Below are 461,373 nucleotides of genomic sequence, written 5' to 3' on the forward strand. Positions count from 1 at the left end.
CTGTGATATGTTTGCCTTGTGATGCTTCAATAAAGACAAACTTACTCTGGGGTAAACCTTGGGCTATACGAGGAAAAACATCATCATGTTGGGGTAAATATTTATATAAAGATTGGCAACACCAGAACATGATTTCATCATCAGCAATGCCAATATTTTGCCGACTAATTTTCTCAACTTGAATGGGTAGGGGTGTGTAATAAATGGATAAATTTGGCAGCCTTACTAACTTTTCTGTGTAGTGTGCTTGAGCATTTTCTGGTTCCATTAATTCACTGCTCAAGTAATAGTCAATTGTCGGTAAGCCACTGGTATCTGGGTGTCCCCAAGAAGTCATTTGGATGGGAGCGAGTCTCAAGCAACCAAGTTTGACTGTCATCGGATCCATGCCAAATTCTGGAAATATCAAAATATGTAATTTATCTTTTTGAATTAATTCACACCATGCTTCAAATGTCCGTGAACCTTGGATAAATTTATCAAACTCTTTGGCAGCCTGTGTGGTATTCACATCTAGTTTGACATCTGTATGGTAAGCAAATAACTCAAATTCACTCCTATCTAACTGTTCTACCCAACCCTTGATGGGAATTTTCCAATTAGAATGCTCATAAAAAAATCTGGAAACAAATCCAATGCGAATTTTTTCATCGGGTTGTAATTCCCCTACACTCAAGGGTTGACTCCACTGGGGATAGCAATGGGACATAATATGTACCAACATTTCCCCATATATTTTCTGTAATGGTCGGTCGTTGAGACATTGATAAGCAAGATAGAAAGGCTGTAATGAACCAACAGCTACCGATGCATTTTTTAATTCCTCGAGGCTAGCTTGCTGATAGTAGTTTGCTAGATTTTGCAGATGTTCTTGATAATTACTACGCCGCATTTCAACTTCGGCAGTATCCTGATAAATTATAGGCAACTGCCCCATACAAATGCCGAATTTAGCTATAACTGTGTCTGGTCGAATGTCTAGGGCTTTTTGATAGGACTCAATTGCTGCTGCTAATTCTAGTTTTTCAGATAGTGTATTGCCTAAATTGTAGTAGCTATCGACTGAATCTGGTCGAATTTCTATAGCTTTTTGGTAAGATTTTACAGCAGCTTCTAGGTTTCCCTGAGTTTGGAAGGCATTACCCAAGTTATTATGTGCCATACTAGCAACGAAGCGATTTGGTGCTAGGGCTAAAACTTGTTGATAAGCAGCAATTGCTTCATCTAATCGATCTTGTTCTTGATATATTTTTGCTAGGGAAACTTGAGCGTAGATATGATGTGGCTGGATTTGTAATGCTTGTTTGTAGAGAGATGCGGCGGCATATAATTTACCTAGTTTGGCTGTTTCAAAAGCCGCATTTACTAGAGATTGTACCTCCAATACCTCAGCATAATTTGTTAGGGATGGATGGTGTTGATTATCTCTAGATGCCGTAGAGCATATCTGCCACAGGAAGTCTTCTAGCGCTCTGATTGGTGTGAAATCATGATACAATTTATATTTATTATCAGCAATTTCTTGGGATATTTCTTGCCGATATCTCGCATCTCGTCCCAAATGTAGGGCAATTTCTACATAATCATCCTTTGTGGCAGCGATAGTTGCTTCTACACCCATTTTTTTCAACATCGCCAGAGTATGTCTACCCCGCATCAATTCACCAGGTAAGGTAATGATGGGTATATTGTGGGCGATCGCTTCTAATGTAGAATTACATCCAGACCAACCAATACTATCCAAAAACACATCTGCTATGGCAGCAACACCAGCAAATCTATGAGGATTCATCCGTGGTAAAAATATGCAATAGTCTTGGTAGTCCAGACCGTATGCGGCAAAAGCCTGACTTAAACGCTGCTGAAATTTCTCCGTTACATATTCACCCCGGTCATATTTAATAAAAACAAATTTACACGCCACTAAATCCTGAGCGATGCGGGCAAATACATCATCATGTTGAGGTAAATATTTGAATAGCACTTGGCTGCACCAGAACATGATTTCCCCATCGCCGATTCCCAGTTCTTGTTTAGTTACTGTTTCTGCTTCTATCTCCAAAGGTGTGTAGTAAATCGACAAATTAGGCAGCTTAACTAACTTTTCTGTGTAGTGGTCTTGAGCATTTTCTGGTTCCATCAATTCACTGCTCAAGTAATAATCAATTGTTGGTAGACCACTGGTATCAGGATGTCCCCAAGAGGCGATTTGAATTGGTGCTAATCTTAAGCAACCCAGCTTTACTGTCATAGAGTCCATGCCGAATTCCGGAAAAATCAGCACATCTAATTTGTCTTGTTGAATTAGTTCACACCATTGTTCTAATGACAGTGCTTCTTGGGTAAATTGATCAAATACTGCTGCTGCTCTTAAAGTCTCTTGGTCTCGTTTAGCATCGGTATGATAGCCAAATAATTCAAATTTACTCCTATCGAGGTTTTCTATCCAACCTTTAATAGGAATTTTCCAATTGGAATGGTTATAAAAGAATCGAGAAACAAACCCAATCCGAATCTTGCCATCTGAGGGTAAATCTGGCAAGTCTAGAGGACGGCTCCATTGGGGATACCGACTCGCCATAATTTTTACGATTAATTCCCCGTAAATTTTTTGTAAATCCCGGTCATTTAAGCATTGATAAGCGAGATAAAAAGGTTGTAGAGAACCCACCGCAGCTGCATTTTTTGCCAGTTCTAAAGAGTCGGCTAATTTATAACTTGCAACTAAATCTTGGAGATGTTTTTGATAATGATGGCGTTGAATATTGATTTCTGCCACACTGGAATATATGATGGGTAGCTGACCAATAACAGTGCCAAACTTAGCAGGAGCAAAATGAGGATTGATCTGTAAGGCTTGCTGGTACGATCCTAGAGATGCTTCTAGATTGCCTTGTTCATAATAGGCATTTGCCAAGTTATAATGAGCTTCGGGATAATTTGGTTGTAACTTGATAGCTTGTTGATAAGCACTGACTGCTGCTGTTAACTTACCCTGTAACTTGAATACACCGCCCAAGTTATGATAAGACGGAAAATAGTTAGGTCTAATGTTTACAGCTTGTTGATAGCATTCCACTGCTATATCTAACTTTCCTTGTTGTTGGAAAATATTCCCTAAATTATGATAGGCTTGGAAATAGTTGGGTTGTATTTTTAAAACTTGTTGATAGCATTCCACTGCTATATCTAACTGACCCTGTTGTTGGAAAATATTACCTAAATTATGATAGGCTTGAAATAAGTTAGGCTTGAGTTTTAAAGCCTGCTGGTAAGATTCTACAGCCCTATCTAATTTTCCCTGTTGCTGGAACACATTCCCCAGATTATAATACATCTCCCCATAATCAGGTTTTAGTTCCAAAGCTTGTTGATACAACTGAATGGCTACATCTAACTTGCTTTGTTTTTCATAAACGTTTGCTAAATTGCCGATGACTATAGGGTAATATTGACTTTTAAAATCAGCTTCAGTATCTGCAACTTCTATTTGTAATACTTGTTTATATATGATTTCAGCTGCCTCTAACTCACCTGCTTGGTGTTTTTCCACAGCTGTCGTTATTAGAGATTTAATGGTAGATTCAAAGTTGCTTTCGTTATTCATGGTTCATATATGTTACATAAAAAAAGCAAAAAACAATTTTTATTAATTAATTTAGATATATTAAATTTTCTCTCCTTATAGGAGAGAAGTCGAAAAAAAATATCTGACATTCTGAATTGCAAAGCATAAACTCTATGTTATGTAATGCACATTAGTCAAAAAGTCAAAATGTTATGGTATTAGAGGTAAGCACTTTATGCAAATAGAGGGGTAATATCCACTCCTGCTACAATTGCGATTAGATCATTATTAGCGAAAATTAGTGTGTCGTCACTGTCACTCACAAGACCACCCAGTGTGAATGCGCTATAACTTGCACTTGCCCCCCCCAAATCGAGTGCATCAATTCCTAACTCAAAGCCAAGAATTAAAGCATAATCTACGCTACCAGTTAAACCAAACAAACCTAAGAATTCATCCAACTCGCCCTCACCAGAGGAGGTGTAAAAAGGGCCATTCGCATCACCCAGCACATATACGTCACGCTGTCCATCAAAACCATCAGTTTCTAGAGGTCCTCCCATGAGGACATCTATTTGAGGATTTGCTCCTAGTTGCTCACCACCACCGGCACCAATCAGGATATCGTTACCAAATCCGCCAATCAGAATATCGCTACCTGGTCCACCCACAAGATTGTCGTTACCGTCCCCACCATCAAGGTAGTCGTCACCAAGACCTCCTACAAGTAAGTCGTTACCAGCCTCTCCAAAGAGTTCATCATCTCCCAGACCTCCGAATAATCTATCATCACCGTTGCCACCGAATATCAAGTCATTACCAAAGCCACCATCAATCAAGTCCCTACCATCTCCCCCTAAAAGGGTGTCATTACCAAACCCACCAAATATCCGGTCATCGCCACCTCTACCATCAATAAAACTATCTTGAAATCTTGGTGCTGTCAGAAAGTCTCTGCCATTAGTTCCCTCTTGGTTAGGACTACCAATAGATGCTATCCTGGTTCTGATTTCTTCTGTTCTTTGTAAGACTCTTTGTAAGAAGTCATTGGTGTCTGTCATCTGATTGTTCTCCTGATATAAATATAGGATTTAATAGTTGCATTTCAATTGGGTTGAAAAATATTATTTCTGTACATCACTTGACTGGAAATTGCTATAACCCAACCCATTTATTTGATAACCAATCTAGTTAGAGTATCCAGACAATATATTGTTTGCTTAAAAAGTTAATAATATCAGTGGGTGATGTTTCGTTTCTCAACCCAAAATTACACTTGGGAATTTTTAGATTTTTTAGCACATAAACCTCTGCCCTATTAAAGCTGAAAGCTTGATGACAAGCTTTCAGCTTCACTAGTTTTTACATGGTACTAAATACACTTGCAAAGCTTGTTTTATCCGCACAAGGTTACAAGTAATTTAGTTTAATTATCTTGTAAAAGAACTAGCGTTAATGAAGGATTCAGAAGAGTTTTCTTCTGTTTGAGTGCCGAAGATAATGCTGGTGAAAGTATTGTTACCTTGAGCATCAGCACTACCTAGTACTTCAGCACCGTTACCAATCAAACCACTCACGTTTAGGGTAACCTGTTTGTTGAATACTTCTCTTATGTTAACGTTAGCGATAACTGTTTTGTTCAATACAAATCTGCTGTTGATGTTGATGCCTCTGCCACCAAAGATTTCTTCGTTAGCAGCTTCTAAGTAGTTTATATCAGAGATAATCATTGTTTTACTTCCTGAAAATTAACTAATCTGTTTGGGAATTTGTTTGTGAGTAATTGCTTTATTGCTCACATTTATAATGTAGTCTTTTTTTGATCAAAAGTCAACAACTTTTTGCGTTTTTTTTGGGAAATTTATTTTTAATAAACAGTTATTTATCAAAACAGCAAAATTTCCTGGTGGTAAAATTATTGCCAGGAAATCAATCAAAACTTTAAGAATACTTGTTAAAAAAAAAGCAAATATTTTACTTATTTTTAGGCACAAAAATCTAATAAGTCCAATCAAAAATGAGTTTCTTTTACCATTAAACATTGGGCTTAATATTGGGCTTAATTAAGTTGGCGATAATCAACCTAGCTATTTTGTGAAATGTAAATGAAACCAAAATTGAAAATACCTAGTACTTCAGAACTGTTACCACTCAAACTACTCAAGTTTAGGCTGGTCTGGTTGTTGAATATTTCTGTGATGTTAACGTTAGTCGTAAATGCTTTGTTTAATACAAATCTGCTGTTGATGTTGATGCCTCTGCCACCAAAGATTTCTTCGTTAGCAGCTTCTAAGTAGTTTATATCAGAGATAATCATTGTTTTGCTTCCTGAAAATTAACTAATTTGTTTGGGAATTTGTTTGTGACCAATTGCTTGCTGTATTTCACAGGTTAAATTAAGCAGGTTAAATTAAGCATGATTTAGGAGTCGCTCATATGTTTTTTGTACATTTGAATCATCAAAATCAAAGTGTGTAGTAATGTTTAAATACTGAATTTCTTGCTCTAGCCAGTCATTAAACAATTCTGCAATAATCTTTCGCTGCAAGTTATCATCTAATTGTGGTTGAATGACTTCTTCCACAAGAATTATGTGTGTACCCTGAGATGTTGTTATTGGTTTGAGTACCACCGGCGGTGAAGCTGCGAAGACAGCAGATGCAATTTCTGGGCGTAAATCTTTGCGATGTTTTAGTCCCTGATAGCCATAGGCTCGACGTTTTTCTGGTTCTGGGATATATAAACGAGCAATTTCTGGAAAACTGATTTCGCCTTCTTCTAGAGCATAAAAAAGCTCTAAGGCTAAATCTCTATCTTCCAAAATGACTTGATAGATAGCCGCAGCAGCATAGTCAAGTTGACGTTCGTAAAAAAATTTTTCGACTTGCTGTGAGAACAAATGTTGAGCCAGTTTTTTTTCGAGGACATCTTGACGTATTAGCTTTTCAAACCCGTTGACAGAAATTTGGTGCTTTTCTAACCATTCCCATGTGTCTTTAGCTTTGACGAGTTTTTTAGCTAGGCGCAGATCATCCCCTGCTTGTTGTAACTCTTCGGGAGTAGCTGCAATTCCCATTTCCTGGGCTTTTTGAGCAACAATATGTTGCGATGCTATTTTTTTGATGACGTCAGGCATCTGACATGAAAGTTTAAGACTATGGATAATCTCTGAGGCTAGTATGGTCAGATTTTCGGTCATGATGCAGTTTCTCCATAGGACTTTTTGAACCCAGAAACTGGGTTAGATAGAGCCTCAACACTTGACTCCTACTATTAGAACCCGGACGCTAAAGAGTTGTCTAGGTCACTTTGGTGGTAACAATGGTTCTACTTGGGTTGGGGTAAATCAAAGTTCACTAGAGGGTTGTTATTTATTATTTGTTATTTGTTATTGCTGAGAGTTCCACGAAAAACTTAATACCAACTTTCCAAAATCAGGCAACAGATTCAGACCCTGAAAACCATATTTTGCTGGGCTTTCGTAATTACGAATTACGAATTACGAATTGGCATAACTTATGCAGAGACAGATATAGTTGATAATTCTTTAGATAATTCTTTATCAATTTTTTCTGCTAATTTGTAAGCCATCATTGGGGGGTTGCGATAGTTGGTGGCAGTTTTTCTAAAGCCCCAGCGCCTAGCTTCAACTTCTGAAACGCCAAACTCTGTAGCTAGTTCGAGGTAACTCCAGCCATATTTTCTCATGAGGTCAATGGGATGCATACCTGTGCTCCTAGTGTAGTAGTAGTTGATTGTGATTAATTATGGTAAATGCTAGGTATCGTGATCCCCGATTTATTCAAGCAGTGAAGGATCTGATTTAGATGCAAGAACTACGTTTCTAAACCTCCTTTTTGCAGTTTTTTGAATGGATCTAAGACAAAGTCAATGATGCGTCGCTGGCGAATGACGACTTCAGCATTTGCAGTTTGTCCTGCGGTGAGGGGAATACGTTTGTTACCACTTTGAACATATTGTTGGTCTAGGGTGATTTCTAGGTCATAGATGCCGATGCTACCTTCGGCGGAGGTGTTAATTTTGGAGTCTGGAGAGATCCAGGTAACTTTTCCTGGAACAATGCCATATTCCTGGAAGGGGTAGGCATCAAATTTGATTTTGACTGGCATTCCGAGTTTCACAAAACCGCTATCCTGGCTAGGTATTTGGGCTTTGAGGACGAAGTCGGTGTTTTTGGGGGCGATTTGGGCGATTCTTTGTCCTGATTGGACTACTACGCCTGGTTTGGTGACTGGTAGTTCAAAGATGACACCATCAATGGGCGATCGCACTATGCGTTGTTGTAGTTGCAGTTTGATAGCTGTCATCTGGCTTTGAGTCTGAGCAATTTCCGATCGCACTGCGGCTATTTGTGTTTGTAAATCTTTGAGTTGTTCTTGACTTCTCAGAACAGCGAGTTTCCCCGACTGGGCTACACTTTCGGCGCTGCTTTGGGCTTCTTGCAGTCGGAGTTTTGCTTGTTTGATATCAGACTCTAACTGACTAATAGTTGCTTGATAACGACTCTGTTCTTCGGTCAACCGATATTTGGCTTGGGTGATGTCTGATTTACTTCTTTGATAAAGTCGCTTACTTTCTTGTTCTTGTTTTTTGAGTTCGTCAACTTGGGTGGCTGAAACCGCACCATCTTTAACCAGTTGGCTAAAGCGTCGGACTTGTTTGGTATCGATACTCAACCTAGCACTGGCTGCTTTTTGCTCATTGATAGCCGTGTTAATTTGTTGCTGTACTTGAGAAAGTAATGCTTGTCTTTCTAACTTTTGGAGGTTGTATGTACTTTGTTTGGCATCAAGATTTTGCTGGGCTTGGTTAACTTGAGCGAGTTTTTCGGATGCTTGGGACTGATTTTGTTGTTCCAGTACACCTATTGACAGCAGTAATTGGTTTTTGAGTAGTTCTAATTGCGATCGCCGAGTTTGTAGCCCTTCTAATTTGCTTTTTGTTTGTTGCACTTCTGTTTCCAAGATATCGGAATTTAATTCCAATAAAACCTGTCCGGCTCTAACTGTATCTCCTTCTTTGACGTTGACTCCTTTGACACTGCCACCTGCTAGAGAGTCTAATTTTTGGGTTGCACCCTTGGGTTCTACACGTCCTCTGGCTGCACCAGTTTCATCTACTTTGGAGAGTGTCGCCCAAGGGATGCCGAGAACTGCGAAGCCAATCAGTGTATACAACACCCCATGTGTCCATCGTTTAGGTAAGGCATCTAATAATTCTTCCGTGCCATAGAATAAATCGCGCTCTGACTCTTGGTTGTTGGTTAATAATTCTGATTGCTGTTCAACTGCTGGGGATTCTTCTCGATATCTATAGTTAGAATGCTCGTCTTGTTTTGCTTCCGAAAGCGGGGATGAAGTATTGGGAGAGATATATGGCATAAGTAGGTTGGTATAAATACAGTTAACTGGAGAGGGTCTTTCTTTGTTCTTTGTTCTTTGTCATTGGTAAGGGTTTCAGTTGTATTGAAATTTCGTAGCGTAGTTCTGTTTATTGAGCGAGCGTAAAACCCCATCCCCTTGTGGGTGGGGCAGTTGACTCCTGCTAACTTACTTAGTTTTTCTCAGGAGTATAAGACGTAGCAGTGCTACGTCTTTGCCAATGTTCTATTCGCCAGATTTATCCCACTTGAGCTAGTTGTTGTTGATTGAGATAGTAATAATGTCCTTGTTTGGCGATGAGTTCATCGTGAGTGCCGCTTTCCACCAGTACTCCTTGGTCGAGAACCAGGATTAAGTCCGCATTGCGTACCGTGGAAAGACGATGGGCAATGATCATACTGGTGCGCCCTTTAAGAATTGTTTTGAGGTTGTTTTGAATAATGCGTTCTGATTCGGAATCTAAGTGACTTGTAGCTTCATCAAACAGTAATAACCGGGGATTTCCCAGTAGGGCACGGGCAATAGCGAGGCGTTGGCGTTGTCCACCAGAGAGCATGCCCCCGCCTTCACCAATTTGGGTTTCGTAGCCTAGTGGTAATTTTTGAATAAATTCGTCGGCTCCAGCTAGTTGTGCAGCCTGGATCATCTCATCTAATGTAGATTCTGGGTGGGCGATAGAGATGTTTTCGCGGATAGTCCCACCGAATAGGAATGTATCCTGATCTACAACGCCGACTTGAGAACGGAGCGATCGCAGAGATAGCCCACATATATCATGTCCGTCAATTAAGACTTTGCCATCTGTCGTTGGGTATAAACCTAAAATTAATTTACTCAGAGTGGTTTTCCCAGAACCGCTACGTCCTACTAGAGCCACCATTTGCTCTGGTTTAATTTCAAAGTTGAGGTTTTCCAGGACATTAGTCTTACTTTCTGGGTGATAGCGGAAGGTGACATTCTCGAAGCGGATATGTCCGCGCAATCTTCCTAAAGTCTTGCGGGGTTTAGTTTGTAAGTCTTCTTCTGGTTCTGCTTCCAAGACGTCGTTGAGACGTTCGACGGAGATGACGATTTCTTGGAATTCGTTCCAAAGTTGGGAGAATCTGAGGAAGGGACTCAAGACATTACCCACCAGCATATTAAAAGCTACTAGTTGCCCTACGGTGAGTTCGCCTTGAATGACTTGCCAAGCACCAAACCACATCAATGCTGTAGTAGTAAAGGTATTGATGGAGCTACTAATTACGGAAAGGCGAATACCGATTACTTGGGCGTTAAAAGATTTTCTCACTAAATCATTGAGTAGTTCCTCCCATCGCCAACGGACAGTCTGTTCAATTGATAAGGAACGGACTGTGCGAATGCCACTGAGAGATTCAATAATGTAACTGTTTTCTTTAGCTCCGGCATTAAAAACTTCTCTAGATATGCGGCGCAAAATACTTGTACTAGCCAGTGCCAAAATGAAAAATGGTGGCACAGTCAGCAGGACAAATAATGCCATTTGCCAGCTATAGGAAAACATCAAACTTAGATAGACGACTAGTGTCAGCATGTCTAAGATGATGGACAGGGCTTGACCAGTCAAGAAGCTCTGAATTTTCTGGTTTTCTTGGATGCGGGAAATGATGTCTCCGACGTAGCGGGATTCAAAATAGGCTAAAGGTAAGCGGAAGGTATGTTTGATAAAACCTACCAACAGAGAGATGCTAATCCGGTTGGCGGTATGAGTGAGTAGGTAGCTTCGCACTGCGTTCATGGCAATGCTAAACAAACCAAAAACGATCATCCCCAAACCAACGGCGTTGAGGGTAGTCAAACTACGTTGTACCAGGACTCGGTCTAGCAATAACTGGGTGAATATTGGCGTCACTAGCCCAAATAATTGCATGAGTACGGAAGCGATAAAGACTTCCAGTAGTACTTTGTAGTGGGGTTTGACTAATTCAAAAAACTTCCACAGGCCTATTTCCTGTTTTTCGGCACTTTTGAGTAAGGATGTAGGATGTAAAAGTAGGGCGTAGCCAGTCCAACCCTCTGCAAATTCCTTGCGGCTGAGGGTACGTTGACCAATAGCAGGATCGCCGACAATCACTTTGGTGTTGGTGATTTCATAGACAACGATGAAGTGATTACCTTCCCAGTGAGCGATCGCCGGTAGGGATTGTTCGGCGAATTTATCTAGGGTGGCTTTCACGGGACGAGAGGCGAAACCCAGGCTTTCGGCGGCGGCGGCGATCGCACTTAAGGAAGCACCACTACGCCCGACGTTAGTCATCTCCCGTAGGCGGTTGACGCTGAACTGCTTACCCCAATAGCGACCAATCATCACCAAAGAAGCACAACCACAGTCCGAGGCACTTTGTTGGGCGTAGTAGGGATAACGCTTGGTGAGGCGTCCCCACCAGTGTCCTACTTGGACTTTCGGGCTGGGAAAGTAAGGATGCGGTTTTTTTTGTTGTTGTTTTGTCTCTTGGGTTTTTTGGGGAAAAGCAATGATCTTACCTTGGGATTCCAGACGTTCTGTTGTCGGTCGGCTTTTGCGGCGTTGACGATTAACCGTAGTTTCTGGACGGCCTTGGGGATCAAGGAATAATGCTAATTGGGGACAGTGTTCTAGAGCTAGTTGCCAATGAGATTGTTTAAGGACGTAGGCAGTTGCTGGCTGTTGTACTTGCCATTTGCCCTGTTGGGGTTGTACAGAGATGTTACCTGGCGTTAGAGAGCTACCATCTGAATGCTGCAATGTGCCTCTTTGTAGCAACCATAACTTAGTTTCTTGGGAAATACGTGTATCTACTAAATCATCTACCAATTCATGACGCTCAAACAAAGAGAGGGCTTGTAAAAAACCTTCCACATGGGAGACGTGGGGTGGAAATTGGGAATTTTGGCGACATAACAACAGCAAATCCCAAAGTTCCGCGCGGTTAAATAGATGTTGTTGGATGTTGGGATATTTATCTATCAACCCTTGCAACACCTCTTGCGGCAAATAGGCAAGTTTCAAGTTGGCTGAAGCTCTAGCAACGTAAGGAATAAAATTTGCTTGCGGGAATAGAGTCAATTCGCCGAAGGAAGACGAGGCAGACAAGGTGGTAATGAGATTATCAGAGATATCTGAGACTCTAACTTTACCCGTAAGAATAATGTATATACCAGGGTTAGCTTGTGTTGATTCCCAAAACTGCTTGGTGATTGGCGGCTCAACAATTGCCATTGCTGTTAAACAGCTTTGCAGTTCCGGTTCTGAGAGTGTCTCTCCCAAGGTATAAATGAGCTTTTCACCCGTATTTGGTGGGTAAAAGACTGTTGTCATTGGGTAGCCTCCAAAATAAAACTAGTTATCGGTTGGAATTCAAATAAAGGCATCCAGTCCGATTTCGGAAAAAATGATCTAAATTTTGCAACTCAAGTTCACAAATATACTGCGGCAGAAGGAAAATCTGGATTTGTTCCGGCAATAGCCTGATGGGCGATCCAACGCTCCAATGCTTGGATGGAGCGCTGTAAAATTATGAGCAAACGCCGAGTCATCAGGCTAATGATTAAGAGGCTACACAAAAAATACGTTGGGACAATTTGAATAGTCCCTGAATTTTGTTATGTAATATCAATTACGGTGAGGCACATTCCAGGATTTATAGAATTTATTTCTATAGAACCCACTCAACACAGAACATCTGAGAAAACTAACACTTAAGAAAATTTAGTCATCTAGTTTAGTTCCTGATAGCTGGCGTGGCACAGCCTTATTTATTGCTGTATTCAGGGAACATAAACGGACAATATTGAAGAATAAACAAATGTATACTTATTCTTACTAGCGCAAACCAGCCCAAAGCTGAGGTTGCACCAATAAAAATCAAATAAAAGGCTTGCTTGCAGAACAGCTAATTACTTTAGCAACACTCTCAACAATTCTAGGATGGACGGTATTTGATCGTCGTAATTTCCTAGTCAACAATGTAGATTTTTATTAAAATCTGTAAATTGACATACCAATTTGAAAAAGAATGCGGTAGGTAAATGGAAAATATCCTTCCTCAACTCTTCTCTGTGATACCTCCTTGGTAAGAATAGAATATTTATTGCAAACGTTTTTTAAATCGGTATTATTACTGTTTCATCTAGCCATTAACCTTGTATCAACTTTTAACTCCATTTGTCAAGCTAATTTGATATGTTTTTTTGCTAAAAATCTTTTTATATACATAATATATGCAATAAATTTGTGATTTTAGTGTTGCTTTTAAAACCCAGTATTTCACAGAGTATAATTGATGTTTACTTAAGAAAGACAAGATATACAAGGGATTAGAGCATATTTAACCAATAATTAAGGATGCTTTAAACTGTCTTAAGTGTCAAAAATAAACGCTTCTATTTAGTAAGGTTTATTTTTTTAAAGTCTGATTAAGCAACAGAAAAATTTACCTTTTCTTTAAAATTATCTTGTATTGATCACATTATCTTTACTATTGGATTAGACTTCAATAGGACTTACGCAACTGGCATATTTTTTATGTAGGATATGTGACGCTGCAAAAGTATTTGAACGTAGTAATAAGACTTGTAGCGTCACGCACCAACCATCGATTGTGACACTTGCGTAAGTCCTGTTCAAAATTGATTAACTTACCGTTGAAGTGTTGGTAGATGCGCTCAGGATGCAGCATCCAGTTTGGTAATGTCCTTTCCTCGTCTTCTAAGTTATTGCCATTTTCATCAACAAGCCCACAACGGACAACTACCCTAGATAGTAGCGTCTCAAGTACTGCAACCAGGATGATATCGCATTGTCAGCGATGACACCAGACTGCTGCAACTAATCACCTGTAATGCTGATGCGGCTGCAACTCTGGATGAAATTCTCCAGCCAATTGCTAATTTATTTGCTACCGATTTAGAAGCAGGAGTAGAGGGATTGAAAGAAAATTTTCGCCAAGTTTGGTTGTCTCGCGCTGCTAGCGTTAATAAGGACTTGGTGTAAGGAAAATGTCTAAATAGCATAGCTAAGTACATAGACAGAATTAATTACCCAATTTTTTCTGTCACCTGTCACCTGTCACCTATCTCTACCAATGAATCGAATTTTGTCCAACTACTTATCTTGATTCACACTCGCGCTTCGTCACATAATGGCGATAGCGAAACATCGCTTCTAATTGCGCTTGTACTAACCAACCGCTAACAAATTCTACTGTATCGCCTCCAGGCATAATGTAGGAAATATCATCAGTCAGCTTGGTTTTGTCCCCTTCTGCTGCGAATTGATGGCGATGTATCCAAGACTCAAAAGGCCCCGATATTTGTACATCAGTAAATAGATGGTATTGTTCGCATTCAGTGTGACGCGCTAACCAAGTTAAGGGTAAAAGTCCGAGAAACAGCTTAAACTCTGTAATTGCGCCCACTTCTAGTCCCCCCTCGCGGCGAATTACTCGTACAGGTTGCCAAGGTGGGGTCAGTAGTTGTAGGATATCTGCTCGTTCGTGGAATTTCCAAACTACTTCCACTGGCGCGTTAATGACTGATGAATGTTGAAAGTGCAGCATGGAAAGAAAAAACTAAAATCTAGCCTTCGTACTCGGTATCAATTTCAATGTCTAGAGTATCTTCATCCACTCGAATATATAAGATATTGGGACGACAGCAAACTTGACAATCTTCAATATAAGATTGCTGTCCCCCAGCACTCAAGTCAATAAAGGTTAAGTTTGGTTCACCGCAGTAAGCACAATAAAATTCAGCTGTGTTTTGCATTCACTTATTAACTAATTAGGAGACAAAAGTTCACTATCTTTTACTCAGCACCAGCTAAACGCCGCGCTACCGCTAACAGAACTCAGCACTCAGAACTCAGAACTCAGAACTCAGCACTCAGAACTCAGCACTCACGGAAATGACTGGTAGCTTCAGCCAAATGCTTTAGTAGTGTAGACTGTGGCAGTGGCCCTTGCAAGTGACTCCAGGGCAATATCTGCTCATGTGACCAATTACTGTGGACGTAGAAATCTAAATCGGGAATTTGTCCTTTGAGTTGTTTAAAAGCGCGTTTGTAACTACCGAGGGAGTCGCCAAAGTTGCGGGTAAGTTCAAGAAGTTGGGAAATTCTGCGATCGCCTCTCGATATCAAAGCTTGTATAATTGACCAATTATAACTTTCCGGGCGAAACTCTATCCCTTGGGGTTTAAGTTGTTTTTGCAACGACTGCAACCGCTTTTCAGCTTGACGATTCACCCCAAACCATTGAAATGGTGTATGGGATTTGGGTACAAAGGTGCTGCACCCAAAGGTAAGGCGTAGTCCCGGCGCGGCTTTTTTAATACTCCGCATCATCGCTACCGTTGCGTCTAAATCCTCTGGTTCTTCCCCTGGAATACCTACCATTCCATAGAGTTTTAAGCTTTTCAAGCCACCAGCTTTAGCATTGATAGCTGCTTGAATAATTTCGTCGTTATGCAGCTTTTTGTTGATGATTTGGCGTACTTTTGCCGAACCACTCTCTACAGCTATGGTAAGCGATCGCGTGTCTCGTTTCGCCAAAGTTTTGGCTAACTGTTCCGTCACCGTATTAGTCCGCACTGAAGCAATACTCAACCTTACATCATCATATTTTGGCTGACTAATATAATCCAATAAAGTCTCAAATTCTGGATGTTGCGTTACAGAAGCACCCAATAAACCCAACCGATTTGTAACTTGTAAACCTTTCTCAATGGCGGGAATTAACGAACCTTCCAAACTCGCTGTTCTAAAAGGTAAAGTCAGATAACTAGCTAAACAAAAGCGGCACATTTCTGGACAACTCCGCACCACTTCCACCATATAAATATTTTCCCAAGCCGCCTTTTCAGTCACCACAGTTGAGGCTGAGAGGGTGTTTCCCCGATAAGTTTGCTTCTGTACCACTGCGGGAATATCTGAAGAAATTGGTTTAATAGAACTAATTCCCTTATCTACGGCGTGATACTCTACTACATACAAACTAGGAACATAAATACCTGGTATTTGTGCAAGTGCTTGCAGTTGAGATTTTCTAGAAGCATTTCTTACTTCTTTATAAGCTTCAATTAAATTACCTAGTAAATCTTCCCCATCCCCCAACAAAATGACATCAAAAAAATCAGCAAAAGGTTCAGGGTTAGCAGTGAGAACCGTCCCGCCACCAAAAACAATGGGGTGAGAATCATCACGGTTAATTGTTCTAATGGGAATTTCTAGAGATTCCAACAGATTTAAAATATTCACATAATCCAATTCCCAAGAAATCGAGAAGCCTAGAATTTCTGGCTGTCTTGGAAGTGGTTCGGAAGTATCAGTAAATAAACGACTCACCTGCACATCACTACGCATCGCCAAGGTCGCCCACACTACCTGATAGCCCAAGCTAGTAATACCCACTGTATACTTATTGGGAAAAGCGAATATCAATGGTATGGCGTTGATTTCTGGCGTAGTAGGGGTAAATAACAGGCGTTCAGCAGTAAATAAAGAAGATGTCACAGGTTTTTAATAAAGGCATATCTATCTATATTTAATTTTAAGCCATAGAATTACAAAGTTTAAAGCCAAAGTTGTACTGTTCGCCAGAATAATCGGCCAAGCTTGGAGATAAATTCCATATATTAACCACAAAAAAAGACCACTCATGAACGTAATCAGCATCACATAAGAAACATCTTTAGCTGATTTTGTGCGCCATGTTTGAAACACTTGTGGTAAGAAAGCAATTGTGGTTAATATAGCGGCAGATAATCCTAAAATTGTAATAAAATTCATATAATATTAGCGATAAATTGCCCACAAATAATAAAGAAGATACTCAAAAGTACCTTCTTGCTCAATTTTCATTCAACAACTATAATATAGTCCAGTTTAAGGGCTGAACGGATAAGGCGATCGCCTCAACTACAGCACCTTACACTTACCATGATGATGCAAGCTAATTTTATTGCAAAAACAAACAGCGCACAATCCTATTCTCAATAAATTACTGGCGAAATCTAGCAATTAATTCTTCACGGGATAATTGCAACAGTAAAGGGGTAAACTCTTCTGGTGTTAACGCTAATAAAGATTCAATAATTGCTTGAAGTTCATTATCTATTTCACCAAAGCGAACTTTGAGTAAATTTTCTACTACCAACCTTTCACCTTGCTGAATTCCTGTTTGAATTCCTGTTTGAATTCCTGTTTCTTCCCCTTCTTTGAAAGCTTGTTCTCTGTCTTGTTGGTAAAGTGGTGCTAATCGCATAACTAACTCCCTATCTTCTTCTTCTTGATTTTGAGTTAATTGTAAGTTTTGTCGCAAGTTGTATAGTAATTCTAACGCGGCTTTACGAAAAACGTTATCGGGATTAAGTGCTTCTAGTTCATCGATTGCTCGTTTTTGGACATTTCCCCTACCAATTATTCTTAACCATAAGGTTTCAGGAATAATAGGTAACTGATGAATTGCTACTATAGCTGTACGCAAATGTTGTGGTAGGAAATAAACTCCAGGTAAGTAATCAGCTTTGGGGTTAGCACCAAATCCTTCTAACAACTGTGCTGATGCTGTCGGCGTAAGAATCCATAATTTTGGTAAATCAGGTTCAATAATACGGGTGTTATTGCGATTTGCTTGTCGTTGTAAATCGCCACGAACCTCTAATAATTTTAAAAGACAATCGCAAATTTCTGTAATGGATGCAGCGTTGCGAAATGGTTCAAATAATGCAGAGGTGGTAGTAAATTGTGATAATAATCCGAAAGTTTCAGGAATAGTGTTTGGTTGTGATTTGGGGATAAAATAAACATCAATTTCTCTGACTTCGCCTGCAACTCGTCGGGATGCTTGAACTTCGCCGTATGGAGTAAGTAATTGTTCTAGGTAGTCTTTTGCAAACTGGTCGTGAATAAATCTAGTCATATCCCCAAATATATTTAAATTGATAGGCGATCGCTATCACAACTACAGCACCCTACACTGACCATGTTGACGTAACAAATGGTCACACAATACCAAAGCCACCATCGCCTCCACCATTGGAACAGCACGGGGTAAAACACAAGGATCATGTCTACCTTTGGCTGCTAATAGTGTTTCCTCACCCTCACGCGTCACCGTTTTTTGCTCTTTTCTAATAGTTGCTGTAGGCTTAAATGCAACGCGCAAAACAATATTTTCACCATTAGAAATACCACCTTGAATCCCACCAGAACGGTTAGTTACGGTGCGAACTTCCCCATTTTCATCAATATAAAATTCGTCGTTATGTTCAATCCCAGTTAACAGCGTCCCTGCAAAACCTGAACCAATTTCAAATCCTTTGCTAGCAGGGAGAGACATCACACCCTTAGCGATATCAGCCTCTAATTTATCAAATACTGGTTCACCCAAACCTTTGGGAACATTGCGCGCCACACATTCTACAACCCCACCGATAGAATCACCTTGTCTACCAGTTTGCTCAATTAATTCAATCATTTTTTGAGCGCATTCACTATCAGGACAGCGCACAATATTGCTTTCTACTTCATCCAAAGTGACAGTATTGGGGTCAACTACGCCTTCTAAATCCTTGATGCGCTTGACGTAACCGATAACTTCCACATTTGCAACTTGACGGAGAATTTTTTTAGCGATCGCACCAGCTGCTACTCTTCCTATTGTCTCACGCGCTGACGACCTACCCCCACCTTGCCAGTTGCGAATCCCATACTTTGCATCATAGGTAGCATCCGCATGAGAAGGGCGATACTTTTGCGCCATCTCGTCATAGTCTTGGGGACGAGTATCTTTGTTCCGCACCAAAATTGATATTGGCGTTCCCAAGGTTTTACCCTCAAACACTCCAGACAAAATCTCACAAGTGTCTGCTTCCTTACGTGGAGTAGTAATCTTACTTTGTCCCGGTCGTCTTCTATCTAACTCTACTTGAATTTCTTCAGCCGAAATTTCCAGTTGCGGAGGACAACCATCAATCACAACCCCCACTCCTCCACCGTGAGACTCGCCAAAAGTAGTGATCCGAAATAGATGTCCAAAAGTATTGCCCATAATATTGAGAAAAAAGGATGAGGCTTATGTATTGTACCTAGAGTTTTCGTCAAAATTAATTTTTATATTTGTATTTTCTTCTGCAATAAAGTTTCATGACTATCGTACTTATGCTGAGAACCTCCGGCTTCTAGCCGGGGGATGAAAGCTAATTGTCTAATAAATTAGACAACATGATAAAATCAAATAGCGTGAATATAGGATGAAAAACTCCGTAACAAAAACGTATTCACGCATTTCACCTAACATTCAAGTAGCCATACAACTAGATTTAATCTAGTCGAGGTGGGTAGGGCATTTTGACAGTGCCAAAGCTAATTGAGTTATTTAACAATCAATTAGTAAACGTTGCGGAGAGGGTCTTTCAGACCCCGTAGCAACATCAGTTTAGAATCCTCCTGACTTCCAGTCGGAGGAGATGTCAAGCGTAATTTTAATCCAAACTAAAAAAGCGTCTCTCCTTAGTGGAGAGACGCTTTTTATTTAGCTAAGGCTTAAAGATTAACCGTTGATAGCAGGTGCGCTGATAGCAACAGGAGCAACTTCACCAGCAGCCAAATCTAAGGGGAAGTTGTGAGCGTTACGCTCGTGCATTACTTCCATACCCAGGTTAGCGCGGTTGATTACGTCAGCCCAAGTAGCGATGACGCGACCTTGAGAATCGATGATGGATTGGTTAAAGTTGAAACCGTTCAAGTTGAACGCCATTGTGCTGACACCCAAAGCGGTGAACCAGATACCGATGACAGGCCAAGCAGCGAGGAAGAAGTGCAAGGAACGGCTGTTGTTGAAGGAAGCGTATTGGAAGATTAAGCGACCGAAGTAACCGTGTGCTGCAACAATGTTGTAGGTTTCTTCTTCTTGACCGAATTTGTAACCGTAGTTTTGTGATTCGTTTTCGGTTGTCTCACGAACTAAGGAGGAAGTTACTAGAGAACCGTGCATGGCGGAGAACAATGAACCACCGAAGACACCCGCTACACCTAACATATGGAAGGGGTGCATCAGGATGTTATGTTCTGCTTGAAACACAATCATGAAGTTGAATGTGCCGGAGATACCTAAAGGCATACCATCAGAGAATGAACCTTGTCCGATGGGGTATACCAAGAAGACTGCGGTTGCTGCTGCTACTGGTGCAGAGAATGCTAGGCAAATCCAAGGACGCATTCCTAAGCGGTAGGACAATTCCCATTCCCGACCTAAGTAACAGAATACGCCGGTCAAGAAGTGGAAGATTACCAATTGGTAAGGACCACCGTTGTATAACCACTCATCTAAGGAAGCTGCTTCCCAAATGGGGTAGAAGTGTAAGCCAATGGCGTTAGAGGAAGGAACAACTGCACCGGAGATGATGTTGTTTCCATAGAGTAATGAACCTGCTACTGGTTCGCGGATACCATCGATGTCTACTGGTGGTGCGGCGATGAAGGCGATGATAAAGCAGGTGGTTGCTGCTAGCAGGGTGGGGATCATGAGGACTCCGAACCAACCGATGTATAGACGGTTATTGGTGCTGGTAATCCACTCGCAGAAGCGATCCCATACGTTCGCGCTTTGACGCTGTTGTAAGGTTGCGGTCATGTTTTTATGATTGCGTTTGTTTATGTATGTTGTAGGCTTTTCCACCTCTTGTTACATATCTTAACTAAGATGTTGAGATTTGTAAAGAATTTTGAGAAACAATTTTTTACATTACCCTGTAGAAAGCTCGGATACTGAGTTTCTGTAAAGGTTTCAGCCTACAGAGATGAAAGAGAAAGCCTAAAAAGTGATTTTTAGAATCACCGCGCTTTTAGGGCAGTGAGAACGTCAATTCTTTCTATCTTTTGATAGAGAGTCTCTCTTTGTTGGTAAGGTCTACCCAGGGAAGCGATCGCAATTTTTCTAAATGCTAAATCTTTGCAGAATATACACATAAAAATTATACAAATTTCATACTATGTGTTTATAATTAAGCCTCTTTTCTGGTATTATCACTTAAGTATAATACTTATTGATACAGTAATTTTACAGTCAAGTATAACCAACATAAAATAGATTTTCAATTAAAAACTAACTAAAAAATTGTCAATATTTCAGGAGGAGTGGTGTATTGACAACTGCGTCACCAATTTTGCCCCACCAATTTCACAAGGCGTAATTGACTTTATGAGCATCAAAACATCCAACTCACTGTTAACAGTTCCAACGGGTACATTACAGATTAGTGAACTACCGCGTGCTGATGTCGATACCACTCATAGTAATGTCTATTTGTCTTTGGTAATTCCAACATATAAAGAGCGAGACAATATCCAAAATGTTGTCAGGATATTAAGTCAGACCTTAGATGAGTTTATCCCAGGAGACTATGAGTTAATAGTTGTAGATGATGATAGTCCCGACTTGACTTGGGAAGTAGCACAATCGCTGACTGAGGAATATCCACAGTTACGGGTGATGCGACGACAAAAAGAACGGGGACTATCGTCAGCAGTGATTCGTGGCTGGCAAGTTGCCAGAGGAAGTGTCTTAGGGGTAATTGATGGAGATTTACAACATCCACCAGAAGTATTAATCCAATTACTCACTAAAATTGCAGAGGGAAAGGATTTAGCATTAGCCAGTCGTCACGTAGATGGAGGTGGTGTTAGTAGTTGGAGTGTGGTGAGACGTTTCTTATCTCGTGGCGCACAGACGTTAGGGTTAATTATCTTACCGGGAGTTTTGGGAAGAGTTTCAGACCCCATGAGTGGTTATTTTATGGTGCAACGTAGTAGTATCGTAGGTGCAACACTCAATCCAGTAGGTTACAAAATCCTGCTAGAAGTAATTGGACGGGGTAATGTCCAAAATATTGGCGAAGTAGGTTACGTATTTTGTGAACGCCAAGAAGGAGAGAGTAAAGTTACCTGGAAGCAATATATAGAATACATTCACCATTTAATCCGGTTGCGCCTGTCTACAGGTAAATTGGCACGATTGCGTCAGCGTTCGAGTTTTCCCGTAGGTAAATTTATCCGCTTTGGCTTAGTGGGATTGAGTGGAGTATTTGTAGATATGGCGATGCTGTATTTACTCAGCGATCCTTCTACCTTGGCTTTGCCTTTAACCAGGAGTAAAATTATTGCTGGAGAAATTGCCATTTTAAATAACTTCTTGTGGAATGACGCTTGGACATTTGCAGATGTCTCCATGAGACAACAGGAATGGCATCAACGCCTGAAGCGATTTGTAAAATTTAACATTATTTGCTTGGCTGGCTTAGTATTAAATGTGCTGGTGTTGAATGTGGTATTTAACTTCGTGATTCCTAACCGTTATATCGCCAACCTCATAGCTATCGCCGTGGCGACAATTTGGAACTTTTGGGTGAACTTAAAACTCAGCTGGCGAGTTACAGACGTGCAATAGTAATTGTTGTAATTAAGTTCATAGTAAATTTCAAGAAACACATTTTATAAACCTTCTTGGGTTTATTTATTGCGGGGGTGTAATCGCGCCCCTTGGTGGCTCACATATTGCACCAGTAGTGAGCCTACAAACTTGCAATTAGCAAGATAACACTTCAATTATGCAACACTAAGGTAAATCTAAGACTTTTAAGACATTCTATAATAGCTGTTAGCCTTTATGAACTACCCACACGAGTCTAAATCGAGAATTTTAATTATTATTGTTATCTTTAGCCTATTATTTCGGTTGCCATTTTTCTTTCGCGCCACATTTGATTGGGATGAAAGTACATTTATTCTAGTTGGGCAATCTATTTTAGATGGTAATCTACCTTATGTAGAACTATGGGATCTCAAGCCACCACTGACATTCTTTAGCTTTGCTTTTGCTATTTTAGCTTTTGGTAAATCTATTATATCTATTCGCCTCTTTGGAACTCTATGCGTCATCGTTGCGGCAACCCTTACCTACTATATTTGTCGCGCTCTATGGAGTTCAAAAGTTAGTTTATTGGCTGCAATACTTTTTATAGTGCTAACTGGCCCTCGGATGGGCGGAGAATCTGTGATGACTGAGCATCTAGCGATTGTACCTTTACTTGGGGCTTTAGCCTTACTTGTGAGAAGTAATCAGGCGGCTAATATTAAATTTTTCCTGGTGGGGTGTCTGATGTCATCTGCCTGTATGATTCGCCTGAATTTAGCCTATGTAGCATTGATTTTAGGTATATACATTGTAGTAGACAGTATTATATGTTCAGATCAAAACAAATATTGGTCAATTATTGCTTATATTATTGGGTTTTCAGTTCCAGTGATTTCCTTGTATTTGCCATATCTAATAACCAACAATAGTGAAATATTTAAATTGTCTGTTCTTGATGCATCATTATCATATTCTCATTCTCAACAACCCGCATGGAAACTTTTTTTAAGACAATTTCGTAACAGTAATTTATGGGGGATGATATTTGTTATAGGCTGCTTACAAATAAGTAGGCTAATTAAGCAAGAAAAACTTTTCTCCTTAAAACAAAAGCAATTAATATATTGCTTTATTTTTTTTATTAGTACCGAATTGTCAATTTTAAAGATTGGTGCTGATTATGATCATTACCTGATTCAAATTGCTCCTTTTTTCGCAGTTATATTATCATCTTGGTTTATTGGTATTTTAAATTTAAATCTCAAAGCAGGTTATTTTATCCTGATATTGTGTTTGACTCTATGGTCAACCCCAACATTCAATGAATACATAGTAATTGGCAATCTTTGGGTTTCGCAAAAATCACTATCCTATGGAAAAGAATTTGAGTTAGCCCAATACTGATCTGAAGAAAGGGATGACAATACTACGATATATATGATGGAAAATCATCTTGTTTATTGGCTGCTTGATATGAAACCACTAACCAAGATAGTGACACATCCATCTAATATCAGCAAAGAATATTTATTGCGTACTGTGATCAGTAAAACTACTAATACTAAAGAAGAACTACTAAAAATTCTGAACCAAAAACCCGAATTTATTGTTAAGGGTGAGATATTTTATTTACAGAGTAATCCAGATGCTATGGCTTTATTGATGAAGACTTTACAAACACAGTACGTACTGGTGAAGAATATTCAGGAAACGCAGATTTACCGTAGAATAGATCCAAAAAACTAAAGCTTATAGACTAGGTTTTCATAAGGTTCTTTTACTGTTGGCTCTTTCTGCTGACGTGATTGCGATCACAATATTACTAGTTACAGCAATATCATGACGACCAAAATCATTTTTTACTAGGGATTTTGTTGTGAACTTCTATCGTTTGATAGAGAGTCTCTCTTTGTTGGTAAGGTCTACCGAGGGAAGCGATCGCTGTTTGTAAAGTTTCCACATCCATACAAGTACCACCCACAGCACCGGCCATAGTTGTAATATGCTCTTCCATTAATGTGCCGCCGATATCGTTGCAACCCCAATCTAAAGCTTCTGTTGCGCCAGCTAGTCCTAGTTTCACCCAACTCTGTTGATGGTTAGGAATCCAATTACCTAAGTAAATCCGTGCTACAGCACCTAATAGTAAAGCATCTGCTAATACTGGTTGGTCACGTCCGACACGACGACGTAAGGATTTGGGTGCTTCTTGTCCAACAAAAGGTAACAAAATAAACTCAGTAATTCGAGCGGGATATCCCTGTTGAACAGCCGTTTGTTGGAGCGATCGCAATTTTTCTAAATGCCCAATTTGTTGTGCTGGGGTTTCAATATGCCCTGACAGCATGGTGCTGGTGGTATGCACGCCTAGCTGATGCGCCGTGCTGACAATTTCTAGCCAAGTAGCTGTGTCAATTTTTTCTGGGCACAGGATACGCCGCACTTCATCATCTAAAACTTCAGCTGCTGTTCCTGGCATTGAAGCAACACCAGCATCCCGCAAAGCTTTAATGACATCAGCATATGTTAAGCCATCAATTCGGGCAATAAATTCTACTTCTTGCGGAGAAAAGGCGTGGAGATGAATCTGGGGAAACTCTTGCTTAATAGTTTCTACTAACTTGAGGTAGTAAGACAAAGATTTACCATCAATTTGTGCCTGCGGGTTTAATCCTCCCTGCATACATATTTCTGTTGCACCACGCTGCACAGCATCTTGAGATTTTTCCAGAATTTGCTGCCAATCTAACCAGTAAGCACCAGCGTCTCCATCATCTCGACGGAAAGCACAAAAGCTACAGTGTTGCTCACAAATATTAGTAAAGTTAATATTGCGGTTAATTACGTAAGTAACTGTATCCCCGGCTTGCTGCTGGCGGAGTTTGTCAGATGTGGTTCGGATAGCTGCGATCGCTTCAGGGTTAGTTTGTGTTAACAATACTACCCCCTCATCCGTAGATAAATCGTACCCTAAAAGGGCGCGATTGATAATAGCATCAATAGAATTTTGTTTCACAGTAAATTAATACAAATAATCATTGTAATCTAAGTCATAGACTGGAAGCCCAGTGTCTTCAGACCTGGGTCGTTGACCAAGAATTTATATTAAGTAGGTGGGTTGAATTAAACCTAAGATGAGTTAACGTACCATAACCCATGCAATTAAAAGGTTTTAGGCTTTGTGAAGAGGCTACCACATCTTACAAATAATTGTGTCTCCCTACTTATCAACCTTATAAATATCATTTTTTATTTGACAATACTAGAAAATTATACAATTTTTACATTTGTGTGCAAAAAATCCTAGCCTTTTGATTAATATCAGGAATTACTAGTTATGAGAATCACAAATCTGATAAAATACCTACGTAAATCGACATTCAAAATTGAAATAAAACTATAATTTGTTAATTGATCAAGTAGTGTCATAAATTTTTTCTCAGATCAAAAATCCATAATTTTACTACATTTTATGCAATTACCACGCATTAACCTACCATTGTTAGTTATTTTATTAGGAGTATGTTTTTCTTTGTATTTACTGTCGCTAGTCAGTGATGAAGTTTACTTTAGTGGAGATGGTGGACTAAAAGCATTGCTAGCGAAACAATTCAGTTCTGGAAATTTACGTTTTGATTTAGATTTGCAAGTGCCGTCTTGGATACATAGTCTTTGGGATAATGGATTATATCCTTTTGAACCACCATTTAGCTATAAAATAGATAATCGTTACTACATAACTTTTCCATTCACTTTTCCTTTATTAACAGCACCTTTTTATCGTGTTTTAGGATTTAAAGGTTTTTACGTAGTTCCTTTGGTATCTACATGGATAATTTGGTTGATTTTTTATCGCCTATGCCAATTTTTTAAGCTTGGCATATTTATGACATCTCTTGCTCTTGCTACTCTGATATTTTCCTCTCCATTGACTATGTACAGTGCAATGTATTGGGAGCATACACTTGCAGTTTGTCTGGCATTTAGTGGATTAGCAATTATATTCAGCAAAGGAGAACATAAATTTTCTCGTCAAGATGCAGTATTTAGCGGTATCTTAATTGGTTTATCAGTTTGGTTTAGACCAGAATTTTTAGCTTTAGCTGTAATTTTATTTGTCTTTGTAGTGATTTCATATAAAATTAACTTGGGTGAGTTAAGTCTTATTAAAAACAACAGGATAATATTTATTTTAGCTATTAGTATTACTATACTATGCTTTTTTCTGACAAATAAAGTTATTTATAATCATCATTTAGGCATTCATGCTTTACAAGTTGTAGAAGAGTTTTCTCCAAGAACAAGATTAGCAAAATCTGAAAATATTTTTAGTAGTATGTGGGGTAAATTCTTTTATTGCTTTCCTTTAGGATACTTTGTTTTTGTATTTATTGGCTTTTCAGTGTTTAGCGATAGCATAAAATTGACAGCGACGATGCGAAAGCTTTTGCTAATCTCAAGTTTATTTATTTGTCTAGCACCTTTACTTCTACCAAGTGACGGTGGTAAGCAATGGGGTGCGAGATTTTTATTAATTCTAATTCCATTACTTACATTATTAACAGTATTAGCTTTTCAAGCTACATTAAATATTAAAAAATTAGGCTTTAAATATATTAGTAGTACAATATTTGTGGCATTATTTGTGATTGGGTTTCATATCAATACATATCTAGGTACAAACTATTCCTATACTGGTAACAACACGGAAACTATTAAGATACTTAATTTTTTACAAAAAGACAGCAATAGAATGATAGCGGTAGCCCATCAATATGTCAGCCAAACTTTTGAATCTACTTTCAATGAAAAATCATTCTTTCTGACAAAGACAACAAATGATATTAGGAAATTAAGTCTGGCTCTAGATGAACAGGGGTATCAAAAATTTATTTATATCTGTCCTGCTTATGATTCTTGCTTTTCCTCCCCAAAAATACCTGATGTATTAGAAGTTTCTACTAATCAATCACCATTGCGTATTCAGTTTGCGGAAATTAAGAAATATCAAAAGTATATTGTTAGAGAAGCTACAATTATTAAACAGAGAAATCGAACAATAACCAAGTAAATAGGCGCAAATGAAACATCTACTTGGGTAAAATTACTATGATACTTTATAAATTCAAAGTAAATACTTAACGTAATCATCATAGTGGAATGTGGCTATTACTGGTATTATCAGTATAATCAAGCGCAAGCAAATATATTGATGAATCCAAGGTTGCCAGTTACAGACTGGAAGAAACTGGTTTATGTGGAAAAACTAGCTCTAGTGGCGATCGCGATCGCTATAGTGCTTTACCTCGACCGAAAACACTATGAATGTCAACTCATCCAGTGCATTATTAGCAGCTCCAAATGGCCCGTTGCAGATTCCTGATTTACCGTTTGCTAGTGTGGGAACAATTGACCACGATATTTACTTGTCTTTGGTGATTCCCACTTACAAAGAACGGGACAATATTCAGAATGTTGTCAAAATTTTGACTCAGACATTGGATGAGTATATTCCAGGGGACTATGAATTAATAGTTGTGGATGATGATAGCCCTGATTTGACTTGGGAGGTAGCCCAATCCTTAGCTAGTGATTACCAACAGTTGCGGGTGATGAGGCGGCAAGGGGAGCGGGGACTATCTTCGGCAGTAATTCGCGGGTGGCAAGTCGCTAGAGGTAGAGTTTTAGGAGTAATTGATGGAGATTTGCAGCATCCACCGGAAATTTTAACACAATTGCTCTCTCAAATTGCCCAGGGAGCAGATATGGCAGTAGCCAGCCGTCATGTAGATGGCGGTGGTGTTAGTAGTTGGAGTGCGATCAGGCGTTTCTTATCTCGTGGCGCACAATTGTTAGGGTTGATTTTGCTACCAGGAGTGTTGGGAAGAGTTTCTGACCCCATGAGTGGCTATTTTATGGTGCAACGTAGCAGTATTGTAGGGGCTACACTCAATCCCGTCGGTTACAAAATTCTCCTAGAGGTGATTGGTAGGGGTAATATCCAAAATATTGCCGAAGTAGGTTATGTATTCTGCGAGCGAAAAGAGGGTGAAAGTAAAGTTACGTGGAAGCAATATGTCGAATACATTCACCACTTAATTCGGTTGCGGTTGTCTACAGGTGGCTGGAAACGCTTGAGTCAGAGTGTAGAAAGCTTTCCGATGGGTCGATTTTTGCGGTTTGGCTTGGTGGGGCTGAGTGGGGTATTTGTCGATATGGGAATACTCTATTTACTCAGTGATCCGTCTACCTTGGCTTTACCTTTGACGCGCAGTAAAATTATTGCTGGGGAAATTGCAATTTTCAATAACTTCTTGTGGAATGATGCTTGGACATTAGACATCTCCGAAAACAGTCAAAGCCTTTGTTTGGCTAGGCTGTAGCCACTAAATGCAATCATCTTAAATTAGCTATTCTGTACGATGAAATAAGACTTTGAGATATTTGCTGTTGATAATTAGGCAAAAATATCTAGTTATATGCGATAATTTTAACCTGATGATATAGCTGATATTTCTAATGGTAATATTAGCCCTCGAATCCGTAACCTTACTAGCCCACAAATCGTCAAAATTACTTGCTTATATTTGCGGGTATTTAACCTAAATCTCTCTTGGACAACTCGAAAGATTTTGACTGACCGTATTCGATGTTCAACAAAGATTCGTTTAGATGAAAATATTTTGTTCTGTTCTTTCTGTTCAGTTGTTAGTTCTTGATTTCTTGGTTTCTTAATTGGAGTTGTAATTAAATCTTCTCCAAGATATGCCTTATCTCCTTTAAATCTTTGTTTGGCATCAAACTCTGAACGATATTCTCGGAACAAAGTTATATCGCTTTTTGGACCAGGTTCACCTGCCACAACATCAACGATATCACTAGCATCAGGTAAGATAATCATTTGAGTTTTAAATGTATGATTACTCTTCTTACCTGAAAAATATTTCTTTTGTTCATCATTGTCTCTAGGTCTTTCTCTGACTTGTTCATAGCTATCTACTATTAATTCATATTCTGTGAGCATTTCTTTTACTACTTCATAGTCAGAAGCGTTTTTTTTTACTTGTTCAAGCAAACTTGATGGCAGTAATTCTCGCAAGTTAGGCAACCAATAGTTAAACGTATCGTTGGCTGTAGACTCACTTACTTCAAACTGAATACCTAGAAGTTGAAAGGTTGTCAGATGTCGGAGATACACTAAAGTTAAAATGATTTGTTCAGAAATAGATAATTTTGGTTTCCGACCTCCTCCACCAGCAATAATTCTCACTTTCTTAGATTCCAGTAAAGCTTTTTTTTCATGATATAATCTTTCCCCATTTATGATTAATTGTTGTAACTGTTCATATTCCAGACCTATTAACCTTTGGGTTTGTTTAGGATTCTCTTCAATGTAATTCAGTATATTGCTCATGCTTCTGTGTCAAAATAACGCTTTAATGTTCTTTTATCACAGAATAATACTATTTTGGAGATGTCTATTTGCCGATGTCTCTATGAGACAGCAAGAATGGCATCAACGGCTGAAGCGATTTTTGAAGTTCAACGTGATTTGTTTGGCTGGGTTAGTTTTGAATGTCTTTGTGTTGAATTTGGTATTTAATTTCTTGATTCCTAACCGCTATATTGCTAACCTGGTTGCGATCGCAGTTGCTACAGTCTGGAATTTCTGGGTGAACTTAAAACTTAGCTGGCGCGTGACAGACGTGAAATAGTCCGCGAACTTAAGTCATCCATGTAAGTCTAATATATACAAATCGTCTTGTTCTGGCTCTAGTAAAGAATAGATGCGTTTGTATAACTGGCACTCTACCATCTCATCTCGTTGGCTTCATCCTTTACTGTTGCTGATCTGGTTAATAATTGGACTCAGCTTGCGTTTAACCAACTTGACAGCCAAGCCTCCTTGGACTGATGAATTTTCTACATTGGTTTTTAGCTTAGGAAATAGTTTTTTAGGAGTACCTTTAGATCAAGCGATCGCACCTGATATATTGTTGCAACCACTGCAACCACAACCAGCTGCGAATCTTCATGATGTCTGGACAAACCTGACTCATGAAACCAATCATCCCCCCATCTACTTCGCTTTAGCCCACTTGTGGATGCAGTTCTTTCCCACACAACAGGGTTTAGTTTCTTTGTGGGGAGCGCGATCGCTAGCGGCGATTTTGGGTGCTGTATCTATCCCGGTAATTTATGTCTTTAGCTGGATTTCCTTTCGTTCCCGCGTAGTAGCTCATTTAGCGGCGGTGATGATGGCTGTGTCACCATACGCCATCTTTTTGGCACAAGAAGCCCGTCACTATACTTTGGCGATTTTGTGGGTGATTGCTTCCCTCACCTGCTTTGTGATAGCCACTCGCCACATTCAAACCCAGACACAACTACCCATCACTATCGCACTGGGTTGGCTTATAAGTAATGCCTTGGGGATTGCTACGCATTATTTTTTTGTTCTGACTTTGTGTACAGAAGGCCTAGTATTCATAGTTTTGGCTGGAAGGCAAATCCCAAATAACGCCAAAGTTTTTTTATCTCCCCCTTGGCGACGGATTTATGGTGTTGTACTGGGTACTTTCGTCGCTGGTATAGTTTGGCTACCTGTCTTTTTGCAGAATAGCTACGGTGAGCAACTGACAAACTGGATACAGCAGCCCCGTCAAGGATTTGCTTGGTTAAGTCCATTTTTTCAGGCTTTTGCAGCTTGGGTAACGATGCTTTACTTGTTACCAGTGGAAGCCCCACAGTTGTGGATTGTGATTGCTTCTGGCTTGGTAATGCTGATATTTCTCATTTGGGCAGCACCAATTTTAGTCAGGGGGTTGAAAGCAAACTTACAGCAACCAGACACTCGGTTTGTAACGCAGGTATTAATGGGAATTGTTGTAGGTGCGATCGCTTTATTTTTTGTGTTTACCTATTTTTTAGGTATAGACTTAACCAGGGGTGCGCGTTATAACTTCGTTTACTTTCCGGCTGTCATCACTTTACTGGGAGCTAGTCTAGCTGTAACTTGGCGTAGTCCCCAGGGAAAAAAAGCCGTCATCATTATTTGGCTCATGGGATTTGTGAGCGCGGTTACAGTCATCTGCAATCTTGGCTATCAGAAATATTATCGCCCTGACCTATTTGTAAAATTAGTTCACCAAACATCCCAAGTTCCGATTCTCATTGCTACTACACAGGTAACTCATGTGCAGATTGGTGAAATGATGGGCATAGCGAGAGAGTTCAGAGTCAGAAATATTAACTCTCCCTCTCCCTTATTTCTTCTAGCTCATCAAGACATAGATCCTAATATTTCCACTAGTACCTTAGAAAAAACTTTAAACACATTGCCACGTCCCTTTGATTTATGGCTGGTAAATTTTCATGCTCCTCTAGGCAAAGTAATCAAAGAATGTGCATCTGATACTCAAGCTTTGTCAGGGGTAAATGGTTATGAGTACAAAATTTATCACTGTGCTTCAAAATGGGAGAAATTGCAGTAATACTGAGCCAAGACTGCCTATAAAGTCAAAGAAACTGGGTTTACCTGCGCTAATTTTTTCTGTGTAAGGGTTTTGCAGTTCTTTGAGAAAAGCTTGGCTTGTTTGCATTCCTGTGGCGTTTTGCTCAGATGTAAACAGTTTTTCTGCTGTTTGGGCATCTTGAAATGCACCGGCTCTATCAAATATTTGGTAGCGGGCAATACCACGTGCTAAATATGCACCGGCGTATTCTGGTTTAATGGCGATCGCTTGATTAAAATAATTAATAGCTTGCTTTTGATTACCCTTTTGTGCTTCTGCTACACCCCAAGCATAAAATTCATCTGCTGTAGCAATTTGTAATGGTATACCTACCGCACCTTGAAAGTTTGCACCAGTTACGTAAGCACCAGTAAATTCTGTGTTGGCTAGATAGGTATTTCTCAAGTCAGCACTAGCGAGGTTTGCGCCACCCAGTTTAGCTGCACTCAAATTCACGCCAAATAAACCCGCACCACTCAAGTTAGCACCTCGCAAATCTGCACCACTCAAGTTAGCACGGCTAAGATTAGCACCGGCGAGATTAGCACCGCTTAAATTAGCACTTGACAAATCAGCCATGACTAAGCCTGCATTAGTTAAGTCGCAGTTTTGACATTGTTTTGTTGCTAATAACTGTCTTAAATGTTCGGGGTTTACGGCTTGGGCAGTATTTGTCAGACTAATGGTAGTCAAAAATACGGATGTGGCTAAAATTAGATTTTTCATAATCAGTTAGCAATTTTTTTGCTCAATACTCAATAAGCTAAGACAAATTTATACTTGAGCTTATGATAGGAGTAACCTCAGCAGTTTGCCCTCCGTAAAGACCTACTGTATTTGAGTGCTGAGTGCTGAGTAATGAGTAATGAGTAATGAGTGCTGAGTGCTGAGTAATGAGTAATGAGTGCTGTTAGCGGTAGCGCGGCGTTTAGCCGGTTGAGTTAGCGGTAGCACGGCGTTTAGTCGTTGCTGAGTTGTTTTGAATTTTGAATTTTGTTAGCGCAGCGTTAGCGAGTCCGCGAGCGTCATTTTGAATTTTGAATTGGAGCAAAGCGACTTGACCCTTCTTTTCTTTTGAGGGCAATATTTTGAGATTTTAATTCTCTAGAAGGGTAGTCGCTAAGATTTAAAGCCACTTTGTAGTATGAGTTTATTTGCTGAGTCATTCCAATGGAGGTTGACCGATGGACTTGTGCAAATAAACTTAAAGTAAATGTCAAGATGCCAGCTAAAAATAGTTTTTCTAGCATAATTTCCACTCCCCACAACTAAAAAATAGTTTAAACTTATGTAATACTGAAGCGTGATTTATCTTTATGTAAAATATGGGATCGCTGACTTAGTATCAGGATATCCATACTTCAATAATATTTGTTATATATATCGATAGTGAAGGCAGAAATTACGCAAAAATATTTTTCTTTAAATACATTGCAAAAGAACCTCAGTTTCTTGAATAAACTGGGGTTCTACGTTTTTTCAAGTAGACATAATATATTAGCCAGGTAAAGATAACCCTGTGACGGCTATTACACCAGCAATTACACTGGCTACGAGAGAAGATAATGCTGTACCAAATAGCCACCAAGCGGCACTAGCAACAGTTTTTCTAGTTTCTTCGGCTTGCTTTTTAGCTTGTTCTTGGACAGCTTTAATGCGTTTTTGGGTTTCTTGTTGGATGCGTTCGGCGCGTTGCAGTACACTATCCCGCGCTGCTTCTATTTGGTTGATGATGCGGTTAGCGTCTTCTTGGGAGATATCCTCACGGGAACTCAAGATGGCTACTAGGGTATCACGGTCAAACTGACTCAGGCGATCGCGCAAAGCTGCAAATCCCACTTGCGGATCATCAAAGACTTTGGCAAAGTCTTGTCTAATACCTTCATAGCTGAGTTCTGGACGTTCTAGGGAATCAAGATAGTTACGAATCTTGCCAAAAATTTGGTCAATGGCTGACTGGAATTTTTGCTGGATTTGCTGGAATTGCTGGACAATCGAGTTACGTGTTGATTCGATTTGCTCAACAATCCGGTTAGCTTCCTCTTCTGAGATATCTTCCCGTTCAGATAATAACGCCACCATTGTTGAACGGTCAAATTTAGAAACGCGATCGCCTAAATTTTCTACTCCCAAGCGGGGGTCTTGCAAGAGTAATCTTAAATCCCGTTTGATTCCTTCGGGGTTGAGTTCTTCTTTATTGGTGTGACGCAGATAGTTTTCCAGGCTGGCTGTAAAATCCCCGACCCTTTGAGTAGTGCGGTTTAGCAAGCGACGTGGTGTTTTGATTATATTCCCAATCGCCTCTTGTACTTGGTCAATTGTCTGATTCACTTGCTCTTCGCTCAAGTTTCCCTGTTGGGTGAGGAGTTTAACTAGGGTTTCGCGGTCAACTTGTGCTAGTCTGTCGCGTAATGCTTCCGCACCCTCTTTTGGCTGAGTAAGTAAGGTTTCTAAATCGCGTCTAATCCCTTCGGGGTTGAGTTCTTCTAGTTTGGTATTGCGGAGATAGTCACCAATAGCTGTGATGGTGCGATCGTATTGTTCTCGTACTGCTTGCGGTGCTTGTAATACGTTATCTCTGACAGATTCTAATTGGTGAATAATTTGATTGATTTGCTCTTCATTCAAATCTTGACGCTGACTGAGCAGTTTCACAAATGTATCACGGTCAAACTGCGATAAACGCGATCGCAGTAGTTGAATTCCTACTTCGGGATCTGTCAACAACGCTCTAAAATCGCGTCTAATACCTTCAGGGTTTAACTCATCTTTTTTGGTATGGCGCAGATAATCTTCGACCCTTTGCCATACTTGGTTAACTCTAGCTGTAGCTTGTTCTTGTTTTTCTCTAGCTTGGTTGGAAAAATCGTTGCAGATACCTTCGAGTTGACTAACAATATTATTAGCTTCCTCTGCATTAAAATCTTGCCGTTGCAAGAGTAGCTGTACAAAAGCTTCCCGGTCAAATCCTTGTAAAAGAGTGCTGAAATCGGTGAATTCACCATTTAATTCTGCTAATAAATTGGCAAAATCTTGCTGAATCGCCTCTGGGTTCAGTTGTTCTTTATCAGTTGCACGCAGATAATTTTCAATATGCAGACGGATTTTGTGACCTTTTTCGACTCTTTCAGATTGGCGCACAGTTTCTAAAACTTCATGGCGGATGCTATCCATCTGTTGAGAGATTTCTGTCACCCTTGCTTCACTAATATCACCTCGTCTTGTCAGCCAGTTGCTAAAGTCATCCGGCTGGAGTTGTTCTAGTTGCTGACGTACATTTGTCGGATCTGCTTGGGGGTCGTAGATAACTTCTGGGAATTCATCTCTAATAGTGATGCGATTGAAATGCCAAGGAAAAGAATTCAAGATATACTCTTTGATATCTGATTTGATGGTGTTATCACTAGGCGCGGGGAATCTCTCAGTTATTTGCTCAGTGGTTTTATCTCTGAGTTGTTGTATTTCGTGGGTGATTTTATCAACATCGATATCTTGAACTTTGTCTTTTAACTTTTGTAGTTGATTGGTGATTTTATCTACATCAATATCAGCAATATCAACTCGATCTAAAACTGCTGGTATAGCAGCACTTACGCCATACTGCACAGCTTGCTTGATTACACCATTTCTGCTATTACCATTTTTTCTACCTGCGGTAACTAACTGTTGTAGTCGTTCACCTAAATCTGCCGATTTTAATTCTTCGGGAGTAGCAGATTGCAACAAGTTAATTACTTGTTCTGTAGGATTGCGGCGAGTAAAAGTTTGTTCCCAAGCTGAGTTTAATTGGTCAGCAATTTGGTTGATATTTTCTTTAGATAAGTTAGTGCGACTGCTAACTAAATCTACAAAGGTCTGACGGTTAATATTTTTGAGTAAATCACCATCACCAATTGTTCCCCAATCGATATCACTCAATATTTTATCAAATTGACTGCGAACTTCTCCTAAATCTAATTTTGGCAGTGGTAGAGATGATAAGGAATTTTGCAGCGTATTGGTAATACTTTCAACATCCAACCCAGCCGTTAATTCTCTCCTGACTGCGGCTGTAATTTCTTCCGCCGTGGAAACCGCTTGTTTTTGTGCAGCACCAGCACCAATGGCTGTGGTTGCTGTTCCCATCAGTGACTGCAAACCAGAATTAACAGTGTTGATGATAGAACCAAGTAAAGAACCTACTGCGGAAGAACCCAACCACGCTACCAATAAGAAATAGGTAGACCAAATTACAACGCCAATAATAGCTCCTAGCAGCGCACTGTCAATTAAGCTGAGTTTAACTGCTAAAAAACAAGCCGCAAATAAAGCAATACTGGCGGTGATAATTCCCCAAGCACCAACTTTAGCTTCAACCTTGCGAATCTTCCGACCAAAACTTTCTGATTCCCCATCATCTACATCATTTCCTAAAGTTGATATCCCGGCAGCTACAGAAAAGTTGGTTAACAATAATTGAAAGGCGATCGCCATTAAAGTACCAGCTAACAAAGCTACTAGAAACTGAGAACCAGAAAATACAAAAGATGGTTCTACTGGAATTATTACATCTGGCAATCTTGTTGTAGGTGCTACACTAAAGGATAGCCAAGGCTGCATCAAAATACTTTCCGAGATTTGCAACATAGTATTTTTTCTCTTACGCTCAATAGATTAAATATCCACTTCCGAGAGAATGGCTTATTTATTAGTCTATTTATTGTGTGTAATTGAACAACACCTTCTTAAGTAAGAATTTTAATTATCAAAGGTTATATATATTTTTTGTAGCCGAATATATACATAAAAATCATCTTTTAATTAATATGAAAGCTCACATAAAGAATACGCGTTGATAACCATTTATATTTATAGAAATAGATATTTTGTGCTTATAGTTTAATCAATGAGGCGTGTTTTTTTTATTTATTTTGTAAATTTTATGCTTTCAGTAAAATTATCTATCTCTCTTGGTAGAACAGGAAATTATGCCAACAGATTGATGAAAAAGAATATGAAAAAGTGTTCATTAGAAGTAGTGGCAATCGAAACTTTTCTTTATTTGTGAAAGCAAATTTTTTAATCAGTAATTATTGTGTTGATTATCGGGAGCAATAAGACATGGTTGTAGGTATACATAGACGCTCTGTAGGTGTGTTCTCTAATCGTCGGGATGCTGAACAGGCACTACATGAATTGAAGCACTCCGGCTTTCCTATGGATAGAGTCTCGGTGATCGCACAAAATGGAGACAGGGATGATGATCTGGCTGGGACTCCAGTACAGGAGAAAGTAGGCAATAAAGCTGATGAAGGTGCAACAACTGGAGCTATTTCAGGTGGGGTTTTAGGTGGTTTAGGTGGCTTGTTAGTGGGTCTGGGGACTCTAGCAATTCCTGGTATTGGCCCCATTATGCTGGCGGGAGCAACTGCAACGGCTCTAGCCACTACCCTAGCGGGTGCTGGTATTGGTGCTGTTGCTGGGGGTTTATTAGGTGCATTGATTGGTTTGGGTATTCCCGAAGAACGAGCTAAAGTCTACGAAGAGCGTGTGCGGCGAGGACACTATTTAGTGATCATCGATGGTACAGATGCAGAAATTGCTCAGGCAGAGGCAATTTTACATCGGCGCGGTATTGAAGAGTACGGCGTTTATAACTCTCCTAATGGGCAAAGACCCACTACAAATGTCGCTCATGTTGAGCCAACCAGTGCTGCTACTACACCCGTACAAAGAACTAGACGGGCAATAGGGGTATTTCCTCATCGTCGAGATGCAGAAATAGCATTAGCAGAATTGCGAAATGCCAGTTTCCCGATGAATCAAGTTTCGCTGATTGCTAAAGATAGCAAGGGTCACAACGCACCAGGCGTAGATAGAGGTATAGGCAATAAAGCAGACGAAGGAGCGAAAGCTGGAGCTGCTACAGGGGGAGTTTTAGGCGGTTTGGGTGGTTTATTAGTGGGTCTGGGTGCGTTAGCAATTCCGGGAATTGGCCCAGTAATTGCCGGTGGTGCAGCCGCAACTGCTTTAGCGACAACTGTAGCAGGTGGTGCTGTAGGTGCAGCCGCCGGGGGTATCGTTGGCGGACTGGTTGGTTTAGGGATTCCTGAAGACCGCGCACGAGTTTATAGCGATCGCTTCCAAAGAGGTGATTACTTGGTAATTGTCGATGGTACAGAAGCTCAAATCCACCAAGCGGAAACAATACTCAAAAACCGAGGAATTGAAGAATTCGCTGTCTTTAATGCCACTGATTTAGATACAGAAAACCAGCACCGCCAAGGTTTAGAACGATCTAGACATGAAGATATTGTTCGGACTGAAAAACCAGTGACAGGCGATCGGCATGACCCTGCGGTAGTCATTGTTGACAATCGGGAAGAGCGAATTTAACAGTAGACCTCTTGCATAAATACTGAAGCTGTCATGTTGAGCAAAGCGAAACATCTCATTCAGAATGACACATATCATTTTTGGACTTTTGCAAGAGGTCTAATTTTGAATTTATATGCCCAATGCTCAATTACGAATTACGAATTTTCCTTTTGATATTTACATCCAGACATTAAAGCCATGAACAAGCTAACTCCTTTTTTCATTAGTTGCGTTTTAGTTATTGGTGCGGCGGCTTGTCAAGATACAGCCAAAACAACTGTGACTGCACCAGCACCAGACGAAGCACCACAAGCTCCAACTACGCAAGTAACACAAGAAGCGCAAGAAGATGCTCAAAGTGAAACTCGCAGAAGACAACTAAATGCAGACATTCGCGCCCGTGAACAGCGAAATAATGTCACAGGTGGAGATGCACAGAGAGCCGAAGGTGATTTAGCCAGTGAAGTGCGATCGAAATTAGAGGCTAACATCCCCAATGGCCAATTAACAGTTAATGCCCAAGAAGATGGCATTGTGACTGTTGCAGGTACTGTCAACAATCAAGAACAGTTATCTAAGATTGAACCTTTGGCAAAAGAAATAAAAGGTGTCACACAGGTAATTGTCAATGCCACCGTTGCACCACCAAACAGCTAGTACAGCACGGCGGAAGTCAAAAGTCTTTCTTCTAATGATTGACAATTGACAACGCGCATGATTATGTTTATTTAGCGAAAAACTGGGTTTAAAGCTAAGGTGTTGACTTGGGTAGTTTTTAGCCATAGTGGAGACCGATAAAAAAACTGCATGAATCACACCCAAAAAAGCCACAGAGTCAACAGCCTAGTTTAAAGCACCGTCCTTTTAGGACGGCTTTTTATGATAAATTTAAATTGTCTCAGGTAGAATATCCGCCGATACAGGACGACTCAAATGAGTGAAACACGACGGTTCGGGAAATTTTTAGAATCACCGCCCTAAAACTGCGGTGAGAACGTCAAATCTGAGTCATGTAGAAAAATTGTTTTGATTACCAAAATAGAAAAACTATGGAAACCGAACAAAAGCAACCGGAATCCTTAAATGCCACTTTACCACAAGGCGCAATAGCACTACCAGAGGCACACTATGGTAACTTACCTAAGCTACCACCAGCAACTGACAACAATGCCCAATGGCAACGAACTGCACAACAAGTAGCAGATTTTTTTGAAAAACTACCTCAATATTTAGGAAGTTTTTATCAAAAATATAAGCAGCCTCTTATCACTGTTTTGTTAATTTTATCGCTTTTAGTGACAGTAAAGGTGTTATTGGCTTTACTAGATGCCATCAATGATATCCCTCTATTGTCACCACTCTTTGAAGTGATTGGAATTGGTTACGCAACCTGGTTTATTTTTCGTTATCTTATTAAGTCTTCAAATCGTCAAGAACTAGTATCTGAGATTGAGTCCTGGAAACATCAATTTTTTGGGGGATAGAGTCCCTCCTCTTAAGTTGTTCCTGTGCGCTGTAGCACTCATATTTAATTTTTGAGTATTGCCTCAATTAAGAATCTCGGTTTCTCAAAAAACCGAGATTCTTATTTTTTAGCGATTATTTAGGTTTTAAATTCAGGACTTACGCAAGTGTCACAATCGATTCTTGGTGCGTGACGCTATAAGTATCATGACTACGTTTAAATACTTTCGCCGCGTCACACACCCTACATAAAAAATATGCCGATTGCGTAAGTCCTAAAATTCTTACTTATGCTGATTGGAATATATCTTAAGACATAAATAAATACATAAGGTTAACTTTTTATCACTACTAAAGATAGTAGATTTATAGTTATCAAAAGTCTAATATTGTTATCGTAGTTTTAAAAACTTTTTTAACGAGGAGACATTTATGACTAGTGAAGAAAATAGAGGAATAGATTCATCTGAACGCGCAAACGTAGATACATACGATAGAGGCATTGTCCCTGCTGAAACTGCTGCTCGCAAAGAAAGAGAAGGAGATTTATACAAAACACTGCCTACAGAAGAAAAAGAAGCAAATTCACCTACAGATGATCAGACAAATGCCCAAAGTGTTCGCACTACAGATGGCTATACAGTAGATAAAGAAGGTTTGTTAAATAACTACGCAGTTGAACCAGAAATGTATTATGAAGTTCCAGGTGATGCGAAAGAAGCAGCAGCACAAGACACCGCAGAACGGATGCAAGAATTAGCCGAAATTAATGAAGATAAAGAAGGTGAATTAACAGAAAAAGGTGATAGAAGAGGGAAAGGAACAGGTGTAATTTAGTATTTAGAGACGTTGCAATGCAACGTCTCTAAAGGTGAATTATTTAGGTATATCCCAGTTTTTATTTTTTAAAAGTTTTACAAACTAATTCTTGCAGTTATCACAGCAAACCTTGTTGTTTCAATTTAGCTAACGCATCCTCAGCCGACAATTTTTCTGCTTCTTTTTTATTACGTCCCGTACCCTCTCCGTACTTTTGATTTTCCACATAAACTTCAGCTTTGAATTCTGGCGCGTGAGACAAACCACCTGTTTGTGTTGTCACGTATTTGGGAGGAGTCGGACCAATATTGGCCTGTACCCATTCTTGAAACCGATTTTTTGAATCTACATTAGAACGAGACACTACAATTTGTTCAGGTACAGCATCAAATAATGGTTCTATAATTGCACGCACTGCTTCTATATTGCAGTCGTTATCTAAATAGTAAGCACCAATTACAGCTTCTAATGTACTGCTAAGTAAATTAGGATTTTGATAGCCACCATCTCGAATTGCGCCTTTACCTAACCGTATCCTGAAATCTAAGCCTACTTCAATCGCAAACTTTGCTAATTGTTTCTCATCTACTAATGCTGAACGCCGCCGTGTTAATTCATCTTCTCCCTTTTCCGGGTGACGACGATAAAGATATTCCCCACTTAAAAAATTCAGCACAGCATCACCGAGAAATTCTAGACGTTCATTATGTTCGCCTTCTCCTGGGTTTTCATTCACATAAGAACGGTGTGTAAGTGCTTGGCGTAGAAGTTCCGTATCATGAAATATGAGCAATTTGTGCATTTTGATGTTGCTGGTGTCAGTAAGATTATGGCTTATTTTGAGCGATCGCCTCATATAAAAATGTCATTCTGACTGGAGTCCTGAGCGAAGCGTTCGCGCCAGCGTTCCCGTAGGGTAGGAACTGTAAGGAAGAATCTAGGCTTTGTGGCACATACCGAGATGTTTCATTCCGCTACGCTGCATTCAACATGACAAAGAAACAGACTTTTCAAACGTCCTCTAACCTCCAAAGCTTATTTTTGGGGGGAATATCCTACTTAAATTCACAGACAAATCAGGAAAACAAGGTAAAGCTATTACCTGATTGGGCAAGACAATTCTTTTATTTGAATAACCAGATTTACCTTTAGTATCTTGATAAGGTTCACTGTAAGATTCTAAATAGTTATCAAATAAATTGAATATCCAATAATTAGAAATACCTGCTTGAGCATAGAGAGGTATTTTTACATCTTGATCATAACTTAAAGACGAATCTGCAACTTCCATCACCAGCAATACATCAGCTGGACTAGGGTGAGTAGAGAGATAATCATCAGCGCGGTTCTGCACGATAGCAAAATCTGGTTCTGGTTCGCTATTAGGCGGTAAACTAATAGGGGCTTGAGATTGCAAAGTAGCCCTATCTCCTATCAGTTTTGGGAGTTCCTTCCACAACTTTCGTAAGCAAGTTTCATGAGCTGTACCCTTAGATACCATTTGTATCAGTTCCCCGTTAATTAATTCAATGCGGTCATCTTCGTGGAAAAAGCCCAATTCCACGAGTTTGTGATACTCTTCCACTGTGAAGCGTTTAGCTTGAGCTATACTCATAAATTTTGCTCCCAAGGGCAACACAACGCCCTCATTCCTATAACCCTTATTCTAAATATGCCAGAAATTGATATGCTAAAAGCCGAGACTAACTTGAAAGTGCTGAGTAATGAGTGCTGAGTAAAAATATCAGTTCTCAGTCCCTATAAAACTGTCTCCTGCCTTTATAATCATTTGCAAACCATGCCTGCGCCTACTATCAACCCTACAATTACCGCTTTTCCCTTGACGGCCGTTGTCGGTCAAGAAGCCATTAAATTAGCCTTGCTGTTAGCAGCAGTCGATCCTGGTTTGGGAGGAGTAGCGATCGCAGGCCGTCGCGGTACGGCAAAATCAGTTATGGCGCGGGCTATCCATGCGCTGTTACCACCGATTGAAGTTGTTCAGGATTCGCTGAGTAACTGCGACCCCAACCACCCAGAAACATGGGATGATGATCTTTTGGCAGAGTACGCCGATAAAGATGTTCAGGATGTCCCGACAGCAATTATCCCTGCGCCTTTTATCCAAATTCCCCTCGGTGTCACAGAAGACCGTCTCCTCGGTTCTGTGGATGTGGAACAGTCTGTTAAACAAGGAGACACCATCTTTCAGCCTGGGTTACTCGCCACCGCTAACCGAGGCGTGTTGTATGTGGATGAACTCAATCTATTAGATGACCAGATATCCAATCAGCTATTAACAGTCCTGTCAGAAGGACGTAACCAAATTGAACGGGAAGGAATCAGCTTTCAGCATCCTTGTCAATCTCTGTTTATTGCCACCTATAACCCAGAAGAAGGGGCATTGCGGGAGCATTTATTAGATAGAATTGCGATCGCACTTTCTGCTGACGGTGTTCTCGGTCTAGATCAAAGAGTAGAGGCCGTTGAGCAAGCGATCGCTTATTCCAAATCACCCCAAGATTTTCTCCAGCAGTACAGCGAAGATTTAGACTCGCTAAAAACTCAAATTCTCCTGGCGCGGGAATGGTTAAAAGATGTCACCATCACCCGTGAACAAATTGCTTACCTAGTAGATGAAGCCCTGCGCGGCGGTGTCCAGGGACATCGGGCGGAATTATTTGCTGTGCGAGTTGCGAAAGCGGCTGCGGCTTTAGATGGTAGGTCAACGGTGAATGCTGACGACTTACGCCGGGCTGTAGAGTTAGTGATTGTCCCACGGGCGACCGTTGTCCAGACACCGCCACCAGACCAAGCACCGCCACCACCACCCCCACCACCACAAAGCCAGGACGAATCAGAAGAAGACCAACAAGAGGAAGAAGAAGACAAAGAAGATCAACCAGACGAACCAGACGAACCAGAAGACCAAGAACCCCCCAGCATCCCGGAAGAATTTATCTTTGACCCGGAAGGGGTAATACTAGATGAAAGTGTGCTGTACTTTGCTCAAATGGCGCAGCGTCAAGGTAAATCTGGAAGTCGCAGCATTATCTTTTCCGATGACCGGGGACGCTATATCAAGCCGATGTTACCTAAAGGTAAAGTCCGCCGCATCGCCGTAGATGCTACCTTGAGGGCGGCTGCACCCTATCAAAAAGCCCGACGGGAGAGACACCCAGACAAGAAGGTTATTGTGGAACAGGGCGACATTCGCGCCAAGCGTTTGGTACGCAAAGCCGGGGCTTTAGTGGTGTTTGTGGTCGATGCTTCAGGTTCTATGGCCTTGAACCGGATGCAGTCAGCCAAAGGTGCAGTTATGCAACTGTTGACAGAAGCCTATCAAAACCGTGACCAAGTAGCATTGATTCCTTTCCGGGGAGAACAAGCAGAGGTATTATTACCACCAACCCGTTCCATAGCCTTAGCACGCAACCGCTTAGAAAGATTACCCTGTGGTGGCGGTTCACCCCTAGCACATGGGTTAACCCAAGCTGTCCGCGTCGGTTTAAATGCGCGCATGAGTGGAGATATTGGACAAGTGGTAGTTGTGGCAATTACCGATGGACGGGGTAATATTCCTCTGTCTCGTTCTTTAGGCGAACCCCAAGAACCGGGAGAAAAACCAGACATCAAAGGGGAATTGCTAGAAATTGCGGCGAGAGTTCGCGCCTTGGGGATGCAGCTATTAGTTATTGATACTGAGAGTAAATTCGTCTCCACTGGCTTTGCTAAGGAGTTAGCCCAAACAGCCGGCGGTAAATATTATCATTTACCGAAAGCTACCGATAAAGCTATTGCTGCCATGACCAAAGGTGCGATCGCTGATTTAAAATCTCGGTAACGAAACAAATACCAAAACGCATGAGAAATACAGCAGAATTCAGACTCCTGAATTCTGCTGTATAACTGTGATTGTTAAAAATATTGGCAAATATTTAATTTCTACCTTGACGCTACCACCAAGGGCAGATGTAAAACTTTAAGAAATATTTCAGGATAAATCACATCTTTGAAAAGTTGATTTTGTCATACTTCAGTAGACATTAATTAGTACAAAGCGGCGTAAATAGAGAGGTTCAGATAAACCTAAAACCCTTATTGTCAGACGCGATTTATCGCATCTGACAAAATCAATTATTTACACCAATAACTGAGCCGTATTGCTTCACGTTTGTACTAGCTTTTCAATTCACATTTTTACAAGAGAGATCATGAACCAAAAATTAATTTTTCTAGCTTCAACTATTGGATTAAGTGTGTTTATGGCAGCTTGTGAGCCTACTACACCACCCCCAACCACTGCACCGCCACCTGTGACTCCAGCACCCGTAGTCCCGCCTCAAACTCAACCGCCTGTAACCCCAACTCCTACTGTTCCATAAAAATGCTTTTGTTAATTTAAAGTCTGAGCGTGAGGCTAATACACGGAATGCTTATGTGACTCAGGGTAATGTTCAGGTTAGCCAAAAAGCTTAACAACCTTGGCACATCGAACAATACGCAACTTGAACATCTCCTGATTCCTGTCACTTTTCGATCATATTTATTGCGGATAATTTTAAATTGGGCGTTGCGTAAATGCAGGATGAATTGAGATTATTAGCTGAGAGTAAATTTAGATTATTTGCGCCTAACCTGCGGGTTCTGCCTTGCAGTATGCGCGTTAGCGTTAGCGGGGCGTAGCCCAACAAAATTCACCCCATTAATCAGCAAAGACTTAAATTGATTAGCTAACAACCAAACAGCTAACATTCCGCCTATGGGAAAATTTCAGGCCAATAAAATGACAGCAACAGATAAAAATACCATACAACCACAGCAATGGCATAACTTGCCTGCATCAAAGGTGGCGCAAAATTTAGACACCAATCTAGAAGCAGGTTTGACACCTAATGAAGTGACAAAACGACGGGAACGTTTTGGTGCTAATGAACTCAAAGCTAAACCCGGAAAAAGTCAATTAGTGAGGTTTTTATTACAATTTAACCAGCCGTTGTTGTACATATTGATCATTGCAGGGGCAATCAAAGCCTTAATTGGACAATGGGTAAATGCTGGGGTAATTTGGGGCGTAACACTAATTAACGCTATTATTGGTTTTATTCAAGAATCAAAAGCCGAAAGTGCGATCGCAGCTTTAGCGTCTTCAGTAGAAACTAATGCAACTATCCTCCGCAATGGTCAAAAGATTCAAGTTCCCTCCCAGGAGTTAGTACCAGGGGATATTGTCTTACTCGCTTCTGGCGATAAAGTACCAGCAGATTTGCGTCTTGTACAATCCCGCAATCTTCAAGTTAATGAATCAGCACTTACGGGTGAGTCGGTGGCGGTGGAAAAAAATACCCAACCACTCGATCAAGATGCAGTCTTAGCAGAACGCATTAATATGGCTTATGCTGGCAGCTTTGTTACCTTTGGCACTGGCAAAGGCATTGTTGTAGCCATTGGTGAAGCCACGGAAACTGGGCGTATCTCCCAACTAATGGAGCAAGGTACGAGCCTAAAAACTCCCCTAACGCGGAAATTTGATAAATTTAGCCGCACCCTACTATACATTATTCTCGGCATAGCTACGCTGACCTTTGCTGTTGGGTTGGGATACGGTAATTCATGGTCAGAAATGTTTGAAGCGGCGATCGCCTTTGCTGTGAGTGCAATTCCTGAAGGTTTGCCTGCTGTAGTCACAGTCACATTAGCTATAGGTGTATCTCGCATGGCTCGCCGTCATGCGATCGTGCGTAAGTTGCCCGCCGTGGAAACCCTCGGCGGTGCTACAGTTATCTGTTCTGATAAGACTGGAACACTAACTGAAAACCAAATGACTGTACAGGCAATTTATACTGGTGGGGAAGAATATACAGTCACGGGTACAGGCTATATTCCAGAAGGAGAAATTTTATTCCAGGAACAGCCAATAGATTGGCGCAATTATCCTGTTTTAGCGGAATGTCTGAAAGCGGGGTTGTTATGTAATGACTCACACTTAGAATACAAGGAAGAACAATGGCAAGTTGTCGGTGATCCCACTGAGGGAGCATTGATAGTTGTTGCAAATAAAGGGGAACTGGAACGCCGCACCTTAGAACAAGAAATGCCCAGATTGGATACTATCCCCTTTGAGTCTGAGTTTCAATACATGGCAACTTTGCATGAAGATGCTTCAGGTGTGAGGACTATCTATGTTAAGGGTTCAGTCGAGGCGATTCTCAAACGTTGTCAGCAAACTTTAGATACTCAGGGTAATCTAGCTTCTGTAGATCCAGAAAACATACATCAAAAAGTTGATGCAATGGCGCATCAGGGTTTACGGGTACTGGCTTTTGCTAAAAAATCTGTCTCAGCTGCTCAAGATGAACTAGATCATGCAGATATCGAAACAGATTTGGTTTTCTTGGGATTACAAGGAATGATCGATCCGCCTAGAGCAGAAGCGATCGCCGCCGTAGCCGCCTGTCAAAATGCTGGTATTCAAGTCAAAATGATTACAGGCGATCATGTAGTCACTGCACAAGCGATCGCAGAACGGATGGGCTTTAATCAAAATGGTCAAGTTCTGGCTTTCACAGGTAGCCAACTAGCCCAAATGGATAAATCAGAACTGGCTACAGCCATAGAAGACGGGGCTGTATTTGCGCGTGTTGCACCAGAGCAAAAACTCCGCATTGTAGAAGCCTTGCAATCTAAAGGCGAAATTGTCGCCATGACTGGGGATGGTGTGAATGATGCACCAGCCTTAAAACAAGCAGAAATCGGGATTGCAATGGGGGGTGCGGGTACGGAGGTAGCCAAAGAAGCCGCAGATATGATTTTGACAGATGATAATTTCGCCTCCATAGAAGCGGCGATAGAAGAAGGGCGGACTGTATATCGAAACCTATTGAAAGCGATCGCCTTTATCCTACCTGTGAATGGTGGGGAATCAATGACGATTTTAATTAGTGTCCTACTGGCTAGAGCATTACCAATTTTATCTTTACAAGTGCTGTGGTTAAATATGGTGAATTCCATCGCCATGACTGTACCCTTAGCCTTTGAGCCTAAGTCCCCAAGGGTGATGCAACAACCGCCGCGCAGCCCCCGCGAACCCTTACTTTCCCGCAGTTTAATTAAGCGTATCCTGGCAATTTCTATCTTTAACTGGATTTTGATTTTTGGTGTATTTGAATGGATGCGACAAACTACAGACGATATCACTTTAGCCAGGACAATGGCAATTCAAGCATTAGTAGCTGGGAGATTATTTTATCTTTTAAGTATTAGTCAATTAGGAATGGCTATCATTAATCGACTGCGGGGAATTAGACAAACATTCAGCGATGCTTCCGTCATGGGAATTGGCATTGCTTGTGCCATAGTGTTACAGATCATATTCAGCCAATGGGGCTTGATGAATCGTTTATTTTCTACTGCGCCACTGAACTTACAACAATGGTTAATTTGTTTGCTTGTAGGCTTACCAATGATTCCCTTAGCAATACTAGTAAATCGTTTTGACCCTCTTGATTGAGGTGATAAATTATTGCGTAATCTGAATGCGATCGCACTTGATAATTATCAGGCGATCGTCATTGGGAGCGTTTTGTCATTCTGAGTGAAACGAAGAATCTCATGACTAAGGGAAGGAGTGAGATGCTTCCTGCGTCAGCATGACAGGGGAATGGGTATCTCAATGGTATGATACTGGCAATTCGGTAGTGTTACCACTATAGGCGATCGCTTCCATTGGAACTGTCGAATGTTGAATTTCCTGTTGATGTAAAGGAATTTCAATCCAAAATTCACATCCTTTCCCCAAGTCCGATTCACATCGCAATATTCCAGAGTGTTTATCAACAATAATTTGATAACTAATCGATAAACCTAAACCTGTTCCTTGACCCACAGGTTTAGTTGTGAAAAATGGGTCAAATAACTTTTGTTTAACTTTATCAGTCATGCCTGGGCCATTGTCGGCGATTTTGACTATGACTCGGTTATTTTTAGCAAGATAAGTGCTAATTTTAATGTAACTGGGATTAGTTTCAATTTCTTGTGGGGTACGCTCGGCATTATAACTATTGAGAGCATCAATAGCATTATTAATAATATTCAAAAATACTTGGTTTAACTGTCCTGCATGACACTCTACCAGAGGTAGCTGGCCATACTCCTTGATAATTTCGATTTTGGGGTTCTCTGGTTTAGCCTTGAATCGATTTTGCAAAATCAATAGTGTACTTTCAATTCCTTCATGAATATTGACTGCTTTCATCTCCGCTTCATCTAGACGAGAGAAATTACGTAAAGACAAAACTATTTGCTGAATACGCTGAGATCCCATTGTCATCGAACCGAGAATTTTTGGTAGGTCTTCTTGGATAAACTCCAAGTCCATGTGTTCAATCTTTGATTGGATTGTTTTACTAGGATGGGGAAACTCTTGTTGATATAAACTGACTAAATCTAGTAGGTCTTGTGTGTAGTCATTAGCATGAGTCACATTACCGTAAATAAAATTCACTGGGTTATTAATTTCATGTGCTACCCCAGCTACCAACTGACCTAAGCTAGACATTTTTTCAGTTTGAATTAGTTGTGCTTGGGTACTTTGTAATTCTTGTAATGCTCTTTGGAGTTCTAATTCTGCTTGTTTGCGTTCAGTAATTTCTAACTCCAAACGTTGGTTCATGTGAGTTAATTCTGTATTTTTAATCAGTGTTTCATGAGACTTAGCTAATTTAATAGCCATATGGTTAAATGCTTTAGCCAAGTCTTCTATTTCATCACCAGTACGCATATCCAAACGATACTCAAAGTTACCTGTAGCAATTTCTGATGTTCCCGCCTGCAAATTATGCAAAGATTTGATTGTTGGTCGCCAAATCAGCATAAATTCGCCAGAAAACAGCATTAAAATCACTGCAACGACCACAAAAGAAATAATTCTCTGTACTTGATGAAGATTTTCTAAATCTTTTTCTACTAACTCCCTTTGTTTATCAGTACGTTGAATGAGCTCATCAAGAAATAATTTAATATCTCTGCTAAAAGAATTAATAGAGCGAAAATACAGTTGTGAATCTGCCGCATTAGCTTGACTCGAACTTTGCTCAATTAATTGAGTTGCTATGCGGCGAAGAAACTGGTGACGACGACGAATTACAGATATTTCAGGCACATCTGGCATTAAGAGTTCCAACTCATCCAAGGAGTTGATAAACTGTGCATGGGATTGTTCAATTTCTGCATTTTGATTTTGGAATAGAACAAAATCTTTGAGGATAATAATTTCTGACTTCAAGGCGTTATCTGCTTCTAGAGCTGCTTTGATGGTTTCCGCAGTGTCATAGCTTTTCTCGCGTACAGTTTGCTTAATCTGCTGCACTACTACCGTATTACCAATGAGGATAGCCACTACAAGTCCAACAGATACGGCAGAACTAGTCAGTAGCTTTGTAGAGATTTTCATTTTACGGAAGAGACATTAAGTTCAATTCTTGGCGGATTTTTTGAATCTGATCATAATCAGAAGCAATGACAAGGGTATATCCATCTAATTTACTACCTCCAATAGCATCAATCTCCATCGTAATACTTAGAAAAGCTTGCTTAAGTTGTTGTATTAACTCAGGGGGTAGTTCCTCCGATACTACTATAGGAAAGTTGGGTATGGGAGCAGATTCCCAAATAATTTTAGTATTTTTTGATGTGAGTTTAACATTCTTTTGCTGTTTAGTATATGAAGCAATATTGCTAGCGACAGCATCAACCATGCCATTTTCTAGTGCCGCCATACTTTGACTATGATTGCCCAAATAGATGAGTTGAGTAAAATCTTGGTAAGGATTATTAATTCTTTGTTGTTTCAAATCTGCTAAGGCTGCAAGATATCCGAAGGTAGAGGTTTGATCAACTAAAGCAATGCTTTTGCCTTTTAGGTCTTCTAATTTCTTAATGTTGCTATTGGCTTTAACAATAATACACAATCGATACCAAGGTTGACCTGTATTGGTGTCAATAGGAGCTACCAAAGGTTGAATTTTTGCACCTTTCTCTACAGCTTCAAGATAGGTAACAGATCCCAAGTAGGCTATATCTATTTGGTTTTCGACTAGCCACTGTACAACTTCTTTATTGTCTTGAGCAATCTGGAAATCAACGCCTCGCCCTAGATATGTTTCTAAATAATTACCTAGGGGTTTAAGTGCTTGTTTTTGGTCTGTCTGATTTTGGGTAGGCATTAACCCAATTCTGAGATTGGGTGGATTGTTTTTGCTATTAGTAGGGGTTTCATACGCAGTACCTTGTCTTTCCCTTGTGCGTCTAGTTACCTTAATTGGCGATGGCGATGAGGTTTGATTGAGAGTCTGCTGACTATATGGGGATGAATTTTCAGTACAGCCTATACTCAGTAGTGATGCGATCGCACCTACAATTAATATCTTGCCACTAAACAAAGACTGTTTGTTAACAAGCCACTGCACGGCTTTTATCATAGGATTAGACTCAGGTGATCAATAGTTTAAGCCAATACTAGGATTTAATTTTTTACCTAGAATCAGCTAAATAAATTTCTCACCCAAGATATTAGGTGAATAATTGCAAGTTTATACTGGATTAGCAAAGACATCAATAATTCAGTTTTTCAGTGATTGACGTAAATAGGAATATTAAGCAATACTGCCGCGTTTTCTAGCTTCCTTGTAAGAAGTGCCAACATTTCTCAACCCAGCTTTAATCATTTGTTTCTCTAACAACGCAAAAAAAACGGGTTCTATCACCGCCTCTGACTACAGCTTGATTATGGGCTTCGGCGATCGCCACAGGATAACCACAGCCTTTCTGTACCTGTGCTAACATCAATCCCAAAGCTTGGTCAAACATGGCTGTATTCTCAGCTACCCATGCGGGTACTTCTATCCGCGCAATTTCTGTACCGACGTGAACGTGGCAAAAATAGATAGTTTGGTCTGCGTAAAGTTCCAGGATGCGGTTATTGCTGCGCCACAGTGGCCCCCGTTGTCCAGGCGTAAGTTGAGTAGTCCACAATGCCGTATCTCGCAACGGTTCAAACACTTTGCAAGGGACTTTTTCTAGTTGATTGGGGCAATAACTAACACAATCTGGTGCGGGATGGGGACAAGCCAACAACCTTAAAAAATTCACCCCCTCCACATTCCGAGAAGCACTGAGATAACCCATCAAAGGAATTTGAGCCGCACGCATTTGACTCCAAGCTTCCAGAATGGGGGGTAAAATGCGATCGCGTGCATCTACAGGTAACTGTTCCAAAAACCAGTAAATTAACGAACCATCCACCATTGCTAAAGCAGGAATTGGTGATTGGGGATGAGGGATTAGGGATTGGTTATTGTTCTCTTCCCTACTCCCCAGATCCCCTGTTTTTCTCCTTCCAGTCCCCAGTCCCCCGTCACCAGTACCTACTTCCCTCACCAACTCAGCCAAAACCGTTGCTTCGCTAGCAGTGCGGCGATAACTCATCCATTCTTCAGTTTTAATTCCCCACTGGCGGGACATATATAAATCTTCAGGGCGGTAAAATACCTCTGGCAAACTATCCATGAGGGGATAGCGATTTTGTCCATAGTGTAGGACTACCCTACCGATATTTAAGAGATAACAGTAAGCAATTTCGTGATGATTGGGGGCAATTTGTGAACCATCGGTAGCAATAACAGTGTGTACCTTGGGGGGAACAGGAATATCTATGCGAGTATTTAGCGGCTCAAGGGGTGTAGCATTAGCAAAGAGAATGCGATCGCGCCATTTTTCCTGACGTTCCATCACCTCTTGTTGACACTCATAAGCTTTTTTTAGGTGCTGTTGCGCCAACTCTAAACGCTGGCGACTAGCCACAGCCTCTTGGCTAAGATGCTGACTTATACCCTGCATTTCTCGCGCTAATTTCGTTAAATCAAGCATAGAGTGAGTAGTGAGTAGTGAGTAGTGAGTGCTGAGTGCTGAGTAGTGAGTAGTGAGTGCTGAGTGCTGAGTAGTGAGTAGTGAGTGCTGAGTGCTGAGTAGTGAGTGCTGAGTGCTGAGTAGTGAGTGCTGAGTGCTGAGTAGGTACGCATTATATTTTTCTCCCCCTGCTTCCCCTGCTTCCCCTGCTTTCTTTTCCCCTGTCACCTGTCCCCTGTCACCTGTCACCTGTCCCCTGTCCCCTAATTATCACAGCCACCCAGAAAAATCTTTAGCAAATTGAGACAGGGATAATAATTTAATTCGGGAATTGTCTTGGGCAGCTTTTCTTTCTGGTTGCGTATTATAACCCCAATCTCCTAGGAAAAGCTTGACATCCTTTAGGTCTGTTTGCTGTTGGACTAATTCCAATGTCTTGAGTCTGTCTTCTATAAACCACAAATTACCGGGTTGAATATCCGCGCCTGTAATCAATTCGCGCAGGGTTTCGTATTTGGGACGCTTGATTTCTTTGCCGAAAATGGCTGTTGGTGGTAAGTCTACCCCTTCTCGTTGCAATAACTGCTGTACAAAGCGTCCTTCTTTGGTGGTGACAATATATAGCTTGACTTCACTATCAATAGTCACTTTTAGTTTTTCCACCACCCCAGGATAAAATTTATGCAAACTCAGCCAACCGTCTAAATCTGTAGCAATCCATTCATCCCGTAGGCTGTCTAGTTTGATCGCAATTTCTTTTGACTGTAGCTTGTCGGTTGACAAAATTTGTGGGGTAATATTTGCCCATTCCTGAAGAATCTTGTCTTCTGGAATGTCATCTATTAAGGCTTTAATTAACACTGGCATTTCCCAACCTGTTTCAATTACAGGTCGGAGGCGATAGAATCTTAATGCTAAATCGTCTGGTGGTGTATCGTTAGCAGGCGACCAAATTTGACAGTAAGCACGCCATGCTACCTCAAAATATTCAATTAGTCCATCGCAAATCACACCATCAAAGTCTAAAGCTAAAATTTTCGGACTACTCGCTGTCATGGTTTTGAGGGTTAAAACTGCTTTTGTCAGCTTAACTGATGCTGTCGATATTTTTTGTATAAAAATATCTGAATATCTCAATATTTTAATAAAACTGACGCATTCGCAACGAAAATAAAAGCTTTGTGTTACTTCTCTAAGAGGGTGTTTGAAAAGTCTGTTTCTTTGTCATGTTGTAGCTTGCTTCTCCGCAGGAGTATGCAGCGTAGCGGAATGTTCGCTGAAAGCGTTCCCGTTCGCGGTAGCGTTGCGTAGCAAAGGGTAACATCTGGTGTATGTGCCACAAAGCCTAGATTCTTCCTTACGCTCCGCTCCAGTCATGATTGAATAATCATCTTGCCAAAGTAACTGCATAAAACATTTCATTCTTTTTGGTTACTAGTAGGAATTAAAACGCCATGTTTGGGACTAAATAATAAAGCCAACAGAAATAATCCTGACACTACTAAGACAATGGCTGGGCCAGAGGGCAAATTATAAAAGTAGCTGAGATACATACCACTAATACTAGAAATCACACCAATCACTGCACCCAAAATCATGACTTCATGTAAACGTTTCACTAATAGATAAGCCGTTGCTCCTGGTGTAATTAATAGTGATAGGACTAAAATTACACCTACAGCTTTCATGCTGGCGACAATAGTTAACGAAATCAACAGCATCAAGCCAAAGTTAAGTCGATTGACTGGTAAACCTGCGGCTTGCGCTCCCAAGGGGTCAAAGGTGTAAAATAGTAGTTCTTTATATAACAAAACAATTACTATTAAAACAATGGCGGCAATGATAGCTGTGTGGCGCACTTCATCTACAGTTACCCCCAGAATATTGCCGAAAAGAAAGTGATTCAGGTCAATTTTATTGTCTTTTTGAATAATAGTAATTAAAGTAATGCCTAGGGCAAAGAATGCCGAGAAAACTATCCCCATTGCGGCATCTTCTTTAATAGGCGATCGCGTCCTAATCCAAGTTATAGCTACCGTACTCAACACTCCAGCAATAAACGCGCCAATAAAAATATTTGCCCCCAGCATAAAAGCGATCGCCAATCCTGGTAAAACTGAGTGACTGATCGCATCACCCAACAGTGCTAATCTCTGCACCATCAAGTAACTACCCACAACAGCACATAGTAAACCCACCAAAATCGCAATGACTAGCGATCGCTGCATAAAACCATACTGCAACGGCTCAATTAAAGCGTCTAACATAGATGAATCTCAGCTTTTTACCTATTTTCAATGGTAGCTTTATTTGCACTAGCGAGAAACAGGGGACAGATGACAGGGGACAGGTGACAGGTGATTATTGCGGACACTGTAACAGTTGTGCTTGGGGATAGTTTTTTCGTAGTTGCATTTGCCTTTGTAACTGCGCTTGTCCGTAGGTTGGTGACTGTTGTAATACTTCAGGCTTGGGTGGAATTGACAATCTATCTTCTCCTAGACTGCTGAACAAAATCACAGATTGCAATTGCAACTGGCGTTGTTGATGTTGCTGATAGAGTTTGGTATAAGTCTGAACAACCTGCTGCCATTCTGTTGCCGGACAATAGCTGCGATCAATCAGTAGTGTAATAGAGGGAACTGCAAACAACCAACTGATTAACAATCCGGTGAGCAAAAAAACTAACCAACTGAGTCCTAAAGTTTTAAGTAGTTGCATATTGAGATTCATTTTTTTAATTCGTAATATCTTTCACTAAGAAAACATCTTCCCCAATCCCCAGTCCCCAGTCCCCAATCCCCAGTCCCTAAAGATTAGTCTGAAACAAGTCTTTGAGCAGAACTTGAACTTTTTCGGGTGTACCTTGGTAAACGCTACCTTCCCGAATGGCGGCGATCGCTTCTAATTCCTCTTGATTAACTTCACCGTAGGCGATGGGATAAACTCTCACTCCACTGTGCTTAATCACATCCTGAATTTGTGCAAACTCAATTCCCTTGGTGCTTTGTCCATCCGTCAGCAGTAAGGCGTAGAATCGCCCGTTGGGATCGGTTTTGCGTTTTTCCATCAAATCTGCTAAACCAACGGCTAGTCCGTCATAGAGGGCTGTATTACCATCAGGTTGCAGTTGGTCTATGGCTGCAAATAATCGTTTTTGTTCTAACTCGTTGAAGGGAGCAAGAGCAATTCGGCGAACAGGGCGATCGCTAAATGTAATTAACCCAATCTGATTACCCCGGTTGATTTGTTTGCTAGCAAATCGTAAGGCTTCCTGAACTGCTTTCAGGCGGTTATCGTTCTCCATTGAACCACTTGTATCTACAATCAGTTCCATGTATACAGTCCGTCCGCCATCCTTGCGTTGTTTCCAGAATGACTGGACTGCTTTTAAAACTTCCCCTGATGGTATGGGTGGAAATTTACTGCGCTTGAGATATTCTGTTTGTTCATATCCCTGTTGTTTGGCTAATTCTTGCATGGGTGCAGAGGTGGCGAAGCTAGCAAATTGCTTTAAGGCTGCTTGTTTCGATGCACTATTCCAATCAAATCCTACTAATGGTGAATTTTCAGGATTACCGAAGGGAATGTAAGCCAGTTTTGCAAATTCCGGCTGTTTCTTTAAGTTGACATAGCTTTGGTAAGCCATGACGATCGCTTGAAACTTTTGGGAATCACGTAGCCAAATTTGCTTTAAGTCTAAGTATGTAGGTGTTGTCAGGCTGATTTGTTTTTGGAAGCTGCTAAAAGCTGAAGTTACTTGAGGCTCATTTAGTTCAGCGATAGTCAATGGTTTACCATCTTGAGCATGACCGGCTGAACGCCATAGTAAAGTGTGCAGAAAATTTAAGGCTGATGAGGCGATATAAGGATTGGAATAACCAACTTGAATTTTACCTGAGAGAATAGCATCCATCAGCCGATCAAATGTCACCTCTCCACCTTGAGCTAATTCCTTATAGGCTTGGGGTTGAATAGCAAAAATGGCTTGGTTGGGGACTAAAGCCGGTGCGATCGCTTGTAAGGATAATCCTTCGGCTTTGAGTAGTTCCAACCACATAGCAGTTGCTGGGGTGTAGCCTGCGGGTTTCCCTTTTCTGGCTGCTAAAATCTGTGCGCCTAATCCTGACGGAATATTCCGAATCCCGACTTGAATCACTTGTCCAGATGGAAGTTTTTGACGTTGTTGATTAAATTTTTCGGCGACATCAACTAACCAATGTTCATCCTCTCGTTCTCCATTGGCTTTTTCTGCTGAACTATAGATTTCCACATACACAATATTTGAATCACTGCTAGGCTTTGCACCATACAGAGGAAAGGTGTTTGGATCAGGTACAGAATCAGCCACCGGAGGAATCACGACAGTATAGGACGTGGTATCAGATACAAGTTGTGAATCTACTATAATGTTTGGTAAAAGCTGTTCCCGCAGATAGCGATCGCTACTTTCAAAAGAATCTATATTTATTGGTATAGTACAAGCACACAACAAGCTGAGGCATAGTCCAATTACTAGCCCAAATTGAAAACGTAATTTTTTCATGTGATTTAGTCCCTTAAAATTCCTCTAGTGTTTTCAGCAATCAGTGTTTGCAGTCGTGTTGAGATCACACCAGAATTAGTTAGTGCAGGTTGTCCCAAATTGTCCAGTGCTATTTGGTCGTGCAATTCTTGAAGTTGATCATGGGTGTGCTGAAGTCGGCTCAGACTGCTTTGCAACTGTTGTTTTGCTAATTCTCGATAATGTGATGTTTGGACTTTTTCAGTGACTTGCAAAGCCTTTACTAGTCGGTCAAGCAAATCTAAAACGGTGTGCAAGGTTTCTAGCAAGTCTGGAGTAAAAGTTGATTCCTGTTGAGAAATTTGGATAGTAAGCTGCTGAATCGTTAAAGTCTGTTGTCGAACTGATCGCCACAGAGATTCACAAGCATGAGGAATCTGGTTATCCAAGTAACTGATATGACCAAGAAATACATCTAATTGCAGTAAATTTGCTGAATTTGCCAAAGTGCGGCTTTTTTGGCGTTGGAGTTGCATATACCAAGATGCGATCGCCAAAACAACAATCACTGCACCGCTAAATATCACAATCAAACGCATTCCTAACCACAAAACAAAGCCCAGATAACCGATTAATACCCCAGTTATTAATAATTGAGTTTGAGACAGTTGGAAAATTTTACGCCGAGATTTATTTATCATGAATAGATTACCTCGTGCATGATTTGAGAAAATAAGTTTGTAGTAAGGACTTTAGTCCTTAGTATGAACTAATCAATTAAGCCTGCTTCTCTGGCGCGAATTTTAGTCATGATTCTGATGTTTTTTCCTTGAGTTCTTAATTCATCACAATCAATACCCAAGGCTAATTGCAATGTATCCCAGTGGTTACGGACTGTGCGTTCAGATACACAAATATGTGCAGCAATCGCTTTATCTTGCAATCCTTCATTAAAGGCTAGGCTGAGTAACTTTAATATCTCTGGTTTAACGTTTAATTCCTCATAAATATTTGGATATATATAGATATCTGTAATTTCTTTGATACAGGTAAATCCCCTTAATGCCCCATTTATTCTGGAGAGCATTTCTTGATTAGTAATATTTTTATCAGCAATCACAAAGCCCCCTTTATGAGTATCAATTGCAGGTTTAATTTGCACTAGTCTTTTCACATAAGAGCTTTGGACAAGAATATTCACATTAGGATATGTGTGCATTACCTGTTGTAATAATTCTAGACCTATACGAGTCTGTGCTATTTTTCCAGGCTGTTCTGGTAAACAAATATCCATAATGATGAGGTTAGGCTGCAAATTCGAGATTTTATTCAGCGCATCATTAGCTGTTTGAGCCAGGCTAATTTTTGTATCAGGATAATAATTTTTGATGAGTTCATTCGTTCCAGTCAGACAGATATCAGAACCATCAACTAAAACAATTTGCAGAGATGTAGTTTTTGCCAAAGATTGGTTCATATTGTTATACCTGGATTATGAATTGGGACAAATTATTGGTGTGTAGAAACTATGCAAATTTTCTACTTACATTCTGAGTTCTCCTGATAGCAAAGGGCGTTGATATAAATGATTAAAGATAGTGATACAAAACGCCTTTGATTTACAACCAGTAATTCTTAAATGCCTAAAGCATTTATTGAGTTAATCACCACCACCACCACCACCGCCATCACCACCACCGCCACCGTCACCACAGCCACCGTCACCACCACCACCATCACTATACCCTCCAACTTCGTCACTACTACTGTTGTATTCGTAAGTAACACTAACGCTCTTACGAGAGAATAAGATACGGTAGACAATTAACAAGAGAATTGCCCACAAAATCCACTTCAATAAATCATCTTCAGATTGTGAACTTTGCCATATAGGGGTTTTTAGCTCAGTACCTGTGCTATCAAAAGTCACCTGAATTTCTAAATATTCTCCTGGTTCAATGGCTGTTTCAGCAACCGCCTCAATAGTTTTTGAGTTCACTTTGCGGATATTTGTAGATATGCCAAAGCTTTGGAAATCTTTGATATTAGCAGCAAATTGTTCAGGGAGTTCTACTCGAACTTTTGCCTGTTTGATAGGGGCTTTCCGTCCAGAAAAAATAGCTTTCCAATATACTTGAGCATCGTTATCATCTACGTTTAACCCACCAACAACACGATATTTCAATACGAAAGTATGGCTTTCTGGTGCTTTGAGTTGATGCTTCCAACGAATCCAACGTTGATTATTTTCTGTACCTGTTTCGCTGGGTAATAATCGACCATTTTCTGTGACTGATATTTCAGTAATCTTGTCTACTTTATCCAGAGGAATATAGCGGGAGCGTTGATTGTTATATTTTCCTGTAAATGTATATTTTTGTGTTTCGGTGACTAGCATATCACCGTTAGTTTGCACGGCGATATCAACATTTATAAACTCCCAATAGAAAGGTACTGATTGGGCTTGAGCTTGATGAAAAGAAAATGTGAGGCTGAAAATGAGTGTGATAGAAAATAGGAATAGTCTTTGCATTAGTTGACGACACATCAGGAATTACTCCATATCTAAAATTCAAAATGCTCTTACCCTTCTGAGGGAATATCGTCCGCTAAAGTAAAAATTGTTGGATTTGTTATGTAACTTTACAATTAAGTTTATAGGATTTCTACTTGATTTTTGAACAGATGCGTAGGGTGTGTTAGCGACAGCGTAACGCACCTACTACCAAGGCCTTTGGTGCGTTACGGCTTACGCCTAACACACCCTACATATACTTAGATTTTTTCAGAAATAAAATCGGATTCCTATATAAAACGGTATGATTTGATAAATTACTTTTTAGGACAAGGAACATCTTTCACGAGAGCAAACTTCAACTGATCATTTACACTCACGATCGCCCGCGTGGTAAATTCTGCGCGATCGCCCCTTGCATCAAAACTAATCTTTAAACCATCAATAATCTTACTAGATGCGGCTGTCTCAGGCCTGATACCTGTTTCAGACAATTTCTGTCGAATTTCTTGCCGATTCACAGGTAAATTTGATAACTTAATCGCCTGTAATACTGCTTGCACAGATTCATATGCTAGGGCTGTACGTCGATTTAAATCACCACCCCAGTATTCATTTATCTCTTTTCTAAAATTTTCTGCCCCACACTGATTGGGATGCCAATCAACTGCAAGGAATAAGCTATTTACTGTGGTAACTTTAGCCTTATCAATGACTTCTTGCAGATACAGAGGATTTGCCCCTAAAATTGGTTTTTTCCCGTTGTTTAATTTGATAATCTCAACCGCTTTTTGCAATGCTGTACTATTGTTAGTCCCTCCATCGGGCAATATTGCTAGAGCATCTGCATCTCTAACTTCTAGTGGCAATTTAGTAATATCAAACTTGGCATCAGATAAGTCAACCTCAGCAATTATACTTCCATTAAAGGCTCTAAGAACCTGCTTAAATTGCTCAAATAAATCCTTACTAAACTCCTCTTGAGAGTTGTAAAAAACAACCACTTTTGGCTGAGGCTTTTTGAGATCATCCACTAAATACTGCACTAAACTATAGGCTTCTACCCGACTTGATGAAACGGTACGGTAGAAGACTTTGTTAGGATCATAGCAATCTGGATTTGATTGGAAATTAACTACGGTACTCGTAGGAGAAATCACCACCAGATCCTTTGGAGAATAAACCTTCAAGGCTGCACAGGTATTGGGAGAGGTGTAGTGTCCCACAACAGCCAGAACTTTGGCATTGTTTGAGAGTATTTCTGCAATTCTCCGCGCTTGGGCAGGTTTATTGCTATCGTTAGCAATAATGACTCGTAAATTCAACCCATCTTTAACTGCTACATCTTGGGCTTGAGCAACTCCAAAGAGGATATCTAATCCAAAGTTAAAATTTAATGGTGCAGCAACAGCAATGGTGTAAATTGGCAAATTGGGGTTTTGGGTACGCCGCAGATTTACAAGAGCATTGTTACGATAAATCAGAATTTCTGGATCTTGTAGTGCTGCTAAAGCTGTTTGACTGAAACCCTGAGCAGATTTATTTAATTTGGCTTGATTACGCAGGTTATCAAAAATCCCTACTGCATCGCCATATCTACCTTCAGCAAATGCTGTAATACCTTGCTGTTTTAATGAAAGATATGGCTCACTCAGTCGAACTCTGCTATCAGCAATTGGCTGTTTACCATAACTGATGAATTTTTCTACATCATCAGCAATTTGCTCTGGTTGGGTGCAGGTTGAGGGAAAAATTTGACAGCGATTGATGGTAATTGGGATAGATACAGCCATGATTCCAGCCAAAGTAGCCAACCCCAGCATGAGCCGAGAACGAGACAGGAAAAATGATGATTTAGGGTTTTGGGGAGTTTTATCAGGCCAAACAAACTCCGGTTGAATGGGATTCAGACAAACGGCGGGTAGCCAGGAAGCAGCCGGAAAAGTCCCTTGTACAGATTCTAGGCGATCGCGCGCTTCACGCACTGCCAAACACAGAGGTTTACCTTGAGAGAATTCCCGCAAAAAGTAGAGCAAGAATTGATAAGCAATCCTATCCGGTACAGGTTCGCGCATGACGATGACAGCCGGCACGTTCAATTTTGCCAAAAAATCGGCAATTTTTAACCCATCACAAGAATTGAAGATGGCTAACTTTAAACCTTTCGTGACGGCTTTTGTTAAACTTTTATGTAACGCATCTAAGGGTAAAAATTTGCCATCACTAATTTGAATCTGTCCACTTTTACCCTCACTAGAACTATGTCCAGCAAAAAACAAGATATCCCAATCTTGATCAAATAACAGATGAGAAATCTTTTCTTCACTTGGCTCTGATTGCTTAACAATTTGCGCTCCACGTTGTTCTAGAAGTGTTAAAGCGGCTACATCTTGTTCTAATTGCAAACCATCCTGAGAACTGCCAAAAATCGCTAAAACTCTGACTGGTGCTTTAAAAGTGGGGACTTGCTCACGAAATCCGGTGAATAAAGCAAACTCAGCATTGGGAAGCTTAGTAAATAAATCCCAGATATGCCAGGGTAGTCTGCGGAGTATTTCATTTTGGTTATCATCTTGTGTAGGACATCTAATAATAATGGGGACAGATTGATCAGTGCTGACTCTGGTATTAGCCTGAATGCGATCGCGCAAACTCCTAAACGCGCTATCTTCAAACCATCTTCTACAATAGTTCTGTAAATCTTCCGTTCTTTGTCTCCAGGTTTCCAGATTAGCTACATTCGTTACCTGTGCTGGAACTGCTTGTAGTTGACGACTGTTTTTTAATGATGTTTTTTTCCATTCGTGATACAACTGCGGCATTTCTGATGCGGCCGGAATATTGGGTAAATCATCATCATCTTGAATAGTGCGACCATCTTCTAAAATCTGAAGCTTCACAGAGAAGCCGTCAGCAAAGCTACCGCTACTAATCTCCAACACAACGGCGACGTTTTCAGGTATTTGAGGTCTAGGTCTAGCAGAGGATGGCAGCATAAACGACCAAGGGGGAATATCTGGAAGTAAAGAGTTTATTCTAGATAAGCATGATTGAGCAAAACTCCGCAATGATCAGCTAATGATCAGTTAAACCATAAAATCTTCGGTAAAGCTAGCATCATCAAGAACAACACGGACACTGAAGTGATCGCCTCTGTCCGCCGTAAACTTGAATTGGATATAATCATCTTGCTGGCGGGATTCCACTTCAAAAAATTGATTCCCGATTTCATCCAGCCCGATGAGCCGCAAACCTGGCGGTAGGGGAGACATTTTTTCTAGGGGATACACCCGCAACAAAATTAACATCCTGCCATCTGACTTAGGCAAAATCCCTACCATCAGCACTACAGAATGCCCAATCAGATAAATTCCTAAATCTTTAGCACTGATGACTGGGCAAACTGGATGTTGTGGATTTAGCCCCCACAGCAATTCCGCAGATTGCCAGCGAATTTCATCATCTTGAGTAGTTTGGATGAGATTTACCAAAGCTTCCTGGGGATTTAAGTGCAGGGGAACGGTTTGCACCAAATTAGAAGATTCTCGGCGATAGAGTTGTTCAACCTGTTGGCGGATGGGGTCATTACCTCGTTGCGGCTGTGGGTCACAAAATCGGACGACGGAAGTTTTCATCATGTTCAGCAAGTCTTGTGGGGCTTGCCAATCTGATTCAAAAGTGCGCTTGAGCCAATGGCTGAGTTGCACTATTGGTTCTGGTTGCGGTTCTGAAGTCAAGCACTCCAGCAAGTTATCAAGGGATTGAAAATAACTGCGCGGTAGTTCCGATACTGAGACAGATTCGACAAATCCTACAATTTGCCCTTCTTGGTAAGGTTCATCAAGTTCAATCATCACGTAGCCGAGACGTTCTGACCAAACTTCCGGGGGTATATGACATTTGCGATCGCTCCCACGCAAAGCCCGACATTCTAAAAATCCGTTTAAACTGGGAATATACAAGTCTGCAATGTTTTCTAATTGCTGCTCTAGGGGATTCCAGCTATGGCTAGCTGCTAAATCGGTATCAATACCCAACAGTTGCAAACAACGTTGAGTCACCAACACAGCTAAAGTATTACGATAAACTTGTTGCGATCGCGCTTGCGTCGGCTGTTGTTGAGCAAAGTGGTATGCTTGTTGGCGATCGCTTGCGGTAATCAAAATTTTGATTGGTTCAATCATGATTCGTGTCAAAAAACGTTTGCACTTGTCGGAATATTATTTAGACAACAACTGTTTGAAAATAGGGAAACATCGCAGCTTACAAAATCTCCTCAACGCCGATGCTTCGACCCCATACTTTTGAGCCAGAACATCCCAAGAAATATCTCCTGAATCGCGCAACAACTGCAAAATATGAATCAACAAGAACTGACAGTTGACATCAGGATGATTTTGCATTCGACAATTTCTAAACTGCTGCGGATGATTCTGCACTAAATCTAGCCATTCTTGGATAGTTTCATGCCAACGATCAGGCTCTGGCGCAGGCGGATAAATCCAATCACTATTTTCTTCATCAGCAGGCAGATGTAACCGTCTTTTATTGTCCTTCTCTTGGTCGCGAATGACATCCAGAATCCTGAATTTCAGCTTCTGGTTAAACCAAGTAATAAAACTAGCCTTTTCTGGATTATATGCTTGACAAATATCCCTGTTAAACCATTCCCAGGTGCGTGATAAAGCTTCCTCATAGATATCCGGTGATATCTTGCCACCCCCGCACCAAATCAACCTAGAAGACTTCATCATGATCATAATGAACTCCTTGGTTTGATTTGCCCGATTGGGGTCATCAGTTTGACACGCTTGCTCAAACAACCATTGACGCGCCGGAATATCGTTGATGATTTCCCGCAGCTTTGTCGGTTGCTGTAAAAGCTTACTCTTGGCAATGGGATTATTTAAAGCCGCTTGCAGCCAGTCAATTTTCATATTAGACATAGAGATTATCCAGACCCAATTAGTTTAGGTTTGAATCCCATCACAGCACCTACCCTCCTCTGACTCGCCTGAAGGGTTATCAGGGTTGGGAAGCGGGGAATTGGCTATTGTTTACAAAACTTTACGGTTTGTAGTAAGCACTTTAGTGCTTAGAAATTCAGGACTAAAGTCCTGACTACAAACTTAATGTTACAATCAGAGAAGAAATATTGAAGTTAAGTTGATGAGTTTATCACTGCAAAAAATGTTCAGCGAGATTGACAAACTCACACCAGAAGAGCAAGTGACGTTGCTGGAACATTTAGTAGAACGCATGAAAAAGCACTTGATTCCAGCACAAACAAAACGCAAATGGAGCGATTTAAAAGGTATGGCTGCTCATCCACTCTTTGGTGAAGATGCTCAACAGTGGGTTTCTCAAACTAGACGTGAAGGAGATGAACATCGGGAAGATTTGTTAAAAACAGAATAATGAGAATTAGTGAAGCATTGGCAGGGGTTTCTCATATATTCCTTGATACAGCACCAGTTATTTATTTTGTAGAGCGTAATCCACAGTTTTTCTATTTAGTAGAACCAATTTTTGACCGATTGGAAACTGATATTCAAGCCGTGGTATCTCCGATAACATTATCTGAATGTTTAGTGGGTGCTATACGTTCGGGTTTACCGGATTTAGAGCAAGCTTTTATTGATGTATTACTCAGTAATGAAGTTGTTTTTGTAGATACAAGTGCTACGATCGCACAAAATGCTGCAAACATTCGGATGCGTTACAATCTTCAGTTACCCGATGCTTTGCAGATTGCAACTGCTATCTCAAGCGGCTGTGATGCTTTTTTGACTAATGATGCAGCTTTGCAACGAGTCATAGAGTTGAGAATTTTGGTAGTTAGTGAGTTAGAGTTAGGGTAAATTAATCTCTAAATATCCGTATCGCATCCCCAACCAATATTTATAGTTTGGTAGGGTGCGTCAGCATGAATAATTTCTCGGTATAGTTAGGTTCTCTTGCACTGACGCACCCTACATTTTCTGCTGGAGAATCCCCCCGGCGGCACACACAACACGAAAACCACCACGGTTGCCGAGGTTGTCGCGATTAGAGTCGTTGCGAGACGCAGAACGGCAGTTTCCAGGATTGTTGATCCAAGAACCGCCCCGCAGTAAGGCTCTTCCTTGCTTTTGATAAAGATGATTATGATCATCAAACCAAGAACTGCCATCTATTGGCGCACCTTCATAGTTGTTGTGCCAATCATCAAGACACCATTCCCATATACTTCCGTGCATATCGTATAAACCAAAAGGATTTGCAGGAAATTTTCCTACATCAGTTGTTTGTTGGTAACTATTGCCGTAATTCGCTAAGTCCTTGGTAATTGTCTCACCAAAGTAATATGGAGTAGTCGTCCCCGCACGACAAGCATATTCCCATTCCGCTTCACTTGGTAAACAATAAATTCTCCCAGTTTTTTGCGATAGTCTCGCGCAAAATTCTACTGCATCATACCAAGAAACTCTTTCTACAGGGCTGTTAGCACCTTTAAAACAAGATGGTTCGGGATTTAGATCAATATTCACCTTAGTAAAACCAGCAACAGCTTGCCATTGAGCTTGAGTGACGGGAAATTTACCCATGAAAAATGGTTTAACATTAACTTGATGCTCTGGACTTTCAGAATCATATCGTCCTGGTTCATTTTCTGGTGAACCCATGAGAAATTTACCCCCAGGAATCGCCACCATATCTAAAACAACGCCATTACTCAAGTTTTCTCTAAAATACTCAGCGCGTCCCCGAATGCGGTTGATTTCATGTTTCTTTCCCCCTAAACCTAAAAACCCTGAATTTGTAACTGTAATGGTAGCGGTGTCAAATTCAAAGGTTTGAATTTGACTACTGGGGTTAGATTTAGCCTGAGATGCTTCTTGTTGTTGTTTTCGCTGCTGTTGTTGACGTAATCTTTCCGCTTCCTGCTGCTGTCGCTGTAATTCTGCTTGTCGCTGTTGTTGACGTAATCTTTCCGCTTCCTGCTGGTGTTGCTGAGATTTTGACTGTAGTGGTGCAAATACTCTTGCTTCTATCGCTGCAATATCTTCATTCCGTAATCCCAAAGATTGCTGATAGTCTTGTAATTCCTTTTGGGTTCGCTGACTAAAAGGATATTCCTGCTTGACTACATCAATCAATGTCTGCTCATACTCTTGTAACTTACGTTCATACTCCCGATAGGTTTGCAGAACTTGTTCTTGAATTTCTCTCGCTTCCTGTTCAGATAACCCCAACTCAACGCGCCTTGATTCTAATATCCTCAAAGCAATGACAGAAAAATTACCTTCACCCTGCTGGGCGCGACTTGTGACTTCTTGCAGATATAATTCCTTGTTAACCTCAGATAAAACTGTGGGTGGTAATGGTGCTGAGACTGAGATTAAAGCTTGTAATGCTTCTGTGGCGTTAAGATAGCGCATACTGAAGTGATGGCGCACCATTTTAGTTAACACTTCAGCTAAATGATTACTTACCTGCGCTTGATTTTGCCAGATGATTTCCCCTGTTTGCGGGTCTTCTTCTAATTCTGCGGGCAAAACACCGATTAAAGCTTGAATAGCCATTACCCCTAACGCATAAATATCGCTACCAAAACAAGGTTTACCGCGATACTGCTCATAAGACATATAACCAGGCGTGCCAATCACCACGCTAGAATTAACTTCACCTTGGCTATTAATCAATAACGTCCCTAATTCTTTGACTGCGCCGAAGTCTATCAAGATAATCTTCCCATCTTGACGACGCATCAAGTTCTGGGGTTTGATGTCGCGGTGAATTACTCCCTGTTGATGGACAAAGGAGAGGATTTCTAGTGCATCTTGTAAAAGCTTGGTGACATAGCTTTCGCTCAGTCGCTTACCAGGGACGATTTCTCGACTTAAATCTTGTCCTTGGATAAACTCTTGTACTATATATAGATTTTGGTCTTGGTTAAAGTGTGCAAGTAGTTGGGGAATTTGGGGATTTTTTCCCAGCCTTTCGAGGATAGCGGCTTCTTTCTCAAAAAATTCAATAACGCGGCTTTGGGTTTGGTTGGGACGTAGTTGTTTGACAACACATAAGGGTTTACTAGGTTGGTAATTATCCCTAGCCAGATATGTGACAGCAAAACCACCGCCGCCTAGTAACTTGATGATTTCGTAGCGTCCCGCCAGCGTGTTCAAGATGAGTATAAACCCTGATAAGCTTAATTCATCTCAGTGTAATTGTTAAGCGTTAAATCTGACAAGGCGGAATTAAACCAAGTCGTAATTCGTAATGGGCTAACGCCCCGCTCCGCTAACGTAATTGGTAATTCGATAACTGTTTACATGACGCATATCATAGCCCCCTCCTCGCAAGCCTACGGTGTATACACAAGTTATCGAATCACTATCAGTCCTCTGTTTACCCCACCCTAACCCTCCCCTTGGAAATGGGAGGGAACTAGATTTTCCGGTTTCCCCCCTTTCCAAGGGGGGATTAAGGGGGGTAATTCAACTTGTGTGTACACGGTAGCCTCGCAAGCGGGGAGGAAGTTGGGGGTGGGGTTCTTATACCTCACTAAAGCAAGAACCGCTATACAAACTTTAAGCTGCGTCAGTAAAATACATGACTTTACCACCGTAAGCACAACGCAGATTTTCTTCTGTGAGTACCTGTTGTCTTGAACCTGTGGCGACGAGTTCGCGGTTAAGTAAGACTAAATCATCAAAGTGGCTGATAGATTCGCCTAAATCATGGTTAACTACCAAGACAATTTTATTAGCCGCAGCTAATTCATGAAAGACATCAAAAACTACTGCTTGGGTTTTTTGATCAATCCCTACCAATGGTTCATCAAAACAGAAAATCTCGGCTTGCTGCGCTAAAGCACGGGCTAAAAATACTCGTTGTTGCTGTCCCCCTGATAATTGTCCAATGGGGCGATCGCAAAATTCTTTCATCCCAACTCTTTCTAAGGCATTTTTGGCTACTTGGCGACTCACACTAGAGAAACTACGCAACCACCCTGTTTTTTTTATTCGTCCCATCATCACTACATCCCAAACTGTGGCGGGATAAGTCCAGTCAATTTGGCTACGCTGGGGAACATACGCAACTTGATCTAATTGCTGCATCAGGGGTTTACCTTGATACAATACCCTTCCACTACTAAAGGGAACTAACCCCAGCATCGCCTTCATTAAGGTACTTTTACCTGCACCGTTAGGGCCAAAAATCCCAGTCAGTCGTCCCGGTTTAACAATACAGTTAATATCCCTCAAGGCTTCTTCTGTACGGTAGTGTACTCCTAGATGGGCAATGTTAATGTTTGTTGTGGCTGTCACAGTATTAACCCACACTAGATTGGAATTACCTTCTAAGGAAAAATTAGCAGTTCTCATAGTGTCATTTCCGAGACGGGAAGCAAATAATGAAAAGATTATGAAAATAATGTAACTTAAAAAATGAGAAAAATATGAAAACAAAGATAACAAGTTTATGGCAGCAATCACTCATTCAAAAGCCAGATATTTGGGTAAGGCGGTATTAGGGGTATTTTTGGGAATTTTGATACATGGATGTACACAAGCTAACTCTAACCGTACTCCCTCCGTCAACAATGGTAAGCCGCAAGTAGTAGCAACTAGCACAGTCATTGCTGATTTAGTTGGTGAAGTTGGAGGGGAAGAAATCCAGTTAAAGGGAATTTTGCAGCCTGGTGCTGATCCTCATGTATACGAACCAGTTCCAGCAGACAGCAGATTTTTGGAAGAAGCCGACTTGATTTTATATAACGGCTACAACTTAGAACCAGGACTAATTAAGTTAATGAATGCGGCTGGTGGGAAAGCGCGGAAGTTAGCCGTCGGGGAAGTCGTCAAGCCATTACAGTTAGATAAAGGAAAAGGTGAGATTGTCCCAGATCCCCACGTTTGGGGTAGTGCAGAAAATGCGATCGCAATGGTGAATGCCATTCGAGATGCTTTAATAGAGTCATCCCCGGAAGATAAAGATAAATTTACTCAAAATGCCGCGCAACTGACAGAAGAGTTAAAACAGTTGCATAGCTGGATTAATCAACAAATCCAAACGATACCCCCACAGAATCGCCAACTGGTGACAACTCACGACGCTTTCCAATATTATGGCCAAACTTACGGAATTGCGATCGCTGGCACATTAATTGGTATTAGCACCGAAGAACAACCAAGCGCACAAACAGTACAGCGATTAGTCGAGTCAATCAAAAAAATCGGTGTCCCCGCAATTTTTGCCGAAACTACTATTAACCCAGCGTTAATTACAACCGTTGCTCAAGAAGCTGGAGTCAAACTAGCACCAAATGAACTCTACTCTGATTCAATTGGAGCAAAAGGAAGCGATGGCGATTCTTACATCAAAATGATGCAGGCAAATACCCGCACTATTGTAGAGGCATTGGGAGGGAAATATACACCTTTTCAACTAAAGAAATAAATCTCTAGTTAGAACTTGTTTCCAATTATGAGAGGCTAAGATATAACTTCAGAGATGTAATTCAGAATTTGTGAATAAACTCCATCTGAAGAAAGAACTATTTAGGCATTTTATTTTCTACATTGTATTAGTAAATACATAAAATTTAATTGTGGAAATAGCCATGAATAAAGAAATAGAAAATAAAAATAAGCAATCAGAAGAAATTAGGCAACCAGTCAGTGAAGATTGGCACTCCCGCGAAGAACCAAACGTGAAAGAAAGACACTTAACAGCAAACCCAGGGGATAGAATTTCTGAACAGCCTCAATCTGTTGAAGAGAAAGCCAAGCAAGTTGCTGTAGATGTACCAGACATCACAGGCGATCAAATTACAGTCCCGACTTATTTTGTTGTCGAATATCCCGACGGTGAAAAAAAAGCCCTTCATCACGTAAAAGATGCTGAAGAAATTTCTGATGTTATTCGCCAAGCTAGAGTAGATGAAGAAGGCAATCGGATTTGGTGGTAATAGATAAATAGTGATGATTTCCAAAGTCATTAAATCACTACCAATCATTTTTTGTAGGGTGCGTCAGTGCGATAGAACCTAACTATACTCAGCAATTATTCATCCTGACGCACCCTACCCAACCATCAATTGCGGATAATTTATTTTTTGGTGTTCCCTGGGGTGAAAATATTTAATCAGTGATAAACTTTAATCCTAACAATAAGGCTGCAATACTCCCTGATACCGAAATTTCCCCTTGAGCTATTTTCTCTAACACTGACTCTACAGGAATTAAAATTACTTCAATTTCTTCTGTAATATCTAACTTTTGTTCTCCAGTCTTGATGACATTTTCTGCTAAATATAAATGAATTTGATTATTATCTTTACTGGGGTTGTCATATAATGTAGCAATTTTTCTTAATTCTTGAGCTACATAACCTGTTTCTTCTTGCAGTTCTCTCATACCTGCATCTTCTGGACTTTCTTGTGTTGGATCAAACCTGCCGGCTGGCAATTCTATAAAAAAATTCTCAGCCCCATGTCTATATTGCCGAACAAAGATAATTTCTCTACTGGCAGTAATCGGAAGAACCAGTACAATATCTGGCCTAATATTTACAAAATAGTCATCTATGATCTGACCGTTGGGTAATTTAACTTCATCTTGCCTGACTTGACACCAAGGGTTATCTAAGACCATTTTGGAGTTTAATATTTGCCATTTTTCTAATTTACTCATACATTCTTGATTTTACGAAGGATTATTTAATATTTTAGCTATAAATAATGAATGTAAAAAAGTATAACTAATACCCCAAATCAGCTAGAATTTGCACTTACACTATTTTTGCTCTCACCAGAATTTGAGCATAGTTATGCACGTAGAAGTTCAGCTATTTACGGTTAACAAGCGATTTCCCTTAACTATTAGTCGCGGCACAACAGCAAAGACAACCAATATCTGGGTAAAAATTGTCAGTTCCAATGGAGGTGGAGAAAACATCGAAGGTTGGGGTGAAGCATCGCCTTTTGGTGTGGGCAATCATGCACAATCAACTGATACTATTAAGAATGCTTTAGAACAAATCGCGCCAGTTTTGCAAGCCTTTCACCCGTTGCAGAGGCAGGAAATAGAGCAAGTTTTCATCCAATACCAAGTGCCTTCGGCGGCGAGGGCAGCAATTGATATGGCATTGTATGACTGGCTGGGTAAGTATGTAGGATTACCCCTATGGCAAATCTGGGGGCTGAATCGCAACGCCATAGTCCCCACTTCCGTCACCATTGGCATTAGTTCCCCAGCCGCAGCTCAGGCCAGGGCTAGGGATTGGTTACAATTTACCGATGTGCGTTTATTTAAAGTCAAGTTAGGTAGTCCAGAAGGTATAGAAGCAGATCGGCAAATGCTATTGGCACTGCAACAAGAAGCACCAGCACAAGAATTTTTTGTGGATGCTAACGGGGGTTGGAGTTTGGCAGATGCCATTGAGATGTGCAATTGGTTGGCGGATTTAGGTATAAAGTATGTAGAACAGCCATTGCCACGAGGAGAGGAAATTAATTTAGTCAAGCTGAAAGAAAAATCACCTTTACCGATTTTTGTGGATGAAAGCTGCTTTAATAGCTCCAATATTCCCCATTTAGCAAACTATGTAGATGGCATCAATATTAAATTGATGAAATCTGGGGGCTTAACTGAGGCTATGCGGATGGTACATACTGCCCGCGCTTATGGGTTACAAGTGATGTTTGGCTGCTATTCTGACAGTTCATTATCTAATACAGCAGCTGCACAACTATCGCCACTAGCTGATTATTTAGATTTAGATAGTCACTTAAATTTAAGTGATGACCCCTTCACGGGTGCAGTGGTACAAGAAGGGAGAGTATTACCAAACGATTTACCAGGCTTGGGAGTAAAATATAGTGCGTCTGCCGCTTAATCAAAAAGTTGCTATTTTATTACATGAAGGAACTCAGGGGACTATCGGCAAAACTGGGCTAGCACTTTTACGCTACAGTGAAGCCCCAATTGTGGCAGTTATAGATAAGGAGTGTCCGGGACAATCTTTAAGAGAAATCACAGGTATTAAGCGGGATGTCCCCATTGTGGCATCGGTGACAGCAGCCTTGGAATACAAGCCTCAAATCTTGGTAATTGGAATTGCCCCCAAAGGTGGCGGTGTACCTGATGATTACTGGATTGAGATTAAAACAGCCCTGGAAGCTGGGATGTCTTTGGTGAACGGTTTACACACATCGTTGTCCAATATGGCTGATTTAAATGCACTCCTCAAACCAGGACAATTAATTTGGGATGTACGAAAAGAACCAGCCAATTTAGATGTTGCCAGTGGCATGGCGCGGACTCTCCCCTGTCGGCGGGTGTTAACAGTGGGAACTGACATGGCTATTGGGAAGATGTCCACCAGTTTAGAACTACATTGGTTATCAAAACTGCGGGGTTGGCGTTCTAAGTTTTTGGCTACCGGCCAAACTGGGGTGATGCTAGAAGGGGACGGTGTAGCCTTAGATGCTGTGCGGGTGGACTTTGCGGCTGGTGCAGTAGAACAGATGGTGATGCGCTATGGGAAAAATTACGACATCTTATATATAGAAGGACAAGGTTCTTTATTACATCCTGGTTCGACGGCAACCTTACCCTTAATTCGTGGTTCTCAACCGACTCAATTAATCTTGGTACATAAAGCCGGACAAACTCATAATCGCAATAATCCCCATGTACCCATCCCGCCTTTACCAGAGGTGATTAACCTGTATGAAACCGTCGCCAGTGCTGGCGGGGCATTTGGTAAAGTGCCTGTAGCGGGTATAGCCTTAAACACTGCCCATTTAGATGAATTTGCGGCAAAAGAAGCGATCGCACAAACCACAGCCGAAACCGGTCTACCCTGCACCGATGTAGTCCGCTTTGGTGCTGATGTGCTTTTGGATGCAGTCATGCAGAATTAGGGCAGGGGGCAGGGGGCAGGGGGCAGGGGGCAGGGGGCAGGGGGCAGGGGGCAGGGGGCAGGGGGCAGGGGGCAGGGATAGGGTTCACCACTCGCTTAGTTAAAAACTATCGGGATCGATACCGCGCTGTTTGAGCCTATTTCGTAAGTCTTCGAGGTCTTGTTGAGCCTGTTGAGCTTGTTGAGCTTGTTGTTGAGCTTGTTCTACTCGTTCATCAGGACTGGGGAATCGCTCACCATCCTGATTAAACCAAAACAACCATTCCCTTTCCCAGTCTCCGTATATACCCACATCTACCCCAATCGCTAGTTGCAATTCCGGTATCCAAAACCGTTCTTGCGATCGCAAAATAAACTCATCGTCAATTTGTTTATACACTTCAAAGGGAGCGTGATCATCTCGCTGCGAATGGTCGGGATTATAGATAACGTAATACAATACGCCCAAATCGAGATATTTGCTCATCTTGGTGTCGTATTCTCCACCATAGGTTTGAGAAACAACTTCAACAACCAAAATGGGCGGAATCCAATTCTCTTCCCATAACACGTAACTGAGTCTGCCTCGCTGTTGTCGCCGTCGTTCTACACCCAAGCTCAAAAACCCATCGGGGACAAGGGATTTTCGGGGTGCAGTCGGTAGGTAGTAGATGCCCATGTCTACCCCAAAAAACCAATCCTGGCGATCGCTCCAAACTGCCGATAAAATAGCCAACAGTAAGTTAGGAATGAGATTTTGCAGTTCGTTATCCACAGGAGTATCATCAGAGTCCGGCAGTTCTGCGGCTGTTGGCAGTTGGGGTAGAGCAATGGAATATTCCATAGGATTGATTCCTTCGCAACATAATTATGTTTATTTTATCAGTGCAAGTTTAAGGGTGTAGAGAAGATTTTACCCAGACCCGTTGGGGCGGGTGTAGGGGTATAGGGGTGTAGGGGTGTAGGGGGAAGAAAGAGCAGCCAACCTAACCCTTGGCTTAAAAGCCCTGCTCCTTGGGGCAACCGTGTTGGGTTCTTTTTCAATCCCCGTCCAACACCTTCAACCCCTACACCCCTACACCCTTAAACCCTTACACCCCTAATGAACCAGTCCCCAATCCCCAGTCCCCAATTTACTGACAGCGATCGCAAATTCCCTGAACTATCACCTCGAAACGTTCTGCTTTTAGTCCTGAACGGAGTTGACCTAAATCAATATTGCCGAAGGTGTTCCATTGAATATCTTCGATTCTGCGACAGCAGTTACACCGGAAATGATGATGGGGTGCAACATTGGCATCGTAACGAGAAACCCCTTCTTCTAATAGCACTTCACGCGCCAATCCCACCTCACGCAATGCCTGAAGCGCAGCATATACTGTTGCCTGCGATGAAGTTGGTGCATCCTGATTTAAGTCCGTCAAAATTTGCTCAACGGTAGGATGGTCTTTTCTTGCTAGCAGGTTTGCGTAGACGGCGAACCTCTGAGGGGTGACTCGCAATCCTTTACTTTTCAGTATTTTGATAATCTCATCAGCTTGCTGCTGCATAGGATTTACTTGACCGAGGTAAATAAGCCTAAACCAATATTATAACCTTTCCCTTCTAATAATTTAACTTTTTTTTGAACTATAAAAATAAATTAGTATTCCTAACTATTGACTTATTCCTAAATCAGAATTATTCTGGTTTACAGGTGGTGACTCACCACCGCTAAATAATCAAACTGCCACCAAACTTTAATTTTTCCATCTAAAAACGAGGTATTTATGACTGCTATTACTCGCGTTCCTGATGTTGTATTCAAAACTCGTGTTCGGGATGAGTCTGTAGCTGGCCCCAACCCTTACCGTTGGCAAGACCAGACAACTCAAGAAATTTTCGGCGGTAAAAAAGTAGTCTTATTTGCGTTACCTGGGGCATTTACACCTACCTGCTCTTCTACACATCTGCCCCGTTATGAAGAACTTTATGATGAATTCAAAGCTCTAGGCGTTGATCAAATTATTTGCCTGTCAGTCAACGACGCGTTTGTCATGTTCCAGTGGGGTAAGCAACAAGGGGCGAAAAACGTGTTCTTGTTACCCGATGGTAGTGGCGAATTTACCCGCAAGATGGGAATGTTAGTAGATAAATCTAACATCGGCTTTGGGATGCGTTCTTGGCGTTATTCAATGGTTGTCAACAACGGCGAAATTGAAAAGATGTTTGTTGAGCCTGGCTATGAAGACAACTGTCCCACCGATCCTTTTGAAGTATCTGATGCGGATACAGTCCTGGCGTACCTCAAGGGTGTAGAACGCTCCAAAGAAGTTGCACCTCGGTTGTCATTCGTCGGTTAATAGGGGTGTAGGGGTATGGGGGTGTAGGGGTGTAAGGGAAGAATAATTTCCCAGTCCCCAGCTTTTCAATGAGTGGATTTGTAATGAGTGAATTTTAGATTATTCAATCTAAAATCTAAAATCTAAAATTCCTAGTCCCCAGTCCCCAGTTAATTGTTCATTATTCTGCGCTTGTTGGTTTTCAGGCAAAGGGAGCTAGATTAAGATTACTTCCTTTGCCTGTTTCATTCTTGAACGAAAAAAAGAAGGATACAAGCCCCTAATAATTTATGGAAAAGAAAAAAGTAAAACAACATTAATTCAAGCCCCCGGATTTATCCGTGGGGTAATTAATTTTGAATTTTGAATTTTGAATTTTGAATTCGGAGCGCAGCGACGTGACATACGATTTTGATTTGTTTGTAATTGGTGCGGGTTCTGGTGGGATAGCTACAGCTCGCCGTGCGGCAGAATATGGCGCAAAAGTGGGGATTGCAGAGTTTGATAGGCTTGGTGGTACTTGCGTTAATCGCGGTTGCGTACCGAAAAAATTAATGGTTTATGCTTCTCGCTTCCCTGGCATATTTGAAGAAGCACAAGGTTATGGTTGGAGTGCTGTCGAAAGTTCCCTCAACTGGGAAGATATGATTACCAGTGTTAATAATGAGGTGACACGCCTCAACGGTATCTATCAACGGATGTTAGATAACTCCAAAGTGCAGATATTTCAGGGGCGGGCTAAATTTATTGATAATCATACAGTTGAAGTTGGCGAGACTAAAATCACCGCCGATAAAATATTAATTGCTGTGGGTGGGACACCAGTCCGTCCTGATATTCCTGGTATTGAACACGCTCTGATTTCTGATGCTTTATTTGAAATGAAGCCCCAACCTAAACGGGTTGTAATCCTTGGTGGTGGATATATCGGCTCTGAATTTGCTTGTATCTTGCATGGATTAGGTACAGAAGTAATTCAGGTAATTCGCCAAGATAAAATTTTGCGCGGATTTGACGAAGATTTGAGAACAGAAATTCAAGAGGGGATGATTCGTCACGGCATTAGGATTATTACTCATGCTGATATTGTGAGCATTGAGAAAACAGATACTGGTGTCAGTATGATGATTAAAAATGACACTGAAGAAAATATCTTAGCAGACGCAATCAGTTTGGCTGCTTTAGGACGGAAACCAAATACTGATAATTTAGGCTTAGAGAATACGTCTGTAAAACTAGATAAAGGGGGAATGGTTGTAGTCGATCGCTACAGTCGCACCGAGGAAGAAAATATCTATGCTCTAGGCGATTGTACCAGCAAAATTCAACTCACCCCTGTAGCAATTAATGAGGGACGAGCCTTCGCAGATACAGCCTTTGGTGGTAAGCCCCGCGTGATGAGTTATGAAAATATCCCCACAGCGATTTTTACTACTCCCGAAGCGGCGACAGTTGGGTTAACAGAAGCAGAAGCCATTGAAGAACATGGTAGCGATCGCATTAAAGTTTATCGCAGTCGCTTCCGTCCTATGTATTACACCCTAGCAGGCAAAGAAGAAAAAACCCTGATGAAACTGGTAGTAAATCAAGAAACCGACCAAGTTTTAGGGGCGCACATGGTAGGCGATCATGCTGGAGAAATCATCCAAGGAATTGCGATCGCTCTGAAAATGGGTGCGAAAAAAGCTGATTTCGATGCCACAGTTGGGATTCATCCCAGTTCTGCCGAAGAATTTGTCACTATGCGTTAAAATGTTCCCCTAAACCCCTACCCCTAAACCCCTACACCCCTACACCCCTAAACCCTTTTTCCAGGAATCAAAAGACAAAATTTTGCGTCAATAGAAATATCAGTTTTCCAATCTGTGTCCACTGGAGGAGCGATTATGTTGTCAAAAAGCTGGAAGTTAGCTTGTTTGGGCGGTCTGGGGTTATCTTTATTTTTGGGTAATGGGGCTGCACTGGCTCAATTTGATAATTCTGCTGATAGTGTAGTTGTCCCAACTGTACCATCAGGTTCATCAACACCCACAAACACACCTATACCATTGCCAACCAATACATCAGTAAATACAACTAATTCACCTACTAATGTTGGTGGCGCACGCTTTTTCTGTCAACAGTATAACGGCCAACCCACCGTCATGTATCAACCCCAAAGCCAACCAGGGCAATACTTTCCTTGGGCTGCTCCGACGGCTTTAGGTGGTGGATGGGATGCACAAAGCCGTTGTCAAGCGATCGCTAGTCGCTTAGAGTTATATCGTCCAGATGGGTTACAAGAACTGCAAACCTCTGTAGAAAATAGAGAAAATATTATTTGTGTGACAACCGATGCTAATTCTCAATGTCGGATTGTCGTGACAGTACCCCGTAACAAAGATCCTTACACCGTTCGTAATAGTATTTTCCAAAACCTGATGTCTGCTGATAGTGGTCAGCAAACCACAGCCGTCAACACCTATACTAATCGCAGTAGTGGGGGAAACGAACTTTATAATTTAGGTCGTACTCTGTTAGGTAGCGGTAATCGAGTCAATTCTTTGAGAAGTGGTATTAATCTCAAGCCTTACCTCGATACTAGAGATGGGGGAACAGGTAGAAATCTGAAAAATGGGGTAGCAATCGGTCGTCCATCTCAACCACAAGTCCGCACTCGCCTAAATCCTGATAAATTCCGTTAATCGCGTCTCTACATATTCCTCCTTCCCTAGTAGGGAAGGGGGTTAGGGGGTTAGGTTTCGCGTTAGCTTTTCTACATAACGTGAAAAGTCAGGGAGTGGGAAAGGTGATGGTTTCCCACAAAGTATCTTGAATTAGACAAAAGTTTTCCACGAATTGAATATATGCACTCTAGGGTGGGCTATAGGCTCACCCTTATTAATTTTCTAACTAATAACTATCTACTTTTAACCATTTGCTAGCTGTTTCTTAAACTAGCTGGGCTAGTTTGAAATTTATCAATCCGAATAAATACTGAATTAAGGTGTGTGGCGATTTTTTGGCATATACCTCAATTTACAGTGACCATCTAGCGATCGCTCTGAATGTGACCTATAGAATAACGCGACTCAACCAGCACAGACATTAGAAATTCAACTATATCAAAGTGTCTACTCATACCGATAATCCTCTTCGCTCACTCTGGATGTAATTCGGAATTAACCTATGGCGACTAACCCAACAATCCGCTTTTCTCAGTTCAACGCTTCTCTTAACCGCAATGGTGAAGGCCAGTTAGTCAATGATTTGTCTACTCCTAACAATACTCAGGCTAAAGCTGTTGCGGAAATCATCCAGCGCAATAACCCAGATGTGCTGCTAATTAATGAGTTTGACTACGTTACCGACAATCCTTTAGAACCAGTTCAACTATTTCAACAAAACTATTTATCTGTTAGTCAAAACGGTGCGACTCCAGTTAATTATCCTTACGTTTATATTGCTCCTTCTAATACAGGGATTGCTTCTGGATTTGACTTAGATAACAATGGCTCAGTTGGTGGTGGTAACGATGCCTTCGGCTTTGGCAATTTTCCCGGTCAGTTTGGGATGTTGCTGTTGTCTAAATACCCAATTGACACCGCGAATATACGTACCTTCCAGAATTTTTTGTGGAAGGATATGCCGGATTCTCTTTTACCTACGATTAAAACTCCTGATGCAGACACTCCTTGGTATTCTCCAGAAGAGCAAGCAATCTTGCGGTTATCATCCAAAAGCCACTGGGATGTCCCAATTCAGGTGAATGGTGAAACAATCCATGTTTTGGCAAGTCACCCCACACCCCCAGTTTTTGATGGTGCAGAAGACCGCAACGGTAAGCGCAACCATGATGAGATTCGTTTTTGGGCAGACTATATCACCCCCGGTCAAGGTGGTTATATATATGATGATGCAGGTGATATAGGGGGTTTAAAAGCTGGGGCGAGTTTTGTGATTATGGGGGATAAAAATGCTGATCCTTATGATGGGGACAGCTATAAAAACGCCATTCTCCAACTGTTGCAGAACCCCAATATTAATACCAACTCTATCCCCAGCAGTCCTGGCGCACCTCAACAGGCGGCTTTACAAGGTGGTGCTAATATCAGCCATCAGGGAAACCCCTACTTTGACACGGCTGATTTTGCTGATGGGACTCCGGGTAACTTACGGACAGATTATGTCTTACCCTCTACAGATTTGCAAATTACCAACTCAGCCGTATTTTGGCCGGAAAATACTGACCCAGAATTTACTCCAGTTGGTACTTTCCCCTTCCCTAGTTCCGACCATCGTTTAGTGTGGGTAGATGTAAAAGTTGGGGCGACACCAGCAGGTAAAACCGTTACCAATACTGAATTTATAGAACAAACAACTTTCCCCACAGGCTTTATTCCTGAAGGTACAGCCGGGACTGTTAACGGTGTACCAACCCAAATGGGCGGGTTATCTGGTGTCACCTATGATGCGGTTAACAATGTCTATTATGCGATTTCTGACGATCGCTCTCAATTTGCCCCGGCTCGTTTTTATACCTACACGACGGAAGCAGGAGAAGTCACATTTACCAATGTTACAACCCTCAAAGATATTGATGGTAATACTTTTCCGTCCTTGAGTATTGACCCAGAAGGCATTGCTTTAACTAAAAATAGGACAGTGTTTATTTCCTCAGAAGGGGAAGCAAATCCGAATGCTGGGCGTGTTAGCGATCCCTTTATTAAAGAGTTTGACTTGACAACGGGGCAGGAATTGCGATCGCTTCCCATTCCAGTCAAATTTTCCCCCACGGTACAAGATACCAACGGTGATGGGATTATCAATGCAGGTGATACGCAGACATCAGGGGTGCGAAATAACTTAGCTTTTGAAAGTCTCACCATCTCCCCTGACCAAAAAACCCTCTACACAGCCACCGAAAACGCCCTTTTCCAAGATGGTGCAAGGGCTTCTTTAACGAGTGGTAGTCCTTCCCGGATTCTGCAATACAACTTAGTTAGCGGTCAACCAGAAAAAGAATATCTCTACATCACTGATGCTATTGCTGATGTCCCTAACCCGCCTACAGGCTTTGCAGATAACGGCTTGGTAGATTTATTAGCCATTGATAACCGAGGTACTTTCCTCGCTGTCGAACGTTCCTTTGCTGTGGGTGTGGGTAACACCATCAAAATCTACGAGGTATCTTTGCAAGGTGCAACGGATATTAGCACCATTGACTCTTTAGCAAACCTGAGTGAAGCAGAATTAGCAGCCCTCAGACCTGCTAGCAAGAAACTACTATTGAATTTAAACGACCTCAACTTACCCACAGGTACAGATAACATCGAAGGTATTACTTTCGGCCCCAAATTAGCTGATGGTCGTCAATCAATTGTGCTGGTGAGTGACAACAACTTCAATGCAGCCCAATTTACGCAAATTCTCACTTTGAGTGCAGAGGTAATCCCTACCGTTACCCCCACCGTTGAAACCCGTCCTGATTTATTCGATGATAACGATGACAGTATCCCAGCAGTTGACCGCGATGCTGATGCTGATGACCCAGCAATTTATGTAAATGCTACCGACCCCTCAGCCAGCCTTGTCTTAACAGCAGTGAAAAATGCTGGACTACGGGTTTATGACCTATCTGGGAATTTACTGCAAACCGTTAATCCTGGAGATATTCGCTACAACAATGTAGATTTACAATATGGGTTTAACTTGGGTGGTGAAACTGTAGATATTGCCGTAGCGAGCGATCGCCAAAACGACAAACTGGTAATCTTTAAAATCAACCCCAACCCCTCTACCCCCGGTGAATATCTCGAAGATATCACCGACAACAGTATCGGGACTCTCTTCCAAGCTGCACCCTTTGCACCGCCTTACTCATCAGACGAACGTAGTGCTTACGGGGTGGCTTTATATCGTAGTCCCATCACCAATGATTACTACGTCTTTGCTAATCGTCGTGAAACCGGAGATGTAGCACAGTTTAAGCTGATAGACATCGGTAACGGTAAGATTGGGGCTGAACGTGTCAGGGAGTTTACCATCCCCACAGATGCAGACATTGACCCCCAAACCGAGGGGATGGTTGCAGACCAAGAATTAGGCTACCTCTACATTGGTCAAGAAAATGTGGGTATTTGGAAGTTCCAAGCTGAACCCAATGGTAGTAATACAGGCCAGCTAGTTGATAAAATCAAGAGCTTGGGAGGTTCTCATCTTACCGATGATGTAGAAGGCTTGACTATCTACTACGGCAAAGATGGTAAAGGCTATTTGCTGGTATCTAGTCAAGGTGACAACACCTTTGCAGTCTACAGCCGTGAAGGTAATAACGAATATTTAGGTAGATTCGCCGTTGGTAATAATGGCTCAATAGACAGCGTACAGGAATCCGACGGTGCAGATGTCGTCAACGTCCCACTGGGGGCGAATTTCCCCTATGGGTTATTCGTGACTCAAGACGGTTCTAACGATCCCCCCCGACTCGTAGAAGATGACGGGGAACTGGAAAACGTCAACACCAATTTTAAGTTTGTCCCTTGGGAAAACATCGCCCATGCTTTTCCCCAACCCCTAGCAATTGATACAACCAGTTATAATCCGCGTACTCCAATGGCACAACCAAAGCTGACTGTCTACGAATTTAATGATCTACCAAAATTAGGTACAAGCACCTCTGGTCAAGATATCTTCTTAGGTGGTTTCTCTGGGCTTTACTTCCAAGGAATTGCTGCTAACGGTAACTTGCAGTTTGTCACCCATACAGATAGAGGCCCCAACGGAGAACCTATCGGTGCTAACAGACCATTCCCTCTACCAGACTTCCAACCAGAGGTAGTCAGCTTTGAACTCAACCGCGCCACCGGGGAAATTACCATCACCAAGAGAACGGGCTTATTCCGTCCCGATGGCGTAACCCCGTTAACTGGACTCGCCAATCTGCAAGCTGGAGATAGAGGTACAGCCTACACCGATGAAAATCCTGTGGATTTGAATAACCAACCTCTACCGAATGACCCATTGGGTGCAGATTTAGAAGGAATTGTAGTTGCACCCAATGGTGATTTGTGGATGGTGGATGAGTATCGTCCAGCCATTTACCACTTTGATAGTAACGGTAAATTGCGCGATCGCTTTATTCCTCTCGGTGATGCTACTGACTCTACCCAAAACGGCGGTACATTCTTTGGTACACCTGTGTTCCCTGCGGTTTATGCCCAACGGCGGAATAATCGCGGCTTTGAAGCTGTAGCACTAGAAGGTAATAAACTATATGCCTTTATTCAAAGTGCTATTGATAATCCAGATGTTAGCAATGATGCCAATTCTAGAAGTTCTCTAAATCTGCGGATTCTGGAATTTGATATCATTTCCAAACAGGTTACGGGTGAATATCTTTATCGTCTTGATGATATTTCCGGCAGTGGTAATGCTAGAACAGACAAAATTGGCGATGCTGTCTCTCTGGGTAATGGTAAATTTGCTGTTGTCGAGCGAGATGATTTAGAAGACAACACATCGAATAAACTGATTTTCCAGATTGATTTGGCAGGGGCGACCAACATTAATAATCCTGCTAACTTGGGAATATTACCCCCTGGTAAAACCATTGAACAGTTAACTGTTGCCGAGTTAACGGTGGCGAATATCGTTCCTGTCACCAAGACTCTAATTGCAAATGCGGCGGAACTGGGTTACACGGGAGTCAGCAAGCTAGAAGGGTTAGCGTTGGTAGATTCCAACACTTTAGCTTTAGTTAACGATAATGATTTTAGCGTCATTGGCACACAGACCAATCCTGACGGCACAATCGGCATTACAGTTGCATCCCCCAGTCTGCCGTCAAAACTCGGCTTACTGGAATTACCCTACAAGTTGGATGGGTCGAAATTGACACTCAAAGGTTTTGCCGTCCTCCCGGCTGATACCTTTGCAGAAGGGATACCTTCTGGTAGTGCGGTTACAGGTAACACCAATGGTAGGGATCTACCCTTTGCTAACCAGCCAGTTCAAGGCTTTAGTGCGGTACAAGTTGCCGATGATAATTCCTTCTGGTTCTTATCTGACAACGGTTTTGGTAGCAAGGCTAATAGTCCTGATTACCTGTTGCGGATTTATCGCCTAGACCCCAGTTTCCAAGGTACAGAAGTAAATGGCGATCGCAGTGTCGATGTCTTAGATTTTATCCAACTATCTGACCCAGATAACAAAATCCCCTTCCAGATTGTCAATGAAAATACTAGTGACAGACTCCTCACTGGTGCAGATTTTGACCCCGAATCCTTAGTAATTGCCGAAGATGGCACACTCTGGATAGGTGAAGAATTTGGCCCCTACCTACTGCACTTTGATGCTAGCGGCAAATTATTAGATGCACCTATCTCCACTCCAAACATTACCAATCTCAATACTCTCAATGGTCAAGCACCACTGGTAATTGGACACCGAGGTGCAAGCGGTGAACTCCCAGAACATACCCTGGCTGCATACCAGTTAGCGATTGAACGCGGTGCTGACTTCATTGAACCCGACATAGTGGTAACAAAAGATGGAGTTTTAATTGCCCGTCACGAACCCAACTTAATTAATACTACCGATGTTGCCAGCCGTCCAGAGTTTAGCGATCGCAGAACGATTAAAAATGTTGATGGTAGAGATGAAGAAGGTTTCTTTGCTGAAGATTTTACCCTAGCAGAAATCAAAACTCTGCGGGCAATCATGCCGCAAAGCTTCCGTCCCCAAGAATTTAACGGTTTGTATGAAATTCCCACCCTAGCGGAAATCATCGATCTAGTGAAGCAGGTAGAAGCGGATACAGGTAAAAAAATCGGCATCTATCCCGAAACCAAACATCCAACTTTCTTTCTAGACCAAGGCTACAACATTAGCCAGACATTAATTGATACTTTAGTCGCCAAGGGTTTCACTGACCCGACACAGGTATTTATTCAGTCCTTCGAGGTGGGCAATCTCAAAGCGTTGAATAATGTCATCATGCCTGCGGCTGGGGTTGACCTGCCTTTAGTGCAGTTACTAGACGCATTTGATGTTAATCTCGATGGTTCATTACAAGAGGTGCAACCCTACGATTTTGTTGTCAGTGGTGATACACGCACCTATGCAGACTTGCGTACACCCACAGGTTTACAGGAAATTGCTACCTATGCTGACGGCATTGGCCCCTGGAAGCGGATGATTAGATCCGTCCAGGGTGTTGATGCTAATGGGGACGGTCAAGCTGATGATGTGAATGGTGATGGTGCAGTTAACGATGCTGATAAAACCCTGACTGCGCCGACAACTTTAATCCAAGATGCCCATGCAGCAGGCTTGTTAGTCCATGCTTACACCTTCCGTAACGAAGGACGTTTTCTCGCAGCAGACTACAACAACAACCCTGAAGCCGAATATAGAGATTTAATCCAGCTAGGTGTGGATGGCTACTTCACAGACTTCCCAGGTACAGGCGATCGCGTTCGTGATGTGTTAGCAGGTGAATTTGTGCGATCGCCTGATCACCCCGATTTCCTCACTGAACCATCTAATCCTAACCTGTCTCGCTCCCGTGGCTTTGAGGGTATGGCTATTAGCTTGGATAAGCAAACCCTATATCCAATGTTGGAAGGGACTGTCACAGGTGATCCTGCCAACTCTGTACGGATTTACAAATTTGATGTTGCATCTAAGCAGTATCAAGGTTTAGTAGGCTACTACTTCCTAGAAAATCCCAATCACGCCATCGGTGATATCACCGTGATCAACGAAAATGAGTTTCTGGTAATTGAACGAGACGGTGGTCAAGGTGCTGGCGCGCAATTCAAGAAGTTATTTAAAGTTGACTTCTCGAAAAAAGATGCCAATGGATTTATTAGCAAAGAAGAAATTGGTGATTTGCTAAATATTTCTGATCCTCAAGACTTAAATGGCGATGGTAGCACCAAATTCACCTTCCCCTTTGTCACCATTGAATCTGTAGTGGTGTTAGATGAAAAAACACTGCTACTAGCTAACGATAATAACTATCCCTTCTCTATCGGTCGTCCCCCAGGGATTGATAACAATGAGTTCATCGTTCTGGAATTAGACCAGCCTCTCAACTTACCCACCCCTGTTGTTAGCATCACTGCTACTACTGCAAATGCTACCGAAGCTGACTCTACACCAGGAGTCTTTCGCGTTTCTCGTGTGGGTAACACTAGTCAATCCCTAACAATTAACTACACCGTTGAAGGTACTGCTAGCAATAGCAGCGATTACGATAATCTCACGGGTACGGCTACTATTACAGTTGGGCAAACTTACGTTGATATTGTAGTCACTCCCGTCGATGATGCCTTAGTAGAAGGGAATGAAAGCGTCATTCTCAATATCATCGACAGCAGTAATTATGATTTGGGTACTAACGCTAGTGCTACCGTCACCATCATTGATAACGACTTTAATAACTTCAATGGTAGTGGTAGCCGTGACCCCATCACCGGTACTGCTGCTAACGATCGCATTGTCGGCGGTACTGGACGCAAAACTATTACTAGTGGTGCAGGTAATGACGAGTTTATCTACACCAGCATCAGAGAAGTAGGTCATACCATCACCGACTTTGAAGTAGGTAGCGACAAAATTGTGCTGACACAGTTGTTAGATAGCTTAGTTGCTGGTGGCTATCAGGGTAGTAATGCCATTACAGATGGTTATGTCCGCCTAGTCCAAGGTAGCACTAGTAACAGTACCATCCTGCAAATTGATAGTGATGGATCTCTAGGTGCTGGCATTTTCCGCTCATTCCTAGCCTTGGATAACGTCACGCCAGAAGTGATGAATAATCCACAAAACTTCGTGTTTTAAGGAGACTGGGGACTGGGAAGAAATTCTACCTTGTCCCTTCCCAATTTACAATTCACCAACCATTAAAATCTCATGTTAAATTCCATCAAAAACTCAATTTTTACCGCCAGCGCAACCAGTGTATTAAGTCTGACCGTTTTGGCTATAGCTAGTCCAAGTTACGCTGCTAATCTAGATTTATCTACTTGGGATAGCATTGGTGATGTTAGCGTTACACCAGGACAAGCTACCCTCAACTCAGGTACTCTCAATACAGCCCTGACTGGTGGTGGTGTTGGTAGTGTAGAAGATTTTCTAGGTATCCCTGGCGGTAGTTTAGATCCTGTCGGTTCATTCTTTGGTGCTACCGCAGGTTCTGCAATCAAAACCATTTTTACAGATGTCAAAGCTGGTAGTGTTTTTAATTTCGACTGGAGTTTGTCCAGTAGCGACAGTGACAGTGCTTTTGTCACATTGAATGATTTAGTTGTCCCTCTGACTGGCGGTTCTAACTTCAGCTATGTTTTCTCAACGGCTGGAAACTATAACGTTGGTATTGGTGTTGTCGATGTAGACGATACCCTGGGTGCGTCGCAGTTAACACTCAGCAATGCTAATTTTACCCAAGTTCCTGAACCTGCAACTACCCTAGGTGCGATCGCAGCTTTAGGGTTGGGTATGAGTATCAAGCGCAGATTCCAGAACAAAGCACGCGATTAATCAATTCGTAATTCGTAGGGCAATTAAGGTTATGGATGTGTAGAGACGTTGCATTGCAACGTCTCTATATGCGTTATTAGCACTTGTTACACTGGTGAGTCAGTGCCTATTGTTCGTTTATCGTTATCTTGTTGACGCTTTATTTTTAATATCTTAAGTATTTATCAGTGTAAAAAAATGTAATATTTTGAGTGTAAAGCTCTTTTTATTAAGAATGAAATTTTATATAGTATTTTATGTCCTGTATTCAGGATACTCACGTTTCCTTATGGATCTTATCTGCATATAAATCAATAATTATGTCAAAATTTGGTCAAGCAGTTGTGTAAAATCAGCAAATTTATCATTAGGTTTAGGTTGTCAGTTGACTTAACCTTGTATACTTAGGAACGTCCCTTATAGCAAATCCATGTAACTAAAGTATATGTATGAGCAAGTTTTTGTTACTGATAGGATAAGTATAAAATTTTTCGCGGCTTGCATAAAAACCAATAGATAAACTTATCAAATAAAACTTTCTTTTTTAAACTATGACTTATATTAAAAATGCCTTTCAAGAATTTTTCCTCACCCTGCAAGGGTTTGACCAGTTACCAACTACAGAGATCAATAATTTATTAGACCGACTGCAACCATTTCGCTATCGTATTGGTCAAAAAATTATTGGCAAAGAAATCATTCCCGAACGGTTAACCATTATCTATGAGGGACAGGTGCGGTTATTGGGATTTGACCCCCAAACGCAAGTACCCCATACCCTGAAATTGATGCAACCCGGTGAAATTATTGGTGAAATCGGGTTATTGCGTCAAGTGGGTTGTGAAACTGCGATCGCCTCTACCGATGAAATGATAGGTTTAACCTTAGATGCCAATGACTACTTACGTTTGTTGTCTACTTATCCAGCCTTTGCCAATGCTCGCCAAAACCTTAGTCATGTATCAGAAGTATTTGATGTTTTGGGTTCACAGGTAGCAAATCAAGCTAACGTCGTTACTAATCTTGATAGAATAGCTGAACAAGCCTGGCAAAGAGCCAAAATACACTATCTTGATCCTGGAAGAAATTACTTTCATCAACTAGAGAAAGACAGCATTTGGTTTATTAGTGGCGGCGGTCACATTAATGAGTTTCCCGTGGGTTCTCGTCTCGAACCGAAGGATGGACAGGAAACAATTATAGTCAGAGGAGAAATTCCAGCGCGGTTGCTGGGTTTAGCACCATCAGATTTATCATTCCTCAATAGCAGTAGTCATGAATCTCAACTGGCTATTAGTACGAGTCAAGCCAACATCAGCGAAACTCTAGATATTCCCTACGCCTCAGAAGAAAACTATCCCCAGACGAATAATTCCTCAGCTAATAGCAAACCAACCCGCCAAAAGTTCCCATTCTTTGGCGGTAAAGGCGAATTAAATAGTACCTTTGCCTGTTTTCAAATGCTCACGAAGCATTTACAAATCCCCTTTCGGCGGGAAGTGGTACGCCGCTTGTTAAGTGAGCAAATTAAACGCCAAGGGACTATCTCTTTTCCCACCTGTGCTTACCTAGGAGAGTTAATCGGACTCAAAGCCAACTTAGTAGATGTACCTGCGACTGCTATCTCTCGCCTCCCGACACCGGCACTAGTACGCTATGGCGATGGTTTTGCCGTGTTATACGCAGCCGATGCTCATCAGGTAGTTTTAGGTGTACCATCCCAAGGTATGGTTCGCTGCAAACCAGCGCAGATAGTTGAACATTTAGAGGCGGTGGAAAATAGTTTCCCCCCCCAAATCAGGGTATTACTACTAACTCACACCAAAGAAACACCAAAGGAACGCTTTGGTTTACGGTGGTTTCTTCCCTACTTGTCGCGCTATAAACGAGTTCTCATAGAAGTTTTTGTAGCTTCATTTTTTGTCCAGTTAGCACAGTTAGCTAACCCCCTGGTTATTCAGTTAATTATCGATAAAGTCGTTGTCCAAAATAGTATCAGCACTCTGAATATTTTAGGGACTTTGTTGTTAGTAGTAGGCATATTTGAAGCTGTACTTACGACCTTAAGGACTTACTTATTTGTCGATACCACTAATCGTATTGACATGGGTTTGGGGTCACAGATTATTGACCATTTATTACGGCTACCACTACGTTATTTTGAAAAGCGACCTGTGGGTGAACTGTCTACACGCATCAACGAATTAGAAAATATTCGTCAGTTTCTCACCGGTACAGCCTTAACAGTCGGCTTAGATGCCGTCTTTTCGGTGGTTTATATCATCGTTATGCTGTTTTATAGTTGGCAGCTGACCTTGGTGGGTTTAGGCACAATTCCCATCTTTATAGTTATTACCTTAATTGCGTCCCCCACCGTTAGTAGACAACTACGTACCAAAGCAGAACGTAACGCCTCCACTCAATCCTATTTAGTTGAGGTGATGTCTGGGATTCAAACAGTCAAGGCGCAAAATATCGAATTGCGATCGCGCTTTTCTTGGCAAGAGAAATATGCTCGGTATGTAGCAGCTGGATTTAAAACCGTTGTCACCTCTACCCTGGCTAACTCTACTGGTGACTTTCTCAATAAACTCAGTAGTTTATTAGTGCTGTGGGTGGGTGCTTCTTTGGTACTCCAAGGAGAATTAACCCTAGGGGAATTAATCGCCTTTAGAATTATCTCCGGTTACGTTACCGGCCCCATCTTACGCCTAGCGCGACTCTGGCAAAGCTTCCAAGAAACTGCTTTATCCTTAGAACGATTAAGCGATATTGTCGATACACCCCAAGAAGCCGAAATCGACCGCTACAACATCCCTCTGCCAGAAATCCAAGGATCTGTAAAATACGAAAACGTCTCCTTTAGATTTGCCAATAGCGGGCCTTTGCAACTATCTAAGGTCAACCTGGAAATCCCCCAAGGTAAATTTATTGGTATCGTCGGACAAAGTGGTTCTGGTAAAAGTACCATGATGAAATTGTTACTCAGACTCTATGATGTAGAATCAGGCAGAATTTTGATTGATGGTTACGACATCGCCAAAGTAGAACTTTATTCCCTGCGCCGCCAAGTAGGTGTTGTCCCCCAAGAAACCCTATTATTTGACGGTACAGTGCAAGAAAATATTGCTCTGACAAATCCCGATGCTACCACCGAGGAGATTATCGAAGCAGCGAAGGTTGCTGCTGCTCATGAATTTATTATGAGCTTACCCAACGGCTACAATACCAGAGTCGGAGAAAGGGGTACAGGACTTTCAGGTGGACAAAGACAGAGAATTGCGATCGCGCGTTCTGTTCTCCAGCGACCAAAATTATTAGTTTTAGACGAAGCCACCAGCGCATTAGACTATCCCACCGAACGCCAAGTCTGCCTCAACCTAGCCAACGCCTTTCAAGGTAGTACAGTATTCTTTATTACCCACCGTCTCAACACCGTCAGTCATGCAGATGCGATCGTGGTTATGGATGCAGGCAAAATCATCGAACAAGGTAGCCATCAAGAACTAATGGCTGCAAAAGGTCATTATTCCTACCTGTATCAACAACAAGAAGTAAATTTGTAATAATCCCCCATTTTAAAATACTATGACTCAACTTAGACCTAATAACGGTAACGGCAAACAGGATCAAGCGATCGCAGTCGATGCTCAAGTTCTCTCATCGCCCCCCAAGGCTAATAATCAAGAATTAATTCAGACCAACAATGAAGAATTTGAGCAATCGGTTGTACTGCGTCAATCTCCTGTGTGGTCACGCACAATCATGCTTGTCTTAATGGCCTTAGCTTGTTTTGGTATTACTTGGGCATATTTCGCCAAAATTGAACAGGTAGTACCCGCTACTGGCCAATTAAAGCCAGAGGGAACAGTGAAAGAAGTACAATCACCAGTTAATGGAGTCGTCAAAGAAGTACATATAAAAGATGGAGAAAAAGTTCTCAAAGGAGACTTATTAATAACCTTTGAAACTGTTGCTACCATTGCTCAATTAAATGCTTTAAATAAGATTCGCAGCAATTTAATTCAAGAAAATCAGCTTTATCGTCAATTAATGAATTCTACTAGTTCTGGCATTACTTCCGAACTAGCATTTTCTAGAGTTAGATTGCCAAGAGATGCAGAATTTTTATTAAAAAGTCGGGTGGCTTTAGTTTCAGAAAATGAATTGTTGCGTACTCAATTAAAAAACTCTACTACAGGAATAGGATTAGATCGTGATCAGCAACAACAGCTACAAGTTTCTCAAACAGAATTAGATACTCGTGTATCTGCCGCACGATTAGAAGTTGCCAAAATCGAAAAACAACTATCCCAAACTGTAGTCAAACTCCAAGATACAGAAGCAAGTTTAGATATCCAGCAGAAGATTTTAGATAGGCTAAAAATCCTCTCTGAAGAAGGCGGTATTTCCCAGCTACAGTACCTCAATCAACAACAACAGGTACAAAACCTTACGGCAGAGATAGAGCAATTAGGGGAAGAAAAAAAACGCCTCCAGTTTGATATAGAAAAAGGAACACAACAAGCCTACAATACTGTTGCAGCTACTGATAAAACCATTTTAGAAAAGATAGCAGACAACAAAAAGCGCATTGCTGATATTGATAGCCAATTCATGAAAATTGTGCTAAATAACGAGCAAAATTTAGCAGATATCAACAGTAAACTTTCTCAATCACAGTTAGATTTAAAGTATCAACAATTACGCGCGCCCGTATCAGGAACTATTTTTAATTTACAAGCAAAAACTCCTGGTTTTGTAGCTAACTCCACCCAAAAAATCCTAGAAATTGTACCCAATGATAAATTTATTGCTGATGTTTTTATCACCAATAGAGATATTGGTTTTGTACGTAAAGGGATGAAAGCTGATGTCAGAATTGACTCATTCCCATTCAGCCAATTCGGCGATATTAAAGGGGAGTTAATTGACATAGGATCAGATGCACTACCACCAGATCAAAACTATCAATTCTATCGATTCCCTGCCAGAATTCGGTTAGATAAACAATACCTAGATATTAAAGATCAGAAAATTTCTTTGCAATCAGGTATGTCCCTCAGTGCTAATATAAAAGTCAGAGAAGAACGGACAGTAATGAGTTTGTTTACTGAGATGTTTACTAACCAAGTTGAGAGTTTGAAAGAAGTACGATGAGAGTGCTGAGTGCTGAGTAATGAGTAATGAGTAATGAGTAGTGAGTATAGGACTTACGCAACGGGCATATTTTTCTGTAGGGTGCGTGACGCAGCGAGAATATTTGAACGTAGTCATGAGACTTATAGCGTCACGCACCAACAACCAATTGTGACACTTGCGTAAGTCCTGGAGTAATGAGTAATGAGCGAAGTAATGCACTCGGTATAAGCTCTGATATTTGTGGTTGCTTTTGAATTTTGTTAGCGCAGCGTAAAGCCTTCGGCATAGCTTCGCTTAGAGCGAGTCATCGAGCGTCATTTTCAATTTTGAATTTTGAATTGTTACTATGTATCCCCAACGTATTGAACCAAACCCCGGACAAGAATCAGTATGGGATTATCCCCGTCCTCCTCGCTTGGAAGACACAAATAAACACATTCAGGTAATTTTTAACGGCGTAGCGATCGCAGACACCCACAACGCCAAACGTGTTTTAGAAACCAGCCATCCACCCTCCTACTACATCCCCCCGGCGGATATTAAAATGGAACATCTGGTCTTGACACCACAATCTAGCTTTTGTGAGTGGAAGGGACGCGCTGGTTACTATACAATCCGCGTCGGGGAGAAAGAAGTGCAGAATGCGGCTTGGTTTTACGCCAGTCCTACACTAGCTTTTGCATCTATCCAAGATCATGTGGCTTTTTATGTCCATATGATGGATGTTTGCTATGTAGATGGGGAAAAGGTAGAACCACAACCAGGAAACTTTTATGGTGGTTGGGTAACTAGCGATATTGTTGGGCCGTTCAAAGGTGGCCCCGGTAGTTGGGGATGGTAAATTAAAATTCTAAATTCGCAATCCCATAATTACTAAATCTCGTTCTACTCCATCTAGTTCTGCAACTTGGGGTAAATGTCCCCACTTTTCAAATCCTAAAGATTGGAACAGTTTTAAACTTGGTTGATTGTGAGCAAAAATAAACCCCAACAAAGTTTTTAAACCTAATTTGGGACTTTCGTGAATTGCTGTAGCTAAAAGTTGCTTTCCTAAACCGCGCTGATGGAAAGGTGGGGCGATATAAACACTAATTTCGGCAGTTGCATGATAAGCTGGTCGTCCGTAAAATGATTGGAAACTCAGCCATCCAGCAATTACACCCTCTTGTTCGATGACCCAAAGGGGACGTAAGCCAGGCGATCGCCCCTGAAACCAAGCCCGGCGGCTTTCTAAAGAAACGGGTTCTAAATCAGCCGTTGCGAGGCGGCTAGGAATCGCCGCATTGTAAATTGCTACTATTGTAGATAAGTCAGTCTCATTCGCATGACGGATGGTCATTACTGCCGTTTTGAAGAAGATTTTAATCAAAGATTCAAAAATAATACAGCTTTCATCGCCACAATTCTATGTTTCCCACCGTAATTATCACGGGTGCTTTTCAAGGGATTGGTAAAGCAATTTGGTTCAGGTACAGTGACTTCAACTGCTTATCGGTTATGACTCCTCTCTCTAAAGTCCTAATTTTTCAATTTTAGTTGTGATTTAAAGAGAAATAATCTCCACTCTCTTTTACAGCCAAAGGTAGAGTAATATCATATTTTTTCTCCCTAATATTGGTATGGTAATGAATCTTAATAAAGGATTCTCCATGCCGATTAATATGCCTGAAAATAACCATGAATTACAAGAAAAACAGGAAAAAACAACGTCTGTAGAATTTGAGTTTTATCAGTTCATCAATAAGTTTAAAATAGGTGTCTGGTTCTTTGGTATCCCATCTTGGCTTTTCGGAATCACGGATAGAAGTATGGCGGCCTTTGCTGATGGGTATTTATCACCAACAGAAATATTGCAGATTTTTATAACGTCTTTCTTCTTTTTATTTTGGTTGTATCTAAAACCAGAAGATAATTTTGATGAAGATATTAATATCAAGCCATATCAAAGATATTTGTGTCTAACTCAAGGGAATAAGCTTGATTTAAAGAAAAGACACATGATCAGTCAAGAGTATATTTTGCCTTTTCCTTATCTTTGCCAAATTTATCATCTATTAAATCTGAAACATTTAGAAACCGTTCATAATTTCAGTTTAAATAACTTAAAAGTTGTGAATGTTAGTGATTTTCGACCAACTAATATTGGTGGAATCATCAAATTTGAAACTCTATTAGATTCTCCTATTAATCCTCTAAAAATTTGGAGACAACCTATAGTTGAGGTTGATTTAATATTACATACTCCTCATACTATTGAATTAAGTATTCCAGTTTATAATAACAAAAGAATAATTGTTATATTTTACGTTTTTCCGTTAACTGACAAAGAACATCGGTTATTTATAGAAATTTATAGTGATCTCAAATGGCCTAAACCAATATTGCAAATACTTTTGCATTTTGCTTCTTGCTTAACACTGTTTGAAGATTTACCTTATCTGCGTAATTTAGCAGAAATTGATATTGAGCGTTTATTTAAATTAAGTCGGGTATCAAAACAAGCGAATATGTTGCTGTTTAAAAGATTTGTGGAATTATATGGCTCAAGTAGAGAAAACATTAAATTAATTGCAGGTAGCGATTGAACTGGAGGTTAGGCAAAGGTTCGTAGTCAGGACTGAAGTCCTGATTGTTCTCAGTACAGCGATAATATAACCTGCGGCGATCGCTATTCCTACTCCAAAGCCAATATATAGTGGTTCTCCGTTGGGTGTAGCACAGTTTTGACCTCTCTCCAAACCTCTCTACATATTCCCCTTCCCTTGTAGGGAAGGGGTTAGGGGTTAGGTCTGTATTCTATTAAACGGCAAACCGTTATAATTTGTGCTTTTTTCTCTGTTGAGAAACTGTTATGCTGAGAAAAATCAGTATAATCTCGTAATATTATCGTTAAGTTATGGAAGCAGTAACATTAACAGCCGTAGGAACTGCGATCGCTACTATAGTTTTAACTAAGGCTTTAGAAAAAACAGGCGAAAAGCTGGGGGAAGCAGCATTAGAAAAAAGTAACGAGTTAATCGCCAAGCTACGCCAGAAAAATAAGCTGCCCTTGTTAGCGAATACGCCAGAGGGAAACGCACAGGAAGCGTTAGATTATGGTAAAGCTGTGTTGGAGTTGAAAGCAGCAGCCGATACAGATACCGAAATTGCTCAATCAGTACGGGAAGTAGAAGCCACAATCAATCAAGATCAGTCCCAGAGTGCTGAGGAGATTCAAAAATTAGCCGCAGAAATTCAAGCGCAGCCAGCAATTGTTAATAACTTTGCCAAGTTAGCAGAACGTATCCAAGCGGAAAAAGGGGCAATGGTTGCCCAACAAATCACAATTCAGGAACAGCACAACACATACAACTGACTACAGTCGCCCGAACAGGAACGGGTAAAGTCAAATCCTGAAATACCGCAAAATTTACCCCTGAGTGGGGTGGTGAAATTTGTGGGACGTGATCAAGAACTGGAAGAACTCGACAAACTATTGCAAGAAAATAACCAAGTGCTGACTGAGCGTAGTCGAAGTGTAGCCATTGCGGCTATTTTGGGAATGGGTGGACTGGGTAAAACAGAACTCGCCTTGCAATATGCCATGACTCAGCGCGAAAACTACAAAGGTGGACTGTGCTGGTTACAGGCGAAAGTTGAGGATTTTGGCGTTCAAGTGGTGCGGTTTGCCAGAACTCAGCTTGATTTAAAGCCACCAGAAGAATTTGATTTACCTGCACAAGTACAATACTGCTGGCGGTATTGGCGTGAGGGTAATGTGCTGCTGGTGGTGGATGATGTTACAGATTACCAGCAAATCAGACCTTACCTACAGGGCGCATCTTCTAGATTTAAAGTGTTGATGACTACCCGCAAAAAGTTGGGTGCAGCCATCAAGCAATTACCTTTAGATGTATTACAACCAGATGCAGCGTTGGAGTTGTTACGGTCTTTGCTGGCAGAAACACCAGGGCGAATTGAGAGAGAATTAGATGTAGCAAAACAGTTGTGTGAATGGCTGGGGTATTTGCCTTTGGGTTTAGAGTTGGTGGGGCGATATCTGGCGCGGAAACCGGATTTATCCCTATCGAAAATGATGGGGCGATTAAAGGAAAAGCGGCTAGAACAACCTGCAACTGTCAACCCAGAAGCAGATATGACAGCACAACGGGGAATAAAAGCCGCCTTTGAGTTGAGTTGGCAGGAATTAGCAGAGGATGATAAGTTATTAGGCTGTGTACTCAGTTTATTTGCAACCGCACCCATACCCTGGAACTTAGTAGAACAATGCTTAACAGACAAAGATGAGGATGAGTTAGAAGAAATTCGGGATGATAAATTATTGAATCTGCATCTACTCCAGCGCAAAGGTGAGGGAATCTATCAACTACATCCACTGCTGCGGGAATTTTTCCAATCTAAGTTTACAGGTTTAGAGCAAGTAGAGGAATTTAGGCGATCGTTTTGTCAGGTAATGGTAGCAGTTGCTAAACAAATTCCTCAGACTCCTACCCTTGAAAAAATTAACGCTGTTTCCCTTGCCATACCACACATAGCTGAAGTAGCAAACCATCTCATTCAATATATCAGTGATGAAGATTTCATTAAGCCTTTCATTGGCTTAGGTGACTTCTATCAAGGACAAGGGTTATATACCCAAGCCGAACCTTGGAATCAACAGTGTTTATCAACAGTACAAAACCGCTTGGGAGACAATCATCCCGATGTCGCCACCAGCCTCAACAACTTGGCATATCTCTACTATTCCCAAGGAAAGTACGACCAAGCCGAACCCCTGTATCTCCAAGCTTTAGAACTCAGACAACGCCTGCTGGGAGACAATCATCCCCATGTCGCCACCAGCCTCAACAACTTGGCATATCTCTACTATTCCCAAGGAAAGTATGATCAAGCCGAACCCCTGTATCTCCAAGCTTTAGAACTCTCTAAACGCCTGCTGGGAGACAATCATCCCCATGTCGCCATCAGCCTCAACAGCTTGGCAAATCTCTACTATTCCCAAGGAAAGTACGGCCAAGCCGAACCCCTATATCTCCAAGCTTTAGAACTCGATAAACGCCTGCTGGGAGACAATCATCCCCATGTCGCCATCAGCCTCAACAACTTGGCATATCTCTACAATTCCCAAGGAAAGTACGGCCAAGCCGAACCCCTGTATCTCCAAGCTTTAGAACTCTCTAAACGCCTGCTGGGAGACAATCATCCCCATGTCGCCATCAGCCTCAACAACTTGGCATTACTCTACAATTCCCAAGGAAAGTACGACCAAGCCGAACCCCTGTATCTCCAAGCTTTAGAACTCTCTAAACGCCTGCTGGGAGACAATCATCCCCATGTCGCCACCAGCCTCAACAACTTGGCATTACTCTACAATTCCCAAGGACGGTACGACCAAGCCGAACCCCTGTATCTCCAAGCTTTAGAACTCTCTAAACGCCTGCTGGGAGACAATCATCCCCATGTCGCCACCAGCCTCAACAACTTGGCATATCTCTACAATTCCCAAGGAAAGTACGACCAAGCCGAACCCCTGTATCTCCAAGCTTTAGAACTCAGACAACGCCTGCTGGGAGACAATCATCCCCATGTTGCCCAAAGCCTCAACAACTTGGCAGGACTCTACAAATCCCAAGGAAAGTACGATCAAGCCGAACCCCTGTTACTCCAAGCTTTAGAACTCTCTAAACGCCTGCTGGGAGACAATCATCCCGATGTTGCCCAAAGCCTCAACAACTTGGCAGGACTCTACAAATCCCAAGGAAAGTACGATCAAGCCGAACCCCTGTTACTCCAAGCTTTAGAACTCTCTAAACGCCTGCTGGGAGACAATCATCCCGATGTTGCCACCAGCTTCAACAACTTGGCATATCTCTACTATTCCCAAGGAAAGTACAACCAAACCGAACCCCTGTTACTCCAAGCTTTAGATATTTTGGAGCGAAGTTTAGGAGCGAATCATCCTAATACTGTGACTTTGCGTGAGAATTTAGCAATTTTACGCGATCATCTCTAATGAGAACACGAAAATTTACCTTCCCAACCTCATCACTCTAGCTTTTATCTCCAAGTTTCCTGTTCTGAACTCAAAGTTTCATGTTCAGAACCCGAACTTTCGTGTTGCAAACGAGAATGTTCCTGTTTGCAACTAAAGTATTCTTGTTTCCAGTGAGAACGTTCTTGTTATAAACGAGAATCTTTCTGTTTCAAACGAGAACTTTCCTGTTTCCAGTGAGAATGTTCTTGCTGCAAAGGAGAATCTTCTAGTTCTGAGGTTGAATGATGGTGTTATGAATATAGAAGTTCTCGTTTGTATGCAATACACTCTAACCTCTCTCCAAATCTCTCTCCTACAAGGCTACGGTGTACACACAAGTCTTAAAATCCCAGTCAACACTTGCTTTATAGCCCTGAAATGTCATTCTGAGTGGAGCGGAGCGGAAGGAAGAATCTCGGTCTTGCACCGTAGTCTCTAGATGTTTCATTGCGCTGTCGCTACATTCAACATGACAGTTGAGAATTTTCTCAAGTTTCTGAAATGTATGTGGGTAGCACTTGTGTGTACACCTTAGCCTACAAGGAGAGAGGCTTTGAGCTTTACCCGGATTTCTCACCAATTATTGCAACCTCAGTCCAGAGTAGGGGCGGGTTGAGCGAAATATTCGTGAATGATTTGAGCATATCTGTGAACCCGCCCCTACTGTTTGTGAGAAATGCGGCTTTACTCCCCTTCCCTTGTAGGGCTATACGTTACCCACATCTTTCTTTACAATCTTCAAACCCTTGCTCTATAAGCATCTTAAGGACTGAAACTTTAAGCATACTTGACAAATCATCATTTACTCTTCTTGCTAAAACAGTGTTTTTATTGAGAATGAAAAACGAACGAATCAGGGTTCTAGAGACGTGAGTTAATACTCTCGAAATGTTAAGAAAGATGTTTATAATGGATAGCCTTGTAGGGAAGGGGTTGGGGGTTAGGTCTGTATCTGACTGAATCACCGCAAACGCTGATTCTAACGCCTGTATGCGAACCTCAGTCCAGAGTAGGGGCGGATTGAGCGAAATATTCGTGAATGATTTGAGCATATCTGTGAACCCGCCCCTACTGTTTGTGAGAAATGCGGCTTTACTCCCCTTCCCTTGTAGGGAAGGGGTTGGGGGTTAGGTCTGTATCTGACTGAATCACCGCAAACGCTGATTCTAACGCCTGTAAGCGGCTTTCTACCTGATTAATTTGGGCTGACAACTTGGCAGAAGAAGCATCCTGTGTATGCTGAGGCTTACAGAATCGCTGTAAGTCAAGGTGGGTAATGCGCCGTTCTACTTGTCCAGGGGTGACGACAATCCAGACATGACGATGATGTGCGATCGCATCCTCTACTATAGATTCAATGGCGAGTGCCGCCGTAATTCCAATATTGGGGACTTCACTCAAATCTAATACTATTGCTTGATAGTTCTGCACCAATGACATCCGACGAGAAATACTTTTAGCTGCACCAAAGCTCATTGGCCCCCCCAATTTAAGTAGCAAAATATCCCCTCCGGCTTGGGTGAGGATTTCTTGCTCGGTGGGAGTAAGATTGTGATTTCCTGTGGGGTCAGTAATGACTTGAATATTATCACTTTGGACATCGCTTAACCGTTTAATAGTTAGGACATTGGCAATAAACGCGCCTACTAGTACCGCCGTAATTAAATCTACAAATACGGTGAGAAACAATACCAAATACATTAATCCCGTACCCTTCAAAGAAAGACGGGGCGCACGTTTGATAAATCCCCAATCGAGAATATCAATACCTACCTTTAATAACAGTCCCGCCAGCACTGCATTAGGAATCTGTGCAGTTAATGGACTTGCCCAAAACACGACTAACAGCAGTACCAGGGCATGAATCATCCCGGATAGGGGTGTTTTCCCTCCAGCTTGGACATTTACGACAGTCCGCATGGTTGCGCCTGCACCAGGTAATCCTCCAAATAACCCCGCCAACATATTGCCAATCCCTTGCCCAATCAACTCTTTGTCAGAATCATGCTGAGTACGGGAAATATTATCAGCCACCAAGGAAGTTAACAGCGAATCGATCGCTCCCAACACCCCTAACATCAGCCCATACCTGAGCATATCTGCTAACTCGCGGATATTAAAGGTAGGCATTCGGAAGGTGGGTAATCCGCTAGGAATCTTACCAATGCGCGTCACATTGGCATCTTTGAAGACCACCACTACCACCACTGAGACAATTGTTACCACCACCAATGCCAATAGGGGGGAAGGTAAAAACCGATTCAGTTTGGTGGGAGTGGCAAAGACAATCAGCAAGGTGAGTAATCCCAACCCTATAGCAACCCAATTGGGATCACTTAGATAGGTGGGTAGTTGTTGTAGGGTTGTGACTACGCCACCCGTGCCTGCATGACCTAGTAAGGGGGGCAATTGCAGCAAAATGATAATTACGCCAATCCCTGACATGAAGCCAGAGATGACGGTGTAGGGTAGGAGGGTGATATATTGTCCTAAGCGCATTACCCCAAACAGGATTTGCAGTAGCCCGCCCAACATGACAACGGTAAATGCCATTGCTAACCCCGTACCAGGATAACGCGCCATCAAGGTAGAAATGACTGTTGTGACTACCACAGTCATTGGCCCTGTAGGGCCAGAAACTTGGGCTGGTGTTCCGCCAAATAGGGCAGCAAAAAAGCCGACGATGATCGCACCATAGAGTCCCGCGATCGCCCCTGCACCGGAAGCAACCCCAAAGGCTAGGGCTAAGGGTAGAGCCACAATCGCCGCAGTTAAGCCCCCAAATAGGTCGCCGCGCCAATTGCGAAAATGAATTTTGTTGATTGGGTTAATGGACACCGTATTATTACTCTCAATTAGACCTATTTGAACACAATCAGGGTAAGTATTTAAACAAGATTTATCGAAATACCAGTACGGGAATATTGCTGCTGCGAAGGATTTGAATTGTGGTGCTACCAATTACCAGATGACGAATGCGGCTATGTCCGTAAGCCCCCATCATCAATAAATTAATGTTATTTTCTTGCACATATTGAACTATAGCTTGTTCTGGTTCACCTTCTAGAAGGCGACAAACCGGCTCAAATCTAGCTTTTTGCAACCCTTGTTTAGCTTCATTCAGTCTGGCTACTGCTGTTTGATCTGAGTTACTTTTAGCTACAGTTAGTAAATGTATCTCTAAACTTTGAAAGACAGGATAATCTACTAAAAATTGTAGTATCTTTTGCCCCGTTAAACTACCATCATAAGCAACTAAAACACGCTCAATCTGTTTAAATTCAAGGGGAGTAACTAAGCACGGCTTACTACTACTACGAATAATTCGATCTAAATTTGCTCCTAAATGTCCCGATGCAAAATCTGCGGCTTCTCCCCGTTTACCTAAAACAATTAAGTCTGAATTTTTTTCAAATTCATGAAAACAATCTACTAAAAAGCCTGTTTTATTAGTTAAATTAAAATCTTCTATACCCTCAGCTTTGAGAGTTTCGGCGGCATTTTGTAAAATTAATCTTGCCCGTTGATTGTTCAACTTGGCTTTTTCATGTTCTAAGTTAACTAAATCATGCAGTAATTGTTCTGAAGCTCCCAGTCCAATGCTACCGCTTAAGTTACCCGTAGAAGCAACTTTTTGGCTGCGAATATCGGTGACAAACAAAACATTAATTTGGGCTGGGACTTGATGAGCAAACCAAGCTCCATATCGATATACATTTTCAGCATAAGCTGAACCATCGGTACAAAGTAAAATGTTTTTCATGGTGGTTTTAGCCCCTGTTGATTAAAGGGTGGAATGGCAATTTACTACTTGTTCACAGTGTCAGATTTTTGATGAGTTGCTAATTTATTCAGTAAGGTAGCACTAGCTTCATTCAATCCAACTAGTTCTACTTCTGCCCCATTGCGGCGAAATTTCAATACTGCTCTATCAAGTACCTCCACTGCCCCTTGATCCCACAGGTGAGCATGAGTTAAATCAATGGTGACGCGCTCAACCAGTTCTGTAAAATCAAAAAACCCTAGAAATTCATCTCTAGATAAAAAGAAAATTTGTCCAGCTACTTTATAGATGCGATGCAAACCATCTTCACTCAACACTTTATCGACAAATACTAACTGGGCAATTTTGTTAGAGAAAAATACTGTACTCATAACGATGCCTGTCACAACACCCAGGGCAAAATTACGGGTGAAAATTGTCACAAACATCGTCGTTAACATGACGGCGGTTTCAGTGCGGGGAATGCGGGGAAGATTTTTGAAGGATGTCCAGCGAAATGTCCCAATTGACACCATAATCATCACGGCTACTAGTGCCGCCATCGGCATTTGTTTCACCCAATCCTGTAAAAATAAAATGGCAATTAATAGGAACACTCCAGCCGCCAGGGTTGATAATCTCCCCCGTCCGCCAGACTGCACATTAATCACAGATTGCCCAATCATCCCACATCCAGCCATCCCGCCAAAAAACGCTGTAACGATATTTGCAATACCTTGCCCTTTGGCTTCTTGGTTTTTATCGCTGGGGGTATCTGTGAGTTCATCTACTAATGAAGCAGTTAAAAATGAAGCTAACAAACCAACGATCGCCAATGTCAAAGAATAGGGCAGAATAATCTTTAATGTGTCTAGAGTTAACGGCACTTGGGGAAGAGCAAAACTTGGTAGCGCAGTCGGTAACTCTCCCATATCCCCGACGGTGGGAACTTTAAGTTTGAGTGCGATCGCGGCTATAGTCATCACCGCCAAAGCCACCAAGGGAGAGGGGACGGCTTTGGTAAAGCGCGGCAGAATATAAATAATCCCCAAGGAAAGGAGAGTCAATATATATACGGTGGGCGGTACATTCGTCAGTTGGGGTAACTGGGCGAGGAAAATTAACACCGCTAGGGCATTAATATAACCAATCATCACCGCCCTGGGGACAAATCTCATTTGGCGACCGAGTTTTAGCACCCCAAATACAACTTGAAATAACCCTGTTAACAAGGTGGCGGCGAATAAATACTGCAACCCATGATCTTTGACTAAATCAATCATCAACAAAGCCATCGCCCCTGTAGCGGCGGAAATTGACCCTGGTCTACCGCCTAAAAAGGCTGTCATGACAGCGATAATAAATGAGGCATATAGCCCCACTTTGGGATCAACCCCAGCAATAATCGAAAAGGCGATCGCCTCTGGAATGAGTGCTAGTCCCACAACCGCACCCGCCATAATGTCTCGCTGAGTGTTAAAAAACCACTCTCGCCTCAAAATTGTTCCGTTCAATTTTCCTCCTATCTCCGCTTATTCATACAAAGTTGGCAGTGTGTAATTCACACCTAAAATAGCCCATTTGTCAATGTAATTCAGTAATTAATAATTCGTAATTTCCTGTTGTAAGCTGCTCTGATTACGAATTAACGCTGTGTGCAACTTTCTCTCAAACCTAACCCCCAAACCCTTACCTTGTAGGGAAGGGGGAATATGTAGAGACGTTGTATGCAACGTCTCTACAGTTTTAGGGGAGAGGTTTGGAGAGGGGTTTCAAAAATAAGTAATACATCGCATGAATTACTTATTTTCAACACAGACCAATCCACAGGCTAAACTCTTTAGCCATAGTGCCAAAGCTGAACTAGAATTTACCTGGATTCCTATACGAATAGTTGCAAATATTTCTAATATGCAATGCTGACGCTGCACCTTAAGGTGGATACACCCAACTATTTAAGGCTACCGAAGAGATCGTTACGTGCAACATTACCCGAACCTGCTTACTATTAGATAATTACAAGGGCATTTATTTAGTAACGAAAGCATATCACAGTGTTCTTACACTTTGCAATAAAAGAAAAATAAAGCTTGATATATAAACAATTGAATATAGTTCAGAAGTAGGGTGTGTTAGGCGTAAGCCGTAACGCACCGAAGGCATTGGGGAAGGTGCGTTACGCTGTCGCTAACACACCCTACTGGACTATTTATCTGCTCAAAAATCAAATATGAGTCCTATATATAAGCGATTTAATATAGTTTAGTTAAGGATTATTTATTAGACAATTTGTCTGAAAAGACGCGATAAATCGCGTTTATAAATGAGTAGTCTTAGCTCTTATGAAGCGGATTTTCTCATAATTGATGTAGGAATATATGCCCCTCTTTCATCTGAATTTTGGGGCAATTCGGTTGATTTTTCTTAAGCTCGTGCTAGTAAAGGAGCAGCAGCTAGGAGAGTTTGGGTGTAGGGGTGTTGTGGGTTAGCAAAAATTGCTTTTGTTGCACCAAGTTCGACAATTTTACCACCGTGCATCACAGCAATGCGATCGCATAAAAATCTTGCTAACCACAGGTCATGAGTAATAAACAAATAGGTCAACTCAAACTCATCCTTTAATTGCAACATCAATTCCAGCACTTGGGACTGTACACTCGCATCTAACATACTCACGGGTTCGTCGCAGATTAATAGTTTAGGACGAGTAATTAAAGCCCGTGCGATCGCTACCCGTTGCTGTTGTCCCCCAGACAAGTCTGATGGATAACGTTGATAATATAATTCCGTTGGTGTTAAGCCGACTTTCTCCAACATCCATAACACCTGTTCTTTGGCTTTGGCTGCATCAGCTAGATGATGAATTAATAAAGGATCGCCTATACTTTGTCCCACCGTCATAGCTGGGTTAAGACAAGCATGGGGGTCTTGAAACACCATTTGAATTTGTCGGCGACAAGCGCGAATTTCTGGACGGGATAATTTAGTTAAATCTTGTCCTAAAAATTCCACTTTCCCAGATGTGGGACGAATTAACTGTAATATCGTCCGCGATAGTGTGCTTTTACCGCATCCAGATTCACCAACTAATCCCAGAATTTCCCCTGGATACAATTCCAGATTAATCCCATCTACAGCCTTAATAGTTTGACTTTCCGCCTTAAATAGTCGTTCTATAAAGTTAGGTTCGATAGTGTAATACTGCTTGAGTTCCGTTACTCGCAGGATTGGGGATTGAGTGTGATTTTCCCCAGTCCCCAGTAAAGAGTCCCCAGTCGCCACTTCATCAACGGATTGAATATGTAACGCTGCTTGCAGGAGCGATCGCGTATATTCATGTTGGGGATTCTTAAAGACAGTATCTGTAGAACCCATTTCTACCATTTTGCCTTGGTACATTACCCCAATGCGATCGCAATACTCCGCCACCATTGCTAAATCGTGAGAAATTAGCAGCAGTGCCATATTTTCCTCACTACAGAGGCGGGTTAATTCTTGTAAAATCTGGGCGGAGACGGTGACATCTAAGCTGGTGGTAGGTTCATCTGCCACAATTAATTTAGGATTAAGAAGTAAAGCTAGGGCGATCGCTACCCGTTGACGCATACCACCGCTAAACTCATGGGGGTACTGATTCCACCGATTAGCGGGAATCTTCACCTTTGCTAAAGTAGCCAGTGCTTTTTCCTTGGCTTCCTTGGTTGATAACTCTGGTAAATGCGCTTGCAAAGTTTCAATGCAGTGATTACCAATTGTCATCAGAGGATCAAGCCGCGTCATCGGGTCTTGGAAAATTAATGCTACAGCTTCCCCCCGAAATTTCCGCAATTGGTTTGGAGTTAAATCAAATACTGCTTCCCCTTGAAACGTTACCCGCCCTTCCACTCGACTAGAGGCTGGTAGCAGACGCATCGCCGCCCGTCCCAAGGTAGATTTACCACAACCCGATTCACCAACCAATCCCATTCTTTCACCAGGTTGTAAGGTAAAAGATACATCATCAACTGCCCACTGTAGTTCTTCCCCGCTACGCTGTGGATAGGCGACACGCAAATTTTCTATACAAAATAAATCTTTAGTCATAGTTTAGTTATCAGTCTAAAGCGACCAGCTTGGATATTTTTAAATTTAAGCTAGTGTATCAAATTCTTTAAATTAAAGTATGAACCGACTCACCAAGTTACAGCCTTGAGGTTAATAAGGAATAACTGAGAATTAGATCATCTATTTGCAAATAAATGCGAAAAATCCCGAACTTCTTAGAAAAGTCCGGGATCTTGCATCTCACGAATTATTGAGACTTAATTGTGTCCAACTAGTTATTTCGCTTGTCTGATAAAAATAACTTGACAATTTTGTCCGCCGTAACGTTGACAGGTGCTGACAGCAAACTTTCCTGCTAAAGCTTGGCTAGTTCCCCATCCTGTTCCATAACTACCATCAGCACCCACAGCTAAAGCACCCCAAGCATTTTTAAACCACAGTGGTACTGTGCAATCTTGAGCCTGACTATCACGTACACAATTCCTCAAAGCCGCATTAATAGCTGCTTGCTTGGAACTAGCAAGTCCTGATGAATAAGTTTGAGTAGAAGGAGAGTAAGAGATTGCTCCAAATACGTTTCTAGATTGTGCATAAGCAGACTGGGTTATTCCTGATAATAAGGAAAAGACTGTGATGGTTGCTAAAAGACTTTTTTGCAAATAATTTTTCTGCATTATTTTAAAGTTCCAAATTATATAACTGAGGTTTATTGCTTAGACAATAGCAACAACCTTTTTGGGTATTACTACCATTATTTCCTAACTTTACCAGCTTAGTGATTCGCATTTATACTAATTTTTATGTGAAGATATACTTCATATTTTTTATAAAATAATTCGATTATTTTTTTGTTGGCAAATTGATTTAGGCAGATGATTGTTTCTTCATTGCTTTAACTATTTGGTTCTTGATTTTTAATTTTTCACAAGATTAAGAGAAAATACGGAGGTATATACAGGTATTAAAATAGACAATAGTGTTTGTTAATCACAAACACTAATACATATTTCAGAGGTGGTAACTGGGGTGTTCCCAAACACAGTTCCTTTTTATGCGATCGCAGATAAAAATCATATATTTTTCTTAAGCAAAAGTTCAATGTAAATCTTTAAATAAAAATATTAATAGCACTAGAAAAAATACAGCAAATGTAATACTTAATCCTATTAGTTTAAAATCGGTATCTTAACAAAATTAATATATAGTCTCATTATGTTTCACAAGATAGATATTAAATCAATATGTTTAGACTTTCTACGGCTTCCATTCAAACTTCGCCCATCGCAGTTAATTACTATCACTGTTGTACTCACTCTAGTTTTATTCTCACCTCAAATATGGATTACTTGGCAAGCTTACAATGATTTTAATAGTATTATTAAAAATGAACTGAAACTACAAAATCTTAGTGATAAAATCACTTATTATGATGAAGTTCTTACGATGTCAGCCCGCATGAATGCTGCCACAGGTAATTCTATTTGGGAAACAAGATATCGTAAATTTGAACCTCTACTAGATGCAGCAATCAAAGAGTCAATTAAAATTGCACCCCAAGCTTACAATAATCAAGAAGCAAAAGAAACTGATGCGGCAAATCAACGTTTAGTAGCAATGGAGTCTAAATCTTTTAATTTAGTTAAAAATGGACAAGAACTTGCAGCTAAATTACTTTTATCAAGTCCAGAATATGAATTAGAAAAACAAAAATACTCCCTAGGTGTTACCAGGATAAATCAAAGTATCTCTGTTCAGGTAGATAATAGAATTTTAAAATATCGTAGATACTTATTCTGGTCAATTTGTGCTTCATTTACTAGTTTGGTTTTTCTTATTCCTTCATGGTTATTAGTATTACGTTTATTAAAAAATTATCTAAAAAGTAGTAAAATTGCTCAGAAAACCCTAAAAAGTATAAATCATGAATTAGAAGTACGTGTAGAAAAAAGAGCGGAAGAATTGAGAAAGAAAAATGCTCAACTAACTCAAACATTACAACGACTACAACAAACCCAAATACAATTAATTCAAACCGAAAAAATGTCTTCATTGGGTGAAATGGTAGCTGGTATTGCCCATGAAATAAATAATCCCATCACTTTTGTTAAATGCAATATTAATTATGTCAAAGAATATTCTCAGCATTTATTAACACTTATAGGTAGTTATCAAGAATATTATAGTCATCCTCCAGAAAATATCCAAGCACAAATTAAAGATATTGATTTAGAATTTATCCAAGAAGATTTTGTCAAAATTCTGAACTCTATAGAAATTGGTACTGACAGAGTTGAGAAAATTGTTAAATCTCTGCGTAATTTTTCTCGCCTTGATGAAGCAGACATTAAAGCAGTAGATATTCATGAAGGTATTGATGGTACTTTGATGATTCTATCTCACCGCTTGAAAGCTATAGACAAACAGCCAGAAATTTTGATAATTAAAGAATATGGTGTATTACCGTTAGTTGAATGTTATCCTGGTTTACTGAATCAGGTATTTATGAATATTCTGACTAATGCCATAGATGCTTTACATGAATACAACTTGCAACGTACAGTTAATGAAGTCAAAAATAACCCTTCTGCGATTTGGATTTGCACTCAACAACTAAATGACTCTTGGATACAAATTCGGATTATTGATAATGGGATAGGTATTCCAGAAAATATTCGTGATAAATTATTTGATCCATTTTTTACGACTAAAGCAGTAGGCCAGGGTACAGGACTAGGACTATCAATTAGTTACCAGATTGTTGTGGAGAAACATTCTGGAAAGATATATTGTAACTCCACTTCAAAAGAAGGTATAGAATTTGTTATTGAAATTCCTATTATTAAGCATTTAACCTAAAAGAATAAATCTAGATTGATTAACGCTCGAACGTAAAAACAATAGACCTCTTGCAAAAGTCCAAAAATGAGATGTGTAATTCTGAATAAAATGTAGAATCTTTGAGATGTTTCGCTTTGCTCAACATGACAGCTTTAGCATTTATGCAATAGGTCTAATGTGGATAAAATTAACTGGATTATTGATTTTGTGGGCTACCCCTGCCACCATTTGCCCCAAAGCTGGCAAGATTGTAAAAATTTATTTAATTTATCTATCCAAAATGGGGAATGTGACAACTGGATTCTGTAGAAGCATTAATCACTGCTAATAGGAGGGTATCAAGCTGTGAAGATTTTCTGGAATACTACCTTTTACGCCATATTTTGGCTGTGGAACTTAACATTTTTAATGTTTGTCTATTTTGGGATAATGCCTTGGATAGCTGTACCATTATTCCAAGCCACCTTACAGGGTGATATCCCCGCAGAATTTTCTGTAACACTAGTTGCCTTAATCGCCATACCAACAGTTTGTTCAATAATTGGTGGCAAATTCTTCATCAAAAAACCCCTACAACTCATCCGCTTATTTTATGGCGTAGAAGCACCACTATTTGTTTTGTGTTTACTACGTTTATTTCTGATTCGGGAATTAACACCAGCTAGCACTCAAATTCTGTCCACAATTAGTATTTGTATTGTGGCATTTAGCGGCGAATTATTTTGGGGTTATGCTTCTAGAAGGAAAAATGCTCTGCAATGGGTACAAATGGTAGCACATACTTTAATGTTGCTATTTGGCATTTATGCAGGTGTGATTTTACTATTTTATGCCTTACCCCTAGCTGTGTCATTGCTGCAAGAGTTGATTAAATTTGAGTGGCTAAAAGCTTTAACCTATGTGTTTACTGATTTTTGGTCAGTTACTCTTGGCTTACTGCTGTTAACTTTTAGTGCCACTTTATTTATTTTCATGCCTTCAGCACTAGCAGCAATGTATGTAAATTCTGGCTATAGAATTTTACAAACTTTTGCTAGAGACTACGGAATTAAAAAGACTATAGCTGGTGCTAGTGCTGTTTTAATTGCCTTTGTCATTAGCTTTATTTCCTTACAGCAACAACCGCAAGTTTTAGCTTTTTCCCTATTAGCGAATGCCCCAAGAAATGATAGCGATCGCCAAACTATTCTTACTAAATCAAATGAAGTTCGTGATGGTTTAGTTAACGCTTATTTATCTTCCTATCGCTACCTCAGCAGTAGAGAAGAAAATAATCATATCAGTGCCATATATCAGCACGTTCTAGGCTTAAATAAAGGCGTAGCTAAGAATATCCAACATAGCTATAACTTCCTCATGTCACCATTTTTGTATAATGGTTTAAGCAAAGATGCGGAAAAAGCCGAAAAGCTTTACGCAGAATTTTTTGATACCCCACTACAAAAAGCAGAAAAAGCAGCAGTTAGTCATGCTGTACAATCTACTTTTAACCAGCAAGAAGTCAAAGCTGGTTTATTAAATATCAACGAGAAAAAGGTTTGGTTGACATCACAACAAGTCACAGTTAAAGAACATGGTGATTGGGCTGATGTGGAGTTATACGAAGTTTACAAAAACCAAACTCCAGAAGTTCAAGAAGTTTTTTACTCCTTTTCTTTACCAGAAAGTGCTGTAATTACTGGATTATGGTTGGGAGATACTAACAAACTATCCCAACGTTTTCCTTTCACTGTTTCCCCTCGTGGTGCTGCCCAAAAAGTTTATAATTCTCAAGTCAGAAGAGAACGCCCTGTAGATCCGGCTTTGTTGGAACAAGTAGGGCCAAGACACTATCGCTTGCGGGCTTTTCCCATCCCTCCTAATAATGTGCTACAAATTCAAGGACAACCACCACGCGCCACGGAAATGCACCTATGGCTAACTTACAAGGTGATGGGTAAAGATCAAGGTTGGCCGATGCCAGATTTAGGGGAAAAACGCAATATTTTCTGGAGTAAAGATACTAAACGTACCCGCAACGGTAAAGCTATCAACTTTAAACAGGATGTTTGGTTAGAAGCTTTTGTCCCCGCCAGTAGTAAGATACAGCCTGCACTCCATGAAGTAGATTTAGAAAATGGGGATCAGATCGTCATCAAGCCTTTATCCCCAAAAGATTACTCCTTACCCAAAAATCAGCGCATCGCCTTAGTTTTAGATACTTCCCGCAGTATGGATAGTCATACCAAGGAATTATCGCAAACTTGGGATTGGTTAAAACGTCATGGCTTTGCAGACAAAGATTTAACTAATAACGATGCTGATTTATACATCAGTGTCGCTAAGGGTGCAGCACCCGAACGGCTGGATGATATCCAACAATTCCAAGCGGAAAAAACTACCTTTTACGGTACACTTCAACCCCAGGAAATGCTGGAACAGTTTAATCAACTGCGCGGTGATACAGCCTATGATGCAGTATTACTCATTAGTGATGAGGGGAGTTATGAATTATCCCGCAAGAATAAGACTGTAGTTATTTCACCTGCGCCTCTATGGATGGTGCATTTAGGTGGATTACCCGCAGCCTACAACGATGGGATAATCAAATCTATCCAAGATACTGGCGGTGGAGTCTCGGAAGATATTGCAGAGGTATTGCAACGAATTGCTATGAAATCAGTGATAGGTGACTCTGTTGTGAGTGTAGTAGATAATTATGCGTGGTATCTGCAAAAAACTGATACCGCAGAGGTCGATAACCCTCAACAGTCAGAAGATTTACAACCATTAGCCGCCCGACAATTAATTTTAAGCTTGAGTAAACAAATCAAGTTAGACAACCTCAAAAGCTTAGATGCAATTCACGCGATCGCCAAAAAGTATGAGATTGTTAGTCCATACTCTTCTATGTTGGTATTAGTCAACGATGAACAAAGACGGTTACTCAAAGAAGCCGAAGCCGCAAGCGATCGCTTTGACCGCAAAATAGAAGATGGTAAAGAAACCCTCACCAAACCCAATAATCCCCTTAAAACAAGCGTCCCCGAACCCTCCGGCGGTTGGATTTTAGCTATTGGTGCAGCCGCTATATTCATCCTGAAACGGCAAAAACGGACTGCGAATTAAAATCACAGTCAGGTTTCCTCATCTCTAGTACGTCAAAACTCCATCTCATTGAAGATGGAGTTTTTTCTGGTGCATTTGAGAAGATTCTCAATTATTGACTTTTACAAGAAGTGAGGAATAAGGATTATCTCTTTGTATTCTCTGAAGCTGTCTTCTTTGTATGGGCTTTACGTGATAGAACTTGTAGATTATTGACTGTAGTTAAACCGCCCTCAGACATCGGTTTAATGTGATCAATTTGGAAATCTCGCCTCATCTGGCTTCTAAATCCAGTAATTGCACAACTATATCTGCTAAAAAATGATCGCTCCATTTATCTTGTCGCGGATGAAAAAGGCGAACGTCAATATTTGATTCGGGATCATTTCCACTAATTCGAGTTCCCTTGCGAAGATTGCAGGAGCGACAAGCAAGGGCTAAATTGGAATCAGCATCTGTACCTTGTCTGGAAAGCGGAATAATGTGTTCAACTTCAAAAGCAAGATTAAAAATCAACTCAGGCGCATGACAATATTCACAGCGATGGTTAGCCCGGTCTGCAACTAAATTATAGTAGGGGTTCATGGGCTGATTTGCTGTAGTAGAGATGCTGTCCGTGCTGTAGAAGCTTTGAGTTCAGCATCAACAAGACTGTCTAATTCTGCTTGTTCTTCAAAAGAAAGCTCTTGTCCTTTGTCGCGTGCTGTGTGCCATAAACTCATCAGTTCAGATAAGCGTTTTTGCTGCTCGGCACTAAAAAACTGATCAGGGCGAAAACTTTGAATCACCAACAAAGCACTAAATCCCGTTTTACCTAACTCAGCAGTTAAAGCATCTAGAGCCTGTCCCGCAGTTTTACATACAGAAGACTTATCGCCGGCGATCGCTTGATAACATTTTTCACCACTAGCATCTGATATCGGCAAGATAACAACTGTAGTCATACATTCTATCCCTGCTCAACCCCTAATTATAACACCTTAAGAGTAAGGAATGGCGCAAAATCTATGTTGTCTTCCCTACACCCCTACACCCCTACACCCCTACACCCCTACACCCCTACACCCCTACACCCCTACACCCCTACACCCCTACACCCCTACACCCCTACACCCCTACACCCCTACACCCCTACACCCCTACACCCCTACACCCCTACACCCCTACACCCCTACACCCCTACACCCCTACACCCCTACACCCCTACACCCCTACACCCCTACACCCCTACACCCTCATTCCTGTGTCCCTTGTTGCAGTATCGCCTGACAATATTGAATTAAAGTAGAGAGGCGATCGCTAATTGTTTTTAGTCTTGTCTGTACCGTCGATTCTTGCCGCGCCCCCTGCAAAAACATCACATCTACTTCCAACAAGCGTAACTGCTTGCTCATTTCCGTTTGGTAAGATTGCTCTCGTGAGTTGGCATCTTCCGCCAAAGGGACTATTTCCTGCCCAAACAATTGTTGTAAGCTGGCTACACGCTGTTTCAGTTCAGGTAAATTTACTTGAAGATTGCTCACATCTGTACGCAATTGTTCAAGTAAATTTACCAGTCGTTGATATTTATCAGAACTTAAAGACATTCACTGCTATTTAAGATAGTATTAATGTCAAGAAAAATTGGCTTCTACAATAATCTATCTTACGCTCTTACTTGTATTCTCAGCCTGAAACTTTGCTTTGAGGCTGTGTTTGCAATCTATGTTTTTTCACACATATGATCACGAAAATTCGCAGTGGATGAGTACCATAGGTATATAGGGAATCATCCTGTTACCAAGCCCCGTTGGGGCGGGTGTAGGGGTGTAGGGGTGTAGGGGTGTAGGGGGAAGAAAGAGCAGCCGACCTAACCCTTGGGTTAAAAGCCCTGCTCCTTGGGGCAACGGTGTTGGTCTCTTTTTCAATCCCCGTCCAACACCTTCAATCCTTACACCCTTACACCCTTACACCCTTACACCCCTAATGAACTCACCAGGACAGCATCATCACGGACTGATGATGCTGCCAGTTGCATCTATTTCCCACTTATCCAGAGATCACCTCTCCTATTGTATGAGCAGTATAGCTATAAGTTCCCCGACTGATCTTTCCCTTCCCGAATGGCTGAAGAAATGTTTGCGGGAGACATCAGCCCAGCACAACGCAGCACAAGACGACCGCCTATATAGTGATAACACTTTAATTTGCCGGGCGTTTGAATTTGCTTATCAGCTGCATAAAGGTCAATATCGCAAGTCAGGAGAATTATATATTAGCCATCCTGTGGCTGTAGCTGGTTTGCTGCGCGACTTAGGAGGCAGTCCTGCTATGATAGCAGCTGGATTTCTTCATGATGTAGTTGAAGATACAGATGTCACAATTGACGAAATAGACCAGCTATTTGGTGCGGAAGTGCGTCAATTGGTGGAAGGTGTCACCAAGCTTTCTAAAATCAACTTTAAAAGCAAAACCGAAGGACAAGCTGAAAACTTTCGGCGAATGTTTTTGGCAATGGCGCAGGATATCCGGGTAATTGTGGTGAAGTTGGCAGACCGGTTGCATAATATGCGAACTCTGCAATATATGTCTGAAGACAGCCGCCGCCGTTCAGCCCAGGAAACTAGAGATATCTTTGCACCTTTAGCTAATCGTCTGGGGATCTGGCGGATTAAGTGGGAATTAGAAGATTTAGCCTTTAAGTATTTAGAACCGGAAGCGTTTCGTGAGATTCAGCAGCACGTTTCGGAAAAACGTACAGCCAGAGAAGAGAAATTAGCTAAAGCTACAACAACTTTGCAGCAACGGTTACAGCAAGCAGGCGTTCGCTGTTTAGATATTAGTGGTCGTCCCAAGCATCTTTATAGCATTTACCAGAAGATGCAGCGACAGCAAAAGGAATTTCATGAAATTTATGATTTGGCAGCCCTACGGATTATTGTAGAAACGAATGAGGAATGTTATCGGGCTTTAGCTGTAGTACATGATGCTTTCCGCCCTATTCCTGGCAGATTTAAAGATTATATCGGCTTACCTAAACCTAACCGCTATCAATCGTTGCATACGGGAGTCATTGGCTTAACTGGTCGTCCGTTAGAAGTGCAGATTCGCACAACGGAAATGCACCACATTGCCGAATACGGGATTGCAGCCCATTGGAAGTATAAAGAAACGGGCGGGTCTAATAGCTTACTGACAACCAGTGATGACAAGTTTACCTGGTTGCGGCAGCTACTAGAATGGCAAAGCGACATGAAGGACGCACAAGAGTATCTTGATAGCGTCAAAGATAATTTATTTGAAGATGATGTTTATGTCTTCACTCCCAAAGGGGATGTTGTTTCCTTAAACCCAGCCTCAACAACGATAGATTTTGCCTATCGGATTCATACGGAAGTAGGAAATCACTGTGCAGGGGCGCGGGTAAATGGTAGGATTGTCCCTCTGTCAACACGACTACACAATGGTGATATTGTAGATATTATTACCCAAAAGAATAGTCATCCCAGCTTAGACTGGCTAAATTTTGTCAGGACTTCCACAGCCAAGTATCGGATTAAACAATGGTACAAGCGATCGCGCCGGGAAGAAAATGTAGCCCGTGGACGGGAGTTATTAGAAAAAGAACTAGGGAAAACAGGTTTTGATAATCTGCTGAAGTCAGAATCCATGCAGACGGTATCAGAAAAATGTAATTACCATAGTACAGAAGATTTACTAGCAGGTTTAGGTTACGGGGAAATAACCTTAAACCTAGTGCTGAATCGTTGGCGAGAAGTGGTGAAGGCGCAACAACCAACAGCAGAAGTCATTCCCTTAATACCAAAAGAGTCATCCACACCCAGAACCCATTCAACTACTTCCCGTTCTACAGACTCGCCCATTATCGGCGTAGAAGGATTAGTATATTATCTCGCCGGCTGTTGTACTCCCATTCCTGGAGAACCAATTATTGGTGCAGTCACAAGGGGTAGAGGAATTTCCATCCATCGCCAAGGATGTCATAATTTAGAATCAGTAGAAGGCGATCGCTTAGTGCCAGTGCGCTGGAATTCCAGTGTAGAAAATAGTGGTCGTCCCCACACCTACCCAGTGAATATCCAAATTGAAGCCCTTGATAGAGTAGGGGTACTCAAAGATATCTTATCAAGACTAAGTGACCAAGGTATCAACGTCCGTCACGCCCAAGTTAAAACATCCATTGGTCAACCAGCATTAATGGACTTAGGTATAGAAATACGCGACAGACCCCAGCTAGAGCAAGTATTCACTCAAATCAAAAAAATGAGCGACATTCTCAATATCCGTCGTGTTGGTCAAAGCGAGGATTGATTGGGGACTATTCAATTCAAAATTCAAAATGACGCTCGCGGACTCGCTAACGCTGCGCTAACAAAATTCAAAATTAAAGAACCTCTGAGGACTGGGGAATGGGGACTGGGGACTGGGGACTGGGGGAGCAACGCCATTTTGTGAGATGGGGAGGTAAGGGAGACAAGGTAAAATTTTCTCAACACTCCCCTACTCAGCACTCAGCACTCAGCACTCCCCTACTCAGCACTCCCCTACTCAGCACTCAGCACTCCCCTACTCAGCACTCCCCTACTCAGCATTCAGTATTATGAAATTCCAGGATTATCTAATGTTTTGAGCTGCTGTAAAATTTGTTCGACTTGGTAAACTTTCTCGTTTCTCTTTTGGGTTTTAAAGATATTTAAAGCTTTTTCTAAAGAAGCTCGTGCTTGATCCTTTTGATTAGTTTGCCACAATGCCTGACCATAATTAATCAGTGCATCACCATAATCAGGATTAATTTCTAAAGCTTTTTTATATTCCGCAATGGCATCTTCCCAACGACTTTGGCTAGCATAAACCACGCCGACGGCATTATATGCTAAGGCATATTTTGAATTGCGGCGAATGGCTTCGCGGTAGGCACTAATTGCCGCTTCTGGTTGATTGAGGCGTGCAAATACATTGCCTAGTTGAAAGTTGCCGAAAGTATCTTGGGGATATTTTTTCAGCAGTTGACACAGGGTTTTTGCTGCGCCTTGAAAGTTTCGCTGATTATATAAATTATTGGCTTCTTGGATTAGCTGCGATCGCTCTTGTGATGTATCCGCAAACTGTGCTAACTTCTGTACTTGTTTCTGTTGCGGTTTTTGTTCTGGGGTATTTAAAGCTGCTTGACAGGCGAACTTTGCTGGTGATTGTTCCTGTGCTTGAGCAGAAATTGGCGAAACTAGGGTAATGATACTCAGCGATACACAGCTAAAAGCTTTCACACATCCTGATTGCAGTTGACTGTTTGGCTTCATCACCCTCATCCTTTCTTTAATCACGTCCTGATCCCCATGATAAACCGAAGTGTGGCAGCATACGCATTCTTGTAGTATTTGTAATAGCACAGCAAAGCTAAAATAGTGCTGATCTGTAGGTTGGGTTGCGCTGCGCTTAACTCAACCTACAGATCAGCACTCAGCACTCAGCACTCAGCACTCAGCACTCAGCACTCAGCACTCTTCACGTACCTTCCCGTAATTTATCTAAGACGCTTCTATCTTCGAGGGTGGAGGTATCACCAGATATCTCTTGACCAGCAGCCAGATTGCGTAACAAACGCCGCATAATTTTACCCGATCGCGTTTTGGGTAATGCGTCAGTAAAGCGGATTTCTCCGGGACGGGCGATCGCACCAATTTCTCCAACTACGTGTTTTTTGAGTTCTTTACTCAAGTCTTCACTGGCTTGATAAGTGCCTTCTAAGGTCACAAAAGCTACAACTTCCTCGCCTTTGAGTTCATCCGGCTTACCTACTACCGCCGCCTCAGCTACGGCTGGGTGGGAAACTAAGGCTGATTCGATTTCCATTGTACCCAGGCGATGTCCTGAGACATTGAGTACATCATCCACTCGTCCCATCACCCAAAAATAGCCATCTTCGTCTTTTCTCGCGCCATCTCCAGCAAAGTATGTATATTTACCATCTTTGGGGGGGATATGTTCCCAGTAGGTGCGGCGGAAGCGATCTGGGTCGCCGTAGACATTCCGCATCATTCCTGGCCAGGGATGGCTTACCGCTAAGTAACCGCCTTCGTTATCACCGACAGAGTTACCGTCCAAATCCACGACATCGGCTAGAATACCAGGGAAAGGAAGGGTTGCTGAACCGGGTTTAGTAGGAATCGCCCCTGGTAGGGGTGTAATCATAATCCCACCGGTTTCAGTTTGCCACCAAGTATCTACAATTGGGCAACGTTCCCCACCAATGATGCGGTAATACCACATCCAAGCTTCGGGGTTAATTGGTTCACCGACAGTTCCCAATAACCGCAACGAAGACAAGTTACGGGCGTTGGGATGATGTTCACCCATTTTGATAAATGCCCGAATTGCTGTTGGTGCAGTGTAGAAAATGTTCACACCGTATTTTTCAATCACATCCCAGAAACAACCAGGATTTGACGCACGCGGCGCACCTTCATACATCAGCGTCGTTGCACCATTAGAGAGAGGGCCGTAGACAATATAACTGTGTCCTGTAATCCAACCTACATCGGCAGTACACCAATACACGTCTGTATCTTGTAAATCGAAGATCCATTTGGTGGTCATGTGGGTATATAAGTTGTACCCGCCAGTGGTATGGACTACACCCTTCGGTTTGCCTGTACTGCCAGAAGTGTAGAGAATGAACAGCATATCTTCACTGTCCATTGGTTCGGCGGGACAATCAGCAGAGACACCTTTTTGTAAATCATGCCACCAATGGTCGCGTCCTGCTTCCATGTGGGTTTTCTGCCCAGTCCGTTGCACTACTAAAACATCAGTAACGCTGGGGACAAGGCCATCAGCGATCGCTTTATCGACTTGTTCTTTGAGGGGAACGATCGCATCTTTACGCCAACCACCATCGGCTGTAATCACTAATTTAGCTTCAGCATCATTTAAGCGATCGCGCAATGCTTCCGCACTGAAACCACCAAACACTACACTATGGGGTGCGCCAATTCTGGCACAGGCTAGCATAGCGATCGCAGCTTCAGGAATCATCGGCATATATATACCTATGCGATCGCCTTTCTGCACACCCAGTTGCTTCAATACATTAGCAAACTGACAAACTTCCCGATGTAATTGGGCATAGGTGAGAGTCCGGGAATCTCCTGGTTCTCCTTCCCAAATCAAAGCGGCTTTATTTTTCCGCCAAGTCGTGAGGTGTCTGTCAAGACAGTTGTAAGAAATATTTATTTTTCCGCCGACAAACCACTTTGCAAAAGGTGGTTGCCAATCTAGCACGGTGTCCCATTTCTCAAACCAATGTAACTCTGATTGAGCCAAATCTGCCCAAAATTTCTGTGGATCAGCCTTAGCTTGGTCGTAGATACGCTGGTAATCTTCTAGGCTTTTGATTTGGGCAGCTTGCGAAAACTCGCTAGGGGGGTGAAATAACCGCTTCTCTTGCAGGATTGATTCTATGCTGGACTCAGACATAATGATTGCTGGTAATAACGTTGTGACTGACAACTATTCTGTACTCAAAGTTACGCAAAAGAGCTTTGATTTTTTTTAAGCAAGGGTGTAATAGTTTAGGGGTTTTAGAGTCATTACTCAAATATGGAGTATGATAAAGAGTGATAGGTTCTGCATCTACTTACGTCAGTTCATAGTGCAGTCACTTATCGTAGTATTGAAAGATACTGTGGATTTTCCAAATATAAAATATTAATTAATATTTTGGGTTGAAGAACAATATCAATCGGTCGAAGTATTGCTCATGGCGGCAAAAAGCTATAGTTATAGTAAAGTAGGCGATCGTTTGCAAGCAAAAGATATCAAAGATAAGTTGAAATTGTTGATTGAGCAAGCGTCCTTAATAGATTCTAATTTAGCCAAAAAATTAGATGAAATAAACCGTTGGGTAAAAGACATCAAGCCTGGTTCTTTGACTGCTAAACCGTTTGTCCTAGCTTTTTTGTTAGAGGTAATTACGGATTCCACAATTTGGCTGATCATTCAATCCCTGCCTTCAGAAGCCGAAAAAGCAGCTAAATTTGCCCAAATGACCGCCAATGAAAGGTATTGGTACGGGTATCTGTTTCCTAAGTGGATTAATGCTAGTGACTCTAAGTTTTACATCTGGAAACAAAAACTCATGGCAGGGGAGTTTAATCAAGAAGATGATGATATCATTAGAGCTATAGCGCAACATATTGCCAGTAGAAACGGGAATGTTTGGCAACGCTATATTGCAGACCTTTCTATGGCCACAGACTTAATTGTTAGTAATCATCAGCAGCAACCACTCTGTATTCAAGTTACCAGTGTTAGTGAAGAACTAAATCACCAAAAACACCAAGCATGGGAAAGTACGCTACGCTCTTGGGAAATCGAGAGAGGATTATTCTTAAGTTACAATCCTCAAGATGCAAATTTCATCAACCAATTAGTGAACGTCACACTATACAACAGTGACTCTTTGGTTAATGGCAAATATTTAAAATTTTCTTAATCTTTGTCGGAAATTACATAGTTTATTGATTTGCCAATGATGGCTTGATATGGCTAACCAAAAAGAAACTAATAGTTACAATAACCAGATGGAAACATTCACTGAAGCGTTAGCGACAGCCAGACAAATGCAGCAAGACTGGCTAAGTTATGGGTTAAATTTCATCCATCTCTACGTTGATGATGTCGATGGAGATTGGCTAGAAACATGGGAACATGATGAAATATTTGCTAACCCGGTGTTAGATCATATCAAAGAGTTTTTGGTAAGTGATGATATTGTAGCTTTTAAGTTACGAGATTACTTAGGCGATCGCTCACTTTTTGATCTAGCAGTAAACTTAGAAGAAATGTGGCGAATTACACCCTCAACAGACAGATTAGCTACTTTGAAAAATATCTTAGCCATCGGCGAAACAGATGATGGAGAGATATCAGATTTAGCCGATAGCTTGTTAACAAAGTTAACAGAAATGTTGTGAAAATTTGAACGAAGAAATCGCCCATATCGGGCTGAATTTCGGTACAAGAATTGAGCCAGAATCCACGCAATAGAATTGCGTGGATTCTGGCTAGAAGTTGGGGTTAATTGTAGTCTTCGTAGCGGGACTTTAGTCCATTGCGAATTTATCGTAAATTCAAGGGTTTAAGACCCCTACGTCTACACGTAGTATCAGTTGAGTTGGGGTTTAAATCCCTAACTCCAACTGTCTTTAATTTTGAATTTTGTTAGCGCAGCGTTAGCGAGTCCGCGAGCGTCATTTTGAATTTTGAATTGTTAATGATGCTGTTGGCTGGAGATTGGGAAACATAGATAGTGATGTTACCTGCAAACTCTTAGCTAGGAAGTGGTGCAACTATGGCCAATCATCTGATGACTATAGATAGAAATACTTATGAATCTCTACAACAAGAGTTACAAGCACTACGGCAACTAGTGGTAAGTAGGGATGAGAAATTTAGCCAAGAACAGATGGGGTTATTTATTGAATATACACCGGCGGCGATCGCTATTTTTGATCGGGAAATGCGCTACTTGTTAGCTAGTCGTCGTTGGCGAGAGGATTATGGCTTAGGTAATCAAGATATCATTGGTCGCTCTCATGACGAGATTTTCCCGGAGGTTTCGGAGTCTTGGCGAGAAATTCATCAACGTTGTTTGAGTGGGAAGATTGAAAAATGTGCCGAAGATGCTTTTAGCCGTGCTGATGGTACAACTGATTGGGTAAAGTGGGAAATTCATCCTTGGTATGACAACTCTGGCGTGGTGGGGGGTGTAATCATGTTTACCGAGGTAATTACCACCCGCAAACAAGCTGAAGCAGAACTGAAGCGGTTGAATGAGGAATTAGCGGCGAGGGTTGAGGAACGGACAAAAGCTTTGCAAGAAAGTGAAGCAAGATGCCAAAGATTGCTAGACAATGTACCAGGGATGGTATATGAATTTCATCTTCATCCTGATGGGACAATGTTTTTTGCTTATGTTTCTTCTGGGTGTCGAAAAATTATAGGGAGAGAAGCAAAAGAGTTGCTCAATGACGCTTCTGTCATCTTTGCAGATATTCATGATGAAGATAGATTAAATGTTCAGGCGGCGATCGCTCACTCTGCCCAAACTCTGCAAAACTTTGAATATGAGTGGCGAATTATCACCCCCTCTGGTGAGCAGAAGTGGATGAAAGCTGTTTCTAAGCCAAAAGGTCGAGTAAGAGGGGAAGTTGTCTGGTATGGTTGTCTATTTGATATTACCGAACAACAAGCCGCATTGCGCGATCGCAAACAAGTAGAAGCTTTGTTGCAGGAACAAGAGCATTTCTTACGCAGTATTTATGAGGGTGTTGATCAAATTATATTTGTCGTTGATGTTCTAGAAAACTGCGAATTTCGTTATGCTGGCTGGAATTCCACCTCCGAAAAAGCCACAGGAATTAGTCGGTCTGAGGTGATAGGTAAATCTCCTGAAGCTCTTTTTGGTAATACTGAAGGTGTAGCAGTTCGTCAACGTTACCAAAATTGTCTAGAGACTGGTATTGGTATCAGCTATGAGGAAATGCTAACTGTAAATAACCAAGAAACTTGGTGGTTAACTAAAATTAATCCCCTCAAAAATAGCGAAGGTAGAATTTATCGCCTTGTGGGGACAACCCTAAATATTACAGAACGCAAACAAGCTGAAATTAAGTTACAACAACAAGCCGAAAACTTAGAAAACACTCTGCGGGAATTACAAGTTACCCAAACGCAACTTATCCATAGTGAAAAAATGTCTTCACTGGGTAATATGGTGGCAGGTGTTGCCCATGAAATCAACAATCCAGTTAACTTTATTCACGGTAATTTGATTCCAGCTAGTGAATATGCTCATGATTTATTGCAGCTAGTATTACTCTATCAAATTCACTTCCCCTACCCTCCAGAAGAAATTAAAGAGTTATTGATAGATATTGACTTTGATTTTCTCAAAGAAGACCTAGTAAAGCTGCTCACATCCATGCGTGTAGGTACTCAGCGCATCCGAGAAATTGTCTTATCACTACGCAATTTCTCCCGCCTTGATGAAGCGGAATTTAAGCAAGTTGATATTCATGAAGGTATTGATAGTACCTTGATGATTTTACATAATCGTTTGAAGGTTAAACCAGAGCATCCAGAAATTTTAGTGATTAAAGAGTATGGAAAATTGCCCCTTGTTGAATGCTATCCTGGGCAACTAAATCAAGTATTTATGAATATTATCAGTAATGCTATTGATGCGTTGGAAGGCTCATTTGTAGGTGAACAAGGGCAAATTCATATTCGTACTGAAGTTATGAATAATAATTGGATAAGTATCAATATTTCCGATAATGGTATAGGGATTGATGCTGAAATTGTTTCTAAATTATTTGACCCTTTCTTTACTACTAAAAATGTGGGTAAGGGTACAGGTTTAGGTTTATCTATTAGCTATCAAATTGTGGTAGATAGACATAGAGGTAAATTATCTTGTCATTCAGAACTAGGACAAGGTGCAGAATTTGTGATTGAAATTCCTATTAACCAACATGAGAATAGCTAAGAGACTCAGGTTATACCGTTTCTTGATGAAGATGCAATTTATCGGTTGTTGTAGAGAGGTTGTATATAACGTCTCTACTTATTAATTCCAAACTATTTGTAAATCTAAAATAAACCCTGGTAATATATCTTCTCCTGATAATTTTGTAGGAGAATCCAAAATTTCCACAGGTTTACCTTGACGATATATTTCCACTTGTCGCGCTTGGGGGTTAATTAACCAGCCAAGTTTGACTTGATTATCAATATATTCTTGCATTTTAGCTTGGGTGTCTTTCAAGTCATCACTTGGTGACATTAACTCTAAAACGAAGTCTGGCGCAATTGGAGGAAACTTTTTTTGTTGTTCTGGTGTGAGTGCGTCCCATCTGTCTTTTTTTATCCACGCCACATCAGGAGAACGATTTGCACCGTTGGGTAATTTAAAACAGGTAGAAGAATCAAAACATACGCCTAATTTATGCTGACGATTCCATACGCCAAATTCCACAGCTATTTCAAAGTTGCGGTTTCCTGTTTCTCCCCCTGTAGGTGGCATAATAATTATTTCTCCCTTAGCGTTACGCTCCAATTTGACATCAGGATTTTTTCTACACAGTTGGTAAAATTGGTCGTCAGTGAGTTTAACAATTGGGTTGAGGTTGAATGTAATAGCTGTCATGGTGATTAAATTGCAGACGGCTTGCACTTATATGTATGATTTTAAGTTACTTTAGATAAACAAAATTTATCTGTTAACAATAAATGAATTATGCTGGAATAGGTACTGGTTGGGTAAATTTTAAAAGCGAGGGAAGTGATGTTACTTGCACTCAAACAATTAATTGTACCTGTCGGTCATCAATTATTAATTAAAAATATATCTTGGCCGGAATATAAAAATATTTTGGCGGAATTGGGTGAAAATCGTAGTTTTAGGGTGTCTTATAGTCAAGGGGTGCTGGAAATAATGTCTCCATTACCAGAGCATGAGGTAGCTAAGGTTATTATTGGTGATTTAGTCAAGGCTCTATTAGAAGAACTTGATATGGAATTTTGGAGTTTGGGTTCTACTACTTTTGATCAAGAAATCATGGATGCTGGGGTAGAACCTGATGATTGTTTTTATATCCAAAATGAGGCTGCTGTGCGTGGTAAGGATAGAATTGATTTAACTATTGATCCTCCCCCAGATTTAGCTATTGAAATTGATATTACTTCTCGCACTCGTTTTAATAATTATGAATTATTGGGAGTCCCGGAATTGTGGCGTTGGTATGGAACTAAGTTGGAAATTAATGTTTTGGTTGATGGTAAATATGTAAAATCTCCTAATAGTGCAATTTTTTCTAATTTACCTATTGTTCAAGTTATTCCTGAATATTTAACGCGGAGTAAAATTGACGGTAGAAATGCAACTATGAAGGCTTTCCGGGCTTGGGTGAGAGGGCAAATTTAATCTAATAACCTGGATGTTTAAGACAAATAAAACTATTTGCTGATTTATTAGCTGAAAAATCGCAGGGTAACAATGAAAGCACATCGGATTGAAACAACATTAACTGAAGATGGAACTTTGATCATCAAAGACTTACCCTTTCAGGCTGGGGAAGCAGTAGAAATCATTATCTTAGAAAGTTCTTCTCAACCTTCAGATTCTAATCGTTACCCTTTACGGGGAAAGGTCATTCATTATGATGACCCATTTGAGCCTGCTGTACCTATAGAAGATTGGGAAGTTTTGCAATGATAATTTTAGATACCCATATTTGGATTTGGTGGGTAGATAATAATGCGCGACTAAATCAAAAATATCGCAATTGGATTGAAGAATATCAATCTCAAAAACTTGGAATTAGCCTGATTTCTTGTTGGGAAGTCGCCAAACTAGTTGAGAATCGCAAACTTGCTTTCTCAATTTCCGTTGAGGATTGGTTAACAGCCGCTTTAGCTTACCCAGGAGTGCAGCTACTCGAACTAACAATACCCATTATCGTTGAATCAACCAAACTCACAGGTTTTCACCGAGATCCATCTGATCAAATCATAGTAGCCACTGCCAGAATTTACGGGTGTCCGCTACTCACGGCTGATGCAAAAATTCTGGCATATGCTGGCGTGGAAACTCTTAAATCATAGATGTCTCTTGTAGCAAGTAGGTTGGGTTGACGACAGGAAACCCAATATCTTCTGCACCAAGCCTAAAACATTTGTTGGGTTGCGCTCTGCTTAGGGAACACCAAAAAATAAATTATCCGCAATTGATGGTTGGGTAGGGTGCGTCAGTATGAATAATTTCTGAGTATAGTTAGGTTCTATCGCACTGACGCACCCTACAGTTTGGATATGGTGATATTTATTGTTGAGTCGGACAAGTGTTCGGTTTTGCAACCTACCAACCTATCCAACCCGGTTTTATATTCGGAGGTCGTCGCCTTCCTCACTGGTTCAGGTCTGGACTCCCTAATGTACGCTCGATAAATTCCCACTTACCGACTCTGACGATAGGGCGTACTCACGCCACAGCCACAGCCACCACGCGAAAACCAACATTGTTGTTACGATTCGCGCGCGCGTTCCTATTGCGATTGGCAGAACGGCAATTCCTGGCATTGTTGTTCCAACTACCGCCACGCAGCAGCTTTGTGTTATTATCGCTACCTGTTAACCACGCACTACCATCTGTCGGCGCGCCTTGGTAGCTATCATTATATACATCTTCGCACCATTCCCATATATTACCACACATATCATATAAACCGAAAGAGTTCGGCGGAAATTTTCCTACATTTGTTGTTTGTTCTCGATATTCACCTTTGGGTGCAGAACCGTAGGGATAGTTACCGTCGTAGTTCACTAAATCTGGGGTGATGGTTTCGCCAAAATAAAACGGTGTAGTTGTCTCCGCACGACAGGCGTATTCCCATTCGGCTTCGCTGGGTAGTCTGTAGGTTTTTCCAGTCTTCTGGCTCAATTTCTTACAAAACTCTACCGCATCATCCCAACTGACTTTTTCTACTGGTCTTTTTTCACCTTTGAATCTAGCAGGATTTGTCCCCATGATGGCTTGATACTGTTCCTGGGTGACTGCATATTTCCCCATAAAGAAGCCGGGAACTGTTACCTGACGCTGGGGACTTTCCCTATCAAGTCTTTCCGCCTCTTTTGTCGGTGAACCCATCATAAATGTTCCCCCTGGTATCTGCACCATGTCCAGTTTGATACCATTCCCCAAGTCTTCTGCAAAGTATTTTGCTGTGTGGTTTTGGCGGTTGGTGATTTTCCCTTGTGCGTTTACCGTCACCACTTCAAATTGAAAAGTAGAAACTGTAGGGACTGGGGGTTCAACTGTAGATACTCCCTTACCAGAGTTTCCAGAAGTATAATTAGATTTTGATGAAGATGTTACTGGAGTTTCCCCACGACCTAACAGTTCACGCTCAATTGCAATTTTTTTAATCGCCCTGATTGCATCTGTATCTTGTCCTGAAGCCGCAGCTAGTACGCGAATCCATAATTGTTCTGCTAAATCTAGATTACCTTCCTCTTTTGCCTGATAAGCATCAATTTTGAGTGTGGAAATATCAGCTAAAGTTGCATATTGCGGTACAAGTATCAGATGGGATTTATTGATAGGTTCAGCAATCACATAAGGAGTTTGTCTTCCATTTTGATGCTGACGCACCAATTCCGGCACACGAAAACTGAGATACTGATTCAACCTTTCCACGGTGGCGCATTTACCTTTAATCCCTAACCCGTCTATTAGTGCAGTGGTAAAAGCACCTTGTTGTAAAGCTGGTATTTCATAGGAATATTCATTAGGTTTACAGGAAAAAATACTGATAACACCTTGTTCACGGGCTGTTTCTGCGGTTTGTCCCCCGATACCTTGACCACTTTTTTGACCTTCATTGCGACAAGCATCTAAAATTAACACCACATTATCCGCACCACAACGACGCAGGTTTTCAGTGACAAAGTTAATAGAAATGGCTGTATCTACAATGTCTCTGGGATTACCATCTGAAGACATGAGATAATCACGTCCATCATGGCGCATCCCATGACCACTGAAGAAAAACCAAAAGTTATCACCCGCACCCATCCCGCATTTTGTACGCAATAAATCTGGCAAATCTAGTAATACTCGCCGTAAATTAGCACGGATAGGGCGGGTTGAGTCGTCTCCAAAATCAGGGGAATCATCACTGAATAAGATAACTTGCTCAAACCCCGCCTCTTTGTAGAGAAAAGCCTGTATTAACTCTGCATCTCGCTTGGCATAGTTTAGCGGTTGCAAGTAATTATACTGGTTAATCCCAATTGCGATCGCCCAATTTTTCGCCATCCTATTTTGTTTCTTGTCGCTTAAATACCAGCTTAATCGCGCCTTTTGAGCCTGCTTTCACGCCGTTACCAATTAGTTTGACTTCACCTTCGCCGCTAATTTCTACGGATAATTCTATTTCTTCTAGTCGCATCCCAGAGTTAATTTTGGCTTGCTGTTCTGCACGACTGAACAAACCCCCTACTAGTTGCAGAAAGTGTGTCATGTTCTTTTCTAAGTCTTGCGCTTTGACTGGGGAAGCATCTTCTACACCTTTGGGGATAATTATTTTTTCGAGTATTTTGTCTCCGAAACTGCGTGTAGTATTTCCGCTTTTAGCATTTTCAGGGGGGGAGGTTTCGGGTGCTTCTCCTGTAACTATCCAAATAATGTCTGAGGATGTGTCTGTCATATTACACTGGGTTTTTTAGTATTTTCGCATAAATATATGTATAAGAATGATTGTCTCACGCATTCGCCCTTGGCGTTCCCGCAGGGTAGGCGCAAAGACGCAAAGAGAGAGACGAAGGGTTTTTGTGATGGTGAATGGCGATCGCTGGTGAGACATATTCTAGTAGGATGGGTGATTAGCGATCGCTGCAATTGACTATAAATTATGCAAGAGCCAACGGCAGAACAAGCAAAGGAGCTTTTTAGGGTCTGCTACCATTTGACTAATATGTACTGCTCAATTCACTTGGTGAGAATAGATGAAACTACTAACCGTATTTACATCCTAGCTGGAGACGAAACTCAATTAGAAATACTCCCCAATGGTAGTGTGAGGTATTTATGACCAAGCCAAATTTTTCAGCGATGACAAAGCAAGAGTTAAGAGCTTATGTTTTGGAACATCGAGACGACAATGAAGCTTTCTATGCGTTAACCTGCAAGCTCAGGGAAGAACCAGGAATTGAAATAACTTCAATGGAACATTTGCAACAGTTAATTGCAGCCAAGCGGGACAAAATCGATATACAAGATTCTTACGCAGCTTTAGAGTCAGCATCAGTCAACACCATATCTCTTGAAGACCTGAAAAGGCAATTAGGATAGTGAGCTATCAAGTACAACTTTTATCGACAGCTGTGCAGCAGATTGAGAGGCTAAATTCTCAAGTGCAACAACAGGTGATGAAAAAATTAGAAGAGTTAGCATCCAACCCAATTCCAGAAGGGGCGATAAATTTGTCAGTTGGGGAAAATTTATATTTAGTTGTTATCAATGAATATCGGATTGTTTATCACATCCAAGAACAGGATTTATTAATTACTGTCACTAAGGTTGCTCATTCTCAAGATTATTAAATTTCAGGGCGTGGTATAGCTCCCAATTTGCTTGCAGGTTTACCCAAAAATCTGCACTATTTCCCCATAGTTCTGCTAACTTTAATGCAGTGTTAGATGTAATTCTAAGCTGTTCATTTATATCCTCATTGGGACTATCAATTATTTGAGCAAGTTCATCTGGTAATATTCCCAAAGGTTCTAAAAAATCTTTGACTAAAATTTCCCTAGGATGGGTAGGAGGACGATATTTTGGTAGTCTCATTGCTAGTTAGCTTCAGGCGATCGTATCAAATCGTTTACCATATATAATGCTAAATGTCAATACTAGAATCAATAAAAAGCCCAAAAATTTACATTTAAAAGTAAGCAAAAAGTAAGAAATGGATTTTTTGTAAAAAGCTGAGATTTAGATATAGTAAGGAAAAATAATGGTTCGACCGCGCAAGGTTTTTGCTCAACATTGGCTCAAAAGTGATAAGGTTTTGGATGCGATCGTTAAGGCAGCAGAGTGTAGTACAAATGACCGTATTCTGGAAATCGGCCCCGGTACAGGCATTCTCACACGGCGTTTACTACCCTTGGTACAGTCTTTAGTAGCTGTGGAAATTGACCGGGATTTGTGTAAGTTATTAGTCAAACAGTTGAGTAATAAGGAGAATTTTTTACTGTTACAAGGGGACTTTCTCACCCTAGATTTGGCTACAAACTTGGTAGCATTTCCTAACTTTAAAAATCAAAATAAAGTTGTTGCTAATATCCCCTACAATATTACAGGGCCGATTATTGAGAAATTATTGGGAACGATCGCCAACCCTAACCCTACACCTTTTGAATCGATAGTGTTATTAATTCAGAAGGAAGTAGCCCAAAGATTATATGCCAAAGCTGGGTCAAGAATATTTGGTGCATTATCGGTAAGGGTGCAGTATTTAGCTGAGTGCGAATTAATTTGTCATGTCCCCGCAGCCGCATTTCAGCCACCACCAAAAGTAGATTCCGCCGTCGTGCGCTTGCGTCCCCGACAGATAGAAATCCCGGCGGATGACCCAAAAAAATTAGAGAATTTGCTAAAGTTAGGATTTGCGGAGAAACGCAAAATGCTACGGAATAACTTGCAATCTGTCGTAGACCGCGATCGCCTGAGCCAATTACTGGAACAATTAAATATAAACCCCCAAGTTAGAGCTGAAGACCTCAGCACTCAGCAATGGGTAACTCTGAGTAACACACTCACAACTTAAAACTCAGCACTCAGCACTAAAAAATGCGTAGTTACAGTTTGATTGCTCCTGCTAAAATCAATTTATATCTGGAAATCATCGGCGATCGCTCCGATGGTTATCATGAGTTAGTGATGATATTGCAAAGTATTGACCTCGCTGACCAGATTGAATTACACTCCATCAGCGATGAAACTATCCGCGTTCATTGCAACCATCCCCAAGTACCAACAGATAAAACTAATCTCGTATATCGCGCCGCCGAACTCATGGCGAAAAAATTTCCCGCAGCTTTGGCTAAATATGGTGGTGTAGATATCACAGTTCACAAACATATTCCTGTAGCAGCTGGGTTGGCTGGAGGTTCGACTAATGCAGCAGCCGTATTGGTAGGAATAGATTTACTCTGGAATTTGGGACTAACTAAATCAGAACTAGAAGAACTGGGTGGAACTCTGGGTTCAGATGTACCATTTTGTGTGGAAGGTGGTACAGTCATTGCTACAGGTAGAGGAGAGCAACTTTCACCCCTACCGAGTTTAGATCATATATATATAGTGTTAGCTAAATATCGTAGCCTAGAAGTTTCTACCCCTTGGGCATATAAAACCTATCGCCAACAGTTTGGTAGTGGGTATCTTAAAGATACCAATGACTTAGCCGCACGAGCCGCCGCAGTGCATTCGAGTGGAATGGTCAAAGCGATTTTAGATAAAGATGCAGCAGAAATATCTCAAAAACTGCACAATGATTTAGAGCGGGTAGTCTTACCAGCCTGTCCCCAAGTTTTGCAATTACGAGAACTATTTGCAGTTCAGGAAGGGGTTTTAGGAACTATGATGTCTGGTTCTGGCCCTTCAGTATTTGCTATATGTGCATCTCAGCCACAAGCAGAACAAGTTAAGTTACGAGTTAGAGAAGCAATCCCTGATGAAGATTTAGAATTATTTGTGACTTGTACAACTGGACAGGGAATACAGGTGACAGGTGACAGGTGACAGGTGACAGGTGACAGGAACTAATGACTAATTACTAATTTATGAATGACCAAAACATAACACCAACAACAACAGAGACGACCGCATCAGTTGCAGCAACCCCGTTACGCTGTTTAATCGGGGCAATCATTTCTGGAGGAATGGGATATGCTGTATATTCTCTCATGATTGCGATCGCTACAACCTTCGCTAAAAAACCCATCCATTCTAATAACGAATTAGTTATTAAGCTTACCTCTGCCGTTCGTACCCTGGTTGTTGGTATAGTGGCTTTAGGATCTGGGATATTTGCAATCGTAGCGATCGGTTTGTTCGCTTTAGGGATACAATTATTGCTGCAAAATTTCACCAAGGCTAAAAATAGTTAATGACTGGAACGTAGGGAAAAATTCCCCCCTACACCCCTACACCCCTACACCCCTACACCCCTACACCCCCCACAGGTAAACATTTCTGCCAATCAGTAGAAGTATTCCCCAGTGGTAATGGAGGTTTTTTATAAAACTGAGAAGATTGTTGCTGTTTTCTCCAAGCCTTGGGAGGTAAACCGTGATGTTGGCGAAATTGACGGGAGAAATGACACGCATTTTGATAACCCAAGGCGTTAGAAATTTGCTCAATTGTTTTGTTAGTGTTTTTGAGTAAAGGACGCGCTGCGGCCATGCGACGCTGGAGAATCCAACCGTTGACAGTATCTCCCGTTTCTTTGGCGACTCTATTAGTTAAGTAAGCAGCTGAATAACCAACCGCCTCAGCTACATCTGATAGAGTGATTCCTTCATGGTAATGAGCTTCAATATAATCAAAAACTTCCTTGAGTTGCGGCCTTGATGGAAAAACAAACTCAGGTTCTAGAACTAGCGACTCAGGAAGTTGGTGAGATTTAACCGCATACCAATATCTTAACAAAGCTTGCTTTTCTAATCTAATTGCGATCGCTTTTAGTATTTCATCTATAGTGGAGGGTTTAGTAATATAGTCATCCGCACCCAATTCCATACCTTTACGGAGAGCCGTTTTCTCGTGGCTACCAGTCAGAAAAATAAAAGGAATAATTGCCGTTAGAGGATCTTGCCGTAGCGCATTCAACACATCGTAGCCATCCATATCAGGCATCATAATATCACAGATGATCAAGTCAGGTAAATGGTTTTGTGCCTGCTGAATCCCCACAAAACCATTTTCAGCACCTATTGTTGCAAAACCTTCAGCCTCAAGAATAGTTAAAAAGAGATGGCGGGTATCAGTTTCATCTTCAATTACAAGGATTTTTATTGATGATTCGTGCGTCATTTTTCCATTACCAGGAATTGTGGTCGGGAAGAATTCACTAAGATTCACTAAAAATTATCTTATGCAATTGCAAAAATCTTTGCTTTCATTACTGCATATTTTTATTTAGAGCCAATGGATATTAAGAATAAAATATCTTTGGATATCTATTTATAACTACAATTTGACTTTTAGAAATTTATTTTATGCTCGTAAAACGGTAATTTTAGAAGAATTTTATATCATAAATTATTTTTGACAATACTTCATTTAACAGGGATTAAACTACATAATAATATGCTCAGTCATCTGTCATTAGGAGTACATTTTTTTTGAGCATCTCTCTCAGTATTGAACAATTATCTACCATAAGAGATAGAAAATATTAAGATAGTTTGTATTAAGTTATACAATTTTTTATGTATAATTTTAACCATTGAAAATTATACTCGTTTCAAATACGTACTCTTATTGGTTTGTTATTGAATACTTAATCGAATGTTATTAAACAAGTTATTGCTTGACATACTTAATTGATAACAGCACTATATTGCTAAGTATGAAAAAGCCAAAACTTATTCGTAATGTCTTGAGTATAATTTACTACCTTAATTAATTTAATAATTACACATCTGAAGCATCAACCATCACTAGACATAAATTACTCAACATAGCCAGAAAAAAAAGACAAAAATATAGCAAATTATAAATTTGACAATGATATGCTCAGATTGTCCATAGCAATCCTATTGATTAGCGGTAATTGCCCGACTTCAGTAACTCACTTTTTTAAAGAAAGTGGGATTATTAGCTCTCACCAATTATCTAGGATTGCTCTAGTTATAATGTGATAAATATACTGCTATTGCAACCATAAACAATTAAAAAATATTTTTAATTATTCTCGACATAAAATGGTATAATCACTCAGTTTTATAAACTGGCTTTATTTTAGACATGGCAATCAATAGAAAATCACAAATTTAAAAAACAAAAAAAGAGATAGGTCTAACAAAGAAATAATCATATATATAATGTCCAAAATTGAGTAATCTTAGCAAAGAAGCTGCTTCTGCAAAACGGTTCATCTTTAGGGGTTGGATTAACTAGATATTTATTCAGCAGATCAAAATGCTGACTAGTGAAATTCGCCCCTATTTTCAAGAACTATTTGTACGCATCTACTAATTTATCTGTGCTGTAGTGTCAATATCTTGTTGTTGAGATAGCAAAATTAGCTGGAGCATGAAGTGATAGAACCCAGTATCTGTCTACAGCGATGGGCTACGCCCCGCCTTTGGCCGCGCTATACTCCGTCCAACATACCAAAAAAATAATCCCATGATTTGCGATTTACTCTCTTACATGAGCAAATTAACTGTCCCACCAAAGAATGGGACTTAGTGCTGTATCTACCCGATAAACTAGTCAGAACATTTCGTCTTCAGTATGAATTTGCCACAACGGCCACACCGCGCATCTACCAAAGACAGGACAATCAATAGTCAGAACTCCATACTGCAAGTAGACGAGAAACAATTACCAAAGTAGCCGCATTGTTTGCAACTATTCGCCGTGGTATAGCCTCGGCAAAACATATGTCGGTATTGTGTCTATCCTCAACGATGGGGCAGTAGACTCCTAGAAATGTGATAATTAACATCAATTTAGCTGACCAAATTTTCTGGAAAAGTCTTTAACAAAAGACTGAAAATTCATCATCAGGGAATGCTATGTATCAACAAAATACCAATTACAACTCACAGAATGTTAAAAAAATTAACAACGAACAAATAGAACAAATTATCAAGGCAATTATCGCCGGAAAGTATTCTTGGGCGTGTGTTTTACTCCTTCGTTTTTCCGGCTATAATCCTATGGAATACATCCCATATCGCACTTATATTCGCTTACTTAAAAATAACTGCCTAGCTAAACCAAACAACGCCAAAGAATCAGATACACAAGAAGTTTTTCATATCCAATCGAACTGGATGCAAAATAAAAATATAGGACTGACCAACTAAGGTTATCTGTTGGTAGCGGGTGCAGGTATTGATGAGTGCTGAATTCAATCATCACTCATAACTTAGCACTCATATACTCCTGCTTAGTTAACCAGTTCCTTATAGCCAGTTTATGATGTACCCAGTTAGTGCCATTAATATCACCCGTCTGCAACCCATTCTCAGAGAGATTGTGTGGCAGAAAAAACAAGAAGTAGCTCAACTACATCAACAGATGTCCTTAGCTTCGTTGCAACGTCAGTTAACAGCTGCGCCAACAGTGAGAGACTTCTTGATAGCCTTACAGCAAAACCCCCATAAACCCACCCTGATCGCAGAAATTCAAAAAGCATCACCCCGTCACGGAATGATCCGTACAGACTTTGATCCGATCGCGATCGCTCAAGCTTATGAGCAGGGTGGAGCAGCTTGTATTTCTGTCATCACCGACAGGTCTTTTTTTCACGGCAGTTTTGATATTTTACGCATTCTTCGTAAGAGAATCACATTACCTTTGCTATGCAAAGAATTTATTATTGATCCGTGCCAAATTTATTTAGCACGAGCCGCAGGCGCAGATGCAGTCCTCCTGATGTCTTCGATCCTTACCGATAGAGAACTACAAGACTTTTTACGCATCATTCACTATTTGGGGATGAATGCTTTAGTAGAAGTGCATACCTTGGAAGAACTAGATCGGGTACTAACTCTAGACGACATTCGCCTGATCAATATTAATAACCAAAACCTTGCAGACTTTAGCATTGACCTTAGCACCACTCAAACCCTCTTAGCCGCCAGGCGATCGCAACTGCAAAGTTTGGGTGTGATGGTAGTCGTTGAATCTGGATTGTATGCACGCACTGATTTATCTTTAGTGGCTCAAGCAGGAGCTAATGCAGTGTTAGTAGGAGAATCTTTAATTAAAGAGATAGATATCAAACAAGCTGTACATCGGTTACTCAAAGGGGATAATTAGTTTTAAACTCTAACCTCAGTCGGTAAACGGAAAGGGGAGATAACCAATTGAGTTAAAAATCTTTTTCTTTATCTTCAGGAATTACCTCAAGAAAAATTGTAGTAATCATTACTTATCTCAGCGAAACCCTTACCCCTGCTCAACCCAGGGGTTTTTATTGATCATTAGACCTCTTGTAAAAGTTGGAAAATGAGATGTGTCATTCTGAATGAAATGTATAATCTCTGAGATGTTTCGCTTCGCTCAACATGACAGCTTCAGCATTTATGCAAGAGGTCTATTATTCATCGTCGTCTCTTTCCCATTCCCTGATTTAATTAAACGTAATATAAAAAATAGAGAAACTTTGTCCAAATCTATGTAGTCTTAAATATAGTCAATATCAGTATATTTAACATCAATACTCAAGGTAAAAAGCGATGAAGTGGCAGAATTGGTCATTACATCAAAGATTAATTGTTAGTACATTCTTAACCTTAGCTTGGATAACCCCAACCTTAGCCCAAACAGATAAACCCCTCACCCGTGCGGAAGTTTATAAACTCATTCCCAGTGTTGATCTACTATTACATAATCAAACTCAACGACCTGCACAACGAAATGATGTCATAGTTCCCAGAGATGCAGTTAAAACCGGAGTCAGTTCCGAAGCACAACTATTTTTCAACGATAAATCCCTGATTCGAGTGGATCAAAAAACTATCTTTCGTTTTCAGCCAGGGTATCGTCGCTTTAACTTGCCAAATCGGATCGCTTTGGGTGAAATTATACCTAATGTAGAGAATGGCAGAGCTTTAATTTTAAGTCCACCGGGAAGCGTCGTTACAGTCGTAGAAACACCAGGCAGTCAGATTAGGATTTTAGCAGCAGATTGTGCAAACGAACCAACTCCAATAAATACTCAAAATAACCCTATCTGTAAACCAGCCCCAAAAGCTACCGCAGTCATGGTAGCGCATCACCAAGAAAGCAACACAACTCAAGTTTTTGCCCTCACTGATGGAGATATCAACATCTCCGACCTACAAGATAAAAAAACAGTTGCTTTAAAAGGTGGTCAAACAGTAGCCATCAGAAATGGCATAGTTGGGAATCCCCAAGAATTTGACTTACCAGCTTTTTATAAAACCATTTCCCTCGCTTCTGGTTTAGGGCCAGGACAAGAGAAATTATTAGCTCAAGAATCGACCCCAGTCCAAGAAACACTCAAAGCTATACGACTAGAAACCTTAGCCGCACTCAAAAATCAAGCGCAAAGATTTAGAGGATTTACCAGAACATTTCTCTCTGATGCCCTTAATGGTACAGAAGGAGATTTGAATCCTCGTCCTGGTGTTTCAGTGAGAATTATTAACCCGCAAGTTGTCACCGGGACATACTATAAAACATCGGAAAATACTGCTGTTTTTTATCCCGATAATAATTCCAATTCTCCTAACAATATTACCATAGATTTTGACCAGAAAACTATCACCATTGATGGGAATACAGGTGTATCTAATAATGCTGGATTAAGTGGCAATAATGCTAGGGGTTCAGTCATCAATGCTAATGGTCAAATCACCCAACTAGAAGTAATTGGAGTCAATGGTGAACAACCACAAGATAACGTTGGCTATCGGGGAACTTTAACGACTGGGGTAAGACGCGGACGCTAGCACCGCCGTGAAGGCGGAAGTCAAAAGTCAAAAGTCAAAATCAAGACAACATAAGGGTTTTGTTGATTTGAATTTGTTTATCAGGTGTGAGGATTGATGTTTAATAAAAGTGTTTTATTGCTCCTATCTGGAGCATTAGTATTGGGTGTAGATATATCTGTTTTGGCAGAAAATCAGCCAAATTTAGATAACCAACTAGTAATTATCCCAGAAATTACGCAAACAGATAATTGCATAGCAAGCCAATGTAAACAACTAGCCCAAAATGAAGAACGGGTGACATCTGTCTCACAATTATCTGATGTGCAACCTAGTGATTGGGCTTTTGTCGCCTTACAATCATTAGTAGAAAGGTATGGTGTCATAGCAGGTTATCCTAACGGCACATTTAAAGGCGATCGCGCCATGACTCGCTACGAATTTGCCGCCGGATTAAATGCAGTATTAGATAAAATTGATCAGTTAATTACGGCTGGATTAGCAGACAAAATTCAAAAAGTAGATTTAGTAACACTGCAAAAATTACGAGAAGAATTTACTCCCGAATTAGCCACCTTAAGAGGCAGAATAGATGCTTTAGAAGCACGCACCGCCAACATTGAATCGCAACAATTTTCCACCACCGTAGTATTAGGTGGACAAACCATATTTGGGTTAGCTGGGGGTTTTGGTGGTAATCGTCCAGGTGACGGAGAAGCTAACCCCATTTTTACTTATCTCACCCAAATACAATTAGCGTCTTCCTTCACAGGTAAAGACCGATTTCGATTAGCCTTAGTCAGTGGGAATGCTGCAAATGATAGCTTTGGCAATCCCACAGCATTCAACACCAACATGGCGAGATTAGCTTGGCAGGCAGATTATGACAATCAAGTCAGACTAGACTCTCTAGAATATCGCGTTGCCGGATTAGGCGATCGCGTCGTCTTCACTTTCAAACCTGTAGGCTTTAGTTTAAGTAGCGTTCTCAGCGTCAACTCACCCTACGCCGATGCAGGACAAGGCGCGATTTCTCTGTTTGGTGGTTCAACTTCCATCTTGAAAATTGGCAGTTTAGATGCAGGTTTAGGTTTTGATTGGTTAATGTCTGACCAAATGCGGTTACAACTCGCCTACGGGACGAGAAATAGCAACGACAGCAGTCAGGGTTTATTTGGTGCAGACCACAGTGCCTTGGGAGTACAGTTATTATACAAGCCTACCCCCTCCTTAATTACTGGTTTAGCTTATGTTAATGCTTACGCTAGTAACGCACAATTAGATACAGGGACAGGTAGCAACAACGCCGATACCTCCGGCGGTATTAATGAACCATCACAAATTCATGGTATAAACGCCAGCCTGAAATGGCAACTTACCGATCAGTTAGTGTTTGGTGCTTGGGGTGGTATCGTCGTCACAGATTCCCTCACATCAGATGCAGTGATTCTCAGCAGCACCTACACCGCCTCTTTAGGTGTGTATGATCCCTTTGGCAGAAAAGGAGACTTATTAGGGTTCGTTTACGGTCAACCACTAAAATTAAATAACGGCGTTGCAGTTGCAGATATAGATACTGGTCACTCAACTCACTACGAAGTTTTTTACCGTTATTTAGTTAACGATAATATCTCCATCACTCCCGGCTTTTTTATTGTCACCGACCCCGACCATTTTTCTAGAAACAACGATATTTTTGTGGGTACTATTCGTACTACCTTTAGTTTTTAACGATTTGGCGATCGCATAAAGAACCCCACCCCCAACCCCCTCCCCGCAAGCAAGGAGGGGGCTATGATGTACTTCATGTGATTAGGAAAAGCTATAGTTCTGTTGTCGAATCTGCGATCGCTACTTTTCAATCTGCTGGCGACCTCAATCAGAAATCCAGCCAGGAAAAAATCCCCAAATGACTAACGAAGAACTGCTGCATCTTATTGAACAAGCTAACCGAGACAAGGTTACAGAATTAAACCTTTCTGGTCAACGTTTAAAAACACTACCACCGGAAATAGGACAACTCACCAACCTGCAAACGCTCTACCTCAGTAGTAATCAACTGAGCAGTCTGCCACCGGAATTTGGACAACTCACCAACCTGCAATCGCTCCACCTCGGTGGTAATCAACTGAGCAGTCTGCCACCGGAAATTGGACAACTCACCAACCTGCAATCGCTCCACCTCGGTGGTAATCAACTGAGCAGTCTGCCACCGGAAATTGGACAACTCACCAACCTGCAATCGCTCCACCTCGGTGGTAATCAACTGAGCAGTCTGCCACCGGAAATTGGACAACTCACCAACCTGCAAACGCTCAACCTCGGCAACAATCAACTGAGCAGTCTACCACCGGAAATAGGACAACTCACCAACCTGGAATCGCTTGACCTCGACGATAATGAACTGAGCAGTCTGCCACCGGAAATAGGACAACTCACCAACCTGCAATCCCTCGACCTCCGCAGAAATCAACTGAGCAGTCTGCCACCGGAATTTGGACAACTCACCAACCTGCAAATGCTCTACCTCGGCAGTAATCAACTGAGCAGTTTGCCACCGGAATTTGGACAACTCAAAAATCTAAAGATACTTGATATTCAAGATAATAACTTGATCAATTTACCGTCAGAAATACAGTTACTAACTAAACTCCAGAAGCTAGATTTACGGGGTGAAGGAAATGCTAACTTGCAAATTCCGCCAGAAATTTTGGGCGATTCGTGGATAAAATTAGGCAACCCTACCAAAATTATTAGCTATTATTTCTCTTTAGCAGCCGAACAAGAAAAACCCCTCAATGAAGCTAAAGTATTGCTGGTAGGACAAGGTAGTGTAGGCAAAACTTCCCTGCTAAAACGGCTGATTCATGACCTATACGACCCCCACGAAAACAAGACAGAAGGTATCAACATTCAAAATTGGCAAGTTACTCTTAATGATCAACCTATCCGGCTTAACGTGTGGGATTTTGGCGGACAAGAAATCATGCACGCCACCCATCAATTCTTTCTCACCAAACGCAGCCTTTACTTATTAGTATTAGATGCGCGTGTAGATGAGCGACAAAACGAACTAGAATATTGGCTGAAAATTATTCACAGCTTTGGTGATAATTCCCCGATTATTATTGTGGGTAACAAAATTGATCAACATCCCCTCGACATTGACCAAAAAGGACTACGCGACAAGTACACCAACATCAAAGATATCGTCTCTATCTCCTGTGCAACTGGGTCAGGTGTAGCAGAATTGCGGTCAATTATTACCCGCGAACTCGCAAATATACAACATATTCACGACCCTTTGCCTAAAAGTTGGTTTCAAGTCAAAACCCGATTGGAAGCAATGAAAGACGAAAATATTGACTACATATCCTACAAAAAGTACGAAGATTTATGTAATGAGGAGCAAGTTACAGGCGATCGCAATCAATCCACCCTCATCGAATTATTGCACCGCCTTGGCATCGTCCTCAACTTCCGAGACGATGATCGTCTAGAAGATACTAACGTCCTCAACCCCACATGGGTAACAAATGGTGTCTACAAAATTCTCAACGATAATCAGCTAATCACCCAATGGCGCGGGATGTTAGACCGCCAGCAACTCAACCGCATTCTCAATGATCCTTGCTATCCCCGCAACAAGCAAGTATTCATCGTTGATATGATGCAAAAGTTTGAACTCTGCTTTCCATTAGAGAATGGTACAGGTGATAGTCGCTTCCTCATCCCCGACTTGTTACCCAAAGAAGAACCAGCGACAGGTGAATGGGAAAACGTTTTAGCCTTCCAATATCATTACAACGTCCTCCCCAGCAGTATTATCTCTCGCTTCATTGTCAGGATGCACCATCTAGCAGATAAACAAACTTGGTGGCGTAGCGGGGTGGTGTTGAAACATCGCCACAATCGCGCCTTAGTCAAAAGCGATCGCGAAGACCAAAAAATATTCATTTCCATCAGTGGGACTAACTCCACCAGACGGGAACTATTAGCCATGATTCGTTCGCAATTTGAGGCGATTCACCAAACTATCAAAGGGTTGATAGCTGATGAAAAAGTACCCATTCCTGGACATCCTAAAATCATTGCAGACTACGAGAATTTACTGAGTTATGAAGAAAAAGGTTTACCTTATATTCCACCAGGGTTAACAGAAACCTTCGACCCCCGACAAATACTTGATGGTATTGAATCACCAGCACAGCGACAAGAAAGACAACGCGATCGCCAAGAAAAACCTAATATGATTCGTTTACCTACATCAGAATATGAAAAAGAAATCTTCATTTCCTATGCTTGGGGTGGAGACAGTGAAACCTATGTCAATCATCTAGACGAAGTATTACAGTCCAAAGACATCACCATCATTAGAGATAAGCGAGACTTGGGTTTTAAAGGACTGATTAAAGATTTTATGGAAAAGATTGGACGCGGTAAATGTGTAATTGCCGTGATTAGTGATAAGTATTTAAAATCGCCCAACTGTATGTTTGAATTGGTGCAAATTGCAAAGAATGGTAATTTTTATGACCGAATTTTTCCGATTGTATTAGAAGATGCCCAAATTTATAAACCTACTGAAAGAATTAAATATATTAAACATTGGGAAAATGAAATTAAAGAATTAAATGAAGCCATGAAAGGAGTTGACCTAGCTAATATGCAAGGATTTAGAGAAGACATTGATTTATACACCGAGATTCGCCACACCATCGCTGAACTTACTAATCGGCTCAAAGACATGAATACCCTAACTCCCGACATTCACAGCGAGTCAGAATTTGAGCAATTATTGCAGGCGATAGTTCAGAGGCTAGATTATGAAGTTTAGCTGGAAACGGCGTTGCATAAATGCGGGATGAATTAACCGTAAGCGTTGTGGCGGGGTGTAAATCCCCGTTACAACACGGAAAAAGCGAATTACGAATTACGAATTACGAATTACGAATTACGAATTACGAATTAATTAAATCCCATGACTCTTACCTATTACCCAGTGACGGCGGAAAAATCTCGATAAAGCCGACTCATCTAAGGATAGATAAATCGGGCGACCGTGGGGACAGGTGCGGGGGTTGCGAGTGCGTTGCCAATCATCTAGTAACTTCTGCATTTCTGGTAAACTCATCGGTGTACCGTTACGGATAGCACTGCGACAAGCCACGGCTACTTGGGCTGTTTCTAAGTCTCCTCCCCAACTCAGTTCTAAAATTGCTTCAGCACAATCTTCTCGTTGCTGTAAGATGGCGGGAAGGTTACGCACTGCCCAAATTTGTTCCCCAAAGGGTTCAATATCTAAACCGATGCGTTGCAATTGGGCAAGTTGCGCTGGCGATAATTGATAGAGAATAATTGGCGGTTCAACAGGAAGAAGTTGCCAGTTATCACACAATTGTTCATACAAAACCCGTTCATGGGCAATATGTTGTTCTACTAACCACATTCCTCCAGGATGTTCAGCCACGATGTAGGTATTGCTGACTTGGGCAACAGCTTTTAAGGAGTGCTGAGTGTTGAGTGGGGAGTGCTGAGTGCTGAGTTGTAAGTTGGGAGTGGGGTTGACGTTGTAATTGCCTTTTTCTTCTGCGGTTTTGAGTAGTTGACTGACTCTGGTTGTGTGGACGGATTCTTTGATATTTGCCTCACTAATACGCAGTGCTTGGTTAATGGCTTGAGTGATTTGTTCTTGCCAATAAGTCAACTCGTTGAGGTAAATTTCGGTTTTGGCGGGGTTGCGATTCCAATTAATTTGGTCGGGGGAAATGACAAGATGGAGAAAACAGATCGGATAGCGATCGCGTGGTAATGTTCTATGAAATGCTCCCAATATTGTCTGTTCTAATTCCGGTGACTTGACTATCCTCCCGTTAATCGCTACTCGCACCCAGTCGGGACGATGGCGATGACATCTATCGGGTAAGCCTACTACTAGGGTGAGTGCTGAGTGCTGAGTGCTGAGTGCTGAGTGCTGAGTGTTGAGTTTTGAGTTTTGAGTGTTGAGTGTTGAGTTTTGAGTGTTGAGTTTTGAGTTTTGAGTTTTGAGTGGGGAGTGGGGAGTGTTGAGTGGGGAGTTTTCTGGGTTGGGGATTTCTAGTGTTAATTCCTGTAAGTCACCTTGTCGTACTTGGGGTAAAAGTTGGGGTATGAGTTGCCCTACTGTAGAAGCTGGGGAGATGGTAAACCATGCTCGGTCATTTTGTGACACTTGCCAAGTAACTTGAGGATGACAAAGGGCGATGTTGTAAATTGCAGCTTGGACAGCTTTCATTTGCTGTGCTGTTGGCGGTAAACCATGACGACGCGCCACGCAATTGGCAAATAAATTGGAGACTGTCACCACTGTACCAGGAGCGATCGCAGTGGCTTCTACTTCTATAGCTTTCCCTTCTTCACCATAGACAACCCGCCATCCTACATTCCCATTGGTAGAACGGCTGAAAATCTCCAAATCTGCCAGCGTTGTTAAACTGTGTAACGCTTCACCCCGAAATCCCAGACTGTGAATTTTCCACAAATCGTCACTAGAACGAATTTTACTAGTGCTATGAGCTGCTGCGGCTTGTTGCAAATCATCCAAATCCATACCGCAACCATTATCTGTCACCCGGATACGCCACTGCTGCGGCCATAGTGCAACTACAATTCTCGTCGCACCCGCATCTAAGGAATTTTCCACCAATTCCCTCACTACAGATGCGAAACAGTCGATGACTTCACCTGCTGTAATCAGATATACGACTTCTTGAGGTAAAGCTTGAATAGTAGATGGCATTTGGTTGGAAATTGGAAATTGGGAATTGGGAATTGGGAACTCTTTACTGTCACCTGTAACCTATAACCTGTCACCTGTCACCTGTCCCCTGTTCCCTATCATGGATATTCGTGAGACACAAATGGGATGGATACTATTTCACCTTCGGCGTTTCCTACTTGCACTTTCAAACCCACACCACCAGCTTTGCTTTTAATGTAACCCAGTCCAAAATAACCATCAGCAGTTTCGGTATAACTTGTGAGTTTACCAACTTTGTCCTCTCCCAGAGTAATAGTATCTCCTACTGCGGCTGGACTGTTAAGTTTAATCCCCCAAAGATATTGTTTAACACCTTTATATGTATTCAACCTAGCAATAGTTTCTTGTCCGATATAACAACCTTTATTAAAAGAAATAGCCTGCCATAAACCAACTTCTAAAGGATTAAAATCATCTGTGAGTTCTGCTTCTGGGGATGGTCTGCCTTGTAATATGCGTAAATGTTCCCAACCGCGATCGCTTAATTCTACCGCGCCTAGTTCTAAAATTTGCTGCCACACTGTTTCTTTCACAGACACAGGCAAAATTAATGTGTAACCAGGGGAAGCCAAACCACTACCGACTGCAATGATGATACCGCCATCTACTGTCAGATGATTGCCGTAGGGTTGACCGATAATTGCCCCAGCACCAAGTTTTTCTATTACCGCGTCACTTCCTGCACCGAGGATACTAAAAGTTGCAGTTTCCGCCGTTACATCAGTTAATTGCACCTTATCGGCAAAGAAGATATAACGATCTAACCATTGAATTAAAAACTCACGCCGATTAGGCGACACTAAAAGTAACACAGCATCATCAAGAACATACGCACTCACTAAATCAATCGTGCGGGCTGTGGATGTCACCATCACCGTCTCACAGCCCTGTCCTGGCTTGAGACTTTGGAAATCATTCGTACTTTGGTTGTGTAAAAACCGCAGACGGTCATCATCAGAAACACGGATGCGCCCCCAAAAAGAGCGATCGCATACAGCAACCCCTGCGGTTGTGGCTTGGATAGCAGCTGCGTCTTTACCGTCAAGTGCAGATGTTGGCATGGTAGTCAATAGTTGCCCTGTTTCAATGTTTTCGCATTGGTAATATTAGCAAATTCAGGTTAACGGATTCAATGGTATAGGACTGGAATAGTAAGGGCTTTGATTGATTTTCAACCTTAAGGAAAGTATCTGTAAATATTTTTCCTATGCAATAATCTGACAAAAATTACCACACCATCGGATATAGTAAGACCAATTCTATAGTCTCCCATTCTAATGCGATAATAGTCACCATCAGATTTGAGTTTTTTAATATTTCTGAGATCGGCTAAACTTTCAGCATTCTCAACTTCTTCAATTACCGCTCTCACCTTTTGAAGTAAGTTTTCATCTAGAATATCACCTAAATCTTTCTCAAAGCTTTTTCTAAAATCTATATTCATTTTTTCTTGTCTAAGATTTTAAATATAGCTTCGCGACTAACAATTTCTGTATTTTCACCTTCCTTAATAGCCGTTTCTAAAGCTATATCTTCCATAATCTCTGCCATTAAATCAGAAATAACTTCTTTCTGTTCTTGAATAACTTCAACAATGGCTTTTTTGAAGATTTCTTTCAGTTTAATTTCGTCTAAATTTATTTCTGCCATAGATAATCTAATTTATTGGTTGTATCTGAATTTTAGCACGCTTAATATTCATTTTGAATTTTGAATTTTGAATTAATTCATTAATACTGTTTCCTTTTCACAGGTGTTTAAATGTAGTTCCAATTCTTCATCAGGCTTGTTCATATAGTTTTCTTTCATTAGACCTCTTGCAAAAGTCAGAAAATGAAATGTGTCATTCTGAATGAAATGTATAATTTTTGAGATGTTTCGCTTCGCTCAACATGACAGCTTAAGCATTTATGCAAGAGGTCTATTAGATTGGCGGGACGGGCATAAATTATACAATTAGCACTTAATTACTTAGGTAAATTTGCAAATGTCTCCTCAACTAACTCCTTGGTTTTTACTTCTAAAATTTGCCAATCGACTTCACCAAATTCATCAATTAAACTAGTATCAATATCAACATTGTCACTCTCTGGAGTGTAATTAATAAAACACACTTGATAGCATAATTCCCACAAATCAATACTGACATTTTGGTCTTGACGTTGCAAACACAAGTGATATCCTGGATGGGGCATCGGCAACCTAGCAAGTCTTTCTCTAATGGCATCTGCCTGTTCTAAAGTTGCAGATTCCATTTCTTGCAGCAGTTGAGTTACCAAAGCTTTTGTCTCATCAGTGGTGTTAGCCGGCCAAATCAGCACATCTTGGTAAGTTCCTTTCCAAGTCGATTCATCCAACTGCTTGCGGAGGTTGTCAACAACGCGAATAAAAGCAGGCTGCATGAGGAGTTCGGCCTGCTGCCATGTAGCTTGGTCTGTTATTCTAGGTGGCATCGGTAATTAATAAAGGCACTAAAAGAAGAATTTACAGTCTGTGTTTATTAAAAGGATTGCGTATTAAGTTCAAATCTTTTATCAAGATAGCGGATTTCACTACCAAAAATTTGGAGATATTAATTACCATCGGGAAATTCTAGGTGATAACTGTGGGGAGGGATTTTATGATAGGCAAGTTACTAGACCATCGTTACCAAGTCGTTCGAGTCTTAGCTATAGGGGGATTTGGTCAAACCTACATAGCCCAAGATACCCGCAGGCCTGGGAATCCGATATGCGTTGTTAAGCACCTCAAACCCTCCAGTTCTGACCCTAGAATTTTTGAAACTGCCAAGCGTCTCTTCAACAGTGAGGCTGAAACTTTAGAAAGGCTGGGTAATCATGACCAGATACCCCGGTTATTAGCTTATTTTGATGAAAATCAAGAATTTTATTTAGTTCAAGAATATATCGAAGGACATACCCTGACAGAAGAACTCATCCCTGGTAAACGTTGGAGTGAAAGCCAAGTTATTCAACTTTTACAGGATGCTTTAAGGATTCTGGAGTTTGTTCACCAGCAAGGAGTGATTCACCGCGATATCAAGCCGGATAATATCATTCGTCGCACTTCAGATAATAAGTTAGTTTTAGTAGACTTCGGCGCAGTTAAGCAATTGCGGACACAAATGGTAACGGCTGGCGGACAACCCACTGCTACTGTTGCTATTGGGACTCCTGGTTATATGCCGACAGAACAAGGGCAAGGTAAACCCCGTCCGAATAGTGATATTTATTCTTTAGGGATTATTGCCCTTCAAGCCTTAACAGGACTACCAGCCGCCGAATTACAAGAAGACCCCAATACAGGTGAAATCCTCTGGCAGCATTTGGTAAGCGTTAATTATCGCCTAGCAGAAGTGTTAACTAAGATGGTACGTTATCACTTCAAAGACCGTTACCAGTCGGCAACGGAAGCACTAGAAGCTTGTCAAAATGCGATTAATCCTGTGGCTGTAGCTGTGTCTTCTTCAGCCCAAAAATCCGTCAATAGTTCTAATTACCAACGAACCACTGCACCATCTCGGTTATCTCGACAGCAAACTGTAGCTGTTTCACCAGCCAACCCCGTTCAGCCTAAACCGTCTCGTCAAGACTCTCCCAAATCTGACCCTTGGCCGTTATTAATTGGCTTGTTATTAGCGGGTGGTGCGGCGGCTGTGGTGGCTAATGTTTATCCCAATGTGAAAAATTTAGCAGCTAATTTTTTGGGGAATGATTTGGTTACTACGGATAAATGTCTGGCGGTGGTGGCTGGTAATTCTAATATTCGTTCTGAACCGAGTTCGATTAACTCTGATAATGTCTTAAAAACAATTGGTGAAAATAGCAAATTTGAAGTGACTGGGACGCGCAGCAAACGAGGTTGGGTTGAAGTCAAACTTAACTCTCGTCGTTCAGCTTGGGCGCACTCTGATGTAATTATTAATAATCAAGAATGGACTTCTTGCCTACGAGACAAAGGCATTGCGATTAAAACCGTTGATGATAATACATTAATTGCTGCTAGACCTGTTCCCCAATCCAAGCCAAAATCTAATCGAGTAACTCCCTCATCACCAGACCCAAAACCAGAAGGGTTTCTCCGTTCTACTCCAGCACCGTCTCAGGAAGATAGCACCAAGATTGTTGCCAAGGCTAGACAAAAGTATGAGTCAGGTGATTTAATAGGTGCGATCGCTACCCTAAAATCTATTCCTGGTAATGCCTCTGCTGGCATTAAAGAGACAACCGCCATGATTAACCAATGGCAGCAAGATTGGGCAAAAGCCGACGCACTATTTAAAGACATCAATCAGTCAATAGATGATGGTCAATGGGATAAAGTTTTAGACTACAAAAAGCATCCTGAAAAACTGCCTAATATTAAATACTGGCGAAATAAATTAGAACCACTGTTTAAACAAGCAGCCGAGAACGTAGCGAAACAAGTAGTTCCCCCAAGCGATAATCAAAATACTCAAAATCAGTCTCAGTCCGAACCATCGGAGACTGAAGAACCCGCTACTTCAGAGATTATCAGCCCTGAAGAATTGCCCCAAAATGGATATTAGGGATTGGGGATTGGGGATTGGGGAAAGAAAGAGAAATTTCTCCTTTTTTCCCTTGTCCTTTCAGCCTCTCTGTTGTCCTAAATCATTTCATCATATTCATGGGCTTCCACGCGCCTAGCATCCATCCCACCTGGGGGGAGAAATTCGGCACGACGCACGGGGACTAAGGGCTGTGTAGCTCCTTGGTAGGGGTGAATTACTTGTACTGTCCTAGTGGGACGTGCGCGTGGCGTGAATAAAGATAATACGCCGGCAACTACAACACCACCGCCAATGGTAAGAGTTGCGCCGCCAGCCGCCCAAACGATGGGTGAAGACCACCAAGGCGATTCCGCTTGGAATGCTGCTGTTGCGACCCTTTGGCTATTTTGCTGCGCTTGTTGCAGTTGTTGGTTGTTGTAGTTTTGGAATTGAAACTGGAGTTGTTGGTTTTGCGCTCTCAGTTGTTCGTTGTCGCTTTTGAGGCGTTCAAAATCCATTTTGAGCCGTTCTAGCTCTACTCGCTGTTCTGTACTAGGGGCAACGGGTGGCTGATTAGGGTATTGTGCTTGCCCGTAGGGGGGGTAATAGGTTGGGGGCTGAATCGGTTGGGGTGCTACTAAAGCACCTGGCATTTGGGGACTAACAGCAAAGTTAGCCTGTGAAGCATTTGTCCCCCTGAGTAATAAAAGAGCGGCCAGTCCAGCTACAGCGACACCGCCAATAAATGCCATACTCTCACTCATCGCCTTTTAACCTCAACTGCGATGTAACTATTAAAACTTGTGACTGACTCACTCTCACACTCATAAGACCTCGCGGGATGTGGGAAACTCAGCTTTTAAAAGCTGAGAGGGAAAGAGTACGAGCGACTTTAGTCGCAGTCCCCTTATGGGGTGTGGTAAATAGAGGAACAGTATTTACCACCTTCCCTGTATGCCGAGAATCGCCTTGCTGTTCCAGTAATGTTAGCTTAGACCTGTTATAAGAGCTTGTTAGGCTGAAAGCACTGTTCCAGTGACCTTAGAACTGTTTAACTCACAGCGACAGAGCGGGGAACTAGCTACGCATTCCGAGGTGTCGTGACTCAAATAACGGCTACCCTTTTCTCCGAGACGCTATTTGCTAACGACTATACTCAGGGTGGTCTGGTCAGTACGGCTTGCTTGATTTCTCTTACAAGCCCAGTCCCTTTAGGGCTGGGTTACTGACATAATACCCAAATCATCGGTTACTGTATCATTTGTTTTTTTTACGCACCCAGTATTCCAATGTTAATATTCAAAACCATAAATGTTGAATTGTCCACCAGATTATGCTAAAAAAACTGCTTTGTTATACTTTTTAATCTAAAATCTTGCTCATCAAGATGTTTTGATAGCTGCTTTGAGATTTTGACAAAATTGGGTGATCGCACTTAGTCCCTGTTCTGGTGTACCTTCGGCTAAACGCTGGACGAAAGCACTACCCACAATGATTGCATCTGCTCCCCAAGCTTTTACTTCGGTGGCTTGTTCGGGTTGAGAAATACCAAAGCCGACACCAATGGGTTTATCGGTAAAACGCCGAATTTCTGGCAATAAATCAGACGCGCGGATTTCCATTTGCGATCGCATCCCCGTTACCCCTGTGACACTCACCAAATAGATAAACCCTTGGGAGGCTTGAGAAATTGCCTCTATTCGGTCTACAGAGCTAGTAGGCGCGATTAACAAGGTTAAATCAATTCCCCGTTCACTTGCTGGTTTTAACAGTCCTGCTGCTTCTTCTAGAGGTAAATCAGGTACTACCAACCCAGCCACCCCAGCCGCCGCTATTTGCTCTAAAAACTTGTCAATTCCCCGGTGTAGGATGGGGTTGTAGTAGGTAAATAAAATAATCGGTGCTTGCAAACTAGGCGTAGTGGCTTGCAACATTTCTAGGACAGCTTCTAATTTTGTCCCCTTTTGCAAAGCGCGGGTAGCGGCAGCTTGAATCACTGGCCCATCCGCGAGAGGATCAGAATAGGGAACACCCAATTCAATAAAATCAGCCCCACTGGAATCTAAAATCTTTAACGCTGCGGCGGTGGTGGCTAAATCTGGATCACCGGCAGTAATAAACGGAATCAGAGCGCACTCTTGATTCCGCTTGAGGGTTTGAAAGCGATCGGAAATAACGGTCATTAATTAGTCGTCAGTTCTCAGTGGTCAGTAGTCAATAGTAACAAACAACTGACCACCGGAAAACGGAGTGAGTGCTGAGTGCTGAGTGCTGAGTGCTGAGTGTGGAGTGCTGAGTGTGGAGTGTGGAGTCTGGAGTCTGGAGTCTGGAGTGTGGAGTGTGGAGTCTGGAGTCTGGAGTCTGGAGTCTGGAGTCTGGAGTCTGGAGTCTGGAGTATTGACTTACCCCACTTCATAACTCACTCAGCACTCATAACTCAGCACTCAGCACTCATAACTCACTCAGCACTCATAACTCAGCACTCAGCACTCATAACTCACTCAGCACTCTCTTGTTCAATCTCCGCTTGAATTTTCGCTAATTCTTCGGGAGTGAGTTCATCTAGTCGTTTTTGGAAAAAAGCTTCCTCATACTGCTCTCGTTGTTGATGGTAGGTCATTTTTTTCCCCCCTGCGCGTAAGGCATAGCTAGCTACCCAGCCAATCAACCCAACTACTAGCAAGGCTTGACTCCATATCCCAGCTAGTTGATTATCTAAACCCACTCGCTGTAAACCCAGATATGCCAAGCCGCCAGCTATGAAAATGCCAAAACCAATGCCAATCGCGTCAATCCGTCGCATGAGAGTTATGACCTACCAATCTTGTTAAACTTCAATTTTCCGTGGTTTAGGGCGCAGATTTACAAACGGCGACAAAACCAACAATCCTGGGAAGAAGAGGAACACCAGGAAATACATAAAGGTACGCTCTATTGAGCTAACCACATACCAGCGTTGCTTCATGTAGATCATCAAAGCAACGGGGACAACTAACAAATAAGCTCCGGCTAGAGCCAGATATAGCAGGGGTACAATCATAAAATCTTTGTTTGGTGCATCTGTATTTCCATCATAGGCTGAATATTAAGCCTAAAGAAACCATAACTATTGGGCTTTTAAATGAATCTTGCAAAAATTCCTGATTATTGCTGATCAAAATTCGGAAATAATGCTACAATGGCAAAGGCAGTAAAACAGTGGTAATATTGTTAAACCAGATAAGAGATGCTAAATCTAATTAGCCGCAAGGTAGCATCAGCAACTCCAAGCTAAAAAGAGCAACTAGCTCTAAAAAGATAAAAATTTCTATCTAGTTGGACAAAAAACACATTTAATGCTGGAATAGATGAGGGGGTATTTGTTACCTCTGAAAGATAACTAGCTCCCAAATAAATGGGGGGGTGTGGCGGAATGGTAGACGCTACGGACTTAAATTAAATTGAGCCTTGAAGGAGAAATCCTTGAAGTGGATGCTCTCAAACTCAGGGAAACCTAAATCTGGTGACAGACAAGGCAATCCTGAGCCAAGCCGAAAAAGTAGTGAGTAATGAGTGCTGAGTTACGAGTCAATATTAACTTGTAGGTCTTAAGTTTCAACTCTTAACTAGTCGGAAGGTGCAGAGACTCGACGGGAGCTACCCTAACGTTAAGTCGAGGGTAAAGAGAGAGTCCAATTCTCAAAGCCAACAGGCAGTAGCGAAAGCTGCGGGAGAATGAAAATCCGTTGACCTTAAACGGTCGTGTGGGTTCAAGTCCCTCCACCCCCATAAATCCAATTCGCAATTCGCAATTCGCAATGTGACTTTACCCATAACTTTGCCGCAACGGCAAGCTTATGCTTCCAATGAAGAGCGGCAAAGTTATGATTCCAAACAAATTTTTCTTCGCGCTGCTTTAAGGGCAGCGCGAACTTCTATGTCACGAAAACATCCTGGTTTAGCCAATAGCCTTGAATAGCTCCCTCACTAGGATAAATACCTTCAGTGTGAACTTGCCTAACAGCTTGTTTTACCTCCTCGCAACAGTGTTCAATTCGTTTGATGCGAGATTCTTTCATATAATTAACGTACTTGGCTGAAATCGCTCGGCATAGCTCTGGTAAATGCCTGTAAAGGACTCGCTTAGGATACCCAAGACTTTTCGCTACTGCTGTCATAGGTAGCGGTTGTTCATTCGCTTGAAGCACATTTTCAAGTAAATGTTGAGTGCGATCAGTAAATTGGTTTACGTACCTACAGAACGCTTGAGTAACTATTTCCCTTTTCAAAGGTTTTGGTAGCTGAGGGGTATTAGCAAGTAATTCTCCAACTTTGGTATGGAGATATTCAGCAATGCCACCTGTAGATTTTGGTTTTGCCTGGTTTATGCCAATCTCCTTGGATTCGGATACCAATCCTCAAAATCTCGCATTCCTGGCTGACGAAAGCTTGCTATAAGACGACCGGGACATCTTTAATCTGCAATGCTAAAAAGGGCTGCACATTGACTGACTTGATGCGCTTTCCTTAGTCATTTGGACATAGGCGACTTGTTCTCCTCCATTAGAATCGTATCCAACGACACATCGATAACTACGTACACCTTCGTCTGAACCCGCACCATCACTTGAACCTGTACTTCCCACAAATAGCATCATCAGAAGTAGTGCAGCAGCTTTATCGGCTTGTGCTTTCTTAACTTCTTGTTCAGCCAAGTAAGTTTTCTGTTCTTCTGGAGATAGGTTTTCAAAATACTGGCGACGACGCTCTGCCTCCAGTCGTTGCTGTTCAGTAGCTTCCCTTCGAGCAGCTTCCAATTCTCGCCGTCTGCGTTTTTCTTCTTGCCTACGTTGGGCTTGCAACCTGATTTGATTTACCTGGTCTACAGTTTGGATAGTCTTTTGGATGGTTTGAAAGATATTAGCCATTACGGCAGGCTTGGTTTGACCAGATAAAGTTGAGTTGTGTACTTGCTCAATACCTTTGCCCATCGCAACACCTGGGTTAGCACTTAGAAAAGAGACGAGAGTGACAATGGATAAACCACGAACACATTTCATACAAAAATCCCCTAAACACGTTTACTTATAGTTGATATGCCACATGAGACAAATTACCCTTTCAGCCCTTGCCTATTACTGAACACGCGCAGCCAGCTAAGTTTTTCACTTGTTTTACGTAAAAAATAAAGAGTCAAGGATAGACAAGGTATCGATTATTACGTTGAGTTTTTATCTGGAAGACTCTATATTGATATTTACAGGACATGCACCCGCAGGATTGATACAAAAAGGCATACTGTACTTTATCTTGAAATCTCCTTCCGCTCCCTGGGGAACGCTAAAGAAAATGGTTTCACCCCCAAGCTTTTTACCGCTAGCAAACATCTGACCTCTAGTGTCATAAATCTCGATATCAACATCGCCAAGATTTAAGAGAGTACTTGCCTCAAGAACATACTCCCCTGGATCAATAGTCCATGTTACCCAATCATGTTGTCCAGCATACAGGGAGCGAAACCATTTAGCCATCGCTGCTTGTGGCTGCAAAGCTTCCATCCCCAAAACTGCAAAAGCAGAAATAGCGAGTGTTGCAAGTACTTTGGTCTTCAGTGTTTTATTTAACATTGGTGTTTGTTGAATTCGATATTCTCATCAAACACTGCGGCGACTTGAGTACAAGCTGGAGATATTATTGAGTTAATTTGAGTTATATTGTTTTGTGATTGTCTTTTATTGAAGTACGGAAATATTGACGGTATAGCTCACATCTTGGTGTGACTTGATCATTTTGTAATTTAACCAATCCTAGACTATATAATTTAAACCTGACTTCCGTTGTTAAATTTACAGGATGACTGTTGCCAACAATTTCTTGCATTGCTTTCCCTAATTCTGGCTGTTGCTGCAAAATATACTCTTGCCGTTGCAGATGCTTACTATAAATACCTGCTGCTGTTGGTGCTGTTTGCAAGAATTGAGCTAAATTTATCTCTCGGTTGGCGATTTGAAATAGAGCTAAACGTACCAAAAAAGGGTGTCCTCCCACTAATTGTGTCAAGTTATTTATTTCTGTATCGTTCCAATTTAGTTGATGACGTTGGGCTAAATCTTTTACTTGCTCGTGAGTAAATTCTGGTAACTCCAACGCTAAACCAACGTTAAATGGTGATTGGTTAATATCAACTGGTACATAAGCATCGGTGGAATATGCGATCGCTAATCTTAATTGCTTCCAAATATCTCGACGTTTAGCTTCTTCATGGACAGCGCGCAATAATCCAAAAAAATCCTTGTAGATTTTGGGATATTCAAATAATCTGTCAACTTTTTCTAACCCTAAAACTAACGGTTGCTGAATTTCCGGGAATAAATAGCGTTCAAAGTAATTTTTACAAGACTTCATATAGCCAAAGCGCTTTCCAGATTTCCAATGTTCATCAAGTTGTTGCAGTAATTTTTCTAGTAATTCTCGATTATTCACTGCTACTGCTTCGGTGACAGTATCGCAAAACCACCGCAGGAATTTATTTAAGTCGGAGAAAAACTCCTCGTCTACTATCTGAAAATCGATGGTTACTACTTTATTACCTTGGTTTTCTGCTTGTTGGAGAATCCGCGCGAGAAGTGAAGATTTACCCATGTGCTGCGGTGCTTTGATGCGAATTAAAGAACCAGGTTTTTTGATTTCCGCATAACAACGTTGCTCAATAGGCAGACGTTCTATATAAAAGGGCGAATCTAATGGCACTTCTCCTTCTGGATATTCCAGGTCGAGAGTTAAAGATGGGGAGTTGGGAGTCGCAACGGGGGAAGGTAAAGGAGACCAGGAAGAAGAACTATTTATTTTTTGTACTTTCTGTGTATGCAGATTTGCCAATGCTTCAAAATCGGCAATTTCGTTAACTTCAAAACCTAATACTTTACAAAGTTCGTAGAAGTTGAGGTATTCAACTGTCCTACCGTTGAGGAAAAAGTTAATTACAGATTGACTAAGTTCTATTGTCTCAGCTAAATCTATTTGACGGGCAAAGCCTTTTTGTAGCATTCTTTGCTTGACAAGGGGAACACACTCTGGCTTTACTCTGATTCCGCGTGGCATAGCTGAGTTATAAACAAACTACAAAATTTAGCTTACAGGATAAGTATTTGTTTGGTAAAGTTAATGACAACTCAATAGCAACTCCAATCAGAACTCAATATTCTATAAATTAAGCTCAAGGTAGGTATAGACGTAATTTTTTATTCAAAACTAAATTATGACGGGAGACTACGAGTATAAAGTTGGTGGCAGTTTAGAATCAGATGCTCCCAGCTATGTGAAACGACAAGCGGATTCTGACCTTTATCATGGATTAAAGGCAGGGGAGCTATGTTATGTTTTTAACTCCCGGCAGATGGGTAAAACGAGTTTGTTGGTGCGGACGATGAAACAGCTACAAGCTGATGGTTTTGCTTGTGGTGTAATTGATATTTCTGGATTGGGTAGTCAAGATATTACCATTGAGCAGTGGTATGGAAGTATTATTGATAGTCTATTAAATGAACTGAATTTTGTTGAACCGGAAGACTTAGCTGTATGGTGGGACAAATCTATCGAAATTTCGCCAGTGCGACGTTTGGGGAAACTCTTTGATGAATTGTTACTGCCAAATATTAACAAAAATATAGTAATTTTTCTAGATGAGATTGATAGTATTCTTCGTTTAGACTTTCCTGCTGATGATTTTTTCGCTTTAATTAGAAGCTGTTATCAAAGACGCTCTTTCAAAGCAGAATATAAGCGGTTGAATTTTGCGTTGTTTGGTGTAGCGACACCTTCAGATTTGATTAAAGATGAGGAAAGAACGCCGTTTAATATTGGCAGAGCGATTCAACTATATGGTTTTAAGTTAGATGAAGTTGTACCTTTGTCAAAAGGGTTTGAGGGGAAAGTAGAGAATCCGCAAGCTTTAATGCAGGAGGTTTTGGCTTGGACAGGGGGACAACCTTTATTGACGCAGAAGGTTTGTAATTTGTTAAAGCTAACTTTGAAAAAACCTCCCTCCAAACTTCTTTCCGACGAGGAGAGAGGCTTTGAATTTATTACCAATACCATACAACAAAGAGGGGAAGACATTGATAATTCCCCTCTTTGCTTTGAGGAGGGTTTAGGGGAGAGGTTTTCAATTACGCAGTTTGTGGAAGGGGTGGTAAGAAATGGGATTATTGATAATTGGGAAGCTCAGGATAAAGAAGAACATTTAAAAACAATTCGGGATAGGGTGCTGGTTAATGAGGGAATTTCTGTAGCTTTGTTGGGGTTATATCAGCAAATTTTGCAGCAGAGTGAAATTGCTATTAATGGTAGCCCTGAACAAATGAGGTTACGTTTGACTGGGGTGGTAGTAGAACAGCAGACAAAATTAAGGGTTTATAACAACATTTATGCGAATGTCTTTGATATTAATTGGGTTGAGAATGAACTAGGTAAATTACGTCCCTATACTAATAATTTAAAAGCTTGGCAAGAGAGTGGATACCAGGATGAGTCCTGTTTGTTGCGAGGAGAAGAGTTAGAAATTGCTCGTGTTTGGGCTGGTGGGAAAAGTTTGAGTGATGTTGATTATAGATTTTTATCTACGAGTGTAGAAGCAGAGTTAAATCAAAAGGTTGCGGAGGCAGAAGTCAGACAAAATAAAGCTTTGGAGAAAGAGAGACAAGCTAATCAGCGTTTGACGGAAGCAGAAGGGAAGACAAAGAGACAGGTTCGTATTAGCATTGTTGCTTCGGTTTTTTTGGCGCTGTCGATAATTGGTGCGTTAGCTGCATTGATAACGGCAGGTGAAGCTATTAAAAAACAAGGTTTAGCTACTTCAAAACTAAATAATGCAAATAAAGAACTGCAATCTGTTACTGACCAAAAACAAAAAGCTGAGGCTGCATTAACAGAAGCACAAGCCAACGAAAAAAGTGCAAATGCTAATTTTAAAAAAGCGACTGAGGATGTAAAAAAGAAAGAGCAAGATTTGCTGCAAAAAGACCAACAATTAAATATCGCAAAAGAAAAAGAGAAATCTGCAAACAAAGCTGCGAAACAAGCACAGAGAGACCAACAACAAGCACAGCAGCAAGCACAATTAGCTCAACAAGAACGTCAACAAGCAGAACAAGCACGTCAAACAGCTGTAGTTGGATTAACCATAGCCAAGCAACAACAAGAGTCAGCGCAAAATCAGCGAAAAAACGCAGAAGAACAACGCAACAATGCCCTGACGGCTACGCGATTAGAACAAGTGGGAGTTAGAACATTGCGCCAGTTCTATGTAGGAGGGCAAATTGAGAATTTGGTAGAAATAATGCGGACTGGAAGGGAGTTGAAAGGCTTAGTTAAAGGTAAACAATCTTTGGCTGATTACCCAGCTTACAGCCCATTATTTAGTTTACAGGAAATTTTGTTAAACATTCGCGAACGCAATCAGTTAAAGGAGCATCAACGTGAAGTTAGCAGCGTCGTGTTTAGTCCCGACGGCAAAACCTTAGCTTCTGCTAGTGACGACAAGACCATAAAATTGTGGGATGTGAAGACGGGAAAAGAAATGGGAAAAGAAATTATTTCCCTCACTGGACATCAAAGTTATGTTAGCAGCATCGTGTTTAGTCCCGATGGCAAAACCTTAGCTTCTGCGAGTGGAGACAAGACCATAAAATTATGGGATGTGGGGACGGGAAAAGAAATTACTTCCCTCACTGGACATCGAAATTATGTCAGCAGTGTTGTGTTTAGTCCCGACGGCAAAACCTTAGCTTCTGCTAGTGGGGACAAGACCATAAAATTGTGGGATGTGAAGACGGGAAAAGAAATTACTTCCCTCACTGGACATCGAAATTATGTCAGCAGTGTTGTGTTTAGTCCCGACGGCAAAACCTTAGCTTCTGCGAGTTGGGACAAGACCATAAAATTGTGGGATGTAGAGACGAGAAAAGAAATTACCTCCCTGACTGGACATCAAGATACAGTCAGCAGCGTCGTGTTTAGTCCCAACGGCAAAACCTTAGCTTCTGCGAGTTGGGACAAGACCATAAAATTGTGGGATGTAGAGACGAGAAAAGAAATTACCTCTCTAACTGGACATCAACATGAAGTCAGGAGCGTCATGTTTAGTCCAGACGGCAAAACCTTAGCTTCTGCTAGTCATGACAAAACCATAAAATTGTGGAATCTAAAGACAAGAAAAGAAATTACCTCCCTCACTGGACATCAACATGAAGTCACCAGTGTCATGTTTAGTCCCAATGGCAAAACCTTAGCTTCTGCGAGTTGGGACAGCACCATAAAATTGTGGAATCTAAAGACAAGAAAAGAAATTACCTCCCTGACTGGACATCAAGATACAGTCAGCAGCGTCGTGTTTAGTCCCAACGGCAAAACCTTAGCTTCTGCTAGTTGGGACAACACCATAAAATTGTGGGATGTAGAGACGAGAAAAGAAATTACCTCCCTGACTGGACATCAACGTGAAGTTACCAACGTCGTGTTTAGTCCCGACGGCAAAACCTTAGCTTCTGCTAGTTCAGACAACACCATAAAATTGTGGGATGTAGAGACGAGAAAAGAAATTACCTCCTTAACTGGACATCAACTTACAGTCACCAGTGTAGTGTTTAGTCCCGACGGCAAAACCTTGGCTTCTACTAGTTATGACAACACCATAAAATTGTGGGATATGGGGACGAGAAAAGAAATTACCTCCCTAACTGGACATCAATACATAGTTAGCAGAGTCTTATTTAGTCCCGACGGCAAAACCTTAGCTTCTGCTAGTTCAGACAAGACCATAAAATTGTGGGATGTGAGGACGAGAAAAGAAATTACCTCCCTGACTGGACATCGAGGTTGGGTCAGCAGCGTCGTGTTTAGTCCAGACGGCAAAACTTTAGCTTCTGCGAGTGGGGACAGCACCATAAAATTGTGGAATCTAAAGACAGGAAAAGAAATTACCTCTCTAACTGGACATCTATATATAGTTAGCAGCGTTGTGTTTAGTCCCGACGGCAAAACCTTAGCTTCTGCTAGTTCAGACAACACCATAAAATTGTGGGATGTAGAGACGAGAAAAGAAATTACCTCCCTGACTGGACATCAAGATGCAATCAGCAGCGTCGCGTTTAGTCCAGACGGCAAAACCTTAGCTTCTGCCAGTGACGACTACACTATTAAGTTATGGAGTTTGGATTTAGATTATTTACTGGCGCAGGGTTGCAACCATTTAAAAGATTATCTCGCTACCCGCGATCAGTTGCGTCAGGAGATTTGTCCGAATAAATGAGATAACTTTCAAGAAACACGGATCTGCCACCAATCCAATTCGGACAATTACCCATCCCCAAGTCGCATCGCGTATCGATTGATGTAAAAATTGGCGAATTGCGATCCGCCTATCTCTATAATCCGAAGCCCCCGGCATTGAGTTGAGTGGGGTTGATACGAGCGAGAACTTGCTAGCGATGGCACTGCGATCGCTAACTACTCTGGGTGAACTACTCCTAGTTGCCTTGTCTGCGACACGCTGCGCGAACGGCTGAACTAGGAGCTTCTGTAATCGCGGGGGAGTGCCTGAACTTAGACTTTCGCCCAAGAACAGGACTTACCTCCCCTCCTACAGCAGAGACGGCTGAACCTTCCGCCTTTATCATTCTGATACCCTCTGCTCTAATATTTATGGCTGCATTTCCATCTCTATCATGATGAGTGCCACAATGAGGACAAGTCCATTCACGGACATCCAACGGCATCTCACCAATCTGATAGAAACAATTAGAGCAGAGTTTAGAACTAGGAAACCATCTATCAATCTCAACCAACTTTCCACCCTTGCGTTCTAGCTTATAGGCTAAAAAATTGGTGAATGTTCCCCATCCCACATCAGATATTGATTTTGCCAACTTGTGATTACGAACCATGCCTTTGACATGAAGATTCTCTACTATGACAGCTTGGCTATCGCTGACTAACTTATAACTAAGTTTGTGCAGAAAATCTTGCCGCGAATTACTAATTCGCTCGTACACCTTGGCAACAACTCTTCTATATCTATTTCTTGATTTACTTCCTTTTTGTTTACGCGCTAATTTTTTCTGTTTGCGCTTAAGATTTTTTTCATGCTTTGCAAGGTGTTTAGGATTATCATATTTAGAAACATGAACACCGTCAGTTACAACAGCGAAGTGCTTCAACCCTAAGTCAATGCCGTAAATTTTACCCTCTGAAACAACAGGGTTTTCTCCTTCTACCTCAGTGAGTATAGATGCAAGATATTTCCCTGATGGCGTTTTACTCACAGTAACAGTCTTTATTGTCCCCTCAATCGCTCTGTGTATTTTGGCTTTGACTATCCCGATATTACCGGGAAGCTTGACATCACCATTTACAATCAATACGTTTTGAGGATATTGAATAGACTGTTTTCCAAACTTAGATTTGAACTTAGGAAATCCAGCACGTTTTGCAAAAAAGTTTTTGTACGCAGTGGTTAGATTCAGTGTTGTAGCCTGTAAAACTTGACTGTAACAATCAGATAACCACACCGTATCTTCGGCTTTTTTTAGTGCAGGTAAAAATGCGTTGAGTGCCGCACGGCTAAGTCCTTTCCCCGTTTCCTTATAAGTTTCAATTGACTTATTTAGAGCGTAGTTCCACCACCATCTAGCACACCCAAAAGCTTGCGCTAATTGAATTTGCTGCTCAACTGATGGATATAAACGGACTTGTACAACCTTGTGTAACACTCAACATCACCTCCTTGATATCTGCACTCTAACATAAATATATATTGTGGTAAATCACTAAAATAAAATAAAATAATTGGGGATTCGTCATACATCTAGAATTTGTTTTTGCATAAGCAAAAAATCAATTCTAGATGCAATCCTCACTTCGTGACGCTCCGCGAACATCCCCCGCTCCCTATCCCCACCTTATGAGTACATTGAAGGTGGGGACTTCCGCGACACGTTAAACTGGCAATACAGTTTAGGTTATTGTTCGCAATGTTCTCACTGGTTAGGAGGATCTTCTAATACTCCAGTAGTTACTCAGAAAAGATGGATAGCTGAAAGTCCCTATCCAATACCAGCATTAACCGCTTCTGCTCTATTCTAAAAAAATCCGGTGCTTTCCTGCTTTCTATACTTGATTGGACTCACGGCAAGCTTATCCTTCCAATTTGAACTAGCGGCAAAGTTATGGGTAAAGTCACAGCAATTCGCAATTCGCAATTAAACTCAGCCACCCACAAGGGGTGGGTTTTCACGTTTTGGCTTACGCTCATGGCGTAAGCCTATACTTTATTTGATAAAATTCACAAGTAGGGTGTGTTATGCCATAGGCTAGCGCACCCTGAATTTTTGATTGGGAATTGGTTTTATACACCAATTTTCAAATTCCAAGCGGCGATCGCTAAAGCACCCCAGCCTAAAATAAAAGCTACACCGCCCAAGGGTGTAATTGCACCTAAGATTTTTATTCCAGTTAAGCTGAGAGCGTACAAACTGCCAGAAAAAATGGCGATACCGACGATAAAAAGCCAGCCACTAGCTATCAAAGTGGTTGGCGGCGATGGTGTACGGCTAATTAAGACGGCTACTAGCAACAAGGCTAGAGCGTGATACATTTGGTAACGTGCGCCGACATCAAAAATTTCGAGCGATCGCTCACTAATTCTTTCCCGCAGTGCATGGGAAGCGAAAGCACCAGCCACCACTGACAAACCGCCTAAAATGGCAGCTACGCTCAAAAAAATCTGCATCATTAGACTTAGTTGTCAAGTTAATTGGGGATTAGACATCAAAATGATATGATACTGACCCTTCATCACTAACTTTAAAATTTGCGCTGAATTCTTTAGCTTTTTCGTCTAAATATTGTCTGGCTACAGTTGCAGGTAGTTGTGACTGCATAGCAAAGCCTAAAACAGTGATGCGTCCATCATTATTTTGAATCATTTGATAAAAAGTAGATTGTAAGCGATCGCTTAATTGTTGCTGAAGGGCTTTTTTTTGATTTTTGCTTTGCAGGTACAATCCCCAACCCAGCCATGAACCTAAAATCATGGTAGGTAAACCAAAAATTAGACCCTGTGTAGCAGTAGCATTCAATAAAGATGCTCTTTCTCTATTAAAATACTCCTGCACCAACTCCTCATTTTCACCTGGGGAAATTGGTTTGAACATAGTATTTCTTTCCACTACCGCAGAGACAGAGGCGGTCAAAAACGTGAATCCGAGTGTTAATAGCCAACCAGCAGCCAGCTTTTCCGCAGTTTTCATAATTCCACTTCAGATTGAAACCTTGTCTGTGATTTTAACCTCACTAGTGGGGAAATAGGGAATAGGGGTAAATAGAACAGATAATATTCCTTACAGCGTTTCTTAATCACATGAGGTATATCATAGCCCCCTCCCCGCAAGCGGGGAGGGGGTTGGGGGTGGGGTTCTTGTACCTCACTAAAGTGAGAACCGCTATATTCCCTATTCCCTAATTGAGTATCAGCCAGTGTACCATTCTGGAGTCAATGAATTGGCTACAGGTGTTGCGGTGGCTGTAGTGCCATCCATAACCCAAAGTACGTCTTGACCTGATGCTTGATCACGCCAGTAGATGTCTGTTCTACCGTCACCATTGTGATCGCCGAGGAATGGCTTATATACTGCACCAGTTTCGGAAACTTTGGGTAAGAAAGCTTCACTGCTCTTAGTAGTACCATCCATCAACCAAGCTGTGTTCTCGCCGGTGGTTTCATTGTTCCAGAAGATATCTGTCTTGCCATCACCATTGAAATCACCAATACTGGCTTTCCATGATGAGTCAAGTGTATTTAGAGTGCCTTCGGTGACAAGAGGACCAATACCAGGAAGAGTATTCATTGTCCAAACCTTGTTCTCACCGGTGCTGGTGTTACGCCAGAGAATATCAGTTTTGAAATCTCCGTTGAAATCACCAAGGGTGTAAGACCAAGATGGATCTTGTGCTTGCAGATCATATTTGGTGGCTTGTGCGCCATCCATCAACCAAGTAATGTTTTCGCCAGTGGTATCATTGCGCCAGAAGATATCACTCTTACCATTACCGTCGAAATCAACAATAGTAGGATTCCAACCCACATCTGTTGTGTCTAGAACGTTGGCACTTGTGACTGTTGTACCATCCATAGTCCAAATAGCGTTTTGGCCTGTGGTGGCATTATGCCAGAAGATATCTGTTTTGCGATCGCCGTTGAAATCGCCAATTTTAGCGTCCCAGCCTGCATCAACTTTCTCTAGATACACAAAGTTAGCAACTCTAGTACCATCCATCAGCGCAACAGCATTTTCTCCTGTGGCGTTATTACGCAACAAGAAGTCTGTCTTGCCATCATTATTGAAATCAGCAATTTTATAACTCCAGGTGGTTAGGTCATATTGACCTAGAGAAGCTTCTTGTATAGTTGCTGCACCATCCATTAGACGGACGACAATTTCACCTGTTTGAGTGTTCACCCAAACTTTATCTGCTTTACCATCACCATTGAAATCAGGTGTGATAGCGGCACTAGTTAAGTAAGGATTGGGGTTTGGGTTAACACTAGTTCTGGGAAATGGGGAAACTAAATCTAATGGTAATGGTTCAGAAGAGGAGCTATTATTGTTTGGTAATGTGATATTAAAATCCGACAGAGATTGAGAAGGACTTACCAAGCTCTGTGATTTTTGCAAAGATATATCAAACGCATTAGCCACTTTGTTGTTGAATTCTGGTGCGCTAGACATAGTGTATTTTTATGACTGGTTGCTATCAAAGTTTTAACTCTTTGTTGGCAGTCAATTCTGTCTTTAAATAACATTTTCCTGAAAAACTATTTTCTTTAACAAACATTTGTTTTTGATGAAAATCATCTTTTGCATACATCTTGATGGTTAGATAACTTTTAGTAGGGCTTAATGTATTTTTTCAAGATTTGATGATATTAAATTCTTGCTTATGTCATGTTTAACAGACAATTTTAGATGCTTTACGGCTGGCAATAGCATAAAAATAAAGCTGAATACACTCATAATTTAATTACCAATTTCTTATCTACATTATTTTTGATCAAATATCGGTTACGTATGATTTTTTCAAAAAATAAATGTTTGGCATTAACAAATAAACATGAATCTAAGAATCAGGTGAAATACATTTTGTTTTGTATAATATGAATACAGCTAATAAATTAAATTATTGATAATCTATAACCCCGCTTTCTTTAATAAACCAGAGTTATGCAAACTCAAACTACCCTTCATTGAACTGAATCATTGGTAGAACCGTACATTTGTAAGCCCCTTTGCTTAATTTCGGTGCTGAAGATGAAATCAAGATTAGCTAGAATAACTTAGTAGCAACTATAGTTTGTAGTTGCTAAAAGTGTAAAATTATACTATAAATTCGCTAGATTTAGCTATGCAATTAGAATATCGGCAGCGTCGTGAGCAGTTAATGGCAAAAATTGGTAGTGGTACAGCCATTTTTCGCAGTGCGCCAATGGCCGTAATGCACAACGATGTCGAATATAACTATCGCCAAGACAGTGATTTTTTCTACCTGACTGGCTTTAACGAACCGGAAGCGGTAGCTGTGTTAGCACCCCATCATCAAGAACATCGCTTTGTGTTGTTTGTCCAACCCAAGGAAAGAGAAAAGGAAGTTTGGACTGGTTATCGCTGTGGGGTAGACGCAGCCAAGGAAATGTATGGTGCAGATGAGGCTTATCCCATCACGGAACTAGATGAGAAGTTACCCCAGTATTTAGAAAAAGCCGATCGCATTTATTATCATTTAGGACGCGATCGCTCTTTTAACGATAAAATCCTGGGACATTACCAAAGTTTATTGCGGAGTTATCCCAAGCGGGGTACAGGGCCAATCGCTATTGCAGATACAGGCCCAATTCTCCACAGTTCGAGATTAGTTAAAAGTGAAGCGGAATTAGAAATGATGCGTCAAGCAGCATTAATTGCCGTTGAAGCGCACAATCACGCCATGGCCATTACTAAACCCGGACGTTATGAGTATGAAATCCAAGCCGAGATAGAACGCATCTTTCGCCTGCGGGGTGGAATGGGGCCGGCTTATCCTTCGATTGTCGCTTCTGGTGTAAATGCTTGCGTACTGCATTACATTGAAAATAATCGCCAGATGCAGGAGCAAGATTTGCTGTTAATTGACGCTGGTTGTGCTTATGATTATTACAATTCGGATATTACCAGGACATTTCCCGTAGGTGGTAAGTTTACACCAGAGCAGAAGATATTGTATGAACTTGTCTTAGAAGCACAAAAACAAGCGATCGCTCAAGTAAAACCAGGTAATACTTTTAACTTAGTTCATGATACTGCTGTGCGTGTTTTAACTGAAGGCTTAGTAGAACTGGGTATCCTCAAAGGCGAAGTGGATAAACTGATTGAGGAAGAAAAATACAAACCGTATTATATGCACCGTACCAGCCATTGGTTAGGTTTGGATGTCCATGATGTGGGTGTGTATCAACATGGTGAAGATAAACCGCAAATTTTGCAACCAGGCCAAGTGTTGACGGTTGAACCTGGACTTTATATTGTCCCAGATACGAAACTCGCAGAAGACCAACCAGAAACAGATCGGCGTTGGGTCGGTATTGGGATTCGCATTGAAGATGATGTGTTAGTTACACCTACAGGAAATGAGGTGTTAACGGCTGGTGTTCCTAAAGCTGTGGATGAAGTGGAAAGAATCAGCTGATAGCTAGATTTTTACCGGAATGAATTGATTAGTGCAATTCCTCCAATCAAGACAAAAAGTGACCCCATAGCAGTACATATCACAGGTAAAAGCCATAATTCTGCCCAGGAATTAATCACGGCAGAATTTGGCTGTTGAGGATTGTATAGCACTTCTACTTGCTGATCCTTTTTAAATGCTGGCGGGCTGCTACCTGAGTTAGCTTCAAATATTATGCGATCGCCAGAAGATGAGGTAAATTGTACTACTGGATAGTAAACTGAACTTCTGCTACTACCTGATGTACGCCGGATCAAATCGATGACTGTTCCTTGGGTTGTTACAGATTTGGCTAGGAAAGAACGAGTATTTAACGTAATTATTATCCCGACTATCAAAAAGATACTACCAATACCAGCGAAGATAGAACCAAACACACCCATAGGATTTTAATATTAGACCTCTTGCATAAATGTTCAAGCTGTCATGTTGAGCGAAGCGAAACATCTCAAAGATTATACATTTCATCATGCTTTAGTACCTAACCGTTGATGAACCAACTCAGCCGCTAACTCAATCGCTGCTTTCATACTAGTAGCATCAGCAATTCCCTTACCTGCGATATCAAATGCTGTTCCGTGGTCGGGGGAAGTGCGAACAAAGGGTAAACCAATGGAAGTATTCACAGCACGGTCAAACGCCATTAGCTTGACGGGAATTAAACCTTGGTCGTGATAAAGTGCCAAATAAGCATCGGCGGGATTTTGTCCGTGAGAATTACCATACCAAGCTTGACCAGGCTTAACCCACATTGTATCAGGGGGAATCGGCCCTTCTATCTGAAAATTAGGGCGTTTTTGCCGTTCTGACTCCAACCACGGGATTAACCAATCCTGTTCTTCCGTTCCCAATTGTCCTTGTTCGCCACTGTGGGGATTTAAACCTGCGATCGCAATTCTCCCACTAGTTAGCCCAAAATCTTGCTTTAAACACTCCACCAATAAATCTAATTTTGTGGTTAACAACTCTGGTGTCAGTGTTTCAGCTACTTGACACAGGGGAATATGGGTAGTAGCCAATAAAGTGCGGAGTGTCCAACCAGTATAAGGCGATCGCGCTACAAATAACATCCCAAATCTTGCAACACCAGACTTTTCAGCTAAAAGTTCCGTTTGTCCTGGGTAATTATAACCTGCGGCTTTCCACGCAGATTTAGCGATGGGGGCTGTAACAATACCATCAAAGTTACCAGATATAGTTTCTGCGATCGCATATTCCATATAAGCAAAACTCGCCGCACCACTGGCTGCATTTCCAGTCCCTAAAATAATTTTTCCCTCAATCTCTGTATCTAAAGTCACATCGACAACATTTAATTCATCAGGATTTGCTAAAGGTGTTAACTTCTCAATCGCTGTTAGTTTTTTATATATCTGTACCAGCAAATCCCGATTACCAATCACAGTTAAATCGCAGTTTTGACCAACTTCTGGATCTGCCAAAGCTTTTAAAATTACCTCCGCGCCAATTCCGGCTGGATCTCCCAAAGTTATCGCTAAACGCAGAGGTTTTTTGCCTAGTAATTTTACTGTTTGATATTGATTAATTTGATACATATTTTTACTAATAAACCAAGTTGCTAGTTTGAAAACTTTTACCCCAGTCCGCAACCCCCATATGAGAGATTGTCCATCAAACTGGTTTAGAATTATTTACACAGGTCTAATCCTACCGTAGCCGTTACAGAGCTTCTGGAAGACATAGTTTATCTGAGTCTACCTAAGTCGTAAGATTAGCAAGGATTTAGATTTGAGTCGTCAAATCTAGTCTACTGAAACAACTCAAAAATAAGAATCTACAGATCCACCATTCGCAAAGGAGAATACATCAATGAGCGGCGAAATGTTCAACGCAGCTATCTTATCTTTCGGTCTAATCTTCGTGGGTTGGGCTTTGGGTGCTTTATTGCTGAAAATCCAAGGTTCAGAAGAATAATCCCCCTAGAGGACGGTTGGCGAGAGACAAAAAGCTTTACTGTCCCCAGGAAAATAGCGTGTCCGTCAACCGGACAACGCTGTTTTGTCTATTTTGTACGTATCAATGACGTTTTCCTTAAAAAGAAGTAAACTTTTGTTTACAGATATAATTCTGTTAAGATTCTTTTCATAAAAGTTTAAAATTTGTTAATACCCTCATGACCTTATTAATAGTGGGTGCTACAGGCACTTTAGGAAGACAAGTGGCTCGTCGGGCGATCGATGAGGGATATAAAGTACGCTGTCTGGTTCGCAGTGCTAAAAGAGCTGCTTTTTTAAAAGAATGGGGTGCAGAACTTGTCAAAGGAGATTTGTGTCGCCCCGAAACCCTCACAGGCGCATTAGAAGGGGTTACAGCAGTTATTGATGCTGCCACTTCCCGTGCTACAGATTCACTGACTATTAAACAGGTAGACTGGCAAGGTCAGGTAGCCTTAATCCAAGCGGCAAAGGCTGCGGGTGTAGAACGTTTTATATTCTTTTCTATTCTTGATGCCGATAAGTACCCAGAAGTCCCACTCATGGAGATTAAGCGGTGTACTGAACTATTTTTAGCCGAATCTGGAATAAATTACACAATCTTACGATTAGCCGGCTTCATGCAAGGGTTAATCAGTCAGTATGGCATACCTATTTTAGAAGGGCAACCCGTTTGGGTAACGGGCAATTCTTCACCCGTCGCTTACATGGACACTCAAGATATCGCCAAGTTTGCGGTGCGTGCCTTGAGTGTACCAGAAACCGAAAAACAAGCTTTCCCAGTGGTAGGAACTCGTGCTTGGAGTGCAGAGGAAATTATCAACCTTTGTGAACGCTTGTCTAACAAAGAAGCCAAAGTCAGACGAATGCCAATCAACCTGCTGCGTACTGTGCGCGGAATTGCACGCTTCTTTCAGTGGGGATTGAATGTAGCAGATAGATTAGCGTTTACAGAAGTATTGGCCAGTGGTAAGGCTTTAAATGCGCCAATGGATGAAGTATATACAGTATTTGGATTAGAACAAGAACAGACAACTACTTTAGAAGGCTATCTCCAAGAGTATTTCAACCGTATTATGAAAAAGCTCAAAGAGCTAGACTACGAAAAAACTAAAAAGCAGAAATCTAAAAAGACTCCGTTTAAAAAAGTCAATAGTCAATAATCAATAGTTATTGGGAATTGGGAATTGGGAATTGTACTTCTAGGTCGTTCGCGGTAGCGTTGCGTAGTGAAGTCATTATGCTTCTTGCTTCCTTTTCCCCTTTCCTCCCCTGTCACCTATCACCTGTCACCTATCACCTATTTTCAATAGAGAAAGTGCAGAATATCAGTCTTTTAGCTGTTGACTTTTGACTTTTAACTCTAGACTAATGACTCGTGATCCAAAATGTGTAAGGATTACAAAAGAAAAAGCATCGCCTATTATTTGGATATTTGAGTGTGCCGAAAGCAGGCATTATCTACAATGACGTTAAACCGGTAGCCGTTCGTGTGGCTACCGAATTGAAAGACAAGCTAACCGCAGCCGGTTGGGATGTATGTATTACATCAAGTGTCGGTGGCATATTGGGCTATTCTAATCCTGAAAGTCCTGTCTGCCACACCCCTATTGATGGTCTGACACCCCCTGGATTTGAGTCAGAAATGAAGTTTGCCATAGTCCTAGGGGGGGACGGCACTGTTTTAGCAGCTTCGCGTCAAGTTGCTCCCTGCGGTGTTCCCATTTTAGCGGTGAATACCGGTCACATGGGCTTTTTAACGGAAGCATACCTGAATCAATTGCCCCAAGCAATAGAACAGGTAATGGCTGGTGAGTATGAAATCGAAGAACGTGCCATGCTCACTGTTAAAGTCCTACGAGGGGAGTCTGTGCTTTGGGAATCATTGTGCTTAAATGAAATGGTGTTACATCGAGAACCATTAACCTCGATGTGTCATTTTGAAATTGCGATAGGTCGTCATGCGCCAGTTGATATTGCTGCTGATGGGGTAATTGTTTCTACACCAACGGGTTCTACCGCTTATTCTTTAAGTGCTGGTGGCCCTGTTGTTGCGCCTGGCGTACCTGTATTGCAGTTAGTACCTATTTGTCCCCACTCGTTGGCTTCTAGGGCTTTAGTGTTTCCAGACACAGAACCAGTTAATATCTATCCAGTCAATATTCCTCGCTTAGTCATGGTAGTGGATGGTAATGGCGGTTGCTACATTTTCCCAGAGGATCGAGTATATTTGGAGCGATCGCACTACACCGTCAAATTCATCCGCCTACAACCACCCGAATTTTTCCGCATCCTGCGCGAAAAATTAGGTTGGGGTCTACCTCATATTGCCAAACCTGCTTCGGTAGAATTACCTTAGTCAATAGTTTTTATCCCCAATCCCCAATCCCCAGGAGTTATTTAATTTTGAATTTTGAATTTTGAATTTTGAATTTTGAATTGATTTGTCCCCAATCCCTAGTCCCAAAAGGTTATGACACCTGCTCAAAGTCCTTGTGTTTTGGTCATTGAAACGGATGATAGCCTAGCTAATCAGCTATCGTTTGATTTGCAAGAAGCTGGCTATGAGGCGGTTTTAGCAAATGATGCAACTAGTGGTTTGCAATCTTATCACGATCGCCAACCTGCTTTAGTGGTTCTCGACCGAATGCTTGCAGGTGAATCAGGACTAGCACTGTGCAAAAATCTGAGGAACGCTGGAATGCGATCGCCAGTCCTCATACTCATGGCCAGGGATACAGTAGATGATCGGGTAGCTTGTCTAGAAGCTGGTGCTGATGATTACATCCTCAAACCCTATCGCGCAGAAGACTTTTTAAAGTTAATTCGCCTCTACCTCAAACCTGATGTTGAGACTACAGAACAGTTGCGTTTTGGGGATATGGTTTTAGACTTAGCTACCCGTCGTGCGATTTACAACGGTCGAATCGTTGACCTGACCATGAAGGAATTTGAACTCTTAAAATTTTTAATGGAACATCCTCGTGAAGTCTTAACCCGTGAACAAATTTTAGAAAATGTCTGGGGTTATGACTTTATGGGAGAATCTAACGTTATAGAAGTTTATATTCGCTACTTACGTTTAAAAATCGAAGATGAAGGTCAAAAACGCCTTATTCAAACAGTGCGCGGCGTAGGTTATGTACTTCGAGAATCTTAAATAGTGGTGAGTGGTGAGTGGTGAGTGCTGTTAGCGGTAGCGCGGCGTTTAGCCGGTGCTGAGTGTATTTAATTTTGAATTTTGAATTTTGAATTTTGAATTTTGAATTATAAAGCATGGGCTATTTGTGAGAAATTTCTGTAAAATCGAAATCTAAATTACCAAATTAAAAATTGTATGATGCGTTGGTTAACTTTTATTCCAATGCTGCTGAGTATTTTTTTGATGGGGTGTTCTGTGCAATCAACAGCTAAATCTCCCGAAAAAACTGCTCAAGCACCAATATCATTGGGGCAAACATTACCCATTTCTGCCAAGGCAATTGTTCCCAATGGTACAACAATTGAGTTAGAAGTGGCGCGAACACCTGAACAGCAATCACTCGGACTGATGTATCGCCCAGCCTTACCAGACAATAGGGGAATGCTATTTCAATTTTCCTCGGCACAACCGGTGAGCTTTTGGATGAAAAATGTCCCTGTGGCTCTGGATATGGTCTTTTTACAAAATGGTGTAGTTAAGTATATTAAAACTTCTGCCCCGCCTTGCACTAGTGACCCTTGTCCTAACTATGGCCCGAAAGTACCTATTGATAAAGTCATTGAATTGCGATCGGGACGAGCTAAGGAATTAAATCTTCAGGAAGGTGATAGTATCAAAATTGAGTTTTTAGATACGCGAGGTTTACCGTAATTAACCTTGGCATAGCTGACTTCACAGGGCTAGAGCAAATGGGCATTCATAAGTTTTACGTAAAAAATATATCAAGTATACGTAAAACGACAAATTTTGAGGTTACTATTTAATATAATCTCAAAAATAGTAAATCCTACGACTTATCAGGTAAAATCACAACCTAACGAATTAGATAGCTGAAAATCTTACTTTTGGCATAAGTGTAATCAGTCATTGATCAGGCAGTATTAGCTATGGAATCTTGATTACTAGATGTGTAGTCAAAAAGCATTACAGTAGCAAAGATAAATCCATGCTTCAGAATCACTTTTAGTCAAAATAATCACCAGGAGAATAGCGTTAGAGCTAGAAAAATCTAGATTTGGCTAGTTTTTGCAGACGATATGCCTCCTTTTTAAGAAAATTAGCTAAATTGACTAGTGTGTTTATCCGGTAATCGTAAATTCACGGGTGAAGTAATAGTTGCAGGCTACAGATAAATGAGAAACCAATACTTGACGGTACATATTAAGGAAGGAGGTGAGTTACAAATGTCACCATCAACATATTCACGACTAATTCGGTTCTTACAGGAAGATTTGTCTATTTCAGCAGCATCTTTAGGAGTGGCGTTGCGTCATCGAGAGCAAGATCCGGGGCCTTTACCGATGATTCTTTGGCAGTATGGTTTGATTACTTTAGACCAACTAGAACAAATTTATGATTGGTTGGAAACAGCGTAGAATATGAGTTCTCATGAAGGAGAATCAAAGTATGGTAAATCTACTCTGTCTCTTACGAGGGCTAACAGATAGAGAGGTTTATTTTTGAATTTTCTCTTTATGGTTCTTCGGTTACTTTTATGGAGAATTAATAGAAGAGTGCCAGTTTAATACACTGCGTAATCGAAAATTACTAAAGTTACGAAAGCCATACCCAAGTCTTTTAATTAACTTGAGTTTATTATTAATTCTTTATACCAACTCGATGCGAACAGCACCATCTAAGGGTAGACTATTGGGGAAGTGTGACAATTTCAGAGGTAAATTGATTGTCATGGTAATTATTTCCCAATCAATCAAATAATTAATTATTTAGCTGCATCAAAAATCTGCTGTGCGGTTAAATTTAATTGGGGGAAGGTAGGTGATTGAATCGCTGTGTTACCTTGAAACGGAGTCATTTGATATTCACCATCAACTAAACTACATACAAAAATAGTCGGTTGTTTGGGATTACCGATAAATTTCCTAGCTCCCAAAGCAGCATAATCAGCAATCCAATATTCAGGAATGCCCATTTCCTCATAGTCAGCAAATTTGTTGTAGTAATCATCTCGCCAGTTAGTCGATACAACCGCAACCACCAATGGCACAGATGCAGCTTGGCTGACTGTTGACTGCTTTTGAAAAAGCGGTTCGTTGCTGAGGTTATCTAGATTTAATAACAATACATCGGGTGAATAAGCAGATTCAGCATTAGGAGTTTTGACGAATGCAGTTTTGGGTATGGTGTAAGGACGGTTTAGGCGATCAAACTCGACAGTTAACTTACGGGCTATAAATCCCACAACTTTTTCATGTTCTCCGCTTGGAGGGGGCATTTCAAAATTTACTCCGTTACGTAATTCATAGCGTTTACCATCGTTGGGATACCATTCAATAAATTCATCAAATGTCAGTAATTTTGGCAAAGATTGGGTCATAATCTTACCTACATATATGTTTTTATGTTTTACTTGATCAAACGCTGCATATTTTTCATGAATTAGTCTGATGATTAATTGACCAACGGTGTTCTACTGGTACAGAAGAACCTTGACAACTTTCTTCTAAGTGCTTTTGTTGGACTACTGCTTTACGGAGAGTAATAATTAGTTGATTAACTTGATATCGCAGTTCAGGGTTATTATTGACTGCTGACATGGTTTGCCTTTCTAATAGTTGGAGTATAAGTTCGTAGTGAATGGGTGACGGTAGAGGGATTTGCTCCATGTAGTTAATTGATAGTTTTAATTAAGTAATTTTTATTTTGTATTAAGTCAATTTTGACACAAAAAATAAATATTTAACTTAGATTTTAGATAATCAACTAAGCAGCCCCTAGTACCGCTTTGCGGAAGTCAATACTTCGACAGGCTCAGTAACCAGTCAAAAGTCAAAAATCCAGAGTCTGTAGGGACGGGTTCACAGATATACCCGAATCATTCACGAAGATTTCTCTCAAAGATCCCCTACTGTTTCAGGACTTACGCAAGTGTCACAATCGATGGTTGGTGCGTGACGCTATCAGTCTTATTACTACGTTCAAATACTTTTGCAGCGTCACACACCCTACATAAAACCAATTCGCAATGGACTAACGTCCCGCTTTTCTACGAGACGCTACCGCGATCGCTAACGCAATTAATTCAGCTCTGAATAGTTTTCAAGTAGAATGGGAAAATAAACGCGCGATCGCTAATTCTGGATCAGGCTGTTTGACTAAGGATTCGCCAATCAAGACGGCGGTTGCACCAGCTTGTGAGACTAAATTTAAATCCTCTGGGGTATGTAATCCTGACTCACTGACAATTAGAATATTTTTTTCCTGTAATTGGCTACCCCTGGCAGCTAAAATTTGGCAAGTTGTTTGTAAATCAACAGAAAAATCTGCTAAATTACGATTATTGATTCCTACTAAAGATACACCATCTAAAGCCAATACACGGTCAAGTTCTTCGAGATTGTGAACTTCAATCAATGCTGCCATATTAAGACTCTTGGCAATTTTGAGGAAGTATTGCAAGTCTTGATCGCTGAGGATAGCTGCAATTAATAAAACTGCATCTGCACCTCGCAAGCGGGCTAAGTACATTTGATAAGGATAGATGACAAAATCCTTACACAGTAGCGGCAAATCTACAGCATTACGGACTTTAGATAGATTATCAAAGCTACCTTGAAAAAACTTACTATCCGTTAAAACAGAAAGACAGCTAGCACCACCTTGTTGATAGGATAGGGCGATCGCTACGGGGTCAAAATCTTCACGAAATACGCCTTTACTGGGGGAAGCTTTTTTTACTTCTGCAATCAACGCAGGTTTAGTTATACCTTGTTTTAAAGCCGCGACAAAATCACGCGTTGGTGGGGCGGTGAGTGCTTGCTTCTGCAATTCTCGTAAAGGCACTCTTTCGCGCATTTGTTCAACTTCTATCTCCTTCTGCCAGACAATTTCCTCTAGGATATGCTGCGGTTCTGCATCTGGGACAGCAGCTTGATAGCGCAATATAGAGACATTTATAGCCGGGTTCGGTTGACGGCGACGGATTTGCATAATTTGGGGACTGGGGACTGGGGACAAATCAATTCAAAATTCAAAATTCAAAATTCAAAATTAAATAACTCCTGGGGACTGGGGACTGGGTATCGGGGATTGGGGCATGGATCAGGAGAAAAGAACTTAGTTAAGATATCCTGACACCCCTACACCCCTACACCCCTACACCCCTATACCCTTACACCCTTATACCCCTAGACAATTGCTCGTTTATATGCTTCATCCAACACTTCTGATAGCGTTGGGTGGGCGTGAACTAAATGGGCTAGGGTTTGGACAGATTGACGATTAGCGACGGCGGCGGATGCTTCGTGGATTAAGTCGGAGGCGTGTAAGCCAAAAATATGTACGCCTAAAACTTCTCCGGTATCTTTGCGGTAGATGACTTTGGCGATACCGTCGGCTTCGTTTTCTGCCAAGGCTTTGGAATTGCCTTTGAAGTAACTTCTACTGGTGGCGACTTCAAAACCTTCTGTTTGTCCTAATTCTTTCGCTGCTGTTTCCGTTAAGCCAACATAGCTGACTTCGGGATGGGTAAATGCGGCGGCGGGAATGCTGCGATAATCGACTGTTCTATCACGTCCAACCATATTTTCGACAGCGATGATACCCTGGGCTGAGGCTGCGTGTGCTAGCATCATTTTGCCGTTAGCGTCACCAATTGCCCATAAATGGGGTACAACTTCACCTGCTGATAACACTGCCATGCGATCGTCAACAGGAATAAAATTGCGGCGGTCAAGTTCTACACCCACAGATTCTAAACCGAGATTTTTGGTAGCTGGGATGCGTCCTGTGGCTACTAAGCAAGCATCCACTTCGATAACATCAACATCTTCTTTGGTTTTGAAATCTGCCAATTCAATCACTACAGGCGAACCGGGAATAACTTTTTTGGCGTAGATTCCCACTTTGGTTTCAATATCGCGGGGTGTAATTAGTACCCGTTCGGCGAGTTTAGCAATATCGCGGTCAAAACCTGGCATGAGTTGATCAAGGGCTTCAATCAAGGTGATTTCACAGCCCAAAGCTGAGTAAACATCAGAAAATTCTAAACCGATGTAACCACTACCAATAATGGCTACCCATTCCGGGAGTGTTTCTAGTTTCACGCCTTGGTCGCTAGTAAACACGGTTTTGCCGTCTACTTCAATCCCTGGGGGGACGAAGGGTACAGAACCAGGAGAAAGAATTATATCTTTAGCGGTGATGGTTTTTTCGCCACCGTCTCCCGTCACCGTGACTTTTTGTGTGCCGGCGAGTTTACCCCAACCCCTGATGATATCGACTCCCAGGCGTTTGAGGCTGTTTGTTAAATCCCCTTGAATTTTGGAAACAAGATTATTGGCGTGATCTGCGATCGCTTGACGATCAAATTCTACACCGCCAATTTGGATTCCCAAAGACTTCAAGTGATGGGCATCGCGCAGTTCCCGCACACGTCCAGATGCGGCTAACAACGCCTTAGAAGGAATACAGCCTCGGTTGACACAAGTTCCCCCCATATCGGCTGCTTCGATAATCGCTGTTTTTAAGCCGCAACTTACGGCGTGTAGGGCTGCGCCATGTCCCCCTACACCAGCTCCTATAATTACTAAATCGTAATCAAAGTCATGACTCACGTTAGTTTCCCCGTGTGCTTCGCATTATCTATTTTCAACTTCACTCGCCATCAGTGCAACCCCTATTCTTAATTCAAAATTCAAAATTCAAAATTCAAAATTAAAGAACTTCTGCCCCTCTGCTTCCCCAGTCCCCATTCCCTATTCCATTATGACCGTGAAAGTATTTGCAGGGCGATCGCTGAACCAGTAATCTTGAATTAAAATCACCTATAGGATTCTTCCAGGCGATCGCTTAATGTCTTTTCCCAATATCAGTGAATTTACAGTCCGTCGTTATGCTAACTCCAAGTCTTTTCAACGCGGTGAGGCATATTTTCAATCAGGTGCTGTGACCAAAATTACCCAACGTGGTCAGCAGATACAGTCTGAAGTTGAAGGTCGTGAAGCTAAACCTTATCAAGTCTGCTTGAATTTTGATGACAAAGCCATAGCCTCTGCCTATTGTAATTGTGCCTACAACTTTGATGATTGGTGTAAACATATTGTGGCGACGGCACTGGTATTAACCCGTCAACCAGACATTATTGAACAACGCCCCACCCTAGAACAGTTACTAAATCGTCTCGATGCTGTGCAGACTCAGAGGCTAGTACAGGAATTGGTGGCAGAAGAACCCCAACTAATTGATATTATCGATCAACACGTCAGTTGGATGACAAACCCTGTATCGAAACCCCTATCTACCCAATCTGAGCGACAAATTACTGTGAATCTCCCTGCTTTGCGGGGACAAATTAAGGAGATTCTGCGGGAGGCGGTGAGTTATTTTCAGGAGGGGTATGAGGAAGATCCCCTGACAGAAGAATTATTTAGTTTGGTGCAAGGGGCTTTAGAGTTTAGCGAACAGGGAGAAAGTTATAATGCGATCGCAGTTCTCGAAGCTATTACCGCTACCTGTGCCGAAAATTGGGATGAGGTTTTAGAATACGGTGGTGATAATAATGAAATCGCTTGGGAATTGAATATTGCTTGGTGTGAGGTGATACTCTGTGCCGAACTTACCCCAGAAGAAAAGGTTGATGTTCAAGTAAATTTGGAAGTTTGGCAAGACGAATGGAATACTGATTTTGGGATGGCTTTAGAAGCTTTACGCCAAGGCTGGGATGATCCGCAATTGATGCAGGTTCTCCAGGGAAACATCAGTGAAAGGGGAGTTTGGGGACAAGAAATACCAGACTATGCTGATGATTTAGCTATGATTCGCCTGAAAATTCTCGATCATCAAGAACGCTATCAAGAATACTTATATTTAGCCCAGGCAGAAGGACAAACCCAAGCCTATCTCACCATGTTAGGACGCTTAGGCAGGGTAGAGGAAGCCGTGATAGCCGCCCAAACTGAAATGAGTTCAATGGAAGAAGCTTTCGCTTTAGCCAAAACCCTCGCAGAACAAGGTTCATTACCGCAAGCTTTGGAAATTGCCCAAACTGGTTTTAAGTTATGGGGAAATTGTCAGTACGCATTAGGCATTTGGACAAGTGATTTAGCTTTAGAATTGGGTAATCGTGAAGTTGCTTTATTAGCACTCAAGGCCGCTTTTGAAGTTAAGCCCCACTTTGTTGATTATCAAAAAATAGCAGAATTAGCCGGGGAAGATTGGGAGAGTATTAAACCCGACTTATTGAAAATTATCAGCACTTCTGACCATTGGGAAATACAAGCAGCCAAAGTAGACATACTTTTACATGAAGGTTTAATTGATGATGCTATTACAAGTGTTAGCGAACTGAGTCATTATCATGTAGCTTTAGTTCACCGCGTCATGGAAGTAGCCATTTCTCAGAATCCTGACTGGGTAATTGCTAACTCTCGCCGCCGTGCTGAAAGAATTATGGATGAGGGTAAAGCAGAATATTATAGCGAAGCGATTGAATGGTTAAAACAAGCACGCGCCGCCTACATAGCATCTGGAAGACAAGCACATTGGGCGAGTTATCGTGAAAATTTGATGGAAATCCACGGACGTAAGCGTAAATTGATGGGGATGTTAAAAGAAATTGAACTCTCCTGGCTTTGAAAAACCAGGATTCCGACTTGATTTGCGATCGGAGGAGGGGGTTGGGCGTGGGGTTCTTGTACCTCACTCAAGCGAGAACTGCTATGAGGTTGATACAGGAACAACAATGCTATTCGGTTACTAGGTTTCCTTGCTGTTTAAGGGGAGCGATCGCTCAAATTTGCAATCATCAATACCAATTGGGTTAGGTCAATCGGTTTAGCTAGATGCACTTGAAAACCGGCATCAATCGCCTTTTGTCGCTCTTGCTCGGTCGCATAGGCAGTGATTGCTGCGGCTGGAATTTGTCCCCCAATTTCAGGCTCAAGCTCTCTAACGTGACGAATCAGGGTGAAACCATCCTCCTCTGGCATCCCAATATCTGCTAGAAGCACATCATATTTGCCCGGAGATTCAATGAGAGCTGCGATCGCTTCCTTTGCCGATGTAACAACCACTACTTCAGCCCCGGAGTCTTCTAACATCTGCTTGATTAAATCGCGACTGTCCGCTTGATCATCTACAGCCAGGATGCACAGCCCTTCAAGAGTAGGGGATGGAATCTGATTATCTAATGTATCCAGAGTCGCTGACACAACGCTCGGCTCTAAATTTGGTGCAGTCATCTCCAAAGGGATTAAGCTCAGAGGCAGCCTGACGGTGATCGTAGTTCCTTGTTCCTTGCCTGGACTTTGCGCTTGAACTGTCCCGCCGTGGAGTTCGATAAGATGACGGACGATTGACAAGCCCAATCCAAGACCCTGACTCATTTTGCTGCTGCTGGAATCTCCTTGGCGGAAGCGATCGAACACATACGGCAGCAAGTCTGGCTGGATGCCAATTCCTGTGTCGCTGACGCGAATTTCAGCCTGAGTATATACAGATTCGATCGTGATTTCCACTCTCCCATCGGTGGGAGTGAACTTAATCGCGTTAGAAAGTAAATTCCACATAACTTGCTGTAAGCGATCAAAATCTCCGACAACCGTGGCTGAGTTCAAGTGTGAAACAATGTGAATGTTTTTCGCTTCTGCGGAAAATTGGACAGATTCAATCGCGGCATCCACTACGGAAACTAGATCAACTAAATGAGTGTTTAAATGAAGCTTTCCACTGGTAATCCGTGAGACATCCAGCATATCATCGATTAACTGAGCTTGCATTTTAGCACTCCGCTCCACTACTTCCCAGGCACGAGTGACTGTTGCTTGATCTAAATTGCGGGTACGGAAGAGTTGCGCCCAGCCGAGTATAGTATGGAGCGGGTTACGCAGTTCGTGAGAGAGGTTCGACAGGAATTCATTTTTAGCTTGGTTAGCAGTTTCTGCATCTTGACGGGCTAACTGCTCCTGTGCTAGTAATTGCGATCGCTCTAACTCAAACTGCTGGCGATCGCTGATATCTTCAATCGCCAGCAAAATCCTTTCATCATCTCCCTGTTGTATAATTTTCCAACCATTGAGCAGCATAGTTTTCTTCCCAATCCGCTCAAAATAATGCTCTACTTCCCAGTTTTTAATACTCTTATTATTGGCGAGAATGTCTTCTAGGAGCGATCGCAGTCCGGGCAAATTCCATTGACCGTTTCCTAGTTCAAAAATCAGCGATTGCGCTGTCTCTAATGGTGAAACCTGAAATGTTTCATAAAACGAGCGATTGGCTTTGTTCACCCGGAAATCAGAGTCAAGCACGATTAATGGCACTTGTACCGTCTCCACAATCCCTTCAGCGTAATTCCGGGCTTGTTCTAAGGTTACTGCACTCCGTTTAAGAACATCAATATCTATTAACACCAACACTACACCGTCAATCTGGTTTTCTGTGGTGCGATAAGGACGGATGCGGAGGTTGTACCAATATCCATCCAGGGTTTGAACTTCTAATTCTTTGATGCTGAGTGTGTCAAGTACCTCCAAAATTATAGTTTCTAACTCAGGAATATTTAAATTGGCTCTGATGTCGCTCAAAAGTCGACCAGCATCGGTGGGAATTAAATTGAAAAGCCGTTGCGCCATTGGCGTAAAACGTCTAACGCATAAGTCATTTGTCAATATCAAAATGGGAATATTGATACTAGCAAGCAAATTCATGAGATCGTTGTTAACTTGGTGTAATTCCAAATTTCGAGAGCGAAGTTCTTCATTGGTTGTGTTGAGTTCTTCGTTGGTTGCTTGAATCTCTTCTTTGGCAGTTTCTAGCTCCTCATTGGTGCTTTGCAACTCTTCATTGCTCGATAGAATTTCTTCATTAGCCACTTTCAGGTCTTGATTGATATGTTCTTGTTCTTGGATGACTGCTTGCAGATATTCTTGAACCGCTGTCCGCTCTTTGTTGGCGGTTACAAGTTCCTGCCTGAGCCGAAGAATCTCCCGCGCTGAGTCTCCCTGTTCTAAGCTTTCAGGATTTACCGTGTTGAAGTTGTTAACTGTGGCTGGGGCTTGTTCAAATAAGACCAGAAAGTAGAATTCTTTGTCAGTCGCCGGCTGAAATGGAATCACTTCAAGATTGATGATTCTAGAAAGATCGCCCTCTTCAATCCGTAACCCTTCTCTTCTAACTAGAATTTTTTGCCGTTGTGCCTGATAAATTGTTGCCCGTAGCTCGATCAGCAAGCCTTGGCGCAGCATTTTGAATAAGTTAATACTTGGTTTCCCAGGTACAAGTTTTAGGTAGAGATCGATTTCTCCCCGAAATTGCAGCACCTCCATCTTGTCGTTGATCACCACACCCACTGGGGCATAGTGATTCAAGATCAGTTGGTCAGTTTTTTTCTCTAAGTCAAACTCATCTGATGTATTTTCATTAATCTCGTTAGGTTGATCCAATTTTACTATCGGATAATTGCTGGTAACGAACGAAAGAAGTGGCCGAGTTGCAGTTAGTTTTTTGGCATAAATTTTATAATTTTTGTCAATCAGAGTAAAAAAATCCGAATATTTACCTGTACTTTCTGAAGTACCTAGCAGCAGGAAGCCAATCGGATTCAGACTGTAATGAAAGATGGGTAGTATCCGTTTTTGTAACGTTTCGCCCAAGTAAATCAGTACATTCCGGCAGCTAATTAAATCTAAGCTGGAAAAAGGGGGGTCACTGCCCAAATCTTGTCTGGCAAACACACATAGTTCGCGGACAGCTTTACTAATTTGATATCCACGACTCTCAATGACATTAAAAAATCTGCGGCGGCGTTCTGGTGAGACTTCCACCATTTGATTCTCTGCATAAATGCCTAATCTTGCTTTGTCAATTGCTATTTCGCTGATATCTGTAGCAAAAATCTGGATTGGCGGCTGGGTTACTGTATCCGACAAAAACTCCAGCAAGGAAATAGCGATGGAATACACTTCTTCGCCCGTCGAACACCCAACTACCCAAATCCGAATCGGCAACTCTGCTGATTTGTTTTGGATGATGGTAGGAAAGACTTGCTCTTTCAAGAGTTGAAATGCTTCGGGATCGCGGAAAAAATGGGTGACGTGGATCAGAATTTCTTCATAGAGTGCCTTGATTTCACTCGGATTATTTTGCAAATACTCGACATAATCCTCCAAGCGTTCTAGTTTATACAACAGCATTCGCCTCTGGATTCGGCGATCGAGGGTGTTGGGCTTGTAGTGGCTAAAGTCAACGCCAGTTTGCGATCGCAGTAATACAAATATAGTCGCCAGGGCATCCCCCTGTTCGGGCAACTTCTCAACCGCGATCACTGGCAAAGAGTTAGAAATAAAAGGATTGCGACTGAGGTTTACCAGTTCCTCGGCGATTTTTTGCGGCGGTAGCACAAAATCCACATTCCCGGTAGCAACAGCAGTATTGGGCATACTATCAAATTTTGCCGTGTCTTCACACTGAGCAAAAGTCACGCCTCCAGCTGCCTTGATGGCCTTCAGCCCCAGTGAACCGTCTCCATCTGCTCCAGATAAAACCACTGCGATCGCTTTGCGCCCTCGATCTGCTGCTAATGAAGTAAAGAACGCATCAGCAGGCATATATTTTCCATGAATTTTCTCTCGCGGCGTGAGTTGCAACACCCCACCAGACAATATCATCTTAGTGTTAGGCGGAATAATGTATACTTTGTTAGGTTCTACAGTTAGGCCGTCTTCCACTTCAGTGACTGGCATTTTAGTTGTTCTTGCCAGAATCTCGCTCAACAGACTCTTGTGGTTAGGGTCTAAGTGTTGAATCAGCACAAATGCCATCCCTGTATCGGTCAGCAAATGTTTGAGTACCCCCGTAAATGCCTCTAATCCACCCGCAGAGGCGGCAATGCCAACGATGGGAAATAAAGCATCTCTAGTGTCTTGTATATCTAGGTTGAAAGCTTCATTGGCGGTAGATTTAGATCCATTTTGCTCAGAGGGTTGATCATGTGTCATAGTATAAATTTTAATACTTTAATGGTTCAGTATCTAAGGTTTGTGAGATACGCTCCATCAAACCCCCATCATTAATTAATTTGCCAAAAACAAGAATCCACGTATCTCCAAGATACCTGGATTCTGAAACTTTAATGACAAATTAAATAGGAGTCTAAATTAATACTCTGGAACAGAAGGATCAACTTCCCGACTCCAAGCGGTGATACCACCTTTGACATTTGTACCCACAATCCCGGCTTCCTTGAGGATAGCTAGGGCTTTAGCCGATCGCCCGCCCATCTTACAATGAGCAATTAAACGATGACCGTTGAGTGCTTCTTTGACTTTGGCGACACCATTACCATTTTCAATTTCTGGTAGCGGAACTAACACCGAACCAGGAATTTTCGCAATGTCGTACTCGTGGGGGTTACGCACATCTAACAGCACAAAATCTTTCGCACCACTATCAAGTAATTCCTTCAACTGAGTCACAGTTATTTCTTGCATATCTTGCTGTTGTTGCGCTTCGGCTGCTTTGGCTTGGGGGATACCACAGAATTGTTCGTAGTCTATCAGCTTTTCAATAACTGGACGAATGGGGTTAGGACGCAGCTTTAACTCCCGGAATTTCATATCCAGGGCATTATATAACAAGAGTCTGCCACTCAAGGTATTACTATTACCAAGAATAATTTTGACGGTTTCCGTGGCTTGAATGACACCAATCATCCCCGGTAGAATACCCAAGACTCCACCTTCTGCACAGGAAGGGACCATTCCTGGTGGTGGTGGTTCGGGGTATAAGTCGCGGTAGTTCGGCCCGCCTTCGTAGTTAAATACAGTTGCTTGTCCTTCAAAACGGAAAATTGAACCGTAGACGTTGGGTTTGTCTAACAATACGCAAGCGTCGTTGACTAGATATCTGGTGGGGAAGTTATCTGTCCCATCTACGACAATATCGTAAGGTCTGATAATATCTAGGGCATTCTCCGAACTTAGGCGCGTTTCGTAGAGGTCAACTTGACAGTAGGGGTTAATCTCGTGAATGCGGTTTTTCGCGGATTCAATCTTGGGTTTACCTACCCAGGATGTACCGTGAATAACTTGGCGTTGCAGGTTGGAAGTATCTACAACATCGAAATCAACGATACCAATGCGGCCGATACCGGCGGCTGCTAAATATAACAGTAGTGGTGAACCTAGTCCACCTGTACCGATACATAAAACACTGGCGGCTTTCAGGCGTTTTTGCCCTTCTACTCCCACTTCCGGCAATATTAGGTGACGGGAGTAGCGTTCGTAATCGTCTTTGGTTAACTGGATATCTTCCAGATTGGGATTGAGCATAACAGTTTGAATGAGGAAGCGCGGATTATTGATTGTATCGAAAAATGATATCTGTCTCTATATTTAAAAATTATGTTATCAGGAAACTGGGGACTGGGGACTAATCAAGTCAAAAGTCAAGTTTAAATTGATGGATAAGCAAGTTTGTAGTAAGGACTTTAGTCCTGATTTTTCTAAGGACTAAAGTCCTTACTACGAACCTTGAAAGTGATGAGTGTGATCAAGACTCCAAGTTTTGATGTCACCGGCTACACCCTTTTGGACGGACACTATTATATATAGGTATCCTTGCCAAGCATACAGGCGATCGCATTCTGAGGGAATGGCTGGATAGTCGGGATGGGAATGATAGATACCAATGATGCTGAGTGAGCGATCGCGGGCTGATTTTTGTACTTGTAACATGACTTGGGGTGCGATCGCATATCGTCTTTCGGTGCTATGGGTTGTTTTATCCGCAGCAAAGTTATCTGCTTCGCTATTCCAAGCATTTGCTGTTGGTATGACTTCGACTACAGTTTTCACCCCATCCGCCAGATATCCCAAAATTAACCCACAGCATTCATCAGGGTAAGTGGTTTCAGCATGGTTAAAGATGGTTTGCTGATGTTCTGGTAGAAGTTTGATCATTAGACTCTTGCATAAATATTTTTTTGTTTCGCGCAAAGGCGCAAAGGCGCAAAGAAGGACGCTATAGTTAGGGACTTGCAAGAGACTCCATGAATTGCACTCACAAGGAGCAATGAAAATTTATTTTCCCTACTCCCCACTCCCTATAGTCACTAGAAGTTCTTTAATTTTGAATTTTGAATTTTGAATTTTGAATTGGTATTACCTCGGCGGATCTCTGTGCATGAGGGGACGTAAACCATTTAAGCCGGCTGCAATGGCTGAACCGTTATGAACGACTGTCGCCGCTAGGGGATGTAGTCCTACGGTGGTGGCTAGTCCGAGTGCGGCTAAATTGGGAACTACGGCTAAACCGATATTTTGCTGAATGACTGTTTGGGTTTCACGGGCGATCGCAATTGCTTCTACAAAACTGCTGAGGTTATCATCCATGAGGACTACATCTGCTGTTTCTCTGGCTACTTCTGAACCTCCACTAAAGGAGATAGAAACGTCAGCATAGGCTAACGCAATGGAATCATTTAAGCCGTCGCCTGTAAATGCTACTGTTTTTCCAGCTTGATGTAATTTCAGGATGGTATCAGCTTTTTGCTCTGGGAATGCTTCGGCATGAACTTGGGATAAGGGAATACCTAATTGTTCGGCGACAGCTACAGCCCGTTGCTGATTATCTCCTGTTAATAGGTGAATTTCCATGCCGTATTCAGTTTGTAATTGCTGAATGATGGCGGGACTTTCTGGACGCAACGGATCGGTGTAATAAATTACGCCTTGGAATTCTTGATTGACTGCTACATATAATAAGGAATCATGGGCAGAAATGCGACAATTGAGATGCTGGGGACAATCTACATGGTTGCATTGATGGGCTTCATACAGACAATCTAAGGGGATACCAGATTGACGTAAAAAGCGATCGCTTCCTACTAAGACTTCTTCACCGTCGATTTTAGCTTTGACCCCTAACCCAATTTCATACGCAAATTCTTGGCGGGACAGAATTTCTATCCCTAATTTTTCGGCATAACGTACCACTGCTTCGGCGACTGGGTGAGTTAAGCGTTGTTCGGCGGCGGCGGCAAGTTCTATTAATCTGTGGGTAGAAGTTCTTCCGGCTACGGTTTCTACTTCCACAACTTCAATGTCGCCTTTGGTTAATGTGCCTGTTTTATCAAAGACTAAAGTATCTACTTCTGCCAATTTTTCTAACGCATGACCACTGCGAATGAGAACCCCGTGTCTAGTAGCGTGGTGTAATGCGGCTAAGAATGTTGTCGGTAAGGAAACGCGAATACCTGTTACAAAGTCGAGGGTAAGAATAGATGCAGCCCTAGCTGGACTACCTGTAGCGGCTAATACTAGTCCCGCGAAAATCAACGCAGGCATAATGGCTTTATCTGCAACCGTGGCGGCATAATTCCCCATGCGGGTGTCGTGAACGGGGGCTTGTTGGACTAACTCAATACTTGCCCCTGCACGGGTAGCATTCCCCACACGTTCTGCTTGAATGTAAATCTCTCCTTCCCGGACTAGGGTAGAAGCATAAACCGATTGTCCCACCTCGCGCATGACTGGCATTGATTCGCCTGTGAGTTTTTGCTGGTCGATTAAAGCTTTACCACGCAATATCTGACCATCTACGGGTATTTGCTCACCGGGATAAACAATTACTGTATCTTTTAGTTGCACTTCTATGGCTAAGATGCGTTTTTTCTGTCCATCTGGTTGTTGTACCCATGCAAAATGTCCGAGGGAATCGAGTAAATCGGCGGCGTTATTTTCGGTAACTCTGGCGGTGCGATCGCGGATCATATCCCCAATTTCATGCAGTGTCATCACCAAAGCCGGGGTGAGGAGATTTCCTTGACTAGAAGTTAAGGCGATCGCCATTAAATCCAGACAATCTATATTTAGTTTCTGTTTTTGGGTGATACTGGCATAGGCACGTTTAGCAATGGGTACAGCCGCCAGTGCGACAGTTGCAGCAATCATCGCCGGGGGAATCGGCAAACCCAACCCCAATAAAGCCAAAACTGTAGCGAAAGCAGGTAATTTTAACCCAGCATCTGCTGTTGCTTCTACTTGTGGCTTTTTGCCTTTTACTGGTTGACTTGTCTTGGCTACTTGCAGCATCCGCACTAAATATGCTGAGATCAAATCAGTATTAGCATCAGATAATTGATATTGAATGGCAATAGAAGCAGCCGGGCAATTCACACGCACTTTTGTAATGCGGCTGTCAGACTCTAGTAAATCTTGTAGACGTTCCGCATAATGGGGGTCATGGGCTAGTAAGGGGACGCGAAATCTTACCCTACCTGGAATTTTATGCACTACACAATAGTCAATTCCCTGGGCTGGCGTAATTTTCCCCTGGACTGCTGCTGATTTTGTGGCGATCGTCATCATGATTTCCCCCTCATAGTTTTGTAGCGATGTGATGGGTGGGGATTCATCCTACAAGAGATTTCAACATCCCACTAACCTTTAACTAATTCACCGCAGAGCTAGGATAACAGCGAACTGAAAAACTAAGTCTATTTAATAATATTGCTAGTTAATTTTTTACTAACGCAAGTAATTTTAAATATTATAAACAAACTAATACTTTCGACATAAATCTATACTCTATTTTTCCCAAATTTCTACTGTTTTTTGATGTATTAAGCAATTCTTAACCAAAAATTTAGGTTGTGCAGAAATTCCATTGAATGTATTAAAAATAATTCTCAAGAAGTAGAATAAATTTAACTGCAATTACCCAAGTTAAATCAGGTTCGGATTATTAGTTATGCTTCTAACAGTCTTTGAACCCCACCCCCAACCCCTCCCCGTGAACGGGGAGGGGAGACAAAGCGTAGCTGTGGCGGGGTGGGGTTCTTCGGGTTTCATAAATAATCAAGCGGACATGATATCAGTGCTAATTCCTAATAAAGCTACAAAGAAGACAACGGGTAAAGCAGTATTGCTGTTGAATGTATTCTGTGACGACATTTCAGTTGTCAATCATCGCCTGTAAAGGAGTTGCATGAGTGTAAAACTATCAATACTAAAACCCGGTCAAATTGCTACTATCACCGCAATTAACACCAAAGAATCTGGTTTACACAGACGACTAGAAGCGATGGGTTTCAAAGTTGGGCAACAAGTAAAGCTACTCCGCAAAGCCTGGCTGAAAGGCCCCCTACATCTACGCGTGGGATTAACTACAGAAGTAGCCATGCGACGACATGAAGCCGAGGAAATTTTGGTGAAGATGGGGAGTGGGGATAGGGAAGCAGGGGAGGTAGGGGAGGTAGGGGAAGCAGGGGAAGAAAATTCAATGTCCATTGACTAAAAATTACGAATTACCCTGGGGGTGTTAAATGTCACATTGTCATGATTCAGGCTCAGGTATTGCTGCATTCACAACTCAGTCAGGAGTTAAAAGGGTGGCTGTTTTGGGAATGCCGAATGTAGGTAAATCTACGTTATTTAATCGCATTACTAAAGCGGGTGCATTTGTCGGGAATTGGCCTGGGGTAACAGTTGACCTGATGCAAGCACAAGTAGATTTAGATGGTCACAGGGTAGAATTTGTTGATTTACCGGGGATTTACGACTTAGAGGGTTACTCGGAAGATGAGCAGGTTGTGCAAACTTTCTTTACTACTTACCCAGTTGATTTAGTGTTGGTAATTCTCAATGCAGCGCAAATAGACCGCCAAATTCGTCTAGCTTTACAAGTCAAAGCTTTGGGAATACCTGCTGTAGTCATCCTCAATATGGCAGATGAAGCCAAGCATTTTGGAATCACAATTCATCCAGAACAATTAGCTCAAAAATTAGAGATGCCTGTAGCATTAGTTAGTGCTAAGTATGGTAGGGGTTATGCGATCGCTATGCGTCAAATTAGTCAAAAATTAGCAGAAAACTCCACACCCATTGCACCTGAAGCACTCAAGCAAGAGATTATCGCCCATCGACAAATTCCAGAGGAGCAAATTCAAGCCATCCTAGAAAATACGGTAGAAATGCCCTCGCGGTTATTTAAGACATTTACAGAAAAGTTGGATGGGGTATTGCTGCATCCCCTATTAGGGCTACCACTGTTTTTTCTCTCAATTTACTTAATGTTTGCGTTCGTTTGGTTGGTGGGTTTGCCGTTACAGGATGTAGCTGATGCTATTACTGGATGGTTGCAGAAAGTTGTGATTACTCCCCTCACCGCCTATTTACCAGAATTTTGGCGGGGATTTCTGGTAGATGGTCTTTATAGCGGGTTGGCTACCGTAGCATCTTTTATTCCCCTAGTGATGACCTTTTTCTTCATGATGGCTATTGTAGAAGACAGTGGCTATTTTTCCAGAGCAGCGTACATGATGGATGCCTTAATGTATCGCTTTGGGCTGGATGGTCGTAGCTTTGTATTGCTAATTATGGGGTTTGGCTGTAATATACCTGCCATCATGGGAACACGAGTGATGCGATCGCAGGCTTTACGCTTACTTTCCATTTTGATCATTCCCTTTGCCCTCTGCTCGGCACGGTTGACTGTATTTATATTTATAATTGATGCCCTATTTAATAGGACTTGGGGGCCTTTGGTACTGTTTTCGCTGTACTTATTCAGTTTTGCTGTCGCACTGTTAACAGGATTACTACTAAAAGGACAGTTTCAAAGCCAAGAACCCTTTGTTATTGAACTACCTCCTTACCGCTTCCCTACCCTCAAGCAAATATTTCTCCGGGGATGGGGTGAATTAAAGCAATTTCTACAACGTGCTACCGGATTTATTACTGCTGGGGTAGCTGGTGTATGGCTATTGAGCAATTTACCCCAAGGTACAGCCAACCCCATCACTAGCACTGGAGAGATGCTAATTACCATCCCGATTGTAGTGGGAATCGTGACAGGTTGGGATGCAGTCAAAGCATTCTTGAAGCGAGGCGGTGGATTGATTGCCCTAGGTGTATTAGCCATCTGGTTGTTGAGCAATTTACCAGGGAATCAAGAGACTAGCTACGCCACGCGCATTGGTGAATTTTTTGCTCCTATCTTGAATCCAGCCGGAATTCCCCAAGAGTTAACTATTGCGTTGATATTTGGATTTATCGCCAAAGAAATTTTAGTGGGATCTCTCGCCAGTATTTACCATCTTACTGATCCTAATGCTGTACAGACAGTTATTTCCCAGACAATATCACCAATTCAAGCCTATAGTTTCATGCTTTTTTGTTTACTTTATACTCCCTGTTTAGCAACAATAGCTACCATTAAAAGCGAGTCTAAAAGCATCAGGTTTACCCTAATATCTGTTGCCTATGGACTAACTTTAGCCTGGGTTGTAAGTACGTTATTTTATCAAGGAGCAAGGTTATTGGGGTTGAGTTAGCCTTGTTATCGTAAATTCAAGGGTTTAAGACCCCTACGTCTACACGTAGTATCAGTTGAGTTGGGGTTTAAATCCCTAACTCCAACTGTCTTTAATTTTGAATTTTGAATTTTGAATTTTGAATTGTTAACTAATGTCGCTTTCCCGCCCCCAAATAGAGTTCGGCTACTTTGGGGTCAGTTAATAATTCTAGCCCAGGGCCAGATATAGCATCGCGTCCAGATTCTAAAACATAACCACGGTGAGCCATTTCTAAAGCCTTACGGGCATTTTGTTCTACCAAGACAATTGCTGTACCCCCTTGATTAACTTGTTTAATCTGCTCAAATACTTGTGTGACTAAAATGGGGGATAAAGCGGCTGAAGGTTCATCTAATATTAATAAACTGGGTTCTAACATCAAAGCTTTACCCATTGCTAGCATCTGACGTTCTCCCCCTGAGAGTGTACCAGCACGTTGCCGACGGCGATCGCTTAATCTAGGAAACATGGTAAATATTTTATCTTTCAGGGGCTTAAGGACATCATTACGGATAAAAGCCCCCATTTCCAAATTTTCTTCGACGCTCAAAGAAGGAAACACATTAGCAATTTGGGGTACGTAGCACATTCCCCGACGGACGATTTGATTAGATTTTAGTCCGGCGATATTCTCATCTTTAAAGGTAATTGTGCCTGTATGGGGTGTCAACAAACCAAAAATGGTTTTGGCTAAAGTTGATTTACCCGCGCCGTTAGGGCCAATCACCGTCACCAATTCCCCTTGTTCAACCCGAAAATTCACACCCTGTAGGATATCAACATCTTTAATGTATCCAGCATGGACGTTGTGAACTTCTAGAAGCGGGGCTGAATTTTGTGCTGAACCTGACATAGAATCCTTGCCATCAAATCAAATATAGTGACTTTCACTATACATAGTTATAGCGTTTCCTAATCACATGAGGTATGTAATAGCCCCCTCCTTGCTTGCGAGGATGGGGGTGGGGTTCTTCTACCTCACTAAAGCGAGAACACCAGCATTTCTCACCAATTATTGCAACCTCAGTCCAGAGTCCGTAGGGGCGGGTTAAGCGAAATATTCGTGAATGATTTGAGCATATCTATGAACCCGCCCCTACTGTTTGCGAGAAATGCGGGCCAATCCCCTAATCCAACTACCATATTCTCAATAACTCTGTAATTCCTAATAGTTCTGTTGAATTTACAACGCATACTTGATTTTAAAATTATTCAACTGTGTCATTCTAATCACACAATATAGCCTCAAAGCATTGTTTTTTCGTTTTAAGATTCTATTATAAAAAATCACTATGTAATTTGAACCACACAAACACCTATAAAGGTTTAATGTCCTTATACATCTTTAATTCTACGTTCGGAGTAATTATTTTTGCAACCTCATATTTTTACTAAAAAGTATCTATACAAGCAAGCAAAAATTAAAGTTTTGATAAACATAAATCAAAGATTACTTTATTTTTTAGTTTTAATTCTTTGCCAACTTGGCGAGACTTAATTGATTATTTTCTGGTAAAACAATAATGTCTGGAATTAAGTCCTACACCATTGAATTCAATACAAAATATCAAGTAAAGTGAAAATTGGCTAACTTGGTACTGCCTTCCTAACGGTATTTTTGCTATTTAACCTGGAGGAAACCAATATTAGCATGAAATACCTAACATTCAGAGAAAGTCATATATAATTTTCAGTACATAATAGATAATTAGAATTATCTGAGGCTCATGTTGATTGACCGCCAATAATTGCTTTGCAGAAAAATTTAGAAGTCAGCATAATTTAAAAGCTACGCCTACAGAAATTAGCACAAGAAAGTAGAGTATTCAAACTCACCAATTTCTACAAAACTTTTTTTAACTGAAGATAATTTGTATAATCCAGGGGTTTAAAACCTCTATTTATATACAAGTTTGACTCCTTATTCGTGCTGTAGATAGTTGCTTTTAAAGGGTAATCTGACGGCTGACGCATATATTTTGATAAATTACCTAGAGGTTTGCACGAGTATGAATGACTTATTTTTTAATTGCCATCGCTGGGTACAAAAACGAGTCAACCATTTCTTGAGAAGTTTTTTAAATCTGAGAAATAAATACTTAATTATCATTGATAGTATTATTTTTATCATTACGCCATTATTAGCTTTATTGCTATCTTCAGATGGCACAATGGGTCTGCGAACATATATATCTGAGTTAGGAAGAGTCACAATAATTTTTTTATTCATCAAAATAATTGTCTTGTGGAATTTGCGTTTTTATAGATTTTACTGGCGTTATGCGAGCATTGAAGAATTAATAAATATCATCTTGTATATGGGCATTACGATGGTTATCCAAATGTTGATATTTTATAATTTGGATTTACTACCGTATGTCAATATAACTAAATTGCCACCCTCAATACCATTAATTGATGGCTTACTGTCCTGTATTTTCGTTGGTGGAGTACGTTTCAGTATTCGGATTATAGAAAGAACCAGACAAAAATATACAGTATTTTCTCTACAAGAGCGTGTCCTGATTGTGGGTGCAGGTAATGCTGGGATCGACCTCGTGGAAGAAATGCAAAGAAATCCACAACTAGGGTTCAATCCTATTGCTTTTGTTGATGATGATCCACAAAAATTACACGCCAAGATTCGCGGGATTCCCGTAGTAGGCGATCGCCACAACATTCCTAACATTGTCCAATCTCTGCAAATTCAAAAAGTCATTATTGCTATGCCAACGGTTGCAGGTAAAATTATTCGAGAAATTGTTGATATTTGCCAAGCAACCGGCATCCAGACTAGCACTTTACCAGGAATACATGAAATTCTCAATAATCGGGTAAGAATAGACAGCATTCGGGATGTAAGAATTGAGGATTTACTCAGACGTGATCCAGTAGAGACAGATATTGAACGAGTTGCTCAATTTCTTCAAGGTAAGTCTGTATTAATCACAGGCGCAGGTGGATCAATCGGTAGTGAACTTTGCCGTCAAATTTGCAAATGTCGTCCTGCTGAAATCATGCTGATGGGACACGGAGAAAATTCTGTTTTTAATATCCAACAGGAATTAGAACAGTTAATCAAAATACTGCAAGAAGATGGCAAAGCACAACAATATGCACCTCGAATTTCTACCTTTATTGCTGATATTCGCTTTAAGGAACGACTAAAACACGCGTTTGAAAAATTTCAACCTGACGTAATTTTTCATGCCGCCGCTCATAAACACGTTCCTTTGATGGAATTAAATTCACCAGAAGCAATCACCAACAATGTGCTAGGCACAAAAAATCTCTTGGATATGGCACTAGAATATGATGTGCAGAATTTCGTGATGATTTCTACCGATAAAGCTGTGAATCCAACTAATGTTATGGGTGCTAGTAAGAGAGTGGCAGAAATGTTAGTGCTGCAAGCTGCTAAAGATAGTGGTAAACCTTATGTTGCTGTACGTTTTGGTAATGTTTTAGGCAGTCGTGGTAGTGTTGTTCCTACTTTTAAAAAACAAATTTCCGCAGGTGGCCCAATAACAGTTACTCATCCAGATATCTGCCGTTATTTCATGACTATTCCTGAAGCTGTACAACTAGTTTTGCAGGCAGCAGTAGTTGGTAATGGTGGTGAGGTTTTTATGCTAAACATGGGTCAACCAGTGAAAATTGTGGACTTAGCCAAAGAATTAATTCGTCTTTCTGGATATGAAGTAAATAAAGACATAGATATTGTATTTACAGGATTACGACCCGGAGAAAAATTATTTGAAGAACTGTTTATTGACGGGGAGGAATATGAACCAACTCAACATAAAAAACTCATGATTGTGAAGAATGCCAGTCGCATTTTACCAAAAAATCTAGCTATTAATGTAGAAGCATTATGTTTGGAAGCTAAAAACAATAATCCCAGTTCTATCATTTTGCTATTAGAAAAGTTAGTGGCTGGATACAAACATCAACAAGAAAAAGCTTTTATTCCATACACAAATAATACCAGTTTAGCTGGTTCTAATTCTAAAGTGAATATTTTGGCAGGTATAGAGACGAAAGGGGTGTAATAGCTCGGAAAATTAAGCATTAATTTGACAAAAATATATGTTAGGAAACAAGCCATTAACATTACGCAAAAACTTCTCTTGGACATTCATTGGTAATTTAGTTTATGCAGGTTGCCAATGGGGAATGCTCGTAGTGATGGCTAAAATCGGCAGTCCAGAGATGGTGGGACAGTTTACATTCGGGCTTGCAGTCACCGCACCCGTAATTATGTTTACAAATCTGCATTTGCGATCTGTGCAAGCAACGGATGCTAAAAAACAATATCTATTTAGCGATTACTTGGGTCTCAGACTAATCTCAAGTATGCTAGCTCTTTTAATCATTGCCATCATTATTTTGTTGGGAGGATATCAATGGGAAACCATTTTAACTATCTCCCTCATTGGTTTAGCAAAAGCATTTGAGTCGATTAGCGATATATTTTATGGGCTAATTCAGCAGCATGAACGGATGGATCGAATTGCTCTATCACTAATGCTCAAGGGTCTTCTATCACTAATATTTCTGGTAATTGGAGTACATATATCTGGCAGTATTTTGGGAGGAGTAACAGGTTTAGTCGTGGCCTGGGGTATGGTGTTGTTTGTCTACGACATTCGCAATGGCTTCTTGATGATCAGGCGGAAGTCACGGTTACAACCACGCTGGCATCGAAAAACTCTCACCAAACTGGTATGGCTATGTTTGCCTTTGGGGTGTGTGATGATGCTTATTTCACTAAATAGCAGTATTCCACTCTATTTTATTGAGCAATATCTAGGTGAACGGGAACTGGGGATTTTTTCTGCCTTAGCCTATTTGATGGTGGCAGGAAATATGCTAGTCAACGCGTTAGGAGATTCAGCCACGCCTAAACTAGCCAAATATTATGCAGCCGGCGATCGCCAAGGTTTCCGTTCACTGTTACTCAAGTTGGTGGCTATTGCCGTTCTCATTGGCGGAACAGGTGTATTAATAGCGATCGCAGCTGGAGAACAAATTCTCACGCTACTATATCGATCTGAATATGCAGAGCAGAATCATCTGTTTGTCTGGCTGATGGTGACGGCGGCAATGAACTATATATCCTCCTTTTTAGGCTATGGAATCACCGCCGCCCGTTATTTTCGGATTCAAATCCCTTTATTCATTACCGTAGCTAGTATCTCTGCAATAGCTTGTCTGTGCTTGTTGCCAGAATTGGGATTGCTAGGAGCTGCGATCGCTTTATTAATAGCAGCTACGGTGCAAGCTTTGATTAGTTCGGGAGTAATTATTTATGTCCTATCCAAGCAGCAAAGTTATACCTCAAGAGCATGAGAAATTAGGCGTTCAGCGTCCGATACGTGTACTCCATGTCGTTGGTGGGATGAATCGAGGCGGGATTGAAACTTGGCTGATGCACGTCCTGCGTCACATTGATCGCGATCGCATTCACATGGATTTCTTAGTCCATACTACCGAGCCTTGTCATTATGATGACGAAGTACGTCAGCTTGGTAGTCAAATTATTCCCTGTCCTAATCCGACAAATCCCTGGCTATATACCCATAATTTCCGGCGTATTCTTCGCCAACATGGCTTTTACAATATCATTCACAGTCATGTTCATCATTACACCGGTTTCATTCTTTACCTAGCACATTTGGCGGGTGTGCCTATTCGCATCGCCCATAGCCATTTAGATAGCTTCTACCAAGAAATCAAAGCTAAATGGCAGCGCAAATTATATTTAGCTTCCATGAAATGGTTGATTGCTCATCACGCCAGTGTTGGTTTAGCGTGTAGCCAAGATGCAGCCGTAGATTTATTTAACTCTGGCTGGACAACTGACCCTCGTTGGCAACTTCTTTACTGTGGTATTGACCTCAAACCGTTTCAAGATGTCATCGATACAGGCACAATTCGCGCTGCATTGGGTATACCTGGAGATGCTTTTGTGATCGGTCATGTCGGTAGATTTGAGCCGCAAAAAAACCATAAATTTCTCATAGAAATAGCTACCGCAGTTGCCCAAAAAGAACCAAAGATGCGTCTGTTGTTAGTCGGTCAAGGTTTCTTACAGCCAGAGATTGAGCAACAGGTGGTTCAATCAAACTTAGTTGACAAGGTGATATTTGCAGGTACGCGATCTGATGTTCCGCATCTGATGCGAGGCGTTATGGATATATTCTTATTTCCCTCCCTTTACGAAGGACTACCCATTGTTGGACTAGAAACTCAAGCAGCTGGACTGCCCATAATTATGTCTGATGTGATTCCCAGGGAGCTTGATCAAGTCGATTCACTAACACAACGCCTCAGCTTATCTCAACCTGCATCTGTATGGGCTGAAGCAGTTTTAGCAGCGCGAAATGCCCGCACAAACAACACTCAAAGTCATAGTCTAGCCGCCCTACAAAAAAGCCAATTCAATATTAAATACAGTGTAGAGAGCCTCATAAAAGTTTATGAAAATCAACACAATCAAACCAAATCATAAACACTCAGAAATTATAATTGCAACTCATCTATTTATGATGATGATTTTGATTATATTTCGGTTACTATATGAGCCATTTGATTCCCAACCAGAATCACTGATTTACCCATTTTCTTGGGTGGTTTGCATTCAAGCTATTTGGTCTTTTTGGTCATGGTATATCCTCACAAAAAATTTATTTAGCCCTTATCTGTTATTTTTGCTGTCAGCGTTTCTTTTTAATGCTGGACAAGCATTTGTAGAAGTTTTTCATTTAAATAAAGATGGATTATTAGGAGGATTTGATTTTATTTTATTTTCTTTTGCAACTCTGCTAAATTCGTTATTTCTAGTAATATTGTCATTAGGAGCATGGCACTTAGGAGCATTAATCAGTTTTGCTAAATCACCAGTAAATGAGCAAAAAATTAGCCCCAAATCAGAAGATTTTTATATAAGTAGCAAGTATTGTTACAGAGTTGGTATTTTCTTCCTGAGTATATCTTTATTGCCTGCTATCCATACTATCCGCAATAATTTATCACTTGTCATGGCTTCCGGCTATTCCGGTTTGTATCAAGTAGAAAATGCTACAAGTGTTAGTGCTATACCTAATATATTGAGTATTTTTCTTATTCCTTCAGCCCTCTTTATATTAGTTGGTAGCGCGTATCAAAAAAAAGCAAAGTTTATATCTATAATTATCGTCCTTATTTATTCAATTATCCAGTTTATTGTGGGTCAAAGAAATCAAGGAGTAATGCCATTAATTAGCTTCTTTTGGCTATGGCATCAGGTTATTTGCCCAATTCCTAAAACTTTTTTGCTTGGCTTAGGCTCTTTGATCATGTTTATTCTGATTCCTGTGATTGCAGTAATTAGAAATATTGGTTCTCAAGACCGTTTATCAATTAATTTTTTAATCGAAACATTTGCAAATATAGATAATCCTATAGTTGCAGCAATATCAGAGATGGGAAGTTCTATGTTGACAGTAGCTGCCACTCTAGACTTAGTTCCCAATGTACGAAGTTTCCAAATGGGAACTGACTATTTATATGCTTTATTCACGCTAGTACCTAATTATTTCGGGGGAATTCACCCAACAGTAGCACGGGGTATCCCTGAGCAGTGGTTGGTCGAAGAAATAAATCCCTACTTTGCTATGCACGGTGGTTCTTATGGATTTTCTTTCATCGCTGAAGCTTACCTTAACTTTGGTTGGATTGGAACGCCAATTGCTTTAGGCATAATGGGGTTTATGTTTGCAAAATTCACATTATGGATATCTAAATCTGGTGAACCAGCAAAAATGGCAATGCTTGCTAGCTTTCTTTCTTTTTTCTTGTTCTTTCCTCGTGCCGAATCTGCTTTATTAATCCGCCCTCTATTATGGTATTCGTTGCTGCCTTATTGGATTGTGTCTTGGTTAGGTAAAAAAAGGTCAAAAAAACTAGCTAGATAAGTTGTATGAGAAGATTTTGCTCAATTTTATTAACTTAATAAACTCCAGAAAATACTATGTATTTGAAAATTTCAAATTCCCTGAAGATTGTGGTGTTTTTAAGTCCCATCTTTTTAGGATATTTAATTATTTATCCTCCCAACTCTTTGACTAAATATACTCAGCATCAAATACAGCAAAATGAAATGAGTAACTTAAAAAATCACGAATTAGAAGCAAAAAGCTTTATTCATCAACCAATTCCAGATATTAATTATCAGATAATTCTTTCTCAACAATCTACCAAGCCTAGATTAGAAGTTTCTGTTAAGAACTTTGGTGCTGTTGGTAACGGTAGCTTCAATGACACACCTGCAATTCAAGCAGCAATTGATGCTGTTGCTAAAGCTGGAGGTGGAGTTGTATTTTTTCCTAGTGGTACTTACAAAATCAGGATTAACCCATCAACATCACAGGCGATTACTATTCGGCCAAATGTGACAATTCAGGGTGCAGGAAACGAGAAAACAGTGATTCAGCTAGCTGATAACCAAGGTAGTTATAATGCGATACTGGCGGGAGAAAAACCCAACTCTGATTTGTCTAATTTTGCCATGTATGACATATCTATTGATGGGAATGGTAGTAATAATCCAGTAAAAGTAGAATCAGACTTAACTGACGACAGAATGAGATATGCTTTGCGAATTTTTGTAGGTTCAAAAATTGCGATCGCTAGATGCAGATTCAAAAATCAAAATAATGCTAACACTATCACAGTCAATAATGATTCTCTAGTCTCAGATGTCACAATCAAGCATAATATTTTTGAATTAATTGGTGGCAGATTGACAGATTATGATCATTCCACAATTTATAGTCATGGTAAAAATATAGACATATCTGATAATTTTTTCTCCTCTAGAAATGGTGCTGGTACTAATGGAGCAAGAACCGCAATTGAAATACATGGAGATAAGCATACTGTCAAAAATAATATAATCACTGGTTTTACTAACGGTATAAATGTGACAGGTTTTGCCTCAAGTTCTAATGAGCAAATAATCACAAATAACAGCATAAAAGATGCTTATAATGGTATAGTGATATGGTCATATTTGCATAAGCCTCAAAAGAGCAAATACGCACTTAATAATATCTTAATTTCTGACAATAAAATTACTCTCAGTATTGATGGTTGGCGGAAATTATGGGGTGAGACTCCGAGTTCAGGTATTTCATTAGAACCAAGTTCAGATGCACCATTGACAAACCTGAATATTGTGAATAACGAGATATCTTTTACTAATTTTATCAAGAACGGTAATGCTAGCGACAGTTTAGCGAATGGCATTAGAATATGGAGAAGTGACTTCCCTAATATAGACAGCCAAAATATTCGCATTTCTGGTAATAATATTAAAAACTCTCTAGCTGCTGGTATTTATATCTCTACACCAATGAATAGAGGTGAAATATCGCAAAATATTATTGTTAATCCAGGGAGAAGTAATGGAGATTTTCATAATGATTACCGAGCAGCAGTCATAATTGATGGCGTTTTTAATGGTGTAAATATTAATAATAACTTCTTGGCTGATCATCAAACAAATAACACACTCAAAGGAGGGATTATTTCCTTTATTAAGTGTGTAAATAACTGCCAATTTAAAGGTAATAGTTTGTACGTTAAAAGTGGTGCTAAATTTCCAGTCATCAAATCTAATTCAAACTAATAATTGCTGGTTAGACAGCCACTAATTGGAAGGTTTTAAGAAATTTGCAAAAAATTTAGTATGGAGATGTCTAATGAATGTTGTAGTTACACTTGAACATCGTTTTGATAGCACACCAGACGGTAAGGTATGGACACAAACAACTTTTACACATTCATTCTGGCAGTGCTATCTAGAGGTGTTCGATCATGTACGTGTGGTGGCGCGTGTGCGGGAAGTACCATCAATTCCCGATGATTGGAAACAGGCTAATGGCCAAGGAGTCTCATTTATTGCTGTACCCTATTATGTCGGGAGTTGGGAGTATCTTTTGCGATCGCCACAGGTCAAATCTACCACTCGCATAGCAGTTGGAGCAAAAGACGCGGTGATTCTTAGGATTGGCTCACAGATTGCTTCTTGTATCCAATCTCTTTTACATCAAAGTGGCCATCCCTATGCAGTGGAAGTTGTTAGTGACCCCTATGATGTCTTTGCTCCTGGTGCGATGACTCATCCACTACGGCCTTTCTTTCGTTGGTTATTTACTAATAGACAGAAGCAGCAATGCACTCAGGCTATGGCTGCTGCCTATGTAACAAAACAGGCTCTACAACAACGCTATCCCTGTGCTAACTACTCATTTGGAGTTTCCGATGTTGAACTGTCATCTGATGCACTGCAAATTCAACCCCGTCCTCTCTGTCAGAGCAAGTCTACATGGATACTCATTTTTGTCGGGACTTTAGCTCAACTATATAAAGCTCCTGATGTCCTGATTAATGCTGTGGCTATTTGTGTGCAGCAGGGAATAGACCTGAAGTTGACTATAGTTGGTGAAGGCAAGCATAGAACAGAACTAGAGGCACAAGCAGTAGGATTGGGGTTAAAAGATCGCGTCTGTTTCCGTGGTCAATTAGCGGCTGGCGATACTGTACGTGCAGAATTAGACCAGGCTGATGTGTTTGTTTTACCATCCCATCAAGAAGGCCTACCAAGGGCAATGGTAGAGGCTATGGCGCGAGCATTACCATGTATCGGCTCTACAGTCGGCGGTATCCCGGAACTCTTAGCGGCTGAAGATATGGTGCAGCCAGGTGATGCGAATGGCCTAGCACAGAAGATTAGGGAAGTGGTGACTAATCCCGAACGTATGGCCAAGATGTCAGCCCGTAATCTCCAGAAAGCCAAAGAGTATAAAAGTGAACTGTTATATGAACAACGGATTGCTTTTTATCGTTATGTGCGTGAACAAACAGAACTTTGGTTAAAACAACAATGAAAAATTTGTTAATGGTTACAACTGTACCTGATACTCTCAGTGCTTTTCTGATTCCTTTTGCTCATCACTTTCGCGCTCAAGGTTGGCGGGTTGATGCAATGACTCAAGGAGTCTCTCAGAATGTGGAATGTATCAAAGCTTTTGATCAAGTTTGGGATGTAGAATGGTCACGCAATCCTTTAAATCCATTCAATCTTGTTGTTGCTCCATACATCATCCAACAGGTCATACAGCAAGAAAAATATGATCTTGTTCATGTCCACACGCCAGTAGCAGCTTTTGTGACTCGATATGCTCTCAAGGATTTGAATCAGCAAAAAAGACCACTGATTATTTACACCGCTCACGGTTTTCACTTTTATAACGGTGGAAAGCTGTTAAAAAATGCTATATTCTTGGCTTTGGAGAAGTTGGCTGGACGTTGGACAGACTATTTAGTAGTAATTAATCGTGAGGATGAAGAAACAGCAAAAAAACACAGATTAATTTCTCCTGAATATATTAGATATATGCCGGGAATTGGCGTGGATTTGCAGTATTACAATCCTCAAGCTGTTTCCGATGCTGAAGTTGCACAGCTACGCCAGGAATTAAAATTAGCATCAGACACCCCATTATTTTTATCAGTAGCTGAGTTTATCCCCCGCAAGCATCCTCAAGACGTTTTAAAGGCATTCGCTCTTTTAGCTAGACCTCAAGCTTGCTTGGCGTTTGCTGGAGACGGGTTTTTGATGAATCAAACACAGCAACTAGCATCTCAACTGGGAGTGGAAAATCAAGTCCGCTTTTTGGGTGTGCGTCGAGATATTCCTACCTTAATGCGTGCAGCCACAGCTACGATACTTGCATCTGATAGAGAGGGTCTACCCCGGTGTGTGATGGAGTCTATGTCTATGGAAACTCCTGTAATTGGCACAGATATTCGCGGAACTAGGGATTTACTCAAAGAAGGGTGTGGTTTACTCGTCAAAGTGGGAGATATAGAGGCACTTGCACAGGGAATGGCATGGATATTAGATAACCCTGAAAAAGCTCAAATAATAACTAAGGAAGCACGAGAACGTATAACCAGCTATGAACTTTCCTACATTCTGAAAGAGTATGAGGCTTTATATGCTGAAGCGATGTTAAGGCATTGGGGTTAACAATTCAAAATTCAAAATTCAAAATTCAAAATTCAAAATTAAAGACAGTTGGAGTCGGGGATTTAAACCCCAAGTCAACTGATACTAGGTGTAGACGTAGGGGTCTTCAAGCCTTGAATTTACGATAAGTAGGGAAGACAAGGGAGAGAAAGGCGAATTTACTCCCCACTCAGCGATGATTCATCAAGTCTGCATTATATGGACTTGTAATAGCGATCGCCAGTCATATTTCATGCCATTTCTAGCATTTATTTAGCACTTTTTTGTTGCATCGAATGCTTTTTAGTGTCTATCTATCCCTAGCTAGATAAAGTCGGCTAGATGGCTAATAAACGCAGATTTTTTGTTTAGTAATATCAATATATTACACATATGAACACGAAAAATTTTAATGATGATATTGTCCAAATATCTGCTACGATTAATACAGATTTTTGGACAGAAAACAAATGGCATACAGTTCAACAATCTTATTTAAGAAAACATAAAAATATCAGATGGCAACTGGTATGTAAACGGGTGTTTGATGTCACAATATCATGTATAGCTCTTGTTAGCTTATTTCCTCTGTTCCTGATAATTGCTTTAGCCGTTAAACTTAGTTCTCCAGGTCAGATTTTATTTTGCCAGGAACGCCTGGGACAGCTAGGAAAACCGTTTGTGATTTATAAATTTCGCACCATGATGGATGGAGCGATTAATATTGGTGCTGGTCTTGATACATTCAAAGGTGATCCTCGTATCACACCCGTGGGTAAGTTTTTAAGAGAATACCACCTCGATGAATTACCTCAGCTTGTCAATATTTTGCGCGGAGATATGAGTTTAGTTGGCCCTAGACCGTTATTAGTTTCATCTCTAGAAACTTATAGCAATTTACAGAAAAGACGCTTATTATTACCTCCTGGTTTGACTGCTTGGGAAGCAGTAAAAGGGGGCTTATCTAACAGCCTAGAGGAACGGTTAAATTTAGATATTTGGTATGTAGATAACTGGAATTTTTGGTTAGACATCATAATTATTTTTCGCACGATTCCAGTTGTACTGCGCCAAGAAGGTGTATACGAACAAGATAACGGTTTATCAGAAAGTTAAGGTATTTAAATAATGAAAACCGCAGTGATTCACCAACCACAGTATTTGCCTTATCTGGGATTTTTTCACAAGCTAAATCAAGGTGATATTTTTGTAGCGATGGACACTGTACAGTTTGAAAGGCGTGGGGTGCAACATCGCAATAAAATCAAAACTAGCCAAGGAAGTCAATGGATAACTGTACCAGTATGTCATCGTTCTAGGGAAGAAGAGTTTATTAATACAATGGAAATAAACTCTGAATTTCCTTGGTCACGGAAGCATTGGAATGCGATTGTCACAAATTATGCCCGCGCTCCTTATTTTGATCAATATAGCTCAGGACTAGAGCAAATATTTCAGCAAGAATGGGTGAATCTCTGTGAACTCAACATGGCAATGATGAGATGGGTGATGGAGATTTTAGAGATTAACAAACCCATTGTATATATGTCTGCATTGGGGGTTGAGGGTAATAAATCTGAACTACTCATTAATATTTGTCAAGCAATAGGAGCTAATGCTTATTTCTCAGGTATTGGCGGGAGACAGTATATGGATATGGAAGAATTTACCACTGCTGGTATAGATGTATTCTGGCAAGAGTTTAGTTATCCAACTTATACGCAAATGTTTCCCGAATTGGGCTTTGAACCTAATTTGTCAATTTTAGACACTCTTTTTTGTTGTGGTTCAGATACTAAAAAATTCTTGAATGTTTGTTGAGTCAAAAAATGAAAAATCAAGTATTAGTTATTGCACCCCACGCCGATGATGAAATCTTAGGCTGTGGAGGGACAATTGCACGCTATGTAGATGATGGAAATGAGGTACATATTTTAGTAATTACCTATGGTGATCCTGAAATATACCCGCCAGAAGAAGAATTAGAAACTCGTCAGGAACTCAAGGCGGCTCACGAAATTTTAGGTGTATCTAGTGTGCAATTTCTAGAGTTTACTGCGCCCAAGTTAGACACTTTTCCTGGTTATAAATTGGCTGATACAATTAGCGGTGTAATTCGCTCGTTGCAGCCCAATATTCTTTATTTACCTCATCGTGGAGATATTCACGCTGACCACCGCATTGTTTATCAAGCTGGTATGGTTGCAGCACGACCCATAAATGCTTGTTCTGTACGCCAGATTTTTTGTTATGAAACTCTATCTGAAACAGAATGGGCTTCGCCATTTGGTGATGAGGCTTTTATTCCTACGGTGTTTGTAGATATCACAAATTGTTTAGAGCGAAAGCTCAAGGCGATGGCTTGCTATCATAGCCAACTGAAAGAAGCACCCCATCCTCGTTCTTTACAGGCGATCGCTAATTTAGCACAGTTGCGTGGTAGCACTGTCAGTTTACCTGCGGCGGAAGCTTTTGTACTGGTGCGGGATATACGTTAGGTAAAACTAAAATGTCAATGAATAATTTGCAGATACGAGATGTATCAGAAGCCAAGTTAGTCCCCATAACAGAAGAAGAATATGCAAACTGGCTGCGAGGAAAAGGAACACGTATCATCAAGCATAGAGGTAGATATTGGCAAGAAAGCTATCCTGGTTTTTATCAACCGGTTCATTTTTTAGCTCGCTTAAGCTATGAACAAGCCACCGCACCAAATATTTTTAATTGGGGATTTCAGACAACCCTAGATACTAATGATGCAGCTTTTGCCAATGGAGTATTACCCATTCACCTGTTGTCTGAAATAGAAAACTACGATTTGCAGAGTTTGTCCGCAAATCGCAGGGGACAAATTCGCAAGTGTCATAAGTTAGTTAAGTTTGTTGAGTTAACTGGCCCAAAGCTTTTGCAAGAACAAGGACAGGAAGTTCTTGCTTCAGCCGTCAAGAGGACAAATTATGGCAATCTCAAAAATTATTTAGCAGAGATTACTAATCTAGATTTCAAGCATTGGTTTGTGATGGCGGGTTTGATTGACGGCAAATTAGGTGGTTTTTTGACTGCCTATGCTATTGATCACACAGCATATATGCACACACTTCATATTGCAACTGAGGCATTATCAACCTATATTAGCCCAGGGTTGCATTTTGAATTTGTACAAATGTGCCGTCGTTCAGGTAAAATTCGGGAAATTGCTCATAGTTTGCACTCTAGAGAAGACTCACCACTGTGTACCTTTAAAGAAGGAATGGGCTTCGGTGTTCAGCGTCTTCCTTCTAAAGTAGAAATAAATCCCCTCATAGCCAAATTTATTCACAGACGATATCCAGACAAATACTATCGTTTGACTGGACAAGATTAATATCAACTTATCTGCTTTGATTACCTACGCAAATAATTTCAAAAATTAAAATAGACTTGTATCTGAATAGTTAATTAGTGAGTAAGTATATATGCAACTGAAAACCATTGTCGTAAATAAGTCTATTCCTTCAATCATGGAAATGCCCCTTTCTTGGACAAGACTATTCTATTTAGAAAAAGAATATGGAGATTCTTTTTTTATTCTCGACATCAAAAAATTTGAGCGCAACTATCAAGAGTTCTTACAAGCTTTTCGGGCAATTTATCCCAATACCCATCTTGGTTATTCTTATAAAACGAATTACATTCCCAAGTTATGCCAGAGTGTGAATGCTATGGGAGGGTATGCTGAAGTTGTATCTCAAATGGAGTATGATCTAGCGATCGCAATTGGTGTCCCGCCATCTAGAATTATCTTTAATGGCCCTTTAAAATATTCAGAAGATATTGAAAGAGCAATATTGGCTGGCTCTATCGTCAACTTGGACTGTTCAGAAGAAGTTGACATAGTTACAGCATTAGCACGAAGATTACCTAATCAGCAGATTGCAGTAGGGTTAAGATGTAACTTGGATGTGGGTATAGGTAGGATATCCCGCTTTGGATTTGATGTGGAAGGAGGCGAACTAGATGAAGTTTTTAAGCTATTTAGAGAATTAAATAATTGTTCTGTATTGGGATTGCATTGTCATATTTCTTCACCCACTAGAAGCGTAGAATCTTATCAGTTACGCACTCAGAAGTTAATAGAACTTAGTGATTATTACTTTCAAGATAAACCACCTAAATTTATTGATGTGGGAGGTGGTTTTTTTGGCAAAATGAATGATGATTTGCAGGCGCAATTTGATTGTTATATTCCCAGCTATCAAGAATATGCTGAAGCGATCGCACCCCAATTAACAAGTAGATTTTCTGGTGATTATACTCCAGAGCTAATCATTGAGCCTGGTGTAGCCGTTGTTGCCAATGTACTTAAGTTTGTTGCTAAAGTGGTGGGTATAAAAACAGTACAATCACGCCAGATTGCATTGGTTGTTGGCAGCATCCATAATATTAAACCAACTTTAACAGGCAAGCAATTATCATTGCAAGTTTATAAAAGCCAAGAAAATTGTGATCAGAGAAATATCAGTCCTCCGGTGGATTTAGTAGGATACACTTGCATGGAACATGATTGTTTATATAACAATTATTCAGGTGAAATAGGTATTGGGGATTATGTAGTTTTTGATAATATCGGCGCATATAGTGTAGTGTTTAAACCTCCATTTATTCGCCCCAATCCTCCGATTATTAGCTATGATTCCACCTTGAATGAATATGATCTCATTAGAAGGAGAGAAACCACTCAAGATGTTTTTTCTACCTATGTGATATGAAAGGTAAAAATATGAATATCATGTTAACTTGTGCGGGAAGACGTAACTATCTGGTTCAATTCTTCCAGCAAGCTTTAGAAAATCGTGGATATGTATTTGCTGGTGATGCGAGTTTAGAAGCTCCAGCACTTCAGGAAGCAGATGAAAGTTTTTTATTGCCATCTGTAAATCATCATGACTATTTTGATAAATTACTCTATATCTGTGAACGAAAACAGGTACGTTTGTTAATTCCACTCAATGATTTAGAATTGCCACTGTTAGCTAAACAACGGGATCGCTTTCTCAAAATTGGAATTATTCCAGTAATTTCTGATTCAGAAATCATAGATATTTGTTTTGATAAATGGGCTACTTGCCAATTTTTAAATAATCTTGGCATTGCTACACCAAAAACTTATCTATCTGTTAATCAAGCTAAAAAAGCTATTAAGCTAGGAGAAATAAATTTCCCTTTAGTTGTTAAACCTCGTTGGGGCAGTGCCTCTATAGGTATTGAATATCCAGAAGATGAGGAAGATTTAGAATTAGCATATCGCTTCGTGAAGAAATCCCTGAGTAAATCATTTTTGGCGGAAATTAGCTCTACTGATCCAGAGCAATGTATTCTAATTCAAGAAAAGTTAAATGGACAGGAATATGGGCTAGATATTGTTAATAACTTAGCAGGAGATCACATCACTACTTTTGTCAAATGTAAGTTAGCGATGCGAGCCGGAGAGACAGATCGAGCAGTAACTGTTGAGCATGAAGATATCAGCAGAATCGGTGAAAAAATTGGTCAAAGTCTCCGACATATTGGCAATCTTGACTGTGATGTGATACTCACTGCAAAAAGTGCGTGTGTGTTAGAAATGAACCCCCGTTTTGGCGGTGGTTATCCATTCTCTCAAATAGCGGGGGCAAATCTACCAGCAGCATTAATCGCTTGGGCAAATGGGGAAACGCCTCTTCAGCAATGGCTGAAGGTGGAAACTAATATTATGAGTTCAAAATGCGATCGCCTCATCAAAGTCATGAGCCATTAAATTTCTCAAAATACATACATATGAATAAACAAATTCTCCTATCAACACCACATATAGGACATGAGGAACTAGAATTTGTCAAAGAAGCATTCGCAACTAATTGGATTGCACCTGTTGGCCCTCACGTTGACGCTTTCGAGGCAGAATTTTGTCATGTGACTGGAGCTAGTTATGCGGCGGCTGTCAGTTCTGGAACTGCGGCTTTGCATTTGGCTTTGCGATTATTGGGAGTAGAAGCAGGGGATGAGGTGTTTTGTTCTACTTTAACCTTTGCAGCTACCGCCAACCCCATAGTTTATTTAGGTGCAAAGCCAGTTTTTATTGATAGCGATCGCAATTCTTGGAATATGAATCCAGACTTGTTGCATGAGGCCTTGCAGAATCGCGCACATCAGGGTAAGTTACCGAAAGCTGTAATAGTGGTACATCTATATGGACAAAGCGCAGATATACAGCCAATTCTCCAAGTCTGCAATCAGTATGAAGTTCCCCTGATTGAAGATGCGGCAGAAAGTCTAGGTGCTACCTATAAAGGACGTTCTCCAGGCACATTTGGACGCATCGGGATTTTCTCTTTTAATGGTAATAAAATCATTACCACCTCTGGTGGTGGGATGTTGGTTTCTGAAGACCCAGAATTGGTAGCAAAGGCTAGATTTTTAGCCACCCAAGCACGCGATCGCGCTCCCCACTACCAACACTCAGAAATTGGCTATAACTACCGCCTCAGCAATGTTTTAGCTGGTATTGGTCGCGGTCAATTGCTGGTTCTAAATGAGCGAGTCGCAGCTAGAAGACATAACTTTGAAATCTACGCCTCTGCATTAGGAAAACTACCAGGATTAGAATTTATGCCAGAAGCTGATTATGGACGAGCAACTCGTTGGCTAACTTGCTTGACTATAAATTCTCAGGCTTTTGGTGCAGACCGAGAGCAAGTCCGTCTAGCACTTGCCAAACAGCAAATTGAATCTCGTCCGGTGTGGAAACCTTTACACCTCCAGCCTGTGTTTTCTGAATGTGAATGTTTTGGCGGTGCAGTAGCAGAAGATTTATTTGTACGCGGACTTTGCTTACCTTCTGGATCTAATTTGACTAGCGAAGATTTAGCAAGAGTGATTGATGGAATTACAACAATTCACTACAAGGCTTATGTGAGTTGGAGGACGAAACAACACAGTATCCTTCATCAGACTAGAGTTTTAAATTCAAGCGAAGACTAAGATTTTGATATTTCTAGGTAATTTTTAACTTACATCAGGCGAAATTCACACTCTCTTATTTATGGTGTAGCATTCATTTTACCTCCCTCATCCAAGCCTTAATTGTTATCGCTAGTAAAAGTTCAAATTAAAACAATGAATACCACTACCAAGTAATTGGAAATTATTATGGAAACCCAAGAATATTATTCCTCTTTTGATAGGTATTGGCACATCATAAAGCGACGTGGAGTAATTGCTGTAGCTGTTTTTATCCCTAGTTTTCTACTTTTTTTACTGGCGTTGTATTTTTTAAAAAGACCTACTTATTTAGCAGAAGCAAAACTGAAGTTTCAACGGATAAATACAACTTCAACATTAACCGGTGTAGGCACAGAAATAAGTAAACTAGAACCTTTAGTACAGGATGCTAGAACTAATCCTCTAAATACAGAAGCAGAGGTTATACGTTCCGTGCCATTTGTCAAAAAGACTATCAATCAACTTAACTTAAAGAATTCCCAGGGTCTTCCTTTAAAAACCAAAGATTTTCTCAAAAAACTAGATGTAAGAGACATTAAAGGTACGGATGTCCTAAAAATTTCTTACCAGGATACGAAGCCTGAAGTATCAGCTAAAGTTGTTAATGCTCTAGTGGCAATCTATTTAGAGAAAAATGTATCTTCCTTGAGAAATGAAGCAGCTGCTGCTCGCAAATTTATTGAGAAACAATTGCCAAATGCAGAACTAGTTGTGCAGAAAGCAGAAGCAGAACTAGCGAGTTTTAAGGAGAAGTACAAAGTTGTTAATTTACAAGAAGAAGCAACAAAAGCACTAGAAGTCATTACAGAACTGCAAAATGAAATGAATGCAGCTCAATCTAGAGTTGCTGATACCGAGGCACAGTCTCAATCAATCCGTAAACAACTCGGTATGAACTCTCAACAAGCGGTACTCATGACTTCCCTCAGCCAAACGACCGGAGTCCAAAATATTCTGGCAGAAATTCAACAACTAGAATCACAACTCACTGCAAGACGTAATATTTTGCAAGATAGACATCCACAAATTATTGAATTAGAAGAAAGATTAACTTCCTTAAATAGGCTATTGCAACAACGAGTAGGTCAGGTTGTAGGCACAAATTCATCTCAACTAAATCAGAATCTACAACTAGGGGCATTACAACAACAACTATCCGCTAGACTAGTAGAATTAGAATCAATTCGTCTAGGTGCAGTCAAACAAGTTAGTACCTTATCTAACTTACAAAGTTCCTATAAAGAAAGACTGAATAATCTGCCAAGATTAGAACAAAAACAGCGTCAGTTAGAACGCAAAGTACAAGTTTCTCAAATTACCTATTCTTTGCTATTGCAAAAGCTGCAAGAAAGTCGTATAGCAGAAAATCAAAATGTTAGCAATGCCAGTATTATATCTCTAGCTGAAACTCCTGACGAGCCAATTTCTTCACCCATGATTTCTTACTTAAGTGCTGCTTTATTAGCTTTTATCGCCGCCTTGGCAACCGTGTATATTTTGGAAGCCAAAGATAAATCCATTAAGACTATTGATGAAGCTCGCGCCCTATTTGGTTTAACCTTATTAGGGGTAATTCCTACGGTTAGTAAATTGAGAAAATATGCTGATGAAGATCAGGGTATGGAGTATTATAGCCAAAGAATTATTATGAGGGATTTTCCTCGCTCTGCCATTAGTGAAGCTTACCGGATGTTAAGAGCAAATCTGAGGTTTATGAGTGCTGATAAAGAGTTAAAAGTGATTGTTGTTACTAGCTCTGTACCTCAAGAAGGTAAGTCAACGGTAGCTGCTAACTTAGCTACAGCAATAGCGCAAAAAGAACATAAAGTATTACTCATAGATGCAGATTTACACCGTCCAGTACAACACAAAATTTGGGACATCAACAATAGTCAAGGTCTGAGCAATGTGATTGTTGAGCAGGCAGACACTAGAATAGCGATCAAGCCAGTTATGAATCATTTGGATGTGCTTACTTCGGGAGTAGTACCGCCTAATCCTGCGGCTCTCTTGGATTCCCAACGCATGGCAAGCTTAATCGATACCTTTGCTACTAAATACAATTTTGTAATTATTGATACTCCTGCCTTAAATGTCGCTGCTGATGCTGCTACTTTAGGACAAATGGCTGACGGTATGTTATTGGTAGTTCGTCCAGGGGTAGTAGATTCAGTAAATGCGGCTTTTGCCAAAGAATTTTTAGAAAAATCTGGTCAGAATGTTTTAGGACAGGTAGTTAACGGCGTAATTTCTCACAATGAACGCTACAGCTACTACTTTGCTGAGGAAGATTACCCACAAGAAAGTATTAGTATGCCTAAAGTTAAGGTCTAATCTTGTTTTTGGGTTGATAGCTAGCTGAAGTTGCTAGCTATGACAAATTAAGGAGTTTTTTGTAAATCAGGTCTTTCTTCTGGAACGATCGCACCTGCTACGGGGCATACTTGAATACAGATGCCACAGTCAATACAGGTAGCAAAATCAATCCAGTACCAATCAGTTCCCTTGACATTTTTACCAGGTCCTTCATGAATACAAGCGACTGGACAAGCATCTACGCAATCGGCGACACCTTCACAGACATTGGTAACAATAGTGTGTGGCATTTGATAGATTCCCTTTCTTTTAAATCAGCTTGTTCTAGCCTAGCAGGGGAAAAATAAATTCAAAATTCAAAATTCAAAATTCAAAATTAATTCCAGAAATTAAATATGTGTTATTCAGAGAAAGAGACGTAGGAATGCTATATCTCTTTCTCTCAGCACTCAACACTCAACACTCAACACTCAGCACTCAACACTCAGCACTCAGCACTCAGCACTACCTAACGCTTTCAATTGTTGGCGTTCCGTCGGCTTTAATCCAAGCGATTTGGGCTATATTGCGATCGCCTGCGTATTGTCTAATTGCAGCTGCATCTTTGCCACCTAAATCCATTTCTACCCGGACTAGATGAGTAGAATCACGCAGCTTTTGGGCATAGGCAAAGGCCGCAGCGTGAGCAATTGGTGTTTCGGGAACTACCAGCCAGTTACTAGCCGGGGTTTCTTGCGGTAATTGCTGAGTGGACAATAAAACTTGATACAGGTCTTCAATATTAAGCACAAAGCCAATACCCGGAATATCATCACCTTGGGGGTGATATAGTCCCAAAAGCTTGTCGTAACGGCCACCTCGCCCTAAAACCTGTGCTTGGGATTCGCTACTGCTGACAATTTCAAACACAATGCCGGTGTAGTAGTCTATGGTTTGAATCAGACTGAGGTCGAGAATGATCGGGAATTTACCCTCTGATTCTAATAACTCTACTAGGGATTTGAGATTATTAACCGCCTCTTGTTGCTCGGCATCTAAACCCAGACTGCTGACTTTTTGCAATACATCTGCACTATCACCACGCAAATCTAACATGATTCTGGCGCGATCGCGCAGTTCGTCAGTTAAAGGCAGATTATCTATAGTAATGCGGTCAAGATGAGCGATCGCACTCCGAACTTTAGCACGTAAATTTTCAGGAAAAGCATTTAATAGCGATCGAGTGATTCCGGCTTCGCCTAAAATTAAATGCCAGTTCTGTAAATCTAACGCCGCCAAGCAATTGCTTACCAACAGCAACACCTCAGCGTTGGCTAGCAATCCACCTACACCTAACAACTCCACCCCAGCTTGATAAAACTCTTGCTGACGATTGTGTCTGTTTTCCCAGATGCGGCGAAAGACGTTGGCATTATAGTACAGTCGTTGCGGATAAGTAGTACCCGCCATCCGCGTCGCCACAGCACGAGCAATAGAAGCTGTCAACTCCGGCCGCAATCCTAACTCTTCATCTTCAGCATTTTGCAGTTGAATTACCATCTGGCGTTGAATTGCTTCCCCCGCCATCAGGGTATCCATCCGTTCTAGAGTTGAGGTAATAATCCTATGATATCCCCAACGGTGAAACACCTGCTGTAATCTATCTTCAATCCAGCGTTTTTGAGCCACATCTAGAGGTAATAAATCCCTCGCTCCTGCGGCTGGTTGATACACCATTCATCCTCCGTTATATCGCCCCGTTTTCCAGCAAAAAGGCAGACTGCACATTTCGTTTTCTGTTCCCGCCTATGCAGCCAAGTATATTGGAAAAGGTAATCAAGCTAAAGAGGTGAATTGATTTGTTACCTACCCCCTATTTTTTCTTCCCACTAAATAAACCACCAAACAAACCACCTCCAGATTTATCTGGTTGTTTTTGACCAGAATTAGCCGGTGCATTCCCATGAGAACTACTAGATTGTTGTCCTAAAAATTTATCTAGTTTAGGCTTCCACGCCAACGCTGTTGGATCATTAGGGTCTAATTTTAAAGCATTGTCAAAGTGGATTTTAGCCATTTTTAACTGATTTTGCTTCAAATAGACAAATCCCAAGAGACTATGACAACGACTATTCTTTGGTTGTATCTTGAGTGCATCTTGTAACTCTACCTTGGCGGGAGCAAATTGGTTTTTATCAATCAAGCCTTGAGCGCGACGAAGATATTGTTCAATGGCTGGATCTTCTTTAGGAAGTGGTGGGGGTGCAGTAGCTGTATTTGGCTGGGATGAATTGGCGTTAACTGTAGCTTGAGCAACTGGTGGCGGTGCGGCTAAAGCTTTACCAGCACTCCGCATCAAGTAAACTAAATTCAACTCGCTGATTTGGGAAATAATCGGGATTACCTGCTGCAAACAATCGTATTGAGTTTCAGCAATTTTAGCGATCGCACTTTTATAAACATGATCAATATTAGGAGATGCTGCTAACTGTTTAGCTAAGTCGGTAGTCAGTTCGATTGAAGCTGATTCCTGTATCAACCGCTTACCTATTTGGGACAAAACTATAATGTATTCGGAACGGGTGCGTTCTACAGAGAGTGTTTCATAAGCGGGGTTAACTAACTTCGATAATAATTCAATAGCTAGGTTCTTTTCTCTCTCAGTATGAATCCCACTGCTATCAGGATGCAAAAGACGAGCAATTTTTATATATCGCTTGCGGATTTCTTTAACATCAGCGTCAACTGGGACACACAAAATAGCGTGATGATCAATGAACTCATATTGAAATAATCCACGGTCTATTCTTAAAGACATATAGCAGTTAGCACCAAAGGAGCAGTGAGATTTTTTCTAGTTTAGTTCGCTGACACAGGTAAGCGTCAGTATTCCCCTGTAATTATTATTCCCTTTGGTGAATGATTAGCTATCTATAGTTATGTTTTTATTGCCAAGCTAACAGAGGTGGTACTTGCATTAATGCCCTACTGAGGTTGTCATGAATATAACTATTTGTTGCGAGAATTCTCCCAGAGGCGATTTTGAAAGGTGTGCCATCATAAGCAGTGACTTTACCACCGGCTTCTTGTAACAAAATTATCCCAGCGACAACATCCCAAGGAGATATTCCCCGTTCCCAATAACCATCGACACGGCCACAGGCGACAGAGGCTAAATCTAAAGCTGCTGAACCGCTACGCCTTACCCCTTGGGTAAGATGGGTGAGGTGACAAAATTCGGCATAGTTATTATCCGATGTTTCGCGGCGATCGTAGGCAAATCCTGTCACCAACAAGCTTTTACTCAATTCCGATGTTTCAGAAACACTGATTGGACGACGGTTACGTGTTGCACCCAAACCAGCAGCCGCGCGAAACAGCTCATCGTGAAATGGGTCATAAATCACCCCTACCTGCGGCGCACCATCAATTAACAAACCAATGGAAACACAAAAAGCTGGGTATTGGTGAGCGTAGTTAGTCGTACCATCAAGAGGATCAATCGCCCAGAGATATTGATTATCTTGATTCCCAATTTTCCCCGATTCCTCCGCCAAAATGGAATGCTCAGGAAAATGGCGACGCAAAATTTCTAAAATAACTGCTTCTGAGGCTTTATCAGCAGCAGTCACTAAATCCCCAGGACGACCCTTTTCCGTAATCGCATCTTCTAGCTTACCCAAGTACCCTTGCAAAACCGCACCCGCAGCCAGCGCAGCTTCTGTTGCAATATCGAGAAAAATTTGCAAGTCAGTCAAGTCGCTTCACTCCAATTCAAAATTAAAAATTCAAAGCTCCGCTAACAGCACTCATTACTCATTACTCACTACTCATTACTCACCACTCACTACCGATTAAGACGACGAAACTCAGCCGGAGTCTGACGCATGGGTTTTTCTGGATTCCAGATTCCCTTACCCATGATTCTTGCCCATTGTTGAGCGCGTTCTAAACGTTGATTGTATTTTTGATTAGGCGATCGCTCTACAAACAAAGCATACCCTTGTTTGACCACTTGTTCGTTTAACAACTGGTTATCTTTCCACACGTAAGCTAAATTCCGCCCAATTTTGTCTTTGGCTTCGATATCAAACTCCAGTGTTACGGGTTTTTCTAAATTGCCAACCAACTTTTCTAAAAGTTCCTTAGACTGATCACCCCAGGGAGACTGACGCAAATCTGGCGCATCTACACCAACTAACCGCACCTGGGAAATTAATGTTGGTTGTTCAGCCATCCCTACAACTTCCAAAGTCTGACCACTCACCACCCGCGCCACCCTCACCTGCTTTTGATTATTCTCAGACTGACTCTTGGCTTGACAACTCACCAAGAGCAATAAGCAAGCGAGAATGGCGATTTTTCGTAACCAATTTGTGACGGACTGGGGACTGGGGACTGGTGATTGGGGACTGGGTATGGAACAACAATCATTTTCCCCTGCCCCCCTGCACCCATGCCCCCCTGCACCCCTGCACCCCAGCTTCCTTGTCCCCATATCACTACTAATCTTCATCTAACGGTAAACCCGCTTTAACTCGTCCCTTACCAAAGTATTGCCCAAACTGGAGTTCATAAACTTCATCTTCGTCTTGGGTTTCTACTTCCAAGTCAGAACGAGCATAACTCACGCACAACAAAGCATAACCTTGCCGACGCAATTCTAGGGATAAGCCTACCGCCTCCGGTTGATATATATCCCCCGACACCACCCGCACAGCACAAGTGGTGCAAGCTCCATTACGGCAGGAGAAGGGTAATTCTACCCCTTGGTGTTCGGCGGTGTGGAGGATGTAGCGGTCATCTGGTACTTGCAGGGTGTACTCTTCACCAGTGGCGCGATCGCGTACTTTAATTGTGTATGTGTCGGACATCTTAGATTTGGTTTTGAGACGTTCAGAATCAGGGTTAAAAGAAATTCCTTCTTTATCTTTGCATTTTCTGGGATTGTATATTACTATGGTAAATCGTGACACCTGGAGAGGTGGCCGAGTGGTTGAAGGCGCAGACCTGGAAAGTCTGTTTGGGGGAAACTTCAACGAGGGTTCGAATCCCTCCCTCTCCGTTACATCAGTTTAATATATAGTTTAAACCCGACTTCTAAAAATAGTCGGGTTTAACTTATCATTGCACTATTCGCAATAACCGATTGGCAATACTGACAACTGTTTACTGAGAAAACAGTTTTTCCCAGTCAATTGCAGCTGGTCTACTTCCCTTATTAACTAATTCAAAAACTTGTCCTTCAGTAGAGGGATAAAAAAGAGATTCTACACAAGCGGCTGCGACATCAATTCTACTAGCATCCCCCGCTAGGGTATCACCTTTACCGACGACCACATCTAACTTACCGCCTGTAGTAGCTTTCAACAGAGTATTGAGATCGTAGGAAGTATAAGGGCCATCAATCAACCGTCCTGGACGAATGATTGTGTAAGGTAATCCCGAATTGATAATTGCTTCCTCACCCTTTTGTTTAGCATCCAGCACACCAAAGCCATTGAGAATACTAAAAGGTGGCTGATTTTTACGAAGAATTCCCACAGATGAGACGAAAACAAACCTTTTCAGAGTGCGGGGTGCAACAGACACTAAGTTACTCACACCTACAAAATCAACCTTTTTTGGTGTATTTTTTGCTTTAGCTTCTCTGTAGTCAGCATCCAAAAAAATCTTTCCCCAATCAAAGAGGTTAGGCTTAAAGTCAAACTCCCATCTAGCAGAAGGAAAAGCCGTAGTCCCAGTACAACAAATGATATGAGTGACATTCTCTACTGCTGCGGTGAGTGTGCTTGGTTCGCGGATATCCCCAACCACAATTTCCACCTTGTCATCAAACATCTTTGTCGCTTTTTGTGCGCTCCGTGTCAGGATGCGTACCCTGACATTCTTCTCTAAAAGTTTTCCTACTACCAGTTGTCCCACACCACCAGTTGCACCAGCAACTAATACTAAATCGTTATCTCTCACAAAAGTCATAATCGTCCCACAGATAGCCTACTGTTAATCTACTCAAAATGTGAGTACGCAGTTTGCTACCACAGGGGTAATTCGTAATTCGTAATTCGTAATTCGTAATTTGTAGTTCTCTATCAAGAAATAGTGGGAGGTTGATTTCCTAATCCCCAATCCCCAGTCCCCAATCCCCAATCCCCAATCCCCAGCAACTCAAAAGCCCGGCTGCGATAACCGGGCTTTTGATAATTATGAAGGGGATATATTCCCCAAAGGGTTCAATATAAAGTTTCTGTATAAACCGTTGTACTTGGCTGTACTAATTATTAATACCACTGCGTTTTGAGGCTTTCCGGAAAAGTAGCAAAATTTTTTGAGAAAATCAATCCAGGAATCTACTGACAGTATAAGCGCGTAGACTGGAGAATGAAGGAGAATTTCTAGTTATTTACCGCATTTTTACTGATGAATAATCTATCTGGTAGCTGGCAAGAATGGTTAACGGTATCAACTTATCTAGGGTTGACTGTGTTTGTGATGTGGTGCGTGTTCGCCACGCAGAGGAAGTGAGGTAACAGGTGACAGGTGACAGGGAAGAAGTAGGGGAGGAAAGCTAATGACTATGAATTAATGACTATTGACTAAATACTTAAAGCAACACACACTTATGGAGGCGATCGCTTGCTTATGGAGTAGATTTGTGTTCAAGATGTTGATGCAGATATATTTTGTTAAAATACGAACTTGGTAAATAAAATTTTTCTCAGTAATATGTTATGCAATGTCGCCTTCATAGCGATCACCTACGGTGGGGCGTAGCCCATCGCCTACTGTGGGCGAAACGCCAACGCACACACTCAACATCGCAAATAAACAGCATTGGGAGTATTGGAAAAATCATTTGAGGATTGACACATGAAATATGGCATTGATATCGGGCATAATTCCCCACCAGATACTGGAGCTAGAGGGATAAAGTTTGAAGATACTTTAAATGTAGATGTTGGTAATAGAGTTATATCTAAGTTACAAGCTTTAGGGCATGAAGTTATAACTTGTAATCCCACTCGCTCAAGTTCAGTTAGAGACTCACTTTCACAAAGATGCAACAAAGCTAATGCTGCTAGAGTCGAAGTCTTTGTCTCAATCCATTTTAATGCTTTTAACGGGCAAGCTAACGGGACAGAAGTATTTGCCGCTAGTGATTCAGGTAGAAGAATTGCTCAACCTGTATTAAATGAAATTGTTAAATTAGGATTTTTTAACCGTGGGGTTAAGAATGGTTCTCACTTATTTGTCTTGCGAAATACAAATATGCCGGCAATTCTTGTAGAATGTTGCTTCATAGATTCACAAAAAGATATGAATCTGTTCAATGCTGAAGCAACAGCCAATGCAATTGTTAGAGGGTTGACAGGTAAACTACCTAGTGTTCCCGTAAATTCTGTTCCCGATGAAGAACAGAATATAGATACTAGTGTAATGAGGCTGCAAAAGGCTTTAAATCGGCTCAAGATTACCGATAGAAATGGCAAAGCACTAGTTGAGAATAATCAACTCAACACAGAAACAAAATATGCTGTAGAAAAATTTCAAGGCATTGTTGGTATTGAAAAAACAGGAATCGTAGGCGAAACTACTTGGAGCATCATTAATCAAATTTTAGCCAAACGCATCATCAGACCTAATCACGCTGGTGGCCCAGTAGTTAGATATATACAACATCGAGTAGGTGTAGATGCTGACGGTATTTTCGGACCGCAAACAGAAGCAGCAATTAAGAGATTTCAAAGACAAAATGGGTTACTTGCTGATGGAATAATTGGGCCAGCGAGTTGGCAAAAATTAATTGGTTAGTCCAGTATTTCACAAAGAAGTTGAAAGTCAAAAGGTAAAAATTTTCTTGCTTTTGACTTTTGACTAGCTTTAACTAACCACGATTCCGTTCTAACAGCAGCATCATCAGTAAACTTAATATAACTTGTTGTTCTTCGCGATCGCTAAGTTGATCGACTGGTTTAATGATAAATTTTCGAGACAGAAACGTCGGGATTTTCTCTAACCGCATCACAACTGTACCATCAGCCCGACTGACCAAATACACAGGATTGAACACATAACCAGTGAATAATCCCAAAATCGGGATTTCTGCCAACAGTGCGTCTGCAACCTTCACCCAAGGATTTTGCTCTTGGATATTTAAATGAGTCGCATCACCATCAAAAATATCATAACGAGCTTTCCACAAAGATTTTAAACCACGCCGTTTGACTGCACCAATATAAGTGCCGTTACTGTCGGTGAAGTCATAGCGAGCAGAGAAATCAATAATGCGATCGGCTTTAATATAGTAAAGAGGACGAGTACGCTCTGCATCAGCAAAGATGGTAATCGCTTCCTTGAGTTTGAATAATTTTTGCTTAACGTAGAAAACCAAATTATTTTGGGAATCAGCAACAGATATTTGTGGTGCTAATGCCCAGAGTTTAAAGGTAAGTTCTAGTGGATACTGCATAGTGTGATTGTAAACAACAGAATTTATTGTTTCATTATTAATCCCATTTATCCCATATGTATAACAAACTACCGATTAATTAATGTAAATCTTGCGGGAAAGTAGGATAAACAAGTTCGTAGTAAGGACTTTAGTCCTTATCTTTCTAAGCACGCAAGTGCTTATTACAAACCCTGAGATTTTTTTCCCAAAAATTTGCTAGGGGTTGCATAAACAAACAAAGGTCAACCTATTGAATCAGTGAAGGGGTTGAAACCCAAACTACACATCAACACTGAAACTTGAGGAAAACGACCATGAAATTACGCCACTTAACCAGTTCTTTACTCACCGCAACTGCACTATTAACCAGCACACTTCCCGCTTTTGCAGGGCCTTTTGATGCTCAACCCGCAGGTATTTTTAAGCCTGTTGTCCCCAGTAGAGTTGGGAATACAACTCCTCGCACTCCCGCACCTACCAGTAACCCAGTTGGTAACAGTGAAATTCAAGGCTTAGGCGACCATCAATCTTGGGTTGATCCCAATACCCTAGCGAAAGACCCCCGCGCTTTGTGTAGTGATGTCGGTTTAGGTAACAACACCCGCACCAGCAACAGCAAAATTGCCTTAGCCACTTCTACCAGCACTCGTTCTAGTTCTTCTCGCAGCCATAATAATGGAGGTGGCGGTGGAGTTAGTATCCTTGGAATTGGTGTCAGTGGTAGTGGTAGTAGCCAAGGAAACCAAAGTAACAGTAACTCCAAAGATACCCGCAACAACAGCACAGAAGAACGTAGCAGCAGTTCTGCAACTGTAGTTCAAGGAAAAAATTGCGATGCGTTTGTTAACTCCGCCGCCGCTAGAGATATGAACTACCAAGATAACCTCACCCGCCGCTACGAAATCAAAACTGGTCGTCGTGGACAACAGGTTAACCAATTACTTGAAGATAAATAATAATTAGAGGTGTCAGGGTAATAGTCAATCTGCAATTCCTTCATTCCTCTAAGTCTGAAACAATTAATTTTAAATTTTGAATTCTTACGCCGCCGGGGTTAGTTAGTACCCTGGCAATTGCTTTATGTTTAGGAGAAACTATGAAAACCAGACTAGGAGGGGGAATTATTGCCCTCACTACAACCTTATTGTTGACTATCACACCTTTAGTTAGTGCTGAAACTCCTTCGCGCTCAATTCGTGACTCGCAAATTTTACCCTATCTATTAGATCATCCCCGTGACAACCCGTTGCTGAGAGTACGTTGTGTTCACCAGTTTCGACAAGAACAGGATAGCAAACGCCGTATTATCAGAGATAGTCTCTTAAACTCTAATTCCCAACGGCACGATACTATCACTATTGAAATAGAAGGTAATTGTCGCAATGTCAGGATTCGCGTACAAGATGACTCCAACTATTCTGATTACCCAGTTGACAGTCCTTACTTAGATGATAATCATCCTGATGTTGAAGATAGTTGGTTAACTCGTAAAGGTTCAGGATGGCATTGGCTATTACGACCTCAACGATGATCTTCCCACGTCCAAAAACAGGTTGTGATTTTTCCAGAAACAGACTGCATAAATCCAGAATCACTAACCTATTGATTAAGTGAAGGGGTTAACACCCAAAACACTGAAATCAAAGGAAAAAATGACAATGAAAACCCAAACCTTTTTAAGCCTCGCCTGTTCTCTGTCTCTGTTAGGTGCTTTAACACTACCAGCTACCGCCCAACCCGTTTCCACCGAAGCAACTCAACCCCAGGTAGTCAACTCAGAAATTAGCATTCCCCAAGATACAGCACTCATCGTTTCTTTCCCCGCACCTATCACCGTAGACGTAGGGCAAAAAAAGGACTATCCCCTGACTGTTCCTTTAGCGAGTGCGATTAAAGATGCTCAAGGTAATATCATTGCACCAGAAAATACTCCTGTCAGCATAGTGTTAAAGCCAAGCGATGGCGGTGCAAAAATTGTTGCTCAATCTATAGTGATTAATGGGCGCATTGTTGCTATTAAAGCATCTAGCCAAACCATCCCCGGTACAACTATTACTCACAAGCGAGCTAATGACAAAGCTGTCGAAAATGGCTCTATTTGGGGTAGGATTGGCGGTAGCATCATGGGATTTTCCAGCAATGGCGATCCAGATCAGTTTGACAGAGGTGCAATGTTAGGTAGTGCTGTCGGTTTGATTTCAGGTTTGCGTTCCGCAGAAAATACCCGTGTGGTGCAGATTCCCCAAAGTAGTGTTTATGTATTGTCTCTCGAAACTTCTATCACTTTGTCTGCTCGCTAGAAACTGGCGGTTAATTAACCCCACTCCCTAATTTCCAAGGGGATGCAGGATTGTCAGATGAAAGTTATGTCTATTTTCTGCTTGCAAATATCGTTCCTGTAAAGGTTGCCATTCTTGCCACCACTGGTAACGGTTAGCAGTTAACAAGCTAGTGAATTTAGGTAATTTGGTCTTAATGTCTGACTTGAATACATCCATCAGCCATTCACCCATAACTACACTATCTTGAATGTTGCCCAAAATATCTTGGATGGTTTTTATATCTGCAATATAAGCCGCGTAAGACTCGCCATATAACTCAGTAAATAATTCCATTTGGTAGCGTAAACGCTTGGCTTGTTTTCGTAAATCGTGAATAGCTTCGCCTTTATTTGTTAAAGTTTTTTCTATCTCTTCTGTTGTCCATTTACTGTGGATTTTCACTTCAGAATCTACAGTTTCAGTTCCTACCAAAAACCCAGGATGGAGCAAAAATTGACTCAGTTCAGGTAATAGTAAATCTGGTAGCACCTGTTGAATTGGGAGAGATGCTAAGGGTTTATAAGTTGGTTTCTCTAACCAATCTTGCAAAGATTGTTTTAAAGATTTATAAGATTCATCCTTCAAAGTCGTTAAAGTTTTAGCTACTGCATCTTCACGCTGTTTAGCTAAAGCATGAAAGGCGGTTTGTAGAGATTTTTGTTCTTTGGGAGGTAAGTTTGGTTGATAAATAGTTTCTAAACTTTGCTTTAATACATCCAAGTCGCGTAGATTACCAAGACGACGAGCAATTTTACCGACATTTTTCTCACTAACTGGCTTAGGTAAATTTAATATTATGTCAAATCTACTAATGGCTGTGCGTAGACGACGCATCCCTACTCGCATTTGGTGTAGTGCTTCTGGATCTTCATCTTTCTTAACAGGCTTTTCCCATTTCAATGTTTTATTAACGTGTTTTTCAATAGCCTGATAAGCGTAGTTTCCTAGAGTTTTTACTGTAGATTCTGTAGCTAATTGCATGGTTGATATTAATGACTTAAACAGGTTATTGCATAATAGCATTAGTTAAAATTTCTATCTATCTGCTGATAGTTATCTTTTTATCAGAGTTGAAGCTTTTAGTATTGCTATTAACAGCTAGAAAAACTTAGTCGTTAGAGTCATGAGGATAAGAAACTATTTACCTAGTTGTGAGGTTGCATTTTTGTACTTGTTAAGAGTAAGTGTAATGCAGTTTTGCGAACACCTACGGTGAGGCGCAGCCCATCGCCACAAACAAAATATGACTGTCATGTTGGGGCTGTAATATTTTTTACTCAAAATCACAGTATATTGGCGTAAAATTGATAGCAATCCTGTAGAGATTTAAGATTACTATCGATTAGACCTCTTGCATAAATGCTTAAGGTGTCATGTTGAGTGAAGCAAAACGTCTCATTTTCGGACTTTTGCAAGAGGTCTATTAATTTTTAAGTATTTTGATGTTTGTATATACAACGGAATTACTAAAATAATATTACTTCATAAACGGCAGATATTTAAATGATATGCTTATATAGCTATGACGCTTAAAGATTAATAGGACTAAAGTCCTTACTACAAACAGGGAATCTGGGAAGGGTAAGGAATTAATAACGATATTTGTAATTTAAGAGATTTAATAAAATGACTAATTCACATTTCATTAATCAAGTTTTACTAACATTTCAGGAAAATTTTAGAGAACATAGAAAAGACCTTTCAGCAGTTATATTAACTCAAAACAAGTATTTATGGTTCGGTTCTGATGAAACATCAACAATTGAGAGATTATCTTTAGTTGATCAGGATAAGTTTGCCGAACATCAACAATTTCGCGTAGCAGAGTTTATGTCTTTACCTGCACCGGAAGATGAAGAAATTGATATTGAAGGTTTAGCCTATGATGATTATTATTTATGGTTTGTAGGTTCACACAGCTATAAACGTAAAAATACTAAATCCGATAATACTGATAAGAAAAATATTTCCAGGTTGGCTAAGATTGAGTCAGAACCTAACCGCTATATGTTAGGAAGAATCCCTTTAGTAGATGGACAATTACTTAAGTCTTGTCAACATCCACAAAATCCTAATGTGCAGTTAAAGGCGGCTAAATTAGAGTTAACTAAATATAATAATATATTGATGGTAGCTTTAGCAGATGATCCGCATCTAGGCTTTTTTGTGAAAGCGGCTATTCCGGGAAAAGATAATGGTTTTGATATCGAAGGTTTAGCCATCAATAAAAGTAGGATTTTTTTAGGGTTGCGTGGCCCTGTATTGCGTGGTTGGGCGATAATTTTAGAAATTGAGTTAGAAAGTTCTCAGTCTGGCTTATTAAAATTACGCAAAATTGGTACAGACAAAAAAGAATACAAAAAGCATTTTATTTGGTTGAATGGTTTGGGAATTAGAGATTTATGTTGGGATGGCGAAGACTTGTTAATTTTAGCCGGGCCGACTATGGATTTAGATGGAGTTGTACAAGTTTATCGGTTAAAAAATGGTGTGAATTTACCAGAAAATACGCTGCATAATCCAGATTTTGTCCAAGAAATTCCGCATGGACAGCGCAATAATCGTGCTGAAGGCATTACCATGTTTTCAGATATCTCTGGTGTGTCTTCCCTGCTAGTAGTTTATGACTCTCCAGCCCCAGATAGACTAGTAGATGAAAGTAGCATCATAGCAGACGTATTCAGACTTGGTTAGAGATTGGTTGAGATTGCTTGAACTGGACAGGTGGGAATACACTGCTCACAGACAATACAACGCGATCGCGTAAAAGTCAGTTTATAGGTTTCTGGATGCAGACTCAAGGCTTCCGTCGGACAAACCCCAGTACACAAGCCACAGTGAACACACGCATCCTCATCAACGACTATTTCCCCCAAGGTAGAAGAAACACTGATATGTCGCGATCGCATCCACTCTATAGCTGCATCTAATTGATCAATATCTCCCGATAGTTCTACAACTAGTTTACCAATTTGATTGGGTGCAACTTGGGCGCGGATAATATTGGCAGCAACATTAAACTCTTTCGCCAGTACATAAGTCACCGGCATTTGTATCGCACGTTTGGGGAAGGTGAGAGTAACTCGTTTTTTCACAGATTTAGCAGAGGCTTTTTCTTAATGATAGTGCTGAGTAATGAGTGATGAGTAATGAGTGTTGAGTCCCTACACCCGGACTGCTTTACTCAGTTAAACTAAAAAAGAAATTAGTTAATAAGTTTTAATAAATTTTTATGACAAGTAATTCACCTGCAAAGCCGGAAACTACTGCTGGGACTAGATTGAGAAACTTTTTGATCGCTATAGTGGCGATCGCTCTCAGCGTTGCTTTATTCTTGGGATTACGAACTGAGACAAATTCTGCTTCTTTAGTCAACTTAGAAGAAGCATCTATACCCCTAGAAGTCGCTACCACTAACGGCAAGCCTTCTATTGTAGAGTTTTACGCTAATTGGTGTACTGTCTGCCAAAAAATGGCCCCTGATATCGCTGAACTAGAACAGCAGTATACTGGCAAAGTGAATTTTGTCATGCTGAACGTAGATAATACTAAGTGGTTGCCAGAGATGCTGAAATATCGAGTAGATGGTATTCCCCATTTTGTATTTCTAAATAATACTGGGGAAAGTGTAGCTCAGGCGATCGGTGATCAACCGCACACAGTCATGGCTAGCAACCTAGAAGCTTTGGTGACAGGTTCTTCCTTACCCTATGCTCAAGCTAGCGGTAAAGTATCCCAATTCTCAGCACCAGTTACACCCACCACTAGCCAAGATGATCCCCGTAGTCATGGGATTCAGGTAATTAATTAGGAGTGTAAGAGACAAAGGGGACAAGGTAGAGAGTTTCCCCAGTCCCCAATCCCCAGTCCCTAGTCCCCCAATCCCCAGTCCCTAGTCCCCCAATCCCCAGTCCCTAGTCCCCCAATCCCCAATCCCCAATCCCCAATCCCTACTCACCCCTTGTCTTTAACTTTTTATTCATAAAAAAGCCTTGAAACCGCCGCCAGTTTGCTTTTACAACTTTCCATTGTTGTAGTGTATGCAGAATAATCAAAGCCAAAAATGTATAGGCTATCCAAAAATGAATGTTTCTACCTAAGTCTACTAAACTAGAGTTTTGTGGAAACATATCGGGTAACGTCAAGCCAAAAAAGCGGACATTATTACTTTGATAAGAATTAGAAAAAAAGAAACCACTGACTGGAACTGTAAACATCAATAAATAGAGCAAAGTATGCAGTATAAATTTACGTGTCCATTCAGGCGTAAACCTTGGCAAATTCTTAGTGTATTTTCGCCACCATACCCTCAACAAAACTAAAATCCGCCAAGTCAATAAAGCTAATACCAACGCTCCGATTGATTTGTGAAAATCATATAATTCGGATCTTAAGGGAGTTCCACGGGATAGACGCGCCATACCTGAACCAGTTGTAAATAAAACTAAATAACAGGCGGCCATTATCCAATGTACAGACATGAGTTGCTTGAATGCAGAGTTAACTCTAGCTTTCCTCAATACTGGCGTTAAATCCATATAAACACACCTGATTTTGTTATGGTTTTGTCTTGCAGTTTTATTGGGCGTTAGCAGTTATCTATAAATCTATATGCTCAAAAAATAGTGACATAATTGTGACGTTAATACTATTTTCAATTGTTCCCTTCTGACTCTGAATATTCCTGTGTATTCTGCAAGTAACGTTTGACAAATAAAGTTGACCCACATTGCTAATAATTCTACGCTGAAGGAAAAATTAAAAATGGTATGAGTGCTATAAGAATCCTAAATGATAGGTGAAAAATTTTAAGTGAATGTAGTGAAATGATACGACTAAAATGATGGATTAAATGCAGGTTGGGTCAAGCGCAGCGCAATTTTACATAGATATCGGAAACCTTATATAGCGTTTCCTAATCACATGAGGTATATCATAGCCCCCTCCTTGTGTACGGGGAGGGGATTGGGGGTGGGGTTCTACTCTTTCTGATAAGATTCTAAAACACCACTACGCAGCATTAATTGTGGCCATATCAACACAAAAAAGCCCATCCACACTAACACAGGTATAGAGATAATAACTGTCAGCCAAATAATCTTAAAAAGTAACCAGCTACCACTCATAATAGTGATACCAGTTAGTAATATTGACCAAGGTTGACACCACCAAGGCTTATATTTCCAAGGACTTAGAGATTGTTGCTCAGACATGAGATTTTATTATTTTGGTAATTAATTCTTGTCATAGTTATCATTGTTAGCGTCTACGCCTAATTTGACCTCTCCATTCATCTAAAGAAACGTACTTATTTTCTATAATATCCAAAGCTTCAATTACACCACTGGAACTAAATACCCGAAACCAATAAATTGTGTAATTGTGGTTGTTTGGATCATCTTCAAAAATGCGTATTGTGTAGTAAGGCTCATTGGGACTAGGATAACTGTCTACGATCGCAGCTACTTTAATTGTTCTTTTAGAAAGCCGTTCAATTTCTTTGGCTTTACGTTGTACTAGGGGGAGTTTCCAGACTAAGCTAAGGGCTGTTTTTTCATCAATTTCTCTGGTATTCTGAGCAACCTTAACAACGTTATTTTTCTCTAGTGCAGCTAATATTTGAGGCGTAGCTAGCTCTTGATTTAACCTATGTCTGGCAATTTGAGCCATTGCCATATGTCCTACTACTCCTACTGATAAAACAGTCATGATAGGATACAAAATGATTCTTTTCATGGATCTATCCTTAAGAATGGCGATGACATTTACAGGCCAGGTTGAAGACATTGATTTTTTTGGGTTACTTTACAAATCTTAATTAAGCAATTTTACAATAAAACCAGAACAGGTTAATAAATAAAACAATTTCGCAGATGTAGGTTAGGTTTCGCTGCGCTTAACCCAACATAGATATCGGTGTTAGTGGTGGGTTTCAAACCCCTACCATATGTCTTGATAACTGATAACTGTTCACTGACTAACCTGTGGTGTTGCTATCATTCGCATTCTGGCTGGTGCTGCTAAAGTTAAACCACGGCGTACAGGACGCACGGGACGTTTATTCACTAGAGAAACTTGATACTGCGATAAAATCGTCGCCAAGGCAATTTTAATTTCGTACTGGGCAAATGCTAAACCTATACAGCGACGATTCCCACCGCCAAAGGGCAAATATTCGTAAGGGGAAAATTGCTTTTCTAAAAAGCGTTGCGGTTGAAATTGTTTAGACTGTGGGTAAACTGTTTCGCGGTGGTGTGCTAAATAAATACTGGGAACTACTAACGTTCCCTTGGTCAGTTGATAACCCATAACTTCAATTGGTGATTTAACAATCCGCAAAAACCCACCTAAAACAATTGGGTATATCCGCAGGGTTTCTTGACAGACGGCTGTTAGGTAAGGTAAGCGTGCAATATTACTCGGTTCTGGGTTAACACCGAGAGTATTTAATTCCTGTAATAATTTCTCACGCACTTCTGGCAATTGGTCAAGCCAATAAACAGCCCAAGTCAATGCGGAAGCAGTAGTTTCATGTCCTGCAACCAACATTGTCATTAATTCATCACGTAATTCTACATCTGACATCGGCTGTCCGTCGTCATAACGAGCCGAGATTAGTAAGCTAAGAATATCTTGGCGATTTGCTCCAGACTCAGCCCGACGTTCTGCAATCAAAGCGTAAATTAATTGGTCGATTTGTTGAATCAGGCGCACTACTCGCCCCCAAGGACTCCATGCACCTAAATCTTTTTGCATGAAATCAAAAAAGAAAGCGGTAGACATTAAAGGAGAGCCAATCAAGTCTAATACGGCAGTGAGGGTTTCCCGCAATTGTTGGAACATTGCCCCTTCATCTACACCAAACACTACTCGCAAGATGACGCGCATGGTGATTTCTTGCATGGAGGCGCGGATATTAAAGGGTTTGCCAATTTCCCAATCGTGGGTTACTTGTTGTGTTATCTCCTGAATCGCTTGTCCGTAAGCCCGCATTCTCTCACCATGAAAAGGCGGCGTTAATAATTGTCGTTGACGCTGGTGGCGATCGCCTGCCAGTAAAATGACAGAATTATCCCCCAATAAAAACCTTAAAATGCCGTTCCCCCCTCCAGTCTCGAAACATTTAGCATCAGCCGTAAAAATCTGCTCTAATGCTTGAGGATGGCTGAAATAGACAATTTGGTTATCCTTATTCCGTCTCCAGACTGTAAAGTTATCACCATAAACCTTGGCAAAATCTTCCACATACTCCACTGGCTGAGTAATGAACTTGAACAGCCGGCGTAAATAATGGATTTTTGGCCCGTCGGGTAAGTTTTGAGTTACTGTCATCTGAGTAGAAGTTCATATCTATTGCATTCTATTGTTACGAGTTTTTTTCATCGTGGGAATTTTTCTGGCTCTTCTAGCTATGACTCAAAATCAACTTAGAGAGTGTTATAAATAAAAAATAAAGGCCACCGCAATCATTGTCCCAGAACACTTACTCTAATTATCAATAAACAAGTTCGCGCTGCTTTTAATGATGCAAGACGTGAGTTCTGTTTATAAGCTGTTATAGTTTTACCTATACGCTTTAAAAGCTGAAACCATAACTTTGCCGCATTCTACTGCAAGCATAAGCTTGGAGTAGAATGCGGCAAAGTTATGGGTAAAATCACAGAGGTTTTTAAACCTAGCTTTTCTGATAAATATGGGTAGTACCAGACTCGAACTGATGACATCCTGCTTGTAAGGCAGGCGCTCTACCAACTGAGCTAACCACCCGTTTGCGCTTTTTGTTTGCGCTCATATTTAATCACTATAGCAAAATATTTTGAATCGCGCTAGTATTTTTGAGAAAATTTTTAAAATATTTTTGAGAACGTTTAAATGCCCTCTGGTCGAACGCACGATCGCATTACTTTATGGGCGTTGCCAATGGTGGCGGGTGTGTCCTTTTGGCAGACTCGCTCTGGCAATGTAACTTTGTTGGTGGCTGGTGGGTTTATGTTTGGTGGGTTGATGTTCGGCCCTGATTTAGATATATACTCCCGTCAATATCAACGCTGGGGTGTTTTACGCTGGATTTGGCTACCTTACCAAAAAAGTCTCCGGCATCGTTCTTTTTTATCCCACGGGCCAATTATTGGTACGACGCTGCGGGTGGTTTATCTCAGTAGTTTGCTGGCTGTCGTGGCAATGGTGATGGTGGCTGTAGCTGAGAAGTTATGGAATGTGACCGTTACGTGGCAGGATTTAGAGGGAACTGTGGGGCGATCGCTATCTAGTTATGCTACAGAATGTTTTGCCCTATTTCTGGGTTTAGAATTGGGTGCAATGAGTCATTCTCTCAGCGATTGGGGTGGTTCGGCTTACAAGCGGTTTCGTAAGCAGGGGGTTCGGGGAATACTTCCTAGGAGCAAGATTAAGAAACGTAAAGTTATTAGTCGTTCTACGGGAGCGAGGAAAAATCAAAGGAGGTAAGTTTTGAAACGCAAAGGTACGCGGAGGGAAACGCGAAGGGACGCGGAGTTATGGAATTAAATCAAAATCAGGCTGGGACTTTGGCGGCTTTGCAGGAGTTAATTGAGGTGGTGGCGAAATTGCGATCGCCTGATGGGGGTTGTCCTTGGGATTTGGCACAGACTCCTGAAACGCTTACACCTTATGTGATTGAGGAAGCTTATGAGGTGGTAGATGCGATTAAGAATGGGACGCAGACAGAAGTTGCGGAAGAATTAGGGGATTTGCTTTTGCAGGTGGTGTTACAGGCGCAAATAGCTAGTGAATCGGGTCAGTTTTCTCTGCAAGAGGTAGCCCAAGGTATTGCCCAAAAGTTGATTCGTCGTCATCCTCATGTTTTTGGTGATGTGTCGGTGCAAAGTGTGGATGCGGTGCGGCAAAACTGGGAACAAATTAAGGCGGCGGAGAAAGGTGAATCATCGCCCGATAGTCAAAAACTCAGTACCAAACTCAGCCGCTATGGGCGGACTCTTCCTCCACTCACCGCAGCGATGAAGATTTCCCAAAAGGCGGCGGCGGTTGGGTTTGAGTGGGAAAATATTGATGGGGTGTGGGCAAAGTTTTATGAGGAGTTAGAGGAGTTTCAACAGGCTGTCGCGGAGGAAACACCGGAACGCCAACAAGCAGAGTTAGGTGACTTACTGTTTGCAGTGATTCAGTTAGCCCGTTGGCATAATCTTGACCCCAGTGAAGGTTTACAAGGCACAAATCAGCGATTTATCCAGCGTTTACAAAAAATGGAGGCAGTAGTTAACCGCCCCCTCTCTGATTACAGTTTGGATGAGTTAGAAACTCTTTGGCAGCAGGCAAAAGCCCAACTTGCTAAGGAGTGAAGTGGTGAGTTCTGAGTAATGAGTAATGAGTAATGAGAAATTATACCTTTTCCCCTGCCCCCTGCTCCCCTCCCTGCCTACTTCTTCCTACCCATTCACTGGAGATTCTAAGACACCTATAGGACAAGAAACATTTGTCCCACCTAAACCGCAATACCCATTAGGGTTTTTAGCTAGGTACTGCTGATGATAGCCTTCTGCATAGTAAAATTCAGGGGCATCAAGAATTTCTGTAGTAATTTCTCCATATCCGGCAGGGCTAAGGGCTGTTTGATAGGCATCTCGTGAGGCTTCGGCTAGCTGTCTTTGGGCTGCGGAATAAACATAAATTCCTGAACGGTACTGAGTGCCAACGTCATTACCTTGGCGCATTCCTTGGGTGGGGTTATGACTTTCCCAAAAAACTTTGAGTAATTGGGCATAACTAATCACTTTGGGATCAAACACAACAAATACGACTTCGTTGTGTCCAGTCAAACCAGAACATACTTCTTCATAGGTGGGGTTAGGTGTGAAGCCAGCAGCGTAACCTACAGCTGTTGTATAAACTCCCTCTTTTTGCCAAAACTTCCGTTCTGCACCCCAAAAACAACCCAAACCAAATACTGCTTGTTCCATTCCTTCAGGGAAGGGAGGTTTGAGTGGGTTGTTGTTGACGTAGTGATGGGCAGGTACGGGCATGGTTTGTGTTCTTCCTGGTAAAGCTTTCTCAGGAGTAGGGATAACCAGCTTTTTGCCAAATCCAAATAATGCCATTGATTTCAACTCTGATTTTTTATAGTTATTGTTACTTTACTTAATATTTTAATAGTTATGGCAACAAAGCAGAGGAACTGAGGGGACAAGTCAGACAAGAATTTTCTCAGTACTCAAGGCTCAAGGCTCAAGACTCATTACTCATTACTCATTACTCATTACTCATTACTCAGCACTCATCACTCAGCACTCATCACTCATCACTCCAAGGGGTACAGAAGCATGAACTAATGGTAACAATGGCCCTAGTTGTTCTTGTCCATTTACGGCTAAATCGCTATGACACAAATAAATTCTTTCAGATACACGGGATAGCAAATCATTCAAAATCCGTTGTAATCTTGCTTCTTCTGCTAGCTTTTCATCTTCTGCTGTCCAAGGCTGTCCTAGCCTATTTCGTAAGAAAAAAGGCGCACCAAATAAGGTAGCAGCCCCACCTTTTGCCCATAACGGTGAACCAGCATCCAACCAAAAATGCCAACGGTGAAATCTTCTACTAGCACGGTATTGGAAGATGGTTGCTAAGGTGATAGCCTTCCTGGTTTTGCCAAGAGAACGTAGGGGGTATGGGTTGGCGGTAATTGTCCCCCGCCGCAGTAGTTGAATGAATTCGGCGATCGCACTATTAGAGACACGATTCATCCCGTCTAGAGTGTTTGGTGTTGTTTGTTTTAATCTTGTCTCAATTTCCCAATAGTGTTGGGCAGTTTCTAGTAGTTCTCGTAGTGCTGCTAGTTGTTCGTAGGGGAGGTTACTACCATTCCACAAAAAGCGTTGAATTGCCCTGTCTAAAAGGGAAATGGGGCTGGGGATTAAACGTAATTCTTCTTGCGATCGCTGTTGTTCTAACCACTGTAAAATCTCAGTATAGGCTGTAGAGGCAGCGTAGCCAATGCGATCCCAACGCTCGAAGGCTGTAACTGGTAACAAGTTGGGGTGTTCTGGATGAGGGACAAAGCAGTAATCTGCCAGTAATCCTGCCCGTACTGGGTCAATTTTTGTTGAGAGTGGGGAGTAGGGAGTAGGTAATGGGGAAGGGATTTCTGAGGGTTCTGGTTTTGTACTCAAGATAACTAGCATTTCGGCTACAGCATCCCGGTCTACCAATCGTCCCAGACCGGGGTAGACTAGGGCTAGCATGGTGAGTAATGCCCGAATCACTGGTGAACTAATTAGGGGACGTTGGTCATTGAGTGACTCGACGGGGATATTTTGCTTGGTGAGGATTTCTACTAGGGTATAACGAGCGATCGCATCTAAACCAGGGGCAATAATAGCTACTTCTTCGGCTGCTACTTGTCCAGACTTAATCGCATTACCAATTACTTCTGCTGTTTGTCGTAATAGTTGTGAACGAGAAGTCATTTGGATGGACTGCACTACTGTTGGTAAATCTGACAATACCATTGGTGTACTAAGTGATTCCACCATTGGCATAGCTAGTCTATTGGCTAGAGAGTCAACAGCAAGTCCCGGCAAATTTTCCACTTGACAACGCCCCGCCAACCCTGACATATAATCAGGATCTGCCCCCAAACCCAATCTCACCCCACCATCAGGATTGTAACTAAACGCACCTACTGCTCCCTGTTCTAATAGCAACTCCAACAAATCACGCACCACACCAGGATATTCATCCACATCATCTGCTAAAACAGCCTGATAACGGTTAGCTAAGTGTTGTTGGTAATTCTCGTTAGTTAATAAATACTGAGTGTAGAGTTCAGTAATAATCCCATAGGTGAGTAATCCTCTCTCTAAACACCAATTACGCCAATCTAACAGTAAATTTGCCATAAATTCTGGCTCTAGATTGACGTTATTTTCCTCTAAACCTGTTTGCAAAATCCCAGCAATATCCTCGCAAGCTGTCCCACTATAAGCAGCTAATTGCATTAAATCTAAAATACGTCTCACTAAGCGGTACTCATTTACTCCCGCACTCCTTAATATTTCTTCATTTAACTCTGTTCTCCAGAGTTTGGTTGCTAGTTCTTGCTCAGTTTCTGGGCGCAATCTTACAGGAAATTGTGCCTTTAGATTCAATAATTGAATCAGTAATGGCCAAAATAAGATGACATCATCTTGAAAAAAACCTAATGGAGTTCTGACACGAACTGGATATTTTCCTTGAGTATTAGTAACAATTTTATCACCCAATTCTCGGCGATTATCATCATTGGCAGACAAAACCAAAACTCCTGGTTTTGCCTGCTGCATCAATGAAGATGGAAGCGTGTAAGTTCTGGCTTCTAATTTTGCTTTTTTGGCATAAAATAATTTATACATTTCTTTTTCATTTTGTAGCCAACTCCCAAATTGCTCTACCAATCGGCTAGTCTTACCAGTACGGCTATTACCAACAATCCAAATAGAATGAGAAACCACCAACTCTCTCCTTAGCAGATTTATTATTATACTTTGCGTTAATTTAAAGTTAATAAGCCCTACTTAATATACAATCTTAGGAAATGACCTACAATGAACAATTCTATTTTTAATCAAAAAATTTATCCTTTTTTACTATCTACTTATCGATGGTATTTACAGACACCGGAACGCTCTTTAGAAGAAGCTTACAAAGCAGCATTAAAAATTAAATCTATAGAAGATAGATATTTTAATGGTAATACAATAGATTTCAACTCATCCACCTACAGCAGTAGTGTAATGGATTATTTTGAGTCTGACCTTAAGAAAGAACTAAAGTTAGTCAGAATGCGTCTGACAGAATTTCGATTTAGCCGTTGGTGTGTCAATGAATCTAATCAAAAAGCTGCTAATAAGGCAGGTATAGAGTATCTTAGCCCTACGGTAATTTTAGAAAAATTAAATTTTATTGATAATATTACTTCAAAATACACGGATTTTCATCAAGAAACAGTTTCTCCATCCCTAGGTAATCAATCTACAATTATTCCCAATGATGCAGTTTCTCATAATAACCTATCTCTAACTAATCCTCCAGGAATCATCAAATCTAAAAATAATGATTTAGTAGAACGTATCTATGCACCGACATCACCACCAGAAGATCCTAGAAAAAAACGCCCAAAAGCTGATTCAATGGGAATTTTACCCCGTTCTATTCTCAGCACTATTGGAAGATTACAGATTGAATTAGACCCCAATTCTGAACAAGATGTTGTGCAGAATTTCCGACAAGCACAACGCAGAACAATTATTTCTATCAGATTTATTTTACTACTTATTATTATACCTCTTCTAGTTCATCAGTTATCAAAAGCTTTAGTTGTAGGGCCACTTGTTGATCGGTTTAGAACATCCCAAGCAGAACAAGTGTTTCTTAATGAAGAAATGGAAGAAGCAGCACTATTAACACTACAAAAATTTGAAGAGCGAATCAAGTTTGAGAACTTAATTAGCAATGCACCTCCTCTGGCTCTAGAAGAAATAGAAACTCGGATGAAACAAAAGGCTAGTGAAGTAGCAGAGGAGTTTCGTCGTGAAAGTGCTAATGCTATTAAAAATGTTTTTGCAGATATTTTTTCTGTTGCTGCGGTCATTTGGTTGCTCATCGTGAGCAAACCTTCTATTATGGTGCTAAAAGATTTTTTTGATAATGTTGTCTATGGTTTAAGTGACAGTGCTAAGGCCTTTATTATTATCTTGTTTACTGATATTTTCGTAGGCTTTCACTCTCCGCATGGTTGGGAAGTCATCTTAGAAGGTGTGACTCGTCACTGGGGATTACCCGCAAATCGGGACTTCATTTTCTTATTTATTGCTACTTTCCCAGTAATTTTAGATACCATCTTTAAATACTGGATATTCCGTTACCTCAACCGTATATCACCATCCGCAGTTGCTACATACCGTAATATGAATGAATAGCAGCATTAACAATTTAAAACTCAAAAATCAACAGGGCTTTGACATCTTCCTCACTATATAAGAGGCATTAATTGTGATACTTGCATCATTCCTACGTATAGGTAAATATAACAGTGTTTGCTCCTATATATCAATCCTAATTATTTTAGATCGTCATATGGAACTACTTGCTGATCCTAATAACATACTAATATCAGCTTATTAGTAGCATTAATAGTAACTGTATGAAGTCCTGGAATATTTATTGTATCTTCTTGGAACTATCAACAATAATTTTACGTCACTTTTATGTACTGCTCATCCAGTGCAAATCGGTGTCAAATCAATGTCAGTAGTTAGACTTTTCGCGGAGCTTGCTGTAGAGATAGGCTGCGCGTTCACGCAGTTTTGCGTTCGCGGAGAGTCCCGTAGGGAAAGATAAGGAAACGCATAGCGTCCCGCAGGGAAGCCTCTCACGTATCGCAATCAATAAATTTAATTTTGTTCGACTACTTACTAGTTGAATTTTGATTTAATTTTCCAACTATTACAGGAATGTCATTCCTTCAGGTTGTATCTACTAGAGAACAATTTAGGAGTCTGTAGTCAGTTTTCTGTAAACGAGCCGGAAGAGCAATGCAAAATTCCCAATACCCTACGAGTTCGCATAGAGTTCTGTAGGGATGTTGATATATGTAGCCCTACGATTTTTCAGAACTCCAGTGATAATTCTAAGAGGAAAATTTAAACGTGTTTAGAATTTTAATTGATGGTGATTTAATATTAGAAGCTGTGATGAATCGGACTGAGTTTACAGCAGATGTTAGCAAATTATTAGAAATAGTCGATCCATCTATTCAACTGTACTTAACAAATGTTGGCTTGCATAAAATCTATGCTTATGCTGCTTGTTTAAAAAATCGTCAGATGGCTGATACAGTGGTTGATTGGTTAGTAGGGAAGATTAAGATTTGTATTGTTGACCAAAGTATTATGCACACAGCACGTTTATCACCTTTAAAAGACTTTGAATCTGCTGTAGAAGTAGTGTGTCTCCAACATTATCAATTGGATGCAATTATTACTAATCAGCCAGAAGATTTTAGAGGTGTTGTTAATAGATTTTACATTTGGTCTTTTAGAGATTTGTGGTTGCGTGTTACTCTAGAAACTCAATTGCAGGTGTCTTTCTAAAATAGAGATATTCTATAATTAACTTTCAGCTTAAGTTCGCCAAATCATATAGAAGCGATAAATAGCATTTTTTATATAAAAAAATTTTATTGCCAATCCAGTATGTGACATATTTTCATGAATATACAAAAGTTTTTTAGTAATTTTATAGGCGAAGGTTCTCTTTGGTGCTAGGATCTACGACTATAGATAGATAAAAGTGCTGTAGCTGTGAAACAAAAGCCAAAACCAAGGATCGCTTTGCTTCGAGAAAAAGCAGGGCTAACCCAGCTTGAACTGTCTCGCCTTGTCGGCGTGACTGAAAGCACGATTCAAAACTGGGAAAGCGGCCGAACTGGGACAGAGCATATTGAAAGAATTATTAGGTTTTGTAAAGCTTTGAATTGTCAAGTGGAAGACCTAATAGATTATGCAACCGAGTCAACAGATGAGTCTGTAGCCAAAACAGCTTCATTAAATGACTTACATCAACTGTTAGGAAATCATGAGCCTATTCCAGTTAATACTTCTGATACCGAGGTTACTCAACAAGCACAAGTTAAAAGCACCTGAAACATATCTTTGAAAAATATCCAATATGTAGGGTGCGTCAGTCAGATGAAACCAAACCTTTAAATACCAAGGAATTATTCATGACGCACTCTACCAAAAGCATTTATGGGATATATTTTTTGTGTTTCCTATAATTATGCCCTTTGGAAATCAAGCTATAGCCGTCAAAACAGGCTTGATTTCTGCCTGGGAAATAGGCGTTAAGAGGTTTTTAATGCTTAATATTTGTCTAGAATTTGGGGACTTCCAGATAAAAAAATATCCAAAATGTAGGGTGCGTCAGTGCAAAAAAACCTAACTGTACCAAAAAATTATTCATACTGACGCACCCTACTAACTGTCAATTTGGAATAATTTATTTTTTGGTGTTCCCTTGTTGCCATAGGGCATCAACAGTTACAAAGTTATAACCGTTTTGTAGCAGATGAGGGATTAAAATTTGGATAGTTGCTGCCACATCTTGTCCACCACAAGCACCATCATGTAAAACAATCAATGAGCCGTTTTGTACTTGCTTCATGACTCGCTGTACTACTTTATTTACTCCTGGCCTAACCCAATCTTCTGGGACAACACTCCACATCACCGGCCGATATTGCCATTGTCGAAATAAAGTGAGAGTCTTAGGTGTAAATAAACCATTGGGCGGTCTAACATCACGGACTTTTACAGGTAGGATATCGCAAGCATTATAAATAGCGGTTTGAGTTTTTTCTAAACTTTCTTTCAGGTCTTGAGGTGAAAGCCTAGTAAAAGAGCGATGATTGTAACCATGTAGCCCTATCCAGTGTCCGCGATCGCTCACTGCTTTGGCAATGGTTGGTGAATGGTTGACACAAGCACCCAGCCAAAAAAAGCTAGCTTTGACGTTGTAGTGGTCTAATACTGCTAGCACTTGGGGAGTGTATTGGGGATGAGGCCCATCATCAAACGTGAGGGCGATTGTTTTAGTGTGAAGATTTCCACGCCACAGACAGTTGGGAAAAGTCGGTTGGAGAATCCGGTAAGCTATTGGTAATAGGGGCGCAAGTTCCATTTTTGATGGGGAACAGGGGAGAGGGGATAGGTGACAGGGGATAGGTGACAGGTGACAGGGGTTATTTGGAAATATCTACAACTGATTTCGGCTGACTCAATTTTTCTGCTTTATCTAAACTTGGTCGTCTTTGACCTACGACATCACAAAATAAATCTTCATAATTCTCAATTGCCTGCTCAAAGGAGAATTTCTCTAGAGCAAATTGTCTACCTTTATATCCTAACGTAGCCGCTAGCTCAGAATCATTGTACAACTCTAATACTGCTGCGGCTAATGCTTCCGGTGACTCTGGTTCTACAATTAAACCTCCACCACTCTCTACAATTACTTTAGCTGCTGTCCCAGTGGCTGGTACTGAACCCACTACCGGACGGCCAGCTGCTAGCAATAGAGGGATCTTAGAAGGCATATTGAAGGAAATCACATTACTTTTCTGTACAATCAATCCCACATCAGCCGTTGCTAACATTTCGGGTAATTGTTCTCTCTTTTGCAATGGTAGGAGTAAAACGTTATCTGCACCACAAGCTAGACAATGTTTTTGCAATCTGGTTAAGGCTGTAGATTCACCCACAATCACAAAACTAATATCTGGAATATGGCGCAAATAAGCGGCGGCGGCGATGACAGTTTCTAAACCTTGCGTCAGGGCGATGTTACCAGAGTACATCACCACAAATTTGCCATCTAGTTGGTGAGTAGTTCTCCAAGGGTTATTCTTAGGTAAGGGACGAATGAAATTAATATTGACCCAATTGGGAATACAAACCATCTTTTGTGGATTGACTCCCTTATTCACTAAATTTTCTAAGAAGCCATCGGAAATTACGCTAATTTTAGTAGCATGACGGTAGGAAAATTTCTCTATTGCTTCACAGACCCGAATCATCAGCTTATTTGTCATCAGTCCCACACGAATCGCTGCTTCTGGTAAAATGTCTTGTACGTTCAGGACTACAGGACATTTATACAGACGACCTAGTAAGATGGCTGGTAGTGAAACTAGTAGTGGCGGTATTGTCAGGAGAATGACATCAGGACGCTGACCATTGAAGGCTTGCGGCAAACTGCTAAATATAAAACTTAATTCTAAAAGCAACCGATCTATCAGGTTGGGCTTTGATTTAATTCGCAGATAACTACGCTGAATCTTTACACCATTTTTTTGTTCTGTAATATACCACTTACCCCTATATCCTTCGTAGATTTCTCGTTGGGGATAATTAGGCATTCCCGTAATTACCCGCACTTGATGACCCTGTTCTACTAAACCTTCTGCCAGTTCGGTAATCAAAGGTGCGATACCGATCGGCTCTGGGTAATAGTTGTAAGAATAAATCAGAATTTGCATGAGATATAGATGAATTTTGTAGATCAGCCTGAAAAAACGTGTGCAGTCAATGTCAACTAAGTTTTGTTGGTGTTCAGAGGGCTGTTTTCGGAAGAATTTTCACCATATATAGTTTTGTATAAGAGAGATGTAATCTAAATTTTTACGTGAATACAAAAATTTATAACCCAAATTTTTACAACTTACAGCAGAAGAATTACATACCAGTAGCATCTCAATCCCTAACTAAAACTTAAAATTATTAGTTTTGAGATTCCATCGCAATCAAGTTATCAAAACAATAGGTTTTTGTCTGTGTTTATATTTTTGCTCGATATTGTTAATCTTTCTTAAACGCACATTGTAGTTTTATATTCACTAATTATGAGGGTATTTACTGTGTATTTATCAAATCTTTAAAATTGTCGGCAAATTTTTATTTAAATATTAAAAATTTATTTAGTTATACGTCTCTGTAGGCTTGCTATGGCGTTTATCAAAGAATTTGGTTTGAAAACAGGGGAAACGGATATAAATTGTTTTGACAAAATATAACTTATATGGATATAGAAAAAGGGGAGTATTAGTAGGTTAATATCAATCTAATAGATGTATATGTAGAGAATTTGATGGTAAATTGGTTTCTATAAGAATCAATAAAATGGAGTGAAGTAGTATTCTCAATCAAAAGAATTAGACAAAATTTAGAAATGAAGCTACCACCAAAAATCACAATTGCAGATCATTTTAACTAAATCTAGCCAGCAACAATTAAACCAGTTGAAGCCTTAGTAGCTTGGCATGGTCTACGTCAGCATTGTGGCAAGGTAAACTGTTGGAATTGACCAATAATAGTTAAGCTACGCAAAGTTAAAAACAGAGTCCTATGTCGGCATTTTTATTAGAAGTTGGTACAGAAGAACTACCTGCAAGCTTTCTGAGTGGTGCGATCGCACAATGGCGATCGCGTATTCCCCAAAGTTTAGCAGCCCATAGCCTCGCCTATGAATCTGTAGAAGTGTACGGTACTCCCCGGCGGTTGGCGGTACTGATTACTGGTTTACCATCTCAGCAACCAGACAGAGAAGAAGAAATCAAAGGGCCACCAGCCCAAGCAGCTTTTAAAGATGGTCAGCCTACCCAAGCTGCTCTAGGCTTCGCTAAAAAGCAAGGTGTAGCGATTGAAGCGTTAGAAGTGCGCCCCACCGAAAAAGGGGATTTTGTGTTTGTGCAGAAAAGCATCCCCGGCCGGCCTGTGGCGGACATATTGACGGAACTTGTCCCCCAGTGGATTTACACTTTGGAAGGTAAGCGGTTGATGCGCTGGGGGGATGGGGATGTGAGGTTTTCCCGTCCCATTCGTTGGTTAGTGAGTTTGTTAGATGAGTCGGTGTTGCCCATTGCATTAGAGAATGGTGCAATTAAGATTCAGAGCGATCGCATCTCTCACGGTCATCGCGTTTTACATTCCGAAACTGTCACCATTCACAACGCTAGCGATTACGTTAAAACCCTGCGCTATGCTTACGTAATTGTAGACCCCCACGAACGTACAGCCTTAATTCAAGAACAAGTACAGGCGGCGGTTGAGAAACTCAACGGTAGTACAGAAATGTACCCCGATTTGTTAGCGGAAGTTACTAACCTTGTAGAGTGGCCTTCCCCAGTGGTGGGTAAATTTGAAACTGAATTTTTAGCCTTACCCACGGAAGTAATTACTACTGTGATGGTAAGTCACCAGCGTTATTTCCCGGTGTTTAAGGCTGGGAGTGCAACTACACTGCAATCATATTTTGTCACCGTTGGCAATGGCGACCCCAACAAAGCAGAGATTATCGCCGTGGGGAATGAAAGGGTAATCAGAGCCAGGTTAGCAGATGGGCAGTTTTTCTACAAATCTGACTTATCTAAGGCGTTGGAGAATTACTTACCCCAACTAGAAACTGTCACCTTCCAAGAAGATTTGGGTTCTTTGCGTGCCAAGGTAGATCGAATAGTTAAGATTGCGGGACGAATTAGCAGTCAACTGCAATTAACTACAAGTGCTTCTCAACAGACCGAAAGAGCAGCATTATTATGTAAAGCCGACCTTGTAACCCAAATGGTCTATGAATTCCCAGAGTTACAGGGGATTATGGGTCAAAAATATGCGATCGCTAGCGGGGAATCAACGGAAGTCGCGACGGCAATTTTTGAGCATTATTTACCACGAGGTGCTGATGACATCCTTCCCCAAACCTTAACAGGTCAAGTTGTCGGTTTGGCAGATAGACTCGATACCTTAGTCAGTATCTTGGAATTGGGAATGATGGGGTTGGCAGCCAAACCCACTGGTTCATCTGATCCGTTCGCCTTGCGACGTGCAGCTAACGCTGTTATTAACATCACATGGGCAGCTAATTTGCCAATAAACCTGAAAAATTTATTGGATCAAATCTCAAAAGACTTTGCGGAAAAACATTACATCAGCCAAGACCAAGCAGAGATTAACGCAGTTTTTAGAGATGACTTTTTCTTACAACGGATTCGTACCTTGTTGCAAGAGGAAAAACAAATTGATTACGACTTGGTAAACGCTGTTTTAGGCGAAAATGACCCAGAATATACAGAAAGGGCCTTAGAGGATTTATTAGATGTACGCGATCGCGCTTTATATCTGCAACAAATCCGCCGCGACGGGACACTAGATAAAATCTACGAAACCGTGAACCGTTCTACACGGCTAGCTGCTCAAGGTGATTTGGATACCAAACAGCTAGACCCCACAAGTGTAGTCAGTCCCGAACTGTTCCAAAAGTCTTCCGAATCAGCCTTTTATGAAGCCTTAGTCAAACTAGTACCGCAAACCCAAGCCGCACAACAATCACGCAACTATCAACTGTTAGTAGCAGGACTGGAAAATATCGCGCCAACGGTGGGTAATTTCTTTGATGGGGCGGATAGTGTTTTAGTGATTGATCCTGACCCAGAAATTAAGCGGAATCGGTTAAATTTGCTAGGATTATTGCGAAATCATGCCCGTGTTTTAGCTGACTTTGGGGCAATTGTAAAAAATTAGGGTGTAAGGGTGTAAGGGTGTAAGGGTGTAAGGGTGTAAGGGTGTAAGGGTGTAAGGGTGTAAGGGTGTAAGGGTGTAAGGGTGTAAGGGTGTAAGGGTGTAAGGGTGTAAGGGTGTAAGGGTGTAAGGGTGTAAGGGTGTAAGGGTGTAAGGGTGTAAGGGTGTAAGGGTGTAAGGGTGTAAGGGTGTAAGGGTGTAAGGGTGTAAGGGTGTGAGGGTGTAAGGGTGTAAAGGTAGATGAAATTATCATAATTTGGTGAATTTCGCAGTCCTCACTGATAACTCGATGAAAAACCTGCCCTTAAACTTACCCCCACACCCCTATACCCCTATACCCCTATACCCCCACACCCCTAAATTTGAAAAATCTGTAGCGTAAAGCAACAAAACATGGTGTAATTTTTGCCAATTAGCGGTAACATAATGAGTGCTTAACCAGGGAACTCTGCCACAGTCTATGTCCAACGCCCATATCATTGGATTCGGAAAATCCGGTATTGCTGCGGCGAGATTGTTGAAACGGGAAGGTTGGGAGGTGATGCTTAGTGACCGTAACACCTCCGAAATCCTTCTCAAACAACAACAAGCACTTGCCGAGGAACAAATCACCGTTAAATTGGGGCATTCACTAGAATTAGATGGTGCTGATTTACCCGATTTAATTGTTGTTAGTCCCGGTGTGCCTTGGGACATACCAGCGTTAGTAAAAGCGCGAGAATTGGGCATAGAAACAATTGGCGAAATGGAATTAGCTTGGCGAAATTTGCGATCGCTCCCTTGGGTCGGAATCACCGGCACTAACGGCAAAACCACCACCACCGCCTTAATCGCTGCAATTTTTCAAACTGCTGGATTTGATGCCCCAGCTTGTGGTAATATTGGCTATGCTGCCTGTGAAGTAGCTTTAGCTGAAAAAGCACCAGACTGGGTAATCGGAGAAATGAGCAGCTATCAGATAGAATCTTCTGTGTCTTTAGCTCCTCAGATTAGCATCTGGACGACTTTTACCCCAGATCACCTAGCTCGTCATCAAACTATAGAAAATTACTACAACATCAAAGCCAAGCTGTTACGTCAGTCTCAATTGCAAGTATTCAACGGCGATGATGCTTATCTGCAAAAAGTGGGCGTAACTGACTGGCCGGATGCCTACTGGACAAGTGTTAAAGGTAAAGACTTTCTGATTGGGGAAAAAGGCTTTTACATTGAAGATGGTTGGGTTGTAGAGCAGTTACAAGCCGATTCTACGCCCCAAAGAATCATTGAAGCCTCAGCCTTGCGGATGGTGGGAGCGCATAACCAGCAAAATTTACTCATGTCCGTAGCCGCAGCACGATTGGCGGGGATTGCACCAGAGGCGATAGATAAAGCAGTGCGAGACTTCCCCGGAGTTCCCCACCGTTTAGAGCATATCTGCACTTGGGAAGGCATTGATTTTATTAACGACAGCAAAGCCACTAACTACGATGCGGCGGAAGTCGGACTAGCATCTGTGAGTAGTCCAGTGGTGTTAATTGCTGGTGGTGAAGCTAAACCAGGGGATGATACTGGCTGGTTAGCAAGTATTCAAACTAAAGCGGCGGCTGTCTTGCTAATAGGTGCAGCTGCAACAGCATTTGCCCAACGTCTGCAAGAATTAGGTTATAGCAATTATGAAATTGTGGAAACAATGGAGAATGCAGTGCCTAGAGGTGCAGAGTTAGCCAAACAACATCAAGCATCTGTAGTATTACTATCTCCAGCTTGTGCTAGCTTCGACCAATACCCTAATTTTGAAGTACGGGGCGATCGCTTTCGGCAGTTGTGTTTAGAATTCGTCAAAGAGGGAGTATAAGGTGCAAATCAAAGAAAAACTTCCCTCCTCTCTGTCACCTGTCCCCTGTCACCTGTCCCCTGTCACCTGTCACCTGTCCCCTGTCCCCTGTCACCTGTCCCCTGTCACCTTAATGTTGATGCAATTTTTCTAATAACCACATCGAAGCTACAGTTCCGATAAAGTGAGCAGCAATACCATTAATATTTGCTACCATCACAAACACATCCAAGGCGCGGATAATTTTATTAGGATCAGTGATAGCCACTCCTGGGGGTTGGGAAATAGATTTTGCGATCAACACTCCCAAGGTTGCACCCGCACCTAAAAGACTTAATAGAATCCCTACTAAACCTACAATTATCCCTACTTGAATAATTCTAGTTGTCTCTGCTTTACTAGGATGTAGAGTTGGGTTAGGGTTATCCAACCGCTTACCGATGCGAGTGTAACGAAAATTCCAATACACGCTAAACAATAACGCCACAACTCCGCATATAGCCCAGAATATACCGATACCGAGTCCAGCATTTGGTTGAGCAGCAAAGTCACGACCAGTGGAAGCAAATAGCAGCACTAATCCAGAAACTACAACTAGTGTCAGTTGCACCCAAAAAGTAACCCAGCCTGTGAAATTAATAGTCTTGGCAATTCCATGCAGCGAACTATGTGCTGGCGATCGCGTTTCTGTTTCAGCTTGCATATATCTGATTACCTAATTTCCCCATCACCAGCATATTTTTACCCCTGAGCCTTTACCCCCACCTACAGACATAACCACTGCCACATCTTCAGGCATAAAATTAGACAAACTCAACATTTCTCACTTAGGATTGATGAGCAATTTGGCATTAATCTGACAAAATTAAAGCTATAGCCAGCGATGATGCTCCGCGATCGCAAGGAATAGAAGACATGATTAAATCTTGGATGGTGATTGGAGGTGTCGCTTTTGTAGTGGCCTTAGCAGCAAATTGGATTACACCAAGCGATCGTCAGTGGTTTAACCGCTTACAAAGACCTAAATGGCTCACCTTTGAAGCCGCAATTCCTATTATTTGGACTGTCATCTTTATCTGCGGTGCATGGTCAGCTTATATTGTTTGGGAACGCCAACCAGATACAAACCCAACTTGGTTACTCATGGGTTTATACCTACTATTAGAAATAGTCACAATCGCCTATACACCAGTTATGTTCAGGCTTCGCAGTCTTCATGTGGGTACACTTCTCGGTGGCACAGGTTTTACTATCTGTATTATTTTAGCCATTACAGTCTTAACTGTTTCTGGTTGGGCAGCATTATTATTAGTTCCCTATTTACTTTGGAGTCCCATTGGTACATATACCACTTGGCAAATGATTCAGATTAACCCTCAAGATGCTTAGTAGGTGTTCCCTGTTCAGTACAAACGCCCATAACTGGCTGTGGCTTGATTATTTAGCCAAGCCCACATTTGATCACCGTAACAAAAATGCCACCATTCTTTGGGGTTGCGTTGAAAACCAGCTTTTAACATGACATCGTACAATAACTGACGATGGGTGTGATAGTAGTGTGCATTTGGATGATCCCTATGAGCATAGTAATCGGGATGCGATCGCTCTGACATTTCATCTATCGGCGAACCCATATCGATAATCTGTCCAGCTTCATCTACCAGGGTAATGTCTACGGCTGCACCTGTACTATGAGGAGGAGGGGTTTTTTCATCCATACTGGGTACAGCCCAAATTTCATACACTGCTTCCCAAATCTCTTGGCTTTGCTGGGGTGTTAACTCAGCTTCAGTTAGCCCCCGTTCCTGTAATGCTGTAGCAAAGCTGTAATCTACCATAAACTGCTGCACAGCCACCGGGCGATAAGCATCAAATATCTGAATGCGCCAATTAGGACGCAGCAATTGCAGATAATTCTGAGCTTGAATTAAATTCTCAACTACACTCTGGCGGAGATAATAAGGAGAATAATTCCCGTAACTAGCACCTAGCTTTTGATAAGGATGAGGAGATTCCACGGCAAACATTTCTAACGGAATCTCTACCAACCGTTCACCACACTCCAGAATTGGGATCTGATGATACGGCCTCACTTGATAAGTTTGCATTAAATTTAGATAAATACTCAAACTAGGGAAAAATTTTTGCTTTATTCTCTGTGTCTCCGTGCCTCTGTGGTTCATTAAATTATTTTTTACCACAGAGGCACAGAGAACACAGAGTTAAGATTATTTCCGTTGGGGTTGGCTAATATATGGATTGTATGGAACATTAGGTTGGGGAAGTTGATTGGGTTGCTGCCAGATGGAATTACCATAACTATTTGGTACTAATGGCGTTGTGTTTGTCATAACACCTGGGCTGGGATTGCGGATAGTGTAGGGGCCAATAATTGGTGATGTCCGCGTGATGACTGGTGTTGTTACTTGTACTTGGTTAGGCGAAACCTGACTGTTATTCAAGTTATTATTAGAATCCGGTTGGATGTAGCCAGGTCTAGCATTTAACCCTGTGCTAGATGAAAGAGGCTGAACGTTGAGGTTATTGTTAATACCCGGCTGGAGATTGGGCGTATTTGGTTGAATATAATTTGTGGAAGGATTTAGTCCCGTATTAGGTGAAAAACTTTGACTGTTATTGAAGTTATTGTATCCAGTTGGCTGAATTGAATTTGTAGGTGAATTTAATCCTGTACTAGGTGAAAAACTTTGGTTTGGTGAGATGCTAGTAGGTGCAGTCTGTATTAATCCTCCATAAGAAGAATTGCTTAGAGGGTTAATCGGTGATGAAGTTGCACTATTAATAGTCGATAGATTTTGATTATTTGGTGGGTTAACAACGGTTGTTAAAGAAGTAGTAGAATTATTATTTTGATTCTGATTAGTTTGATTAACTAGTCCTGTTCCCACACCCGGAGAATTGGCATTGGCTGCTGTTGATTCAGCCGATGAATCCAAAGATTTAAAACCTAATAAATGATTATTATCAGTTGCTCCAAACCTTAATAAATTTTGGGTTTGTGAGACAAACAGGTTTTGATTTTGAGAGGTAGCTAGGGTATTAAGACTATTAGTAATAGGTTTTGATTTCTGCTCGGTAGATTGTTTTTTACTAGCGGCATCCAGTAATGGGTTTTTGCTGTTATCGTCTGGCGGATTATTTGTAGGTGTTGGCAAACTCAATTGTTCATTTGTGCCAAACAATAATGGTAAATTATCAATATCAGCTGCGATCGCTCTATCTTCAGCCGAAAGTGAAGCACTCAGAGGATCTGAAGCACTCACCGCGTTATCTGGCCTTTCACCAAATAGATCCGGGTTTGCCCAATATTCTTGAATCACCAGACCAACTACAGATAGAAAAATGGCTGTTCCCCAAAAACTAGGTCGCCCCAAATTCATTAATCTGGCTTTGAGATAGCGTAAGTAAGCAGGGGGATAACGACGATTTTTCATAATGAAATATAAGTAAATTTAATGTGTATTTAATGGGAATGGGCATTACTAAATTTTTCCCTGTCACCTGTCACCTGTCACCTGTCACCTGTCACCTGTCACCTGTCACCTGTCACCTGTCACCTGTCACCTGTCACCTGTCACCTGTCACCTGTCACCTATTCCCTATCACCTGTCACCTGTCACCTGTCACCTATTCCCTATCACCTATTCTCACGCTAAAATTTACTTTTGGGCAACACGTATTAATAAAAATGTACCTACTCCCAAAAAAATAAAGTTAGGCAACCAAGCACCAACGAAGGGAGAAACTACACCGGCTTGTCCTAAAGCCCCGGTAATAAAGCCCAGTAGATAATAAGAAAAAATTACAATCACACTAATCCCAAAACTTGTACCTCGTCCGGTGCGTTGTGGTATAGTTCCCATTGCTGCACCGACTAAGCCAAAAACTACGCAGACAAAGGGCAAGGCAATTTTTTGCTGAATCCTGACTTCTAGTTTACGAATTTTTTGGCGATCGCCTGCCAATCTTTCCACAGTTAGCTGTTCTAAAGCCTCTGCAATATTCATCTCGCCATAGTCGCGGCTTTTTTCTGCCAAACTTAAGGGAGTGCGGGGAAGCTTTAATTGTTGCTTTTCAAATCTTAAGATATTGCGATAAGAGCGATCGGGAGCTACTAAATAAATTGTCCCGTTATAAAAATCCCAAACACTTTGCGAGCCATTCCACTCGGCGGATTCTGCTACCACAATTTGATTTAACCCTTCCGTAGAACGGTCTATAATAGTTAAACCTTTCATCCGCCTACCATCAAACTGGTCAGCATAAAACAGCCGCGTCAGCATCCTGTTTTTCGTGCCATCTGGATCTACAACTTCCCGGTATTCTGGATAAAAAATATTCTGTTGCTTAATAGTTGGTTTATCTGACTTAATAGCAGCGTTTAAGGTGAGAGTGGCTTGGTAATTTGCAGCTGGTGCAATTTGTTCGTTAAATACAAAAGTCATACCAGTCACGACAAAACTCAGCACTACCGCCGTTAGCACCATCCGATAGACGCTGACTCCACAACCTCGCATAGCAATGAGTTCGCTCTCACTCGAAAGACGACTATAAGCCATCAAAGTCGCCAACAGTGTAGACATGGGGAAAGCTAAAACGATGAAATTAGGCAGCTTTAATAAAAAAACCTGAACGGCAATATCAATGGATAGTCCAGATTCTACGATTCTGCGTACTAACTCAAATACTGCATCAATGGTGACACCAATGGAAGAAAAAGCCCCAACCCCAAATAAAAATGTTGGCAGTAGTTCGCTAGCGAGGTAGCGATCCATAATTGTAAAAGGCAGCAATGATTTGAGGCTGTAGAAAACCGGGAAATTTTTGGACACCATGATTTAATTCGTAATTCTTCATTAGGGGTGTAGGGGTATAAGGGTGTAGGGGTGTAGGGGGGTTCAGGCGTTGGACGAGGTTTCAATCTGGACTTACGTCCCGCTACGCTCTAAGCGCAGCTATGCCGCAGGCTTTACGTAATTCGTAATTGGGTATTGGGGTAAAATCTGCTTTGCTATCCTCCTACTACCTCTGCTCCCCTAAACTTGGAAATTATCGCCTAAATAATACTGTCGCACTAGTGGATTGTTGTATAGTTCATCAGCCGTACCATAGGCTAGAATTTGTCCTTCGCGCATGATGTAGGCGCGGTCGGTAATGGCTAGGGTTTCGCGGACGTTGTGATCTGTAATTAAGATGCCCATGCCGCGATCGCGCAGTTGTGCGACAATATGCTGAATCTCATGTACTGCGATCGGATCAACCCCTGCAAAGGGTTCATCTAAAAGTAAGAACTTTGGCCCTTCTCTCCCTGCTGCTAAGGCTCTGGCTAATTCTGTACGCCGTCTTTCTCCGCCAGATAGTTGAATCCCTTTGCTTCTAGCTAATTTCTCTAAGCGAAACTCCCGCAATAAAGTTGTTAATCGCTTTGACCATTCCCGTCGCGGTACATTGGTTTGCTCTAGCACCAACAAAATATTATCTTGGACTGAAAGTTGACGAAAAACACTCGCTTCCTGGGCTAGATAGCCAATGCCCAACCGCGCCCTTTTGTGCATTGGCAATCCAGTAATATCTAAACTATCTAACCAAACTTTCCCCTGATTAGGTTTTTCTAAACCTGTGGCAATGTAGAATGTCGTTGTTTTACCAGCCCCATTGGGGCCAAGTAACCCGACAATTTCACCCTGAGCTACAGAAAGGTTGACGCGATTGACAATTACTCGCTTGCCGTAAGATTTGTGAATATTTTCTAAAACAATTTTCACTATTTGCGGACTTTCTTAATGGTTGATGCTAATTAGCAGGCTTGAATGCTGGTGTGTTGGGGGCAGGTGTACTATTTCCAGTGTCAAGTGCTGAATCTTCCACCATATAAATAGACTCTACTTGACGACTAGATTGGGGTAAGGCAACAAATCGCCCTTCATCAATCAAATATGTTACCCTTTCGGCGCGCATACTGTTACCGCCTTGTTGCAAAATATAGACATTACCACTGAAATCAATCCGGCGTTCCTTGCTAAAATATTGGGCTTGACTTGCTGTAGCCTGAATCTGGCGAGCAGGATACAACATCTGTACATTACCACGAGCAGTTATCACCTGATTTTTTGAGTCATATTCTTGGATGTCAGAGCGGATAGTCAGGGGACGATTTCCGGCTGTTGTTTGTGCAGTAGCTGTTTGTAGTTGATTGGGGAAGGATAAAGCACTAAAGAATGTAGCTTGTAACACCAAGGCTAATCCAAGGCGGCGCATTTTTGATGAAGATTGATCACAGGGCATCATAACAATTTAAGATTCGGGATGGTGGATGATATATTAAGGTATCTCCAGCATTTTTTCCATAAATAAAAGCTCCAATCGGGAGTCAATTGGGCTAAATACTGGCTAAAGCTTTGACGCTTCACTAAATCTTAAAGTTTCTTCAATAGTTAAGCATGAATTTAGAACCCCGGTTTCTGTGAGAAACGGGGGTTCTGTAAGTTTTCATTTTTTGTTGGTAGTAAGGACTTTAGTCCTGATTGGTTCGCGTAGGGTTCGCAACAGAGGACTAAAGTCCTCACTACGAACTGAAATTCAATTATCAATCAACACAATTTTGGGTAAGGGTAAGGCTGGATTGTCACTAAGGTTATCAGTATTATTTTTATCTAAGTCAATCACTTGTATTACCTGTAACAAGACTCCGCTCTGGTTTCGTAATTCATCTACATCAATACCACCGTAACTAGATGGGTAACGCCGCAGGCGATTACTGCCTTCTCCTAATAAAATGGCTGCACCCCGCCAGTTACGATTACCCATGTGATAAAGAGCCACAGCAATTTGGAGAATGCCTTGATAAAAGGTTTTTTCTGGTTCGCTGGCTTCAATCCATAAAGCCTCTAGGGTGTCATGACAGGCGTAGAACTGTTCAGAATTAAATTGCTCTACACCTTGCCAATACTCCGGGGGCATTGTATCGCTCATCCCATGCTCTCTCGCACTTCTTTAATGGTTTCTAGCGCAATTTCTTGCTGTTGTCCCGCAAACTCGTTGTCTGGGGTGAGAAACAGCATACAATGGCACTCTTTGCGTTCTCTCATTGGCACACAAGGACAGTTCCAATATGTAGCCTTAACTTCTGCTTCTTTATCTTCATAGTGGCGACAGGGACACAAAGGCGCACCCAGGTCGTCTTTATGTTTAGCTAGTCCTTCAATCACAACCGCAGTCACGGAAGGTTCAGCACAAAAGAAAGTTCCTGTACGCTTGGCATATTGTTCTGAAAAATGGCGCATCGCCTCTAGACTTTTATCGGTGGATGTTGTGTTCGCTTCTGATGAGATCATTGGGATCGGCAGCTCATAATTTAAATATTTCTTTGCATTGTACCGCAGCAACACTAGGCTATTGTTGGGGAGATATCCCCAAGCTGAGTTTTTAAATTTTGCCTGAAAGCGATGGGAAACTCAATCCCCTTGTGCTTGAGGCATAGGGCATGGGGAAGAAGTTACGAATGCCGGTGTGTAAATCCCCGTTACAACACGTAATTGCGTAAAGCCTGCGGCATAGCTGCGCTTAGAGCGGAGCGGGGCGGGAGCATCGTTGCGAATTGCGAATTGCGAATTGCGAATTGATTGTGATCATCTCCTGCTGAGTCCTAGCAGCCACAGAAAATAAGGTGTACCAATTAGCGCAGTTACTAACCCAGAAGGAATTTCTTTTGGAGCTAAAAGAACACGCCCAACAGTATCAGCTAAAATGACTAAAATCGCGCCTAAAATAGCAGCTATGGGTACTAGCTGGCGGTGTCGAGAACCTACTAATAAACGTGCAGCATGGGGAGCAATTAACCCGACAAAGCTAATAGTTCCTACTGTGGATACAGCCGCAGCTGCTAAAGCCACTGCGATCGCTAATATTACACCACGGGCTTTTTGTAAACGCATCCCCAAAATTCGCGGTAAATCTTCCCCTAACGCCATCACATCCAATTTACGGGCAAATAACCACCCCAAAGGCAGTAAAATCAAGGGAAACGCTAATAATTGCCATACTTCATCCCACTGACGAGCGTAGGTACTTCCAGCTAGCCACACCAAAGCCTGAGCTACCTGCAATTTGGATTTGACTACCAACAAGTTAATTCCAGCCGCACAAAACGCAGACACCGCAATTCCTATCAAAGCTAGCCGCGCTGGTGCTACACCGTTTTGCCAAGCTGCTAGATAAACGACACCAAAGGCGACAATTGCACCAATAAAAGCGGCTATTGGTATGAATGTTACAGGTATATCAGGTACTAATAGTAATACCAGTAACGCCCCCAAACCTGCCCCTGACGTAATCCCCATAATTTCCGGTGCAGCTAGGGGATTGCGGACAACTCCCTGCAATAATAAGCCACTAATTGCTAAAGATGCACCTGCTAATAATGCTACCAGTAAGCGAGGCAGACGTAAGTATAAGACTATCCTTTCTGTGAGTGCGTCACTGTTTCCCAGGATGACTGGAATAAGTTGATGAATACCTAAATTAATATTGCCGAGGGATAACCCCAAAACCATCACCATTAACAGGGAAAGAACCCCAGCAAACAGTAAAACAGGATACGGGAGACGGGATTTGATTAAACCATGATTTCCCCCTGTTTTACTCAATAGACGAGGCGATGAACGCACCAACCAGACTAAAAACGGTGCGCCTAATAAAGCTGTGATACCACCCGCAGGTAATTCACTAGATATTTGCTGTGCTACTAAATCAGCAGCTAGTAAGACTACTGCACCCCACATCGCCGCCGATGGTAATAAAATTCGGTGTTGGCGACATCCCATTAATTTCCCAATGTGGGGTGCAACTAAACCTACAAAGCCAATCGGCCCGACTACACTCACGGCAACGGAGGCTAAAAAGACGGCTAGTAAGGTACTGCATAAACGTGTCCACTGGACTTTTGCACCGAGAGAACGGGCTACATCTTCGCCTAACAGGAGGACATCTAAGGGTTTGGCGATGAGGAAAACTGCGATCGCTCCTAATAATACTCTAGGTGCAGCGTAAATACTTCCTTGCCAATTGGTTTGTAGTAACGAACCTGCACCCCAAAAAAATAAATCACGGGTTTGGTTTTCGTAGAGTAGTTGTAAGGCGGAAGTGAAGGCGGCTAAGGCTAGGGAAACAGCCATTCCTGAGAGGGTGAGGCGAATGGGGGTGATTTCTTTCCCGGTTATGGCGTAGACGAGTAAGGCTGCTAATAATCCACCAGTGAATGCTACCAATAAAGGCGACCAAGTAAATATCTCTGGTGCAAAGATGGTGGTGGCGGTGACGGCTAAATATGCGCCTGCGTTGACTCCTAATGTGGCGGGTGAGGCTAGGGGGTTACGGGTGACTGTCTGGAATAGTGCGCCGGCTATTCCTAAAGATGCGCCTGATAAGATTCCGATGACTGTGCGGGGTAGTTTGATGTAGAGGAGGATGTCTTCTGGGGTGGTGATGGGGTTGCTGTGGAGGAGGAGGAGGGGGAGGAGGATGAGGATTGGGGTGAGGAGGGGTTTGAGCATGGATTTGAAACGCAGAGGGGCGCGGAGGTTAACGCAGAGGTTACGCAAAGGTTTGGATGATTTTTTCTGTGAGGATTTGGGCTGATAGGGGGCCTCCGAATAGCCAGGTGTCTGGGGCGATCGCATACAATCTGTTTTGTTGGACGAATTGTAGTTTTTTCCAGACGGGGTTATCTTCTAGTTGTTTTTGGTAGGGGCTGTTGGGTGCGGAAATATAGATGAAGTTGGCGGTTTCTACTTTTGGTAATGCTTCTATCCAGACTGTGTTGAAGCCAAAACGGTCAAATTCTCCTTTCCAGGCGTTTTTTAAACCGATGGCGGTGATGATTTGTGCAGCCATTGAGTTATCGGTAAAAAGGCGGAGTTGGGGGGTGTTGTCGCTGAATTGTCCGAGGACGAAATCAGGTTTTGGGGTGTTTTTGATGCGGGTGGTTGCTGTTTGAAATTGGGTTTGCATCTGCTGAAGGACTTTCTCGGCGACATCTCGACGGTTGACGCGTTCCGCAATTTTGAGGAATGTTTGCTGCATCTCATCAAGTTGATTCGAGTTGTTCGCCGAGGGGTAGGGGTTAAATATGAGGGTGGGGGCGATCGCAGATAAGGTATCGTAAATAGTTTGATGTCTTAACTCTACACCTAAAATTAAATCTGGTTTTAATTGCGCGATCGCTTCTAAACTCGGTTCTTGGCGTGTCCCAACATCAACTACACTCTCATCTAGGGATGGTTCTACATTCACATATCGTTTATAGCCCTGGATATCTGCAACTCCTACAGGCTGGATTCCTAAAGCTAAAAGGTTTTCCGCATACACCCATTCCAGGGCGATTACTCTCGTTGCAGTTGGATTAGCAGCTTGGGGACGAGGAGAACGATTACAAGCCACCGTCAAAGCCGAAGCAGTCGCCGCAGTTAAAAAGGCACGTCTAGTAAATTTGCTCATACTGTTATTGATTTGATTACTAACTGCATTTAGCTTCTAGGTATGCTATTGAAGATGATAAATGAAGTTTATTGCAAAACTATAGCGACAATTTGATTTTAGCTTGATCAGACGCTTATTTATGACCGGAAGAGGCAGGGGGGAAGGGAGCAGGGAGCAGGGGGAGCAAGCCCTTTCCCCATGCGTGGAGCGGAGCGGAACATGGGTACAAGCCCCGTCCTTCTAGGACGCTTATACGGGGCGCAGTCCAAGCTCTGTCCCGGTCTTCCCCCTTGCCCCCTGCCCCTTTTCCTCTTTTTGACCACATACATGAAATCCATGCCTGAAGTACGCTGATAAAGTCATGGTTTTTTAAAACTTTCAATAAACTACTTGTATAAGTTCTCAAATAAAGATATTTTTATAAGTCTAAAGACTATTGCGAATGCAAATCAATAAAAATCTGCGATGGATGATGTCACTAGTCATGATCCAGTCGCAACTTTTAGGTGTGAAGTGAAAATGCAACCCGGAAACATCCTTTTTCTTCTCTTGCTTACAGGCTCTATTTACTCATTCATCAACCACCCTGCAAACAGTCAGGAAGCAGCATCACCAACAGAGGAAATCAAAACGTCATTTCCCTATACCCCTACACCCTTATACCCCTACACCCCTTTACTAACACAATCACCAACACCTAACCCTCAAACATTGATTCAAGTGACTGGTGTGAAGGTTGTTCCGACAGATAAAGGTGTAGAGGTAATACTAGAAACCACCGCCGCCGAACAGTTGCGGGTAGCAACACAAAATCAAGGCAATAGTTTGATTGCTAATATCAGTAACGCTCAACTCAATTTGGCTCAGGGAAACACATTCAGCCAAGACAACCCAGCCAAAGGTGTAACAGGTATCACCATCGTTAATCAAGATGACAATACTATTCGGGTGACGGTAACAGGTGAGCAAAGCCTTCCCAGAGTTCAGTTCTTTGATAGTGATCAGGGTTTAATTTTAGCCTTCACACCTACAGAAGTAGCAGCTGATTCTCCCACACCGCCAGAAACACCAGAGAATGAACCGCAAACCCCAGAACAACCAACTGCGGAAACAGATGAACCGATTGAACTGGTGGTGACAGCCACACGTACAGAAACACCGTTACAAAATATCCCGCGTTCAATTACCGTCATTAACCGCGAACAAATTCAGGAACAAGCCAGTACTTCCCGTAATTTAATCGAAATTCTGGGTAAAACAATTCCTGGGTTAGCATCGCCAACACAAAGTGCTAGTAATTTCGGTTTGACTCTGCGGGGACGTAATCCCCAAATATTAATTGATGGCGTTCCCCAATCTACAACCCGTAATGCGTCACGGGATTTGAGAACGATTGATACGGCGGCGATTGAACGAATTGAAGTGGTACGCGGCCCTAGTGCAATTTATGGTGATGGTGCTACTGGGGGTGTGATTAATATCATTACCCGCAAACCCACTGAAGAAAGTTTGACTTCGCGGACAGAAGTTGGTGTGAATGCAGCTTTGGGTAATTTAGAAGGAGAAAGTTTTGGGACGAATTTACAGCATTTTCTCTCAGCCAGACAGGGGAATGTCGATTTTACCTTTAACTTTGCTGTAGCGAAAACTGGCGGCTTCTTTGATGCTCAAGGCGATCGCATTCCTTCTGATCCTAACGCCCAAGGTGGCTTTTCTGATGCTTCTAGTATTAACTTATTTGGGAAGTTTGGCGTTGATATCGCTACCAATCAACGTCTACAACTCACTTTTAACCGCTTCGATGAGAAGCAAGATACAAATATTGCCAATGATCCTAGTGTTAATACTATCCCAGGCAGACAAAAGGCTCGTGCTTTGGACGGGTTAAGTTTGGACGAAAAGCCGGGGAATGAAAATACATTCATCAACCTGCAATACACCCATGACGATTTATTCAATAGCAAACTACAAGCACAGTTATATTATCGGGATTATCTCACCCGCTTCTTTCCCTTTGATGGTCGTAACTTTGCCAGTTTAGGGAACGAAATCATCCAATCACGGGTGGAATCAGAAAAGTATGGCGGACGCTTACAAATAGAAACACCTTTATTTAACCAAGGTGCAGCTAAACTACTTTGGGGTGTCGATTACTCCAAGGAAGATACATCCCAACCTGTATCGGTATTTGATCAAGCTGCGTTTGCTGCTAGTGGGGGGTTAGCATTTCGCAAAACAGGCGATCGCTCTTGGACTCCGCCTTTAGAATTAAGGAATCTGGGATTGTTTGCTCAGTTGAATTGGGAGATAGGCGATCGCTTAGTATTGAATGGTGGTGTCCGCTACGAAAATGCTGATGTCAGCGTCGATGATTTCCGCACCTTAGCTAATCCCAACGTCACTATTGCCGGTGGCGATTTAAACTTTGATGCGACTCTGTTCAATGTCGGCGCAGTCTACGCCATCAATCCGCAAATGAGCGTTTTTGCGAACTATGCTCAAGGTTTCTCACTCTCAGATATTGGGTTAGCACTCCGCAACGCCCGCCCAGGTTTTTCTGTAGAAACTCTTAATCCTGAACCGCAAAAAGTCGATAACTATGAAATTGGGATTCGGGGACAATGGGATACTCTCCAAGCTTCTCTCTCAGCCTTTTACAATGAGTCAGAATTAGGTACAACCTTCACCGCACCCGGGACTGTAATTCGCGCCCCAGAACGTATATATGGTTTGGAAGCAGCCATTGACGTACAACCGAGTTCCCAATGGCAAATAGGCGGGACATTTACCTTAATTGGGGGTGAAATTGATACTAATAATGATGGTGATTACGAATCTTTAGATGGCTTTAGAATCCCTCCCTTAAAAATTACCGCCTATGTAGAAAATGAGACTTTACCCGGTTGGCGAAATCGTCTGCAAGCTTTGTTATCTGGGAATCGAGAAGTCTTTACTGCTAATACTACCGCCTTTGGTAGAAGACCTGTAGAGAGTTATTTTGTAGTCGATTACATTAGTAGTGTGAAGTTCGGCACAGGTACATTACAAATAGGACTAGAAAACCTTTTTAATACTCAATATTTTCCTGTAGTTTCGCAATTACAAGCTAGTGATAGTGCTTACGCTGCGGCTAGAGGTAGGACTTTGAGTATTAAATATTCTATTGATTGGTAGCTTCTGGAAAATGTCAGTACAATTCGCAATGGGCTTCGTCCCGCTTCGCTAACGCAATGGGCTAACGCCCCGCTACGCTAACGCAATGGGCTAAACGCCCCGCTTCCGCTCTAAGCGCAGCTATGCCGCAGGCTTTACGCAATTAATGCCCACGGATAAATCCGGGGGCTTGAACCAAGCAAAGTTTAAAATGTTTCTATCAATAAATAAATAATGGTGCAAGTACCATCAAGGAATAATTGGTCATTGCGAATGAAGCGAAGCGTAATGAAGCAATCGCAAGGGCTGGGATTGCTTCGCTCCGCTCGCAATGACTGTAAATATTTTTGTCCAACTACTTAAAACCAATCCGAAAAACGCATCACAGCATTTCATGAATCTAAAGGTTTTTGTAATTGCGATCGCAAGGCCTGTTCTTTTTCGATGATCATCCCAGGATAATCTCTATTAACCATGACTTGCTCTGTAGCTGATTGTATATCTTGCCACAGCACCCAACGACTACCTTGAGGCAGTTGAGAAAGACCTAGAGGGTTTTGTGTTAACCAAATCAAAGGATGCCGCAATTCTAGTTTGCTAGCATCTTCGTGATATCTAGTAGCTGCTAGAGTTTCTAAAACCGAGCGATCGCCTTGAACTAATCCTGTGGCAGATGTGAATAGTTGCACCTGTAATTGCTGACGCTGTGCGTAAAAATACAGTGAAGCTGCGGCAATTACTGCTTGTTCAAAGTTTTCAGCTTCCCAACTACCAGCACTATCCAGAGCAATAATAATTTCCTGTCCACTTGTAACCATTTCTAATTCCCGCACCCGCAATTCACCGTAACGTGCGCTAGTCCGCCAGTGAATGAGACGGGTAGGGTCGCCAAGACGGTAGGGACGGAGCGATCGCACTAACCCTGATGTGGATGTCTGCAAAGGTTTCCCCCGATACTCACTCCGGTTACTTTCTGCTTGCCCGATTTCATCTACAAGGGGGCAAGTAGTCAAGGGTAAGACGGTAGGATAAACAATGGCTGTCGCTTCACAGTGATGCTGACGGCGACTCCAAAACAATCCTAAAGGCGCACCAGTACCCAGTTCAACATTGTGCCAGCGATATACACCCCGGTGTTGGGTAGGTTGGTCATACACCCAACGGTAACTTTCTTGACTGGCAATGGATTCAATCCCCTGTTGGACTGGTTTTCCTAAGACAAAAGGTAATATATCTGCAACTTGCAATAAGCTGACAGGTTGCTTAGTTTGATTGCGGATTTCTAATTCTAAGATTAAATCATCTCCGGCAGATACCGGTGGAATCGGGCGACGAGTGACAGATAGACCATTGAGCGATCGCGGGGGTAAAAATGCAGCTATACCCAAGAGGGCAAAACTCACGCCGCTAATAGCGTAAAGCCAGCCAGCCATTGTATTAATCGCTGCACCGAAAAAACAAACAGCAATTCCCGCTAGTACCCAACCGGTGTATGCAGGGGAACTAGCATGGATTTCTAACCAGTTAGTGATGGGTTTGATCATTTTCATGTTTCTTTTTTAACCCAACACTGATGGAAAGTCACAGAGTCAACTATAAGAAAGTATTAGAAGCGATCAACTTTGTCAGAGCCAGGACTACTGTATATGATTAAAGTATGGAACAAACATGGAATATTAATTGATGCAGTTGGTCAGTCAGGAGTATATTGAAATCGCCTCTGATATACGGAGTGGAAAACCTCGAATTGCTGGTACTCGCATTGCTGTAGAGGATGTGGCGATGATGTACTTAAAGCTAGGGTATTCTTTGGCCGATATTGCTGGTAAGTATGACCTATCACTGGCATCTGTTTATGCAGCAATGGCTTATTACTTTGATCACCGAGACGAGATTGATTACCGGACAGCAGAAGAGGATGATTTAGTTGAGGTACTAAAGCAAAATCATCCCTCATATCTTCAAGAGAAACTCAGACAGTTGAGAAATGAGTGAACACATTCGCTTGGATTAGATTGGATTAGCGATATAATCTTATAAATATTATCTACAAGAATGCTGTCTTTGTTATGAATTCAGGTATTGAATCTAATAATCAACAGTTAAAGAAAAATCAAGTAGTTTTACTTGATAAAGCCCGAATATCGCTTGATACTTTACAAAATAAAAATAAAGAGGAAGTTATTCGTGCTATTCATAGTCTAGAAGAATTTCCTAATTTTTCTACAATTCAAATTCATCAACTGAAATCTATTCCAAATTATTTCATTGGGCGAGCAGGCATATATAGGATTATTTTTGACTTTAAGCCTGGGGAAATAACTATTATTGATATAATTAATCACGATCGCCTGGAGATATTATATAGCTCATTAAAAGAGAGTGAAAAATGAAAGGTCTAGATTCTTTTACCCTAGACCTTAAACAGTGTCTATATGAGCTTGATGATTTGGAAAAATTGCTTAACAGTAATAATGAATTAAAAGAAAATCAGGATGTACTTCCCTTCTTTAAACAGAGACTACATCTATCCGCATTTATCTAGTCGCTTTTTGAGTGCTTCAGTTTTCATGACCTCACAGTTTATTCACAGTGTTCAATATAGTTTGTAAAATAGAGGTGTTTCTGTATAGCGATCGCTAATCATCATAGCTTGATACGTTTTTAACTTTCTTATTCATAATTTTTTGCTTTTATATAGAATAATACTCTGTTGGCTATTTTGCATTTCGCGGACTTCAAATAAACCGGATGCTTTTAAAACACCTTTAAGATTTTTAATGCCATATCTCTTAGGCGTACATTCAGGATCTATCTTTTTGATGAATTCCCCTGCTTTTGCTAACGGGGTCATATTATTCCTTGTGGCTATATTTATTTCAGCTAGTTGTAAAAGGTTCACGATTCTTGTATTTTCCCATACGGTCTCACAAGGATCAGAAAGATTTATATACTCAAATTCAAACATAACAGATTTTTTGAATTCACTGTGCAACCTTTGAATCTCTAGATGGGACTCACCATGAGTTTTTTGCAGTAAATCAAGCAAAATGAATACAAGTACTTCTATTTCCTTATAAAAATAAATTGCTTCTTGATATTGTTCATTTAAGCAAATAAGGCAAGTTTTACAACCTTCTTCAGTGGTTAATATATTCAAGCCTTGCTTATCACCAAAATGATGAACGAGTTGGTTTCTCTTATTAACGATATTTTTTAGGTTTTTGGCATAGTAATCAACATTAGAATCAGTAGATTTAACAAGGCTATTTACTAGCAAGCCTAGAGTTTTTGCCTTGACGAATTCCCTTTGTTTGCGTATATCATCAATATCTTTTTGTGGAGCAGTTGGATGAGATATAAATGGAAGAATTATCTTTAACCCTTTTTCTATTTGCTGAAATAGTAATATATTTCTGCCAACCTGTTTTAAAACTTTATCAATTAAATTACGATATTCACTTTCCATAATATAATTATTAAATTAAAACTGCTACATCATTAATTCAGTATAAAGTTAATAATTAAAATTTTTATATGTAATATCTCTGAAGTGTATCAAGAAAAACTCACTGGAGAAAAAAAGCCCACATCAGTGGGCTTTCTAAATTAATTAAGTTACGGCTTTACTTACCGTTTCGCCAATTTCTTCGACATCTTCCGTAGACGGATTGATTGGGGTGTAACTTCGACCAACTCATCAGGGCCGATGTATTCCAACGCGCGTTCTAAACTCATGTCTATTGGGGCTTGCAATTGAACCAATTCATCACCACCAGCAGCGCGGTGATTGGTTAACTGCTTGGTTTTGCAGACATTTAATTCTAAGTCTTGAGGGCGATTGTGTTCACCAACAATCATGCCTCTGTAAACTTTAGTACCAGGAGTAATAAAGAATGCTCCTCTATCTTCAGCGTTCTTCATAGCGTAGAAGGTAGAAACGCCTTCTTCAAAGGAGATTAGCACACCTTTGTTACGAGCTTCAATATCACCACTGAGTTGACGGTAATCTAAGAAACTGTGGTTCATGATGCCTTCACCGCGAGTCATCCGCATGAATTCACCACGGAAACCAATCAAACCACGGGCGGGAATAACAAACTCTAGCTGAGTGCGATCGCCACTTCCAGGTTGCATATCTTGCATTTCGCCTTTGCGTTGTCCTAGGCGTTCGATACAGCTACCAACAGCATCAGCAGGAATGTCTAAAACCAAGAGTTCAAAAGGTTCGCAAGGTTGACCGTTGATTTCTCGGTAAATTACTTGTGGTTGGGAGACTTGAAACTCAAAACCTTCGCGGCGCATGGTTTCGATTAAGATGCCCAAGTGCAGTTCTCCACGACCGGAAACTAGGAATTTATCGGGAGAGTCGGTTTCTTCCACCCGGAGAGCAACGTTGGTTTCTAGTTCGCGGAATAGGCGATCGCGTACTTGTCTGGATGTCACCAATTTACCTTCTTGACCAGCAAAGGGTGAATCATTTACCCAGAAGGTCATTTGTAAGGTAGGTTCATCCACTTTAATGAGTGGTAAAGCTTGGGGTTCGTTGGGGTCAGTAATTGTTTCGCCAATGTAAGCATCAGCAAAACCAGACACCGCCACAATATAACCTGCGGTAGCTTCTTCCATTTCTACCCGCTTTAGCCCTTCAAATCCCATCAGCTTGGTAATTTTACCCTTGACAATGCTGCCATCTTCTGTTACTAGAGCAGCTTGTTGTCCAGCGCGGATTGTACCGTTGTGAATTCTGCCAATGACAATTCGTCCCAGATATTCAGAATAATCTAAGGTTGTGACTTGCAATTGTAGGGGCTTGTTGATATCGCCTACTGGGGGTGGAACGTGTTGCAGAATCGCATTAAATAGGGGTTGCATATCTACCGATTCTGCTTCTAAGCTTTCCTTAGCATAACCGCCCATACCGGAGGCGAACAGATAGGTAAAATCACACTGGTCTTCGTCTGCACCTAATTCCAAGAACAGATCCAACACTTTATCCACAGCAACGTGGGGGTCAGCTTGGCCACGGTCAATTTTGTTAACAACAACAATGGGGCGCAGCCCTTTTTCCAAAGCTTTTTTCAACACAAAGCGTGTTTGGGGCATGGGGCCTTCATTGGCATCAACAATCAGCAGACAGCCATCAACCATGCCGAGTACGCGCTCAACTTCACCACCGAAGTCAGCGTGTCCTGGAGTATCAACAATATTGATCAGTGTTTCTTTGTAGCGAACAGCTGTATTTTTCGACAGAATAGTAATGCCCCGCTCTCGCTCTAAAGCGTTGGAGTCCATGACGCAATCCGGAACGTCTTCGCCTTCGCGGAAAATGCCGGATTGTTTGAGGAGTGCATCAACCAGGGTGGTTTTGCCGTGATCTACGTGGGCGATAATGGCGACGTTGCGAATTGGGAGCGTCATAGAAGCTTTTTAGTGAAGTCTAGGGGGAATTTTGAGATTTACATTTTGGTCTAGGCTGTTTTAACAGAATTGGGGATGATCAGCAAATTCTGTAAAGAAGCTTTAATAATTCTAGCGTAATTGTCACAATTCTACAGGTCTTTGTAAATGTAGCTGAGGTTGATAAAATCAGTCAGCCTGTGGAATTTAGCAGATTTCTACTTTACACAACGGGACTTAAACAAAAATAGTAGTGGTAACAACCCCTCTTTATGATGGACGAAAAAGCTTGCCATTAGATACTGTTTTGAGCCTTAAACATCTGCAATACACCCCGACACTTAAAGCTCTCAAATTTCTTTTGAAGACAGTCTCTAAATTGAATACTATCCCCCTAAACCCTTAGACCCTTACATCACAAAAAGTTTGTTTGTTGCATTAAGAAATATAGATGGTGCAGTTAGATATAATAATGACTCATTAATTATGGTGTTTTCCTAAGTGGAGAAACAAATGGGTCGTGCCAAAAAGGTTGTTCTAGCATATTCTGGTGGAGTCGATACCTCCGTTTGCATTCCCTACCTCAAAAAAGAGTGGGGCGTAGAAGAGGTGATTACGTTAGCAGCAGATTTAGGTCAGGGAGATGAATTAGAACCAGTTCGAGAAAAAGCACTAAAATCGGGTGCAAGTGAATCCCTCGTGGCAGATGTGAAAGATAGCTTTATTAAAGACTATGCTTTTCCGGCAATTCAAGCTAACGCCCTCTATGAAAATCGCTATCCCCTAGGAACTGCCCTGGCTCGGCCGTTAATTGCTAAAATACTGGTCGAAGCTGCACAAAAATACGGTGCTGATGCGATCGCACACGGTTGCACTGGTAAAGGTAACGATCAGGTACGTTTTGATGTCTCCTGTGCTGCATTAAATCCCAACTTGAAGATTCTTGCACCGGCGCGGGAATGGGGGATGAGTCGAGAAGAAACCATCGCCTACGGTGAACAATTTGGGATTCCAGCCCCAGTGAAAAAGTCTTCTCCTTATAGTATTGATAAGAATTTACTTGGTCGTAGCGTTGAAGCTGGTGTGTTGGAAGATCCCCGATTTGAACCACCAGAAGAAATTTATGAAATGACTAAGGCGATCGCGGATACCCCCAATGAGCCAGAATATTTAGAGATTGGATTTACTCAAGGTCTTCCCACCACTCTCAATGGTGTAACTAAAAACCCTGTAGAGATGATTCAAGAACTGAATCAAGTAGTCGGAAATCATGGTGTCGGGCGCATTGACATGATTGAAAACCGCTTAGTGGGGATCAAATCACGAGAAATCTATGAATCCCCAGCGATGTTAGTGCTAATTCAAGCCCACAGAGATTTAGAAAGCCTCACCTTAACCGCAGATGTTAGCCATTACAAACGGGGAATTGAAGAAACCTATAGCCAAATGGTTTACAACGGTTTGTGGTACAGTCCACTCAAAGGTGCTTTAGATGCCTTTATTCAACAGACACAAGAACAAGTATCTGGAACTGTCCGCTTGAAACTTTTTAAAGGTAATGCAACGATAGTTGGACGGTGGAGTGATAATTCACTTTACACTCCTGATTTAGCCACCTACGGATCTGAAGACCAGTTTGACCACAAAGCAGCTGAAGGTTTCATTTACGTTTGGGGATTACCTACTCGTATTTGGGCGCAGAAAACTAGATAAAGAATAACGGCTAGTACCGCTACTCGGAAGTCAAAAGTCAAAATTGCTGTATTTTTTGAACGATTGCGAATGGTATCTTTGATTTTTGCCGCACTGTGCTAGGGGCTTAGAGATAGGGAGTAGAGAAGAAAGAATAGAGAAATATCATCTATTCCCCTACTCCCTATTCCCATACTCCCTACTCTCTAACTTGGCGAGATTCTAACCACAGAGGGATAAGAATCAAAGCTGCAAGTATGAGTAAAGCTAAAATTGCAAACTGACTAACCCAAGCTACCAATTGTTCAAGAGAAACAATCTTACCTGCAAAAAAGGCTAACGTCACCATTAAACTAGCCCAAGCACTTGCTCCTAAAATGTTGTATACCAAAAATGTTCGGAAAGGCATCTCAGCTATACCAGCTAGTGGTGCAGCAAAGATGCGTAATAGAGCAAAAAAGCGGCCAAAAAATACAGCTTTCGCTGCGTTTTGACTAAATTGCTCTTTAATACTCAACAAACGCACTTCACTAATCCGAAATATCTTACCGACTTGTAGTAAAAAAGACCAGCCGCCTAGTCTACCAATCCAGTAGCCGCAAATTCCACCAATGAAAGCACCACTCACGGCAATACCAAGAACTATCCAGTAATTCAATTCATTACTACCAGCTAGAAAGCCACCCACTAAGGTTACGGTTTCGCCGGGAAGAGGAATGCCCAAGTTTTCTAGCAATATTCCCAAAAAAATAGCCCAGTAACCGTAATGATGGGCAAACTCCTGGATGTTTTCTAGTGAAATCAACTCAAGAGACATCCCGCACCGCCGCCTTTACAATTTTTTACTTTATATACATCTTTGCTTGTTTATAGCTGGGGTGTCAATCAAGTGTATTACATCGATTGAATAGATTTAAATCTATATTCTTCATAGATAATTTACAATTGACAATCAAATATCAATCAGTTAATAGCACATCCACATAAAAACTGATATAAAGCAATAACCTTTTATAAAAAATTCATAAAAACCTCACGGAAGTGTAAAATTTCTGTAAAAGATACGATTGATACGGAAACCATTAGGCGTTTGTGCCTATATTGAGGAATGTTACAATAAATTATACGGAATAAATACTGAAGCGATCGCATTAACTGTAATGGTTGCAAAATACTAATTTTAGTAACTGTGGCAATGATTTTACAAGTAACAGATCATCAGTATGGATCTCCGTTTCCTGCTTTTTTAAGTGTTGCAACTATTTGGTTAAATTTATGACACTCACACAAGAATTGCAAGTGGTTTTGTTTAAGCCCCAGGGAAGCATAGACTTACAGGACGGTAAGGCTTTTAGTGAAAAGATAGCTGAAATTGCTCCTCAACCTCATCAACTCTGGGTAATTGATTTAGCAGCAGTAGACTTTATGGACAGTTCTGGGTTAGTTTCACTAGTTAAAGCAATCACGTCAGCAAGACAAAACAGTTGTCGTTTAGTTCTTTGCAACGTGCAAACTCCTGTACGGCTAATTTTAGAACTGACACAATTAGATTCAGTATTTGAGATTTTTGATACTTACGAAGATATTGTGAATGGGGTTAGTAACGATAAATTATCATTGGCAAGCTAAACAGCCTTTTATCATATAAGAAAAATATGGTAATTTTAAAAAAATTAGGTAAATATCTAAGATTTGCCTTCGCCAATTTCTAAATAGCCCTACAGACTAGTAATCTGGAAGGTAGTTGTCACAAATCGCGTAGCATCTCCAACAGTCACATCTCCTGTTAGAGATGCTACGCGTAGCTTTGTTACTGGAGTTTAGACTAAACCATGAATTTTGGTGAACAATCTCAATTCTCACCGCATTTATGTAAAGCTGCGATCGTTGGTATCTCAATACTGCTCGGTTAAGCTGAAAAAACTTAAAATTTGTAGGTTGGGTTGAAGAAAAAAACCCAACATTTCTACAGCTTTGTTGGAAAAATTTCCTGTCATGCACTGCCCTAAATGTTGAATTTGTCTATGCTACTTCGTCAAAGCCAAGATTTAATCGCTGTGCTATCCTTGTCAATATCAGAATTATTTTCGGTTGAGTAACTACTTTTCATGTCTAAAAAGCGTCTCTCCGAATTTAAGTCTCTACACTTGTTTAATTCGGAGACATTGTATGTCAATTTACATAGGTAACTTGTCCTATCAAGTTACAGAGGATGACCTGAAGCGTGCCTTTGCAGAGTATGGCAAGGTTAACCGCGTTCAGCTACCAACTGATCGTGAAACTGGTCGTCCTCGTGGTTTTGCCTTTGTAGAAATGGAAACAGAAGCTGAAGAAAGTGCGGCCATTGAAGCCCTTGACGGTGCTGAATGGATGGGGCGCGATCTTAAAGTTAACAAAGCTAAACCCCGTGAAGAAAGAAGTCCTTCCCGTGGTGGTGGTGGCGGTAGTTGGGGTAATAACAACCGTGGCGGTCGTCACTAGAAAAAATTTTTTCTAGAAAATTAACTTTAGAGTCTCCAGCAGAGAAAGCCAAAAGCCAGACCTGCTGGGTTATTTTTTTGTATCCACTCAAAAGGTAAGACTAAATAATTCCTGTACAAAAACTCTCGTAAATACATTATCAAAAATTTGGGTTGAAAACCCCGTCCTCTAGAACTACTTTATGTATTTTGTGCTAACATGACATCCATTTAGGTTTTCAAGAAAATGTTGCGTGTTTATCATCTGCTTATAGGTGTTTTTCTATTAGTTGCTATCCCAGTGGGAGCTAAATTTGTCTTACCCCAATTTTCCGGTAACAAAATAACAGCACCAACGCCAAGTGTTACACCTCCAAGCACTACACCAACAAAAACCAGCACTAAAGTAGAAAATATGTGGCAAAAACTTCTAGGTAACACTAGTGTTCCTGATGGTTGGGAAGTTGCACCTTGTCAGGACAATGCTACTTTGCTATGTGTTGCTAACGAAGGTGAACGTTTGGGTACAGTGGAAATTGGGGTTTATCCAGTTAACAATAATCCAGAATTCCAAAAGTATTTAACAGCATCTGGTATTCCTTTAGGTTCTAAAGCAGACTACCAAAATCCAGAATATCAAGTCAAAGTAATTCAATTTCTCCAAGCTTGGGTTGCAGACTTCTATACTAACCTGACGAAAAATCGTCAAGGTGTTTACGGTAATAAAGTTATTTTCTCCACCTATCCACCGCAACAAGTCACAATAGGTAAACTCCCTGGTATCCGCTATGGTTTTGTGGGAATTAAGTCAGAGAGTGGGGTAGAAGAGCAGCATATTGGCCATATTACCTACGATGGGGCAAAGTTGTATGTCATAACTACATCTTTTGCCCCAGGTGCAGGCGCGGGTAAGTTTGCCAAGCTGGAGAATTTGGCAGTCTTTCAACCATATTTATATGCGATCGCAGAAAATTTAAAATTACCTATGCAGAGTTCAGGCACAAAACCCTAGGAAAAACATATTATCAGCTAATTTATACTACTCTCTTTTGAGAGTTAGTTAATTTTTCTATGGCAATATTTTCACTATCATGAAGATATAGGGTTGGCGACTGTATTTATAATGATATTTTCTGGCTTTGAAAACTTTCTTTTATTGATGTAAAAATTGATCCTTCTCAATAAAAATATAATTTACACTCAGTAATTTAAATAAAATTGCTAAAAATATAATTTATTTGCTGATTTACGTATACTTTTTTGATGAGTATCTACATAAATTGCAATTTTTCTTCAATAAAATATATTGCAATATATTAAAAATGTGATGCTTTCATGACATACTCGATAATACACGTAATCATCAAAACCTAAATAATCACTACTTAAGTGAATTTACTTAAAAATACGTAAGCCTTGTTACTTAGAGCTATATGATTAATAATAAAAGTTGTCTTCTAATTTTTTAAGTATTTTTACAGTTAAAATTTTAATCAGTAAAGTTATTTAAAAAACGTTGTATTTTAAAATACATACACGGCTAAATGATTAAATAGCTCTACGGTTATGTTTTTAAGAAAATTAAAAAATAATTAAGTAGTAACTCTGATTCCCACATAGGAGAGAGCAAACATGAAAGAAGTTCTGGTATTAATCGAAGCTAAGAAGCAAGAATTTGCCCACACACCCTTTATTCAATTCTTACAAGATAAAACGATAGATCCCAGACAAAGACTAGCTTTTACACCTTGTTTTGCTCCCTTTGTCATGGGTTTTGGAGAGTTAAATAAGTATTACTGGCGAGAGGAAAACACTAATGATCCCATTCAAGCCATAATCAATCAACACACTTACGAAGATGATAGCCACTGGATATGGTTTTTAGAGGATATCCAAAAATTAGGTTTTGATCAACCTTTGAATTTTAGTGATAGCTTGAAATTTGTTTGGGGCGATGAAACCCAGCTTTCACGACAAACAATATATGAAATCTATCGTTACACTTATAGAGCTAATCCAATCCATAAGTTAGTGGTGATTGAGTCAATAGAGGCGATCGCATCTCTATTTTTTACAGCTACAACGCAAGTAGTTCAGGAATTTAAATCCAACTTTCTGGAAGATTATAAATATTTTGGCATGAATCATTTATCAGTAGAATCGAGCCATAGTAAGGATTGCAATCAAAACCAAGAGTATATTAATAACTTACATCTGTCACCAGAAAATTACGCCGAAATTGTTGATTTAGTTGATAAAGTATTTGACTTGTTTACAAATTTTTTCAATCAACTAATTGTTTTTACCAAACAAGACAGAAGTTTCAAAATACCGAATTATGGGAAGATTAAGGAATACAATAAGCATGAAAAGACTTACCTTAATAAGAGAACTTTTGATAAATCTTCACTGATTACTAAATCGGAAACTCGATAATAAACTCAGTTCCTTCTCCTAATGTGGAAATACAAGTTAAGTTGCCCTTGTGTTTTTCTACAATGACTTGATAACTAATAGACAAACCTAAACCTGTACCACTTCCTACAGGCTTGGTAGTAAAAAATGGATCAAATATTTTCTGCTGAACTGCTGCTGTCATCCCCAAACCGTTATCAGCAATACGCATCTGTAGCGTATTTGAATTAGATAATTGAGTGCGAATATGAATTGTTGGTCTAGTTAATTTTCCAGAATTTTGAACTATCGATTCTTCTAAAGCATCGATGGCATTATTCAGAATATTCATAAATACTTGATTTAGTTGACTAGCATAACAATTAACTAAGGGTATTTGTGAATATTCCCTAATTACTTGTATTTCTGGACGATGACTCTTTTTCGTGAGTCGATGCTGTAAAATCATCAAAGTATTTTCGATGCCTTCATGAATATCTACAGGTTTAATTTCTGATTCATCTAGGCGAGAAAAATTCCGTAAACCTAAAATAATATTACTGATCCGTGAACTTCCTGCCTTCATAGATGCGAGAATATCCAGAAAATCTTGGGATAAGAAATTAACATCTATCTCGGAGGCTTTCTGCTTCACTAAATTTGAGGGATGTGGATATTCGTGCTGGTAAGCAGCAATTAAATCCAGTAAATCTTGCACATACTTACTGGCATGATCAATATTGCCATGAATAAAATTAATGGGATTATTAATTTCATGAGCAATTCCCGCCACCATTTGCCCCAAAGAAGACATTTTTTCACTTTGTATTAGTTGGGTTTGGGTGCGTTGTAACTCCTGTAAGGTTTGCTGTAAAGCTTGATTTTTTTGCTGGAGTTCTTGAGTTCTCTCTGCAACTTTTTTCTCTAGGGTATGATTTTGTTCTTCTAAGTGTTGATTGGCTGTAGCTAAACTTTCGTAGAGGATGGCATTTTCTAGAGATATGGCAGCTTGGGTAGTCAGGAGTTTGAGAATTTGGATGCGATCGCTTGTAAACGCACCTGTGGTAAGATGATTCTCTAGGTAAAGAATACCTAGCAGTTTACCTTGATTAATAATTGGTATGCACAATAGGCTTTGGGGTTGCTTATGGATAATATAGCGATCGCTAGCTAAAAGAACCACAGTATTGGCATTATCAGTAACGAAGATTTCTTTTGTACGTTTGACATAGTTAATTAAAGTAATAGGAATATCGCTACTATGCTCTACAAGAATTGACGATAACTCAGTCAAAATAGGTATAGAAGTAGAACTGGTGCTGACTGCTGTGACAGTTAAATTAAAATTGTCACTATCATTCAAAATCAATGCAGATTTAGAAGCTCCTGCATTTTCCATCACAACTTGCATGAGAGTAGTCAGCAATTTTTCTAACTCAATTTCCCCAGATAGGGCTTGAGATGCTTTGATGATACTGGCTAAATCTAGAGAATGGGAAATACTGGTTTGTGAGCCTATTACTGTTTGCTGAATGTTTAAGCTTGATAGAGATTGATAGCTAGGAGAGGTAATTTGCTCAAACTGATGCAGAAGTAATTTTTCTTTCTGAAATATGGGAGCTAGTAATTGGGGATAGTGTTTTACTAAATCATCAACTTTGGTTTTTGCACCCCAACGACTATAGCAATAATAGGCATCAGTTAAGTAGCTTTGAGCTATTTTAGGTTTACCCCATTCTAAATAGAACTTAGCTGCTAATTCGTTAGCTAAAGCTTCTTCATGAATAAACTTATGTTCTTTAGCAAGCTTAATTGAACGTTCATAATAATCAATTGCTTCAATATATTTGCCAACAACACGATAACGTTCAGCTTCTACTAAATAATATTTATGTAAATAATTCATCGGGGCATGGTGCGCCCAATTACACAACTTTACTTGGTTATCTGCTACTTGTCTGAGCAAATTATCTTGATCAGGTTGTGTTTCTAAATATATTACTAAAGCTGTTAGAGAATCGTAAAAATAAAAAATTGGTACAGTAATAAATCCCGTACCACCGGCTAAATACTCCCTGCTTTTGATAGCATTATCTTGTGCTTCCTGGAAGTTGCCAAATAAGTAAGAAAGGATAAGCTTGTTTAAATATAAGTAGTGTATTCCCTGGATATCATTTGCTTCTATCAAATGCTTTAGGGATTGCTCTTCATTGTAAGCTTCACCTGAAGTTATACATATTTTTTCTCCTTTACCTAGCAAATTTAATATAGATTGAAGAAAAATTTGACAATAATTTAAGGTGGTTATTTGCTGAAAGTTTTCCAGTACGCAAGAGTAAGAATTTATTTCTTTTTCTATCTCTGTAATTACTTTACCTATAAAATAAGAATGTTGGCATATTTTCATAGCACAGTAACCAACAAACTCAACATTTCCAGTTTCTAATCCACTTTTATAGCCTTCTAATAATAGTGGTAATGTTTCTCTAATATGAGACTTTTGATGAAAAATAAATGCTCCTATAACAAAATAAGTCCTGGTTTTAATATCTTTGTTACCAAATCTTTCAACTAAAGCTAAAGCTAATTTACCGATTTCATTAGATGCTATTATATCTTGATTTATGTCGCTTAATAAAATACCGTAACAGGCATAAGAAAATGCTGATAAAGGTGAATTGCCATAATGAATTGATAAATTAATTTGCGACAAAATAACCAACGGAAATAGCCAAGTATCAGCAATAAAAGTTGGTGGAATCATGCTCGATGCGATACGCACAATTGCCATTTCATTAGCAGAAGTCATTAACGGCAGGTTGGTTAAATCATCAATAGTTTTACCTGCAAGTAGCACAGCAGTTTCTGCCAGTTTTTGCTGAATATCCGACTCATTGGGCTGTTTTGGGAAATACACGCCAAAGTGGTTTAATGCTTCCCGTGCGATCGCGATCGCCTCTAACAAGCGATTTTTTGAAGTATAAGCTTGAATTTTGATTTCATAAACTTTTACTTTCTCTAGCAGTGTTGTAGCTTGTAACAACACAACCTGAACTAATTGCTCCATCTGGTCAAAGTCACCAGCCAAGTAAGCTGCTTCTGCTGCTGTCTCGTGCAATGCTAGAGTTAGTTCATATTTTGTTTTCCAACTAGTATCTGAAAGTAGTTCAATTCCCGTCTTTAAATATTTAAATGCTGCTGCATAAGCTGTGGATGCTAAAGCTTTAAGTCCAGCAACTAAATTCATCTCAGCTAATTCATCACATTTAATCTGATCTGTGATTAGCTCCACGGCCATATTTAACTGATTGACTAGCTGAAAAATATTTTCTTTTCTTTCTGCAACAGGAATATTACTCAACAGTAGTTGCCCAATCTTTAAATGAATTTCTTTTCTTTTATCTTCAGGAATCAAAGAATAAGCAGCTTGTTGGACTCGATCATGAATAAATTTATACTTAGGTGGTTGTAAGTTTCTCCCTGGTGCTTTTGTGGCGACTTGTCCAATAGAAACGTCAGATAACTCATTACTATCTTGAAATAGTTTATAAAGCTCTGTTTGAGGTAATATTATCCCTTCATGTAATGCTTTCCATATATCAGATGCTGTATCTACTACAGATTTTTCGTGTACGATCGCTAGAGTCTTTAAATCAAATTCATTACCAATACAAGCTGCCAGTTTCAGTACATTTTGAGTCATTCGTGGCAATTTCTCGATTTGTAGTGCCATGAATTCTACAACATCATCTGTGAGAGCTAATTCCTTGATTTTGTCAAGATTGTACTGCCAATAACCCAAATCAAAATTAATTTTAATTATGCCCTCATGATATAAAAAATTCAGAAATTGGGTAGTAAAAAAAGGATTACCTTTGGTTTTAGCAAACACCATTTGGCTGAGAGGAACAGCAATTTCTTCTTGACAACCAAGGGTGTCAGCAATTAAAAGATTTAAATTGCTTTGATTTAAAGGAGCTATATCAATATGATTAATTATAGTTCCCGTTTTAGCGATTTCCTGTAATGTCAAACAAAGTGGATGTGTCTGAGTAACTTCATTACTACGATATGCACCAATCAGTAGCAAACCACCCTTAGTTTTATCACTATTCTCAGTTTCCTCTACTGTCCAGGGTTTGCCATCAAAGATGGGTGTCCATACATTCTCTGCAATTTCATGATTCAATTGATAAGAATTTTCTTGAACTGCATTAGTTTGACTCATTAAGAACTGAATAAATTTTAAAGAAGCTGTGTCAGCCCATTGCAAGTCATCTAGAAATATTACTAAGGGATGAGATTTAGCATTAAATATTTTCAGAAATCTTTGAAATAAGAGATTAAATCTATTTTGAATAGCAACACCAGAGAGTTCAGCAACCTTTGGCTGTTTACCAATAATCCTTTCTAGTTCAGGAATTACATCAATAATTACCTGAGCTTGTTCACCTAAAGCTGACAAAATCTTGGTTCGCCATTGCTGAATTTGCACATCATTTTCTAAAAGTATTTGCCCAATTAAATCACGAAAAGCTTGCACTAGTGCTGATAAGGGAATATCACGTTGAAATTGGTCAAATTTTCCTTTAATAAAATAACTCTGCTGTCGGATAATAGGTTTGTGAATTTCGTTAACTACAGCAGTTTTGCCAATACCAGAGAATCCCGCAACTAACATGATTTCTGTTGCTCCTCTGACTACACGCTCAAAAGTTGCCAGTAAGGTTGCAACTTCTTGTTGACGACCATAAAGTTTTTCAGGGATGAGAAAACGGTCGGAAATATCCTTAGTTCTCAACTCAAAGGGGGCAATCTTGCCAGTTTCTTGCCATTGCTTACAGCAAATTTCTAAATCATATTTGAGTCCATAGGCATTCTGATAGCGGTCTTCAGCATTTTTAGCCATCAGTTTCATGACAATATCGGCAACTACTTGCGGAATATCTTCGCTATTTTCTAAAAGTGGTGGCTGTTTAGCAATGTGACAGTAAACCAACTCCATTGGGTCATGAGAAGTGAAGGGTAAGTGTCCACTCAGAAGTTCAAAAAATGTCACACCCAAAGAATAGAAATCACTACGGTAGTCGATACCCCTATTCATCCTACCTGTTTGTTCAGGGGATATATAAGCTAGTGTCCCTTCTAAAACATTGGGATTTGTGAATTGTTGGATTTCTCTTGGTAGGAGAGTGGCAATACTAAAGTCAATCAGTTTCACTTCCAGAGTGCTGGGGTTGATGAGGATATTGGCTGGTTTGATGTCTTTATGGATGATGCGATCGCAATGTAATTTTTCTAATATAGATACTATGGCGATCGCAATGGGGAAAAATTCTCTGAGAGTTAAACTATATTCTTCTGTACCTTTATTCTGCTGAACCCAGTCTTGGAGTGAAATACCACCAAAGTCTTCCATGACTAGGGCATAGCCGTTACGATAGTTTTCTAAACTAAGAGGTTTAATTATCCCTTCAATCTCTAAATTTTTAGTAATTGTGTACTGATTACGGAATTGAGCAATTTCGTTGAAGCTAGGATACTCATTCCGCATCACTTTGATCACGACCGATTTTTGGTCTTGTTCTCTAACACCCCGATAAACCAGGGTTTTGCCACCACAATAAATTTGTTCTGTTATGCGATATCCAGAAATAGGAAAGAATGTATCGGATAATACTAGCATTAGGGTGGTGTTTATACTTCATAATTTATTGCTTTACTTTATTATTCCCTCTAATTTACTTCTTTCTCCATATTTCTTTAACAAAATAGGGAGTATTTTTTCTAAAAAATCATACTTAATATTGTTGTCAGCAGTTTTACTTCATTGATTTTGAAATCACTTGCTAGGTTAAGTATTAATACTAGTACCGCTACGCGGAAGTCAAAAGTTCTATATCTTAAGGCTTTGAACGATTAAGAATGGTCTGTTTATTACTCATTACTCATTACTCATTACTCATTACTCATTAAATTTGCTTACTAATAGGTAATAGCCCGGAAAGCCTGGAGTTGAGCTATTACCTATTAACTTAAATTTCTGCTACAGCCCTTTCAATTAAACGACGTGCTAGAGTTTGTGTACCAGTATGTTCGTAGTAATTAGTTGCTACATCTAAAAATGCTGCTAAGTAATCTAACTTATCATCGGCAAGTTGAACAAAACTTTGCAAGTTACCGACAACTTTTTGAGGGGTTAAATTATTGGCAGATACAATACCATTCATCCAACCTTTAACTGAGTCAAAGCTTTCGCCAATAAAATTGAGCTTGCTACCGGCATTATTACCAGGAATCAGATCCTTGATGCCTTGGAAAGTAGAATTTTGATCCAACTCCTGGGGACTGGTTTGGTTCAATCCAGATAAAGCTTTATTGATGAAGTCTGGCCCCAAAGGTATCAAACCATCAACACAAACTAAAGCCACCATGCGAATTAGGGACTCACCACTGTACTCTCCTAAAGAAGCTACAAAATCGCCAATACTATCGCCTGGGATGCCGTTAATTTGGCAGAAAGCAACTACTTCAGCCACTAATTTCAGGGATAAATCGATAGTTTGGGCTTTGTCTGGTTTGGGAGTAATTGAGTTTAAAAACCCCAAAAGTGGAATTTTTTCACCAACTTTGTTAGCTAAAGCGGCTGCACCTAAAGCTTTATCTGTAGCATCAACAGTTTGATAAAGCCACAAAGCTTTTTGATATCCTTGGGAGCGATCATTGTAAAGATAAATCGCCCGTTCACCAATTTGCTGAATTAAATCTTCGTCGGTTTCACCAGTGACGGTTTTAATAGTATTGACAAAGCCAACTGTATTTTGCCACTCACCAGGAGCAACAAAATCTAAAGCATTTAACATCGAAATAGTCAAGCCGCTTGTTGGTAGTTCATCAACCAACTCAAAAATTGGTTTGCTCACAAAAATCTCCTGATTTAGTTGTTATGTCTAATTAAACGGGTGTAGACTATTTGAGTTTGGCGAGTTCGTCAAGATTAAATTTTTCTAGCCAATCGGCGCGATCGCTAGCGGTAAATGAAGGCGAACGAGACAATACTTTTACCTGATATTTACCGACTAAAACCGCAGTTTGGGTATTACCTACCAATACCGCCGGATAACCACCAATTTCTTTGCTGCTATTCGAGAATTTAGCGGCTGCACCCGGTGTGCTTGTGGTGTCAGAAATAGATAACATCGCTAAGTCTTTACCGTCTTTTTTCAATTTGGCTTCAGCAAAGCCTTTTTTCTCTTGGGTAAATACACGCTGATAATCATCGTCTTCGCCGGGGAAAAATTTGTTTAATTTACTTCCCTGAGTTGCCTTTTTAGCAACCGCTTGCCCGGTTTTTTGTTTGCTACTTTCTTGTTGTACCTGATCAAAGCGGCTTGGTGCTTGGGCTGTACAAGCTGTAGTCAGTAAGACAACTGACAGCAACACAATAGCTAAAACCCTACGTCCACGGGGAAAAATCATCTCTAGGTTCTCCATATACTTGAGCTTTGAGGCAATTATCTGCGCTGCTTTGAGTTTCCACCCAGAAACTTTACTTTTTGATAACTATTGTAGAGATGCGATGAAAACAATTCGTAATTCGTAATTCGTAATTCGTAATCTAAGAATGGATTATTTCTCTCGGTAAGCGATCGCAGCATAAAACGGATCTCCCCCAGTTACCCCTAACCACTGCAAGAAATTAGGTGCTGTAGATTGACGCACAATGATTTCTGGGGTAGTGAATCCGGGTACGCAAGCAAAGTAGCCTTTGACTAGTTTTACTCGCCCTAGTTCGGAAGCATCCCGCCAAGCTTGAATCGCCTTTTGAAAGAACATCCGATTAGAAAAGCTAAAAATTGCCACACCACCAGGTTTCAGGATGCGGTGAATTTCGGCAAAGATGGCTTCTGGATATTGTAAGTATTGTACAGAAACGCAATTAATTACAGCATCAAAATCTTGATCTGGTAGGGGTATAGCCGGATTGTCGTTAAGATTCTGGACAAAGTAGTGATTTAACCGAGGATTCCGTGCTAATTCTTCGGCGTTGAGTCCGTGTCCCTCAACATGGGTAAATTGCATCTCATCTGGTAAATGAGACACCCAACTGCTCATCATATCTAGGATGCGGGTGTTGGGTTTAAGTCTTTCTCTATATAAATCTGTTAGCTGTTGGATAAAACCTTCATCGACATGGGTGACAAAGCGGGGATAGGCATAAAACAGCTTATCGTTTGTATCGTCTAATTTGAGGCGTTGATCTGGTTTTAGCAACATAGTCCGTCTTTAGAAAAATTTTTAACTAAATTTGTGCAAGTTCCAGTATTCTTTTGAACAAGCTCTCTTTAACATATTTTAATAATAGTCAGATACTTAAACAAATCTACACAGCATTCAATGTTGTATAAACTACCTTTCTTACAACCTATTTGGCGACAAATCAGCCTATCCGCGACATTCCCTTACGTTAGCTTGCTAATTTGGACAATCCCCTTATTACTCTTTAGTTCTGGGGAGAACAGCGTCATGGCGCATGATGAGGGGCTTTATGCTTGGCGCGCCCGTCAGATGTTTGATGCTGATGACTGGATCGCACCCTGGGGGAATGCTCATCATAAAACCCCTGGGCCATATTGGTTAATTGGCATATTTTATAAATTATTAGGAATTAGTGAATTTAGCACCAGATTACCTAACATAATATTGGGGATTTTTTGCCTATTATTAACATACGAAATTGGCAAAATTATGCTAGGTAAAAAATTAGCTTGGCTAGCTGCTGCTATTTTAAGTGTGACATTTCTCTGGTTACAATACTGTCGCTTAGGTACTCCTGATATCCCAACTGTTTTTTTGGTACTTTTAGCTATTTATGCTTTTATTCAAGCAGAAATATATCCTAAATATAGATATATTTGGGGTTTTATTGCTGGGTTAAGTTTAAGCTTAGGCTTCTTGATGAGAAGCTTCATGATTTTTCTCCCAACTGTAGCTTTATTACCATATTTAGTTATTAAACATCGCCGTCATCGTCATTTAACTAACCCATTTTTGTATGTAGGTTTAATTGTAGGTTTAATCCCGACATTTGTATGGTTATGGTTTAATTGGCAACGCTACGGTAATAATAGTTTTGCGGCTCTATTTGGTTTTGTTTTAGAGTTGGGTTCTCAAGAACGTGGTGGTAATGGCATAATATTTTACTTGTGGAATGTCCCTTTAAAAGCTTTTCCTTGGGCATTTTTTAGTATTTTGGGATTATTTTTAGTTATCCGCCGCCCTATTCGTAACTATCAACTTATACTTGTTGGGTTTCCTGCTGTTTTATTTGCCCAATTGAGTATTTTCTCCACTCGTTTATCTCACTACAGTCTCACCCTTTATCCTTTTATCGCCTTTTTCGCAGCGATAGGTTTAGATTGGTTGGGGAGAATTTATCAGTTAGGATATGTCAATCGAAAGCCTCTATTGCAAAAGGGCAATATTCCCCGGACTCTGAGTTATGCTTGTGGCTTACTCGGTCTTTTATTGGTACTCGCATCCATAGTTGCATTTGCTTGGGGCGATCGCAAATATTCAACTCTCGGTTTGATTTTGGGTTTCAGTTGGTTAATTGTGCCTGTAATCTGGATCAGTCGTTACCACTTGGGTTGCAAGTTTCTCACGGCTGGTTATTGGATAGCTGGTTTGTTAATTCCCTGCTGGTTAGGTTTAGCTGTTGCTGGTGGCTTTGGTTTATTGGGTGATTATAACCCTGCTTACAGGACTTTTTTCCAAAAACCTGCGATCGCTTCTATTTTACAAAACTATCCCATATATTTTGTGCAATTAGGTGGTAAGAATGCTGTGCTACTCCGGTTTTATACTCCTGTTCACGGTCAAAAAGTAGAAACAATTGCCCAAGTACCGCCCTCTAGCTATGCTTGGGTTTACAAACAACCATCTTCTCAAATATCCCCTCCACACCGGGTAATCGGATCAATACAAGACTACCAGTTAATCCAAATCTTACCCTACAAATAATTTGTATTTAGGGACTATTGTCAGATTTTTGATAATGATGTTCGGTATAATGTAAAAAAGTAGAAATATCTTTTGATGATGAATGAGTGATTAACATTAACACCCTTCTCTGAAAAGGAATAGAAATCAATGAATGTTCAGCTTGTTGAATCTTTAGCCAATGCAATCAAAGCTTTGTCTCCTGAAGAACGAGATTTATTAAACCAAAAATTAACACATCAATCTAATTGGCAAAACCTAAGAGCAAGAATTTTAGCCCATGCTCAAGCAATTCAGCAACGACTTAGATGTCAATCATTTGAACCAGATATTTCAGACATAATTCATCAAATGCGAGAAGAACGGGATCAACAATTGGTAGCAGATTTGTTTCCCAGTGAAGAACAATCATGACCAGGAAATTGAGTATCGGCTCAATAAGTAGGGGTAGTAGAAAAAATAAAGTCAGCGAGGGACAAGCAATATCATAAAATATGACACATGACGCAAAAGCTAGATTCGAGTAAAAAATTGGGAGAAGAGATACTGCAAACCATCGAGCCAAAAGGAATTGCAGATGAATCAATGCGTCGGACAGTAGAAATATTACTGAACCTAATAGAGCAATTGCAAGCAGAAGTCAAAGAATTACGAGATGAAAATCAACAGTTAAAAGATGAAAACAACCGCCTGAAAGGAGAAAAAGGTCAACCAGACATCAAAAGCAGCAAGAAAGGATTTGCCAACAATCACTCATCAGAAAAAGAACGACAGACTCTAAAAAAGCACAACAAAGGCAGTAAGAAAGCGACAGTTAAAATAAATAGAGAACAAATATTGGAATATCCCCAGGACAAACTGCCAGCAGACGCAGAGTTTAAAGGCTATCAAGAAGTAATCATCCAAGACATCACCTTGGGAACGGACAACGTATTATTCCGTAAAGAGAAATACTACTCACCTTCAGTGGGAAAAACCTATTTAGCAGAACTGCCTTGCGGTTACGAAGGAGAATTCGGTCCGGGAATAAAAGCTTTGGTGATGAGCCTATACTATGGGGGCAACATGACCCAAGGCAAATTATTAGAGTTTTTAGAAGATATTGGGATATCCATATCAGCCGGATATTTATCGAACCTACTGATTAAAAACCACACTGATTTTGAAAGCGAGAAAGATGAAGTATATGCGTCGGGACTAGAGAGCAGTCCTTGGCAAAACTTCGACCAAACTGGTGCGCGGGTGGGTGGGGTGAACTATACCACTAATGTAGTCTGCAACCCTTTCTATACAATCTACCTGACCACTGCCAAAAAAGACAGATTGAGTGTAGTAAAAGTATTGCAAAATGCCACAGAACTGGAGTTGATTCTCAATCAACTTACAGACAATTTAGTGGAGACTTTCCAAATCCCGACTAAATGGAAAAATGCTCTTAAACTATTACCTCAAGAAACTGTGTTGAGTGAAGCAGAGTTTAATACTCTACTTGATACATATCTACCCAAACTAGGTTCTCAACACCGGACTCGGATTATAGAAGCAGCAGCGATTGCTTTTTATCATCAACAAACTGATTGGCCAGTGGTGCAAACTCTCGTTTGTGATGATGCTCCTCAGTTCAAATTACTGACTGATAATATCGCTTTGTGTTGGGTGCATGAAGGACGACATTACAAAAAGTTGACCCCTTATGTTGCTTGTCACCAAAAAGCTCTTGATAAATTCCTGGATGATTTCTGGGATTACTACCGAGACTTGCTGGCTTACAAAGATGCACCCAGTCAACAGATGGCAGAAAAACTCCGGTCTGAGTTTTGGAAACTTTTCGATACTCAAACCGGTTATCAACAGTTGGATGAGCGAAAACAATTAACGCTGCTGAAAATTTCGGAGTTGCTTTTAGTCTTAGAGCATCCTGAATTACCTTTGCATAATAATCCGGCGGAGTTAGCTGCTAGGACAATGGTGCAACGGCGTAATATTAGTTATGCCACTCAAACTCTAGAAGGTACTCAGGCTTGGGATACTTTTATGTCTCTTGTTGCTACTACTCGTAAGTTGGGAATTAGCTTTTTTGAGTATATCCGTGACCGGATTTCTCAGGTTGGGAATATTCCTTCTTTAGCAACTATTATTCAGGAAAAATCTGCTCTCAATCCTTTTGGTTTTTCATTGATGACTGAAGAACTCCTTACCCCGGAATATTGAGGGGATACGAAATTGATTTGTGTAGATGCTAATTTCGTAGTTAAATTAATTAATAATCCCTCTGAAAATTCACCCTATTTGGCGTTATGGGATAACTGGGAGCAAACTCAAACCACGATTATTGCTCCGAATCTCTTATGCTACGAAGTCACGAATGTATTTCATCGAATGCAACTGGCAAAACAACTATTGAAGACAGAAGCCCAAAATGCTCTCAACCTTGCTCTAAATTTACCCATTCAGTTTTACAGCGATCGCCAACTGCATCAAGAAGCCGGGGAAGTCGCGCAACAATTTAACCTTTCCGCTACTTATGATGCTCATTATTTAGCATTAGCTCAAAGATTTCAGGCATATTTTTATACGGGTGATAAACGCCTATTTAACACGGTTAGTTCTGTTTTTTCCTGGGTTCATCTAGTTGAATAAAAAGATTAATAGCAAAACTGTGATCAATGCGATCGTCACAAATGGCAGTTGAGTAGATGTGAAGATACAATGATAACGATTCTCGTTATATCCCACAAACTCGGCAATGGAAACTACTCCACCACAGTTACCCAGCAAAATTGACTTGGCAATTATTGGTGCTGGCCCTCATTCGTTAACATTTATTACCCATTTGCTACAAAAACGGCCAAAAATGAAGGGTAGGTTTTTGGTATTTGACCCTAGTGGCAGATGGCTGAGTCGATGGCAGCAGCAGTTTGCAGCTTTAGATATACCACATTTGCGATCGCCTGCGGTACATCATCCCGACCCCAACCCCTTCGCTTTACGAAAATTTGCCGAATCCCGTTCCCAAGAGTTATTTCCCCCCTACGACTTACCAGGGACTCGGCTGTTTGAAGACTTATGTAATGATGTGATTCATCGTTGGGATGTACAAGATTTAGTTGTACCTGCCAAAGTAACACGTCTTGAACCCTTACATCAGGGTTTTCGTTTGTGGTTGCAAGATGGCGACTCAATTCTTGCCAAGCGGGTTATATTAGCTACCAACAATAGTCAACTTCAGATTCCTGACTGGGTAAATCACATAACATCAGAATATCCTCAAGATAAATTGTGTCACTCCCAACAAGTAGATTTACGACAATTACATTTAGCGGGTGAAAGAGTCTTAATTGTCGGTGGTGGTTTAACCAGTGGACATTTAGCCGTTGGTGCGATGACTCGCGGTGCAAAAGTCCAATTGATGATTCGACGACAGTTGCAAGCCAAATTATTTGACGCTGAACCTGGTTGGTTAGGGCCAAAATACTTAAAGGCATTTTTCGCTGAGTCAGATTATCAGCAGCGATCGCAAATGATTCAGCAAGCGCGGAATGGCGGTTCTGTAACACCAGCAATGGCTATGCAATTACGGCGATCGGTGCGTGCTGGTCATGGGAGAATAGATGAACATTGCCAAATTGTTGCTGCTCAATGGTTAGATAATAGACATCTCCGAAAACAGTCAAAGCCTTTGTTTGGCTAGGCTGTAGCCACTAAATGCAATCATCTTAAATTAGCTATTCTGTACGATGAAATAAGACTTTGAGATATTTGCTGTTGATAATTAGGCAAAAATATCTAGTTATATGCGATAATTTTAACCTGATGATATAGCTGATATTTCTAATGGTAATATTAGCCCTCGAATCCGTAACCTTACTAGCCCACAAATCGTCAAAATTACTTGCTTATATTTGCGGGTATTTAACCTAAATCTCTCTTGGACAACTCGAAAGATTTTGACTGACCGTATTCGATGTTCAACAAAGATTCGTTTAGATGAAAATATTTTGTTCTGTTCTTTCTGTTCAGTTGTTAGTTCTTGATTTCTTGGTTTCTTAATTGGAGTTGTAATTAAATCTTCTCCAAGATATGCCTTATCTCCTTTAAATCTTTGTTTGGCATCAAACTCTGAACGATATTCTCGGAACAAAGTTATATCGCTTTTTGGACCAGGTTCACCTGCCACAACATCAACGATATCACTAGCATCAGGTAAAATAATCATTTGAGTTTTAAATGTATGATTACTCTTCTTACCTGAAAAATATTTCTTTTGTTCATCATTGTCTCTAGGTCTTTCTCTGACTTGTTCATAGCTATCTACTATTAATTCATATTCTGTGAGCATTTCTTTTACTACTTCATAGTCAGAAGCGTTTTTTTTTACTTGTTCAAGCAAACTTGATGGCAGTAATTCTCGCAAGTTAGGCAACCAATAGTTAAACGTATCGTTGGCTGTAGACTCACTTACTTCAAACTGAATACCTAGAAGTTGAAAGGTTGTCAGATGTCGGAGATACACTAAAGTTAAAATGATTTGTTCAGAAATAGATAATTTTGGTTTCCGACCTCCTCCACCAGCAATAATTCTCACTTTCTTAGATTCCAGTAAAGCTTTTTTTTCATGATATAATCTTTCCCCATTTATGATTAATTGTTGTAACTGTTCATATTCCAGACCTATTAACCTTTGGGTTTGTTTAGGATTCTCTTCAATGTAATTCAGTATATTGCTCATGCTTCTGTGTCAAAATAACGCTTTAATGTTCTTTTATCACAGAATAATACTATTTTGGAGATGTCTAATCATTGGCGAGTAAAATGCAATGATAATAGTGAATATGAGTGCGATCGTATTTGGCTTTCTACTGGCAGTAAATTTGATGTTCAGGCTGAACCATTATTACAAGAAGTTTTAAATACGTACCCGATTCCTGTAGTCAACGGCTTACCTATTTTAGATACTTGTCTACGTTGGCCTGGTTGTGAATTATTCCTGATGGGAGGGTTAGCAGCTTTACAGGTAGGGCCGACAGCACGAAATTTATCAGGCGCGAGAATGGCTAGTGAAAAAATTGTCCCAGCGATTATCAAGCCGAGTGTGGTTCTTCCTCATCCTAAAACTGCTTAACTTTTTTTCTTCTTATATAAAGTCAAGAAACCCAGTTTTGGAAAAACTGGGGTTATAAAATTTGGTAACAATCTACTGTTGTGACTGTTGAATTCTGGGTGGAAAAATTAAGTATGTTCCGCCTAAACCTTCTACAATAGTGCGTGTATTGGCAAACATCATCTTTTGATAGGTATCTGCATCACTTCCCGGTTCTCCCAACCCTTTAGTATATAGTTGTCTTTCTGATAATTTAACATTTGCTTCTGCTGCTACAGACTCCATTAACTCAGGATTCACTGTCGTCTCTAGAAAAATTGTTGGTACTTTCGACTTTTGAACGTATTGCACCAAATTTTTGATACGTTGATTTGTAGCTTGTTCTTCAGTGCCAAAACTGGCTGAAGGAATACCATAAGCCTTGGTGTAATAATCGATGGCATTATTGGTTGTTACTACTTTCAGTCTATCTTTAGGAATACTCGCAATTCTTGATTTTATCCAACTATCTATCTGTGCGAGTTCAGTTATAATTCGTTTGGTATTTTCTTGATAAATATCTGCATCGCTGGGGGATAATTTCTTTAAGTTGTTATTAATAACTTCCACCATTTTTATTGCATTCTGGGGATGATTCCAAATATAAGGATTAGTTACTGAGCGACCATTTACCTGAAATTGTCGTGCTTTAGGAAGTGCAACTTGACTAACAGCTATTTTAGTCGTTGGAGTGTTTGTTGCTGTAATTATTTTAATTAATGCTGGCTCTAGATTGTAACCATTATAAAAAATTAATTTCGCTTCTTCAATCGCTGTCAGGTCTTCTGGTTTTGGTTGATAATCTTGGGCATTTGTATTAGGAGGAATGATACAATTAAGATTAATTGTATTTTCTGCAACTTGTTTAGCTAAGTCGCAGAGTACACTAGTAGTAGCTACAACTTTAGGAAGATTTTCATTGACTGTGGTAGAAGTTTGAGTGAAGGATGTATTTACAGATTGATTTCCACATCCGAAAAATCCAATTGTTAAAAAGAAAAATCCAAGTCGTAAGCAAATATTATTTGGTAGTTTTTTTGACATATTTCAACCATGCTGAATGTGTAAAACAGCTAATTTTTATGAGTAGCAATTATTTATTGACTACTAGGTTTAATTTTTCTGCATTTTGCTATAACTCAAGAACCCCACCCCTTAATCCCCTCCCCGTCAACGGGGAGGGGAGAGAAAGGATAGCTTTGGTGGAGTTGAATTACTAGATACATAATTTTTTGATCAAAAAATTACAGGACTTACGCAAGAGTCACAATTGGTGGTTGGTGCGTGACGCTATAAGTCTCATGACTACGTTCAAATATTCTCGCTGCGTCACGCACCCTACAGAAAAAATATGCCAGTTGCGTAAGTCCTAAATTAAATAAACATACACAGTAAAGGCACAGAAATGCTGTGCCTAAGAGGATATTTATAATTTCTAACGGGATTAAAAATCTATAGATGGCAATTTACCTTGTAAAAGTTGAAATTTAGACTGAACGCAATTAGCACAATTACAACCTAATTGTTCGGTGATAGGATTAGATGTTTGAGTCAAATGTGGGACTGCTATTTCGGAAAATGGTTGAATATGTTCTACTGTCAGTATTGGGGTGGTAGATATGGATTTGACACTAGCATTGGCTGGGTTGACTGCCACTAGTATAGATGACAGAATCACAGGAAAGGCAAGCAAAAACAGTTTGACTAGGTTCATACTTCAAATATTAAAGACTGCTGTTGATACAGCATAGCCAATTTTATTGATGAGCTTCAACATTAGTAACTGTGTAGGACTTAACTGCGCCCAAAGCCTTTACCGCGTAACACTTTTGACCAAATGAAGATTTCTCCTTTGTCACCACCTGCGGCTAATAATTTACCTTGGGGATGCCAAGCTAAGGTAGAAAAGCCATCAGCAACGCCTGTGAGGATTTGGGATACTTCCTGGGCTTTGTTCCACAAGCACAACCAGCCATCTGTAGCCGCCGAAGCCAACAGAGAACTTTGAGGTGCAAAAGCGATCGCATTAATCACACCCACATGATTAGTCAAAACTCTCGCTTCCCAACCCAAGTTCTCATCCTCTAGCTTTTCCCAGACCACAATCCCTTCTACACTGGAAGTAGCTAACAATGGCGCACCTACTTTGGTAGTAATTTCTGACCAAGCCAATTGACGAATCTTACCTGGGAAGCCCCGCATCACCCAAGGATCGGGATTATTCCATTCCAAAACAGTGACGCTGCGATCCATGTTACCGGAGGCGAGAAATTTGCCATCAGTTGACCAACCCATAGCGACGCTAACAGTAGGCATACTGAGAAGATATGGTTCTTCCTCCCAGTTTTGAGAGTGCCAAATTTTGATTCCTTGGTTTCCACCAACGGCTAGATATTCCCCATCAATCCGCCAATCAATACTCAAGACGGAGGAGTCAGCAAAATTCAGGGTGACAACCACCTCACGATTATCAGCATCCCAAACTTGGACATAACGCCCTAAACTAAAAGCCAACTGGTTATTAACATGATTCCAAGCTAGCTTATCCACCCAAGCAGGGGCATTTTCTAAGGTGGTAATTAATTCCTGTCCCCGCCAAATTTTCACCCGTCCATCCTGTCCCCCAACGGCTAAAAATTGACCATCCCTGGAGAAAGCCACACAATCAACTGATTGACCTTCACCACTTTGCAAAGTTGTTAATTCGCCATCTTGCCACAGTACCACTTCCCCAGCCGCCGAGGTTGCAGCTAGAGTATCACCTAATGGCGACCAGGCGATCGCAGTTACATACTCTGCTAATGTCCCGGAATAGTGTTCTTCAAATTCTTTTGATTTGCTAGTTGTGAGGTTCATAGTGATCTAGGGACTGGGGATTGGGGATTGGGGATTGGGGACTGGGGACTGAGGGACTGGGGACTGGGTAGAGTAGCCCACTCAGCACTCAGCACTCACTACTCAGCTGCCATACAAGCAAGAAAATCTTGTTTTAATTGGGCTTCATCGAGATTGCGACCGATGAAAACTAGTTCGTTTTTACGTTTCTCGCTAGCTTTCCAGGGTCGATCAGGTCTGCCATCCAATATCATATGCACACCTTGGAAGACAAATCTATTATCTTCGCCGGCAATATTTAAGATGCCTTTCATCCGAAAGATATCTGGGCCTTGGGTACGCAATAATTCCGACAGCCAAGCATTTAATTTCTGCCCATCCAGTTCCCCTGACTCTACCAAGGCTACAGAAAAGACACTATCATCATGTTCGTGGGTATCTTCGCCCAAAAAATTGGGATCTATTTCTAAAGCGCGATCTAAATCAAAAGCGTTCACCCCTAATAAAGCATCCATTGCTAATTCTGAGTTGTGGGTGCGGTGGATTTTCGCCATCGCATTCATCGACCGAATCCGCTTTTCTAATTCATCTAATTCTGCTGGGGTAACTAAATCTGTTTTGTTAAGTAAAATTACATCGGCAAAGGCAATCTGTTCTTGCGCTTCGTCTGCATCCCAATGCTGCCAAATATGCTTGGCATCAACTACTGTCACCACTGCATCTAAAGACAGTTGGCTTTGCATATCTTCATCTACAAAGAATGTCTGAATTACTGGTGCAGGGTCGGCTAATCCAGTTGTTTCTATAACTAAATGGTCAAACTTATCGCGTCGCTTCATCAGATTACCAATGATGCGAATTAAATCACCTCTGACTGTACAACAAATACAGCCATTGTTCATCTCAAATATTTCTTCATCGGCATCAATTACTAATTGATTATCAATGCCTACTTCCCCAAATTCATTGACGATTACAGCAACTTTCTTGCCGTGTTCGTAGGTGAGGATGTGATTAAGTAGAGTTGTTTTACCTGCTCCTAAATAGCCAGTCAAAACAGTCACGGGAACTGAATTTATCATTACGTCAGCAACCATACTTTTAAAACCTCTTATCTCACCTTATGGATAATCATTATCACCCATCATAAATCCTTTTATATTTTTGTGTGAATTTGCCATTAATGCAAGCTGCGATTTGCACTATTTGCTGTTTTTGGCATCTGTACTTAGTTATAAATCTTCACAATTTACCAGGATTGAGGACTTTTCTTATTTAACAAATTCTTCATTGACAAACGCATGAAGAGCATGATAATCATTATCACTAGGAAAAATTATACTTTCAGGGAGAACCCTAGTGGTTTCAAAATACACTAGCTTTTGGCACAAGCAAGCCTCTCTTGCTGTTGGCTTTTTTGCTGCTGCGCCATTAGTTGTATCTACGGCTATTGCACCTGCACAAGCTCATGATGATACTGAATATTACATTGGCTTAGATGGGTTACAAGTTCTCACAAGCGGGACATATGCAGGATTAGATAACCCGAACTACAACCGTTTGACCTTCTTAACTGCACACCGGGGAGCAAACCCTGCGAGTAATCATTTTCATAGTATTGGGACTTATAGTTACTTAGGTTCTGTAGATAGCCCAAGTATTAATAAAACCAGTGCTAATAACAGAATCCCTGAGACTTATACAGGTATTCCCCCACTAAAATTATTACCGGGTACAGGGATTTATGCTGGTCGCTTGATTAGCTATGATACTCATGAAGAGTATAGCAATCTAAACATCCAATCCATAACATCTTTAGCAGGTGCTACAGAAGAAGACGACCAGTATTTATTTAATAGTTCTCGTGGTCGTTGGCAGTCGTCTCTGGCGGGTGCAACAATTGGTCTACAGTTGCTGGAAATTAGTCGTGGATTGAATATTGCGAATGAGGCGGGTGTAAATATACTCAATACACCTGGTGATATTTATACCCTCGGTAGTGGTGATGATTTTTCCTTTACCCCTACTTTTTGGACTCAGAAAACAGCAACACCCGGTACTTATTCTGCAACATTTAAGCTGGTGGATTTAAGTAGTAATAACTATTTAGAGTCTGGTACATTTAGCTTTGATTTTCGAGTTGAGAAAGTACCAGAACCTTCTACTACTATTGCTTTAGGATTCGCTGGTTTATTAGCTTTGTCTATTTCTCATCTGAAAAAACGCACTGTAAAAAGTTTGAATTAGTAACCCGCATTTCTCACAAACAGTAGGGGCGGGTTCACAGATATGCTCGAATAGTTCACGAATATTTCGCTCAACCCGCCCCTACGGACTCTGGACTGAGGTTGCAATAATTGGTGAGAAATCCGGGTTAGTGCTTAAAAAAGGGCTAAAGCCCTTACTACAAACCTTTAATGATGTAAAAAATCCTCAATGGCTGCAAAAATCTCTGCTGGGTATTCCTCGTGCATTCCCAAAGAACCGGGAAGTACAACACTTCTCAAACCTGGGAGTGCGGCTACAGCTTCCATCTCGGCGCGTGATTTGGGGGGACTGGATTCTGCAATAACTACCATGAGGGGGACAGATAAGGACTGTACAAGTGCTAAAAAGTCGGATTGATTGTGTACTGCGTCAATATTGCCAGTTACAAAAGCCGCAGAAGCAAACCTAGCACCAGGTTTTTGGGTTGATTCCCATTTCTTTTCCATGAAACTGGGTGTGAGTTTCGCTGTATCGACAAACACATGGCGACGATACATAAACCTTAAGAATGAGGGCGTGGTATTGAGTTTGTAGAGAATTTGACCGAGAATAGGCGATCGCACTAATCCCCTAACTACGCCAGCTAAGAGTCGATTTGCCCCCATTGTCGGTAAAGGGCCACGCCAAGTAGGTGCAATCAAGACAATCTTTGAAAAAGTATCTGGCTGTTGTTTTGCTAGTCGCAACACATAACCAGCAGCATGACCAGCCGCTATGACAGTTATGGGGGTAGTAAAAACAGCCTGAACGAAATCCCCCAGAAATTGCTGATAAATCTCTGGTCGGTAATCTATACTAGGGCGTGAAGATTGCCCAAATCCCGGCCAGTCTAGAGATACTACTTGAAAATGAGGAGCTAGTAGTCTAGCCAATCCAGCAATTTCTTGACGGGTGGATACGCTGCTAAAAGCTGGCAATAGTAATAGAGGTGAACCATTGCCCAGAGTTTCATAAACAACGCGCAATGGTTTATTTTCCCATTGCCAGAGATATTCTTGAACTACTCCACCAAATCCAGTAGGGTCATAGGTTGATAATAAACTGGTAGACATCGCACTAAATATTGGGTAGTTGTCACAATACTTTTAGTTTGGCAGGTCTAACTTACATTCCAACGCTTTTTTCTGCATAGTTTTAAAAATGTTATAAAACCCATTAGCGCGGGAAGGGGTGAGGCTGACATTTAAACCAGTGGCTTGGATAAAATCTGGTGTGAGTTCCACAATCGCCGTAGGTGCTAGTTCGTTTAAGCCTTCAATTAATAGGGCGAGTAATCCTTTCGTCAATTGTGAATCAGAATCACCCTGATATGTCACCTTACCATCATGCAAAGTTGCAGTCACATATACTTGCGAAACACAACCAGGGACTTTATTTTCGGGAACTTTAGCAGTTTCTGGGAACTCTGGCATCTTTTGAGCATACCAGATGAGTTGTTCATAGCGTCGTTTTGGGTCGGTCGCTCGTTGAAAACGCTGGACAATTTTAGCTAGAGCAGGCGGTAAAGAGTCTAAAGTTGAAGACATAGCAGCAGTTGTGAATAATCGGCCTTTATTTGAGTGTAGATTATCTTCAATCTAGGCGATCGCAGAATTGTCCAGCTACGCCAAAAAAGATGGTGAACAGAAATAACCCCGAACTTTGAGAAAATCGGGGTTATGGAGTCTATTAAAACTGAATCACATTACTTACTTAGCAGTGGGTTCAGAAGTTGCAGCAAGCATTTTTGCAGCATTTTCTTCGCTTTCTAGAATACCGAACTCAATCAACAACTCTTCTAGTTCTTCCATTTCAATTGGGGTAGGAATTTTGAGATTGTCGTTGTTGATGATTTTGGTAGCCAATGTCCGGTATTCGTTACCTTGCTTACTGTCGGGTGCGTACTCGTTAACGGTCATCCGGCGCAATTCAGCGTGTTGAACAATGTTGTCACGAGGTACATAGTGAATCATTTGGGTGTTCAACCGTTTCGCCAGAGTTTCGATCAATTCGATTTCTCTGTCAACGTTCCGGCTGTTACAAATCAAACCACCTAAACGTACACCACCTGTGTGGGCATATTTCAAAATACCACGAGCGATGTTGTTTGCAGCGTACATCGCCATCATTTCACCTGATGTCACGATGTAGATTTCTTGTGCTTTGTTTTCGCGGATAGGCATCGCGAAACCACCACATACAACGTCACCTAGTACGTCATAAGATACAAAGTCAACGTCTTGGTAAGCACCATTTTCTTCTAAGAAGTTGATGGCGGTAATAATACCACGACCAGCACAACCTACACCGGGTTCTGGTCCACCAGACTCCACGCACTTCACACCACGGAAGCCGGTTAACATTACTTCTTCGAGTTCTAGGTCTTCAACTGCGCCACGTTCAGCAGCCAAGTGCAGAACTGTGGTTTGAGCTTTAGAGTGCAGCATCAAACGGGTGGAGTCAGCTTTAGGGTCACAACCTACAATTAGGATGCGTTGACCCATTTCTGCCATTGCTGCCAAGGTGTTTTGAGAAGTAGTAGACTTACCAATACCGCCCTTACCGTAGAAAGCTATCTGTCTGATTTTTTTGTCGATACTCATGGTTTGTGTTTTCCTACAATAACTGTGAATGCAAAGTTCTAGAGTAAATATTGGTAAGAGGTTGCACAGATGAGGGTTTCTCTCTCAGAAATATTGCAAGTATTACTGTACTCACTACTAAGTCCAGAAAATCTTGACATAGACATTGCAGGTGATTGTCATAAATCACCATCGGTTGCTCAAGCCTTAAGAGTGGTTACAGCAGGAATATTTATCCAGGTTTTTTTCCCTGAACCCAACTAACCAACATTGCATCCACTCTGAATGGTGCTGACAACCTTCCTGATTTTGTATATGTCAATACCTTACATTAGCAACCTCAAACACTAGGATTTGGGCAATGTATTGGTGACTGTTGACAATATGCTTAAATTCCTAAATCTTGCGGAACTATATCTACTCTGCTTCAAGTTTTTACGCCCAAAGTGAGCAACTACTAGAACATAGTTTGCTAATAGGAATAGTTAATTCCTGTTGCAAGATATTCAGTAACCGTTTTGATTTTTTTTTAGATTGCCAGGGTATACTAAGAGTCTTTCTTCCCAGTCTCCTAGAGTAATTATTTCTGGCAGGTAATACTAGCTTGTCTAGCCAACTCTCACTAGTTATTACCTAAGCAAGTTATCACTGACTTCAAGTTTGTACTAATGCGACAATCCTGTTTATCTGGCTGATTTATACCGTTACCAAAAGGTGTAACGATATTGAAGTGGATTTACCAGAGCAAAAGGACTTGATTAAGTCGCAATATTACTTGCGAAGTCGTTTTGCGTTCTTGCTTTTTTTGATTCCTGTTGTCATCTTAACATGGTTTTACTAATTTATTCATTCGATTTTAAATTATTTTTTCTGGACATATTATTGGTTTGATCATTTCCCTGAAACATGAGTCTGGGCTTTAGATTTAAACAAAATGGCAGATATTGATAAGGTGCAAAGGAATAGTAAAAAGCGTAATTCATTTTACATAAAGCAGAATATCACTCTGCTTAATTTGAACTTTTTTATGCTGCGAAAATGTTTTTTATTAACTCGTATTTATAGTTGACTTGTGATTATTAATTGCAAGCTTTATCTTATATTTTAGATGAACTTGAATATTTTTTTAAGTAATTTGATGATTTTAAACACAGAAATAATAATTGATTAGATATTAAGGATAGAAGCCTTTGAATTCAGTAGGTGCAACACCAAGTCTGAAAATGAGATGTGTCATTCTGAATGAAATGTATAATCTTTGAGATGTTGAGCGAAGCGAAACATGACAGCTTCAGCATTTATACAAGAGACTCCATAAATTGCACTCACAAGGAGAAATGAAAATTTATTTTCCCTACTCCCCACTCCCTATTTTCAAGACAGGTCTAATGATTGCGTTGGCGCAGCATCCCGTAGAGAAGGTAGAGATAGCGTAGTCGCCTCCCAAATTCACACATTACAATAATATTCATTAAGATGTAATAGTAAGCACAAAATAAATATCTTTTATATGTATAGAAATAGGTTTTTCCGGCATCATCTCAATCTAACTACCAAATTGATCCCCAGATTTATGAAGTATTGAAAATGAATGTTAAATATTAATGCAAAATAGCAATTTCTCTTGAATTTATTGCGGGATTTTTCAGATGATATTTTCAATCATTCGATAAATCTCAGGAGCATAAATTCAGGTGTTAACTTCAACCTTACTCGCTGCTGCAACCGCACCCCTAGAATGGAGTCCCACCGTCGGGATTTTGATGATTGTTGCCAATATCTTTGCCATCACCTTTGGCAAATTCAGCATCAAGTATCCCAGTTCAGAGCCAGCTTTACCTTCTTCTAATCTCTTCGGTGGCTTTGGTTTACCCGCTTTATTAGCGACTACAGCCTTTGGTCATATCTTAGGAGTAGGTCTTATTTTAGGACTACATTATCTAGGTAGATTTTAGGACAAAAAGGTAATAAATAAACAGTAAAAAAGCCAAGATTTTTTGCTGACTTCAGGTGGTATCTCTACTTACTCCATGCTGAACTAAATAATGTAGTTATTGATTGTTGTGTCTGTATCTATGAACCAGAGAAAATATTCTCTGGTTCTTTTTTTATTGTTGAATTTTGAATCTGTTAACAAAATGTAGGGGTTTAAATCCCCGTTACAACACGTAATTACGTAAAGCCTGCGGCATAGCTGCGCTTAGAGCGGAGCGGGGCGTTAGCCCATTACGAATTACGAATTACGAATTGTTAACCAGCTGCTACCAAAGGCTGACGTGTAGTAACTTTCCGCCGTACTGATTCCCCAGTTAGCAATTCTACAACATCCATCCCATTGCCAATCACACCCGCTACACTGGGATAACCAGCACTTGCACCCACTAAAAACAGGTTAGGTAATTCTGTTGTGTATCCGATGCGATTTAATCCTACTTGTTTGGGTACTAATTTCGCACCGTAAATATTACCTTCGGGTTGTCCTAGATAATATTCGCTGGTGGTAGGTGTACCGTAAACCTTCATGCGCGTGTAATTGTCTATATCAGGAATTAAATCCCTGACACTGTGCATAATTTGTTGGTAAATTTCTCGCTTTTTGGCTTTGTAAGCTTGTGAGTCGGTTTTGTGCAGATGTTCAAAAGGTGCATAAGGGCAAACCGTGGCAATTTCTAGAATATGATGTCCTTCTGGAGCAATTCCCGGTTCATTAGATTTTATGGTGGGACAAGAAAGGAAAATCCACGGTTGGCTAAAGTCACCTTGTAATTGTTGCTGATATTCTCTATTTAAGTTGCCTGTAGGATAGTACCAAGTATTCCAATTACCAATGCCATAACGTTCTGGTTCAAAGCGGCTATCTAAACCCAGGTAGATATTAAAAGCACTAGCTGAATATTCATAGTCAGTCAACCGCCGACGTTCTTTATGGCTGATGGCTTCATTGTCGTGCATCAACTCTACTGTTAATTTAGGGTCAAGGTCGCTAATATAAGCCTTGGTAGCACTATAGATTTTGCCATCAGCCAATATACTATGGACACTACCGTTACTAACTTGGATATGGTTAACGGTGGTAGCATAGGCAATTACACCACCACCTGCGGTAATGGTATCAACAATGGTGTCTACAAAGTGCTTAAAGTGATGTTTGGGATAATAAGCACCTTGGGAATAGTCCCAAACTAGGGAAGTATGGGTAAGAAGGGCAATTTCTTGGGGTGGTAGTGCGTAGTCTCCACTTTGTCCCGCTAGGATTGCTTGTAATTTAGGTGATAAGCCGACATGGTTATATAAATCTTGTAGAGTCCAACTGCGCTTGCGAAAGAGATTAAAATATTTAGGCAACTTTAACCAGTCAGACCATTTTTGATCATACCAATGCACTTCTTGCCCTAAGCTGCGAATTTCTTGGTGGAGTTGCTGAATTTCATCACAGTAGCGGTTGATAGCATTAGCTTCTTCCGGGAAGGTAGAAAGCAATCGGTAACGCAGACTTTCCCACCCTAGGGGAATTCTAAAATCTGCCTCTGGTGTGATGACGCGATCTATGCAGTCTGGATTTAGACTGTTAAAGGGTACATCTCGATTAATGTAGTTGAGAAATTGTGCGATCGCCTGACCATGACCACATTGAGAAATATAATGGACATCAGCACAAAAACTATATTCGCCATAATCAAAAGTGTGGCAGCAACCCCCAGGTAAATAGTGTTTTTCTAAAACGGCTACGTTATATCCTTGACGTGTTAAGCAAGCGGCTGTTGCTAATCCACCTAATCCAGCACCTAAAATTACATAATCAAAGATTTCCATGTTACCCTCCTCTGGTAATCTTGATTGCTCTTGATTTCAGTGGTCTGATTTTTATTAAATACTTGCAAATGTTGAGTTTTGCAAAACCTCAACCCAACTTAGTATGTAGTTACCCTGCAATTCTATAAGTTAGGAAAGGTTTAGCCTGTAATTGTTATTAAGTGGCAGATACTGGGTGGCTAAGTAGTGCTGATCAATCTTGGTAGGTTAAATTTAAGATTGATATACTTTAGTTTATCTAGAATCTCAAGCTTTATTCCAGAAGTTTTGTCTTTCTTAATATTTTTTTAATAGTATAAATCACGAAAGTAGAAAATAAGTTTTAAAGTTTAGCTTGGTTATATAAAAAAAGTAGCTAGTTTCTAATAGCTACGAACTCAAAAATGTACCTTGTACTACAAAAGCGCGTAATAGAGAATACATAGCACCAAACAGCATCACAAAACTGAAGGGTCTGGTTGCTGTCAAGTGGTTTGTAGTAAGGACTTAAGTCCTTACTACAAACTTGCTGAAAATCTCCATTTAATTATTTGAGCATAGTTTTAGCAAAAATAATTTCATTTGCTATATCCATGACATCATTGACTACATCTTCTGCGGTGGATTCATCATTGATGTACTGATTGAGTGACTTAAATTTTTCTATTGATATGTTGCCAATTAATTGATTATCCCAATCTTGCAACATTTCATCAAACACCTTTTTAGCATCACCACTTGTACACACAATCGGAATTACGGGAATTTTTTCCTGTTTGGCGTATAGATAAGTTTCATAAGTACCGCCAAGTCCTCCTAGAAGGATGACTAAATCGGATTGTTGCAAACTTTTGAGCCATTCATTAATACCTGATTCTGTATATTGTACAGTTCCACCTCTAAACATAGGCTGCGTTCCATGCAGAACTATTTGTGTTAACTTATGGGAAAGAGGAATATTTTTTGATGCTAGTTTATTGGCGAAGCTTTCAGATACTAGATAATCTACTCCTTGCCAACCACCTGTAATCAAATTGTAATCATATTCTGCTATTTTCTCACCAAGTTTTTTGGCTGTTAGATACACTTCTACAGGTAGTTGATAGTTACCTGTACCCGCTACTAAGATGCTCTTTTTATTTCTCATTTTTGCCGCATCGTTTTTAATAGCTGAGGTAAGTTGTTCGATAAATACATCAAAATTTTTCGATGGATCAATGCTGAGTTTATCAGCAATAAATAGGATAAAATCATCAATTTTTTGAGAGATTTCTCTAATTTTATCCGCGACACTGTTCATGGCTGAATCTGCATTAAGTTGCAAGTCAGCGTTGATTATCTCATCTATTTTGTGTTTTTGTTGCTTCCAGTAATTTATATATTTAAATTGTCCATCTTTACTGTAAATGTTGGCATCTTCTAAGACTACTGGAAATATTTTTTGTTCATAATTTTTAGATTTCATGATTTCTACAGCTTCAAACATACAGTATTCTGATTTCAAGTATTTGTCACTGATAACTACAATTACATAGTTACCACTCCCAATTTCGAGCATAAAATTCTGTATGCTTTTACCCAAAGATAAATAATTGCGATCGCGGATTAATTTATAATTTTGGGCTAGGAGTGTTTCACAAATCCTATCTACCAACTCTTCCCGCCGCTTACCTGATTCACTTCTATCGTCTTTCCAGGCATAGGATATATATATTTCATTCATATTCTTACAAGATATAAGCTTCACACAAAATAAGAATGGTGGAAAACATCCACCATTCTGTCTTAAATATAACGGCAACTTTATTGCAGAAAATCTTTGGTGAGCTTATGATTAATAAGTATGTCCATATCATATTCAATATTATCTAACATGATAGAAAAATTGGTTCTATCATATTCTCCCTCGGCAAAAGTTTCTAAAAATAAATCATTTTCATCTCCATAAATATAGGCTTTCATAAATAAAAATTCAGAATTTAATTCATTTACATATTCTAAAAGATGTATTCTTTTAACATTTAGTTCACAGGAATAAATTGTTCTGATTAATACTCCTCTGCCATCAATGTATCTAATCATTAAATTATGCTTTCTAGGGTGACGACAAAAAATTAATTCGTCATCTTCTTCAACATGGTATCCATTAAATTCCAAATGATTACGGTATCTAGCTAAAGCATGAGCTACGGATTCACTAATATTGAGTTCTGACATAACTTATAGTCCTCAGAGATGTGGATAGCTGATCTGACTTTTCATGTTATGTGGAAAAGCTAACGCGAAACCTAACCCCCCAACACCCTTCCCTAGTAGGGAAGGGAGAATATGTAGAGACGTTGCATTCAACGTGTCTACAGTTGTAGGGGAGAGGTACTAAGCGCGAGTTCGCTCTTAGCGTTCTCGTAGAGTAGCCGCTCTGCGCCTTTGGAAAGGGGTTTTCCAGATCCCGTGAAAAGTCAGGATAGCTGATGAACTAAATTTAGTATTCCCTGAGAAGCGAGTATTTCATCATCATTGACACTCTCACCACAGTTAGAACAATTCTGCGAAGTATAATGGGGAAGGACTGCAACTGTCACCACACCAAAAACTTTACCAAAACACTCAACCCATTCACGAAACAGCGACCACGACGCAGACGCTCGAAGACTCGCTAACGCTGCGCTATCACTAATCGATTTAGCCAAGCGATGATTCTTGACGGGTTCGCCAGCCGCTTCAAGTCGGCAAAGCCATTCGGTGGCTCATGGTAAATTTGTAAAATTACCTAAGTTGGGATTGTGACAACATCTGCTCAAATACTATCACTGGTTAAAAACCCGGAACGCTTAGAAGCACGTCTGGCGGAAATTCCCCCAGAACCGGGGGTTTATTTCATGCGAGATGGTAGCGATCGCATTATATATATAGGTAAATCGCGGAAATTGCGATCGCGCGTCCGTTCTTATTTCCGCGAGGGTTACAACAAAACTGAACGTATCGCCACAATGGTGAAGCAGGTGACGGAGATTGAATTTATCGTCACTGATACTGAAGCGGAAGCCTTGGCGTTGGAAGCGAACTTAATCAAGCAGCATCAACCATACTTTAATGTGCTGCTGAAAGATGATAAAAAATATCCCTACGTCTGTATCACTTGGTCAGAAGACTATCCCCGCATTTTCATCACTCGCAAACGTCAACTGGGGAAAGAAAAAGATAAGTATTATGGGCCTTATACTGATTCAGGTCTATTAAGAGGCATACTCCACCTATCTAAACGGATATTTACCTTAAGACAACGACCCCAACCACTGTTTAAAGACCGTCCTTGCTTAAATTATGATATTGGTCGCTGTCCGGGTGTGTGTCAAAAGCTGATTTCGCCAGAAGAATACCGTAAAACTGTGCAGAAAGTCGCAATGGTATTTCAAGGAAGGACGCAAGAACTGATCGATATTTTGAACGAACAAATGCAAACAGCCGCCGAGTCACTTAACTTTGAGTTGGCGGGGAGAATCCGTGATCAAATAGCTGGGTTAAAGTCTCTGAATGCACAGCAGAAGGTTTCCTTACCAGATGATACTATTTCACGGGATGCTATTGCTTTATCATCTGACACACAACACGCCTGTATCCAATTATTTCAGATTCGCGCCGGTCAATTGGTCGGACGTTTAGCATTTGTGGCTGAATCTCAAGCTGAACCAGGCGCAATTCTACAACGGGTGTTAGAGGAACACTACCAAACGGCTGACTCTGTAGAAATTCCCGCAGAAATTTTAGTACAGCATGAGTTACCAGACGGGGAAATGTTGGCGGAAGCTTTGACGCAACACAAGGGAAGAAAAGTCACAATTTTAACTCCCCAGCGTCAAACTAAGGCAGAATTAATTGAGATGGTGGAACGCAATGCCCAGTATGAATTGCAAAGGATGCAAAAATTGGGCGATCAAAATCACCAATCTATGCAAGATTTAGCAGCGATTCTCGATTTACCCGACTTACCCCACCGCATCGAAGGTTACGATATCTCCCACATTCAAGGGTCAAATGCTGTCGCTTCCCAAGTTGTCTTCATCGATGGGATACCCGCCAAACAATACTATCGCCACTACAAAATTAAAAATCCCACAGTCACCATAGGACATTCAGATGATTTCGCTAGTTTAGCAGAAGTGATTCAACGACGGTTTCGCAAGTATGCAGAAGATCCACAACTACCACGGGTAGATAACCCTGACTGGCCTGATTTAGTGATGATAGACGGTGGTAAAGGACAACTATCTTCAGTGGTTACTGTTTTGCAGGAGATGAATTTACTAGAAGACTTGCGAGTTGTGAGTTTAGCCAAGAAGCGAGAAGAGATTTTTTTACCGGGAGAATCAACACCTTTAACCACTGATAGCGAACAACCAGGTGTACAACTGCTGCGACGACTGCGAGACGAAGCACATCGTTTTGCTGTGAGTTTCCATCGTCAACAACGGAGTGATAAATTAAAGCGATCGCGTTTAGATGAAATTCCCGGTTTGGGACACCATCGCCAAAAGCTGCTTTTAGGACATTTTCGTTCTGTTGACTATCTCCGACAAGCCACACCCACACAAATCGCCGAAGTTCCAGGTATTGGGACAAAGTTAGCACAAACAATCTACGACTATTTCCATCCCTCGTGATGATATCCACTTTATTGTTTGTAGTAAGGACTTTAGTCCTTCTTTTCCGACTAAAGTCCTTACTAATAACTCAATAACAAGAATTTTACATTGCTTAATATAGTGTGATTTATTTCCGGCGATTTACTTAATCAATCATTAATCTAGCTAAAATCTCATTCCATTTTTCTTTGTGAATTTTTTTAAGTTCCGTATCTGATTTTATTAATTTAAGAAGCAATTTTAATTTTCAATGCTTCAAATTGTAGCGATCGCCAGTCCTAATAGTATTTTTACTCATAGGTCGAGGTTTTTCGCCATAGGGAAGGCTACTTACGCATAGCAATATCCCCGACTTCTCAAAGAAGTCGGGGATATGAGCCTAGTTTTGGATGAAAGGAAAGATTAACCAAACATTAAGAAAGTAATTTTGTTACTAAAGCTACAGTAATTAACTGATTTTGACATTTGAATACAAAGATAGCTTTTTATTTTTTTAGAAACGACTGTTAATAGCTTTATCTCAAGGTATTACTCATTGGGATCAGTCAAAATCTAAGAAAAGTTGTATAAAATATTAATTCTTATATCTCAAGTAGGATGGTCAAATCACCGGAACGTTAAGATAATAACCAATAATTCTGCCCAATTTTCAAATTTACAACCTTGTTTAAGATAGACAGCTAGACTTTTAGCTGTTTACAGTTTTCTGTGTTAATAAAATTTTTTTAGCATTTACCATCATTACAACCGGGGTCAACAATGCAGATAGTACAAAAAATTTACTGTCCAAACTGTGGTAGTGGGGCTGAACGTCACTATATTTCTGATAGCCAATTAACTAGAACACAATGCCATAGTTGTGACTACTTGATGATATCTTGCACTAAGACAGGTAGAGTAATTGAAGCTTATGCTCCAGGAATTTACGCAAGAAAATAGTTGATGGTGTAGGGGTTAGCGCAGTTGCAAGAATAATGATGAGTATTGAACTCGGCACTATTACCCAGAAAGATTAGACCGTGGGAAAGAAAAATAACTTCCGAAAAACTTGGAAAACATTAACTGAACTAGGTCAAGAATTTGGAGTATCAGCCATAAAATTCGGTAATCTGCTTAAACAGCATGGATTACGGGAAAAAGATGGTGAACCTAGTCAATTAGCAAAAGATGGCGTTTTCTTTGAGAAAATTACGCCTAAAGAAGGTAAGCCGTATTATTTATGGCATAGTCAAAAAACATCTGAATACCTTATTGCTCAAGGTGTAGCGAAGAATGGTGTATCAGCTAAAGATGCTGAAAAAATGACTGAAGCTAGAAAGTTAGCACGTTCTTACATGGAGGCTCAAAAGTTAGATGAGGAAGGTTCTAAACTCGGTTACATGATGCTTTCGGAAATGGTAGATGACATTAAAAAAATTGGTTTAGAGCGATTCAATGAAGCTCTCAAATCAATTGGATACAAAGGTAATGAAGTTACTTTGGAAGGCTGGGAGTAGTATTCTCAACGTTTGTCTTGATTTACTCATTACTCATTTAAGAGGACATAAGGCGCGATCGCTTGCAGTTAATTTAGAGTTAGTCTGTAAATAATCTTGGAGGAAATCACAACCTCTCTCCAGGAGGTGGGCTAATTTTAAATCAGCTAAGTTGCGGAACATTACCCTACCGTTACTGCTACCTCCAGCCAAAATTTCACCATCGGGACTAAAACTGACGCTGGTTATTTTTTCTTTATCGCCTTTTAAGGAAATAAGTAAAGTCCCTTCCCTATTCCACAGCTTAATTTGATCTTCACTACTAGCGGCTAAAATCTGACCATCGGGGCTAAAACTAAGGCTGGTAAAATTATTGCCATCTCCAGTGAGAGTTTTTAACAATTGACCATCCCGTCGCCATAGTTTGACGGTGCTATCAATACTTGCGGAAGCCACAATTTTACTATCAGGCGACCACGTTACGCCGTTAACTTGGCGGTTGTGGTCTTTGAGGGTGTGTAGGAGTTGACCATCCCGACTCCACAGTTTCACAGTTAAATCATCACTGACGGAGGCGAGTAATTTACCATCGGGGCTAAAGCTAACCCAGTTTACTGCATCCTTGTGACCTATAAGTGTATGGAGTAATTTACCGTCTCGACTCCATAACTTCACTGTTTTATCTTTACTCGCTGAAGCTATGACTTGATAATCTGGCGACCAGGCTACACCCCAGACTGTATCAGTATGACCTATAAGTGTATGGAGTAATTTACCGTCTCGACTCCATAATTTTACCATTTTATCTCTACTTACTGAAGCTATAACTTGACCATCTCCAGACCAAGCTACACCCCAAACTATGTCTTTGTGGTCTTTAAGAGTTTGTAAGAGTTTGCCGTCATGAGTAAAGATTTTTACAGTATGATCTCGACTAGCAGCTGCTACGGTCTGGCTTTTAGGCCTAAAGCTAATGCTAGTTACCCCAAAATTATCATTATCAGTTTCGGGGTTACGCTGCAATATATCGTCCCACCGCCAAAGTTTGACTGTTTTATCCCGACTGGTAGAAACTAAGGTGTGACCGTCAGGACTGAAACTCACACTATTTACCCAATTGTTATGTCCTCTCAACGTCCCCAATAACAAACCATCTAAAGTCCAAAGTTTTATAGTTTCGTCGGTACTTGCGGACGCAATGGTCTGACCATCAGGGTTAAAACTGATACTGGTGACTCCCCCAGTATGACCTGTGATGTTTTTCAGGAGTCGCCCTTGGAGATTCCAAAGTTTGATGTTCTGGTCTAAACCCGCACTAGCAATAATTTGACCATTGGGCGACCAAGCGACACTTAAAATTACATCCTCGTGACCATTCCAGCTTTTGAGGATTTGTCCGTCACGTTTCCACAGCTTGATAGTTTTGTCAGCACTGACTGAAACTAGGGTTTGACTATCAGGCGACCATGCTACACCCTGGACTACATCCCGGTGTCCTGTAAGAGTTTGGAGTAATTCACCTTCCCGACTCCAGAGTTTGATTGTCTTGTCGGTACTAGCGGAGGCGATCGCCTGTCCATCCGGGCTAAAATTGATACTATTGACCCCTGCTGTATGTCCTGGGAGGGTTTTCAGCAGTTGACCTTGAGTATTCCACAGTTGAATTGTATTGTCTTGACTAGCAGAGGCGACTATTTGACTATCAGGACTGAAGCTAACATGATTAACTACTTGAGTATGCTGCAATGTCGTCGGAACTAGACTACCATCAGCACGCCAAAGTTTGACGGTGTTGTCAGCACTAGCTGAGGCAATTAAAGACCCATCAGGACTAAATGTAGCACTGTTAACACCAGAAGTATGTCCTTCTAAACGGTTATATTCCTTCACTCCCACAACTGCTTGATAGAGTGCTGTTTGTACCTTTTCTCTGGTGTAAGGGTCTACCCAAACAGCCCGTTGTAGTTTTCGCCCCGCTTTTATCCCTTCTTTTAAAGCATCAATACCCTTCTGGGATGCAAATAACGCCTCGCTGGAAACACTGAGGGTTTTGATTTCACTATCTACGGCCGTGATAATCGAAATACTTAACCCTAATATGGCAAATACAGAAGCCCCCAAAGCAATTGTCAGTGAACGATTTAATTTTGCTTCACTGAGTCTTTGCTGTTTTTGACTTTCTGCAAGTTGGGCGGTTAATTCTTTTTCTTTAAGTTCGGCGCGGAGTTGTTCTATTTCTAGTAGGCTAAGTTCTTCACGCTTACGTAAATCTCGTAATTCTGTGACTAAATCTAATCCTTGCTGGGGTTGAAAATCTGTAAGTTTGGCTTGCTGCTTTTTTTGTCGGAGTTCGCGTTTAAGTCGTTCAATTTCTGTTTGGCTTTGTTCGACTTTGTAACGCAGTTGGTTGAGTTGTGCTTGAAAGCTTGATTCTTGTTGTTGCAAGTAACGAATTAAATCTACTAAGTAATCATGTATTAGTTGATAACGTTCTGGAATATCGGGGAATAACACTACTAAACCAGAACTAACTAAAATATTTAAAACTAACTCTAATTTGCCAACATCTTCTAATTCTGCTAGTTCTGCTCCTAATTCGGCACGAGTTTTAAATGGTCTGTTGTTACTTTCATCTGTTAATAAATATAAAACTAATAAAGCTGCCCGTTCATTTTCTTCCCCACAATCTTTAATCAGGGCTTTAATATATCTTTCTATCAGTTTATTGGGGCGATATGGCTGATATTGGGCTAGAGTTGTGATTCCCTCATCTTGCAATTGTGCGCCAACTAGTTGCAATTCAATGGGGCGAATTTCTCCCATTTCTGTAGATAAGTCTTCAACTAAAGCATCAATTAATTCAGGTTCTAAATTAGAGTGGGAACGAGCGGTTAATTTTTCAATAATCGCTTTGGCGTATTCTGGAGAAAAATTATTTAATTGATAGCGGATATGTTTATCCAGAATATTATTATTAATTGCTTCTAGATGAGAAAGATGTTTAAATTCTAATAATTGATGTAAATAATCTTCTCTTAAGGAAAGAATGACCTTGACAAAAGATACATTTAAACAGTCGCTGATAAATTGATCAAATTGTTGTTTTTGTTGGCGGTCGGTGCAGCCAAAGAAAAATTCTTCAAATTGATCAAAAATTAAAACTGTGATGAGATGATTATCAGCATTTTGATATAATTTTTCTAAGATATAGCCAATAGTTATAGGCTTTTCCGTCACAGGTGCAATGGCTGCATCTCCTTGGAGGTGAGAAATTGCCACATTCAAAGATTTACCCAATTCTCGTACCCAATCGGTGTAAACTTGCAGGACTACAGGCACAGCAATTTGATCACCAATGGCGCGATTTTGTAAGGCTGGAACTAACCCGGCTGTGACAGTGGAACTCTTACCCACCCCAGAGGGGCCATGAATGACGATCAATTTCTGGTCAGCCCGGCTAATTCTGCCAATTAAGTTATTAATATCCCGTTCCCGACCGGAAGCTGCAATTTCTAAAGCGACGCTGCTACTTCCTGAAGGAGACATTAAAGCGGGGTTCGTAGCTTGTCTTTGGGGTTGCAAACGACCTGCACCAATGAAAGCCCGAAAGCCGTATTGTTGTTCTACAGAACGGCGTTTTTGGCGGATGCAATAGGCTTCTACATAACGACCGGCTTCAAAATAGAGCGATCGCAATTGCCGCAGCATTCTAATATAACGATGGGCATCATATTGATGGGTGCTATTTTCTAACGCTAGGGGTAATGCTTGGGCGGCTTTATCTAAATACGCTTGCGCCACTACTTTTTCACCCAATTTTTGCTGGGCTTTGGCTAAGACTAGGTAATAAATCTGCGTTAATAGCAGAGGAAACAGACAATCATGGGATTGAGTATCATTTTGTTGTGCTTCGTCTAACTTGAGTAGGGAAACATGGGCTAAAATACTCGCCTGTAACCAGCGTGATGATTGAACGGCGACTTGTGCTAAAAAACCATAGTCACAAGCTAGCTGAATTTGACTCCCATAATTTTGATGTAACTCTAGAGCATTTTCGGCTACTGTTTGTAATTCTTCCCACTCTTGCAGATGTTCCAATACTTCCGTCAGTTGACCGATAAATTCCGCCGCGATATCTGGTCTTTGCGCCACTTCTAAAATCCGCAAGCTTTTTTGTAAGCAAGATTTGGCTGCTTCCCAATGGGGACGGTTATCTAACTGGTTCTGTTCGGCTAAACGACAATGACACAACCCAATATAAAATAGCAACACTCCCTGTCTCAGTAAGGGGGGAGATGGGGGAGGTGGGGGAGAGGGGGAAGAAAATACACCCTCATCAGCTTTATTCCCTGTATCTTCACTAGCTACAAGTTGTTGCCAAACCAACAAGCTTTGGCGAAAATGATTTAAGGCGTAGTAAATGCGATCGCTGACATAATCATCCAGACCAAAAACAAACCTTAAACTGGCGTGTAATTCTGGCTCTAGAGTAATCCCGCGCTCATGTAGTTCATTGATAGCCCAGTGGAGTTCATCGCTATGTTCCCAAACTTGTTCTAGGGTGGAATAATTTTCTGTAACTTGTGCTGGTCGGCGTTGTCTTTGCTCGTTGGTTAATACCTTGGCGAATAAACAGCCTGTTTCTTGTTGCAAAAATTGCTGCAACTCTGGGGTAGTCATTTCAAACCGAATTGGGGTCGCCGCCCAACTCGCAAAATCAGGAGCTAAACGCACTACTTTCTGTAAAACCTGCTCATTCACCCAAAAAACCATAGGAAAGTCATGGCGTTTGGGTAATTCATCGCGGATATGATTAATTGACCTGAGTAAATCGTCAATTTCATCTACAGTATCTAAACCTAAAACCATCAATGCTGATGGCGGTTGACTGTCAGCCACAAGCTGAAAATGTAGGGCTGTGTAAAGACTTCTGGTGTTGTGGGGTAAAACAACTTTTTGGATGCGGGCTACCCCAGCCGCTAATTTATCTAGTGATTCCAAAACGCGCTCTTGTAACACTCGATAATTGCAGCAGACTACAACCACGGAAAAATGACCGCAAGAAAGGGTGATTGCTCGCCATAAACTCTGTAAAGCTCGGTCATTAGCTGCTTTTATATCTGCTGGTAATTGTCTTTCAACCATGACTTAAATTTTTGTGTCTCGGCTAAAACTGGGTTGACAGCAAACCAAGCCCCTTGGTGGTCGCGGTATTCAAATACAAATAAACTACGCAATAAGGTATGGTATTCTATATCACCTCTAACCCGTTGTTGCTGCACCACTTGAAAGATTAACTCCCACTCGTGGCTATCAATAGGGTTAACGCGGTAATCCCGTTGTCTTTGAATCACCAACTCAACACATTCCCTTTCAAAGGGTGGGTCTTGTTCTCGCAGACAGTCAAACAGCAATCCTAACAAGTCGCGCACATGACCACCACTGATCAGGCACAATCGATCTAGTGTTTCTAAGTTATCAAACACTTCTGTAATTAAGCTTAAGCGATCGCTCGGCTCAATGTCAGGAAAGGCTCTAGCTAAGACCATTTGGCGGATCAAGTTTAGCCCTTGGTTAAAAATCTCCCCAGAACGCAGCCGCACCGGAATCATCGGTAAAACCTTCGGTGCTACCCCACCGCCTAAACGGTGTTGCAGTTCCGCGCTATCGTTAGAAAAAGTTAAAGCCAGGGGAATGGTGTAAACTACATGACAATTCAGTTTACGTAACTGTTCACCCCGTTCAATAAATAAATATTCTGGCAGCGATCGCCCCGATGGTAAAGGGCGAATTGCTACCCTGTCTAAGTTATCGACAATTACCACTAAGCCTTTTTTCCCTTTGGCTTTGAGTTCTTTGTCAGCCCGTTCTAATAGTTCTTGATTAATAGATTGCAAAATATTTTGGGTGCGCGGTTCGAGGTAGTCACGCAAGCGGCGGCGCAGTTGGGGGCTTTCTTTGGTTTTGGCGGTAATTTTGGCAATCCCTACAGATAACTCCGCTTCTACTCCCAAGTCGATAGGGGTTTGCAAAAAATCTACCACCTCACTAAATAACTTAGTGAAATAGTTGGGTTTGATGCGAATTTTCATTGCTTCGAGACTTTCGCTCACCTGACCTGCGATCGCTAGTAAAATATCAGTCACATCCACATCCGCCATTTCTAAGACGTGGGTAGACTCAAAATAAACGACATGAAATTGCTGTTCTTCTAACTCAGCCTTGAGACGCAATAACTCTGTAGATTTCCCACAACCCAAATGTCCTGTAAATAGTTGACAGGTAGGTGCATTGGGTGAGATGCGGCTAATCGTGCGCTGCAAAGCCTCAATGATTTTTCCACCCCGCACTGATGCAAAATCAATATAGTACCTGCGATCGTTTTTATTGCCGATCATCAGTGGTCTACTGGGATTGCAAGCCTGATAAAATTTTTCTAAGTCTAGGGGCATAGGTATAGATGTTACAGGGGACAGGTTACAGGGGACAGGTTACAAGAGACAGGTTACAGGGGACAGGGGACTGGGGTCTGGGGACAGATAAGTATTTAGTAATTAGTAATTAGCAATTAGTGCTAATTACTCAGCACGCTGCTCACGCCACCTACGCTAAGAGGACTTTTATAGAGACGTAATTAATACTATCTCTACTGAGTTCTCTAGCCTTTAGTCGTTAATATAAAACCTAATCATTAGATATGTAACTTTTTGGCAATTTATGCTTTAATTTAGGAAATATTACCCAAATTACTCAATAATCTAGCAGCATTAAGGATATTTTGCCTCTCTTGTTGTATTTTTGTATACAAAAAATATCAAACCTGAATTTACATAAGTACAAATATGATTAAACTTACAGACTCGCAAAAATGTCGAATCTGATCCAATATCTTGTTATAAATATTAAGAATATTTCACCAATCAAAATGTACCTGACAACACCTTTTAATTGTGTTTTGTATATATCAAAAAACACAATTAAAATATTAAATATAATCACTAAAGCGAGAAACGCTATAGCGTTACCTAATCAAAAGAGATATATGATAGCCCCTTCCTCGCTAGCGAGGAGGGGGTTGGGGGCGGGGTTCTTGTACTTCACTCCACAGAAAAACGCTATATTTATATTTTGCAATCACGTCTTCGCAAGCAATCTTCCGTTTGATCTCGTCCGTCTGCTATTAGCCATGAACTCATATGTGATTGATTATTTGCATTGTGATCAACCACAACAGTTGTAATAAACAACTGATTTGTGAAACTAGGTGTTTCACTATGAATGATAAGATTGACATCGGCATTATACAAATAAATAGGTAATGCCATCATGCCAATATAAATCTGCCTATTCATACCAACCTCAGTAAGAAATTTCCGATTGCGTTACTTTGTAGATGCCACCTGTTCAAAATTCAAAATTCAAAAATAACCCGGAATTTAAACACTAAGCATTGCGTATTTGTATTTATATTGTGTCGATTTACTCAATGCTACTGCTCGCAGAGACGCAATTGATCAATTACCTGTTCCGGGTTTGTTGAGAGTCGGCATTAACTACAATGTAGATACCATTCACCAACAACAGTAAAAGTAGTTTCACAGGATTGATACCAAAAAGCAAATGTTGAGACTGTCTTGGATGAACTTTTTCGTTTCGAGTTAAAAATCCACAGTCAATTAATTCCCATTCCCATTTTCTCATACTCAGTTGGGTTTAAAGAAAATTACCAAAATTATGTTTAAGAACTGGTTTTTTAGAATATTAATAATATTCCTGGGTCTGTGCCTGTTCGTGATTATCAGTGCGCGATTGGGAGCAGAAATTTTTTGGTTTCAGGAAGTCGGTTATCTGGGAGTATTTTTAGTTAGGCTGGTGACTCGTGGTGGTTTATGGGTGTTCATCACTGGGATAACTGCTGCTTACCTCTTGGGGAATCTGACTTTGGCGCAACGGCTGAAGCATCCCCAGTCTGTGAAAATTGAGGAAGTTCAGCTAGAGGCGGTGAGTCTGAGTAGCGAATTAAAAAAACTGGTGAGTCCTCAGTATCCTCAACGTCGTCAACCTCGTAAATATGATGAGCCAACTTTAAAACCATTCAAATTACGCTGGCTACTACCTGTAGCTATAATATTGAGCTTGTTGGTGGGGTTCATGCTGGCTCATTATAGTCAAATCGCTATTGGGTACTTGTCTGCTACTAACAAAACTCAACTCATTGTTCCCTTTAGACTCGAAACACTTTGGCAGTTAGGCGTACAGAGTTTTAGCCAAGTTTTATATTTAGGTTTGGCGATTGGTGCTGCGATCGCTATTTTAATTTATTCTCAGTTTTTATTGCCGGCGATCGCTGTAATTCTCAGTGTCTTATTGGGCATCATTATGTACCATAACTGGGCTAAGGTGCTGCAATATTTCCACCCTACATCTTTTAATAGCACTGAACCTTTATTTGGTCTGGATATCAGCTTTTATGTCTTTTCTCTCCCCTTTTGGGAACTGCTAGAAATCTGGCTGATGGGGATGTTTTTGTATGGTTTTGTGGCTGTTACTCTTACCTATCTTTTATCAGGTGACAGCCTCAGCCAAGGTATATTCCCCGGTTTTTCATCTCAGCAACAGCGTCATTTATATGGGATGGGTAGTTTATTGATGCTGTTGGTAGCTTTCAGTTATTGGCTGAGTCGCTATGAACTAGTTTATTCTCCCCGTGGGGTGAGTTATGGGGCTAGCTACACCGATGTTCATGTCCAGTTGCCAGTTTACAACGGTTTGTGTGGGTTGGCGTTGGCGATCGCAACTTACTTACTTTGGCGAACTATCTTTTGGCGACCTGCATCTCGGTATCGTCAATTTGTCTTTTATGGATTAGGTCTATATTTATTTTCTGTGGTAGTAGCAGGTCATCTTATACCAACGGTGGTGCAGTATTTGATTGTTCAACCCAACGAACTACAACGGGAGCAAACATATATTCAGCGCACAATTGCCCTAACTAGGCAAGCATTTAATTTAGAAACAATGGATGTCAGAACTTTCAACCCCCAAGCAACTTTAACGGAAACTGACATTGAAGACAATGACTTGACAATTCGCAATATTCGCCTGTGGGATCAGCGTCCACTCTTAGAAACTAACCGACAACTGCAACAGATTCGCCCCTACTATCGCTTTAACGATGCAGACATTGACCGCTACACCCTCAAGCTAGAAGCTGAAGCACAACCGCCAGTTGCTCCCCAGCCACCATTACCTGAGTTAAATCTAACTACACCTACAGAACGGCGACAGGTGCTAATTTCCGCACGGGAATTAGACTACAGTGCTGTACCACAGCAGGCTCAGACATGGGTGAACCAACATTTAATTTATACTCACGGCTACGGCTTTACTATCAGTCCAGTTAATACAGTCGCTCCTGGTGGGTTGCCAGAATATTTTGTTAAAGATATTGCTGGCAATGAAGACGGCGCACTCACTACTTCTAGTGAAGCCATCCGGGACAGTATACCCATTGGGCAACCCCGCATTTATTACGGTGAAATTACTAATACCTATGTAATGACGGGGACAAGAGTTAGAGAGTTAGATTATCCCAGTGGTAGTGATAATATTTACAATAACTATCAGGGTTTAGGTGGTGTCAGTATTGGTGCAGCCTGGAAACGCCTGTTATTTTCCCTGTATTTAAGAGATTGGCAGATGTTATTTACACGGGACTTTTTACCTGATACTAAGGTATTATTCCGGCGGAACATCAAGCAAAGAATTCAAGCGATCGCACCATTTCTAAAATTTGACAGTGACCCTTATTTAGTTGCGGCTGACGCTTTGGCAGAATTACCAGGGCCAAATAACCATCTATTTTGGATAGTGGATGCTTATACTACTAGCGATCGCTATCCCTACTCAGACCCTAATAACAACGGTATCAATTACATTCGTAATTCCATTAAAGTTGTAGTTGATTCTTACAACGGCACTGTCAAATTTTATATTGCCGATCCTACAGATCCTATCATTGCTACTTGGTCAGCAATATTTCCTAATGTGTTTAAACCTCTGACGGAAATGCCAGTCAGCCTTCGCAGTCATATCCGCTATCCAGTAGACTTCTTCTCAATTCAATCTGAGCGGTTGATGACCTACCACATGACGGATACTCAAGTATTTTACAACCGGGAAGACCTGTGGCGAATCCCCAACGAAATCTATGGCAGTGAACAACGACAAGTAGAGCCTTATTATTTGATTACCAGCTTACCGACAGTCCCCTTTGAAGAATTTATCCTGCTTTTACCCTACACTCCCAAACAGAGAAATAATCTCATTGCTTGGTTAGGAGCGCGATCGGACGGGAATAATTACGGTAAGTTGTTGTTGTATAACTTTCCTAAAGAACGTTTAGTTTACGGGCCAGAACAAATCGAAGCCCGAATTAATCAAGACCCAGTAATTTCACAACAAATTTCTCTATGGAATCGTCAAGGTTCTAGGGCAATTCAAGGGAATTTATTGATCGTTCCCATTGAACAATCTCTGCTGTATGTTGAGCCAATTTACCTAGAAGCCACCCAAAATAGTTTACCGACCTTGGTACGGGTAATCGTCGCCTACGAAAACCGGATTGTCATGGCGCAAACCTTAGAACAAGCATTGCAGGGAATTTTCCAACCAGACGTAACACCAGCACCAGCCATTATTCGTCCTGTGGAAGAACCTACACCAGCAAATTAGGATATTAGACCTCTTGCATAAATGCTGAATCTGTCATGTTGAGCGAAGCGAAACATCTCAAAGATTAGACATTTCATTCAGAATGACACATCTCATTTTCGGACTTTTGACTTCCGCCCTGCGGTACTAGTCCCATGTTTTTATTGCAATTTATTTAAAAAAAGTAATTTAAATTTATGGGAAAACATAAAAAATTAATGTACAACCGAAATTATAGAGCCGGGAAAATAGCCCCGTAATTATTACCATCTCCCAGGGGAAATGAGTTAACGATATTTTGAGTATTTGTAGTGTGAGGCGAGAGAAAAAAATCCCGGTGATAGGGGAGAAGGTATTGGACGAAAGTCTTTGAAAACAGCTTAAGTAGAACGACTTGAAAAAAACAAACCATGTTAAGTAATGCACAAAGACTAGGATTGAGTTCGTAGTAAGGACTTTAGTCCTTTTTTGTTCCCTGCGGGACGCTGCGCGAACGCGGAGCGTCTTGCGGAGAGAACTAAAGTTCTCACTACAAACCTTTAATTACTGACCCTGTTCTACTTCAGTTCTCAATTTTTAGGAATTGAGAAAGCTTGTTGTTCGCACTTTATCAATACCATAGCCATGACCTCAATTTTAGGAAAAAGCGAAAGAGGTAGCTTTTGGGATCGTTTCTGTCAATGGATTACTAGCACCGAAAATCGGCTTTATATCGGCTGGTTCGGGGTTTTGATGATTCCCACACTGTTAACAGCTACCACCTGTTTTATCATTGCCTTTATTGCTGCACCACCCGTTGACATTGACGGGATTCGAGAACCTGTTACTGGTTCTTTGTTGTACGGCAATAACATCATTACTGGTGCTGTTGTACCCACATCCAACGCCATTGGATTGCATTTCTACCCACTTTGGGAAGCTGCGTCAATGGATGAATGGCTCTACAACGGCGGCCCTTATCAACTGATTATTTTGCATTTTCTCATTGGTATTTTTTGCTGGCTTGGTCGGCAATGGGAGTTGAGCTATCGTCTGGGGATGCGTCCTTGGATTTGTGTGGCTTACTCTGCACCTGTAGCGGCTGCGACCTCTGTTTTCTTAATTTATCCCATTGGTCAAGGTAGCTTTTCTGATGGGATGCCTTTGGGAATTAGCGGCACTTTTAACTTCATGTTTGTCTTTCAAGCCGAGCATAACATTCTCATGCACCCATTCCATATGTTAGGTGTGGCGGGGGTGTTCGGTGGGGCATTGTTCTCTGCTATGCACGGTTCTTTGGTGTCTTCTTCGTTGGTGAGGGAGACGACAGAAGTTGAGTCGGTCAACTATGGCTACAAGTTTGGTCAAGAACAAGAAACCTATAGCATTGTGGCTGCTCATGGTTATTTTGGGCGGTTAATTTGGCAATATGCCAGTTTTAATAATTCCCGTTCTTTGCACTTTTTCTTGGCTGCTTGGCCTGTAGTGGGAATTTGGTTTACGGCTTTGGGTATCAGTACGATGGCGTTTAACCTGAATGGGTTTAACTTTAATCACTCGATACTTGATTCTCATGGTCGTGTGATTAATACATGGGCTGATGTGCTGAACCGTGCCAACTTGGGTATAGAGGTGATGCACGAGCGGAATGCTCACAATTTCCCGCTAGATTTGGCTAGCGGTGAGGCTGTACCTGTGGCTTTGCACGCTCCTGTTATTCATGGTTAATTTGGCAGTTTTAGCTACAAAAAGCACTCTTAAATTATAAGGGTGCTTTTTGTTTGTAACTGGAATCAATTCCAAATCGTTTGACACTCTCCGGTCTAAAGACACGGAGATTCTTGGTTCTACGAGTCCACTTAGATTAGACCCCTTGCGGTATCTAACCCAGAGGTGGTTCTCTCCTCAAGCGTTGACTTTCGGTATGCCCTACCGTAGTTGGATTGCTCCAAGAATTTGTTTGTTAGGGGCATATTGCTATATCCCCGTAAAATTCTGTGTCGTCTAGTTCCCATGAAGATTTTACCTATTCCTGGGCAAGAAACTAGAACTATGGAATAGAACCCATATCTTCAGTTGTCAAGGTACAGATTGCTGTTAAGCAGTGTAGGGTTTTTAATGTGGTTGATTACCCCTCCACGTTCTCAATTTTACCATATCGCATCACGGCAGGGTAAACCCTGCCAGAGTGGTTTTCATCCCCGGTCTAAAGCACGAAAATTGCAACTACGTTGCTCTCTCTCCGGGGTTTTCAACCTACACCTTATAATTTATAGTGAGATAATCAAGCAGCTATTTGAAATATGACCGCAACAAAAAAGCAAGAAAAACCTAAACGCAAAGTATTGTTATATTTTGGGGAAGATGGTTATTTTGTTGTCGAAGTACCAAGTTTACCTGGTTGTATTAGTCAGGGGAAAACTCGTGAGGAGGCTCTAAGTAATATAGGAGAAGCGATCGTTCTCTATATTGAAGTGCTACAAGAGCGAGGCGAGGCCGTTCCAGAAGATACGGTTGAGGTTGTATTGGTATGAGTAAATTACCAGTGATCTCAGGTGCAGAGTGTGTCAAAGCACTGGAAAAAATCGGCTTTGTAATCAATCGGCAAAAAGGAAGTCATATAATTTTGGTTTGTGAAGAGCCGAGAATAACAGTCTCTGTACCAGATCACAAAGAACTTGACAGGGGTACTTTACGTGCAATTATTCGGCAGATAAGCTTGAGCGTAGATGAATTCATTGAATTATTGTGATCTAGCTCAAAAGATATGTACCGCAAAAAAAGCGATCGCTACACAATAGAATTTTAAACGTACTGAGTCTATTAGCCGTCACGTTTTTCCGCATGGTAGTTGTGAAGATGAGCTTGCAACTCCGGTCAATAACCGTCATTAAGATGTGAGATTTATCCTAGAAATAGAATTTACTGAGCAATTCAATATACAATCTAAAACTTAAAATCTCCAATCACAATGACAAACCTAACTCCTAATTCTAGTTTTAGTGTGACGCTGCGGTTACAAATTCCTAATCGGGTGGGAATGTTGGCAGCGATCGCTCAGGCTATTGCCGAAAGTGGCGGTAATATCGGTACAATCGATTTAATTGAACAAACTCGCGATGTTTCTATTCGTGACCTGAATGTTGATGCTGCTAGCACTGAACACGCGGAAATTATTGTGCAAGCAGTTAAAGCTATTCCTGATATTAAGCTGTTAAGTGTTTACGATCGCACTTTTAATTTACATCGGGGCGGCAAAATTAGCATTACTAGCCGTATCCCCCTCAAGAGCGTCTCTGATTTGGCTATGGCTTACACTCCAGGGGTAGGAAGGGTGTGTACTGCGATCGCTCAAGACCCGGCAGAGGTTTATAATTTAACTATCAAACAAAATACCGTCGCTATTGTCACTGATGGTAGTGCGGTTCTGGGTTTGGGTAATCTTGGCCCCCATGCAGCTTTACCAGTGATGGAAGGTAAGGCGATGCTATTCAAAGAATTTGCCGGGCTGGATGCGTTTCCGATTTGCTTGAATACTCAAAATACAGAAGAGATTATCCAGGCGGTAAAACATATTGCTCCTGTGTTTGGGGGTGTTAATTTAGAAGATATTGCTGCTCCCCGTTGCTTTGAAATTGAACAGCGATTAAGGCAGGAATTAGACATACCTGTGTTTCATGATGACCAACATGGTACAGCAATTGTCACCTTAGCAGCATTATTTAACGCTTTGAAATTGGTACAAAAATCTATTGCAGACATCCGCATTGTAATTAATGGTGCTGGTGCGGCTGGAGTAGCGATCGCCAAGCTACTCAAGAAAGCGGGAGCAGAAAAAATCTGGATGTGCGATTCTAAGGGGATTATCTCCAGCAGTCGCACTGACTTAAACGAAGAAAAACAAGAATTTGCTGTTAAAGCCCAAGGTACGCTAGCAGGCGCAGTCCAAGGTGCAGATGTATTTATAGGTGTCAGCGCACCGGGAGTATTAACACCGGAAATGGTGAAATCTATGGGTAAAGATGCCATTATCTTTGCTATGGCTAACCCCATCCCAGAAATTCAGCCGGAATTAGTTAGTAAAGATGTGGCTGTCATCGCTACCGGTCGTAGTGACTACCCCAATCAAATTAACAACGTTTTAGCCTTCCCTGGAGTGTTCCGGGGTGCTTTGGATTGTCGGGCGCAGACAATTACTACCACAATGTATTTACAAGCAGCTCATGCGATCGCGGCTTTAGTTAGTCCTTCAGAGTTAAATCGGGAACATATTATTCCTTCCGTATTTGATGGGCGTGTTGTGACTGCTGTAGCGGCGGCTGTACAACAGGCGGCGCGTGAAGAAGGAATTGCGCGGAGTTAATCAACTTTATGATGGGATGGGCTAATTTCTCCATCCCTAATCTTTGGAGTTCTAAAATAGTTTCGGGGTTGGCGATCGCAGACTGGTATTAACTTATGTTGAGTGAGTATCTTGCTCAAAAACAAAGATAAAATCATTGATGGTTTTTTTGTACTGAAAACCATAATCTAACAAAGCTTCCTTTAAAGTTTGCACCTCAGATTCTGTAAGTATATTTTTTTTAGGTGCTATCTCAATCGCTTCATTATTTACTGTAAAACTGAAAGAATCTTTAAATTGGTTATAATCCCAGTTTAATTTTCTAGCTGCATTTAACTCGATGGCAGCTATTGTATGATCAAATTTGCTCGTAACCATAACTTTGTCTCTTGTATTAGATTACCAAAATTTTAACAATCACAAGAGATGACAACCTAAACTCCAATAATTAATGAAGAGCTAAAAAGTAAAACCACATATTTGATCATTTGCCAAAATCAGCCTCTTGGTGAATGTCTAAAAAAGGGTAATGAGCTAGTGCTTTCTATTTAATCAATAGATAATTATCCGATGTTTACCAGCTTTAACCTAAATCATCACCAATTAGGGCAATAGCCACGCTCATACTAGAAGAATTGAGCGATAAAACCATACAATGGTATGCTATTTTATTAAAGCTAGGATACATTAACTTAATTGTTATATTAATAATTTGTGCAACCAGTGGCGTAACTGCAAGTTGCTCACTTAATCAGTCAATGGGAATAATTTGATTTCACCATAATTATGTTATGTGTGACTTATTATTTCGTTACACAGGGTTGGGCAAATAAACAAAAGGGGTTATCCAACATTGTGGAACGATGACCGGAAGAGGCAGGGGGGAAGGGAGCAGGGAGCAGGGGGAGCAAGCCCTTTCCCCATGCGTGGAGCGGAGCGGAACATGGGTACAAGCCCCGTCCTTCTAGGACGCTTATACGGGGCGGAGTCCAAGCTCTGTCCCGGTCTTCCCCCTTGCCCCCTGCCCCCTGCCCCTTTTCCTCTTTTTGACCTCTCTTGTTCAATTAACTTGTTACCGAATATTAATTTGCACTTGGGGTAATGAATAACCAAACTGGAAGCTTTTTTGACTACCTGCCAATGATTTTGGTTGGTCCAATACTAAAACATACTGAACCGGAATCGGTGACAGTATTGGTGGCATTAAAGCAGTCTTGCCAGGTAGAAATCAAAGTTTATAACACAACAAATAATGGTGAAAGGTTAGAAAATTGTTTATTAGTGGGGCAACGTTCTACAGTTGCTTTAGGCAAACATTTACACGTTGTGGCGATTACAGCTGAATCTGCAAATGGGGAGAGTTTAACGAATGATCGCATCTATGCCTATGACCTCCAGTTTACCCTAGCCGACCAAACCTTACTCACCCTAGAGCAAGCCTTATCTTCTAACCGCTTTCCTGACGTGAGCATTAGTTACTTTGCACATCAAAAACCGACTTTTATTCTCCCACCCAATCGCCTAGAAGATTTGCACATTGTCCATGCTTCCTGTCGCAAACCTCACGGTCATGGATTTGATGCTTTACCAATTTTAGATGGCTTAATTGCAACTGCCAAGGAAACCCGACACCGCCCCCATCAGCTATTCTTAACAGGTGATCAAATTTACGGTGATGATGTAGCCGCCCCGTTTTTATGGTGTGCTAGTCGGTTAGGGGATGCTTTACTAGGTTGGGAAGAACAACTACCCATCGGTCAAATTTATCGTACACCCAAGGAACTACCTCCCGGCGATCGCGCTCAAGTGGCTACAGAAGATGCTGGCTTTACGGCTGGATTACACAATAAACCAGAGAAAGTATCTAGTCACCTTTTTAGCTTGGGGGAATATTACGCTGCTTATATACTTTCTTGGTCGCCAGTGTGCTGGCCGGATGCGTTTCCTGATGCACACAGAGTCACCAACAAGCGTCATGCTATCAAGTATTGGAACAAATCAGTCAAATATTTACGCCAATATATTCAAACACTGCCACAAGTGCGCCGCGCTTTGGCTAATATTCCCACATACACCATTTTTGATGACCATGATGTTAGTGATGACTGGAACTTAAATCAAGCTTGGTGTTTACGGGTGCTGGGAAATCCCCTAGGACGGCGAGTTGTGCAGAATGCTTTATTAGCCTACGCAGTGTTTCAAGCTTGGGGTAATACACCTGGACAATTTGTAGCTAATAGTTCCGGTGAAAAGTTGCTAGTTGCGGCTAATGGGTGGTCAAATTCCCAAGGAAAAGATCAAGATGCTGAGAAGGCGATCGCGCGATATGTTGGCATACCAACTACCGATCCTCGCACTGACTTACCTAATTTGGTTTTAGAAGATGGGGTGTTTATTTTAGAACGAGATCCCCAAGTATTGACTTGGCACTACACCATCACAAGCCCTTGCCATGAAATCATCATACTAGATACACGCACTTGGCGGGGCTATCCAGCCGACCAAAAACCCATTGCCCCACCCATGTTATTATGTCCATGGGCAATGAATCAACAACTACTGCAACCTCTACAACAAACAGCAGACAATCATCATCTCACCACATTTGTTATTGCTCCTACCAATGTATTTGGTTTGCAAGTAATTGATTGGATTCATCATTGGCAATTACAACGCGAACAAGTTTTTTCTACAGATGTGGGAGATGCTTGGAATATTAATTTTCCCGCCTTAGCAAAACTGTTAAATATTTTATGTGAGCAACGTCAAAAACTTGTGATTTTGTCTGGAGATATTCACTACAGTTGCACTGCTCGCTTATCTTATGCAAAAACGCACAATGCACAGAAACAATCTGTATTATTACAGTTAACTTCTAGTGCTTTAAAAAATGAAGAAACAATAACTAGATTAATTCATACACGTTTAAAAGAGTGGCTATTACCAGAAAAAATCAGACGGTGGTTAGGCTGGAATCAACCGCCTAATATAGTGCAGGTTTCTACAAAAAAATCAGCCCGATATGAAAGAAAGAATAATCCTGATTGGTATTGTGTATTGGAGTGGATACCGCGACAAAGCACTCAAAATTTCCACTCTCAAAGAGAAATGTCTTTTTTAATAAATGCTCACAAAAAAGCCCAAAATTCTTACTTGCGATGGTTACAACCTTTCATGTTTTGGCAATATCGATGGTTTCAGGATGGCAAAGAAGTTGTGGGATTGAATAATATTTCTTTAGTTCATTTTGAGTTAGCAGAGACGGAGAGTGATTACACAGTTATTCAGGATGTTTTTTGGTGTGATTCTAAATCTCTAACTCAAATTGTCTACAGTCGTTTTGCAATTAATTTACAACCCAATCAGAAATTGTTATGAGTGCTGATACCGTTTCTTAATGAAGATAGGTGTAGAGACGTTGTATGCAACGTCTCTACATCATTTATTTGGTGCAACTGTAAGAGGTCTAGTGTACACCGTAGCGTGAACAAGGAGGGGATTAATCCCAACTACAGACATTTACGCCGACCGAATGATCACAACTTCTGCAACAACTCTTGAGTTAACTGCAAAAATGCTTTAGAACCGGCTGATTGAGGTGCATTTAAAACAGCCGGCATAAAACTATCAACAGCTTTAGCCACATTAATATCTACGGGAATTTGTGCTTTACAAATTTGTTCTACACCAAAATCTTCTACAACTCTGTGCATTACCTGTTTGTAATATCTACCCGTTAGTAAATTAGTGTTACACATACTAAAGACAATTCCCAGCATTTTAATATTTATTTTCGTCTCATGTTCATGACTATCTTTTAACTGTCCAATGCGTCTTTCTAATAGTTGAATACCGACTACAGATAAAGGTTCTGGTTTAGCTGGGAGGAGATAAAAATCACTCGCCGCTAAAGCACTACGCGTCAATAAATTGTAGCCAGGGGCGCAATCTAAAAGAATAAAATCATACTCATCACGTACTGGTTTTAAGATGTTATTAATCAAGACTCTCTCAAACCGATTCCAAACCGTTTCAAAATCTTGTTCACCTAAAGCTACCGTTTGTCTATGCAGCATTTCTGATACGACAAACTCATCATATAAGTCTATATCTCCTGGTAATAAATGTAGTTCTGGTAGATTACAGACTTGAGTTTGAATGATATCCTTGATAGTTAACTTAGCGTTGGGATCTGGATTGATAACTTCATCGATGAGATATCTAAATGTGAGTCTTTGTTTGCGACGCTTGGCAAAATCTAAAGGCGACATCAGGCTGAGTGTGGCACTGATTTGGGTATCTAAATCCAGCACCAGCACCTTTTTACCATAATTTTTTGCTAAACAAGTAGCTAAATTCACCGTGAGTGTAGTTTTCCCTACACCACCTTTCATATTTGCAGTAGCAATTACATATCCCATTTGTTAATTCCTCTGATGACGCGTTCCCAGTTAATGGAAATTTCCGGTAAATTTAATCTCTACAGGAAAATTAAAAGAGTTGTGTCAGCAATATTGCCTCGATAAAGTATATAGTAATTCGTGAGAGCCGAGAACCCCGGCTTCTCAAAGAAACCGGGGTTCTGAAGTACCACAATTTTTACGAATTAAATAGATTGCTGTAGTTGTTACACCTAAAACTTATTTTTCTGATAACTGTATCTTTATGATTGATGATTCAATTCTACTTAGGAGTGAATCAATATCAACTCTATATGTAATAGTTTAATATTGAATTAATACACAACATTCCTGTTAATTCGGCTGAATGCTGATTATAAAATATCTCAGTATTTTGCAGTACGCCTTTACCGTGAATTATCTCATAGTGATAATATCCATATTGGTCAAGATAAACAACTAATGTAAGTTGATTAACAGCTAGCATCGAAAGTAGTTTTGTACTCATTGTTGTACATCCTGGGTGTAGTGTAGGAGGTGTATATATATTTATTGTTCAGTTTTTTATTAGCCCTACAGGATGAACTTAGATAAGTTTTAGAGAAATTTTTTAGTAATCTGCTTGGATGGCTGAATTTATTGGCGTAGATGGGGTGTAGGAGATACAAAATCAGTATTTGTAAGTAGGGTGTTTAACAATATCATCAATTATTAATAATGATATCGGTGAAAATGCGCCTACTGAGTTTTTTCTGATGGGATCTGAATTTGTTTAGCAAATAGGCTTTGTAAACGATGCAATTGGGGGCCAATTTGGTAGAGTAAGTCACCTTTACCTAATAGATAAGAGGCGGATGTTTCTGTACCTCCCAAGACAATTTTTGAGTCGGCTTCGCTAGCAGTTCTTAACGCAACTCTTCCGGGTAAATTTGAACGGATAATTGGGGTGACAATACCGGCTTCTGGACGTTGGGTAGCAATTATGAGATGAATTCCCGCCGCTCTTGCCATTGCTCCTAAACGTTTTATACTGAGTTCTAGGGCTTTGCGAATTTCTTTTTCTGCCATAAAGTCGGCATATTCATCAAAGATGCAAACGATGCGAGGTAAAGGTTGATGAGAACGCTGATTGTAGGTGCTTAAATCAGCACAGCTAGCTTTTTCAAACTGCTGGTAACGGGATTCCATTTCTAATACTAATTTTTCCATGAGTTCGGTAGCGCGATCGCTATCTTTAAGGACTGGCGAATATAACCAAGCCATGCGTTCAAACTCTGGAAAGGTGACGCGTTTGGGATCTACTAGGGCAATTTTGAGATTTTGCGGGGTATGACGATATAGTAGGCTGGGATAAATAAATACATTTATCTTTATTTTCAGCAAAATTACTAAACATAATTTTATTTCTATACTTATTATGCAGTAATTGTTATGGATTAACTAATTTGCTGTGTGTCATAATGAATACCAATACATATTCATTGGGGTAAAAAAATTTGTTTTTTAATCCTGAGTTGTGCCGTAATGAAAGCGAAGTAGAAAGCAAGCTCATCGTGCAGTATTTACTACCACAGCTAGGTTATACTCCAGACACCTGGCATCAGGAAGTTGCTGTTGGTAGCATCCGTTTAGATTTTCTAGCATTTGCGGCACAAGTCCTTCCCTTTGTGTTAGATGCTAATTCACCATTAAGTGTGGTCATGGAGGCAAAGCATCCCAAACAAAACTTAAAGAATCATGTTACCAGACTCAGGCACTATCTAAGGAGTTTGAATGTAGGATATGGTTTATTAACCAATGGCAAGGAAATCAGGATTTATGAAAAACTTGAAAATGATGTTAAGTTAGTTCTTCAGTGTTCTGGTAAAGAAGTTGAGACGAAGTTAGAAGAAATTAAAAATTTAATTGGTAGAGAAAGCTTAAAACAGAAAGATAGCCAAGATAATTCAAATATTAATTTAAAGTCAAATCAGCCAATACAAATTCAAATAATTTCTCATAAAATCCAGGAAAAATCTTCTATGAAAACAATAGCAATTTATCATCATAAGGGTGGAGTAGGTAAAACTACAGTCGCTATTAACTTAGCAGCAGCACTAAGCAAAAAAGGTAAAAAAGTTCTTTTAATTGATATAGATGCTCAAGCCAACACAACTTTTGCTACAGGATTAATAAAATTCCAGTTTGAGGAAGAAGATGATTTAAAAGATCGCAATATTTATCATTTACTAGAGTATGGAAAAAGTAACTTTATCCCTGAGCTAGTTCGTAAGTCCCACTTTTTTAATAATCCAGAGATTGACGTAATTCCATCACATATAAGCTTAATTGAGAATCAGTCCAATCTAGTTGGTTTTGCTGCTAGTCGATTTAGGCTAGCTAGAAAATTAGAAAAAGTTAAAAATGATTATGATATTGTAATTATTGATACTCCACCATCTTTAGATGTTTATGCTGAAGCTGCCCTAACTGCTGCTGATTACTTAATTATTCCTTCAGATTTAAAGCCATTTTCAAATCAAGGCTTGATAAGTGTTAAACACTTTATCCAGGAAAAGATTGCTGAAAATAAAGAAGGTGAAGGTCAAGCACCTCTTAAGATTATGGGTGTGCTTCCTTCAAAAATTTCTACTAACGCTCAATACCTGAAATATAACTTTACTAAACATAAGAATATAATTACTGAGCGTTATGAACTGCCACTTATGGATAGTACCATATCTGAAAGAACAGCTTTATCAACTTGTATTAACAAAACTATCCCTTTAGGTAATATGGAAATTCCTGATCCTAAATCGGTTCTAGATTTTGCAGAGCGTGACTCTTCAGCCAATCAATCAGCTGCTGAGTTTGAATTTTTAGCTATGGAAGTTTTGAAAAAAATAGAGCCAAAACAATGACTAAGTTCTTGATGGTAGATATTGACAGTGTTACCTCTAGTTTTCCGCGTTCACAATTTACTGAAACAGATTTAGATGTACTTGCTGAAGTCATACTAAACGCTGGAGGACTTATAAAACCATTATTACTAAAAAAAAATTGGTTTTGAAAAATATGAGGTTATTGATGGGCATTTTGAATACTATGCGGCTGTTCGAGCTTGTGAAAAAAACCCTATTGCAGGAGAAATGGTTAATGCCTTAATTATTACATCTGAAAAAGAACAAGAAGCATTAAAGCAAGCTAATGTTCTAAAAAAAACAAAATCTACTAATGAACAATCAGAAAGTGTAATTGAACCAATAGATTCAATTACATTGAATACAGAAAATAATAAATTTCGTTTATTAGAAAAACAACTTGATAATTTAAAGTCTGAATTGGTACAGGAAAGACAGGAAAGGCAGAAGTTATATGAAACTATCAAGTTATTTGAGAATCAGATGCCGAAACATATTGCACCATTAGAAGCATTTAATAATTTAAGTTTAATAGAACTAATTTTTAGATTACGAACGGCTGGAATTACTGATAAAAAAGCTGTTCAGGTTGTTGAAAGTATTGAGAAAGAACGTAAAAAGAAAAAGTTTGAATCTTTAAAAGATGTAGTAGAACGAGTAACAGTTGCAAGTGGTAAAAAACGTATGAAAGGTATCAGTGGTGATAAAATGGTGGATATTGTTGATACTTGGTCACGCGTTTTGTTTACTTAAGCTTTATTTCGATCTGGGTTGCAATGATCAATATGGGGCTAATATGGATGAGCTAGAATCTAAAATCATTGAAATATTGAAACGTGGTACTCCGTTAAGAGCCGTAAATATTGCTCAAATGCTTGGAATTGAAAGACGAGAGGTCAACCATTACTTGTACTCTTCTTTGAAACATTTAGTTCTTCAGGATAGTGAGTTTAGATGGTCCTTGAAATCAGATCAAGCCGTTATTAACCAGCGTATTTCAAATCGACCACCAACTGCTCAGAGTAAACCATCAACCCCCATATATCAAGATACATCATATAGATTTACTAAAAAAGAAATTCAACAAGATTTTCATATTAAACCACCTGTTTCTCAACCACCAAAATCACAACCTGTCAGGCAAGCTAATCCTTATGAAGTGGTTAAACAGCAACTTTCCCAAGTATCTACTGAGGAAAAAATAAAAATTCTAGAAGGAGCTTTCAGACAAGATAAATTTACAGAACTAGAAGATGAGCAGATATATGCTCTGCAATCAATTCTAGAAGAGGCTAAACATGAGGTAAATATAGCGAATAATGCTTATCAACAAGGACAATTAAGCTTTTGGAAAGCTAATCGTTTAGCGATCGCAGCTATATCTATTGCTTTATCTCTTGGTACAATATTTGTCGTCGCTCAACTGCGCTCAAACTCAACTTACCAACCTACTCCAACTCTTCCACAAAGTAGATAGGTTTAATCAAAAATTTGCCAAAAAATTGTAGGTTGAGTTGAGGCTTTGGGTAGGTGCAGCCTTATCGTAGATTAACCCAACATGAGTCTCGGAAGCTCAATACTGGAGTTTAGACTAAGCAATGGAAAATGACCCAGCAGGGCTGAGTTAATCAGAGACTTAGCAAAAGTATGAAGAATCTTGGGTATTAAACAGCAACAGATGGTTCTTTAGGTGGTCGTGCTACTGTTTTTTTAACAATGGGACATCGGTTTTTACGGTGACGCTTCTTTCCTTGTTGCCAACCGGGAGACTTTCCGCGAGGTTTGGGTGCAGAGGTGGGAGTACCAATGGCCGCAAAAACTCCACCTATAGCTTGAGCAACTCTTCCAGGGGTCAATTTATCTAGAGACTTCTGCCAAGGTAAAGGATTGTCAGTAACGATATCGCGGGCTAACCACAATTCCCAAGTCATCAGAGGCATGAGGTCACTCCACCGTTCACTTTGCTTAGGAGTACCAAAGTTTGGTACAGTCCAATGTAGACGCTGCTTCAAAAAGCGATACCAGTGGTCAATGGTAAAGCGACGCAAGTAAAGACACCAAACTTCTTCTAAGGGTGGCATTTCTTCTCCTACCCAAGCCAACCACAAAGGTTTGGACACTCTCATGTTACCTTGCGCGTCCAGACGTTCAACTCTGATGATTAACATTGGACGTGTAGCAGCCTGACGGAAGTGTAAATCTTTCCACAAGCTCACACGCACACGTCCTAATTTTGGGTCATTTATTTCTAATACAGATGTTGCTTCATTCCATGTTGTGGGCTCATTCAGTTTAAATTTATCACCATGCTTTTTAGGTCGCCCCTTTCCCGAATAAACTTTTGGTTCACCCCATAAACACAGATTTGAACGCAACCGAACGAGAATATCTGCTGGAATATTCGCAGTTTTTAAGATAAAAGGCGCACAACCATATTCACTATCCCAAACTGAAATCGGTCTGGTAGGCAAATATTTACACACCTGTTTGAGTTGCCAAATTGCTTTCCCAATAGGACTTTCGGCACTTGTGATCCGTTCATGTCTTAATGGTAATGCCCAACTTCCCTCATTTTCAGGTATCCAGGCAATTGTGCTATACCCCTGTCCTACGGTTATTGGTTTATTTCCTGCTATGGATGTGCCACTATGCTCATAAGTTCGCTCTTGCAACCTGACGGCATCTGGGCGTGACCAGTTTGTGTGATCTCCTGCTAACAATGGTCGTCCCTCTGCGGGGATTTGTTTGATATATAGCTGCATCAATTTCTGTCGCTGTGGTCTGCTATCTTGTAGTGCCTCATAGACACTTGGCCACTTGCGTCTAAATACTGGTGATAAAGACAACTCTGCTAGGCAATAAATATTTTTGGTCAGCAATATCGCGTCTGTCAATTCAAAGGTAGCATCTTTTGCTCTACCTAGATATTCGTAGGCTGCTTGACGGAATTGTTCTAATCTGGCACGTTTCATATTGGCGAATGAGAGTTAGTCGTATATCTCTCAGGTTCTGCCAAAAGGCAGGGTGGATTAATTGTCGAGAGAGAAAAAGTTTTCTCACTCGACCATTGGACTCATAGGTGTTGGGCAAAAGGAGTCGGAATGGTCAAATAGCGCATCAAAAATCATTTGAAGTTGGTTAGCCATCAGCCTTAACGCTTCGGGAAGAGTGCGACAATTTAACTGACGAGCGAGGGAAACTAAAAACTGTCTGACCATCGCCCAATTAGCTGGTGAAAAACCGCCAGTATGAATACAGTTATCTTCATTTAAAGTTACATCCTTGACCCAATGAAGTTGATTTTCAATTGACCAATGACCACGAATAATCTCCGCAAATTCTGAGGCTGAATAATTTAAGCTACTTAAATAAAAGTGTTGTTCATGATAGTCAACAATCTGGCGACGACTTTTCTTTCCTTGAGGTCGAGTTCCATATCTGTTAACCTCTATTAAACTTTTAGCACCAACCCAATCAGGTAGTGAATCACATGGAATTGGATAGACTTTGACTTGACGAGTAGTCTTTCGTCCATGTAAATTTTCATCATGGTAATTAGTATCGATAGCGATTGAGGATTCAGCTAGCTCAGTAGCTACTTTCAGCAGATTTGGCTGGTTTTTTTTAATAGTAATAATGTAGTCATTTTCTCCCTCGATAATCAACTCAACAGTTTTTTTTGGCAATGTAGTGCATCGGCTGTAATCACGATATGATGCCCAGAAAGCCTTTTAATTAGGTCTTCTACCACACTAATCTCACTGTTTTTGTTATTTTCCATAGCTTGATGTCTGATGACCCATCCTTGCTGATGACTATAAACTGAAACTATACTCACAAAGTTTTGATAGGATTGATTTCCCCCGGTTACAGTACTTTTAATACATTTTCCATCGATGGCAAATAATTCTTTGAAATTAATTGGCAAACTCTTTTCTGCCCAGATGTTAAATAGTTCAGCTAATACCTGAAAATCAATTGACATCATAATATTTCTGAATGTTGATGCTGACGGAAATTTAATATCTGGAGATAAATCTAATAATTTGATTAGAGATAATCGATGATTTTTTGTGAACTCAGCTAAAGGTTTATACCCCCAATATCCTGTACAACTACCTAACAAAACTATAGTTAGTATTATCCAAAGTTTATGTCTAATACCTCTGGCATGTCGATAATCAGGAACACCTTGGATTGCTTCGATTAAATTCATTGCTAACTTTCCTCTGGTAGAGAGAGCAGTGTTTTTCTTAAGGAATCGTCCTTCTATGTTATATTTTCTCTCCCGACAATTAATCCACCCTGCTCAGGTTCTGCCAAAAGGGGGTCTGTATTCAATCAGACTTCCTTTTTTTTCTTTAACATCACCTATTTAGTCTAAACTCCAGTAAGTATATGTAGCAACAGCTTAACGCACCTTTTCTAAAGGCTTTGGTGCGTTACGGCTTACAGCTAACAAACCTTACTGGACTCCTGGACTAATTTGTAATTCGTAATTCAAAAAGAGGTGAATGATGTCCACAAACTTATGCAGCTTAAAAACGCAATTTGTACATCTATTTTTAAACGAAATAAGTTATGAGCGAACATCGTTTGAGCGAAATTGTGATTGAACGTCCCCGTGGTGGGATGAAAATTAGCCTCAAAAAGTTAAAAGGCTTCAAAAAAGAATTACAGAGAATTACTGAAGAAGCAACTCAGGACGGATTATTTAATCCTTACCTGATTAAACCTAGAAATAAATCCAAATATCTTTCAGATCACCTTGGCCCTGTGCGGCGGTTTTTGCGTTCTAAAGTTGGACAACCTTGGAATGACGTTTACAGGGAACTGTGTCAACGATTAGATCACAACACAATGGCAGGACAACACGTGATTGGTCATTTGTGGGATTTTGTGGAACGATATGTAGAAATAATCGATGGTAAAGTTTGCAGAAAAGCATACCAAGGTCGTCAGGTTTGGTTAGATATAATTTACCGCGATCGCTTTTACATTCATCCTGAAACTGGGATTCTTTGTGCAATTGACAAAGTGCCTCGTAAGCAAAAGCGTAAACCCCAAGAACAGGATATTATCATCATTGATAATTATCACCAATACCGCAAAATTAACGATATTTGGTATTTAATTACATTTGCTGACTTTCCACCACATACTGATCATGTACAGGATGTTTTAAAAGGTTTAATTCATTGTTCTGCTGTAGCATATGGCAACCGCAGAATTTACGCCGCTATTAAGAAGCAGTGTAACAAGAAAGAAATTCGATTTGTTTTAAATCAAATTTCTCAAAAGTAAAGTTTTCACTTCTTACCCTAACCGAAAAAGCTTACAAGCTGACTTACTGTGCGGGAGTTTCACCCCTACTAGAATTGTTCAATGCGCTGTGGTTATTCCTACTCACGTTGAAACTAGCACAATTTTACCATACCCTGGTAGGTTAAAACCTACTGTTAGGGTTTTCATCCCTGGACTAAAGTCACAGGGTTTTCAACATATCCCTTATAATGTGAGCAGCTAGCTCCTCTGGCTGACCAGGGGCAGAGCAATATGGGGAGTTAGGATAATGCGCGGATGAGACCAAAAAGGATCGACCGACATTAATTAAGTAAGTAAGCTCCATTTGGTAAGGCTGAAAAAGTTTCATGGCAGAGAATACCTTTAGAGTCACATACTCTGTCATTTGCTCTGTTTTACCCTCAGATACCAGACGTACTATTGGCACACTATCAGGTAAATCAGAGTCCACCAAAATTCGATCTATGCTTGCAACCTTGACAGGATTAGCACTATGGAGAATCGCATCCTGTAACCAAACCACATCATATAAATTATCATTAGTTATCCTTCCAAATCTTTAAAGCATTTACGCCATCGCCCTTTATAAAGATGGGTTAGCTCTTCTCCTTTTTTTATATCTCTGATCGCAATTACTTCAATTGTATCTTCCTCAAAGTTTTTTATTACTTTCGTATTGGGATTTTCGCTGTGGTTATAAAACGTCAGACATCCTGAGGCTACTGCCCATATCGTATTGTCTTCATTCCATGAGAACACATACTGATTATCATTGGGATCTACTTCTATCCGCCGGATTAGCCCCTTCTCGACTAACTCATCCTTTCTGATATCGACAGCGGCAAAGGCTCCAACTCCATATTTACACTCTTTGACTATTACTTTGCTACAGTCAACTAAATTCATCATTCACCTCTTTTAATGAACGTTGTAGGTCTACGCATAAAAGGTCGATCTTCTCCCGTCTACAGCAACTTCTCTGACCAACGGGAGGAGATCCTACAGCATCGTTTGACGCTGGTTTTTATTTAACTGCTAGCCTCTTAGAGTAGAGTGAGTGACTTGTAATAACCTCCAAGATGTTCTTCATGATCTTGGATTGCACGAACCACAATGGGATTATCCGGCTCGCTTATTTCAAACACGGCTTTTTCCGCGTAGTCACCGTGTTCATCTTCTACAGCACAATGTGCATCAAGATATCGTGCAGAAATATTTAACTTTTGCCAGCCTTGACGCATAAGGTCAAACTCTGTAATTGACAAATACTCTACAGCCCAGTGATATGCAACGTTGTAGATTGCCTTCTCATTGGGCGAGTAACCCTCAGCATCCAAGGCATCATACATAATCTTTGCCCATCGTATGGAGCATTGTAGCCAAGGGTTTGAAGACTCTTCTGGATACATCTCTGGTATATCCTGTCCCACAAGCTCCCTATAGAAATTTGCGTACAACTCTCTATGAGTTTGGTAAAGAGGTCTGTTGGCTTCAATTCCATACTCCGAACAAAAGGGCTGTAACAAATACTGCATTGTCTTATATCGAATGGAATATGCAGTATCACCAAACGTATTTTGGAGATTAAATGCCATCTTTGAAAACATCAAGTCATAATGCTCAAAGTTGTATCCTATACCAATCAGTAAATCCCCATAAATATTAGCTGGAATATTCTGAAGAACACCTAAATAGAAATCTTCTAAGGGTTGGATATAAGAACTCTTCAAATGTCGCAATAACATTTCCTTTCTCGAACTGCTATGAACTACAGTCTGTGAACTAGTAGCTACTTGTGATTTAGTTTCTTTCATAATTTATGGTAGATTTTTTGGATTTATCTTGACAAAAAGCGAAAAAGTATGTTGTTAATTTTATCCTATGCTTGATTTTCACAAAATCACTGTATCATGATTGCAGCTTTTTAAAATGATAAGTAGTCCAACAAAATTAATTACACAAAAATTTGGTCTTAAATCCTTAGCTAGCCTTCTGACTTTCCACATCCCGTGAAAAGTCAGATCAGTTATCAGTTAACTTCGTGGAATTGTCCTAACTGATAACTGATTTAAATATACTTTTGACAATTTTATCGGCAGTTGTTGCCGCGCCCAAATCGCAGAAGCTTACATAACTTTGCACCAGTTAAACGCCTTGCTTCTACAACTTGCGCGGTGACTTGATTACTGGAGTTTAGACTAAATAGGTGATGTTAAAGAAAAAAAAGGAAGTCTGATTGAATACAGACCCCCTTTTGGCAGAACCTGAGAGATATACGACTAACTCTCATTCGCCAATATGAAACGTGCCAGATTAGAACAATTCCGTCAAGCAGCCTACGAATATCTAGGTAGAGCAAAAGATGCTACCTTTGAATTGACAGACGCGATATTGCTGACCAAAAATATTTATTGCCTAGCAGAGTTGTCTTTATCACCAGTATTTAGACGCAAGTGGCCAAGTGTCTATGAGGCACTACAAGATAGCAGACCACAGCGACAGAAATTGATGCAGCTATATATCAAACAGATACCAACGGAGAAACGACCTCTATTGGCAGGCGACCACACTAACTGGTCACGTCCAGATGCAGTTAAACTCAAAGAAAGAACCTATGAACATAGTGGCACATCCATAGCGGGAAATAAACCAATAACCGTAGGACAGGGGTATAGCACAATTGCCTGGATACCAGAAAAAGAGGGTAGTTGGGCATTACCCTTAAGGCATGAAAGAATTACAAGTGCCGAAAGTCCAATTAGCAAAGCAATTTGGCAATTAAAACAGGTATGTAAATATTTAAGAGTCAGACCGATTTCCCTTTGGGATAGTGAATACGGCTGTGCGCCTTTTATCTTAAAAAGTGCTAATATTCCCGCAGATATTTTAGTTCGATTACGTTCAAATTTGTGTTTATGGGGTGAACCTGGAGCTTATTCTGGGATGGGACGACCCAAAAAGCATGGTGATAAATTTAAACTCAATGAACCAACAACATGGAGTGAGGCAACGTCTGTTTTGGAAGTAAATGACCCAAAATTAGGCCGTGTGAGTGTTAGCTTGTGGAAAGATTTACACTTCCGTCAGGCTGCTACACGACCAATGCTACTCCTGCGGGTTGAACGTCTGGACGCGCAAGGTAACATAAGAGTGTCCAAACCTTTATGGTTGGCTTGGGTAGGAGAAGAAATGCCACCACTAGAGGAAGTTTGGTGTCTTTACTTGCGTCGCTTTACCATTGACCATTGGTATCGCTTTTTGAAGCAGCGTCTACATTGGACTGTACCAAACTTTGGTACTCCTAAGCAAAGTGAACGGTGGAGTGACCTCATGCCTCTCATGACTTGGGAATTGTGGTTAGCTCGTGATATCGTCACTGATAATCCTCTCCCTTGGCAGAAGTCTCTAGATAAATTAACCCCTGGAAGAGTTGCTCAAGCTATGGGTGGAGTTTTTGCGGCCATTGGTACTCCTACATCTGCACCAAAACCTCGTGGAAAGTCTCCTGGTTGGGAAGCAGGAAAAAAGCGTCACCGTAAAAACCGATGCCCTATTGTTAAAAAAACAGTAACACGACCACGTAAAGAACCATCTGTTGCTGTTTAATACCTAAGATTATTCATACTTTTGCTAAGTCTCTGATTCACTCAGCCCTGCTGGGTCATTTTGCATGGCTTAGTCTAAACTCCAGTCAATATGGATGTTGTTGTTGGGTTTCCTTACGTCAAACGCCACTCGCCCCAAGCCGGGAGACCCGTCCAAGGCGGTGGCTTCCCAACCTACACTAGATTTAATTTCAACTTACCCGCGCATCTGTCGCAGTAAACTAAATGCTTGACCTCGCAAAGCACCTGGTAATAGCGATAAACCCAAACCAGTCCAAGCTTTAGTAGTGGAAAAAGACTTACCTGCTAAAACTAACTCTCTACCTTTGGGAATTTCGCCTTTTTCAATTAAACGCAAACCTAACAATAACTTGGCTTCATTTAGACGATGCTGGCGAATTTTCTCCAACTTCTCTAAAGTAAATTTATAACTTTCTAAATACTTAATTTTGTCAAACAAATAAGGAATCGCTCTATCAATACCTTGCTGTTCTGCATGATAGCGATATTCCATCAATAATTCTGGTAAATAATAACCCTTTTTTCCAGCCAAAGCTAACCGCACAAATAAATCATTATCTTCGCAGTTTTGGATATTAGGCAGCATAAATCCTAACTCTTGCAAGGTGGAACGACGAAATAAAGTTGCTCCCACTTGAAAGCTTTGTTGGATAAAAACGACTTCTAATAAATTATCTACTATACCGGCTGCTAATTTAGCTCTACCCCAGCGACGAGAATTTTCTTGAGTTTTGGCTTCATCCCGGTTATTATTAATATCAATAATCCAATGATCTGTGCCTACAAAATCAATACTAGAGTCTTGATCAAGTATCGCCGCAGTACGTGTTAAAAAATCTGGTGTTAGCCTATCATCATCATCAAATTTAATGAAATATGTACCACTGGCGGCATTAAAACCAGAGCGCATATTATTACTTTTACCAATATTTTGTGGATGACGAATGTACTTAATCCGGTTATCTGTGTACTTTGACATCAATTCTGGTGTACCATCACTAGAACCGTCATCACAGATAATTAGTTCAAAATCTGTGTAAGTTTGAGCTAAGACACTATTAATTGCATAAGGAAGTAAATTTTCTCGATTAAAAGTAGGAACACAGACACTAATTGTCACCACAAGACTTAACCTCAAATCTTAAAAATTACAAATTTATTCATTAAATACATCGTACAATTGGAACTCGTCACGGATTAATTTTGTGATCCATCTGTAGTCAAATAAAGCTTTGATTCTGAAAAATCTTGATTTTAGATTGATTTTTTTCTTGTTATCTTCAATCCCCAAGTAATTGTTCTGTCCATTTTTGGTATAGACAGCACCCATAAAAGGTAAAGGTTCAAGTGGTGTGCCTTTTTTTGCTAAAGTCTGAATTATTTCACGATGTCTATAATAGTTAAATATATATTCTACATATTTAGCTTCAGTGATTTCATCTATAATTTCTGGTACATCATACAAATCATATCTAACTATATTACTTGTCCCGCAGTATTGCTCGAAGCCTTTCCTCATTAGACGGATGATGTTATCCCCTTCTGTATAAGAATAACCTTTCTTGATTAACCATCCATTAGCTTGAGGATAACGATTGACAAAATCCGCTAGATGTTTACTAATGCAGTCATCAGCATCAACACACATAATATGTGATGGGTTGAGATTCCTAGCATAAATTAAGCCAGTGATCAGTTTGCGTGTTCTATCTATATTTTTGCTACGCCAATCTAAGCTAGGTAATGCAAAATCACGCTCAACATATATGATATTTTTATGAGTAAATTCAATATTTGGTTTCTCGTTACACACAACAATTACTCTAAATTCATCTGTTGTCTGATTACAAGTTGACCTGAGAGTTCTTTCAAATAGTTGACATACTCTTTCCCAAGATTGGCAAATATGCTTACTTTTGAGTGGAATTATAAAAACTAGCATCTAATATTTATCCTTCCCAAAATATCTATTACACAAATATCAATGAAGCTGCCATTTTATGGCAGCAATTGCATCTACATTTCACCCAAAGATATTAAGATATACCAGCTTGGATTTTATTTGCTACTTTCTGTAAAACTCGATTACTTTTTGTGAATATGTTAGGTGATTTTAGCTGTTTTGGTCTTTTCTCTGGTTCTTTGAGAAAGCGATAGTGCAGAAACTCGTTGCGATAACGGATATTAACATCTTCACCTTGGCATAATCTGGCAAAGTCCCTAGAGGAGTAACTCATGTAGTGCAGACGATAAATGGGTTTTAATCCTTCTTGGTTATAAAGAACATTATTAATGTTCACAAAAGGATCAGCGTTAGCACAATTACCTGTTCTTTCTTGACCATTGGGGCTAAGTGTGCAGTTAAATAATGGGCGATCGCACCGTAATGTCATGTAGTTGAACAAAAAGGCATCATCCCACCACTTGCGTACCCATTCTATTTCGTTCTCCTCAATTAACAATTTCTTGAAAGCCGCAAGTTCTGACGGAGCAAAAATCCCTTTTTTAGAGCCAAAAAAGCTAGAACAATGTAACTTAGGGCGGATATTTTCCTCTTTATATAAGCCACTATTTTCTATGACTGTGATATCTAACGCTGCATTTTCTCTAGATTTTTTATGCTCCCAATCATCAAATATAAAATCGTAATTATTTAGTTTATCTAATAGATTATCTAGTGGTTTCATGGCTAAACTATCAGCATCATAAAACACAAATTTTTCAAATTCACCATCAAAAGCACACAGCTTTCTTAATAAGGGGCTGAGATACCAACCATTGCGAGATAAATTTCCTTGTTTTGCTTCTGGATGTACAGCCCAAACTTCATCAGCAAACTTATCCCAGCGTTGAATGGATTCCCTATTTTCAAAGAGGGTGACATTTTTTCTAGATTGAATTTCCCGCTTCACCTTATCTATTTTGTCATTATAAGGAATAACACATACAGGAATGTCTGGACTAACATTGACCTCAATGCTATTTAGCAAGGCAACTAATTGGTCAAATACAGCATCATTGGCAAGGGTGTAAATACCGACGGCTTTCATCTTGCTAAATCCTACTTGACTGACAAAATTACTTACAATGTTAACATCTTTGCGTATACTTCACAGTCAGAGCAACTAGTTGCCTGTGAATATACGGTCAAGTGAAGAGATTTGACAGAAAGGTAGAAGGAAGACAGGTGATAGGTGACAGGTGATAGGTGACAGGGGACTGGGGACTGGGGACTGGGGACTGGGGACTGGGGACTGGGGACTGGATAGGAAAGTGGTGTTTATTTCATGGCGGGTGGTGCGCCTTTGCTGGGAGGCTTTGAAGTTGCTTGAATTTAAGAAAACTTAACAAGAATCTATTAACAAGTTTTATGGTGACATCTGGCTTGCAATCAGGTCATGGTATAGATATCATCATTTGATTTACTTGTATGAATATCTTAATGCTATCTGCCACCTTTCCCTACCCACCTACACGGGGGGGAACACAGGTGAGGACGTTTAATTTACTGAAATATCTCAGTCAAAATCATACTATTACCTTGGTAACTCAACGCGATCGCGATGTGACAGACGCAGAAATCGCCGGCTTAGAGGATTGCGTAGATCACTTAGTTGTTTTTGATCGCCCGCCAGATAGTGGTACAAATGGGGGAATAGTCAAGAAAATACAGCGATTGAGTCAATTTTGGCTACAGGGGACACCACCAAGTGTCCTTACCCGCTACTCCAGCGAGATGCAGGGGTGGATTGATAGGGCTGTAGAGGAGGGAAAATATGATGTGATGACCTGCGAACACAGTGTCAATGAAATTTATGTGCGATCGCATTTCCAAAAACATCTTAAAACTATAGTTAATGTTCATAGTTCTGTTTACGGGTCTTGTCTCAATCAGCTAACAAGCGGTGTTTCGGAAAATGTACTGCGAGATAAAATTAATTTGCCTCTGTTACGCCGCTATGAACAAAAATATTGCTCTAAGTTTTCCACGCTTGTAGTCACGACAGAAGAAGATAAAATCCAATTGCAGGAATTTAACTCAAAAAGCCACATTGCAGTCATTCCTAATGGTGTAGACTTCGTAACCTTCCCCTACCGCACTACTGACCCACATGGACATAAATTAGTATTTATCGGTGCAATGGATAATCTGGCAAATATGGATGCTGTCTGCTTCTTTGCTAATCAAGTATTGCCAGAAATACAAAAATATTATCCTGATACTACTTTTGATATTGTTGGTTCTCGACCTACACAGGAAGTTTTAGCACTGCAAACTCAACCAGGAATTACCGTGACTGGACGTGTACCTTCAATGGTAGATTACCTCCACAAATCAACTGTCTGCGTTGTACCCATGCGGACGGGTTTTGGGATTAAAAATAAAACCTTAGAAGCCATGGCCGCAGGTGTGCCGGTCGTAGCCAGCGATCGCGGTTTAGAAGGACTGGCTGTAGATGGTGATAATATACCTTTGGCAGCACTAAGAGCCAATCGAACCGCAGAATACGTTGATGCCATTAGACAACTGTTCGACCATCCACAACTACGGGCAGAATTATCTCACAACGGCAGACAACTGGTAGAAACAGAATTCACTTGGGAGATTGCTGGTCAGCGTTATGAGGAAGTTTGTATCAAAAAATAACCCTCCAACCAACGCAGTTACGCACTAGCCAAAAATAAAAGAAACACTCTTCTTCCCTGTCCCCTGTCCCCTGTCCCCTGTCACCTGTCCCCTGTCCCCGCAGCAGCGAGGCTAAAAATGAAACTGCTAAACCCTGTAATTTTGTTTTTTCTATGCCTTACCCTGATTAGTGTGCGTTCATTTGGACAAACAACTATGACTCCACCACCGCAACTGCTGACCGACCCATTTTTGCAACTACCAACAGAAAATTCAGTCAGAGTAGTCTGGTTTACTGAGTTTGCTGGTAATCAACATCAAGTTACCTATGGGGAGAATTTACAGCAAACGACCCCAGCCAGTACCACGAAACTTAGCCGCACAAGGGAAGACCAAAACTCACGAGTCGCCAACCAAACCCAAAACGGACAAGTTTATCAACAACCAGTCAAGCGCGACATCTGGCGACATGAAGCTAAGGTGACAGGGTTAACTCCTGGGGTACGGGTTAACTATCGTGTCACCAGTATCAGAGAAGACAGTCAAAGTATCAGCAGCGATGTTTTTACCCTTGCACCCACCCCCCAACCAAACACACCGCTAAAAATTCTCCTCACCTCAGACCACCAACTCAAACCCATGACCCCAGCAAATCTGCAAAAGGTTGTGGAAACTGTGGGACAAGTAGATGCAGTGTGGTTGGCTGGTGATTTAGTGAATGTCCCTGACCGTGCCTCAGAATGGTTTGATGATAATCGGGGGAATGGGTTTTTTCCTGGGTTGCAAGGTCGCGCGAGTTATGAAATGGAACATAACGGCGTGAAGACAACCTACACCGGTGGGCAAATCATTCAACACGCACCCATGTATACTTGCATTGGCAATCATGAAGTCATGGGCAGATTAGCCAGAACTGGCAGCTTAGATGGTGAATTTAATGATACGATTCCCCGTGATGTTGCCCAAAGGTTATATAGTGGTAAATCTTTAATAGATAACTCATTTAATACATTTACTTATGAAGAGATTTTAACTTTACCCCAAAGTCAAGAGGGTGGTAAAAAATATTATGCTGTTACTTTTGGGGATGTCCGCTTGGTAGTGTTGTACATTACTAATATGTGGCGAACTCCGAACTTAGATGCTTCCTATAAAGGCAGATATAAGGAAGCAGAAAAAGATTTAAATCAGCCTGAAAATTGGGGTTATGGGCAGTTAATTTATGAACCAATTAATAAAGGTAGTCAGCAATATAATTGGCTAGAGAAAGAACTCAATAGCCCAGACTTTCAACAAGCCAAATACAAAATTGTCATGTTCCATCACCCGCCCCATACTTTGGGTGATAACATCGTACCCCCCTACACTGAACCTGTACAAATTATCGAACGGGATACTGAAGGCAAAATTAACGCTGTGCGTTATGAGTATCCCAAGCAATCAGATTATATAATTCGTGATATCATCCCTTTACTAGAAGCTGCTCAAGTACAACTAGTTTTTTATGGACATTCCCATTTATGGAATCGCTTTGTTGATTCTAGGGGAATGCACTTTTTAGAAACATCTAATGTTGGTAATTCTTATGGTGCAGCTTGGGGTGATAAAAAGCGAGAAGTGCCATTTGGTTATCAGGAAGATTATACCGTAATAGGCGACCCCAATGGCTTAGAACCTGTGTTACCTACAATTAATCCTTTGGTGGGTGAAGATAGTCAGCCTATGCCTTATGTTGCCAGCAATGATATTACAGTTTTTAGTATTTTTGAAACGGCAACAGGTACAATTAGCAGCTATCGTTTTGATACCCGCAAGCCTGATTCGGAAGTGGTCAAATTTGATGAATTTAAGTTGGAATCACACGAATGAACCCCACCCCCAACCCCTCCCCGTTCACGGGGAGGGGAGACAAAGCGTAGCTGTGGCGGGGTGGGGTTCTTCGGGAAGTGGATAAGTCTTTTACTTGTATTTCTCAGTCTGCTTCTCTACATCCCCTGCGCTCTCTTTTATTTTGAATTTTGAATTTTGAATTTTGAATTGCTTCATTGCTGAGTCGGTGCTGCGAAAAGTTTATCAACCAATTGCAAATGTGATTCTATCAGAGGTATAGTTTTGGCAGCAAAGGCTTTCAACTCAGTATCTTGACCCAGTTGTAACAGACGACTATTGAGGATCAAACCTTCCATGTTCCTATTAATACCAGCTTCGGTAACGTATGCCTGATCAAAATTTGCATCAGATAATTTTGATAGTTGCGTGATTAATGCTTGATATTTAATACCCATCTCCGTTGGTGGAGTAATTGCTTTTTGGGTAGCCAACTGCATTAATTCTTGATTTAAAGGTGTATAGTCTTTGATCATCTGCTGGGCATATTGTTTAACTTTATCATCCTGAGACTTTTGTAATGCCAAGTTTGCCATTGCGATTTCTGCCATACCTGCTTGAGCAGCTTCTGTGATATATACTCTATCAAGTTGACTTATTTGGGTTTGCTCTTTAGTAGTCTCAGGCGGATTTTGGGTGATTATTTTAGCAGTGACTGGTAAGTGGGAATAACTAACAACTGTGATCGCTGCACTCAATCCTACTATTGTGATCAGATTGGTCAGCTTTTTAGCAAAATTTCTCTGTAATAATTTCATTTTCTTAATGATGAGAATTTTCTCAATCTTGCTCTAAAATCTCAGATGGTAATAACCCCGGTCGATGAGCATCATCAGCAACACCGTGAGGATTTAATACTCCTTTTGGTAAATACACTAATTCTCTTAGTGGTGTCACCATTGGGTCATTAGTAACCTTGTAAGGCAATCTTCCCATCGCCACATTGTCCATGTTCAATTCATGGCGATCGTATGTACAAAGGTCGTATTCTTCAGTAAATGATATACAGTTAGTTGGACAGTATTCCACACAGTTACCGCAGAAAATACAGACTCCAAAATCAATGCTGTAGTGCTTGAGCTTTTTCTTTTTGGTGGCTTGATCAAATTCCCAATCTACTACAGGTAAGTTAATCGGACATACCCGCACGCATACTTCACAAGATATACATTTATCAAATTCAAAGTGAATTCTTCCCCGGAAACGTTCAGAAGGAATCAGTTTCTCATAAGGATACTGTACAGTAATCGGACGACGATTCATGTGGTCAAATGTTACCGATAGTCCTTGTCCTATATATCGACCAGATTGAAATGAGGTTTGGACATAATCACTAACTTGGTTGAGAAATTTAAACATCAGTAAATTACGCTTGGCTAACCCTTTTATCACCAACATTAATCACTTTGCTTAACTTCAACCTCTCTCTAATGAAAGGATTTACAGTTAGTTGAAAAAGTAGTTCTAAAGAATGATGCAGTTAGTAAATATTATTTTAATAAATAGTCATATCCCAGCCTGACAAGCCTGATTGTTATCTATGCAATCAAAATATAAATGTAAATAAGTTGCCGTCAAGACTAAGTAAAATTACTACTATTTTGGTCTTTATTCTCAGTCATTGCGATCGCTTACTCGCAATGACTAGACATCTCCAAAAAAGAATGTAGAGACGTTCCATCGAACGTCTCTACAAGGTTTCTGGAAAACGCATATTTAATTTATGGAGATGTCTACTGAGAATAAAGATTAACATCGACAACATTAAGCGTGTTGGTTAGCTTGTTCTTGTAACCAAGGGTCTACAGGTTGTCCATCTTTACGCCGCAATTCGATTTCTATTGCTATCACTTCCTTTGAGCCAGGAGGAGCAGGCTTTTGATGAAAAATAATGTCATAATCCAATGGATTTTGATTTTTTTCTTTCAACCAGTCTTGTACTTTAGTTGTGGCAAAGAATGATTGTCCTTGATCAAACATCCGCGTAATCTGCATTTGCAGCGTATATGGATTGATTCGGCTCATAAAACCTCTAGTATGCGGGAAAATCAGTCACGAAAAGTGCTGAGAGGGAAGTAACGCAAGCGGACGTAGCAAAGCGAAGTCCGTAGGTAGTTCATTAAAATACTAGCAACAGGCACACTAAAATCTCTACAATAAGTTCCTGGTTGACTTAAAAAGTATAGTTGTAATTATGACGAATCAAGTTCCTATCCCGGTGATTGTGAATGGTGCTGCTGGCAAAATGGGTCGTGAGGTGGTGAAAGCGGTAGCAGAATCGCCAGACTTAAACCTTATGGGTGCAATTGACCACAGTGCTGAACATCAAGGTAAAGATGCGGGAGAATTAGCAGGTTTAGCAGAACCTTTAGAAATACCTATCACTAACCAATTAGAACCAATGTTGGGTTATGTGGCTGGGGAAAGACAGGGGCCTCCTGGAGTGATAGTAGACTTTACCCATCCTGATTCAGTTTACGATAATGTGCGGAGTGCGATCGCCTATGGGATTCGTCCTGTGGTTGGGACTACGGGGTTAAGTCCAGAACAACTGCAAAGTTTGGCGGATTTTGCCGAGAAAGCTAGTACAGGTTGTTTAGTGATTCCCAACTTTTCCATTGGGATGGTACTGCTACAACAAGCCGCCGTCACCGCTTCCCGATATTTTGACCATGTAGAAATTATCGAACTGCATCACAACCAAAAAGCCGATGCGCCGAGTGGTACAGCCATTCAAACTGCTCAATTACTCGCAGAACTAGGTAAAACATTTAACCCTGCGCTTGTGGAAGAAACGGAAAAAATTCCAGGGGCTAGAGGTAGTTTAGCCAGTGAAGGGATTAGAATACATAGTGTGCGGTTGCCTGGACTGATAGCCCATCAAGAAGTAATTTTTGGCGCACCCGGACAAATTTATACTTTACGCCATGATACAAGCGATCGCGCTTGCTATATGCCAGGAGTCTTACTAGCAATTCGCAAAGTTTTACAGTTAAAGTCATTAGTATATGGATTAGAAAAAATCCTCTAACCCTAACTCCCAACTCCCAACTCCCAACTCCCAACTCCCAACTCCCAACTCCCAACTCCCAACTCCTAACTCATTACTCATTACTCAGCACTCATTACTCAGCACTATTATGCTTGTCCCCTTGACTCGCCAGAAATTTGAACAACTGATCCCCCTAATTGCCACTGGCCCACAGTACAAGTATTATTGGGGGAAGTTTGCCAATTTTTTACAGCGACTATTAATTTCTGTCGTTGTTCTAGTTGTAATTTTGCTTGTCCGAGGAGTGTTTAAGCTCGATTTTTTCTTTATATTTTTCCTGGGAGTAATGGGTGCGTTGTTCTGGATGTGGTATCCAGCATTTCAGGCTAGTATCCGTAATATAAAATACCGCCGTTACAAATATAGCGGCTTTTTTCGGGGTCGGATTCTCGATTGGTGGATTACAGAAAAGCTCATTGGTAAACAAGAAACCGTTAACAGTAAAGGCGAATTAGTCATTGTCGAAAACCGGGAAAAACGCATTAACATCGAAGTTGGCGATGACACGGGATTTAGCGTCGAGTTAGAAGCACCACTACGTCCTTTTCATAAAGAAATTACTCGTGGACAGATAGCCGAAATGATTGTCATGTCAAATCGTCCTGATTTGAGCAGCATTGAAGACTATAGTGATGTTTATGTTCCCAGTCGTAACATCTGGGTAGGTGATTATCCTTACATCAGAAGGGAGTTTTTTGATGAAGTAAGCGATCGCTTACGCGAAAAGCGACAACCGAGAAAACCAAAATCGCGCCGTCCTCGTCCGAGAATGGAATGAGTTGTGAGTGATGAGTGCTGAGTTTTGAGTGATGAGTGATGAGTAGACCTCTTGCATAAATGCTTAAGCTGTCATGTTGAGCAAAGCGAAACATCTCATCTCTTTGCAGGTAAGGTAGTTGACTGAAAATAAACTTTGAGATTATCTATAAACTCTGAAGTATTTTCAAAGTGAATATTATGTGCAGAATTATTGATGATTTTTAACTGGGATGCTCGGCAAACTTGAGCCATTTCTTTATTGATATCTATAAATTTAGAATCATTTTCACCCACCATTAAAAGTAAAGAAATTTGATTATTTGGTAATTTATCCCATAATGATGGTTGGCTACCAGTCCCCATAAATTGCAACGATTTAGTTAATTCTTGAGGATGATTTTGCAGTCGGCTTTCTAACATTATCTTAAATTCTGGATGATTTTTAATAGAACCAAAAATTGGTTGACTGTACCAATTAAACAAAAAAGCTGCAAAATCAATTTTAGATGTACTTCTAGCTAACTTTCTAGCTATTTGAGCATCACGTTTAACTCTCTCTATTTGTTCCGGTTTTGTTGCTAATCCTGGGGAAGCTGATTCTAATATAACTTTATAAAAACGCTCAGGAAAATTTAAAGTTAAATATAAAGCCAATCTACCACCCATTGAATAACCAACTAAGAAGCATTTGGTAATATTTAATTTATCTAGTAAGCTAATAATAGCTTCTGCTATCTTCGGCATTGTATAATATTCATCCCCACCTAATACTTGAGTATTTCCGTGTCCAGGGAGGTCAACTTTTAAATAGGAAAAATTATCTTTTAATAGGTTTATGGCTGTATCAAACTCATGAATATCACCCATGAAACCATGTAAAAAAAGAATTAAATGTTTATTTGCATTAGTAATTAAAGAATAGTTAATATGATAATTTTCTAAAATCATAAGTTAGTAATTCATAATTCTAAGGACTAAAGTCCTTACTACAAACTAATGTATAAATTTTTAAGGTAAAAATCTATCTAAAGCAGCTTTAAGTTGTTTGATTTCTAAGTCTATATCGCCTTCTTTTGCAGCTCTAGCGATACACTCAGTTAGATGTTCATCTAGTACGATTCTTGCTACCTTATCTAATGCACCTCTAACAGCTGCGATTTGTAATAAAACATCAGGGCAAGGGCTATTCTGTTGCACCATTGTCTTGATGCCGCGAATATGTCCTTCAATCCGAGATAACCGATTCACAATTCGCCGTAAAGATTCTTCGCTATGGATGTGAGGATGAACTGAATCTCCTTGTGCATCAGCATGAGCTATGTGTTCATCTTCTAAATCGTGACTGTGTATGTGTTCTGTAGACTGAGATACAGGCGAAGATTCTTTAGTTAATCGGTTTGAGCCGTTCATGGTTTATTAAAGCACTGGTGATATTTAAGATCCTATCTTAAGAGTGGGAACAAGGGAGAAAAGGGAGACAAGGGAGAAGTATTTTTGATATATTTCGCCGTTCCCCAGTTCCCAGTCCCCATTAAATGGGTAAAACCCGAACCTGCTAAGGGTAAATAGCCATAATAGCTATTAGGTTCAAGATTCTATTAACTTAAATTACAGGTGGCTCGTGTTATGGCTTAGTTAAAACGATAGACTGACACAGCGAAACTTGCAGCTGAGAGCTAACGTCAAGATTCAAGGATTATGTTTCCATCTGCCAAAATAATTTTAGTTGACACTCTCACCACTAAATGCTTTGTATTGTAGTGGGAGATTCTTGCTTCAATGGGTTTGTCTAGTTTTGAACCATCTCTGACTCAAAACCCCGTCCAGATTCCCCTCCACAAGCATCTGTTTAAAGTTCACCGACTGCCCGACGGCAAACTAAAAAATACTTATTCTCATGTATAGTTATCTCATTCACAACATTCGACCCCCCGGTATTCCGGTATTTCCTTTTGGTGATGCGAGTTATCTGGCGAGAAACACCAATCTTGGCTCACTGGGCGCATCTGGGCGCATTGCCATGATTATTTTATCATGCTTGATTCCTAAAAGGTCTCCCTGGGGTCGGTTTTATACTGGTCGCAATTCATCATCCCGTTACAGTCGTAACGGGATGATGAATTGCGACATTCAAGATAGATTTTTCACCATCAAGTAACAACTAGGCTACTAGATTAGGTTGTGAATATGCGATTTACTAAATTACCCCGGTCTATACGCCAACTCGGTACTCATGTATTAGCCATCATTCTAGGAGTTGCGCTAACATTCAGTTCTTTGCGGGTTTTACCTTCCCAAGCTGAACCTGCACCCAGTTCTAGCACAACTGTTGATGTACCAGAATTAATTGCTCAAAGACAACCACCAGCTGTCACTGCTGTCGGTAACAGTAGCTTTGTCACAGCAGCCGTGAATCGTGTGGGATCAGCCGTGGTTAGGCTGGATACAGAACGCACAATTACCCGTCGTGTTGATCCATTTTTTGATGATCCTGTTTTTCGCAGGTTTTTTGGTGATAATTTTCAAGGACAATTACCGTCTGAACAATTGCGGGGTCTAGGTTCTGGCTTCATTATTGATAAGAGTGGCTTAATTTTAACTAATGCCCATGTGGTGGATAAAGCCGATCGCGTGACTGTCAGACTTAAAGATGGTCGCACCTTTGACGGTAAAGTTCAAGGTATTGATGAAGTCACAGATTTAGCTGTGGTGAAAATCAATGCTGGTAACAATTTACCGGTTGCGCCTTTGGGTTCTTCTACTAATGTACAGGTAGGAGACTGGGCGATCGCAGTTGGTAATCCATTAGGTTTTGATAATACCGTCACCTTGGGTATTGTCAGCACTCTCAAGCGTTCTAGCGCACAAGTCGGTATCTCTGACAAGCGGTTAGACTTCATCCAAACTGACGCGGCTATTAACCCCGGTAACTCTGGCGGCCCTTTGCTGAATGACCGAGGCGAAGTCATTGGGATTAATACAGCGATTCGTGCTGATGCTATGGGTATTGGCTTTGCCATTCCTATTGATAAAGCTAAAGCGATCGCAGATCAACTGCAACGGGATGGTAAAGTTGCTCACCCCTATTTAGGTGTGCAGATGGTAACTTTAACACCCGAATTAGCTAAACAAAATAACACTGATCCTAACTCTGCTTTTACTATCCCAGAAGTTAATGGTGTTTTGGTGATGCGAGTTATCCCTAATTCCCCTGCTGCTAAAGCTGGTATCCGTCGAGGAGATGTGATTATGCAAGTTGATGGACAAGCTATTACTAAAGCAGAACAGTTGCAGAATGTTGTCGAAAATAGTCGCCTGGGTCAAGTTTTACAGGTGAAAATACAACGCGGTAATCAGGTACAACAATTATCTGTACGCACAGCTGAGTTACAAAATGCTTCTTAGGGAGTGCTTTTAGCGGTAGCGGGCGTGCTGAGTGCTGAGTTAAAAAGCTAATAGTTTTTCTCTTCTGCTCCCCTAATTTAACGTCAGTTCAATGACCTCTCCCCAACCCCTCTCCGACGCGGAGAGGGGCTTAAATATTTTTAAAGATCAATCAAAAATTAAGCTTTTTAAGCCTCTCTCCTTGCAGGGGAGAGGTTTGGAGAGGGGTTTTTGAAATTTATTGAACTCACGTTAATTTACTATCTTTGAATGCAACTTGTTTTGAATTTGGGGGTGCGTTTTGGCGCATCCCTAATTTTTTTTGTAGATTTAAAATTGGTAATATTTCCAAAATTAACTGATGCTGTATAGACGATTTGGACGGACAGAACTACAAATGCCGGTGTTTTCATGCGGCGGGATGAGATACCAATATAAATGGCAAGATGTTGAGCCTTCAGATGTACCGGCGGATAATCAGGCAAATTTAGAAGCCACTATTCGCCATGCAGTTGAGTTGGGAATTAATCATATTGAAACTGCTCGTGGATATGGTACTTCGGAAATGCAATTAGGGAAAGTATTACCCAAGTTGCGCCGGGAACAGTTGATTGTACAGACAAAAGTCTCTCCTACGGCAGATGCAAAGCAATTTCGTCAGACTTTTGAAAAATCACTGGGCTATCTTCAGTTAGACTATGTAGATTTACTGGGACTACATGGTATTAATAACAGTGAAATATTGGATTATAGTATCCGTCCTGGGGGCTGTTTAGATGTGGCGCGACAGCTACAAGCAGAGGGTAAAGTGCGGTTTGTAGGCTTTTCTACTCATGGTGCGACAGATGCAATTATTGATGTAATTAATACTAATGAATTTGATTATGTAAATTTGCATTGGTATTACATTAATCAATGGAATTGGCAGGCGATCGCAGCTGCAACAGATCATGATATGGGTGTATTTATTATTAGCCCTTCTAATAAAGGAGGATTGTTGTATAATCCACCACAAAAACTAGTAGATTTGTGTGCGCCTTTGAGTCCGATGGTGTTTAATAATTTGTTTTGTCTGAGCCACTCACAGGTGCATACATTAAGTATTGGTGCAGCTAAACCCCAAGACTTTGATGAACACCTGAAAACGTTAGAATTATTAGACCGAGCATCAGAAATTTTACCGCCAATTTTAGCCAGATTAGAAGAAGAAGCGATCGCTACTCTAGGAGAAGATTGGGTAAAAACGTGGCAAACTAACTTACCAAAATGGCAAGAAACCCCAGGAGAGGTAAATATTCGCGTTATTTTATGGTTGTGGAATCTAGCCAACGCCTACGATTTAGTAGACTATGCCAAAATGCGTTATAACCTGTTGGGTAACGGTAGTCACTGGTTTCCTGGTAACAAAGCCGATAAATTAGATGAACTAGACTTGTACCCATGTCTCATCCACAGCCCCCACGCCGATAAAATTCCCCAATTTTTGGCGAAAGCCCATCAAATGTTAGCGGGTGAAGAAGTGAAACGGCTATCGAAGAGTTAGAAATTTGGGAACATATCAAGTCAAAAATGAAAATTTCTAAATAATATAAATATATGTTGGAAATTTCTAACTAGGGGTAGATTTACCCTGGTCTTCAAAACTTCCTGATTATTTCCTTAGTTCGTGCATATTTCTCACGACTTTACTAACTATTTTTCTGGGTGCAAATCTGACGGATTTAGCTAATATCTTATTTCTAAAACCAGGAATCACAATAGTTTTATTTGCCATTAAACCATCGTAGCCAATTTTAGCGACAGTCTCACTATTCATCATTCTATTAACATGAGAAATTTTGGCTTCTTCCATTGCGGCTGCTTTTTGAAATTCTGATGCTGTTGGTCCTGGACAAAGAGTAGTTACTGTTACGCCTGTACCCTCTAATTCATTAGCGATCGCTTCGGAAAATGATAAAACATAAGCTTTAGTCGCAAAATATACTGCCATTAGTGGACCTGGTTGAAAAGCTGCAACTGACGCAACATTTAATATTTTTCCATAGCCTTGGCAGATCATATTTTTGAGGAATAACTTAGTTAAATGGGTGAGACTCACTATGTTTACCTGTAACATTTTTAGTTCTGTAGTGAGGTCAGTTTCGCTAAATACTCCATAAGTACCAAATCCAGCATTATTAACTAATACATCAATCTTGATCGCTGCTTGTTTTAATTCGGTGAATATTTCTTCTGGAGATGTTGATATAGATAAATCTTTAGCTAAAGTTTTAACAGAAATGCCAAATTTTTGGATAAATTCCTCAGCAATTACTGCAAGTTTTTCTTCATCTTTATCCACTAAAACCAGATTGTAATTATGACGGGAAAAAATATATGCTAATTGGTAGCCAATTCCATGCGCTGATCCTGTTATAAGCACAGTTCTTTGGGGATATTTATGATTATTTTCCATTTAATACAATGGCTAATTTAACTTGAAGAAAGCAAAAATGTTCTTATATGAACCTTATTGAAAGTGACCTTTAGTAACTTTTGCAGCATTCAAATTAACCATATTAGTCTCCCATCAAAAAATCTGTATTTCTTGATTCACTATTTCTAATCTGATGAAGTTTATTGTAAACTGCGCTTCTTGTCGATATTTATCGTAGTTTACCCGGATGCGAACTTGCTTCTAACCTCTAACTCCTTCCCCTTGATTTATCTTTGGTACTACCAATACTTTATCCACACGATTACCGTCCATGTCCATCACTTCAATCCGCATCCCCTCCCATTCAAAATGATCGGCGGCGGCGGGGATGCGGCCTAAATGGGTAATAACAAAACCTCCCAGGGTTTGATAGCTACCTCGTTCCTCAAATTCTAATTCCTTCATCCCAAAAAGTTCAAAGAATTCTTCTACAGCTATCATCCCATCCAGTAGCCAAGAACCATCTTCTCTTTGCACCGCTTGGGGTTCATTCTCTTCAGGACTAGCTGGAACATCTCCAACGATTTCGCTCATGATGTCATTGAGAGTTAATAACCCTTGAATCACGCCGTATTCATCCACAATTAAAGCCATGTGAGTTGCAGTCTGTTTGAATAACTCCAGAACTTTTAAACCACGGGTGCTTTCTGGAATAAATACAGGTTGGCGTAATCCTACCGTTAAGTCTAGATTTTCTCCGCGAAAACTCCTAGAGAGTAAGTCTGTAACTGGGACAATACCCAATACATTGTCCATTCCTCCCTGACAAACTGGATAACGAGAATAAGTATTTTCACTTAACTTTTGCCGATTCTCTTCTTGTGAGTCTTCTAAATCTAACCAGACAATATCAGGACGGGGTGTCATAAAGGAAACGACAGAGCGATCGCCTAGACGAAAAACTCGCTCTACCATATCCTGTTCTGCTTCTTCAAAAGTTCCCGCCTCTGTACCTTGTTCAATCAGGATTTTAATTTCTTCCTCAGTCACTAGCGGTTCTACAGAAGGTGCAATCCCCAAAACTCGCAGCACCATATCTGTAGAAGCACTCAACAAATGTACCACCGGAGAAGCCAATGCTGCTAAAGCACGCATGGGAATAGCAACAATCGCCGCAATGCGTTCTGGGTTGTTTAACGCCAGACGCTTCGGTACTAGTTCACCGATGATCAAAGATAAATACGTAATAATCAAAACTACGATCCCAAAGGATATTTGTTCACTATAAATTGCTAAAAAAGGGATGCGTTTCACATATAAGGCTAGGCTGTTGGCAATTGTTGCTCCCCCAAAAGCACCAGTTAGGATACCAATGAGGGTAATACCGACTTGAACAGTAGACAAAAAATTATTTGGAGATTCTGCTAACTTTAGTGCGACCCTGGCCTTAGCATCACCTTGATTGGCAAGCTGTTGTAGTCTCACCTTCCGCGCTGAGACGATCGCCATCTCAGACATCGAGAACACACCATTAGCAATAATTAGTACGAAAATGATTAAAATTTCCAAGGACATATTATAAATTGCCGCTATTCAAAAGCGAAACTAGCTTCATCATTAGTATGTAGTATTAAAGTTTCCCAGAGAAGTGGCATTGGGTATTGAGCATTGAGAACTGACTCAACGACTAAACACCGCGCTACCGCTAACACCACTCATTACTCATTACTCCAGGACTTACGCACAGAGGTTATTTGTGAAGAAGGGGTGTAAGGTTATGAGGGTGTAGGGGTGTAAGGGTTTTGAACACCTACACCCCCACACCCCTATACCCCTATACCCTCGCCCAAACCCTTGATTATTCGTATCACTGCGTAAGTCCTATATTCATTACTCATTACTCACCACTCACCACTCAGCACTTAAAATAGTGAACATAACCGTCACTATACTTTCTCAATCTACAAAGACTTCCTCCGTTAGTTGAACTTATGGCATTTTCTTCTATTGTGCGTGCCTTGGCGCGATCGCCACTCAGCACTGAGTTACTTTCTAAGTTAAATCGTCAACAAGATTTGCGCTTAAATGGCATTTCTCGTCTACCTAAAGGCTTAGTCGCTTCAGCATTAGCACAAAATTCTCACAGGAATTTATTGGTAGTTTGTGCCACCTTGGAAGAAGCCGGACGCGCTTACGCACAGTTAGAAGCGATGGGATGGCAGACTGTACATTTTTACCCCACTTCAGAAGCTTCTCCCTACGAACCATTTGATCCTGAAACGGAAATGACCTGGGGACAGATGCAGGTTTTGGCAGATTTGGTCAAGGGTCAAGAGTCGATAGTCAACAGTCAAGAAACTAATAAAATAGCAGTAGTAGCTACTGTAGGGGGGTTGCAACCCCATTTACCACCGCCAGCAGCTTTTACTCCTTTATGTCTTATCCTCAAGCGGGGGATGGAATTTGACCTGGATATTTTCAGCGAAAAAATTACTCGTTTGGGGTATGAACGAGTACCCCTAGTAGAGACAGAAGGACAGTGGAGTCGGCGCGGTGATATTGTGGATGTCTTTCCTGTATCTTCGGAATTGCCAGTCAGGTTGGAATGGTTTGGTGATGAAATTGAGCAAATCCGGGAATTTGACACCACAACTCAACGTTCTGCTCTTGACAAAATTGCACAGATTACCCTCACCCCGACTAGCTTTACTCCCATCATTTTAGAAGCACTCAAGGATAGTGCTGTTAGCGGTAGCGAGGCGTTTAGCCTGTTCCGAGTGCTGAGTGCTGAGTTGAATTCTGACTCAGCATACCCTTCGGGAACGCTTTCAGCGAACAGCACTCAACACTCACCACTCATCGAAGGTAGCCGTCGTTTTTTGGGTTTAGCTTTTGAAAGACCAGCTTCGATTCTGGATTACTTACCAGAGGATACCCTAATTGCCATTGATGAGCCAGAACAATGTCATGCTCATAGCGATCGCTGGGTGGAAAATGCCGAGGAACAATGGTCACTGGGAACGGGAGAATATGAACTGGGCAAACTACAATTACCCAAAATCCATCGGTCTTTTGATGACTGTCTCGCTGATGTCACCAGATTTAAAACTTTATATTTATCAGAATTAGCAGAAGAAAATAGCGGAATTAATTTAGCTAGTCGGGCTGTACCAGTTACGCCGCACCAATTCGCAAAACTGGCGGACACGCTACGCCAAGAACGCGATCGCAATTTCTCGATTTGGTTAATTTCTGCTCAACCTTCCCGTTCTGTCTCCCTCTTACAAGAACACGATTGTCCAGCACAGTTTATTCCTAACCCCCGCGACTACCAAGCCATTGACAAACTGCAAATCAATCATGTCCCCATAGCTTTGAAATATTCGGGACTGGCGGAATTGGAAGGTTTTATTTTACCGACTTACCGCTTAGTAGTAATCACCGACCGGGAATTTTTTGGACAGCATTCCTTAGCTACACCTAGCTACATCCGCAAACGGCGCAGGGCTGCATCTAAGCAAGTTGACCCCAACAAATTGCGTCCAGGGGATTATGTCGTTCACAGAAGTCATGGGATTGGCAAATTCGTTAAGTTAGAAAGCCTGACAATTAACGACGAAACCCGCGATTATATAGTGGTGCAGTATGCTGACGGAACTCTGAGAGTTTCAGCTGACCAAGTAGGCTCATTATCCCGCTTCCGCAGCACCGGAGATAAAGCCCCAGAACTGCATAAAATGACAGGTAAAGCTTGGGAAAATACCAAGAACCGCGTCCGCAAAGCCATCAAGAAATTAGCGGTAGACTTACTGAAATTGTACGCCGCGCGATCGCAACAACAGGGTTTTTCTTATCCCCAAGATATGCCTTGGCAAGAGGAAATGGAAGATTCCTTCCCCTACCAAGCCACAACCGACCAGCTAAAAGCTGTGCAGGATGTGAAAAGAGATATGGAAAGCGATCGCCCAATGGATCGTTTAATTTGTGGTGATGTCGGTTTCGGGAAAACAGAAGTCGCCATCCGCGCCATTTTCAAAGCCGTCACCTCCGGTAAACAAGTCGCCTTACTCGCACCAACTACCATTCTCACCCAGCAACACTACCACACCCTCAAAGAACGCTTCGCCCCTTACCCCGTGAATGTCGGCTTACTCAACCGCTTCCGCAGCGCAGAAGAGCGGCGGGATATTCAAAAACGTCTAGCCACAGGTGAGTTAGATATAGTCGTCGGGACACACCAACTTTTAGGTAAAGGTGTAAGTTTCCAAGACTTAGGACTGTTGGTAATAGACGAAGAACAAAGATTTGGGGTGAACCAGAAAGAGAAAATTAAAAGCCTGAAAACCCAAATTGATGTCCTGACTCTCTCCGCCACCCCAATTCCCCGCACCTTGTATATGTCCTTATCGGGGATTCGAGAAATGAGTTTGATTACCACCCCACCCCCCACCAGACGACCAATTCAAACCCACCTCTCCCCCAGAAATCCAGACAGCATACGTAGTGCAATTCGTCAAGAACTAGATAGAGGCGGACAGGTATTTTATGTAGTTCCAAGAGTTGAAGGAATTGAAGAGACAACCGCAAATTTGCGGGAGATGATCCCAGGGGGAAGATTTGCGATCGCTCACGGTCAAATGGACGAAAGCGAGTTAGAATCAACCATGCTCACCTTTAGCAATGGTGACGCAGATATCCTAGTTTGTACCACAATTATTGAATCAGGTTTAGATATTCCCCGCGTTAACACCATCTTAATTGAAGACGCTCACAGATTTGGTTTATCGCAACTATACCAATTACGCGGACGGGTAGGACGTGCAGGGATTCAAGCCCACGCTTGGTTATTTTATCCCAAACAGCGAGAGTTATCTGATGCCGCACGGCAACGTTTACGGGCGATTCAGGAATTTACACAACTCGGTTCTGGCTATCAGCTAGCAATGCGCGACATGGAAATCAGGGGTGTGGGTAACTTGCTAGGTGCAGAACAATCCGGTCAAATGGAAGCGATCGGCTTTGATTTGTACATGGAAATGTTGGAAGAATCAATCAGGGAAATTCGCGGTCAAGAAATACCCAAAGTTGACGATACCCAAATTGACCTCAACCTCACCGCCTTTATCCCTGCTGATTATATTCCTGATATTGATCAAAAGATGAGTGCATATCGTGCGGTAGCGGCTGTGAAATCCAAAGAAGAGTTAACGCTGATTGCAGCTGAGTGGAGCGATCGCTATGGTAGTTTACCAGTCCCCGCCAATCAACTATTACGGGTAATGGAACTCAAACAAATAGCGAAAAAATTAGGATTTAGCCGCATTAAACCAGAGAACAAGCAGCACGTCGTTTTAGAAACCCCAATGGAAGAACCTGCTTGGAATTTACTTGCAGCAAACTTACCAGATCATTTGAAAACCCGCTTTGTTTATTCTCCTGGTAAGGTAACTGTACGCGGTTTAGCAGTGTTGAAAGCAGACCAACAATTGCAAAGTTTGATTGATGCTTTAGGGAGAATGCAGGGAGCGATGCTTACAGCAAGCAACTAGCGTCTACGCAGAGGCATCTGTTTTTTAAATAGTAGATTAGGATTAATCATCAAGTAAAACTATATGTCCAACTTACTGAGCAGAATTACAGTTAATCCCAAACAATGCGGCGGTCGCCCATGTATTCGAGGGATGAGAATTAGGGTGTCAGATGTATTAGACTTATTTGCTGCTGGACTTAATGCAGAACAAATATTAGAAGAAATGCCTGATCTAGAAGCAGATGATCTCAAAGCAGCACTACTATATGCTTCGCGGAAGCTCAATCATCCAGTGTTAGTAGCATGACAATCTGGATAGATGCACATTTATCGCCTACCATTGCGACTTGGATCAGCAACACTTTTGGTATAACAGCTTTAGCTTTACGCGATGTTGGCCTGAGAGACGCTGAAGACCTTGAGATTTTTGAGGTAGCAAAAACTCAAGGAGTTATCTTTATAACTAAGGATAGCGACTTTGTTGACTTGGTTGAGCGTCTGGGAACACCTCCGCAAATTATCTGGTTAACTTGCGGAAATACATCAAATTCTCGGTTACAAGAGATTTTAATTGCTACTTTGCCAAAAGCATTAGAGCTTTTGCGAACAGGTGAAAAGTTAGTTGAAATCAGTGGAGAATAGGAAAGGTAGTCGCCAATGGTACAGACACCAACGAAAACTTTGACATTAGAGGAGTTTCTGAAGCTACCAGAAACTAAACCTGCAAGTGAGTACATTGATGGTCAGATTATTCAGAAATCCATGCCACAGGGTGAACACAGTACGATTCAAGGTGAATTAATTATTACCATCAATGGAGTCACTAAGCCGCAAAAAATTGCGCGTGCGTTTCCAGAGTTACGCTGCATTTTTGCAGGGCGTGCGATCGTCCCAGATGTAGCAGTGTTTCTGTGGGATAGAATTCCTCGCAATGAAAACGGAGGTATCGCCAATATTTTTGCACTAGCACCCGATTGGATAATTCAAATCCTCTCACCTGAGCAAAGTCAAACTAAAATCATTGCTAAAATATTGCATTCTTTGAAGCATGGTACTAAAATTTCTTGGTTGATTGACCCAAGTGAAAAAGTAGTATTTGTTTATTTCTCAAACCAGCCACCAGAATTATTTGATCAGGCAGAACATTTACTTCCTGTGCCATTTTTTGCCAGTGATTTACAGCTTACGGTAGGAAATTTATTTGATTGGTTATTAGAGTAGAAAGCCAAAATGAATATTAATCTTGATTTACCACCAGAGCTAGAAAAAGAGCTTTTTAATGAAGCCTCTCAGCTTAACTTGACTCTTTATGAATACATTCTTCGTGTTCTTACTGTCCGGGCAAGTTCTAGTAAATCCACCAAAGACAGGAGCGGAACTTGTTGCTTATTGGAAAAGTGAAGGTGTGATCAATTCAAGACCTGATATTACAGATAGTCAAGCCTATATAAAAAAGAGTGCTATCGCCTCATCACCGTTCGTTGTTTAAAATGACAGTAGTGGTGTGTTGAGGATGAAGTAATTTTACCAACCGGCAAACAAGGAAAATCTTGTATCATTCCTGTGAGCGATGCCTGTGGCGATCTGTGCCTAAGTCTTGAACAGAATCCCACAAATTTGACCATAACTAGTGCGATCGCTACTATATAAACTGAGAATATAGAAAAAATGAAGTCATGTCAAAAGAAATAGAAGAACGGGTAGCAATTTTAGAGGCGGAAGTTGCAAGCCTCAAAAGCAAGCTAGAGGTGGTTTCTTCCGCTAAAACCCCTTGGTGGCAGAAAATTGCTGGAAAATTTACTGATAATCCAGCATATGATGAAGCGATGCAGCTAGGACATGAGTATCGTGAATCTCTGCGCTCAAATTTGATAGAATCACGAGATGTTTAAATGTATATTCTCGATACCGATCATCTCAGTGTTTTAGATCGCGGAGGGTTACAGGCGCAACCTCTACTTATGCGACTAGCAAACATGAATCCTAATCAAGTTGCAGTCACAATTATCAGCTACGAGGAGCAAATGCGAGGTTGGTTGAGTTATGTTGCAAAAGCTCAAAATGTTGAAACACAAGTTTTAGCCTACAAGGAGTTAAAAAAGCAACTAACTAATTATTGTATGATTCCCATCCTAGAATTTGATCAACCCGCAGCCCAAGAATTTCAAAGACTGAAGAAAGCTTATCCCAGACTTGGCACAATGGATTTAAAAATTGCTGCTATAGTTCTGGTGAATCAGGCTATTCTATTAACTCGAAATATTGGTGATTTTGGGCAAATAGCAGGTTTAAACATAGAAAACTGGACATAATGATCGCTCTTAGCCCCTCAACTTTGATCATAATTTAGCGCGAGTGCCTGCACCACAGTTGAGCGCAAACAGCTATGACAGATCAAGTTGTCGAAATTGCTGTATGAAATCGATTTTTGCCTTTCTAGCAAGCACCTTTGATCACCACTAGAGCGATCGCTACTTTGAAATTTTGAATTTAAACCATCCTCATCCCAGTATGGGATTTTGTGGGGATGCAAAAAATAGTATGCTAACTTTTAATGTTTATCTGTATTAAAAATTAATCCACCCATGAGAAAAAACACCAGGAAATTACTACTCATTTCTGGATTGGTTTTTAGCTTTACAATGTCGCCATTGTTAGCTCAAGCACAACAACGGGTATCTAATGCTCAAGTTGCAGCGATGGTAGAAGCATTGCGCCTAGCTGCACCGCAAACAGGCAAAGTAAATGATGGACTGTACAGTAATTGGCAAGTAAAGCCCGAAACCCTTAAAGGCTGGTCAAGGAATTGTCTCAAAAAAGAGGTTACACCGACAGAGTTTGAAAATAACCAGGCGATCGCACGCGAAGTTATTTCTTGCATTGTCCGCCGCGAGTTATATCAGCAGTTTCGCGCTACTAACAATAATGAAATTGCTGCTGTGCGTAGCACTTCTTGTTGGTGGATGACTGGTAACTACACAGGTTGTAACAGTGGCTTTACTGCTACCTATGTGCAGAAAGTGGTCGGACTTTATCAGCAGCAGCGTGCTAATCCAACGGTGAATTGAGTGGTGAGTGGTGAGTGGTGAGTGGTGAGTGGTGAGTGGGTTCTACTTTGTCTCCTCTACACCCTTTCCTCCTCCTGCTTTTAAATTTAAACATTAAGAAGCAAAACCATTAAAGCGATACTGAGAGCTAACGCAAACAAAAGTGCATATTCAAAGCGACGACTAAAAAAGCCGATCGCAGCAATCAAACTGATAAATAAAATAGCAATACCAATATATTGTTCACGCTGCCACCCTGTAGCAATTAATGAATCTTGAGGGTTATTTCCAGGCGTAGAATTTTCTTGAATAGTTCTAGGCGATGGCGTTCCGCCCAGCGTAGCCGATCGCTTTGGGTTTGGTAATTCTTGTATTTGTAAATTCATTTCACCCATTGGACATATAAGGCTAAAGTATTGGCTCTTTAATAGTTGAGTTATTTACGCCCAGATGTGAATAGAGAAAATACTTTCAAAAAAATATTCCTCTAAAGTAATTATATTTATGAGCTTTTTTGTCTTCCTAGAGAAATAAACATTTATTATTCCATTAGAAAGAAGTAATTATTATTTCCACTATTTAGATTTAACTCAAGAATATTAATCTAACCATTTAGGCTTTTCACTTATTTAGTAGTTTCCTTCCCCGCAGGAGTATGCTTTCTCTATTTACACCGTGCTGTAGTATTCAGGTGCATTATAGCTAACAGTTCTTAATCATATGAAGTACATCATAGTCCCCTCCTCGCTTGCGGGGAGGGGGTTGGGGGTGGGGTTCTTCTACCTCATTCAGTCATATATCGGCAGTTTACTTCCTAGCTAATAGATGCAATATTCGCTGATATTTTCACTTAATTATCAGCAATTTTAAGCCCATTTTAAAAAAATCATCTTCTTCCTTTTTACCCAGGTAAATAACCATGACCACACAGGAGCAGCTACACCAATGGCATGAACTAGCGCAACAATTGCGAATTGATAGTATTCGCGCCACAACTATTGCTGGTTCAGGTCATCCTACATCTTCAATGTCGCCTGCGGATTTGATGGCAGTTTTTTTATCTAATTATCTCCATTACGATTTTGATAATCCCCACAACCCCAATAACGATCGCTTCATTCTCTCTAAAGGACACGCTGCGCCTTTGCTTTACTCTATGTATAAAGCGGCTGGGGTAATTACTGATGCAGAATTGCTTTCATTGCGACAAAGGGGAAGTCGTCTAGAAGGCCATCCCACCCCTGTTTTACCTTGGGTTGATGTCGCCACTGGCTCTTTAGGACAGGGATTACCCGTTGGTGTGGGGTTAGCTTTAGCTGGGAAGTATTTAGATCAGCTACCTTATAATGTCTGGATATTATTAGGTGATAGTGAAACCTCCGAAGGTTCGGTTTGGGAAGCTTTTGATCATGCGGCTCACTATACCCTAGATAATCTCATTGCGATAATTGATGTTAATCGCCTTGGTCAACGGGGTCAAACAGAATTAGGCTGGAACACTCAAGCCTATGCTAATCGGGCTAGGGCTTTTGGTTGGCAAGCAATTGAGATTGATGGTCACGATTTGGCGGAGATTGATCAGGCTTTTAGTGCGGCTGTGAGTATTAACGATCGCCCCACGGTAATTATTGCCCGCACCAAGAAGGGTAAAGGCGTAAGTTCTCTGGAAGATTTGGGGGGTTGGCACGGTAAAGCCTTAAAACCCGACGCAGAAAAACAAGCGATCGCCCAATTAGGTGGTGAACACCAAATTACAATCACGGTCAATAAACCAGAAACTCAAGCACAGCCTGCAACCATCGCCACACCCCAACCTTTGCAACTTCCTAATTACAACAAAGGTGCAAAGGTAGCAACTCGCCGCGCCTATGGTGATGCGCTGAAAGCTTTAGGTGCTGCACAACCGCAAGTAGTCGCCCTGGACGCAGAGGTGAGCAATTCTACTTACGCTGAAGATTTCGCCGAAGCTTACCCAGAACGATACTTTGAGATGTACATTGCCGAACAGCAAATGGTGGCGGCGGCTGTCGGTTTGCAAATCCGAAATTACAAACCCTTTGCTTCTACTTTTGCGGCTTTTTTAACTCGTGCTTATGACTTTGTGAGGATGGCGGCTGTCTCCCGCGCCAACATTAGATTAGTGGGTTCTCATGCAGGTGTCTCCATTGGTCAAGATGGTGCTTCTCAGATGGGATTGGAAGATTTAGCAGCGTTTCGGGCTGTTTGGGGTAGCACAGTCTTATATCCCTGCGATGCCAATCAGACAGCGAAGTTAGTAGAGCAAATGAGCGATCGCAATGGTATAGTCTACCTCCGCACTACACGAGAAAGCACCCCAGTTATCTATGGTGCAGATGAACAGTTTCCCATTGGTGGAAGTAAAGTTATTCGTAGTTCCGACCAAGACCAAGCCACAGTAATTGGTGCAGGGATTACTTTACATGAAGCACTCAAAGCCTATGACCACCTGAAAAATGAAGGGATTACAGTCCGGGTTATCGATGCTTACTCTATTAAACCTATTGATGTGCAAACCCTGCATCAAGCTGCCCATGATACAGAGGGTAACTTAGTAGTGGTCGAAGACCATTGGAGTGAAGGGGGATTAGGTGCAGCCGTGCTAGATGCCTTTGCGGGTAGTGGTGATCTTTCTAGTTATGACGGGCCACAACTGCAAGTAATCAAGTTAGCGGTGCGCGATATGCCCAGTTCCGGTACTCCCGACGAATTACTTCATGCTGCCAAAATTGACGCTGATGCCATTGTAGAGGCAGTAAAAGCCCAAATTAGACAACCCGTAGGAACTGCTGCTGCGATCGCCACTCCCTCCAGTTTGTAGTAAGGACTTTAGTCCTTTATTTTCCAACTTACTCCCTACTCCGCATAACTAATTCAGTCGTTAGCCAGAGGGAATCAAGACCAAACATTTTTATGCTGATGAATATAGCCATACTCAATTATTTTGTGAGAGCCGAGAAACCCAGTTTTTGAAAGAAAGCGGTGTGCTGAAATCTCGCCATTTTCACCAATGAAATAGCATGGCATCAGATATTGTTTTAAAAAATCAGGAATAGAATATGCCTCTCTATAAACTAGAAGAATTTGACCCCAACTACCGAGAAACCTTTGCTGGTGCTGATGTGAAATCTTTAGAACTATATACTGAAGGTGGAGTGTTAGTTGGCTCAATCGCCGATGCTTTAGTTGACCATGATGGACGTTTTCGTTATCTAGTTGTTTCTACCAATCTAGATTCAGTCAACAAAAAAATATTACTACCAATTGGACTCTCTCGCATCAATTATCCTGCCAGACGTGTCTATGTAGACGGATTGAGTAAACAACAAGTAGAACATTTACCGGAATACCACGAACACTTGGCAGTAGATGAAGATTACGAAGAAAAAGTTCGTAATGTCTTTCGTCCGCCAACTGGTGATATAAGCTACGACCGCGAAAAATATAGCTACCAACAAGAACCTTCTTTATACAATTTAAATGATCAATATCATCAAACCTTTAGATTGTATGAAGAACGCTTAATTGCCAATAAACAACGAGTGAAAACAGGAGAAGTAACACTTGGTAAACATATTGAAACCGAAACTACAAGAGTTACAGTACCTGTTCAAAGAGAACGGGTTGTGATTGAACGCGTTCCACAAACAGCCGCAGATACTATCGTAGATCCAAAAGAAGTTAAATTCCAAGCCGGAGAAGTAGCACGGATAGAAGTTTATGAAGAAACACCTGAAATTCGTAAACAAGCTTTTGTGCATGAAGAAGTGAGAGTAAAAAAAGTCATCGAACAAGAAACTGTAGAAGCACAAGATACCATTAGGCGAGAAGAATTAGATATCGATACAGCAGGTAATACAACGTTGACTCAAGAATGAGGTAAGTAATTCAGGATCAGGGATTTGCAAATAAAAAAACATCCCAAAGTTTGTAGTAAGGGCTAAATACCTGAAAATTAAAGCCATTACTACAAACTAAATAAATATAACCTTTGATATTCTTGGATACCAAAAATTCATTCAAACGAAAGATGCCATCTCTCACATTAATCTTTAAGTTGGTAATTATGAGAGAAGTTATAAAACATTGAGGTTCAAGCAGATGGTACTTTACAAATTAGAAGATTTTGATCCCAACTACCGCGATACATTGCAAGGTGAAGATATTAAGGGTCTTGGTGTCTACACAGAAACAAATAATGAAAAGATTGGTACTGTTAATGATGTTTTAGTAGATGACGATGGTCATTTCCGCTATTTAATCGTTGACTTAGGTTTCTGGATCTTCGGTAAGAAGGTTTTATTACCAGTTGGTCGTACTCGTATTGACCACGGTACAGACCGCGTTTATGCAGTTGGTATGACCAGAGAACAAGCAGAAAACTTACCAGAATTTAATGAACGTTTAAGTCTAGACCAAGATTATGAAGAGCGAGTGCGTGGAGTATATCGCAATCCCAGTTACAGCAACCAACCTTTAGATACATCAACACCTTTAGAAACAAGAACACCTGTAGAAGCTCCATTAGAGACAACACCTGCTTATACCCGCGATACTTATAAATACGAACAAGAACCTAGTTTGTATGGACTTAATGAACCGCATCATGAAACCATGAAATTATATGAAGAGCGGTTAATTGCGAGTAAACGCCGCCAAAAAACCGGAGATGTCACCGTTGGTAAACACGTCGAGACAGAAACTGCGCGGGTTGCAGTTCCCGTAGAAAGAGAACGAGTGGTGGTTGAACGTATCACACCAGAAAATGCAGGTAGAGCTGTTTCCCCCGGTGAAGCAAACTTCCGTGAAGGTGAAGTTACTCGTGTAGAACTTCATGAAGAAACCCCTGATATTCGCAAAGAAGCTGTTGTGCGCGAAGAAATCAGAGTCAAAAAAGTTGTAGAGCAAGACACAGTTCAAGCTGAAGGGACTATTCGCCGTGAAGAGTTAGACGTGAATACTTCTGGTCTTCCCATTGAGGAGCGTTAATTCTTAATTAGCGTAGGTCAATTTAGTACAAGTGCAGGTAGGTATAGCTATTTAAAGCTCTATAAAACTTTACCTGCCCTTGTAACTAATTTTTAAAATGATGAATTTACAAATATAGTTATATGAATGAATATTTAACTTCAGAAACTCCAGATAATCAGATAATATCAGATCATACAAATGATGAAGAAAAAATTATTCGCTTACTTGAAGAACAGTTAGTAGTTGATAACAATAAGCATAAAATTGGCGAAGTAATTATTCGGAAAGTCATCGAAACAACGATGGTTCAAGTTCCTGTGCGACGGGAGAAACTAATTGTAGAACAAATTACCCCAGACCATAGGCAATTAGCAGAAATTGATTTAAGGTGCGGGGAAATAAATGGGGTTGAGTTAACACAGAGCGACAGATCAGGCTTGAATAGTCAACTTAGTGGTTTAAGCGTTAGTGGCTGCTTTATTTCTCCTAAGATTGCTAGTTTATTATTAAATGCGATCGCTCTAGAACGCAACCACGGTTGTCAGCAGGTATTAGTATCTATTTCTGTAGACAATGAAGAAAATCAGAAAAAATACCAAGAGTGGTTTGACCGTTGTTCTAAAGGTCAATTACCAAAGTCTGAAAAATGATTTGACAATTCTACAAACTGAGAACCCTGCCTTCCTTCTTCAAGAAAGCGGGGTTCTGTGCTAATACCGTGAAATTAACGTTATGGATGTGTAGAGACCTTGTAATGCAACATCTTATTGTATAGGAATATATCTTTTACGATTAGCTATGGCAAATAGCAAGACTAAAAATGTGAGCAATCCAGCTAAATATAAAGGGTAACTATAGGTTTGGGGATTAGCTTGACTAACTAACATACCAGCAATTACAGGGCCAACTCCATTAGAAACACTTAAATAAGATGAATTTAATCCTAATGCTGTCCCTTGTTCTTCTGGTTTAGCATTTAGTGAAATCAAAGTGTTAATCATGGGTTGTACTAAAGAATTAAACAAGGAAAAGACTATACTGACAAATACGAAATAACTGACTATAGGAAAAACAGGCATTAAAAGAAAGGAAAAACTTCTCACGCATAAACTCAAAAGTAATATTTTGGCTTCATTAAAATATTTACTAAGAATTTTCACACCCCAAGTTTGCATTATCACCCCTAAAACCCCAAACAAGAGAAACATTAATGTTAAAGACTGGTTATCTTGTTTTAATACATTTAGGAAGTAAGGTTGAAAAGCAAAAGTAAATAGAGTGAAAGTTGTACCAATAAAAAAGTTAATTATCAACAAAATACCAACTTTAGGAATAGCCAAACCTTTAATTAAATTATCTAAACCCAAATCAAAGATGTTGTGTGCTTGATTCTCTTTACTTTTGATAGTCTCTGGCAATAAAAAAGTGGTAATTATCAGAGCTATCATCGCCACACTACCAGAAACTAAAAACGCTGTGCCTAGAGATATCTGCTGTGCGGCTAAACTGGTGGCTGGCCCCAAGACAAAACCTAAACCCATTGCAGCCCCATATATACCAAAACCTTGAGCGCGACGTTCAGGTTCAGTCACATCAGAAATCATCGCCTGAGCAACGGCATTGTTACCCCCAGTAATGCCATCCAAAAAACGTGCTAAAAACAGAGTTGTTGCGGTTGTAGCTGTGCCTGCGAATAAATTGGCAATAACAGTTCCAGCTAAACTAATAATCAATAAAGGCTTACGCCCAAAGCGGTCTGAGAGTTTGCCAATAATGGGAGTCGCAAAAAATTGTGCGATCGCATAAGTCGAAAATAGTAAACTAGTTTGGAAGTCGCTGAGTCCAAATTGCCTGCCATAAAGATAGATAATAGGAATTAAAATTGTAAAACTCAGGGAGTTAATAAATGCAACTAAAGCAATAATCCAAAAAATTCTATTCATGAGCAATCGATACTATCTATTTATTCCGGTTCAAGTCTACCAGAACTGAACATATCAGCTTTTAAGTTCTAGTTAAATCCCCAGCTATATTTTTTGTGAATATTATCGATGAAATTTCCGATAAAAAAGCCTGCTAAACCAAAAAAACAACGTCTGCTGCCGCGAATTCACATTAAAATCCACAAAGGACAATTTGAAATACTTGGTATGGGTACATGGTATTCTTATTGGCGCGATCCTTACCATCTATTGCTCACAATTCCTTGGGGTGGTTTCCTCATCCTGATTTGTATTTTTTATGTATTAATTAATGCTTTATTTGCCCTAGCCTACTTAGTAGGTGGAGACTGCATTGCTAACGCTCAACCTGGCTCTTTTTTGGATGTATTCTTCTTCAGCGTGCAAACTCTGGCATCCATTGGCTACGGTGCAATGTACCCCAAAACAACTTATGCCAATATTATTGTCACTATAGAAGCAATGATTGGATTGGTAGGAATTGCCGTCATGACAGGACTAGCATTTACTCGCTTTTCCCGACCTACCGCCCGTGTGATATTTAGCCGTGTAGCAGTGATTACACCCCATGAAGATATGCCAACTTTCATGTTTCGCACTGCTAACCAGCGTCGTAATTTTATATTAGAAGCACATATGCGGGTGTATTTAATGCGCGACGAAGTAACAGCAGAAGGCGAGTTTATTCGTCGTTTTCATGATTTGAAACTAGTCAGAAACCAAACACCTAGTTTTGCACTAAGTTGGGTAGCAATGCACCCAATTGATGAATTTAGTCCTCTTTATGGTATGACAGCAGAATCCCTCTCACAAACCAATACTACTATTATTATTTCTCTGAGTGGCATTGATGAAACCGTCTCACAAGTAGTTCACGCCCGTCATACTTATGCTGCTGAAGATATTATCTGGAACAGTAGATTTGTTGATATTTTTCATCACACAAATGACGGACATCGTTACATCGATTACAAACATTTTCACGATGTTTTACCTTTGGAATAGGGCATTGGGCATTGTATTTTTATCCCCCTGCTTTCCTTCCCTCTGTAACCTGTCACCTACCTCCTTTATCCTTTTTGCCAAAACTGTTGGAGAATTTCACTAGGTTGGCGATCCCAAGTATCAATATGTTCGTAAATTAAATTATCTGAGTTGAGTTTATAGGTTGAATAACCATTGAAAAAAAGCCTCGCTTTCCAGGGAACACGCAACACGCCCCGAACTGTCCACTTGGCGATAATTGTGTCTGCGGCTGACTGATATACTTCATGCACATCAAAGTAGATTTCTGTAAAGAATAGCCGAGCATGAAATCTTAGAGTCCAAAATATAATTCGGTAATTAAATTTATATTTGAATTTATTTACTGGGTCTTGAAAGTAGATATTTTTTGTATATATGCCATAAGATATATCTTGCTCAAACAGTGTGGGTAAATCCTGTTGCAGAGTTTTGATTACTTGTTCTATTGGTAGGCGAGATTCCACAAAGCTTGTCATTTATTTTTTGCTCAAAAACCAACAACAGCAAAATCATATCCTATCCCAGTGCTAAAGTAGGAAGTTTTACAACCTTGATATTAGGGAACACCAAAAAATAAATTATCCGCAATTGATGGTTGGGTAGGGTGCGTCAGTATGAATAATTTCTGAGTATAGTTAGGTTCTATCGCACTGACGCACCCTACAGTTTGGATATTTTTTTTTATCTGGAAGTCCCTTACCTCCAATAGATGTTTTAAATATGACTCTGTTCGATAATTAATTAGCATTCCAGCAAAAATACAACCTATGCCTGTAGTTCAAAATTCTTGGCAGCATGAATATATCAATACTAACGGCGTGAAACTGCACTATGTGACCCAAGGAACAGGTCGCTTAATGCTGATGTTACATGGGTTTCCTGAGTTTTGGTATTCTTGGCGGCATCAAATCCCAGAATTTGCTCAACATTTTCAGGTGGTTGCCCTTGATTTGCGTGGCTATAACGATAGTGATAAGCCACAAGATCAATCAGCCTATGTGATGGATGAATTTATTAAGGATGTTGAGGGCGTAATTCGGGGATTAGGACACGATAGTTGTATTTTAACCTGAGTTCGGGTTAAAGATAAGGAGGTAAAAGCCACTCCAGTTGAAGGCTAGGTTTCTTAGGTTGATGACAATAAGCGATTAATCCGCAAAGAACGTTAACGCAAAAATTAACAGGGCTGACGCCGGGGTACCGGCTACCGCTTCGCTATCGATGTCTGGAATGCTCAATTTGAGAAATATTTTTGAGTTGGTCATTAATCGTCTCAATAATTGAGCGTTTACGGGACAAAAGCTTGTCATGAAGACGCATTAGCTTATTCTTCATATTGCGACGGGGTTTGGCAAAAAATTCAATTCCGAAGTCTTGTAAAAGTTGAGAAGCAAGTTTTTGTGAAACATAACCTCTATCGGCAAATATTTTGCCAAACAGACCACTCAGTAAATCGGGTACTGGTTGACGGTCATCGACATTACCAGGAGTCAGAGATACATTTAAGAGTTGACCAAACTCATTGACGACCAGATGCAGCTTAAAACCAAAAAACCAATCCACAGAAGTCTTGCCACGAGCGGCTAAACCTTCAAACACCTTATGCCTAGAAATCCGACGATTATGACATACCTTCAAGCAAGTTGAATCGATAAAACCGATACCTGTACATTGTCCAAAACAATGCTTCAGATAGACACACAAAGGTATCAAGGTTGATGGCATCCATTCAATAAATCGTTGATAAGAAGGAAGACCTGGAAATGCAGAACTCCACTGTTGTTTCACTTGATTTAAATAAAAATGCTTGAAATTCCGGTAGTGATTTTGATGAAAAGCGATGATAATTGTCATGATTTCACTTAAACATAAGCTTTTAGCACGAAAACGTTTTATTCCTCCATGATTTAACAATTTTTTGTGCCATTGCGCTTCAAACGCTTTACAGAAATCATCTACATGACAGAACAAAGCATCTAAACTAAACATAGGACAGGCTGCTGGATTTGTTGTTATTTTCAGCTTACTACCTGTCCTTTTCCTGTATCGGCTCAATAAGTAGGGGTAGTAGAAAAAATAAAGTCAGCGAGGGACAAGCAATATCATAAAATATGACACATGACGCAAAAGCTAGATTCGAGTAAAAAATTGGGAGAAGAGATACTGCAAACCATCGAGCCAAAAGGAATTGCAGATGAATCAATGCGTCGGACAGTAGAAATATTACTGAACCTAATAGAGCAATTGCAAGCAGAAGTCAAAGAATTACGAGATGAAAATCAACAGTTAAAAGATGAAAACAACCGCCTGAAAGGAGAAAAAGGTCAACCAGACATCAAAAGCAGCAAGAAAGGATTTGCCAACAATCACTCATCAGAAAAAGAACGACAGACTCTAAAAAAGCACAACAAAGGCAGTAAGAAAGCGACAGTTAAAATAAATAGAGAACAAATATTGGAATATCCCCAGGACAAACTGCCAGCAGACGCAGAGTTTAAAGGCTATCAAGAAGTAATCATCCAAGACATCACCTTGGGAACGGACAACGTATTATTCCGTAAAGAGAAATACTACTCACCTTCAGTGGGAAAAACCTATTTAGCAGAACTGCCTTGCGGTTACGAAGGAGAATTCGGTCCGGGAATAAAAGCTTTGGTGATGAGCCTATACTATGGGGGCAACATGACCCAAGGCAAATTATTAGAGTTTTTAGAAGATATTGGGATATCCATATCAGCCGGATATTTATCGAACCTACTGATTAAAAACCACACTGATTTTGAAAGCGAGAAAGATGAAGTATATGCGTCGGGACTAGAGAGCAGTCCTTGGCAAAACTTCGACCAAACTGGTGCGCGGGTGGGTGGGGTGAACTATACCACTAATGTAGTCTGCAACCCTTTCTATACAATCTACCTGACCACTGCCAAAAAAGACAGATTGAGTGTAGTAAAAGTATTGCAAAATGCCACAGAACTGGAGTTGATTCTCAATCAACTTACAGACAATTTAGTGGAGACTTTCCAAATCCCGACTAAATGGAAAAATGCTCTTAAACTATTACCTCAAGAAACTGTGTTGAGTGAAGCAGAGTTTAATACTCTACTTGATACATATCTACCCAAACTAGGTTCTCAACACCGGACTCGGATTATAGAAGCAGCAGCGATTGCTTTTTATCATCAACAAACTGATTGGCCAGTGGTGCAAACTCTCGTTTGTGATGATGCTCCTCAGTTCAAATTACTGACTGATAATATCGCTTTGTGTTGGGTGCATGAAGGACGACATTACAAAAAGTTGACCCCTTATGTTGCTTGTCACCAAAAAGCTCTTGATAAATTCCTGGATGATTTCTGGGATTACTACCGAGACTTGCTGGCTTACAAAGATGCACCCAGTCAACAGATGGCAGAAAAACTCCGGTCTGAGTTTTGGAAACTTTTCGATACTCAAACCGGTTATCAACAGTTGGATGAGCGAAAACAATTAACGCTGCTGAAAATTTCGGAGTTGCTTTTAGTCTTAGAGCATCCTGAATTACCTTTGCATAATAATCCGGCGGAGTTAGCTGCTAGGACAATGGTGCAACGGCGTAATATTAGTTATGCCACTCAAACTCTAGAAGGTACTCAGGCTTGGGATACTTTTATGTCTCTTGTTGCTACTACTCGTAAGTTGGGAATTAGCTTTTTTGAGTATATCCGTGACCGGATTTCTCAGGTTGGGAATATTCCTTCTTTAGCAACTATTATTCAGGAAAAATCTGCTCTCAATCCTTTTGGTTTTTCATTGATGACTGAAGAACTCCTTACCCCGGAATATTGAGGGGATACCTTTTCCTTATCCCGAACTCAGGTTATTTTAGTTGGACATGATTGGGGTGGTGCGATGGCGTAACCGCCCAGCGTAGCTGATCGCCTGGAATTTTGCCTATGCTCATCCTGAAATGGTTGATCGTTTAATTATTCTTAACTTACCGCATCCTGCTAAATTTGCTCAAGGTCTTTACACTCCTCAACAATTGTTACGTAGTTGGTATATCTTCTTATTTCAACTCCCCTGGCTACCAGAATTTCTGCTTCAATCTGATAATTATCAAGCGATCGCCAAAACAATTTCAGGCACAGCATTTAATAAAACTGCCTTCACTCCAGATGATATTGATGCTTATAAAAAATCGGCTGCCAAAAGTGGCGCACTCACAGCCATGTTGAACTATTACCGTAATGTTTTCTCCAGCTTCCTATTCCAGAAGAATTGGGGTATTTTAGAAGTCCCTACACTGATGATTTGGGGCGAAGATGATACTGCACTAGGTAAAGAACTTACCTATGACACTGCCGCCTATGTTAAAAATCTCAAAATTAAGTATATTCCCGGTTGCGGACATTGGGTTCAACAAGAGCAACCAGAATTAGTTAATCAGTATATTCGAGACTACCTTGTAGTTTAAGATACTGAATTTTTGTAAAAATTGATCATATTTTTTATTTGGTAAATCCCGGAAAAATTTTCACCTAAAAAATATATCTAATGATACATTTGCTTAAAGATATTTAATATTAAATTAAGTCAAGTATTTATGCTTAATTCGTTGCTCAAAGATGCCTATAAAGCATAGATAGTAATCTTTTCAGCCTCACGAATATACCTGTTATCTAGAAAATTAAATTGTGATTTAAATCAACATTATTTGGGAAATTAGTGAGATAATAGAACCGTGAGGAAAAGAACGGACACGAATATAAGGAGAAAGGGGGAAAATTATGAAACTCAAGCTATTAGCAGCAGTAGTCTTAGCTACTCCCCTATTTTTTGTAAACTCAGTCAAAGCTGGGAATCCACAAGACTTACAAAGGCTATTGTCAACTGGGGAATGTGTTGGGTGTAATCTATCAGGCATGAACCTTAATGACGCACATTTAATTGGTGCTGATTTAAGAGGAGCAAACCTTTCGGGTGCGAACCTTTCGGGTGCAAATCTCGAAGGTGCTGATTTCACTGACGCTAACTTGAAAGGGGCGAACTTAAGTTCAGCCTTCATCACCAACGTCAACTTCAAAAAAGCCAATCTCAACAATGTCAACATGACTCGCGCTCATGTTATCGATTCCAATGTGTATGGCGCATCAATGGAAAACCTCACCATTACTGATGCAGAAATCTATCACACTGCGATCGGTGTGGGTGGCGAAGACGGTACAGTAATTCCCGATTGGGATTAGGGTGAACTAAGTTCAGCTAAACTTTAAGAAATAAAAGATGGGGTGAGAGAATTGGGTGTTAGCCAATATGATCTCTCACATACCTGCTCTGAAATACTTACCTAAACTTAGTAAAACTAGGTTTAGTGATTTCTTCCTGCTTCTTCCAAGGTAGAAGGCTACTTCTTGTCCACAGGCGTTAAGTTCAGGTCAAGCCGACTTTACTTTTTGTTTTTCAACTAAAAAGCTGATTGGTTTGTGCGTCCTTGGTTTTCGGACATACTATGATTTTGCAGCACTTAACGCTACTTTTTTTAGATATCTTTAAGCAGATTTAGCTAACAATTTGGCTACTTAGTAAAGCTCTCAAAAGTATTTAAACTGAGACCAAAATCTCTGATCTGCCGAAACTTAACATTTCTTCACTTCAATACGCGATGACCGACTGTCAGTTGGATACTATCAGCTACGGTGGACAGAGGCTGCGCCAAAGTATTCCTAGTTTGTAGTAAGCACCTTAGTGCTTAAAAGCATCAGGATTTAAACCCTAACTACGAACTTGCCGACATATCAATCCTAATTGGGTGCATTTATAAAGTATTGGTATCAAGAATCAATACGTTGATTGACGAACACGGTTTAAGATAGCTTTAATATTCAAGATGAAATCAGCGTTTGTGCTTATATAAATGAGAGGTAGAGTGATTTTTGCATGATCTGTACTTTATTTTAAGTAAGATGATGAGCAACTAACACAGCCTAGGATAGTCAGTAACCCAGCCCTAAAGGGACTGAGTTTCCAGCATACCGTGAGGTCTTATGATTTTAGACATCCTGTAGCCTTCTGACTTCTATCTGTCTAGTGACTGTCTACCTTGTAGTTGATGCTGTAGATGTTACAGGGCAATTATGGTTATAAGACGCTAAACCCTGTCACCAAATTCTATTGAATGCAAAAGTGCATCGCCTAATCAACAGCCTTTTGGTTGTAATTATCCAGATTAGAGAAACTCAACTGTCAAATTTATGGAAGTGAACATGCAAGAACCGGAATTCGCTCAAACCCAATCCAAAGAGACAACAGTGCCAGATATCAACAACCAAACAGGAACTATTACTAAACTCCAACCTCCTGTACAGTCTCAAGAGCAATGGGTAAAATACGGAGAACAAATTTCTGAATTTCTAGGAACACTACCTGATTATGTAGGTAACTTTTTTAATCAATATAAGCAGCCCTTGGTAAGCGTAGGCTTAATTCTAGGATCATTGGTTGCAGTTAGGGTACTGTTGGCAGTATTAGATGCTTTGAATGATATTCCTTTGGTAGCACCAACTTTTGAGTTAATCGGTATTGGTTACTCTGCTTGGTTTGTTTACCGCTACTTACTAAAAGCTTCAACCAGACAAGAGTTAAACAGTGAAATTACAACTCTGAAGTCCCAAGTAGTTGGTCACGATGGTTCAGAAAGCTAATATCTGAATAAATAATACATCAGATACTGACAGCTACTACAGGGTAGAACTTATTTAATAAAATGGTCAAGCAAAACGCTTGACCATTTTCGTTCTTTATGGTTTTGAGAGATGGGATAACCAAGTTTGTAGTAAGGACTTTAGTCCTTAGAAAAATCAGGACTAAAGTCCTTACTACGAACCGTCAAAACTAACTTGATAGACTACAACACCCGTAAGATGCTGGGAATGCTATCAACTGCTGCCAAACTCTGAATTTCGGCTAAGGCTTGGCGAAAATCACCTTCCCTCACATCGTGGGTAACAACTACAATTTCCGCTAGTCCTCCCTGAAAGCCTGTTTGGACAATTGACTCTAAACTCACACCATGATCACCAAAGCAAGTACCGAGTTTACCAATGACACCGGATTGGTCTTTGGTGAGGAATCGGGCGTAAAATCGAGTTACGAGGTCTGCTATCGGGGCAATTTGGCAGTAATCTTCATGTCTACAGGTTAAGAGGGCATTTGGTGCGGCGGTATTGCTTTTTAGTGCTGCCACTAAATTTAAAATATCTGATGTGACGGCACTAGCAGTAGCACCTGCACCCGCGCCAGGTCCAAAGAACATTACTTGACCGATGGGTTCTCCTTCTACAAGAATGGCGTTATAAACACCGTTAATACTTGCTAACGGATGTGCCTTGGGTACTAACGTTGGATGTACCCTGACAGATAGTTGGGCGTTATCATTAACGTGATTTGTAGCGATCGCTAGTAATTTAATGACAAAGCCCAATTTTTCGGCATAGGCAATATCGGTTTTACTAACTTGCCGAATCCCTTCACAATACACATCTTTTAAATGAATCCGGCCATCAAAAGCCAATGATGCCAAAATTGCGATTTTATCCCCTGCATCTAAGCCATCGACATCAGCCGTAGGGTCAGCTTCCGCATAACCCAAGCGTTGGGCATCAGCCAAAACATCAGCAAAGTCAATGCCTTCGGTTTGCATCCGGGTAAGGATGTAATTAGTTGTGCCGTTAACGATGCCAGTCACGGTATGCAGCCGGTTGACACTTAAAGCCTGCTTCAAGGGTTGAATTATGGGAATACCACCACCCACAGCCGCCTCTAGCATGACGTATAAGCCAGCTTGATTAGCAATTGTGAAAATTTCTGCCCCAAAGCGAGAAATAGCGGCTTTATTGGCAGTGACGACGTGCTTACCGTTCTTGAGGGCTTGGAGAATTAGCGATCGCGCCGGCTCTAATCCCCCCATCACCTCGACTACAATATCGATGTCCGGGTCGTTGACAATTGCTTCTAAATCTGTTGTGATAATTCCCGCAGGTAAATTAACATCACGAAGTTTATCTAGCGATCGCACTCCCACTCGATAAATTTCAATCTCTTGTAACAACGGGTGACGACCAGCCGCATCTTGTAGCAACTGCACAGTCCCCGTTCCTACCGTACCTAATCCTAAAATTCCCAGCTTTACACCCACAAAATTAACCCCAAACTCTATATTTAAGTGCTGAGTGTTGAGTGATGAGTGCTGAGTTGACTCAGAACTTACCACTCTTGTTTCAACTATATCTAGTGCTGAGTAGGGAGTGCTGAGTAGGGAGTGCTGTTAGCGGTAGCGCGGCGTTTAGCCGGTGCTGAGTTGGCTCAGAACTTACCACTCAACACTCAGCTATTTATTTATACAAAAAAATTGTAGGGTGGATTATTTACCCACCCTACAAACTCTACAAACTCATTACTCAGGACTCATTACTCAGCACTCGCTACTTAGTATGTTTCAACGTGCCAGCGGCCTGCTCTCTTGAGGTCTTTTTGATAGTCACTCCAGGTTACGCCTTCCTTAGCAGCAGCAGCAGTTAAAGCAGCATCAATACCATCTTCCATACCGCGCAAACCGCAGATGTAAGTGTGGGTTTTTTCGTTTTTGATCAACTGCCACAGTTCATCAGCATTTTCTGCTACGCGGTCTTGGATGTACATTCTACCGCCTTGGGGATTTTGTTGTTCCCGGCTGATAGCACAAGTTAAGCGGAAGTTATCAGGATACTTCTGCTGCATTTCTTCCAATTCTTCTTTATATAGAAGATTTGGAGTTGTGGGAACACCAAAGATCAACCAAGAGAATCCTTTAAATTGATATTCTGGGTTAGCCGCTCTTTCTGCATCCTTAAACTGCCGCCACAGGTAAGCACGCATGGGGGCAATACCTGTACCAGTCGCCATCATGATTACATTGGCTTCTGGATCATCGGGTAACAACATTTCCTTACCCACTGGCCCTGTGATTTTTACATCATCTCCAGGCTGCAACTGAGTTAGGTATGTAGAGCAAACACCATAAATCGTTTCGCCGCTTTCTGGGTGCTTGTACTCCAGCTGACGGACGCATAGGGAGACTGTCTTATCATCTACATCATCACCATGACGAGTGGATGCAATGGAGTACAGTCTGAGCTTTTCTGGCTTGCCGTTTTTGTCCACACCAGGGGGGATAATCCCAATACTCTGACCTTCAATGTATTTCAAATTACCACTGGAAAGGTCAAATTTTAGGTGCTGAACAATCCCAATCCCGCCTTCTTTAACTAATGTTTCATTAGAGATACACTTACCAATAAATGGCGCATTGGGGCGGTAGGTGTTAACAGGAACATCAGCGTGGGCTTTTTTGGCTTTCGCTTGAGTCATGGTTTTGCCTTTGTTATCCTTATTCTTCTGCTGTTCTTCAGCTGGTTTTTGAGCGAAGCCTTTCACTTCACTCTTTGCTGTTACAGGTGTGGCTTGACCATTTCCCTCAGTGCTAATATTCACCTGATCGGCCACTTTACCATTAAGTTGTTGTAGACCATTTCCAGGATGAATGCTAACAATCTTCCCTCCTAGGCGAGTGATACGCTGCATTTCTTGACTCATGCGGTTGTAAGGTACTCTGATGAACACACTGCCACTTTTACGAATTGGGTAGTTAGTTTTATCAGTTTCTTCGTTCTGTCGCAGACCCACCACTTCGTAAACGAAGACACGGCTACCTGATTCTGCGTTGGCAGCACCTTCAAAAGCACCTTGGTTGTACATTCTTTCTACCACTCCGATATTTACTTAACCGTTTATCAAAAAAAAAACTTTTCCCATCACAAACTAGCTTTAGTTTATCGGATTTCGTGTTCCTAAAACTAACGTTATGAGAAAGTGGCACTATCAAATAATGCCCGGCATTCATACACTCACCAAGGACGTGGAGGCTTAGGAATAAACACACCTGTTCACCTTCTAAGTTAAAGGATAAGTCTATTGGATAATGTTAACAATGAGTCAATTTAATCTTTTTTTTCGTGCTGTGAGTAGTAGAAGCAGACTCTGGGAAATATTTATCGGGAATTACCAGTACAACACCGCCTCAACAAAGTCACCATCTGGCATAGACGCAAAGCTTATATAATCAAGGTTCTTTCTTTTGCCTTTTGTCTTTTACCTTTTGACTGACTGCACTAGATTCTCTTGACAGTAAATATTGTATGGGTTACATCATTCTGTTAAAATCAACTATACCACTAGGATTAAATACTTAGCTAATTTTCAAAGCAAGATATTCAGACGAGCCACAGCCACTAATTTGGTTGACCACCCGTTTGATAAATCTTATATGTCGCTGAGTAGCAAGAACGCAGGACAAACCAAACGGGTAAACTCCTGGCTTCACATCTGCTGTGAGAAAAAATTATTGATTGACACATTAGTATTTAGAGGAGATTTATGACAAGTAAGCCGGAACGCGTGGTACTAATCGGAGTAGCCGGAGACTCCGGATGCGGAAAATCTACGTTTTTGCGTCGTTTGATAGATTTGTTTGGTGAAGAGTTTATGACAGTTATCTGTTTAGATGACTATCATTGTTTGGATCGCAAACAACGTAAAGAAACTGGCATCACGGCACTTGACCCCAGGGCTAACAACTTTGACTTAATGTATGAGCAAATCAAGGCTCTCAAAGAAGGTCAAGAGATTAATAAGCCGATTTACAACCACGAAACCGGCCTGATCGATCCGCCCGAAATCGTCAAGCCAAATCATATTGTAGTGGTTGAGGGTCTACATCCTCTGTATGATGAACGGGTGCGATCGCTGCTTGATTTTAGCGTTTACTTCGACATCAGCGACGAAGTGAAAATCGCCTGGAAAATCCAGCGTGATATGGCAGAAAGAGGCCACCGCTATGAAGATGTCTTAGCCGCTATCAACTCCCGCAAACCCGACTTCCAAAAATATATCGAACCACAAAGAGAATTTGCGGATGTGGTTCTGCAAGTATTACCCACCAACCTAATTAAAAACGACACCGAGCGCAAAGTGCTGCGGGTGCGGATGCTACAACGGGAAGGGAAGGAAGGCTTTGAGCCATGTTACCTCTTTGATGAAGGCTCAACCATCCAGTGGACTCCTTGCGGACGGAAGCTAACCTGTTCTTACCCAGGTATGCAAATGTACTACGGTTCTGATGTTTACTACGGTCGTTATGTCTCGGTTCTAGAAGTAGACGGACAATTTGACAACCTAGAAGAAGTTATTTACATCGAAAACCACCTAAGTAACACATCCACCAAATACGCAGGTGAAATGACTCACTTGTTATTACAACACCGTGAGTATCCAGGTTCTAACAACGGTACTGGCTTATTCCAAGTGTTAACAGGTTTGAAAATGCGTTCTGCTTACGAGCGTTTAACAGCAAAAGAAGCCAAGCTAGCAGTTCAAGTTTAAAACAGCAGTGTTTGTGTCAAAACTTTAGGGAGTACATTCCGCGTACTCCCTTTTTTTTATAGATTTGTGCAAAATACCATATATAGGAATAATTTACTGTAATATTTTCAGAAAAAATGTCATCTAAGGCACAAAAATCTATAATGAGCGATCGCCAGCAAGTCCAGATTGTTAAGTAGCTTATTTTGTACTTTTACGGAAACTAACTACTGAATGTGTGAATATTGTTATGATTTCAGTAATTAGTAGCTGCACTAAATATCTGAATGTTTAGTCAGTGAAAATACTTTTACAGGAGGAATACTCTATTGTCTCGACGCTACTTGTTTACCTCCGAGTCAGTTACCGAAGGTCATCCTGATAAAATCTGCGATCAGATTTCTGATACGATTTTAGACACCTTACTCACACAAGACCCTGCTAGTCGGGTTGCGGCTGAGGTAGTGGTAAATACTGGCTTGGTGCTAATCACTGGTGAAATCACCACCAAAGCCAACGTCAATTATGTCAACATCGCCCGGAAGAAAATAGCGGAAATCGGCTACATTGATGCTGATAACGGCTTTTCTGCTAACAGTACCAGCGTGATTGTCGCCTTAGATGAACAATCTCCTGATATTGCCCAGGGTGTTAACACTGCCCAAGAAACCCGTCAGGATAGTGAAGAACTATTTGACACTATTGGTGCTGGTGATCAAGGACTGATGTTTGGTTTTGCTTGTAACGAAACCCCAGAACTAATGCCCTTACCTGTGAGTCTAGCTCACCGCATCGCTCGCCGACTAGCCGCAGTGCGTAAAACCGGGGATTTGCCTTATCTCCGTCCTGATGGTAAAACCCAAGTTACCGTCACTTATGAAGACGGTCGCCCTGTCGGTATTGATACCATTCTGATTTCCACCCAGCACACAGCCACCATCGGTAATATAACTGATGAGGCAGCAGTCCAAGCCAAAATTAAACAAGACCTGTGGACTGCTGTAGTTGAACCTGTGTTTGGTGACCTAGAAATTAAACCTGACCAAGAAACACGTTTTTTGGTCAACCCCACCGGTAAATTTGTCGTTGGTGGACCTCAAGGTGACTCTGGTTTGACGGGACGAAAAATCATTGTGGATACCTACGGTGGTTATTCACGACATGGTGGTGGTGCTTTCTCAGGTAAAGATCCCACCAAGGTAGACCGTTCAGCAGCCTATGCAGCTCGCTATGTGGCGAAAAATATCGTCGCGGCTGGGTTGGCAGAAAAATGTGAAGTGCAGTTGAGTTATGCCATTGGTGTAGCACGACCCGTGAGCATTTTTCTGGATACCTTTGGTACAGGCACAATCGATGATGACACCTTGTTGGAACTAGTCAAACAGAACTTTGAACTACGTCCGGCTGGGATTATTCATACCTTCAACTTACGTAACTTACCAAGTGAACGAGGCGGACGTTTTTATCAGGACATCGCGGCTTACGGTCACTTTGGGCGGAATGACTTAGACTTGCCTTGGGAACGTACCGATAAGGCAGAATTTTTGAAGCAAGCAGCTAGTCATGCTATGTCAGATGCGATCGCTCAAGCTTTAAAGTAGTTCACATACTACTAAAAAAATAATTTAGTTATAAACCCTTTGCTGAGGAACTTTCTAGGTAGAGGGTTTTCTTATAGAAGTAGAAAACCTCTAATTTATGAAAAATTGAGTCAATATGATGATAATATTTGCTGTATACTAACCATACCACTGTTATATATCTAAAGAAATTCATGCTGGTCTTGATTCTAGAGTAGAACTAGATAAAGTTCCCTATTTGTGTTTTTGTCAGTATTCCTGTGCTGAATTGGTTGAAAGTTCTAGTAAAGTGAATTAGCCCTTTTGGACTTTTAAACATCTGAGACATATTGCTGGAAGATGTTGATTGGGTTTAACAAAAGTGGTTGAGAGAACTAGTCAAACATCAGCCAGGAGATATTGAAAATGCGCTAGAGTAGGGTATTGTCATACTTTCATCTAAAATCTTATCTACAAAAATAGAGGAGAAGCAAAGGTACTTCTAGAAAAATTTAGATTTGCTAACTACCGATTTATACAGCACCATATAGCTATCACAAGCAAATGTGCGTGTAAAAATGAGGATAAAAACCACTTCAATATTATGAAGTAATGCGAATTATCTAGAAGATGATTCATTGCCCTTGTTATAAGAGAAAATAATCTGAAGTATTGATCAATATTGGCGGTGGTTGTATAAGTAAAGCTGATTTGGTGATTTTTGCGGTAGGGATAAGGAGATTTGAGGGATGCAAACTCAACAGCCAATCCCTGTGGAAAGCAGTTTAGAAAGCGAAAAAGTGCCAGTAGAAGAGACATCCAACGATGAACTCCCGACTATAGAATTTCCCTCACGAGGGAAACTCAAAGCCAGTTCCTGGCGCATACATCAGAAAATTGGTTATGGTTATTTTGTGGCGATTGGCATTGGCTTTTTCGGCTCACTCACTGGGTTAGTCATCGCCAACTACTACCGTGGGAGAGAAATCAGGCAATTTAATCAAGCTCAGGAGCAACGACAACTACTGAGTGATTATAAAGATGCAGTTATCGGCGCACAACTGCATAGCTCTAAAATGACCGCGTTTTTAGAAGACAAACAGCAATTACCAGCGAAAAAGAACGAATTTTTGCAGAATGTAGAGAAAGCTAAGAATTTAGAGCAGAAAATCGACAAATTTATTGATAGAAACCCTGACAAATTAGCGGCGACAAGTGCTAATTTACAGACTCTATTACAAGATTACGCCTTTTACTTAAAATCCTATGTTGACAAAATAGATACAGTTTTAAAGGAAAGTAATCAACAGCAGGTTGCTGTGACGAGAGACAAGCTGTTGGAAATTATGCGTGGTCAAACAGCCGTACAACTAGACCAGCTATCAGAAAAATTAACTAATATCCTCCGTACTGCGGAAGAGCAAGAACAGAAAAGACAAACAGATGTAGAACAAGCTAAGGGAGTAGAGAGATTAATTGTCATGCTGAGTATGCTGGTGTCAGTAGCGATCGCTGGCATCATAGCATGGCGAACCAGTCGAGCGATCGCAGAACCAGTGATCATTGTCACTCAAGTTGCTGAACAAGTAGCACGGAAACACAATTTTGATTTACGCGCACCAGTCACCACCGAAGACGAAATTGGTTTATTAGCAAAATCTTTAAATCATCTGATTGAACGGGTATCAGAACGCACAAAAGAACTAGAAAAAGCCAAAGAACAAGCCGAAGCCGCTAGCAAAGCCAAAAGTAGATTTTTGGCTAATGTCAGTCACGAGTTACGTACACCCTTAAATGCAGTGATTGGCTTAAGCCAACTGCTACAAGATGATGCAACTGATCTAAATTTATCAGGAGACTTCATCACTGACTTAGAAACTATCAACTCTGCTGGTAGACACCTACTGGAACTGATTAACGACATCCTCGACTTATCAAAAATTGAAGCCGAGAAAATGTCTATCTACCCAGAGAATTTTGAGATTGCTACGCTAATTAATAACGTTGTCCTTACAGTCAAACCAGCTATAGAAAAAAATGGCAATGTGTTAGCTGTGTATTGTGATGAACACTTAGGCTCAATGTACGCTGATCAAACCAGGATGCGGCAGGTATTATTAAACTTATTAAGTAACGCTGCTAAGTTTACCACTAACGGCAAGATAACGCTAACAGTTAAGAATGACAGAGAGGACTGCTCACCAGAAGCTCCCCTGGGAATGATTACTTTCAATGTTAGTGATACAGGTATTGGGATGTCTCCCACACAACAGCAACAATTATTTCAACCCTTTATCCAAGGTGACACCTCTACCACGAAAAAGTATGGCGGTACAGGACTGGGTTTAGCTATCAGTCGCCACTTTTGTCAGCTGATGGGCGGTGAAATTTTGGTGCAAAGTCAGATGGGAGTTGGTTCTACTTTCATTGTTCATCTACCATTGACTGTGCAGGAGTAATTGGGGATTGGGGACTGGGAAATCAGGTAGACAAGGTATAGTAACTAATGACTAATGATGCTGGCGCGAACAATTTTGAATTTTGAATTTTGAATTTTGAATTTTGAATTCCCCGCAGGGATTGACCATTGACTTAAGTTATCAGCACTCCTCACACCATGACTACAAGCATCGACTTTCTCAGCCATCTTAACCCCAGCCAACGCCAAGCCGTGGAACATTACTGCGGCCCTTTGCTCGTTGTAGCTGGTGCGGGTTCTGGTAAAACACGCGCCTTAACTTACCGAATTGCTAACTTGATTCTCAAACACCGTGTCGCGCCGGAAAATATTTTGGCGGTGACTTTCACCAACAAAGCCGCACGGGAGATGAAAGAACGGATTCAGAGGCTATTTGCTGAACAGTTAGCAATGGCAGAACATGGAAAAAAGTTGGATTTATTGCCAGAATACGAACAAACAAAACTGCGATCGCGCGTTTATAAAACTACTATCAAAGAGTTGTGGTGTGGCACTTTCCACAGTCTATTTTCGCGGCTTCTCCGCTTTGATATTGAAAAATACCAAGATGAAAAAGGTAGAAAATGGGATAAAAATTTCTCTATCTTTGATGAATCTGATGTAATGAGTTTAATTAAAGAAATTGTCACCAAACAATTAAATTTAGACGATAAAAAATTTGACCCCCGTTCTGTACGTTACGCCATTAGTAACGCTAAAAACCAAGGCTTTTCACCGCAAGAATTAGAGAAAGAACAGCCGAATTATCGCGGACGGGTAATAGCTGATGTCTACAATCGTTATCAAGATAAACTCACAGAAAATAATGCTCTAGACTTTGATGATTTAATTCTGATTCCTACCAGATTATTTCAGCAAAATGAGCAAGTTTTGGGGTATTGGCATCGCAAATTTTGCCATGTGCTTGTAGATGAATATCAAGATACCAACCGCACCCAATATGACCTGATTCGCCTGTTAGCGACTAATGGGGAAGAGAAAAAGACGGAATGGAATTGGCAGAATCGCTCAGTTTTTGTCGTAGGTGATGCCGACCAATCTATTTACAGCTTTAGAATGGCAGATTTCACCATTCTCTTAGAGTTTCAGAATGACTTTGGTGATGCTTTAGCTGATGAAGATACGCGTACAATGGTGAAGTTAGAAGAAAACTATCGCTCTTGTGAAAACATTCTCCAAGCTGCCAATGAACTCATTGAAAATAACACCCAACGCATTGATAAAGTCCTCAAACCGACAAGGGGAGCGGGTGAGCAAATTTATTGTCATAAAGCAGATGATGAACTAGCTGAAGCCGATTTTGTCATTAGACAAATTCGCAGCTTAGAACATCAACATCCTGAATTAGATTGGGGTAGTTTTGCCATTCTTTATCGTACCAACGCCCAATCTCGCCCCTTTGAAGAACAGTTAGTCAGGAATCAAATTCCTTACACAGTCGTCGGCGGGATGAAATTTTATGACCGTAAAGAAATTAAAGATGTCTTAGCTTATTTAAGAGCGATCGCCAACCCAGCCGATACCGTGAGTTTATTAAGAGTTATTAATACACCCCGGCGTGGTATTGGTAAAGCCACTATGGATAATTTAATCAATGCTTCCCAGCAATTAAACACAACATTGTGGGAAATATTGAGTGATGAGACTTCAGTCAATACTTTAGCTGGACGTTCTGCCAAAGCTGTCAATAACTTTGCTAAGATGATTAACCGTTGGCAAGGAGAAATAGCCACAGTTCCCGTTTCGGAGATGGTAACGGGAATTTTAGAAGATTCTGGTTACGTGCAAGACTTACAAAATCAAGGAACAGACGAAGCTGAAGACAGAATCCAAAATGTCCAAGAACTTTACAACGCTGTACTGCAATTTCAAGAAGAAAATGAAGATGTTTCTTTAACAGCCTTCTTACAAAGTACCGCCCTCAGTTCTGATTTAGATAACTTAAAAGAGGGTCAAACAGCCGTTTCTTTGATGACCTTACACGCTTCTAAAGGCTTGGAGTTTCCCGTAGTCTTCTTGGTGGGATTAGAACAGGGACTATTCCCCAATTACCGTTCCATGAACGATCCAGCCGCCTTAGAAGAAGAACGCCGTCTGTGTTACGTGGGAATTACCCGCGCCCAAGAACGCTTACACTTATCCTTTGCCCGTGAACGCCGCTTATATGGCTCACGAGAACCCGCCATGCGATCGCAATTTCTCGACGAATTACCCCCAGAATTATTAGCAAATCCCGGTCAAAAGCGGCAAACTCATACCAAAAATTCTACAAGTAATGGCAAGCAAACAGTTAATCAAAATTGGCAAGTAGGTGAGCGAGTTTTACACAAAAGTTTTGGTCTTGGTGAAATAACTCACATTTTTGGCGAAGGAAATAAGGTATCTGTAGCAGTTAAATTCGCAAGTTTGGGACAAAAGATTATTGACCCTAGAGTAGCGCAGTTGCAAAAAATGGACTGATATTCAATAGTAGTCAAAGTAGAGACGCAATACATCGCGTCTCTACAGTTTCTAATAAGTTCATTGTGCAGAATGCTGCACGGCTTCTACATTAATATTGAGTCGAAGTTACACAGAAAATTGTTTCTGATGATAAGAGCAAAAACTTAATTGTAGAGAAATTTTGACAAAAAGATCCTAGAGGCTTGAATGAAACAACTGGTGAACTGAACAGAGTATGGACTGATAACAGAGCCAATAGCAAAAGCTATAGTCTGCAAACAAACCTCATTGGCAAATTTAGTACAGGTTCTATCCAACACACACTTTTAGTTGGGGTTGAGCTTGACCGTGAAACTCAGGATAATGCTAATTTCGAGGATTTTGCTCCTAGTATTAACCTGACTTTTCAGGTTATGTGGAAAAGCTAACGCGAAACCTAACCCCCTTCCCTAGTAGGGAAGGGGGAAAAGTTAATGTCTATAACCATTTATGCTGTGCCTGCTGAGATCGCTTAAACTCTGATTAACCTGACGAATTATCGCGATTCTACAAAAATAATCTGTGCTGTTTCTTGATCTAACGCAGTGCGGGTTCTGCCAACTGTGATGACATAGGATGGAAAACGTTGCTCTAGCACCAAATGGCTACCGGGTAAAATGCCGAATGCCATCAGCTTTTGTAACACTGCATCATCTTGAGTTCGTAAACTCACTACCGTTTGTGGTTGACCTATCTTGACTGTTGATAAGGCGTTCATCTTAAAAATTCACCCCAAATAAGGTTAAGCCGGTGTTGACAACATATCCCATGAGGAAGGCGAAGGGGAAAATAAATAGTACGATCGCTAATGTAGTTTTGCTTCCTCGTTCTTTAATCAGCATTTGTAATTGGGCAATACAGGGTAGAAACAAAGTTAAGACAATCGCCGCCACCACCAACTGATTACCTGTCAGGCTACCTTGCTGCTGTAAATCAAACAGTCCGGCTGCACCATAATCTCTTCTAAAGAAACCGTAGAGAAATATCGGTGCTGCTTGTTTCGGCATTCCCAACGCCAAGGTCAGAGGTTCAATTCCCCGAATAATCACATCAAATAATCCGGTTAACCGTCCTGCCCAAATCAAGACTGATGCCCAAATAAACAACGGCAAGACTTCCACAAAATACCACTTCATCCGCACCCAGGTTTTGATGAAGACGTTCCGCAATTTGGGCAGCCGCAAAGGTGGAACTTCCATGTAAAACCTGCCAGATTTACCGGGTAATAATCTGGCGGTGAGATAGCCAACTACCAAAAAGATGGCAGTGATAAAGCCTACCCAAAACAGTAAGGCGGCGGGTTTTTGTGCCAGTAATCCTACAATTACACCCCACTGCGCTGCACAGGGAATAGCAAGGGAGAGTAAAAACGTCGCAATTAATCGTTCCCGGTTGGTTTCCAGAGTGCGGGTGACAATCGTTGCCATCGTGTCGCAACCTAAGCCCAAAACCATTGGAATGACTGCGCGACCAGATAACCCCACGGATTTAAATAACCGATCTAACATTAAAGACAAACGTGGGAGATAGCCGCTATCTTCTAGTAATGAGAACATCAAAAAGTAGGTAGCAACCACGGGTAAGACAATGGCTGTAGCGTAGCGAATCCCCAAGGTAATAATGCCATAGTCATGAGCAATCAAGTCTTGAATTGGTCGCCAGGGAATGACTTGAGCAGTGATTTGATTGACTATTGGGTTGATTTGTGATTCAAAAAAGGTTTCGATGCGATCAACTAGTTCCCCTGCCCCAAATTCACCGACAAATTTATAGACTCCGTAGTAAAGGATAATTACAAGAATGGGAAACCCGGTAATGGGGTTGACGGTGAGTTTGTGGAGTGTCTCAGACAATGACGATCGCGCCTGTTTGGTTTGATGTAAAACTGCTCGTTCTATAGCTTGAGCCTGACTTTGACGAGAATTGGCGATCGCTAATCCGATGGGTTGTTGGAGTTGATTTTGCGTGACGGTAATCAATACTTCCAGATGACGACACTGTTCTTGATCCTGTTGCAAGGTTTGCCATAAAGCTGGGTCTTTTTGTAACAGTAATAAAGCTACGCTACGCTGTGAAAGCGAATAATTGCCAAATAAATAGCGATTCTCCTTTGAAGAGGCTGCGCCAACGCCTAAATTTTGCCACCACGATTCTAGTTGTGCGATCGCGCTTTCAATTGGTTCGGGATAAATAACTTCGCTGATCATACCTTTCCTTCCTCATCTGAAAATACTTACGCAGGTATCATGGCAGCCTGAATCGACAGGAATGGTGCAATCCTGTATCGCAATTCATCTATACCTTGATTCAAAGCCGCCGCCATGCAGACTACTGGAATTCCTAACTCACGTTCGAGTGCATCCTGTTGTATATCCAGTCCCCAACGACGCGCTTCATCCATCATGTTGACGGCGAGTAAAACAGGTAGTCCAGCTTCGATGAGTTGAAAGGTGAGAGACAACATCCGTCCCAAGTTCTTCGCATCCACCACATGAATCACAGATGCTACAGGTTCTGTTAGCAATAAATCTCTGGCAACTTTTTCTTCTTCGCTGATGGGCATCAACGAATACATCCCTGGTGTATCAATCACCGTTATGCTTTGTTCCCCTATCTGCGCTAGCCCACGACTCACCTCTACAGTCGTACCGGGGTAATTAGAAACCGTAACATAAATTCCAGTCAGTGCATTGAACAGCACACTCTTACCAACATTGGGCATTCCTACCAAGGCAATTGGGGGACTTGGGGAAACTTGCTTGGCTAAATATTGCTGACTTTTACGAAAAAATGGCAATTTATGCGATCGCTTTCCACACGATTGACCTTGAGATTTACAGTTATGACATTCCATAGGAATTTATTTTTGAGTTTTACTGCAAATTATTCTCAAATTAAATTGTGAGGAACTCGTGAGGAAATATACTTAGTTTATTTTTTTAAACATGAATATCAAAATCAAAAGCACCCCCTTTTTCAGGGAGTGCCTTTAATTTACAGCTAGATTATTGATTTGTGTGTGAAAATTAACCGTTGATAGCAGGTGCGCTGATAGCAACAGGAGCAACTTCACCAGCAGCCAAATCTAAGGGGAAGTTGTGAGCGTTACGCTCGTGCATTACTTCCATACCCAGGTTAGCGCGGTTGATTACATCAGCCCAAGTAGCGATGACACGACCTTGAGAATCAATGATGGATTGGTTGAAGTTGAAACCGTTCAAGTTGAACGCCATTGTGCTGACACCCAAAGCGGTAAACCAGATACCGATGACAGGCCAAGCAGCGAGGAAGAAGTGCAAGGAACGGCTGTTGTTGAATGATGCGTATTGGAAGATTAAGCGACCGAAGTAACCGTGTGCTGCCACAATGTTGTAGGTTTCTTCTTCTTGTCCGAATTTGTAACCGTAGTTCTGTGATTCGTTTTCGGTTGTCTCACGAACTAAGGAAGATGTTACTAGAGAACCGTGCATTGCGGAGAACAATGAGCCACCGAATACACCCGCTACACCTAACATATGGAAGGGGTGCATCAGGATGTTGTGTTCTGCTTGGAACACAATCATGAAGTTGAATGTGCCGGAGATACCCAAGGGCATACCATCAGAGAATGAACCTTGTCCGATGGGGTAGACCAAGAAGACTGCGGTTGCTGCTGCTACTGGTGCAGAGAATGCTAGGCAAATCCAAGGACGCATTCCTAAGCGGTAGGACAATTCCCATTCCCGACCTAAGTAACAGAATACGCCGGTCAAGAAGTGGAAGATTACCAATTGGTAAGGACCACCGTTGTACAACCACTCATCTAAGGAAGCTGCTTCCCAAATGGGGTAGAAGTGTAAGCCAATGGCGTTAGAGGATGGAACAACTGCACCGGAGATGATGTTGTTTCCGTAGAGTAATGAACCTGCTACTGGTTCGCGGATACCATCGATGTCTACTGGAGGTGCGGCGATGAAGGCGATGATAAAGCAGGTGGTTGCTGCTAGCAGGGTGGGGATCATCAGGACTCCGAACCAACCGATGTATAGACGGTTATTGGTGCTGGTAATCCACTCGCAGAAGCGATCCCATACGTTCGCGCTTTGACGCTGTTGTAAGGTTGCGGTCATGTTTTTATGATTGCGTTTGTTTATGTATGAATCAGACAAGTGTGTTTTTGTCTGTAATATTACTTTACACTACTTTACAAAAGTTAAGTAACTTATTAATATCAGTAGAATTTATAGATATTGTCAGCTTTACTTATATAAAGGCACGTCATCTAATACACCGATTCCTCTCCCACAACACCCAAAAGGTGAGCAAGAGAGGAATTAGCATAAGGGAAGGGGTCGATGACGCAAAACTAAAAAAACGACCACCTAATAAATCTTTGGTACAAAGAACTGTTCATTTCGGGGGGGTCTGACATAGTTATCGCCAGACTTCCGGGGAGACAGTTCTAGGGGTTCTGGAGTCATATCCACGTAGGGAATCTTGCTGAGGATGTGGTAAACACAATTCAAGCGAGCGCGTTTTTTGTCGTCTGCTTCCACGGTAAACCAGGGTGCTTCAGGGATATTGGTGTGGGCAAACATGACATCCTTGGCTTTAGAGTATTCCATCCAGCGATCGCGCGATTCGAGATCCATTGGACTGAGTTTCCACCGCCGTGCGGGATCAGTGGTTCTTGATTGAAAGCGTCGTTCTTGCTCATCATCACTGACAGAAAACCAATACTTCAGCAGAATGATGCCCTCACGCACCAACATTCGTTCAAATTCTGGACAATCTTGCATGAAATTCTTGTACTGTTCTTCTGTACAGAATCCCATCACAGATTCTACGCCAGCACGGTTATACCAACTGCGGTCAAACAAAACAATTTCACCCGCAGCTGGTAGATGAGCTACATAACGTTGGAAGTACCATTGGGTTTTTTCGCGATCGCTGGGCGTACCTAAAGCGACGATACGACAGCCACGGGGATTCAACGGTTCTGCAATCCGTTTAATCGTACCCCCCTTACCTGCGGCATCCCTTCCTTCAAAAATAATGACAATCCTCGCACCTGTAAACTTTACCCAATATTGCATTTTCACCAGTTCTAATTGCAACTTGGCTATTTCTTTTTCGTAGAGCCGATTGGATATTTTAGAACTTCCTTCACCTTCAGTCGTATGTTTTTTGAACTTTAGTTTTTTGATATTTTTCGCGCTCTTTTTATTGGTTTTTAGGGTTTTGAGCGGGGATTCCATCGCCTCTTTCATCATATTTCCATTGTCTTGCTCAATGTTCATAAACTTTTTCGGACTTAATAATTGTGAACTATAACTCTTTACGCAAAGCGAGGTTACTTATTCTCTTTTGATAAAGGTTTCACCCCATGGCCAAGTCGAGGATGAGGGTAAATTTTTGTCTTTGAGATTTTAGTATTAAAATATACTATGTAAATTGATAATCGCAATGAGTTTTTAATAGATGATTGAAATTATTGAAGCAGACCTTAGTCTGCCTGCTCATGCGGACGCTATTGTTCAATTAATGGATGAGTATGCACTTGACCCGATGGGTGGTGGTAAAGGTCTGTCTGACTACGTTAAAGCAAATCTTTCAGCAGAACTTGCAAAGCGAAAAGCCGCTCATGTCATTCTCGCACTTGTTGATGGCGAACCCGCAGGGCTTGTTGTCTGCCTAGAAGGATTCTCTACGTTCGCGTGTAAACCATTACTTAATATTCACGATGTCATCGTTGCTTTACCCCACCGTGGTAAAGGCTTGTCTAAACTGCTGCTACAGAAAGCGGAGGAGATCGCTTTTGATTTGGGCTGCTGCAAACTCACGCTATAGGTGCTAGAAGGAAACTATGTTGCCCAGTCAGCATACAAGGCGTGCGGATTCAGTGGCTATGAGCTAAATCCCCAGATGGGCAAGGCATTATTCTGGGAGAAGAAACTAGCAGAGGTGACTGATGGATCGAAAAGTCCAAGCAGTTGAGAGATTCTTGTGCCGTAATAACCCCGGTAAAAAACTGGCCTCTACTTTTCTCTTGAGCAAGCCAATACCGAGTAAGAAGAATACATTTCATTGGCGGCTGAATCCCTTGTAAATCAAGATTTTGAGTAAGTAAGAACTACCATTGCTTAATTTTTGCTTACTGCTGCTAGATTCCATAAAGAAAACCCTCATAAAAATTATGAGGGCATTGATTATTCTCTATATTATTTCTCAAGTACGGAAACGTCTCTTACCCTGCTTTTGCAAGGCAAGTTTTTTGCGCTTGCATTTTTCAATAGGTGTTTCAAAGTGACGATGCTTTCTCATATCTTGAAAAATTCCCGCCTTGGAAACTTCTCGCTTAAATCGGCGTAAGGCTGACTCAAGGTGTTCATTTTCGCCCACTACTATTTGCGTCATGATCTCTACTCCTAAATTGACTTTATCAATCGACTGAGCAGACGCTAAAAGTTTATATTTTTTTAAACTTTTAACATCTGCTCTGAAAGTGCGCTCTTCAAAATTCAGCTTTCAAAGCTTAGTAGCGATTACGTCCACCACCTCCACCATATCCACCTCGATTGCCGCCAGATGAACCTCTATCTTCTCTGGGCTTGGCTTTGTTAACTTTCAGGTCACGACCCATCCATTCAGCCCCATCAAGACCATCAATGGCGGCTGTTTCTTCGGCATCTGTTTCCATCTCTACGAAAGCAAAGCCTCGCGGACGGCCTGTTTCCCGGTCAGTAGGTACTTGAACCCGCTTTACAGTACCATATTCGGCAAAAACACCCTTAATATCTTCTTCCGTAACTTGATAAGAGAGATTACCTACGTAAATTGACATCAAATTTCTCCAAAATTATCAGCGTGTAGAGATTTAAATTTCGGAGAGAAGTCTGTGAATACTAAAAACAAACACTGTCACCGAATTAAGTCTCATCTTTAGAATGACATAGAAGCAAACTTTATGTATTCAGTAAAAAATTAATGTTGGAGTTTAGACTACTCTAAACTCCAGGGATCAGGGATATTGTGGGCAATAACCAGGGTATGTATACCGTTTTTCTGGCTAGTTAGCTAAAATACTCCCGAAAAATTGTTTAGGCAGGAATCACTTGAGCAACCAGTGAACGTTTATCAAGCGATTGAACTTTCCCAACTTGACCCAGAGCATTAACAATGCGCTCTAACAGTTCTCCAGCCTGTTCACGATATTGATGTTCTCGACCTCGTAAACGAATCACAAACTTGACTGAATCACCCTTATTCAACCACCCAATAGCTTGTTCGATACGTAAGTTGTAATCCGCCACACCTACATTCGGGCGAAGCCGGACTTCCTTTACTGTCGGTTTAGCACTGTGTCCCTGACGCTTTTTCTTTTGGTACTGAAGCTTACCATAGTTGACAATCTTGGCGACTGGAGCGTCTTTACCTTCCGACACTACAACTAGGTCAAGTTCTAGGCTTTCTGCTAGCTGTAGAGCTTCCCGTGTATCTATGAGACCACGGTTGTTATTTTCATGGTCAATCAAGAAGACTTGAGTTGACTTGATTTGTGAATTAATTAGTTGCTTTTGGATTACGATAACGTTTTACTCTCTTTCAATGGTTTAATACTTGACAAATGCAAGTAATGCCAATGTAACACAACACTTGATTGAAGTTTTAGTTTCATGATCAAGAAATATTGACATCCTCACTGCCCTGTGATTCTTCAGCAATCAAACAATCGTCATGGTTCAGATCCTAGATAGATCAGGACAATATTAGGGCAGTTGTTATAGTTATCTAGCTGGCTGCTAGATTTTGTAGAGTTTTCAATGCTTCCTCAACGTGTCCTTTGAAATTCAACATGGAATCAAATACATACTGCACAATTCCCTCTTGCGAGATGACGTAGGTAACGCGTCCAGGGAACAAACCAAAAGCAGCTGTTGCACCGTATAGTTTGCGTACTTGATCACCTTGATCACTCAAGAGTGTAAAAGGTAGATTGTACTTAGTGGCAAATCGCTGGTGAGATTCCCTAGAATCACCACTAACACCAATGACCTCAGCACCAGCATTTTGAAAAACTTCATACTGGTCACGAAAAGCGCAAGATTCTGCTGTACATCCGGGTGTGTCATCCTTGGGGTAAAAGTACAACACCACAGATTTATTGCCTCGAAAATCGCTCAGACTAACAGTTGAGCCATTTTGAGCAGGTAGAGTGAAATTTGGGGCAGTATCCCCAACTTTAACTGGCATAGATGTAATTTATGGAAAATTAATAATTAATAATAAGTATTTTATCGTAAAACAAGACACTCAGTGCTTTACAACTGGATATTGGGTTTAAATATTAATTATAAATTTTTACGTAGAAATGTTGAAGTTATTATATGTAAACTTCAACATTGATTCTAAAAAATTACCCAAAATCGCAGTTAGTAAATACCTGAGTGCCTTTTTTCATGCTTTGTTCTGCCTAGTTTCCCGCCAACCGTCTACCATTCTTCCCCAATTGGTGCTAAATTCACCAAAACCTAGTAGACTGCCAACTCTATCTTCGTCCCATGAGGCAGAAAGAACACCATAGGTGATACCTAACACACCTAAACCAAAAAGTCCCATATTCACTAGTAATACAGCGATGGGGGCTAGTTTGATATCGGAGTAGGTAGCTAGCAGGTAACTGACCACTAAAGCAGAAATACCCAAGGCTGTGGGAATACCGCAAAATGCCGCTACTCGCCGGATCATGCGTTGACTCACTACCTGGGGAATAGCCATCTCTTCTTTAGTAAAGGTCTGCTGCTGTTTTTCCAGTTGTTCCGGTTTTGGGGATTTTATCGGTGGGGTACTCTTAGCTTTTGCAGGTTTTTGGCGTTTTTTTTGGGGTTCAAAAGGCAACCGAGTCCGTTCAGATTCTTCAGCAGGCATAAATGCTAGTCCCTATCCACGAATACCTAAGCGAGCAATCAAAGCTTGATATTTTTCCCGGCTATCTTGTTGGATATATGCTAGAAGCCGCTTGCGTTGACCAATGAGTTTTAATAGTCCTCGTCGAGAAGAATGGTCTTTTTTATTGGCTTGGAGATGTTCGCTGAGGCGGTTAATACGTGCGGTCAGCATAGCAATCTGGACATCAGCAGAGCCGGTGTCTGTCTCATGAACTTGGTAGCTAGAAATTAATTCTTGTTTGCGCTGTTGCGTCAAAGCCATGATTGGTTCAAGTTATATTTAGTCTAAATGTATGCAGCAGTCTCCAATCATATCACAGCCATCAAGTTGTGTGTAGTTGGAATTGGGACAGGTGACAGGTGACAGGGGACTGGGGACTGGGGACTGGAATATCTGAAAGTTATTGATTGGTTGAAACTGGTACAGGAACTTGAGACGGTTGATCTAAGATGGGCTTGCGGGTTTGCAAATCAAATTTGTAGCCGTGGGGCAATATATGTAGTTTTGCTCCACAGATTGCTAATGGCTCATCTTTTAAAATCACATCTACATTGCTATAGGTCATTTCTGAGTCATCTACTATGGTGACTGCTCCTTCACCAACGATTTCAATTTGGTGATCAGTTACAACCATAGCCGTATTTTCATCTATCCCAAATCCTAATGTTGCGGGTTCTTGCATCAAAGCTGTCATCAACCTTCCTAAGCGTCCGCGTTCTGAAAAATGCTGGTCAATGACTACCCCAGGTAGAAAAGCTAAACCTACTCCCATTTCTACTGTTTCTAATCGAGCATGGGTTTGTGCGTCACCTTCTACAATCATTTTATCTGGCATGACAGCCGCGCCTGCACTTGTACCTGCGACAACTGCGCCTTCAGAGTAGCGTTTATGAATGGCGGCATCAATTTCTGTATCTTTGAGGATGCTAATAATACGGGATTGGTCTCCACCAGTAAAAAATATACCAGTTGCTGAAGCGATCGCTTCCAAGGCAGTAGATGAAGTTGCGTCTTGACGGGTTTCTGTATCGATTATCCGCACATTTTCTGCTCCCAACCGCTCAAATACCCTGATGTAATTTTCTCCCACATCTCTTGGTAATTCTGTTGCTGCTGTAATAATCACAATATGTGCCTTTATACCCCCAGCACGCCGCACAAACTCCCGCAATATCTGAGAATCTCCGTCTTTGTCTTCAGCACCGCCAATAATTACCAACTGACGTTTGCTTTCACTTGCCATCATATTGATATTCCTGAATATTAGTTAATTCATGTGTAATTTCAATAAAGCATGACATTTATCAATATAAAATCATTCTGTTGAGAGATAAAAAAAATACATTTATTTTTCACTAACTTACCCAAAATCTATCTAAAAGCATAGGCGTTAGTTCACCAATTTAAGAGATGATTTTATGAGGAAAATATTTCTCAAAATATATCTAATTTTCATTTACCACAGAAAAAATATTTTTGACAGATGATTGTGACTGAATCATCTGTCAAAAGACTAAATTATTTTACTAAAGATTGTTGAAAAGTATGAAAGATTTAAACTTGGTTTTTCAACGACGAATAGTTAATAAATCTGGCTTCTATAGATGAGGTTCATCAAGAAAAAACGAGCTTGTTCTAGTGGAAGATGCCTGGGTTTACCTTGGTAAACGATTTGGTATTCGTTTGCATCCTCTCCATCCCCATACCCAGAAATCAGTTTGAGGTAAAAGGCTTCGTCTGCCAGTTGTCTGACTTCATCTCTCAGGGTAGCTTGTGTACTATTCATACTTTTTTCTTGCCTCCTGACGCATTCTTTTATTTATATAAAATTTGCTGAAATTTTACATCTTTCAAGGGTTATATTTTTTATTAAAAATGGATGAGTATATTGAGACATATTTTACTTTTCTATAAATTCACAAATTTTAATTATGTCTTGTGATAGTTGCAAATGCTTAAATATGAGGTTAGATATAAACTGTTCAGATCCAATATAAAGTGATTGTAACCTAAGCAATAAAGAAAATTAATTTAAAATTAGTAAGACTAATTAGCTGTAATTAACGATGCGATATAAAGGTGGTTAGCCAAAATGGTTCAGGAAAAAAACACAGATTTAGTCCGTATTAATGCCAGAAAAACGGATGTATTTGATATTTTTAATTTTCGGCATTATGTCGGGACTAACCCTTATTTAGATGTAGGGACGCTAGTATTCAATTTTGCTCTGGTGGTAGGTAAAGAGCCACTACCGATGGATGATTATATTGCCAGTGTAAGCGATCGCTATCCCCAATTAGGCAACCAAACCTATGAATCCTATGCCCATCTGTTTGCCGCTACAGCCGCAGAGGTGGGTAAGCTAGACATGGATTTATACCTCAATCGCTGGAGTGTGAAACCCGATCATCAAGGGTTTAAGATAGCTGTGCAATCACTGCACGAACGCACTACTAAAGGTGTTGCTTACCTGGTTTGGGATTGGTTTGAAGCCATTACCCAAGGTGTGGAATTTTTCTTGGATGAACACATTTTCAATCTCCAAGATAGATTTCGGCAATCTGTTTATGGCGGTCCGACAGTTTACGCCTTATTGCGAACAGCCCACGAAAAAGGTATTCCCTCATTCTATCTCTGGGAAGAAGGGTTAATGCAGTATGGTTGGGGAAAAAAACATATCAGAGGTGTAGCCACAACTTTTAACTGTGACAGTCATTTAGACTCAGAATTCACTACCCGCAAAGATGACTGCAAAGGGTTTTTGCAAACTTTAGGCTTCCCCGTCCCTCAAGGTGATATTGTGTTTTCTTTTAAAGAAGCCAGACAGGTGGCTAAAGAAATTGGCTACCCAGTAGCAGTTAAGCCTGTTGTTGGTCATAAAGGTATTGGTGTGACTCCAGATGTCAAAGATATAGATGAACTAGAATTAGCTTATGATCGTGCTGTAGAGGCAATTCCAGAAGACCAACCAACGCGGATTATTGTTGAAAAAAGTATCTCTGGCAAAGATTTTCGTCTGTTGTGTGTTAATGGTAAATTTGTTGCGGCTACTGAACGCCGTCCAGCATCAGTAGTGGGTGATGGCTACTCTACAATTGGGGAATTAATTCGTCAAGAGAACCGCAAAAAGGCACGCTTAGACACACCCACTTCACCGATGAGTAAAATTCTCATTGATGATGAGATGGAATTCTATTTAGATGAACAGGGTTTCTCATTAAAAAGCGTTCTGAATCAGGGAGAAACTATTTATCTGCGAAAAGTTGCTAATCTCTCAGCCGGGGGTGTAAGTATTAATGCTACCGACATCATCCATGATGATAATATTATCTTGGCGCAAGATATAGCCCAATACTTCCGCCTGACTTGTCTAGGTATTGATGTGATGGGTGAGAACCTGTCAGAGTCGTGGAAATCTGGTAACTTTGCCATATTGGAAATCAACGCTGCACCGGGAATTTTTATGCACTTTAACCCGGCAATGGGTGATAGTGTGGATGTACCTGCCCATATTTTGGCAACTTTTTTTCAGTCGGGGTTAGATGCCAGAATACCAATTATTACCTTCAATAAAATTTCTGTAGAGGAACTGCAAGCGACAATTGATCACATTTTGTCACAACATCCCGACTGGACAATCGGGTCTGTGTGTCGAGGAGGTGTGTTTATCCAGCGATCGCCAAAGGTATTGCACAAAGAATACAATAACAATGTCCAAACTTTATTACGTCATCCCAAACTAGACTTGCTGATTGCTGAATATCCAGAAGATATTCTAGAAGCAGAAGGTATGTTCTACTATGGCAGCAATATGGTAGTTTTGGATAACCCCAGCGAAACAGAAATGATGTTGATGCGGGATATATTGGATGGTTCGACTGTGGTAATTAAGAAAGACAACGACATTTCTATTCGTCGCAAAGGGTTAATTGAAGACTACTCTTTGGGAGAACATGAATCATTTTCCCAGGTTTATTTGAAAGAAATCGGCACTGTTTTGTAATTTTTTCAACACAGAATTAGGCAAGAAGTAGAGGGCAAAGGGGCAGGGGATAAGACTACTATTCCTAATGCCCAATGCCCAATAAGTTTTACTTCAATTTCTCATGAGCAGCTAAAATAATCTGTTCTGTTTCCTCCCAACCAATACAAGGGTCGGTTACAGAAATACCATATTTGAGTTCTGGTTTTTTGCAGTTAATTGGTTGACTACCTTCAGATAAATGTGATTCCAACATCATGCCTACAATTGATGTGTTACCATCTACGATTTGTTGGATAACATTTTCTAAGACAGTCGGTTGTAATTTGTAGTTTTTGTTGGTATTACCGTGACTACAATCAATAACAATGCGCGGAGGTAAATTAGCTTTCTTTAATTGTACTTCTACCTGTTGTACACTCTCTGCATCAAAGTTAGGTTGACTACCACCCCGCAAAATTACATGACCGTAGGCATTACCTTTAGTTTCAAATACACTCACCTGTCCTTCGGGATTAATACCCAAAAAATTATGGGGAGTTCTGGCAGAATGTAAAGCATTTAAGGCAACTTGAATATTACCATCCGTACCATTTTTAAAACCCACCGGCATTGATAATCCGCTAGCCATTTCGCGGTGAGTTTGAGACTCAGTTGTACGTGCGCCAATCGCTGACCAAGTAATTAATTCACCAATATATTGAGGGATGATTGGGTCTAAGGCTTCTGTAGCACTGGGTAGTCCTAATTCTGCTAGTTTTACTAACAAATTTCTGGCAATTAATAATCCCTGTTCGACCAGGAAAGAATCATCCATGTTAGGATCATTAATTAATCCTTTCCAACCTACTGTTGTTCTCGGTTTTTCAAAATAAACTCGCATGATCAACAATAAGTTGTCTTGGACCCGCACTGCTAAATCTTTCAGGCGTTTGGCATACTCAATTGCTGCGTCTGTATCATGAATTGAACAAGGGCCAACTACTATAAATTTACGTCTATCCTGAAAATCTAAAATTTGTTCTATTTCTTTTCTGAATTTCCAAACAGTTTGTTCAGCATATGGTGTTAAAGGTACTTTAGATTTTACTTCATTAGGCGTTAATAGAACGTGGTAATTTTCAATATTTGTGTTAGATAATTTATTGTGCATGGAGGAGTTCTCTTGATGACTAAGATTTCATTTTGAGTACAACTAGTATACATATTCTAAATGAAACCCACGATACAGATTTATTTACTTTTTCTGGTTACGTCATAAAAATCAGACATAACACAATATGAGTTTACCATTGCAGAACCCCGGCTTCTCGCAGAAACCGGGGTTCTAAATGGGTGCTTAACCCGTAGATGTAAGTGTATTTTTTTACTGCCAAACAAACACTTTGGCTTCGTAAGACCCGATATCAGTCATAATCCCATCATCCCCAGCCTCCACATCATAATCTCCAGTCCACTCATGCCAAGTACCGCCACAGGGAAAATTAGGAACGTGATAACCTGCGAGGAAAGTTTCAGAGAAATTGGCTACCACTACTACACGAGAACCTTTATCATTCCAACGGCTGTAAGCTAGTACCTTAGCTTCGGGGTTTTCATGAATGAAATCAATGTTTTCTGTGTAGAGGGCGTGATTATTTTTACGTAAATTAATTAAGCCTTGGTAGTATTCAAATAAACCACGGTTAAGGTCATTACTGAGAAGTTGCCAATCTAGTTTTGATGCTTCTGGCTGTTTGGGTTTATATTCACCAAATTCTTCACCCATCCAAATTAAAGGTACACCAACGGATGTTAATAAAATTGCTGCGCCGAGTGTAGCCCTTTTAAAGGCTTCTTCATCAAAAATATTGCGATCGCCTAACTCTACCATGAGATGGTGGTGATCATGGTTAGTCAAGTAATTAACCACATTGGTTGCACCCATAAAGCCTTGACGTTTGCAGTCAATCACATCTTTCAGGTTTTCTAAATCAAATGTCTCACCGCAGATATGGGCTTTGATTGTGTGGTAAAAACTATCATGCCAGCAACCATCCATTGGTCCATCTACATTAGTGATACTCGTAGTTTCTGGGATGTGTTCTGCAACATTATAAAATGGCTTTGCACCGGCAGCCTTTTTAGTTTCCTGAACAATCCAGTGCATAAAATCATAGTTAGCTATTTGTCTAGCTGCATCGTAACGAATCCCATCTATATGGTATTCTTCAATCCAAAAACGGATTGTATCACCTATGAATTTTCTAGCTGGGTAAGTATCTAAATTTTCATCATAGAGTTCATAATTAAACTCAGGTCCCCAATTATTGTCCGGGTCACGCGGTTCATGGTGATACCAATAATCATGGTCAATTTGTGTCAATGGTGCAGAGGCTTCTGAGTGGTTAAAAATCCCATCCATCAAGACGCGAATTCCGCGATGATGACACTCATCGACTAAATGTTTTAAATCTGCTGTAGAACCATAGCTAGATTCTGTAGCAAAAAAATAGCGAGGATTGTAACCCCAACTATAATCACCTGGATATTCTTTAACAGGCATTAACTCAATAGCATTGATACCTAATTCACTCAAATAATCTAATTTTTCAATGACGTGTTTATATTTACCCCGTGCATAACGGTCATCTTCACCGCCAGAAAAGTCACTTACGTGTAATTCATAAATTACTAACTCTTCGTCTGCTGGTAGGGGTTGATCATCATATTGCCATACATAAGTGTCAACAATAATTTCACCATCTTTGATACGGACTACACCATTATCTTTACCACTTGATTCATCAATATCAGTGGCGTAGGGGTCAGTGACATCAACCCACTGGTCTGCTTCAAAAAACCATGATTTTGTCTGCACCCGAAATTTATATTGATAAGTTCCGTCTTTTAAGTCAACAGTAGTCCGAAAATAACCATCATCACCTTTTGCCATTGGAATTTCTTGCCAATCGGAAAAATCACCAATTAATGCAGCACCTTTATTATGAGGTGCAAATAATTTAAATTCAATTGGCTTTTTCATGGAATTATGTAAGAATTATTGAAATGTTAGTAATGATATTTTCTAATTATTAATTCATTTGCAAATCAGCCATAAGAGATAATTAACTGCTGAGTTCCTCTATCGGAAGAGATAATTTTTAATACATTAATAGATTATTTATTGATTCCAAAATAGGCAAAGTATTTTTAATCATATTATCCGTACTTGTCTACTTTCATTGGATATATAAACATTAAGATTATGATTAGTGGTAATAATGAAACTAATTCGCCCAATTACGCTGACTTAAACATTGATATTTATCCACAATAATTTCATTGATTAGATGTAAAAAATACTTTTTAGCCATGAATTTGGTATTTAAATCTTTCTGATGAGAGAGCAATAGCAAATATTCAGTTAATACCATATATTTTGATACTGAATATTTGCTATCAAAAAATTATGCCTGTTGATCAATACTTTGTTGCAAGTAACTTAATAACCAATTAGCAGATGTTGCCCTACGGGTTTCTCTAGGAGTAAATTCACCGAGTTTGTAACCTTTAAAACCCAGCTTTTCTTTAGTGATTTGTTTGTATTCCTTAGGGATAGAACGAGTTAACTTCATAGTAGCTGGACGGCTAGCTAGAAAATTTGGTGGTTCTGGGTACTCATCTCGCCATTCTGGTGCAACAGCACTGTTATCCCACTTTCCAGTTGTAGAGTCGTAGCGATAACCCAGATAGTACCATACCAATTGCATAACCGTAGCATCATCAATTTGATCATTGAGAATACCCCAGATAGTATCTGTATTGAGTTGTGGTAGTTCAGACATAAGCAATGCAGAATTCAAAATTTTAAATTAGCAGTTTTAATTTAAAATATTAGTTCTGGATTCACAAACAATGTAGACTGGTGATTGTAAAGTATAAATTAGTCAATGCCAAATCCTACACCACAATCAAAGCTGACTCGCGCCCATGTCTTGATTTCTGGTAGAGTGCAAGGGGTAGGCTATCGCTATGCTACTGTAGACACGGCTAGCCAGTTGGGATTAACTGGTTGGGTGCGGAATCTACCTGATGGTCAGGTAGAAGCTGTGTTTGAAGGGGCGCGGGATATTGTAGAGGAGATGGTACGCTGGTGTCATGTTGGCCCACCTGCGGCGGTAGTTCAAGACGTTACTGTTGAGTACGAACACCCAGAAGGCTTGCGGGGATTTGAAGTGAAGCGAGTTATTTAGTTAATTGAGGAATAGGATTGAGGGAGTGGTGTGGGTTACATTTTACTCCACAACTAATACATAGAAAGACAATAGAGGCAGGAATTGCAAGTATATCCCAACCAAGGCACACCGACCTTTTGCCCAACCTTAAAGTTATCAACTGTTGCGCCCATTGCCTCTACAGTACCAACAATTTGATGTCCAAGTATTCAGAGGTAATTTTGGGTGGTCAGTTCGCCATCAACTATATGTAAATCTGTACGACAAACAGCGCAAGCATGAACCCAAATCAGCACTTGCTCAGGATTATAACTTGGTATGGGCAAGTCAACTAATCGTAAGGGTTGACGTTGTGCCTCTAAAATCATTGCACGCATAGGTTGGCGTTTGGGGACTAGGGACTGGGTATTTCGATAATAATTAAATACTTAGCCAGTATTCATGTAACCTCCGTACTATTTCCCATTCCCTATTCCCTATTCCCTACTTCCGAAATATTTCTGCAAAAAACTGCCGCATAGCTTCCCAAGAACGCTGGTCAGCAATAGGGTTATATTCTGAGCCTTTAATCTCACCTTTAGCTTCTGGATTGGTGAAACTATGTACTGTACGACCATAGGAGATGAATTGCCAGTCTACATTAGCTTGGCGCATTTCGGTTTCAAAGCCTTTGATTTGTTCCTCTGGTACAAAGGGGTCATCAGCACCATGTAAGACTAAGACTTTGGCTGTGATATTTTTCGCATCTTCAGGGTTGGGGGTGTCGAGGTTGCCGTGAAAACTGACTACTCCGGCAATATTTGCGCCGCTACGAGCCAATTCTAAAACAGTACCACCGCCAAAGCAGTAACCAATGGCGGCAATGCGTTTAATATCGGTAAGGGGATTTGCTTGTAAAACTTTTAACCCAGCATTGGCTCTTTCCCGTAATAATTGTCTATCTTTACGGTAAATTGTCGCTTGTGTTCCTGATTCTTGGGCATTTTTCGGTCTAATGCCTTTACCATAAATATCGGCAGCAAAAGCCACATAACCCAGTTTCGCTAATTGTTCAGTACGCTTTTTAGCATAGGATTGTAATCCATTCCATTCATGCACTACTAAAACACCAGGACGCTTACCTTTGATAGCATCGTCATAGGCTAGATAGCCTTCTAAAACTGTATTGCCATGTTTATACTCAACAGTTTTAGTTTGCAGTGCTGCTAATGCTTGTCCAGAAGCTAACAACACAGCTACAGGTGTCAGTAAAACAGAAAATATTAATTTCATCTCGAAGCACCCAATACAAAGGTATCTTGGTAAAGATTATCCCTGGAAAAGTGCCAAAACTCTATGTTATTGGCAATACAATCTCTGTCATTTGGGTATTAAGCCTCGCTTTTGGCGATGGGCTGCGCCCCGCCGTAGCTGATCGCTATATTAGAAATAAAAGAAATTACAATCGTTATTTACCCATCAACTGCTGCTCACATAAAACCATGAGTGCAAATATCACTATTCCCCAAAATTATTTACTCCAAGGTTCTGGATTACCTCCCTTTGGAGAAATTACACCAGAACAAGTTATACCAGCCTTTGAACAATTGTTGGCAGAACTTGAAGCACAACTGAGTGCCTTAGAAGCTAATATCCAACCTAATTGGAGTGGTTTAGTAGAACCCCTAGAGAAACTCACAGAACGCCTCTACTGGAGTTGGGGTATTGTAAGTCATTTAATGGGTGTCAAAAATAGCCCAGAATTACGCGAGGCTCACGAAACTGTGCAACCCCAGGTAGTACAGTTTATGAACAAGCTGGGACAAAGCCAACCCATCTATAATGCTTTTAAAGAAATCCGCGCTAGTGATAGTTGGAAAAATTTAGCATCAGCTCAACAAAGAATCGTCGAAGCCGCTATTCGTGATGCTGAACTTTCGGGTGTCGGCTTACAAGGTGAAGCACGGGAACGTTTCAACGCTATTCAAATGGAGTTAGCAGAACTTTCTACTAAATTCTCTAACCATGTTCTAGATGCTACCAAAGCCTTTAGCTTAACTCTCACAACTAAAGAAGAAGTTGACGGTTTACCTGAAAGTTGGCTGAGTTTAGCCGCACAAGCTGCACGAGCAGCCGGAGAAGAAAACGCCACGCCAGAAAATGGCCCTTGGCGCATTACTTTAGACTTCCCCAGCTACAACCCCTTCATGCAGCACAGCACCCGTCGTGATTTGCGCGAAAAGCTCTACAAAGCCTATATCACCCGCGCTTCATTAGGGGAATTAGATAATCAACCCCTTATAGAACGGATTTTGGAGTTGCGCCAGGAACTAGCTAATTTACTGGGATTCCAAAATTTTGCTGAATTAAGCTTAACCAGTAAAATGGCCGCCAATGTTGAGGCAGTCGAGACACTCCTAGAAGAATTACGCAGTGCCAGTTACGATTCTGCTACTCAGGATTTAGACGCACTCAAAGCTTTTGCCGCTAGTAAAGGAGCAGCAGAAGCCGAAGATTTACGACACTGGGATATAAGTTTTTGGGCTGAACGTCAACGGGAAGAAAAATTTGCCTTCACCGCCGAAGAACTACGACCTTACTTCCCTCTACCCCAAGTTTTAGAAGGTTTATTTGGACTAGTTAACAGAATTTTTGGTATCACCGTCACTCCAGCTGATGGTCAAGCCCCAGTTTGGCATGAAGATGTTCGTTATTTCCAAATAGCTGATGAAACAGGTACTCCCATTGCCTACTTCTACTTAGACCCTTACAGCCGTCCCGCCGAAAAGCGTGGTGGTGCTTGGATGGATGTTTGCATTAATCGCAGCAAAATCACTAACAATGGTGTGACTACTATTCGCCTACCTGTGGCTTATTTGATATGTAACCAAACTCCGCCAGTAGATGGTAAACCTAGTTTGATGACTTTCTATGAAGTAGAAACCTTGTTCCATGAGTTTGGTCATGGTTTGCATCATATGCTGACCAAGGTTGACTATAGTGGTGCAGCAGGGATTAATAATGTTGAATGGGATGCTGTAGAACTACCTAGCCAGTTCATGGAAAACTGGTGCTATGAGCGTACTACTTTGTTTAGCATGGCTCAACATTATGAAACTGGTGAACTGCTACCAGAGCATTATTATCAAAAACTCCTGGCGGCACGTAATTACATGAGTGGTAGCGTCATTTTGCGGCAAGTCCACTTTAGCCTTGTTGATTTAGAATTACACTCTCGTTATCTTCCAGGTAGTAATGAAACCGCCGCCGATGTGCGTCATCGTGTTGCCAAGATGACAACTGTATTACCTCCGTTGCCAGAAGATGCCTTCTTGTGTGCTTTTGGACATATTTTTGAAGGTGGTTATGCCGCAGGATATTACAGTTACAAGTGGGCTGAAGTGCTAAGTGCTGACGCTTTCGCTGCTTTTGAAGAAGCGGGACTAGAAGATGAAGCAGCCATTAAAGCTACTGGTAGACGTTACAGAGATACTGTTTTAGCTCTTGGTGGTAGCAAACATCCAATGGAGGTTTTTCAAACTTTCCGGGGTCGTCAACCCAGTACAAGTTCTTTACTCAAACATAATGGGTTATTAGTAACCTCAGTTTAGTAAAGAAGAATATCTTATTCTTTGTGCTTCTTCACCACAGAGGCACAAAGACACAAAGAAAAATTAATTTGTAGATATATTCTGTTGTTTTCATTTATAGCCAGTTGTGTGAAGCGATGAACAAGGGGTGTAACTTTACCGTTTCAACGATGTAGAGTCATTCTGCAACCCTTGGTCAACAACTGGCGATGGGCTAGGAATACGGAGACTAGGATTGATCCCTGCCTTGTATCGATGTCTCACTATATCCGCTATCCCTGTTGATATGTCTATTAAAACTGCTCTAGGAAACATGAGGTTGCCAAATTGCCGAAAACTTTCCCCAAGCATTGTAAATCAAAGACATAAAGAAAAATTAACGCTAGATACAGATTTTTTTATTATTCTTCAAACATAAGATTTATTCAGATGTATAAGTTTTTATTGATGATGGTGATTTAATATTGTTTTAATAATTATCAGATAGAATTGACAACATCGACTTGAAAAGCTGTAAGCTATTCTCATCAGAAATTAATTTAGCTATAACGGAAACTTACTCTTGATGTAAGTAGTGTATATAGCTTTTTTTGTACCTGTGTTTGGCTAGGCAAGAAAATTTTGTTTTCTTGTCTTAATTTTTCATGCCTATGAAATAAAAAATTTACTAAAGACTGCCCCAATTTTTGTCACCCATCAAAACTTTGCTTGTTTTAGGAAACTACAATGTCCTTGACCAATACTATTAATTTTAGAAACCTGCGAGGGGATATATTCGGTGGTGTCACTGCCGCAATTGTATCTCTACCCCTAGCTTTGGCTTTTGCAGCTGCCTCTGGCGCGGGTCCGGCATCGGGTCTTTATGGTGCTGTTTGTGTCGGTTTTTTTGCCGCATTATTTGGTGGTACGCCAACCCTCATCTCTGAACCTACAGGGCCAATGACTGTAGTTATGACTGCCGTTGTTACTTCAATGACTGCGGCCTCTGGTGCTGATGACAAAACCGGTTTAGCGATGGCTTTTACTGTAGTCATGCTAGCGGGTTTGTTTCAAATTTTACTTGGCATATTTAAGCTGGGTAAATACATTACCCTCATGCCCTACAGTGTAATTTCTGGCTTCATGTCAGGGATTGGGGTGATTCTGATTATTTTGCAAATTGCGCCTTTTGTTGGTTATAAAGACAAGATTAAAGGTGGGGTGCTGGGAATATTACAGAATCTGCCCAGTTTATTGACAAACGTCAAACCCGCCGAAATAGCTTTGGGTGTGCTGACGTTGGCAATTATTTTCTTAATGCCATCTAAAATAAAGCGTGTTGTTCCACCCCAGTTAGTAGCGTTAATTATTGGTACTGTAGTTTCCCTCGTCTTTTTCGGCAATATTGACATTAGACGAATTAGGAACATTGGCGAAATTCCAATGGGATTGCCAAGCTTGCAAATGCCTACTTTCTCTGCATCGCAAATCACAATTATGCTCGTCGATGGTGCGATGTTGGGGATGTTGGGTTGTATTGACACCCTACTAACGGCAGTGATTGCAGATAGTTTGACTCGCACTGAACATAAATCTGACAAAGAATTGATTGGTCAAGGCATTGGTAACATAGTATCTGGTTTGTTTGGTGGACTACCAGGTGCTGGTGCGACAATGGGAACAGTAGTTAATATCCAAACTGGTGCTAGAACGGCTGTATCTGGTTTAACCCGCGCCTTAGTTTTGTTGGTTGTAGTTTTGTGGGCAGCAAATCTCACCGAAAATATCCCAATGTCAGTGTTGGCTGGTATTGCACTGAAAGTAGGGATTGATATTCTCGATTGGAGTTTCCTGAAACGCGCTCACAAAGTTTCTTGGAAAGGCTCAATCATTATGTACGGTGTTTTGTTCCTCACCGTATTTGTAGACTTGATTGTGGCTGTAGGGGTAGGAGTTTTCATTGCAAACATCTTAACTATTGAGCGTCTTTCACAATTACAATCTCAAGATGTGAAGACAATTAGTGATGCTGATGACACTATCGTTTTGAATGATGAAGAAAAGCAGTTGCTAGATCAAGCCGATGGACGCATTCTGCTATTTTACTTGAGTGGTCCGATGATTTTTGGAGTTTCTAAAGCGATCGCTCGTGAACATTCAGCAATGGCAGACTCAGATGTGCTAATTGTGGATCTCAGCGATGTACCCATGTTAGGAGTGACTGCTTCTTTAGCAATTGAAAACGCCATTAAAGACGCTTGTGAGCAAGAACGTCACGTTCTCATAGTCGGTGCAACAGGTAAAGTTAAACGCCGCTTAGAAAACTTTGGTGTTGCTAGATTTGTACCACCACATTATATGTTTGTAGACCGTGTAGAAGCTCTCAAACAAGCTGTTGCTTTGGTTAAAAGTGGTAGTGATGCTGCTACCACTATCTACTAGGTGACAGGTGACAGGTGACAGGTGACAGGTGACAGGGTATATATATTCCCAATCCCCAATCCCTATTCCCCGCCTTACGAAATCAGGCTAAACTCTAGCAAAAGATACAACTAATTTTGGATAGGGAAGAAACTGTCCAATTATTTGCAACCTACATCAATTAGTAATTGACCCCAGGATTTACAGATAAACCAGATGATTTTTTCAGACCCAATCATTAATTCGATGAATTCTTTGACAGCATTAATCTCTACATTGCCACCTTTGCTGTTGACAACAGAAAACAACGCCGAAAATGCTCCCATTGTTCTGACTGGTGTATTACTCACCTTGGTAGTCATTTATCTGGCTAGTAAAATTGGCGGTGAGTTGTCTAGGATGATAGACTTACCTCCAGTTTTAGGCGAATTGGTTGGTGGTGTATTGGTTGGTGCTTCGGCCTTGCATTTGGTTGTGTTTCCCGAAAGCGGTGCAGTAGCTGATGACTCCATGATTATGACTGTGCTGCAATTCATTAACAAACTCACCCCTGATGCAGTCACAGCCATCTTCAATAGTCAGAGTGAAGCGATTTCTATTCTGGCTGAATTGGGTGTGATTATTCTGTTATTTGAAATTGGTTTGGAGTCAGATTTAAAAGAATTGCAAAAAGTCGGTTATCAAGCTGCCATTGTGGCTTGTGTTGGGGTAGCAGTTCCCTTTGCTGCGGGAACAGCAGGACTGATTTTATTATTTCATGCCCCAGTTATTCCAGCCATTTTTGCTGGTGCAGCTCTGACAGCAACAAGTATTGGTATTACCTCTAAAGTTCTCTCAGAAATTGGCTATCTCAAATCTAGAGAAGGTCAAATTATTGTTGGTGCAGCTGTCATTGACGATATCTTGGGTATCATCGTGTTAGCAGTGGTTGCTAGTCTGGCTAAAACAGGCGAAGTAGATATTTTCAACGTCATTTATTTAATTGTTAGTGCCACTGTTTTTCTCATTGGCTCGATTTTACTGGGCAAATTTTTCAATCAAAGCTTTGTAGCTGTTGCAGATAAATTTCAAACACGTGGAAATTTAGTTATTCCAGCATTTATCTTTGCATTCTTTATGGCTTTCTTGGGTAATGCTATCCATCTAGAAGCTATCTTAGGTGCGTTTGCGGCTGGCTTAGTTTTAGATGAAACCGACAAACGCAAGGAGTTAGATGAGCAGGTTAAACCCATTGCTGATGTTTTCGTACCTATTTTCTTTGTGACAGTTGGAGCTAAAGTAGACTTAGGTGTACTGAATCCTGTACTGCCTGAGAATAGAGAAGGATTAATTATTGCTGCGTTTTTAATTTTCGTGGCAATTATTGGTAAAGTTGTCACCGGGTGGGCAATTTTTGGTCAGCCTGGAATCAACCGATTAGCGGTTGGTGTAGGTATGGTTCCCCGTGGTGAAGTTGGTCTAGTATTTGCTGGTATTGGTGCAGCTAGTGGTACTTTAGATAAACCCCTGCAAGCAGCAATTATCATCATGGTTATCCTGACTACCTTTTTAGCACCGCCTTTGTTGCGTTTGGCATTTAAAAACTCTGCGGCTTCCCCAGAACCTCTAGAAAAAGCAGATATAGTTGGTTAAATCTACTATAGAACAGTGAACAGTTATCATTCATCAACACTGTTCACTGCTTCTGTGTCACCTCATTATTTATTTTTAACCTGGCTTTTTGCCTGTTCTAATGCTATTTCTTTCATAGCCTGGTATGAGTTAACATTTGCAGTCCCTTCAATGGCTTTTACTGCCAAATCTTGCACTTGTTTGAGGGCTGATTCCAGTTGTTTAGAGAGGTTTTGTAGTCTGTTTTCCTGATTAGTAATTGTTTGTTCTAGAGATTGTAATCTCTGTTCATAAAAACGCTTTTGCCCTTCTACTTCTTTGGCGTATAAATCAGATTTTACTTTAGCTTGATAGTGAGCTATTCCTTTACCTTCTTCGGTGGCTTTTTTTATGGCTGCTTCTTTTTCTTTCGGGAAAGTTTCTACTTTGGTTTTATACTCTTCAAATTGCTGCTCCCGCTCAAAAATTGTCTTTTCTCGTTCCGCCCACTGTTTTTCTACTTCCTCTTTTAATTCTTCTAACTGTTGATATAAAGCTTTCTGTCTTTGTTCATATTCATCTAGATTTAATCGTCGCTGGAGTTCTAAATCATATTTATATTCTGCTGTTTCTCTTTGGCGAGTTTTATTTAAGTCATCATTTCTCTCTTTGATTGTTATTTGGTGTTCTTCTTGTTCTTTTTGCCAAGCGGTTTTCTGTGCTAATGTTTCTTGTGAGAGTAAATCGTAACGCTGGTTAAACTCATCTTGATAAGCTTTAGAATTATCTTCGTATGATGAAATCAGCGTATCTAAAGTATTATCCGTAACTTCTAAATTATGTAACTGTTTTAATTGCTCAGTTTCATTTTCTACAGATTTTATAATTTCTTCTAGCTTAGAGGCTTGTGTAGTCAATTTTTCTGATAATTCATTAGCCGCGCTACCGAATCCTAATTGAATTTTTGCTAAATTTTCAATTGTATAATTCATTTTTTGTTGGATGGTAACAGGCTGATTTATCAGTTGCTTTGGCTCTGCTTTAGGTTGCTCTTTATTTACTGATTCTTTTTCTTTTAATCCTTGATTTATTTGTAATTTTAGTGCTGATGTTTCTTTGGTTAAATCTTCATAAGCTTGGAGAATCTCAGCCTTGGTATTTTTATCTGTTAGTTTTTTGGTTGTCATAAGCACCTTTTATTAATCACAAATACTTAATTACAAATGAATTGCTAATTATTTAGAAGTAGAACTATCAAAAGCTCTCATTGCCAAGTCTTGGGCTTGTTTTAATGTTGATTGCAATTGTGTAGATATGCTTTCTATTTGTTCAGTTTGTTTCTGAATTGCTTCTTCTAAAGATTTGATTTTCAATTCGTAGCTTTGCTTACTAGATTCCCATTCTTTTTCAAATAAATCAGCCTCGATCTTAGCTTTTTGACTAGTATCTTTAATAGCTTCCTCCCTGGCTTTTTTAACTGCTTCTTCGAGTTCATTAGGAAATGATGCTACTTTTTGTTGATATTCAGTAAATAAAGTCTGATGTTCATTCAATATTTTTTCTCTTTCATTCCAATCTTTATCTTTCTGTTGAGTTTTTTCTTGAATATCTCTTTCCAATGTACGTTTTCTAGATTCATAGGCATCAGTATTAAGTTTACGTGTAGTTTCTAGTTTATACTGATATTCATCTTGCTCTTGCTGGCGTTCTTTGATCAAAAAATCATTATATTTTTGCAGTGCTTCTTCAAAGTCTAACTGCTCTTTTTGCCAATCTTTATGCTTAATTAAAATTTCTTTTTCTAGTGATTCTTGTTTAGTAGCAGTATCTTGCTCTAGATTTTTTAGCTTTTCTTGATGTTCTTGTTGTAAAATATCTAGAGCATCGGCAACAATTCTAATTTTTTGCAGGTCTTGTAGAATTTGAATCTCAATCTCTATAGCTCGATTAAGTTCATCTAATTTTGAATTCTCTTGAGCTAATTTTTCAGCAAGACTATTAACAATACTACCAAATTCTAACTGTAAATCGGCTAAACCCTTGACAATACTATCAACTGTATATGTAGAAGCAACTGCTAAAGTTTCCAGATTTTTAGCTTTATCCGCTTCTTCTTGTTTAGTGGCTATTTTTGATTCTAGTCTCTTCCTTTCATGCAGAATTTGTTGAAATGCTTGAAGTAGTTGCTGTTTGTTATCTTTGATTGCAACTGTTGTCATATTTCAACTCCTTGATGTGTAATAGTTTAATGGGTAAGTCATACCAAATAACTACTCTATGCAGACATTTCAGAGTAGCCTGGAAATAAAGATTGTTGATGCAGTGCAATTACTGAAATCAAGCAATATGGCGGTTCTCGCTTTAGTGAGGTACAAGAACCCCACCCCCAACACCCTAAGAGTAAGGAAGGAGGGGGCTATGAGCATAACTAGTACCGCAAGGCGGAATTCAAAATTCAAAATTCAAAATGAATACAGCGTAAGCGTTTCATTGATTTGGAATGGTCTGTTTATTTCCGCCGTGTTGTACTAGGTCTTTTTATAGTATTTATGTACTACTAAATATACTCAGATGAGTTTGCTATTGTCAAGTGTTTGGGACTGGGGATTGGGTTAAAATTTTTCCTCTACTCTCCGTTCGACTGAACTTCCCTGTAGGAAGCAATGCAAACGCCGAACCTCTTAGGGTAGAAGGCTACTCCCGTGACTTTTGCTATAAGTTAATGTAAATGCGATCGCCTGCTTGCAACCAGAGTAATTTATGATATATGTATTACTGTTACAAACATTACTTTTTTGCAAAGTAATTCACGATGGTGCAAGCATGAATGCACTGAAGACAGATAATTAACATAAGCATCATATTGATACAAGCACAGGGTTAGACTTTTGTGATATCAATGTACACCAGTGAATCAATCAAATATTCTGCTAGAGCAGACATTGGACAAACGAGCCGTGTTCTGGTGGTAGAAGATGAAGAGCTAATCCAAGAAATGCTAGTTGTAGCATTAGAAGAGGAAGGTTATGGCGTAGTAACTGCCCCTGATGGGCGTTCTGCTGTGGAATATATGAAAGGTTTTGAACCCAATGTAGGAGATTTTCCGTTTGATTTGGTAGTTCTTGACATCATGTTGCCTCAAATCAATGGCTTAGATATTTGTCGTTTACTACGTCATCAAGGCAACCCTGTACCAATTTTAATGCTCAGTGCCAAGGGTAGCGAAACCGATCGCGTGTTAGGGTTAGAAGTAGGGGCAGATGACTATTTAACTAAGCCCTTTAGTATGCGGGAGTTAGTAGCCCGTTGTCGCGCTTTACTCCGCCGCCAACGCCTCAGCAACCTACCACAGCTACCAGTCCTCAAATATAAGGATGTCACCTTAAACCCCCAAGAATGTCGGGTATTGGTACGTGGACAAGAAGTAAACCTTTCTCCTAAGGAATTCCGTTTATTAGAATTATTCATGAGTTACGCTCGCCGGGTATGGTCACGGGAACAGTTGCTAGACCAAGTGTGGGGGCCTGATTTTGTCGGGGATAGCAAAACCGTAGACGTTCACATCCGGTGGTTGCGCGAAAAACTAGAGCAGGACCCCAGCCATCCAGAATATATTGTGACTGTAAGAGGATTTGGCTATCGATTCGGATAAGCTAGTCAGATAGTTGTTAGTTTTTAGTAATCACCAGCAACTAACAACTCTTTCCTCAAATGCTCTTATTGGGATTTTTTCTAGGTTTAGCGGTAGGTATTGGGTTTTGGATTTGGCAACAGGTTCAACTGAACCGCTACCTGGAGCGCGTACTCCAACCTTTAAACTCCCGCACTCCTAAAGTGACAATGCCTTGGCTACCCCGGTTAAGGCAAGAACTTGTCACGCTCAAGCAGCAAGGACAAGATTTGCAGCAGTCACTACAAACTTACCAAGACCTCTTGGACTTTGCGCCAGTGGGATATTTGCAAGTTGATGAAGAAAATCAACTCCTGTGGTGTAATCAGCAAGCACAGAAAATTTTGTATCTGCAAAGATGGCAACCTGGACAGGTGCGTCTGTTGCTAGAATTAGTCCGTTCCTATGAACTTGACCGCTTGATTGAGCAAACTCGTGATGAACAAATAGCTAAAACTAAAGATTGGATGTTTCATCCTTCTTGTGATAATCCCGCAGAAATGCCCACAATCAAATCTTTGGCGTTGCGAGCTGCTAGTTTACCTTTACCAAATGGCCAAGTCGGAGTGTTTTTAGAGAACCGCCAACCCATCCAGGACATGAACCAAGTGCGGGAACGCTCATTTTCCGACTTAGCGCATGAGTTAAGAACCCCCTTAACCTCAATTCGCCTGGTGGTAGAAACCCTGCAAAACCGCTTAGACCCGCCTTTAAATCGCTGGGTTGACCGTTTAATGCAGGAAGTAGACCGATTGATTAACTTGGTACAAAGTTGGCTAGAACTCACCCAAATGGAAACTAGTCTGGCGTTTCAATTACAAACTGAAGTAGTGGAATTGCGATCGCTCATTCTATCAGTTTGGGAAACCCTAGAACCATTGGCACAACGTCACAAGTTATCTATTTCCTATTCTGGCCCCGAAAATATCTGGATTAAAGCTGATCCAGCCCGCATTTATCAAGTTTTTCTCAATTTGCTGGATAATAGTATTAAATATAGTCCACCTGCTGCTAACATTCAGATTCAAGCCAAAATATTGCAGTCAAAGGATCATCAGGGGGGCGATATTACTGATCCAATTTTAGAAATCAATCTGATTGATTCTGGAGTAGGTTTTGCAGAAGAAGATTTACCCCATATTTTTGAGCGATTTTATCGCGGAGATAAATCCCGGACTCATTCTTCCTTACCAGCAAATAGTCCTGTAGAAACTATTGTAGGTAATGGTTTGGGTTTAGCGATCGTCCGGCAAATTGTCTTAGCTCATGGTGCTTCTATCAAAGCCATGAACCATACCCAAACCGGTGGTGCATGGATGCAACTTCACTTCCCTGCGGTGATGGCAAACTCCGAAAGCGAAGACTATAGTTAAGAATATCTTCACGTTTGAGACTACAAGTGTGAAAGCCGTTGTTTATAGTCCGAACCCTGCAAGTCCCCAGTTAGCACGCGCCATTAGGCGATTAGAACGGGATGTATTACGCATGGGAGCTTTGGTGGAACAATCATGTCGCCTCAGCCACCAAGCGTTATTTTCCCGTGACTTGCAAGCAGCAGAGGAAATTCCTCGATTAGATAAAAAAATTGATCGTTTTTATCGACAGATAGAATCAGATTGTACGTCTATCATGACATTACAAGCACCTACGGCTCAAGATTTACGCTGTTTGAGTGCTTTTATGCAATTAGTACGAGATTTAGAGCGTATTGGTGACTATGCTAAGGATTTAGCTGATATCGCCGTAAAAATCTTTCCTTATCCGCTCCATACATCTTTACCAGAGATTGCTGTGATGTCTCATCATGCCCAAGCAATGTTAGCAACTAGTTTAGTTGCTTTAGCTGATTTAGATGCAGTCGGTGGGCGGAGTATGAAATATTTAGATGATACTGTAGATAATGCCTACAATCGCCTCTATCAGACTTTAGCTCAACAACGGGATGTGCAAGGTGTTGTTGAGCCAATTATTTTACTAGCCTTGGCGATTCGGTGTCTGGAAAGAATGGCAGATCATGCAACTAATATTGGTGAAAGGGTGGCGTACATCGTCACCGGTCAACGCTCCTAAATTATGCAAAACCATCACTAATAGAGGATTGGCAAGTTTCCACTTTGCTAATCCTCTATTTTTTATATAAATTATTAAACAACCACAAAATTGTTTTCAGTGAGTGACGCGCCACTATTTATTTGTGCGAATTGTACCTGACTAAATCCACCAGCACTGCCATCTTGGTCAAAATACAGCGCACCTGTACTCAAGTCATAGATAAATCGCTGATCACTTGTCGTTGCCGATGCTCCCAGTGTAAACTGGCTAGCTAAGAGTGAACCGGCGAACAACCCACCACCAAAACCATCTGCCGATACCTGAATCAGTTCATTAGCAGCATCGAAGTCATTAAGACTATCAACGCCTTCAGTGAAACTATTGAAGACAAAGATATCATCACCGCCATATCCATAGATGACATCATTACCACTGCCACCTATCAAGATATCGCGGGCAGAACCACCATAGAGGGTGTCATCACCAGCACCACCATAGAGGGTGTTATCCCCTGTTGCACCAATGGCGGAAAGGTAATCATTGCCATCGCCTCCATCCAGCAGGTTATTGCCTGTTGAATAGTCAACAATTAAGGAATCATTACCCGCACCACCGTTGAGGGTGTTGTTCCCAGAAGAACCAATTGCTGTATATCCTCCGTAGTAGTCGTAGTAGCTGTAGCCAGAGACAGAAATATAGTCGTTGCCATCGCCTCCATCTAGCAGGTTATTGCCTGTTGAATAGTTAGCATTCAAGTTATCGTCACCAGCACCACCATAGAGGGTGTTGTCGCCTGATGCACCGACAACGCTATAACCTCCTCCGTAGTAGTAGTTGTAGTTTGAGTAGACGTAGCCAGAAGCGGAGAGATAATCATTACCATCGCCTCCATCCAGTAGGTTATTGCCTGTTGAATAGTCAACGTTCAAGTTATCGTCACCAGCACCACCATAGAGGGTGTTATTGCCTGAACCACCGACAATGCTATAACCTTCTCCGTAGTAGTAGTAGTAGTTTGAGTAGACGTAGCCAGAAGCGGAGAGATAATCATTACCATCGCCTCCATCCAGCAGGTTATTGCCTGTTGAATAGTTAGCATTCAAGTTATCGTTACCAGCACCACCATAGAGGGTATTATTGCCAGATGCACCTGAGCCGGTGGGATAACCGTAATAGTAGTAGCCAGAAGCGGAGAGATAATCGTTGCCATCGCCTCCATCCAGCAGGTTATTGCCTGTTGAATAGTCAACATTCAAAGAATCGTCACCAGCACCGCCAAGAATTGTATCATTGCCACCACTACTGCCAGAGAGGTCATCGTTGCCATTAGTCCCCACAATATAGTCATCGTAGGCTGTACCTATGATCTTTAATTGTTCGATATTCTGGTAGCTAACCTGATTCGTACCCGCAGTAATAACGCCTTGTTTATTGGTGGCATTAAAAGTTGAAGTGATTCCACTGCTAGCATAGTTATAATCAACAGACAAGTAATCGTAGCCAGTTCCTCCATCTACGGTTTGAGTGACCAAGGAAGAGGGTGCAGTATACGAGGCACTGATATAGAAGTAGTCATTGCCATCACCGCCATTGAGGGTGTTTGCACCCTGTACTCCATAAGCAGAGAAAGAATCGTTACCTGCTCCCCCATCCAGAAGGTTATTGCCTGTTGAATAGTCAACATTCAAAGACTCGTCACCAGCACCGCCAAGAATCGTATCATTGCCACCACTACCGCCAGAGAGGGTATCGTTGCCATTAGTCCCCACAATATAGTCATCGTAGGCTGTACCTGTGATGCTTAATTGTTCGATATTCTTGTAGCTAACTCGATTCGTACCTGCTGTAATCGAGCTTTGTTTATTGGTGGCATTAAAAGTTGAGGTGATTCCAACACTAGCATTGCTGTAATCAACATATAAGTAATCGTTACCTGTCTCCCCATCTACGGTTTGAGTGACCAAGGAAGAAGGTGCAGTATACGAGGCACTGATATAGAAGTAGTCATTACCATCGCCGCCATTGAGGGTGTTTGCACCCTGGACTCCATAAGCGTAGAAGTAATCAGTACCACTTCCACCTGAAACTGTATTGTTGCCAGTAGAGTAATTAATCGTAAGGGAGTCATTACCTGCATCCCCACGGAGGGTGTTATTCCCAGAGGAATAAGAAGCATTAAGGGAATCGATCCCAGAGCCACCTTCTAAAGTATTGTTCCCCAAAGATGAAGAGACATCTAAAACATCATTGCCACTTCCGCCTATGAGAGTACTATTCCCCGCAGACCCAGCAGCAAACAGAGTATCATCCCCAGCACCACCATCTAGGATATCGTTACCTCCGTCACCATTTAGGTAATCATTCCCAGCAAAGCCTTTAATAGTGTCATTCCCAGTTGTGCCAATGAGGTAGTCATAACCGTTAGTGCCGTTGATATTTGCCATAATTCTTACCTACGTGAATCAATTGTTTCAGTAATATTGAAGTTTTCCGATCGCAGTTACTGTTGTTGTAAGACACAAGCAACTCGCTAAAAGTTGAGACTTTCAGCATACTTTTTACCACTCTCAAAGAAGATGTTTTTCGCACCCTCAAGTCGTATCAAATTAACCCCTAGCATCCTTTGAAAAAGGACTTTACCAGGGATGAAAATATTTGATTGGCAATACTAATTTCGACAATCTTGACGACAGATCAATTTTTGATCAGGGCGATAGCTGAAAACTTTCCCTGATCTCTGCATTCTCTGTTCTTGTATGGTCTAAAGAAAAATAGTCAGTTTTAGGGTTGTCGCTAGTATCCTTATATGAGTAGCGATATCTGAAAAAGTAGCTACCGATCAAGCTTTAAGCTACTTCCAAATGAAAAATTATTCCAAACTTTCTTTTGAGATGGGTGTTTCCACAGACACCATATTACAGGCGCGGAGAATACTCATCCCACAGGATGGATAATTTATGTTTGGGATACCCCAGGCTTATCTGACACAGAACGATACTCTTATACTTCAATTGCGAGATGTTGCCTGTGGGCATCTAGCTAGAAGGTAGGGAACACATAAATAACCTTATAGTGACATCATACTGTGTATTTACTGAAGTGTCTATTGTTTTATCCAGTAACTTTACATACTTTTAACATTATGAGTGAAGGCAGGGCTGTTTCATTCCCTAAAAGACTGTAATTTACAAGCGTATCAGTCAAAAAAATCAGGTTGTTAAAAACTCTAGTTGGGTCAAAAATCAGGCGCGCCTACGGTGGACGGAAGGCGATCGCACTTAAAATCACTGTTTCAAGCAGTAATTTTTCCATTACCAACTCACTAAAATTTCTGGTTGATACTCTTGACAAAATCCTGTAATATCTTGATTTTTCATTAGTCCCGCGCACCATTCGGACTTAGTTTGTGTAACCCAATACTTTTCAACTTTCCTCTAAAAGTGAGTAAGATTTTACCATATCATTACCTTTTCTTAAACTTGTGGAATTAGATTTGGCATGGAAATAAAAATATATTTCTGTGGAGTAATGTCTACTCTAAAAATAAATATATCCATAAACAATATCTTATATGATACATAAGTAAAATTTAACACTATGTATGTACAAAGTGTAAGATTTTATACTTTTAAGAGTAATTAAGAAAATCTTGAAAAGTTTTATCACTGGGTATTTAAATTTTTGCTTTCTAATAAACTTGTATAGGAGTAGTTCAGCCAATAAGTATAAACATTATGTCTAATAACAAAAATAATTAATAAACGATACAGAGGATTAGTTATTTATATGTATAAATATAAAAATATTAGCTGATATATCTCTCATAAAAATATAAAATAGTAACTAGATATATATTGATTGCAAAATCTAAAAATCATCTATTGAAGTAAATACAAGAAAAAATAATTGGGGAATGTAAAAATATTTTTTCACGTAAATTACATTATATTACTTTATAATACAAAAAATATGCTTTTTTGATTTTAAATAAATCAAAAACTTAGTAGTTTTATTCTAGGAACATCCCCCACAATGTCATCGATTATCTTTACGCCTAATGCTTCTATTTTATCTAATAAATCTACCTTTAATGAACAGTTACCACAAAGGCTATTTACTCGTCGAGAAGTCATTGAGCCTTGCCATGACGTACTTTGGATGATTGAGCGTGGGGCAGTTCGTACACTAACCTGGGGTGAAGATGGAACATTTATTACTCTAGGATATTGGGGGGCTGGTGATTTAATCGGCTACCCTTTATCCAAAGTTAACCCTTATCAAATTGAATGTTTAACCAGTGTGGAAGTAAGCACTATCCCGGCACACCTTTGGCATCAATATATAGATGCTTTAGTTGCTCACATTCAAACTTCTGAGGAGCTTTTAAATATACTGAGCTACAAACCTATCTCACTACGTTTATGGGAATTTTTAGTGTGGTTAAGTAAAAAATTTGGACGCAATGTAGAAAAGGGGTGTTTGATTGAATTATATATTACCCATCAGGAAATTGCAGAGGTGTTAAGCACAACCAGAGTAACAATAACCCGCCTACTTCAAGAATTTGAAACAGCAGAAAGGCTGTTACGTTATCAACGTCGGATTATTCTATGTCTACCGAATAAATAACTGTAAACATAGTAAAAAAATCAGCAATCCTCTTGTGCTAATTACAAGAAGATATGTATAATAATCACTGAAACTCATGTGTAAATTATCTCAACTAAAATTATTGAGCTAGAAATTCTACCATGACTTGGCATGAAATCGTTGGTGTGAGAGGAAGTACAATCATGACAAAATTATTCTGGAACGCTTTAAAAGCAAGTCCAGCAGTTTTTGCAGCTACCTTTTTGGCTGCTAACAGTGCTTTGGCTGGGGAAGCAAATGAAAAGGTGACAAGTGTTGCCCAATTGACCCAAGCATCTCAAGAAATCGGTCAAGTAACATCTGTATCACAGTTTTCTGACGTACAGCCTACAGACTGGGCTTTCCAAGCATTGCAATCTTTGGTTGAGCGTTACGGTTGTATCGCAGGTTATCCCAACGGCACATACCGTGGTAACAGAGCGTTGACTCGGTATGAATTTGCTGCTGGTTTGAATGCTTGTTTGGACAGAGTTAACGAACTGATTGCTACAGCTACAGCTGATTTGGTAACTAAGGAAGACCTAGCTACCTTACAGCGTTTGCAAGAAGAATTTTCTGCTGAATTGGCAACCCTGCGTGGTCGTGTCGATGCGTTGGAAGCTCGTACTTCTGAATTGGAAGCTAATCAGTTCTCTACTACCACCAAACTTTCTGGGGAAGCAATTTTTGGCTTGTCTCAAGTATTTGGTGATCAAAGAGCCGGTGGTGGAGACCTGCAATCCAACACCACATTCTCTAACCGGGTGCGGTTAACACTGAACACCAGCTTCACTGGTAAAGACAGGCTGCAAACTCGTTTGAATTCCGGTAACATCGTTGAAAATACTGGTGTAACTGGTACTAGAATGACCCGTTTAGGCTTTGAAGAAGACAATGGCAACAACGTTGAAATTGATAAAGTAAACTACGCTTTCAACCTTGGTCCAGCACGAGTCAAGATTGATGCTGTCGGTGCTGAGTTGTATGACAACATCAACGTCTTCAACCCTGACTTCAGCAGCAGTGGTAGTGGTGCGCTTTCTCGCTTTGGACGTTTCAGCCCGATTTATCGCCTGGGTTCTGGTGGTGCTGGTTTGACAGTTGAATTCAATCCTCGTGGCCCTTTGACATTGAGCGCAGCTTATTTAGCACCTAACGCTAATCAACCAGCTGATCGTAATGGTGTCTTCGATGGTGCTAACGCTATCTTCGGTCAAATAGCTTTCAAACCAAGCAAAGCATTCAATGTAGGTTTTACCTATGCTCGTGCTTATCAGAATAATGTTGATGGTGTAAACCTTACGGCTAGTACAGGAAGCAGTATAGCAGCAAGCTCTGCTCGTAGACCCTTTGGTAATGTTGCCAGTTCATCCAACAACTACGGTATCCAAGCTAGTTTCCAACCCAGTTCTAAATTAGCAGTTGGTGGTTGGGTAGGTTACATTGATGCAAAATCCGAAGTTGGTAATCAAGATGCTGACATTTGGCACTGGGCTGCTAACTTGGCTGTGAAAGATTTTGGTAGAGAAGGTAACACCCTTGGTTTTATTTTTGGTCAACCACCTAAACTAACTGGTGGTACTGGAGTTACCAGAGACACCAACACTTCTTATCACTTAGAAGGACTCTACAAAATCCGCCTTACCGATAACATTCAGGTAACACCTGGATTGTTGGTTATCTTTAACCCTGAGCATAATGACAACAACGACACCATCTACGTTGGTACTCTCCGTACTACCTTCAGGTTCTAAATCTGTGATGGTTAGTAGATAGGTAATTAAATATCTATTACAGGTAAAAGCCCGCCAGCAAGCGGGCTTTTTTTATTCGAGATTAGAATCTTGCTGCTTCAACAAATCTGATGGAGGCCGATCGCTACTCCAAGCCCACCATACACAACCACATCGGCAGTTGTAAAACTCCTGCCATTTGCGACGATGATTTTCTGTGAATACAGGCGATCGCCGATTCATCCAAACTTGCACAGCCTCTAAGCTACTAGCACGGCAACTAGGGCAGCAAAATTGATAAGCGTGAATTGCCTTGTTTGTCCATTCAGGTGGGATGGGAGCAAAAGCGTCCATTAGGATAATTGGTAATTCGTAATTCGTAATTCGTAATTAAGAAAGCTAGTCGGTGTTTTTTCTGACACCACACTCATCATAATAGAATACATGGAGTCAAACATTGAAATTCGCCGTTTGTTAGATGTGATGCCTGCTTCTGGGCGCATGACAACTAAAATTGTCAGTAAACCAGAGCAGTCTCAGGTGATAGATGCGGCCTTTCCTTTACCTTGGAATCAGGAGCGACCGATATATATTAATTTTGACTTATGGGGTCGCCTGTCGAAACCGCAACGGGATTTACTACTGTTGCAGAAAGTTGCTTGGTTGAGGGAGGTGAGATGGTTTAAACCAGATATTTATCAAGGTGTAGCTTTGGCTGGGTTGATAGGTGCATTGGTAGAATCTACCCAATCGGATTTTGTAGGTATAGCTGTAGCTGGGGGATTAAGCGCGATCGCTCTCACACGCATTTGGCGTAATAATAAATCCCCAGAATCAGTCATAAATGCTGATTTAACAGCGATTAAAGTAGCCCAAAGACGGGGTTACTCAGAAACCCAAGCTGCACAGCATTTATTAGCTGCTATTGAGACAATCAACAAAATTGAAGGTAATTCTGGCTTAAATTTTACTGATTTAATTCGTTGCCAAAATTTAAGAGCGATCGCTGGTTTGTCACCAATTGCTGTACCAGAAACTTACGGGAAATAAGAGGATGTTTGAAAAGAAAAGTTTTGGGCGAATATAATCCGCTACTAAACAAACAAAGTCCGCCTGCGCGGACTAACCAAAAACTAGGACTTTCAAACCCACGGAGGTGGGTTTCGTCTGTATAGCCGCGATTTCTAATCGCCGGGGCTAGTATTAATTTAGACTTTTCAAACACCCTCCAAGACAGTCCCTAGGAGTTGTTTAATTTTGACTTGATTCTCAATGCTGAGTGTTGTAAGTGCTGATTTCATTAGAGTTTGAGCCGCGCTAATCTTGGCTACCTGTCAATAATATTTTTGTTTCCGACTCTCCCACCTTCTTTAATTGGCGTGTCATTTGGAACAACAACAAACCTAAAATACCTGTGTGTCCCATAATTGCCAAGAAAGCTGTCATTGCTGATAAGTCGCGTGATGGGGACAAAGCAATAATAGGTGCAGCTACGGAAAATAGCCACAAGAAAGTTTGGTTTTGGATACGAGAAAATAATATGGCTAAAGTAACTACGGGTAAAATTATCACAGCACCCAGAACACCGTTAGTCCAAAATAGCCTCTGTCCATTTTTCATCAATAGAAGTAGCTGGGTTAAGGCTGCATAGATGGCTGCTAAAGTACCAGCAAAAATTAGCGCGATTAGGGTATAGAATTTGTCAGTGGCACTGCTTAAAGAGATCAGAGTGAACAAACTTAAGCCGCTAATAGCGATTATGGCATTAATGGCGATCGCAACTACACCCGGACTTTTTTTACCCCAAATTAAATCTTGCATTAACTGACCCTTCCCTCCCTGCTGGGAAGCCATGTGACGATAACGCGCCCAATCTTGTAAGTTGTGACGGTGGGGAGTCAGTGCGGCGATTAAATATAAGAACAAAAACAAATTCAGAAATAGCAGGGAAGCTATATTTTCTGTGAATGCAGAAGAATAGTCATACTTACCAAAGACTAATTTTGGCCAATTTGCACAGCCGATGGTGATCATGGTAAAAGCAGTAGTGAGTAAATAACTCTGCTGTTTACTCAGCATGGTAGTATTGCGATCGCGGAAGCAACGTTGTAATGATTGCCAGAAAAAATAACTTCCCAGCAAGTGAATCAATACAGCAAAGCCCATAATAATTACCCAACTATTGCCTAATGGTAGAGCAAACCACTGGAAATTAGCTAAATCTTGGTAACGAATAAAATAGTATGGGTTAATCAGTGTTAAAACTGCAAATGGGTAATCAAATAATCTTGCATCTCTGAATCCTTGCTGAGTTAAGAGTAGAAACCCCAAAACTGCACTACTTCCTAACCAAGCTTGAAAGCCACCTAGCCAAGAACCAACTAAGCTAAATAACAGTGCGCCACTGAAGTAAAATAGGCTAGTAGTTATGACGATTAGATAGAAGCTGAAAATGAAACTCAAAGAAATTTCAGCATTCAAACCTAACCATAAATGCACAGGGATTGCTGTACATATCCCCAGATAAACAAGTATAGGGACTCCCAACATTTTACCGAAGAGAATGCTTTGTGGTGATTGGGGACTCAAGCGAATAAAATTCAGCGTATCGCGTCGTTCTTCAGCAGATAAATCATTGATAAGTAGATAACTACCCGCCACGAGAATTGCAAAAAATCCGATAATACTCAAGCTGGTAAATATGTCTTGAAACCATAGCTGCCAGTTTATATTTATATTACCAGAATTATCTAAAAAACATTGATTTGCAATATCTACATACTTATCTGTACAGTATCTATTCGGTCTAGGATACAAGATATGATCCTTATTCGGTAAGAGAGTTTGAAAATAAATAAATACTCCCAACTGACTCAGTAATGAGGTAGTAATTGCTAGTAGCACATTACGTTTATATAAACGCCCTTTAATTTCCCTTAATAATTGGGGATTCCAGTCTCCGATTTGATTTAGCCAATTAGTGTGCATAGTTAAAACTTGTTTGGTAATTGGTTTACAGGGCTTACGTAACTGGGATATTATTTTCAGTTCTTAGAGAGGACTTTAGTCCTGATTTTATTCGGTTAGCACTTCTCTGATGTACTCTCTTAATAATCAGGAGAGGACTGAAGTCCTCACTACAAACGATATAGTTAACGTCCGGTGAGTAATGCTTGACTAGCTGATTCTCCTGCTAATTTTATCTGCTTGTTGAGTTTAAAATTCAACAAAGCTAAGACGGCTAATTCAGCTAGGAGTGACATAAAAACTGTGATTGTTGCAGAATCTTGAATTCCTATCCAAGGAAAACTAGAAAATAACCAAATAAGAGAATTTTTAGCGGGAGAAATGCCTAAAAATCCTAAGATAGTGGGTGGTAAAAACATGACTATACCTATAGTCCCAATTGCCCAAATACCGCGCTTGGGAGTTTTCATTAATAGCATGATTTGAGCTAAGGTAGTGTAGATCATCATCATACTAATAAATAAAGCTACAGCTAAAATAGCTTTCAGTCTGCCAATCTCATTTACCCAATCAATAGCACTGTTATTTTTGAAATTTAACAGGGGTGCAAGAATAATCCAAGCTACTAGGGGGGTGAGAATTATTAAGAGGTTAATAGTCATTGCTACCAAAGCTGGACTTTTTTCACCCCAAATTACATCTTTTAACCATGAACTATGCAAAAAAGCTTTGCGATTAGAAACTTGGTGATAACTATATCTTGACCAATCTTGAATTTCTTGGCGATGGGGTGATAAAATTCCTATCATCCCGAACAGTAAAACCAAGTTAAAAAACGCCAGAATAACAAAGCTTTCAACTATTTGGTGATTCAAATCATAGTAGCAATCCTTCACGTAAGGAGAACAGTAGTTATTTGTATATTGTAGAGTAAATCCCCAAAGAACTAATTGACAACAACCTACAAATAAATAACTCTGAGATTTATTGAAAATGGCTATGTTCGGATTGCGAAAACGACGCTTTAGTGCTTGCCAAGCCCAGTAAATGCCAACACCATAGTTAAATAAATGTAAGCCTACTAAACCCACAAGACTTTTACCTAGTGGTAAATAGAAAAACTGTAATTTCTCAAGAGAGGATTGATCATCGCGACTGAATAAGTTACCAAATAGATAACTCATCATATCAAACGGGCTTAATAGCTGTAACCACGTTGCTGTATTGTGAAAGTTGGTGCTGTGTGATGATAAATTCAGAGTAATGAACAAATATAGTAACACTGCACCACTAGCTAACCAAGGTTCAAAACCATTAAATGAACGACTAATTAAACCAAATAGCAGTGCATAACTGTAGAAGAAAATGCAGCTAGCTAAGAGTATGATATCAAAATTCAGAATGTGACTAAAGGCAATTTTTGCAGATAATCCTGCTAACAAATGTAAGGGTAAGGCAGCTATAACTATGAGATAAATAACAATTGGCACTCCTAACATTTTGCCTGTTAAAATACTCACCTCTGATTGAGGAGTTAAACGCAAAAAATTGAGAGTGCCGCGACGCTCTTCTTGGGCTAAATTATTGATGAGTAAATATGTGCCTGCAACTAACAAGATAAAGACAAACATTACACTGAGAGTTAAGAATGTATATTCCCAGTGGTCTCGCCACCACAATGACATATTTATTTGGTCGCTGGGGCAGAATTTATCATAGAGAAGCTTATTAATATTAGTCTGCTCAGTTTTTAAGTTAGCTAGTTGTGTTTTTAATACCTGAAGTTTTTCTGGATCAAAGTTAGTATTACCAGTATAGGTATTAATTTTTTGCTGAACTATATCAATTTGTGGATAGAGTGAATTGATACGCTGTTTATAACCTGCACTTAAATTGCAATATGTTTCAGACATGGCATATTTTTCGCCAGGATAAGAACCAAATTGATATAGCACAACTCCCAGTTGTCCAATAAGTGATAAGCCAACAGCAATGACTAAATTAAAAACTTTGAGGCGACCTTTAATTTCTCTCAATAATTGAGGATTCCAGTCACCTATTTTATCGATAAAATTCTGCATCATTGTCAACATTTCCCCATTAAATAATTAAGATGCTTGTTTGTGTCCCAGTTTCAAGAAAATACTTTCTAGGTCTTCTTGTATGCAGTGAAAATCAGTTATGGGAAACCCAGATTTAACTAGCGATCGCAATAATTCAGCGCAATCTTCCTGTGTACCTGAAAAATTCACTCTTAAGCTATTTTTTCCTGGTAGTTTTTCCCACTCTTCTACACAAGGATGATGTTTAACTTCGCTTAAAAGTGCCTCTAAATCACCCAAAGTTGATAAAATTATTTGTTGACGAGACAGCCTTTGATAAAGATGTTGGAGTGAAGCACTTTCTACTAAAAAACCTAATTCCATAATGCCTACAGAACTACACAGTTCTGCTAAGTCGCTGAGGACGTGGGAAGAAATTAAGATTGTCATCCCTGCTTCTTGCAAAGCCTTGATAATTTCCCGAAACTGCATCCTGGCAATGGGGTCAAGTCCAGAAACAGGCTCATCTAATAGCAGTAAAATTGGCTCATGGATAATAGTGCGTGCTAAACTCAAACGCTGCTTCATCCCTCGCGACAGGGTAGAAATTAGACTGTGGCGTTTATTACCCAGTTGGATGAGTTCTAAAACTTCATGTAAGCGTTGAGTGCGGCGTGGTTCTCGCAGCCGATACAAACGGGCAAAATAATCTAAGTAATCCCAGACGGTTAAATCTTCATATAGAGGATAATCATCAGGGAGGTAGCCAAGGCGACGTTTGAGGGTGGGGTTACTCTTGTCACGACGCAGGCGATCGCCGTTAATATAAATCTCACCAGTAGTTGGTTCTTCGGCTGCTGCCAACATTCGGATGAGAGTTGTCTTACCTGCGCCATTTGGGCCTATGAGTCCATATACTTCACCCATTTGGATTTCTAAGTCCACATCATTCACGGCTACGTGCCGTTCAAATTGCTTAGTTAATCCACAGGTGCGAATTGCTAATTCTTTTACCATAGCGGCTGCGGTACGGCTGTTGTTCAAACACTAACCTAACTTCTTTCTACAGCTTTCGGCAGTTTCGTTACGGAAATTGTAACCAAGTTATCTAGGTAATCGCGCAAAATTAAATTCATTGGTTGAGAGAGGAGATAGGGGCGCAAAATATGGATATGTTAGAAGTAGAAGCTATCACGCGCTAAACGCCCCGCTACCGCTAACAGCACTCGAAAATGTCCCAAACTATCCCGATAGATAAAAGCAAATCTATTTTAGAAGCCAAGTCAATAACTCGCCGCTTTGGTGGGTTAGTGGCGGTAAATAATGTATCTTTTACAGTTAATAAATATGAAATTTTTGGATTAATAGGCCCTAATGGTGCTGGTAAAACGACCTTATTTAATTTAATTACAGCGTTAATTCCCCTTTCTAGTGGAGAACTAATTTATCAAGGGCAAGAAATTTCTCAACGGCGTTCTTATGAAATTGCTAGTTTAGGTATTGCTCGTACCTTCCAAAATATTCGCTTATTCGGGGAATTATCCGCTCTAGAGAATGTGATTATTGCCAGACATTTACATACGAATAGTAGTATATTTACAGGGGTTTTAGGCTTACCGCCAGCACCAAGAGAAGAAGCAAAAAGTAGACAGAAAGCTTTAGAATTATTAGATATGGTGGGATTAAGCGATCGCGCCACAGAAAAATCCCGAAATTTTGCCTATGGTGATCAACGTCGCTTAGAAATTGCTCGTGCTTTAGCTTTAGAACCGCAAATATTACTACTTGATGAACCTGCGGCGGGGATGAATCCCAGTGAAAAAGTACAACTGAGCGATTTTATTCGGGATTTGCGCGATCGCTTCAATTTAACTATTATTCTTATTGAGCATCACGTCCCCTTAGTCATGGGACTATGCAACAGAATAGCAGTATTAGATTTTGGACAATTAATAGCCTTGGGTGAACCCTCTGTAGTCAGAAATAATCCGGCTGTGATTGAAGCTTATTTAGGTAATGAATGAGCAATAGATTAGGCGTAGCGAGCGATCGCCTTATATCTGAGAAAGAGTAGTAGACAAGTCCCCTTGCCTGTAATAATAGGAAAGCAGCCCTAAGATACTTTCGATTGCTGCCATAGGATAAGTTTCAATTGAGAGCAATAGCAAGCCCCATCACTAATTTCTGGTTCGTGTTCAGCTATCCAATCATAAATTTGTGCGGCTTTTACTAATGCCAGTTTTTCTGAGCGATAAAGTTGAGGAGTAGGACAGTAAGCTTCGCCATTGATATGTATAGCTACAATCTGCCAATAGTCGCTGCTTTCACCTTCTGGTATAACTTCTAAAAACCCGTTGCTGTAAGACTCGATTATTCCTATGTTCATCTACAACCATCAAATTTTAAACAAAGGTCACAACATGAGATACCAGCCATTCAAGTGAGAGAAAGCTGGAATCATGAGAGAATGCCATAGCAACCCCTACTAATGATTGTGTGTTCGTAGTCCATGAAAATCTGAATTATTGGTCACTTTTTGGCTAGTTGTCTTAGTGCTATTTTGGGCTTCATGATGAAAGTATTCGTCTCAAAACCAATATCAAAAAAGTAAAGTAGCAAAAATTAAAAATTAATATGTGAGCAAGTGCCAACATATTGCAAAAACCTTATATTGATGTATGTTAGGTTTTATGACCTCATTCTACATTTCTGCAACCGCCGATGAACGCCGATAAACACCAATATGAAGATAGTCAAGATTTTGTAATTTTAGAGGTGCAAGACCTTGATGTTAATTATGGTGGTATTCAAGCCCTAAAAAAGATTAATTTAACTATTCAAAAGGGCGAGGTAGTTACTTTAATTGGTGCTAATGGTGCGGGGAAAACTACAACACTACGCGCGATATCTAAAATAGTTAATCCTCTCAATGGGCAAATTATTTATAGTGGACGGAATATTACCCGTCGCCAACCTCATGAACTTGTAAAGTTGGGGATTGCTCATTGTCCAGAAGGTCGGCGAGTTTTGGCAAAGCAAACGGTGTTAGATAATTTACTTTTGGGTGCTTATATTCGCTCAAATCAAGCTGAAATTAAAGCTGATATTCAAAATCAATTTGAGTTATTTCCTCGGTTAGCGCAACGACGTACTCAACTAGCCGGAACTCTTAGTGGTGGTGAACAACAAATGTTAGCGATCGCTCGTGCTTTAATGAGTAGACCACAACTATTGCTTTTAGATGAGCCGAGTTTGGGTTTAGCACCTGCGATCGTCAAAGAAATATTCTCAATTATTGAAAATTTGCGGGCTACTGGTGTGACTATTTTATTAGTCGAACAAAACGCCAATTTAGCTCTACAAATTGCTGATAGAGGTTATGTTTTAGAAGCTGGTTCTATCACTTTAACTGGTGCAGCTTCAGAGTTAATTAGTGATGAGCGAGTGAAAAAAGCTTATTTGGGCTAATTATTTGTAACAAATTTTGCCAGTATGGTAATCACTGGGGGTCAGAATTCTACTTCCCGGCTTTATTTTTATACCGACAAATAAATTTAACTATTACAAAAGGTTACAAAATTTGTCCTATATTGGGTTTGCACCCGTCTTTTCGGATGTCTATCTTTGTGTGGATGCGAATGGAATTCGCCTGAATATAAGCCATGAGTCAAATAGTTTGGATCGCAAGACACGCCAACCGCCTCGACTTCGTAAACCCCGATTGGTTTCTCACCGCAGAACGACGCTACGATCCACCCCTGTCTGAAGATGGTTTTGTTCAAGCCAAGCAGCTAGCTAGGCGGTTAAAACAAGAAAAAATCACCCATATTTTTGCTTCTCCCTTCCTGCGGACAGTACAAACAGCCAACGCTGTAGCAGAAGTTTTAGATTTGCCAATTAAACTAGAAACAGGACTAAGCGAATGGCTAAACCCTGCTTGGATGACAGAAGAACCCGAAAAACTCTCAACTCCAGCCCTATCAGCATTATTTCCCAGAATTGATACCAGCTACACGCCCCAAATTGCTGCCAAATATCCCGAAACTCACGAACAGGTACGCGCACGTTCAGCACAAACTGCTAGGTGCTTGGCATCGGAATACTTCCCCCATGATATTTTGCTAGTAGCACATGGGGCTTCTGTACTGGGGAGTGCGATGGGTTTAGTGGGGGATATTGCCAAAACCGAAGTCAAAGCTTCCTTGTGTTCTGTAGTCAAAGTAGTCCGTAGAGAACCAGAATGGTTGCTAGAACTAAAGGGAGATACCACCCATTTAACTCAGGTAGAGGAAGTTATTCGTTTTGCTTGAAATTGGGGATTGGGGATTGGGGATTGGGGACTGGGGACTGGGGACTGGGGACTGGGGACTGGAAGGGAGAATGACTATTACTTATTGTCTTCTCACTCATTACTCATTACTCATCACTCATTACTCATTACTCAGCACCGGCTAAACGCCGCGCTACCGCTAACACAACTCACTTACTGATAATTTTTATGACACTGTTACTAGCAGGAGATATTGGCGGTACAAAAACTATTTTGCGTTTGGTAGAAATATCAGACTCATCTGGGTTGCAGACTATTTATGAGGAAAGTTACCAGAGCGGGGATTTTCCTGATTTAGTACCGATGGTACAGCAATTTTTACTTAAAGCCAACGCAGGTACACCGAAAAAAGCTTGTTTTGCGATCGCTGGCCCGGTGGTCAACAATACTGCCAAACTCACGAATTTAGCTTGGTTTCTGGATACAGACCGCCTAGCGCAAGAATTGGGTATTCCCCTGATTTCCTTGATTAATGACTTTGCGGCTGTCGGTTATGGCATTTTCGGCTTGAGTAAACAAGACTTGCTGACTTTGCAAGTTGGTAAACACCAATCCGAAGCACCGATTGCCATTATTGGGGCTGGTACTGGCTTGGGACAAGGATTTTTAATCAAACAGGGCAATAACTATCAAGTCTTTCCCTCTGAAGGAGGACACGCCGACTTTGCCCCCCGCAATGAGTTAGAGTTTCAGTTATTGAAATATCTGCTCGATAAACATGATATTCAACGCGTGTCTGTAGAACGGGTAGTTTCTGGTCAAGGGATTGTGGCTATTTACCAATTTCTGCGCGATCGCAAACACGCCAGCGAATCCCCAGAAATCGCCCAAATTGTCCGCACTTGGGAACAAGAAGCCGGACAGCCAGAAAAAAGCGTTGATCCTGGTGCAGCCATTGGTCAAGCTGGAGTCTCAGGAAGCGATCGCCTCTCGGAACAAACCTTACAAATGTTTATCGATGCTTACGGCGCAGAAGCCGGTAATCTCGCCCTCAAACTCTTACCCTACGGAGGCTTATATATCGCTGGTGGGATTGCACCTAAAATCTTGAATTTAATTCAAACTAGTAACTTCTTGTTGAACTTCACCCAAAAAGGCAGAATGCGCCCCTTACTAGCAGAAATACCGGTGCATATTATTCTCAATCAACAAGTGGGATTGATCGGTGCAGCTTTATGTGCGGCTAGGTTATAACAGCTAGCATCATCAGTGATATCAGCATCTGAGAATGCTAAAACTATGACACATAGAGTTTTGTTCCCATTGATCGCCGCTACCTTAATTTGTGGCGGCTCGTTGATTGTAGACGCAAGTCAACCCAAACGTCCGTCTGTACCCGCTAAAACTTCCGTGTCGCCAAAAAAACCACCTGTTACCCAACCAGTACAGCCACAATGGAAGTTATTCACAGCCCCAGACGGACGTTTTACTGTATTAATGCCGGGGATGCCTAAAAGGGAATCCCAAACTCAAAAAACCTACATGGGGGAAATTGACCTAGAAATATTTTCTGCCCAACCACCCAAGCAGGAAGTAGCCTATCTAGTGGTTTATAATGAATTTCCCCATAGTTACGGGCAAATGACCAACCCTCAAGAAATCTTGAATAACGTCCAGGAGATGGCGTTAAAAACAACTAAAAGTAACTTAATTAGTCAGCGCAATATCCGCAGTTCCAATGGTCATCCAGGAAAAGAATTTGCCTACATTAACGTCGGCGGCAAAATCACCAGAACCAGAATCTACATTGCTGAAGGACGTTTATATCAAGTAATGGCAATAACTACGAGAAAGCAGCAGCAAAACTTAGCTAGAACTATTACAAGATACCTAAATTCTTTTCAGATAGTTCTAAAAAGATGAGATATATTACCAAGCCCCGTTAGGGCGGGTGTAGGGGTGTAGGGGTGTAGGGGTGTAGGGTTGTAGGGGTGTAGGGGTGTAGGGGTGTAGGGGTGTAGGGGGAAGAAAGAGCAGCCAACCTAATCCTTGGGTTAAAAGCCCTTGCTCCTTGGGGCAACCGTGTTGGGAGGGTTTTCAATCCCCGTCCAACACCTTCAACCCCTACACCCTTAAACTCTTACACCCCTAATGAACAGCCTGGAAGTTAGCTTTTGGACTGAGAGAAAAAGAATGTAGAGCGATCGCCCTTTTTATCCATACCGCTCATCATGAAATATAAAAAGGCGATCGCATCAATATTTGCTTAATTCAACTTCCGAAGAAGTTTAAAGTTGGAATATCACCTATTAGACATCTCCAAAATAGTATTATTCTGTGATAAAAGAACATTAAAGCGTTATTTTGACACAGAAGCATGAGCAATATACTGAATTACATTGAAGAGAATCCTAAACAAACCCAAAGGTTAATAGGTCTGGAATATGAACAGTTACAACAATTAATCATAAATGGGGAAAGATTATATCATGAAAAAAAAGCTTTACTGGAATCTAAGAAAGTGAGAATTATTGCTGGTGGAGGAGGTCGGAAACCAAAATTATCTATTTCTGAACAAATCATTTTAACTTTAGTGTATCTCCGACATCTGACAACCTTTCAACTTCTAGGTATTCAGTTTGAAGTAAGTGAGTCTACAGCCAACGATACGTTTAACTATTGGTTGCCTAACTTGCGAGAATTACTGCCATCAAGTTTGCTTGAACAAGTAAAAAAAAACGCTTCTGACTATGAAGTAGTAAAAGAAATGCTCACAGAATATGAATTAATAGTAGATAGCTATGAACAAGTCAGAGAAAGACCTAGAGACAATGATGAACAAAAGAAATATTTTTCAGGTAAGAAGAGTAATCATACATTTAAAACTCAAATGATTATTTTACCTGATGCTAGTGATATCGTTGATGTTGTGGCAGGTGAACCTGGTCCAAAAAGCGATATAACTTTGTTCCGAGAATATCGTTCAGAGTTTGATGCCAAACAAAGATTTAAAGGAGATAAGGCATATCTTGGAGAAGATTTAATTACAACTCCAATTAAGAAACCAAGAAATCAAGAACTAACAACTGAACAGAAAGAACAGAACAAAATATTTTCATCTAAACGAATCTTTGTTGAACATCGAATACGGTCAGTCAAAATCTTTCGAGTTGTCCAAGAGAGATTTAGGTTAAATACCCGCAAATATAAGCAAGTAATTTTGACGATTTGTGGGCTAGTAAGGTTACGGATTCGAGGGCTAATATTACCATTAGAAATATCAGCTATATCATCAGGTTAAAATTATCGCATATAACTAGATATTTTTGCCTAATTATCAACAGCAAATATCTCAAAGTCTTATTTCATCGTACAGAATAGCTAATTTAAGATGATTGCATTTAGTGGCTACAGCCTAGCCAAACAAAGGCTTTGACTGTTTTCGGAGATGTCTATTACTATGCGTTGAGCGTAGTTGTTTCCATTAATTCAACTTCCGAAGAAGTTTAAAGCAGAAATGGAGGGCAATAAATGATATAGATTCTTAATAACTAACATATTGACCAACCTCAAACCCATACCAGGAATGTGATTTGGGGCATTCCACGAAACAATCAGGGTTTCAGCGATTTTAGTTTTGCCCCAAAAACCAATATCAGCCAATCACTAAAAGATCATAATTTCCAAATCATTGGGCGGTATACCTCAACTTCACCTATCAAACAAGCAATATACTCCCGTACTTGTAACTCAATGTAGCGACGGGATGGTACTTCACGTTACTACTTAGCAGCATTGACAACCCATGCACTATTCTCCTCATCCCATAACAGAGAAAAGCGCACAGAATTAGAAGATTGTCTACCGGTTTTCATCAAGTATGTCAACCGCGTAGTAACTGTAGCTGTTTCTGTATTCGCTTCTACTAAATTGACATTATCAACATTAACGCTTTCTACCTGTCCTCCCCACCACTCCACGTAAGAAAGATAGCCTTTGGGGTGCAGCTTGCTATTTTGAAAGCTGGGAGATAGCATATTCCACGCAGTTTCATACTCACCCTGATTGATAGTTGCATAATATGCCTCCGGCACGCTACGCGAACACAAAAATATACCACTCCTGCACCTTAATTTTCTGGTGGTAGAAAGACACCATCAATTTCAAATCTAGGTTCTTTTACAGCTACGGAATCAAATCGGTAAGCATCTGCATTACTTGGGGGTGTTGCTATTAATTGAAACAACAGTGTAGGCGATTGTTGAAATAATTTGTAAAATATTGAATCTCGACGCATGAAGACGCATGAAGTAGTATTAGCAATCTATTGAATTCGTTGTTATAAAAGTAGGCTTGTACTACAAAGACTTGCTCGTAGGTTGAGTTGAGCTAGAAAAAACCAATGCAAATTTATAGATGATTGGTATCAAACTTTTATTCTCTACAAATTTGGATGAGGTATATTTTAATTAATTTCTAGCATTAGTAAATATTGCTGCTGCATTTGATGAACCTACATATCGCCAGTGCCAAGGTTCAAAGTTTACTCCTTGAAGATTGTTGGCAGGGAAAGACATTTCAAAGCCAAATTTTTTAGCGTTACGAGTCAGCCAGCGATAAGCATCTGTTTTTTTAAACGCCAAAGTAATATCCTGTTTGGGAAATTTACCATCCGTTAAATCTACAGCAAAGCCTGTATGATGTTCGCTATATCCAGGAGGCGCACTAATTTTAGCTGCTGCTTGTGCAGAACCGTAACGCTGAATTTGATTTTGGAATAATTTTTGTTGTTTTTCTATGCTGCGAAAACCTGAAACCGGAATTATCCAAACACCTGCATCTCTGGCTGCATAAATCATCTTCATAAATGCTTGACAAGCCTCTGGATTAAGAAACTCAAATCTTTGGTCTATTCCACTAGCATAGCTACCTACAATGATTAATTGTTTGGGATCAGCTTGTGAATAGGGGAAATGTCCGTAGGCAATTTGAGTAGTTATTGGTTGTTGGTTAACTGGAGGTAAGTTGTCTACAGTTATTGATGTGGAATTAGTGCTGATCTCTACACTTGGTAGTGCAGATTTCATTGAATTTACTTTAGGAGTAACTATATTAGATGGTGTTGAATATGTAGTAGCTTGACCTGAGGGATTTGTAAGTGAAAATTTCAGCAATAACACACCAAAAATTACAACCGTAAATAAAGCTATTGTAGCAATTCCTAATAACCTTAAAAGATAAAACCTTTTCTTTTTTGGTTTCATAATTAATAATTTAATCACTTAAATTAGTTTTTGAATCTATCTTCCATCGGTCATCTACAAATTTTAGTTTGTAGCGTATTGTCCTAGTTTTAAAATCAGTTTCTTTAGGTATAATGTTACCATTGCTGTCAAACAGTGTACGATCTTCAGTAATTTTTACTTTAATTATTGCATAACTACCATTTACAGTGAAATTATCTACACTGTCGATTTGTTGTACTCCATATTTATAGTAAAAACCATCATTCTTTAGAGAATTTATAGAACCATCTATTCCTGCAACTCTTTCGTATTCTTCACCTGTAGTCAATTGATTTGCTGGTTGACGATCATAAGGAGGCGCAAACATCACACGTTTAGCTTGTAGCCAATCATTAATTAAGCTGGTAGCTTCTGATTGTGTAATTGATGAAGTCGAAGTCGGATATACAGTTCGCGGTGGAAGTGGAGGTGGTTTACTGGGTTGAGTGCGTTCTACTCTAGGCACACTTGTATATATAACTATAGGTGTAGGTGTAGTGGTTGGAGATATCTCTGTTGTCGGAGAAGTCGTGGCTTCTGTATGATTTACATTGTTTTGGGTTTGAGATGGTCTGGTAATCCATAAACCGCCAATTACACACGCCCCAATTACGCCGCCGATGATGACTGCTTTTTGCCAATCACCCATTCCTTTGCTAACTGGTGGTGGTGGTTGAGAATAAACCGGCTGCTGATATGGAGCGTCTGCGGGTGGTGCGGAGACTACTGTTTGCTGCGGTTGGACATATGCTGGGGGTGCAGAAACTAATGTGGGAGGTGAAACTGGGATGGTTGGGGCGATTGGTGTTGCACCATGTTGTAAGGCTTGAAGCATTTCTTTAGCGGTGGAGTAGCGATCGCGTGCGTGAGAGGCGATCGCTTTATCTAACAATGTGGCAAAACTGGGACTAACACTTAAAGCATGGTGTCGCCAGATTAAATCACCCGTCCCCGGATCGGTTTCTAATTGTTGGGGAATCTTACCAGTTAGCAAATAAATTGCTGTTAACCCCATACTATACAAATCACTAGCAAATACTGGACGACCTGCTGATTGTTCACTAGGCATAAATCCAGGCGTACCAATCACAATCGACCGGCTAGATTCACCAGAAACAGTCATTATTGTTCCCATTGTTTCTTTGACTGCACCAAAGTCAATCAACACGGGTTTACCATCACCGTGGCGAATTAAAATGTTTTCTGGCTTAATGTCTCTATGGACGATGCGTTTACTGTGGACGTAATCCAAAATCGGCAGAATGTTGCTGAGAATTTCTCTGACTGAACTTTCACTCAACTGTCCTTGTAGGTGCAACTTTTCCTGTAGAGTGTCGCCCTCAATATATTCTTGGACTAAAAAAAAGTCATCGTCTTCTACAAAGTAGGCATATAGTTTAGGAATCTGATTGCACCCATCACCTAATTCTTCTAATATGGCGGCTTCTCTTTGAAACCGTTCTTGCACTAACTGATAAATCTGCGGGTTATTTTCTACAGGCTTGAGCTTTTTAATAACGCATCTCCGACCTGATGGCATTTGGGTATCTTCTGCTAGAAATGTTTCGCCAAATCCACCAGACCCCAATACCCGAATCACTCGGTAGCGATGATTTAATAATGTAGGTGTTTGCATAATTATTATATTTTAATAATTAAAAAATATTTTAGCATAATTAACTACATACGCCTCCGAATATATACTTTTATAAATTAGAAAAATACTTTGTTAAAATTTGGTGTAAAAACATAAATTTAACTGAAAATCAAGAAAATTATACAAAACGTTTATTCTATGAATACAAATAAAAATGGTGACATTACGAACCCATATTTAAGCTTGGAAAAACAAGGAAACATATTACACTTTGAACTCAACAAGCAACAGCATATAATTGGGCGAGAACAATCAATGGCTGATCTAGTTGTCCCAGAAGATTGGCAAGTTGTAGGGCGATGTCAAGCTTTGTTATATAAAGATGGCAAAGACTACCGAATTTATGATGGGGATGGTCAAAAGCCTAGTACGAATGGACTGTATATTAATCGCATCCGCATCACTTCCGATTCTGGGCATTATCTAACACACGATACAGAAATCAGTATTGGTCAAAATCCCCAAAATATGGTTGTGCTGAAATACTATAATCCAGCTAATCCTGTAGTGAATCCTGCGCCGAGTTCACAAGGAATCTCTCTGAAACAGAGGTCTGTTTTACTGGGACGCGATAGTGATTCTAGTTTACCTTTAGACGCGCCTACAGTTTCCCGTCGTCACGCCACCATTGATACTGATACTCAAGGACGCTACATTCTGCGTGATCACAGTACCAATGGGGTGTTTGTCAATGGACAACGAGTTAACAGCAGTATCATCCTTACCCCAGGTGCAATCATTCGTATTGGGCCATTTAGTCTGGTATTGCGTGGGGATGAATTACAATTCATCGATCAAGGTAATCAAATTCGTTTAGATGCTTGTGATTTGGTGATTCAAGATAAAGACAAGCGACGCTTGGATGATATATCTGTAGCCATTGAACCAGGACAGTTTGTAGCTTTGGTAGGTGGTAGTGGTGCGGGGAAGTCAACTTTGATGCGTACCCTCTTGGGAATTGAGCAAACAACTCAAGGCATAGTTTACCTCAATGGTGAAAATCTGCGAAATAATTTCCACCTTTACCGCACTCATATAGGTTACGTTCCACAGGATGACATTATTCACCAAGAATTGACGGTGGGGGAAGTGCTGACTTACGCCGCCAAGTTGCGATTACCACCAGATATTGATGTGGCGAATGTGGTGGAAAAGACTTTACAAGATGTGGAAATGTCCCACCGTCGCCAGGCGAAGGTGTCCCAACTGAGTGGGGGACAACGGAAACGGGTAAGTATTGGGGTGGAATTATTAGCTGATCCCAAGTTGTTTTTCTTAGATGAACCGACTTCAGGACTTGATCCGGGGTTGGATAAGAAGATGATGCAATTATTGCGGAAATTAGCTGATCAAGGGCGGACGGTGGTTTTAGTGACTCATGCGACAGCTAATATTAAACTATGCGATCGCGTGGTGTTTCTTGGTCAAGGAGGACGGTTATGTTATTTTGGCCCTCCTGATGAATGCTTACAGTTTTTTGGTGTCAGAGATGATTTTGCTGATATCTACAATCAGCTAGAAAACCCCGAAAATGTCGTTGATCAGGCGATGAGATTTCACCAATCCGATGATTATCGGTTTTATATTGAAAATCACCTCAGTCCCGGAAATCAAACCCTACAGCCACATCTAGTTAATTCTCAGGGTTCTGGGACTTCCTTCTGGGGACAGTTCCAGATTCTAGCGCAACGTTACTTGCAGATTCAAAAGCGCGATCGCGTTAACCTTGGTTTAGCACTGTTAACTGCACCCATCGGGATCAGTTTAATGACCCTCGCCATCAGAGGTCAAGAACCCTTAGTCTTAGGAGAACAACCAGATCCCACCCTTGCACCTTTAGCGTTGCGGGTGTTATTTATCTTTACTTGTGCAGCATTATGGGTAGGACTTTCTAGTTCATTACAAGAAATAGTGAAAGAATCAGCAATTTACCTGCGTGAAAGATTAGTTAATTTAGGTTTATTGGCTTATCTCAGTTCTAAAGTAGCGATTCTTTCAGGTTTAGCACTTCTGCAAACTTTATTGATCGCAACAATAATTTTAATTTGTTTTAAATCACCGCAGCCTGACTTAATCTCTTGGCAATTAGGATTAGTAATTACTACATTTTTGACACTTTTAACTAGTATTAGTCTAGGCTTACTAGTTTCAACCTTTGTAAAAAATATTAGTCAAGCTAATAGTGCTTTACCTCTGCTGTTGCTACCGCAAATTATATTTTCCGGTGTTTTATTTAAAATGGAAGATGCTGCTAGTATAGTTTCCTGGTTAATGCTCAGTCGTTGGTCTGTGGGAGCTTATGGTACTTTAGTTAATCTCAATGCCCTAGTTCCTAATAATATTCCAGCACCTCAACCATTTGAACCAACATCTATTTATGAAGCTACATGGTCTAACTTAAGTTTAAATTGGGGTGTTTTGTGCTTACATACTATCATTTATTTGACAGTGACATTTTACTTACAAAAGCGCAAAGACATTTTTTGAACCAGAATCCAAAAATTAGTGACTTCCCAAATCTAGTAGCGTGGCAAGGCTAAAATAGTGTATTAGATGTAGGTTGAGTTGAGCAATGCGAAACCCAACATTGATATCGGTGTTGGGTTTCCTTTATAATTAATTATTATCATGATTAAATATGATCAATTTCTAAATGGCAGAATATGATAATCTCTGTAAAAATCTCGCAGAAAAATATCCCCGTGATTTTATTAGGTGGTTATTAAATCAAGAACCACAGCAAATTAAAATCTTAAAAACCGAATTGAGCATCGAACCAATTCGCGCTGATGCGGTGACATTCTTGCAAACAGAAAATCGGATTTTACATCTAGAATTTCAAACCACAATCAAATCTAAAACCCCACTAGGATTGCGGATGCTAGATTACTACGTCCGCTTGACACGGAAATATCAACTTCCTGTCACCCAAGTAGTAATTTTCTTACAACCAACAACTGATGAAATCGCTTTTACCACAGAATATGTCAGCGAAACGACAATTCATCGCTATCAAGTGATGAGAATGTGGGAGCAAGATTCAGCGATGTTTCTGAATAATTTGGGTTTATTACCATTAGCACCATTAACCAAAACCGATTCTGCACCAGCCTTATTATCGCAAGTTGCTCAAAGTCTTGCTAGAATTCCAGATATTGAGACTAGACAGAATACGACTGCTTATACAGAAATTTTGGCGGGGTTAAAGTTTGAGCAAGAGTTGATTCTAAAATTGTTCCGGGAGGAGACTATGCAAGAGTCGGTGATTTATCAGTATATTTTGGACAAAGGTGAACAGCGTGGTGAACAGCAAGAAGCTTTGCGTTTCTTAACGCGTATGTTAAATCGGCGATTTGGCGAAATTGATTCAGCCATAATTGAGCGCATTCAAATCTTATCAACAGCACAATTAGAAGCATTGGGAGAAGAGTTTTTAGATTTTACAAAAGTCGCTGATTTAGTCACTTGGCTTGAGCAAAATCCTGGTAGTTAAATGATTCTGATTTTTCCAACAAGAGATGATGAGGATGAAAAAAGCGATGACCTCCGGTCGGTCGGAGACCATCGCCATTTTTTTGTAACAAATAAACCACTTCCTTTATAATTAATTATTATTATGATTAAATATGATCAATTTCTAAATGGCAGAATATGATAATCTCTGTAAAAACCTCGCAGAAAAATATCCCCGTGATTTTATTAGGTGGTTATTAAATCAAGAACCACAGCAAATTAAAATCTTAAAAACCGAATTGAGCATCGAACCAATTCGCGCTGATGCGGTGACATTCTTGCAAACAGAAAATCGGATTTTACATCTAGAATTTCAAACCACAATCAAATCTAAAACCCCACTAGGATTGCGGATGCTAGATTACTACGTCCGCTTGACACGGAAATATCAACTTCCTGTCACCCAAGTAGTAATTTTCTTACAACCAACAACTGATGAAATTGCTTTTACCACAGAATATGTCAGCGAAACGACAATTCATCGCTATCAAGTGATGAGAATGTGGGAACAAGATGCAGCTATATTTCTGAATAATTTAGGGTTGTTACCGTTAGCACCATTAGCCAAAACCGATTCTGCACCCGCCTTATTATCGCAAGTTGCTCAAAGTCTTGCTAGAATTCCAGATATTGAGACTAGACAGAATACAACTGCTTATACAGAGATTTTGGCGGGGTTAAAGTTTGACCAAGAGTTGATTCTAAAATTGTTCCGGGAGGAGACTATGCAAGAGTCGGTGATTTATCAGTATATTTTGGACAAAGGTGAACGACGTGGTGAACAGCGTGGTGAACAGCGTGGTGAACAGCAAGAAGCACTGAAATTTTGTCTGTTGTTACTTGATGAACGTTTTGGTGAAATTGATGCGTCAATTGTTGAACAAGTGCAAGTTTTAAATAAGGAACAGTTAGAAGCATTAGGTAGAGCTATTCTAAGATTTTCATCCCTATCTGATTTAGGGACTTGGTTAAACCAACAAGCAATTTGATTTGTCTAAATTTATAGCTTTACATCCCCGATTTCTTCAAGAATTAGGGGATATTTTCTATTACAATTAGAAGCACTAGGAGAAGAGTTTTTAGATTTTACGCAAGTCGCTGATTTAGTCACTTGGCTTGAGCAAAATGCTGGTAGTTAAATTAGTCTGATTTTTCCAACAAGAGATGATGAGGAGGAAAAAAGCGATCGCCTTTTTTCTCCACACCACTACTCATGATAAAGTCTCACAACTAAATATAGAAGAGCGATCGCCTTTTTTCTCCATACTGCTCATCATGAAATATAAAAAGGCGATCGCATCAATATTCGCTTAATTCAACTTCCGAAGAAGTTTAAAGCAGGAACTGCTCCAGGTTGTCTCGCAGTTCAACGGCGTTTCCATTAATTCAACTTCCGAAGAAGTTTAAAGTACTATTTCCGAGCAAGTTTTCAATAATGTTTTAGATGTTTCCATTAATTCAACTTCCGAAGAAGTTTAAAGCCATCTACGAATGGACTCAATTCGTAGAAATAAAAGTTTCCATTAATTCAACTTCCGAAGAAGTTTAAAGAAGATGTATATTTATATTGGGGAATTGGAGCGGGGACTCGTTTCCATTAATTCAACTTCCGAAGAAGTTTAAAGATTTTTTTGCTTTATGTAGTGGCAATGATTTTGATCGTTTCCATTAATTCAACTTCCGAAGAAGTTTAAAGTTTTCTCAATCCTCAAGAAGGAGAATGGGAGTTGTTTTGTTTCCATTAATTCAACTTCCGAAGAAGTTTAAAGTTTTAATTATTGTTGATTTTTTGGAGGATCGCATCAGGTTTCCATTAATTCAACTTCCGAAGAAGTTTAAAGCTCTCGAAACCCACGAAAGTTTCGCGGGGTTTCCATGTTTCCATTAATTCAACTTCCGAAGAAGTTTAAAGACCACAGGAGCGATCAACTTTCGCGAGTGGACTCTCTAGTTTCCATTAATTCAACTTCCGAAGAAGTTTAAAGCTCTGAATTTAGATCAGAGGGATGTGATATGGAATGGTTTCCATTAATTCAACTTCCGAAGAAGTTTAAAGGGCTAGGCTCTGAACACCTTACCTAGAGGTAATCCTACAGCATATTTTCGGGGCTTGTCAAATTTGGTCAAAATGAAAGTTCTAAACAGAGAATAAATGTGGAAAAACGCAGGCTGAAACCCTTGCTGGATAAGACTGCCGGGGCTGTCAACGAAATAATCAGGGTTTCAGGCTTTGTACTTCAGCCCCGAAAAGAGTCAACAGTTAAGTTTTACTTATCCCAAATCATAGGACGATACATTATTAAGTTACTACTTAGCACCATTGACAACCCATCTACTATTGTCCTCATCCCATAACAGAGAAAAGCGCACAGAATTAGAAGATTGTCTACCGGTTTTCATCAAGTATGTCAACCGCGTAGTAACTGTAGCTGTTTCTGTATTCGCTTCTACTAAATTGACGTTATCAACATTAACGCTTTCTACCTGTCCTCCCCACCACTCCACGTAAGAAAGATAGCCTTTGGGGTGCAGCTTGCTATTTTGAAAGCTGGGAGATAGCATATTCCACGCATTTTCATACTCACCCTGATTGATAGTTGCATAATAATTCTCAATTGCTTGTTCTGGTGGGGGTCTTAATAATTCTGGAGTTTCAGATGATGTATTCTCTTCTGGTTCGGATTCATTAGCAATTGGCGAATCAACAGGGTTTGTTACAGGGGGTAAATTTCTGGTGACAGGAGGATTTACCCGTGGTGCAGTATTTTGAGTTGTTTCTTGATTTGTAGTTGTTTCAGGAATTGTAGAGGTGTCCGTCGGTTCTACAGTGGGAGTGCTGTTATTGTTAATAATAGATTCATTAGAAGATGTTGTTGACTGTGCTACTGGTTGATTTGGTCTAGTCAAGGCGAACCCAATTAAGACAGATGCACCAACTAAACCCCCAGCAATTAAACTACCAAGTACAACTCCCCGATTACTATTAGTTTGATTGACAGGTTGAGGAGATGGGGAAGGTGCTGGACTGACGGCGACGGTGTTGGATAATGTTGCAGCAGGTGGAACTGTAGCTATTTGTGGTTGCTGATAAGGAACGGTTGGGGGAGTTTGTGGTTGCTGATAAGGAACTGTGGGGGGAGTTTGTGGTTGCTGATAAGGGACGGTTGGGGGGAAGGTGACTGCACCTAATTGCAAGGCTTCTAACATTTCCCTAGCGGTGGCGAAGCGTTCTCTGGGGTGGTAGGCGATCGCGCGATCAATGACACCTGCTAATGTAGGACTGACACTCAAGGCGTATGTGCGCCAGATAATTTCCCCACTCCTGGGGTCTGTCTCTAATTCCTGTGGCTGTTTCCCCGTCAGCAAATAAATTGCTGTCATTCCCAAACTATATATATCACTGGAATACATCGGTCTACCTGCGGCTTGTTCACTCGGCATATAGCCTGGTGTCCCAATCACAATCGAACTGGTAGGATCACCTTGGGAATTTACCACTGTACCCATAGATTCCCGCACTGCACCAAAGTCAATCAGTACAGGTTTGCCATCCCGATGACGCAGAATAATGTTATCTGGTTTAATATCGCGGTGAATGATCCGCTTAGAATGGACGTACTCTAAGACGGGTAATAGATTCACGAGAATGTCTTTAACTGCGCTTTCACTAAATATGCCTTGTTGACGAAATTTGGCTGTGAGTGTATCCCCTTGCACCCACTCTTGAATCACATAAAATTGCCCATCGGATTGAAAATAAGCATATAAAGTGGGAATTTGGTCTGTATAACTCCCCAAGTCTTCTAAAATTGCCGCTTCCCGTTGAAAACGCTCTTGTACTAGTTGGTAAATTTGGGGATTATGGTGAATAGGTTTAAGCTGTTTCACTACGCAGCGACGGCTAGATGGCATTTGGGTATCTTCTGCCAAGAATGTTTCCCCAAATCCACCACTACCCAAAGTTTGAACTACTCGATAGCGATTGTCTAGCAGCGTTTCCATAAGTCGGTGTCAGTCAGGACGAGGGTGTTTATGGTATACTTTAACTCATTTAGTCTAGTTGACTATCCCAATAATTCATGCGAATTGATGTAACTGCGTACTTTGTATTTCTAATTTTACTGTTGATGCGATCGCTAATTAAAGTTTCTCTGTTTTATAAATCAACCATAGTGGAGATGATGTTTCTTGCTTTAAAAAGAAACGTAGAGATTGAGATATTGTTCCGCCTGATTTCATTGAATAAGAAACTTGAGAGTCTACGGTTGCTGTTTCGTTACTTATTTCTTGACTTGTCAACTGTTGAATCTCTACATATCTAACTTTTCCCCACCATTCTTTGAATGAATTGAAGCCATTGGGATGCAATTCTTTGTTGTTTTGATGGTCTTTAGATAGATAATTCCACGCAGCTTCATATTCACTGCGATTGATATGTCCATAATAATTTTGGATAGTTGCTTCTGGTGATGGTCTTGTTGCAGGAGTAACGATAACTTGGACAAGTTGCTGATTACGTTCTACTTCGATTGGCAAAGGACTACCAATTCTACTCTGTTCCACTATTTTTCCTACTTCTTCAATTGTGGTGACAGGTTGATTATTAATACTGCGAATCACATCACCAGATTGTAATCCACCAATAGATGCTGGATATCCCGGAACGATATTAACTAATAAAACTCCAGTATCTGCTGTAATATTAATGCGATCTCCAAATTGATTCCTGAATTTTTCTTTATCTTCTGGTGTCAGTGTCACCATCTGAATACCCAAATAAGGACGGTTAGTTTGTGTTGGTGTCTGCGGTTCAGATGTAGGGGTTGCGGTAGGAAGGCTAGAGATGGGGGTTGATGGGGGTTCATTAACAATTGTTGATTGTTCAGTAGGTACAGGCGTAGACTCATCTACTGTTTGCAGTTGTTGGTTATTGTTGTTGGCGAAACTAATAATCGCCACCGCAGCAATTAAACCACCAGTAATTAAACTCCCCACCAAAATTCTTTGTTTACCATCACTTTGATTTGTAGGTTGAGGAGAAGCGGCTGGACTAACAGAAATTGTCTGTTCAGGTATGCTTTGGGGTGTTCCTACTGTCGGGGGAAAGGTAGCTGCACCGAATTGCAAGGCTTGTAACATTTCTCTAGCGGTGGTGAAGCGTTCTCTGGGGTGGTAGGCGATCGCGCGATCAATTACATCTGCTAATGTAGGACTGACACTCAAGGCGTGTGTCCGCCAGATAATTTCCCCATTCCTGGGGTCTGTCTCTAATTCATGCGGCTGTTTCCCAGTTAGCAAATAAATTGCTGTCATTCCCAAACTATATATATCACTGGAATACATCGGTCTACCTGCGGCTTGTTCACTCGGCATATAGCCTGGTGTCCCAATTACAATCGAACTGGTAGGTAACCCTTGCGAATTGAATACTGTTCCCATAGATTCCCGCACTGCACCAAAGTCAATCAGTACAGGTTTGCTATCCCGATGGCGCAGAATAATGTTATCTGGTTTAATATCGCGGTGAATGATCCGCTTAGAATGGACGTACTCTAAGACGGGTAATAGATTCACGAGAATGTCTTTAACTGCGCTTTCACTAAATACACCTTGTTGGCGAAATTTAGCTGTGAGTGTATCCCCTTGCACCCACTCTTGAATCACATAAAATTGCCCATCCGATTGAAAATAAGCATATAGGGCAGGTATTTGGTCATTATAGCTGCCTAAATCTTCTAAAATGGCTGCTTCTCGTTGAAAACGCTCTTGTACTAGTTGGTAAATTTGCGGATTATTGTGTATCGGTTTAAGCTGTTTCACCACGCAGCGACGGCTAGATGGCATTTGGGTATCTTCCGCCAAGAATGTTTCCCCAAATCCACCACTACCCAAAGTTTGGACTACTCGATAGCGATTCTCTAGTAGCGTTTCCATAAGTTGCTAGACACAGAGTTAATAATTTTTTGTTTTAAAAATTGCCAGCTAAAAAAGCTGATGAGCAAAACCCATCAGAGATAATCAGGTTGACGTGATTACTTTTAACTACATATGCCCTAGGGCTTATTTCTTAAAATATCTTAAATTATTACGGTCTTGATATCTAGCAATATAAGCTGTATTGGTCTGCTCTAATCTTGAGAGTAGGTTTCCCGGAAATTCTTTTGGTGAGTATAAAGGACGATACCAAGGTTGGTTGTTAAAGTAATTCTGAATTCCAGGATTGTTAAAACGGCGACCGTGAACGGCGAAAATTGTATTTCGCATAATATCTAGCTCAAAGCCAGTTTTACCAGCTAAATCTGCATCGGTAACAGCTCTTTCGGAAAGCCAAAAATAATTGTTAGTAGTTGGTACATCTGGCTGTTCTAATGGTGGTCTTTCGACATCTGGAGGTATTTGAGGTTGAGGATTTTCTGGGATGGGTGACGCTGCTACAGATGTTGTAACAGGAGTAGGAGTTGCAATAACTTGGGGTGTGACTGAAGACGTAATATTTTGGTTGGCTAGGGGTTGCGGCGATTTTGTTAATACTTGACCAATAATCACAGAACTACCTATTAACCCACCTGCAATCAAACCGCCAATGACAAGCGCATTCTGATTATTACCTGAAGTTGGCGGCTGAGTAGTAGCGGGAATTGTGTTAGGCGTTGGTGTGGTGGCTAATGGTTTGGTAACGGGGATGTCTGCTGAATGTCTTGTGAATGCTTGAGTTGGTGGTATGGTGTTAGCTACACTTTGCAAAGCCTCTAGCATGGCTTTTGCTGTGGGGAAGCGATCGCGGGGATGGTAGGCGATCGCCCGATCAATTACACTGGCGATAACAGGACTAATATTCTGTGCGTAATTACTCCAAATAATTTCACCAGTTTGTGAGTCTGTCTCTAATTGTTGTGGCTGCATCCCCGTCAACAAATAAATCGCGGTCAGCCCTAAACTATATAAATCACTAGAATACACTGGTCTACCTGCGGCTTGTTCACTGGGCATATACCCAGGTGTACCAATGACAATCGAACTGGTAGGATGACCTTGGGAATTTACCACTGTCCCCATTGATTCCCGCACTGCACCAAAGTCAATCAGTACAGGTTTCCCATCTCGATGACGCACCATGATATTATCTGGCTTAATATCACGGTGGACGATTTGCTGAGAGTGGACGTAATCCAGAATAGGTAAGACATTCAGCAATATTTCCCGGACTATATTCTCACTTAATAACCCTTGCTGTTGAACTTTGGCGGTGAGTGTATCCCCTTCCACCCACTCTTGTACTAAATAAAATTGCCCATCCGCAGAGAAATAAGCATACAATGACGGAATTTGGTCATTTTTTCCGCCCAGTTCTTCTAAAATTGCCGCTTCTCTTTGAAATCGTTCTTGAACTAACTGATAAATCTGGGAATTGTTATGAATTGGCCTGAGTTGTTTCACCACACACCGCCGCTTAGACGGCATATAACTATCTTCTGCGAGATAGGTTTCACCAAAGCCACCAGCCCCCAATGTGCGAATCACTTGATAGCGATCGTTTAACATTTGTATTGTCATATTTTACTTTATTTCAAAATAATTCGTAACTTGTAATTAAGATGGTAAAATTCCCACACTAAGTTTTAAAATTAGCATTTTTTAATTACGAATTACGAATTACGAATTACGAATTACGAATTACGTTAGCGTAGCGGGACGCAGTCCATTACGAATTATTTTAAATCTAGTAACCCTGTTTCTTTTAACTTAGGATTGAACCGAATTTGTGTTTTTAAACCACGTAATTCTAAAGCCGCTAGAATTTCTGTTTCTAATCTTCTGGCGGCATTTTTAATGATTTTCATTTGAGTGAGTTCATCATTAGTGGGTTTTTGATAATTAGCCTCTTCTTCCGGTGTCATTATTGTTTTAACATCAATAGGCTGTGTCCATGTGGCTTTTTTTTCTCCATTACCCACGGGAAGACTGCCATTTTCAGCTATCCAAGCCTGCTCAATATTTTCTAAAATTGTCCGACTAGGACGCTCAATTGTTTCCACTTTCACCCAATAACATTGTTGGGGTTGACGAATTAAATGCTGTCTGAGGCTTAAGTAAACATCACGAGAGTAACCAACAAATTGCAGTTCTCTTTCTTGATTAAAGATGGCATATACTCCAATCTTTCCCTGTAAATCTTCAGGTAATTGACCGTTGTCATCAATGTAGGGAATATATTCTAAAGCTGTCAGGGTAGGTAGATTTGTTTCGTTAGTCATAAATTTTGTGAATTTAACAAGTTTTACGGGCTAAAAATGTTAGTTCGATGAAATTCTCTTTAGAGGGTGTTTGAAAAGCTCTTGATTTCACCACGGAGACACAGAGACACAGAGAGATATTGGCTACACTTTTATTTGTGTTTCAACTAAATATAAGAGTTCTTGTGTAGTCAGGCTACGTTTTTTTTGGACTGATTCTTCTCGTACTGCGTCTAACACAGATTGGGTTTCTTCAGGGTTGAGGATAATGTCGTGTTGCTGCAATACGCTAGATAGCAGATGTTTACCGGAATGCTTACCAATTACTAAACGTCGGGAAGTACCTAGTTCTTCTGGTGCAAATGGTTCATAAGTGTTGGGGTTTTGTAGTACCCCATGAGCATGAATACCTGATTCATGGGCGAAGTTATTTGCTCCTACTACGGCTTTCCAAGGTGGTAAATCATAACCAGATGCGGATGTTACCAGTTGAGACATTTCTATTAATCGTCGTGTGTCAATATTTAAATCATAGTGATACAAGTGTTTTAGAGCCATCACAACTTCTTCTAAAGCTGCATTCCCAGCCCTTTCGCCTAAACCATTAACTGTAGTATTTATTGATATAGCACCTGCTTTGATACCGGCTAGGGCGTTGGCTGTGGCTAAACCAAAATCATTGTGAGTGTGCATTTCTACTGGTATAGCCAAAGATGTTACTAGTTGTTTGATTTTGGTGTAAGTTGTAAAAGGTTCGAGAATGCCTACTGTGTCACAATAACGAAACCGTGATGCGCCTAATTCTTGAGCAGATAGCACTAGGTCTAACAGAAAGTTTTCTTCGGCTCTGGAAGAGTCTTCTCCCCCTACAGAGACAAAAAGTCCTTGATCAAGGGCAAAATTTACACTATCTTTGAGTTTTTGCAGCACTAATTGCCATTGTCCTTGAAATTTGGCATTAATTTGGATTGCAGACACGGGAATCGATATATGTACTCGTTGTAACCCACAAGCTATGCAAGCTTGAATATCGGAAATTACAGCTCGATTCCAACCCAATAGCTTGGCTTGTAAACCTAATTCACAAATGGCTGCTATGGCGTTCTGTTCCGCCTGACCCATAGCCGGAATCCCTACTTCAATTTCATCAACGCCAATAACATCAAGAAATGTGGCGATCGCTATTTTTTCTTCTATGTTAAAAGCAATACTAGCCGCTTGCTCACCATCACGTAATGTAGTGTCATTAATCAAAACTGGGTTCATTTTTATGGGTGATGACTGTTAAATATTTATAGTAATTTATTATGTCTGTCATTTTGACAATTATGAAAAGATTAATAAACTATTACTACTACAAATACTTAGTCAATATCATTGATAAATTGAATCTATAATTTTGATTTTTGCTGCAATGTCAACCCCTTCTCTTCGAGACATTTCGTGTAGCTTACTTTGCTACGCAACTCTACCGCGAAACACGAAGTAGTATGGGAAATTTAAAAAGTTGTTTCAGAAAGAAAATATGTAATATTTACGTTACAAATTTTTAGTGGAAATCTTGGTCAATAAGCTATTATTGGAAAATATTTTTAGCTGAAAATCTACTATCTTTTTCAGGTGAGTATTCACAACAATCTTTTGCCTCTTCCGTCATGACAACTCCAGGATTTACAGCACATTTTAGATAATGGTTGTTAGCATAAAATTTGCATTTCTTGCAAGGCAATTGATGTGATCCTTTAACTGTTGTGACCATTTTATCTTCTAAAATAGTCCGAATTTTTCTCAAAATTATAAAGAAGATAACCCAGCTAAAAACTAAGCCAATAGGGGTTAAAGATATAGCTATATCGGGAATGTTTAAACTATTATTTGGTGATGGCTTAGTGTTAATTTCACTACGAGTTCCCTGATCACTCTTCTGATTTAGGGCTATTTTATTTTGAAATACATTATTAACAAACATATTACATATCCTTCGCTATATATATTGAGATATTGAGCAAGTTGATATTTTTACAAAGTCATCTGTAATCACATGACAGATATACTTCATACTTAAGCTAGAAGACATTTAAAAAAATTTTATTTAGAAATCCCTTACCCACAAATTTACTGCTTAAATCCACCCCTACCTACTCCCAGCCTACGCAAGTCAGTATGATTACACCGCGCGCGAACAACAATCAAAGCAGATTACCCTAGCTGATTTAGGACTGAATCTATGCAGAAAGTAACATAGTTCTTTCAGAAACTTATTTCAGCTAAAGCCTTATTCCTGACTCAATTATATGTTTAACAAAAGAAAAATACTCCTGTCTCTGCCAATAGTTTTGCTTGTAAGTTTTGGCTGTATATCCAAAGGAATATATTAAAGACTTAAAATTTATAAATATAATTTCATGTTAGAATTTGCTGGAATATAAAAACTAAATCTTTCCTGTAATTAGCAATCTAAATTTCATTTTTTAGAACTAAAATTAGAATAAAATTTCATTGATAATTAAATTTGTGACATTGCAAATTTATGCTTATCGTGAAAAGTGAAAATAGAGTGGGTTCTCTTAGATTAAAAGACATTACCTTTGTGTTAACAGCATTTTTATTGTAAGATTTTTGCTGAAGATAGTTTTGGGATAGTGCTTTACTTGCTCTATAGTAGTTCCTAATTACATAAGATACACTTTCACTTCCAGCCCTTGATCTGAAAAAGATGTACTTCACTAAAACAAGAAAGCCTATATAGCTATGGCACTTATTAATTCCATCCACATAAAATGCTGGGATTGATTAATTGGTCTTACTTCATTTGCAATATGAATTTTGAGGTGATAGTTTATGTTTCAGTTTTTGCAAAAGACAGTTGCTTTGTTGTTGTCAGCAATTTTGCTTGCGGCTTGTGGAACAATGCCAATAGCTGAGTCACAGTCTGTCAATACCACAGAAACTACTGCTAAGTCTTCTTTACCTGTAGCTTACCCTGATCGAGAGTTAAGTGCTTCACCCGCCAAGTTACCGCCGTTACCCTATGATTACACAGCTTTGAGTCAAGCCATTGATGGAGAAACAATGAAACTGCATCATGATGCCCATCATGCTAGCTATGTCAATAATCTCAATGATGCGCTGAAGAAGTACCCGGATTTACAAAAAAGAAGTGTTGAAGCTTTGCTGAGAGATTTGGACAGTGTACCTGAAGATATTCGTACAAAAGTCCGAAATAACGGTGGGGGACACTTGAATCACACTATTTTCTGGCAAATCATGAGTCCTGACGGTGGTGGACAACCAACAGGGAAACTAGCCGAAGAAATTAATCAAACTTTTGGCAGTTTTGATGCTTTTAAAACTCAATTTAACGCAGCTGGTGCTAGTCGTTTTGGTAGTGGTTGGGTTTGGTTAGTGCGTAACCCCCAAGGCCAACTCCAGATTATGACTACGGCTAATCAGGATAGTCCCATTATGGAAGGGTTATATCCAATTATGGGGAATGATGTTTGGGAACACGCCTATTATCTGAGATATCGCAACCGTCGCCCAGAGTATTTGAACAATTGGTGGAATGTCGTGAATTGGGCGGAAATCGACAAACGAGCCGCTATTCGTTAGGAAAATAGGTGACAGGTTACAGGTGACAGGTTACAGGTTACAGGTTACAGGTTACAGGTTACAGGGAAGGGGAGTATGTTTTCCCCTACTCCCCACTCCCGAATTTCTTGAAATTATCCCTAAATACATAGAGTTACTAAGTAATTAGAAAAAATTAATATAAATATAATTAACTTTTCCTTGGCAGTCGAGGATTTTTTGGGAAAATTTGCTAAATCTAAGTGTAAAAGTAGTTATCTTTTCTGCAAAAGAATAGGTAGCGTAAATCTTAATAATTACATAAAGTTAAATTTATGGAAAAGATAAATTTAGAATCTAATCACAGAATTACCTTACTCCCTCTAATCTTGCTGTGGGTAGCTTACGCTTTTCTAGGATGGTATCTAGCGGCGCATCACATTATTTGGTTAGTGGGAGGGTTTGTAGCTACGATCGCCATAGCGGTAGTCCGTAAAAGTATCTCTTGGTTAGAACGTTTAGTTTCCTTGGGTTCTCGAACCTTAGTAGTAATTTTAGTCTTAAGTATCTCAATTGCCTTAGTCGCCACTTGGTCTTTATTATTTAGCCTTTTTCTCATCCCTGTAGCTAGCACACTTTTAGCTGATTTAGAAATGCGGTTTGCAGGTTTCAATAAGGTAGATTCTTTTTGGATTTTAACTGTTTTAGCTACGACTGGTTTAGTAATAGGCGAACTTGTAGATATTTTACTTCTACCTAGTATTAGATTCTAAGGGAAACCTCATAATTAGGAGCAGGCGCACCACCCCCGATGAATCAAAGAAATACATCTTTCCCCTATATCCTGTCCCCTGTCCCGGTACTTGTTCAGAGTTGATAAACTAAAAGTTAGTTATTCTAAGTCTGGAATTCTGTCAATCATTCTCTAGGTTGTGATCAATCTGATCAGTGACAGAAGTTTTTATTTTGTTTTGCTCACTTTTTAGTCACATTTTTCGCTCAAAATTGAATATATGGGACTGATAAATTACTCTTACCCACACCTAATAGATTACTCCTCAGTCCCATTTACTTCCGATTAACCACACTCGAAAAATTTGTAGTAATACCCAGTGATTCACTCAAAAATCACCAGGTTATTTCATCAACTCAGTACTTTTCATTTACACTCTTGGACTGCAAATTAGTAAGGAGCTAATGTGAGTAGACCTACGGAAAACATTGCACTGGAGCAGGGAGAGACTACAAATATGGTAACACCTAGGCTGTTGTTAAGATTACCAGATGCAGTGGCTTTAATTGTAGGGATTGTGATTGGTGCAGGCATTTTTCAAACTCCGGCATTGGTGGCGAATCAAGCCGGGAATGATCTTGCTGTACTGATGTTGTGGCTAGCTGGTGGCTTGGTCTCTATGATTGGTGCATTGTGCTATGCAGAGTTGGCAACAACCTATCCTGATGTTGGCGGGGTCTATTTTTATCTCAAGCGTGCATTTGGACGGGCGATCGCCTTTTTATTTGCCTGGGCGCGGCTAACAGTGATTCAAACTGGTTCTATTACTCTATTAGCCTTTGTTTTTGGTGATTATGCCTCCCAATTGTGGCGAATTGGTTCATTCTCTTCTTCTATCTATGCGGCAGGAGTAATTACTCTTTTAACAGCCTTAAATATTTTTGGTTTAAGACAGGGTAAATGGACGCAAAACTTACTATCTGTAGCTAAAGTTTTAGGTTTGTTACTAGTAGTGATGTTTGGACTGAGTGCCACAAATGATTCTGTTGTGACAGTAGAATCTACCTCATCAGGTAATTGGGGGCTAGCAATGGTGTTTGTGCTGTTGTCTTATGGCGGTTGGAACGAAGCGGCATACATTTCCGCAGAAATCCAAAATAGACAGCGCAATATGTTGCGATCGCTATTATGGAGTATTGGCATTATTACCGCCATTTACTTATTAATCAATTGGGCTTACCTACGCGCATTAGGATTAGCCAACATGGCGCAATCAGAAGCCGTAGCCGCAGATTTAATGCGCTCTATTTTCGGCGAACCAGGAGCTTGGTTTATTAGCTTTTTAATTGCAATTTCCACCTTGGGAGCAATCAACGCCACAATTTTCACGGGAGCGCGGACTAATTACGCTCTCGGTAAAGATTTTTCACTGTTTGGTTTTATGGGAAATTGGCAACAACTCTCCAGCACTCCCGGTTCTGCGCTGCTGGTACAGGCGGCGATCGCTTTGGGGCTGGTTGTATTAGGCACATTCACCCGTAAAGGGTTTGAAACGATGGTGGATTACACCGCGCCTGTATTTTGGTTCTTTTTCTTGCTTTCTGGCATATCTCTGATTGTGTTGCGAAACCAAGAACCACACATCACGCGCCCATTCCGTGTGCCATTTTATCCGGTCACACCGATACTTTTTTGTCTTGTCTGTGGTTACTTGCTTTACTCCAGCTTGGTTTACACAAATATAGGCGCAGTTGCTGGTGTTTTGGTAGTAGCAGCAGGTATTCCGTTTTTGATTTGGAATCGCTACCACCAATCAGTGAACAGTCAACAGTGAACAGTCAACAGTTTAAATGGAGGTTATTGATGAAGTTACAAAAAATGCTACTTATCCTAGTTACAGGGGTTAGTATTGCCAATTTGGGTCTTGTTGGATGCACACAACCACAGAACTTAGAATCAGAAGCACAGTCTTCTGCACCTACATTAACAGGTCAGACTGAAACATTAGCTCCCACACAACCCCAAGAACGCCCTGCGGATGTTCCTTATGTGCCAACACCACAACCTGTAGTAGACGCAATGTTAAAAGTAGCACAAGTAAATAAAGATGATATGCTTTATGACTTGGGGAGTGGTGACGGTAGAATTGTGAATACAGCTGCTCAAAAGTACGGCACAAGAGGTATTGGCATAGATATTAATCCAGAACGTATCCAAGAAGCTAATACCAATGCCCAGCAAGCTGGAGTTACTGATCGGGTAAAGTTTATTCAGCAAGACCTATTTAACACTGATTTGAGTGAGGCTACCGTAGTAACCCTGTACCTCTTACCTGAAATCAATCTTAAACTACGTCCTAAGCTATTTAAAGAACTCAAACCCGGTACTAGGGTGGTATCCCACGCTTTTGATATGGGTGACTGGAAGCCTGAAAAGACACTGCAAGTAGATGGCAAAACTATTTACTATTGGGTGATTCCAGCACAAATTCCGGCTAATTTGCGCTAATCAAGAGTGGGGAGCAAAAACTTTCACCAAAAAATAAAGGACAAGAATTATACTCTTGTCCTTGATGATCAAAATAGCAAATGGTGTGTCGAATACGTAAAATGCGCCTGATGAAATAAAAATTGCGTGGTCGTGTTTTCATAAAATGGTCAGCGACCAATGCCGATGAATTAACCCCGGCAGTTTGCTCTCCAGAAGGAAAAGCCGTTACATCAATTGACACTCTCCGACCTAAAGGTGCGGAGATTCTTAAGAGATTACGCTCTTAATATCCTGATTTCTCAGGTTCCCAGGCTCAACACGTTCGCCCTTTAGGGCGTGCTGATATCTCCTCAAGGTTTTTCGGGCGTAGACTTTCCCCCAGTCCGGGGGTAGGTTTTTAAATCTTGTACTGATTAGAACATTTTAACATGGCTGAGTCCTAAAGGACTCAATTAGCCTTCTCCCAAGGGGAGACGCCAAGGGCGAACATCCCTTGACTAAAGTACGGAATACGCAACTACGTTGCTGTTCCTCAAGGTTTTTCGGCATATTTTCTATAATTGAGAATATTCTGCTTACAACCCCGGTTTATTAGAGAAAGCGGGGTTATCAATAGCATAGATATTAGCGATCGCCTTCTTTTGTCACAACTGCTGGACTGATGGCGATCGTTGTCCCCTGGGATAGTGTCAACCCTGGATCTCTGATTCCCTACCATCCGCCTGATAACTGATAACTGATTTCCCCTTCCCTCAGATAGATAAAAATTTGTATTCTAAAGTTAATAGGTCTTAATAGTTCTTAGAGAAACTGGTGCAAGAAGATTTTAGATTAATTGTTGATTTAGTATCTGTTTTGGCCGTTGCGGCCTGTGGCGGATTATTAGCATCTATGCTAAAACAACCTGTGCTACTGGGGTATCTCATCGGCGGGATGGTTGTGGGGCCGGCTGGATTGGGGCTGATTAAAGAAGTTGTGCAAGTGGAAACCCTGGCGCAGTTTGGGGTCGCCTTCTTATTATTTGCCTTGGGCGTGGAGTTTTCCTTTGCGGAACTCAAAAAAGTGAAAGCGATCGCCCTTGGTGGTGGTGGGCTACAAATCGCCTTGACAATTTTGGTTACGGTGTTGGTGTGTGGGGTAACGGGAGCATGGGGAACTTTACCCGCCAAGGGTGTGTTCTTAGGTTCAATCCTCTCTCTATCTTCTACAGCCGTTGTGCTTAAATGCTTAATGGAGCGCAACGAAACCGAAACACCCCACGGTCAGGTAATGCTGGGGATTTTGGTAGTTCAGGATTTAGCCCTGGGTTTGATGTTGGCGGTGTTACCTGCGCTGAATGAACCGGGGGAAGTCCTTGGTATCGCTGTGATCACAGCCTTGGTGCGAATTGGTTTATTTGCGGCTGGGGCGGTGGTGGCGGGAATTTGGCTCATCCCGCCTTTATTGAGACTGTTAGCCCGTACTGAAAGCCGAGAACTATTTCTATTAGGGGTAGTGGCGTTGTGTTTGGGAATTGCTCTGCTGACAGAATATTTAGGACTCTCCATTGAGATGGGGGCGTTTGTCGCTGGGTTAATGATTTCTGAAGTGGAGTACGCCGACCAAACCCTAACCTATGTAGAACCACTGCGAGATATTTTTGCTAGTTTGTTCTTCGCCGCCATTGGAATGTTAATCGATCCGGTGTTTTTGTGGAACAACTTAGAATTAATTTTAGGGTTAGTGGCTTTAGTGTTTGTCGGGAAGTTCTTGATTATCACCCCCTTAGTTAAACTGTTCCGCTACCCATTGAAAACAGCCTTAATTGTGGGGTTAGGACTGGCGCAAATTGGAGAATTTTCCTTTGTGTTAGCTAGTGAAGGACAAGCCTTGGGGTTGGTGTCTCGGCCGATATATTCACTCATTTTAGGAACTACCGCCGTTACACTGATGCTCACTCCCTTTGTGCTGCGGTTAGTCCCATTCTTATTTAACTTCATGGAATCAATGCCTTGGCTAAAACCTTATTTAGATGAAAGTCAAGCCAAAGATGTCTCAGAAGAACTACCTTTTAAAGACCATATAGTAGTGTGTGGCTATGGGCGAGTAGGGAGAAATTTAGTCAAGCTATTACAGCAACATAACCTACCTATAGTAGTGATTGACCAATCTGAAAGCAGAATTCAGCAGTTACGGGAGGCGAAAATACCTTACGTCTACGGTAATAGTGTGAGTTTACACGTTTTAGAGACGGCTGGGGTAAATCATGCCAAAGGAATGGCGATCGCACTTCCTGACCCCATGAGTATCCGTCTTTGTCTCAAACGCGCTTTAGAATTGTGTCCCGAATTAGATTTAGTTGTTCGGGCTACCCAAGATAAAAATATTGAGTTGCTGTATCAATTGGGGGCGAGGGAAGTAGTCCAACCAGAATTTGAAGCTAGTATCGAAATGGCAACTTATCTATTAACTGGCTTAGGCTTGACCCCTGGTGTATTACAGCAAGAAATGCAGCAAATTCGCAGCGATCACTACTTAGATTTTCGCCCAGAACGCACTGCTGATGAAGTTTCCCGCCATTTAAAACAAATAACTCAAGATTTAAATCGGCGTTGGTATCCTCTCCCCTCAGACTCACCCTTAATTGGTATGAGTTTAGAAGAAGCGGATATGCGCTACTTAACAGGCGTGAGTTTAATGGCAATTCGTCGCGCCAACGGCGAAGAAATGGATTATCCCAATCAACAAACTAAATTAGAGACAGGCGATCGCCTGTTAGTTGTGGGAGCATCAGAAGAACTAGCAGCTTTAGCCGAATTAGCCCAAGGTAAAATAGCTGTTCCAGGAGAAAACACCGCCTGTCAATGGATTCAAGTTGATGATCATGCCCCAATTTTGGGTAAAACGATCGCAGACTTAACTTTACATTCCGAATCTGGGGTGCAAATCCAAGCCATACGCCGGGATGGTAAGTTTATCCGTTGTCCTGATAGCAGCATGGATTTGCGAACTAGCGACCAAGTGCTGCTGTGCGGTAGCTTGAATGCTTTAAATCAAATGCAACAACTATTTATTTATGTTAGGGGTGTAGGGGTGTAGGGGGGTGTAGGGGTGTAGGGGTGTGGGGGTGTAGGGGTGTAGGGGAGGGGTTTTGAATAACTTTCTCTGTCACCTGTCACCTGTCACCTGTCACCTGTTACCTATCACCTGTCACCTGTCACCTGTCACCTGTCACCTGTCTTCAAGTAAGCGATCGCTAATTTCCAAATAGTGATTTGCTGACTATTCTCATCCATAATACAAATACAGTTGGGGTCTTGCCATAAGATTCTACCCGTGAGTAAATCCCCTGTAACCAGCTTAAATTCTACTTTTCCGGTTTGTTTAATCAGGGTTTGGACTTGGCGAATGCTAGGCAGTGAAGTGTCAAAATCAGTGATAGTCATTTTTGGTAATGATGGAATAATTGAGGGACTGGGGATTAGGGACTAGGGACTGGGGAAGAGTTTTCCCAATACCCAGTACCCAATCCCCAATACCTAATCATTGATAATTCATCATCAGGAAAATGGCAATCGAATTTACTAAGTATCACGGTTTAGGCAACGACTTTATTTTGATTGATAATCGCTCGTCAAGCTCGCCTGTGCTGACTCCTGAGCAAGCTGTTAAATTATGCGATC

General features: G+C 40.8%; 370 protein-coding genes, 2 tRNA genes, 15 pseudogenes and 1 CRISPR repeat array (2 of these 388 cut by a window edge). Of the genes and pseudogenes, 185 read left to right on the top strand and 202 right to left on the bottom strand.

Annotation, left to right across the window (positions count from 1 at the left end; genetic code table 11):
• From L6494_RS23210 to L6494_RS23220, 3 genes are all read right to left on the bottom strand, one after another.
• Positions 1-3,607 carry the 5' portion of a tetratricopeptide repeat protein gene (locus L6494_RS23210; RefSeq protein ID WP_237990090.1) on the bottom strand. Its footprint begins 1,124 nt before the window's first position, so 3,607 of the gene's 4,731 nt are visible here — the first part of the coding sequence; the start codon lies at positions 3,605-3,607; the stop codon falls past the left edge of the window.
• Between the two features lie 194 nt (positions 3,608-3,801).
• Positions 3,802-4,629, bottom strand: a complete 828-nt coding sequence (locus L6494_RS23215; protein WP_237990091.1) for a calcium-binding protein — start codon at positions 4,627-4,629, stop codon at positions 3,802-3,804.
• Between the two features lie 369 nt (positions 4,630-4,998).
• On the bottom strand, positions 4,999-5,298 hold the full coding sequence (locus L6494_RS23220) for a hypothetical protein (protein WP_237990092.1): 300 nt from the start codon (positions 5,296-5,298) through the stop codon (positions 4,999-5,001).
• A 375-nt stretch (positions 5,299-5,673) separates the two neighbouring features.
• Between L6494_RS23220 and L6494_RS23225 the strand changes: the two genes are divergently transcribed.
• Positions 5,674-5,865, top strand: coding sequence for a hypothetical protein (locus tag L6494_RS23225; RefSeq protein ID WP_237990093.1), 192 nt, complete (start codon positions 5,674-5,676; stop codon positions 5,863-5,865).
• Between the two features lie 113 nt (positions 5,866-5,978).
• Here the strand turns inward: L6494_RS23225 and L6494_RS23230 are convergent, their stop codons facing one another.
• The 12 genes from L6494_RS23230 to L6494_RS30900 form a co-directional block, all read right to left on the bottom strand.
• Entirely contained in the window at positions 5,979-6,767 is a 789-nt protein-coding gene (locus L6494_RS23230) for a peptidylprolyl isomerase (protein ID WP_237990094.1), read from the bottom strand.
• A gap of 317 nt (positions 6,768-7,084) precedes the next feature.
• Complete coding sequence (locus L6494_RS23235) at positions 7,085-7,294, bottom strand: hypothetical protein (RefSeq protein WP_237990095.1); 210 nt, start codon at positions 7,292-7,294, stop codon at positions 7,085-7,087.
• Positions 7,295-7,404: 110 nt separating this feature from the next.
• Complete coding sequence (locus L6494_RS23240; protein ID WP_237990096.1) at positions 7,405-8,970, bottom strand: HlyD family efflux transporter periplasmic adaptor subunit; 1,566 nt, start codon at positions 8,968-8,970, stop codon at positions 7,405-7,407.
• Between the two features lie 238 nt (positions 8,971-9,208).
• Positions 9,209-12,289 (bottom strand): peptidase domain-containing ABC transporter, encoded by a 3,081-nt coding sequence (locus L6494_RS23245; RefSeq protein WP_237990097.1) that lies wholly within the window; start codon positions 12,287-12,289, stop codon positions 9,209-9,211.
• 1,789 nt (positions 12,290-14,078) lie between these two features.
• On the bottom strand, positions 14,079-14,528 hold the full coding sequence (locus L6494_RS23250; RefSeq protein WP_237990098.1) for an SRPBCC family protein: 450 nt from the start codon (positions 14,526-14,528) through the stop codon (positions 14,079-14,081).
• A gap of 19 nt (positions 14,529-14,547) precedes the next feature.
• A complete protein-coding gene (locus tag L6494_RS23255; RefSeq protein WP_190699323.1) occupies positions 14,548-14,736 on the bottom strand; it encodes a CPXCG motif-containing cysteine-rich protein in 189 nt (62 codons plus the stop codon).
• Positions 14,737-14,860: 124 nt separating this feature from the next.
• Complete coding sequence (locus L6494_RS23260) at positions 14,861-16,480, bottom strand: B12-binding domain-containing radical SAM protein (protein ID WP_237990099.1); 1,620 nt, start codon at positions 16,478-16,480, stop codon at positions 14,861-14,863.
• 21 nt (positions 16,481-16,501) lie between these two features.
• Entirely contained in the window at positions 16,502-16,756 is a 255-nt protein-coding gene (locus L6494_RS23265) for a SemiSWEET transporter (RefSeq protein WP_237990100.1), read from the bottom strand.
• Between the two features lie 211 nt (positions 16,757-16,967).
• Complete coding sequence (locus tag L6494_RS23270; RefSeq protein ID WP_237990101.1) at positions 16,968-17,888, bottom strand: hypothetical protein; 921 nt, start codon at positions 17,886-17,888, stop codon at positions 16,968-16,970.
• Between the two features lie 42 nt (positions 17,889-17,930).
• The gene (gene aroC / locus L6494_RS23275) at positions 17,931-19,019 is read right to left on the bottom strand and encodes a chorismate synthase (protein WP_237990102.1); all 1,089 of its coding nucleotides are present in this window, start codon (positions 19,017-19,019) and stop codon (positions 17,931-17,933) included.
• Between the two features lie 501 nt (positions 19,020-19,520).
• Positions 19,521-20,603, bottom strand: coding sequence for a photosystem II q(b) protein (gene psbA, locus L6494_RS23280; RefSeq protein WP_237990103.1), 1,083 nt, complete (start codon positions 20,601-20,603; stop codon positions 19,521-19,523).
• Positions 20,604-20,803: 200 nt separating this feature from the next.
• Positions 20,804-20,938, bottom strand: coding sequence for a hypothetical protein (locus tag L6494_RS30900; RefSeq protein ID WP_269139272.1), 135 nt, complete (start codon positions 20,936-20,938; stop codon positions 20,804-20,806).
• Between the two features lie 232 nt (positions 20,939-21,170).
• Here L6494_RS30900 and L6494_RS23285 point away from each other — a divergent pair, with 232 nt between their 5' ends.
• The 3 genes from L6494_RS23285 (at position 21,171) to L6494_RS23295 (ending at position 24,128) form a co-directional block, all read left to right on the top strand.
• Positions 21,171-22,415, top strand: coding sequence for a glycosyltransferase (locus L6494_RS23285; RefSeq protein WP_237990104.1), 1,245 nt, complete (start codon positions 21,171-21,173; stop codon positions 22,413-22,415).
• A gap of 288 nt (positions 22,416-22,703) precedes the next feature.
• Positions 22,704-23,786, top strand: coding sequence for an ArnT family glycosyltransferase (locus L6494_RS23290; protein ID WP_237990105.1), 1,083 nt, complete (start codon positions 22,704-22,706; stop codon positions 23,784-23,786).
• A gap of 69 nt (positions 23,787-23,855) precedes the next feature.
• Positions 23,856-24,128, top strand: coding sequence for a hypothetical protein (locus tag L6494_RS23295; RefSeq protein ID WP_237990106.1), 273 nt, complete (start codon positions 23,856-23,858; stop codon positions 24,126-24,128).
• Between the two features lie 106 nt (positions 24,129-24,234).
• On the opposite strand, the gene cofH is transcribed toward L6494_RS23295, so the two are convergent.
• Positions 24,235-25,398: a 7,8-didemethyl-8-hydroxy-5-deazariboflavin synthase subunit CofH gene (gene cofH / locus L6494_RS23300; protein WP_237990107.1), complete on the bottom strand. Its 1,164-nt coding sequence runs from the start codon at positions 25,396-25,398 to the stop codon at positions 24,235-24,237.
• A gap of 456 nt (positions 25,399-25,854) precedes the next feature.
• Here cofH and L6494_RS23305 point away from each other — a divergent pair, with 456 nt between their 5' ends.
• Entirely contained in the window at positions 25,855-27,453 is a 1,599-nt protein-coding gene (locus tag L6494_RS23305; protein WP_237990108.1) for an LA_3751/LA_3752 family putative glycosyltransferase, read from the top strand.
• A 250-nt stretch (positions 27,454-27,703) separates the two neighbouring features.
• Positions 27,704-28,765 carry a glycosyltransferase gene (locus L6494_RS23310; protein WP_237990109.1) on the top strand — a complete coding sequence of 354 codons (1,062 nt, stop codon included), beginning with the start codon at positions 27,704-27,706 and terminating at the stop codon, positions 28,763-28,765.
• A 107-nt stretch (positions 28,766-28,872) separates the two neighbouring features.
• Here the strand turns inward: L6494_RS23310 and L6494_RS23315 are convergent, their stop codons facing one another.
• On the bottom strand, positions 28,873-29,796 hold the full coding sequence (locus L6494_RS23315) for a transposase (RefSeq protein ID WP_237988802.1): 924 nt from the start codon (positions 29,794-29,796) through the stop codon (positions 28,873-28,875).
• 67 nt (positions 29,797-29,863) lie between these two features.
• Between L6494_RS23315 and L6494_RS23320 the strand changes: the two are divergent.
• Both L6494_RS23320 and L6494_RS23325 read left to right on the top strand, forming a co-directional pair.
• Positions 29,864-30,097 (top strand): annotated as a pseudogene (locus L6494_RS23320) (GtrA family protein); the annotation flags it as partial.
• Between the two features lie 72 nt (positions 30,098-30,169).
• Positions 30,170-31,876 carry a glycosyltransferase family 39 protein gene (locus tag L6494_RS23325; RefSeq protein ID WP_237990110.1) on the top strand — a complete coding sequence of 569 codons (1,707 nt, stop codon included), beginning with the start codon at positions 30,170-30,172 and terminating at the stop codon, positions 31,874-31,876.
• On the opposite strand, the gene L6494_RS23330 is transcribed toward L6494_RS23325, so the two are convergent.
• The 4 genes from L6494_RS23330 to L6494_RS23340 form a co-directional block, all read right to left on the bottom strand.
• Positions 31,853-32,623: a pentapeptide repeat-containing protein gene (locus L6494_RS23330; RefSeq protein ID WP_237990111.1), complete on the bottom strand. Its 771-nt coding sequence runs from the start codon at positions 32,621-32,623 to the stop codon at positions 31,853-31,855. The two genes, L6494_RS23325 and L6494_RS23330, sit on opposite strands and share 24 nt — an antisense overlap.
• Before the next feature lie 102 nt (positions 32,624-32,725).
• A complete protein-coding gene (locus L6494_RS30905; RefSeq protein ID WP_269139273.1) occupies positions 32,726-32,851 on the bottom strand; it encodes a hypothetical protein in 126 nt (41 codons plus the stop codon).
• A gap of 71 nt (positions 32,852-32,922) precedes the next feature.
• Complete coding sequence (locus tag L6494_RS23335) at positions 32,923-33,147, bottom strand: hypothetical protein (protein ID WP_237990112.1); 225 nt, start codon at positions 33,145-33,147, stop codon at positions 32,923-32,925.
• A gap of 247 nt (positions 33,148-33,394) precedes the next feature.
• Positions 33,395-36,523: an MFS transporter gene (locus L6494_RS23340; protein ID WP_237990113.1), complete on the bottom strand. Its 3,129-nt coding sequence runs from the start codon at positions 36,521-36,523 to the stop codon at positions 33,395-33,397.
• 474 nt (positions 36,524-36,997) lie between these two features.
• Here L6494_RS23340 and L6494_RS23345 point away from each other — a divergent pair, with 474 nt between their 5' ends.
• From L6494_RS23345 to L6494_RS23360, 4 genes are all read left to right on the top strand, one after another.
• Positions 36,998-38,272, top strand: a complete 1,275-nt coding sequence (locus tag L6494_RS23345; RefSeq protein WP_237990114.1) for a general stress protein — start codon at positions 36,998-37,000, stop codon at positions 38,270-38,272.
• A gap of 180 nt (positions 38,273-38,452) precedes the next feature.
• The gene (locus L6494_RS23350) at positions 38,453-38,911 is read left to right on the top strand and encodes a BON domain-containing protein (protein ID WP_237990115.1); all 459 of its coding nucleotides are present in this window, start codon (positions 38,453-38,455) and stop codon (positions 38,909-38,911) included.
• 392 nt (positions 38,912-39,303) lie between these two features.
• Positions 39,304-39,738, top strand: a complete 435-nt coding sequence (locus L6494_RS23355; RefSeq protein ID WP_237990116.1) for a CAAD domain-containing protein — start codon at positions 39,304-39,306, stop codon at positions 39,736-39,738.
• Positions 39,739-40,150: 412 nt separating this feature from the next.
• Positions 40,151-40,555, top strand: a complete 405-nt coding sequence (locus L6494_RS23360) for a hypothetical protein (protein WP_237990117.1) — start codon at positions 40,151-40,153, stop codon at positions 40,553-40,555.
• 100 nt (positions 40,556-40,655) lie between these two features.
• On the opposite strand, the gene rnc is transcribed toward L6494_RS23360, so the two are convergent.
• The 3 genes from rnc to L6494_RS23370 form a co-directional block, all read right to left on the bottom strand.
• Positions 40,656-41,339, bottom strand: a complete 684-nt coding sequence (rnc, locus tag L6494_RS23365; RefSeq protein ID WP_237990118.1) for a ribonuclease III — start codon at positions 41,337-41,339, stop codon at positions 40,656-40,658.
• A gap of 25 nt (positions 41,340-41,364) precedes the next feature.
• Positions 41,365-41,490 carry a hypothetical protein gene (locus L6494_RS30910; RefSeq protein WP_269139274.1) on the bottom strand — a complete coding sequence of 42 codons (126 nt, stop codon included), beginning with the start codon at positions 41,488-41,490 and terminating at the stop codon, positions 41,365-41,367.
• 68 nt (positions 41,491-41,558) lie between these two features.
• Positions 41,559-42,152, bottom strand: coding sequence for a Uma2 family endonuclease (locus L6494_RS23370; protein ID WP_237990119.1), 594 nt, complete (start codon positions 42,150-42,152; stop codon positions 41,559-41,561).
• Positions 42,153-42,335: 183 nt separating this feature from the next.
• Between L6494_RS23370 and bchD the strand changes: the two genes are divergently transcribed.
• From bchD to L6494_RS23385, 3 genes are all read left to right on the top strand, one after another.
• Positions 42,336-44,378: a magnesium chelatase ATPase subunit D gene (bchD, locus tag L6494_RS23375; RefSeq protein WP_237990120.1), complete on the top strand. Its 2,043-nt coding sequence runs from the start codon at positions 42,336-42,338 to the stop codon at positions 44,376-44,378.
• A 370-nt stretch (positions 44,379-44,748) separates the two neighbouring features.
• Positions 44,749-44,919, top strand: a complete 171-nt coding sequence (locus L6494_RS23380) for a beta-Ig-H3/fasciclin (RefSeq protein WP_237990121.1) — start codon at positions 44,749-44,751, stop codon at positions 44,917-44,919.
• A gap of 401 nt (positions 44,920-45,320) precedes the next feature.
• Entirely contained in the window at positions 45,321-48,044 is a 2,724-nt protein-coding gene (locus tag L6494_RS23385) for a cation-translocating P-type ATPase (RefSeq protein ID WP_237990122.1), read from the top strand.
• A 159-nt stretch (positions 48,045-48,203) separates the two neighbouring features.
• Here the strand turns inward: L6494_RS23385 and L6494_RS23390 are convergent, their stop codons facing one another.
• From L6494_RS23390 to L6494_RS23455, 14 genes are all read right to left on the bottom strand, one after another.
• The gene (locus tag L6494_RS23390) at positions 48,204-49,985 is read right to left on the bottom strand and encodes a HAMP domain-containing sensor histidine kinase (RefSeq protein WP_237990123.1); all 1,782 of its coding nucleotides are present in this window, start codon (positions 49,983-49,985) and stop codon (positions 48,204-48,206) included.
• Between the two features lies 1 nt (position 49,986).
• Positions 49,987-51,012, bottom strand: coding sequence for a phosphate/phosphite/phosphonate ABC transporter substrate-binding protein (phnD, locus tag L6494_RS23395; RefSeq protein ID WP_237990124.1), 1,026 nt, complete (start codon positions 51,010-51,012; stop codon positions 49,987-49,989).
• Between the two features lie 238 nt (positions 51,013-51,250).
• A complete protein-coding gene (locus L6494_RS23400; protein ID WP_442947020.1) occupies positions 51,251-52,459 on the bottom strand; it encodes a DNA double-strand break repair nuclease NurA in 1,209 nt (402 codons plus the stop codon).
• Between the two features lie 249 nt (positions 52,460-52,708).
• The gene (locus L6494_RS23405) at positions 52,709-53,494 is read right to left on the bottom strand and encodes an HAD family hydrolase (RefSeq protein ID WP_237990125.1); all 786 of its coding nucleotides are present in this window, start codon (positions 53,492-53,494) and stop codon (positions 52,709-52,711) included.
• 136 nt (positions 53,495-53,630) lie between these two features.
• Positions 53,631-53,780 (bottom strand): hypothetical protein, encoded by a 150-nt coding sequence (locus L6494_RS23410; protein WP_237990126.1) that lies wholly within the window; start codon positions 53,778-53,780, stop codon positions 53,631-53,633.
• Between the two features lie 76 nt (positions 53,781-53,856).
• A complete protein-coding gene (locus L6494_RS23415) occupies positions 53,857-54,705 on the bottom strand; it encodes a metal ABC transporter permease (RefSeq protein WP_237990127.1) in 849 nt (282 codons plus the stop codon).
• Positions 54,706-54,799: 94 nt separating this feature from the next.
• A complete protein-coding gene (locus tag L6494_RS23420; RefSeq protein ID WP_237990128.1) occupies positions 54,800-55,171 on the bottom strand; it encodes a hypothetical protein in 372 nt (123 codons plus the stop codon).
• A 76-nt stretch (positions 55,172-55,247) separates the two neighbouring features.
• Complete coding sequence (locus L6494_RS23425) at positions 55,248-56,984, bottom strand: vWA domain-containing protein (protein ID WP_237990129.1); 1,737 nt, start codon at positions 56,982-56,984, stop codon at positions 55,248-55,250.
• Between the two features lie 5 nt (positions 56,985-56,989).
• Positions 56,990-57,643, bottom strand: a complete 654-nt coding sequence (locus L6494_RS23430) for a hypothetical protein (protein ID WP_237990130.1) — start codon at positions 57,641-57,643, stop codon at positions 56,990-56,992.
• Between the two features lie 68 nt (positions 57,644-57,711).
• Positions 57,712-58,419 (bottom strand): response regulator, encoded by a 708-nt coding sequence (locus tag L6494_RS23435; RefSeq protein ID WP_237990131.1) that lies wholly within the window; start codon positions 58,417-58,419, stop codon positions 57,712-57,714.
• A gap of 183 nt (positions 58,420-58,602) precedes the next feature.
• The gene (locus tag L6494_RS23440; protein WP_237990132.1) at positions 58,603-59,490 is read right to left on the bottom strand and encodes a DUF2207 domain-containing protein; all 888 of its coding nucleotides are present in this window, start codon (positions 59,488-59,490) and stop codon (positions 58,603-58,605) included.
• A 284-nt stretch (positions 59,491-59,774) separates the two neighbouring features.
• Positions 59,775-62,453, bottom strand: a complete 2,679-nt coding sequence (locus L6494_RS23445; protein ID WP_237990133.1) for an ABC transporter substrate-binding protein — start codon at positions 62,451-62,453, stop codon at positions 59,775-59,777.
• A 90-nt stretch (positions 62,454-62,543) separates the two neighbouring features.
• Positions 62,544-63,641 (bottom strand): DUF1822 family protein, encoded by a 1,098-nt coding sequence (locus tag L6494_RS23450; RefSeq protein WP_237990134.1) that lies wholly within the window; start codon positions 63,639-63,641, stop codon positions 62,544-62,546.
• A gap of 36 nt (positions 63,642-63,677) precedes the next feature.
• A complete protein-coding gene (locus L6494_RS23455) occupies positions 63,678-64,403 on the bottom strand; it encodes a hypothetical protein (protein ID WP_237990135.1) in 726 nt (241 codons plus the stop codon).
• Positions 64,404-64,626: 223 nt separating this feature from the next.
• Here L6494_RS23455 and L6494_RS23460 point away from each other — a divergent pair, with 223 nt between their 5' ends.
• Both L6494_RS23460 and L6494_RS23465 read left to right on the top strand, forming a co-directional pair.
• Positions 64,627-64,875 carry a hypothetical protein gene (locus tag L6494_RS23460; RefSeq protein ID WP_237990136.1) on the top strand — a complete coding sequence of 83 codons (249 nt, stop codon included), beginning with the start codon at positions 64,627-64,629 and terminating at the stop codon, positions 64,873-64,875.
• On the top strand, positions 64,875-65,318 hold the full coding sequence (locus L6494_RS23465) for a type II toxin-antitoxin system VapC family toxin (protein ID WP_237990137.1): 444 nt from the start codon (positions 64,875-64,877) through the stop codon (positions 65,316-65,318). Before L6494_RS23460 ends, L6494_RS23465 begins: the two co-directional genes overlap by 1 nt.
• A 111-nt stretch (positions 65,319-65,429) precedes the next feature.
• Here L6494_RS23465 and L6494_RS23470 read toward each other — a convergent pair whose 3' ends face one another.
• Both L6494_RS23470 and L6494_RS23475 read right to left on the bottom strand, forming a co-directional pair.
• Entirely contained in the window at positions 65,430-67,625 is a 2,196-nt protein-coding gene (locus L6494_RS23470; RefSeq protein WP_237990138.1) for a bifunctional serine/threonine-protein kinase/formylglycine-generating enzyme family protein, read from the bottom strand.
• A gap of 405 nt (positions 67,626-68,030) precedes the next feature.
• Complete coding sequence (locus tag L6494_RS23475; RefSeq protein ID WP_237990139.1) at positions 68,031-68,828, bottom strand: metal ABC transporter ATP-binding protein; 798 nt, start codon at positions 68,826-68,828, stop codon at positions 68,031-68,033.
• A gap of 97 nt (positions 68,829-68,925) precedes the next feature.
• On the opposite strand from L6494_RS23475, the gene L6494_RS23480 reads away from it, so the two are divergent.
• Positions 68,926-69,903, top strand: a complete 978-nt coding sequence (locus tag L6494_RS23480; RefSeq protein ID WP_237990140.1) for a metal ABC transporter substrate-binding protein — start codon at positions 68,926-68,928, stop codon at positions 69,901-69,903.
• A gap of 163 nt (positions 69,904-70,066) precedes the next feature.
• Complete coding sequence (locus tag L6494_RS23485; RefSeq protein WP_237990141.1) at positions 70,067-70,414, top strand: hypothetical protein; 348 nt, start codon at positions 70,067-70,069, stop codon at positions 70,412-70,414.
• 172 nt (positions 70,415-70,586) lie between these two features.
• Here L6494_RS23485 and L6494_RS23490 read toward each other — a convergent pair whose 3' ends face one another.
• Positions 70,587-71,138: an NUDIX hydrolase gene (locus L6494_RS23490; protein ID WP_237990142.1), complete on the bottom strand. Its 552-nt coding sequence runs from the start codon at positions 71,136-71,138 to the stop codon at positions 70,587-70,589.
• A 136-nt stretch (positions 71,139-71,274) separates the two neighbouring features.
• Between L6494_RS23490 and L6494_RS23495 the strand changes: the two genes are divergently transcribed.
• Both L6494_RS23495 and L6494_RS23500 read left to right on the top strand, forming a co-directional pair.
• On the top strand, positions 71,275-72,342 hold the full coding sequence (locus L6494_RS23495) for a dipeptide epimerase (RefSeq protein WP_237990143.1): 1,068 nt from the start codon (positions 71,275-71,277) through the stop codon (positions 72,340-72,342).
• Positions 72,326-73,372 carry a DUF1611 domain-containing protein gene (locus L6494_RS23500; protein WP_237990144.1) on the top strand — a complete coding sequence of 349 codons (1,047 nt, stop codon included), beginning with the start codon at positions 72,326-72,328 and terminating at the stop codon, positions 73,370-73,372. The genes L6494_RS23495 and L6494_RS23500 overlap by 17 nt, the downstream gene beginning before the upstream one ends.
• A gap of 99 nt (positions 73,373-73,471) precedes the next feature.
• Here L6494_RS23500 and L6494_RS23505 read toward each other — a convergent pair whose 3' ends face one another.
• Positions 73,472-74,194, bottom strand: a complete 723-nt coding sequence (locus L6494_RS23505) for a Uma2 family endonuclease (RefSeq protein WP_237990145.1) — start codon at positions 74,192-74,194, stop codon at positions 73,472-73,474.
• A 289-nt stretch (positions 74,195-74,483) separates the two neighbouring features.
• Positions 74,484-74,900: a Fur family transcriptional regulator gene (locus L6494_RS23510; protein ID WP_237990146.1), complete on the bottom strand. Its 417-nt coding sequence runs from the start codon at positions 74,898-74,900 to the stop codon at positions 74,484-74,486.
• A gap of 219 nt (positions 74,901-75,119) precedes the next feature.
• Between L6494_RS23510 and L6494_RS23515 the strand changes: the two genes are divergently transcribed.
• The 8 genes from L6494_RS23515 to L6494_RS23550 all read left to right on the top strand — a co-directional run bounded on the left by L6494_RS23515 (position 75,120) and on the right by L6494_RS23550 (position 93,159).
• Positions 75,120-75,692 (top strand): peroxiredoxin, encoded by a 573-nt coding sequence (locus L6494_RS23515; RefSeq protein ID WP_237990147.1) that lies wholly within the window; start codon positions 75,120-75,122, stop codon positions 75,690-75,692.
• 377 nt (positions 75,693-76,069) lie between these two features.
• Positions 76,070-77,422, top strand: a complete 1,353-nt coding sequence (gorA, locus tag L6494_RS23520) for a glutathione-disulfide reductase (RefSeq protein ID WP_237990148.1) — start codon at positions 76,070-76,072, stop codon at positions 77,420-77,422.
• A gap of 135 nt (positions 77,423-77,557) precedes the next feature.
• A complete protein-coding gene (locus L6494_RS23525) occupies positions 77,558-78,355 on the top strand; it encodes a COP23 domain-containing protein (RefSeq protein WP_237990149.1) in 798 nt (265 codons plus the stop codon).
• 484 nt (positions 78,356-78,839) lie between these two features.
• Complete coding sequence (locus L6494_RS23530; RefSeq protein ID WP_237990150.1) at positions 78,840-86,498, top strand: phytase; 7,659 nt, start codon at positions 78,840-78,842, stop codon at positions 86,496-86,498.
• 72 nt (positions 86,499-86,570) lie between these two features.
• Positions 86,571-87,197, top strand: a complete 627-nt coding sequence (locus L6494_RS23535) for a PEP-CTERM sorting domain-containing protein (protein ID WP_237990151.1) — start codon at positions 86,571-86,573, stop codon at positions 87,195-87,197.
• A 530-nt stretch (positions 87,198-87,727) separates the two neighbouring features.
• The gene (locus L6494_RS23540; RefSeq protein WP_237990152.1) at positions 87,728-90,742 is read left to right on the top strand and encodes a peptidase domain-containing ABC transporter; all 3,015 of its coding nucleotides are present in this window, start codon (positions 87,728-87,730) and stop codon (positions 90,740-90,742) included.
• Between the two features lie 22 nt (positions 90,743-90,764).
• Complete coding sequence (locus L6494_RS23545) at positions 90,765-92,336, top strand: HlyD family efflux transporter periplasmic adaptor subunit (protein ID WP_237990153.1); 1,572 nt, start codon at positions 90,765-90,767, stop codon at positions 92,334-92,336.
• A 328-nt stretch (positions 92,337-92,664) separates the two neighbouring features.
• Complete coding sequence (locus L6494_RS23550; RefSeq protein ID WP_237990154.1) at positions 92,665-93,159, top strand: DUF427 domain-containing protein; 495 nt, start codon at positions 92,665-92,667, stop codon at positions 93,157-93,159.
• A gap of 9 nt (positions 93,160-93,168) precedes the next feature.
• On the opposite strand, the gene L6494_RS23555 is transcribed toward L6494_RS23550, so the two are convergent.
• Entirely contained in the window at positions 93,169-93,657 is a 489-nt protein-coding gene (locus L6494_RS23555; protein ID WP_237990155.1) for a GNAT family N-acetyltransferase, read from the bottom strand.
• Between the two features lie 310 nt (positions 93,658-93,967).
• Here L6494_RS23555 and L6494_RS23560 point away from each other — a divergent pair, with 310 nt between their 5' ends.
• The 3 genes from L6494_RS23560 to L6494_RS23570 all read left to right on the top strand — a co-directional run bounded on the left by L6494_RS23560 (position 93,968) and on the right by L6494_RS23570 (position 98,331).
• Complete coding sequence (locus L6494_RS23560; RefSeq protein WP_237996242.1) at positions 93,968-94,903, top strand: hypothetical protein; 936 nt, start codon at positions 93,968-93,970, stop codon at positions 94,901-94,903.
• Positions 94,904-95,214: 311 nt separating this feature from the next.
• Positions 95,215-95,673, top strand: coding sequence for a hypothetical protein (locus tag L6494_RS23565; RefSeq protein ID WP_237990156.1), 459 nt, complete (start codon positions 95,215-95,217; stop codon positions 95,671-95,673).
• An 81-nt stretch (positions 95,674-95,754) separates the two neighbouring features.
• Positions 95,755-98,331 (top strand): tetratricopeptide repeat protein, encoded by a 2,577-nt coding sequence (locus L6494_RS23570; RefSeq protein ID WP_237990157.1) that lies wholly within the window; start codon positions 95,755-95,757, stop codon positions 98,329-98,331.
• Between the two features lie 1,113 nt (positions 98,332-99,444).
• Here the strand turns inward: L6494_RS23570 and L6494_RS23575 are convergent.
• From L6494_RS23575 to L6494_RS23595, 5 genes are all read right to left on the bottom strand, one after another.
• Complete coding sequence (locus tag L6494_RS23575) at positions 99,445-101,190, bottom strand: SulP family inorganic anion transporter (RefSeq protein WP_237990158.1); 1,746 nt, start codon at positions 101,188-101,190, stop codon at positions 99,445-99,447.
• A 61-nt stretch (positions 101,191-101,251) separates the two neighbouring features.
• On the bottom strand, positions 101,252-102,115 hold the full coding sequence (locus L6494_RS23580; RefSeq protein WP_237990159.1) for a universal stress protein: 864 nt from the start codon (positions 102,113-102,115) through the stop codon (positions 101,252-101,254).
• A 44-nt stretch (positions 102,116-102,159) separates the two neighbouring features.
• The gene (locus tag L6494_RS23585) at positions 102,160-103,575 is read right to left on the bottom strand and encodes a SulP family inorganic anion transporter (RefSeq protein WP_237996244.1); all 1,416 of its coding nucleotides are present in this window, start codon (positions 103,573-103,575) and stop codon (positions 102,160-102,162) included.
• A 964-nt stretch (positions 103,576-104,539) separates the two neighbouring features.
• A complete protein-coding gene (locus L6494_RS23590; protein ID WP_237990160.1) occupies positions 104,540-106,198 on the bottom strand; it encodes a dipeptide ABC transporter ATP-binding protein in 1,659 nt (552 codons plus the stop codon).
• 236 nt (positions 106,199-106,434) lie between these two features.
• Positions 106,435-106,833: a DUF4189 domain-containing protein gene (locus L6494_RS23595; protein WP_237990161.1), complete on the bottom strand. Its 399-nt coding sequence runs from the start codon at positions 106,831-106,833 to the stop codon at positions 106,435-106,437.
• A 538-nt stretch (positions 106,834-107,371) separates the two neighbouring features.
• Between L6494_RS23595 and L6494_RS23600 the strand changes: the two genes are divergently transcribed.
• Positions 107,372-109,015, top strand: a complete 1,644-nt coding sequence (locus L6494_RS23600) for a sensor histidine kinase (protein ID WP_237990162.1) — start codon at positions 107,372-107,374, stop codon at positions 109,013-109,015.
• Positions 109,016-109,342: 327 nt separating this feature from the next.
• Positions 109,343-112,105, top strand: coding sequence for a TIGR02921 family PEP-CTERM protein (locus tag L6494_RS23605; protein ID WP_237990163.1), 2,763 nt, complete (start codon positions 109,343-109,345; stop codon positions 112,103-112,105).
• A 124-nt stretch (positions 112,106-112,229) separates the two neighbouring features.
• Here L6494_RS23605 and L6494_RS31190 read toward each other — a convergent pair whose 3' ends face one another.
• From L6494_RS31190 to L6494_RS23615, 3 genes are read right to left on the bottom strand one after another with little or no spacing between them, the layout of a single operon-like run.
• The gene (locus L6494_RS31190; protein ID WP_442946969.1) at positions 112,230-112,418 is read right to left on the bottom strand and encodes an HNH endonuclease signature motif containing protein; all 189 of its coding nucleotides are present in this window, start codon (positions 112,416-112,418) and stop codon (positions 112,230-112,232) included.
• Complete coding sequence (locus tag L6494_RS23610) at positions 112,358-112,669, bottom strand: HNH endonuclease (RefSeq protein ID WP_237990164.1); 312 nt, start codon at positions 112,667-112,669, stop codon at positions 112,358-112,360. The genes L6494_RS31190 and L6494_RS23610 overlap by 61 nt, the downstream gene beginning before the upstream one ends.
• Positions 112,666-113,028, bottom strand: a complete 363-nt coding sequence (locus L6494_RS23615) for a hypothetical protein (protein ID WP_237990165.1) — start codon at positions 113,026-113,028, stop codon at positions 112,666-112,668. Before L6494_RS23615 ends, L6494_RS23610 begins: the two co-directional genes overlap by 4 nt.
• 49 nt (positions 113,029-113,077) lie before the next feature.
• Between L6494_RS23615 and L6494_RS23620 the strand changes: the two genes are divergently transcribed.
• On the top strand, positions 113,078-113,353 hold the full coding sequence (locus L6494_RS23620; RefSeq protein ID WP_237990166.1) for a hypothetical protein: 276 nt from the start codon (positions 113,078-113,080) through the stop codon (positions 113,351-113,353).
• On the opposite strand, the gene patD is transcribed toward L6494_RS23620, so the two are convergent.
• Positions 113,320-113,670, bottom strand: coding sequence for a heterocyst frequency control protein PatD (gene patD / locus L6494_RS23625; protein WP_237990167.1), 351 nt, complete (start codon positions 113,668-113,670; stop codon positions 113,320-113,322). The two genes, L6494_RS23620 and patD, sit on opposite strands and share 34 nt — an antisense overlap.
• 469 nt (positions 113,671-114,139) lie before the next feature.
• Here patD and L6494_RS23630 point away from each other — a divergent pair, with 469 nt between their 5' ends.
• Both L6494_RS23630 and L6494_RS23635 read left to right on the top strand, forming a co-directional pair.
• Positions 114,140-116,395 carry a RelA/SpoT family protein gene (locus L6494_RS23630; protein WP_237996246.1) on the top strand — a complete coding sequence of 752 codons (2,256 nt, stop codon included), beginning with the start codon at positions 114,140-114,142 and terminating at the stop codon, positions 116,393-116,395.
• A 98-nt stretch (positions 116,396-116,493) separates the two neighbouring features.
• Positions 116,494-116,688 (top strand): hypothetical protein, encoded by a 195-nt coding sequence (locus L6494_RS23635; RefSeq protein ID WP_237990168.1) that lies wholly within the window; start codon positions 116,494-116,496, stop codon positions 116,686-116,688.
• Here the strand turns inward: L6494_RS23635 and L6494_RS23640 are convergent.
• Together L6494_RS23640 and acs are read right to left on the bottom strand one after the other, a co-directional pair.
• Entirely contained in the window at positions 116,683-117,381 is a 699-nt protein-coding gene (locus tag L6494_RS23640) for a tetratricopeptide repeat protein (protein ID WP_237996248.1), read from the bottom strand. The genes L6494_RS23635 and L6494_RS23640 overlap by 6 nt on opposite strands.
• Before the next feature lie 205 nt (positions 117,382-117,586).
• On the bottom strand, positions 117,587-119,557 hold the full coding sequence (acs, locus tag L6494_RS23645) for an acetate--CoA ligase (protein WP_237990169.1): 1,971 nt from the start codon (positions 119,555-119,557) through the stop codon (positions 117,587-117,589).
• A 325-nt stretch (positions 119,558-119,882) separates the two neighbouring features.
• On the opposite strand from acs, the gene L6494_RS23650 reads away from it, so the two are divergent.
• The 3 genes from L6494_RS23650 to L6494_RS23660 all read left to right on the top strand — a co-directional run bounded on the left by L6494_RS23650 (position 119,883) and on the right by L6494_RS23660 (position 123,632).
• Positions 119,883-120,575 carry a hypothetical protein gene (locus L6494_RS23650; RefSeq protein WP_237996250.1) on the top strand — a complete coding sequence of 231 codons (693 nt, stop codon included), beginning with the start codon at positions 119,883-119,885 and terminating at the stop codon, positions 120,573-120,575.
• A gap of 49 nt (positions 120,576-120,624) precedes the next feature.
• On the top strand, positions 120,625-121,056 hold the full coding sequence (locus L6494_RS23655; protein ID WP_237990170.1) for a hypothetical protein: 432 nt from the start codon (positions 120,625-120,627) through the stop codon (positions 121,054-121,056).
• 377 nt (positions 121,057-121,433) lie between these two features.
• A complete protein-coding gene (locus L6494_RS23660) occupies positions 121,434-123,632 on the top strand; it encodes a PAS domain-containing sensor histidine kinase (RefSeq protein WP_237990171.1) in 2,199 nt (732 codons plus the stop codon).
• An 81-nt stretch (positions 123,633-123,713) separates the two neighbouring features.
• On the opposite strand, the gene L6494_RS23665 is transcribed toward L6494_RS23660, so the two are convergent.
• Positions 123,714-124,292: a Uma2 family endonuclease gene (locus L6494_RS23665; protein WP_237990172.1), complete on the bottom strand. Its 579-nt coding sequence runs from the start codon at positions 124,290-124,292 to the stop codon at positions 123,714-123,716.
• Positions 124,293-124,430: 138 nt separating this feature from the next.
• On the opposite strand from L6494_RS23665, the gene L6494_RS23670 reads away from it, so the two are divergent.
• The 3 genes from L6494_RS23670 to L6494_RS23680 all read left to right on the top strand — a co-directional run bounded on the left by L6494_RS23670 (position 124,431) and on the right by L6494_RS23680 (position 125,749).
• Positions 124,431-125,069 (top strand): Uma2 family endonuclease, encoded by a 639-nt coding sequence (locus L6494_RS23670; protein ID WP_237990173.1) that lies wholly within the window; start codon positions 124,431-124,433, stop codon positions 125,067-125,069.
• A 72-nt stretch (positions 125,070-125,141) separates the two neighbouring features.
• Complete coding sequence (locus tag L6494_RS23675; protein WP_237990174.1) at positions 125,142-125,360, top strand: hypothetical protein; 219 nt, start codon at positions 125,142-125,144, stop codon at positions 125,358-125,360.
• On the top strand, positions 125,357-125,749 hold the full coding sequence (locus tag L6494_RS23680; RefSeq protein ID WP_237990175.1) for a type II toxin-antitoxin system VapC family toxin: 393 nt from the start codon (positions 125,357-125,359) through the stop codon (positions 125,747-125,749). The genes L6494_RS23675 and L6494_RS23680 overlap by 4 nt, the downstream gene beginning before the upstream one ends.
• A 376-nt stretch (positions 125,750-126,125) precedes the next feature.
• On the opposite strand, the gene L6494_RS23685 is transcribed toward L6494_RS23680, so the two are convergent.
• Positions 126,126-127,961: an SUMF1/EgtB/PvdO family nonheme iron enzyme gene (locus L6494_RS23685; RefSeq protein WP_237990176.1), complete on the bottom strand. Its 1,836-nt coding sequence runs from the start codon at positions 127,959-127,961 to the stop codon at positions 126,126-126,128.
• 1 nt (position 127,962) lies between these two features.
• On the bottom strand, positions 127,963-128,352 hold the full coding sequence (locus L6494_RS23690; protein WP_237990177.1) for a Pepco domain-containing protein: 390 nt from the start codon (positions 128,350-128,352) through the stop codon (positions 127,963-127,965).
• 36 nt (positions 128,353-128,388) lie between these two features.
• Between L6494_RS23690 and L6494_RS23695 the strand changes: the two genes are divergently transcribed.
• From L6494_RS23695 to L6494_RS23705, 4 genes are all read left to right on the top strand, one after another.
• Complete coding sequence (locus L6494_RS23695) at positions 128,389-128,547, top strand: hypothetical protein (protein WP_237990178.1); 159 nt, start codon at positions 128,389-128,391, stop codon at positions 128,545-128,547.
• Positions 128,548-128,619: 72 nt separating this feature from the next.
• Entirely contained in the window at positions 128,620-128,736 is a 117-nt protein-coding gene (locus tag L6494_RS31195) for a DUF6888 family protein (RefSeq protein ID WP_442947021.1), read from the top strand.
• Positions 128,733-128,996 carry a DUF6887 family protein gene (locus L6494_RS23700; protein WP_237990179.1) on the top strand — a complete coding sequence of 88 codons (264 nt, stop codon included), beginning with the start codon at positions 128,733-128,735 and terminating at the stop codon, positions 128,994-128,996. The genes L6494_RS31195 and L6494_RS23700 overlap by 4 nt, the downstream gene beginning before the upstream one ends.
• Complete coding sequence (locus L6494_RS23705; protein WP_237990180.1) at positions 128,996-129,247, top strand: type II toxin-antitoxin system RelE family toxin; 252 nt, start codon at positions 128,996-128,998, stop codon at positions 129,245-129,247. Before L6494_RS23700 ends, L6494_RS23705 begins: the two co-directional genes overlap by 1 nt.
• Here L6494_RS23705 and L6494_RS23710 read toward each other — a convergent pair.
• Complete coding sequence (locus tag L6494_RS23710) at positions 129,219-129,491, bottom strand: HigA family addiction module antitoxin (protein ID WP_237990181.1); 273 nt, start codon at positions 129,489-129,491, stop codon at positions 129,219-129,221. The two genes, L6494_RS23705 and L6494_RS23710, sit on opposite strands and share 29 nt — an antisense overlap.
• 166 nt (positions 129,492-129,657) lie before the next feature.
• Here L6494_RS23710 and rsmA point away from each other — a divergent pair, with 166 nt between their 5' ends.
• The 3 genes from rsmA to L6494_RS23725 are packed head-to-tail and all read left to right on the top strand — an operon-like array spanning position 129,658 to position 131,815.
• The gene (rsmA, locus tag L6494_RS23715) at positions 129,658-130,470 is read left to right on the top strand and encodes a 16S rRNA (adenine(1518)-N(6)/adenine(1519)-N(6))-dimethyltransferase RsmA (RefSeq protein ID WP_237990182.1); all 813 of its coding nucleotides are present in this window, start codon (positions 129,658-129,660) and stop codon (positions 130,468-130,470) included.
• A gap of 23 nt (positions 130,471-130,493) precedes the next feature.
• Positions 130,494-131,447, top strand: coding sequence for a 4-(cytidine 5'-diphospho)-2-C-methyl-D-erythritol kinase (ispE, locus tag L6494_RS23720; protein WP_237990183.1), 954 nt, complete (start codon positions 130,494-130,496; stop codon positions 131,445-131,447).
• A 41-nt stretch (positions 131,448-131,488) separates the two neighbouring features.
• Positions 131,489-131,815, top strand: a complete 327-nt coding sequence (locus tag L6494_RS23725) for a DUF3082 domain-containing protein (protein WP_237990184.1) — start codon at positions 131,489-131,491, stop codon at positions 131,813-131,815.
• A 52-nt stretch (positions 131,816-131,867) separates the two neighbouring features.
• On the opposite strand, the gene L6494_RS23730 is transcribed toward L6494_RS23725, so the two are convergent.
• Complete coding sequence (locus L6494_RS23730; RefSeq protein ID WP_237990185.1) at positions 131,868-132,740, bottom strand: response regulator transcription factor; 873 nt, start codon at positions 132,738-132,740, stop codon at positions 131,868-131,870.
• Positions 132,741-134,452: 1,712 nt separating this feature from the next.
• On the opposite strand from L6494_RS23730, the gene L6494_RS23735 reads away from it, so the two are divergent.
• The 5 genes from L6494_RS23735 (at position 134,453) to L6494_RS23755 (ending at position 142,178) form a co-directional block, all read left to right on the top strand.
• Entirely contained in the window at positions 134,453-134,746 is a 294-nt protein-coding gene (locus L6494_RS23735; RefSeq protein WP_237990186.1) for a HetP family heterocyst commitment protein, read from the top strand.
• A gap of 112 nt (positions 134,747-134,858) precedes the next feature.
• Complete coding sequence (gene trpC, locus L6494_RS23740) at positions 134,859-135,704, top strand: indole-3-glycerol phosphate synthase TrpC (RefSeq protein WP_237990187.1); 846 nt, start codon at positions 134,859-134,861, stop codon at positions 135,702-135,704.
• Between the two features lie 419 nt (positions 135,705-136,123).
• Positions 136,124-137,362: a hypothetical protein gene (locus L6494_RS23745; protein ID WP_237990188.1), complete on the top strand. Its 1,239-nt coding sequence runs from the start codon at positions 136,124-136,126 to the stop codon at positions 137,360-137,362.
• Positions 137,363-137,458: 96 nt separating this feature from the next.
• A complete protein-coding gene (locus tag L6494_RS23750) occupies positions 137,459-139,072 on the top strand; it encodes an iron uptake porin (protein ID WP_237990189.1) in 1,614 nt (537 codons plus the stop codon).
• A gap of 178 nt (positions 139,073-139,250) precedes the next feature.
• On the top strand, positions 139,251-142,178 hold the full coding sequence (locus tag L6494_RS23755; protein WP_237990190.1) for a COR domain-containing protein: 2,928 nt from the start codon (positions 139,251-139,253) through the stop codon (positions 142,176-142,178).
• A gap of 135 nt (positions 142,179-142,313) precedes the next feature.
• Here L6494_RS23755 and mutL read toward each other — a convergent pair whose 3' ends face one another.
• The 5 genes from mutL to L6494_RS23780 all read right to left on the bottom strand — a co-directional run bounded on the left by mutL (position 142,314) and on the right by L6494_RS23780 (position 146,593).
• Entirely contained in the window at positions 142,314-144,119 is a 1,806-nt protein-coding gene (gene mutL / locus L6494_RS23760; RefSeq protein WP_237990191.1) for a DNA mismatch repair endonuclease MutL, read from the bottom strand.
• A 98-nt stretch (positions 144,120-144,217) separates the two neighbouring features.
• A complete protein-coding gene (ygfZ, locus tag L6494_RS23765; protein WP_237990192.1) occupies positions 144,218-145,201 on the bottom strand; it encodes a CAF17-like 4Fe-4S cluster assembly/insertion protein YgfZ in 984 nt (327 codons plus the stop codon).
• Between the two features lie 116 nt (positions 145,202-145,317).
• On the bottom strand, positions 145,318-145,584 hold the full coding sequence (locus tag L6494_RS23770) for a type II toxin-antitoxin system RelE family toxin (protein ID WP_237990193.1): 267 nt from the start codon (positions 145,582-145,584) through the stop codon (positions 145,318-145,320).
• Entirely contained in the window at positions 145,581-145,790 is a 210-nt protein-coding gene (locus L6494_RS23775; RefSeq protein WP_237990194.1) for a hypothetical protein, read from the bottom strand. The genes L6494_RS23770 and L6494_RS23775 overlap by 4 nt, the downstream gene beginning before the upstream one ends.
• A 317-nt stretch (positions 145,791-146,107) precedes the next feature.
• Entirely contained in the window at positions 146,108-146,593 is a 486-nt protein-coding gene (locus L6494_RS23780) for a hypothetical protein (protein WP_237990195.1), read from the bottom strand.
• A 167-nt stretch (positions 146,594-146,760) separates the two neighbouring features.
• Here L6494_RS23780 and L6494_RS23785 point away from each other — a divergent pair, with 167 nt between their 5' ends.
• Positions 146,761-148,689: a serine/threonine protein kinase gene (locus L6494_RS23785; protein WP_237990196.1), complete on the top strand. Its 1,929-nt coding sequence runs from the start codon at positions 146,761-146,763 to the stop codon at positions 148,687-148,689.
• Between the two features lie 77 nt (positions 148,690-148,766).
• Here the strand turns inward: L6494_RS23785 and L6494_RS23790 are convergent, their stop codons facing one another.
• The 8 genes from L6494_RS23790 to L6494_RS23825 all read right to left on the bottom strand — a co-directional run bounded on the left by L6494_RS23790 (position 148,767) and on the right by L6494_RS23825 (position 155,730).
• Complete coding sequence (locus L6494_RS23790) at positions 148,767-149,414, bottom strand: heterocyst differentiation related protein (RefSeq protein WP_237990197.1); 648 nt, start codon at positions 149,412-149,414, stop codon at positions 148,767-148,769.
• Between the two features lie 618 nt (positions 149,415-150,032).
• Entirely contained in the window at positions 150,033-150,833 is an 801-nt protein-coding gene (trpA, locus tag L6494_RS23795) for a tryptophan synthase subunit alpha (protein ID WP_237990198.1), read from the bottom strand.
• Positions 150,834-151,147: 314 nt separating this feature from the next.
• Positions 151,148-151,453: a DUF3007 family protein gene (locus L6494_RS23800; protein ID WP_237990199.1), complete on the bottom strand. Its 306-nt coding sequence runs from the start codon at positions 151,451-151,453 to the stop codon at positions 151,148-151,150.
• Positions 151,454-151,477: 24 nt separating this feature from the next.
• Positions 151,478-151,690 (bottom strand): NAD(P)H-quinone oxidoreductase subunit L, encoded by a 213-nt coding sequence (gene ndhL / locus L6494_RS23805; protein ID WP_190699670.1) that lies wholly within the window; start codon positions 151,688-151,690, stop codon positions 151,478-151,480.
• Between the two features lie 874 nt (positions 151,691-152,564).
• On the bottom strand, positions 152,565-153,044 hold the full coding sequence (locus tag L6494_RS23810; RefSeq protein WP_237990200.1) for a hypothetical protein: 480 nt from the start codon (positions 153,042-153,044) through the stop codon (positions 152,565-152,567).
• A gap of 72 nt (positions 153,045-153,116) precedes the next feature.
• Positions 153,117-153,689, bottom strand: coding sequence for a hypothetical protein (locus tag L6494_RS23815; protein ID WP_237990201.1), 573 nt, complete (start codon positions 153,687-153,689; stop codon positions 153,117-153,119).
• Positions 153,690-153,860: 171 nt separating this feature from the next.
• Complete coding sequence (locus tag L6494_RS23820; RefSeq protein WP_190551826.1) at positions 153,861-154,256, bottom strand: hypothetical protein; 396 nt, start codon at positions 154,254-154,256, stop codon at positions 153,861-153,863.
• Between the two features lie 82 nt (positions 154,257-154,338).
• A complete protein-coding gene (locus L6494_RS23825) occupies positions 154,339-155,730 on the bottom strand; it encodes an AAA-like domain-containing protein (protein WP_237990202.1) in 1,392 nt (463 codons plus the stop codon).
• A 157-nt stretch (positions 155,731-155,887) separates the two neighbouring features.
• Here L6494_RS23825 and L6494_RS23830 point away from each other — a divergent pair, with 157 nt between their 5' ends.
• The gene (locus L6494_RS23830) at positions 155,888-159,937 is read left to right on the top strand and encodes an AAA-like domain-containing protein (RefSeq protein ID WP_237990203.1); all 4,050 of its coding nucleotides are present in this window, start codon (positions 155,888-155,890) and stop codon (positions 159,935-159,937) included.
• A gap of 217 nt (positions 159,938-160,154) precedes the next feature.
• Here L6494_RS23830 and L6494_RS23835 read toward each other — a convergent pair whose 3' ends face one another.
• From L6494_RS23835 to L6494_RS23850, 4 genes are all read right to left on the bottom strand, one after another.
• A complete protein-coding gene (locus L6494_RS23835; protein WP_237990204.1) occupies positions 160,155-161,396 on the bottom strand; it encodes an RNA-guided endonuclease InsQ/TnpB family protein in 1,242 nt (413 codons plus the stop codon).
• Between the two features lie 635 nt (positions 161,397-162,031).
• The gene (locus L6494_RS23840; protein ID WP_190699667.1) at positions 162,032-162,418 is read right to left on the bottom strand and encodes a DUF423 domain-containing protein; all 387 of its coding nucleotides are present in this window, start codon (positions 162,416-162,418) and stop codon (positions 162,032-162,034) included.
• 28 nt (positions 162,419-162,446) lie between these two features.
• Positions 162,447-162,935: a hypothetical protein gene (locus L6494_RS23845; protein WP_237990205.1), complete on the bottom strand. Its 489-nt coding sequence runs from the start codon at positions 162,933-162,935 to the stop codon at positions 162,447-162,449.
• Positions 162,936-163,154: 219 nt separating this feature from the next.
• The gene (locus L6494_RS23850) at positions 163,155-164,414 is read right to left on the bottom strand and encodes an FG-GAP repeat domain-containing protein (protein ID WP_237990206.1); all 1,260 of its coding nucleotides are present in this window, start codon (positions 164,412-164,414) and stop codon (positions 163,155-163,157) included.
• Between the two features lie 673 nt (positions 164,415-165,087).
• On the opposite strand from L6494_RS23850, the gene L6494_RS23855 reads away from it, so the two are divergent.
• Positions 165,088-166,404 (top strand): aminopeptidase P N-terminal domain-containing protein, encoded by a 1,317-nt coding sequence (locus L6494_RS23855; protein ID WP_237990207.1) that lies wholly within the window; start codon positions 165,088-165,090, stop codon positions 166,402-166,404.
• 11 nt (positions 166,405-166,415) lie between these two features.
• Here the strand turns inward: L6494_RS23855 and L6494_RS23860 are convergent, their stop codons facing one another.
• Both L6494_RS23860 and pdxA read right to left on the bottom strand, forming a co-directional pair.
• Positions 166,416-166,826, bottom strand: a complete 411-nt coding sequence (locus L6494_RS23860; RefSeq protein ID WP_237990208.1) for a DUF3592 domain-containing protein — start codon at positions 166,824-166,826, stop codon at positions 166,416-166,418.
• A gap of 84 nt (positions 166,827-166,910) precedes the next feature.
• On the bottom strand, positions 166,911-167,999 hold the full coding sequence (gene pdxA / locus L6494_RS23865; protein ID WP_237990209.1) for a 4-hydroxythreonine-4-phosphate dehydrogenase PdxA: 1,089 nt from the start codon (positions 167,997-167,999) through the stop codon (positions 166,911-166,913).
• 274 nt (positions 168,000-168,273) lie between these two features.
• Here pdxA and petM point away from each other — a divergent pair, with 274 nt between their 5' ends.
• The 6 genes from petM to L6494_RS23895 all read left to right on the top strand — a co-directional run bounded on the left by petM (position 168,274) and on the right by L6494_RS23895 (position 172,976).
• Entirely contained in the window at positions 168,274-168,378 is a 105-nt protein-coding gene (gene petM, locus L6494_RS23870; protein WP_190701790.1) for a cytochrome b6-f complex subunit PetM, read from the top strand.
• A gap of 199 nt (positions 168,379-168,577) precedes the next feature.
• The gene (locus L6494_RS23875; RefSeq protein WP_237990210.1) at positions 168,578-169,561 is read left to right on the top strand and encodes an SDR family oxidoreductase; all 984 of its coding nucleotides are present in this window, start codon (positions 168,578-168,580) and stop codon (positions 169,559-169,561) included.
• 278 nt (positions 169,562-169,839) lie between these two features.
• On the top strand, positions 169,840-170,757 hold the full coding sequence (locus L6494_RS23880; protein ID WP_237990211.1) for an NAD(+) kinase: 918 nt from the start codon (positions 169,840-169,842) through the stop codon (positions 170,755-170,757).
• A gap of 114 nt (positions 170,758-170,871) precedes the next feature.
• Positions 170,872-171,558 carry a response regulator transcription factor NblR gene (gene nblR, locus L6494_RS23885; RefSeq protein WP_237990212.1) on the top strand — a complete coding sequence of 229 codons (687 nt, stop codon included), beginning with the start codon at positions 170,872-170,874 and terminating at the stop codon, positions 171,556-171,558.
• Positions 171,559-171,735: 177 nt separating this feature from the next.
• Positions 171,736-172,251: a DUF192 domain-containing protein gene (locus L6494_RS23890; RefSeq protein ID WP_237990213.1), complete on the top strand. Its 516-nt coding sequence runs from the start codon at positions 171,736-171,738 to the stop codon at positions 172,249-172,251.
• 533 nt (positions 172,252-172,784) lie between these two features.
• Positions 172,785-172,976, top strand: coding sequence for a DUF2949 domain-containing protein (locus L6494_RS23895; protein ID WP_242039351.1), 192 nt, complete (start codon positions 172,785-172,787; stop codon positions 172,974-172,976).
• Positions 172,977-173,093: 117 nt separating this feature from the next.
• On the opposite strand, the pseudogene L6494_RS23900 reads toward L6494_RS23895, so the two are convergent.
• The 5 genes and pseudogenes from L6494_RS23900 to lpdA all read right to left on the bottom strand — a co-directional run.
• A pseudogene (locus tag L6494_RS23900) lies at positions 173,094-173,204 on the bottom strand (transposase); the annotation flags it as partial.
• Positions 173,205-173,323: 119 nt separating this feature from the next.
• A complete protein-coding gene (locus tag L6494_RS23905; RefSeq protein ID WP_237990214.1) occupies positions 173,324-173,938 on the bottom strand; it encodes a Uma2 family endonuclease in 615 nt (204 codons plus the stop codon).
• Between the two features lie 55 nt (positions 173,939-173,993).
• Positions 173,994-174,227, bottom strand: a complete 234-nt coding sequence (locus L6494_RS23910) for a DUF5340 domain-containing protein (RefSeq protein ID WP_237990215.1) — start codon at positions 174,225-174,227, stop codon at positions 173,994-173,996.
• Between the two features lie 433 nt (positions 174,228-174,660).
• Entirely contained in the window at positions 174,661-175,551 is an 891-nt protein-coding gene (gene trpC, locus L6494_RS23915; RefSeq protein WP_237990216.1) for an indole-3-glycerol phosphate synthase TrpC, read from the bottom strand.
• Between the two features lie 197 nt (positions 175,552-175,748).
• Positions 175,749-177,176, bottom strand: coding sequence for a dihydrolipoyl dehydrogenase (lpdA, locus tag L6494_RS23920; protein WP_237990217.1), 1,428 nt, complete (start codon positions 177,174-177,176; stop codon positions 175,749-175,751).
• Between the two features lie 238 nt (positions 177,177-177,414).
• Between lpdA and L6494_RS23925 the strand changes: the two genes are divergently transcribed.
• Positions 177,415-179,196 (top strand): SWIM zinc finger family protein, encoded by a 1,782-nt coding sequence (locus tag L6494_RS23925; protein WP_237990218.1) that lies wholly within the window; start codon positions 177,415-177,417, stop codon positions 179,194-179,196.
• 137 nt (positions 179,197-179,333) lie between these two features.
• Here L6494_RS23925 and L6494_RS23930 read toward each other — a convergent pair whose 3' ends face one another.
• The 4 genes from L6494_RS23930 to L6494_RS23945 form a co-directional block, all read right to left on the bottom strand.
• Positions 179,334-183,554 carry a chemotaxis protein CheB gene (locus L6494_RS23930; protein WP_237990219.1) on the bottom strand — a complete coding sequence of 1,407 codons (4,221 nt, stop codon included), beginning with the start codon at positions 183,552-183,554 and terminating at the stop codon, positions 179,334-179,336.
• Between the two features lie 159 nt (positions 183,555-183,713).
• The gene (gene moeB / locus L6494_RS23935) at positions 183,714-184,886 is read right to left on the bottom strand and encodes a molybdopterin-synthase adenylyltransferase MoeB (RefSeq protein WP_237990220.1); all 1,173 of its coding nucleotides are present in this window, start codon (positions 184,884-184,886) and stop codon (positions 183,714-183,716) included.
• A 192-nt stretch (positions 184,887-185,078) separates the two neighbouring features.
• Positions 185,079-185,516: a Mov34/MPN/PAD-1 family protein gene (locus tag L6494_RS23940; RefSeq protein ID WP_237990221.1), complete on the bottom strand. Its 438-nt coding sequence runs from the start codon at positions 185,514-185,516 to the stop codon at positions 185,079-185,081.
• Positions 185,517-185,717: 201 nt separating this feature from the next.
• Positions 185,718-187,922, bottom strand: a complete 2,205-nt coding sequence (locus L6494_RS23945) for a heavy metal translocating P-type ATPase (RefSeq protein WP_237996252.1) — start codon at positions 187,920-187,922, stop codon at positions 185,718-185,720.
• Between the two features lie 622 nt (positions 187,923-188,544).
• Here L6494_RS23945 and L6494_RS23950 point away from each other — a divergent pair.
• Positions 188,545-188,853 (top strand): FeoA family protein, encoded by a 309-nt coding sequence (locus L6494_RS23950; RefSeq protein WP_237990222.1) that lies wholly within the window; start codon positions 188,545-188,547, stop codon positions 188,851-188,853.
• 28 nt (positions 188,854-188,881) lie between these two features.
• The gene (feoB, locus tag L6494_RS23955; RefSeq protein WP_237990223.1) at positions 188,882-190,891 is read left to right on the top strand and encodes a ferrous iron transporter B; all 2,010 of its coding nucleotides are present in this window, start codon (positions 188,882-188,884) and stop codon (positions 190,889-190,891) included.
• Positions 190,892-191,021: 130 nt separating this feature from the next.
• Here the strand turns inward: feoB and L6494_RS23960 are convergent, their stop codons facing one another.
• Complete coding sequence (locus L6494_RS23960) at positions 191,022-191,765, bottom strand: ABC transporter ATP-binding protein (RefSeq protein ID WP_237990224.1); 744 nt, start codon at positions 191,763-191,765, stop codon at positions 191,022-191,024.
• A gap of 1,156 nt (positions 191,766-192,921) precedes the next feature.
• On the opposite strand from L6494_RS23960, the gene L6494_RS23965 reads away from it, so the two are divergent.
• The 15 genes from L6494_RS23965 to L6494_RS24035 all read left to right on the top strand — a co-directional run bounded on the left by L6494_RS23965 (position 192,922) and on the right by L6494_RS24035 (position 212,324).
• Positions 192,922-194,964 carry a polysaccharide biosynthesis protein gene (locus L6494_RS23965; protein ID WP_237990225.1) on the top strand — a complete coding sequence of 681 codons (2,043 nt, stop codon included), beginning with the start codon at positions 192,922-192,924 and terminating at the stop codon, positions 194,962-194,964.
• Positions 194,965-195,001: 37 nt separating this feature from the next.
• Positions 195,002-196,264, top strand: coding sequence for an oligosaccharide flippase family protein (locus L6494_RS23970; RefSeq protein WP_237990226.1), 1,263 nt, complete (start codon positions 195,002-195,004; stop codon positions 196,262-196,264).
• Positions 196,224-197,426: a glycosyltransferase family 1 protein gene (locus L6494_RS23975; protein ID WP_237990227.1), complete on the top strand. Its 1,203-nt coding sequence runs from the start codon at positions 196,224-196,226 to the stop codon at positions 197,424-197,426. The genes L6494_RS23970 and L6494_RS23975 overlap by 41 nt, the downstream gene beginning before the upstream one ends.
• Complete coding sequence (gene wzy, locus L6494_RS23980; RefSeq protein WP_237990228.1) at positions 197,395-198,870, top strand: O-antigen polysaccharide polymerase Wzy; 1,476 nt, start codon at positions 197,395-197,397, stop codon at positions 198,868-198,870. The genes L6494_RS23975 and wzy overlap by 32 nt, the downstream gene beginning before the upstream one ends.
• A gap of 185 nt (positions 198,871-199,055) precedes the next feature.
• The gene (locus L6494_RS23985) at positions 199,056-200,585 is read left to right on the top strand and encodes a glycosyl hydrolase family 28-related protein (RefSeq protein ID WP_237990229.1); all 1,530 of its coding nucleotides are present in this window, start codon (positions 199,056-199,058) and stop codon (positions 200,583-200,585) included.
• Between the two features lie 73 nt (positions 200,586-200,658).
• Positions 200,659-201,846 carry a glycosyltransferase family 4 protein gene (locus L6494_RS23990; protein WP_237990230.1) on the top strand — a complete coding sequence of 396 codons (1,188 nt, stop codon included), beginning with the start codon at positions 200,659-200,661 and terminating at the stop codon, positions 201,844-201,846.
• Between the two features lie 11 nt (positions 201,847-201,857).
• Positions 201,858-202,991 (top strand): glycosyltransferase family 4 protein, encoded by a 1,134-nt coding sequence (locus L6494_RS23995; RefSeq protein ID WP_237990231.1) that lies wholly within the window; start codon positions 201,858-201,860, stop codon positions 202,989-202,991.
• 372 nt (positions 202,992-203,363) lie between these two features.
• Positions 203,364-204,086, top strand: a complete 723-nt coding sequence (locus L6494_RS24000) for a sugar transferase (protein WP_237990232.1) — start codon at positions 203,364-203,366, stop codon at positions 204,084-204,086.
• A 12-nt stretch (positions 204,087-204,098) separates the two neighbouring features.
• A complete protein-coding gene (locus tag L6494_RS24005) occupies positions 204,099-204,791 on the top strand; it encodes a WbqC family protein (RefSeq protein ID WP_237990233.1) in 693 nt (230 codons plus the stop codon).
• An 8-nt stretch (positions 204,792-204,799) separates the two neighbouring features.
• Positions 204,800-205,468, top strand: a complete 669-nt coding sequence (locus L6494_RS24010) for a PIG-L deacetylase family protein (protein WP_237990234.1) — start codon at positions 204,800-204,802, stop codon at positions 205,466-205,468.
• Positions 205,469-205,479: 11 nt separating this feature from the next.
• Positions 205,480-206,334: a hypothetical protein gene (locus L6494_RS24015; protein WP_237990235.1), complete on the top strand. Its 855-nt coding sequence runs from the start codon at positions 205,480-205,482 to the stop codon at positions 206,332-206,334.
• Between the two features lie 91 nt (positions 206,335-206,425).
• Positions 206,426-207,718: a hypothetical protein gene (locus L6494_RS24020; RefSeq protein WP_237990236.1), complete on the top strand. Its 1,293-nt coding sequence runs from the start codon at positions 206,426-206,428 to the stop codon at positions 207,716-207,718.
• A gap of 11 nt (positions 207,719-207,729) precedes the next feature.
• Positions 207,730-208,746, top strand: coding sequence for an ATP-grasp domain-containing protein (locus L6494_RS24025; protein ID WP_237990237.1), 1,017 nt, complete (start codon positions 207,730-207,732; stop codon positions 208,744-208,746).
• A 20-nt stretch (positions 208,747-208,766) separates the two neighbouring features.
• Positions 208,767-209,969, top strand: coding sequence for an aminotransferase class I/II-fold pyridoxal phosphate-dependent enzyme (locus tag L6494_RS24030; protein WP_237990238.1), 1,203 nt, complete (start codon positions 208,767-208,769; stop codon positions 209,967-209,969).
• A gap of 168 nt (positions 209,970-210,137) precedes the next feature.
• A complete protein-coding gene (locus L6494_RS24035; RefSeq protein ID WP_237990239.1) occupies positions 210,138-212,324 on the top strand; it encodes a GumC family protein in 2,187 nt (728 codons plus the stop codon).
• Positions 212,325-212,371: 47 nt separating this feature from the next.
• Here L6494_RS24035 and L6494_RS24040 read toward each other — a convergent pair whose 3' ends face one another.
• From L6494_RS24040 to L6494_RS24065, 6 genes are all read right to left on the bottom strand, one after another.
• Positions 212,372-212,596 (bottom strand): indolepyruvate ferredoxin oxidoreductase subunit alpha, encoded by a 225-nt coding sequence (locus L6494_RS24040; RefSeq protein ID WP_237990240.1) that lies wholly within the window; start codon positions 212,594-212,596, stop codon positions 212,372-212,374.
• Between the two features lie 214 nt (positions 212,597-212,810).
• Entirely contained in the window at positions 212,811-214,022 is a 1,212-nt protein-coding gene (locus L6494_RS24045; protein ID WP_237990241.1) for an ATP phosphoribosyltransferase regulatory subunit, read from the bottom strand.
• A 136-nt stretch (positions 214,023-214,158) separates the two neighbouring features.
• Positions 214,159-215,103 carry a J domain-containing protein gene (locus L6494_RS24050; protein ID WP_237990242.1) on the bottom strand — a complete coding sequence of 315 codons (945 nt, stop codon included), beginning with the start codon at positions 215,101-215,103 and terminating at the stop codon, positions 214,159-214,161.
• Between the two features lie 127 nt (positions 215,104-215,230).
• On the bottom strand, positions 215,231-216,043 hold the full coding sequence (locus tag L6494_RS24055; protein WP_237990243.1) for an inositol monophosphatase family protein: 813 nt from the start codon (positions 216,041-216,043) through the stop codon (positions 215,231-215,233).
• Positions 216,044-216,132: 89 nt separating this feature from the next.
• Complete coding sequence (locus L6494_RS24060; RefSeq protein ID WP_237990244.1) at positions 216,133-216,801, bottom strand: thermonuclease family protein; 669 nt, start codon at positions 216,799-216,801, stop codon at positions 216,133-216,135.
• Positions 216,791-217,159: a 2Fe-2S iron-sulfur cluster-binding protein gene (locus L6494_RS24065; RefSeq protein WP_237990245.1), complete on the bottom strand. Its 369-nt coding sequence runs from the start codon at positions 217,157-217,159 to the stop codon at positions 216,791-216,793. The genes L6494_RS24060 and L6494_RS24065 overlap by 11 nt, the downstream gene beginning before the upstream one ends.
• A 104-nt stretch (positions 217,160-217,263) precedes the next feature.
• On the opposite strand from L6494_RS24065, the gene L6494_RS24070 reads away from it, so the two are divergent.
• A tRNA-Ser gene (locus L6494_RS24070) sits at positions 217,264-217,350 on the top strand.
• Between the two features lie 104 nt (positions 217,351-217,454).
• On the opposite strand, the gene L6494_RS24075 is transcribed toward L6494_RS24070, so the two are convergent.
• Positions 217,455-218,264 carry an SDR family oxidoreductase gene (locus L6494_RS24075; RefSeq protein ID WP_237990246.1) on the bottom strand — a complete coding sequence of 270 codons (810 nt, stop codon included), beginning with the start codon at positions 218,262-218,264 and terminating at the stop codon, positions 217,455-217,457.
• Between the two features lie 891 nt (positions 218,265-219,155).
• On the opposite strand from L6494_RS24075, the gene L6494_RS24080 reads away from it, so the two are divergent.
• On the top strand, positions 219,156-220,097 hold the full coding sequence (locus L6494_RS24080) for an N-acetylmuramoyl-L-alanine amidase (protein WP_237990247.1): 942 nt from the start codon (positions 219,156-219,158) through the stop codon (positions 220,095-220,097).
• A gap of 73 nt (positions 220,098-220,170) precedes the next feature.
• Here L6494_RS24080 and L6494_RS24085 read toward each other — a convergent pair whose 3' ends face one another.
• Positions 220,171-220,755: a hypothetical protein gene (locus L6494_RS24085; RefSeq protein ID WP_237990248.1), complete on the bottom strand. Its 585-nt coding sequence runs from the start codon at positions 220,753-220,755 to the stop codon at positions 220,171-220,173.
• A 296-nt stretch (positions 220,756-221,051) separates the two neighbouring features.
• Here L6494_RS24085 and L6494_RS24090 point away from each other — a divergent pair, with 296 nt between their 5' ends.
• The 3 genes from L6494_RS24090 to L6494_RS24100 all read left to right on the top strand — a co-directional run bounded on the left by L6494_RS24090 (position 221,052) and on the right by L6494_RS24100 (position 223,037).
• Entirely contained in the window at positions 221,052-221,693 is a 642-nt protein-coding gene (locus L6494_RS24090; RefSeq protein WP_237990249.1) for a hypothetical protein, read from the top strand.
• A 140-nt stretch (positions 221,694-221,833) separates the two neighbouring features.
• Positions 221,834-222,268, top strand: a complete 435-nt coding sequence (locus tag L6494_RS24095) for a hypothetical protein (RefSeq protein WP_237990250.1) — start codon at positions 221,834-221,836, stop codon at positions 222,266-222,268.
• Positions 222,269-222,395: 127 nt separating this feature from the next.
• Complete coding sequence (locus tag L6494_RS24100; protein WP_237990251.1) at positions 222,396-223,037, top strand: hypothetical protein; 642 nt, start codon at positions 222,396-222,398, stop codon at positions 223,035-223,037.
• Positions 223,038-223,064: 27 nt separating this feature from the next.
• Here the strand turns inward: L6494_RS24100 and L6494_RS24105 are convergent, their stop codons facing one another.
• On the bottom strand, positions 223,065-224,039 hold the full coding sequence (locus L6494_RS24105) for a CHAD domain-containing protein (RefSeq protein WP_237990252.1): 975 nt from the start codon (positions 224,037-224,039) through the stop codon (positions 223,065-223,067).
• Between the two features lie 645 nt (positions 224,040-224,684).
• Here L6494_RS24105 and L6494_RS24110 point away from each other — a divergent pair.
• Positions 224,685-225,752, top strand: a complete 1,068-nt coding sequence (locus L6494_RS24110) for a DUF3616 domain-containing protein (protein WP_237990253.1) — start codon at positions 224,685-224,687, stop codon at positions 225,750-225,752.
• Here the strand turns inward: L6494_RS24110 and L6494_RS24115 are convergent.
• Positions 225,749-226,153, bottom strand: a complete 405-nt coding sequence (locus L6494_RS24115; protein ID WP_237990254.1) for an NIL domain-containing protein — start codon at positions 226,151-226,153, stop codon at positions 225,749-225,751. The two genes, L6494_RS24110 and L6494_RS24115, sit on opposite strands and share 4 nt — an antisense overlap.
• Before the next feature lie 137 nt (positions 226,154-226,290).
• Here L6494_RS24115 and L6494_RS24120 point away from each other — a divergent pair, with 137 nt between their 5' ends.
• Positions 226,291-226,869 carry a thioredoxin family protein gene (locus L6494_RS24120; protein ID WP_237990255.1) on the top strand — a complete coding sequence of 193 codons (579 nt, stop codon included), beginning with the start codon at positions 226,291-226,293 and terminating at the stop codon, positions 226,867-226,869.
• 139 nt (positions 226,870-227,008) lie between these two features.
• Here the strand turns inward: L6494_RS24120 and L6494_RS24125 are convergent, their stop codons facing one another.
• The 5 genes from L6494_RS24125 to L6494_RS24145 all read right to left on the bottom strand — a co-directional run bounded on the left by L6494_RS24125 (position 227,009) and on the right by L6494_RS24145 (position 230,825).
• The gene (locus L6494_RS24125) at positions 227,009-227,596 is read right to left on the bottom strand and encodes a cytochrome b (protein ID WP_237990256.1); all 588 of its coding nucleotides are present in this window, start codon (positions 227,594-227,596) and stop codon (positions 227,009-227,011) included.
• A 441-nt stretch (positions 227,597-228,037) separates the two neighbouring features.
• A complete protein-coding gene (locus L6494_RS24130) occupies positions 228,038-228,271 on the bottom strand; it encodes a DUF6737 family protein (RefSeq protein WP_237990257.1) in 234 nt (77 codons plus the stop codon).
• 46 nt (positions 228,272-228,317) lie between these two features.
• The gene (locus tag L6494_RS24135; protein WP_237990258.1) at positions 228,318-228,845 is read right to left on the bottom strand and encodes a hypothetical protein; all 528 of its coding nucleotides are present in this window, start codon (positions 228,843-228,845) and stop codon (positions 228,318-228,320) included.
• A gap of 183 nt (positions 228,846-229,028) precedes the next feature.
• Entirely contained in the window at positions 229,029-230,390 is a 1,362-nt protein-coding gene (locus L6494_RS24140; RefSeq protein WP_237990259.1) for a cytochrome P450, read from the bottom strand.
• Positions 230,391-230,752: 362 nt separating this feature from the next.
• Positions 230,753-230,825: transfer RNA gene (locus L6494_RS24145), tRNA-Val, on the bottom strand.
• A gap of 105 nt (positions 230,826-230,930) precedes the next feature.
• Here L6494_RS24145 and L6494_RS24150 point away from each other — a divergent pair.
• Both L6494_RS24150 and mazG read left to right on the top strand, forming a co-directional pair.
• Positions 230,931-231,524, top strand: coding sequence for a metal-binding protein (locus tag L6494_RS24150; protein WP_237990260.1), 594 nt, complete (start codon positions 230,931-230,933; stop codon positions 231,522-231,524).
• Positions 231,525-231,574: 50 nt separating this feature from the next.
• A complete protein-coding gene (gene mazG, locus L6494_RS24155; RefSeq protein ID WP_237990261.1) occupies positions 231,575-232,396 on the top strand; it encodes a nucleoside triphosphate pyrophosphohydrolase in 822 nt (273 codons plus the stop codon).
• Positions 232,397-232,483: 87 nt separating this feature from the next.
• Here mazG and msrA read toward each other — a convergent pair whose 3' ends face one another.
• Positions 232,484-233,152 carry a peptide-methionine (S)-S-oxide reductase MsrA gene (msrA, locus tag L6494_RS24160; protein WP_237990262.1) on the bottom strand — a complete coding sequence of 223 codons (669 nt, stop codon included), beginning with the start codon at positions 233,150-233,152 and terminating at the stop codon, positions 232,484-232,486.
• A gap of 183 nt (positions 233,153-233,335) precedes the next feature.
• The gene (locus L6494_RS24165; RefSeq protein ID WP_237990263.1) at positions 233,336-235,540 is read right to left on the bottom strand and encodes a recombinase family protein; all 2,205 of its coding nucleotides are present in this window, start codon (positions 235,538-235,540) and stop codon (positions 233,336-233,338) included.
• 93 nt (positions 235,541-235,633) lie between these two features.
• On the opposite strand from L6494_RS24165, the gene L6494_RS24170 reads away from it, so the two are divergent.
• The 3 genes from L6494_RS24170 (at position 235,634) to L6494_RS24180 (ending at position 238,732) form a co-directional block, all read left to right on the top strand.
• Complete coding sequence (locus L6494_RS24170) at positions 235,634-237,007, top strand: proton extrusion protein PcxA (RefSeq protein ID WP_237990264.1); 1,374 nt, start codon at positions 235,634-235,636, stop codon at positions 237,005-237,007.
• Positions 237,008-237,736: 729 nt separating this feature from the next.
• Positions 237,737-238,180 (top strand): hypothetical protein, encoded by a 444-nt coding sequence (locus tag L6494_RS24175; RefSeq protein WP_237990265.1) that lies wholly within the window; start codon positions 237,737-237,739, stop codon positions 238,178-238,180.
• Between the two features lie 210 nt (positions 238,181-238,390).
• Positions 238,391-238,732: a helix-turn-helix transcriptional regulator gene (locus L6494_RS24180; RefSeq protein ID WP_237990266.1), complete on the top strand. Its 342-nt coding sequence runs from the start codon at positions 238,391-238,393 to the stop codon at positions 238,730-238,732.
• 355 nt (positions 238,733-239,087) lie between these two features.
• Here L6494_RS24180 and L6494_RS24185 read toward each other — a convergent pair whose 3' ends face one another.
• Positions 239,088-239,768: a polysaccharide deacetylase family protein gene (locus L6494_RS24185; RefSeq protein WP_237990267.1), complete on the bottom strand. Its 681-nt coding sequence runs from the start codon at positions 239,766-239,768 to the stop codon at positions 239,088-239,090.
• Positions 239,769-239,829: 61 nt separating this feature from the next.
• On the bottom strand, positions 239,830-241,122 hold the full coding sequence (locus tag L6494_RS24190) for a glycosyltransferase family 4 protein (RefSeq protein WP_237990268.1): 1,293 nt from the start codon (positions 241,120-241,122) through the stop codon (positions 239,830-239,832).
• 865 nt (positions 241,123-241,987) lie between these two features.
• Here L6494_RS24190 and glyS point away from each other — a divergent pair.
• Both glyS and murD read left to right on the top strand, forming a co-directional pair.
• Positions 241,988-244,159: a glycine--tRNA ligase subunit beta gene (gene glyS, locus L6494_RS24195; RefSeq protein WP_237990269.1), complete on the top strand. Its 2,172-nt coding sequence runs from the start codon at positions 241,988-241,990 to the stop codon at positions 244,157-244,159.
• Positions 244,160-244,616: 457 nt separating this feature from the next.
• The gene (gene murD, locus L6494_RS24200) at positions 244,617-245,993 is read left to right on the top strand and encodes a UDP-N-acetylmuramoyl-L-alanine--D-glutamate ligase (RefSeq protein WP_237990270.1); all 1,377 of its coding nucleotides are present in this window, start codon (positions 244,617-244,619) and stop codon (positions 245,991-245,993) included.
• A 109-nt stretch (positions 245,994-246,102) separates the two neighbouring features.
• On the opposite strand, the gene L6494_RS24205 is transcribed toward murD, so the two are convergent.
• Complete coding sequence (locus tag L6494_RS24205) at positions 246,103-246,675, bottom strand: DUF3611 family protein (protein ID WP_237990271.1); 573 nt, start codon at positions 246,673-246,675, stop codon at positions 246,103-246,105.
• Between the two features lie 212 nt (positions 246,676-246,887).
• Between L6494_RS24205 and L6494_RS24210 the strand changes: the two genes are divergently transcribed.
• The gene (locus tag L6494_RS24210) at positions 246,888-247,361 is read left to right on the top strand and encodes a TspO/MBR family protein (protein WP_237990272.1); all 474 of its coding nucleotides are present in this window, start codon (positions 246,888-246,890) and stop codon (positions 247,359-247,361) included.
• Between the two features lie 14 nt (positions 247,362-247,375).
• Here L6494_RS24210 and L6494_RS24215 read toward each other — a convergent pair whose 3' ends face one another.
• From L6494_RS24215 to L6494_RS24255, 9 genes are all read right to left on the bottom strand, one after another.
• A complete protein-coding gene (locus L6494_RS24215) occupies positions 247,376-248,080 on the bottom strand; it encodes a M15 family metallopeptidase (RefSeq protein ID WP_237990273.1) in 705 nt (234 codons plus the stop codon).
• A gap of 120 nt (positions 248,081-248,200) precedes the next feature.
• The gene (locus L6494_RS24220; protein WP_237990274.1) at positions 248,201-249,427 is read right to left on the bottom strand and encodes a hypothetical protein; all 1,227 of its coding nucleotides are present in this window, start codon (positions 249,425-249,427) and stop codon (positions 248,201-248,203) included.
• Between the two features lie 225 nt (positions 249,428-249,652).
• Positions 249,653-250,768, bottom strand: coding sequence for an LptF/LptG family permease (locus L6494_RS24225; protein ID WP_237996254.1), 1,116 nt, complete (start codon positions 250,766-250,768; stop codon positions 249,653-249,655).
• A gap of 261 nt (positions 250,769-251,029) precedes the next feature.
• Positions 251,030-251,758: an LPS export ABC transporter ATP-binding protein gene (gene lptB / locus L6494_RS24230; protein WP_237990275.1), complete on the bottom strand. Its 729-nt coding sequence runs from the start codon at positions 251,756-251,758 to the stop codon at positions 251,030-251,032.
• A 28-nt stretch (positions 251,759-251,786) separates the two neighbouring features.
• Complete coding sequence (locus L6494_RS24235) at positions 251,787-252,281, bottom strand: LptA/OstA family protein (protein WP_237990276.1); 495 nt, start codon at positions 252,279-252,281, stop codon at positions 251,787-251,789.
• 291 nt (positions 252,282-252,572) lie between these two features.
• Positions 252,573-252,965 (bottom strand): DUF309 domain-containing protein, encoded by a 393-nt coding sequence (locus L6494_RS24240; protein WP_237990277.1) that lies wholly within the window; start codon positions 252,963-252,965, stop codon positions 252,573-252,575.
• Positions 252,962-253,327 (bottom strand): ferredoxin thioredoxin reductase catalytic beta subunit, encoded by a 366-nt coding sequence (locus tag L6494_RS24245; protein ID WP_237990278.1) that lies wholly within the window; start codon positions 253,325-253,327, stop codon positions 252,962-252,964. The genes L6494_RS24240 and L6494_RS24245 overlap by 4 nt, the downstream gene beginning before the upstream one ends.
• A 294-nt stretch (positions 253,328-253,621) precedes the next feature.
• Positions 253,622-255,544, bottom strand: a complete 1,923-nt coding sequence (fhuB, locus tag L6494_RS24250; RefSeq protein ID WP_237990279.1) for a Fe(3+)-hydroxamate ABC transporter permease FhuB — start codon at positions 255,542-255,544, stop codon at positions 253,622-253,624.
• Between the two features lie 40 nt (positions 255,545-255,584).
• On the bottom strand, positions 255,585-256,487 hold the full coding sequence (locus L6494_RS24255) for an ABC transporter substrate-binding protein (protein ID WP_237990280.1): 903 nt from the start codon (positions 256,485-256,487) through the stop codon (positions 255,585-255,587).
• A gap of 447 nt (positions 256,488-256,934) precedes the next feature.
• Here L6494_RS24255 and L6494_RS24260 point away from each other — a divergent pair, with 447 nt between their 5' ends.
• The gene (locus tag L6494_RS24260) at positions 256,935-259,643 is read left to right on the top strand and encodes a TonB-dependent siderophore receptor (RefSeq protein ID WP_237990281.1); all 2,709 of its coding nucleotides are present in this window, start codon (positions 256,935-256,937) and stop codon (positions 259,641-259,643) included.
• A 371-nt stretch (positions 259,644-260,014) separates the two neighbouring features.
• Here the strand turns inward: L6494_RS24260 and L6494_RS24265 are convergent, their stop codons facing one another.
• Positions 260,015-261,172 (bottom strand): DUF58 domain-containing protein, encoded by a 1,158-nt coding sequence (locus L6494_RS24265; RefSeq protein ID WP_237990282.1) that lies wholly within the window; start codon positions 261,170-261,172, stop codon positions 260,015-260,017.
• 133 nt (positions 261,173-261,305) lie between these two features.
• Between L6494_RS24265 and L6494_RS24270 the strand changes: the two genes are divergently transcribed.
• The gene (locus tag L6494_RS24270; protein WP_237990283.1) at positions 261,306-261,617 is read left to right on the top strand and encodes a DUF433 domain-containing protein; all 312 of its coding nucleotides are present in this window, start codon (positions 261,306-261,308) and stop codon (positions 261,615-261,617) included.
• A 74-nt stretch (positions 261,618-261,691) separates the two neighbouring features.
• Positions 261,692-262,015 carry a type II toxin-antitoxin system RelE family toxin gene (locus L6494_RS24275; protein ID WP_237990284.1) on the top strand — a complete coding sequence of 108 codons (324 nt, stop codon included), beginning with the start codon at positions 261,692-261,694 and terminating at the stop codon, positions 262,013-262,015.
• Between the two features lie 284 nt (positions 262,016-262,299).
• On the opposite strand, the gene L6494_RS24280 is transcribed toward L6494_RS24275, so the two are convergent.
• Together L6494_RS24280 and typA are read right to left on the bottom strand one after the other, a co-directional pair.
• Positions 262,300-263,091, bottom strand: a complete 792-nt coding sequence (locus L6494_RS24280; RefSeq protein WP_237990285.1) for an OST-HTH/LOTUS domain-containing protein — start codon at positions 263,089-263,091, stop codon at positions 262,300-262,302.
• Positions 263,092-263,252: 161 nt separating this feature from the next.
• Positions 263,253-265,043, bottom strand: a complete 1,791-nt coding sequence (gene typA, locus L6494_RS24285) for a translational GTPase TypA (protein ID WP_237990286.1) — start codon at positions 265,041-265,043, stop codon at positions 263,253-263,255.
• Positions 265,044-265,535: 492 nt separating this feature from the next.
• On the opposite strand from typA, the gene L6494_RS24290 reads away from it, so the two are divergent.
• Complete coding sequence (locus L6494_RS24290; RefSeq protein WP_237990287.1) at positions 265,536-266,735, top strand: argininosuccinate synthase; 1,200 nt, start codon at positions 265,536-265,538, stop codon at positions 266,733-266,735.
• A gap of 178 nt (positions 266,736-266,913) precedes the next feature.
• On the opposite strand, the gene L6494_RS24295 is transcribed toward L6494_RS24290, so the two are convergent.
• On the bottom strand, positions 266,914-267,531 hold the full coding sequence (locus L6494_RS24295) for a DedA family protein (protein ID WP_237990288.1): 618 nt from the start codon (positions 267,529-267,531) through the stop codon (positions 266,914-266,916).
• Positions 267,532-267,989: 458 nt separating this feature from the next.
• Between L6494_RS24295 and L6494_RS24300 the strand changes: the two genes are divergently transcribed.
• From L6494_RS24300 to L6494_RS24315, 4 genes are all read left to right on the top strand, one after another.
• Complete coding sequence (locus tag L6494_RS24300; RefSeq protein WP_237990289.1) at positions 267,990-268,343, top strand: STAS domain-containing protein; 354 nt, start codon at positions 267,990-267,992, stop codon at positions 268,341-268,343.
• Positions 268,344-268,883: 540 nt separating this feature from the next.
• A complete protein-coding gene (locus tag L6494_RS24305; protein WP_237990290.1) occupies positions 268,884-269,195 on the top strand; it encodes an RNA recognition motif domain-containing protein in 312 nt (103 codons plus the stop codon).
• Positions 269,196-269,420: 225 nt separating this feature from the next.
• Entirely contained in the window at positions 269,421-270,185 is a 765-nt protein-coding gene (locus L6494_RS24310; protein WP_237990291.1) for a hypothetical protein, read from the top strand.
• 620 nt (positions 270,186-270,805) lie between these two features.
• Positions 270,806-271,609, top strand: coding sequence for a hypothetical protein (locus L6494_RS24315; RefSeq protein WP_237990292.1), 804 nt, complete (start codon positions 270,806-270,808; stop codon positions 271,607-271,609).
• On the opposite strand, the gene L6494_RS24320 is transcribed toward L6494_RS24315, so the two are convergent.
• The 4 genes from L6494_RS24320 to L6494_RS24335 all read right to left on the bottom strand — a co-directional run bounded on the left by L6494_RS24320 (position 271,590) and on the right by L6494_RS24335 (position 279,844).
• Entirely contained in the window at positions 271,590-277,253 is a 5,664-nt protein-coding gene (locus L6494_RS24320) for a trifunctional serine/threonine-protein kinase/ATP-binding protein/sensor histidine kinase (protein WP_237990293.1), read from the bottom strand. The two genes, L6494_RS24315 and L6494_RS24320, sit on opposite strands and share 20 nt — an antisense overlap.
• Positions 277,254-277,602: 349 nt before the next feature.
• Complete coding sequence (locus L6494_RS24325; protein ID WP_237990294.1) at positions 277,603-278,490, bottom strand: hypothetical protein; 888 nt, start codon at positions 278,488-278,490, stop codon at positions 277,603-277,605.
• A 46-nt stretch (positions 278,491-278,536) separates the two neighbouring features.
• A complete protein-coding gene (locus tag L6494_RS24330; protein WP_237990295.1) occupies positions 278,537-279,046 on the bottom strand; it encodes a hypothetical protein in 510 nt (169 codons plus the stop codon).
• A gap of 150 nt (positions 279,047-279,196) precedes the next feature.
• The gene (locus L6494_RS24335) at positions 279,197-279,844 is read right to left on the bottom strand and encodes a class I SAM-dependent methyltransferase (RefSeq protein ID WP_237990296.1); all 648 of its coding nucleotides are present in this window, start codon (positions 279,842-279,844) and stop codon (positions 279,197-279,199) included.
• A gap of 120 nt (positions 279,845-279,964) precedes the next feature.
• On the opposite strand from L6494_RS24335, the gene L6494_RS24340 reads away from it, so the two are divergent.
• From L6494_RS24340 to L6494_RS24360, 5 genes and pseudogenes are all read left to right on the top strand, one after another.
• Positions 279,965-281,590, top strand: a complete 1,626-nt coding sequence (locus L6494_RS24340) for an ArnT family glycosyltransferase (protein WP_237990297.1) — start codon at positions 279,965-279,967, stop codon at positions 281,588-281,590.
• A 129-nt stretch (positions 281,591-281,719) separates the two neighbouring features.
• On the top strand, positions 281,720-281,983 hold the full coding sequence (locus L6494_RS24345) for a hypothetical protein (protein WP_237990298.1): 264 nt from the start codon (positions 281,720-281,722) through the stop codon (positions 281,981-281,983).
• A gap of 87 nt (positions 281,984-282,070) precedes the next feature.
• A complete protein-coding gene (locus L6494_RS24350) occupies positions 282,071-283,780 on the top strand; it encodes an IS66 family transposase (protein WP_237988702.1) in 1,710 nt (569 codons plus the stop codon).
• Positions 283,781-283,792: 12 nt separating this feature from the next.
• Positions 283,793-284,209, top strand: coding sequence for a type II toxin-antitoxin system VapC family toxin (locus L6494_RS24355; protein ID WP_237990299.1), 417 nt, complete (start codon positions 283,793-283,795; stop codon positions 284,207-284,209).
• A 106-nt stretch (positions 284,210-284,315) separates the two neighbouring features.
• Positions 284,316-285,221, top strand: a pseudogene (locus L6494_RS24360) (FAD/NAD(P)-binding protein); the annotation flags it as partial.
• Between the two features lie 153 nt (positions 285,222-285,374).
• On the opposite strand, the gene L6494_RS24365 reads toward L6494_RS24360, so the two are convergent.
• The gene (locus tag L6494_RS24365) at positions 285,375-286,298 is read right to left on the bottom strand and encodes a transposase (RefSeq protein ID WP_237988802.1); all 924 of its coding nucleotides are present in this window, start codon (positions 286,296-286,298) and stop codon (positions 285,375-285,377) included.
• A 66-nt stretch (positions 286,299-286,364) separates the two neighbouring features.
• On the opposite strand from L6494_RS24365, the pseudogene L6494_RS24370 reads away from it, so the two are divergent.
• Positions 286,365-286,691 (top strand): annotated as a pseudogene (locus L6494_RS24370) (FAD-dependent oxidoreductase); the annotation flags it as partial.
• Between the two features lie 72 nt (positions 286,692-286,763).
• On the opposite strand, the gene L6494_RS24375 reads toward L6494_RS24370, so the two are convergent.
• From L6494_RS24375 to L6494_RS24390, 4 genes are all read right to left on the bottom strand, one after another.
• On the bottom strand, positions 286,764-287,753 hold the full coding sequence (locus tag L6494_RS24375) for a metal ABC transporter solute-binding protein, Zn/Mn family (RefSeq protein ID WP_237990300.1): 990 nt from the start codon (positions 287,751-287,753) through the stop codon (positions 286,764-286,766).
• 400 nt (positions 287,754-288,153) lie between these two features.
• A complete protein-coding gene (locus L6494_RS24380; RefSeq protein ID WP_237990301.1) occupies positions 288,154-288,423 on the bottom strand; it encodes a hypothetical protein in 270 nt (89 codons plus the stop codon).
• A gap of 80 nt (positions 288,424-288,503) precedes the next feature.
• Entirely contained in the window at positions 288,504-289,565 is a 1,062-nt protein-coding gene (locus tag L6494_RS24385; RefSeq protein ID WP_237990302.1) for a WD40 repeat domain-containing protein, read from the bottom strand.
• 98 nt (positions 289,566-289,663) lie between these two features.
• Positions 289,664-290,641 (bottom strand): CobW family GTP-binding protein, encoded by a 978-nt coding sequence (locus L6494_RS24390; RefSeq protein WP_237990303.1) that lies wholly within the window; start codon positions 290,639-290,641, stop codon positions 289,664-289,666.
• A 262-nt stretch (positions 290,642-290,903) separates the two neighbouring features.
• On the opposite strand from L6494_RS24390, the gene L6494_RS24395 reads away from it, so the two are divergent.
• Positions 290,904-291,791: an all3515 family Zur-repressed PEP-CTERM protein gene (locus L6494_RS24395; protein ID WP_237990304.1), complete on the top strand. Its 888-nt coding sequence runs from the start codon at positions 290,904-290,906 to the stop codon at positions 291,789-291,791.
• A gap of 167 nt (positions 291,792-291,958) precedes the next feature.
• On the opposite strand, the gene L6494_RS24400 is transcribed toward L6494_RS24395, so the two are convergent.
• The 3 genes from L6494_RS24400 to nifH all read right to left on the bottom strand — a co-directional run bounded on the left by L6494_RS24400 (position 291,959) and on the right by nifH (position 294,394).
• Positions 291,959-292,864, bottom strand: a complete 906-nt coding sequence (locus L6494_RS24400) for an alpha/beta fold hydrolase (RefSeq protein WP_237990305.1) — start codon at positions 292,862-292,864, stop codon at positions 291,959-291,961.
• 33 nt (positions 292,865-292,897) lie between these two features.
• Positions 292,898-293,338 (bottom strand): SufE family protein, encoded by a 441-nt coding sequence (locus tag L6494_RS24405; RefSeq protein WP_237990306.1) that lies wholly within the window; start codon positions 293,336-293,338, stop codon positions 292,898-292,900.
• A gap of 162 nt (positions 293,339-293,500) precedes the next feature.
• On the bottom strand, positions 293,501-294,394 hold the full coding sequence (nifH, locus tag L6494_RS24410; RefSeq protein WP_190700437.1) for a nitrogenase iron protein: 894 nt from the start codon (positions 294,392-294,394) through the stop codon (positions 293,501-293,503).
• A 69-nt stretch (positions 294,395-294,463) separates the two neighbouring features.
• Here nifH and L6494_RS24415 point away from each other — a divergent pair, with 69 nt between their 5' ends.
• Positions 294,464-294,637, top strand: coding sequence for a hypothetical protein (locus tag L6494_RS24415; protein WP_237990307.1), 174 nt, complete (start codon positions 294,464-294,466; stop codon positions 294,635-294,637).
• 1,430 nt (positions 294,638-296,067) lie between these two features.
• Entirely contained in the window at positions 296,068-296,328 is a 261-nt protein-coding gene (psaK, locus tag L6494_RS24420; protein ID WP_237990308.1) for a photosystem I reaction center subunit PsaK, read from the top strand.
• Positions 296,329-296,623: 295 nt separating this feature from the next.
• On the opposite strand, the gene L6494_RS24425 is transcribed toward psaK, so the two are convergent.
• From L6494_RS24425 to L6494_RS24440, 4 genes and pseudogenes are all read right to left on the bottom strand, one after another.
• Complete coding sequence (locus L6494_RS24425; protein ID WP_237990309.1) at positions 296,624-298,186, bottom strand: phytoene desaturase family protein; 1,563 nt, start codon at positions 298,184-298,186, stop codon at positions 296,624-296,626.
• A gap of 526 nt (positions 298,187-298,712) precedes the next feature.
• Positions 298,713-299,888: a TIR domain-containing protein gene (locus L6494_RS24430; protein WP_237990310.1), complete on the bottom strand. Its 1,176-nt coding sequence runs from the start codon at positions 299,886-299,888 to the stop codon at positions 298,713-298,715.
• Positions 299,889-299,968: 80 nt separating this feature from the next.
• Positions 299,969-300,382, bottom strand: a complete 414-nt coding sequence (locus tag L6494_RS24435) for a DNA mismatch repair protein (protein ID WP_237990311.1) — start codon at positions 300,380-300,382, stop codon at positions 299,969-299,971.
• Between the two features lie 302 nt (positions 300,383-300,684).
• Positions 300,685-300,870, bottom strand: a pseudogene (locus L6494_RS24440) (zinc ribbon domain-containing protein); the annotation flags it as partial.
• Positions 300,871-300,948: 78 nt separating this feature from the next.
• Here L6494_RS24440 and uvrC point away from each other — a divergent pair.
• The 3 genes from uvrC to L6494_RS24455 all read left to right on the top strand — a co-directional run bounded on the left by uvrC (position 300,949) and on the right by L6494_RS24455 (position 304,304).
• Positions 300,949-302,826 carry an excinuclease ABC subunit UvrC gene (uvrC, locus tag L6494_RS24445; RefSeq protein ID WP_237990312.1) on the top strand — a complete coding sequence of 626 codons (1,878 nt, stop codon included), beginning with the start codon at positions 300,949-300,951 and terminating at the stop codon, positions 302,824-302,826.
• 741 nt (positions 302,827-303,567) lie between these two features.
• Entirely contained in the window at positions 303,568-303,747 is a 180-nt protein-coding gene (locus tag L6494_RS24450; RefSeq protein ID WP_237990313.1) for a replication restart DNA helicase PriA, read from the top strand.
• 80 nt (positions 303,748-303,827) lie between these two features.
• The gene (locus L6494_RS24455; protein WP_237990314.1) at positions 303,828-304,304 is read left to right on the top strand and encodes a hypothetical protein; all 477 of its coding nucleotides are present in this window, start codon (positions 303,828-303,830) and stop codon (positions 304,302-304,304) included.
• A gap of 33 nt (positions 304,305-304,337) precedes the next feature.
• Here the strand turns inward: L6494_RS24455 and L6494_RS24460 are convergent, their stop codons facing one another.
• The gene (locus L6494_RS24460; RefSeq protein ID WP_237990315.1) at positions 304,338-309,428 is read right to left on the bottom strand and encodes an nSTAND1 domain-containing NTPase; all 5,091 of its coding nucleotides are present in this window, start codon (positions 309,426-309,428) and stop codon (positions 304,338-304,340) included.
• Entirely contained in the window at positions 309,398-310,735 is a 1,338-nt protein-coding gene (locus L6494_RS24465; protein ID WP_237990316.1) for a P-loop NTPase fold protein, read from the bottom strand. Before L6494_RS24465 ends, L6494_RS24460 begins: the two co-directional genes overlap by 31 nt.
• A gap of 1,282 nt (positions 310,736-312,017) precedes the next feature.
• Between L6494_RS24465 and L6494_RS24470 the strand changes: the two genes are divergently transcribed.
• The 5 genes from L6494_RS24470 (at position 312,018) to L6494_RS24490 (ending at position 319,338) form a co-directional block, all read left to right on the top strand.
• Positions 312,018-315,017 (top strand): UPF0182 family protein, encoded by a 3,000-nt coding sequence (locus tag L6494_RS24470; RefSeq protein WP_237990317.1) that lies wholly within the window; start codon positions 312,018-312,020, stop codon positions 315,015-315,017.
• Between the two features lie 603 nt (positions 315,018-315,620).
• A complete protein-coding gene (psbA, locus tag L6494_RS24475) occupies positions 315,621-316,703 on the top strand; it encodes a photosystem II q(b) protein (RefSeq protein ID WP_237990318.1) in 1,083 nt (360 codons plus the stop codon).
• Positions 316,704-317,278: 575 nt separating this feature from the next.
• Entirely contained in the window at positions 317,279-317,509 is a 231-nt protein-coding gene (locus L6494_RS24480) for a type II toxin-antitoxin system HicB family antitoxin (RefSeq protein ID WP_237990319.1), read from the top strand.
• Positions 317,506-317,727, top strand: a complete 222-nt coding sequence (locus L6494_RS24485; RefSeq protein ID WP_237990320.1) for a type II toxin-antitoxin system HicA family toxin — start codon at positions 317,506-317,508, stop codon at positions 317,725-317,727. The genes L6494_RS24480 and L6494_RS24485 overlap by 4 nt, the downstream gene beginning before the upstream one ends.
• Before the next feature lie 219 nt (positions 317,728-317,946).
• A complete protein-coding gene (locus L6494_RS24490; RefSeq protein ID WP_237990321.1) occupies positions 317,947-319,338 on the top strand; it encodes a malic enzyme-like NAD(P)-binding protein in 1,392 nt (463 codons plus the stop codon).
• Between the two features lie 93 nt (positions 319,339-319,431).
• On the opposite strand, the gene L6494_RS24495 is transcribed toward L6494_RS24490, so the two are convergent.
• On the bottom strand, positions 319,432-319,695 hold the full coding sequence (locus L6494_RS24495; protein ID WP_237990322.1) for a hypothetical protein: 264 nt from the start codon (positions 319,693-319,695) through the stop codon (positions 319,432-319,434).
• A 723-nt stretch (positions 319,696-320,418) separates the two neighbouring features.
• Here L6494_RS24495 and L6494_RS24500 point away from each other — a divergent pair.
• The gene (locus tag L6494_RS24500; RefSeq protein WP_237990323.1) at positions 320,419-322,695 is read left to right on the top strand and encodes a PhoD-like phosphatase; all 2,277 of its coding nucleotides are present in this window, start codon (positions 320,419-320,421) and stop codon (positions 322,693-322,695) included.
• 158 nt (positions 322,696-322,853) lie between these two features.
• Here L6494_RS24500 and L6494_RS24505 read toward each other — a convergent pair whose 3' ends face one another.
• From L6494_RS24505 to L6494_RS24515, 3 genes and pseudogenes are all read right to left on the bottom strand, one after another.
• Positions 322,854-323,738 (bottom strand): ParA family protein, encoded by an 885-nt coding sequence (locus L6494_RS24505; protein WP_237990324.1) that lies wholly within the window; start codon positions 323,736-323,738, stop codon positions 322,854-322,856.
• A 289-nt stretch (positions 323,739-324,027) separates the two neighbouring features.
• Positions 324,028-324,225 carry a hypothetical protein gene (locus tag L6494_RS24510; RefSeq protein ID WP_190695942.1) on the bottom strand — a complete coding sequence of 66 codons (198 nt, stop codon included), beginning with the start codon at positions 324,223-324,225 and terminating at the stop codon, positions 324,028-324,030.
• Between the two features lie 230 nt (positions 324,226-324,455).
• A pseudogene (locus L6494_RS24515) lies at positions 324,456-325,064 on the bottom strand (FtsK/SpoIIIE domain-containing protein); the annotation flags it as partial.
• A gap of 149 nt (positions 325,065-325,213) precedes the next feature.
• On the opposite strand from L6494_RS24515, the gene L6494_RS24520 reads away from it, so the two are divergent.
• The 3 genes from L6494_RS24520 (at position 325,214) to L6494_RS24530 (ending at position 328,094) form a co-directional block, all read left to right on the top strand.
• Entirely contained in the window at positions 325,214-326,617 is a 1,404-nt protein-coding gene (locus tag L6494_RS24520) for an AAA family ATPase (RefSeq protein WP_237990325.1), read from the top strand.
• 228 nt (positions 326,618-326,845) lie between these two features.
• Positions 326,846-327,370: a hypothetical protein gene (locus tag L6494_RS24525; RefSeq protein ID WP_237990326.1), complete on the top strand. Its 525-nt coding sequence runs from the start codon at positions 326,846-326,848 to the stop codon at positions 327,368-327,370.
• Positions 327,371-327,413: 43 nt separating this feature from the next.
• On the top strand, positions 327,414-328,094 hold the full coding sequence (locus tag L6494_RS24530; protein WP_237990327.1) for a hypothetical protein: 681 nt from the start codon (positions 327,414-327,416) through the stop codon (positions 328,092-328,094).
• A 187-nt stretch (positions 328,095-328,281) separates the two neighbouring features.
• Here the strand turns inward: L6494_RS24530 and L6494_RS24535 are convergent, their stop codons facing one another.
• Both L6494_RS24535 and L6494_RS31200 read right to left on the bottom strand, forming a co-directional pair.
• On the bottom strand, positions 328,282-329,589 hold the full coding sequence (locus tag L6494_RS24535) for an NF041680 family putative transposase (protein WP_237990328.1): 1,308 nt from the start codon (positions 329,587-329,589) through the stop codon (positions 328,282-328,284).
• Between the two features lie 84 nt (positions 329,590-329,673).
• Positions 329,674-330,833 (bottom strand): annotated as a pseudogene (locus tag L6494_RS31200) (ISAs1 family transposase).
• A 365-nt stretch (positions 330,834-331,198) separates the two neighbouring features.
• Here L6494_RS31200 and L6494_RS24550 point away from each other — a divergent pair.
• The gene (locus tag L6494_RS24550; protein ID WP_237990331.1) at positions 331,199-331,921 is read left to right on the top strand and encodes a hypothetical protein; all 723 of its coding nucleotides are present in this window, start codon (positions 331,199-331,201) and stop codon (positions 331,919-331,921) included.
• Positions 331,922-332,464: 543 nt separating this feature from the next.
• On the opposite strand, the gene L6494_RS24555 is transcribed toward L6494_RS24550, so the two are convergent.
• Both L6494_RS24555 and L6494_RS24560 read right to left on the bottom strand, forming a co-directional pair.
• A complete protein-coding gene (locus L6494_RS24555; RefSeq protein WP_237990332.1) occupies positions 332,465-332,830 on the bottom strand; it encodes an SET domain-containing protein-lysine N-methyltransferase in 366 nt (121 codons plus the stop codon).
• 134 nt (positions 332,831-332,964) lie between these two features.
• On the bottom strand, positions 332,965-333,735 hold the full coding sequence (locus L6494_RS24560) for a hypothetical protein (RefSeq protein ID WP_237990333.1): 771 nt from the start codon (positions 333,733-333,735) through the stop codon (positions 332,965-332,967).
• Between the two features lie 484 nt (positions 333,736-334,219).
• Here L6494_RS24560 and L6494_RS24565 point away from each other — a divergent pair, with 484 nt between their 5' ends.
• Positions 334,220-335,527: an NF041680 family putative transposase gene (locus L6494_RS24565; protein WP_237990334.1), complete on the top strand. Its 1,308-nt coding sequence runs from the start codon at positions 334,220-334,222 to the stop codon at positions 335,525-335,527.
• 195 nt (positions 335,528-335,722) lie between these two features.
• Here the strand turns inward: L6494_RS24565 and L6494_RS24570 are convergent, their stop codons facing one another.
• The 3 genes from L6494_RS24570 to L6494_RS24580 all read right to left on the bottom strand — a co-directional run bounded on the left by L6494_RS24570 (position 335,723) and on the right by L6494_RS24580 (position 338,597).
• Positions 335,723-336,670, bottom strand: a complete 948-nt coding sequence (locus L6494_RS24570; protein WP_237990336.1) for a glycosyltransferase family 2 protein — start codon at positions 336,668-336,670, stop codon at positions 335,723-335,725.
• A 33-nt stretch (positions 336,671-336,703) separates the two neighbouring features.
• Positions 336,704-337,489 carry a glycosyltransferase family 2 protein gene (locus L6494_RS24575; protein ID WP_237990337.1) on the bottom strand — a complete coding sequence of 262 codons (786 nt, stop codon included), beginning with the start codon at positions 337,487-337,489 and terminating at the stop codon, positions 336,704-336,706.
• A gap of 94 nt (positions 337,490-337,583) precedes the next feature.
• Positions 337,584-338,597: an Npun_R2821/Npun_R2822 family protein gene (locus tag L6494_RS24580; protein ID WP_237990339.1), complete on the bottom strand. Its 1,014-nt coding sequence runs from the start codon at positions 338,595-338,597 to the stop codon at positions 337,584-337,586.
• A gap of 380 nt (positions 338,598-338,977) precedes the next feature.
• Between L6494_RS24580 and L6494_RS24585 the strand changes: the two genes are divergently transcribed.
• Positions 338,978-340,195 carry a glycosyltransferase family 4 protein gene (locus L6494_RS24585; RefSeq protein ID WP_237990340.1) on the top strand — a complete coding sequence of 406 codons (1,218 nt, stop codon included), beginning with the start codon at positions 338,978-338,980 and terminating at the stop codon, positions 340,193-340,195.
• Between the two features lie 195 nt (positions 340,196-340,390).
• A complete protein-coding gene (locus L6494_RS24590) occupies positions 340,391-342,043 on the top strand; it encodes a purple acid phosphatase family protein (RefSeq protein ID WP_237990341.1) in 1,653 nt (550 codons plus the stop codon).
• 173 nt (positions 342,044-342,216) lie between these two features.
• On the opposite strand, the gene L6494_RS24595 is transcribed toward L6494_RS24590, so the two are convergent.
• From L6494_RS24595 to L6494_RS24605, 3 genes are all read right to left on the bottom strand, one after another.
• Positions 342,217-342,819, bottom strand: coding sequence for a DUF4142 domain-containing protein (locus L6494_RS24595; RefSeq protein ID WP_237990342.1), 603 nt, complete (start codon positions 342,817-342,819; stop codon positions 342,217-342,219).
• A gap of 22 nt (positions 342,820-342,841) precedes the next feature.
• On the bottom strand, positions 342,842-343,420 hold the full coding sequence (ndhI, locus tag L6494_RS24600) for an NAD(P)H-quinone oxidoreductase subunit I (RefSeq protein WP_237996256.1): 579 nt from the start codon (positions 343,418-343,420) through the stop codon (positions 342,842-342,844).
• A gap of 405 nt (positions 343,421-343,825) precedes the next feature.
• Positions 343,826-344,086 carry a hypothetical protein gene (locus L6494_RS24605; RefSeq protein WP_237990343.1) on the bottom strand — a complete coding sequence of 87 codons (261 nt, stop codon included), beginning with the start codon at positions 344,084-344,086 and terminating at the stop codon, positions 343,826-343,828.
• Between the two features lie 169 nt (positions 344,087-344,255).
• Here L6494_RS24605 and dapB point away from each other — a divergent pair, with 169 nt between their 5' ends.
• Together dapB and L6494_RS24615 are read left to right on the top strand one after the other, a co-directional pair.
• Positions 344,256-345,092: a 4-hydroxy-tetrahydrodipicolinate reductase gene (dapB, locus tag L6494_RS24610; protein ID WP_237990344.1), complete on the top strand. Its 837-nt coding sequence runs from the start codon at positions 344,256-344,258 to the stop codon at positions 345,090-345,092.
• A gap of 109 nt (positions 345,093-345,201) precedes the next feature.
• Complete coding sequence (locus L6494_RS24615; RefSeq protein ID WP_237990345.1) at positions 345,202-345,891, top strand: phosphate ABC transporter permease; 690 nt, start codon at positions 345,202-345,204, stop codon at positions 345,889-345,891.
• Positions 345,892-345,986: 95 nt separating this feature from the next.
• Here L6494_RS24615 and menH read toward each other — a convergent pair whose 3' ends face one another.
• On the bottom strand, positions 345,987-346,820 hold the full coding sequence (gene menH, locus L6494_RS24620; RefSeq protein WP_237990347.1) for a 2-succinyl-6-hydroxy-2,4-cyclohexadiene-1-carboxylate synthase: 834 nt from the start codon (positions 346,818-346,820) through the stop codon (positions 345,987-345,989).
• Positions 346,821-346,880: 60 nt separating this feature from the next.
• Positions 346,881-347,282, bottom strand: coding sequence for a metal-sensing transcriptional repressor (locus L6494_RS24625; RefSeq protein ID WP_237990349.1), 402 nt, complete (start codon positions 347,280-347,282; stop codon positions 346,881-346,883).
• Between the two features lie 487 nt (positions 347,283-347,769).
• Here L6494_RS24625 and L6494_RS24630 point away from each other — a divergent pair, with 487 nt between their 5' ends.
• From L6494_RS24630 to L6494_RS24640, 3 genes are all read left to right on the top strand, one after another.
• Positions 347,770-348,030, top strand: coding sequence for a hypothetical protein (locus tag L6494_RS24630; protein ID WP_237990351.1), 261 nt, complete (start codon positions 347,770-347,772; stop codon positions 348,028-348,030).
• Between the two features lie 29 nt (positions 348,031-348,059).
• Entirely contained in the window at positions 348,060-349,277 is a 1,218-nt protein-coding gene (locus L6494_RS24635; protein WP_237990353.1) for an HhoA/HhoB/HtrA family serine endopeptidase, read from the top strand.
• A 340-nt stretch (positions 349,278-349,617) separates the two neighbouring features.
• A complete protein-coding gene (locus L6494_RS24640) occupies positions 349,618-350,799 on the top strand; it encodes an aldo/keto reductase (protein ID WP_237990355.1) in 1,182 nt (393 codons plus the stop codon).
• A gap of 108 nt (positions 350,800-350,907) precedes the next feature.
• On the opposite strand, the gene L6494_RS24645 is transcribed toward L6494_RS24640, so the two are convergent.
• Both L6494_RS24645 and L6494_RS24650 read right to left on the bottom strand, forming a co-directional pair.
• On the bottom strand, positions 350,908-351,711 hold the full coding sequence (locus L6494_RS24645; protein WP_237990357.1) for an SDR family NAD(P)-dependent oxidoreductase: 804 nt from the start codon (positions 351,709-351,711) through the stop codon (positions 350,908-350,910).
• Between the two features lie 222 nt (positions 351,712-351,933).
• The gene (locus L6494_RS24650) at positions 351,934-353,247 is read right to left on the bottom strand and encodes a hemolysin family protein (RefSeq protein ID WP_442946970.1); all 1,314 of its coding nucleotides are present in this window, start codon (positions 353,245-353,247) and stop codon (positions 351,934-351,936) included.
• 416 nt (positions 353,248-353,663) lie between these two features.
• On the opposite strand from L6494_RS24650, the gene mfd reads away from it, so the two are divergent.
• From mfd to L6494_RS24690, 8 genes and pseudogenes are all read left to right on the top strand, one after another.
• Positions 353,664-357,221, top strand: a complete 3,558-nt coding sequence (gene mfd / locus L6494_RS24655; RefSeq protein WP_237990358.1) for a transcription-repair coupling factor — start codon at positions 353,664-353,666, stop codon at positions 357,219-357,221.
• A gap of 63 nt (positions 357,222-357,284) precedes the next feature.
• Positions 357,285-357,509: a DUF433 domain-containing protein gene (locus L6494_RS24660; protein ID WP_237990359.1), complete on the top strand. Its 225-nt coding sequence runs from the start codon at positions 357,285-357,287 to the stop codon at positions 357,507-357,509.
• Positions 357,506-357,844 (top strand): DUF5615 family PIN-like protein, encoded by a 339-nt coding sequence (locus L6494_RS24665; RefSeq protein ID WP_237990360.1) that lies wholly within the window; start codon positions 357,506-357,508, stop codon positions 357,842-357,844. The genes L6494_RS24660 and L6494_RS24665 overlap by 4 nt, the downstream gene beginning before the upstream one ends.
• 15 nt (positions 357,845-357,859) lie before the next feature.
• The gene (locus L6494_RS24670; protein WP_237990361.1) at positions 357,860-358,423 is read left to right on the top strand and encodes a Uma2 family endonuclease; all 564 of its coding nucleotides are present in this window, start codon (positions 357,860-357,862) and stop codon (positions 358,421-358,423) included.
• A 9-nt stretch (positions 358,424-358,432) separates the two neighbouring features.
• Positions 358,433-358,691: pseudogene (locus tag L6494_RS24675) on the top strand (hypothetical protein).
• A gap of 187 nt (positions 358,692-358,878) precedes the next feature.
• Positions 358,879-359,094, top strand: a complete 216-nt coding sequence (locus tag L6494_RS24680; RefSeq protein WP_237990362.1) for a hypothetical protein — start codon at positions 358,879-358,881, stop codon at positions 359,092-359,094.
• Positions 359,095-359,514 carry a type II toxin-antitoxin system VapC family toxin gene (locus L6494_RS24685; protein WP_237990364.1) on the top strand — a complete coding sequence of 140 codons (420 nt, stop codon included), beginning with the start codon at positions 359,095-359,097 and terminating at the stop codon, positions 359,512-359,514.
• A gap of 330 nt (positions 359,515-359,844) precedes the next feature.
• Positions 359,845-360,270 carry a hypothetical protein gene (locus tag L6494_RS24690; RefSeq protein ID WP_442946971.1) on the top strand — a complete coding sequence of 142 codons (426 nt, stop codon included), beginning with the start codon at positions 359,845-359,847 and terminating at the stop codon, positions 360,268-360,270.
• An 86-nt stretch (positions 360,271-360,356) separates the two neighbouring features.
• Here the strand turns inward: L6494_RS24690 and L6494_RS24695 are convergent, their stop codons facing one another.
• Positions 360,357-360,635 carry a hypothetical protein gene (locus L6494_RS24695; RefSeq protein WP_237990366.1) on the bottom strand — a complete coding sequence of 93 codons (279 nt, stop codon included), beginning with the start codon at positions 360,633-360,635 and terminating at the stop codon, positions 360,357-360,359.
• A 533-nt stretch (positions 360,636-361,168) separates the two neighbouring features.
• On the opposite strand from L6494_RS24695, the gene L6494_RS24700 reads away from it, so the two are divergent.
• The 4 genes from L6494_RS24700 to L6494_RS24715 all read left to right on the top strand — a co-directional run bounded on the left by L6494_RS24700 (position 361,169) and on the right by L6494_RS24715 (position 365,888).
• On the top strand, positions 361,169-363,088 hold the full coding sequence (locus L6494_RS24700) for a transketolase (RefSeq protein ID WP_237990367.1): 1,920 nt from the start codon (positions 361,169-361,171) through the stop codon (positions 363,086-363,088).
• A gap of 238 nt (positions 363,089-363,326) precedes the next feature.
• Entirely contained in the window at positions 363,327-364,145 is an 819-nt protein-coding gene (locus L6494_RS24705) for a DUF2382 domain-containing protein (RefSeq protein ID WP_237990371.1), read from the top strand.
• A gap of 223 nt (positions 364,146-364,368) precedes the next feature.
• Entirely contained in the window at positions 364,369-365,256 is an 888-nt protein-coding gene (locus L6494_RS24710; protein ID WP_237990372.1) for a PRC and DUF2382 domain-containing protein, read from the top strand.
• A 122-nt stretch (positions 365,257-365,378) separates the two neighbouring features.
• Positions 365,379-365,888, top strand: a complete 510-nt coding sequence (locus L6494_RS24715) for a YsnF/AvaK domain-containing protein (RefSeq protein ID WP_237990373.1) — start codon at positions 365,379-365,381, stop codon at positions 365,886-365,888.
• A 114-nt stretch (positions 365,889-366,002) separates the two neighbouring features.
• On the opposite strand, the gene L6494_RS24720 is transcribed toward L6494_RS24715, so the two are convergent.
• On the bottom strand, positions 366,003-367,181 hold the full coding sequence (locus L6494_RS24720) for an MFS transporter (RefSeq protein ID WP_237990374.1): 1,179 nt from the start codon (positions 367,179-367,181) through the stop codon (positions 366,003-366,005).
• Positions 367,182-367,289: 108 nt separating this feature from the next.
• Here L6494_RS24720 and L6494_RS24725 point away from each other — a divergent pair, with 108 nt between their 5' ends.
• Positions 367,290-368,204 (top strand): ion channel, encoded by a 915-nt coding sequence (locus tag L6494_RS24725; RefSeq protein ID WP_237990375.1) that lies wholly within the window; start codon positions 367,290-367,292, stop codon positions 368,202-368,204.
• Positions 368,205-368,269: 65 nt separating this feature from the next.
• Here L6494_RS24725 and L6494_RS24730 read toward each other — a convergent pair whose 3' ends face one another.
• On the bottom strand, positions 368,270-368,701 hold the full coding sequence (locus L6494_RS24730) for a DUF2358 domain-containing protein (RefSeq protein ID WP_442946972.1): 432 nt from the start codon (positions 368,699-368,701) through the stop codon (positions 368,270-368,272).
• A 291-nt stretch (positions 368,702-368,992) separates the two neighbouring features.
• Here L6494_RS24730 and L6494_RS24735 point away from each other — a divergent pair.
• Positions 368,993-369,292 (top strand): annotated as a pseudogene (locus tag L6494_RS24735) (alpha/beta fold hydrolase); the annotation flags it as partial.
• Positions 369,293-369,305: 13 nt separating this feature from the next.
• Here the strand turns inward: L6494_RS24735 and L6494_RS24740 are convergent.
• A pseudogene (locus L6494_RS24740) lies at positions 369,306-370,214 on the bottom strand (IS982 family transposase).
• Positions 370,215-370,343: 129 nt separating this feature from the next.
• On the opposite strand from L6494_RS24740, the gene L6494_RS24745 reads away from it, so the two are divergent.
• The 4 genes and pseudogenes from L6494_RS24745 (at position 370,344) to L6494_RS24760 (ending at position 374,908) form a co-directional block, all read left to right on the top strand.
• Positions 370,344-372,053 carry an IS66 family transposase gene (locus tag L6494_RS24745; protein WP_237988702.1) on the top strand — a complete coding sequence of 570 codons (1,710 nt, stop codon included), beginning with the start codon at positions 370,344-370,346 and terminating at the stop codon, positions 372,051-372,053.
• A 30-nt stretch (positions 372,054-372,083) separates the two neighbouring features.
• Positions 372,084-372,681: pseudogene (locus L6494_RS24750) on the top strand (alpha/beta fold hydrolase); the annotation flags it as partial.
• A gap of 313 nt (positions 372,682-372,994) precedes the next feature.
• Positions 372,995-373,453, top strand: coding sequence for a pentapeptide repeat-containing protein (locus L6494_RS24755; protein ID WP_237990377.1), 459 nt, complete (start codon positions 372,995-372,997; stop codon positions 373,451-373,453).
• A 1,017-nt stretch (positions 373,454-374,470) separates the two neighbouring features.
• Positions 374,471-374,908 (top strand): CAAD domain-containing protein, encoded by a 438-nt coding sequence (locus L6494_RS24760; protein ID WP_237990378.1) that lies wholly within the window; start codon positions 374,471-374,473, stop codon positions 374,906-374,908.
• A gap of 203 nt (positions 374,909-375,111) precedes the next feature.
• Here the strand turns inward: L6494_RS24760 and L6494_RS24765 are convergent, their stop codons facing one another.
• Together L6494_RS24765 and petH are read right to left on the bottom strand one after the other, a co-directional pair.
• Complete coding sequence (locus L6494_RS24765) at positions 375,112-376,401, bottom strand: homoserine dehydrogenase (RefSeq protein WP_237990379.1); 1,290 nt, start codon at positions 376,399-376,401, stop codon at positions 375,112-375,114.
• Positions 376,402-376,691: 290 nt separating this feature from the next.
• Entirely contained in the window at positions 376,692-377,999 is a 1,308-nt protein-coding gene (gene petH / locus L6494_RS24770) for a ferredoxin--NADP reductase (RefSeq protein ID WP_237990380.1), read from the bottom strand.
• A gap of 678 nt (positions 378,000-378,677) precedes the next feature.
• Here petH and L6494_RS24775 point away from each other — a divergent pair.
• The 5 genes from L6494_RS24775 (at position 378,678) to L6494_RS24795 (ending at position 386,569) form a co-directional block, all read left to right on the top strand.
• Positions 378,678-379,682, top strand: coding sequence for a phosphoribulokinase (locus L6494_RS24775; protein WP_237990381.1), 1,005 nt, complete (start codon positions 378,678-378,680; stop codon positions 379,680-379,682).
• A gap of 308 nt (positions 379,683-379,990) precedes the next feature.
• A complete protein-coding gene (gene metK, locus L6494_RS24780; protein ID WP_237990382.1) occupies positions 379,991-381,262 on the top strand; it encodes a methionine adenosyltransferase in 1,272 nt (423 codons plus the stop codon).
• A 707-nt stretch (positions 381,263-381,969) separates the two neighbouring features.
• On the top strand, positions 381,970-383,679 hold the full coding sequence (locus tag L6494_RS24785) for a sensor histidine kinase (RefSeq protein WP_237990383.1): 1,710 nt from the start codon (positions 381,970-381,972) through the stop codon (positions 383,677-383,679).
• A gap of 158 nt (positions 383,680-383,837) precedes the next feature.
• Positions 383,838-386,159 carry a DNA helicase PcrA gene (gene pcrA / locus L6494_RS24790; protein ID WP_237990384.1) on the top strand — a complete coding sequence of 774 codons (2,322 nt, stop codon included), beginning with the start codon at positions 383,838-383,840 and terminating at the stop codon, positions 386,157-386,159.
• A 185-nt stretch (positions 386,160-386,344) separates the two neighbouring features.
• A complete protein-coding gene (locus L6494_RS24795) occupies positions 386,345-386,569 on the top strand; it encodes a hypothetical protein (protein ID WP_237990385.1) in 225 nt (74 codons plus the stop codon).
• A 107-nt stretch (positions 386,570-386,676) separates the two neighbouring features.
• On the opposite strand, the gene L6494_RS24800 is transcribed toward L6494_RS24795, so the two are convergent.
• The 5 genes from L6494_RS24800 to ppk2 form a co-directional block, all read right to left on the bottom strand.
• Positions 386,677-386,898 (bottom strand): FeoA family protein, encoded by a 222-nt coding sequence (locus L6494_RS24800; protein WP_237990386.1) that lies wholly within the window; start codon positions 386,896-386,898, stop codon positions 386,677-386,679.
• Position 386,899: 1 nt separating this feature from the next.
• Positions 386,900-388,387 carry a ferrous iron transporter B gene (locus L6494_RS24805; protein ID WP_237990387.1) on the bottom strand — a complete coding sequence of 496 codons (1,488 nt, stop codon included), beginning with the start codon at positions 388,385-388,387 and terminating at the stop codon, positions 386,900-386,902.
• Positions 388,388-388,413: 26 nt separating this feature from the next.
• On the bottom strand, positions 388,414-389,034 hold the full coding sequence (locus L6494_RS24810; RefSeq protein ID WP_237990388.1) for a FeoB small GTPase domain-containing protein: 621 nt from the start codon (positions 389,032-389,034) through the stop codon (positions 388,414-388,416).
• 172 nt (positions 389,035-389,206) lie between these two features.
• Positions 389,207-390,289 (bottom strand): photosystem II q(b) protein, encoded by a 1,083-nt coding sequence (psbA, locus tag L6494_RS24815; protein WP_237990103.1) that lies wholly within the window; start codon positions 390,287-390,289, stop codon positions 389,207-389,209.
• A gap of 252 nt (positions 390,290-390,541) precedes the next feature.
• Positions 390,542-391,459, bottom strand: a complete 918-nt coding sequence (gene ppk2 / locus L6494_RS24820; RefSeq protein WP_237990389.1) for a polyphosphate kinase 2 — start codon at positions 391,457-391,459, stop codon at positions 390,542-390,544.
• A 181-nt stretch (positions 391,460-391,640) separates the two neighbouring features.
• Here ppk2 and L6494_RS24825 point away from each other — a divergent pair, with 181 nt between their 5' ends.
• Positions 391,641-392,009, top strand: coding sequence for a GNAT family N-acetyltransferase (locus L6494_RS24825; protein ID WP_237990390.1), 369 nt, complete (start codon positions 391,641-391,643; stop codon positions 392,007-392,009).
• A gap of 378 nt (positions 392,010-392,387) precedes the next feature.
• Here L6494_RS24825 and rpsU read toward each other — a convergent pair whose 3' ends face one another.
• The 8 genes from rpsU to L6494_RS24865 form a co-directional block, all read right to left on the bottom strand.
• On the bottom strand, positions 392,388-392,576 hold the full coding sequence (gene rpsU / locus L6494_RS24830; RefSeq protein ID WP_237990391.1) for a 30S ribosomal protein S21: 189 nt from the start codon (positions 392,574-392,576) through the stop codon (positions 392,388-392,390).
• Positions 392,577-392,694: 118 nt separating this feature from the next.
• Complete coding sequence (locus L6494_RS24835; protein WP_237990392.1) at positions 392,695-393,003, bottom strand: RNA recognition motif domain-containing protein; 309 nt, start codon at positions 393,001-393,003, stop codon at positions 392,695-392,697.
• A 256-nt stretch (positions 393,004-393,259) separates the two neighbouring features.
• Entirely contained in the window at positions 393,260-393,694 is a 435-nt protein-coding gene (infC, locus tag L6494_RS24840; RefSeq protein WP_237990393.1) for a translation initiation factor IF-3, read from the bottom strand.
• 256 nt (positions 393,695-393,950) lie between these two features.
• Complete coding sequence (locus L6494_RS24845; RefSeq protein WP_237990394.1) at positions 393,951-394,412, bottom strand: peroxiredoxin; 462 nt, start codon at positions 394,410-394,412, stop codon at positions 393,951-393,953.
• A gap of 204 nt (positions 394,413-394,616) precedes the next feature.
• Positions 394,617-395,087, bottom strand: coding sequence for a PAM68 family protein (locus L6494_RS24850; protein WP_237990396.1), 471 nt, complete (start codon positions 395,085-395,087; stop codon positions 394,617-394,619).
• A 12-nt stretch (positions 395,088-395,099) separates the two neighbouring features.
• Positions 395,100-395,369 (bottom strand): 30S ribosomal protein S15, encoded by a 270-nt coding sequence (rpsO, locus tag L6494_RS24855; RefSeq protein WP_190698297.1) that lies wholly within the window; start codon positions 395,367-395,369, stop codon positions 395,100-395,102.
• A 139-nt stretch (positions 395,370-395,508) separates the two neighbouring features.
• A complete protein-coding gene (locus L6494_RS24860; protein WP_237990398.1) occupies positions 395,509-396,354 on the bottom strand; it encodes a cyanophycinase in 846 nt (281 codons plus the stop codon).
• A gap of 336 nt (positions 396,355-396,690) precedes the next feature.
• The gene (locus L6494_RS24865; RefSeq protein ID WP_237990399.1) at positions 396,691-396,894 is read right to left on the bottom strand and encodes a hypothetical protein; all 204 of its coding nucleotides are present in this window, start codon (positions 396,892-396,894) and stop codon (positions 396,691-396,693) included.
• A 306-nt stretch (positions 396,895-397,200) separates the two neighbouring features.
• On the opposite strand from L6494_RS24865, the gene L6494_RS24870 reads away from it, so the two are divergent.
• Entirely contained in the window at positions 397,201-399,111 is a 1,911-nt protein-coding gene (locus L6494_RS24870; protein WP_237990400.1) for an ATP-binding protein, read from the top strand.
• An 88-nt stretch (positions 399,112-399,199) separates the two neighbouring features.
• Here the strand turns inward: L6494_RS24870 and L6494_RS24875 are convergent, their stop codons facing one another.
• The 3 genes from L6494_RS24875 to L6494_RS24885 all read right to left on the bottom strand — a co-directional run bounded on the left by L6494_RS24875 (position 399,200) and on the right by L6494_RS24885 (position 402,917).
• Positions 399,200-400,243: a 3-deoxy-7-phosphoheptulonate synthase gene (locus tag L6494_RS24875; RefSeq protein WP_237990401.1), complete on the bottom strand. Its 1,044-nt coding sequence runs from the start codon at positions 400,241-400,243 to the stop codon at positions 399,200-399,202.
• Positions 400,244-400,456: 213 nt separating this feature from the next.
• Positions 400,457-402,115: an alpha-amylase family glycosyl hydrolase gene (locus L6494_RS24880; RefSeq protein WP_237990402.1), complete on the bottom strand. Its 1,659-nt coding sequence runs from the start codon at positions 402,113-402,115 to the stop codon at positions 400,457-400,459.
• Between the two features lie 424 nt (positions 402,116-402,539).
• Positions 402,540-402,917, bottom strand: a complete 378-nt coding sequence (locus tag L6494_RS24885; protein WP_237990403.1) for a DUF1823 family protein — start codon at positions 402,915-402,917, stop codon at positions 402,540-402,542.
• Positions 402,918-403,022: 105 nt separating this feature from the next.
• Between L6494_RS24885 and L6494_RS24890 the strand changes: the two genes are divergently transcribed.
• Positions 403,023-403,325 carry an acylphosphatase gene (locus tag L6494_RS24890; RefSeq protein WP_237990404.1) on the top strand — a complete coding sequence of 101 codons (303 nt, stop codon included), beginning with the start codon at positions 403,023-403,025 and terminating at the stop codon, positions 403,323-403,325.
• Positions 403,326-403,387: 62 nt separating this feature from the next.
• On the opposite strand, the pseudogene L6494_RS24895 reads toward L6494_RS24890, so the two are convergent.
• Together L6494_RS24895 and L6494_RS24900 are read right to left on the bottom strand one after the other, a co-directional pair.
• Positions 403,388-403,684 (bottom strand): annotated as a pseudogene (locus L6494_RS24895) (alcohol dehydrogenase catalytic domain-containing protein); the annotation flags it as partial.
• Between the two features lie 106 nt (positions 403,685-403,790).
• Positions 403,791-404,579: a dienelactone hydrolase family protein gene (locus L6494_RS24900; protein ID WP_237990405.1), complete on the bottom strand. Its 789-nt coding sequence runs from the start codon at positions 404,577-404,579 to the stop codon at positions 403,791-403,793.
• Between the two features lie 209 nt (positions 404,580-404,788).
• Between L6494_RS24900 and L6494_RS24905 the strand changes: the two genes are divergently transcribed.
• The 3 genes from L6494_RS24905 (at position 404,789) to L6494_RS24915 (ending at position 410,908) form a co-directional block, all read left to right on the top strand.
• The gene (locus L6494_RS24905; RefSeq protein WP_237996261.1) at positions 404,789-406,897 is read left to right on the top strand and encodes a M3 family metallopeptidase; all 2,109 of its coding nucleotides are present in this window, start codon (positions 404,789-404,791) and stop codon (positions 406,895-406,897) included.
• Between the two features lie 705 nt (positions 406,898-407,602).
• Positions 407,603-409,297: a bicarbonate transporter BicA gene (bicA, locus tag L6494_RS24910; RefSeq protein WP_237990406.1), complete on the top strand. Its 1,695-nt coding sequence runs from the start codon at positions 407,603-407,605 to the stop codon at positions 409,295-409,297.
• 195 nt (positions 409,298-409,492) lie between these two features.
• Complete coding sequence (locus L6494_RS24915; protein WP_237990408.1) at positions 409,493-410,908, top strand: cation:proton antiporter; 1,416 nt, start codon at positions 409,493-409,495, stop codon at positions 410,906-410,908.
• A gap of 65 nt (positions 410,909-410,973) precedes the next feature.
• Here the strand turns inward: L6494_RS24915 and L6494_RS24920 are convergent, their stop codons facing one another.
• Both L6494_RS24920 and L6494_RS24925 read right to left on the bottom strand, forming a co-directional pair.
• The gene (locus L6494_RS24920; protein WP_237990409.1) at positions 410,974-412,053 is read right to left on the bottom strand and encodes a hypothetical protein; all 1,080 of its coding nucleotides are present in this window, start codon (positions 412,051-412,053) and stop codon (positions 410,974-410,976) included.
• Positions 412,054-412,101: 48 nt separating this feature from the next.
• A complete protein-coding gene (locus tag L6494_RS24925; RefSeq protein WP_237990410.1) occupies positions 412,102-413,085 on the bottom strand; it encodes a hypothetical protein in 984 nt (327 codons plus the stop codon).
• Positions 413,086-413,765: 680 nt separating this feature from the next.
• On the opposite strand from L6494_RS24925, the gene L6494_RS24930 reads away from it, so the two are divergent.
• The 3 genes from L6494_RS24930 to phoU are packed head-to-tail and all read left to right on the top strand — an operon-like array spanning position 413,766 to position 416,606.
• A complete protein-coding gene (locus tag L6494_RS24930; protein WP_237990411.1) occupies positions 413,766-414,518 on the top strand; it encodes a winged helix-turn-helix domain-containing protein in 753 nt (250 codons plus the stop codon).
• A 59-nt stretch (positions 414,519-414,577) separates the two neighbouring features.
• Positions 414,578-415,909, top strand: a complete 1,332-nt coding sequence (locus L6494_RS24935) for an ATP-binding protein (protein WP_237990412.1) — start codon at positions 414,578-414,580, stop codon at positions 415,907-415,909.
• Positions 415,910-415,937: 28 nt separating this feature from the next.
• A complete protein-coding gene (phoU, locus tag L6494_RS24940; protein ID WP_237990413.1) occupies positions 415,938-416,606 on the top strand; it encodes a phosphate signaling complex protein PhoU in 669 nt (222 codons plus the stop codon).
• Between the two features lie 74 nt (positions 416,607-416,680).
• On the opposite strand, the gene L6494_RS24945 is transcribed toward phoU, so the two are convergent.
• Positions 416,681-419,032: a beta strand repeat-containing protein gene (locus L6494_RS24945; protein WP_237990414.1), complete on the bottom strand. Its 2,352-nt coding sequence runs from the start codon at positions 419,030-419,032 to the stop codon at positions 416,681-416,683.
• 1,588 nt (positions 419,033-420,620) lie between these two features.
• On the opposite strand from L6494_RS24945, the gene L6494_RS24950 reads away from it, so the two are divergent.
• A complete protein-coding gene (locus tag L6494_RS24950; protein WP_237990415.1) occupies positions 420,621-421,217 on the top strand; it encodes a Crp/Fnr family transcriptional regulator in 597 nt (198 codons plus the stop codon).
• Positions 421,218-421,381: 164 nt separating this feature from the next.
• Positions 421,382-422,971 carry an iron uptake porin gene (locus tag L6494_RS24955; RefSeq protein ID WP_237996264.1) on the top strand — a complete coding sequence of 530 codons (1,590 nt, stop codon included), beginning with the start codon at positions 421,382-421,384 and terminating at the stop codon, positions 422,969-422,971.
• A gap of 72 nt (positions 422,972-423,043) precedes the next feature.
• Here the strand turns inward: L6494_RS24955 and L6494_RS24960 are convergent, their stop codons facing one another.
• A complete protein-coding gene (locus L6494_RS24960) occupies positions 423,044-423,304 on the bottom strand; it encodes a hypothetical protein (RefSeq protein ID WP_237990416.1) in 261 nt (86 codons plus the stop codon).
• A 90-nt stretch (positions 423,305-423,394) separates the two neighbouring features.
• On the opposite strand from L6494_RS24960, the gene L6494_RS24965 reads away from it, so the two are divergent.
• The gene (locus L6494_RS24965) at positions 423,395-424,000 is read left to right on the top strand and encodes a DUF3318 domain-containing protein (protein WP_237990417.1); all 606 of its coding nucleotides are present in this window, start codon (positions 423,395-423,397) and stop codon (positions 423,998-424,000) included.
• A 267-nt stretch (positions 424,001-424,267) separates the two neighbouring features.
• On the opposite strand, the gene L6494_RS24970 is transcribed toward L6494_RS24965, so the two are convergent.
• The 3 genes from L6494_RS24970 to L6494_RS24980 form a co-directional block, all read right to left on the bottom strand.
• The gene (locus tag L6494_RS24970) at positions 424,268-425,938 is read right to left on the bottom strand and encodes a hypothetical protein (RefSeq protein WP_237990418.1); all 1,671 of its coding nucleotides are present in this window, start codon (positions 425,936-425,938) and stop codon (positions 424,268-424,270) included.
• Positions 425,939-426,102: 164 nt separating this feature from the next.
• A complete protein-coding gene (locus L6494_RS24975) occupies positions 426,103-428,001 on the bottom strand; it encodes an ABC transporter permease subunit (RefSeq protein WP_237990419.1) in 1,899 nt (632 codons plus the stop codon).
• Positions 428,002-428,025: 24 nt separating this feature from the next.
• Positions 428,026-428,976, bottom strand: coding sequence for an ABC transporter ATP-binding protein (locus L6494_RS24980; protein WP_237996266.1), 951 nt, complete (start codon positions 428,974-428,976; stop codon positions 428,026-428,028).
• A 215-nt stretch (positions 428,977-429,191) separates the two neighbouring features.
• Here L6494_RS24980 and L6494_RS24985 point away from each other — a divergent pair, with 215 nt between their 5' ends.
• A complete protein-coding gene (locus L6494_RS24985) occupies positions 429,192-429,983 on the top strand; it encodes an ABC transporter ATP-binding protein (protein ID WP_237990420.1) in 792 nt (263 codons plus the stop codon).
• An 89-nt stretch (positions 429,984-430,072) separates the two neighbouring features.
• On the opposite strand, the gene L6494_RS24990 is transcribed toward L6494_RS24985, so the two are convergent.
• Positions 430,073-430,345, bottom strand: a complete 273-nt coding sequence (locus L6494_RS24990) for a hypothetical protein (RefSeq protein ID WP_237990421.1) — start codon at positions 430,343-430,345, stop codon at positions 430,073-430,075.
• Positions 430,346-430,680: 335 nt separating this feature from the next.
• Between L6494_RS24990 and L6494_RS24995 the strand changes: the two genes are divergently transcribed.
• From L6494_RS24995 to L6494_RS25010, 4 genes are all read left to right on the top strand, one after another.
• The gene (locus L6494_RS24995) at positions 430,681-431,427 is read left to right on the top strand and encodes an ABC transporter ATP-binding protein (RefSeq protein WP_237990422.1); all 747 of its coding nucleotides are present in this window, start codon (positions 430,681-430,683) and stop codon (positions 431,425-431,427) included.
• 194 nt (positions 431,428-431,621) lie between these two features.
• Positions 431,622-432,269 carry a histidine phosphatase family protein gene (locus tag L6494_RS25000; protein ID WP_237990423.1) on the top strand — a complete coding sequence of 216 codons (648 nt, stop codon included), beginning with the start codon at positions 431,622-431,624 and terminating at the stop codon, positions 432,267-432,269.
• Between the two features lie 188 nt (positions 432,270-432,457).
• Positions 432,458-433,483 carry a glucokinase gene (locus tag L6494_RS25005; RefSeq protein WP_237990424.1) on the top strand — a complete coding sequence of 342 codons (1,026 nt, stop codon included), beginning with the start codon at positions 432,458-432,460 and terminating at the stop codon, positions 433,481-433,483.
• 45 nt (positions 433,484-433,528) lie between these two features.
• Complete coding sequence (locus L6494_RS25010) at positions 433,529-434,152, top strand: hypothetical protein (RefSeq protein ID WP_237990425.1); 624 nt, start codon at positions 433,529-433,531, stop codon at positions 434,150-434,152.
• Positions 434,153-434,171: 19 nt separating this feature from the next.
• Here L6494_RS25010 and L6494_RS25015 read toward each other — a convergent pair whose 3' ends face one another.
• Positions 434,172-434,330, bottom strand: a complete 159-nt coding sequence (locus L6494_RS25015) for a hypothetical protein (RefSeq protein WP_237990426.1) — start codon at positions 434,328-434,330, stop codon at positions 434,172-434,174.
• A gap of 276 nt (positions 434,331-434,606) precedes the next feature.
• Here L6494_RS25015 and L6494_RS25020 point away from each other — a divergent pair, with 276 nt between their 5' ends.
• The gene (locus L6494_RS25020) at positions 434,607-435,530 is read left to right on the top strand and encodes a transposase (protein ID WP_237988802.1); all 924 of its coding nucleotides are present in this window, start codon (positions 434,607-434,609) and stop codon (positions 435,528-435,530) included.
• Positions 435,531-436,011: 481 nt separating this feature from the next.
• On the opposite strand, the pseudogene L6494_RS25025 reads toward L6494_RS25020, so the two are convergent.
• From L6494_RS25025 to L6494_RS25040, 4 genes and pseudogenes are all read right to left on the bottom strand, one after another.
• A pseudogene (locus tag L6494_RS25025) lies at positions 436,012-436,311 on the bottom strand (serine/threonine protein kinase); the annotation flags it as partial.
• A gap of 50 nt (positions 436,312-436,361) precedes the next feature.
• Positions 436,362-436,526: pseudogene (locus L6494_RS25030) on the bottom strand (DUF2887 domain-containing protein); the annotation flags it as partial.
• A gap of 172 nt (positions 436,527-436,698) precedes the next feature.
• Positions 436,699-437,493, bottom strand: coding sequence for a M15 family metallopeptidase (locus tag L6494_RS25035; RefSeq protein ID WP_237990427.1), 795 nt, complete (start codon positions 437,491-437,493; stop codon positions 436,699-436,701).
• Positions 437,494-437,503: 10 nt separating this feature from the next.
• Positions 437,504-439,150 carry a protein kinase domain-containing protein gene (locus L6494_RS25040; protein ID WP_237990428.1) on the bottom strand — a complete coding sequence of 549 codons (1,647 nt, stop codon included), beginning with the start codon at positions 439,148-439,150 and terminating at the stop codon, positions 437,504-437,506.
• A 159-nt stretch (positions 439,151-439,309) separates the two neighbouring features.
• On the opposite strand from L6494_RS25040, the gene L6494_RS25045 reads away from it, so the two are divergent.
• From L6494_RS25045 to L6494_RS31205, 3 genes and pseudogenes are all read left to right on the top strand, one after another.
• Positions 439,310-441,658 (top strand): ATP-binding cassette domain-containing protein, encoded by a 2,349-nt coding sequence (locus L6494_RS25045; protein WP_237990429.1) that lies wholly within the window; start codon positions 439,310-439,312, stop codon positions 441,656-441,658.
• Positions 441,659-441,824: 166 nt separating this feature from the next.
• Positions 441,825-442,664 carry an Rpn family recombination-promoting nuclease/putative transposase gene (locus L6494_RS25050; protein ID WP_237990430.1) on the top strand — a complete coding sequence of 280 codons (840 nt, stop codon included), beginning with the start codon at positions 441,825-441,827 and terminating at the stop codon, positions 442,662-442,664.
• Between the two features lie 520 nt (positions 442,665-443,184).
• Positions 443,185-443,823: pseudogene (locus tag L6494_RS31205) on the top strand (DUF4351 domain-containing protein).
• A 164-nt stretch (positions 443,824-443,987) separates the two neighbouring features.
• Positions 443,988-444,740: a CRISPR direct-repeat array (repeat unit 35 nt; unit sequence GTTTCCATTAATTCAACTTCCGAAGAAGTTTAAAG).
• A gap of 251 nt (positions 444,741-444,991) precedes the next feature.
• Here L6494_RS31205 and L6494_RS25060 read toward each other — a convergent pair.
• The 6 genes from L6494_RS25060 to L6494_RS25085 all read right to left on the bottom strand — a co-directional run bounded on the left by L6494_RS25060 (position 444,992) and on the right by L6494_RS25085 (position 452,887).
• The gene (locus L6494_RS25060; RefSeq protein ID WP_237990431.1) at positions 444,992-446,686 is read right to left on the bottom strand and encodes a serine/threonine-protein kinase; all 1,695 of its coding nucleotides are present in this window, start codon (positions 446,684-446,686) and stop codon (positions 444,992-444,994) included.
• Between the two features lie 138 nt (positions 446,687-446,824).
• Complete coding sequence (locus L6494_RS25065) at positions 446,825-448,618, bottom strand: protein kinase domain-containing protein (protein ID WP_237990433.1); 1,794 nt, start codon at positions 448,616-448,618, stop codon at positions 446,825-446,827.
• A 126-nt stretch (positions 448,619-448,744) separates the two neighbouring features.
• A complete protein-coding gene (locus tag L6494_RS25070) occupies positions 448,745-450,238 on the bottom strand; it encodes a protein kinase domain-containing protein (RefSeq protein WP_237990434.1) in 1,494 nt (497 codons plus the stop codon).
• 155 nt (positions 450,239-450,393) lie between these two features.
• Positions 450,394-450,939, bottom strand: a complete 546-nt coding sequence (locus L6494_RS25075) for a GIY-YIG nuclease family protein (protein ID WP_237990435.1) — start codon at positions 450,937-450,939, stop codon at positions 450,394-450,396.
• Positions 450,940-451,062: 123 nt separating this feature from the next.
• A complete protein-coding gene (gene nifV, locus L6494_RS25080) occupies positions 451,063-452,184 on the bottom strand; it encodes a homocitrate synthase (RefSeq protein WP_237990436.1) in 1,122 nt (373 codons plus the stop codon).
• 310 nt (positions 452,185-452,494) lie between these two features.
• The gene (locus L6494_RS25085) at positions 452,495-452,887 is read right to left on the bottom strand and encodes a hypothetical protein (RefSeq protein ID WP_237990437.1); all 393 of its coding nucleotides are present in this window, start codon (positions 452,885-452,887) and stop codon (positions 452,495-452,497) included.
• An 872-nt stretch (positions 452,888-453,759) separates the two neighbouring features.
• On the opposite strand from L6494_RS25085, the gene L6494_RS25090 reads away from it, so the two are divergent.
• The 5 genes from L6494_RS25090 to L6494_RS25110 all read left to right on the top strand — a co-directional run bounded on the left by L6494_RS25090 (position 453,760) and on the right by L6494_RS25110 (position 460,789).
• Positions 453,760-454,530, top strand: coding sequence for a superoxide dismutase (locus tag L6494_RS25090; RefSeq protein WP_330911046.1), 771 nt, complete (start codon positions 453,760-453,762; stop codon positions 454,528-454,530).
• Positions 454,531-454,823: 293 nt separating this feature from the next.
• The gene (locus tag L6494_RS25095) at positions 454,824-455,261 is read left to right on the top strand and encodes a hypothetical protein (RefSeq protein ID WP_237990438.1); all 438 of its coding nucleotides are present in this window, start codon (positions 454,824-454,826) and stop codon (positions 455,259-455,261) included.
• 477 nt (positions 455,262-455,738) lie between these two features.
• Positions 455,739-457,055, top strand: a complete 1,317-nt coding sequence (locus L6494_RS25100) for an APC family permease (protein WP_237990440.1) — start codon at positions 455,739-455,741, stop codon at positions 457,053-457,055.
• Between the two features lie 29 nt (positions 457,056-457,084).
• Positions 457,085-457,729 (top strand): SAM-dependent methyltransferase, encoded by a 645-nt coding sequence (locus L6494_RS25105; RefSeq protein ID WP_237990442.1) that lies wholly within the window; start codon positions 457,085-457,087, stop codon positions 457,727-457,729.
• Between the two features lie 795 nt (positions 457,730-458,524).
• Entirely contained in the window at positions 458,525-460,789 is a 2,265-nt protein-coding gene (locus L6494_RS25110) for a cation:proton antiporter domain-containing protein (protein WP_237990444.1), read from the top strand.
• Between the two features lie 125 nt (positions 460,790-460,914).
• Here the strand turns inward: L6494_RS25110 and L6494_RS25115 are convergent, their stop codons facing one another.
• On the bottom strand, positions 460,915-461,136 hold the full coding sequence (locus L6494_RS25115; RefSeq protein WP_237990445.1) for an Hfq-related RNA-binding protein: 222 nt from the start codon (positions 461,134-461,136) through the stop codon (positions 460,915-460,917).
• A 122-nt stretch (positions 461,137-461,258) separates the two neighbouring features.
• Here L6494_RS25115 and dapF point away from each other — a divergent pair, with 122 nt between their 5' ends.
• A protein-coding gene (gene dapF, locus L6494_RS25120; RefSeq protein ID WP_237990447.1) for a diaminopimelate epimerase crosses the window boundary here: on the top strand, positions 461,259-461,373 show its 5' end (the start). The gene runs 725 nt beyond the window's last position; 115 of the gene's 840 nt are visible here — the first part of the coding sequence; its start codon is at positions 461,259-461,261; its stop codon lies off the right edge, out of view.

Origin of the sequence: Nostoc sp. UHCC 0870, assembly GCF_022063185.1 — a bacterium.
Classification (GTDB): Bacteria; Cyanobacteriota; Cyanobacteriia; order Cyanobacteriales; family Nostocaceae; genus Trichormus.

What these genes read in the sequence shown, in the direction of transcription:
- L6494_RS23485 (WP_237990141.1), top strand. Translation starts at nt 70,067, where the DNA reads ATGAATAAAGAAATAGAAAATAAAAATAAGCAATCAGAAGAAATTAGG.
- L6494_RS24000 (WP_237990232.1), top strand. Translation starts at nt 203,364, where the DNA reads ATGAACACGAAAAATTTTAATGATGATATTGTCCAAATATCTGCTACG.
- L6494_RS24860 (WP_237990398.1), bottom strand. Translation starts at nt 396,354, where the DNA reads ATGATGGCAAGTGAAAGCAAACGTCAGTTGGTAATTATTGGCGGTGCT.
- L6494_RS23335 (WP_237990112.1), bottom strand. Translation starts at nt 33,147, where the DNA reads ATGCTAGAAAAACTATTTTTAGCTGGCATCTTGACATTTACTTTAAGT.
- L6494_RS23850 (WP_237990206.1), bottom strand. Translation starts at nt 164,414, where the DNA reads ATGTCTAGCGCACCAGAATTCAACAACAAAGTGGCTAATGCGTTTGAT.
- L6494_RS23285 (WP_237990104.1), top strand. Translation starts at nt 21,171, where the DNA reads ATGAGCATCAAAACATCCAACTCACTGTTAACAGTTCCAACGGGTACA.
- msrA (WP_237990262.1), bottom strand. Translation starts at nt 233,152, where the DNA reads ATGGCATTATTTGGATTTGGCAAAAAGCTGGTTATCCCTACTCCTGAG.
- bicA (WP_237990406.1), top strand. Translation starts at nt 407,603, where the DNA reads ATGTCCTTGACCAATACTATTAATTTTAGAAACCTGCGAGGGGATATA.
- L6494_RS25035 (WP_237990427.1), bottom strand. Translation starts at nt 437,493, where the DNA reads ATGAAACCAAAAAAGAAAAGGTTTTATCTTTTAAGGTTATTAGGAATT.
- L6494_RS23460 (WP_237990136.1), top strand. Translation starts at nt 64,627, where the DNA reads ATGAGTTTATCACTGCAAAAAATGTTCAGCGAGATTGACAAACTCACA.
- L6494_RS24270 (WP_237990283.1), top strand. Translation starts at nt 261,306, where the DNA reads ATGCAGTTGGTCAGTCAGGAGTATATTGAAATCGCCTCTGATATACGG.
- feoB (WP_237990223.1), top strand. Translation starts at nt 188,882, where the DNA reads ATGTCACATTGTCATGATTCAGGCTCAGGTATTGCTGCATTCACAACT.
- ppk2 (WP_237990389.1), bottom strand. Translation starts at nt 391,459, where the DNA reads ATGAACATTGAGCAAGACAATGGAAATATGATGAAAGAGGCGATGGAA.
- L6494_RS24980 (WP_237996266.1), bottom strand. Translation starts at nt 428,976, where the DNA reads ATGGTAAAAGAATTAGCAATTCGCACCTGTGGATTAACTAAGCAATTT.
- L6494_RS24755 (WP_237990377.1), top strand. Translation starts at nt 372,995, where the DNA reads ATGAAACTCAAGCTATTAGCAGCAGTAGTCTTAGCTACTCCCCTATTT.
- L6494_RS24990 (WP_237990421.1), bottom strand. Translation starts at nt 430,345, where the DNA reads ATGAACATAGGAATAATCGAGTCTTACAGCAACGGGTTTTTAGAAGTT.
- L6494_RS24450 (WP_237990313.1), top strand. Translation starts at nt 303,568, where the DNA reads ATGCAGATAGTACAAAAAATTTACTGTCCAAACTGTGGTAGTGGGGCT.
- L6494_RS23710 (WP_237990181.1), bottom strand. Translation starts at nt 129,491, where the DNA reads ATGAGACTACCAAAATATCGTCCTCCTACCCATCCTAGGGAAATTTTA.
- L6494_RS23700 (WP_237990179.1), top strand. Translation starts at nt 128,733, where the DNA reads ATGACCAAGCCAAATTTTTCAGCGATGACAAAGCAAGAGTTAAGAGCT.
- L6494_RS23930 (WP_237990219.1), bottom strand. Translation starts at nt 183,554, where the DNA reads ATGACACATGATCAACCCTCTGAGCAAAATGGATCTAAATCTACCGCC.
- L6494_RS23975 (WP_237990227.1), top strand. Translation starts at nt 196,224, where the DNA reads ATGTCCTATCCAAGCAGCAAAGTTATACCTCAAGAGCATGAGAAATTA.
- L6494_RS23230 (WP_237990094.1), bottom strand. Translation starts at nt 6,767, where the DNA reads ATGACCGAAAATCTGACCATACTAGCCTCAGAGATTATCCATAGTCTT.
- L6494_RS23590 (WP_237990160.1), bottom strand. Translation starts at nt 106,198, where the DNA reads ATGACTAAAGATTTATTTTGTATAGAAAATTTGCGTGTCGCCTATCCA.
- L6494_RS23615 (WP_237990165.1), bottom strand. Translation starts at nt 113,028, where the DNA reads ATGACTACAGTTGTTATCTTGCCGATATCAGATGCTAGTGGTGAAAAA.
- L6494_RS23970 (WP_237990226.1), top strand. Translation starts at nt 195,002, where the DNA reads ATGTTAGGAAACAAGCCATTAACATTACGCAAAAACTTCTCTTGGACA.
- L6494_RS24140 (WP_237990259.1), bottom strand. Translation starts at nt 230,390, where the DNA reads ATGACAGTAACTCAAAACTTACCCGACGGGCCAAAAATCCATTATTTA.
- L6494_RS23455 (WP_237990135.1), bottom strand. Translation starts at nt 64,403, where the DNA reads ATGTCTAATATGAAAATTGACTGGCTGCAAGCGGCTTTAAATAATCCC.
- L6494_RS24120 (WP_237990255.1), top strand. Translation starts at nt 226,291, where the DNA reads ATGACAAGTAATTCACCTGCAAAGCCGGAAACTACTGCTGGGACTAGA.
- L6494_RS23435 (WP_237990131.1), bottom strand. Translation starts at nt 58,419, where the DNA reads ATGAACCAATCTTTGGCAAAAACTACATCTCTGCAAATTGTTTTAGTT.
- L6494_RS23585 (WP_237996244.1), bottom strand. Translation starts at nt 103,575, where the DNA reads ATGGCGGGTGCGGTTGTGGGACTAGCACTCATTCCAGAGGCGATCGCC.
- L6494_RS25095 (WP_237990438.1), top strand. Translation starts at nt 454,824, where the DNA reads ATGGAAAAGATAAATTTAGAATCTAATCACAGAATTACCTTACTCCCT.
- L6494_RS23940 (WP_237990221.1), bottom strand. Translation starts at nt 185,516, where the DNA reads ATGATCAAACTTCTACCAGAACATCAGCAAACCATCTTTAACCATGCT.
- L6494_RS23855 (WP_237990207.1), top strand. Translation starts at nt 165,088, where the DNA reads ATGCAATTAGAATATCGGCAGCGTCGTGAGCAGTTAATGGCAAAAATT.
- L6494_RS23355 (WP_237990116.1), top strand. Translation starts at nt 39,304, where the DNA reads ATGGAAACCGAACAAAAGCAACCGGAATCCTTAAATGCCACTTTACCA.
- L6494_RS25065 (WP_237990433.1), bottom strand. Translation starts at nt 448,618, where the DNA reads ATGGAAACGCTACTAGAGAATCGCTATCGAGTAGTCCAAACTTTGGGT.
- L6494_RS24865 (WP_237990399.1), bottom strand. Translation starts at nt 396,894, where the DNA reads ATGAATAGTACACAAGCTACCCTGAGAGATGAAGTCAGACAACTGGCA.
- L6494_RS23505 (WP_237990145.1), bottom strand. Translation starts at nt 74,194, where the DNA reads ATGGAATATTCCATTGCTCTACCCCAACTGCCAACAGCCGCAGAACTG.
- L6494_RS24505 (WP_237990324.1), bottom strand. Translation starts at nt 323,738, where the DNA reads ATGGGATATGTAATTGCTACTGCAAATATGAAAGGTGGTGTAGGGAAA.
- L6494_RS24915 (WP_237990408.1), top strand. Translation starts at nt 409,493, where the DNA reads ATGATTTTTTCAGACCCAATCATTAATTCGATGAATTCTTTGACAGCA.
- L6494_RS24745 (WP_237988702.1), top strand. Translation starts at nt 370,344, where the DNA reads ATGACGCAAAAGCTAGATTCGAGTAAAAAATTGGGAGAAGAGATACTG.
- murD (WP_237990270.1), top strand. Translation starts at nt 244,617, where the DNA reads ATGTCCAACGCCCATATCATTGGATTCGGAAAATCCGGTATTGCTGCG.
- L6494_RS23235 (WP_237990095.1), bottom strand. Translation starts at nt 7,294, where the DNA reads ATGCATCCCATTGACCTCATGAGAAAATATGGCTGGAGTTACCTCGAA.
- L6494_RS23525 (WP_237990149.1), top strand. Translation starts at nt 77,558, where the DNA reads ATGTTGTCAAAAAGCTGGAAGTTAGCTTGTTTGGGCGGTCTGGGGTTA.
- L6494_RS24170 (WP_237990264.1), top strand. Translation starts at nt 235,634, where the DNA reads ATGAACAATTCTATTTTTAATCAAAAAATTTATCCTTTTTTACTATCT.
- L6494_RS24800 (WP_237990386.1), bottom strand. Translation starts at nt 386,898, where the DNA reads ATGAACGCCTTATCAACAGTCAAGATAGGTCAACCACAAACGGTAGTG.
- L6494_RS24350 (WP_237988702.1), top strand. Translation starts at nt 282,071, where the DNA reads ATGACGCAAAAGCTAGATTCGAGTAAAAAATTGGGAGAAGAGATACTG.
- L6494_RS24955 (WP_237996264.1), top strand. Translation starts at nt 421,382, where the DNA reads ATGACAAAATTATTCTGGAACGCTTTAAAAGCAAGTCCAGCAGTTTTT.
- L6494_RS23480 (WP_237990140.1), top strand. Translation starts at nt 68,926, where the DNA reads ATGGCAGCAATCACTCATTCAAAAGCCAGATATTTGGGTAAGGCGGTA.
- L6494_RS23845 (WP_237990205.1), bottom strand. Translation starts at nt 162,935, where the DNA reads ATGAAAACTGCGGAAAAGCTGGCTGCTGGTTGGCTATTAACACTCGGA.
- L6494_RS24015 (WP_237990235.1), top strand. Translation starts at nt 205,480, where the DNA reads ATGTCAATGAATAATTTGCAGATACGAGATGTATCAGAAGCCAAGTTA.
- L6494_RS24810 (WP_237990388.1), bottom strand. Translation starts at nt 389,034, where the DNA reads ATGGAATGTCATAACTGTAAATCTCAAGGTCAATCGTGTGGAAAGCGA.
- L6494_RS24090 (WP_237990249.1), top strand. Translation starts at nt 221,052, where the DNA reads ATGAAATTACGCCACTTAACCAGTTCTTTACTCACCGCAACTGCACTA.
- L6494_RS23675 (WP_237990174.1), top strand. Translation starts at nt 125,142, where the DNA reads ATGAAAGCACATCGGATTGAAACAACATTAACTGAAGATGGAACTTTG.
- L6494_RS23960 (WP_237990224.1), bottom strand. Translation starts at nt 191,765, where the DNA reads ATGTCAGGTTCAGCACAAAATTCAGCCCCGCTTCTAGAAGTTCACAAC.
- L6494_RS23990 (WP_237990230.1), top strand. Translation starts at nt 200,659, where the DNA reads ATGAATGTTGTAGTTACACTTGAACATCGTTTTGATAGCACACCAGAC.
- L6494_RS23965 (WP_237990225.1), top strand. Translation starts at nt 192,922, where the DNA reads ATGAATGACTTATTTTTTAATTGCCATCGCTGGGTACAAAAACGAGTC.
- L6494_RS23445 (WP_237990133.1), bottom strand. Translation starts at nt 62,453, where the DNA reads ATGCTGCCATCCTCTGCTAGACCTAGACCTCAAATACCTGAAAACGTC.
- L6494_RS24885 (WP_237990403.1), bottom strand. Translation starts at nt 402,917, where the DNA reads ATGTCTGAACTACCACAACTCAATACAGATACTATCTGGGGTATTCTC.
- trpC (WP_237990216.1), bottom strand. Translation starts at nt 175,551, where the DNA reads ATGCAAATCCGTCGCCGTCAACCGAACCCGGCTATAAATGTCTCTATA.
- L6494_RS25075 (WP_237990435.1), bottom strand. Translation starts at nt 450,939, where the DNA reads ATGACTAACGAAACAAATCTACCTACCCTGACAGCTTTAGAATATATT.
- psbA (WP_237990103.1), bottom strand. Translation starts at nt 390,289, where the DNA reads ATGACCGCAACCTTACAACAGCGTCAAAGCGCGAACGTATGGGATCGC.
- L6494_RS23220 (WP_237990092.1), bottom strand. Translation starts at nt 5,298, where the DNA reads ATGATTATCTCTGATATAAACTACTTAGAAGCTGCTAACGAAGAAATC.
- L6494_RS24045 (WP_237990241.1), bottom strand. Translation starts at nt 214,022, where the DNA reads ATGGTGTATCAACCAGCCGCAGGAGCGAGGGATTTATTACCTCTAGAT.
- L6494_RS24035 (WP_237990239.1), top strand. Translation starts at nt 210,138, where the DNA reads ATGGAAACCCAAGAATATTATTCCTCTTTTGATAGGTATTGGCACATC.
- L6494_RS23950 (WP_237990222.1), top strand. Translation starts at nt 188,545, where the DNA reads ATGAGTGTAAAACTATCAATACTAAAACCCGGTCAAATTGCTACTATC.
- L6494_RS24960 (WP_237990416.1), bottom strand. Translation starts at nt 423,304, where the DNA reads ATGGACGCTTTTGCTCCCATCCCACCTGAATGGACAAACAAGGCAATT.
- L6494_RS24650 (WP_442946970.1), bottom strand. Translation starts at nt 353,247, where the DNA reads ATGTCCTTGGAAATTTTAATCATTTTCGTACTAATTATTGCTAATGGT.
- L6494_RS23780 (WP_237990195.1), bottom strand. Translation starts at nt 146,593, where the DNA reads ATGCCACCTAGAATAACAGACCAAGCTACATGGCAGCAGGCCGAACTC.
- L6494_RS25060 (WP_237990431.1), bottom strand. Translation starts at nt 446,686, where the DNA reads ATGGAAACGCTGCTAGACAATCGCTATCGAGTAGTTCAAACTTTGGGT.
- L6494_RS23370 (WP_237990119.1), bottom strand. Translation starts at nt 42,152, where the DNA reads ATGAGTATAGCTCAAGCTAAACGCTTCACAGTGGAAGAGTATCACAAA.
- menH (WP_237990347.1), bottom strand. Translation starts at nt 346,820, where the DNA reads ATGATTTTAGAAAATTATCATATTAACTATTCTTTAATTACTAATGCA.
- L6494_RS24640 (WP_237990355.1), top strand. Translation starts at nt 349,618, where the DNA reads ATGCTGTATAGACGATTTGGACGGACAGAACTACAAATGCCGGTGTTT.
- L6494_RS23475 (WP_237990139.1), bottom strand. Translation starts at nt 68,828, where the DNA reads ATGAGAACTGCTAATTTTTCCTTAGAAGGTAATTCCAATCTAGTGTGG.
- L6494_RS25105 (WP_237990442.1), top strand. Translation starts at nt 457,085, where the DNA reads ATGAAGTTACAAAAAATGCTACTTATCCTAGTTACAGGGGTTAGTATT.
- wzy (WP_237990228.1), top strand. Translation starts at nt 197,395, where the DNA reads ATGAAAATCAACACAATCAAACCAAATCATAAACACTCAGAAATTATA.
- L6494_RS24005 (WP_237990233.1), top strand. Translation starts at nt 204,099, where the DNA reads ATGAAAACCGCAGTGATTCACCAACCACAGTATTTGCCTTATCTGGGA.
- psbA (WP_237990318.1), top strand. Translation starts at nt 315,621, where the DNA reads ATGACCTCAATTTTAGGAAAAAGCGAAAGAGGTAGCTTTTGGGATCGT.
- L6494_RS24310 (WP_237990291.1), top strand. Translation starts at nt 269,421, where the DNA reads ATGTTGCGTGTTTATCATCTGCTTATAGGTGTTTTTCTATTAGTTGCT.
- L6494_RS23305 (WP_237990108.1), top strand. Translation starts at nt 25,855, where the DNA reads ATGCAATTACCACGCATTAACCTACCATTGTTAGTTATTTTATTAGGA.
- nblR (WP_237990212.1), top strand. Translation starts at nt 170,872, where the DNA reads ATGACACCTGCTCAAAGTCCTTGTGTTTTGGTCATTGAAACGGATGAT.
- L6494_RS24925 (WP_237990410.1), bottom strand. Translation starts at nt 413,085, where the DNA reads ATGACAACAGTTGCAATCAAAGATAACAAACAGCAACTACTTCAAGCA.
- L6494_RS23620 (WP_237990166.1), top strand. Translation starts at nt 113,078, where the DNA reads ATGGCGCAAAATCTATGTTGTCTTCCCTACACCCCTACACCCCTACAC.
- L6494_RS23995 (WP_237990231.1), top strand. Translation starts at nt 201,858, where the DNA reads ATGGTTACAACTGTACCTGATACTCTCAGTGCTTTTCTGATTCCTTTT.
- L6494_RS24400 (WP_237990305.1), bottom strand. Translation starts at nt 292,864, where the DNA reads ATGTCTACCAGTTTATTATCAACCTATGACCCTACTGGATTTGGTGGA.
- L6494_RS23655 (WP_237990170.1), top strand. Translation starts at nt 120,625, where the DNA reads ATGGCTAACCAAAAAGAAACTAATAGTTACAATAACCAGATGGAAACA.
- L6494_RS24630 (WP_237990351.1), top strand. Translation starts at nt 347,770, where the DNA reads ATGTATAGTTATCTCATTCACAACATTCGACCCCCCGGTATTCCGGTA.
- pcrA (WP_237990384.1), top strand. Translation starts at nt 383,838, where the DNA reads ATGACTACAAGCATCGACTTTCTCAGCCATCTTAACCCCAGCCAACGC.
- L6494_RS23925 (WP_237990218.1), top strand. Translation starts at nt 177,415, where the DNA reads ATGTCTTTTCCCAATATCAGTGAATTTACAGTCCGTCGTTATGCTAAC.
- L6494_RS24345 (WP_237990298.1), top strand. Translation starts at nt 281,720, where the DNA reads ATGAATGTTCAGCTTGTTGAATCTTTAGCCAATGCAATCAAAGCTTTG.
- L6494_RS24415 (WP_237990307.1), top strand. Translation starts at nt 294,464, where the DNA reads ATGAGGGTTTCTCTCTCAGAAATATTGCAAGTATTACTGTACTCACTA.
- L6494_RS24660 (WP_237990359.1), top strand. Translation starts at nt 357,285, where the DNA reads ATGTCCAACTTACTGAGCAGAATTACAGTTAATCCCAAACAATGCGGC.
- L6494_RS24470 (WP_237990317.1), top strand. Translation starts at nt 312,018, where the DNA reads ATGTTTAAGAACTGGTTTTTTAGAATATTAATAATATTCCTGGGTCTG.
- L6494_RS24080 (WP_237990247.1), top strand. Translation starts at nt 219,156, where the DNA reads ATGAAATATGGCATTGATATCGGGCATAATTCCCCACCAGATACTGGA.
- L6494_RS24725 (WP_237990375.1), top strand. Translation starts at nt 367,290, where the DNA reads ATGAAATTTCCGATAAAAAAGCCTGCTAAACCAAAAAAACAACGTCTG.
- L6494_RS23840 (WP_190699667.1), bottom strand. Translation starts at nt 162,418, where the DNA reads ATGATGCAGATTTTTTTGAGCGTAGCTGCCATTTTAGGCGGTTTGTCA.
- L6494_RS24125 (WP_237990256.1), bottom strand. Translation starts at nt 227,596, where the DNA reads ATGGATTTAACGCCAGTATTGAGGAAAGCTAGAGTTAACTCTGCATTC.
- L6494_RS24530 (WP_237990327.1), top strand. Translation starts at nt 327,414, where the DNA reads ATGGATGAGCTAGAATCTAAAATCATTGAAATATTGAAACGTGGTACT.
- dapB (WP_237990344.1), top strand. Translation starts at nt 344,256, where the DNA reads ATGACGAATCAAGTTCCTATCCCGGTGATTGTGAATGGTGCTGCTGGC.
- L6494_RS25040 (WP_237990428.1), bottom strand. Translation starts at nt 439,150, where the DNA reads ATGCAAACACCTACATTATTAAATCATCGCTACCGAGTGATTCGGGTA.
- L6494_RS24930 (WP_237990411.1), top strand. Translation starts at nt 413,766, where the DNA reads ATGTACACCAGTGAATCAATCAAATATTCTGCTAGAGCAGACATTGGA.
- acs (WP_237990169.1), bottom strand. Translation starts at nt 119,557, where the DNA reads ATGTCTGAGTCCAGCATAGAATCAATCCTGCAAGAGAAGCGGTTATTT.
- L6494_RS25050 (WP_237990430.1), top strand. Translation starts at nt 441,825, where the DNA reads ATGGCAGAATATGATAATCTCTGTAAAAATCTCGCAGAAAAATATCCC.
- moeB (WP_237990220.1), bottom strand. Translation starts at nt 184,886, where the DNA reads ATGCTCAATCCCAATCTGGAAGATATCCAGTTAACCAAAGACGATTAC.
- L6494_RS23600 (WP_237990162.1), top strand. Translation starts at nt 107,372, where the DNA reads ATGTTTCACAAGATAGATATTAAATCAATATGTTTAGACTTTCTACGG.
- L6494_RS24060 (WP_237990244.1), bottom strand. Translation starts at nt 216,801, where the DNA reads ATGAAGATTAGTAGTGATATGGGGACAAGGAAGCTGGGGTGCAGGGGT.
- L6494_RS23450 (WP_237990134.1), bottom strand. Translation starts at nt 63,641, where the DNA reads ATGATTGAACCAATCAAAATTTTGATTACCGCAAGCGATCGCCAACAA.
- L6494_RS24435 (WP_237990311.1), bottom strand. Translation starts at nt 300,382, where the DNA reads ATGTCAGAACTCAATATTAGTGAATCCGTAGCTCATGCTTTAGCTAGA.
- L6494_RS24030 (WP_237990238.1), top strand. Translation starts at nt 208,767, where the DNA reads ATGAATAAACAAATTCTCCTATCAACACCACATATAGGACATGAGGAA.
- L6494_RS23890 (WP_237990213.1), top strand. Translation starts at nt 171,736, where the DNA reads ATGATGCGTTGGTTAACTTTTATTCCAATGCTGCTGAGTATTTTTTTG.
- phnD (WP_237990124.1), bottom strand. Translation starts at nt 51,012, where the DNA reads ATGATAAAAGCCGTGCAGTGGCTTGTTAACAAACAGTCTTTGTTTAGT.
- petM (WP_190701790.1), top strand. Translation starts at nt 168,274, where the DNA reads ATGAGCGGCGAAATGTTCAACGCAGCTATCTTATCTTTCGGTCTAATC.
- L6494_RS23860 (WP_237990208.1), bottom strand. Translation starts at nt 166,826, where the DNA reads ATGGGTGTGTTTGGTTCTATCTTCGCTGGTATTGGTAGTATCTTTTTG.
- L6494_RS24135 (WP_237990258.1), bottom strand. Translation starts at nt 228,845, where the DNA reads ATGTCTTCAACCTGGCCTGTAAATGTCATCGCCATTCTTAAGGATAGA.
- L6494_RS23385 (WP_237990122.1), top strand. Translation starts at nt 45,321, where the DNA reads ATGACAGCAACAGATAAAAATACCATACAACCACAGCAATGGCATAAC.
- L6494_RS24295 (WP_237990288.1), bottom strand. Translation starts at nt 267,531, where the DNA reads ATGTCTCTTGAGTTGATTTCACTAGAAAACATCCAGGAGTTTGCCCAT.
- L6494_RS24685 (WP_237990364.1), top strand. Translation starts at nt 359,095, where the DNA reads ATGTATATTCTCGATACCGATCATCTCAGTGTTTTAGATCGCGGAGGG.
- L6494_RS24190 (WP_237990268.1), bottom strand. Translation starts at nt 241,122, where the DNA reads ATGCAAATTCTGATTTATTCTTACAACTATTACCCAGAGCCGATCGGT.
- L6494_RS24695 (WP_237990366.1), bottom strand. Translation starts at nt 360,635, where the DNA reads ATGAATTTACAAATACAAGAATTACCAAACCCAAAGCGATCGGCTACG.
- L6494_RS24645 (WP_237990357.1), bottom strand. Translation starts at nt 351,711, where the DNA reads ATGGAAAATAATCATAAATATCCCCAAAGAACTGTGCTTATAACAGGA.
- L6494_RS23270 (WP_237990101.1), bottom strand. Translation starts at nt 17,888, where the DNA reads ATGACTAGATTTATTCACGACCAGTTTGCAAAAGACTACCTAGAACAA.
- L6494_RS25020 (WP_237988802.1), top strand. Translation starts at nt 434,607, where the DNA reads ATGAGCAATATACTGAATTACATTGAAGAGAATCCTAAACAAACCCAA.
- L6494_RS24880 (WP_237990402.1), bottom strand. Translation starts at nt 402,115, where the DNA reads ATGAAAAAGCCAATTGAATTTAAATTATTTGCACCTCATAATAAAGGT.
- L6494_RS24995 (WP_237990422.1), top strand. Translation starts at nt 430,681, where the DNA reads ATGAACGCCGATAAACACCAATATGAAGATAGTCAAGATTTTGTAATT.
- L6494_RS24760 (WP_237990378.1), top strand. Translation starts at nt 374,471, where the DNA reads ATGCAAGAACCGGAATTCGCTCAAACCCAATCCAAAGAGACAACAGTG.
- L6494_RS24105 (WP_237990252.1), bottom strand. Translation starts at nt 224,039, where the DNA reads ATGCAATTAGCTACAGAATCTACAGTAAAAACTCTAGGAAACTACGCT.
- mutL (WP_237990191.1), bottom strand. Translation starts at nt 144,119, where the DNA reads ATGCCATCTACTATTCAAGCTTTACCTCAAGAAGTCGTATATCTGATT.
- L6494_RS24710 (WP_237990372.1), top strand. Translation starts at nt 364,369, where the DNA reads ATGGTACTTTACAAATTAGAAGATTTTGATCCCAACTACCGCGATACA.
- ispE (WP_237990183.1), top strand. Translation starts at nt 130,494, where the DNA reads ATGCGTAGTTACAGTTTGATTGCTCCTGCTAAAATCAATTTATATCTG.
- L6494_RS24605 (WP_237990343.1), bottom strand. Translation starts at nt 344,086, where the DNA reads ATGAGCCGAATCAATCCATATACGCTGCAAATGCAGATTACGCGGATG.
- L6494_RS24625 (WP_237990349.1), bottom strand. Translation starts at nt 347,282, where the DNA reads ATGAACGGCTCAAACCGATTAACTAAAGAATCTTCGCCTGTATCTCAG.
- L6494_RS24970 (WP_237990418.1), bottom strand. Translation starts at nt 425,938, where the DNA reads ATGCACACTAATTGGCTAAATCAAATCGGAGACTGGAATCCCCAATTA.
- L6494_RS24715 (WP_237990373.1), top strand. Translation starts at nt 365,379, where the DNA reads ATGAATGAATATTTAACTTCAGAAACTCCAGATAATCAGATAATATCA.
- L6494_RS23510 (WP_237990146.1), bottom strand. Translation starts at nt 74,900, where the DNA reads ATGCAGCAGCAAGCTGATGAGATTATCAAAATACTGAAAAGTAAAGGA.
- aroC (WP_237990102.1), bottom strand. Translation starts at nt 19,019, where the DNA reads ATGGGCAATACTTTTGGACATCTATTTCGGATCACTACTTTTGGCGAG.
- L6494_RS24260 (WP_237990281.1), top strand. Translation starts at nt 256,935, where the DNA reads ATGGATGATGTCACTAGTCATGATCCAGTCGCAACTTTTAGGTGTGAA.
- L6494_RS23565 (WP_237990156.1), top strand. Translation starts at nt 95,215, where the DNA reads ATGGAAGCAGTAACATTAACAGCCGTAGGAACTGCGATCGCTACTATA.
- L6494_RS24585 (WP_237990340.1), top strand. Translation starts at nt 338,978, where the DNA reads ATGAATATCTTAATGCTATCTGCCACCTTTCCCTACCCACCTACACGG.
- L6494_RS23250 (WP_237990098.1), bottom strand. Translation starts at nt 14,528, where the DNA reads ATGCTGCACTTTCAACATTCATCAGTCATTAACGCGCCAGTGGAAGTA.
- trpA (WP_237990198.1), bottom strand. Translation starts at nt 150,833, where the DNA reads ATGACCGTTATTTCCGATCGCTTTCAAACCCTCAAGCGGAATCAAGAG.
- L6494_RS24985 (WP_237990420.1), top strand. Translation starts at nt 429,192, where the DNA reads ATGTCCCAAACTATCCCGATAGATAAAAGCAAATCTATTTTAGAAGCC.
- L6494_RS24365 (WP_237988802.1), bottom strand. Translation starts at nt 286,298, where the DNA reads ATGAGCAATATACTGAATTACATTGAAGAGAATCCTAAACAAACCCAA.
- L6494_RS23905 (WP_237990214.1), bottom strand. Translation starts at nt 173,938, where the DNA reads ATGACCCAATCTTTGCCAAAATTACTGACATTTGATGAATTTATTGAA.
- L6494_RS23390 (WP_237990123.1), bottom strand. Translation starts at nt 49,985, where the DNA reads ATGAAAATCTCTACAAAGCTACTGACTAGTTCTGCCGTATCTGTTGGA.
- L6494_RS24805 (WP_237990387.1), bottom strand. Translation starts at nt 388,387, where the DNA reads ATGATCAGCGAAGTTATTTATCCCGAACCAATTGAAAGCGCGATCGCA.
- L6494_RS25090 (WP_330911046.1), top strand. Translation starts at nt 453,760, where the DNA reads ATGTTTCAGTTTTTGCAAAAGACAGTTGCTTTGTTGTTGTCAGCAATT.
- L6494_RS24380 (WP_237990301.1), bottom strand. Translation starts at nt 288,423, where the DNA reads ATGAACCTAGTCAAACTGTTTTTGCTTGCCTTTCCTGTGATTCTGTCA.
- L6494_RS24670 (WP_237990361.1), top strand. Translation starts at nt 357,860, where the DNA reads ATGGTACAGACACCAACGAAAACTTTGACATTAGAGGAGTTTCTGAAG.
- L6494_RS24495 (WP_237990322.1), bottom strand. Translation starts at nt 319,695, where the DNA reads ATGGTTACGAGCAAATTTGATCATACAATAGCTGCCATCGAGTTAAAT.
- L6494_RS24010 (WP_237990234.1), top strand. Translation starts at nt 204,800, where the DNA reads ATGAAAAATCAAGTATTAGTTATTGCACCCCACGCCGATGATGAAATC.
- L6494_RS23330 (WP_237990111.1), bottom strand. Translation starts at nt 32,623, where the DNA reads ATGAAAAATCTAATTTTAGCCACATCCGTATTTTTGACTACCATTAGT.
- L6494_RS24085 (WP_237990248.1), bottom strand. Translation starts at nt 220,755, where the DNA reads ATGCAGTATCCACTAGAACTTACCTTTAAACTCTGGGCATTAGCACCA.
- L6494_RS24340 (WP_237990297.1), top strand. Translation starts at nt 279,965, where the DNA reads ATGTTGTATAAACTACCTTTCTTACAACCTATTTGGCGACAAATCAGC.
- L6494_RS23875 (WP_237990210.1), top strand. Translation starts at nt 168,578, where the DNA reads ATGACCTTATTAATAGTGGGTGCTACAGGCACTTTAGGAAGACAAGTG.
- L6494_RS24110 (WP_237990253.1), top strand. Translation starts at nt 224,685, where the DNA reads ATGACTAATTCACATTTCATTAATCAAGTTTTACTAACATTTCAGGAA.
- bchD (WP_237990120.1), top strand. Translation starts at nt 42,336, where the DNA reads ATGCCTGCGCCTACTATCAACCCTACAATTACCGCTTTTCCCTTGACG.
- L6494_RS24050 (WP_237990242.1), bottom strand. Translation starts at nt 215,103, where the DNA reads ATGTCTTTAAGAATAGACCGTGGATTATTTCAATATGAGTTCATTGAT.
- L6494_RS24480 (WP_237990319.1), top strand. Translation starts at nt 317,279, where the DNA reads ATGACCGCAACAAAAAAGCAAGAAAAACCTAAACGCAAAGTATTGTTA.
- fhuB (WP_237990279.1), bottom strand. Translation starts at nt 255,544, where the DNA reads ATGCTCAAACCCCTCCTCACCCCAATCCTCATCCTCCTCCCCCTCCTC.
- L6494_RS23945 (WP_237996252.1), bottom strand. Translation starts at nt 187,922, where the DNA reads ATGACGATCGCCACAAAATCAGCAGCAGTCCAGGGGAAAATTACGCCA.
- L6494_RS24405 (WP_237990306.1), bottom strand. Translation starts at nt 293,338, where the DNA reads ATGTCTTCAACTTTAGACTCTTTACCGCCTGCTCTAGCTAAAATTGTC.
- L6494_RS24500 (WP_237990323.1), top strand. Translation starts at nt 320,419, where the DNA reads ATGAATAACCAAACTGGAAGCTTTTTTGACTACCTGCCAATGATTTTG.
- L6494_RS25115 (WP_237990445.1), bottom strand. Translation starts at nt 461,136, where the DNA reads ATGACTATCACTGATTTTGACACTTCACTGCCTAGCATTCGCCAAGTC.
- L6494_RS24690 (WP_442946971.1), top strand. Translation starts at nt 359,845, where the DNA reads ATGTCGCCATTGTTAGCTCAAGCACAACAACGGGTATCTAATGCTCAA.
- L6494_RS23610 (WP_237990164.1), bottom strand. Translation starts at nt 112,669, where the DNA reads ATGAACCCCTACTATAATTTAGTTGCAGACCGGGCTAACCATCGCTGT.
- L6494_RS23635 (WP_237990168.1), top strand. Translation starts at nt 116,494, where the DNA reads ATGGGGACTGGGGACTGGGGACTGGGGGAGCAACGCCATTTTGTGAGA.
- L6494_RS24975 (WP_237990419.1), bottom strand. Translation starts at nt 428,001, where the DNA reads ATGATGCAGAATTTTATCGATAAAATAGGTGACTGGAATCCTCAATTA.
- L6494_RS24785 (WP_237990383.1), top strand. Translation starts at nt 381,970, where the DNA reads ATGCAAACTCAACAGCCAATCCCTGTGGAAAGCAGTTTAGAAAGCGAA.
- L6494_RS23540 (WP_237990152.1), top strand. Translation starts at nt 87,728, where the DNA reads ATGACTTATATTAAAAATGCCTTTCAAGAATTTTTCCTCACCCTGCAA.
- L6494_RS24290 (WP_237990287.1), top strand. Translation starts at nt 265,536, where the DNA reads ATGGGTCGTGCCAAAAAGGTTGTTCTAGCATATTCTGGTGGAGTCGAT.
- L6494_RS24335 (WP_237990296.1), bottom strand. Translation starts at nt 279,844, where the DNA reads ATGTTGCTAAAACCAGATCAACGCCTCAAATTAGACGATACAAACGAT.
- typA (WP_237990286.1), bottom strand. Translation starts at nt 265,043, where the DNA reads ATGACGCTCCCAATTCGCAACGTCGCCATTATCGCCCACGTAGATCAC.
- L6494_RS24900 (WP_237990405.1), bottom strand. Translation starts at nt 404,579, where the DNA reads ATGAAATTAATATTTTCTGTTTTACTGACACCTGTAGCTGTGTTGTTA.
- L6494_RS24720 (WP_237990374.1), bottom strand. Translation starts at nt 367,181, where the DNA reads ATGAATAGAATTTTTTGGATTATTGCTTTAGTTGCATTTATTAACTCC.
- L6494_RS23580 (WP_237990159.1), bottom strand. Translation starts at nt 102,115, where the DNA reads ATGAAAAACATTTTACTTTGTACCGATGGTTCAGCTTATGCTGAAAAT.
- L6494_RS23755 (WP_237990190.1), top strand. Translation starts at nt 139,251, where the DNA reads ATGACTAACGAAGAACTGCTGCATCTTATTGAACAAGCTAACCGAGAC.
- L6494_RS23825 (WP_237990202.1), bottom strand. Translation starts at nt 155,730, where the DNA reads ATGCCACGCGGAATCAGAGTAAAGCCAGAGTGTGTTCCCCTTGTCAAG.
- L6494_RS23420 (WP_237990128.1), bottom strand. Translation starts at nt 55,171, where the DNA reads ATGAATCTCAATATGCAACTACTTAAAACTTTAGGACTCAGTTGGTTA.
- L6494_RS24890 (WP_237990404.1), top strand. Translation starts at nt 403,023, where the DNA reads ATGCCAAATCCTACACCACAATCAAAGCTGACTCGCGCCCATGTCTTG.
- L6494_RS24390 (WP_237990303.1), bottom strand. Translation starts at nt 290,641, where the DNA reads ATGGTTGCTGACGTAATGATAAATTCAGTTCCCGTGACTGTTTTGACT.
- L6494_RS24730 (WP_442946972.1), bottom strand. Translation starts at nt 368,701, where the DNA reads ATGACAAGCTTTGTGGAATCTCGCCTACCAATAGAACAAGTAATCAAA.
- L6494_RS23695 (WP_237990178.1), top strand. Translation starts at nt 128,389, where the DNA reads ATGTATAAGAATGATTGTCTCACGCATTCGCCCTTGGCGTTCCCGCAG.
- L6494_RS25070 (WP_237990434.1), bottom strand. Translation starts at nt 450,238, where the DNA reads ATGACAATACAAATGTTAAACGATCGCTATCAAGTGATTCGCACATTG.
- L6494_RS23730 (WP_237990185.1), bottom strand. Translation starts at nt 132,740, where the DNA reads ATGACGCACGAATCATCAATAAAAATCCTTGTAATTGAAGATGAAACT.
- L6494_RS23440 (WP_237990132.1), bottom strand. Translation starts at nt 59,490, where the DNA reads ATGTGTCGTCAACTAATGCAAAGACTATTCCTATTTTCTATCACACTC.
- L6494_RS24225 (WP_237996254.1), bottom strand. Translation starts at nt 250,768, where the DNA reads ATGGATCGCTACCTCGCTAGCGAACTACTGCCAACATTTTTATTTGGG.
- L6494_RS31195 (WP_442947021.1), top strand. Translation starts at nt 128,620, where the DNA reads ATGTACTGCTCAATTCACTTGGTGAGAATAGATGAAACTACTAACCGT.
- L6494_RS23895 (WP_242039351.1), top strand. Translation starts at nt 172,785, where the DNA reads ATGTCACCATCAACATATTCACGACTAATTCGGTTCTTACAGGAAGAT.
- ndhI (WP_237996256.1), bottom strand. Translation starts at nt 343,420, where the DNA reads ATGTTTAAATTTCTCAACCAAGTTAGTGATTATGTCCAAACCTCATTT.
- glyS (WP_237990269.1), top strand. Translation starts at nt 241,988, where the DNA reads ATGTCGGCATTTTTATTAGAAGTTGGTACAGAAGAACTACCTGCAAGC.
- L6494_RS24100 (WP_237990251.1), top strand. Translation starts at nt 222,396, where the DNA reads ATGAAAACCCAAACCTTTTTAAGCCTCGCCTGTTCTCTGTCTCTGTTA.
- L6494_RS24550 (WP_237990331.1), top strand. Translation starts at nt 331,199, where the DNA reads ATGAGCGAACATCGTTTGAGCGAAATTGTGATTGAACGTCCCCGTGGT.
- L6494_RS23770 (WP_237990193.1), bottom strand. Translation starts at nt 145,584, where the DNA reads ATGAATATAGATTTTAGAAAAAGCTTTGAGAAAGATTTAGGTGATATT.
- L6494_RS23910 (WP_237990215.1), bottom strand. Translation starts at nt 174,227, where the DNA reads ATGGAGCAAATCCCTCTACCGTCACCCATTCACTACGAACTTATACTC.
- L6494_RS24595 (WP_237990342.1), bottom strand. Translation starts at nt 342,819, where the DNA reads ATGAAATTATTACAGAGAAATTTTGCTAAAAAGCTGACCAATCTGATC.
- L6494_RS23665 (WP_237990172.1), bottom strand. Translation starts at nt 124,292, where the DNA reads ATGACAGCTATTACATTCAACCTCAACCCAATTGTTAAACTCACTGAC.
- L6494_RS23535 (WP_237990151.1), top strand. Translation starts at nt 86,571, where the DNA reads ATGTTAAATTCCATCAAAAACTCAATTTTTACCGCCAGCGCAACCAGT.
- L6494_RS25005 (WP_237990424.1), top strand. Translation starts at nt 432,458, where the DNA reads ATGACACTGTTACTAGCAGGAGATATTGGCGGTACAAAAACTATTTTG.
- L6494_RS23415 (WP_237990127.1), bottom strand. Translation starts at nt 54,705, where the DNA reads ATGTTAGACGCTTTAATTGAGCCGTTGCAGTATGGTTTTATGCAGCGA.
- L6494_RS24510 (WP_190695942.1), bottom strand. Translation starts at nt 324,225, where the DNA reads ATGAGTACAAAACTACTTTCGATGCTAGCTGTTAATCAACTTACATTA.
- L6494_RS23215 (WP_237990091.1), bottom strand. Translation starts at nt 4,629, where the DNA reads ATGACAGACACCAATGACTTCTTACAAAGAGTCTTACAAAGAACAGAA.
- L6494_RS24775 (WP_237990381.1), top strand. Translation starts at nt 378,678, where the DNA reads ATGACAAGTAAGCCGGAACGCGTGGTACTAATCGGAGTAGCCGGAGAC.
- L6494_RS24185 (WP_237990267.1), bottom strand. Translation starts at nt 239,768, where the DNA reads ATGGAACTTGCGCCCCTATTACCAATAGCTTACCGGATTCTCCAACCG.
- L6494_RS23690 (WP_237990177.1), bottom strand. Translation starts at nt 128,352, where the DNA reads ATGACAGACACATCCTCAGACATTATTTGGATAGTTACAGGAGAAGCA.
- L6494_RS23325 (WP_237990110.1), top strand. Translation starts at nt 30,170, where the DNA reads ATGCGTTTGTATAACTGGCACTCTACCATCTCATCTCGTTGGCTTCAT.
- L6494_RS24590 (WP_237990341.1), top strand. Translation starts at nt 340,391, where the DNA reads ATGACTCCACCACCGCAACTGCTGACCGACCCATTTTTGCAACTACCA.
- L6494_RS24875 (WP_237990401.1), bottom strand. Translation starts at nt 400,243, where the DNA reads ATGCACAATAAATTATCTAACACAAATATTGAAAATTACCACGTTCTA.
- L6494_RS24300 (WP_237990289.1), top strand. Translation starts at nt 267,990, where the DNA reads ATGACACTCACACAAGAATTGCAAGTGGTTTTGTTTAAGCCCCAGGGA.
- L6494_RS24245 (WP_237990278.1), bottom strand. Translation starts at nt 253,327, where the DNA reads ATGATCTCATCAGAAGCGAACACAACATCCACCGATAAAAGTCTAGAG.
- patD (WP_237990167.1), bottom strand. Translation starts at nt 113,670, where the DNA reads ATGTCTTTAAGTTCTGATAAATATCAACGACTGGTAAATTTACTTGAA.
- L6494_RS25000 (WP_237990423.1), top strand. Translation starts at nt 431,622, where the DNA reads ATGAGTCAAATAGTTTGGATCGCAAGACACGCCAACCGCCTCGACTTC.
- L6494_RS23265 (WP_237990100.1), bottom strand. Translation starts at nt 16,756, where the DNA reads ATGAATTTTATTACAATTTTAGGATTATCTGCCGCTATATTAACCACA.
- L6494_RS23595 (WP_237990161.1), bottom strand. Translation starts at nt 106,833, where the DNA reads ATGCAGAAAAATTATTTGCAAAAAAGTCTTTTAGCAACCATCACAGTC.
- L6494_RS24275 (WP_237990284.1), top strand. Translation starts at nt 261,692, where the DNA reads ATGAATTCAGGTATTGAATCTAATAATCAACAGTTAAAGAAAAATCAA.
- L6494_RS24705 (WP_237990371.1), top strand. Translation starts at nt 363,327, where the DNA reads ATGCCTCTCTATAAACTAGAAGAATTTGACCCCAACTACCGAGAAACC.
- L6494_RS23725 (WP_237990184.1), top strand. Translation starts at nt 131,489, where the DNA reads ATGAATGACCAAAACATAACACCAACAACAACAGAGACGACCGCATCA.
- L6494_RS24150 (WP_237990260.1), top strand. Translation starts at nt 230,931, where the DNA reads ATGCCCTCTGGTCGAACGCACGATCGCATTACTTTATGGGCGTTGCCA.
- L6494_RS23255 (WP_190699323.1), bottom strand. Translation starts at nt 14,736, where the DNA reads ATGCAAAACACAGCTGAATTTTATTGTGCTTACTGCGGTGAACCAAAC.
- L6494_RS24635 (WP_237990353.1), top strand. Translation starts at nt 348,060, where the DNA reads ATGCGATTTACTAAATTACCCCGGTCTATACGCCAACTCGGTACTCAT.
- L6494_RS23315 (WP_237988802.1), bottom strand. Translation starts at nt 29,796, where the DNA reads ATGAGCAATATACTGAATTACATTGAAGAGAATCCTAAACAAACCCAA.
- L6494_RS24255 (WP_237990280.1), bottom strand. Translation starts at nt 256,487, where the DNA reads ATGAGCAAATTTACTAGACGTGCCTTTTTAACTGCGGCGACTGCTTCG.
- L6494_RS23530 (WP_237990150.1), top strand. Translation starts at nt 78,840, where the DNA reads ATGGCGACTAACCCAACAATCCGCTTTTCTCAGTTCAACGCTTCTCTT.
- rsmA (WP_237990182.1), top strand. Translation starts at nt 129,658, where the DNA reads ATGGTTCGACCGCGCAAGGTTTTTGCTCAACATTGGCTCAAAAGTGAT.
- L6494_RS23790 (WP_237990197.1), bottom strand. Translation starts at nt 149,414, where the DNA reads ATGAGTGAGAGTATGGCATTTATTGGCGGTGTCGCTGTAGCTGGACTG.
- L6494_RS24945 (WP_237990414.1), bottom strand. Translation starts at nt 419,032, where the DNA reads ATGGCAAATATCAACGGCACTAACGGTTATGACTACCTCATTGGCACA.
- L6494_RS24460 (WP_237990315.1), bottom strand. Translation starts at nt 309,428, where the DNA reads ATGGTTGAAAGACAATTACCAGCAGATATAAAAGCAGCTAATGACCGA.
- L6494_RS23425 (WP_237990129.1), bottom strand. Translation starts at nt 56,984, where the DNA reads ATGAAAAAATTACGTTTTCAATTTGGGCTAGTAATTGGACTATGCCTC.
- L6494_RS24025 (WP_237990237.1), top strand. Translation starts at nt 207,730, where the DNA reads ATGAATATCATGTTAACTTGTGCGGGAAGACGTAACTATCTGGTTCAA.
- L6494_RS24870 (WP_237990400.1), top strand. Translation starts at nt 397,201, where the DNA reads ATGGTTCAGGAAAAAAACACAGATTTAGTCCGTATTAATGCCAGAAAA.
- L6494_RS23495 (WP_237990143.1), top strand. Translation starts at nt 71,275, where the DNA reads ATGCACGTAGAAGTTCAGCTATTTACGGTTAACAAGCGATTTCCCTTA.
- L6494_RS23295 (WP_237990106.1), top strand. Translation starts at nt 23,856, where the DNA reads ATGAAACCACTAACCAAGATAGTGACACATCCATCTAATATCAGCAAA.
- L6494_RS23225 (WP_237990093.1), top strand. Translation starts at nt 5,674, where the DNA reads ATGAAACCAAAATTGAAAATACCTAGTACTTCAGAACTGTTACCACTC.
- L6494_RS24065 (WP_237990245.1), bottom strand. Translation starts at nt 217,159, where the DNA reads ATGTCCGACACATACACAATTAAAGTACGCGATCGCGCCACTGGTGAA.
- L6494_RS24580 (WP_237990339.1), bottom strand. Translation starts at nt 338,597, where the DNA reads ATGAAAGCCGTCGGTATTTACACCCTTGCCAATGATGCTGTATTTGAC.
- L6494_RS24560 (WP_237990333.1), bottom strand. Translation starts at nt 333,735, where the DNA reads ATGAAAGAAACTAAATCACAAGTAGCTACTAGTTCACAGACTGTAGTT.
- psbA (WP_237990103.1), bottom strand. Translation starts at nt 20,603, where the DNA reads ATGACCGCAACCTTACAACAGCGTCAAAGCGCGAACGTATGGGATCGC.
- L6494_RS23400 (WP_442947020.1), bottom strand. Translation starts at nt 52,459, where the DNA reads ATGCTTGATTTAACGAAATTAGCGCGAGAAATGCAGGGTATAAGTCAG.
- L6494_RS24385 (WP_237990302.1), bottom strand. Translation starts at nt 289,565, where the DNA reads ATGAACCTCACAACTAGCAAATCAAAAGAATTTGAAGAACACTATTCC.
- L6494_RS24935 (WP_237990412.1), top strand. Translation starts at nt 414,578, where the DNA reads ATGCTCTTATTGGGATTTTTTCTAGGTTTAGCGGTAGGTATTGGGTTT.
- L6494_RS24950 (WP_237990415.1), top strand. Translation starts at nt 420,621, where the DNA reads ATGTCATCGATTATCTTTACGCCTAATGCTTCTATTTTATCTAATAAA.
- L6494_RS24850 (WP_237990396.1), bottom strand. Translation starts at nt 395,087, where the DNA reads ATGCCTGCTGAAGAATCTGAACGGACTCGGTTGCCTTTTGAACCCCAA.
- petH (WP_237990380.1), bottom strand. Translation starts at nt 377,999, where the DNA reads ATGTACAACCAAGGTGCTTTTGAAGGTGCTGCCAACGCAGAATCAGGT.
- L6494_RS23830 (WP_237990203.1), top strand. Translation starts at nt 155,888, where the DNA reads ATGACGGGAGACTACGAGTATAAAGTTGGTGGCAGTTTAGAATCAGAT.
- L6494_RS24555 (WP_237990332.1), bottom strand. Translation starts at nt 332,830, where the DNA reads ATGATGAATTTAGTTGACTGTAGCAAAGTAATAGTCAAAGAGTGTAAA.
- L6494_RS23735 (WP_237990186.1), top strand. Translation starts at nt 134,453, where the DNA reads ATGTATCAACAAAATACCAATTACAACTCACAGAATGTTAAAAAAATT.
- L6494_RS24905 (WP_237996261.1), top strand. Translation starts at nt 404,789, where the DNA reads ATGAGTGCAAATATCACTATTCCCCAAAATTATTTACTCCAAGGTTCT.
- L6494_RS24485 (WP_237990320.1), top strand. Translation starts at nt 317,506, where the DNA reads ATGAGTAAATTACCAGTGATCTCAGGTGCAGAGTGTGTCAAAGCACTG.
- L6494_RS23820 (WP_190551826.1), bottom strand. Translation starts at nt 154,256, where the DNA reads ATGTTAAATAAAACACTGAAGACCAAAGTACTTGCAACACTCGCTATT.
- L6494_RS30900 (WP_269139272.1), bottom strand. Translation starts at nt 20,938, where the DNA reads ATGTGTATATTCTGCAAAGATTTAGCATTTAGAAAAATTGCGATCGCT.
- L6494_RS23685 (WP_237990176.1), bottom strand. Translation starts at nt 127,961, where the DNA reads ATGGCGAAAAATTGGGCGATCGCAATTGGGATTAACCAGTATAATTAC.
- ygfZ (WP_237990192.1), bottom strand. Translation starts at nt 145,201, where the DNA reads ATGCCAACATCTGCACTTGACGGTAAAGACGCAGCTGCTATCCAAGCC.
- L6494_RS23350 (WP_237990115.1), top strand. Translation starts at nt 38,453, where the DNA reads ATGAACAAGCTAACTCCTTTTTTCATTAGTTGCGTTTTAGTTATTGGT.
- L6494_RS24920 (WP_237990409.1), bottom strand. Translation starts at nt 412,053, where the DNA reads ATGACAACCAAAAAACTAACAGATAAAAATACCAAGGCTGAGATTCTC.
- L6494_RS23545 (WP_237990153.1), top strand. Translation starts at nt 90,765, where the DNA reads ATGACTCAACTTAGACCTAATAACGGTAACGGCAAACAGGATCAAGCG.
- L6494_RS23490 (WP_237990142.1), bottom strand. Translation starts at nt 71,138, where the DNA reads ATGAGTAAATTAGAAAAATGGCAAATATTAAACTCCAAAATGGTCTTA.
- L6494_RS23800 (WP_237990199.1), bottom strand. Translation starts at nt 151,453, where the DNA reads ATGCGACGGATTGACGCGATTGGCATTGGTTTTGGCATTTTCATAGCT.
- L6494_RS24430 (WP_237990310.1), bottom strand. Translation starts at nt 299,888, where the DNA reads ATGAATGAAATATATATATCCTATGCCTGGAAAGACGATAGAAGTGAA.
- L6494_RS25100 (WP_237990440.1), top strand. Translation starts at nt 455,739, where the DNA reads ATGGTAACACCTAGGCTGTTGTTAAGATTACCAGATGCAGTGGCTTTA.
- L6494_RS25085 (WP_237990437.1), bottom strand. Translation starts at nt 452,887, where the DNA reads ATGTTTGTTAATAATGTATTTCAAAATAAAATAGCCCTAAATCAGAAG.
- L6494_RS24575 (WP_237990337.1), bottom strand. Translation starts at nt 337,489, where the DNA reads ATGCTAGTTTTTATAATTCCACTCAAAAGTAAGCATATTTGCCAATCT.
- L6494_RS24525 (WP_237990326.1), top strand. Translation starts at nt 326,846, where the DNA reads ATGGTTAATGCCTTAATTATTACATCTGAAAAAGAACAAGAAGCATTA.
- L6494_RS24210 (WP_237990272.1), top strand. Translation starts at nt 246,888, where the DNA reads ATGATTAAATCTTGGATGGTGATTGGAGGTGTCGCTTTTGTAGTGGCC.
- L6494_RS24825 (WP_237990390.1), top strand. Translation starts at nt 391,641, where the DNA reads ATGATTGAAATTATTGAAGCAGACCTTAGTCTGCCTGCTCATGCGGAC.
- L6494_RS23360 (WP_237990117.1), top strand. Translation starts at nt 40,151, where the DNA reads ATGACTAGTGAAGAAAATAGAGGAATAGATTCATCTGAACGCGCAAAC.
- L6494_RS23630 (WP_237996246.1), top strand. Translation starts at nt 114,140, where the DNA reads ATGAGCAGTATAGCTATAAGTTCCCCGACTGATCTTTCCCTTCCCGAA.
- L6494_RS23240 (WP_237990096.1), bottom strand. Translation starts at nt 8,970, where the DNA reads ATGCCATATATCTCTCCCAATACTTCATCCCCGCTTTCGGAAGCAAAA.
- L6494_RS24305 (WP_237990290.1), top strand. Translation starts at nt 268,884, where the DNA reads ATGTCAATTTACATAGGTAACTTGTCCTATCAAGTTACAGAGGATGAC.
- L6494_RS24845 (WP_237990394.1), bottom strand. Translation starts at nt 394,412, where the DNA reads ATGCCAGTTAAAGTTGGGGATACTGCCCCAAATTTCACTCTACCTGCT.
- L6494_RS23745 (WP_237990188.1), top strand. Translation starts at nt 136,124, where the DNA reads ATGAAGTGGCAGAATTGGTCATTACATCAAAGATTAATTGTTAGTACA.
- L6494_RS24835 (WP_237990392.1), bottom strand. Translation starts at nt 393,003, where the DNA reads ATGTCAATTTACGTAGGTAATCTCTCTTATCAAGTTACGGAAGAAGAT.
- L6494_RS25045 (WP_237990429.1), top strand. Translation starts at nt 439,310, where the DNA reads ATGAATACAAATAAAAATGGTGACATTACGAACCCATATTTAAGCTTG.
- L6494_RS24665 (WP_237990360.1), top strand. Translation starts at nt 357,506, where the DNA reads ATGACAATCTGGATAGATGCACATTTATCGCCTACCATTGCGACTTGG.
- L6494_RS24425 (WP_237990309.1), bottom strand. Translation starts at nt 298,186, where the DNA reads ATGGAAATCTTTGATTATGTAATTTTAGGTGCTGGATTAGGTGGATTA.
- L6494_RS23345 (WP_237990114.1), top strand. Translation starts at nt 36,998, where the DNA reads ATGGTTGTAGGTATACATAGACGCTCTGTAGGTGTGTTCTCTAATCGT.
- L6494_RS24315 (WP_237990292.1), top strand. Translation starts at nt 270,806, where the DNA reads ATGAAAGAAGTTCTGGTATTAATCGAAGCTAAGAAGCAAGAATTTGCC.
- L6494_RS23555 (WP_237990155.1), bottom strand. Translation starts at nt 93,657, where the DNA reads ATGACCATCCGTCATGCGAATGAGACTGACTTATCTACAATAGTAGCA.
- L6494_RS24020 (WP_237990236.1), top strand. Translation starts at nt 206,426, where the DNA reads ATGCAACTGAAAACCATTGTCGTAAATAAGTCTATTCCTTCAATCATG.
- L6494_RS24700 (WP_237990367.1), top strand. Translation starts at nt 361,169, where the DNA reads ATGACCACACAGGAGCAGCTACACCAATGGCATGAACTAGCGCAACAA.
- rnc (WP_237990118.1), bottom strand. Translation starts at nt 41,339, where the DNA reads ATGCACAAATTGCTCATATTTCATGATACGGAACTTCTACGCCAAGCA.
- L6494_RS24680 (WP_237990362.1), top strand. Translation starts at nt 358,879, where the DNA reads ATGTCAAAAGAAATAGAAGAACGGGTAGCAATTTTAGAGGCGGAAGTT.
- L6494_RS24075 (WP_237990246.1), bottom strand. Translation starts at nt 218,264, where the DNA reads ATGACTTTTGTGAGAGATAACGATTTAGTATTAGTTGCTGGTGCAACT.
- rpsO (WP_190698297.1), bottom strand. Translation starts at nt 395,369, where the DNA reads ATGGCTTTGACGCAACAGCGCAAACAAGAATTAATTTCTAGCTACCAA.
- L6494_RS24240 (WP_237990277.1), bottom strand. Translation starts at nt 252,965, where the DNA reads ATGAGCGATACAATGCCCCCGGAGTATTGGCAAGGTGTAGAGCAATTT.
- L6494_RS23670 (WP_237990173.1), top strand. Translation starts at nt 124,431, where the DNA reads ATGTTACTTGCACTCAAACAATTAATTGTACCTGTCGGTCATCAATTA.
- L6494_RS24235 (WP_237990276.1), bottom strand. Translation starts at nt 252,281, where the DNA reads ATGATGCCCTGTGATCAATCTTCATCAAAAATGCGCCGCCTTGGATTA.
- L6494_RS24205 (WP_237990271.1), bottom strand. Translation starts at nt 246,675, where the DNA reads ATGCAAGCTGAAACAGAAACGCGATCGCCAGCACATAGTTCGCTGCAT.
- pdxA (WP_237990209.1), bottom strand. Translation starts at nt 167,999, where the DNA reads ATGTATCAAATTAATCAATATCAAACAGTAAAATTACTAGGCAAAAAA.
- L6494_RS24130 (WP_237990257.1), bottom strand. Translation starts at nt 228,271, where the DNA reads ATGTCTGAGCAACAATCTCTAAGTCCTTGGAAATATAAGCCTTGGTGG.
- trpC (WP_237990187.1), top strand. Translation starts at nt 134,859, where the DNA reads ATGATGTACCCAGTTAGTGCCATTAATATCACCCGTCTGCAACCCATT.
- L6494_RS24215 (WP_237990273.1), bottom strand. Translation starts at nt 248,080, where the DNA reads ATGCAAACTTATCAAGTGAGGCCGTATCATCAGATCCCAATTCTGGAG.
- L6494_RS23310 (WP_237990109.1), top strand. Translation starts at nt 27,704, where the DNA reads ATGAATGTCAACTCATCCAGTGCATTATTAGCAGCTCCAAATGGCCCG.
- L6494_RS23985 (WP_237990229.1), top strand. Translation starts at nt 199,056, where the DNA reads ATGAGTAACTTAAAAAATCACGAATTAGAAGCAAAAAGCTTTATTCAT.
- L6494_RS23430 (WP_237990130.1), bottom strand. Translation starts at nt 57,643, where the DNA reads ATGATAAATAAATCTCGGCGTAAAATTTTCCAACTGTCTCAAACTCAA.
- L6494_RS24095 (WP_237990250.1), top strand. Translation starts at nt 221,834, where the DNA reads ATGAAAACCAGACTAGGAGGGGGAATTATTGCCCTCACTACAACCTTA.
- L6494_RS24265 (WP_237990282.1), bottom strand. Translation starts at nt 261,172, where the DNA reads ATGAAAATGATCAAACCCATCACTAACTGGTTAGAAATCCATGCTAGT.
- L6494_RS23640 (WP_237996248.1), bottom strand. Translation starts at nt 117,381, where the DNA reads ATGAAGCCAAACAGTCAACTGCAATCAGGATGTGTGAAAGCTTTTAGC.
- L6494_RS23515 (WP_237990147.1), top strand. Translation starts at nt 75,120, where the DNA reads ATGACTGCTATTACTCGCGTTCCTGATGTTGTATTCAAAACTCGTGTT.
- L6494_RS23465 (WP_237990137.1), top strand. Translation starts at nt 64,875, where the DNA reads ATGAGAATTAGTGAAGCATTGGCAGGGGTTTCTCATATATTCCTTGAT.
- L6494_RS24565 (WP_237990334.1), top strand. Translation starts at nt 334,220, where the DNA reads ATGAAACGTGCCAGATTAGAACAATTCCGTCAAGCAGCCTACGAATAT.
- L6494_RS31190 (WP_442946969.1), bottom strand. Translation starts at nt 112,418, where the DNA reads ATGGAGCGATCATTTTTTAGCAGATATAGTTGTGCAATTACTGGATTT.
- nifH (WP_190700437.1), bottom strand. Translation starts at nt 294,394, where the DNA reads ATGAGTATCGACAAAAAAATCAGACAGATAGCTTTCTACGGTAAGGGC.
- L6494_RS24965 (WP_237990417.1), top strand. Translation starts at nt 423,395, where the DNA reads ATGGAGTCAAACATTGAAATTCGCCGTTTGTTAGATGTGATGCCTGCT.
- L6494_RS24330 (WP_237990295.1), bottom strand. Translation starts at nt 279,046, where the DNA reads ATGATTTTTCCCCGTGGACGTAGGGTTTTAGCTATTGTGTTGCTGTCA.
- L6494_RS24280 (WP_237990285.1), bottom strand. Translation starts at nt 263,091, where the DNA reads ATGGAAAGTGAATATCGTAATTTAATTGATAAAGTTTTAAAACAGGTT.
- L6494_RS23815 (WP_237990201.1), bottom strand. Translation starts at nt 153,689, where the DNA reads ATGAAATGTGTTCGTGGTTTATCCATTGTCACTCTCGTCTCTTTTCTA.
- L6494_RS25010 (WP_237990425.1), top strand. Translation starts at nt 433,529, where the DNA reads ATGACACATAGAGTTTTGTTCCCATTGATCGCCGCTACCTTAATTTGT.
- mfd (WP_237990358.1), top strand. Translation starts at nt 353,664, where the DNA reads ATGGCATTTTCTTCTATTGTGCGTGCCTTGGCGCGATCGCCACTCAGC.
- L6494_RS23680 (WP_237990175.1), top strand. Translation starts at nt 125,357, where the DNA reads ATGATAATTTTAGATACCCATATTTGGATTTGGTGGGTAGATAATAAT.
- ndhL (WP_190699670.1), bottom strand. Translation starts at nt 151,690, where the DNA reads ATGATTGTACCCCTGCTATATCTGGCTCTAGCCGGAGCTTATTTGTTA.
- L6494_RS24040 (WP_237990240.1), bottom strand. Translation starts at nt 212,596, where the DNA reads ATGCCACACACTATTGTTACCAATGTCTGTGAAGGTGTCGCCGATTGC.
- nifV (WP_237990436.1), bottom strand. Translation starts at nt 452,184, where the DNA reads ATGAACCCAGTTTTGATTAATGACACTACATTACGTGATGGTGAGCAA.
- L6494_RS24320 (WP_237990293.1), bottom strand. Translation starts at nt 277,253, where the DNA reads ATGCTAGTATTATCCGATACATTCTTTCCTATTTCTGGATATCGCATA.
- L6494_RS23550 (WP_237990154.1), top strand. Translation starts at nt 92,665, where the DNA reads ATGTATCCCCAACGTATTGAACCAAACCCCGGACAAGAATCAGTATGG.
- L6494_RS24615 (WP_237990345.1), top strand. Translation starts at nt 345,202, where the DNA reads ATGCTTGTCCCCTTGACTCGCCAGAAATTTGAACAACTGATCCCCCTA.
- L6494_RS23245 (WP_237990097.1), bottom strand. Translation starts at nt 12,289, where the DNA reads ATGACAACAGTCTTTTACCCACCAAATACGGGTGAAAAGCTCATTTAT.
- L6494_RS24535 (WP_237990328.1), bottom strand. Translation starts at nt 329,589, where the DNA reads ATGAAACGTGCCAGATTAGAACAATTCCGTCAAGCAGCCTACGAATAT.
- L6494_RS23660 (WP_237990171.1), top strand. Translation starts at nt 121,434, where the DNA reads ATGGCCAATCATCTGATGACTATAGATAGAAATACTTATGAATCTCTA.
- L6494_RS23380 (WP_237990121.1), top strand. Translation starts at nt 44,749, where the DNA reads ATGAACCAAAAATTAATTTTTCTAGCTTCAACTATTGGATTAAGTGTG.
- L6494_RS23340 (WP_237990113.1), bottom strand. Translation starts at nt 36,523, where the DNA reads ATGTTGCAAATCTCGGAAAGTATTTTGATGCAGCCTTGGCTATCCTTT.
- L6494_RS23405 (WP_237990125.1), bottom strand. Translation starts at nt 53,494, where the DNA reads ATGACAGCGAGTAGTCCGAAAATTTTAGCTTTAGACTTTGATGGTGTG.
- L6494_RS24375 (WP_237990300.1), bottom strand. Translation starts at nt 287,753, where the DNA reads ATGTCAAAAAAACTACCAAATAATATTTGCTTACGACTTGGATTTTTC.
- L6494_RS23750 (WP_237990189.1), top strand. Translation starts at nt 137,459, where the DNA reads ATGTTTAATAAAAGTGTTTTATTGCTCCTATCTGGAGCATTAGTATTG.
- rpsU (WP_237990391.1), bottom strand. Translation starts at nt 392,576, where the DNA reads ATGACGCAAATAGTAGTGGGCGAAAATGAACACCTTGAGTCAGCCTTA.
- L6494_RS23560 (WP_237996242.1), top strand. Translation starts at nt 93,968, where the DNA reads ATGCCGATTAATATGCCTGAAAATAACCATGAATTACAAGAAAAACAG.
- L6494_RS23775 (WP_237990194.1), bottom strand. Translation starts at nt 145,790, where the DNA reads ATGGCAGAAATAAATTTAGACGAAATTAAACTGAAAGAAATCTTCAAA.
- L6494_RS24220 (WP_237990274.1), bottom strand. Translation starts at nt 249,427, where the DNA reads ATGAAAAATCGTCGTTATCCCCCTGCTTACTTACGCTATCTCAAAGCC.
- L6494_RS24490 (WP_237990321.1), top strand. Translation starts at nt 317,947, where the DNA reads ATGACAAACCTAACTCCTAATTCTAGTTTTAGTGTGACGCTGCGGTTA.
- mazG (WP_237990261.1), top strand. Translation starts at nt 231,575, where the DNA reads ATGGAATTAAATCAAAATCAGGCTGGGACTTTGGCGGCTTTGCAGGAG.
- L6494_RS23785 (WP_237990196.1), top strand. Translation starts at nt 146,761, where the DNA reads ATGATAGGCAAGTTACTAGACCATCGTTACCAAGTCGTTCGAGTCTTA.
- L6494_RS24465 (WP_237990316.1), bottom strand. Translation starts at nt 310,735, where the DNA reads ATGCCCCTAGACTTAGAAAAATTTTATCAGGCTTGCAATCCCAGTAGA.